Raw genomic sequence first — 461373 nt, 5'->3', positions numbered from 1 at the left:
CGGCAAACACCTGCAAGGCCAGCTCGCTCCGGTCTACGCCATCAGTGGCGATGAACCGTTGCTGTGCCAGGAAACCGCCGACGCCATTCGCCAGGCCTGCCGTCAGCAGGGATTCGGCGAACGCCAGGTATTCAATGCCGAAGCCAACTTCGATTGGGGCAACCTGCTGCAGGCAGGCGCCAGCCTGTCGCTATTCGCCGAAAAACGCCTGCTGGAGCTGCGCCTGCCGTCCGGCAAGCCAGGCGACAAGGGCACAGCGGCCCTGCTCGAATACCTCTCCCGCCCCCCAGAAGACACGGTACTGCTGCTGAGCCTGCCCAAGCTCGACGGCAGCACGCAGAAATCGAAATGGGCCAAGGCGCTGATTGATGGCCAGGCCTGCCAGTTCATCCAGATCTGGCCAGTGGATGCCAACCAATTGCCGCAGTGGATTCGCCAACGCCTCGCCCAGGCTGGTCTGAGTGCCAGCGCTGATGCGGTGGAGATGATCGCCGCACGCGTGGAAGGCAACCTGCTGGCGGCCGCCCAGGAAGTGGAAAAGCTCAAGCTGCTGGCCGAAGGCAACCAGATCGACGCTGAAACCGTGCAGGCCTCAGTCGCTGACAGTGCCCGCTTCGATGTCTTCGGTCTGATCGACTGCGCCCTGGGCGGCGATGCGGCGCATGCCCTGCGCATGCTCGAAGGCCTACGCGGCGAAGGCGTGGAAACTCCGGTGATCCTTTGGGCGCTGGCCCGCGAGATTCGCCTGCTGGCCGGTATCGCTCATGAGCAGAGCCAGGGCATCCCGCTGGACAAGGCCTTCGCCAGTGCCCGCCCTCCCGTATGGGATAAACGTCGCCCGCTGCTCTCCAAAGCCCTGCAACGGCATAGCAGCAAACGCTGGGGCCAACTGCTGCAACAGGCACAACTGATCGACGCCCAGATCAAAGGGCAGGCGGCAGGCAATCCCTGGAGCGAGCTGGCCTTGCTGACACTGCAACTGGCCGGTCAACGCCTGCGTCTCGCGTAAGTCAGTCATAAGACCCAGCCTACGCCAGCAGCTATAATCCGCCGCTTACACCCAATCGAACGCCCAGTGCGGTAGCCAGGGAAAACGGCAGCAGCAAGGTGTCGAGCAGCACGCTGGCTGGCAGATCCAGCGCCGCATGGCGTGGCGCCTCGGCACCGAAACGATCCAATGGGCAGCAGCCGCCATTGAGGCTGTACCAATCCAGTCGCGTACCGGCGTAAACCACTGGCGCCCCCGGCTTGGCGGCATCCAGCGTGCGCACCGTGGCGCAGCCACTGAGGCTCAGCACCAGCAGCACAATGAGCGGCAGACGCCGTCTCATCACCGCTCAGTCCTGATTTCGACAAGCTTGCCGTCGAGGAAACGCAGGTAGCGATAGACCCCATTGCGTGGCCCATATACCCATTGCTCGACCGTCACTCCGCCGCCCTGCTGGCTACTGGGTGGTGTCACCTCACGCTGGTCGGGCTCACCACACTTGCGCAGCACCTCGACACTGCGCTCTCCCTCATAGATCAGCGCAGTCCCACAGCGCATGGAGGCCTCGGCCACCGGCAACAGTGAAAACGCCAGAACGCCTCCCAGCACACAACGGATCGCAACCGGCATGAACAATCTCCTTAATCATCCGACACCAGGTGGTGCTCGCCCCAGCGCGGCAGCATGTCCTGGGGAACGCCCAGGCAATTGAGGATGCGCGCAACGACGAAGTCCACCAGATCATCCAGCGTCTGCGGCTGGTGATAGAAACCCGGCGAGGCCGGCAGGATGGTCACACCCATGTTCGACAACTTGAGCATGTTCTCCAGGTGGATGCTGGAATACGGCGCCTCGCGCGGCACCAAGATCAACTGGCGGCGCTCCTTAAGCGCCACATCCGCGGCGCGTTCGATCAGGTTGTTACAGGCGCCGGTAGCAATGGCTGACATGGTGCCGGTACTACACGGCACCACCACCATGGCGGTCGGCGCCCCGGAACCGGAAGCAGCCGGGGCCATCCAGTCTTCCTTGCCATATACGCGGATCTGCCCCGGTGCAGCGCCGGTGTATTCGGTAAGAAACTGAGCCATGGACTGCGGCTTGGCCGGCAATGCCACGTCGGTCTCGGTGGCCATCACCAGTTGCGCGGCCTTGGAAATCAGGAAATGCACCTCGCGCTCCTCCTGCACCAGGCAGTCGAGCAGGCGCAGACCATATTGCGCGCCGGATGCGCCGGTCATGGCCAGGGTAATGCGTTCGGGGCCGCTCATGGATGCTCCGTAGGGCGGGTGCAACCCGCCGGTTCTTTGTGGGTGGCGGGTTTCACCGGCCCTACCACAGGGTTATGCGTTTCAGATCAGCGCCTTGGCCAGCTTGCCGTGCAGGCCGCCGAAGCCACCATTGCTCATGATCACCACCTGAGTGCCTGGACGCGCCAAAGCCTTCACACCATCGATGATCGACTCCAGCGAGTCGCACACACGAGTCGGGTTGCGCGCCTGTACGACGGTCGCCGCCAGATCCCAGCCAAGATTAGGCGGCGCGTACCAGAACACCGCGTCGGCCTGTTCGGCGGACTCGGCCAGGCCATCACGATGGGCGCCCAACTTCATCGAATTGGAGCGTGGCTCGATCACCGCGATCACCTGAGTCTCCTCCCCGACGCGCTTGCGCAGGCCGTCCAGCGTCGTGGCAATGGCCGTCGGGTGATGGGCGAAGTCATCGAAAACCGTCACGCCGTTCACTTCAGCGACCTTCTCCATACGCCGCTTGGCGTTGATGAACTTGCCCAGCGCTTCGATGCCGAGCGCCGGCACCACGCCGACGTGACGCGCCGCAGCCAGCACGGCCAGGGCGTTGGCGACGTTGTGCTGGCCAGTCAGATTCCACTCCACGGTGCCTTCGACCTTGCCATCGAAGCTCACCTCGAAGCGCGAACCGTCGGCAGCGAGCAGACGCGCCTGCCATTGCCCACCTTCGCCAGTGGTCTGCACCGGCGTCCAGCAGCCCATCTCGATCACCCGCGCCAGCGCGGTTTCGCTGGCCGGATGGATGACTAGGCCTTCGCTGGGGATGATGCGTACCAGGTGATGGAACTGCCGCTCGATCGCCGCCAGATCCGGGAAAATGTCGGCGTGATCGAACTCCAGGTTATTGAGAATCGCTGTACGCGGACGGTAATGAACGAACTTGCTGCGCTTGTCGAAGAAGGCGCTGTCGTATTCGTCGGCCTCGACCACGAAGAACGGCGTGCCGCCCAGGCGCGCGGAAATCCCGAAGTTCTGCGGCACACCACCGATCAGAAAGCCCGGGCTCATGCCGGCGTGCTCCAGGATCCAGGCGAGCATGCTCGAACTGCTGGTCTTGCCATGGGTACCGGCCACCGCCAGTACCCAGCGCCCCTGCAGCACATGATCCGCCAGCCACTGCGGGCCCGAGACATACGGCAAGCCTTTATTCAGCACATATTCCACCGCCGGATTGCCGCGGCTCATGGCGTTGCCCACCACCACCAGATCCGGTGCCGGTTGCAGGTGCGCCGGGTCATAACCCTGCATCAGCTCGATGCCCTGAGCTTCCAGCTGAGTACTCATGGGCGGATAGACATTGGCATCGGAGCCCGTGACGCGGTGGCCGAGTTCCTTGGCCAGAACGGCCAGCGACCCCATGAAGGTGCCGCAGATGCCGAGAATATGGATGTGCATGGATGTCCTCGAAAAACGCCCGTGAAGAGCCGTGAAACATGGGCGGCAGGTTAGCACAGCGCCCGTCGAGCGGCTGCTGCGCCCTGTTCAGACCGAGGTGCGGGCACCAAGTTGCTGCGCCGAACAAAAATCAAACGCTTGCTTGGATTGCGCTTTCAACTGGCTTTGAGGCAGCATCGGCTGGCCTGCTGGCACAACAGCTGCATCGCCACTCCAGCCCTATTACAGAAGCCGAGGCCCACCATGCGCATCGTCCAAGCCACCCTGGAGCACCTGGACCTGTTGACCCCGCTGTTCGTCAAATACCGCGAGTTCTACAACGAACTGCCCTTCCCCGAGTCATCGCGCAAGTTTCTCGAGAAGCGTCTGCGCCGCAAGGAGTCGGTGATCTACCTGGCGCTGGCCGACGACGAAGACAAACTGCTCGGTTTCTGCCAGCTCTATCCCAGCTATTCCTCGCTGTCGCTCAAGCGCGTATGGATTCTCAACGACATCTATGTCGCCGAAGACGCTCGTCGCCAGTTGGTAGCCGACCGCCTGCTGCACACCGCCAAGCAGATGGCCAAGGAAACCAACGCCGTGCGCATGCGCGTGGCCACCAGCCGCGACAACGAGGTGGCGCAGAAAGTCTACGAATCCATCGGCTTTCGCGAGGACGACCAGTTCAAGAACTATGTACTGCCGATCAGCGAAGACTGAGCGGCAGTCTGCTCGCCCTGGCTTGCCGTGAACGGCCACCGCCCTTAAGGTGGCCGGGTTTTCCGCAGCGAAGCACTCCTCATGTGGTCACTCAAGGCCTGGCGCCGTCGGCGCACCCTCGAACGCAACCCGGTCGATCCTGAGCAGTGGGCCGAAGTGCGCAGGCGCTTGCCCATTATCGATGGTCTCGATGACATCGAGCTGCAGCACCTGCGCGAACGCGCCGTGCTGTTCCTGCATGACAAGCACCTCACCACCCTGCCCGGCCTCGAACTCGGCCCAGTCGAGCGCCTGCTGCTGGCGGTTCAGGCGCAACTGCCGCTGCTGCACCTGGGTGACCTGGACTGGTATCAGGGCTTTCACGAGATCGTCCTCTATCCGGACGACTTCCTCAGCCCACAGCGCCATCGCGACGCCAGCGGCATCGAGCACGAGTGGGACGACGCCCGCAGTGGCGAGGCCTGGCAACAGGGGCCGGTGATTCTCGCCTGGCCCGGTGTCGAGGCCAGCGGCGGCTGGGAAGGCTACAACCTGGTGATCCACGAACTGGCGCACAAGCTGGATATGCTCGAAGGCGGTGCCAATGGCCTGCCGCCCTTGCACCGCGATATGCGCGTACAGGACTGGGCGACGGCCATGCAAAGCGCGTATGACCAGCTCAATAGCGAACTGGATGCCGACCCTGACGCCGAAACCGCTATCGACCCTTACGCAGCCGAAGACCCGGCTGAGTTCTTCGCCGTGACCAGCGAATACTTCTTCACCGCCCCGGATCTGCTGGCGCAAGCGTTCCCCGAGGTCTACAGCCAGTTGGCGCGGTTCTATCGCCAGGACACCCTGGCGCGGCTGAAGCGTTTGCAGGCGGAACACCCAGACTACAGGACGGTCGAAAACGCGACCAATGGCTGAGTAGGCCAGCGTAGTAACGCATTGCGAATACGCCTATAATGCGCCCCACTTTTTTGGCCCTCCCTGGGAGTTCCCCCATGAGCTACAGCAAGATCCCGGCTGGCAAAGACCTGCCGAACGACATCTACGTTGCCATCGAAATCCCGGCCAATCACGCGCCGATCAAATACGAGATCGACCACGATACCGATTGCCTGATGGTCGATCGCTTCATGGCCACTCCGATGTTCTACCCGGCCAACTACGGTTTCATCCCGCACACCCTGGCCGACGACGGTGACCCCCTCGACGTGCTGGTCGTGACGCCTTATCCGGTTGCCCCGGGTTCGGTGATCCGTGCTCGTCCGGTGGGCGTACTGCACATGAGCGACGAAGCCGGCGGCGACGCCAAGCTGGTTGCGGTTCCACACGACAAACTGACCGTTCTGTACAAGGACGTTCAGGAATACACCGACCTTCCCCCTCTGCTGATCGAGCAGATCAAGCACTTCTTCGAGAACTACAAGGATCTGGAGAAGGGCAAGTGGGTCAAGGTAGAAGGCTGGGGCGGCGCTGAAGAAGCCCGCGGCCTGATCATCAAGGCAGTCGCGGCTTATCAGAAGTAAGCCCTGACACCTCCTAAAAGCCGGCCACAAGCCGGCTTTTTTATTGCCTTTCGCCAGCCAACCGGTACACATTCGTTACACCCAGGCAAAACGGCAGCATGCCGATATGCTGTAATCGAATACAAAACCTGACCAGCCAGGCCCAATGGACATGATGAACCTGACCGTACGTAATCGAATCATTGTCAGCTTCATGCTGATTATCGCCATCCTGGTTCTCCTGGCAGGTGCTTCCTACTTGCGCCTGGTAAAGGTCGAGGGTGAAGCCAACGGCATCCGCAACGAGTCGATTCCCGGCATTTACTACACCAGCAAGGCACAGAACATCTGGGCCGGGCACATGCTCGACACCCGCCGCCTGTTGCTGCGTTTCAGCGATGAAGGGGCTCCGGCCCTGCTCGACAGCTACCGTGAACTGTTCGCGGCAAGCGAGCAGGCGCTCGACGAGCAGTTCGTTCGCTACCTGAACACCGTGACCGATGAAAAGGAACGGGCTCTGGCCGAGCAGTTCCGCCAACAACAGCGTCTTTATCTGAACCGCCAGGGCCAGTTGCTCGATAGCCTGCTGACCACCGACCTGCGCCAGGCACGCCAATTCAGTGCCGAGCGTGTATTCCCCGAGTGGGAGAAAGGTCGAGACCTGCTGGGCGAGCTGATGGAGCTGAACCGCGCCCAAGCCGACGCCGCCGCGCTCGAGATTCGCAATGCCGTGCGTGTCATGGAGGTGGGCATGCTGATCGCCATCCTGCTGACCATCTTCGCCTCGGCCGTTTGCGGCTGGCTGCTGATGCGCGCCATAACCACACCGGTGGAGCGTATCGTCAACACCCTCAAGGTGCTGGAAAGTGGCGATCTGTCGGTGAAGCTCGACCTGCATCGCCGTGACGAATTCAACGCCATCGAGCTCGGCTTCAACAGCATGGTCGGCGAACTCAAGAACCTGGTCGGCAACGCTCAGCGCTCGGCAGTGCAGATGACCACCTCGGTCACCGAGATTGCCGCCACCTCGCGCCAGCAGCAGGCCACCGCCACCGAAACGGCGGCGACCACCACCGAGATCGGCGCCACCTCACGGGAGATCGCCGCCACCTCGCGTGACCTGGTACGCACCATGGGCGAAGTCTCCGACAACGCCGAACAGACCTCGATTCTCGCCGGCACCGGCCAGCTGGGCCTGGCGCGCATGGAAGAAATCATGCACCAGGTGATGGGCGCCGCCGACGTGGTCAACGGCAAACTGTCGATTCTCAACGAGAAGGCCGGCAACATCACCCAGGTGGTGACCACCATCGTCAAGGTGGCGGATCAGACCAACCTGCTGTCGCTCAACGCGGCCATCGAGGCCGAGAAAGCCGGCGAATACGGCAAGGGCTTCGCCGTGGTTGCCGTGGAAGTGCGCCGCCTGGCCGACCAGACTGCCGTGGCCACCTACGACATCGAACAGATGGTGCGTGAGATCCAGTCCGCCGTGTCGGCCGGCGTGATGGGCATGGACAAGTTCTCCGAAGAAGTACGCCGTGGTATCGGCGAGATGACCCAGATGGGCGATCAGCTCAGCCAGATCATCCAGCAGGTGCAGGCGCTGGCGCCACGTATCCAGATGGTCAACGAAGGCATGCAGGCGCAGTCCACCGGAGCCGAGCAGATCAACCAGGCACTGGTACAGCTCAGCGAAGCGAGCAGCCAGACCGTCGACTCGCTGCGCCAGGCCGGCGCCGCCATCGATGAACTCAATCAGGTGGCCAACAACCTGCGTGTTGGCGTCAGCCGCTTCAAGGTCTGAGCAATGCCGGCCTCCAGCAAAACAGCCACGGGCGAACTGCACCTGCAGTTTCAGCTCGGCGAGGATCGCTACGCCCTCCCCGCTCGCGAGGTCGTCGAGGTGCTGCCGCTGCGCCGCCTGAAGCAGATGCCCGAGGCTCCTGAGTGGGTCGCGGGGCTGTTCGAACACCGTGGCCGCATGACCCCGGTGATCGACCTGTGCCAGCGCGTGCTCGGCCGCAAAGCACGCTCGCGTAGCAGTACACGACTGGTGCTGGTGCGCTTCGCCCCCAGCCAGGGCGAGCACTCCCCGGTACTCGGCCTACTGCTGGAGCAGGCCACCGATACCCTGCGCCTGGCACCCGAGGCGTTCAAGGCCAGCGGCCTGGAAGCCGGCCTGCCGGATTACCTGGGCCCGGTTCAGCGCGACAGCCAGGGCGTGATCCAGCGCATCGAGGTCAGCAACCTGCTCGATGACGCCATGCGCGCCCTGCTGTTCCAACCCGTGGCGCAGGGCTGACAGCATGATCGAGCATATCGAGCGCCTGCTGAAAAGCCGCATCGGTCTGGATGCCGAGTCGGTCGGGCGCAGCGTGATCGAACGCGCCGTGCGCCAACGCATGGCTGCCATAGGCCTGCATGAACTGGAAAGCTACTGGACGACACTGGGCGGTTCGCCACGCGAACAGCAGGCCCTGGTCGAGGCCGTGGTCGTACCGGAGACCTGGTTCTTTCGTTACCCGGAATCCTTCAATGCCCTGGCCAGCCTGGCCCTGGAACGCCAGGCGCAGCTACATGGCGCACGCCCTCTGCGCCTGATCAGCCTGCCCTGCTCCAGCGGCGAAGAACCCTACTCCATCGCCATGGCCCTGCTCGATGCCGGTTTCGCTCCTGGCCAGTTCCAGATCGATGCGCTCGACGTCAGTGACAAGGTGCTGGAGCAGGCGCGCAAGGGTCTTTATGGACGCAACTCGTTCCGCGGCGACGCCCTGGAGTTTCGCGACCGTTTCTTCCGCGAGCAGGCCGGCAGCTTCCTGCTCGACGAACGCGTGCGCGACTGCGTACGCCTGCGCACCGGCAACCTGCTCGATGGCAATCTGTTCGCCGGCGAAACGCCTTATGACTTCATCTTCTGCCGCAACCTGCTGATCTACTTCGACCGCCCCACCCAGGTGCGTGTGCTGGAGTTGCTCAAGCGCCAGCTGCAGGCAGAAGGCACCCTGTTCATCGGCCCGGCAGAGGCCAGCCTGGCCAGCCAGAACGGCTTGCAGGCACTGGGTCGCCAGCAGACCTTCGCCTTTCGCCTGGCACCGAGCATACCCGCCAAACCTGCCACGATGCGTGCTGCAGCCAGCCGCACGCGGCCATCGGTCACGCCTGTGGCGCGACCGCCCCTCCCCAGCCGAGCACGCCCCGCGCCCCAAAAGGTACAGAGCCAGGCGCCAAGGCCGCAGGCACAGAGTGAAGATACCTGGACGGAAGTCGCCAGCCTGGCCAATGCCGGACGCAGTGCGCAGGCCCGCCAACTCAGCGAGCAGCACCTGCAGACCCACGGCCCCAGCGCTGCGGCCTACTATTGGCTAGGCCTGCTCAGCGACGTGGATGGGCATAGCGCACAGGCCTGTGGCTATTACCGCAAGGCGATCTATCTCGAACCACAGCATCGCGAAGCGCTGACCCACCTGGCCGCGCATCTGGAAGCCCAGGGCGACCCTGCGGGAGCACAGCGCCTTTACCGTCGAGCGCAGACGCCGGGAGTAGGTGACGATGACTGATAGCGTTGACCTGATACAGCAGACGTACACGGCGGTAGACGATTGCTGGAATCGCATCGGCGTGTTCGGCGACAAGCGCTGCCCACAGCTCGAACGCCACATCCACTGTCGCAACTGCGAGGTCTACGGCGCCGCAGCAATCGCCCTGCTCGACCGCTATGGCAACACCCTGGAGCTGGACGACAGCCAGTACGGCCAGAGCGAAGCGAGCCTGGAAACCGGTGAACAACGCTCGCTGCTGATCTTCCGTCTCGGCGAACAATGGCTGGCCATCGCCAGTCGCCGCCTGGCCGAAGTGATGCCGGTTTCACCGATTCATGTCCTGCCTCATCGCAAGACCCGTGGCCTGCTGGGCGTGACCAACGTACGCGGCACGCTGGTCGCCTGCCTGTCGCTAGGCGAACTGCTGGGGCTGGAGGCACAGGAACTGCGCCGCAGTAATCAACGGGTCATTCCGCGCATGCTCATCCTGCAGAGCGACAGCGGCCCATTGGTTGCACCGGTAGACGAAGTCAGCGGTATTCAGCGCATCGCGCTGGATAAAATCAGCACCAGCAAGGGCGAAGACAGCCGCACCATCAGCCGCTTCGCCGCCGGCGTTCTGCAATGGCAGGGCCAGAGCATCACCCTGCTGGACGATGAACCATTGCTGCAGCACATGATCGGGAGCCTCGCGTGACACCGGATCAGATGAGGGACGCATCGCTGCTCGACCTGTTCCGCCTGGAAGCCGAGGCGCAGAAACAGGTGCTCGACACCGGCCTGCTGATACTCGAGCGGGATCCGACCAACGCCAGCCAGCTGGAAGCCTGCATGCGCGCAGCGCACTCGCTCAAAGGTGCCGCGCGCATCGTCGGCCTGGACAATGGCGTGCTGGTCGCCCACGCCATGGAAGACCTGCTGGTAGCCGCACAGGAAGGCCTGCTACGCCTGCTGCCCGACCATATCGATGCGCTGCTGCAAGGCTCCGACCTGCTGCTGCGTATTGGCCAGGCGCAACAGGACGCCGAGCTGGACGCCCGGGTGGAAACCCTCACCACGCGCCTGCAAGTACTGCTCGGCAACGCCGTGCCGGCCCTGCGCACGCAGGCGGGCAGCAACAGCGCATTGCACGCGGAACACGAACAAACCCAGGCGGCCCCAAGCGCGCCCAATACCCCCGCCGACGCCAGCATCGAGGAACGCACCAGCCGCGTATTGCGCGTATCGGCCGAACGCTTCGATCACCTGATCGACCTGTCCGGCAAATCATTGGTGGAGTTCCAGCGCACCAAACCGCTGAGCGAATCGCTGTACCGTCTCAAGCGTCAGCAGGAATCTGCCCGGCGCACGCTGGAGACCCTGCGCGAACACCTGCTCGGCAGCGAACAGGATGCCACCGCACAGGCCTTGTTCAACGAAAGCCGCAATCTGCTGATCGAATGCCAGCAGCAGCTACAGGCTCACCAGGAATTGTTCGACGACTTCGTCTGGCACGGAGGGCAACGTACCCAGCAGCTCTACGACCTGGCCCTGGCCTCGCGCATGCGCCCCTTCGCCGATGTGCTCACCGGGCAGACACGCATGTTGCGTGATCTCGGTCGCTCACTGGGCAAGCAGGTGCGCCTGGAGATCGAAGGCGAGAACACTCAGGTCGACCGCGACGTGCTGGAGCGCCTGGAAGCCCCGCTGACCCACCTGCTGCGCAACGCCGTCGACCATGGCATCGAGCCACCGGCCCTGCGCACGCGCAAAGGCAAAGAAGAAGAAGGCCGAGTGCTGCTGCGCGCCCGTCACCATGCCGGCATGCTGGTGCTGGAGGTCAGCGACGACGGCGCCGGAATCGACCTGCAGCGCGTCGCGCAGGCGGTGGTGAAACGTCGCTTCGCCTCGGCCGAACAGGTCGAGCAGATGACCGAGGAGGAACTGCTGTCCTTCCTCTTCCTGCCAGGCTTCAGCATGAGCCAGCAGGTCACCGAAGTCTCCGGCCGCGGCGTCGGCCTGGATGTGGTGCAGCACGAGATTCGTCGCATGCGCGGCAACGTGCGCCTGCTGCAAACGCAGGATCAGGGCTGCCTGTTCCACCTCGAACTGCCGCTGACGCTATCGGTGGTACGCGCGCTGGTGGTCACCATTGGCGGCGAGGCCTACGCCTTCCCGCTGGCGCAGATCGAACGCATGCTGCGCCTGCCGCGTAGCGCCATCGTCCAGCTCGAAGGGCGCCAGCACTTCTGGCTGGACGACGAGCATGTCGGCCTGATCTCGGCGGCGCAACTGCTGCAGTGCGCGGAAAAACAGGGAGAAGACGACAGCATCCCGATCGTACTGATTCGCGACCGCGAGCAGTATCACGGCCTGGCCGTGGAAGCCTTCCTTGGCGAATTCACCCTGGTACTGATGCCGCTCGATCCGCGCCTGGGCAAGGTGCGCGACGTCGCCGCAGGCGCCTTGTTGCATGACGGCACCCCGGTGCTGATTCTCGATGTCGACGACCTGCTCAACTCGGTGGGCAAGCTGCTCGGCGACGGCCATCTGGATCGGGTCGACCACAGCAGCAATGCCCGCCAGGCCGTGAGCAAGCGCGTGCTGGTGGTGGACGACTCGCTCACCGTGCGCGAGCTGGAGCGCAAGCTGCTGCTTAGCCGCGGTTATCAGGTCTCGGTGGCCGTGGATGGCATGGATGGCTGGAATGCCCTGCGCGCCGAAGCCTTCGACCTGCTGATCACCGATATCGACATGCCGCGCATGGATGGCATCGAACTGGTGACCCAGGTGCGCCAGGATCCGCGCCTGCGCTCGCTGCCGGTGATGGTGGTGTCGTACAAGGATCGCGAAGAGGATCGCCGCCGCGGTCTCGAGGCCGGCGCCGACTATTACCTGGCCAAGGCGAGCTTCCATGACGAAGCCCTGCTGGACGCCGTACAGACCCTGATAGGTGAGGCACGCGAATGAGGATCGCCATCGCCAACGATATGCCACTGGCCGTCGAGGCCCTGCGCCGCGCCCTGGCGGCCGAGCCGGAATACCAACTGATCTGGGTAGCCGGCAACGGTGAGGAAGCCGTACGCCGCTGCCGCGAGGATCTGCCGGATCTGCTGCTGATGGACATGCTCATGCCCGGCATGGATGGCGTGGAGGCGACCCGGCGGATCATGCACGACACGCCGTGCGCCATTCTCATCGTCACCTCCGACGTCGAGCGCAACATGGCGCGGGTCTTCGATGCCATGGGCGCGGGTGCCCTGGACGTGGTCGCCGCCCCTTCGCTCGGCCCCCAGCAGGTACTCGACGCCGCCAGCGTGCGGCGCAAGATCCACAACATCGCCTGGATGATCGGCCACAAGACCTCGCGCACGGTCAAACCGGCGCCGCTGCGCAACAGCGACAACCGTGGCAAGCGCCTGGTGACCATTGGCGCCTCGGCAGGTGGACCGGCCTCACTGGTCGAACTGTTGCAGCAGATTCCGGCTGATTTTCCGGCCAGCATCGTGCTGGTGCAGCATGTCGACGAAGTGTTCGCCGCAGGCATGGCGCAGTGGCTCGGCAGCGAGTCACACATGCCGGTGCGCCTGGCCCAGGAAGGTGAAACCCTGCAGCCGGGTGCCGTGCTGCTGGCCGGCACCAACAACCACCTCTACCTCTCGCCGGAAGGACGCCTGGTCTATCGGCGTGAACCGGCCGATCAGGTCTACCGGCCGTCTATCGATGTATTCTTCGAAAGCGTGGCCAGTTACTGGCGCGGCGAAGCGATCGGCGTACTGCTGACGGGTATGGGGCGCGATGGCGCCAGGGGCCTGAAGCTGATGCGCGAACGCGGCTTTCACACCATCGCCCAGGATCAGGCCAGCAGTGCCGTCTATGGTATGCCCAAGGCCGCCGTGGCCCTGGGTGCCGCAGCGGAAGTGCTACCCCTGGACAAAATCGCGGCACGCCTGGTCGAGCGACTGAGCTGAGATCGATATGCCACCTATAACCCAAAACAACGGCGGAGATGCACACATGCAGCGGCCTAACGGGAACTCCACTCACTATCTCGGCCTGCCCGACTATTCCATGATGGTGCTACTGGTCGACGATCAGGCCATGATCGGTGAAGCCGTGCGCCGCGCCCTGAGCGAAGAGAGCGACATCGACTTCCACTTCTGCTCCGACCCGCACCAGGCACTGAGCGTGGCCCAGCAGATCAAGCCGACGGTGATCCTGCAGGATCTGATCATGCCCGGCGTCGATGGTCTCGAACTGCTCACCCAGTACCGCGCCGCACCAGGCCTGAAGGACGTGCCGATCATCGTGCTATCGACCAAGGAAGACCCCAAGGTCAAGAGCGCCGCCTTCACCGCAGGCGCCAACGACTATCTGGTGAAACTGCCGGACGTGATCGAGCTGCTGGCGCGCATCCGTTATCACTCGCGCTCCTACCTGACCATGCTGCAGCGTGACGAGGCCTACCGCGCCCTGCGTGAGAGCCAGCAACAACTGCTCGACACCAACCTGGTACTGCAACGCCTGATCAAGTCCGACGGGCTGACCGGCCTGGCCAACCGCCGCTATTTCGATGAATACCTGGAAATCGAGTGGAGCCGCGCACTACGCGATCAGAACGAACTGGCCCTGCTGATGATCGATGTCGACTACTTCAAGGCCTATAACGACCAGCATGGCCACGTGGCCGGTGACCAGGTGCTGCGTCGCGTTGGCGAGGCGTTGCGCACCAGTTGCACGCGAGCCTCGGATCTGGCCGCCCGCTATGGCGGCGAGGAATTCGCGGTGATCATGCCCGGTACCGCCGCCGGTGGCGCGCGCCTGCAGGCCGAGAAGATCCGCCGTGAAGTGGAAGCCATGGGCATCCCTCACAACCTGCCCAAGGCGGGCTCGGCGATCAGCGTCAGCATCGGTATCGCCACCATCAGACCGTCACCGGAAGGTGATCCGCTGAGTCTGGTGGTCAAGGCCGACGAAGGCCTCTATCTGGCCAAGCATGGCGGTCGCAATCAAGTCGCGATGGCCAGCAACAACCAGTGAGCTCGGCGCCCACCAATAGCCGGTAATCGCCCACTTTCGCCCGCCTGCTTGCCGCCTGCTAATCCCCACAAAACCCGCATACCGCCTGACTCCGAAGCCTCCTGCGAGGCTTGCGGGGTGGTTCTGCGCACTGTAGCCAATGGCGCATCAATTGACTGAATTAACCAGTTAGTACATTTTCCCGGCAGTTCGTCACAACAACAAGAGAAGCCCTCATGACGCCCTGCATCCTGGTGCTCAATGGCCCCAACCTCAATCTGCTTGGTACCCGCGAGCCGGCCACCTACGGCCATGAAACCCTCGCCGACATCTCCCAGCTGTGCGCCGCTACCGCGGCCGAATGCGGTCTGAAGATCGAGTTTCGCCAGACCAACCACGAAGGCGAACTGCTCGACTGGATCCACGGCGCACGCGGTCGCTGCGCCGGCATCCTGATCAATCCGGCAGCCTGGACGCACACCTCGGTGGCGATTCGTGACGCCCTGGTGGCCAGCGAACTGCCGGTGATCGAAGTGCACCTGTCCAACGTGCACAAGCGCGAGCCGTTCCGTCATCACTCCTTCGTCTCGTCGATCGCCGTCGGCGTCATCTGCGGCCTCGGCAGCCAGGGCTATCGCCTTGGCCTGCAGTACTTCGCTCAATCGCTCAAGGGTTAAGACCATGTCCTCGGTTACCAGCGGCATTCTCGCCGGCCTCATCGGCAAAGGCATTCAGGCCTCCCGCACTCCCGCCCTGCATGAGCGAGAAGGCGATGCACAGGGCCTGCGTTACCTCTATCGCCTGATCGACCTCGACCAGCTCGGGCGCGATATCGACGCCCTGCCTGAACTGCTCCAGGCGGCGCAGAGCATGGGTTTCACCGGTCTCAACATCACCTTTCCGGCCAAGCAGGCGATCATCCCGCTGCTCGATGAGCTGTCGGACGAAGCGCGTGGTATCGGTGCGGTGAACACCGTGGTGCTCAAGGACGGCAAACGCGTCGGCCACAACACCGACTGCCTGGGCTTCGCCGAAGGTTTTCGCCGCGGCCTGCCTGACGTGAGCCGCCGCCGCGTGGTGCAGATGGGCGCGGGCGGCGCAGGCGCTGCAGTGGCGCATGCCTTGCTCAGCGAAGGCGTCGAACACCTGAGCATCTTCGAAGTGGAACCTGGCCGCGCACAGGCCCTGGCCGACAACCTCAACGCACACTTCGGCAGCGAGCGCGCCGTGGCCGGCACCGACCTGGCGGCCGAAGTGGCGGCAGCCGACGGCCTGGTCAATACCACGCCGGTGGGCATGGCCAAACTGCCGGGCACCCCCTTGCCGGTGGAGTTGCTGCACGCCGGGCTGTGGGTCGCCGAGATCATCTACTTCCCGCTGGAAACCGAGCTGCTGCGCCACGCCCGCGCGCTGGGTTGCCGCACCCTGGACGGCGGCAACATGGCGGTATTCCAGGCGGTCAAGGCGTTCGAGCTGTTCAGCGATCGCCCAGCCGATGCCGAGCGCATGCAGGCGCACTTCGCCAGCTTCCGCTGAGCTTGCTGTAAGCGGGGGCGCACCGTGCGCCCCTCTCCGGCGGGCTACCTGACGTCGGCCCGCCCGCTAGCCGAGAACCGGCTTCAGCAGCGCCTGCGCCTCGTACAGCGGGGTGAGATAGCGCTGGCGCATCTCGTCGATCGCCATCCGTGATGCGTGGGTGGTCAGCGCCATCGCCGCCTTCAGCTCCCCCTTGCGATCCCGTAGCGGCACCCCCAGGACACGCATCCCCACCTCGTATTCACCGTCGACCGTGCAGTAGCCCTGCTGGTTGATCCTCTGCAGTTCTTCACGAAACTGCTCGGCGTTGGTCTGGGTATAGGGCGTCAGGCTGCGCAGCTCGGTACGCTGCAGATACTGATCGAGCGCCTCTGGCGACAAGTTGGCCAGCCAGATTCGACCACTGGCTGTGCAGTAAAGCGGCATACGCGCACCGGGTCGGATCGACAGCGATGAAATATGGCTGTAGCGGCTGCGCACGATATGCACGATGTCGTCGCCGTCACGCACCCCGACCGAGATATGTTCACCGGTGATGCGCGCCACCTGTTCAACGATTGGCCGCAGCATCAGCGGCAATTGCGCCGAGTCCACATACGCCTGGCCAATACGCAACGCCTTGGCCGTCAACCAGTAGTGGCGTCCATCCGTCTCGGCGAACCCCTCGTGCACCAGCGTCAGCAGAAAGCGCCGCGTCGCACTGCTGGTCATGTCGCAGCGCCGTGCCGCGTCCGGCACCGTCAGCCGAGGCGTCTCCACGCTGAACAGCTGCATCAGCGCCAGGCCCTTCTGCAGCCCTGCAATCAGATCACGCGGATGGATCACCGGACTCTTCATATCGGCCTCGATTCATGCAAACACTGCGATTATCGCACTAGGACTGCGATAAACAACCAAAACCTCGATCTGCCGCGTTGTGAGGGGGCAGCGCTCAACGCACCATGCTGGCCAACAACAACTCCAATACGCAGGCACCTTGCATGGTCAACGGCTCCACAGAACTGGTCGCGATCGTCGGCTCGCCCATCGCCCAGGTCAAATCCCCGGAAAACTTCAATCGCTGGTTCGAAGGCAACGCTCTGAACCGGGTGATGCTGCCAATCGACATCAGCGCCCAGGCACTGTCCTCCTTCATCGATACCCTGCGCGGCTGGCAGAACCTGCGCGGCTGCGTGGTGACCATTCCCTACAAGCAGCAGGTGGTCGAGCACCTCGACGAACTCAGCGAGCGCGCCCGCGCCCTGCGCTCGGTCAACGTGATTCGTCGCGAGGCTGACGGCCGCCTGATCGGCGACAACGTCGACGGTGAAGGCTTCCTCAACGCCGGACGCCAGCAAGGCTTCGATGCCAAGGGCAAACGTGCGTTGGTCATCGGTGCCGGTGGCGTCGGCAGCGCCATCGCCTATTCACTGTGCCAGGCCGGCGTTTCCGCCCTGAGCCTGTCCGACGTCAGCCATGAGCGTGTGGAAGCCCTGGCACAACTGCTACGCAGCGCCTTCCCCGGGCTGCCGGTCAGTACCCGAGTCGACAGCCTGAGCCAGTTCGAGCTGATCGCCAACGCCTCCCCGGTGGGCATGGGCGACAGCGGCGAGTTGCCGCTACCGCAAGCATTGCTACAGAGCCTGCCGGCCAGCGCGCACGTCGCCGATGTGGTGACAGCCCCGGAAATCACGCCCCTGCTGGCCCTGGCCAAAGCCCGTGGTTGCAGCATCCAGACCGGCCCGCAGATGGCCCTGGCACAAGCCGGCAACCTCGGCCACTTCATGGGCGCAACCGCGCTGGTTCTGTGAGGAGAACAGGATGAACGCAGCCATTCAAACTGCCGCTACTCAAACCATTCCAGGCAACGCGCAGGTCTACGACCTGATCGTGCTGGGTAGCGGCGCCGCCGGTTTTGCCGCTGCCACCACCGCAGCCTGCCGTGGCTTAAAAGTGCTGATGGTGGAGAAGGCTTCCACCTTCGGCGGCACCTCGGCGATTTCCGGTGGCGCCGTATGGATCTATGGCACCGACCAGGCCAAGGCCGCAGGCGCCAAGGACAGCGCCGAAGCGATGCGCAGCTACCTGCAGCATGTGATCGGCGCCGGCTACGACGCAGAACTGATTGACGCCTTCATCGAGCGTGGCCATGAGGCGATGCGCTGGCTGCATGCCAACACCGAGTTGAGCTATAGCCTGCGCCCGCATTCGCCGGACTATTACCCCGATGCTCCCGGCGGTACCGAGCGCGGCCGCGCACTGGAAATCGATGAATACGACGGCAATCGTCTGGGTGAGCACTTCGCCAAGCTGCGCATGCCGCCACCGGGCATGCTGCTGTTCGGCGGCATGATGGTGAATCGCGTCGATATCCAGCATTTTCTCAGCTTCCGTCGCTCGCCCGCCTCGCTGTGGCACTGCATCAAACTGATGAGCCGCTACGCGCTGGATCGCCTGCGCCACCCGCGCGGCACTCGCCTGACCACAGGCAACGCACTGATCGCCCGCCTGGCCACCACCGCGTTCGCCAATGGCGTGGAGCTGTGGCTGGATAGTCATGCGCAAGAGCTGATCATCGAGGACGGCGCCGTGCGCGGTGCCCGTATCACCCGCGAAGGCCGCACCCAGGACGTACGCTCGCGTGGCGGCGTGGTCTGCGCCATGGGTGGTTTTGCCGCCAGCGCCATGGCCGCCAACTTCCGCCCGCCCAGCCTCGATCCGCACCTGACCATGTCGCCGCCCAGCAACATCGGCGACGGCCTGCGCCTGGGCGCAGCGGCCAATGCCGCAGTCGGCGAGGGCCTGGCAGCGAATTTCTTCTGGGCCCCGGTTTCCGAGGCCGTGCATGCCAACGGCGAACGCGAGCGCTTCCCGCATCTGGTGACCGACCGCGCCAAACCCGGCGTGATTGCCGTCAACCAGGCCGCACAGCGTTTCGTCAACGAATCCAATTCCTACCACCACTTCGTGCAGACCATGTTCGCCACAGGCAACACCCGTTGCTGGCTGATCTGCGATGCCACCGCGATGAACAGCTATGGCATGGGCCTGGCTCGCCCTAGCCCGGTGGACAACAGCGCGCTGGTTGCCTCCGGCTATCTCAAGCAAGGCAAGACCATCGAGCAACTGGCGCAGAGCATTGGCCTGAACCCGCTCGCCCTGCGCCAGACCCTGGAACGCTACAACCAGGACGCTCGCGAAGGCGTCGACCGTGCCTTCGAAAAGGGCGGCAACAGCTACAACCGCTACATGGGCGACCCGGCCCGCCGCCCGAACCCGTGCCTGGCGCCGCTGGAGCGCGGCCCGTTCTATGCCATCGCCATCCATACCGGCGACCTCGGCTCGGCACGCGGCCTGCGTACCGACCGTTTCGCCAACGTGCTGGACAGCCACGGCAAGCCCATCGAAGGCTTGTACGCCGGCGGCAACGACATGAACTCGATCATGGACGGCACCTACCCCGGCCCCGGCATCACCCTCGGACCGGGCCTGACCTTCGGCTACATCGCCGCCACCCATATCGCCGAGCGTCTCGCCTCGACCACCCAGACGTCCAAGGAGTAACTCATGTTCTACGAAATGCGCACCTACACCCTCAAGCCCACCCGAATGGCCGACTGGCTGGCGCTGTACCAGAGCGATGCGCTGGCCGTGCAGACCGAGCACCTGGGGCAACTCGTCGGCTTCTTCACCACCGAGTTCGGTGAAGCCAACCAGGTGGTGCACATCTGGGCCTACGACAGCCTCGACGAGCGCAGCAAGCGCCGCGCCGCCATGGCCGCCGACCCGCGCTGGGCCGCCTTCGGCCGCAAGAACAAGGAACTCGACGCGGTCGTCACCCTGGAGTCGCGCATCCTGCGACCGACCGGGTTCTCGCCCCTGCAGTGACCTGACCTAACTCCGTACCACTCACAAACGCAGGCGCCACGGCGCCTGCGCAGGACTCGCTCGCCCATGCAAAACGACAAGAACAAGCAGGCCAGGCGTACGCTCGACTGTGACGTGCTGGTGATCGGCTCCGGCGCAGCCGGGCTGACTGCGGCAGTGACCGCGGCAGAGCACGGCTTGAGCGTGGTGGTGGCGGAAAAGGCCGAACAGCTTGGTGGTACCAGCGCCTGGTCTGGTGGCTGGCTGTGGATACCGCGCAACCCGTTGGCCAGGGCTGAAGGCCTGGTCGAAGAAGGCGATGCGCCAGAGCGCTACCTGCGCGAGCAGACTCATTGTCAGCGACTCGACGCGCTGCAGCAGGCCTACCTGCAACGCGGCCCGGAGATGATCGAGTTCTTCCAGAGCCGTACCGCCGTGCAGTTCTATTCCGGCAGCCGCATGCCGGACATGCGCGATGGCGACGGCGCGTCTGCTGGCGGTCGCTCATTGTGCGCCCAGCCCTTCGATGGCCGGCTACTCGGCGATACCCTGAAACGGATGCGCGCTCCGCTGGATATCGTCAGCCTGTTCGGCATGGGCATCGCCGGTGGCGCCGACATGGCCGCCTTCTTCAATGCCCGTCGCTCGCCACGCGCCGCCCTGCATGTAGCCAGCCGTCTGCTGCGTCATCTGCGCGACTGCCTGCTGCAGGGTCGCGGCAGGCAACTGGTCAACGGTAACGCGTTGGTGGCGCGCCTGCTGCGCAGCGCCCTGGATCGCCAGGTCGAACTGCTCAGCGCCAGCCCCGCTCACCACCTGCTGCACGCCAACGGCCGGGTCTACGGCGCCGTGCTGCAACAGGCGCAGGGCGAGCTGCTGGTCAATGCGCACCGCGGCGTGGTGCTGGCGTGCGGCGGCTTTCCCCATGATCGCCAGCGCATCGCCCAACTGATCGCGCACGCCCCGACGGGTACCGAGCATCACAGCGCCGCCCCGCTGGAAAACACTGGCGATGGTCTGCGTCTGGGCGAAACGGTAGGGGCCGTGGTCGCTGCAGACCTGGCGCATGCAGGCGCCTGGGCACCGGTCTCGTGCGTGCCGCGTCGTGATGGCAGCGTCGGCAACTTCCCGCACCTGGTCGACCGGGCCAAACCGGGCTTCATCGCCGTGCGTCGTGATGGCAAGCGCTTCACCAACGAGGCCGACTGCTACCACGACTTCATGAACGCGCTGATCGAGGCCACACCCGCAGGCGAGCCCATCGAGGCCTGGCTGATATGCGACGCCAAGGCGCGCTGGCGCTACGGCATTGGCTGGGCCAAGCCGCTGCCATTCAGCGATGGCTACTACCAGCGTCGCGGCTATCTGCACAGCGGCGCCAACAGCGCCGAACTGGCGGCCCGCTGCGCCATCGATGCATCGGCGCTGCAAGCCACGCTGGAGCGCTTCAATCACTTCGCCAGCCTGGGGGAAGACCCTGATTTCCAGCGCGGCCGCTCTACCTACAACCGCGCCCAGGGCGAGGCACTGCAACAGCCCAACCCGTCACTACGCGCCCTGCGCGGACGCCTCTACGCGGTGAAGCTGCACCCCGGCAGCCTGGGCACCTTCGCCGGCCTGCGCACCGATGCCGATGCGCGCGTCCTGGACGCGGGCAGCCAGCCCATCGACGGGCTGTTCGCCGTGGGCAACGACATGAACAGCGTGATGGCCGGCCATTACCCCAGTGGCGGTATCACCCTCGGGCCGGCCATGACCTTCGGCTACCTCGCCGGCCTGGCCCTGGCCGATGACAGCACATCGCGCCAGACAGCTCGCCCCGTCCCCACACAACAGGAGGTTCAGGCGCTGTAGCTGGGCGCCTCGCCTGCTCTCGACTCACCTGCAAGACAAGGTACGCCCCGGCCTGAACAGGGGTTCACAACAACAACCGATGGAGAACATCCACATGCTCAAATCCCTACTGACCGGCGCCGCTCTCGGACTCAGCGCCCTCACCCTGGCCTTGCCGGCTCACGCCGCTTACCCCGAACGCAGCATCCAGGCCGTCGTCCCCTGGGGCGCCGGTGGTGCTACCGACAACGTGATGCGCAGCCTGAGCGCACACGTCGAGAAAGAACTCGATACCAAACTGGTCATCACCAACCGTCCAGGCGGCACCGCGCTGATCGGTGGCAGCTACGTCAAACAGCAGCGCCCCAACGGCTATACCCTGCTGCTGGGCGCGGAAAACCCACAGCTGTATCAGGTGATGGGCCTGGCCGATTTCGACTACAGCGCCTTCTATCCGGTCAACATCATCGCCCAGAACAGCGTGCTGATCGCCGTGACGGCAGACAGCCCATGGCAAACCATGGACGACCTGCTCAACGCCATCCGCAAGGGCGACGGCAATATCCGCATGGGCAGTACCGGCGTCGGCGCGCTGCAGAACACCGTATTCTCGATGTTCCGCGCCGTGGAGTATCTGAAAGTCCGTGAAGTGAATTTCCAGGGCGAAGGCCCGATCGTCAGCGCCCTGCTCGGCGGCCATATCGACTTCACTCCGCTGTCCTTCGCCGCCAGCAAGGAAATGGTCGCCTCGGGCAAGTTCCGCGCCCTGGCCGTGTTTGCCAGCGAGGAAATGCCGGAACTGCCAGGCGTCGAACCGATCACCAAGACCTTGCCGGATCTGGCGCAGTACCTGCCATGGGGGCCGTTCTATGGCGTGTTCGTGCACAAAGACACCCCGGACGAGATCAAGCAGACGCTGGTCAAGGCTTACGCCAATGCCGTGGCAAGCGAGGACTATCAAGCGTTCCTGAAGAATTTCGGCGCCAAGACCCTGAATATCCACGGCACCGAAGCTGACGCCTTCCTCAAGCGCTGGCAGTCGGTCACCACCTGGTCGATGTACAAGGCCAAGGCCGTGGCCATCTCGCCGGAGTCGGTCGGTATCGCACAACCCTGATCCATGAAAAAGCCCCTGACACCGAGGTATCAGGGGCTTTCGTGGAGAAACGCGAGCTAACGCTGCACGAAGCGCAGCACGGCCTCGCAGATCATCTCCTTGTGCCGCCTTTTGGTCTCATCATCCTGAAAGTCGATGGCAAAGATATGCCCGAAGGTATGCCGGTTCGATACGCGGTAGAAACAGAACGAGCTCATCAGCAGATGCACGTCCAGCACGTCGATATTGGTGCGGAACACGCCCTCCTCCTCGCCGCGGCGGATGGTCTTGCCGAGGGTGTCGAGCACCACGTTGCTCATCTGGCGGATGGCCGGCGACTGCTTGACGTACTCGCCGTAGTGGATGTTCTCGATGCTGACGATGCGCACGAAGTCGACGTTGCGGTCATGGTGGTCGAAGGTGAACTCCACCAGCCGCCGGATCGCCAGGGCCGGAGGCAGCGAGGCCAGATCGAGCCGGCTCTCAGTGCCGCGGATATCGCCGTAAAGCTTGATCAGAACCTCAAGATAGAGCTGCTCCTTGCTCCCGAAGTAGTAATAGATCATCCGCTTCGAGGTGGCGGTACGCTCGGCGATGGCATCCACTCGCGCCCCCGAGAGGCCCTGCTGGACGAATTCGGTGATGGCGGCCTGGAGAATGCTCTCGCGGGTCTTCTCAGGGTTGTTCTTGCGCGCCTTGCGCACCGCTTCTGGGGGAGCGGAGGCGAGGCCTACGGCGGCTTCAGTCATACGGCAATGATCTTTTTTATAGGTATGGATGGAACGAATTATGGCAGGCCGCACAGCCTCTGGGCAGCGGCGCCCCGTCGGGACTCCGCCGCCTCACGGTCAGAGCCTTGGCTTCTTCACCGAACCACTGCGCGCCTTGGCCATGGCCGCCAGGCGCACCGCGACGTTGGCCGCGCCGTAGCCGACATAACCATTCTTGCGCTGGATGATCTCGAAGAAGAAACGCTCCTCGAACGGCTCGGTGTAGACGTGGAACAGCTCGCCGCCCTGGGCGTCGCGGTCGTACAGCACGTTGTAGTATGCCAGCTCGCTGAGGAACTCGTCGTCGAAATCGAAGCGTGCCGCCAGGTCGTCGTAATAGTTCAGCGGGATTTCCAGCAGCGGTACGCCAGCTTCCTTGGCACGCGCCACCTCGGCGAAGATGTCCTCACAGGAAAACGCGATGTGGTGCACGCCAGAACCTTGATAGCTGGACAGCGCATGGGCGATGGCCGTGTTGCGGTTCTCCGAGATGTTCAGCGGCAGGCGGATCGAGCTGCAACGGCTACGGATCGCGCGGCTTTTCACCAGGCCATAAGGATCGGGCAGCACCACTTCGTCGTCAGCCTCGAAGTCCAGCAGGCTCTTGTAGAACAGCACCCAGCTGTCCAGCGAATCGGCCGGCAATGCCAGGGCCATATGGTCGATGCGCTGCAGGCTACCCGTGGCCGTAGCGGCCGGGTTCAGGCTGAAGTCGGTGTCATAGATGGTCTGGCCCTCGCCAGCCTGTTCCACCAGGTAAATCAGACTGCCATCAGGAGCGCGTACAGCAGGCACCTCGCGCTCGTTCGGGCCGACTAGGCCACGATAGGGCTGGCCGCGATAATCGCAGGCACGCTGCAAGGCATCGGCACCATCTTTGACTCGCAATGCCGTGGCGCACAGTGAAGGGCCATGGGACGCGAAGAAGTTGTGCGCGAAAGAGTAAGGCTCAGCATTGAGCACGATGTTGATATCGCCCTGACGCAGCAGGCTGACATCCTTGGAGCGGTGCTGACCGGCATGAGCGAAGCCCAAACGCTCCAGCCAACCGGCCAGGCGTGCACCAACCGCCTCATCGACGGCGAACTCAAGGAACTCGATGCCACCGTAGGGATGCGCCGCTGGCGGGGTGAACAGCACGCCCGGCTCGATCGCATGCCCCTCTTTCTGCAGGCGCTTGTGGGTTTTCTCTTCCAGATAGAGCAACGAACGCAAACCGTCAGCAGCGTTCTGCCGTGGTGGCGCGGCGCGGAAGCCGTCGTTGAAGATTTCCAGCGATAGCGGGCCGCGATAGCCGGTACGCAGGATCGGCGCGAGGAAACCGGCAAGGTCGAACTCGCCCTGCCCCGGGAAGCAGCGGAAATGGCGACTCCACTCCAGCACGTCCATGGCCAGGATCGGCGCATCGGCCATCTGCACGAAGAAGATCTTGTCGCCGGGAATCTCGGCGATGGCACTCGGGTCGCCCTTGAGCGACAAGGTATGGAAACTGTCGAGAATCACCCCGACGGCAGGGTGGTCGGCCTGACGCACCAGGTTCCACACCTGCTGATAGGTATTGACGTGACGGCCCCAGGCCAGCGCTTCGTAACCGATACGCAGGCCGCGCGCACCGGCGCGTTCGCCCAGCAGACGCAGGTCGTCGACAAGAATTTCCTCGTCGCCCAGCGAGTCGGGGGCGACGTTGCTGCACACCAGCACCAGGTCGGTGCCCAGTTCCTGCATCAGATCGAACTTGCGCTCGGCGCGGTCGATATTGCGCTGCAGACGGTCGCGGCGGCAGCCTTCGAAGTCGCGGAACGGCTGGAACAGGGTGATGGCGATGCCAAGGTCGGCGCAGCGCTTGCGAATCTCGGTAGGGCTGCCGTCGTAATAGAGCAGATCGTTCTCGAAGATTTCCACGCCGTCGAAACCGGCCGCGGCGATGGCTTCGAGTTTCTCGGGCAGGGTACCGCTAAGGGAAACGGTGGCAATTGAGCGCTGCATGCTTGTGTTCCTTATTGTTCGCACCGGCTCGTCAGCCAGCACGTTTTTGAATTGGATCGAGCAACCCGCGGGGTAGTGAGGTCATTCGCCCCGGCACGCAAAACGGGCGGTGCGCCCTGCTTTCGTGGTGACGATGATTATTCGCCCGCCACTGTAGACCAGCAATTCAAAATGTACGAACCGGTTAGTATTGTGTTCGATTAACGAACACAAGGCCGATTTTCGCGATTGACGCCTTTTCGACCAGAAGCGCAGCATGAGCCAACGTTGCAATCAGCCAACCGGGCAGTTTCTTCAAGACTACTCGCTCAAGCAAATCTGCAATCGTAACTAAGTGTCACGGCATAACAATTTCAAACGGGTAACCACCCCATGATCACTACTCGCTACCTGATCGCTCGCCAATCTCCCTGCCGACCTGCCACAGCTCCCCGAGCGAGCACGATTCGCACTTCGCCTCTCTGACCTGACTTTCCTACACCCAAACACCACCGGACGGCGTTCGCCGGGTTGCTCGAGTAGAGCCCCGTCGTAGTCGCGTGCTCGCGTCCCCATCAGGCCTGGCCTGGAGGGAGCGTGCGTCCTGCCACCTAACAAAAACAATGGAGACAACGATGGCCAACTCATCGTCATCACAAGCCAAGAAAGCGACCGCCAGTGGCTGGGTCGGTTCCGCTCTCGAGTACTACGACTTCTTCATCTACGCCCAGGCGGCGGCGCTGATCTTCCCGCAGATCTTCTTCCCCAACACCGATCCGAAAATGGCCATCGTCGCCTCATTGGCCACCTACGGCGTCGGCTACCTGGCCCGCCCGATAGGCGCTTTCGTGCTAGGTCACTGGGGTGATACCCGCGGCCGCAAGAACGTGCTGCTGCTGTGCATGTTCCTGATGGGTATTTCGACCATGGCCGTTGGCCTGCTGCCGACCTATCACGACATCGGCCTGCTGGCACCGGCACTGCTGGTGGTACTGCGCCTGATTCAGGGCTTCGCGGTTGCTGGGGAAATCTCCGGTGCCAGTTCGATGATTCTCGAACACGCCCCCTTCGGACGACGAGGTTTCTATGCCAGCTTTACCCTGCAGGGCGTTCAGGCTGGTCAGGTTCTCGCGGCTGCCGTGTTCCTGCCGCTGGCCTACTTCATGCCGAGCGAGGCCTTCAACGACTGGGGCTGGCGTATTCCATTCCTACTCAGTGCCCTCGTATTGCTGGCTGGCTTCATCATTCGTCGCGAAGTCCACGAGACCCCTGCCTTCGTCAACGAAGAGAGCAAACAGAAGATCGCCAAGTCGCCAATCGCCGAAGCCTTCATCCACAGCTGGAAGAACATGTTCCTGGTCATGGTGATGGCGCTGATGAACACCATCCCGGTCGTCGCCACCATCTTCGGCGCCGCCTACGCCGTACAACCGGCTTACGGCATCGGTTTCGACAAGAGCGTGTACCTGTGGATTCCAGTGGTCGGCAACATTGTCGCCGTGCTGGTGATCCCCTTCGTCGGCAACCTGTCGGACAAGATCGGTCGGCGCCCGACCCTGATCACCGGCGCTCTGGGTTCCGGGCTGCTGGCCTTCGGCTACCTGTATGCGATCAGCATCGCCAACGTGCCATTGGCCTTCGTCATGTCGCTGCTGATGTGGGGCGTGGTCTACCAGGGTTATAACGCCGTGTTCCCAAGCTTCTACCCGGAGCTGTTCCAGACCCGCTACCGCGTATCAGCGATGGCCATCGCGCAGAACATCGGCACCATGCTCACCGCCATGCTGCCAGCGCTGTTCGCCCTGATGGCACCACCCGGCTCGGACAACATCCCAATGGTGATCGGCAGCATGGCTTTCGGCATCACCTGCCTGTGCGCCATCGCTGCCTATATCGCCCCGGAAACCTATCGGGTGCCGATGTCCGATCTCGGCAAACCGGACGCCAAGCTGATGGACAAGGCCGAGTACGATGCAACGCGCCTGAAAGGAATGAGCGAAGCAGCTCACTGAGTTAGCCTCCCGCAGAATGAGAAAAGGCCCTTGATGGGCCTTTTCTTTTTTTGCCGACTCAGCCCTTGCGCTGCGTCCAGACTGCCGCCAAACCGCTGAGGCAGATGATCGCGATACCGACCAGCGCAACGGCATCCGGCATGTGCCCGAACACCAGTAGGCCAAGCAGACCGGCGAACACGATCTGCACATAGCCGAACGGAGCCAGCATCGCCGGCGCCGCATAGCGGAAGGAATGGGTCAGCAACAGATGCGCAGCCATCCCGCAACCGCCCAGAGCCAGCATCATCAGGCCATGCGTCAGGCTCGGCACCTGCCAGAAGAACGGCACCAGCAGGCTCATCACCAGGGTGTTGACCAGCCCTGCGAAGAAGTTGCTGGTGGTGGCGCTGTCCACAGTGCTCAGGCGCCGGGTCAGTATCTGGTAGAGGCTGAAGCAGAACGCCGCACTCAGCGGCAACAACACCGCTGGAGTGAACAGATCACCACCGGGGTGAACGATGATCATCACCCCGATGAAGCCGACGATCACCGCGATCCACTGCCCCACACTGACCTTCTCGCCCAGCAACGGCACCGACAGGGCAGTCACCAGCAAGGGCGCCAGGAAGATCACCGACGTCGCTTCGGCCAACGGCATGAACATCAAGCCCGTGGTGAACAGCAGGCTGACGGAAAGCAGACACAGCGCCCTCAGCACCTGCAGACCAGGCCGTTTGGTACGCAGCACACGCAGGCCGGATTGCGGCAGGAAGATGCTCGCCATGAGCAGGGTGTGCACGACATAGCGTGCCCAGACGATCAGGACGATCGGGTAGAAACCGGACAGGTACTTGGAAATCGCGTCGTGGCTGGCGAACAGGAAGGTCGCCAGCACCATCAAACCAATGCCCTTAAGCGGATGATTGACGCCGGATAGCGGTGTGGAACTCATTGAGTACTCGGGATGCGGACAAGCCGCCGAACCATAGATAGGTAGCTAACTATACAGATCTCCCTATCTTGCCGCCTATGACCCGCGTGACAGTATCTGACCCGCGGGTGACGGACGGCATCGAGACGTCATACCTGTCCCAGTAACCGCAGTGTCTTGTCCATGGCCATCTGCGCCCGCTCCAGCGCACTGACACCCTGTTCGAGCAACTGCCGGGTCGGAATCTCCAGGCTCAGGGCAATGGTCGGCGGCAAGGTGCGCAGCAAGCCGAGCAGGTCGCTGTCGCCATCGCCAGGGAAACGCCGCTCATTGCGCGCCTGGCGCAGGATCTCGTCCATATCGTCCGGGCGCGGGCCATTGACGTCACATAACTGCGCATAGCGCATACGTTCTGCCGGCACCTGTGCCAGCTCCGCCAGGCTCGAGCCGGAGCGGTCGAAGTGGAAGGCATCGACCAGAATGCAACCATTGGGGCGGTTGGCCGCCTCGACGATGCGCTTGGCCTGGGTCAGATCACGCGCATGGGTCCAGGGCATGAACTCCAGATGCGGGAACAGGCCGAATGGCGCGGCCAGATCGCAAACTGCGGCGAAGTTCTCGGTCAGACGCGCTTCATCCGGGTCATTACCGGCGATCAATACATCGGTAGCGCCGAACTCGGCACCCACCTCGAAAATGGCCTCGAAATCGCTGACCCGGGTTTCTGGCTTCAAACGCAGGATCTCGATATCCGCCACCTTGATCCCGGTATCGCTCAGGCGCTTGAGGGTCTGCGCGCGCAGGCCGGCATCGGCCATCAGCGGGAAGTGATGCTCCTCGGCCGTAGCCGGCACCAGGCGCAGCCCCACGTGGCTGTAACCGGCGCGGGCGGCCACCTCGACCATTTCCGGCGGCGACACTTCGAGTACGGTCAGGGCAGCCAGGGACAGAATACGTTCGCTCATGATGATTCTCTGATCAGATATTTTCGGGGGTACAGGCACGACCGCTTTCAGCCGCCAGGCGGATAGCTTCGACCAGCGCCAGGGTGCGCCCGGCATCGGCGGCGCTGACCAACGGCTGAGCCTGGCCACGGGCAACCTGGACGAAGTGTTGCAACTGGCGGCGCAAGGCTTCGTCGGCGTCGAATTGTTCCTGCACTTGCAACAACGGTTGGTGCCAGCCAGCACCCTCCTCGGCGTAGTGCCAGCGCTTGAGCTGGGGAATGCTCAACGCACCACGGGTGCCGGCGAGCAGGTAGCAGGGCTGGTCGGCCTGCCGCGGGTAGACCGGGTTTTCGCCCGAGTCCAGCTCCCAACTCCAGGGCGCGGCGACCGCGTCGGAGCCGGTCAGGCTACCCAGCGCACCGCCTTCGAACTGCAGCAGCACGGCCGCGCTGTCCTCGTTGGCAAAACCGCGCACCCCGTTGCTGGTGATGGCCTGCACCTGGCGCACCTCACCGCACAGGTGACGCAGCAGGTCGAGATCATGGATCAGGTTGGTCAGCAACATCCCGGCACCCGCTTCGCGGCGCCAGGGAATGTCGTAGTAGCTGTCGGGCTTCTGCAACTGCCACAGCGCCGTCACCGTGGTCAGCCGCCCCAACGCCCCCTGCTCGAGCAGTTCGCGGGCACGGGCGATCAGCGGGTTGTGCCGACGATGGTGGCCGACCAACACGGGCACACCACGGCGCGCACTGGCAGCGACCAGCTCACGCACCTCGTCCAGGTGCACGCCGACCGGCTTTTCCAACAGCACCGGCACGCCGGCGGCGATGCAATCCAGCGCCGTGCTGACATGCAAGGCATTGGGGTTGGCAACGATCACGGCCTCGGGCCTGGCCCGCTCCAGCATCTGCTGGTGATCGGCGAAATACGGTACGCCACACTCAGCGGCGAAGTCGGCGGCCTGCGGGCCAGGATCGGCAATGGCGCACAGTTGCGCTTCGTCGAGTGCCTGCAAGTGCTGATGATGCTGTCGGCCCATGACACCGGCGCCGATCAGGGCAATACGCAAGGGGGAAGTCACGCGGTGATCCTCTTGTTGTCGTTCTCGCGCGGGCACGCCGGATGATCCCGGCGCACGTCTTTTAATATTTAGAACTCAGTTCCAAATTTTACGCAAGACGAAAATGCAGAGGAGTTTCACGCGGTACGGAGACGTCGTAGGGTGCGCCGTGCGCACCGAAACCGGCAAAAAAATCGGATTCGACCGGCCGTAGGAGCGGCTTCAGCCACGAATCACCATGCTTCGCGGCTGAAGCCGCTCCTACGATGATGTGGCCGTGGGCGTAATCAGGCGAACAACTCGGAGGCAGGGCTCGCCGCAGAGAGTTCTGCAGCGGCGGCCAGCAGCTCTGCCGACAGCTCGTGAATGCGCGCAAGCGGCAGGCGCGCGCTCGGCCCGGCGATACTGAGTACGCCAATCACCCGAGCATCGCGCGGATCACGCACCACGGCAGCCAGCGCCGCCGTGCCCAGCGACGAGCTTTCCATGACCCAGGCATAGCCCTGCTGGCGAGCCTGGGCCAGGCGCTGCAACAGCTCCTGCTCATCACGCGGCGCATTGGGGCCAAACTCGGCAGGGTCGGCAATGCCCTGGCGCGCCACCAGCGCCAGCGCCTCGGCGTCGCTCATGCTGGCCAGCCAGGCATGCCCGGAGGCGGTATAGAACAGCGGCGCCTCGCGCCCCATGTCCGGGTCGTAACGCAGACCGGAACGGGCACCCTGGCTCTTGGCGATCCAGGTCTGTCGCTCGTCCTCGATCACGCCAAGGCGCACCAACTCGCCACTGCGTTCAGCCAACCGGTCGAGAATCGGCTGCACCACATCGGCACCGCTGCTTGCCAGGTAGCGAAAGCCCAGCGCCACCAGTTTGGTGGACAGGCGATAGCGGCTGGTCTGCGGATCCTGTCGCACGTAGCCCAGGCGAATCAGCTCGGCGAGCATACGGTGCGTGGCGCTCTTGGGGATCGCCAGCTCGTCGGCCAGGCTCTGCATCGGCATGCCGCCGGGCTCGCGGGTAAGGCTTTCGATAAGGCTGAGCGCGCGTTCGATCTGACTGCCGGCCATGAAGTGTTCCTGAAAATTTTGCGCCGATTCTAAGAGACAACGCCGCGCAGAAGCGAGCTAGCAACCTGCGCCAACCTCTGGAAGCATGACCCTAGACACGACATACTGCGCTGCCAGTGCAAATGTACTAACCGGTTCGTTCTTGTTCGGTTATCGAACAGAACTCCGTTTAACGAATTGAAATGGCGGGGAGGGTCGGCTCACTATTCCGACCACGCCTGAGACGACGCGCATTTTTGCCTGGTGCCATTGCACGTCGAACATTTCAGCAGCCAATAAATATAAGAAGGTCGATTGTCATGCCACAGCCCAAGCACCTGCGTGCCCCGGCAACTCCAGCACCTCATGAGGTCGCTGCCTGTCCCCCATCCAGCCCCCTGCTCGATGACTGGTCATCCCTGTCGCCCATCGCCCTGCCCATGCTGGCGACCCGCCCCGACAGCGAATACCGCAGCCTCTGGTCGCACCTCGTCTCCATCCTGACCCCACGATTGCAGTCCGCTCGCGCGGCCTGACGACGACACTGACCCGTCGGTTTCCTCACCTGTCGGAGCGACAATGAACAAGACAGAAAAAATGCTGGTCGGCGAGCGCACCTTTTGCGCAATGCTGCTGATCGTCACCCTGGCCATCCTCTATCTGGCCTATGACATTGCCGGTTTGTCCTCGGTCAACTCGCCGGGCGCCTTCCCGGTAGGTGTCGGCCTGATCATGCTGCTCTCGGTGATCAAGATCGGCTTCGAGCTGATCGGCAAGACCAAGCCCGACAGCAATGGCTGGCTGGACTCGGCTCGTCAGTTCATCCACGAGCACTTCCCCAAGCGCACCCTGATCTTCCTCGGTCTGGCCGTGATCTACCTGGCGGCTATCCAGTGGGCCAGCTTCTACGTCAGCACCTTCGTATTCCTGGTGCTCTCGATCGTCTACCTGCGCAATGGCAGGGTCGCAGGCGCGGTGATGGTGGCAGCGATACTGCTGGCGGTCATCTACCTGCTGTTCACCCTGGCTTTCAGCGTTTACCTGCCATAACGAGGCACCCGAGATGAGCGACAACTTTTCCTACCTGCTGATGGCATGGACCGACCCGCAGCTGTTGATGCTGACGGCGCTGGGTACCTTCGCCGGCATCTATATCGGCGCCATTCCGGGCCTGTCGGTGACCATGGCGGTGTCCATCCTGGTGTCCTTCACCTTCTCCTGGGACGTCAACGACGCCCTGGCGCTGATCGTCGGCATCTTCATCGGCGGCGTTTACGGCGGCTCGCGCAGCGCGATCCTGCTGAACATTCCCGGTGGCCCTTCGTCCATCGCCACCTCCTTCGACGGCTACCCGCTGGCGCAGCAAGGTGAAGCCGGCCGCGCCATCGGCCTGACCACCATCATGTCGGTAGTCGGCGGTATCGTCGGCACCATCGTGCTGGCCAGCGCGGCACCGGTGATCGGTGACCTGGCCCTGAAATTCGCCCCGCGCGACTACTTCCTGGTGGCCGCCATCGGCCTGCTGCTGGTCGGCAGCCTCGCCGAAGGTTCGCTGGCCAAGGGCATCTTCGCCGCCGCACTGGGTGCAGTGATCGGTCTGGTGGGCATGGATCCGGTGACCGCCGAAGGTCGCTTCACCCTCGGCCAGGTCGAGCTGATGGGCGGCATTCATTACGTGGTGCTGATGATCGGCCTGTTCGGCGTCGCCGAGCTGTTCTATCAACTGCACAACTTGGAAACCCCGGCCACGCGCCAGGTGGTGAGCAAGATCATTCCGCCGATGGCGATGATCCTCAAGTTCCTGCCGCTGTCGATCCGCACCTCGATCATCGGCGTTCTGGTCGGCGTACTGCCAGGCGTCGGCGGCGACATCGCCGCACTGATGGCCTACGACCACGCCAAGCGCACCGTGAAGAACCCGACCAAGCCGTTCGGCCAGGGCGCCTATGAAGGCCTGGTGGCGCCGGAAACCGCCAACAGCGCAGCGGTCGGGGGTGCCTACGTGCCGATGCTGACCCTCGGCATGCCGGGCGATGCGGTGACTGCGGTGATCATCGGCGCGCTGGTGATCCACGGCCTGAACCCCGGCCCGATGCTGATGGTGGAAAACCCGCACATCTTCTACTTCACCGTGGGCAACCTGCTGCTGGCCAACATCTTCCTGCTGATCTTCGGCCTGATGGGCATCAAGCTCTTCGCCAAGTTCGTCGAGATGCCCAAGGCCGTGCTGATCCCGCTGATCCTGGTGCTCTGCGTGGTCGGTACCTACTCGATCAACAGCAGCATGACCGAGGTGTACTGGATGCTCGGCTTCGGCCTGCTCGGCTACGTCCTGAAGATATTCGGCTTCCAGATGGGGCCGATCATCCTCGGCGCCATCCTCGGCCCGCTGATGGACACCTCGTACCGCCAGGCCATGTCCTCGGCCGGCGACAACCCGGTGGAGCTGCTGCAGGGCCTGGTCACCAGCCCGCTGTCGCTGATCCTGACCAGCGCCGTGGTGCTGATCCTGCTGGGTAACACGCCGCTGCTGAAGAAGATCAAGAGCAAGTTCAGCCCTGCCTCCGCGCGCGGCTGAGCAATGACGTCGCGGCCCGGAAACGATCCGGGTTGCGCCAATAAATTCAGCCGCACTGCCAAGCGTGGCCGCACCGAAGTACCAGGGTATGCCCCGACCTTAAAAAGGGGCTCACAACAACAAGCGATGGAGAGTCCAGATGTTCAAATCCCTTCTGACCGGCGCCGCCTTCGGCCTTAGTGCGCTGACCATGGCCCTGCCAGCCCATGCCGAATATCCCGAGCGCAGTATCCAAGCGGTCATCCCCTGGGGTGCCGGTGGTGCCACCGACAACGTGATGCGCAGCCTGACTCCGTACGTGGAGAAAGAGCTGGGCGGCAAGTTCATCCTCAACAACCGTCCGGGCGGCACCGCCGTGATCGGTAGCTCCTACGTCATGCAGCAGCGTCCGAACGGCTACGCCATCCTGCTCGGCGCCGAGAACCCGCAGCTGTACAAAGTGCTGAAACTGGCCGACTTCGACTACTCCGACTTCTACCCGGTCAACATCATCGGCCAGAACGTGGTGGTGATCGCCGCCAACGCCGACGCGCCGTTCAACACCATGGGCGAGCTGCTGGCCGCGGCCAAGGCCAACCCGGACACCCTGCGCATGGGTTCCACCGGCGCCGGCGGCCTGCCGAGCACCGTCAGCGCGATGATCAACGCGGTGGACGAGCTGAAAGTACGTGAAGTGACCTTCGGCGGCGACGGCCCCGGTATCACCGCACTGATGGGCAAGCACATCGACTTCATGCCACTGAGCCTGGCAGCCGCCCGCGAGCTGGTACGCAGCGGCAAGCTGAAAGCCCTGGCCGTGTTCGCCACCGAGGAAACCCCGGAGCTGCCGGGCGTACAGCCGATCACCAAGGATCTGCCAGCCATCGCCGAGTACCTGCCATGGGGCCCGTTCTGGGGCGCCTTCGTGCACAAGGACACGCCGGATGACGTCAAACAGAAGCTGGTCGACGCCTATGCCAAGGCCGTGGGTAACGAAGAGTTCCAGGGCTTCTTGAAGAACTTCGGTGCGCAGAGCCTGAACCTCAGCGGTGCAGAAGCCGAAGCCTTCCTCAAGCGCTGGCAGTCGGTTACCGCCTGGTCGATGTACAAGGCCAAGGCCATCGAAATCTCCCCGGACTCGGTCGGCATCGCCCAGCCCTGATCCAGGCCTGAAGCACTCCCGCCGGTAAATCCGGCGGCGCCCCCCTCTTTTTGCGTATCTGCCTGCGCGGAGGGGGTCGTGCACCCTGAAAAACGACAACACAGGAAGAAAAACAATGAAAACCACCGTCACTCGCCTGCTGCCCAGCGCACTGGCCCTGTCCGTCATCGCCGCTCTGCCTGTCGGCGGCGTCCACGCCGCCGGCTTCGTCGAAGATGCCAAGGTCACCCTCGGCCTGCGCAACTACTATTTCAACCGCAACTACCTCAACAGCACCGACCCGCGGATTCAGGGCGAGCTCCAGGGCCAGGCCGAAGGCTGGACGCAGAGCTTCATTCTCGATGCCCGCTCCGGCTTCACCGAAGGCACCGTCGGCTTCGGCCTCGACGTGCTGGGCCTGTACAGCATCAAGCTGGACGGCAACCGTGGCGCCGCCAACACCCAACTGCTGCCGATCCACGACGATGGCCAGGCCGCCGATAACTTCGGCCGCACTGCCGTAGCCGCCAAAGCCAAGCTGTCCAAGACCGAGCTGAAGGTCGGTGAGTGGTTCGCTGTGCTGCCGATCCTGCGTGCCGACGACGGCCGCTCGCTGCCACAGACCTTCCAGGGCGCCCAGTTGACCTCCAACGAGATCGACGGCCTGACCCTGTATGGCGGCCAGTTCTGGAAGAACAGCCAGCGTCACGACGCCAGCCGTGAGGACATGTCCTACAACAATATCGCCGGTGACGACTTCAATTTCGCCGGTGGTGAATACCGTTTCAACGGCAACAACACCATGGTCGGCGTCTGGCACGCGCGTCTGGAAGACATCTACAAACAAAGCTACGTGCAGTTGACCCACAGCCAACCGGTCGGTGACTGGGTGCTGGGTGCCAACCTCGGCTACGTCACCGGCAAGGACGAAGGCGCGGCCAAGGCCGGCAAGCTGGACAACAAGGTCTACCAGGGCGCACTCACCGCCAAGATCGGTAACAACACCTTCATGGTGGCCTACCAGAAGATGGGCGGCGACACCAAGTTCATGCGTGTCGATGGCACCAGCGGCGGCACCCTGGTCAACGACGGCTTCACCAACAGCTACGACGCACCGAACGAGCGCTCCTGGCAGATCCGTCATGACTACAACTTCGCCGGTCTCGGCATCCCGGGCCTGACCATGATGAACCGCTACGTCAGCGCCAACAGCATCCACGCTACCGACGGCCGCAAGGACGGTGAAGAGTGGGGCCGCGAGTCCGAGCTGGCCTACACCATCCAGGAAGGCTCGCTGAAGAACCTGAGCATCCGCTGGCGCAATTCCGACGTGCGCCGCGACGTGGGCCAGGATCTGCACGAGAACCGTCTGATCATCAACTACCCGCTGTCGATCCTGTAAGTACCGGGCGGCATTGTTAACCGATTGACTCCTATGTGTTACGGCACCTTCGGCCCGTCCTCGTGACGGGCTTTTTTTACCCCTAGGTGCCGTCCTGGGCCGACGCCTTCGGCGTTCTGCTCACGTGCAACCGGTTCGAGGAATTACCACCATGCGCTGGATTATCGAACGCACTGCCGACCTCAAGGTCGGCCACAAGCTCCTGCTGGGCTTTTCCCTGGTCATGCTGCTGACCCTGGCGGTCGCCCTGGGCGGTTGGCGCACAGCCAGCGACATCCTCCGGCACGCCGAACACGCCAGTCAGGTCACCCTGCTGCAACAACAGATCCTGCAACTGCGTCTGCTGGAAAAGGATCACCTGCTCGCACCGCAAGCCGGCCTGCATAACCAGGTCACGGCTCAGCACACCATCATTGCCGAACAGCTGGATCGACTCGCGGATGGTGGCGAGCAACTGGACACCCTGCGCAGTGGCAACGACGCCTATCTGCAGCGCTTCGAGCACCTGCGGCAGACCCAAGCGAAATCGGCCTCCACCCAGACCGGCATGGCGATACGTGCCGAGGAGGCCTTGATCCAGTTCGAAATGGTCGCCCAGGATCAACTGAACTCGATCCGCGACCAGTTGTTCGAGGGCGAGAATCGCTCCGACGACAGTGTTACCCAGGCAGAGATCGCCAACCAGTTGGCCCGTGACCTGTTGCGCCTGCGCCTGGCGGAAAGTCAGTTCATTCAGTACGGCACCACCGAGCAGGCCGGCCTCTGGCAGGAACGCCTCGATGCCATGACGGCAACCGCGCAACAACTGCGATCCCAGTTGCCCACGCTACAGCAGGCATCGCTCGACGAAGCGCTACGGGCGCTGGACAGCTACCGCGAGTCGTTCGATTACTACCGCCGTAGTCTGGAGGCCGAGCAACAGAGCGGCATCGAACTCGCCGAGTTGGCGCAGCGCATGCTGCTGCAAGGTGAAGAGCTGCTGCACCAGCAACAGGCGGACATGCGCCAGCAGAACGAACGGTCGCTGCAAGGCCTGGCCCTGCTGACCGTGATCGCCCTGCTGCTGGGTTTCCTGGCCAGTTGGCTGATCCGCCGGATGATCGTCACGCCGCTGCGCGACTGCCTGCAGTTGGCCCAGCAGGTTGCATCCGGTGACCTCAATGGCGCACGCCTGCCACTGCGTCGCGATGAGGTCGGCCTGCTCCTAGCCGCCCTGCAGGAGATGCGCGACAGCCTGCGTGAACTGATCGGCCAGATCGGTGGCAGCGCCAGCCAGATCGCCGCAGCGGCCGAAGAACTTTCAGCGGTCAGCGAGCAGACCCGTGCAGGCGTGAGGGAGCAAAGCCAGGAATCCAGCCAGACCGCCTGCGCCATGCAACAGATGGTCGGCAGCGTGCAGCAGGTGGCCGGCGACGCCGAGCAGGCATCGCAAGCAGCGCAGCAAGCCGAGCGGCAGGCGCGCGACGGTGACCGCCTGGTGCGCGAAGTGATCGGGCAGATCGAACACCTGGCCAAGGAAGTGATGCGCACCGAAGAGACCGTCGATCAGGTGCACAAGGAAAGCCAGCGCATCGGCAGCGTCCTCGACGTGATCAAGTCGGTGGCCGAGCAGACCAACCTGCTCGCGCTGAACGCCGCCATCGAAGCCGCGCGCGCGGGAGAGCAAGGCCGTGGCTTCGCCGTGGTCGCCGACGAAGTCCGTGGGTTGGCGCGTCGTACCCAGGACTCCACCAGCGAAATCGAAGCCCTGATCGAGCGCCTGCAACAACGCGTGCAGCAGGCCGTGGCGCAGACTCAGACCAGCCAGCAATTGAGCCAGAGCGCCGTAGCAGGCGTCGAGGTCGCCGGCCAGACCCTGGGCCAGATCAACCAGGCGGTGGCGCTCATCGAACAGATGAACCAGCAGATCGCCAGTGCCGCGGAGCAACAGAGCGCGGTCGCGATGGAGATCAATCGCAGCCTGGATAACGTACGCGGTATCAGCGAACAGAGCGCCAGCGCCACCGAGCAGACCGCGCTGTCCAGCGCCGAGCTGGCCAGACTCGGTGGTGAATTGCAGGTGCAGATCGGCCGCTTTCGCACCTGAGGTGGTCGCCCGCCCTCAAGCCGTATCTCGGTCAACGGCCAAGATACGGCCTCGGCAGCCACTGATTCAGTGCCGACTGGCCGCTAAACGAACGACATCCGAGCGACTGAGTTTTTTCGTGCTTGGCCTTCGGGCAACTTACTCATAAAATCTGGAACCAAGTTCCAATAAATTAAAAAATACTCGGAGACACTGCCATGCCTCACACCGACCTCGACTGCGACCTGCTGGTGGTGGGCTCCGGCGCTGCCGGGCTGGCCGCTGCCGTCAGCGCCGCCCACCTGGGTCGGCGGGTGATCCTGGTAGAGAAAGAACCCGTACTGGGCGGAGCCACCGCCTGGTCCGGCGGCTGGATGTGGGTGCCGCGCAATCCGCTGGCCAAACGTGCCGGCATCGTGGAGGACATCGAACAGCCGCGCACCTACCTGCGCAACGAGCTGGGTGAGCACTACCGTCCCGAGCTGGTCGATGCCTTCCTGGAAAACTGTCCGGACATGGTGGCGTTCTTCGAGCAGCACACCGCGCTGCAGTTCGTCGACGGCAACGGCATCCCCGACATGCACGGCGATACGCCCGGCGCTGCAACCGGAGGCCACCAGGTGATCGCCGCTCCGTACGACGGTCGCGAAGTGCTCGATCTGCTGCCGCGGCTGCGCAAGACCATGCGCGAAACCTCCTTCATGGGCATGCCGATCATGGCGGGGGCGGATCTCGCCGCCTTTCTCAACATGACGCGCTCGCCAAAGGCGTTGCTGCATGTGATCCGCCGTTTCACCACACACCTTTACCACCTGGCCCGCTATGGCCGCGCCATGCATCTGGTCAACGGCGTGGCGCTGATCGCGCGCCTGGCGCGCTCGGCGCAGGATCTTGGCGTACAACTGATGGAGTCCACGCCGGCGCAGCGCCTGATCGTCGAAAACGGCATCGTGCGCGGTGCCGTGGTGCAGCATGCCGGCAAGGAGCTGACCATCCGCGCCAAAGCCGTGGTGCTGGCCGCTGGCGGTTTTCCCAACGACCCACTGCGACGCAAGGCGATGTTCCCGCGTGACGCCAGCGGTCACGACAACCTCGCCCTGCCGCCCGTGTCTTGTTCGGGTGACGGCCTGCGCCTGGGCGAAACAGCCGGGGGCCACGTCGCTGACGACCTGCGCTCCCCCGTGGCCTGGGCACCTGTATCGAAGGTGCCCTACCCTGACGGCAGCGTCGGCCACTTCCCGCATATCATCGACCGCGGCAAGCCCGGCATCATTGGCGTGCTGCAAAACGGCCAGCGTTTCGTCAACGAAGCCGGCGGCTACTACGACTATGTCGACGCCATGCTCAAGGCCATCCCCGAGGATCAGGAAGCCTGCTCCTGGCTGATCTGCGACCACCGCTTTCAGCGTCGCTATGGCCTGGGTTTCGCGCGCCCGGCACCAGTGCCACTGTGGCCGCATATCCGCAACGGTTACCTGAAGCGCGGCAACACGCTGGAAGAGCTGGCCACGGCCTGTGGCATCGACCCGGCAGGCCTTGCCCTTACCGTCACCGAATTCAACCGTCATGCACGCCAGGGCGAAGACCCGCAGTTCGGGCGCGGCAGCACACCGTTCAACCGCCGCAACGGCGACGCCAACCACAAGGGGCCGAACCCCTGTGTCGCGCCCATCGAGCACGGCCCGTTCTACGCAGTGAAGGTACAACCGGGCTGCTTCGGCACCTTTGCCGGGCTGCGTACAGACGGCCAGGCCCGTGTACTGGACGATAGTGGCCAGGCGATTGTCGGTCTTTATGCCGCCGGCACCGACATGGCCAGCCCCCTGGGCGGTCATTACCCGTCCGGCGGGATCAACCTGGGGCCGGCCATGACATTTGGCTACATCGCCGGGCGACACGCTGCAACCCTGGACTAATCAGGCATACAGCTAGATGAAGGCCATTTGTCAGCCTCATGACCGACCTTCATATGCCTGATTGCGACCTTTGCGGTAGAATCCGCCCCCTCTTTATTCCGCCCAACTGGTTTTCAGGGGATTGCCATGTTCAGCCGTGATTTGAACCTTGCTCGTTATGACGCCGAATTGTTTGCTGCCATGGAGCAGGAAGCCCAACGCCAGGAAGAACACATCGAGCTGATCGCCTCGGAAAACTACACCAGCCCGGCGGTGATGGAAGCCCAGGGCAGCGTGCTGACCAACAAGTACGCCGAGGGTTATCCGGGCAAGCGTTACTACGGTGGTTGCGAGTACGTCGACGTGGTCGAGCAACTGGCCATCGACCGCGCCAAGGAGCTGTTCGGTGCCGACTACGCCAACGTCCAGCCGCACGCCGGTTCGCAAGCCAACGCCGCGGTCTACCTGGCCCTGCTGTCGGCCGGTGACACCATCCTCGGCATGAGCCTGGCTCACGGCGGTCACCTGACCCACGGTGCCAGCGTTTCCTCGTCCGGCAAGCTGTACAACGCCGTGCAGTACGGCATCACCGATGCCGGTCTGATCGACTACGACGAGGTCGAGCGCCTGGCCGTCGAGCACAAGCCGAAGATGATCGTTGCCGGTTTCAGCGCCTACTCGCAGGTGCTGGACTTCGCCCGCTTCCGCGCCATCGCCGACAAGGTCGGTGCCTACCTGTTCGTCGACATGGCGCACGTGGCCGGCCTGGTTGCCGCTGGCGTATACCCGAACCCGGTGCCGTTCGCCGACGTGGTCACCACCACCACCCACAAGACCCTGCGCGGCCCGCGCGGCGGCCTGATCCTGGCGAAGAAGAACGAAGAGATCGAGAAGAAGCTCAACTCCGCGGTTTTCCCGGGTGCCCAAGGCGGTCCGCTGGAGCACGTCATCGCCGCCAAGGCCGTGTGCTTCAAGGAAGCCCTGCAGCCCGAGTTCAAGGCTTACCAGCAGCAAGTGGTGAAGAACGCCCAGGTCATGGCCAAGGTGTTCATCGACAACGGCTACGACGTGGTTTCCGGTGGTACTCAGAACCACCTGTTCCTGCTCTCGCTGATCAAGCAGGACATCACCGGTAAAGATGCCGACGCTGCCCTGGGCCGCGCCTTCATCACCGTGAACAAGAACAGCGTACCGAACGACCCGCGCTCGCCGTTCGTCACCTCCGGCCTGCGTATCGGCACGCCGGCCGTGACCACCCGCGGCTTCAAGGAAGACGAGTGCCGTCAGCTGGCGGGCTGGATCTGCGAAGTGCTGGCCAACATCGGCAACGACGAAGTCGAAGGCCGTGTGCGTGAGCAGGTCAAAGCGCTGTGCGCCAAGTTCCCGGTTTACGGCAACTAAGGCTCAGCCTGAAACGAAGAAGCCCGCCAATTGGCGGGCTTCTTTTTGCCTGGTCGATTTCCTTGTGGTGCATGGATACAGCTGGTGCGCACGGCGCACCCTACTGGATCGGCTCGAAACCGTAGGGTGCGCCGTGCGCACCAACCACGAAGCGGACGTGCCTACGCAGGCTGTTTCACGTAACGCGCCAGTTGTGCGTCGCGACTCATCACCTGCAGGGTTGCCGCCAGAACCTGCTCACTGGTGGCATCGGCCTGACTGAAGATGCTGCCGAAGTTGTCGTGCGTGACCTTGGCGAAATGCGCACGATCCTGAGCCTCGACACCCAGCAAGGTCGCGTAGGCATCCAGCGCCTCGCCCTGGCCCATGGCCATGTCTTCGGCGATGGAGTCGAGCATGCCGTTCATCGCCAGCATCGAGCGGCCGTTGTAGCCCAGTGCACCGCTGGTATCGCAGCCGTTGGTACCGGAAGTCATGCCGAAGGTGGCGTTGCCGAAAGTGCCGTTGGTGGTGGTGGCCAGGAAATGTGGAGCCATACCGCGCTGTCCTTCGAACAGCATGTTGCCCCAACCGCAGCCATTCCCCCCGGCCGCGTCGGCGAACGCCCCTACACTGGCCATGCTCAGGACGCCAAAAACCAGACCCTTGCCCAACATTCGCTTGCTCATATCTATCGCCCCGTCATATCGATTGATTGAAACTGCATAAGGAGCTTTGGTCAGGTCGCCCCAGCTGTCAAACAACCAGCGCTACCGTTCGTGCAACTCGACACAATTCGAGACCGCCGACAGCCGCCTTGGCTATAGTGTGGGGAAACCTGCAGATCGGAGTTCGGGAATGAGTGATACAGCCAACGAGCGTCGGCGTTTTCAGCGCATCGCCTTCGACGCCCCCACCGTACTCGTGCAAGGCGAGCGGCGCTGGTCGGCGGTGTTGCACGACCTGTCGCTCAAGGGCCTGATGGTGGAAACGCCGGCAGGCTGGAACGCCGATCCGGATCAGCCGTTCGAGGCACAGATCCAGCTCGGCGACGAGGCCCGGGTGAAGATGGAAGTCCTGCTGACCCGAACCCAGGCCGGTTACCTCGGCTTCGTCTGCCGCCATATCGACCTGGATTCGATCAGCCATCTGCGTCGCCTGGTCGAACTCAACCTCGGCGACGAGAGTCTGCTGGAGCGAGAGCTTGCCGCCCTCGGCGACATCCCCTGATCAACGCTGCCCGAGCGCTTCGGCGAAACCCTGACGGATTTCGTCCTCGGGCAGATCGTCACCGATGAATACCAGCACGCTTTCGCGCGCCTCGTCCGCCGCCCACTCACTGTCCCAATCGAAGCTGTAGAGCCGCAGCACGCCCTGGAACACCAGGCGACGTGGCTCGTTCGCCACCGCGAGCACGCCTTTGTAGCGCAGCAGCGCATCGCCGAAGCGCGCCAGCAAGCCTTCCATGAACACGCTGAGGCGCTCCAGATCGACCGGCTCGGCGCTCTCGAGCACCAGTGTGCGAATGCGATCAGGCGTGTTCGTCGCAGGTGCCAACGGGCGCAGGGTCAGGCCGCGCGCCGGGGTGGGATCGAGCTCGAAACCGCGCAAATCGAGCAGTGATTCGAGATCGACACGGCCATGCTCGACCACCTGGATCGGCGCACGCCGATTGATGCGCTGCAGCCGCGTACGCAACGCCTCGACGCTGGCGGCATCGGCCAGGTCGGTCTTGCTCAGCAGGAGCAGATCGGCGAATCCGACCTGGGCCTGGGCGATGGTCTCGCTCAGGTGACGCTCGGCGTTGACCGCATCGACCAGGGTGACGATGCCGTCGAGCCGGTAGCGCGCGCCCAGTTCTTCGGTGGCGAAGAAGGTCTGCGCCACGGGTGCCGGGTCGGCCAGGCCGGTGCACTCGATCACCAGGCGGTCGAAGACCAGCTCGCCGCTGTCGAGCTTGTCCAGCAGCAGGAACAGCGCCTTCTCCAGCTCGACGTGGATCGAGCAGCACACGCAGCCATTAGCCAGGGTAACCAGCTTCACCGGCTCATCGCCGAGCAACTGGCCGTCGATGGGCGTGGCACTGAATTCGTTCTCGATCACCGCCAGACGCAGGCCGTGCTCGGCCTTGAGCATGTGGCGCAGCAGAGTGGTCTTGCCGGCACCGAGAAAGCCGGTGAGCACGGTGACGGGAATGGGCAGTTGAGACATTCGATACATCCTCGAAGACAGCAAGCGCTATACGCCCAGCGTCTCCCCTGAAAATGAACACGCCACGGCAAGCGTGGCGTGTTGAAGTTACGCTGGGATCAGCAACAACGAACCGGCCTGCCCTTGCCGCCACCATAACGCGCTTCCTGGCGTTCACGGAAGAACGCCTCGTAGCTCATCACCGGCTGATCCGGGTGCTTGTTGGCCATGTGCTCGACATAGGTGTCGTAGTCGGGCATGCCCACCAGCATACGGGCAGCCTGGCCCAGGTAGCGGCCCATGCGGGCGAGGTCGTTGAACATGACGGGCTCCTTAGCTCAGCTCGGCAGCCGATTGATACGGCGCCTCACGATCGGTGCGTTCCGGCTTGGCCAGCGCTGCCCTGCCGACCTTGATCGCGTAGAACAGAATGCTCATCACCACGAACAGGAACAGTATGGTCAACGTCGCGTTGGTATAGGCATTGAACAGTACATGGTGCATCTGCGCCATGTCCTTGGCCGGAGCGATCACCTCACCCTTGGCAATCGCCGCACTGTACTTGTCGGCCAGCGCCAGGAAGCCAACCGCCGGGTTCGAGTCGAACAGTTTGATCAGACCAGCCGTGGTGGTACAGATCAGCAACCATACGGCCGGCACCAGGGTGACCCAGACGTAGCGCTGACGCTTCATCTTGATCAGCACCACGCAACCGAGCATCAGCGCGATACCCGCCAGCATCTGGTTGGAGATACCGAACAGCGGCCACAGGGTGTTGATGCCGCCCAGCGGATCGACCACGCCCTGATACAGCAACCAGCCCCACAGCGCAACGCAACCACCGGTGGCGATCATGTTGGCAGCCCAGGACTCGGTCTTCTTCAGCGCCGGCACGAAATTGCCCAGCAGATCCTGCAGCATGAAACGCCCGGCACGGGTACCGGCGTCCACCGCGGTGAGGATGAACAGTGCTTCGAAGAGGATCGCGAAGTGGTACCAGAAGGCCATGGTGTTCTCACCCGGCAGCACGCTGTGCAGGATCTGCGCGATGCCCACGGCCAGCGTCGGCGCACCACCGGCGCGGGCCAGGATGCTGTGCTCGCCGATGTCACGAGCCGTGGCCTCGAGCTGCTCGGGGGTGATCATGAAACCCCAGCTGCTGACAGTGGCGGCTACCGATTGCACGTCGCTACCGACCAGTGCGGCTGGGCTGTTCATGGCGAAGTAGATGCCCGGCTCGATCACCGACGCGGCGACCATGGCCATGATGGCGACGAAGGACTCCATCAGCATGCCGCCATAACCGATGTAGCGCGCGTGGGCTTCGTTGGCCAGCAGCTTGGGCGTGGTGCCAGAACTGATCAGTGCATGGAAGCCCGATACCGCACCGCAGGCGATGGTGATGAACAGGAAGGGGAACAGGCCGCCCTTCCATACCGGGCCGGTACCGTCGATGAACTGGGTCAGTGCCGGCATCTTCAGTTCCGGCATGGTGATCAGGATACCGACCGCCAGGGCCAGGATGGTGCCGATCTTGAGGAAGGTCGACAGGTAATCTCGCGGCGCCAGGATCAGCCACACAGGCAGCACGGCGGCGACGAAGCCATAGCCGATCAGCATCCAGGTGATCTGTACGCCGGTGAAGGTGAAGGCCGGGCCCCAGTACGGATCGGCCGCGACCACGCCACCGAGCCAGATCGAACCAAGCAGCAGCACCACGCCGATCAGCGAAATTTCACCGATACGGCCCGGGCGGATGTAGCGCATGTACACACCCATGAACACTGCGATGGGAATGGTCGCCATCACCGTGAACATGCCCCACGGGCTTTCGGCCAGGGCCTTGACCACGATCAACGAGAGCACCGCAAGGATGATGATCATGATCAGGAAGCAACCGAACAGCGCGATGGTGCCGGGAATCCGGCCCATTTCCTCGCGCACCATGTCGCCCAGCGAGCGACCGTTGCGACGCGTAGACAGGAACAGCACCATGAAGTCCTGCACCGCACCAGCCAGCACCACGCCGGCGATCAGCCACAGCGTACCGGGCAGATAGCCCATCTGCGCAGCCAGCACCGGGCCCACCAGCGGACCTGCGCCAGCGATGGCGGCGAAGTGGTGACCAAAGAGGATGTGCTTGTTGGTGGGGACGTAATCGAGACCGTCGTTGTTGACGACAGCGGGTGTAGCGCGGGAGGGATCCAGCCCCATCACCTTGTTGGCGATGAACAGGCTGTAGTAGCGGTAAGCGACCAGGTAGATCGCTACGGCGGCAACCACGATCCATAAGGCATTGATGGATTCACCACGGCTCAACGCAACGGTGCCGAGGGCGAAGGCGCCCAGCAACGCGACGGCGAACCAGACGGCATGGCCGGCAATTCGGGTCATTGCAGCTCTCCTACCGAAGCCTCTTGGGCGACGGCGATCATTGTTCTTGTGGGTACTCCGAGGGAGCCTGACCACTATCCGGATATGCGCCAACCGGCGGAATTCGCAGAACTACCCAGAAGCCATTGCGTATAACTACGTAGAAGCGTAGACCAGCGCTTGCGCTGCCGATGCCAGGAACAGGCAGCCTCACCAATCGCTCTGTAGCTCAAGCTACGCCAATCCCCCACCACTACTGTTCTAGGGTCACCAATGGCCGGTTCGCTGGCACCAGAGTAGAACCGCGCCGTTGTGAAACAGCTGGCGTAACGGAGCGCCCAACATTATTGGAGTCCATGCGATTGCATGTTGAAAATAGAACTTTATACTGGTGCAAGTACCAGCAATATATGCCCCAAAGCGCAATATAAATCATAACCTTGTAAAGTATTTTAAGGATGGGAATACGAGCATGCTTTCACTCAATGCACGGATCAGCAAGCGACTGGATCAGCTCGCATCAGAAATAGATGGCAAGATCGTCCTACTGGGGGTTGATTCCGGCAAATACTTTGCCTTCGACGATATAAGTACGGACATCTGGAATCGACTCGACAGCCAGCCACTATTATTAGACTTATGCAGCGCCTTGGCCAATGACTACGATGCTGACCTGAAAACCATACAGGCGGACGTTTGCAAAGTCCTTACCATGCTGGCAGAGAATCACTTGATAGAAATCCACGAATAAGCGTGTCTCGCACACTTGTTTAACAACATCAAGTACAACAAGGGATTGCAAGATACGCCATGTTTGATTATTCCCTATGTGGATGGCACCTACGCTCAGATAGCCCCCTCCCCCTGCTGGGCATACTTAACTCGCCCCAACTCATACCTGATATTCATGTTACGCATGCAGCCATCCCCTCCATCGATCAGCCAGTCTTATTTTCCAGCCCATTCTTGACTCTTTACTCCAATGAAAAAGCGCTCATACGCATAAGCAGCAGATTGTCAATTCTGGTATCAGCAGGACAACATATAATCATAGAAGCAGGCAATGAAACCACACAGGGAGAGATCATGACTTTCCTACTGGGCCCAGCTCTAGGATTGATTTGCCATCAAAGACGTGCATTACCCTTACATGGTGCTTCCGTCAGGATAGGCAATGCTGCGATTACCCTGGTAGGACAGTCTGGCGCAGGGAAATCAACCACCGCCACAGCACTGATCAAACGCGGCCACCAGCTTCTATGCGACGACATTAGTGTCATAGATCCACTCAGAACTGAAGTACAGCCCGGCTTTCCAAGCATAAAGTTATGGCAAGATGCTGCTGATGCGCTGACCATTCAGACCAACAATCTCAGCAAGGCAAGGACTGGCCTGCAGAAATTCCACTACCCAGCAAATTTAGACTTCAACAATCTTCCCACCCGACTACAAACCATTATTATCCTGGCCCCTAGAAAATACATTGCTTCTGCCGAACTATTACCGCTAGACAAAATCAGCGCGCTCGCCCAACTTCGCACACATATTTATCGACAACGCTTGTCACGACTGCTTGGCGCAGAACAGACCTACTTCAAGCAGCTGGGGCAATTGATCAGCAAGGTTCCAGTAATGGTTCTGCAACGCCCAGATGACCTCTCGCAGCTAGATAGCACTATCGAACTGATTGAGCATGTAGCCGCATCATGAGTGCTTTTATCTGGCTGGCGTCTTATCCCAAATCCGGCAATACCTGGGTAAGGGCCTTTCTGAGCAGTGTCAAACAAGATGGCCGCCCCATAGATATCAATAAGTTGGATATCGTCACACAACCCTCGTCTCGCTATTTTCTGGATGACTTGCTCGGCATCGCTACGGCAGATCTAACACAGGAAGAGATATTGTCAGCACGACCTGTGGCCATGACCACCTACAGTCGCCTAGTCAAGGGCATAAGCCTGCACAAGGTTCACGATGCTTGGGTACGTAATTCAGAAGGGCTGCCACTTTTCCCTCCGGAGCTGACCCACTCCAGTATCTATATCGTGCGTGACCCACGTGACGTGGCCATCTCCTTTGCCCATCACCTTGGACAATCCGTTGACTACGCCATAAAACGCATGGCCAACCCCAGCTCAGCTCTAAGCTACAACGCCACGAAATTCACACCCAATACAAGCCAACCACTCCTCACCTGGAGTCAACACGTGGAAAGCTGGCTCGATCAGGCCCATCCCTCTCCACTTCTGGTGCGCTATGAAGACATGCTTGCGGATCCAGTCCAACAGGGGGCGCGTATCGCACATCACGCGGGGCTAGACAAGACAATCGAAATTTACGAACAAGCAGCCCTGAACACTCGCTTCAGCGAATTGAAGAAGCAGGAAACACAGAACGGGTTCAAAGAGACCATGGCGCCAGGTAGGCATTTCTTTCGCTCAGGCAAGGCCGGAGGCTGGAAAGAGGTGCTAACACCTGCACAAGTTGCGCAAATCGAGCACGATCACGGTCAGGTCATGCGACGCCTTGGATATCTCTGAGATTGTTAAGGACAAACAATGAGCGCTATTTGCGGGCTTATCCAGCTAGACAAGACCCCTAATGCCGCCAGGCGCTGCAGCATCGTTCACGCAGCTCTAGAGCCTTATGGCCGTCACGCACAAGGGATGTGGGATGGGCTGCATGCAGCGCTGGGCAGTCGTCTTACAAGGCTTCTGCCAGAAGATCACCACGACCATCAACCTCTACAAGGTGGCAATGGAAGATTTGTGCTGGTTGCTGATGTCCGCCTGGATAATCGCGCAGAGCTCGGCCATAAACTGAACATCCCCTCTGTCCGCTTGAAACACATGGCGGATGCCGATGTATTACTGACTGCCTATGAGAAATGGGAGCAACAACTACTCGATCATCTGCTAGGAGATTTTGCCTTCGCTATATGGGATAAAGAGCGGCAAAGCCTCTTTATCGCCCGTGACCAGATGGGCAAGCGCCCTCTTTTCTATCACCAAGGTAATGGCTGGTTTGGCTTTGCTTCCATGCCAGCAGGATTGCTGGCACTACCCGAAGTAGCGACAGCCCCAGATGAAGAGCGGATACGCGATCTATTGCTTCTGCTACCAGATACTTCAGAGCACAGTTACTTTGCGAATATCAAACGCCTGTTGCCCGGCCATTGGGCGCTCCTTCATGCTGACGGCACCTACCATTCCAGACGTTACTGGGAACCATCAACAGAAGAGCGTATTTATTTCAAATCCGATGATGACTATGTCGATGCTTTCGTGGAAAAACTCGAAGAGGCCGTGCGCTGCCGCCTCCGCTCAACAGGTGGTATAGCCAGCCAATTAAGCGCAGGGTTCGATAGCGCCACAATCAGCAGCATAGCGGCTCGTCAACTGGCAGAAACAAGCCAAAGCCTGCATGCATTTACATCCGTACCCAATCCGGTAGGACTGCCAACCTCTTCCAACCAAGTACTGGACGAAGGCCCCCTGGCAGCGCAGGTGGCCGCCTTATTCCCCAACATCAACCATCATTTAGTCAGAACCGACGAAGCCAGCATAGTGGATATGCTGGAGCAGATGTTCAGACTCTATAATCGCCCAGCCAAGAATGTAGTGAATTTGCTCTGGGATATGCATATTGCCAGACTTTCAGCAACACAAGGAGCAACCACTTTATTAGTTGGCGACCTGGGCAACTTCACCATCAGCTACCATGGCGACCATGTACTCAACTCGCTTCTGCGAGAATGCAAGATATCGGATTTACTGCAACAGCTTAACTTTCAACTGCGCGGTATCAGTAACCGCGCACGACTGCATACCCTCTACAAGATGCTCGCCCCCTCTCTACCCGGCAAGCTTCAGAGTTTCCTTGAGCCAACAATACAAAGGATCAGGGGAAACATTTCCCTCGCACAAGGGATCAATCCCAGTCTTTTGGCAGACCCAATACTGCAGGAATATTGCCGCCAGCTAGGACGTTACCCCAATATGACTACGCGCCGAGAAGAAAGCCGGCAATGGCGCAAGAAGGTACTGACCCGGCTAGACAGTGCAGAGTATGGTAAGGGGCGACTAGCACTTAGCGGAGTTGACGGACGCGACCCAACCGCAGATATACGCCTGATTAACTACTGCCAATCGATCCCAGTAGAGCAATTCCATAAAAATGGCACTAATCGTTGGCTACTAAGACGAGCACTAAAACGCTACTGGCCATCCGCAACAATTAACTCCCGCACAAAAGGCAAGCAAGGATCGGACTGGCAATACAAAATGAATAAAGAGCAGCATGAACTTTATCGCGAGCTCGATTTATTTCGAAAGCAACCGCTGGCATGTAGCCTTCTCGACATACCATTCATTCAGAGTCAGTTAACGGCTTCTTCTTCGCCAGACAGAATCAATGAAACCCAAAGAAACTTCAAACTACTGCGACTTATCGCAGCCGGTCATTTTATAAACATGGCCGCAACAAAAAACATACACTCATAGCAATCAGAGAAGAGTTTCTTCTCATCGACCACTATGGTTCCACTGACGAAAACGAGACGAGTGAAAATTGTAACGCCCTACTGAAACCACCCCAGATATAACGCTTGTCAGCCTTCAGGAAGACCACTCGTCTCGTCACTACAAACCACAACCACTTAGCTAGAGCCACCAGCACCATCAAAAGTGTTGGTGGAGCCTGCCATGGTCAGATCATCAACCTCATGTACCTCGACAACCGGTGCCTTCCACTGTTTACGCACAGCATCCGACTCGCGGCCCAAATCTTCAGTCACTTGATCATTAACAATTTTCATCACAACCCTCCAACGCGCCAGGCGCCAACTATCAAGTACATATTTCTAGCACATCCCGCTAATTCCGTCCATCCAACCACCTCTCTTTCCAACCTCAGATAGCCCTCTCCTTTACATGAGAGTCGCCATCTCTCATTTGTAAAATTCCCAACCAGTACTACAGTAAAAGAGCGCCTGAAAAAGCAGGCGCATTAATGAAAAGGAAATTATTAAAAACACGATGAAGTCTTTATGCATATTATTCATGAGCAAGGCAGTCTATAGCCTTGCCTATAAACAATATGCTCGAAGGCTTCCTACACAAGGAAAAAAACATGGATCCATTTGTAGGTGAGATCACCCTATTTGCATTTGACCGCATTCCTCAGGGATGGCTACCGTGCAATGGTCAAATACTAAACGTCAACCAATATGCCGCGCTTTTTAGTCTACTAGGCTCGGTTTATGGCGGCGATGGCAAAACCACATTCGGCCTACCGGATCTGCGCGGCAGGGTGACCGTCAATCAGGGCACAACCGCCGCACCGGCCTATATCATGGGACTGGCAGCGGGGCTGGAAAGCGTCACATTAGCTACTAGCCAGATTCCCATCCATACCCATCAAATGTATGCAGTGGATTTGCCACCAGGTAATAACAATCCGGCTAACAATATGTTGTCCCAATCCGTGACATCTATTTACGCTGCCGGTACCTCCACACTACAGGCTCTCGCCTCAGACAGCATGGCAATAACAGGTAGTTCACAGCCACACGAAAACCGACAACCCTCCATTGCGCTACAGTTTTGTATCGCAACTGTGGGTCTCTACCCGATGCGCCCCTGAATCAATACGGACAACCGCAATAGCCATCAAAAAAAGGAAGCACCATGGACGCTTATGTGGGTCAGATTCGCCTATTTGCCGGAGACTATGCTCCAAGCGGCTGGGCCTTGTGCAATGGAGCGACACTCAACATTGTAGGCAATGAGATACTTTTCGCTCTGATCAGCAATATTTACGGCGGCGACGGAAAAACCAACTTCAAGTTACCCGATCTTCGCGGCAGACTACCTTTGCATATTGGCAAGGATCCTCAAGCCACGGTCAATTACACCATCGGCCAGACGGTAGGCACTGAGACTGTCACCATCACCACAGCAAATCTTCCCGCTCATAATCATGTCGTCAATGCAACCAAGGCCGATGCCACAACGACAAGCCCGCAAGGTGGACCATTACTTGGCAAACCTGCACTGGGCTTTTACATGCCAGAAAGCGCTGTAGTTTTCGCCAAATCGCCAATGAACGACGCGGCTCTGGGTGCAGCTCCCGGTGGTAGCCAGGGCCACGCCAACATCATGCCCACAATTGCGATGAACTACATCATCTGCACAGTTGGCCTATTCCCCAACTTCCAATAAGCAGAAGCTCAGATAAATACGGAGAATGACATGGATGATGCATTTATCGGAGAAATCCGGATCATAACCTGGAACTGGGCACCGGACGGGTGGTTACTGTGCAATGGTCAGCTATTAAACATTTCCCAATTTCAGGCACTGTTTGCCATATTGGGTAACCGGTTCGGAGGAAGCATACAGAACCAAAACTTCCAGCTACCGGATCTACAGGGCAAGGCCGTTGCCTGCTACGGCCAGGGCACAGGATTGACCAACCGCGCCTTCGGCGCCACATTCGGGTCTGAGAGCATCACTCTGACCACCAGTCAAATTCCACCTCATGACCATGCCTTGTTTAGCGGTTCCTCGTCAGCAGGCCCTACAGCCTATGTGCAAACGCCTGCAACCGATAACTATATCGGCCATGTACCTGGATCAGGCCAAAAAAGCTTCGTACCGCAAACAACACCCCAAGTCAGCATGAGCCCCTCTGCAATATCTCCGGTAGGCAATGGTGCTGCGCACGAAAACCGCCAACCGTTTCTCGTGATGAACTACATCATTTGCTACGACGGAGAATACCCAATTCACCCCTAAGCCGAACCAATAGTTCAAGCAGCTTAGGCGCACTCAGAAGAGTACGCCTAAGCACTCTAAAAGAACGCTCACGGGTCTGCGCCGACAATGTCGGGGCAGGTAAATAATGGCAGGGGACGATGCGGTATCGTTGCAGCAAGGCTTGGCGGCCCTAGGCGCAGCCCCGAGTGCCGCAGCCCTTCTTGCGGCTATCGGCGTACAGCGGCCATCTCCCCCTCTGATCCGAGTCATGGACACTCCTTGCGGTGAGCCTTATCCACCTTAAATCAGTGTCCACTAAGCCCGGAACAGATCAGACAGACCACTACGCAAAACGTCGAGATTCATAACCCAGCTCTTGCGTGGTCGTCATGAAGGGCCGAACCTATGGCATCGCCCTACCCCTGCCCGATGCCATGCAGCTCAAGCACAAGATCGTCACCCTCAGCCTCCTGCCCCTGCTGCTCGCGGTCACCGTGGTCGGCCTGCTGGTGATGCTGCAGAACCAGCGCCTGGGCGAACAACAGGCGCAGTTGATCGAACAGAGCATCATGAGCAGCAAGAAGGCCGAGCTGCGCCACTACGTAGGCCTCGCCCTCAGCACCATCGAGCCGCTTTACCAGAGTGGCGACGACGAGCAGACCCGCCAGCAAGTGCTCGATGTGCTGCAGCGGATGAACTTCGGCAGCGATGGCTACTTCTTCGTCTATGACGAGCATGGCCGCAGCCTGATGCACCCGCGTCAGCGCGAACTGGTCGGCCGCGATCTGTGGAACATGACTGACGGCCGCGGTCTGCCAGTGATCCAGGCACTGCTGAAAAGCGCCAGCGAGGGCGACGGTTTCCAGCCCTATCGCTGGCGCAAGCCCTCCAGCGGTGAGGAATCCGAGAAGCTCGCCTACGTGGTGATGCTCGATCGCTGGGGCTGGATGCTCGGCACCGGCATCTATCTCGATGACGTCGAACAGGCCATCCGCCAGGTACGTAGCGACGTGACCGACGGCCTCTACAGCACCGTGCTGACCATTGGTGTGGTGGCGCTGATCGCCGTCTTGCTGGTGTACGCCAGCGGCCTGACTCTCAACGTCAGCGAGCACCGCTTGGCCGACCGCAAACTGCAGCAACTCACCCAACGCATCGTCACCTCGCAGGAGGAAGAACGCTCGCGGGTATCACGTGAGCTGCATGACGGCATCAGCCAGCAACTGGTATCGATTAAGTTCCAGTTCGAGCTGGCCGCCCAGCAGCTCGATACCGCTGACGCTCGTGCCGGCGCCACCCTGCACCGCGGCATCGAGCACCTGGCAGGCGCCATCGGCGAAGTGCGGCGTATTTCCCACGACCTGCACCCTTCCCTGCTGGACACCCTCGGCCTGTCCTCGGCTATCGGTCAACTGGCATCGGAGTTCGCTCAACGCAGTGGCCTGACCGTCGACTACCATAACGATCTGGGTGACGCGCGCCCGCCCACCGGGGTGACCGTGGCGCTGTTTCGCATTCTCCAGGAGGCGCTGACCAACATCGAACGGCACGCCCATGCCAGCCATGTGGAAATCGACCTGCATGGCACGCCGCGACGGATCGAGCTGCGCATTCGCGACGACGGTGTCGGCTTCGACCCTGATCATATCGAGCACAGCCACGGCGGTATCGGCCTGCGCAATATCCGCGAACGGGTCGAGCACTTTGGCGGTCAGTTCCGCATCAGCTCACACCCGCAACGCACCGAACTGCACGTGGCTCTGCGCCTGGAACCCAATTGAAGGAGGCAGGATGGACAGCGCTTCGATCCGCATCGCCCTGATCGACGACCACGCTTTGGTGCGCGACGGCGTGCGCGCGCTGCTGGAAATGGTCGAGCGCTTCAAGGTGGTCGGCGAAACCGGCTGCGGCAAGGAGGCACTGACCCTGGTCGAACGCGAACGCCCCGACATCGTAGTCATGGATATCGGCCTCAAGGACATCAACGGCCTGGAGCTGACAGCCACGCTCAAGCAACTGCACCCATCGCTCAAGGTGCTGATCCTGAGCATGTACGACAATCAGGAGTACGTCAGCCAGTCGCTACGCGCCGGCGCCTCGGGCTACGTGCTCAAGGATGCGCCATCGCGCGAGATCGTCTCGGCCATCGAGGTGCTCGCCGTGGGTGGACGCTTCTACAGCAGCGACATCGCCGAGAAACTGGCTAGCAGCGAACCGCAGCAGGAAGCCGAACTGACCCCACGCGAACGCCAGGTGTTGTTGATGATGGCCCAGGGCCTGAACAACAAGGCCATGGCGCGCGAACTGGCGATCAGCGTGCGCACCGTGGAAACCCACCGCCTGAGCATCCGCCGCAAACTGGATATCGAGAAACCTGCCGACCTGATGCGTCAGGCCATGGAACACGGCTGGTCACCTGAGCTGGACGCGCGCCCGGAATGAGGCGCGCGCCGCGAGCGGCGAAGCGCACTCAGTGGATGCGGCAGGCGGCCTCGGCGGCCTGGCGACGCTGACGGCGCGCCTCGATACGCTGCCGTTCACGCAGCACCGCATCGCGCGATTGCACGGCCTGGGCATCGAAGTTGAAGGCACGGGAGAAGAAGTCGAAGAACAGGAACATGATGGTGTCTCCTTGTTTGGATACGCCTTCATGCTGCGCGCCGATAGCCTGCTACCTATTGACCTGAGTCAATTTCCCCAAGGCGGTTATCGCGGCAGAACGCCGCAGCCGATACAGAGACGTAGCCCGGATGAAATCCGGGAAGAACGACACCGCAAAAGCCCCGGACTGCATCCGGGCTACGCCATCCTCTACTCGAACAATGCATCCAGCGCCTGCTCCAGACGTGTCACCGGGATGACCTGCAGCCCCGCTGGAGACTCCTTCGGCGCATTGCCCTTAGGCACGATGGCGCGTTTGAAGCCGTGCTTGGCAGCCTCCTTCAGCCGTTCCTGGCCGCTCGGCACCGGGCGGATCTCGCCGGACAGACCAATCTCGCCGAACACCAGCAGGTCATGCTCCAGCGGCCGGTTGCGCAGGCTGGAGATCACCGCCGCCATCAGCGCCAGATCGGACGCCGTCTCTAGCACCTTGACCCCGCCAACCACGTTGAGGAACACATCCTGGTCATAGGTCGGGATGCCACCGTGGCGATGCAGCACAGCCAGAAGCATGGCAAGGCGGTTCTGATCCAGCCCCAGAGTCACCCGCCGCGGGTTGGCTAGGTGACTGGTGTCGACCAACGCCTGCACCTCCACCAGCATCGGCCGCGAGCCTTCCCAGGTGGCCATCACCACACTGCCGGGCACCGCCTCCTGAGCGCGGGTGAGAAAGATCGCCGAGGGGTTGGAAACCTCCTTGAGGCCCTTGTCGGTCATGCCGAACACGCCCAGCTCGTTGACGGCGCCGAAGCGGTTCTTCACCGCCCGCAGCAGGCGCAGACGGCCATCGGATTCACCTTCGAAATACAGCACCGTGTCGACCATGTGCTCCAGCACGCGCGGGCCGGCCAGCGCGCCTTCCTTGGTGACGTGGCCGACGAGGAAGATCGCCGTGCCGCTCTGCTTGGCGAAGCGCACCAGCAATGCTGCGCTCTCGCGCACCTGAGCCACACCACCCGGCGCCGACTGCAGTTGCTCGGTGAAGATGGTCTGGATCGAGTCGATCACCATCACCTTGGGTTTTTCCTGCCGCGCGGTGGCGATGATCGTCTCGATGCAGGTTTCGGTCATCACCTTGAGCTTGTCCTGCGGCAAGTCCAGGCGCCGCGCACGCATGGCAACCTGCTGCTGCGATTCCTCACCAGTGACGTACAGCGCCGGAAAGCGCTGGGCGATGTTGCACAGGGTCTGCAGGAGGATGGTCGACTTACCGATGCCCGGGTCGCCGCCGATCAGCACCACCGAGCCATCGACCAGGCCGCCACCGAGCACACGATCCAATTCACCGGAAGCAGTGGAAAAACGCGGAATTTCCTCGACACTGACTTCTGCCAGGGTCTTGATATTGGCCTTGTCGCCGGCCCATCCGGTGCGCCCGCTGGGCGTAGCGCCCTCGACCACGGTTTCCACCAGGGTGTTCCAGGCGCCACACTCGCCACACTGCCCAGCCCATTTGGGAAAGGTGGCGCCGCACTCGGTGCAGCCGTACATGCGTTTAGCCTTGGCCATGGGGAAATCGTCCTGCCTGTTGAGCGAAGGCTGGAACGATACCGAACTACTGGATAGATTTACAGACCAGAGCGATCCACCGCCACGCACGTTTCGCCAGCACCTGCACGCGCTCGCCACTCCGACCAGGCAATCAGTGCCGCACCGGCAAGCAGCAACAACGCCCATGCAGGAAACAACTGGCGCAGTTCCAGCCAGTGGCTGAGCCCGGCGCCCAGCAAGCTGCCGCCGAGCATGCCCAGGGTTTGCGCCAGGCTGAACAGACCGGAAACGCCGCCCTTGTCCAACGGCAGCCGGGACAGACGACCGACGTTCGCCAGGTGCACCGCCGAAGCCGCCAGGCTGAGCAGCACTGCCGCCAGCAGCAAACCTGCGAAGGAGTCGAGCCGGCCCATCAGCCATAAAGCCAGGCAACCAGCCGGCAAGGCCAGCAGGTAGATCGTCCGCGGCGCCAGCCCGGCCAACAATCGGCCAAGGCCAAACAACGCCAGCACCGTGACCAACCCCTGCGTGGTCAGCAACGCCACGGCTTCGCTCTGCGACCAGTGCAACTGCTCCAGACACAAGACCAGGGCGAAGGTGGCGAACAGGCTGCCAGTTGCACTGGCCAACCACTCGATCAGACAGCAGTGGCGCAAGGCAGGCTCGCCAAGCAACACCGGCAAACCACCGGAGCGCCGGCTGGTGCTGACCACCGATGCCTCCTGGCGCCAGAAACGCAGCCCCCACAGCCCCATCCCGGCGAAACTGAGCGCGACCCAGACGAACGCCAATGCACCGAAGTGGCTGTACAGCCAATTGCCCAGCCACGGCCCCAGCAACAGCAGGCCAACCATCAGCGCACCACGGAACCAGCCCGCCTTGCTCATCCCCAACTCGGGCAGGCGTTGCAGGAACAACCCACTCATCGCCACCGAACGAAACGGCACGCAAGTGCCCACCAGCAGGCGCAGCGCCGCCAGCCAGAGCCAGTTCGCCCAGGCCAGAATGGCCAGGTGCAGCAACACCGGCAGCAAGCTGGCCAGCAGGTACAGCCGACGACTGCCGAAACGGTCGATCAGCAGCCCCGCCGGCAGGGTCAACAGCACCATGCCCAGGGCTTCGGCCGCGCCGATCAGGCCGATCTGCGCGGCGCTCGCGCCCAGCTCCAGGGCGTACAGGGTGGTGATCAGCTTGGCCATGCCCAGGGTGGCGCCACTGAGCGTGGCCAGTGAGAGAAACGGCAGCAGGAACGCGCCGCCCCTCATCGCGCGTCCCGGAACAGCCAGCCCAGCTCGCCGGCCAGAGCCTCTGCTGCCGCCAGCGGCGCCGGGTCGATCCAGCTGGCGACATCGAAGTCACCGGGCAGGAAGCCTTCGCGCAGGAGGAAATCCTTCTGCAGCGCCAGGCCCTGCCGATACGTGTCGCTCAGCGCCGGGCGCAGGTGCAGATGGAAACTCTCACCATAGCCCTGGAGGATCGACTCGGGGCTGCTGGCGGTCTCCTCGGCCAGGGCGAGCACTGCCGCGTCACGGTGCTCACGCGCCCAATCGGCGGTGGTCAGGAGCACGGCCAGGTATTGGCTGACCAGCTCCGGCGCGCGCTGCACCAGGTCGCGGTTGACGGTGATCGGTCGTGGCGTGCCGGCGTTGACCCGCACCAGCGGATCGGGATGGGCATTGATATCGAGCAAGGCGCGCAAACCATGCTTTGCCTGCAGCGCGACGCTACTCGCGCCCTTGGCATAGATGGCATCAACGCGTCCTTCGAGCAGTGCCGCGAGCAGATCGGCACGGTCGCCACCCGCGCCAGCCTGGCCGGTTTCGCGCAGGTCGAATTCACCGCCTTCGATATCGACGAAGGCCACCGCCTCGCGTGGCACCTCGGCCAGTTCGAGGGCCGTGAGCAGGCCGCGCAGATGCGCGGTACGGGCGATATCGACATTGCGCGTATGGTGCTTGGGCAGCCCCAGGCGTCGCCCCTGCAGGTCGCTCGGCTCACGCAGCGGGCTGTCGTCGCGTACCAGCAGCACCTGGCGCTCGTCCACCCAGGTGATGCCGACCACCAGGGTGTCCTGGCCGCTGGAGCGCGCCCAGATCGGCGGCACGTTGCCGCCCTCGCGGAACATGTCCGGATGCGCGTGGTTGTAGTGCGCCTCGCGCACCCGGGCGTCCGCAGAGGCGCGCAACGACTGCAGCTCGACGCCGCGCTCGGCGAAGGCGCGATGCAGCCAGCGGTAGTGCTGGGCGATACCGGAAGTGGTCGGCACCGGGCAGCGGCTGTACCACAGCGCGGGGCAGCCGCTGTCGAGATTGAGAACGGTAGGGGTGCTCATGGCGGTCATTCCTCGGAGAAATAGGGTTGGGCAAGCTGTTCGAGCTGGGTCACATGGCCGTCGATCAGGCCGAGCACTGCGCGGAAGGCAGCGCCGTCGCGCATGTCCAGATCCAGTTGCTGGAGCAGCGTCGCGGCATCGATCGAACTGCCCTGGCGCAGGGCCGCACACCAGCGCTCGGCGGCCTGCGGATCACTGGCCAGGCGCACTTGGTAGAGGCTGGCAATGCTTTGTCCGGCTGCGTAGGTATAGGGGTAGAGCCCCATGTAGTAGTGCTGCTGACGCAGCCAGGTGAGTCCGGCCGTGTCGTCGATGTCCACCGCATCGCCCCAGAAGTCGCGCAGCACCTGGGTCTTGATCCGCTCCTGGGCTTCGGCACCGGGCAGGCTCCCGGCATCCGCCTGGTGATAGACGCGCACCTGGAACTCCGACTCCAGATAATGGGTGACGAAGTTGTGGTAGTAGCTGCTGAGCAGCTCGAACACCGCCGACAGGCGCTGGGTCGCATCGTCGCTGCGCAGCAGATGAGCGGCCAGCAGCAGCTCGTTGAGGGTCGACGGTGCCTCGATGAAATAGCGCAGCGGCGCGGCGTTGAGCACCGCCTGGTGCTCGGCCGACCAATGGAAATGCACGGCATGGCCCAGTTCGTGGGCCAGCAGAAACATGTCGCGCGGGCTGCCCGTCCAGGTCATCAGCACGTAAGGATGCGGCCCGAACGGGCTGGAGCAGCCGGAGCTGTCGACCTTGTTCGGCTGCTGACCGTGCTCCACCCAGCGCTCGTCGAAAGCGCGGCGCAGCACCTCGGCATAGTCATCGCCGAGCGATTGGCCAGCAGCGAGGATGGCTTCGCGGGCGAAATCGAAGCTGACCTCGCCGGGAATCTGTGGCGGGTAGGCCTTGAGGTCGTGAAAGGCCAGCTTCGGCAGACCGAGCAGACGCCGCTTGACCTCGACGAAGCGGCGCATCAGTGGCGCCAGCCCTTGATTGAATACCGCACGCTGGGCCTCGAAGAAGGCGCGGTCGATACCCTGCTGCCAGAACAACAGATCCAGGGTATCGCTGAAACCGCGCAGACGCGCCAGGCTCACCTGGCGCGACACCTCACCGGCATAGGCGGCGGCGAAGGCGTGCCGATGCGCCGACACGCCATCGGCGAACACCCTGGCGGCCGAAGCCCGCAACCTGGCATCGGGACTGGTCTCGAAGCGTTTTTCGAAACGCGACAGGCTGAACGGCCAGCGCACGCCTGCTGCATCCTCGACCTCGGCGAAACGCAGGTCGCCGGCCTTGATCCGCCGGTACAGCTGCACCGGCAGTTGCAAGCTGGTATCCAGCGCGGCGAGGGCGCGCTCGACCTCGCCAGCAAGCACGTGCTGACGGCCAGCGCGCAACGAGCGATAGCGCCCGGCATAAATGCCCAGTCCCGGTTCGACGTGCAGCCACTGCGCCCAGGCCGCCTCATCGGTCAGCACCAGCAGCGCATTGAACGCTGCCAGGCGCTGACCGATAGCCGCACCGGATTCGCGCAGGCGCGCCGCATGACGCTGCGGCTCACTGGCGCGGCCATCGACGAAACTCTGGATGCCCATATAGGCGGACAGACGTCCCTGCCGGCGCTGCAAGCCGTCTACAGCCTGCAGCCAGACCAGCAGCGCCACGCCATCGCCAGGTGGCTCGGGCGCCACCTCATCCAGCAGCCCGCGCAGCTCGTCCAGGGCGGCCTCCCAGGCCTGCTGGTCGGCGAACAGATCCGCCAGGGCGCAAACCGGCCCGGCGACAGGCACATCGCTCATGCGAACCTCAGCGCAGGTGGGTGAAGTAGCTGTAGCCAAGGCGCGCCAGACGTTGCGCGGCCAGTTCCACGGCCTTGACCTGACCGACCAGCACCACGGGCACCTCGGGGCTGCCTTGCAGGCCGGCACTGCTGGCCTCCCAGTCGTCCAGGCTGACGCGGCGCGGAGTCACCAGCTTTTCCAACAGCGGGTTGTGGTGATCGACGGCGATGACCTCCAGTGGCTCGCCGGACGCCAGCGCCTCGCTCACCTCACCGAAGGTCGAGGGATGCACCCCGGACACCACCTGGCGCTGCACCGCTGACGGCGTACGCACGTAGTTTGGGCTGTCGGGCGCCTCGAACACCGGCAGGCCGGAGTTGGCCGGGTCGTCCAGGCCGGCGTCGTACAGGTGCAGGTGCAGGGTCTGGATGTCGTCCTCGACTTCCAGGGTGTGGTACAGGCCGCTGCCGATGAAGGCCGGTGCTCCCGGTACCACGTCGGTGACTTCCAGCACTTCCAGCTGGCCCTGCCCTTCGACGCTGGCGTCGTCGGTACGCTGGTAGATGCGGTTGCGCTCCAGGCCTTTCACCGCCCCCATGGACACCCAGGCCGGATGCGTGTGCGGCTGGGTCTGCACCTTGCCGTAGATGCCACCGGTGATGTACAGCGCGTTCTGCCGGTCAGCGTCCTCACCCAGGCGATACAGCCCGGCGTGGGTGTTGAGCTTGATCGGGAAGCTGTCGATGGGGAACAGCTCGCTGCGCTGGCTGAGGGCATTCACCGCGTTCTTGATGCGCGCGACGAAGGCCGGGGTTTCACCGGCCTCCTCGGCCTTGGCGGCACGCACTTCCTCGATCAGGGCACGGATCGCCCGGTTGCGTTCATGAATCAGGGACATTTCAGTTCTCCACGTCAGAAGTATTGGCGGCGTAGCGCTGATGCTGCTCGGCTACCCAGGGGTTGGCAGGAATGCCATGGCGTTTTTCCAGCTCGACGATCAGCCCGCTGCGGTGCCAGTCGGCGACCACCTCATCGAGAAAGGCGCGCAGCTGAGGGCGGTTGTTGCGCAGGGTGATCGACCAGTAGGCGAAGTCCTGGCTCGGCAGCTTGATTTCAAAGTCGCGCCAGACATTCGCGCCGTCGCGCTGCAGCAGCACCTCGAAGTAGGTGTCGTAGGCCGCCAGGCCCAGGCAGCGGCCGTCGACCACGGCCTTCTGCGAGTCGATCTCGCCGCCGAAGTAGGTAACGAAGTTGATGCCGAAGCGACGCTCGCCGATGCGCAGCCAGGAGTTGGTCGGCGACGAGCAGATGCTCTTGCCGCGCAGCGATTCCCAGCTGTCGATGGGCGTCGACTTGAGCGCCAGCACGGTGGTGCCGGAGCGGTAGAAACCAGGCTCGGCGAAGTCCAGCTGCACCTTGCGTTCCGGCGAATAGGAAAGCGTCGAGACCATGAAGTCGCAGCGCCCCTGGCGGACGAATTCGATGCGGTTGGTCGGTGTCACCCGCACCACCTGCAACTCCAGCGAACGCCCCAGACGCTGCTCGAGGCGTTGCTGCACGTCGACGATCAGGTCGTGAATCATGCCCGCCGGCTTGCCCTGCTCGTCATAGTAGGCGAACAGCGGGAAGGCCATGGTGGTGCACACCGCCACCCGTCCACGGTCACGGATCTGCTTGAGGCCGTCGGCCGGTTCGTCGGCCGCCAGCAGCGGGTTTGCCGTCAGGGCCAGCAGCAGGCTGGCCAAAAGTGCGAAGCGCATGGTTCAGCTCCTGCCCTGGAAACGGTTGAGCGGACGCGCCAGGCCAAGCTTCTCGCGCAGCGTGCCGGAGGCGTATTCCCGCTTGAACAGGCCGCGCTCACGGAGGATCGGCAACACCTGCTCGGCGAACTCGCGCAGGTTGTCGTCCAGGTACAGCGGCTTGAAGTTGAAGCCATCGGCGGCGCCCGACTCGAACCACAGCTGCAGGTCGTCAGCCACCTCCTCGGCCGTGCCGAGCAATACGCGGTGACCACCGGAACCGGCCACCTGCAGTGCCAACTGGCGAATGCTCAGGCCTTTCTCGCGCGCCTGGCGCAGGAACAGCGCCTGCTTGCTGCGGTTGCCGTTGGTCAGCGCCAGCTCGGGCAGCGGGCCGTCGAGGGGATAGGCCGACAGGTCAGTGCCACCCGACAGCGCGGAGAGAAACGACACCGCCACGTCGATATCGATCAGCTCATTGAGCGCACGCAGCTTGTCCTCGGCTTCGCCGCGGCTGCGCCCGACTATCACCGACAGGCCGGGCATGATCAGTTGCTGCTCCGGCTGGCGACCGAAGGCTGGCAGGCGCGACTTCAGCTCGCGGTAGAAGGCCTGCGCCTGGGCCAGCTCCTGCTGGGTGGTGAACACCACATCGGCGACCCGCGCCGCCAGTTGCAGGCCCTCCTCCGAGGAGCCAGCCTGCACCACCAGCGGATGGCCCTGCGGCGGACGTGGCACGTTGAGCGGCCCGCGCACCGAGAAGTGCCGGCCGCGATGCTCCAGCGGGTGCACCTTGCTGCCATCGAGGTAACGGCCACTGGCCTTGTCACGCGGGAAGGCGTCGTCTTCGAGGCTGTCCCACAGCGCCTTGACCACATCGACGAACTCTTCCGCACGCTGGTAGCGCTCGCCGTGCTCGAAGTGCTGCTCGCGACCGAAATTGCCAGCCTCGGCATCGGTCAGCGAGGTCACCAGGTTCCAGCCGGCGCGACCACCACTGAGGTGATCGAGCGAAGCGAAGCTGCGCGCCACATGAAACGGCTCCTGATAGGAGGTGCTGGCGGTGGCCACCAGGCCGATGTCACGCGTCACCGCCGACAGCGCGGCGAGCAGGGTCAGCGGTTCGAGCCCAGCAGCACCGGAGGAGCGCTCGGCACTGGCCTTGTCACGCCCGCCGAAGGCCAGGCGGTCGGCGAAGAACAGCGCATCGAAACCGGCCGCCTCGGCCAGCTCGGCGGTGGCGCGGTCGGCGGCAAAATCCGGGGCGCCGTCGCGCGAGGCCGGGTGGCGCCAGGCGGCGACATGCGCGCCACTGGCCGCAGGGAACAGGAACAGCTTGAGGTGTCGCGGGGAAGAACTCATGGCAGGGCCTCGGGAAATCACAGGCAGTTGTCGAGGAAACGCTGGGTACGCGGGTCTTGCGGGGCGCCGAACAACTGGGTAGGCGGCCCCTGCTCGACGATGCGGCCACGGTCGGTGAAGAACACCCGGTCGGCGATCTCGCGGGCGAACTGCATCTCGTGGGTGACGATCAGGCAGGTCATGCCACTGGCGGCCACATCGCGGATGGTGGTCAGCACCTCCTTGACGGTTTCCGGGTCGAGCGCGGCGGTGACCTCGTCGAACATCATCACGTCCGGGCGCATGGCCAGGCTGCGGGCGATGGCCACGCGCTGCTGCTGCCCCCCGGACAGCTGGCCGGGGAAGGCCTCGGCCTTGTCCTCCAGGCGCACCTTGCGCAGCAACTCGCGGGCATATTCGCGGGCCTGCGGCAGCGGCTCCTTGAGCACGCTGGTCGGCGCCAGGGTGATGTTGTCCAGCACGTTCAGGTGCGGGAACAGGTTGTAGCTCTGGAAAATCAGACCGATGCGCCGGCGCAGCGCCAGCAGGTCGACCTGCGGGTCGTCGACGCGAATGCCGCAGACCTCGATCTCGCCAGCCTCGATCGGTGCCAGGCCATTGAGGGTACGCAGCAGGGTCGACTTGCCAGAGCCGGACGGACCGATCAGGCAGACGATCTCCGACGGCGCGACCTCCAGCGAAAAGTCGTCGAGCACCGGGTTGCCATTGAAGGATTTGCGGATGCCACGCACCGCGATCTGGGGACTAGTCATGCAGGCTCCACTTGCGTTCCAGCGCCTTGGAGGCACGAGAAATCGGGTAGATGTAGAAGAAGAAAACCAGGAACACGAAGAGGTAGCCGGGCAGCAGCAACTCGGGGCGCGACTCGGCGGCCAGGCGCAGCTGCATGGTGGTCATCAGATCCTCGATGCCCAGTAGGCTGGCCAGAGCGGTGGCCATGGTCACGGTGCAGTAGAGGTTCATCCAGGCTGGCAGCATGCTGCGCAGCGCCTGCGGCAGAACCACCTTGCGCAGGATCTGGCGGCGGTCGAGGCCGAGCGAAGCCGCTGCCTCCCACTGCGCCATGGGCACCGACTGGATGCCGCCACGCACCACTTCGGCGGCGTAGCCCGAAGCGGTCAGCGACAGGCCGACGGCGACCTTGATCCAGTCCGGAATCTGGTAGTACTCGCCGCCCCACTCCACCTCGAAGGGGATCAGGTACATGATGAAGAAGATCACCACCAGCCACGGCGCATTGCGAAAGAACAGCGTGAACAGCCGCGCCGGCCGTGCCAGCAGCGGCCGCGGCGAGACCTGCAGAGCGCCGAGCAACAGCCCCAGCAGGCTGGCCAGCACGACCGAGACCAGGCCGATCCAGATGTTCACCGCAAAGCCCTGCAACAGCGCCGGCAGCCAGCGCCAGAACAGCTGCAGCACGTCGCCATGGCTCTGCAGCCAATGTGCGATCCAGCCCAGCACGGCAAGCGCCAGCAGTTTCGCCGGGGTCGGCCGCAGGTAGCCGGCCAAGCCACGCAGGCCGCCAGCGGCACGCTCGAAGGAAGCAACGAAGGTATTCATAGGCCGTGGTACCCCGGCAAGGTCAGGCGGCGCTCGATGGCGCGCATGCCCATCGACACCAGCCCGAGCAGGGTGAAATAGGTGATGAACAGCACGACCATCATTTCCGGCACGTTGAAGTTGTCGCTCCAGATCCGGTTGGCCGCGTAGGTCAGCTCAGGTACGGCGATGGCGTAGGCCACCGAGGTCGCCTTGACTGCCTGCACCAGGCTGTTGCCCACCGACGGCAACGCGTTGCGCAAGGCCAGCGGCAGCACCACCTTGCGGAAGGTCTGTACCGGGTTCAGGCCAAGCGACTGCGCCGCCTCGATGGTCGAGCGCGGCACCGCATCGAGGCTGCCGCGAATCGCCTCCACCTGGTAGGCACCGGCATGAATGCCGAGCACCAACAAGGCCCAGAAGAAATTCACGATCAACTGGCTCTGTGCGTTGCCGTCGTTCAGCTCGAACGACAACAGCGCACCCAGGCCGAAGTAGAAGAAGAACAGCTGGATCAGCAGCGGCGTGTTGCGGAACACCTCGACATAGAGGGTGACCAGTTGCCGCGGCAGCTCCCAGCGACTGCCCTTCATCCAGGCGCCAAGCACCCCGATCACCAGCGAGATCGCCACGCTCAGTACCGACAGCGCGATGGTCAGCGCCAGCCCGAGGAGAAAGCGCTGGCGATCGATCGGGTCCCAGAGGATGGTCAGGTTCACGCCCCAGGACGTGAACCAGGCTTGGAGTAGTTCCATTACCCGCACCTCACCAGGCGAAGTTCAGCGAGGCGTAGTAGAAGGCCCCGTCGGCCGACAGCGGCGAGTAGCTGGTGTACTGGAAGGTACCAGTGGCGTTGTTCTCGGCGCGGGTGCGATCCGGGCGGGTGTCGAACAGGTTGTCGGCGCCCACGGTCAGCCGCCAGTTGTCGCTCCAGGAGTAGCTGGCGGACAGGTCAAGCGTCCACTTGGAGGCGAACTTCTGGTCGAGGTTGGGGCTAGTGTTGCTGTAGACCCAGAACGAACCATAGCGGTTGAGCGCGGCGTGCAGATCCAGGTTCAGCGCGCTGATCGAGTAGTCGCCGGCGATGATCAGCTTGTGCCGCGGGTTGGTGTCGGTCAGTTGGCCGACCTCGCGCCGCTCTACCAGGCTGATCGGGATGCCGAGCTGACCGAGGATCGCTGGGCTTTCCGCCAGGTCGGTGACCTTGGTGCGGTTGTAGGCGTAGGTCAGCGTGCCCTTGAGGTTGTCGCCGTTGTCCAGGCGCCAGCGGTACTCGCCGGTGAGGTCGAGGCCGATGGTGCGGGTGTCGGCGGCGTTGGTCATGTAACGCACGCTCTGGTAGCTGTCGCTGACGATGCCGTTGTCGAGCAGATACTGGCGGGCCACCGCCGAAGTCACCGGGAAGGCCGAGGACAGGTTGATGCGATCGTCGATGGTGATGCGGTAAGCATCGGCGGTCAGCGTCAGGTTGTCGGTCGGGCGCAGCACCAGGCCGATGGTCTGACTCTGCGAGGTCTCTGCCTTGAGCTCTTCAGCGCCGAGCAGGCGGGCAATATTGGAGTCCACAGCGAAGGTGCCGGACTGCACCAGCACCGGGCCGTTGCCCAGATCCTGACTCTGGCTCTGGATGCTCGAATAATGCTGCTGGGTCAGGGTTGGCGCGCGGAAGCCGTTGGACAGCGAGCCGCGCAGAGCGATGCGTGGGGTGAAGTCATAGCGAGCCGACAGCGAGCCGGACACCGAATTGCCGAAGTCGCTGTAGTTCTCGTGACGAGCCGCCAGCGACAGGGTCAGCTTGTCGGTGACCTTGCCCTCCAGATCCAGATAAGTGGCCAGGCTGTGGCGGCTCCAGTCACCGGCGCTCAGCGGCGAGATGCCCGGCATCGACACCGCACCGGCGCCATACCAGGAAGCGAAGTCACCGGCGCTGATCTCCAAATCCTGCGCCTGGTATTCCAGGCCGACGGACACCGACAGCGGCTCGACCAGGCCCACATCGAAGGCGCGCGACAGATTGAGGTTGCCGACCCACTGCGAGGACTCGTAGGTGCCGTTGTGGAAGTTGGTCGGCGAACTGCCCGTCTCGTTGAACAGCCGGGTGTTGACGCTCTTGATGTACGGGTCGTAGGTGTTGCGCCCCCAGTCCACGGAGGCGTCGTAGGCCCACTCGCCAGCCAACTGGCCACGGGAGCCGAATACCAGCGCCTGATCCTTGATCACCGGGTCGTACTGCGGCAGGTAGCCGTCCGGGAAGTAGGCGGCGACCGCGGCACTGGTAGCCCGCTGGCGGCCGTAGTGGCTCTGTGCGTCACGCCGACCCCAGGTACCGAAGCTGTACAACTCGACGGCATCGTTGAGGGCATAGCTGGCGTTGAAGGCCAGCTTGCCACTCTCCAGCGCCGGCGCGCCCACCTTGTTGGTGACCTGGCCATAGACGCCATCGGCCTGGGCGCCAGGGGTGATGTCCGCACCGGCACGGTTGGTCGCATCGTTGTGCTGGCCTTCAGCGGACAGCGTCAGTGAGCCGGACTCGCCCAGGGCGAAACCGGCGAAGCCCTGCAGCTCACGGCGCGTACCGTCGCCATCGTCATAACGGCCGAGGGTGGCGTTGATTCCGCCGCCTTCGCTCTGATCCTTGAGGATGATGTTGATCACCCCGGCAATGGCGTCCGAGCCGTAGCGCGCCGACGCGCCATCGCGCAGCACCTCAACGCGCTCAATGGCCGATACCGGAATCGCCGCCAGGTCGATCGGATTGGTGCCGCGCCCCAGGGCGCCACCGGTATTGAGGAAGGCACCGGCGTTACGACGCTTGCCATTGACCAGCACCAGCGCCTGATCCGGCGCCAGACCACGCATGACCAGCGGGCGCACCGCCTCACCACCGACGGTGTTGTGCGGCCGCGGCACACTGACCGAGGCCAGCAGCTTGTTCAGCGCACCGGCCAGATCACTGGTGCCCTGGTTGCTCAGCTGTTCGCCACTAATGACATCGATGGGCTGCACGGAGTCGGCAGCCTGGCGGCCACTTACGCGAGTACCGGTGACGACGACGGTGGAGAGCTTGTCGGCGCCATCGGCGGCAAAGGCCGGAGCCGGGAAAGGCAAGGCGAGACTCGCCAGGCCAAGAACGGGAAATGCACGCAAAGCAAGGAAGGAAGATGTTCTTCTCATGATGTTGGCTCGATCGCTGGATGGTTCACAAAGTCAACCGCGATCTGCCGACAGGTACGCGATAGCGAAAAAATGCAGCCTTATTCCTTGGCGGGAGCGCAATGCGCCTCTAGAATCCAAAGCAACTTCGCTATTTGCCTCGGGTTAATAGCACTTTAAGGAAATTAAAAAACATTAGAAATAGTTTTTAGTTATATAAATATTCATCAAAGGGAAGATAGCAGCCGATGAGAAACCCTAAAGAGGAATTGGATTTCGCTATAGCGAAATCAGCCAATGATTCCTCCCCGGCAGACGACTTCGTCGAACGCCTGAAAACCCTGTGCAATCGTGCCGGCAATGCCAGCGCACTGGCGAAGCAGGCGGGCATTTCCAACAGTGGCCTGAGCCGTTACCTCAATGGAGGCGATCCTTCGCGCAAGGTGCTGGTCAGCCTGGCGCAGGCAACGGGCGTCAGCCTGCAGTGGCTGGCCACTGGCGAAGGCCCGGTGGAGAAGAGCCAGGAAGGCGGCCGCCCCAGTTCGCTGACCCTGCTGCCCTGGCTGGGAGAGGAAGAGTCGGCCCAGAAAGAAGTGGTGGCCACGCGCAAGACCACCCTCACCTCGCAAGCTTTCTGTCGTCACTGGCTGGGCAGCAATGGGCTGGACAGCAAGGCCCTGGCAGCCATGCAGATCCGCGGCGACAGCATGTCGCCGACCATTCGCGATGGCGACATCGTGCTGATCGACATCAATGCCCGCGACATCCAGGACGACAAGGTCTACGTGATTCAGGACGCCGGCAATACCCTGGTCAGGCGCCTGCAGCTGGAGCCTGGCGGCAAGGTGCGCACGCTGTGCGACAACCCCTCGCACCGTGAATTCGAGATAGACCGCGAACACCTGGAAATCATCGGCCGCCTGGTGTGGCGAGGTGCCCTGCTGTGAGCGCACTCACCATCGAACTGGTTCCCACCACCCTCGAGCAGTTGCCAGTGATCCGCAACCTCTACCAGTTCTATTCCTACGACAGTTCCGAGTGGGAACAGGAAGACGTCGAAACGGATGGCCGTTTCTACATCCACGAGGAACATCTGCTGCGCTACTGGCAGGAGCCAGGCTGGAGTGCCAGCCTGATCCTGGCCGATGGTTTCATTGCCGGTTTCCTGCTGGTCGAACGCAGCGAGCTACCCGGGATCGAGGCCCCGGAGTTCGCCGATCTGTTCATTCTCAAACGCTACCGCCGTCAGGGTATTGGCCGCGCCCTGGTACAACAGGCGATGGGCGATGGCAGTACCTGGCTGGTGCGTTTCTACCGCCAGGACGACGTGGCCCTGGCCTTCTGGCAGAAACTGATGGGCGAGTTGCCGAGACCGCCAAGGGCAGTCTGGACGGAAGATGAAGCGGACGGATTGCTGACCTATCTGATCAACCCGCCCGTGCATTGAGGCCTATCGGCTCGCATGGCGTAGCCCGGATGAAACCCGGGAAAACCGGTGCGCACCGATAGCGATCCCGTAGGGTGCGCCACGCGCACCGCGTTATTCCAAGCAATCAACCACGACAGCCATTGCCACAACCACAGCACTGGCCCGCAGCCCGTTTGAGCTGACGCGCCAGTTCGTCCTTGAGCGCGACGCGGCTGAGTTTGAGGGCGCTGAGGGTGACGTCATCGAGCAACTCGATACCGTCTTCGATACGGCAGATACGCTTGTCCAGGGCCTCGTATTCTTCGGCCTGGCGAGAGAACTGCTCATCGCTCTGACGCAAGCGCTGCAGCTCATTGCGGTGTTCGGGAAAATCGTGAACCAGTGGGTGATGGTCGACGTGCATGGCGGAGCCTCTGACAAGGAAGATGACTCCAGCCTAGCGCCACACGTCGACCGTTCAGTTGATCCGGATCAAGCACTGCCCGCCTTGCGCAGCAGCTCGGCAATCTCATCCTTGAGCCCCACCCTCTGCAGCTTGAGCCCTTGCAGAGTCAGGTCATCGGTCGCCTCCCGTCCGTCCTCTATCTCGTAGATGCGCTTGTCCAGCGCCTCGTACTCGCCAGCCAGGCGAGGAAAGTGCGGGTCACTTTGCATCAGCTTGCGCATGACGTCGCCTTGCTGGGGGAATTCACGGGTCAGGGGATGATGTTCGAGCGGCATGAAAGAACCTCCTGCGGAAGAAACCTCCCATCAGCCTAGCTCAGTTAGTGCCACGCGGGTCGTCCGCGACGACCCGCGCCCGCTTCATACCGTCAGCGGCACCAGCAATACCTTGCTGACACGGCGATCCTTCACCTCGGTCACGGTCAGGCGCCAGTCGGCATGCTCCAACTGGTCACCGATCACCGGCAGGCGGTCGAGCAGGCTCATGGCCAGGCCGGCAACCGTCTGGTAGTCCTCGCTCGCGGCGGCGGCAAAACCCAGACGCTCACGCAACACGGCCAGGTTCAGCGCACCGTTGACGCGCCAGCCACCGTCGACCTGTTCGATCTCCGGGCCGTCCACCTCACTGGCATCCGGCAATTCGCCGGCAATCGCCTCGAGGATGTCGGTCAGCGTCAGCAGGCCTTCGAAACCACCGAACTCGTTGACCACGAAAGCCACGTGGGTCGAGGCCTGACGCATCTGCTCCAGCGCGCTGAGCACCGACACGCTTTCCGGCAGGTTGATCGGCGCCCGCACCAGGCTTTCGATGTCCGGCTGCTCGCCCTTGAGCAGTTCCTTGAACAGTTCCTTCTTGTGGATATAGCCCAGCGGCTCCTCGGGCTTGGAAGCACGCACCACCACCAGACGCGAGTGCGGCGAATCCAGCAGCACCTGGTGGATCTTCTCCGCCGGAGCGTCGATATCGATGCGATCGACTTCCATACGGTCGGTCATGGCCTTGCGGATCGACTGCTCGGCCAGGCCCAGCACGCCCCGGATCATCACCCGTTCACGACGGTCGAACAGCGCCTGCTCACCCGTTTCGCTACCGATCATGTCGGCGATTTCCTCACCAACCTCGTCAGCCTCGACCTTGCCGCCAAGCAGGCGCAGTACCGCATGCGCGGTGCGCTCACGCAGGCCACGCTCACCCTGCAAGCTGCGCTTGCGGCGCGAACGGGCGACCTGGTTGAACACCTCGATGAGGATCGAGAAACCGATGGCGGCGTACAGGTAGCCCTTCGGAATATGGAAGCCCAGGCCTTCGGCGGTCAGGCTGAAACCGATCATCATCAAGAAGCCCAGGCAGAGCATGATCACCGTCGGGCGCGCATTGACGAACGCGGTCAGCGGCTTGCTGGCGACGATCATCAGGCCGATGGAGATGATCACCGCGATCATCATCACTTCCAGGTGCTCGACCATGCCGACGGCGGTGATCACCGCGTCGAGGGAGAACACCGCGTCGAGCACGATGATCTGCGCCACCACCGGCCAGAACTTGGCATAGGTACGCGCACCACCCGGCTGATGCGTGCGCCCTTCGAGACGCTCGTGCAGCTCCATGGTGGCCTTGAACAGCAGGAACACACCACCGAACAGCATGATCAGGTCACGCCCGGAGAAGGTCTTGCCGAACACCTCGACCAGCGGGTCGGTCAGCGTTACCAGCCAGGCCATGCTGGCCAGCAGGCCGAGGCGCATGATCAATGCCAGGCTCAGGCCGATCACCCGCGCGCGGTCACGCTGCTCGGGCGGCAGCTTGTCGGCGAGGATGGCAATGAACACCAGGTTGTCGATGCCCAGGACGATTTCCAGGACGATCAGGGTCAACAGGCCTAACCAGGCCGTCGGATCAGCGATCCATTCCATTTAGCGTGCAGCTCTCTCTAGGGGAAAACGAAGGCAGCCGAAAGCATCGCGCAAGCCAGCTACAGGCGCGTGAATTTTCGACTGACGGAAAGAATGCGCAGCGCGGGGCTGCAAGAAGAATCGACGCCGAGTGACGCCATCTCTGTGAGGTGTCGCCCCCAACCAGTTTGGTGAGGGCGATCGACTACTGTCGCTGTCCATGAAGACCGAACGATGAGAAACAGACCGCTGAATGTACTGGAGCGCAGGTCACATCGAAAGTCGCCATTTTGTTACCAGTTCTTACCAGTAATTCTCGACCGCCACCTGACCTGGCCGACGCGTCAGGCTCAGATTCAGGCCACGAGCTTTCAGGCGCTGGCGAATGTCATCGATCATCTGCGGGTTGCCGCAGATCATCACACGCGAGTGCTCGGGCGTCAGCGACAGCCCTGCGGCACGCTCCAGCTCACCGTTGTCGAGCAGCTCGGTGATACGTGCACTCAGGCAACCCGGCACCTGCTCGCGGGTAACCACCGGCAGGTAAGTGAGCTTGTGCGCGAACTCGGCCAGGTGCTCCAACTCAGCGAAACCCTTGATCATCGGCTGATAGGCCAGCTCGGCGACGCTGCGCGCGCTGTACACCAGCACGATGCGCTCGAAACGCTGCCACACCTCGAAATCCTGCAGCATCGACAGGAACGGCGCGATGCCAGTGCCACTACCAAGCAACCAGAGGTCACGACCGTCGACGAAGCGATCCAGGGTCAGGTAACCGGTGGCCATCTTCTCCACCAGCAGGGTGTCGCCGACGCGCAGGCGACTCAGCTCACTGGTGAACTCGCCGCCCGGCACCACGATGGAGAAGAACTCCAGGTGCTCATCATGGGGAGCGGACACCAGCGAATAGGCACGCCAGACCACCGAGCCGTCGGCCTTTTCCACGCCCAGGCGCACGAACTGACCAGCGCGGAAGCGAAAGCCCGCATCACGCGTGGTGCGCAGGGTGAACAGGCTCGGCGTCAGCGTCTGCACGTCGAGCAAGGTCTGGCGGGTGAACTTGTCATCGCTGACGGTCATGCGAAGCTCCTGGCCGAATGGTGCCCGCAGTGTCGCGCAAAAGCCGCGCGACAAAAACCGTCAGATCGCAGGGGCATCCACTTCAGATCGCGGGTGGTGCTCACGCGCCAACGTGAGCACCAGCAGCGAGTCAGACGCGACGGGCGAGCAGATCCAGCGCCACGTCGACGATCATGTCTTCCTGACCGCCCACCATGCGCCGCTTGCCCAGTTCGACGAGGATGTCGAGGGTCTTCAGGCCGTACTTCGCGGCCGCCACTTCGGCATGCCGCAGGAAGCTGGAATACACACCGGCGTATCCCAGGCCGAGGGTTTCCCGGTCGACCCGCACCGGACGATCCTGCAGCGGGCGCACCAGATCGTCAGCGGCGTCCATCAGCTTGTAGAGGTCGGTGCCGTGGTTCCAGCCCAGGCGTTCGGCGGCGGCGATAAACACCTCCAGCGGCGCGTTGCCAGCACCGGCGCCCATCCCGGCTAGGCTGGCATCGATGCGGTCACAGCCCTCTTCCACCGCGACGATGGAGTTGGCCACGCCCAGGCTGAGGTTGTGGTGGGCGTGCATGCCGGTCTGCGTCTCGGGGTTCAGCGTGGCCTTGAACGCGCGCATGCGTTCGCGGATGTCGTTCATGTTCATGGCGCCGCCGGAGTCGGCCATGTAGATGCATTGCGCGCCGTAGCTTTCCATCAGCTTGCCCTGCTCGGCGAGTTTTTCCGCCGGGATCATATGGCTCATCATCAGAAAGCCCACGGTGTCCATGCCCAGACTGCGCGCATATTCGATGTGCTGTTTCGACACATCCGCCTCGGTGCAGTGGGTGGCCACGCGCACGGTACGCGCACCGGCGTCATAGGCGGCCTTGAGGTCGTGCACGGTGCCGATGCCCGGCAGCAGCAGCACGGCGATGCGCGCGTGTTCGATGACGTCGGCCGCCGCTTCGATCCATTCCAGGTCGCTATGCGCGCCAAAGCCGTAGTTGAAGCTGGAGCCCTGCAGGCCGTCGCCGTGAGTGACTTCGATGGAGTCGACCCTAGCCTGATCCAGCGCACGGGCGATGTCCTGCACGTTCTGGATCGAGTACTGGTGGCGGATGGCGTGGCTGCCGTCGCGCAGGGTCACGTCGGAGATGTAGAGTTTCTTGCCGTTCATATCAGTGTCCTCAACCGTTGAGCATCGCGCTGTTCAAGATCGACTGCGCCATACGCTCGGCGGTGGCCAGCGCGGCGGAGGTCATGATGTCGAGGTTGCCGGCGTAGGCCGGCAGGTAATGGGCGGCGCCTTCCACTTCGAGGAAGATCGAGGTCTTCAGGCCGCTGAAGCGACCGTGGCCGGGAATGTTCAAAGGCGCGGATTCGGGGATCACGTCGAACTGCACCTGCTGCTTGAGGCGATAGCCCGGCACGTAGGCCTGCACGGCGGCGGCCATTTCCTCGACGCTGGCGGCGATCTGCGCCTGGTCGACGGCTTCGCTGAGCACGAACACGGTGTCGCGCATCATCAGCGGCGGCTCGGCCGGGTTCATGATGATGATCGCCTTGCCCTTGGCCGCACCGCCGATCACTTCGATGGCCTTGGAGGTGGTCTCGGTGAATTCGTCGATATTGGCGCGGGTGCCGGGACCGGCGGATTTGCTGGCGATCGAGGCGATGATCTCGGCGTAGTGCACCTTGGCCACGCGCGATACAGCCGCCACCATGGGGATGGTGGCCTGGCCGCCGCAGGTGACCATGTTGACGTTGAGCTGGCTCAGGTTCTGCTCAAGATTCACCACCGGCACGCAGTACGGGCCAATGGCTGCCGGCGTCAGGTCGATCAGGCGGATACCCGGCTTGATGCCGCGCAGGAAGGCGTCGTTCTTCACGTGGGCGCCGGCACTGGTGGCATCGAAGACGAAGTCGATATCGGCGAACACCGGCAGGCGGGTCAGGCCTTCGACGCCTTCATGGGTGGTGGCCACGCCCAGGCGCGCTGCACGGGCCAGGCCGTCGGAGGCCGGATCGATGCCGACCATCGCGCCCATTTCCAGGTGCTTGGCGTTGCGCATCACCTTGATCATCAGGTCGGTGCCGATATTGCCCGAGCCGACGATGGCGACTTTCAGCTTTCTGCTCATTTCATTGCTCCAAAGGGCGGACGTCCCTGTCCGCCAGAGATCAGGACGCCTGCTCGATCACCACGCCCTGCGGCGCGGGAGTCTTCTTTTCCAGCTTGCGGTAGACGATGTAGGTCAGCAGCACACCGCTGATCATCACCGCCGAGAGGAAGTACAGGCCCGAGGACAGGGTGCCGGTGTACTCCTTGAGCGCACCGATACCGAACGGGCCAATGTAGCCGCCCAGGTTGCCGAACGAGTTGATCAGGGCGATGCCTGCGGCGGCGCTGGCACCGGTGAGGAATCGGCCCGGCAGCACCCAGAAGATCGCGGTAACCGAGAACAGGCTGAAGGCGGTCATGCACAGCGCCGCCAGTTGCAGCACCGGCGAGCCCAGCCAGGCGCTGAGGAACAGGCCGGCGGAACCGAGGATGTAGAGGCAGGTAAGGTGCCCGTAGCGGTCGTTGAGGCGGTCTGAGCTGCGCGGCACCAACAGCAGGCCGATGATGCCGAAGACATACGGAATCGCCGAGATGAAACCGGTGGTCAGATCGCTGCCACCGAACTGGTGCACCAGCGTCGGCAGCCACAGGCCCAGGCCGTAGGTGCTCAGGGTACTGGGCAGGTAGAGCAGCGCCAGCAGCAGCACGCGGCGGTCGGTCAGCGCCTTGAGCGGATTGGTGTGTTCGGTCTGGCCGTATTCCTTGCGATCCTTGTTCAACTCACCGAGCAGCCAGTTGCGATCCGCTTCGGCCAGCCAGGCAGCGTCTTTCGGCGTATCCGGCAGGATGCGCAGGGTCGGCCAGGCCAGGGCCACGGCCGGCAGGCCGATGACGATGAACAGCCACTGCCAGCCGTGCAGACCGGCGATGCCATCCATGCCCAGCAGGGCGCCCGACAGCGGGCCGGTGACCATCAGCGCAATGGGTTGGGAAAGAATGAAGAAGCCGAGCACCTTGCCGCGATGGCGCACCGGGTACCAGCGGGTGATGTAGTACAGCACGCCAGGGAAGAAGCCGGCCTCGGCCGCACCGAGCAGAAAGCGCATCACGTAGAAGCTGTACGGGCCGGTGACGAAGGCCATGCCGACGGTGATCAGCCCCCAGGTGATGAGGATGCGGGCGAACCAGCGCCGCGCGCCGAAGCGTTCGAGCAGCAGGTTGCTGGGAACTTCGAAGATGAAGTAGCCGATGAAGAACAGGCCGGCACCGAAGCCGTAGGCCAGGTCGCTGAGGCCGATATCGGCGTTCATGTGCAGCTTGGCGAAGCCGACAGCGGAACGGTCGATGAAGGCAACCAGATAAAGCAGGATCAGGAAGGGAATCAACCTGAGGGTAAGCGTACGAATAATCCGAGCTTCCGCAGTCATGGCGGGTCTCCACATTGTTTTTGTTCTGGATCGTTATCAGGGCAGGCGATTGCGCAGGCACTCGTCGCCTGCCGAGTGGACGAGACAATATAGTAATACTTTTTAAGACGCAATGATTTCAAAATCAGTTTTTATAGGTTAAATTCAGCTCACCAAAACAAATTAGTCATACTAATAAGAGTTGACCGCGCCATGACTGATAAGAAGACCACCCTCCGCTCCGCTCAATGGTTCGGCACCGCCGACAAGAACGGCTTCATGTACCGCAGCTGGATGAAGAACCAGGGCATCCCGGATCACGAGTTCCGTGGCAAGCCGATCATCGGCATCTGTAATACCTGGTCCGAGCTGACACCGTGCAACGCGCACTTTCGCAAGATCGCCGACCATGTGAAGAAAGGCGTGCTCGAGGCCGGCGGCTTCCCCGTCGAGTTCCCGGTGTTCTCCAGCGGCGAGTCGAACCTGCGCCCCACCGCCATGCTGACGCGCAACCTGGCCAGCATGGATGTCGAGGAAGCCATCCGTGGCAACCCGGTCGACGCCGTGGTGCTGCTCACCGGCTGCGACAAGACCACCCCTGCCCTGCTGATGGGCGCTGCCAGCTGCGACGTGCCGGCCATTGTGGTGACCGGCGGGCCGATGCTCAACGGCAAGCACAAGGGCAAGGACATCGGTTCCGGCACCGTGGTCTGGCAGATGCACGAGGCCTACAAGGCCGGCGAGATCGACCTCAACGAATTCCTCTCGGCCGAAGCCGGCATGTCGCGCTCGGCCGGCACCTGCAACACCATGGGTACCGCCTCGACCATGGCCTGCATGGCCGAAGCACTGGGCACCTCGCTGCCGCACAATGCCGCCATCCCGGCCGTCGATTCGCGCCGCTACGTGCTGGCGCACCTGTCCGGCATGCGCATCGTCGACATGGTTCACGAAGACCTGCGTCTGTCGAAGATCCTCACCAAGGAGGCCTTCGAGAACGCCATTCGCCTCAACGCCGCCATCGGCGGTTCGACCAACGCGGTGATCCACCTCAAGGCCATCGCCGGACGCATCGGTGTGCAGCTCGATCTGGAAGACTGGACGCGCATCGGCAAGGGCACGCCGACCATCGTCGACCTGCAACCGTCGGGGCGCTTCCTGATGGAAGAGTTCTACTACGCCGGTGGCCTGCCTGCGGTGATCCGCCGCCTGGGCGAAGCCGGCCTGCTGCCCAACCCGGATGCACTGACCGCCAATGGCAAGAGCATCTGGAGCAACTGCCAGGCCGCGCCGCAATACAACGACGAAGTGGTGCGAACCCTGGACAACCCGCTGATCGCCGACGGCGGCCTGTGCATCCTGCGCGGCAACCTGTCGCCACGTGGCGCGGTGATCAAACCGTCCGCCGCCACCCCGGCACTGATGCAGCATCGCGGCCGCGCCGTGGTGTTCGAGAATTTCGACGACTACAAGGCGCGCATCGCCGATCCGGATCTGGATGTCGACGAAACCTGCGTGCTGGTGCTGAAGAACGCCGGGCCCAAGGGTTATCCGGGCATGGCCGAAGTCGGCAACATGGGCCTGCCGCCCAAGGTGCTGGCCAAGGGCATCACCGACATGGTGCGCATCTCCGACGCCCGCATGAGCGGCACCGCCTACGGCACCGTGGTGCTGCACGTGGCCCCGGAAGCCGCTGCCGGCGGCCCGCTGGCAGCCGTGCGCAATGGCGACTTCATCGAGCTGGACTGCGCCAACGGCCGCCTGCACCTGGATATCAGCGACGAAGAACTGGCCGGGCGCCTGGCCGATCTGAAACCCGACACCAGCGCCAAGATCTTCGACAGCGGCTACGCCCGCCTCTACGTCGATCACGTGCTGCAGGCCGATGAAGGCTGCGACTTCGACTTCCTGGTCGGCTGCCGTGGTTCGGACGTGCCGCGCCACTCGCACTGACGCCGCGCGATGACCTCCTTGGGAGCCCGCTCCGCCCGGGTGACGCTCCCCTTTTTATTCCCGCGCCGCACCGGCACGCCGGTGTGGCGCACTCCATCCGGGAGGAGAACGATCATGACCCGACACACGCCCGTCTCGCGCCTGCTCCCAACCACCCGCCTGCGCGCCGAAAGGCGCTGACACAAAGCGTAGGGTTGCGACCCATGGCCGTCTGTCCGAAACGGCGCGAGAGCGATGCTATGATGCGCGGCATTCATTCGGAGCATCGCCGACTTCATGGATTACCAGACCCCAAAACCGCGCAAGAGCATGCACGCCCGTATCGTTCACGAACTGGGCATGCGTATCGTCTCTGGCCGCTTCAAGCCCGACGAGAAGCTGCCACTGGAGTCGAGCCTGTGCGAGGAGTATCAGGTCAGTCGTCCGGTACTGCGCGAAGCGACCAAGGTGCTACTGGCCAAGGGCCTGGTGTATTCCAAGCCACGCGTCGGCACCGTGGTACGCCCACGCAGCGAATGGCACCTGCTCGATCCGGATGTTCTCTACTGGCTGGTGCAGAGCACGCCGCAGAGCGAGTTCTTCAACACCCTGGCCGGGGTTCGGCGGATTCTCGAACCGGAGATCGCCGCCATGGCTGCGACCACTGCGACCGAGGAAGACATCGCCGCCATCGAGGATGCCTACCAGCGCATGGAGAAGGCGCAGACGCGCCAGGAAATGCTGCAGCCGGACATCGACTTCCACCGCGCCATCGCCGAAGCCACCCACAACGACCTGCTTGCCTACATGTGCAACATGCTGTCGTTGCCGCTGCGCGAATCGATCACCGTCACCAACCTGCGCCCCAACACCCAGGCGCTCAGCCTGCCACGCCACAAGGCGATCCTCACCGCGATCAAGAACCGCGACGCCCTTGGCGCGCGGCATGCCTCGCTGGTGCAACTCGACGACACCCGCCTCGCCCTCGATACCGTGATGAACGAACTGACGCCGCTGTAGCCGGCGCCAGCATCGCGGGCGACCTGATAACAACAAGGAACCCGCAATGACCCTTCACGTACCACTCGCTCCGCGCCGCGAACTGCCGGCCGCCTTCAGCGCCGCCCTCATCGAACTGCTCGGCGAACGCTTCAGCACCGCCGCCGCCGTGCGCGAGCACCACGGCCGCGACGAATCGCTGTACGACCCGATGCCGCCGGATGCCGTGGCCTTCGCCAGCAGCCAGGACGAGATCGTCGCCATCCTCCGCCAGTGCCACGAACACCGTGTGCCGGTGATTCCCTATGGCAGCGGCTCGTCGCTGGAAGGCCATCTGCTGGCCGTGCATGGCGGCCTGAGCCTGGACGTGTCGCAGATGGATCAGGTGCTGGAGTTCCGCCCCGAAGACATGAGCATCACCGTACAACCGGGCATCACCCGCAAGGCGCTCAACGAATACCTGCGCGCCAGCGGCCTGTTCTTCCCCATCGACCCCGGCGCCGACGCCAGCATCGGCGGCATGTGCGCCACCCGCGCCTCGGGCACCAATGCCGTGCGCTACGGCACCATGCGCGAGAACGTGCTCGGCCTGACCGCCGTGCTGGCCGACGGCCGCGTGCTGAAGGCCGGTTCGCTGGCGAAGAAGTCCTCCGCTGGCTACGACCTGGCGCGGCTGATGGTCGGCAGCGAAGGCACCCTGGGCGTGATCAGCGAGATCACCCTCAAACTGCACCCGCAGCCGGAAGCCATTTCCGCTGCCGTGTGCAGCTTCGCCTCTGTGCAAGGCGCGGTGCAGACGGTGATCGAAACCATCCAGATGGGTATTCCGGTGGCCCGCGCCGAACTGGTCGATGCCCTGGCCATCAGCGCCCTGAATCGCTACTTCAAGCTGGAGCTGAACGAAGCGCCGACGCTGTTCCTGGAATTCCACGGCAACGAGGCAAGCGTCGCCGAGCAGGCGCAGAGCGTGCAGGAGCTGGCCGACGGCAACGGTGGCAGCGGCTTCCAGTGGGCGACCCAGCAGGAGGAACGCAACAAGCTGTGGAGCGCCCGGCACAACGCGCTGTTCGCTTTCCTGCAGCTCAAGCCAGGCTGCCGCTCGTCATCCACCGATGTCTGCGTGCCGCTGTCGCGCCTGGCCGAGTGCGTGCTCGGCGCGCAGGACGACCTGGCCAGCTCGAGCCTGATAGCCCCGGTGTTTGGCCATGTCGGTGACGGCAATTTCCACGTCTGCCTGCTGCTTGACCCGAACGACGCTGCCGAAGTGGCCGAGTCGGAACGGCTCAATCGCCTGATCGTCGAGCGCGCGCTGGCCGCCGGTGGCACCTGCACCGGCGAGCACGGCATCGGCCTGCACAAGATCGACTACCTGCTGGAGGAACACGGTGAGGTGGCCATCGACGTGATGCGTGCGATCAAGCAGGCGCTCGATCCGCACAACCTGATGAATCCCGGCAAGATCTTCCGCTCGGTGGCGTGACCACCGAGCGCCGCTAACTCAGGCGACGGACATGCGGCCGTCGACCTCGCGACGCAGTGCAGCAGCCAGCCAACGAGCGATGTTGTCCACCTGCTCGTCCTGGCCCTGGGCAACGATGAACTGGGTGCCGACACGCAGGGCATAGGCGCCCGGCGTGGTCGGGTCGTTGCAGGTACCGACCAGAATGCCTTCCTGCTCCAGCGCCTTGATCGTCGCCGGAGCATCCAGCGCATTGCTCATCGGCACCAGCACCTGATGGGTGAACACCTCGCCCGGGTTCGGCGCGATCACCGCCACGTTCAGTTCACGCAACACCCTGGCGAAGGTCTGGCTGGCCGCGCAGACTCGCCGTGCATAGGCGCCGCCATCGGCTTCGGCCTGCTGCAGGGTGACCAGGAAGGACGGCAACTTGCCGGCGTCGTAGTTGGCCAGCAACGCGCGGTCGATGAAGCGCGCCAGGCGCTCGCCATCTTCGGCATGACGACCGGCGATCAGGCTGTGCGGGCGACCCGGCAGGGTCTTGTAGGTGGAACTGGTGAGGATATCGACGCCCAGCTCCAATGGGTTGGGGAAGGTGCCGCCGGCGATCAGCCCGGACACGTGCGAAGCGTCGAAAATGGTTTTTGCCCCCACTTCGCGAGCGGCAGCGACCACCGGCTCGATGTCGTCGGGGGTGATGATCACCGAGCGACCGAGCATCACCAGCGACGGGCGCAGCGTGTGCACCAGTTCGGCAGCGGCCTGGGCATCCAGTCGGCAGGCGCGGGTATCGAAAGGCAGATCGGCCACGCGCAGCCCGGCCAGTTCCGGCGTGCCGCCGCGGCGCTGACTGAGATGCCCGCCATGGGCCGCCGCCGGCGCCAGCAGCAGGTCACCCGGCCGGCTGAAGGCGTGGAACACCGCCAGGTTGGCGATGGTGCAACTGGGCAGCCGTGGCTCGGCCCAAGCGGCGCTGAACAGGCTGCAGATGCGCTCGCGCACGGCCACTTCGAGGCCAGAGACCAGATCGGTATCGGGCTGTTCCTTGGCGTAGCTCGGCCCCATCGCCGGGTAGGCGCTCAGCTCGACACTGTAGGCCTGCTGGGCCTCTTCGCTGGGCAGGTTGGCACCGGCATACAGCACCACACGACCGTCACGCAGGGCTGCGCCGCGCGCAGCCGCCATCGCCAGCAATTGCTGTTCGTTGGGCATTTCCATGATTTTCGTCCGGCGTTAGTGAGAGAGAATTTTCGACAGGAACTGCTGGGCACGATCGGAGCGGGCGTTGATGTCGCCGAAGAATTCCTCCTTCGGGCAGTCTTCGACGATCTGTCCGGCGTCCATGAAGATCACCCGGTCGGCGACCTTGCGCGCGAAGCCCATCTCATGGGTCACACACATCATGGTCATGCCTTCGTGGGCGAGCTGCACCATGACGTCGAGCACTTCATTGACCATCTCCGGATCGAGCGCCGAGGTCGGTTCATCGAACAGCATCACCACCGGATCCATCGCCAGCGCACGGGCGATGGCCACGCGCTGTTGCTGGCCGCCGGAGAGCTGGCCCGGATGCTTGTGCGCATGCTCCTTGAGGCCGACGCGTTCGAGCAGTTGTAGGCCCTTCTTCTCGGCCTCGGCCTTGCTGCGACCGAGCACCTTGATCTGCGCCAGCATCAGGTTCTCCATGATCGACAGGTGCGGAAACAGCTCGAAGTGCTGGAACACCATGCCGACGCGCGAACGCAGCTTGGGCAGATTGGTGTCCTTGGCCGTGACGCTGATGCCATCGACGGTGATTTCACCGCTGTCGATGGGCTCCAGCGCGTTGACCGTCTTGATCAAGGTGGACTTGCCGGAACCGGAAGGCCCGCACACCACCACCACCTCGCCCTTGGCAACGGTGGTCGAGCAGTGCGTCAGTACCTGGAACGAACCGTAGGATTTACAGACATCGCTGATCGTAATCATGACGAAGGGCCCTTAACGAATGATGGCGACGCGCTTTTGCAGGCGGCGTACGGCATAGGAGGCGAGCAGGGAGATCACGAAGTAGACGAGCGCGGCGAAGACGTACATCTCCAGCAGGCGACCGTCACGCTGGGCGATCTTCGCCGCGGCGCCGAGGAAGTCGGTGATCGAGAGGATGTAGACCAGCGAGGTGTCCTGAAACAGCACGATGGTCTGCGTGAGCATCAGCGGCAGCATGTTGCGCAGCGCCTGCGGCAGCACCACGTAGAACAGGCCCTGGCGATTGGTCAGGCCCAGCGCCATCGACGCCTGGGTCTGGCCCTTGGGCAGCGACTGGATACCGGAGCGGATGATCTCGCAGAAGTAGCAGGCCTCGAACAGGGTGAAGGTGATCACCGACGACCAGAACGGGTCGATGCGCACCGGACGCGGAGCACCGGTGATCCACTGCACCACGAAGGGCACCATGAAGTAGAACCAGAAGATCACCAACACCAGCGGCAGCGAACGCAGCAGGTTGACGTAGCCGCCGGCGAACATCGACAGCGCGCGATAGCGCGACAGGCGCATGATCGCCAGCAACGAGCCGAAGAAGATGCCGCCAATGGTGGCGAACAGCGTGAGCGTCAGGGTGAAGCTCATGCCGGTGTAGAACAGATAGGGGAGCGAGTCGACCACCACTCCCAGGTCGAAACTGCCAAACATGTTCAGCTCTCCTTCCGCAGGCCGTAGCCCGGCACAGCGGCCTTGCGCTCGACGGCGCGCATGGCGAAGACGATGATCAGGTTGAGCACCAGATACAGGGTGGTTGCCGCCGTGAAGGCCTCGAAAGTCTGGAAGCTGTTTTCCTGCATCGCACGGGCGCTGCCGGTCAGCTCCATCAGGCCGATGGCCAGGGCAACCGAGGTGTTCTTGGTGCAACTGAGGAATTCGGAGGTGATGGCCGGCACCACGATGCGGTAGGCCATCGGCAACAGCACATAACGGTAGGTCTGCACCAGCGTCAGGCCCATGGCCAGCCCGGCCATGCGTTGCCCACGGGACAGACTCTCGAGCCCGGCACGCACCACTTCGGCCATACGCGCGGCGTGGTAGCAACCCAGGCAGATCACCGCCGTGTAGAACGCAGAATTCGGCAACTGCTTGAACCAGCGCCCCAGATCGGGCGGCAGCAGTTCCGGCAGCACGAAGTACCAGAGGAACATCTGCACCAGCAGCGGAATGTTGCGAAACAGCTCGACGAAGCCGGTGCCCAGCGCGCGCATCCAGGCCAGCGGCGAAGTTCGTGCGACACCCACCAGCGAGCCGAGTACGATGGCGATGGTGAAGGCGCCGATGGCCGTGGCGACCGTCCAGCAGGCCCCCCAGATCAGCGTCATCAAATAGGTATTGGTGCCATCGAGCGAGGGCTCGAAAAAGATCCACCAGTTCCAGTTGTAGCTCATGGCCTAGCCCATCCAGTGCATGTCATTGCCCGGTCGGCGCAGCGCACCGACCGGGTTGGTGTCGCTCGATCAGCGGTACAGCTCGGGATCCGCTTCGTCGGTCGGCTGGGCGATGACTTTCTTCAGTTGACTGGACATCGGAAAGTTCATGTTGATGCCGCGTGGCGGAATCGCCTGAACGAACCACTTGTCGTAGATGGCGTTGATTTCGCCGCTGGCGTACAGCTCGTCGAGGGTGGCGTTGACCACTTCCTTGAAGGCCTCGTCGTCGCGACGCAGCATGATGCCGTACGGCTCGACCGACAGCGGCTCGGCGGACATGACGAAGTCATCCGGGTTCTTCGAGGTGGCGGCAGCACCGGCAATCGACACGTCGTCGAAGATCAGCGCCACGGCGCGCTCGGTCTGCAGGGTCAGCATGCCTTCGGCCAGATCCTTGACGCTCAACACATTGAGGCCGAGGTTCTGCGCGGCGTTGATCTCACTGATGACCTTGACGCTGGTGGTGCCGGCCAGGGTGACCACGGTCTTGCCCTTGGCATCGGCCATGGTCTCGATCGGTGCACTCTTCTTGGAGAGGATGCGCACGCCGGCCACGAAATAGGTGTTGGAGAAGCTCACCTGACGCTGACGCTCGGCGTTGTTGGTGGTGGTACCGCACTCCATGTCGATGGTGCCGTTGGCCAGCAGCGGCATGCGCGTGGCACCAGTAACCGGCAGATAGCTGACCTTCAGCTCCGGCTCGTCCAGCTTGAGCTTGATGGCCTCGACGACTTTCGCGCACAGATCCATGGCATAGCCAATCGGACGCTGCTGATCGTCGTAGTAGGAGAACGGTACCGCGCCATCACGGTGACCGACGCTGATCTCCCCCAGCTCGGCAATCTTCGCCAGTGTGCCTTCCTGTGCCGACACTCCCGCTGCTGCGAACATCAGCATCATCGACGAAGCCGCAAGAATCTTCTTCATGGTTTTGCCCCCTGTTTTGTTATCGCGCAACGACTCCCTTTCATGGGGGCCGGCGTGCCCTAGCAAGCATCGCCAGGTCACTCTGCGGGACTGCAATCGGCATCGTCAACAAAAAAGAATAATAAATAATGAATTCATTTTAATTGCACGAAGTTGGGGCGATTTTCCGAGGCGATGCTCGTTATTGGACGCAGACTCTCTGAAGATTTGAACGATGAAACCAGCAGGGCAACGCGCCGCTAGCCTGGCTGTGTACTGACGAGTTCGTCGATGGAATGGCGCACCGTGCGCGCGGTGTTCATCACGTGCTGACGCATGATCTTGGCGAGCTGACTGGCATCACGTGCCTTCAGGGCCTGGAGGATTTTCTCGTGATCGCTGACGGCCTCTTTCCAGTCCCCCGGCGCCTGACGCACGGTATGCCGGATATTGCGAATGCGCAGTTCGAGATTGCGGTACAGCGCCAGCAGCGAGGCATTGTCGGCCGCCTCGAAAATGGCGAAGTGGATGGCGCGATTGAGCCGTGAGTACTCCATTGCACGTGACGCCTGATAGGCCTCGATCATGTCCTCGTGCATCTGCCGAATAGCGTCGAACTGTGCCTCGCTGATCTTCTCGCAAGCCATTTCACCGGCCAGCGCCTCGATGCTGGCGATGATCGGAAACAGCTCCTGCAATTCCTCGTCGGTGATGGTGACCACCCGCGCGCCACGCTGCGGCAGCAATTCGATCATGCCTTCGGCCGCCAGCGCCTTGAGCGCTTCGCGCAGCGGCGTGCGGGAGATCTCGAAGCGCTCGCACAGCGCCTTCTCCGGAATTTTCTGCCCCGGCTCCAGCTCACCGCTGACGATCAACTCACGCAGGTGATCGACGATCTCGCTGTGCAGCGTCCGGCGGCGAATCGGTTTTGCTTCAGAAACGCTCAATCTTGTCTCTCGCTCATGCTCTCAAATGCCTGGAGGCGCATAACCTGCCAGGCCAACGAGTGAGACTTAGCCATCGGCGCTCGCACTTGTCCAGCAGCACATGTAAGCGCATCCACGAATGTTGGGGTGCGAGGACGCCAGCAGCTATGATGCGCCAGCTCCAGACGCCTCCGGAAACTGCCTGCCATGCCGCAACTCGTTACCCCCTTCGCCGACCTCGACCTGATTCGCCAGCCGGAGCAGCAGAATGAACCGCTGCAGGCCTTCGACGCGGCCGACGAATACCTGTTGAGCCATCTGCACGAGCAGGGCATCGGGCCAGAGCACCGGGTGCTGCTGCTCAACGACGGCTTCGGCGCCCTCGCCTGCTCGCTGGCCACTCACTGCCAGGTGACCAGCAGTGGCGATTCGCACCTGGGCCATCTGGCGTTGCAGAAAAACCTGGCGCGCAATGGCCTGGCGGCCGAGGCAGTGCGCTTCGTGCCGGCCAGCGAAACGGCGCAAGGGCCATTCGACTGGGTGCTGATCCGCGTGCCCAAGACCCTGGCGCTGCTGGAGGAGCAATTGATTCGCCTGCATGGCCAGTTGGCGCCTGACGCCCGCGTGGTGGCCGGGGCGATGATCAAGCACCTGCCACGCGCCGCTGGCGACCTCCTGGAAAAGTACATTGGCCCGGTTCAGGCCTCGCTGGCGGTAAAGAAAGCCCGCCTGCTGACGGCTACAGCACAGACGAAAGCAGCACCGGTATCGCCCTACCCCACCCGCTATACGCTTGATAAACCCGCGATCGAACTGATCAACCACGCCAACGTGTTCTGCCGCGATGGCCTGGATATCGGCACCCGCGCCTTCCTCCCGCACCTGCCACGCCACCTCGGCCGCATCCGCGTCGCCGATCTCGGTTGCGGCAACGGCGTACTGGGTATCGCCTACGCCCTGGGCAGCCCGCAGGCGGAGCTGACCCTGGTGGACGAGTCGTACATGGCCGTGCAATCGGCGCGCGAAAACTGGCAGGCAGCCCTCGGCGAACGCGCCGTTGAGATTCGCGCCGGCGACGGCCTGGCCGAGCAAGCCGCCGACTCGCTGGATCTGGTGCTGTGCAATCCACCGTTTCACCAGCAGCAGGTGGTCGGCGACTTCCTCGCCTGGCGCATGTTCCAGCAGGCCCGCGCCGCGCTGGTCACCGGCGGCGAGCTGTGGATCGTCGGTAACCGCCACCTGGGCTATCACGCCAAGCTCAAGCGCCTGTTCCGCGGCGTCGAGCAGGTGGCTGCAACGCCGAAGTTCGTGGTGCTCAAGGCGAGCAAATAACGCGGCGAACGATCTACAGGGTCAGGGTGAACCGCGAAAGCAACGCCCCGGGCAGTGCCATCGAGCCCGTCTGCCTGGAACCGTAGGTGCCACCGGGCAGCAGCAGTTCGGGCTCGCGGGTCAGGGCTTCGAGTTGCGGGCCGAGGAAGTCGAACAGCGAGTCATCGAAGCGCATCGTGTTTACCGGCGCCTGGATCTGTCCGTCTTCTACCCAGAAGGTGGCGAAACGGGTCATCCCGGTCAGGCGGCCAGCCGGCAGGTCGGAGAAGTTGCCGTACCACAAGTTGCCGATATACAGGCCCGTACCGAGCCGTTGCAGCACGTCCTGCTCGTTCAACTCGCCGCCGTGCATGCGCAGGGACAAGGGGTATTCACCACTGCAGGCGCCATTGGCGATCAGCCCATACTCGGCGGCGCTACGTGAGCTGACCAGGCGTTCACCAGCTCGCCCCTGGCTGATCAGGCGCAGCGGCTGACGCGGCCCTTCAGGGGTGAAGGCCGGCGCCAGACCGCCTTCGATACGCTCCTCCATCGTCACCTGCCAGCTGAGCTCGGCCTTGCCATTGAACAGCCGTTGCAGCGGACTGCCGCGGGAGGCCAGAGCCTGGGCGCCGAAGCCCCAACAGAACAGGCTGACCAGTTCCTCCAGCGCAGCCGGAGCCAGATAGGCGCGATAGGTGCCCGGCTGCAATGCCTTGGCCGGACGGCCAAGGAACTCCAGCTGTTGCCGCGCGACATCCAACTTGCGGGCGAACGCCTGCACATCCCACTGCTCGCCGGCATAGGCGCTCTTCACGGCCTGGCCGTTGCCATGGAACAGGCTGAATTCGAGGTTGAAACTGCGCGCGGCGTACCAGCCGAACGCGCCCCAGGAACTAGCGAAGCCCTGATACTGTGGCCCGACAGCGAGAAAGCCGACCAGATCCAGGCCACAGCCCGCACTGACGATCTGCTCGGCCATGGCCGCAGCATCCAGCGGCTCGCCTGCGGCAGCCAGCTCGCTACGCCAGGCCTCGCAGTTCAGGCGCAGATAAGGATCGTCACCGAGCGTCGGCAGGATCAGTCGCAAACGCTGCAAGCTCTGCTGCACGCGCGTCAGGTCTTCTTCGGGCACACCACTGAGCGCCAGCTTGCTCTCGGCATGACGCTGGCCCTGGTACAGCGACAGCGTGGCGTAGACCTGCTGCACCTGTCCGGCCTGGCGTACCTGACCCTGATTGAAACGGATGAAACTGGACACCTCGGCCGTGTAGGCCAGAGTGAATCCTTCCTCGCCACCGACCTGCCCCTGCAGGTAAGCCAACAACTCGCTGAAATGCTGACGTGCGTCCATCAGGCTGCCCCTCCGAATACGTCGATATCGGCGAATACGCAGGCCGGCGAGGCATGCCCCACACGAATCACCTGATTGGGCTCACCCTTACCGCAGTAAGGCGTGCCCAATATCTCGAAGGTACTGGCGTCGCCCACCGCCCGCAGATTGCGCCAGAACTGAGCGGAAATGCCGCGGTAGTTGGGGTTCTTCACCACGCCCTTGAGTTCACCATTCTCGATCAGTTGCCCCCACTCGCAGCCGAACTGGAATTTGTTGCGCGCATCGTCGATCGACCAGGAGCGGTTGTTGCTCATCAGGATGCCGTGCTCGATACCCCCGACCAGCTCGGCCAAACTCTGCTCGCCCGGTTCAAGGTTGAGGTTGGCCATACGATCGATGGGCGGCCGGTTCCAGCTGCATGCGCGGCTGTTGGCCACACCCGCCAGGCCGCTGCGCCATTGCGACAGCGCACCGCCAAGCGGACGCTGGAGGATGCCATCGCGGATCAGTAGCTGGCGTTCGGCCTGCGTGCCGTCATCGTCATGGCGATAGCTGGACAACTCTCCCGGCATACCCGGATCGAAACTGACGTTGAGCAGCGGCGAGCCATAGCGGTAATGGCCAAAATCCTCCTGTCGAATGAAGCTGGTACCAGCGAAATTGCGCTCGTCACCCAGGATGCGATCCAGCTCCAGCGGGTGACCGATGGACTCGTGAATCTGCAGGATCATCTGATCGGGCATCAGCAGCAGGTCGCGTGACCCGTTCGGTGTGTTGGGCGCCAGCAGCAGTTGCAGCGCCTCATCGGCAATACGTGCGGCGCTGCCGATCACCCCCAATTGCTGCAGAACCTCAGCGCCGCCCTGGCGCGCCATATGGCTGCCACCGAAACTGCGGCTCTGACTGTCATGCTCGTCGCTGGCGGTGACACCAACCTGCGGGAAAACGTAGCGCTGGGCACGACGCAATCGCGCGCCGGCGCTGTTGAGGTAGATCTGCTCGTGACAGGTGAAGGTCAGCCTGACATGGCTGTCCACCAGACGCGCGTCACGGGGAATCAGCGCCGACTCCGCCATCAGCAGCTCGAACCAGTACGCGGCGCTCGCCAGCGGCTGTCCGTATCCGGGCATCACATCATCGCTCTGCTCGGTGGGCTGCGGCAGGCTGCCGAGATCCAGCAGATTATGTCCAGCCAGGGCTCGGGCCATCTGTTCGGCCCGCTCCAACGCCGCCTGCAGGCCGGCCTGGCTGAGATCGCTGGTCGCCGCATAAGCCTCGACGCCGGCGATGCGCACGCTGAGCATGGCACCGGCATCGTCGACGAAGGACGGTGCCTGCGCGACCCGCCGGCGCACCCAGTAGGACTCCCGACTTTCCTGCACATGGCGCAGCGACCAGAAATCAGCGCTGCTTTTCAGCGCGGCAAAGCGGTGTTGCAGGGTATCGCTGAGGGCGAACATCGGGCCTCCTCGGCATGCGGCAAAGGAGGTCAGTATGAAAACAATCGCGCGGACGGATCAACCGCTGGTCTGCCAAGGCAGGCCCTTTCCAGCTCAGAAGTCGACCGTTGCCGAAACCTTGAAGGTGCGCGGCGCACCCTGGGTCAGGTAGCCGCCATTGGCCGATGCCCAGTAGCTCTCATCGGCAACGTTCTCCACCAGCGCATTGAAGGTCACGGCGCGACCGTCCAGACGGGTCTTGTAGCGAGCGCCCAGGTCAACGCGAGTCCAGGCGGGAATGCTGTATTCGTTGGTAACCTCGGTGTACTGACCACCGGTGCGCAGCAGCAAGCCATTCAGGCTCAGGCCAGATACACCCGGCACATCCCAGTCGGCGCCCAAATTGAACTGGAACTCCGGCACACCTACCGCACGGTTACCATCATTGGCGCCCTTGGCAGTATCACGCTGCTCGGTATCGGTCCAGGTCACACCGCCCAGTAGGCGCAGCCCATCGAATGGTTCGCCGAACAGACTCAGTTCGATGCCTTGGTTGCGCTGCTCACCATCCATCCCGAAGTAGCCATCACCGCCAGTCACGCCTTGTGGCTGTTCGATACGGAACAGGCTCAAGTTGCCGCCAAAGCGGCCCCAATCGAGCTTCGCACCCACCTCGGTCTGCTTGGAGCGATAGGGAGCAAGCATGACGCCATTGTTACGCGCCGCAGTTGGTGCAGTCGGCCCCTGCTGCAAGGATTCGACACGGTTGGCATAAAGCGACAGGTATTCGGTGGGCTTTATCACCAGGCCATAAGCCGGGGTGGTGATGCTCTCGTCGTAACCTGGCGCCCGAACCCCGGTGTCAGCTGCCCAGGAATCAGCCACGATGCTCTGCCGGCGCAACCCTACGGTCAACAGCACCCGGTCATCAACAAAGCCCAAGGTGTCAGACAGTGCCAGGCTCTTGTTCTGCACCTTGGCCGTGGTGCGCGGATCATGCATGTCGCCGTATGTCTGGGAGACAATCGGCTGAGGGCTCGGCGTATCGTCATAGAGGTTGCCGTAGCCACGATCAGCAGCCCTCGTGGACTCATAAGCGTTACGCTTTTCCTGCCAGATACCGCTAGCCGCCAGGTTGAACTGATGGCTGATAGGCCCGCTCATGAACTGCCCACGCAACCCACTGGTGACACTCGATGACTCCTGATCCAAGGGCGAGTAAAGACGGCCGATCCGCGACTCGCCATTGGAGCCATAGACGTTGTGCGACGAGTAGAGGCCATTCTCGCGGGTGTACTTGCTACCGGCGATCAGATAGGCGGTCCAGGATGACGACAGATCATATTCGGCACTGAACATGCCGTAAGTGTCTTCGAGCTGCGACCAGCTCCACGGCTGCGCCGAGTTGTACTTGGAATCCGGTGCCCTGGGTACCTTGCCGCCCAGGGTATTACCCGTAACAGTGGTAGACAGATGCACCACCGAGCGCCCCTCGTTGACCCGCTGCTTCTGGTAACCGAGATCGGCTGCCAGGCGCAGGCGATCACCGCGGTAATCCAGATTCACCGTGGCCAGATGAAAGCGTGTTTGCTCACGCTCAATCGCTGTCTCGCCCTCGCGCTGGGCCAGATTCACGCGCACACCGAAACGGTTGTCCTCGCCAAAGCGCTGGCCGATGTCCAGGTGACCACCGATACGGCTCTGGTTGGCAAAGTCCATGGTGAAACGACGCGTGGGGATGTCCTCGGCGCGCTTGGAGACGACGTTAATCGCCCCACCGACGCCACTGCCACTGGGAGACACGCCGTTGAGGAAGGCGTTGGCGCCCTTGAACACCTCGACGCGCTCGACCGCCTCGGTGGAGATGATCTGCCGAGGCAGCATGCCGTACAGGCCGTTGAAAGCGATGTCGTCGCTGTAAAGCTGGAATCCGCGCACGACGAAGACCTGGGAAAAATTGCCGAAGCCGAACGACTGGCGCACACCCGGATCGCTGGCCAGCACGTCGGCCAGGGTCTGTGCCTGGCGTGCTTCGATCAGTTCGCTGGTGTAGCTGGAAAAAGCGAAGGGAGTGTCCTGCATGTCCTGATTGCCCAGCACACCCATGCGCCCGCCGCGTGCCACCTGGCCGCCGGCGTAGGTGCTGGGCAGGTCGCGACGGCCATCGAGCTGACCGCTGACGGTGGTAGCGCCCAATTCCAGTGCATCGCTGCTGTCATGGCGCGGAATCAGGGTGACGGTGCCGTCGGCGCCGACGCTGAAGGTCAGTCCGCTGCCCTGCAACAACTGCTTTAATCCCTCGCTGACGGAATAGTCGCCCTTCAACGTGCTGCTGCCACCAACGCCACGGGTCAGGTTGGCGTCGTACAGCAGACGGATACCGGCCTGCTCGGCAAAATCAGTGAGCGCCGAATCCAGGGATTGGGCCGGAATGTCGAGTTCGACGGCCTGCACCTGCGCGGCAGCAAGGCCGAGGGAAAGCGCGATCAACGTCGGGAAGAAGGGAATCAAACGCATGCTGATGTCCTGTGCTCTGCTGGCTATTCATGCGAAGAAGTCGCATTTGCAGAAACAGAAGACGAAGGTGATGGGTATTCCTGAACCAATGCTGCAAATATTTTTGAAAAGATTCTCGTAGCCCTAATGCAATCGGGAAACGGCGTGGTCAGCCTTCCGCGGACACCAGCAGCACACCCGGCAAGCGGGTCAGTTTGACTGGCAAAGCGGTTTCGATAGCACGTAGTACGGCCTGTGGATCATTCAGGGCGAATACCCCGGTGACTTTCAGCTCACGCGCCGTGGCATCGAGAAACAGCACCCTCTGCGCCTGCTGGCGTTGCAGCTCTTCGAACACTTCGGGTAGTGGTCGGTCACGGAATACCAGGCGGCCACGCTGCCAGGCCAGAGCCCTGGCTGCATCCAAAGCTTGTAGCTCCTGCAGATGCCCTGCCCGCCAGGCAATCTGCTGCCCCGCCTGTACCGCTCGCTCGGTACCTTCGGCATCGCTGACCTGCACATGCCCTTCGCTCACTGCCAGCAATACCTGATCGCCCAGCAAGTTGACGTCGAAGCGCGTACCGGTGACGCGAATGCGCGCATCACCGGCTTCGATGATGAACGGATGGCTCGCATCAGCTGCCACCTGAAAATCCGCCTGCCCACGATACAGGCGCACTCGGCGCACGCCGTCGACGTTGGCGTCCCAATCCAGCGATGTCGCGCCGTTGAGCTGCAGCAACGAGCCATCTTCGAGCATCACCTCACGGATTTCACCGGCCTCAGTGCGTACATCGGCATGCCAACCCGGCGGCGCCATCCACAGGGCAAGCAGCAGGCAAGCTGCGGTTGCCAGGGGCAGCGGCCAGCGCCGCACGCGACGCGGCAGTGGCTGCACCACGGCAGCCGGTCGCTCGACCTGGCCGAGCAGCGTCCACAGACGTTCCACCTCGGCCAATGCGCTGGCGTGCTCGGGACTGGCCTGGCGCCAGCGCTCGGCAGCCTCACGCTCGGCCGTGCTGGCACGTCCGGAATTCAGCAGCACCAGCCATTCCCGGGCCTGGCTGCGCAGGTCTGGCTCATTCATGGCTGGTCATCCATGCGTTCCTGGCAATATTCGAGGGCCTTGAGGATATAGCGTCCGGCCATACTTTCCGAGACGCCGAGACGCTCACCGATCTCGCGCTGGGTCAGACCGTCCAGGCGGTTCCATAGCAGCGCCTGGCGCAGGTGCTCGGGTAACTCGTGCATCAGCGCCTGCAGGCGAGCCAGGCGGCGGCTGTCTTCGGTGGCGCGTTCGGGGTCGGGGAGTTCGCTTTCCAGCGCCTCGTCGAGCGAGGTCAGTTGCGGACGAATCTGCTGCTGACGGTGGTGGTCGATGAGCAGGTTGCGTGCGATGCGGTAGAGAAAGGCGCGCACGTTGCCGATCTCCTCGATCTGACGTCCTTGCAGGCGCAGCCAGGTTTCCTGACGCAGGTCAGCGGCGAGTTCGCTGCAACGTGTCTGCCGGGTGAAGAAACGCAACAGCTCCGACGAGTGACGTCGGAACAGCTCTTCGGGAGGCTGTGGATCGACAGGCAGGGACACGAGCGGCTCTCGGTGCCGGGAAAGCACGAGAAAATAGTACAACCGCAAATGATTTTCAAATATATCCACTCGACCATGCCGGTCGAGTGGAAGTCGGCTGGAGCGTCGTGCTCAGCTCGGCGTACCCAACCCCGCCGCGCTCATGAACAGGCGCAACAGCCAGGCCACCACGCCCAGGGCCGTCACGCTGCAGGCCCAGATCAACACCAGCCAGCCCAGGCGCTGCCACAACGGCTTTTTCTCTTGCTCGACCTTGGTCATGTCGCGACCCTCAGTGGTAGCCATCATCCTGAGTGACCTTGCCACGGAACACGTAGTAGCTCCAGGCGGTGTACATCAGGATGAAGGGGATGATGAACAGCGCACCGACCAGCATGAAGCCCTGGCTCTGCGGTGGCGCAGCAGCGTCCCAGATGCTGATCGACGGCGGGATGACGTTTGGCCACAGGCTGATGCCCAGGCCGCTGTAACCGAGGAAGATCAGCGCCAGGGTGAGCAGGAACGGTGAGTAGTTGGCGTTGTTGGCCACAGCCCGCAGCAGTGCCCAGGTGCACAGCAGCACCAGAACCGGAACCGGCATGAACCAGAACAGGTTGGGCAGGCTGAACCAGCGCTCGGCGATGTCCGGATGCGCAAGCGGCGTCCACAGGCTGACGATGCCGGTCACGGCCAGTACCACGAAGATCAGCGGTCGACCGAGGTCATGCATCTGCTGCTGCAGACGGCCTTCGGTCTTCATGATCAGCCAGGTGCAACCGAGCAATGCATAGGCTGCGATCAGCGCCAGACCGCAGAACACCGAGAACGGCGTCAGCCAGTCGAAGGCGCCGCCGGCAAATCGGCGGTTCACCACTTCGAAACCATCGATATACGCCCCCAGTGCGACACCCTGAAAAAAGGTCGCGGTCAGCGAGCCACCGATGAACGCCTTGTCCCACAGGTGACGCTTGTGCGCCTTGGCCTTGAAGCGGAACTCGAAGGCCACGCCACGGAAGATCAGCCCCAGCAGCATCAGGATCAGCGGCAGGTATAGCGCATCGAGCACCACCGCATAGGCCAGCGGGAAGGCGCCGAACAGCGCCGCACCGCCAAGCACCAGCCAGGTTTCGTTACCGTCCCAGACCGGCGCCACGGTGTTCATCATCACATCGCGCTCGCCTTCGTCCTTGACGAAGGGAAAGAGAATGCCGATGCCCAGGTCGAAGCCGTCCATCACCACGTACATCATCACGCCGAAGGCAATGATCACCGCCCAGATCAGCGAAAGATCGATACCCATGCTCAGTTCCTCCCTTCCAGCGTATCGGTTTCGCCATCGTCCAGGCCCTCTTCGGCCGCGGACAGTGGCCGCGCCGGAGTACGCGCCTGACCCGGCCCGCCCTGCGAGGTTTCCTTGCCTTCGTCGATCTTCGGCCCCTTGCGCACCAGGCGCAGCATGTAGCCGATACCGGCGCCGAACAGGGCGAAATAGACCACCACGAACAGCGCCAGGGTAATGCCTAGCTGCGTCGCGCTATGGCCGGAGGATGCATCGGCGGTGCGCATCAGCCCGTGAATGATCCACGGTTGGCGACCGATCTCGGTGGTGTACCAGCCAGCCAGAATGGCGATGATCCCGGACGGGCCCATCCACAACACCAGATGCAGGAAAGGTCGGTAGGTATAAAGCCGGTCACCCCGACGCAGCCAGGTACTCCACAGGCCGACGAAGATCATCATCAAACCCATGGCGACCATCACGCGGAAGGTCCAGAAGACGATGGTGGAATTGGCGCGATCTTCCGGTGGGAAGTCCTTGAGCGCCGGCACCTGCTTATCAAGGCTGTGGGTCAGGATCAGGCTGCCGAGTGCCGGGATCTCCACCTTGAAGCGGGTTTCCTCGCGCTGCATGTCTGGCCAGCCGAAGAGGATCAGCGGCGTCGGCTCGTCACCGACGTTCTCCCAGTGTCCCTCGATCGCGGCGATCTTGGCCGGCTGGTACTTGAGCGTATTGAGGCCATGCAGGTCACCGATGAACGCCTGGATAGGCGCCACCAGCAGCGCCATCCACAGCGCCATCGAGAGCATCTTGCGGATCGCCGGGTTGTCGCGCCCGCGCAGCAGGTGCCAGGCTGCCGACGCGCCGACGAAGAAGGCGGTGGCGAGGAACGCCGCCGTGGCCATGTGCGCCAGGCGATAAGGGAACGACGGGTTGAACACCACGGCGAACCAGTCCACCGGGATCACCCGGCCGTCGACGATCTCGAAGCCCTGCGGCGTGTGCATCCAGCTGTTGGACGCGAGAATCCAGAAAGTCGAGATCAGCGTGCCGATGGCCACCATCACCGTGGAGAAGAAGTGCAGGCCCGGCCCGACGCGGTTCCAGCCGAACAGCATGACACCAAGGAAACCCGCTTCGAGGAAGAAGGCGGTGAGTACCTCGTAGGTCAGCAGCGGTCCTGTGACCGCTCCGGCAAAGTCGGAGAAGGCGCTCCAGTTGGTACCGAACTGATAGGCCATGACCAGGCCGGAGACCACGCCCATGCCGAAGTTGACCGCGAAGATCTTCGACCAGAAGTGGTAGAGATCACGGTATAGGGTGTTTCCGGTCTTCAGCCACAACCCTTCGAGCACGGCCAGGTAGCTGGCAAGACCGATGGTGATGGCCGGAAAGACAATGTGGAAGGAAATGGTGAAGGCAAACTGGATTCGGGCGAGATCAAGCGCCTCTAGGCCGAACATGTCACATCCTCATTCAGGGTTATCTCGGCCCGTGCACGCAAAGCCGATCCATAGACTCCAGGTGTTGGAGTCAAACGAGCTGAAATTGTTCTTATGAAGTGAGCCGCAGCCGAACGGCTGCCAGGTGAAACGTGAAATGCCGCATTGATCTGGATCAATGTGCAGTAGAAGACTAGCCGCTAAAGGCACAACTGGCGCTGTGGTGATTTGCCGCGCGACAGGCCACCGCAGCGTGGCACGGCATCGAGCGTGAGCACGCCCGGCACGGCAGGAAGGCGGCCCAAAAAAAGAGCGGCCACGCATCACGCGGGCCGCTCGAATCACGGAGTTGCTTACATCGAGTAGTCGCGATGACTTGCGACCACCCGTATTGGATTACCGTTCGAGGATCGCGGTCACACCCTGACCACCTGCAGCGCAGATGGAAATCAGGCCGCGCCCCTCGCCTGCCACCGAAAGCAGCTTGGCCAGGTTGGCGACAATGCGTCCGCCAGTGGCCGCGAACGGGTGGCCTGCGGCGAGCGAACTGCCCTTGACGTTCATCTTGCTGCGGTCGATGGAGCCCAGCGCACTCTCAAGCCCCAGGCGCTCCTTGCAGTAGTCGGCGTCCTCCCAGGCCTTGAGCGTGCACAACACCTGGGCGGCGAAGGCCTCGTGGATCTCGTAGTAGTCGAAATCCTGCAAGGTCAGGCCGTTGCGCGCCAGCAGACGGGGTACGGCGTACACCGGCGCCATCAGCAAGCCTTCCTTGCCCTGGACGAAATCCACCGCGGCCGCCTCGCCATCGCGCAGGTAGGCCAGCACCGGCAGACCGCGCGCCTTGGCCCATTCCTCGCTGGCCAGCAGCACCACCGAGGCACCATCGGTCAGCGGTGTGGAGTTGGCCGCAGTCATTGTGCCGCGCGGCCCACGCTCGAAGCAGGGTTTGAGCGTGGCGAGCTTCTCCGCGCTGATGTCCGGGCGCAGATTCTGGTCGCGGGTCAGGCCAAGGAATGGTGTCAGCAGGTCATCGTGCCAGCCTTCGGCATAGGCCGCTGCCAGCTTCTGGTGACTGGCCAGGGCCAGCTGATCCTGCTCGTCACGCGGGATGGCCCAGCGCTGCGCCATCAGTTCGCAGTGCTCGCCCATCGACAGCCCGGTGCGCGGCTCGCCATTGCGCGGAATGTGCGGCGCCAGGTGACGCGGGCGAATCTTCAGCAGGCTCTTGATCTTGTCACCGGTGCTCTTGCCGCGATTGGCCTCCAGCAGAATCTGCCGCAGCCCCTCGTTGACGCCGATGGGCGCATCCGAGGTGGTGTCGACGCCACCCGCGATGCCGCAGTCGATCTGCCCGAGGGCGATCTTGTTGGCCACCAGAATCGCTGCCTCCAGCCCGGTGCCGCAGGCCTGCTGCAGATCGTAGGCCGGCGTTTCCGGCGCCAGGCGCGAACCCAGCACGCACTCGCGAGTCAGGTTGAAGTCCCGCGAATGCTTGAGTACCGCACCGGCCACCACCTCACCGAGGCGCTCGCCATGCAGGTTGAAGCGCTCCACCAAGCCTTCGAGGGCGCTGGTCAGCATCTCCTGGTTGCTCGCCCTAGCGTAGACGGTATTGGAACGGGCGAACGGAATACGGTTGCCGCCTACGATGGCGACCCGGCGCAACTGGGCCATGAGGACTCCTTGCTGGTCGAGAGAGCTGAAAACCAACGACGAACTACTGCCCGTCAACCGGCTCCTAGATATATGAGACATACACTTTAGCCTTCTGGCCGCACAGGCTAAACCTCAAACAGCCGCGAACATTGGCCGCCTTGCCGGCGCGTGAGGCAACAGAGTCAATTGCGCTTTGCCGACTGCCGCGTACAGTGACACGACTTTCGATTCGCCCGCAGGAGCCTTTCATGTCCGACCGTTACCTCGCCTTCGCCAACTCGTCTACCGGCCGTCGCCTGGTCGGAGCCCTCGGCCTGCCGGCGCCGCTGCGCCTGGAACGCTGGATGGCCGGCCGGGTCAGGCCGGTGGATGGCGCTCTGCTGCTGGGCGGCGAGGGTGAGCTGCTCAAGGCCGTGCAACCCTTCGCCAGCAAGCTTACCGATCAGCTATTCGCCGCCCGGGATGGTCAACTCGACCTGCCACGCTGGACGGCCGAGCATGGCCCCAAGCTCAAGGCCCTGGTCTTCGATGCCAGCCACCTGACCCGTTTCGAACAGTTGATCGAGCTGCGCGATTTCTTCCAGCCTGCCTTCAAGGGCCTGGACAAGTGTCCTCGTGTGGTCGTTCTAGGGCGTGCCCCGGAGTCATTGAAAGACCCCATCGCCGCCAGCGTGCAGCGCTCGCTGGAAGGTTTCACCCGTTCGCTGGGCAAGGAGATTCGCCGTGGTGGCAGCGTGCAGCTGCTCTATGTCGGCAAGGGCGGTGATCAGCAACTGGAAGGCGCGCTGCGCTTCTTCCTCTCGCCGAAAAGCGCCTATGTCTCCGGCCAGGTGCTGCGTCTCGGTGCCTGCGGCGAACAGGTCAAGGACTGGACGCGCCCATTGGCCGGCAAGAAAGCGCTGGTCACCGGTGCCTCGCGCGGTATCGGCGCGTCCATCGCCGAAGTCCTCGCCCGTGACGGCGCCGAGGTGGTGCTGCTCGACGTGCCGCCCGCTGCCGATGCCTTGCAAGCCCTGGCCGCGCGCCTGGGTGGACGTGCCGTGACCCTGGACATCTGCGCCGAGGATGCGCCGCAGCGCCTGATCGAAGCCCTGCCTGATGGCCTCGACATCGTCGTGCACAACGCCGGCATCACCCGCGACAAGACCCTGGCGAAGATGAGCGATGCGTTCTGGAATTCGGTGATCGACGTCAACCTCAAGGCCCCGCAGGTACTGACGCAGGCGCTGCTGGATGCCGACAAGCTGCACGACAACGGCCGTGTGGTGCTGATCGCTTCGATCAGCGGCATTGCCGGCAACATGGGCCAGACCAACTATGCGACGAGCAAGGCCGGCGTGATCGGCCTGGCTCAAGCCTGGGCACCAGCCCTGGCAAAGAAAGGCATCAGCATCAACGCCGTGGCGCCGGGTTTCATCGAAACCCAGATGACAGCGGCCATACCGCTGGGCATCCGCGAGGCCGGCCGGCGCATGAACTCGATGAGCCAGGGCGGCCTGCCGCAGGACGTCGCCGAGGCCGTGGCCTGGTTCGCCCAGCCCGGTTCGGGCGCAGTGACCGCGCAGTACCTGCGCGTATGTGGACAAAGCCTGCTGGGTGCCTGAGGCAGCGGAGCTGGTGGGCTAAAGCGGAACGCCGCCCGGCCCACCGAATCGGCTCACGCCTTACCGCGTTTGCGAAACTCCACCGGTGTTTCCCCTACCCAGCGTTTGAGGTGCTCGGCTCGGAGAAGTCGGTGCGCTCGACGATCACCTCGATGCGCTCGTCGGTCTTGAGTTGCTCGTAGGACGGATCGGGGCGCCGGCCGCTCGTAGCTAAGCGGACAGTCCGCCAAACCACGCTGCCCTGAAAATGCGAAATGGCGTACTGCTTCGCGAGTACGCCCTTCCGCGCTGGCCATTGGTGGGCTGAAGCCCACCCTACGCCGCTGAAGCCACCCTACGCGGCGCCCGATCATGTAGGGCGGGCCTTCAGCCCACATTCGCGCCAGTCATTCCTTTTTATCGTTCTCACGCTCTGCGTGGGAGCACCTCACCGGACGCTTCGCACGCCACCTCATCAATGATCGAGATCCCGGCACTCGGGCCACGGAATCGCTACAATAGCGCCCCGTTTTCCTGCCCCATGAGTGACCGATGAGCCGCCCCGCATTCGACCCCGCCAGCTACGACGCCCAACTCGCCGAGAAGAAGGCCCGCCTGGTCGAATTGCTGGCGCCCTTCTCGGCTCCGGAGCCAGAGGTTTTCGACTCGCCGCGTGAGCACTACCGCCTGCGCGCCGAGTTTCGCCTGTGGCGTGAGGACGGCCAGCGTCACTACGCGATGTTCGCCCCTGGCGACAAACACACGCCGATTCTGATCGACGACTTCCCCATCGCCAGCCTGCGTATCAACGAACTGATGCCGCGCCTGCGCGCCGCCTGGCAGGCCAGCGAGACGCTGTCGTTCAAGTTGTTCCAGGTTGAATTCCTCACCACCCTGACCGGCGATGCGCTGATCACCCTGGCTTACCACCGGCCACTGGACGCCGCCTGGCAAGCCGAGGCCGAGCGCCTGGCCGCCGAGCTGAACGTCAGCCTGGTCGGCCGCTCACGTGGCCAGCGCCTGGTAATCGGCCGTGATTATGTCGAAGAGGAGTTGATCGTGGCCGGGCGTAGCTTTCGCTACCGCCAGCCGGAAGGCGCCTTTACCCAGCCCAACGGCGCGGTGTGCCAGAAGATGCTCGGCTGGGCCTACGACGTACTGGGCCAGCGCAACGACGACCTGCTGGAGCTGTACTGCGGCAACGGCAACTTCACCGTGCCGCTGGCCACCCGTGTACGCAAGGTGCTCGCCACCGAGATCAGCAAGACCTCGGTCAACGCCGCCCTGGCCAACCTGGCCGATAACGCTGTGAACAACGTCGAACTGGTGCGCCTGTCCGCCGAAGAGCTGACCCAGGCGCTCAACGAGGTGCGCCCGTTCCGCCGCCTGGCCGGTATCGACCTGAAAAGCTACGAATTCGGCAGCGTCTTCGTCGACCCGCCACGCGCCGGCATGGATCCGGACACCTGCGAGCTGACTCGACGCTTCGAACGCATCCTGTATATCTCCTGCAACCCGGAAACCCTGGCCGCCAACATCGCCCAGCTCGATGACACCCATAAGGTCACGCGTTGCGCACTGTTCGACCAGTTCCCCTACACCCATCACATGGAATCGGGTGTTTTGCTGGAAAGGCGCTAAGCTGCCGCTCGCCGTGGCCTGGATGCAATCAGTGAACTGGATGACGCAGAATCCCCCGGATTGCATCCGGGCTACGATCTGCAGGGGTACGCGGCGCTAGCGTGCGAGCCCGCGTAACGCCCACCAGGCCAGCACGGCCGACATCACCTCAAGCAGCAGCGCATAAAGATTGAAGGTCTGCTGCGCCCCGCCATCCAGCCACAGTCCGGCGATACGTGCCAAGGCCAGCGCGGCATACAGCAACACCACCAGCATCAGCGCCGGGCGCAGCAGATCCAGGCGCGTCAAGGCCATCGCCAGATAAGCCGCCAGCCCCAGTTGCAGGCCGCCGTAGTAGGCGCGAACCTCGGTCACGGCGGCACTCCCCATCAGCAGGGCGCCACTGAAACTGGCCATTTCCTCAGGGCGAATGAAATAGGCCAGCCCCAGCAGACTCAGCGCCGCGATCTGGATCAGCAGAACGATTCGGGCAAACAGCATCGGCAAGCTCCTTGGCATAATCGGTTGCAGGCAGAATAGGCCGCCACTGGTCGCGGCGCATAGTCGCAACAGCTTGGGTCATATGCATCCTGGCGCTATGCTGGCGCACCCTTTTTCAGGAGTCCTGTCATGCGCCACTCGCTGCTCGCCCTCTGCCTCTTCACCAGCCTGGCCCAGGCCAGCGAAGCGCTGACCATCGACGTCCACCGCGACGCCAACTGCGGCTGCTGCAAGGCCTGGATCAGCCATCTGCAGGACAACGGCTTTACCGTCAACGACCATGTCGAAGCCGACATGAGCGCGGTCAAACAGCGCCTTGGCGTGCCGCCACGCCTGGCCTCCTGCCATACCGGGGTGATCGACGGCAAATTCGTCGAGGGCCATGTACCGGCCGCCGACATTCTCAAGTTGCGTGAACGCCCCGATCTGCTCGGCGCGGCGGTGCCTGGCATGCCCATGGGCTCGCCCGGCATGGAATACGGTGACCGCGTCGATGCCTATCAGGTGATTGGTCTGGATCGTGAGCGCCAGGATCAGGTGCTGGCCGACTATCCCGGCAACTGATCGCCACCATCGCGCAGCTACACTGCACAGAAATCAATCCAGGGAGTGAGGCCATGCGCTGGCAACGCGGCAGACGCAGTGACAACGTGGTGGATGCGCGCGGCCGTTCGGGCAGGCGCGTCAGCGGCGGCCTGAGCCTGGCCGGAGTGGCGGTGATCGTCATCGTCGGCCTGCTGATGGGCCAGGATCCCTTGCAGATTCTCGGCCAGATCGCCGGCCAGGCCACCCAGCCGCAGGTCAGTCAGACACAGAGCGCACCACCGGCCAACGATCAACAGAGCGAGTTCGTCCGCGCCATCCTTGGTGACACCGAAGACACCTGGCGCGAGCTGTTCCAGCAGGCCGGCCAGCAATATCGCGACCCGAAACTGGTGCTGTTCTCGGATGGCGTCAACTCGGCCTGCGGCTTCGCCAGCTCGGCCGTCGGCCCCTTCTATTGCCCCGGCGACCAGCGCGTATACCTCGACATGGCGTTCTTCCGCGAGATGGAACAGCGCTTTTCGGCAGCCGGCGACTTCGCCCAGGCTTACGTGATCGCCCATGAAGTAGGCCACCACGTACAGACGCTGCTCGGCGTCTCGGCCAAGGTCAACGCCGCGCGTCAGCGGGGCGAGCGGGTCGAAGGCGACGGAGGCCTGCTGGTACGCCAGGAACTACAGGCCGACTGCCTGGCAGGCGTCTGGGCGCATCACGCTCAACGCCGCCACAACTGGCTGGAAGCTGGTGATCTAGAAGAAGCGTTGAACGCAGCCAGCGCCATCGGTGACGACCGTTTGCAGAAACAGGCCCGTGGTCAGGTGGTGCCGGACGCCTTCACCCACGGCACTTCAGAGCAGCGCGTACGCTGGTTCAAGAACGGATTCGAGAACGGCCAACCCGGGCGTTGCGATACCTTCAAGGCAACTCGGTTGTAACCGTAGGGCGGGGCGGGACACCGAGCAATTCGCCTTCCCCCCCCACGGCGTACTGCCTACGGCGAGTACGCCCTACAGAAGCGTCAGCAGTTCTCCACAATTGCGCGCATGCAGCTCGATCAGTAGGACGGATCGGAACACCGAGCAATCGTAGGGCGGATTCAGGAGCGAAGCGAACAATCCGCCAACTCCCCACGGCGTACTGCCTGCGGCGAGTACGCCCTACAGAAGCGCCAGCAGTTCTCCACAATTGCGCGCATGCAGCTCGATCAGTGGGACGGATCGGAACACCGAGCAATCGTAGGGCGGATTCAGGAGCGAAGCGAACAATCCGCCTCCCCCCACGGCGTACTGCCTGCGGCGAGTACGCCCTACAGAAGCGTCAGCAGTTCCCCGCAATCGCGCGCATGCAGCGCGGTCAGCTCCGGCCAGGGGTTGTCCGGCAGGTTGACCAGCACGCCACGTGCGCCAGCGGCCTGAGCGCATTCCAGATCGAAGCGATAATCACCGACCATCACCAGTTCCTGCGGCGTTACCGCCCAGCGTTCAGCCAGATGCAACAGGCCGCCCGGATGCGGCTTGGGCGGCGCTTCGTCACGGCCGAGAATGTCAGCGCTGGCGAAACAGTCATCCAGCCCGATGGCTTGTAGCGTCAGCAGCGCCAACTCATGCGCATTGCGCGTGAGGATGCCGAGCTGGCAACCCCGCCCGCAAAGCGCACGCACCAGCTCGATGGCGCCCGGCGCCGGACGTGAGGCTAGCGCCAGTTCGCGCTCGTGCTCCAGCAGCCAGGCGTGCTTCTGCGCGGCCTCTTCGGCCGGCAGCGCTGCCAGGTGATGGAGGATGTCGTCCTCCTGGGGAATGCCCAGTACGCGCTTGATCGCCGGGAAGTCATGCACCGCCAGGGTCAGGGTGCCGTCCATGTCGAACACCCAGTGACGCGCGTCGCGCAATGCGTTCACTTCCAGTCCTCACGCACGCGGGTCAGGCCTTCCTGAGCGACCGAGGCCACCAGTTCACCCTGGCGGTTGTAGATGCTGGCACGGGAGAAGCCGCGCGCATTACCGGCCCAGGGGCTGTCCATGGCGTACAGCAACCAGTCGTCCATGCGCAGGTTGCGATGGAACCACAGCGAATGGTCGAGGCTGGCCACCTGCATGAACTTCTGGAACACCGACACGCCATGGGGCTGCATCGAGGTGGTCAGCAGGTTGAAGTCGCTGGCATAGGCCAGCAGGTACTTGTGCAGTTGCGGGTCGTCCGGCAGGTCGCCGGCAGCGCGGAACCACACGTACTTCACTGGCTCGCAGGGTTGCGGGGCGAAGGGGTTGATCAGGGTCACCGGGCGGATCTCGATCGGCTTGTCGCTGATCGCGCGTTCACGCAGTCGCTCGGGAATCATCGGCGCGACCATGCGCGCCAGCTCGGTTTCCGACTTCAGGTTCTCGGGGCCGGGCACGTCCGGCATCTGGCTCTGGTGATGGAAACCTTCCTCGTCGTATTGGAACGAGGCGCTGCAGAAGAAGATCGGCTGACCTTTCTGTACCGCCACCACGCGGCGGGTGCTGAAGCTGCCGCCATCACGGGTACGCTCTACCTGATAGACCACCGGCAGGCTGGCGTCGCCAGGGCGCAGGAAATAGCCGTGCATGGAGTGCACGTGACGCTCGGCGGCAACTGTCTGGCTGGCGGCGGAGATGCATTGGCCGAGCACCTGGCCACCGAACAGCTGGCGGAAGCCCAGATCCTGGCTGCGACCACGGAACAGGTTTTCCTCGATCTGCTCCAGGCTGAGCAGCGCGACCAGATCGTCGAGTACCTGGGTCATGAAGTCTCTCCTCGTGCAGGGGTAATCGGGCTGGAAAGGAGTGCGATGGTAAAGAATTTGCGCGCGGCTGTCGGCATCAACGCGCCATTACCGGCCAAAGGCTAGTGCGCCTGCCGCCACTGCTCCCGCTGGATGCGATAAAGCACATGCGGCTGCAGCGGATGACCGGCTGGCATTTTCGGATGCAGAAAATCACCGGTTTCGTCCCGGCGCATGCCGATGGCACGCATCACGGCCTGCGACGGCCGGTTGGTCGGTACGGTAAAACTCACCACCTCGTCCAACCCAAGCTGCTCGAAGCCCACGGCCAGCGCCGCACGCGCCGCCTCGCTGGCATAGCCCTGGCGCCAGTGTGCCCGGGCCAGACGCCAGCCAATCTCCACGGCAGGCACGAAAGGCGCCTCGAAGCTGACCTGCGCCAGGCCGGTAACCCCGATCATCTCGCCGCTATCGCGCCTCTCCAGCGCCCAGAAGCCAAAGCCATGCTCATCCAGATGCTCACGCATGCGCGTCAACAACTGCGCGCTTTGCTCGCCATTCAGCGGCACAGGAAAATAGCGCATCACCTCGGCATCGGCGTTAAGCGCAGCCAGCGCCGGCAGGTCGCTATCGCGCCAGGCGCGCAGCAGCAGACGTTCAGTACGGGTTTCGATCAGGGGCATGGAGATTGTCTCGATTGACTGCGACCATAAGGCCGTCGATTCGATGAGCCTTCATTGTATGCCGCTACCGCTGGTCTACCACGAGGATTACAGCCCACCCTTCCCGGCCGGACATCGTTTTCCCATGGAGAAATTCCGCCTGCTGCGTGATCACCTGGTCGAGTCCGGCCTGACCACGGATGCCGATCTGCTGCGTCCCGAACTCTGCCCGGCGCAGATCCTCGCCCTGGCTCATTGCCCGGACTACATTGCCCGCTATATGGCTGGCGAGTTGTCGCATGAGGATCAGCGTCGCCTTGGCCTGCCCTGGAGCGCAGCCCTGGCGCAACGCACCGTACGTGCCGTGGGCGGCTCGCTGCTGACTGCCGAGCTGGCGCTCAGCCATGGCCTGGCCTGCCACCTGGCCGGCGGCACGCACCACGCGCACTACGACTTTCCTTCCGGTTTTTGCATCTTCAACGACCTGGCAGTGATCGCTCGCTACCTATTGGAGGCCGGGCGCGTGCAGCGCGTGTTGATCTTCGATTGCGATGTGCATCAGGGCGACGGCACCGCACGCCTGCTGGCCGACGTGCCGGATGCCGTCACCGTGTCGCTGCATTGCGAGCAGAACTTTCCGGCACGCAAGGCCGAAAGCGACTGGGACATCCCGCTGCCACGCGGCATGGGTGACAAGGACTACCTCAAGGTTGTGGACAGCACGCTCGATTACCTGCTGCCGCTCTACCAGCCGGATCTGGTGCTCTACGACGCGGGCGTCGACGTGCACAAGGATGACGCCCTGGGCTACCTGCAACTCACCGACGCCGGCCTCGCCGCTCGCGACGAAGCAGTGCTGCAGCACTGCCTGGGTCGAGACATTCCAGTAATGGGCGTAATCGGCGGCGGCTACTCCAAGGATCACGCCGCCCTCGCCCGCCGCCACGGCATCCTCCATCACAGCGCGGCAAAGGTTTGGGCTGCGCGCGGGTTGGGCTAGCTACTCGTAGGGCGGGTGGAACCCGCCAACTCACCGGAGACGGGTTTCACCCGCCCTACGACAGAGCGTTGATCAGCCGGCCAGTACCTTGTCCAACGCCTGCTCCAAAGTCGCCACGGTGCGGTCGATGTTGCCCAGCTTGTCCAGGCCGAACAGGCCGAGGCGGAAGGTCTGGAAGTCTGCCGGTTCGTCGCATTGCAGCGGTACGCCGGCAGCGATCTGCAGGCCAATGGCAGCGAACTTGGCGCCGGTCTTGATCTGCGCGTCGTCGGTGTAGCAGACCACCACGCCCGGCGCCTCGAAGCCCTTGGCCGCGACACTCTTGAAGCCACGCGCGGCCAGCAGTGCACGCACCCGGTCGCCGAGTTCCTGCTGTTGCTGGCGTACCTTGGCGAAGCCGAGGGCCTTGGCCTCGAGCATGGCATCACGGAAACGCGCCAGCGCATCGCTGGGCATGGTGGCGTGGTAGGCGTGGCCGCCCTGCTCATAGGCCTGCATGATCTGCAGCCACTTCTTCAGGTCACAGGCGAAGCTGGTGCTCTGCGTGGCCTCGACGCGCGCCTGGGCGGCCTCGCTGAACATCACCAGAGCGCAGCACGGCGAAGCGCTCCAGCCCTTCTGCGGCGCGCTGATCAGCACGTCGATACCACAGGCCTGCATGTCTACCCAAAGGGTGCCGGAAGCGATGCAGTCGAGTACGAACAAGCCACCCACGGCGTGCACTGCGTCGCTTACCGCGCGCAGGTAGTCGTCCGGCAGGATCATGCCAGACGAGGTTTCCACATGCGGGGCGAACACCACCTGCGGCTTCTCGGTGGCGATGGTGGCCAGCACCTCGTCCAGTGGCGCCGGAGCGAAGGCTGCCTGGGGGCCATCGGCGACAGGGCGAGCCTTGAGCACCAGGGACTGGGCTGGAATCCGGCCCATCTCGAAAATCTGCGTCCAGCGGTAGCTGAACCAACCATTGCGGATCACCAGGCACTTCTGGTCGGTCGCCAACTGCCGCGACACCGCCTCCATGCCATAGGTGCCACTGCCCGGTACGACCGCCACGGCATGGGCGTTGTAGACTTGTTTCAGGGTGGCCGAAATATCGCGCATCACGCCTTGGAACGACTGCGACATATGGTTCAGCGAGCGGTCGGTGTAGACCACCGAATATTCGATCAGGCCATCGGGATCGATGTCGGGGCAGATATGGGACATAACGGACTCCAGCCGAAAAGGTTCGAGCAGAACCTGCCCTAACCCTGGGCAAATGACAAGGCCAGGGAGCACTCGGGTAGAATGCGCAGCCGTCTCCCGAGCCGTCCCGCCATCATGACCACTACCGCCCAGCTCACCGCTCATCACGTCGCCATCATCGGCGGCGGCCCTGCCGGGCTGATGGCTGCCGAAGTGCTGGCGCAAGGCGGTGTGCACGTGGAGCTGTTCGACGCCATGCCCTCGGTGGGGCGCAAGTTCCTGCTGGCCGGCGTCGGCGGCATGAACATCACCCACTCCGAAGCCAAGCCGGCGTTCCTCGAACGTTACAGCGAGCGCCAGGCCGAGGTCACGGCGCTGCTGCAGGAGTTCGATGCCGATGCTCTGCGCGCCTGGATTCATGGCCTGGGCATCGAGACCTTCGTCGGCACCTCCGGCCGTGTATTTCCCACCGACATGAAGGCCGCGCCGCTGCTGCGCGCCTGGCTGCGGCGTTTGCGCGAACTGGGTGTGGTCATCCATACGCGCAGCCGCTGGCTGGGCTGGAACGATGACGGCAGCCTGCGTATCGCCAGCGTGGACGGCGAACGGGCTCTGTCCGCTGCTGCCTGTCTACTGGCACTGGGCGGCGGCAGTTGGTCGCGACTGGGCTCCGACGGAGCCTGGGTGCCCCTGCTGCAGGCACGCGGCATCGAAGTGACTGCACTGAAGCCCAGCAACTGCGGTTTCGAGGTGGACGGTTGGAGCGAATACCTGCAGGACAAGTTCTCCGGTGCCCCCTTGAAGAACGTCGCCCTCAGCCTGCCCGGCCAGGCCGCTCGCGTCGGTGAGTTCGTCCTCACCGCCAGCGGTATCGAAGGCAGTCTGGTGTACGCCTTTTCCGCCGATATCCGCCGCGCCATCGAGGCCGACGGCCAGGCGCTGATCCGCCTCGATCTGCTGCCGCAGATGCCGCTGGCCAAGCTGCAACAGGCGCTGGCCAAGCCGCGCGGCAAGCATTCGATGGCCAAGCACCTGCACCGCCAGGCCGGCCTCGATGGTGTGAAAGCCGCGCTGCTGCGCGAACTGGCACCGACCGAAGCCTTTGCCGAGCCAACCGCACTGGCGCACTGGATCAAGGCGCTGCCGATCACCCTGTTGCGCGCCCGGCCGCTGGATGAAGCGATCAGCAGCGCCGGTGGCGTGCCTTTCGAGGCTCTGGATCAAGGCCTGATGCTCAAGACCCTGCCCGGCGTATTTTGTGCCGGCGAAATGCTCGACTGGGAAGCGCCCACCGGTGGCTATCTGCTCACCGCCTGCTTCGCCAGTGGCAGGGTCGCGGCGCAGGGCGTACTCGACTGGTTGCATGCCGTGTAGTTGTAGGGTAGGCCGGGCGGCGCTCCGCTTCAGCCCACCAAGGCTGGCCGCTGTCGGTGGGCTGAAGCCCACCCTACGGACAGGCTAAGGCCGTAGGGCGGGTGCAACCCGCCATATCTGGCTGGCGGGTTGCACCCGCCCTACACCTGAAAAACCTGAAACTGCTGTGACGCCACGCAGGCTGCGGCTATGCTCAATCTCAGCGCTCCCCACACAGGTAATCTCCCGCCGTGATCCCTCTGCTGGTCTGCGACGACTCCAATATGGCGCGCAAGCAACTGATCCGCGCCCTGCCGGCAGAATGGCCGGTCACCCTCAGCCAGGCCAGCAACGGCGAGGAAGCACTGGCCTTGATCCGTCAGGGCCAAGGCCAGGTCATGCTGCTCGATCTGACCATGCCCGTGCTCGATGGTTACCAGACACTGGCCGCACTGCGCGCCGAAGGCCTCAACAGCCAGGTCATCGTGGTGTCCGGTGACGTGCAGGACGAAGCCGTGCGCCGCGTCCGCGAGCTCGGTGCCCTGGCGTTCATCAAGAAACCCGCCGACCCCGATATCCTGCGCCAGACCCTGATCGAACTGGGCCTGTTCAATCCACAGGGCACGCCAGCGGCCAAAGCTCAGGCAGCGGCGCTGTCGGAGCTGAAGGTGAGTTTCCGCGATGCCCTGCGCGAGGTCAGCAACGTCGCCATGGGCCGCGCCGCCGCGCTGCTGGCCAAGGTGCTCGGGGTATTCGTGCAGTTGCCGGTGCCGCAGGTGAACATCTTCGAAGTCAGCGAACTGCACATGACCCTGCTCGACGCCCAGCGTGGCGAGCGTTTCAGCGCCATCTGCCAGGGCTTCATCGGCGAGGCCATCGCCGGTGAAGCCCTGCTGCTGTTCCACGACTCGGAAGTGGACGACATGGCGCGCCTGCTCGGCTGGCAACCGAAGAACGAGGCAGAAACATCGGAAATGCTCCTGGATCTGGCCAGCATCCTGATCGGTGCCTGCCTGGCAGGCGTCGCCGAGCAACTCGACCTGCGTTTCTCCCAGGGCCACCCGCAATTGCTCGGCCAGCACGCCAGCCTCGACCAGATCATCCAGGTCAACCGCCAGCGCTGGCGCAAGACCCTGGCCGTGGAAATAAGCTACAGCCTGGAGGGCCACGCGATCCATTTCGATCTGCTGCTGTTGTTCACCGAAGATTCGATCAAGCGCCTGACCGCCAAGATCGGCTACCTGATGGAGTGAGGCCATGCCCGCGCAGATCGATATCAAGGAAGTTCACTGGCTGCTCGACATCGTGCAATGCATCGACGTCGGCGTGGTGGTGCTCGACCGCCAGTATCACGTCGAGGTGTGGAACGCCTTCATGGAAAACCACTCCGGTTTGGGCCCGGATCAGGTACAGGGGCGCTCGCTGTTCGAGCTGTTCCCCGACATCGACCGGCCCTGGCTGGAGCGCAAGGTGGAAAGCGTGGTGCAACTGGGCACCCGCGCCTTCAGCCTGTGGCAGCAGCGGCCGTACCTGATGCGCTTCAAGAGCTACCAGCCGATCACCGGCCAGGCCGACTTCATGTACCAGAACGTCACCGTGCTGCCGCTGGCTGGCCAGCCGGTGGAACATGTGTGCCTGGTGATCTATGACATGACCGCGGCGGCGGTGGCGGCACAGGCTTGATCCGCTAAGCCGTAGGGTGCGCCGTCCGCACCAGTCAACCTCTTCTGAGTTCGGTGCACATGGCGCACCCTACTTTTTTCCGCCCTTGGGTTTGCTGCCGAAGCTCGGCACCTTGCGTACCGCCTTGGCTTTGGGTTTGGCATCCTCTTCCTCGAACCAGCGACCGAGGTGGATGTTGCCCTTGCCACCCGCCTTGCCCGCACCGGGAATCAGCTTCTGCTTGGGCTTCTTCGGTTTCTTCAGTACCTGGCCGCCGACCGCCGTCAGTGGTACGCGGTGATCCGGAATGAAATCGGGCTCGTCGACACGCTTGATCAACTGCTGGGTGAGGTTCTCGATAGCCGCCAACTGGTCGACTTCGTCGGCGCAGACCAGCGAGATCGCCTCGCCCGTACTACCCGCGCGACCGGTTCGGCCGATGCGATGCACATAGTCCTCGGCGTTGATCGGCAGGTCGAGGTTGACCACCAACGGCAGGTCATCGATATCCAGCCCCCGAGCGGCCACGTCGGTAGCGACCAGCACCTGCACCTCGCCGGCCTTGAAACGCTCCAGGGCGCGCAGGCGACTCGGCTGCGGCTTGTCACCGTGAATCGAGTCAGCGCTGACGCCGATGGCCAGCAGTTCCTGCTCCAGCTGATCGACGCCCTTGCGGGTCTTGGCGAACACCAGCACCTGGCCCCAGCGTTTTTCCTGCAGCAGGTGCAGGAACAGCTCGCCCTTGCGCTTCTTGTCCACCGGGATCAGCCACTGCTTGACACTCTTGGCCGCCGCGTTGCGCGGGCTGACTTCCACCGACAGCGGGTCGCGCAGCAGTTCGCCGGCCATCTGCCGGATGGCATCGGAGAAAGTGGCGGAGAACAGCAGGGTCTGGCGCTTTTTCGGCAGCGCGCTGAACAGCTCGTCCAGCTCACGGGCAAAACCGAGGTCGAGCATGCGATCCGCTTCGTCGAGCACCAGGGTCTGCAACTGGCTGAATTTCACCGCGTTCTGCCGGTACAGGTCGAGCAACCGGCCCGGCGTGGCCACCAGCACATCGACGCCCTTGCGCAGCTTCATCATCTGCGGATTGATGCTGACCCCGCCGTACACCGCATAGCTGGAGAGCGGCAGGTTCTGGCCGTAACTCAAAAAGCTCTGCAGCACCTGCTCGGCCAGCTCGCGGGTCGGCACCAGCACCAGCGTGCGCACCGAGTTGCTCGCCACCTGCGGCCCCTCCAGGGTCAGGCGTTGCAGCAACGGCAGGGCGAAGCCGGCGGTCTTGCCGGTGCCGGTCTGCGCCGCGGCCATCAGGTCGCGGCCCTTGAGCACGGCGGGAATCGCCTGGCTCTGCACCGGAGTCGGGGTCTGGTAGTCGAGGTCGGCGAGCGTGCGCAGCAACGGCTCGATCAGGCCAAGAGAGGCGAAGGTCATGGGGTAACCGAATCAGAAGGAAACAGGCGCGCAGTTTACCTGAACCTGCCACGTCCAAGCTCAGGGAGCATGGCGCATCGACAGAGAGCCTGCCGGCCTTGCTCGCGGTGACTGCAACCGATAGTCGCCAATCGTCGAGGCTAGGTGCGCGCGGCACACCCTACGGATTGGCAATTGGCTTAGAGTTACCGCAATGCAGACCTGCTTCGGAGCCGCCATGCCCCATCCCAATATCGTCATACTCACCGGCGCCGGTATCTCCGCCGAGAGCGGCATCCGCACCTTCCGCGCCGCTGATGGACTCTGGGAAGAACACCGCATCGAAGAGGTGGCCACCCCCGAGGGTTTCGCCCGTGATCCGGCGCTGGTGCAGCGTTTCTACGACATGCGTCGCGCCCAGTTGCGTGACCCGGCCATCGCTCCCAACGCCGGGCATCTGGCCCTGGCGGAGCTGGAGGCTGGCTGGCAGGGCGAGTTTCTGCTGGTCACGCAGAACGTCGACAACCTGCATGAACGCGCCGGCTCCAGGCGCTTGCTGCACATGCACGGCGAGTTGCAGTCGATGCTGTGCAGCAATAGCCAGCAGCGTTTTCCGCTGCTGGACGACATGCCGGTCGAACAGGCGTGCGCCTGCTGCGGCCTGAAGGGCACGCTACGTCCGGATATCGTCTGGTTCGGTGAGATGCCCTATCACATGGAACGCATCTACGACGCGCTGGAGCAGTGCGAGCTGTTCGTCAGCATCGGCACCTCGGGTCATGTCTACCCGGCTGCCGGTTTCGTCGAACAGGCGCGTCGCGCGGGCGCGCATACCCTGGAGATCAATCTGGAGCCCAGCCAGGGCCATTCGCTGTTCGCGGAAAAACGCTATGGCCCGGCCACCGAGCAGCTGCCCCGCTGGGTCGCGGAGCTATTGGCCGGCAGAGAGAGAACGTAGGGCGTGTGAAACCCGCCAATACGCAAAGGGCAGGCCGGCTAAGCATTCCAACCCGTAGGAGTGGCTTCAGCCACGAACAGCTTTCGCGGCTGAAGCCGCTCCTACAAGAACCCAGCATGTAGGGCGGATCGGGGCGCCCTACCAAACATGCAGGCCGTGCCAGAACGCCAAAACCGAGTACGCCCTACCGGCTGGTTGAGGTGATTGACTGACACATGTCGGCAGGCGAACGATTAGTCGCGCCTTGGCACGGACGGCCCCCTCTCCCATTTATTGGGGGCACGCCTAGTGGAGAGGGATGGGGAGAGAGTGATACAGATGACTCGGCGTTGTCGGATGCCCCTCTCCCGCAAGCGGGAGAGGGGAGACAAGCACCTACTGCGCAGCGTCCTGAACGGGCTCCGCCGCTTCGGCCGGTGCCTCTGGCTGCGGGCTAAACACACCCTGGCTCCAGGCGTAGTAGCCCAGGCCCAACGCCAGCAGCAGCGCCAGTATCCACGGCCATACCAGCGGTTTCTCGGCGTAAGGATCGCGCAGCGCGCGGTCGCTGCCCTTGGGCAGTTCCGCCATTTGCGTGAGCGCAGTGCCGAAGGGAATGCTGATACGGGCCTGGGCATTCACCGCCCAGCCGTTGCCGTCGAGAATCGGCCCCAGGCTACGGCGACGCAGCTTGAACCAGGCCAGCAGCATGGCCGGCCCGGAGATGGCCAGCAGCACGCAGAGCAGCAGCAGCGGAACCTGCCACCAGGCCAACGACAGAATCCCCGTGACCACCGCCGCCAGCGCCGTCCCTAGCGCACCGACCGCCAGGCCGATGGCAGCGAAGATACCGGCGAACTTGGCGATATCGAACGCAGGTGCCGGCGCTGCTCCAGGCGCTGCTCCGGTTTCACCAACCTTGGCCGCGGTCTTGCTGACCATGTCAGCGTCACGACTGGCCGCCAGTTTCTGTACCTGATCGGAAACCAGGCTGGAGATACGCCGGTAAGGCGACCAGAACGCCTCACGGATACTGATGGCGTTCTGCACCACCTTGACCACCACGGCATCCCAGTCGTTGCCTTCACGGTCATAGAACAGGCCATGGCGACCAGCCTGCAGATCGCCCTCGCTACCGGCCGTCACTGCCACCACGATGTTCAGCGTCTCCTTGCCGCGCACCGGCTCACCGCGGCGGGTGCAGGCGCAGTAGAGCAGGAAGCAGTCGCTGGCCGCCGCGACCTTGGCATGGGCCTCGACATCGCCAACTTCCACCGCCAGCTCGCAGCTCTTGCCGTCGATGTAGAGCACGCCAGCCTGGAATACCGCTTTCTCCTGGCGGGCATAGAAGCACTGGAAGGACACGAAGTTGCGCAGCAGCTTGACCAGGCCGTGACGCAGGCGAATCAGCTTGTCCAGCTCGACCAGGCCATCGGCAGCCTCGGCCACCGCCTTGTCTTCCTCGACCAGCGCCAGCAGGCGCGCCTCGGCGCCCTGCTCCACCAGTTCGAGAATGCGTCCGCGCTCCAGTACCTCGGCAATCGCCACGGCCGGCGTCTCGGCGCGCCAGGCCAGGTAGTTGCCGCACAGTGCAACCAGGTGCTGCCACTGCTCGCGCGACAGGCTGTCCTGCTCGCCATAGACCGGCACCACCACACGCTGGCGGAACTCGTCGACGGCACCCTGCCAAGCCGGATTGAGGCCCTTGTGCAGCGGCAGCTCGTCGCCATGCTGCACCACCGCCAGGGGCAGGCCGGCCACCTCGCCAGCATCGGCCAATGACAGCGACGCCAGACGCACCAGCTCTTCTTCCTTGGCGTTCATCAGGGCCGCGGCACGCGGGTCGAACTCGGCCATGGCCACACGGGTGAAATAATCGTCGATCTTGGCACGCACGGCGCTCAGCGCTTCGACCGCCGCTACCGTGCCTTCACCGAATGCATCCAGCCCCTGTTCAGCGGCACGCGCGTGCCAGGCGTGCAGCTGGCGCGCCTGGTCGAAGAAAGCGGTGATCTGCTCGGCACCGATGGCGGGCTCACCACTGCGATCGGTCTGCGCGCCCAGGCAGGCGATGATGTCGGCGATGGCGGCCTTGAGTTCGGCATCATCGGTCATGCTGGCCGGCACCAGGCCGTCGCCATTGGATTCGTGAGGCGGGAACAGCAACGCCAGATCAGCGGTATCGGCCGGCGTCAGGCTCTCGGCGTCAGGACGCCCGAGCACGCCCAACAGACGCTGTGCAGCCAGGCGCAGGCGGGCACCTTCGGCATCGTCGGTGAGCGAGGTCAGCAACAGCGGGCCGTCCTGAAACAGCACGGCGGGATCGCGCAGGCGCGCCAGTGTCCAATCGACCACGTCGAGCACTTCCGGCGCGCGAATACGACCGTCCTTGTTCAGGTCGATGTACTGCAGCATGCGCCGATCCAGCTCCAGGTTGTTCACCGGGCAGGCCAGGCTGGCCCAGAGTTTCTGATCCAGACCGCGCAGGGCGGCAAGGTCGGCGGGGGTTTCCAGTTGCACCTGGTCGAAGCCGCCGGCACGGAAGAAGCGCCAGCGATGCGCGAGAACTTGAGTCATCTACAAAAGATCCTTTCTTTGTGAGGGCGACTGCGCCAAGAAGTCGACGATGATCCAGCGCTGCGCATTGGCGCCTGGCTCACTCAACAGACTCCTACTTCCCAGGCGCTGTTCAACTCAGTGTAACCGAGCAACAGGGGCGTGCGCTCATTGCGCCTCGACCGCCAATGGCTGCGCCTCGGGCTGTTTGATCAGCGCGTAGAGCACGCCGGCGAGCAGACTGCCGGCAACGATGGCCAGCAGGTATAGCAGCGCGTGGTTGATGGCGTTGGGAATCAGCAGCACGAACAGGCCTCCGTGCGGAGCCATCAGCTTGCAACCGAAGTACATCGACAGTGCGCCGGTCAGCGCACCACCGGCGATACAGGCCGGGATCACCCGCAACGGATCCTTCGCGGCGAAGGGAATCGCCCCCTCGGAGATGAAGCACAAGCCCAGTACCCCGGCCGCCTTGCCTGCCTGACGCTCGCTCTGGGCGAACTTGCGCCGCGCCAGCACGGTGGCGATGGCCATGGCAATCGGCGGCACCATGCCTCCGGCCATGGTCGCGGCCATCGGTGCGTAGCTGCTCGACGCCAGCAGGCCGACCGAGAAGGCATAGGCCGCCTTGTTGATCGGCCCACCGAGATCCACGCACATCATGCCGCCAAGCAGCGCGCCAAGCAGGATGGCATTGGTGCTGCCCATGCTGTCGAGGAACTGGGTGAGCGACTGCAACACACCGGCCACGGGGCTGCCAACGACGTAGATCATCGCCAGACCGGTGATCAGGCTGGCCAGCAGGGGGATGATCAGGATCGGCTTGAGCGCCTCCAGACTGTCCGGCAAGCGCACCCAGCGGGCGATGGCCTTGGCCGAATAGCCGGCGATGAAGCCAGCGACGATACCGCCGATGAAACCGGCGCCCAGTGAGCTGGCGAGCAGTCCACCGATCATTCCTGGCGCCAGTCCCGGACGGTCGGCGATGGAATAGGCGATATAGCCGGCCAGTACCGGCACCATCAGCTTGAATGCGGCGTCGCCACCGATCTGCATCAGCGCGGCGGCGAACGTGCCCTCCTGCTCATATGCCTTGATCCCGAAGACGAACGACAGCGCGATCAACAGCCCACCCGCCACCACCATCGGCAGCATGTAGGAAACGCCGGTGAGCAGGTGCTTGTAGGGGCCGGCTTTCTCGCTGCTACTGGGCGCGGCCTTGCCTTCGGCTGGCGCGGCCTCGCTCAGCGGGCGCGCCTCGCTCAAGGCGCGCTCCAGCGTCTGTTGCGGCTGCTTGAGCGCCACACCAGTGCCGCAACGGTAGACCTTCTTGCCGGCGAAGCGGCTGGTGTCGACCTCGATATCGGTGGCCAGCAGGACGGCGTCAGCCGCATCGATTGCCGCATCGTCGAGCAGGTTGCGCGCACCGACCGAGCCGCGGGTTTCCACCTGCAATTCGATGCCCATGCGCAGCGCCGCCTGTTGCAGCGCTTCGGCGGCCATGAAGGTATGCGCTACGCCGGTCGGGCAGGCAGTGACCGCGACCAGTCGACGACGCCCGCTCGGGACGGGCTCGCTGTTTTCACCATAGGGCTGAGCACGCTCGGCGGCCTCACGCAGAAAACGCTGCGGATCGGCCAGTGCCTCGGCCGGCGTGGCCTGAAACAGACGCTTGCCGGCAAAGCGGCTCAACGGCAGCTCACCGGTCTTGACCACCAGCACCCAGTCGGCTGCAGCGATCTGCGCCTCGCTCAATGGCGAACCAATCGCGCGCGCGTCGTGCACCTCGACACGGGTTTGCCAGCCCAGGCGCTCGGCAGCAGCCTGCAACAGGCGCGAACACAGCACGCTGGTGACCTGGCCATTGGGGCAGGCAGTGACGATCAGCAGATTCATGATGGGTGCCTCTTATTCTTCTATGGGGTGCAAGTGCACGGCCGCTTCAAGACGGGCCAGTTGCTCACGGTCATGGATGCCGAAGCCAATCTGGGTGACCGCCTGCGCCGCCACCGCCGTGGCCAGGCGCAAGGTGCGCTCGGCTGGCCAGCCCTCGAGCAGGCCGTGCAGGCTGGCCGCCAGCAGCGAGTCACCGGCGCCGACCGTGCTGGCAACCTCGACACGTGGCGGTATGGCGCGCAGGGCGATGTCCGGGCCGTGCCAGTCGACGCCAGCCGCCCCGCGCGACAACAGCACGTGCTCGATACCCTGCGTACGCAGCGTCTGCACGGCGGCAGGCAGATCGCTGCCGCACACCTCGGTCAGCTCTTCCTCGTTAGGTTTGATCAGCCAGGGGGCGACGCCCAGGGCCGCCTGCAAAGCCGCACCGCTGCTGTCCACTGCCAGGGGTACGCCACTGGCCTTGAGTCGCCGCAGCAAACCGGCGAACCACTGCGGGGTAACGCCACGCGGCAGGCTGCCGGCTACCACCACGGCATCATGCCCGGCTAGCAGCGGCTCCAGCTCCTCTTCCAGGTGTTGCAGGTGTTCGACCTCGACCTGCGGGCCGGGGCCGTTGAGGTCGGTGATGCAGCCGTCGGTTTCGGCCAGCTTGATGTTGCTGCGCGTCTCGCCCGGCACACGGACGAACAGGTCGTGAAAGCCGCGCTTGTGCATCAGGCTTTCGAACGGCGCGGCATTGGCGCGCCCGAGAAAGCCGCCGACGCTCAGGCTGTGGCCCAGGTCGGCCAGTACCTGGGCGACGTTCAGGCCCTTGCCGGCCGCGTGGCTGCGTAGCTCATGGCAGCGGTTGATCGCACCGGGCTGCAGGCGGTCGAGGCGCAGCGTCAGATCCAGCGCCGGGTTCAGGGTCAGGGTCAGGATTCGGGCCATCAGTGCATCTCCGCGACCAGCGCACGCACGGCGCTGGCACTGTCCAGGGTAAGCGCACGATCCGCCAGGGTTCGCGCCTGGCGGCTGTCCAGCTCACGCACGCGCGCCTTGACCAGGCCGATCGAGCGTGGCGTCACGCTCAGTTCGTCCACGCCAAGCCCCACCAGCAGCGGCACGGCCAGGCGGTCGCTGGCCAGCTCGCCACAAACGCCGACCCACTTGCCCTGCGCATGAGCAGCGGTCACGGTCATTTCGATCAGGCGCAGCACGGCGGGATGCAGGCCATCGGCCTGTGCCGACAACTGCGGATGACCACGGTCGATGGCCAGGCAGTACTGGGTCAGGTCATTGGTGCCGATGCTGAAGAAGTCCACCTCGCGTGCGAGCACGGGTGCCAGCAGTGCTGCCGAGGGCACTTCGATCATGATGCCGACCTGCAGGTCGCGCACCTCGATCTCTTCACGCAGGCGCTGCACCATGTCACGCGCCGCACGCCACTCCTCCACCGAACCGACCATGGGGAACATGATCCGCAGCGGGCGGCCATCGGCCGAGGCGAGCAAGGCGCGCAGTTGGGTTTCCAGAATCTCCGGGCGCTGCAGGCTCAGGCGAATGCCACGTACACCAAGGAAAGGGTTCTCCTCAGCCGGCATCGGCCAGTAAGGCAGGGGTTTGTCACCGCCGACATCCAGCGTGCGCACCACCAACGGACGCCCCTCCAATGCATCGAGCACACGCCGATACTCGCGTTCCTGCGCAGCGTGATCCGGCGCCTGGGCATGCTCCATGAACACCAGCTCGGTACGCAGCAGGCCCACTGCTTCCGCGCCCAGCGCCACCGCGTCGGCGGTTTCGCCACTGGCGCCGATATTGGCAGCCACTTCCACGCGCACACCGTCACGGGTCTGCGCCTCGCTGAAACGCTCGGCATGCGCCTGCTCACGCCGCTGCTGCGCTACTTCACGCTCATGCAGCGCCTGATCACGCTCGGCTGCATCCGGGGCGACGCGCAGCAGGCCACTGTCACCATCGAGCAGCAGCGGCGTGCCTTGCGCCAATGCCAGCACACCATCGCCGGCACCGACCACAGCGGGAATGCCCAGGGCGCGAGCGATGATCGCGCTGTGCGCGGTAGCACCACCACGCGCGGTGAGGATACCGGCGACACGCTGGCGGTCGAGACCAGCGACGTCCGACGGCACGACTTCGGCCATCACCAGGATGTAGGGCTCGTTCGGCTCACTGGGCAACTCGACGCCACAGAGGTGCGCCAGCACACGATTGCCAATATCCCGCAGGTCTGCCGCACGCTCGGCCAGCAATGGGTCATGCAAGGCCTCCTGACGCTTGGCCGCCGCCTCGACTTCGACCTGCCAGGCCGCCTCGGCGCTCGCGCCCTTGCCTAGGCGGGCCTCGACATCTTCGCGCAACGCCGGATCGGCGAGCATGGCCAGGTGAGCGCTGAAAATCTCGCGAATGCTCGCCACACCGGCGCCATCGACCAGGCGCTGAATCTGCGCGGTGACAGCCGCCAGGGCCGCCTCCAGACGCGCGCGCTCCTGCTCGACACCCTGACCTTGCTCAGCGAAAGCAAAGGTCGGTGGCGTACGCAGCAGCGCCGGCCCCATGGCGATGCCGGGCGAGGCGCCAACGGCCAGCAAGCGACTGCCGGCAACCGGAGCGACCGCTTCAATCGGTTCAAGCTGCGCCGCCACTTCAGGCAACGCTTCACTCAGCGGTTCGACCGCTTCGCCCAGACCACTTTCCAGCGCCGCGCGAATGGCCGGCAGAGCGCTGTCGGCAAGCGCCGGTTCGGCGCTGAACTCGAGCATCTGACCACGCCGCGCGCCCAGCGCCAGCAGGCGGCTGAGGCTCTTGGCCGAGACTCCGGCGCCCGCGTCGCCAAACAGGCGCACACGGATCTCACCGGCAAAGCCCTGCGCCAGCTCGCTCAGCACCTTGGCCGGACGTGCGTGCAGACCATGGGCATTGAGCAGTGGCACGCTGAGACTGGGCCAGTCCGGCGGCACCTCACCGCCCAGCGCCTCGATCACCTGGCGGCTATCGCTGGCTTCGCTGAACGCCGCCGCCCGACCACCGATCAGTACATCACACAGACGCTCCAGCGCCTGGCGATGCGCCTCACCCTGGCTGGCCAGGCAGAACAGACCACGCAGCGCTTCACCACGAAAACTCAGCGGCTGCGCTGGGGTGACGAAGGCCAGGCCTGGCCGTTCGACGCTGGCCTCGCTGTGCAGCCACCACAGGCCATCGCCCAGCGGCAGCGGCTCGCCACGTGCCAGCCCGAGGGCGAAACCGCTACGGGCGCAGCCGGCCTGACGCAACAGGCGCGCGCCCTGCCAGAGCAATTCGTCGAAGTCTTCGGCAGGCTGCGCCAGCGCCACCAGTTGGCCGTCCAATGCCAGCGCCTGTGGTGCGCCCTGCAGCAGGTCGAGTATCTGCGCCGGCTCGCGGGCCTCACGCAGCGCCTGGCTCAGGTCACCCTCGCCCAGGGCGCGGGTCAGCAATTGCAGCAGGTGCAGGTGCTCGTCGGACTGAGCGGCGATGGCGATGGCCAGGTAGACCTGCTGGCCATTGCCCCAATCCACTCCAGCCGGAAACTGGATCAGGCTGACGCCAGTACGCAATACCTGATCGCGGGTCTGCGGCGTGCCATGGGGGATGGCGATGCCCTGGCCGAGAAAGGTAGAACCCTGAGCTTCGCGAGCCTGCAGGCCATCGAGGTAAGCCGGAGTGGCCAGGCCGGCACTGGCCAACGCATCGCCGAGCATGGCCAGGGCTTCGCCCTTGTTCGCCGCCGCCCGGCCCATCTGAATTTGGCTGGCATCGAGTTCGAGCATGGGTGCCTCCGGCTTGGATTCTTGTTCTGATTGAAAAAGGTGTTCAGGACTCGGCGCTCATTTACACCACCCAAACACCTTCAAGACTAGCTGATGAATTGAATTGCTGAAACGATTCATCAAACGCTGGCACCTTATCCGATAATGGGTAATCCTTGAAGCCCGGTCGTCGTCGAGTCGGTGTAGACTCGCCGCGCTCACACGCTCGAAACCTCTTCTCTGCATGGTGCTGCGCCCGTGAAACTCAGCGACATCGCCCGCCTGGCGCAGGTCTCGGTGACCACCGCCAGCTACGTGATCAACGGTCAGGCCGAACGTCGGCGCATCAGCCCTGCGACCGTGGCCAAGGTACTGGCGGTGGTCGAAGAACATGGCTATCGCCCGGATCAGCAGGCCGCCAGTCTGCGCCGCGGGCAAAGCCGCTGCCTGGGCTTCATCCTGCCGGATCTGGAGAACCCCAGTTACGCGCGCCTGGCCAAGCTGCTCGAACAGAAGGCCCGCGCCGCCGGCTATCAGTTGCTGATCGCCAGCTCAGACGATGATCCGAGCAGCGAGCGGCAGTTGCTCGAGCTGTTCCGCTCGCGCCGCTGCGAAGCGCTGATCGTCGCCAGTTGCCTGCCTGCCGATGACCCGCTGTATCCCGCCATCGTCGCTGCCGGCCTGCCGGTCGTGGCGGTGGACAGGGCCCTGTCACCTACGCACATCCGCTCGGTGGTCAGCGATGACGAGCAGGCCGGGCGCACCCTGACCGAAAGCCTGCTGAAACCCAAGCCACGGCATATCGCCCTGCTCGGCGCCCGTGCGGAACTGGTCATCAGCCAGGCGCGCGAGCGTGGTTTCCATGCCGCGCTGGCTGGTTTCGACGGACGCGTCAGCGTCTATCACGGCGAGCTGTTCAGCCGCGCCTGCGGTTACCGGGAGATGCAGACGCTGATGAATGAAGTCGGCCCGCCGGATGCCTTGCTGACCACCGCCTACGTGCTGCTCGAAGGCGTATTCGATGCGCTACGCGAGCAGGGCGACGAGCAATGGCCAGCAGTGCGCCTGGCCACCTTCGGCGATACCCAGTTGCTGGACTTTCTGCCACTGCGGGTCAATGCCATGAGCCAGCAGCACGAACGTATCGCCGAGCGTGTGCTGGCCTGGACGCTTCGGGCGGTGGAACACAACGACTATCAGCCCGGTGTCGAGGCCATTGGCCGCAGCTTCAAGGCCCGAGCCTGAGTACCCCTTCAATACTGAGGCGGGTTGCACCCGCCCTACGCGCTACATGTTGTTCTGATGCTTCCTGCTAACCACCCTGAATCTTCTGCAGCAGCGGCTCGCATTGGCTGGGCTCGTCACCTGCGCTGGGCGCCATCAGCGCCAACAACCCGGCCGCGGGTGCCACCGCTACACCCAGCGCCACCAGGCCGGCACCGCGTAGTGCCAGCGGCGTGGCCTGCACGCCAGGCGAAGGCTCCTTGAACGTGCCGCGTACGTACAGCGGCGAGCGCAGGGAGAAGATGCGAAAGCCCTTGGTCGACGGCGTGATGGTGAAGTCCAGCCGTTCGCTGGCGAAGTTGGCGCTGCCGTCGACCTTGATCACCGCATTGTCGGTGTCGATCACGAACAGCCGCGTACTCATCAACCCCTGCGTGATGCCGAGATCGGCCGCCGCGCAATGAATCTTCACATCCTCGTCGCCAAACAATCTGCCTACCAGGTAGTTGCCGACGTTCAGCCCGGCGATCTCCATCAGCCCACGGCTGACGGCACCATCGTTGATCAGCATCTTCAACTCGCCATCGGCACCGCCAAGCAAGGCCGCCACCGAGTTGCCACGACCGCTGATGCGCGCATCACCGTTGAGCTCACCGAAGCTGGTCTGCATCGGCGCGAAGGTGGGAAACAGCTGCTTGAGCTTGAGGTCACGCGCGCGCAGGCGCATCTGTCCCTGTAGCGGCGTGGTGGCGCCATTCAGGCGAATCTGCGAATCGAGCACACCACCGGCCATTCCGAAACGTAGCGGTTCCAGGCTCAGCATGCCGTCATTGAGCACCACATGGGTGTCCAGATCGGTGATCGGCAACTGCTCGCTGTGCACGATGCGCTTGCCGACGAAACGCACATCGGCGTCCATCGCACGCCAGCGGTCGGTGCGGAATTCCGAGACAGGCAGCGCCTTGTTCGCCGGCTGCACGTCCCGTTCGCCGCGCTCGCGCTTGTCCTCGCTGGAGTCGGCACCGATCAGCGGCGCCAGGTCACTGAACAGCAGTTGATTGGAGGTCAGGCGGCCGGACAGCTTCGGCCGCGGCTCGCGGGCCACGAACGTCAGGTCGCCGTGAATATCGCTGTCACCGATCTGGCCATTGAAGCCGAGGTAGCGAAAGATCGCCCCATCGGCATCGTGCAAGTCGGCCTGTAGGCGACCATCGGTGCTGTACGGCGGGGTATCCGGCAAGGTCACGCCAGTCAGCGGATACAGCTGACCCAAGCTGGCGCCGGACAGTCTCAGGCGCAGATCCAGAGCCCCCAGGTTCTGCGGATCGGTCAGGCTGCCGGCCAGCACGATGCGGGTCGCGCCAATGCGCAGATCGGCCTGCAGCGGGAACGGCTGCGACGCGTCGTGCAACGCCAGCAGACCACCGACCTTGCCGTTACCGGTCAGCGACTGGCCACGGAAGCTGCCCTTGGTCTGCCAGGCGAAAGCGTAATCCTGGGCGCTGGCATTGCTCTGCGCCAGACGCTCGGCAGCGCTCTTGCCCACGATGTCGGCGAACGGGATCGGCTCACCCAGCGGCTGGATGGCTGTCTCCAGACGGGTATTGCTGACCTTGTCATCCAGCTTCACCTGCCCCTTGTCGAAACCGATGGTGCCGATATCCAGCGTCCAGGGGCTGGGCTGAGCGGTGTCGTCCGGCTGTTCCTTGCCCAGATCGAACACCCAGTTGGCCCGGCCATCGGCCAGGCGCTGCAAATCGGCAACCGGCGCACCGAGCTCGATACTGGGGATGCTTACCGTTTTCCACAAAAGCGGCAGCGGAGACAGACGGAATCGCACGCTGTCGAGGCTGACGAAGGTATCGCCCTGCGCCCAATCAGGGTTGCCCAGGCGCAGTTGCTCGGCGGCGAAGTGTGGCCAGGGCACCCAGGCACTCAAGCCCTGCTGGCCCACCTCACGCTGCCAGACCACACGCAGGTCGCCCTCGATGGCAAACGGCCGATTCAAGGCCGCAGAAACCTGCTCGTTGATCAACGGCCGCGCGCGATTCCAGTCGAACAACACCAGAAACAGCATCAGCGCCGCCACCAACAGCAGAAAAATGGCGAGCAACGCGCCCAACAATTTGCGTACCTGGCGCACCCAGCGACCTCCTTATTTCACCGCCCGAGTGAAACTCGTCCATGTCCATACGACTGAAAAGATTAGCCAACGCTCCCTCGCGCTGGCAGGAAAGGGGAAAATAGCCGACTCTGAACACCCGTTCGTGAGCCAACCGATGCGCCTGATCGATACCCACACCCACCTCGACTTCCCCGATTTCGATGCAGATCGCGGCGAAGTGCTCGCACGCAGCCGCGCGCTGGGCGTGCAGCGTCTGGTGGTGCTTGGGGTCTACCAGGCCAACTGGCAGCGGCTATGGCAGTTGGTCGAGGAAAATGAAGGCCTGTACGCCGCCTTCGGCCTGCATCCGGTCTATCTGGACGACCATAGCCCGCAGCATCTCGACGAGCTGCGCAATTGGCTGGGCAAACTGGCCGGCCACCACAAGCTGTGCGCCGTCGGTGAGTTCGGTCTGGACTATTACCTGGAACAGTTGGATCGGCAGCGCCAGCAAGCCTTGTTCGAGGCACAGTTAAAACTGGCCGCCGAGTTCGAACTGCCAGCGTTGCTGCACGTGCGCCGCGCCCATGCCGCAACCATCGCCACGCTCAAGCGCTTTCGCCTGGCACGCGGCGGCATCATCCACGCCTTCGCGGGCAGCTACGAGGAAGCACGCGAGTACATCAAGCTGGACTTTCGTCTTGGCCTTGGCGGCGCCGCTACCTGGCCGCAGGCCAATCGACTGCGCAAGGTGGTCGCACAGCTACCACTGGAAACCATCGTGCTTGAAACCGACGCCCCGGACATGGCGCCCGCCATGCGCGCGAACCAGCGCAACAGCCCGGAGTACCTGGCGGACATCTGCCGCGAACTGGCAACACTGCGTGGTGTGACGGCCGAAGAGCTGGCGGCGGCCAGCAGCCGTAATGCGGATGAGTTGTTCGGCTGGAGGTAGAGCTTTCCAGATGGAGCGGCGGTAAAGCCCTGTAGGAGCGAATTTATTGGCTATGTCTGCGTTAGCTATTAGGCTCGGAGCCTCGTAGGGTGGGCTTTAGCCCACGCTGACCGCCAGTGGTAGGCCGAAGCGGAGCGCCGCCCGGCTCACCCTATGGGCCTGAAGGAGGGGCCTCAGCCGCAAGCATCGCCGCTGAAGCGCCTCCCACGGAGCAATCAGACCCGGAAGGCGCTGATCAACTGCTTGAGACGCGAAACCAGCTCGCTCAGCTCGCGGCTGGCCTGCTCGGTCTGGCTGGCGCCGACAGCGGTTCGCTCACCCGCATGGTTGATTTCGACGATGTTCTGATCGATATCGTGCGCCACGGCCGTCTGCTGCTCGGCAGCCGCCGCGATCTGCTGGTTCTGATCGACGATCATGCCCACCGCGCCGAGGATGTTCTCCAGGGCCAGCTGCACCTTGGCCGACTCACTCACCGTACCGTCGGCCATCTGGTGGCTGGCATTCATCGCTTTCACCGCCGCACCGACGCCGCCCTGTAGCTTGACGATCATCGCCTCGATTTCTTCGGTGGACTGCTGCGTGCGCTTGGCCAGGTTGCGCACCTCGTCGGCCACCACCGCGAAGCCTCGGCCCTGCTCGCCCGCACGCGCGGCCTCGATGGCAGCATTGAGCGCCAGCAGGTTGGTCTGCTCGGCGATGCCCTTGATCACGTCAAGCACCTGGCTGATCGCCGCGCTGTCGCTGGCCAGCTGATTGATCACCGCCACCGACTGATCGATCTCACCGGCCAGGCGCTGAATCGCGCCGACCTGCGCCTCGACCAGGGCACGACCGGTGACCGTCTCCTGATTCACGCTCTGCGCGCTGCCCACCGCAGCGGCGGCACTGCGCGCCACCTCTTGCGCGGTGGCAGACATCTGGTTCATCGCCGTCGCCACCTGCTCGATCTGCGCACGCTGGCTGGCCACGGCCTGGTTACTCTCGCCGGAGACCAACTCGACACGATCCGCCTGGCCGCCCACTTCGCCTACCGTGTGCCCAACGCGCTCGATCAGGTCATGGATACGCACCACGGTCTGGTTGAATACCTGACCCAACTCGCCCAGCTCGTCACGGCTCTGCGCCTGGAAGTTGACCGTCATATCACCGGCCGCCACCTTGTCCATCACCTGGCCGAGGTTCTTCAGGGTCGAGCGGGTCGACACGTAGAAACCGCTGTAGAGGTAGACGATCAGCAGGAACACCACCACCAGCGCCACCACCAGCAGCACCATCTGGGCACGGTTCTCGGTCAGTCGCTCACTCAACTGGCTGTCGAGGAATGCCAGCAGGCCATCGTTGAAAGCGTAAGTCTTGGCCATTTCCTGGCTGACCTGGTCGTAGAACTGCGTCCAGGGCGTATCCAGGCTGTCGGCGATGATCACCTGATCCTCGAACAGCACGGCGCTGTCCTTGAGCGTCTGGCGACTGGCCTCGGCCAGGCTGCCCAGACCGTTCTGCGCGGCGACGTTGCCAGCCATCGCCTCCTGCAGGTTCAGGCCATATTCGGCATGCAGCTTCTCCAGCAGCAGCAACAGCTCGTCGAACTTGGTGCTGGCCGAGGAATTGAGGAAGCCCTGCGCCAGGGAATAGGCGCCGAGGGCGCGGCCCTGGCTCAACGCATTGGAGATCTGCGGGGTGACATTGGTGATCAGCTCGGTGAGCTGCCGCACCTGACGCTGCGGATCCTGACTGAGGCCAGCCTGGCTGGCCACCAGCTTGATGAACACCTGGGAAGAGCCGAGCAGCTTCTCGACGATCACCGCCTTACTCTGCAAAGACGTCTCGGCGGCAGCGGCCTTCAGTTCGGTCAACAGCTCATCGCGCTTGGCGGTGAATTCAGCACGCTGTTCGGCATCGTCGGTGACCGGATCGAGACCTTGCAGACCGCTGGTCAGCGATGCCTCCAACTGGTCGATGCGCCCTTCCAGATCCCCCGCGCCCGACTGGCCGATCATCGAGTTGATCTGCACCAGATCGTTGAGGCTCTCCAGATCGCGACGCAGCTTGAGGCTGCTGCCGAGCAGCTCGAGGCTTTCCAGGGCAGTCTGGGTGCCGACGAACTGACGATAGGAGTCGCGCACCAGGTAGAAGTTGGTGACGAGCATGGGCAGAAAGAATAGAACGCTGATCAGGCTGAACTTCATGCCGAAGCTGAGGCGGTTCATCAGCGCGATGGCCGGATACAACACGGTCTTCACTAGACGTCTCCAGTTGCCATTATTGTTATTGGTGTCGCCTGAACGGCCGCAAAGCCTCTCACGGGCTTATGACGGCGTCCTGTGTGTCCCGACCTGCGGCATGCGAATAGGCGCAGCGAATACAGGCAAATAAATGTGACAAAAATCGCCAAACAAGATCGGCTACGGCCTCTTATACCCCTTATCGACACGCTTCTCTGTAACTTAAGGTTAAACACGCGCAGCCGTGTCGCTCACCTTGCTGCGGGTAAGCGTAGGTCGTAACCGGAGCGACAGAAGGACGCAGGGCGGATTGCACCCGCCCTACAGAGAGCGCGGTAGGGCGTACTCGGCGTTGGCATCCTGCGTCGCTCTACCTCCTGCATCCATGCAGTCGTCGCGAAGCAGTACGCCGTTAGATGTGTGCTGGACTGTTCGCTGGCGCTCCTGAGTCCCCCCTACGCGCTGGCGTTGTGCGCGACAGGAGGTTGTACCCGCCCTACAAAGAGACGTTGCCTGGAAGAGTGCGAGCTCTAGATAAACAGCACCCACAGCGCATAACCGGCGTACCACACCACGGCAGCACGAATCAGCAACTGCCACAGTTGATCCAGTGTCTCGACGCCCTCCTCGCCCATGACCGGAGCTGGCATTTCCCCGGCAGCTCGTCCCGCCTTGGCCACCAGTTGCATCGCCGAGATATCCCAACTGAGCAACTCATGCAGCAAGGCGCGGCTGACGGCGACGAAATTGCCGACCAGGGCGAAGCTGGAGGCGAGCACGCGCGCAGGCAGCCAGTCGAAGGCATGGCGCAGCTGCACGGCGCGCTCGCGCAGTGCCGGCTGCTCGGCATGCTCAGCACTGAGTGCCAGCAGGCGATAAGCCAGGGCAGCCATCGGACCGAGCAGGAGGTACCAGAAGATCACCGCAAAGAAACTCTGGTAGGCCTGCCAGAGCAGGTGCCCCTGAACCTGCGGCAACAGCGCCACACCCTCTTCGGGCTGCAATCCCAGATCACGATCGGCCACGTGGTAAGCAGCCTGAGCGTCGCCACGACGCCAGGCATCGCGAAACGGGCCCAATGCCGCCAACACATCACCTCGCCCCAGGCTGTAGATCAGCACCAGCAGGTGTACAGGCAGCGCCAGCCAGCCGTAGGCCAGCGGTTCGAGAATCAACAATACGAGCCCCAATGCCAGCACGGGCATCAGCACCAGCACCGCCAGGCACAGCCAGGGCGCCTGCTGCAGGCTGCCTTGTTGCACACGTTGCAACAGGCCGAGCCAGAAACCGTCCTGCTGGATACGTAGGCGTCCGGCCGAAAACTTCTCGACCCAGAGCACCAACAGAATCACCAGAAAACTCATCGCTACCTCTCCTTCAATTCTGCATGCAGACGCGGCCAGTCGAACGCAGGCCCGGGGTCGGTCTTGCGGCCCGGCGCGATATCGCTGTGGCCACGGATACGCTGCGCCGACAGCGCCGGATAAGCGTCCAGTAACTGCCGAGAGAGCTCAGCCAGCCGGGCGTACTGTGCATCGGTATAGGGCTGATCGTCCGTGCCTTCCAGTTCTACGCCGAGAGAAAAATCGTTGCAGTTGTCACGCCCATCGAAACAGGACACGCCAGCATGCCAGGCTCGATCGAGACAGGAGACGAACTGAGTCAGCGCGCCATCACGTTCGATGAAGAAGTGCGCAGAGACCTGCAGGGAGGCGATTTCGGCAAAGAAGGGATGCTCGTGCAACGGCAGACGATTCTGGAAGAAAGCCTGCACCTTGCCAGTGCCGAACTGCCCTGGCGGAAGGCTGATGTTATGCACCACCAACAACGAGATTTCGCCATCTGGGCGGGCATTGAAATTCGGTGAAGGGCAGTGGCTGACGCCCTGAAACCAGCCAGTGGAAGGGTCGAGCTGCATGGAATGCTCCTGAACGAGCCCCCACTCTAGAGCAGCTGGCTACAACGGCCAAGCGCGAGGCCGCAACAGGATGTGCAGCCACGAGCAATATCACCATTGAGAGGGCGCGAAGGCAAAGCAACCGTGTGAAGAATATTCCTGCCGGTTCAACAGCTTCTCGTAGGACGCGCCATGCGCACCGCGAAGCCACCCTATCAACGCAGCGCGTGCTGAAGAATCAGGCGTTCTTCAGCTTGCGCAGATTACCAATCACCGACTCCAGCGCCCGATCGAACAACAACGCATCATCGAGCAAACGGATGGAGTTACGCCGAAACTCCACGGCCAGCGCATTGCGAGTCTTCTCCAGCACTTTCATGCCGGTGCGATTGACGAACACGAACTTGCCGGTAGGTTTGATGATCGCCGCCAGCTTGCAACGCAGCTTGTGCTCTTCATCTTCCTGAAACTCGACCCAACTGCCCACCCGCAGACTATCCACCTGCTGCAGTGCTTCGTCATCATCCGGCGCAGCTATATCCGGCTCTTGCGGGCGGGTCTGGCCCGGAGCCAACAGGATGATTTCCTCGACGACCTCGACCATCGCTGGTGCGTCATCGACCTCTTCGGCCACCGGCAGCTCCAGCAGCGGCAGTTCGATGCCCGACTCGTTCACATCCGTCTGCACGACCTCTTCTGCTTCGGCAGGCACCGAATCAGACTCGGGAGCGGCACGCTTGAAGCGCTGGAAGGCCTGCACATGCAGCGCTTCCAACTGGCTGAAGAATTCACTGGTGGAGAACGGGTCGAACGCAGCGCTGGCCATGCCTTCACGTAGCGCCTTGAGCAACCCAGGAACCAGTTCCAGCAAACGCAGACGCGCTTCGGGCTCTTCATGCGGCGCCACGCTCCAGACCAGATCGTCCATGGTCTGCAGCGCTGCCTGCCACTCAGGCGAATCCACGCCATGCTTGAGGCAAGTGAGCATCAACACCTTGCTCCAGGCTTCCTGCAGCAGGCGAACCACCACCTCGGGCAGGGTCTTGCCCAACAGACGCTCGTTCAGCGCCTGCTCCACCTGACGCCTGGCCAGCTCGGCCTTGGCGCTGCCTTCCTCGGCATCACGGGTACGCTGCTCCAGCAACTCGCTGCGGCGGCGCTCGTCACCGGTAAAGGCCATGAACTCAGCCAGCAACTCGGAGAAAATAGCTGGATCGTCGACGAAATCATTCAGCAGGCGTTGAACCACCTGCTCGATCTTCTGATAAAGGCTGTCGCGCTGCGCGTCGTCCTGATCGACCCAGCCCAGCGCGGCGGAAGCGATTTCGTTGAGCAGGCGGCGAGCTGGGTGGCTACCGCGACTGAAGAACGTCTTATCCAGCACCGCGACCTTGAGCATGGGAATCTGCAGACGGCCGATCAGCGCCTTGAGCGAATCCGGCAACGTGCGGTCGTCGAGAATGAACTCGAAGAGCATCGACACCAGATTGATCACATCCTCGTCGACTTCACCGACCACACGTGCCTTGCCGCTCTTGGCACTGGCACGTTCGAGCAACCGCTCGAGTTGCTCACGCAGATCGAAATCCTCGACGCTGACCTGTGCCGGGGCCCGCTGCTGCATATGCGAGAGCAGACGCATCAGGTCATTGCTGGTGATCGGCAGCGCATCGGCCATCTGCGTACGACGTGGCATCGCGGTACCGCGTACTTGCGAGAGGAGATCCTGCAGAGCACCGAATACTTCCTGCACGCCCTGATCCGCGCCCTCCAGCAGCGGAATGCCCTCCTCGGCGGAGGCCTGAACATGAGAGGACGTTGCGGAGCGCTGTTGACGGCGAGGCGGAGCAGATTTCAGCTCAGGCAATACACCAGCGCTGACCAGCGCCTGGTTGGCCTCGGCATACAGGTTGTCGCAACCGCCCAGAACGTATTTCTCGAACAGCTTGAGGATGATCAGCTTGACCTTGATCTCCACCCCCAGACTGCTGCATGCATCGAGGAAGTACTCGCTGAGCAGGGTCGGGCCAAGTGGGTTGCTCTTGTCATCGAGCTTCTTGCTGATCACCGCATTGAGGCGAGTGGTGAGGTGACCCAGCGCTACCGCGTCGCGGCTCATCACCTTGGCGACCATGGCATCCAGCGCCACGGTTTCTTCCAGTTCGTCGTTTTGCACCAGGCTCAGACTATCGAACGATACTGCATCCAGCGCTGGCTGCGGTTTGCCGATTTCATATTGATTGAGATTGGAGAAGGCCTCGAACACCTTCTGCAGGAAGCCGCGCTCGATGCTCTTGCGCTTCAGACGCAGGTCGCGCATCGCCTCGAAGAAAGCATTCTGCTCGGCATTGCTGGTCGCCCGATCCGCCATCTCGAAGAGAGTATCGTCGGCATTGTCGAACAGACTCTGCAGACTCTGCTTGAGCTGTTGCGCAGCTTTGTCACGCACCTGGATCAGCGCCACGGGCAGTCTTCCTACCGGCGAAGTTGGCGATTGCTCTGTGGCGGCCTTGTTCAGGTGCACCACATTCGCGTCGGTCTTCATTCTAGTCTCCCGCAGACTGCCCGAACTCGGGCCTCCTGGTCTGCACAGCGTCAACCGAGCGTCGTCCGTAACGTCAAAGGCCTGGCGTCAATAATGAAAAAAGTAAAGGCATTATAGGGAGGCTGCGCGCCATACCAAGCCAATTTTTCCCACAGACATGACCCAGATCACAGATAGCATCACGCCACCTCCTGACGGTCACTCGCCCCAAGGCCAGCGTGATCCATCCCAAGCCTACCGCCCTATGCGCAAGCGCGCTGCACCAATGGTCGGCTACCTCTATAATCGCCCCTCGCCTACCCCGGAGCCGACCATGCCCAACCTGAATCTCGCCGACCTCAGCAGCGAAATCGAAGCCAATGTCCGCCGCGCCCTGGCCGAAGACATCGGCAGCGGCGACATCACCGCCCAGCTGATCCCGGCCGAGCGCCTGGCCAGCGCCCGCGTGATCACCCGCGAAGACGCTGTGATTTGCGGCACGGCCTGGGTGGACGCAGTATTTCGTCAGCTCGACCCACGCGTCGCGGTGCATTGGCAGGTGCAGGACGGCGACCGAGTTCACGCCGACCAAACCCTGTTCACCCTTGAAGGCCCGGCTCGCGCCCTGCTCAGCGGCGAGCGCAGCGCACTGAACTTCCTGCAGACGCTTTCTGCCGTCGCCACCCGCTGCCGCCAGTATGCCGACCTGGTCGAAGGCACTCAGGTAAAGCTGCTGGACACCCGCAAGACCCTGCCCGGCCTGCGTCTGGCGCAGAAATATGCCGTGACCTGCGGCGGTTGCCATAACCACCGCATCGGCCTGTTCGACGCCTTCCTTATAAAGGAAAACCATATCGCCGCCTGCGGCGGCATCGCCCAGGCCATCAGCGCCGCCCACCAGATAGCCCCGGGCAAGCCGGTGGAAGTCGAAGTAGAGAGCTTGGAAGAACTCCGCGAAGCGCTGGAAGCGGGAGCCGATATCGTTATGCTCGACGAACTGTCACTGGAAGATATGCGCGAAGCCGTGAAACTTACCGCCGGCCGCGCCAAGCTAGAAGCTTCGGGGGGGATCAATGACAGCACCTTGCGCGTGATAGCTGAGACTGGTGTGGATTACATCTCGCTGGGGACGCTGACCAAGGATGTGAAGGCAGTGGATTTGTCGATGCGGTTGGCCCTGTAAAAAGCGCTCCCACCAACCGCAGCCAATCACTTCCACTTTTGCCAAAATCGGGAAGTTTTTCCCCAAACGCCTTTTAAGCAGCAGTTTACTGAGTACAGGTACCACCAGTGGCTAGATCACAGGTGACAGACGCAGTGCCCGGTGCGCGCGGAACGGCGGTGAACGAGCCAGTAGCAGTAAGGGCCGCATTGGCGCCAGTGTACGACTGACAGGCTAACGTACCCGCCGGAGTAGCAGGCACCTGTTCGATACTCAGTTGCGCCAATGCATTACTGGCATAAGCCTTGGCCTCCATCAGGCAGGCCTTGTCGGCAGAGGCACGAGTGTAATCTTGATAGGCAGGCAGCGCGATGGCAGCCAGGATACCAATTACAGCGATCACAATCATCAGTTCAATCAGAGTAAAACCTTTCGATTTCATAATGATGATCCTGTTGAACCTTAAAAGCTGCATAGCTCATATACAGAATAAAGAAAACGGATAGATACCGACCCAGAAAACATTAATCCCCGAGCTCTCGGGGATTAATGATAAATAACCACTTATAAATCATTACAACCAATAAACAGCTTTTAAATCTCGCAGGTTGCAGTATCAAAGGTACAAGTAACAACAGCAGCGCCTGTACCTTTAGTACTGCCAGTGGTGAAGGTACCAGTCAATGCAGCAGTCGGCGCCGCGCCATCATCACAAGACTTAGCCGCCCAAGCAGGTGCAGTCATATCAGTTGTCAAAGCAGCAACGGCAGACTTGGTCCATGCTGCTGCTTCACTCAAACAAGCATTATCGGCCGATTTTGTAACATAGTTCTGATAAGCCGGCAGCGCGATAGCAGCCAGAATACCGATAATCGCAACCACGATCATCAGTTCGATCAGAGTAAAACCCTTTTGCATTTGAGCTTTCATTGATTATCTCCTAGTTAATAGCAGGCTCTACGCCCTGCCCACGAAAATGCAGATCGCGTGCCAACTCCAGTAGCCCTATACAATATACTGCTAACGAACACCATCTCACTCCGTCACACCCCATTACACGACACAAATTGACTTTTTTTGTCACTCTCACGACAAGCGTTTGGCAGCAACTGCTGTGTGCGCTATAAGGCAGGCATTCGCGTAAGAGGTACATCATGAACGATGCGGTTTCCCTTTCCGGCCTAGCCAGACAGATCGTCGCGGCGCAGTTGCTGGATGAGAAGAGTGCCCAGCAAGCTCAGACACAGGCAAAACGTAACCAGGTTCCATTAGTGACCTATCTGGTACAAAACAAACTGGTCAAGAGTCGCGACTTGGCAGAACTGGCTTCTGAGCAATTTGGTGTAGCTTTTATCGACTTGTCGGCTATCGATAAGGAAGGCCAGCCCAGGGATCTGATAAGCGAAAAGCTAATCAGGCAACACCGCGCATTGCCACTCTGGCGCCGTGGCAACAAGCTATTTATCGGCGTATCCGACCCGACCAACCACCAATCCGTTACCGATATTCAGTTCAGTACAGGCCTGAACACCGAAGCAGTGTTGGTAGAAGACGACAAGCTTGGCGATGCGATCGAGAAGTTCTTCGATTCAACCGGCAGCGGCATGGAGGATCTTGCTGATGTCGACTTGGACGGTTTGGACGTAGAAGCCGTCGATGATGACAAGGCCGACACTGCGGGTGGCAACGACGCAGACGACGCCCCGGTCGTACGCTTCGTTAACAAGATGCTACTGGACGCTATCCGCCTGGGCTCGTCTGACCTGCACTTTGAACCCTATGAAAAAGCCTACCGAGTGCGATTTCGTACCGACGGAATCCTGCATGAGACAGCCCGTCCGCCTATACAGTTGGCCCCCCGGATTGCCGCCCGCCTCAAGGTGATGGCTGCGCTGGACATCTCCGAGCGGCGCAAACCGCAGGATGGACGGATCAAGATGAAGATTTCCAAGAACAAGGCTATCGACTTTCGGGTCAATACCCTACCCACCCTATGGGGCGAAAAAATCGTGATGCGAATTCTCGACCCCACCAGCGCACAGATGGGTATCGATGCCCTTGGCTATGAGGAAAGCCAGAAAGAGCTGTATATGGCCGCTCTTAAGCAGCCACAAGGCATGATCCTTGTGACCGGCCCTACCGGTTCCGGCAAGACGGTTTCGCTCTATACAGGCCTTAATATCCTCAACACCCCCGACGTGAATATCTCCACCGCCGAAGACCCGGTGGAAATAAACCTGGAAGGCATCAACCAGGTCAACGTAAACCCCAAGCAAGGAATGGACTTTACCGCAGCCCTACGCGCCTTTCTGCGCCAGGATCCGGATATCATCATGGTCGGAGAGATTCGTGACCTGGATACTGCCTCTATTGCAGTAAAGGCGGCGCAGACCGGCCACATGGTGATGTCCACACTGCACACCAACAGTGCCGCGGAAACCCTTACGCGCCTGCGCAATATGGGAGTGCCATCCTTCAACATCGCCACTTCGGTCAACCTGATCATCGCCCAGCGCCTGGCCCGCAAACTTTGCAGCCACTGCAAGAAGGAAGTGGACGTACCACGTGAAACCCAATTGGTCGAAGGTTTCCCTGAAGACAAGATCGGCACTTTCAAGCTCTACGGCCCGGTAGGCTGCGAAAACTGCAAAAATGGCTACAAGGGCCGCGTCGGGATTTATGAAGTAGTTAAAAACACGCCCAACCTACAACGGATTATCATGGAGGAAGGCAACTCCATCGATATCGCAGCACAAATGCGCAAAGATGGCTTTAATGATTTGCGTGCCTCCGGTCTGCTCAAAGCCATGCAAGGCGTGACCAGCCTGGAGGAAATCAACCGCGTGACCAAGGACTAACCCATGGCGACAAAAGCTCTGAAAACCAGCACTTTCGTCTGGGAAGGCACCGACCGCAAGGGCGGTAAGGTGAAAGGGGAGCTCAGCGGGCAAAACCCAGCGCTGATAAAAGCGCAACTGCGCAAACAAGGCATTAACCCGACCAAGGTACGTCCCAAATCCAGCTTTTCATTGGGCAAAGGCAAGAAAATCAAGCCTCTTGATATTGCCCTATTTACACGCCAGATGGCGACTATGATGAAAGCCGGTGTACCGCTACTGCAGAGCTTTGACATCATCGCAGAGGGTTTCGATAACCCCAATATGCGTAAGCTGGTGGAGGATCTCAAGCAGGAGGTAGCCGCGGGTAACAGCTTCGCCTCGGCCCTGCGCAAACAACCCAAATACTTCGACGACCTGTACTGCAACCTGGTCGATTCCGGGGAGCAGTCCGGCGCCCTGGAAACCCTGCTCGACCGAGTGGCGACCTACAAGGAAAAGACCGAAGCACTTAAGGCCAAGATCAAGAAGGCGCTGACCTACCCGACCGCAGTGGTAGTCGTGGCAATCGTCGTCTCGGCGATACTGTTGATCAAGGTGGTACCGGCCTTTGAGAGCGTATTTTCCGGCTTTGGCGCCGAGCTGCCGGCGTTCACACAGATGGTTGTTGGCCTTTCAGAGGTGCTGCGCGAATGGTGGATGTTTGCACTGCTCGGTATCTTTGCCCTCGGCTACGTGCTGAAAGAGGCCAACCTGCGTTCCGAAAAATTCCGTGACAGCAAGGATCGCCTGTTGCTCAAGGTGCCAATCGTTGGCGATATTCTGTACAAGTCCTCGGTGGCCCGTTTTGCACGTACGCTGTCGACCACTTTCGCCGCTGGCGTGCCACTGGTCGACGCACTGGACTCGGTGGCTGGGGCGACCGGGAACGTGAAATTCCGCAATGCGGTGGGCCAGATCAAGAACGACGTTTCCAGCGGTACTCAACTCAACTTCTCCATGCGCTCGACCAATGTGTTCCCGACCATGGCCGTGCAGATGACCGCAATCGGCGAAGAGTCAGGCGCCCTGGATGAAATGCTGGCTAAGGTCGCCACCTTTTATGAAGACGAGGTTGATCACATGGTCGACAATCTCAGCAGCCTGATGGAACCGATGATCATGGCCGTACTGGGCGTCGTGGTTGGTGGCCTGGTGATTGCCATGTACCTGCCTATCTTCCAACTAGGGAATGTGGTCGGCGGTTAACACTCATGTATTTGATCGACTTTCTGGCCAGCCATGCGCTGGCCTTTATTTGCTGCGTACTGCTGCTAGGACTATTGGTCGGCAGCTTCCTAAACGTCGTGATCTACCGCCTACCGAAAATGCTCCAGCGCGACTGGCAAACCCAAGCACGCGAGGTACTTGAGCTTCCTCCTGCCTCACAATCAGAAACCTTTAATCTGATACTCCCTAACTCTAGCTGCCCCGGTTGCAACCACGAGATTCGCCCTTGGGAAAATATCCCAGTCATCAGCTATCTATTCCTTCGCGGTAAATGCTCGAACTGCAAAACGCCGATCAGCAAACGCTACCCCATCGTCGAACTGGCCTGCGGGCTGCTTTCCGGTTATGTCGCCTGGCATTTCGGCTTTACCTGGCAGACTGGCGCGATGCTGGTGTTGGCCTGGGGGTTGCTGGCGATGAGTCTGATCGATGCCGATCACCAGATTCTGCCGGACGTACTGGCTTTGCCGCTGTTGTGGCTGGGCTTGATCGTCAACTACTTCGGGCTGTTTACCAGCCTGGAAGACGCTCTGTGGGGGGCGATTGCCGGGTACCTGAGCCTGTGGTCGGTGTACTGGCTGTTCAAGTTGATCACCGGCAAGGAAGGCATGGGCTATGGGGACTTCAAGCTGCTGGCCATGCTTGGCGCCTGGGGTGGCTGGCAGATTCTGCCGCTGACCATTTTGCTTTCATCGCTGGTCGGAGCGGTGCTTGGAGTGGTTCTCCTGCGCCTGCGCGGTAGCGATTCGAGCACGCCCATTCCCTTTGGGCCTTATCTGGCGATTGCCGGGTGGATCGCTCTGCTATGGGGCGACGTGATTACCGGTAACTATCTGAAGTTCGCTGGTTTTTGAGTTAGCCGCGCCACGGCTAACTCTCCTTCTGTAGGAGCCCCGACTCGGGGCGAAGCTCTTGAGTTTTGTGCCGGGCCGCCGTCTGCAATTCGCTGCGGGGCGCAGCTCCTACACGGCTTGATGTGATCGCGGAGGATGGCTGCTGATCGGAGGACTGGTCGCATCACCATCAAATCCCCCCTACAATCGCGGCCTTGAGCAATAACGAGGCCGCATTGGCGTTATGAAACCCTGGATACTCGGCCTAACTGGCGGCATTGGCAGCGGCAAGAGCGCGGTGGCGCAAGGCTTTATCGAGCGCGGTGTGCATGTCGTGGATGCCGATCACGCCGCCCGCTGGGTCGTCGAACCTGGACGACCGGCACTGGCCAAGATCGTCGAACACTTCGGCGATGGCGTACTGCAGGCGGATGGTCAACTCGACCGCACTGCACTGCGCAAGCTGATCTTTGCCGACCCCGAGCAGCGCCGCTGGCTGGAGAGTCTGCTGCATCCGTTGATCGGCCAGGAGATCGCTCAGGTTCTGGCTCGCGCCGAGTCGCCCTACGCCATTCTCGTTTCGCCCTTGCTGGTCGAGTCCGGCCAGCACCGCATGACGCAACGCGTGCTGGTCGTGGATACACCTGCCGAACTGCAGGTACAGCGCACCATCAGTCGCGACCAGAGTTCCGAAGAGCAGGTGCGCGCCATCATGCAGGCTCAGGCCAGCCGCGAAGAACGCTTGCGTCATGCGCACGATGTGTTGGTCAACGACCGCGATCTGGCCTGGCTGGATGCGGAGGTCGAACGCCTGCACAACTTCTATCTAACTCTGCGCGGAGGCCAGTCATGACCACTATCGTCCAATGCCCAACCTGTGGCGCGCCTGTCGAGTGGAAGGTGGAAAGCACCTACCGCCCCTTCTGTTGCGAACGCTGCAAGCTGATCGACCTCGGTGCCTGGGCCGCCGAAGAGCATGCCATTCCCGGGAATGACCTCGAAGACGAGTTGTTCAGCGGTGATCTGCCGACGCGGCCGCATTGATTAGAGCCCTTACCTGAGCGGGATGTTGATGCCGACCACAGGAACAGCCTCTACACAAATCAGCCGGAGTCAGATTTGGTGCGCATGGCGCACCCTACCCGGCTATGGACGCATAAAGGCGTAGTCGCGATCATCGTCGAGGTTGTCGGCGAGAAACTGCAGCTCGTGCGCCAGTTCCTGCGGCTCTCGCAGCCGCCTGTTGTGCTCGACCACCTCAGCGAGCAATGCACGCATTGCCATCAGTGAATCGAAACCCTGTGCTTCGGCGCTGTGCAAGTCAGCCTGCACCGCGGCTTTGGCCCATTGATGAACGCTCATGCTGTTGCCCTCCGTGTTTGCCTCAGCTTGCCGCCTGCTCGCGGCCTGGACTTGATCCGGATCAAGTCTCGCAGCGCCATTCAGCAGGCCGATACGGGCCCATTCACTCGTCGCGGTCACCCTCTTTCCAGGGGGCCTGCAGGTAACGGCTGCGGTTGAAGGTCTCCAGCCAGTCCGGGTAGAACACCACCAGGGCAGTCACCACCATGCCGTTGATGAAGGCCTCGGGGAACATCACCAGCCAGAGATAACCGGCGAAGTCGTCCAACCAGGGCGGCATGGGGAATAGCCCATCCAGCCAGAGCAGCCCAAGGCCACCCAGCAAGGTCAGCAGGGTCGCCAGTGCGGCCGGGAAGAAACCACAACAGAAGATGTAGACGAACAGATTGCGTGGCTGCGCGCGCTCTACGCGGAGCGCACACACTTCGGTCACCAGTACCGGGATCAGCACCAGCAGCACGCCGTTGACCCCGAGCGCAGCCAGATCCAGGCGGCCGATGGCCAGTAGACCGAGCTGCGCTGCAAGCCCTGCCAGCACCGCCAGCGGCCAGTCCAGCAGCAGGGTGACTGCCGTCATGCCAATAAAGTGATAGGACAGCCCCGAGTCGAAATCGCGGCGCACCAACCAGAGCAGAAACAACGCCAGCATTGTGCCGAACAACAGGTGCTGGCGGCGCAGATCACTGAACAGCTCCAACCACGGCGCTCGCATCACCGCCCATAGCAACGCCAGTCCGTAGATCAGCCAGCCAGCGAGCAAGGTGCCGAATGCCAGCAGGTTGGAAGCGATCATGCGTAGGCATCCTCTCTTTCGTTCATCGCAATCATGCCGAGCAGTCTACACCGGCACTTGCCGAGCCTGGGCAATCGGCGAGCGCATTGCCCAGGCTCCCATCCCCCCAGGCAGGAATGACCATTGCCCTCACACAGATGCTCATGCTCGAGCCTTAATGTGCGATTGCCCAGCTCGCCAATCGGCAAGCGCTAGCAAGCCAGCCTGCGCTGCGGCTAAGCTTTGGACATGGACGATTCCGATTATCTGCGTCTACTCACGCATCAAGCCGAACAGGCCAACGCCTTTCTCTCCAACGCGAAGAAATGGGAGCGCGAGCGCTGGGTCTGTCAGCGCCTGCTGCAGGCATTGAACGTGCGCCATCACACCGACGATTTCACCGCCAGTGGGCAGGAGCCGCCAGACGTGCTGTTTCGCGATGCCAACTTCGAGGTGTTCTTCGTGCTCGATGAGGGGCGTCGCCTAAACGACGAGTGGCGCGCCGAGCTGGAGCGTCGCCGCAGCGCCTTTTCCCTAAGCCAGTTGGTCAGGCGCGAAGCCCGTCCCAAGCGCATCCCTGCCAGCGAGATGCAGGCACGCCTTGGGCCGACCCTGCGCAAGAAGGCCCATAACTATCGCGAGCGCGGCATCGACGTGAGGGAACTCGATCTGATCGCGTTCGTCAGCCTCAAGCGCGCCGTGCTGGACTGCAACAGCCATTTCCCACCGCCCACCGAGTACCTACGTCAGGGCTGGCGTTCGTTGTCACTGGTCGGGCCACGCTTCGCCCGCGTGCTGTTCGCCCACCCGGATGCACCGGACTTCCTGCGCCATAACCTGGGTCGCAGCTTGCTGTTCGACGTTGGTATCGGCCTATGAGCCCATTACAGGAATTGCTTGCCGAAGTACCACAGGTCGGCCGTGTTCGCTGGATGGGTGTACGCCCGAAAGCGCGCGAAGCCATGCTCGAAGTAGAAGCAGTGGAAGCGCGCCGCGAGGCTGGGCTGACCGGCGATCACAGTCGCCCCGGCCCACGCAATGCACGCCAGGTCACGTTGATTCAGTGGGAACACCTGGCAGTGGTTGCCGCCCTGCTTGGCCGCGATATGCCGATGCAGCCCAGCGAGCTGAGGCGCAATATCGTGATAGCCGGAATCAACCTGTTCAGCCTCAAGGGCCGACGTTTTCGCATCGGCCAGGCCATTCTGGAAACCACCGGCTGGTGCCAACCCTGCGCCCGCCTCGAGGAGCGCCTCGGCCCTGGCACCTTCCAGGCCATGCGCGGACACGGCGGAATCACCGCGCGGGTAATCCAGGGCGGCATCATTCGTCTGGACGATACCGTGCAGGTAGAGCCATTGGATACCTGACCCACGAGCCAGGCAAGCTCGCCAAGGCTGGCGGGCAGGCCTAGAATAGTTGCAATCAAGCAGAGGCCTACCGATGACCAGCCGCCTGAGCCCCGAAGACCAGCAGAAAGTCGACCAGTACCTGAGTGCGCCGCAACATCAGGTCGAGCGCCAGCCCTTTCGCGTTTGGCGCCTGCTGGTGGTCGTCCTGGTCGTGGTCGTCGGCCTTGGCCTGCTGAGCCGCTTTCTGAGTCGACTGGTGCTATGAGCTGCCTCGCGCTCGCCCTTTCGCACTCACACCGCCTTTTTCAAAGCCTTGTGAGCATCATCCATGTCCCATCGCATCGTGATTGTCGGCGGCGGCGCCGGCGGTTTGGAGCTGGCCACCCGTCTGGGTAGAAAACTGGGCAAGAGCGGCGCAGCCCGGGTCATCCTGGTCGACGCCAACCTCACCCACATCTGGAAGCCCCTGCTGCACGAAGTGGCCGCCGGCTCGCTGAACTCCTCGGAAGACGAACTGAACTACGTGGCCCAAGCCAAGTGGAATCATTTCGAATTCCAGCTCGGCCGCATGTCCGGTCTCGACCGCGCCAGCAAGTGCATCACCCTCGCGCCCACCCTGGACGACGACGGCCAGGTACTGATGCCCGAACGCCGTATCGCCTACGACAGCCTAGTGATCGCGGTCGGCAGTACCACCAATGATTTCGGTACGCTGGGCGCTGCCGAGCACTGCATTTTCCTCGATACCCGTGAGCAGGCCGAGCGCTTCCACCGGCGCATGCTCAGCCACTACCTGCGTGCGCACGCCAATGAAAGCGAAGCCGGCACCCAGATCGACATCGCCATCGTCGGGGCAGGCGCCACTGGCGTCGAGCTGGCCGCCGAACTGCATCACGCGGCGCAGCAACTGGCGGCCTATGGCCTGAACCGCATTCGCCCCGAAGACATGCGCATCACCCTGATCGAGGCAGGCCCACGCGTGCTGCCAGCACTGCCCGAGCGCATCGCCCGCCCGGTGCACCAGACCCTGGAGAAGCTCGGCGTCACCGTGTTGACCGGCGCGGCCGTCAGTGAAGTGACCGCCGACGGCCTGAAGACGGCTGACGGCAACTTCATCCCGGCCAGCCTGAAGGTCTGGGCCGCCGGTATCCGCGCCCCCGGTTTTCTCAAGGATCTGGACGGGCTGGAGAGCAACCGCATCAACCAGTTGCAGGTGCGCCCGACCCTGCAGACGACGCTGGACGACGACATCTTCGCCTTCGGCGACTGCGCAGCCTGCCCGCAGCCGGGTAGCGATGGACGTAACGTGCCGCCACGCGCGCAAGCCGCGCATCAGCAGGCATCCCTGCTGGCCAAATCACTGCGCCTGAAGATCACCGGTCAGCCGCTGCCGGAGTACCGTTATCGCGACTATGGCTCGCTGATCTCGCTATCGAGCTTTTCCGCAGTCGGCAACTTGATGGGCAATCTGACCGGCAGCGTAATGCTCGAAGGCTGGTTGGCGCGGGTGTTCTACGTGTCGCTCTACCGCATGCACCAGATGGCGCTATACGGCGTGCCACGCACCCTGCTACTGATGCTCAGCGACCGCATCGGCCGCAGCACCGAGCCGCGTCTCAAGCTGCACTGAAGCTGTCTATACTGGGGCACGGACGCCCCACTCGATCACGAGCATCCTGCTCGGCGACACCTGCCCTCACGAGGCATACAGCATGACGACACCATGATCGTGCAACGACCGCCCCTCGGCCAAACCCTGCTTTCGGCCCCAGCCTGATACGTCACCCCACTAAACCGCCTCGACCGGAGCATCGCAGATGCACCCAAGCAACACCTCTGCCGCCAAACCCTCGGCCCTGGCCTTACTGGTAGCCGCAACCGGGGTGGTCTACGGCGACATCGGCACCAGCCCGCTCTACACCCTGAAAGAAGTTTTTAACTATGGCGTGGCGCCCAACCACGAAGGCGTGCTGGGAATTCTCTCGCTGATCATCTGGTCACTGATCTGGGTGGTATCGGTCAAGTACGTGCTGTTCATTCTGCGCGCGGACAACGACGGCGAAGGCGGCGTCATGGCCCTGACCTCGCTAGCGCAACGCGCCGCACGCAACCATCCACGTCTGCGCAAGGTACTGTTGCTGATCGGCTTATTCGGCGCAGCGCTGTTCTTCGGCGACAGCATGATCACCCCGGCGATCTCGGTGCTGTCCGCCGTCGAGGGCCTGCAAATCGCCTTCGATGGCATTGAAAACTGGGTCGTTCCGCTGGCCCTGGTTATCCTGGTCAGCCTGTTCCTGATTCAGAAACACGGTACGGCACGCCTCGGTATCCTGTTCGGGCCGGTCATGCTGCTGTGGTTCAGCGTGCTCGCGCTGCTGGGCATCCACGGCATCAGCCAGTATCCGGAAGTGCTCAAGGCGCTGAACCCTTACTGGTGCATCCACTTCTTCATCGCTCACCCGGGCATTGGCGTGGCTATTCTCGGCGCAGTGGTTCTGGCCCTAACCGGTGCCGAAGCGCTGTATGCCGACATGGGCCACTTTGGCCGCAAGCCAATCGCCCGCGCCTGGTTCTTTCTGGTACTCCCCGGTTTGCTGCTGAATTACCTGGGTCAGGGCGCCTTGATCCTCGCCAACCCGGCTGCCGCCCACAACCCGTTCTTCCTGCTGACACCGGGCTGGGCGTTGCTGCCGATGGTCGCGCTATCCACCCTGGCCACGGTAATCGCCTCCCAGGCCGTGATCTCCGGAGCGTTCTCGCTAACCCAACAGGCCATCCAGCTGGGTTACATCCCGCGCATGTTCATCCAGCACACGTCGGATACCGAGCAGGGGCAGATCTACATCGGCACGGTGAATTGGATGCTGATGATCGGCGTCGTGCTGCTGGTACTGGGCTTCGGTTCCTCCAGCGCCCTCGCCTCAGCCTACGGCGTGGCCGTGACAGGCACCATGCTGATCACCACCCTGCTGGCGGCAGCTGTAATGCTGCTGTTGTGGAACCTGCCCAAGTGGCTGTCCGTGCCGATTCTGGGCGGTTTCCTGCTGGTCGACAGCCTGTTCTTCATCGCCAATCTGCCCAAGGTTCTGGCGGGTGGCGCCTTTCCGCTGGTCGCCGGCATCGTCCTGTTCCTGCTGATGACCACCTGGAAGCGCGGCAAGGAAATTGTCTTCGAGCGCCTGGGCGAGAATGCCCTGCCGTTGAGCGTATTCAGCGACAGCATCAGCCGCCAGCCACCGCATCGGGTCAAAGGCACGGCAGTATTCCTCACTGCGCGCAGCGATACCGTGCCGCACGCGCTGCTGCATAACCTGCTGCACAACCAGGTACTGCACGAGAAAGTGGTGCTGCTCACCGTGGTCAGCGAAGACACCCCGCGCGTAGCCCTGAGCAAGCGCGTGGAGGTGCAGGAACATGGCGAGGATTTCTACCGGGTAGTGCTGCACTTCGGCTTCATCGAGCGCCCCGACGTGCCGGAAGCCCTGAGCCAGTGCCATGTCGAGGGGCTGAGCTTCGAACCGATGCACACCACTTACTTCCTCAGCCGGGAAACGGTGGTATCGACACGCCGCATCGGCATGGCGCGCTGGCGCGAGGTGTTGTTCGCTTTCATGCTGAAGAACGCCAACAGCAGCCTGCGCTTTTTCAACCTGCCCCTGAACCGGGTGATCGAACTGGGCACCCAGGTGGAAATCTGAAACGCAGAAACGACGAAGCCCGCACTTGGCGGGCTTCGTCGTTGACTATGGTGGGTCGTGTAGGATTCGAACCTACGACCAATTGGTTAAAAGCCAACTGCTCTACCAACTGAGCTAACGACCCAAAAATGGTCGGGGTAGGGGGATTCGAACTCCCGACATCTTGCTCCCAAAGCAAGCGCGCTACCGGACTGCGCTATACCCCGATAGGAAGTTGGCTCCGCGACCTGGACTCGAACCAGGGACCCAATGATTAACAGTCATTTGCTCTACCGACTGAGCTATCGCGGATCTTCGGTCTTCCAGCTCCGTTGCGTTTCGGCTTTCGCTTTCCCGCTTCAGAGGCGCGCCATTTTACGTAGCAAAACTTCCCTGTCAACCCCTGCAAACTGCTTTTACGACAATGCTTTGCAGCTCGAGCATGGACTACTATATGTTTCATCGCACAGCGGCACGACGCAGGACGCGTCCGCCAACGACGCCAGCCAGGATAGTCCATGAGTAACCAGGGCAAGCCCCCCAGCCATCCGAAGGTGGTCAGCCTCGCCAGCCGCGGCATCCAGCCGCGCTTCAGCGACCTGGTGCAGGCATGCCGCAAGCTGGTGATGAACCGCCTGGCGGAACACCTGAGCGGCGTCTTCGGTCAGGTCGACGACACCCTGTTCGAATGCGCCGAAAAGGCCGAGAACAACAAGGTACAGACGCTGTTCTTCGACAGCATGCGCGAGATTCGCCGCCAGCGCCCGCAAATCGAGCGCAGCTACCACCAGACGATCGCCAACAACTTCTCCGATTTCCTCGACGGCAAACTGCAGAACCAGGCCAAGGCCGAACTCGACCCGGAGCATCTGGCCCTGGTACAGAACGAGGATTACGAAGAGACCCTGCAGGTCACCAATATGGTCAGCCGGGTCAAGGCACGGTGTACCCAGCCGCTGTTCGCCTTGGAGCAACGCCTGGCCCTGCTCAATAACGGCCAGAAGCTCGGCGAAGACAGCAATCCCTTTGGCCCACAGGCCATCGCCCAGGCGTTTCGCGACGCGCTGGCGCCCTGCCCTTTTCCCCTGCAGATCAAGACCATCCTTTACATGCTCTTCGATCGCCATGTGATGCAGAGCCTGGATTCACTCTACGGCGCGCTCAACCAGCGCCTGATCGATGCCGGCGTGCTGCCCAACCTCAAGTACAGTGCGCAGGTCAGTCCCAGTGTCAGCCGCCCGCAGCCGCTCAGGGCCGAACCCCAGGCGACTCAGGCGAGCGCTCAGAATCGGGGTCAGACACAGGGCAAACCCGGCCAGCCAGTCGCCGACACTCCGCTTCTCGATCTGGATCTCAGCGCACCGCCGCCGAGCGACCCAGGCGCTCTGTTCAGCGGCCTCTCCAGCCTGCTCGGCGAGCACCGCCAGAGTCATCCGGACACGCCGCTGCTGGGCGGCACCCGCAGTATCGTCAGCTTCTCGCCACGTGAGGCCAGCCGCACCTACAGCGCCAACGAACTGCTCGCGGCGCTCAACCGCATGCAGCAGCAATCGGCACACGAACTGGCTCAACGCCTGCACAAGCCACAGGCTGTGGAAGGCCTCAAGGCCAACCTGAAACAACAGTTGGAAGCGCACAGCAGCCTGCCAGGCGACAGTAAGGTGTCCGATCAGGAGGCCGACGTGATCGACCTGGTCGGCATGCTGTTCGACTTCATCCTCGATGACGAAAACCTGCCGGACAGTTGCAAGACCGCGCTGTCGCACCTGCACACGCCTTATCTGAAAATCGCCCTGCTGGACAAGGCGCTGTTCACCCAGCACCACCACCCTGCTCGCCGCCTGCTCAACACCATGGCCCAGGCCGGCGTGCTGTATGGCAACGAAGGCGACGAGCGCGGCCTACTGGCGAAGATGCAGTGGGTAGTCGAACGCGTGATCAACGGCTTCAGCGGTGATCTGGCGCTGTTCGACGGCCTGATCGACGAATTCAACGAATATGTCGAAACCCTGCGGCACAAGGTGGAGCTGCGCGAGCGCCGCGCCGTGGAAGCCGCCAAGGGCCGGGATCGCCTGCTCGGTGCCCGCGAACAGGCGCTGGAAGTGATTCAGCGCTGCGTGGAGCAGCGTGATCTACCTGCGATCATCCGCAATTTCCTCGAGCTGACCTGGGCCGACGTGCTGGTCTTTGCCCTGCTGCGTCATGGCGACAGCAGCACGGAATGGCGTCGCCATTGCGAAGTCGCCGAGCAACTGGCCTGGAGCGGCACGCCACTGAGCGAAGAGGACAAGCAGCGCTTGCAGGAACTGCGTGTCCCTCTGCTAAGCGACCTGCGCAAGGGCCTGGAGTTGCTCGGTGGCTACCACGAGGACGGTATCCGCCGTCTGTTGCAGGATCTGGTGGCCTGCCAGCACGCAGTGCAGGCCAAGCAGCCACAACTGGCAGCCCAGCTCAAACCGACGCTGCCGGAAAGCCCTCTCGGTGCCATGCTCGGCGAAGATGCCGACCTGGCGCGCCAGGCACCGCCGCGTACCAAACTCTCGAGCCGCGCGCAGGCGCTGGCCAAGGAGCTGGCCAACGTCGAGTTCGGCACCTGGTTCGAATTCGTCGAAGGTGACCAGAGCCGCGTACTCAAGCTCTCCTGGTTCAGCCCCACCACCCACAACTACATGTTCGTCGACAACAGCGGCCAACGCGTGGCAATCAAACCGCTGACCCTACTGGCCAGCGAAATGGAAAAGGGCCTGGCCCGCATCGTCACTCCCGAACGCGCGAATCCGCTGGTCGATCGCGCACTGACCGCCATCTACCGTGTGCTGCAGCGCTTCACTGGGCGCACAGCCGAACCCCGCTGAGGAATTTCCATGGAAGAGCGTCGTCAACACAGCCGCCATGGCACCGAGATGCAGCTGGAGGTCTTCGACCTGAACAGCGGACAGCGCCTGGGCCGTATTGTCGACCTTTCCACCGATGGTTTCATGCTGTTCAGCGACACGCCGCATACGGCCGATGCCGTGCTGCAATGCCGACTGGTCTGCACCTCGGGCAGCGATGCGGTTCAGGAAGTGCGTCTGGGCGCCGACTGCCTGTGGAGCCGCCCCGGCGCCGATGGCCAGCACTGCTGGGCTGGCTTTCATATCATCGACCTGGCCGAAGACCAGGCCGCAGCGCTGGACAGCCTGCTGGCGCAGCTCTGAAGCCGTAGGGTGCGCCGTGCGCACCTATACTCAGCGCAATCGGTGCGCACGGCGCACCCTACGAACGGGGCCCGCAGACTGACGTCGTAGGCATGCTGAAACGAAAAACGGAGCCCGAAGGCTCCGTTTTTCATCCAGGCACAACTCCTGGTGGTGGGTTACGCGGCGCACTGCGATAGCGGCACCTGAACGTTCGGCGATTGACGCCGCTAACCCACCCTACGCCAGCTTCTTGTAACGCACGCGATGCGGCTGGGCAGCTGCGTCGCCGAGGCGTTTCTTGCGATCCGCTTCAAACTCGGTGTAGTTGCCTTCGAAGAAGCTGACCTTGCCATCGTCCTCGTAGGAGAGGATGTGCGTGGCGATACGGTCGAGGAACCAGCGATCGTGGGAGATCACCACCGCGGCGCCGGGGAAGTCCAGCAGCGCCTCTTCCAGCGCACGCAGGGTTTCCACGTCGAGGTCGTTGGACGGTTCGTCGAGCAGCAACACGTTGCCGCCCTGCTTGAGGGTCAGCGCCATGTGCAGACGACCGCGCTCACCACCGGAGAGATCCTTGACGAACTTCTGCTGATCGGCGCCCTTGAAGTTGAAGCGACCGACATAACCGCGCGACGGCACTTCATAGTTGCCGACCTTGATCATATCGAAACCGTCGGAAATCTGCTCCCACACGGTCTTGTTGCCTTCGAGCGCCTCACGGCTCTGCTCGACGCTGGCGATCTGCACGGTTTCACCGATCTCGATGGTGCCGGAGTCCGGTTGCTCCTTGCCGGTGATCATGCGCAGCAGGGTCGATTTACCCGCACCGTTACCGCCGATCACACCGACGATGGCGCCTTTCGGGATGCTGAAGGACAGGTCGTCGATCAGCACGCGGTCGCCGAAGGACTTCGACACGTTGACGAAATCGATGACCTTGTCGCCCAGACGCGGGCCAGCCGGGATGTAGATCTCGTTGGTCTCGCTGCGTTTCTGGAATTCCTGCGACTGCATTTCCTCGAAACGCTGCAGACGCGCCTTGGACTTGGACTGACGCGCCTTGGCACCCTGACGCACCCATTCCAGTTCGGCTTTCATCGCCTTAGCGTGCGATGCCTCGGCCTTGGCTTCCTGGGCCAGGCGGTTGGCCTTCGATTCCAGCCAGCCGGAGTAATTGCCCTCGTAGGGAATGCCATGGCCACGGTCGAGTTCGAGAATCCAGCCAGCAACATTGTCGAGGAAGTAACGGTCGTGGGTGATGGCCACCACGGTGCCGGGGAAGTCGTGGAGGAAGCGCTCCAGCCAGGCTACCGAGTCGGCATCCAGGTGGTTGGTCGGTTCGTCCAGCAGCAGCATGTCGGGGGCCGACAACAGCAGGCGGCACAGGGCTACTCGGCGCTTTTCACCACCAGACAGGTGCTCGATCTTCGCGTCCCACGCAGGTAGGCGCAGAGCGTCAGCGGCGACTTCCAGCTGGCGCTCCAGATTGTGGCCGTCGGAGGCCTGCAGAATCGCTTCCAGCTTGGCCTGTTCGGCGGCCAGGGCATCGAAGTCGGCATCCGGCTCGGCGTAAGCGGCGTACACCTCATCGAGGCGAGCCTGGGCCTGCTTGATCTCGCCTACGGCCTCTTCGACGATGTCGCGCACGGTCTTGTCCGGATCCAGCTGCGGCTCCTGCGGCAGGTAGCCGACCTTGATCCCCGGCATCGGACGAGCTTCACCATCGATCTCGGTATCGACACCGGCCATGATGCGCAGCAGGGTCGACTTACCGGCGCCGTTGAGGCCCAGCACGCCAATCTTGGCGCCCGGGAAGAACGACAGGGAGATGTTCTTGAGAATTTCACGCTTCGGTGGGACAACCTTGCTGACCCGATGCATGCTGTAGACGTACTGAGCCATGGAGAACCTGACTTGTGAGAATTGGGAGCTGGAAACGGCGCGCCATGCAGGTCGCGTGAGAAACATGATGAATGCGTCGAGGGCGCAATCTCTTGGCTATGTTCGCGTTAGCTGCTGTACACCCTGCAGGAGCGGATTTATCCGCGAAATTTGCGACTGAAGCCGCTCCTACCCAGAGGCCGGATCACTAACGTGGGATAGCCATCAGCTTTCACACCACCTGCGCGTACGCAATGTGCAGAGACCTTAGCCCCTGCGAAGGCGAACGCCAAGTACCGCGCGGACAGATCACGCGCGCGGCGCAAAGCTACCGCAATGTATGAGACAGGGCAAACCTACGCTCGTCGGCACAACTGGCACTTGGCCACATTTGCAGGCATCCTAGCCGGCCGCGCGCGCATGGCATGCTCGCGCGCTCTACTATATAGATCCGCAGTAGCTGCAGGTTCCTAAAACGTGTCGAGCTCCCCATCATTGCCTTCCCTACCATCGGGTGAGTCACACGCGCCAGGCCGTCGTGAATTGCTCCGGCGCTCTTTGGTGGTGCTGGTACTGGCGATACTGGGACTGCTGGCCTGGCAACTGATGCAGGAATATCGTCAGTTGTTGAACAACCAGAAGCAGCTCAGCCGCAGCTATGGTGAACAACTGGCCAAGCATCTGAGTCTGAACATGCGCCTGAAGGCACAGGCAGGCCAGGCCATACTGCAGGAGGCCAAACGGGCAGACGGTGGGCAAAGCGAACTGATCGCGGCACTGCGCAGCCTGTTCCCGACACTGAGCAGCCTGGCCTGGCTCGACGAGCATGGGCAACTGCTCAACGATACCGCCAGCGAACCACAGGATCTGGCCTTTATCCGCGCCCTGCAGCAACGCAACACCGCTGCCGCTTACCACTTCTCCTTCAGCGCCCATGACGGCGGTGTGCTCTACCTGCTGCTGCGACAGAGCGACGGCAGCCATCGGGTGCTGCGCATGCGCGCCAGCGCGCTGCTTGCCTGGCTGCGCGATCAGCATCAGAGCGAATATCGCTGGCTGCTCGAAGACATGCAGAGCCAACGCGTGATCGCCCGCGCCGACGACCTTGCCAAAGCCGGTAAGGCCATCGCCCCGGTCACCGCCGTAGAGCAGGCGCAGAGTCTGCATCTGATCCCGCTCGAAGGCAGCGACTGGCAATTGCGCGCCCTGTTCGACGCCGATAATGCCAGCAACGAGCTGATGCCCCCTCTGGCCGGCAAGTTCCTGCTGTTCGCCCTGTGCAGCCTGCTGGCCTTGCTCGCCTTGCACGGGCTGCAGCGCGAGCAACGCAGACTGCAGCGTCTGAACAACGAGTCCCGCCGCTCTCTGCGCCAGGCGGCCAGTGCGCTGGGCGCGGTCGAGGAACGCATCCTGGTGACCCAGGCCGATGGCAAGCTGCGCTACCTCAATCCGCAGGCCGAGGCCTTGTTCGGCCTCACCAGTCAGGCGGCCCTGGATCGTCATCTGCTCGACCTGCTGCCCGACCTCGACCCACTGCTCCTGAACAGCCCGCAGCCGGTCAACGAGCTCGGCCCGGAACTGGTACGCGTGGAACAGGACGGCCAGGCACGCCTGTTCGCCGTCACCCGCAGCGACATCAGCGAAGTCGGTCGCCAGGCCGGCTACGTATGGGTGCTGCGCGACGTGACCGATGAGCAGCAGGCCATGCGCGTGCTGCAGGAAACCCGACGGCGCTATCAGGACATTTTCGAAGGCACCGGCGTGGCCCTGTGCGTGCTCGACCTGTCCGGCCTGCGCAGCCTGCTGCTACAACACAAGCTGCGCGATGCTGCCGGACTGGGGCGCTGGCTGGAGGCTGACGACAGCCATCAGCAGCAGTTGCTGGAACAGATGCACATCACTGAAGCCAACCAGGTCGCCCTGAATCTGCTTGGCGTGAAGTCCACCGACCAGGCCTGGCAGCAGTTGTTCGACAACGGCCCGGTACAACCTGACGACCTGCGTTACCGTCTGGCCGTCGCCGTGCTGGAAGGCCCCAACCTGGTCGAGCTGGAAACCCAGCTGGTCACCGCCCAGGGCCTGCAACGCCACGTCTGGCTGGTGCTGCGCCTGCCGGAGATGATCCAGGATTACCAGGCGGTCACCCTGAGTATCAGCGACATCACCAGCCGCAAGCGCATCGAGCTGTCACTGATCGAGCGCGAACGTTTCTGGTCCGAGGTGGTTCGTTCGGTACCGGATCTGCTCTACGTGCACGACATGCAGAACAAGCGGGTGCTGTTCAGCAACCACAGCCTCGGCCTGCAACTGGGCTACAGCAAGTCCGAACTCAAGGCCATGCACGAGGACTTCTGGGAGCTGGTGCTGCACCCGGACGACAGCGAGTACTACTGGCGCATCCGCAACCTGCAGAAGGTGGTCGGCGACGGCCTGCTGCTGGAGTCGGTGCTGCGCTGGCGTCACCGCGATGGCCAGTGGCGCTGGTTCAGCATCCGCGAACAGGCTCTGGCGCGTGATGAGCGCGGCCGGGTCAGCCGTCTGATCGGCGTGGCCAAAGACATCACCGAGCAGATCGAGCGCAACCAGTCACTGCGTGACAGTGAGCAACGCTACCGCCTGCTGGCCGAGAGCATCAGCGACGTGATCTTCTCCACCGATTGCACGCTGGCGCTCAACTACGTCAGCCCGTCGGTGGAACCGGTGCTCGGCTATTCCGTGGACTGGGTCATGGCCAACAGCTTCTACAGCCTGGCGGCCAACCCGCAACAACTGCAAGGCCTCAACCTGCTGATCGAACGCATCCGCGACTCGCTCGGTGAACGTACCCGCCTGGAGCGTCTGCGCGAAGAGCTGCCGGATCAGCTGTTCGTCTTCGACTGCCTGCGCGCCGATGGCCACAAGGTTCCGGTGGAGCTGCGCCTGGTGCTCATGTGGGACGAGAACGGCCGCTTCGAAGGCATTCTCGGTGTGGGCCGCGACATCAGCCAGCAACGCCGCGCGGAGAAAGACCTGCGCATGGCAGCCACGGTATTCGAACACTCCACGGCGGCGATTCTGGTCACCGACCCGGCCGGCTATATCGTCCAGGTCAACAAGGCCTTCAGCCGGGTCAGCGGCTACTCGGCCGGGCAGGTGCTCGACCAGTTGCCCGGCATGCTCACCGCCGACCGTCAGCAGGCCAGCCACCTGCAATACATCCTCGGCCAGCTCAACCAGCGCGGTAGCTGGGAGGGTGAGGTCTGGCTCAAGCGCAAGGGCGGCGAGAACTTCCCGGCCTGGGTCGGCATCACCGCCGTGCATGACGAGGAAGGCGACCTGGTCAGCTACGTGTGCTTCTTCAGCGACATCAGCGAACGCAAGGCCAGCGAGCAGCGCATTCACCGCCTGGCCTACTACGACGCTCTGACTCACCTGCCCAACCGCACCCTGTTCCAGGATCGTCTGCACAGCGCGCTGCAACATGCCGACCGGCACGACGAATGGGTCGTGCTGATGTTCCTCGACCTCGACCGCTTCAAGCCGATCAACGACTCGCTCGGCCACGCCGCCGGCGACCGCATGCTCAAGGACGTGGCCGTGCGCTTGTCGGCCTGCGTCGACGGCGACGACACCGTGGCGCGCATGGGCGGCGACGAATTCACCCTGCTGCTGCAACCCCGTGCGACGCGCGAAGGTTCGCTGAACCGCGCCATTCACGTGGCCGAGCAGATTCTCTCCAGCCTGGCCCGCCCCTTCGTTCTCGAAGGCCGCGAGTTCTTCGTCACCGCCAGCATCGGCATCGCCCTCGCCCCGCAGGATGGCGAGGAACTGAGCCAGCTGATGAAGAACGCCGACACGGCGATGTACCACGCCAAGGAGCGCGGCAAGAACAACTTCCAGTTCTACCAGGCGGACATGAACGCCAGCGCCCTGGAACGTCTGGAGCTGGAGAGCGACCTGCGCCATGCCCAGGAGCAGGGCCAGTTCGTGCTCTATTACCAGCCGCAGTTCTCCGGCGACGGCAACCGCCTGACCGGCGTGGAGGCGTTGCTGCGCTGGAACCACCCGACACGCGGCTTGGTGCCGCCCGGCGACTTCATCCCGGTGCTGGAAGAACTCGGGCTGGTGGTGCAGGTCGGCGAGTGGGTACTGGAAGAGGCCTGCCGCCAGCTGAAGCTCTGGCACGGCGAGAGAATCCGTATCCCCAAGGTGTCGGTCAACCTGTCGGCACGCCAGTTCAGCGAGGGCAACCTCAGTAACCGGATCGCTGCCATCATCGAACGCACCGGCATCCCGCCAGCCTGCCTGGAAGTGGAACTGACCGAAAGCATCCTGATGCGCGACGTGGCCAGCGCGATGCAGACCCTGGCGGATCTCAAGCGCCTCGGCCTGTGCATCGCGGTGGATGATTTCGGTACCGGCTACTCGTCACTGAACTACCTCAAGCAGTTCCCCATCGACGTACTGAAGATCGATCGCAGCTTCGTCGACGGTCTGCCGGAAGGCGAGCAGGACGCGCAGATCGCCCGCGCCATCATCGCCATGGCCCATAGCCTGAACCTGGCGGTGATCGCTGAAGGGGTGGAAACCCAGGAGCAGCTGAACTTCCTGCGCGAGCACGACTGCGACGAAGTGCAGGGCTACCTGCTGGGACGGCCGATGCAGGCCGCGCAGATCAGCGAGGAGTTCAATGGCGAGGCGTTGTTCATGCTGAACTGAAGGTAGGGCGGGTGCAACCCGCCATTGGCGCGCTGGCGGGTTGCACCCGCCCTACGCAATATGTGCAGCCGCCGTCAGTCTTGCAGCGACTCCACTCCAAGCTCGTCCCATACGGCTTCTGCCAGATGGAAGGTGGCATTGGCAGCCGGGATGCCGCAGTAGATGGCGCTCTGCATGATCACTTCCTTGATCTCTTCGCGGCTCACCCCGTTGTTCTTCGCCGCACGCAGGTGCAGCTTCAGCTCGCCCTCGCGGTTCATGCCGATCAGCATGGCGATGGTGATCAGGCTGCGAGTATGCCGCGGCAGTCCTGGTCGCGTCCAGATATCGCCCCAGGCGTGACGGGTGATCATCTCCTGGAACTCTTCGTTGAACGGCGTCAGGTTCTGCAGGCTGCGGTCGACGTGGGCATCGCCCAGCACCGCGCGGCGCACCTGCATGCCGGCTTCGTAGCGTTGTTTCTCGTCCATAGCATCACTCCGAAAAAAGAAGCGGTGCGCACGGAGCACCCTACGGCGTGCGTGGAGCCGTAGATTGCGCCGTGCGCACCATGACAGGTTCAGGCGCGCAGAAAATCCAGCACCCGCTGGCTGAATTCATCGCCGGCCTGCACGTTGGACAGGTGCGCAGCGTAGAACTCCACCAGTTCGGCGCCAGCGATGCGCTCCTGCATGAAACGGCCGTTCTCGGTGGTGGTCACCAGGTCGCCACTGCCGCAGACAATCAGTGTCGGCGCACGGATAGCGCCCAGTTGCTCGCGGAAATCGGCATCACGTACCGCCGCACAGTTGGCCGCGTAACCTTCAGGCGAGGTCTGCGCCAGCATGCCGACGATGGGCTCGACCTTGCCCGGATTGGCCCCGGCGAAATCGGCGGTGAACCAGCGCGAGATCGACGCATTGCGCAGGTCGCGCATGGCCTGCGCGCCCCCGGCGAGCACGGTCTCGATGCGCGGATTCCACACCTCCGGCGTGCCGATCTTGGCGGCGGTGTTGCACAGCACCAGGCGCTCGATGCGCTCGGGGGCATTGATGCCCAGCCACTGGCCGATCAGGCCGCCCATGGACAGGCCACAGAAATGCGCCTTGGCGATGTCCAGTGCATCGAGCAGGGCCAGCACGTCGCGGCCGTTCTGTTCGATGCTGTACGGGCCTTCGCTGACCAGCGAGGCGCCATGGCCACGGGTGTCGTAGCGCAGCACCTGGAAGTGCTGAGTGAAGGCAGGGATCTGTGCATCCCACATGTGCAGGTCGGTACCCAGCGAGTTGGACAGCACCAGCACCGGCGCAGTGGCCGGGCCTTCGAGCAGATAATTGAGGTCGCCATCGGCGAGACGTACGGCAGGCATGGATAACTCCTAAGACGAAAATTGCGTGTGTTCGATGATGGCCCGCTCGACCCAGCAGCGGGCCTGGCCCAAGTAATGGGCTGCATCGAGCAGGCGATCCAGCTCGGCAGCGGAAAGTTGTGCGCTGACCTCGGCGTTGGCGCCGAGCACCGCGCGCAGATGAGCGCCCTCGCGCACGGCCTGTTTGCAGCACTGTTCAATCAGATGATGGGCAGCATCGCGGCCGATCTTCTGCGCCAGGGCGATGCTCACCGCCTCGGCCAGCACCAGGCCCTGGGTCAGCTCCAGGTTGGCGCGCATGCGCGCAGCATCCACCTCCAGGCCCGGCACCACCAGCAGCGCCTGCTGCAGGGCGCCGGAGACCAGGCAGCACAGCTCCGGCAGGCTTTCCCATTCGGCGTGCCACAAACCGAGGCTGCGCTCGTGCTCCTGTGGCATGGCGGCGAACATCGTCGCCACCAGGCCCGGTGCACGGGTAGCGGCGCCGATCAGCACGGCGGCGCTGACCGGGTTGCGCTTGTGCGGCATGGTCGACGAACCACCCTTGCCCGGCGCGGCCGGCTCGAAGACTTCGCCAGCCTCGGTCTGCATCAGCAGGCTGAGGTCGCGACCCAGCTTGCCCAGGCTGCCGGCGATCATCCCTAGCAGACTGGCAAACTCCACCAGGCGATCACGCTGGGTGTGCCAGGGTTGCTCGGGCAGGTTCAGCTCCAGTTCCTGCGCCAGCGCACCGCTGACTGCCCAACCGGCATCGCCGAGTGCCGCCAGACTGCCGGAAGCGCCGCCGAACTGCAGGCTCAGCAGGCGCGGCTTGAGCTCGCTCAGACGCTGGCGATGGCGGGTAACGGCACCGAGTACGCCGGCCAACTTCATGCCGAGCGTCACCGGCGTGGCCTGTTGCAGCCAGGTGCGCCCGGCCAGAGGTGTATCGATATGGCGCTCGGCCTGCGCCGCCAGGGCATCGGCCAGTTTCGCCAGATCGCTTTCCAGCAGGCCAATCGCGGCGCGCAGCTGCAGCACCAGGCCGCTGTCCATGGCGTCCTGGCTGGTGGCGCCGAGGTGCACGTAGCGCTCGGCCTCAGGGTCAGTGGCGGCGATGCGCTTGCCCAGTGCCTTGACCAGCGGGATGGCAGAATTGCCAGCGGTAGCGATGGCCTGGGCCAGCGCCGGGTAATCGTAGAGTTCGGCCTTGCAGGCGGCCTCGATGGGCGCCATGGCATCGGCGGGGATCAGCCCGACACGCGCCTCGGCCCGTGCCAGGGCGGCCTCAAAATCGAGCATGCCCTGCACCCGGCCGGCGTCGCAGAAGATCGCGCGCATGGCCGGCGCGGTGAAGTAGGCATCGAAGAGTTGGTTACTCACGAGCAGTGGGTTCCTGAGGAAATGGGCGCACGGCCTAGTGTGGCATCAATGTCGGCCTATGGTGCGCACGGCGCACCCTACGAGGCGCGTCATACGCCAAACCGTAGGGTGAGCCGTGCGCACCAATAAACCTCAAACCCGCTCGATGGCCAGTGTGTAGGGTGGGCTTCAGCCCACCGTCGTAGTCATGATCGATACAGCCATCGCGGGTCGAAGGTGGGCTAAAGCCCACCCTACGGGTTCGAAATCCGTCACACCCGCTCGATAGCCAGCGCCAGACCCTGCCCCACACCCACGCACATGGTCGCCAGACCCAGCTTGCCGCCGGACTTCTCCAACTGATGCACGGCGGTCAGCACCAGGCGGTTGCCGCTCATGCCCAGCGGATGGCCGAGAGCGATGGCGCCGCCGTTCGGGTTGACCTTGGCGCTGTCGTCCGGCAGACCAAGGTCGCGGGTGACGGCCAGGCCTTGAGCGGCGAAAGCTTCGTTCAGTTCGATCACGTCGAACTGCTCGATGCTCAGGTTCAGCCGCGCCAGCAGCTTGCGCACCGCCGGCACCGGGCCGACGCCCATGATGCGTGGCGCGACGCCGCCGCTGGCCATGCCCAGCACCTTGGCGCGCGGCTTGAGGCCGTACTTCTGCACCGCTTCGGCGGACGCCAGGATCATCGCCGAGGCACCATCATTGAGGCCCGAGGCGTTGCCGGCGGTGACGGTCTTGCCTTCGCCATTGACCGGCTTGAGCTTGGCCAGGCCTTCGGCGGTGGTGTCGGCACGCGGGTGCTCGTCACGGTCGACGACGATCTCGCCTTTCTTGGTCTTGATCACCACCGGGACGATTTCCTCGGCGTAGTAGCCGCTCTCCTGGGCCGCAGCCGCACGCTGCTGGCTGCGCAGGCCGAAGGCGTCCTGGTCGGCGCGGCTGATGCCGAAGTCCTCGGCAACGTTGTCACCGGTGACCGGCATCGGGTCGACGCCGTACTGCTCTTTCATCAACGGGTTGACGAAGCGCCAGCCCAGGGTGGTGTCTTCCAGCTTCTGGCCACGGCCAAAGGCGCTGTCGGCCTTGCCCATCACATAGGGCGCGCGGGTCATGGACTCGACGCCAGCAGCGATGGCCAGTTCCATCTCGCCCGAGGCGATGGCGCGGAAGGCGGCCCCAACCGCTTCCATACCCGAGGCGCACAGGCGATTGAGGGTCACGCCCGGCACGGTTTCCGGCAGTCCGGCGAGCAGCAGCGCCATGCGCGCGACGTTGCGGTTGTCCTCACCGGACTGGTTGGCGCAGCCCATGAACACTTCATCGACCGCTGACCAATCGACTTGCGGGTTACGCTCGATCAGGGCCTTGAGCGGAATCGCTGCCAGGTCGTCGGCGCGCACCGCCGACAGCGCGCCATTGAGGCGGCCAATCGGCGTGCGCACGGCGTCGCAGATGAAGACGTCGCGGCTCATTCCTCACCTCCAGCCTGACCGTGGGCGGCGGCGGTGCGCCCTTCCAGGTCACGCAGGGCGGCCAGTTCCGCGGCGGTCGGCGCCTCGGTGGTGCCCACGCTGTCGGCGAAGCGGATCTGCCAGCCGGTGTTCTCGATCACCTGCTCGCGGGTCACGCCCGGGTGCAGCGAGGTGACGATGAATTCGTTGGTGCCGGCTTCCGGCTCCATGATGCACAGGTCGGTGATGATCGCCACCGGGCCGTCGCCCGGCAGGCCCAGACGCTTGCGATGATCGCCGCCCTCGCCGTGACCGACCGAGGTGATGAAGGCCAGCTTGTCGACGAAGGTGCGATGGCCCTGCTTGAGGATGATCAGCACCTTCTTGGCAGAACCGGCGATTTCCGGTGCGCCACCGGCGCCCGGCAGGCGTACTTTCGGCGCGTGGTAGTCGCCGATCACGGTGGTGTTGATGTTGCCGTACTTGTCGACCTGGGCGGCGCCGAGGAAGCCGACGTCGATGCGCCCGCCCTGCAGCCAGTAGCGGAAGATTTCGCCGGTCGGCACCACGGTGTCGGCGGTTTCGGCCAGCTCGCCGTCACCGATGGACAGCGGCAGCACGCTCGGCTTGGCGCCAATCGGGCCGGATTCATAGATCAGCACCACTTCCGGGGCGTGGGTCAGGCGCGCCAGGTTGGCGGCCTTGGACGGCAGGCCGATGCCGACGAAGCAGACGCTGCCATTGCCGAGGCGGCGTGCGGCGGCCACGGTCATCATTTCATTGGTGTTGAACGCGCTCATCACTTGGCCTCCCCATTCACTTTCGCCTGGTACTGCGCAAAATCCTCGGTGCCACGGATGTACTGATCGATCCAGGCGGTGAAGGTGTCGCGGTCACGGGCAATCGGATCCCAGGCCTGGTAGAAGCGGTTGTCGCGCTCGTAGTAGCCGTGGGCGTAGGACGGATGGGCACCGCCGGGCACCACGCAAACCGCGCTGATGGCCCAGGTCGGCAGCACGCAGGCATTCATCGGCGCCTGCAGGTCGTCGACGATTTCCTCGACGGTGACGATGCAGCGCTTGGCGGCCAGAGCGGCTTCCTTCTGCACACCGAGGATGCCCTGGATCAGCACGTTGCCTTTACGGTCGGCCTTCTGCGCGTGGATCACGGTGACGTCCGGGCGCACGCTGGGGATCGCGGCCAGCTTCTCGCCAGTGAACGGGCACTCGATGAACTTGATGTCCGGGTTGACCTTGACCAGGTCGGAACCCTGGTAGCCACGCAGCACGGCGAACGGCAGGTTGGAGGCACCGGAGACGTATGCGTTGGCCATGGCGGCGTGGCTGTGCTCGCTGATTTCCAGCTTGTGCGGCCAGTGCTTCTCGACCGCGTCGCGCAGGCGGTGCAGCGAACCGACGCCTGGGTTGCCGCCCCAGGAGAAGGTCAGCTTGCGCGCGCAACCAGCGCCAATCAGCAGGTCATAGACCAGATCCGGGGTCATGCGCACCAGGTGCAGGTCTTTCTTGCCCTGGCGGATGATCTCATGAGCAGCGGCAGTGGGAATCAGGTGGGTGAAGCCTTCGAGGGCGACGCAATCGCCGCCCTGGACATGGCGCGAAATGGCGTCGCGCAGCGTGATGATGTCGGCCATCGTATTGTTCTCTTCAGGTTGCAGGCGCCACCGGAGATAACCGTGGCGTATACCTGCAACCTTAAAAAGTGGCCTTGAAGAGGACAATCCGATAATCGCCATATCGGGCGATTATCGAACACCTTCGACTCTCTATACCGCCCGAAACAGCTGCCCGCTCAGCTCTCGACTGGCCGACAGCATCAGCGGCAAATAACGTTTTTCCAACTCAGCGACCGGAACACGAGCGGCATGGGTGCTGATGTTCATCGCTGCCATCACATGACCGGCGGAGTCGTAGACCGGCACGGCCAGCGAGCGCAGGCCCTGCTCCAGCTCCTGATCGACGATGCACCAGCCCTGGTGACGCACACGCTGCAGGCATTCCCACAGCGCATCGGGCGTGTGCAGGGTGCGGCTGGTCTTGGGCTGCAGGTCGGCGTGGGCCAGGTAGTCCTGTAATTGATCGTCATCCAGTGCGGCGAGCAGGATGCGGCCCATCGACGTGCAGTACGCCGGCAGGCGGCTGCCGACACTCAAGTCCACCGAGATCAGACGCTGCGGAATCGCCGAGCGCGCCAGGTACAACACCTGCTCACCCTCCAGCGTGGCCAGGTTGCAGGCCTCGTGCAGTTGCTCGCTGAGGCGATCAAGGAAGGGTTGCGCGGACACCGCCAGCGGCGTCGACGACAGGTAGGCATGACCCAGGGTCAGCACCTTGGGCAGCAGCGAGTAGGTGCGCCCGTCGGTGGTGACGTAGCCGAGCTTCATCAGGCTGTAGAGGCAACGGCGCACGGCAGCGCGGGGAATTTCGGTGCGGTGGCTGATCTGCGCGATGGTCAGGTGGCGCTTGCGCTCCTGGAAGGCGTTGATCACCGCCAGGCCACGCGCCAGGGAAGTCATGAAGTTGGGATCGCCAGCGAACTCCTCGATGCGTTTGGCCGGCGACACGTAGAGCGGCGGCGCAAGACTGGTAAGTGGCAGACGGGATTCGCTCATGATGCCTCCGAAACGGGATGGACAGCGCCAGGCGATTATCGAACTGTCGTGCGGTAATCGCAAATAGGCTAAGCAAAACAGCGGACAATGCCTCTGTAGCCCGGATGCCATCCGGGGCCGTCGCGTCAGTCATTCCCGGATTTCATCCGGGCTACGAGACTGTCTGGTGCCATAAGACGGCGAGCTTCGAGCCCTCGGTACGCACGGCGCACCCTACCTACCGAATGCCTGCGGGCCCCCTCGATCCCGTAGGGTGCGCTATGCGCACCGCCAGCCCTTAAAACCCTGCACCATTCGCTTGCAGGCCAGCCCCACCTCGGTGCGACACTTCTCGCCAAAGCCCCTGTCGCTGCCCTGAAATCCCCGAAAATAAAGGCCTGCGCCAAACTGGCACCGTCATTGCTATAGCGATTCCAACTTGGATACAAGATGGAATCTCAAAGCATGTCCAACGCACCTATCGCTTTCACCCTCGCGCAGTGGCAACAGGCCTATCGCGACGGCCAATCGCCTGCAGAACTGCTGCACACCCTGCGCCTGGAACTGCGCACTGATGACACGGCGTGGATCGCCCTAGCCAGCGAAGCTCAGCTAAACGCTCAACTCGATAGCCTAGCCACCTCGCTGGAAGGTGCAGCCGGCGACCTGAGCAAGCTGCCGCTGTATGGCGTGCCCTTTGCTATCAAGGACAATATCGATGCCGCCGGCTGGCCCACAACGGCCGCCTGCCCTGAGTTCGCCTACAGCGCCGAAGCCGACGCTACCGTGGTAGCGCGCCTGCGCGCCGCCGGCGCCATCCTCATTGGCAAGACCAACCTCGATCAGTTCGCCACCGGTCTGGTCGGCACCCGCTCGCCTCACGGCGCGGTGCCCAACAGCTTCAACCCGGCTTACGTCAGCGGCGGTTCCAGCTCCGGTTCGGCCAGCGTGGTCGCGCGCGGCCTGGTGCCCTTCTCCCTCGGTACCGATACCGCAGGCTCCGGCCGTGTACCGGCCGGTTTCAACAATATCGTCGGGCTCAAACCGACCAAGGGCTGGTTGCCCAATACCGGTCTGGTGCCGGCCTGCCGCACCGTCGATTGCATCTCGGTATTCGCCCTGACCGTCAGCGATGCCTTGGCCGTGGCCAACATCGCCGGTGGCTATGACGCCGCCGATGCCTACAGCCGCAAGAACCCGAACACCGCAAAAGTCGGCATGCCGGCCAAGCCGCGCCTGGCGGTGCCGAGCAACCCCGAATTCTTCGGCGACACGCAGAACCAGGCGGTCTACGAGAGCGCACTGGGCAAACTGCGTGAACTGGGCGCCGAGCTGGTGGAGATCGATTTCGCTCCCTTCCAGCAACTGGCCGAGCAGCTTTACTACGGCCCCTGGGTCGCCGAACGCACCGTCGCGGTGGAGGGTGTCGACCCGGCACATATCAACCCGGTGGTGCGCGGTATCGTCGACAACGGGCACAAGTACAGTGCCTGCGATGCCTACAAGGCCGAATACATCCGCGCCGAGCTGTCGCGCACGATCAACGAGGCCCTGGCTGGCTTCGACGCCCTGGTGGTGCCCACTTCGCCGACCATTCGCACCCTGGCCGAGATGGAAGCCGAACCCGTGCTGTTCAACAGCCAGTTCGGTACTTACACCAACTTCACAAACCTCGCCGACCTCGCAGCCCTCGCCGTGCCGGCGGGGCTGCGTGCCGATGGACTGCCAGCCGGTATCACCTTGCTCGCCCCGGCCTGGCATGACCAGGCGCTGGCCGCCTTCGGTCAGCGCTGGCAGCAGGCAGTCAATTTGCCGCTGGGCGCCACCGGCAAGCCGCTGCCCGTACAAACCACCAGCGACAAGCCAGCACCCGGTTGCATCCGCGTGGCCGTGGTTGGCGCGCACCTGACCGGCATGCCGTTGAACTTCCAGCTCACCACGCGCGATGCCGTGCTGGTGGAGCAGACCACAAGCGCTGCGCATTACCGCCTCTATGCGCTGCCCGGCACCGTGCCTCCGAAACCGGGCCTGGCGCGAGTGGCCGAGGACGGTGCGCAGATCATCGTCGAGCTGTGGGACGTGCCGCAGGCGCGCTTCGGTGAGTTCGTCGCGGAGATTCCGCCACCCTTGGGCATCGGCAACCTGGAGCTGGCCGACGGCCGCTGGGTCAAGGGCTTCATCTGCGAGCCTTACGCACTGGACGGCGCCCGCGACATCACCAGCTTCGGCGGCTGGCGCGCCTTTATCGCCAGCACCAAGGCCTGAGCACGCTCATGCCGCGTGCTGCCGAGCGCCCAGAGAGCCTGGCCGAGCGCATCTACGCCCGGCTCAAGGACGACATCTTCGAGTTCCGCCTGATGCCCGGTGACCGCTTCTCCGAAGGCGAAATCGCCGAGCGCATGGCCGCCAGCCGCACGCCGGTGCGCCAGGCGCTGCATCGCCTGCAACGTGAGGGTTTTCTCGACGTGCACTTTCGCAGCGGCTGGCAGGTTCGCCCGCTGGACTTCGCCCAGTTCGACGAACTCTACGAGCTGCGCATCGTCCTCGAACTCGAAGCCATACGCCGACTTTGCCAACGCCCCACGGACGAACACCCGCCTGCACTGCAGGCGCTGGCTCGCACCTGGATGGTGCAAAAGGAAGATCAGTTGCAGGACGGCGCCGCCGTTTCACGCCTCGACGAAGCCTTTCATTGCCAATTACTGGAAGCCGCCGGCAATCGCGAGATGGCCCGCGTGCACCGTGAGGTCAGCGAGAAGATCCGCATTCTAAGGCGGCTGGATTTCACTCAGCCGCAACGTATAGACCTGACCTATGCCGAACACCAGCAAATTCTCGACGCAATCCTGACCCGTCGCTCAGAAGAGGCACAGCAATTGCTCAAGGGCCATATAGAGGTCAGCAAGGCAGAGGTGCATTCGATCACCTTGCACAAGCTGTACGGCGCTCGTCAGCGCGTAGAGCCGATGCCGGAATAACCGGGCCATGACCTTCACTGCATGACCAATAACAACGCTGTCCGCTTACTCACACTTGTGAATGGAGATCGCACCATGCAACGTCGCAGCCTTATCAAGGCCTTTACCCTTTCCGCTTCCATCGCCGCCATGGGCCTGTCCTGGTCCATCCAGGCCGCCGAGACCATCAAGGTCGGCATCCTGCACTCGCTGTCCGGCACCATGGCCATTTCCGAAACGTCGCTGAAAGACATGGCGCTGATGACCATCGACGAGATCAACGCCAAAGGCGGCGTGCTCGGCAAGCAGTTGGAGCCGGTGGTGGTCGACCCCGCCTCGAACTGGCCGCTGTTCGCCGAACGCGGCCGCCAGCTGCTGACCCAGGACAAGGTCGCCGTGACCTTCGGCTGCTGGACCAGCGTATCGCGCAAATCCGTGCTGCCGGTCTACGAAGAACTGAACGGCCTGCTGTTCTACCCGGTGCAGTACGAGGGTGAAGAGATGTCGCCGAACGTGTTCTACACCGGTGCGGCGCCAAACCAGCAGGCCATCCCGGCGGTGGAATACCTGCTCAGCGAAGACGGCGGCGGCGCCAAGCGCTTCTTCCTGCTCGGCACCGACTACGTCTACCCGCGCACCACCAACAAGATCCTGCGCGCCTTCCTGCACAGCAAAGGCATCGCCGACAAGGACATCGAAGAGGTCTACACCCCCTTCGGTCATAGCGACTATCAAACCATCGTCGCCAACATCAAGAAATTCGCCGCTGGCGGCAAAACCGCCGTGGTCTCCACCGTGAACGGCGACTCCAACGTGCCGTTCTACAAGGAACTGGCCAACCAGGGCCTGGAAGCCACCGAAGTGCCGGTGGTGGCCTTCTCCGTGGGCGAGGAAGAACTGCGCGGCATCGACACCAAACCGCTGGTCGGTCACCTGGCGGCCTGGAACTACTTCCAGTCCGTGGAGAACCCGGTCAACGAGAAGTTCGTCGCCGACTGGAAAGCCTACGCCAAGGCCAAGAAGCTGCCGAACGCCGACACCGTGGTGACCAACGACCCGATGGAAGCCACCTACGTCGGCATCCACATGTGGGCGCAGGCAGTCGAGAAGGCCGGCACCACCGAAGTCGACAAGGTGCGCGAAGCCATGGCCGGCCAGGAATTCGCAGCGCCGAGCGGCTTCACCCTGAAGATGGACGAGAAGAACCACCACCTGCACAAGCCGGTGATGATCGGCGAGATCCAGGACGACGGTCAGTTCTCCGTGGTCTGGGAAACCGACGGCCCGATCCGCGCTCAGCCGTGGAGCCCGTACATCGAAGGCAACGACAAGAAAGCCGATACCCCGGTGAAGTCGAACTAAGGCAAAGCCCCTCTCCCACAAGCGGCAAGCACAGCTCGTCATGGGTTGCCGTGCCGCTTGCCCCCCTCTCCCGCTTGCGGGAGAGGGGGGTGAGGGAGAGGGTTGCCGTAGCCCGGATGCAATCCGGGAAAGCACGTCCCGGAGCGCATCCGGGCTACGCCAAGGACACCCCCTTATGCCCACTGCCCTTACCCGAATTCTCCTGAGCCTGCTGCTGTTGCTGCCGCTGGTCGCAAGCGCTGGTGATGCCGACGACTTCGTCGCCGCCAATGCCGGCAAGCAGGCCAAGCTACTGCAGGACTGGGCCGCCGCGCCCAACACGGCACGCATGCCACTGCTGCAAGCCCTGCAGCAGGGGCGCGTCGGTAGCGATGCCGACAAGCGCGCCTTCATCGAACAGGACGGTGCCTGGCAAGCTGCCGATGACGTAGCCGAAGCCAATGGCACGCCGCGCAAACTGCGCCTGAACAACCGCCTGCGCGGCCTGGTGGCGGTCGCCGTCGCCAGCCATCAGTTGCTCGAACACGATGCCGCCGCACGCCTGGCCGCCGCCAAGCAGTTGCAACGCAATACACCGCCCGCCCTGCTGCCGTTGCTGGAAAGCCGCATGAGCGCCGAGGCCGACGAGAATGTGCGCGACGCACTGACCCTGGCCCTGGCCAACCTGCAACTGGCTGACGCCAACCCAGCCGTGCGCCTGGCTGCCGTACAGCGCCTGGGCCAGACCGGCGATCCGCTGGCCCGCGTGCGCCTGGAAGCCCTGCTCGACCCGGCGCAGGAAAGCGATGCCGAGGTACGCGCCGCCGCGCAGAAGAGCCTGGCCCAGGTGAAGAACAAACTGCTGATTGGCGAGCTGCTCGGCCAGGCCTTCAGCGGCCTGTCACTCGGTTCGATCCTACTGCTGGCAGCTCTCGGCCTGGCCATCACCTTCGGCCTGCTCGGGGTGATCAACATGGCTCACGGCGAGATGCTGATGCTCGGCGCCTACACCACCTACGTGGTGCAGCTGAGCTTCCAGCGCCTGGCCCCCGAATACCTCACGCTCTACCCACTGGCGGCACTGCCGATCGCCTTCCTGGTCACCGCCTGCATCGGCATGGCCCTGGAACGCACGGTGATCCGCCACCTCTACGGTCGCCCGCTGGAAACCCTGTTGGCCACCTGGGGCATCAGCCTGATCCTGATTCAACTGGTACGCGTCACCTTCGGCGCACAGAACGTCGAAGTGGCCAACCCGGCCTGGTTGTCCGGCGGCATGCAGGTGCTGCCCAACCTGGTACTGCCCTACAACCGCATCGTCATCATCGGCTTCGCCTTGTTCGTCGTGCTGCTGACCTGGCTGCTGCTGAACAAGACGCGTCTGGGCCTGAACGTGCGCGCGGTGACGCAGAACCGCAACATGGCCGCCTGCTGCGGCGTGCCCACCGGCCGCGTAGACATGATGGCCTTCGGCCTGGGTTCGGGGATCGCCGGCCTCGGCGGCGTGGCCCTGAGCCAGATCGGCAACGTCGGCCCGGATCTCGGCCAGAGCTACATCATCGACTCCTTCCTGGTCGTGGTGCTCGGCGGTGTCGGCCAGTTGGCCGGTAGCGTGCTGGCAGCCTTCGGCCTCGGCGTGGTGAACAAATTCCTCGAGCCGCAGATAGGCGCCGTACTGGGCAAGATCCTGATCCTCGCGCTGATCATTCTGTTCATCCAGAAACGCCCGCAAGGCCTCTTCGCTCTCAAAGGACGGGTGATCGACTGATGACTCAAGCACTCAATCAAACGCTGCTGGCCCGCGCCAGCGCCAAGCTCGGCCCACGGGTGTCGCTGGCCATCGGTCTGGTGGCACTGGCGATCCTCGTCGCCATGCCGCTGCTGCACCTGCTGCCAGCCGATCATGCCTTGCACGTCTCGGCCTACAGCCTGACGCTGGTGGGCAAGATCCTCTGCTACGCCATCGTCGCCCTGGCGCTGGATCTGGTCTGGGGCTACGCCGGCATGCTGTCGCTGGGCCACGGCCTGTTCTTCGCCCTCGGCGGCTACGCCATGGGCATGTACCTGATGCGTCAGTCGGCAGGTGACGGCCTGCCAGCATTCATGAGCTTCCTGGCCTGGAGCGAGCTGCCCTGGTACTGGTACGGCACCTCCAGCTTCCTCTGGGCGATGTGCCTGGTGGTGCTGGCGCCCGGCCTGCTGGCTCTGGTGTTCGGCTTCTTCGCCTTCCGCTCGCGGATCAAGGGCGTGTACTTCTCGATCATGACCCAGGCGCTGACCTTCGCCGGCATGCTGTTGTTCTTCCGCAACGAAACCGGTTTCGGTGGCAACAACGGCTTTACCGGTTTCACCCGCATCCTTGGCTTCGACATCACCGCGCAAGGCACCCGCGCCGTGCTGTTCCTGGCCACCGTGGTATTGCTGGTGGGCAGTCTGTATCTGGGCTTTCGCCTGGCACGCAGCAAGTTCGGTCGGGTGCTCACCGCCCTGCGCGATGCCGAGAACCGCCTGATGTTCTGCGGCTACGACCCGCGCGGCTACAAGCTGTTCATCTGGGTGCTGTCGGCGGTGCTGTGTGGCCTGGCCGGCGCGCTGTACGTGCCGCAGGTGGGCATCATCAACCCCAGCGAGATGGCGCCGACGCAGTCCATCGAGGCTGCCGTATGGGTCGCCCTGGGCGGCCGCGGCACGCTGATCGGCCCACTGCTCGGCGCTGGCCTGGTCAACGGCATGAAGAGCTGGTTCACCGTGGCCTTCCCGGAATACTGGCTGTTCGCCCTGGGCGCACTGTTCATCGTCGTCACGCTCTTCTTACCCAGAGGCGTCGTCGGCCTGCTGAAGAAGGAGAAGGATCAATGAGAGCCACTCCGGTACCCGAAACCATGCTCGAAGCTGCCTTCGACCCCACCGGCCTGGCGCTGGACACCGGCAACCTGCTGGGCAAGGGCGTCAACGTCCGTCACGGCACCATCCTCACCCTGGAAGACATCAACGTCAGCTTCGATGGCTTCAAGGCGCTGACCAACCTGACCCTGTACATCGGCGTCGGCGAGCTGCGCTGCATCATCGGCCCCAACGGCGCCGGCAAGACCACCATGATGGACGTGATCACCGGCAAGACCCGCCCGGACAGCGGTGTGGCCTACTTCGGCGAGCAGTTCGACCTGACCCGCATGAGCGAGGTGGAAATCGCCCAGGCTGGCATCGGCCGCAAGTTCCAGAAGCCCACGGTGTTCGAAGCGCTGTCGGTGTTCGAAAACCTGGAGCTGGCGCAGAAAACCAACAAGTCGGTGTGGGCCAGCCTGCGCGCCAGGCTCACTGGTGAGCAACGCGACCGTATCGACGAGGTACTGCAAACCATCCGCCTGGATAGCTCGCGCAACCGCCCGGCCGGCCTGCTCTCTCATGGCCAGAAGCAGTTCCTCGAGATCGGCATGCTGTTGATGCAGGAGCCACACCTGCTGCTGCTCGATGAGCCGGTGGCCGGCATGACCGACGCCGAAACCGAGTTCACCGCCGAACTGTTCAAGTCGCTGGCGCGCAAGCACTCGCTGATGGTGGTCGAGCACGACATGGGCTTCGTCGGTTCCATCGCCGACCACGTCACCGTGCTGCACCAGGGCAGCGTGCTGGCCGAAGGCTCGCTGGAGAAGGTGCAGAACGACGAGCGGGTGATCGAGGTTTATCTGGGTCGCTGACAGTCGGTGCGCATGGCGCACCCTACCCGGCGCGGTTTATCCCGTAGGGTGCGCCGCGCGCACCGCATGCTTAAGGACATCGATATGCTGCAAGTCCAACAACTCCACCAGTATTACGGCGGCAGCCACATCCTCCGTGGCCTGTCGTTCGATGTGAAGGTCGGCGAAGTCACCTGCCTGCTCGGCCGCAACGGCGTGGGCAAGACCACCCTGCTCAAGTGCCTGATGGGCCTGATCCCGGCCAAGGACGGCAGCGTGCAATGGGAAGGCAAAGCCATCACCGGCTTCAAACCGCACCAACGTGTGCACGCCGGCATTGCCTACGTGCCGCAGGGCCGCGAGATCTTCGGCCGCCTGACGGTGGAAGAAAACCTGCTGATGGGCCTGTCGCGTTTTCCCGGCAGCCAGGCCAAGGCCGTGCCCGAGTTCATCTACGAGCTGTTCCCGGTGCTGCGCGAAATGAAGCATCGCCGTGGCGGTGACCTGTCCGGCGGCCAGCAGCAACAGCTGGCTATCGGTCGCGCGCTGGCCAGCCAGCCGCGCCTGCTGATCCTCGACGAACCCACCGAAGGTATCCAGCCCTCGGTGATCAAAGAGATCGGCGTAGTGATCAAGAAGCTCGCCGCCCGTGGCGACATGGCCATCCTGCTGGTGGAGCAGTTCTACGATTTCGCTGCCGAATTGGCCGACCAGTACCTGGTGATGAGCCGCGGAGAGATCGTCCAGCAAGGCCGTGGCGAGAACATGGAAGCCGAAGGCGTGCGCGGGTTGGTGGCGATCTGATTCGGAACGTAGGGCGGGTGCAACCCGCCAGAAATATCCGGGGTGTCCATTGGTGGGCTGAAGCCCACCCTACGGCAGGCGAGCGATTTGTAGGGTGGGCCGGGCGGCGTACCGCTTCAGCCCACCAAAATCAGATGGTCGCTGTGACCTTAATTCAGTCACGTAGATACCGTCTTGCGCCTTACCGTGCAATTGCCAAAGCAAGATCGAAAGGTTTGCGCGATTTCAGTACGCCATAAGCGATGCACAGCAGTTTGCGCATCGCTGCGCAGACGGTTTGTTTACCCCTCTTGCCCCTGGCTCTTAGACGCTCGGCCTGCGCTTTGATCGCTGGGTTATAAGTGAGCGCCACCACGGCAGGCAGGTACAACGCAGTCCGTAGTCTGGCCGAGCCCGTGCGCGAGATGCCGCTATGGCCTCGGGCGACACCAGACTCTTGTAACCGTGGATCTAAACCGGCAAATGCCGTGACGGCACGTGCATCGGTAAAGCGTTCGATATCACCGAGTTCAGCCATTATCAGAGCCGCGGTCTTCTCGGCGATACCATTGATGCTCACGAGCAAGTCGCGTTTACCACGCAAATCCGGGTCATCGTCGATATGTCGCTTGATCTGTTCTAGCGTCCAGGCGATCTGTTCATCGAGCCTTTGCAGAACCGCCTGAATCGAGCTTTGAACAGTGCTCGAGCTGACGTCGAGTCGATTGAGCTCCATCTGCCGCAGCGACTGCAGATCCTCCAGGCGCCGCGTCAAGGCGCGCAGCTGACGCACCGACGCCGGCTCCGGTTGCCAGGCACGCAAATGTTCGACGTGTAGCTGGCCATAGGTGGCTATCAGCTTGGCATCCAGTTTGTCCGTTTTACTGCGCTGCAGTTGGCTCTGGGCATAACGGGCGATCTGCGCCGGGTTGAGCACCGCGATCCGATAACCCAGTTCATGGAAGTGCTCGGCAAGCGCCTCGTGATAGATGCCCGTGGCCTCCATCACGATCCATGCGCCAGGCTCGGCATGTCGCTGTAGCCAGTCGGCGAAGACCGCAAAGCCTGCCTTGTCGTTGCTCAGTTTGCTTTTGGTTCGGTGCTTGCCGTTAGGTTGCAAGATCGCCAGATCGAAGGTGCGCTTGGCGATATCAACGCCCACTACCGCTGCCATAATGTCCTCCTCCACAGATTTGCACCGATCATCACGTCATCCTGTCCAACCTTGCTGATGCGAGCTCGAAGCTCTGGATACCGTTCGGACTTGGCGGATGAGTGCGGAGAAGCGCAGCGCAATCTACGAGGCAAGCTCAAGGCTTAAGGGTGGGTACGGCCTGCAGCTCCTCCCCCGATGATCAGTCGGGAACCATAACCTCGCAGGAGGCTATGGTCGAGATACAAGGGTGGGTGACGTTTCACCCGTCCACCAAACACAACCTCGCGCCAGCAGAAGCCCTTCACTCGGCGAAATCCGCCCCCTCGCGTAGCAACTGGCGCTTCACGCTCTCAAGATGCAGGTACGCGCTTTCGGCGTTGCCCTGCAGCATCTGCCGGCACGCCGCACTGGCAATCGCCGGCGCCACCGCTTTCAACGGACGACCGCTAGCCATGGCCTTTAGCTGCACCTCAGCGGCACGCTCCAGGTAGTAGAGGTCGTCCCAGGCCTCGGCAATGCTCGGCCCCAGCACCAGCGGGCCATGGTTCTTCAGCATCACCACATCAGCCTCACCTGCCGCACGGGCGATGCGCTCGCCCTCGGCGTAGTTCAGGGCAAGGCCCTGATAATCCTCATCCACCGCTAGACGTTCATAGAACTTCAACGCCGTCTGCCCGGCCCAGACGAAGGGCTCGCCCTCCAGCATGCACAGCGCCGTGGCGTTGGGCATGTGCGTGTGGAACGCCGCCGTGGCGCGCGGATTAAGACGGTGCAACTGGGCATGGATGAAGAACGCCGTGGCCTCGGGACAGCCCTCGCCCAATACTACACGCCCCTCGAAATCGCAGATCAGCAGCGAGGACGCTGTGACCTCGGCGAAAGCCAGCCCATAAGGGTTGACCAGAAACAACTCGGGCCGCCCCGGCACCACCACGGAAAAGTGATTGCAGATACCCTCGCCCATGCCGAGCCTTGCAGCCATGCGAAAACAGGCGGCCAGGTCGATACGCGCTTGAGCGATCGCGGGGCTGTCGAGGCCACTGGTGGAAGCTACAGGGGCAGTATTGATTTCGAATGCATGGGCCATGTGCGCCACTCCTCAAAGAGATGCCTCAAGCCTAGCGTGCAGGCTGAGTACGCCTAGGGACAGTTACCCCGCGTCGTTGAGCCAGACGCGCTGACCCGGCCACATCCGGCATCTGGCCCTACGGCACACGGCCGCTTTGTTCCTAAGGTGCAGCCATCCGCAACGGCCAGCCCGAGGTCATCATGAGCACACCGATCAGCAACCAGTACGTCCACGATCTGGATCGCCAGCACGTCTTCCACTCCTGGTCGACCCAGGGCGCCCTCAACCCACTGGTGATCGCCGGTGGCGAAGGCTGCACGCTGTGGGACTACGACGGTAAACGCTACCTCGACTTCAGCAGCCAGTTGGTCAACACCAACATCGGCCACCAGCACCCGAAGGTCATCGCTGCTATCCAGGAACAGGCCGGCAGCCTGGTAACCATCGCCCCGGCCGCCGCCAACCTGATGCGTGGCGAAGCCGCCAAGCGCATCCTCGCCCGCGCGCCGGCCGGTTTCTCCAAGGTGTTCTTCACCAACGCCGGCGCCGATGCCAACGAGAACGCCATGCGCATGGCGCGCCTGTACACCGGTCGCGACAAGATCCTCTCCGCCTATCGCTCCTACCATGGCAGCACCGGCGCGGCCATCGTCGCCACCGGTGATCCACGCCGCGTGCCCAACGAATACGCCCGTGGTCATGTGCACTTCTTCAACCCCTACCTGTACCGCAGCGAATTCAACGCGGCGAACGAGGAAGAGGAATGCGCGCGCGCCCTGCAACACCTGCGCCGGGTCATCGAATGCGAGGGACCAGGCGCCATCGCCGCGATCCTGCTGGAGAGCATTCCCGGCACGGCGGGCATTCTGGTGCCGCCGAAAGGCTATATGCAGGGCGTGCGCAAGCTGGCCGACGAGTTCGGCATCCTGCTGATCTGCGATGAAGTGATGGCCGGCTTCGGCCGCACCGGCGCCTGGCTGGCGCTCGAACACTTCGGCGTGGTGCCGGACCTGATCGTCTTCGCCAAGGGCGTCAATTCCGGCTACGTGCCAGCGGGCGGGGTGATGATCTCCAAGCCGATCTGCGAGCACTTCGACAACCACTTCTTCCCCGGCGGGCTGACCTACTCCGGCCACCCGCTGGCCATGGCCGCCATCGTCGCCACCCTGGATGCGATGGCCGAAGAAGGCATGGTGGAAAACGCCCGTGACATCGGCGCCCAGGTTCTCGGCCCAGGCCTGAAGAAGTTGGCCGAGCGCTACCCGATGATCGGCGAGGCCCGTGGCGTCGGCCTGTTCTGGGCGCTGGAATTCGTCAGCGATGTGCAGAAGAAGACGCCGATGCCGGCGCCGGTGATGCAGGAAATGAAGGCGGCGCTGACTGCCCGCGGGCTGCTCAGCTTCGTGGTGGAAAACCGCATCCATGTGGTGCCGCCGTGCATCGTCAGCGCCGCCCAGGTGGACGAGGCGCTGGCGATCTTCGACGAGGTGTTCGCCCTGTTCGCGCCGCGTTTTGCCTGATAACTATCGCGGCTGAAGCTGCTCCTACAGGGCCAACGAAATTCGGCAAGGCTGCGTAGCACGGATGCAATCCGGGGACTGCGGTTCCGCCTCAAGCTCCAGCCGCACCACGAATGGCCCCCTCTCCCATTTATGGGAGAGGGCTGGGGAGAGGGTGAGCGGTCGCGAAGCAGCATCGCACGCCCCCAACAGCATCGCGGCTGAAGCCGCTCCTACAAATCCCGCGACAGTCGCCGCACTTAGAGCCTGTTCAAAGCCTCGCGCGCTAGAGCCAGGCAAGGAGAAATCGAGCGAAGAACGCTCGGAGTCGCGTTCGACTTTACGAGCTGTAAATGAGCATTCTGACCGGGCTGGCGTTCCAGCTTGATTTCAACGCTGCATGGCCGACGCGCAGCAGACTTTGAACACGCTCTTACAAACGCCTCAACACCTCACCCAGCTTCTGCACACCCGGCCGAATGCGTTCGGCATCGATGGCATGGAAGCCCAGGCGCATGAAATTCCTCGGCGCTTCGCCATCACCAAGGAAGAACTGCGCACCGTATTCGATCAGCACGCTCTGCTGCGCCGCCGCCCAGGCCAGGCGTTGTGTATCGACCCCCGCAGGCGCCGCCAGCCAGCAGGCGCTGGCACCCGGGCTGCCCATCGGCTGGCAATCGCTCAGGTCGCTGCGCAGCGCCTGGTAGAGCAGCTCGCGGCGGCGGCAATGTTCCTCACGAAAGCGCCGCAGGTGCGCGTCGTAATGCCCCTGGGCAAGGAAGTCGGCGAGCATGCGCTGGTTGTTCAACGGCGGGTGGCGGTACATCAGCCGGCGTAAGGCGCGCAACTCGTCGATCAGCTCGGCGTCGGCGACCATGTAGCCGATGCGCAGCCCCGGCGAGAAGGCCTTGGACAGGCTGCTCAGGTAGATCACCCGGCCGCTGCTGTCACTGGCCTTGAGCGCTGGCAGTGGGTGGTTGTCGAGATTGAATTCAGCGTCGTAGTCATCCTCGATCAGCACCTGGTCGTGCTCGCGAATCTGCCTCAGCAGTTGCTCGCGCCGTGCCGCACTCATCGCCACGCCGGTGGGCACCTGGTGCCCCGGCGTCACGTACAGGTACTGGCAGTCATCCAGCCGGCGGTCCACCACCAGCCCCTGATCGTCTACATCCTGCAGGTGCACCTTGGCGCCGTGAATGTCGAAGATGCTCGCTGCATCGCGAAAGCCCGGGTTCTCCACGCCAACGCGCACTCCGCGCGCCATCAGCAGGCTGGCCAGCAGGTACAACGCGTTCTGCGAGCCCAGGGTCACCAGAATCTCGTCGGCCCGCGCCCAGATACCGCGCTTGGGCAGCACGCGGGTGCGCAGTTGCTCGATCAGTTGCTCGTCGTCACGGTCGAAGCGGTCACCCAGCCAACCCTGGTCGCGCTCGCCGCTGAGGTTCTTGCGCGACACCTCGCGCCAGCGTTCCAGCGGGAACAGCTCGCTGATCGGCTGGCCGTAGATGAACGGATAGGTAAAGCGACTCCAGTTGCTCGGGCGCAATACGCCGTGCTTCAAACTGGGCTGCATGCGAAAGCGCGCGGCCCAATCCGGGGCAGTGGCGGCACTGCTGGCATCCGATGGTTCCGGCTTGCGTAACGGCGTCATGCGCAGCACGGCATCGGTCTGCCCGCAGTAATCGGGGTGCAGGTAGTAGCCACTGCGCGGGCGGCTGATCAGGTAGCCGTTGTCGAGCAGGCTCTCGTACACCAGCGCCACGGTATTGCGCGACACCGACAACTGCTGGGACAGCTTGCGACACGACGGCAGCGGCTCGTCGGCCGGGAAACCTCCACCGAGGATGGCCGACACCAACGACTCGCGAAGCTGCTCCTGAAGGCCGCGCTGACGGTCGAAATCGAGGTGGTAAAAGTGGTCGATCATGGCGCCCTCCAACAGCCAAACAACCCTGTGATGTAGCAAGTAGCGCGCCACTGTCACTGGCCAGAACAAAGGCCGGAACTGCCCCTATCGCCGGCTCGACAGGCGTCTCTAAGGTGAAAACGAAACCGCCGCCGAGCGGCCTGGACAACCCTTGTCGACATCTCTGGAGCACGCCCATGAAGCCATCGAACACCGATTCCAACCCCTTCGGCCTGCTGCGCAAGCTGGCTCTGGCCAGTTGCCTGGTCGGCGCCTCGCTGAGCGCCCATGCCGACCTCGACGACATCAAGAGCAAGGGTGTGATGACCGTCGCCACCGAGGACGACTACGCGCCGTTCAACTTCATCGTCGACGGCAAGCCGGAGGGGTTCCACAAGGAGCTGCTGGAAGACCTGAAGACCTACGCCAAGGCGCAGGGCTTCGACGTCAAGCCGGAAATCCTGCCCTGGACGGGCCTGCTCGCCTCGGTCTCGTCTGGCCAGTACGACATGGCCTTCACCGGCGCCCTGGTCACCGACGACCGCCTGCGCGTGTTCAACTTCGCCCCGCCCTTCGCCTCGGCGCAGCATTTCTACGTCAAGCGCGCCGGTGACGACCGTCTCAGCGACATCGCCAGCCTGTGCGGCAAGACCGTCGGCCTGCAGGCCGGCAGCGCCCTGCTCGCACGCCTGCCGGAGCTGAAGAAGATGATGGCCGCCGAAGGCTGCGAGATCGGCACCGTGACCGAATACCCGTCCTACCCAGAGGCCTACGCCGACCTGGCCAACGGCCGTCTGGACTACGTGATCAACGCGCTGATTTCGGTCAACGACCTGGTCAAGACCCGCGGCGACACCTTCGCCAAGGGCATCGCCGTCTCCGGTGACGGCTTCGCCGCCTGGCCGGTGCCCAAGAGCAGTCCCGAGCTGCTGGAGTTCCTTACCGGTTTCATGACCGAGGTGCGTGACAGCGGTCGCCTGGCCGAGCTGCAGACCAAGTGGTTCGGCGAAGCCTTCCCAGCCATGCCCAAGGAGCCGATCACCAAGGTCGAGCAGTTCCACGAACTGGCCGGCATGTGACAGCGGGCCGAGGCCAAGCCGCTGGCATGGCCTCGTAGGGTGCGCCGCGCGCACCAGCGTCAACGGTACCGGCGTTTCGGTGCACGGCGCACCCTACACGCTCATCACCAACGTACTGCCGCCTATCAGGGACAGGGCCAGCGCTGGCCCTGACCTTGCTTGCAACACCCCACCATTTTCCTAGGAGCCCGACATGAACGGACAAGCCTGGTTATTGCTGCTCGAAGGCGCCTGGACGACTCTGTGGATCTCCTCGATCGCCATCGCCCTGGGCGTGGTCATCGGCCTGGGCATCGCGCTCCTGCGTATGGCACGCATTCCCTTCGTGGAGCAGGCGCTGGTGCTCTACGTGAGCCTGGCGCGTGCCACGCCGCTGGTCACCTTGGTGCTGTTCATCTTTCTCTCGGCCCCCACCTTCGGTCTGGCCATGGATCGCAATACGGCGGCGATTCTCGCCCTAACCCTGAATACCGCAGCCTTCAATGCCGAGGTCTGGCGCACGGCGTTCATCATTTTCTCCCGCGAGCAGAAGGAAGCGGCGCTGGCCTGCGGCATGACCAACGGCGTGTTCTTCCGCCGCATCATGTTGCCGCAGATGATCACCAGCAGCCTGCCCGGTCTGATCAACGAGATGTCCTTCCTGATCAAGAGCAGCCCGGCCATCGCGGTGATCGGCATCGTCGACCTGACCCGCGTGACCAACCGCATCGCCGCCGTGACCTACGAACCACTGCCACCGATTCTCGCTGCCGCCCTGCTGTACATGCTGATCATCGGCGTGCTGCTCAAGGTGCAGGCCATCGCCGAGAAGAAAGCCAACCGCCTGGCCATGTGAGGACGCGACCATGACCGAATGGAGCATCATCTGGGAGGCGCGCGGCGCCTTCCTCAACGGCGCACTCAACACCCTGATCCTGTTCGCCCTGTCGGTGCTGGCGGCCTTCGCCATCGGCTGCTTCAGCGTCTACCTGCTGGAGGGCCGCAACTGGCTGTCGACCTTGCTGCGCGGGGCGATCAACCTGATGCGCATGCTGCCCTTCCTGGTGCTGGCCTACCTGCTCTACTACGGCCTGCCGGCCCTGGGCATCAAGCCCAGCGCCTGGGGTGCAGGCCTGGTGGCGCTGGCCATCTATCACGCGGCCTACTTCGCCGAGATTCTGCGTGGTGCGCGCCTGGTGCTACCGCTCGGCCAGGTCGAGGCGGCCAAGGCCCATGGCTTTCGCCCCGCTCGCCTGTACTGGCGGATCATCCTGCCGCAACTGGTGATCCGCACCCGTCCGCTGCTCGGCAACCAACTGATCTACGCGCTGAAGGACACCGCCTTTCTCACCATCATCACCGTGCAGGAACTGACCGCCGCGGCCAATTCGGTGCAGGCCACCTACTTCATTCCCAGCGAGGCGTTCATCGTGGTCATCGCCCTGTACTGGGTCATCAGCATCTGCCTGGAACTGGCGCTCAAATGGGCGAGCCGGTTCGGCGCCAAACGAGGTTTCGAACATGCCTGACGTACCGGCGGTACAGATCGACAATCTGTCCAAGAGCTTCGACGATGTCGAGGTACTGCGCGACATCTCACTGACCGTGAACAAGGGCGAGGTAGTCAGCGTGCTGGGCTCGTCCGGCTCGGGCAAATCCACCCTGCTGCGCTGCATCAACTGGCTTGAAGAGCCGGATCGCGGCAGTATTCACATCGCCGGCCAGCGCATCGGCGTCGACGCCCAGGGCAAGCGCATGAACAACCGCGACCTGGCAGCGATCCGCGCCAAGACCGGCATGGTGTTCCAGAGCTTCAACCTGTGGCCGCACCTGAGCGTGCTGCAGAACGTGATGGAAGCACCGATGCAGGTGAAGAAGATGCGCAAGGACGAAGCCCGCGCCATCGCCCAGACGCTGCTGGAAAAGGTCGGCATGGAACAGAAGGCCGAGGCCTTTCCCTACACCCTCTCCGGTGGGCAGAAGCAGCGCGTGGCAATTGCCCGTGCCCTGGCCATGAGCCCGGAGGTGATCCTGTTCGACGAGCCGACCTCGGCACTCGACCCGGAGCGGGTCGGCGAAGTCCTGACAGTGATGAAGAACCTTTCCAGCGAGGGCTACACCATGATCGTGGTCACCCACGAAATGGAATTCGCCCGCGCGGTATCCGATCAGGTGGTGTTCCTGGAGAAGGGTCTGCTGATCGAAAAATCCGCGCCGGAGAAGTTCTTCACCAACCCGGAAACCGAACGCGTGCGCAAGTTCCTCGAACTGTCCGCATGAATCTGCGGCCAGCTGTGGAGCGCGGCCTTTCGGCCAAGGCCTTACACTGGCGCACCGCCCCAATAGGACTGCTCTACGTGCGCCCGACAGCGGGTACAGGAGCAGGCCATGAACCCTGATAGCAAAACGAGGTTATCCATGAGCAAGGTGGCATTCATCACAGGCGCGACATCCGGCTTCGGCCGCGCCACGGCACGACGCTTCGCCGAGGCCGGCTGGGCCCTGGTGCTCAGCGGTCGCCGCCTGGAGCGCCTGGAAGAGCTGAAGGCCGAACTGCAGGACAAGGTGCCGGTGCACATCGCCGCGCTCGACGTGCGCGATGCGGCAGCGGTGAAGGCGCTGGTCGACGGCCTGCAGGCGCCCTTCGACCGCATCGACGTGCTGGTCAACAACGCCGGCCTGGCGCTGGCCCCGGAGGCCGCGCAGAAGGTTGCCCTGGAAGACTGGCACACCATGATCGACACTAACGTCACCGGCCTGGTCAACGTCACCCACGCGGTACTGCCCAAGCTGCTGGAAATCGGCAAGGGCACCAGCATCATCAACATCGGCTCGGTGGCCGGCGAATGGCCCTACCCGGGCGGCCACGTGTACGGCGCCAGCAAGGCCTTCGTCAAACAGTTCAGCTTCAACCTGCGCTGCGACCTGGTATCCACCGGCGTACGCGTCACCGACATCGCGCCGGGCATGGCCGAAACCGAGTTCACCCTGGTGCGCACCAAGGGCAACCAGGCCGCCTCCGACGCGCTGTACGGCAGCACCACGCCGCTGACCGCCGAGGACATCGCCGAGCAGATCTTCTACGTCGCCACCCTGCCGGATCACATCAACATCAACCGCCTGGAAATCATGCCGAGCCGCCAGGCCTGGTCGCCCTTCGCCATCGACCGCGATTGAAGGACGTGCCAGATATGGCGCCTCGCAGGGCGGGTTACGGCGATCGCAACCGAACCCGCCCGTAGGGTGCGCCGTGCGCACCGCAGCGATCTTGTAGCAACGGATACTTCTCGGTGCGCGCAGCGCACCCTACACGATCGCCTTCAGCAGGCTGCCCAGCGACAACAGCACCAGCAACCCTCCGACCAGCACCCGCAGCGACAACGGCTGCCAGCGCGGATGCAGCCACTGGCCGAGCAGGTTGCCGGCCAACGCCGGCAGTGCCAGCTCCAGCGCCAGCCGCCACTGCGCGCCGCTCAGCACACCCACGAGGCCCAGCCCGATCAGCGCAGCGCCACTGCTGGCCAGGAAGAACAGCACCGCCGTACCGCGCAACTGACGAGCGTCGAGGCCACTGCGCAGCAGATAGATCATCAAGGGCGGGCCGCCGGCCGAGGCCAGGGTAGTCGCCAGACCGGAGGCCAGTCCCGCCAACCAGGCCATACCCTGGCCCACCGGCGTAGCAACGGAGGGCCGCCACAACACCAGCACGCCACCGCATAAACAAAGCACAGCCACCAGCGGCGCCATGATGCGCGCCGGCAGCCAGAGCAGCAGCCAGGCACCCAATGGCACCGCCAGCAGCATGCCGGCCAATAGACGCCCCAGCACGCGCCCGTGAGCGGCGCGTAGCGCCGCCGACCACAACGTCACACTGCAGGCCACGTCGAGAATCAGCGCCACCGGCACCGCCTCGGCTGGCGGCAGCTGCAGCATCAGTCCGAGCGCCATCAGCATGGCGAAACCGAAGCCGCTGTAGCCGCGCACCAGGCCTGCGGCAAAGGCGATAAAGGTGAACATGAGCGCTCCACACGAATCGACGTCCGACTCTAGGGCTGGCCAGGCGCGATAAGGCAGAGCCAGATGCAGCGCCGCGACTGGCCACAGGTGCAGGCAAGCTCAAAAGCGCACCGAATTGGTTCGGGGCACGCCTCTTGCTTGCCCACTCGGTCAACTATCCTGCGGAACACCTGCCCTACTATGAATCTGCCTGCCGCCCTGTTCACGCCAAGCTGGCCCGCCGAGCTGGAGCTGGCCTACGCACGCCACGGCGAACGCACCACTCCAGTGCAAAGGCGTCACCTCGGCCCTCTTAGAGTGCAGAAGCACCTGTATGCCGAAGGGCCGGAAGTCTGCCAGCACATCATCGTTCACCCGCCTGGCGGCATCGCCGGTGGCGACCGCCTGGATATCAGCGCCCACGCCGGCGAAAACACCTGGGTGCAGCTCACCAGCCCCGGAGCAGCCAAGTGGTATCGCGCGGCCGGTGTCGCGCGTCAGGATCTGCGCCTGCGCGTCGACGCCGGCGCCACCCTGGAATGGCTACCGCAGGAAACCATCATCTATGCCGGAGCCCAGGCCGAACTGCATACGCAGATCGATCTGCACGGCGACGCCCGCCTGCTTTACTGGGACATCGTCGCCCTCGGCCGACCCGCTGCCGACGAGCGTTTTGCCAGCGGCCACTTCCAGGCCGCACTGGACGTTCGTCGCAATGGCAAGCTGCTCTGGCACGAGCGCCAGCGCGTGGCCGGCGGTGATGGCCTGCTCGACTCGCCCATCGGTCTGAATGGCCAGCCGGTGTTCGCCACCCTGCTGGTCAGCGGTGAGGTGGACAGCGACCTGCTGGAGCGCTGCCGTGAGCTGAAGATCGACGGTGTGCGCGGTGACCTCAGCCAGCTTTCGGGCCTGCTGGTCGCGCGCTGCCTGGCCAGCGAAGCACTCAAGGCCCGTGCCTGGCTGATCGAACTCTGGCGCCTGCTGCGCCCTGCCCTGCTCGGCCGTGAGGCCGTGCCCCCGCGAATCTGGAGTACCTGAGATGGATTTGTCGCCCCGCGAGAAAGACAAACTGCTGATCTTCACCGCTGGCCTGGTGGCCGAGCGCCGCCTGGCCCGTGGCGTGAAACTGAACTACCCGGAAGCCATGGCCTACATCTCCGCCGCACTGCTCGAAGGCGCCCGTGACGGCCAGACGGTCGCCGAGCTGATGCACTTCGGCACCACCCTGCTGGCCCGTGATCAGGTGATGGAGGGCGTACCGGAGATGATCCCGGAGATCCAGATCGAAGCCACCTTCCCTGACGGCAGCAAGTTGGTGACCGTCCACCAGCCGATTGCATAAGTCATGAGTTATTCCATAGCCGACGCAGGCGAAGCCGATCTACCTGGCATCCTCGCCATCTACAACGATGCCGTGGAGTACACCACGGCGATCTGGAACGAGACCCTGGTGGATTTGGCCAACCGCCGCGCCTGGCTGGCCGAGCGCACGGCGGCCGGCTTTCCGGTGCTGGTGGCGCGTGACGCCGCAGGCCTGGTGCTTGGCTATGCCAGCTATGGCACCTGGCGCACCATCGAAGGCTTTCGCCAGACCGTCGAGCATTCGGTCTACGTACGCGCCGACCAGCGCGGCCAGGGCCTCGGCCCGGCGCTGATGCAGGCGCTGATCGAACGCGCCCGTGCCGCCGACCTGCACGTCATGGTCGCCGCCATCGAGTCCGAGAACACCGCCTCGATTCGCCTGCACCAGCGCCTCGGCTTCGTCACCACCGGGCAGATGCCCCAGGTCGGCCGCAAGTTCGGCCGCTGGCTGGATCTGACTTTCATGCAACTGATTCTGGAGTGAGCACCCCATGATTCCCGGCGAATACCAGATTGCCGACGGCGAGATCGAGCTCAATGCCGGTCGCCGTACCCTGACCCTGTCCGTGGCCAACAGCGGCGACCGGCCGATCCAGGTTGGCTCGCACTACCACTTCTTCGAAACCAATGACGCCCTGCTGTTCGACCGCGCCAGCACCCGTGGCATGCGCCTGAATATACCAGCCGGCACCGCCGTGCGTTTCGAGCCGGGGCAGAGCCGTGAGGTCGAGCTGGTCGATCTGGCCGGTGCACGCCGGGTATTCGGCTTCGCTGGCCGGGTCATGGGCGATCTTTGAGACACAAATTTTCGTAGGGTGCGCCATGCGCACCACAAGCAACGCGGATAACAACGGTGCGCACGGCGCACCCTACGGGACGAACCAATGAAGATCAGCAGACAAGCCTACGCCGACATGTTCGGCCCCACCGTCGGCGACAAGGTGCGCCTGGCCGACACCGACCTGTGGATCGAAGTGGAGAAGGACTTCACCACCTACGGCGAAGAAGTGAAATTCGGCGGCGGCAAAGTGATCCGTGACGGCATGGGCCAAGGCCAACTGTGTGCCGCCGATGTGGTCGACACCCTGATCACCAACGCGCTGATCATCGACCACTGGGGCATCGTCAAGGCCGACGTCGGCCTCAAGGACGGGCGCATCGCCGCCATCGGCAAGGCCGGCAACCCGGATATCCAGCCGGACGTGACCATCGCCATCGGCGCTGGCACCGAGGTGATCGCTGGTGAGGGCATGATCCTCACCGCCGGCGGCATCGACACCCATATCCACTTCATCTGCCCACAGCAGATCGAAGAGGCACTGATGAGCGGCGTCACCACCATGATCGGTGGCGGCACCGGGCCGGCCACCGGCACCAACGCCACCACCTGCACCTCCGGGCCGTGGCACATGGCGCGCATGCTGCAGGCCGCCGACGCCTTCCCGATGAACCTGGGCTTCACCGGCAAGGGCAACGCCTCGCTGCCCGAGCCCTTGATCGAGCAGGTCAAGGCCGGTGCCATCGGCCTCAAGCTGCACGAGGACTGGGGTACCACCCCGGCGGCCATCGACAACTGTCTGAGCGTGGCGGATCAGTACGACGTGCAGGTTGCGATCCACACCGATACGCTGAACGAGTCCGGCTTCGTCGAAACCACCCTCGGCGCGTTCAAAGGCCGCACCATTCATACCTACCACACCGAGGGTGCCGGCGGCGGTCACGCGCCGGACATCATCAAGGCCTGCGGCTTCCCCAACGTGCTGCCGTCCTCGACCAACCCGACGCGCCCGTTCACCCGCAACACCATCGACGAGCACCTGGACATGCTGATGGTCTGCCACCACCTCGACCCGAGCATCGCCGAGGACGTAGCCTTCGCCGAGAGCCGTATTCGCCGCGAGACCATCGCCGCCGAAGACATCCTCCACGACCTCGGCGCGTTTTCCATGATCAGCTCCGACAGCCAGGCCATGGGCCGCGTCGGCGAGGTGATCACGCGCACCTGGCAGACCGCCGACAAGATGAAGAAGCAGCGCGGCCCGCTGCCGGAGGACGTGCCCGGCAACGACAACTTCCGCGCCAAGCGCTACATCGCCAAATACACCATCAACCCGGCGATCACCCACGGCATCAGCCACGAGGTGGGCTCCATCGAAGTGGGCAAGTGGGCCGACCTGGTGCTCTGGCGCCCGGCCTTCTTCGGCGTCAAACCGACGCTGATCCTCAAGGGTGGCGCCATCGCCGCCAGCCTGATGGGCGACGCCAACGCCTCGATTCCAACGCCGCAGCCGGTGCACTACCGACCGATGTTCGCCAGCTACGCCGGCAGCCGCCATGCCACCAGCATCACCTTCATCAGCCAGGCAGCGTTCGACGCTGGCGTGCCGCAGCAGCTCGGCCTGCGGAAGAAAATCGGCGTGGTCAAAGGCTGCCGCGAGGTGCAGAAGACCGACCTGATCCATAACGGCTACCTGCCGAACATCGAGGTCGATGCGCAGAACTACCAGGTCAAGGCCGACGGTCAGTTGCTCTGGTGCGAGCCGGCCGAAGTGCTGCCGATGGCACAGCGTTATTTCCTGTTCTGAGTTACCTGGCGGGTTTCACCCGCCCTACGGGTCATGTGTAGGGCGGGTGAAACCCGCCGTTGTCATTGAGGCTAGCCCATTCAGGAGGCCTGCTTCATCTCGTCGTAGGCACTCAGGTAGTCACCGGCCAAGCGCTCTTTCTGCTTGTCGCTGAGCAGCTTCCCGGCCATCTGAAAGAAGGTGCGCTCCTCTTCCTTGAGATGATGCTCGACCTTCTCCGCCAGCGCTTTGGCTTGCGCCAGCCAGCTCGGACTGCTGGGGTCGGTCTCTTCCAGATCCTCGATCATTTCGTCCATCTCGTGATGCTCGGCAATGGCATGGCGCGACAGGTCGACACCTGCATCCTGCTGCATCAGGGTGATGTAGAAATGCCGCTCTTCGGCCACCGAATGCACGGCCAGTTCCTGCTTGAGCTGAGAGAACAAGGCGTGGCGCTCGGCGCTGTCACCACGGGTGGCGATCAGTTTCTGCGCCAGTTCGCGCTGGATATCGTGGCTGATGCGCAAGGCTTCGAAAATCGTCATACAGGCACCTCTTCCTGAGTCACGGTCGTAGTAGCACTAGACCGCCAGTTCATGGATAGGTGCCACGCAGGCGGGTCAACGTAGTTGACTGTCCTTGCTGCCGCGACGGTTGTAGCCCGTGAAAGCGGCGTTCTCCCGGTCGTGCTCGGCCTGACAGTTGACGCACAGGCGCACGCCGGGGATCGCCTGACGGCGGGCCTCGGGAATGACCGCATCGCACTCCTCGCAGCGACGCAGGCTCTCACCTTTCGGCAACTGGCTACGAGCACGCGCGACGGCGTCCTCGATGCTGCTGTCGATCTGCTCCTGTACCGCGTCGTCGTTCGCCCAACCACTGGCCATGCTCAACCTCCTCGCACTCACCGGACAGATATGCGCCCGGGGAATGCGAAGTGCAAGTGCTGCACGTCGAGGGAGGCTATTCGCGGACTTCCATGAACTCCTTGGCCCAGAGAATGTAGTCCTCGGGCATGGTGTACTTGTGGGTCAGCTCGGTGGCATTGAGGTCGCACGGCTGGGCACCGCGCTGCTCGCGCAGGCAGTCGTAGGTGGCCTTGATCGCAGCGAAGTAGGCGGCATGGCCGTTGACCACGATGCGTACGCCCAGGCGTGCCAGGCGCTCGTTGTCGCGCAGCTCCGGGTTGCCGTAGGTGACCAGCATCAGCGGCACCTTGAGGCCTTCGGCGATCTGCTCCAGGTGGGCGAAATCCTTGACCCCGACCAGGCAGATGCCGTCGGCACCGGCGGCCTCGTAGGCACGGGTGCGGCGGATCACTTCGTCCACCTCCAGCACGCCGGCGTGGGTACGGGCGATGATCGCCAGATCCGGATCGACGCGGGCCTCCAGTGCCGCGAGGATCTTGCCGACGCCTTCCTCGATGGAGATCAGGTCGGTGGACTTGCGGCCGAACTGGGCCGGCAGCAGGGTGTCTTCGATGGTCAGCGCGGCGACGCCGGCGCGCTCCAGTTCGACCACGGTGCGCATCACGTTGAGCGCGTTGCCGTAGCCGTGGTCGGCGTCGGCGATCACCGGCAGGCGCGCGACACGACCGATGCGCGCGGCCTGCTCGACGAACTCGCTCAGGGTGATCAGGGCGAAGTCCGGCGCGCCGAGCACCTGCAGTGAGGCGACGGAGCCGCCGAGGATGCCGACCTCGAAGTCGAGGTCGGCAGCAATGCGAGCAGACATCGGGTCGAAAACCGAAGCGGTGTGATAACAGCGGTTGGAAGCCAGCAGGGCACGAAAAGCGCTGCGCAGCTCATGATGGGATGCACGTTGAAGGATGGGCATGGGGCGTATTCCAAAGTCAGTTGAATCGCTTTTTTCTCTTTTTAGTAATGGCGTAGACGCGGCGAATGCTAGCGCAAGGCACTTGCGCCCAGCTTTCAACTCATCGACGTGATCGATGACCAGCAAATTATCGGCCAGCCAGGCCCTCGGGCAGCGTGGGAAAGAATCCAGCCCCCGTGATCAGGCTATGCGCCATCCACCCGGCCACCGCCAGGTAGAACAGACGCGGCAACCAGATCGCCAGCGATTGCTGGCTCGCGGCCAGCTGCTGCGCCTGTATCCGGGCAAAACGCAGCAGCGCCTCTCCTGGCCGGCCGGTCGCCTCGCCGGTATTGAGGGCAGCGACGAGCATGGATTTCCCCTGCAGGGGCAGAGCGTCGAAGGCACGTGCCAACGACTGGCCGGCTGCGACCCGTGGCGCTAGATTGGCGAAATCCCGCCGCAGACGAGGATTGCTCAAGGTACTGCAAGCACGCGGCAACGCATCGAGCACCGGCATGCCCGCTTCCAGCAACAGCCCCAGGCTGTCGCAGAAATTACGCAGATCAGCACGGCGCTGCAGGCTGCCAAGCAGCGGCAGGGACAGTAGCAGATCATCGATCCACCCAGGCCCGACGCCCCGCCGCTGCTGCCAGCGCCGCCACAGACTACGGGCAGCGACATACAAGATCAGCAGACAGAACAACGGCAGCAACACAGCAGCCAGGTATCCACCCAACCCAAGCGCACCACCGACCAACGCGGGGAGCGGCTCGACCAGCAGCGCCAGAAGCAACACGCCGACCGGCATCAGCAAACGTGCGTTGAGCTCGCTGGCTTGCCGTGCCTGGGCAGCGTAACGCTGCGCAAGTTGTTCGTGCACGAGCGCCAGGTTTCCGGCCTCCTGACCTGCGCGCAGTAGGGCGGTTTCCAGTGGCGTGAATACGCCACTCAACTGGCCAGAACTCGCCAGATCACGTCCGCCCGCCACCGCCTGTCGCAGGCGCCTGAGGGCCTGATCGTAACGAGCCCCCAACTGCAAACTGGCCAGAGCCTGCTCCACCGGCACACCTGCCCGCTCCATCACGCCCAGGTGCTCGAAGAGGCGGGCGCGGCTGGCAAGATCGAGTGAAGGTGGCGTGCGAGGCATGATGGAAATTCGACGAGGAGGAAGATCACAGATTAGCGATCCGTCGGATTACTCGCTATGGCTGCAGCGGTGGCAACTCGGCCTGCGGTAGCCAGCGCCGGAGAATGGCGGCCAGGCTGCCGTCTTCGTGCATCTGGCGCAACGCCTGCTGCCAACGTGCGACCCGTTCGGCCGACGTGGGCAGCGAGAAGGCGATGTAGTAGGCCGAATGCATGAACGGCACATGCGCGGTGACATCGGCGGGGGTCAACCCGACACTGGCCAGCTCGCCAGCCAGCGTCAGATCTTCGGTGGCAATCAGCTGCACCCGACCATGCCTGAGCATGGTCATCATCTGCCTGGAGTTGGGCACGCCGTAGAGGTTGTCGAATCCATGGGCACCGAGAATCTCGAAGGTGTACCACTGCTTGGGCAGCGCCAGCGGCCCGCTGGCAGCTGCCTGCGCCATGCTGTCGATATTCAGACTGCGGGACTTCAGCGAGTAGAAACTGGTAGTACCGACCACGATCGGCCCCACCCAGTGGAACCGGTCTTCACGCTCCGGCGTACGCACGGTGAAAAACAATGCGGTATCGGCCTGCTGTTGGGCTAGATGCATCGCACGCGTCCAGGGCAGCAACTCGATATTGGCGCTGTCGCCGGTACGCGCCAGCAGGGCCCTGACGACCTCCACCGACAGGCCGCTCAACTCACCATCGCGCATGAAGCTCATGGGCGGTGCATCCTCGGTGAACAAACGCAACTCGGCCAGCGCTGGCATACACAGCGCAACCAAGCAGCAGGACAACAATGAGCACAGCACCTGACGCGTCATCCACCCCTCCCATCCGTTGCAGACTAGCAAGCACGGAGGAGATCCGCAGGCAACTCAATCGACATTGAGCAAATCGGCAATGGTCTGCTCGTCGGCAGCCGGAAACCAGTACCGATAGAGCCGTTCCAGGCTGCCGTCCTGGCGCATCTGCTGCAATGCCAACTGCCAGCGTGCCACCCGCTCGGGATCGGTCTGGGGAGAGAAGGCGATATAGGAGTCACTGGGCATCAGGTCGAACTGCTCCTGCAGCTGTTCGGCGCGCATGCCCTGTTCGGCCAGCATGCCGTCAAGCGTCAGGGTGTTGGCGAGCAGCAGTTTGACCCGGCCATGGCGAAACATGCGCAGCATGTCCTGTGGGGTCGGTACGCCATAGAGATTGTCCAGCCCCTGCTCGGCCAGCAACTCGTAGCTGTACCACTGCTTGGGCACCGCCAGAACCCCGACCTGTCGCAGCTCCTGCAGACTGCCGATGCTGACAGCGGAGTCCTTGAGGCTGTAGAAGCGCGTCTGACCGCGTGCAATCGGCCCGACCCACTGGAACAAAGCCTCGCGCGGCGGCGTGCGCACGGTAGCGAACAGAGCCGTATCGGCTTGCTGGCGCACCTGATGATAGCCACGCGTCCAGGGCACCAACTCGATAAGTGCGGAATCTCCCGTACGCCGGATCAGCTCCTCGACCACGGCCACAGCCATACCACCCGGCTTGCCGTCTTCGAGGTAACTGAATGGTCGGTAGTCTTCGGTATACAGACGCAACTCGCTGGCACACAGGATCATGCTCAGGCTGCAAAGCAGCCACAGAACACCTGCCCTGCACATCTCGATCATCGCTCGCCACCGTCTACGGCGCGCCCTACAGCCCATTCAGGACGCCCACGGCAGTGATCATAAACGGCAGGCTCGCCCATCACCAAGGCCGTTCTGGCACGGCATGCCCAAGCTGATCCGCGCCTCGCAGCACTTTCGGCTCCAGCAGCAATTCAAAACGCGAGGCCGCAGGTTCACCGCGCAAAGCCCTGTAAGCCAGGCGCACCGCCTGCTCACCCATGGCCAGCGGTTGCTGCAGCAACAACGCCTGAATCTGCCCCTTCTGCAGCGCTTCGAATAACAGGTCACCGCCATCAAAGCCGACGAAGTTCAGCTGTCCAGCCCTGCCCAGTTGGCGCAAGGCCGCCAGTGTGGCGCGAGTGCTGGTGCCGTTGGGGCTGAACAAACCATCGAGCTGCGACAGGCGCTCACCGATTGCATCGACGATGCTCTGCCGGTCATCGCCCAGGTAGGCATCGAATACCACCTGCAAACCAGCGGCCTCGGCTGCCATGAGAAACCCACGCTCGCGCTCTTGCGTAGAGTGCAGATTCTGCCGCAGACGCAACAAGGCGACCCGACCCCGACCACCCAGCAGGTCGGCCAACTGCATTGCGGCCAGTTGCCCGGCAAGGAAGTTGTCGGTAGCCACCAGGGCGTAGGCCCCTTCGCCACCGATATCACGGTCAACGTAAACCGTGGCGATACCCTGCTCGCGCAACGCAGCGACTCGCCCCGCAATAGCCTCACCAGCTGGCGCGATGACCAGCGCTTTGCAACCGCGCGCGACGATCCGCTCGATCAGTTGCAACTGCACCTCGACGCCACCCTCCTGGCTGGGGCCGCGGGTGTATAGATCCAACTCGAGTTCTTCCACAGCCCGACGCGCGCCAGCTTCCAGCTCAGTCCAGAACGCCGAAGCGCCAGCCGGCACCAAACCCACACAGTCACGCGCCCAGCTCGGCACTGGCGACAACGCAGCCACGCCCAGCAGCAGACAGAACAAGGAGGTGACTCTTGGCATGCTGAACTCCCAACCCACGCCATCACTTTAGCATCACCCCACAAGACCATGACGCCTGTCGCCAAGCTGTCGACTCATACTTTTTCACACTCGATGCCGACGGTCGGGCTAGCTCTGTCGCGCCAGGCAGGCGATCATCTGGCCTCCTACGCAGACTCCAGCCGCTATGACCGCCACTACAGACAGCCGTACCCCGACGCACAAGCCCCGTCCTCTGATCGATCTGGCCATCAGCATCCTGATTCCCTCCTTCATCCTGATGAAGCTCAGTGGCGAACACCGCCTGGGTGCCGACGGCGCGCTGATCCTGGCGCTGGCCTTCCCCCTGGCCTGGGGCGCGTTCGAATTGATCAAGTACCGCAAATTCAACTTCATCGCCCTGCTCGGCCTGATCAGCGTCGCACTGACCGGCGGCATCGGTCTGCTCAAGCTCGATACCCAGTGGCTGGCGGTCAAGGAAGCGCTGATCCCTGGCCTGATCGGCATCGCCGTGCTGGTCTCGACTCGCACCCGCTATCCGCTGATTCGCACCCTGCTGTTCAACAAATCGGTGCTCAATGTCGACAAGATTCACGAGCGCCTGGAACAGGGCGGCCATGTCGAGCACTTCGAGACACGGCTGATGCGCGCCACCTACTGGCTCAGCGGTACCTTCTTCTTTTCCTCGTTCATGAACTACGTGCTGGCCAAATGGATCGTGATCAGCCCGGCCGGTACCGAGGCCTTCAACGACGAACTCGGGCGCATGACCCTGCTCAGTTATCCGATGATCGCCATTCCATCGATGATCATGCTGATGACCATCTTCTACTACCTGTGGAAAACCATTAACGGCCTGACCGGGCTCAGCCTGGAAGAGATCATGGCCAATCCCCAGGAGCGCCAGTCCTAACCGGCTGATCCCATGCTGGCCGCTTCCGCCTATCTGGGCCTGTTCCTTTCTGCCTTCTTCGCCGCCACCCTGCTGCCGCTGCAATCGGAGGCGGTGCTGGTGGCGCTGCTGCTCGGCGGCGCTCATGCCACCTGGGCGCTGCTCACGGTTGCCACCGCTGGCAACGTGCTGGGTTCCTGGGTCAATTGGCTGCTCGGGCGCTCCCTCGAACACTATCGTCAGCGGCGCTGGTTTCCGGTCAGCGACGCGCGCCTGCAACAGGCGCAGACCTGGTATGCCCGCTATGGCCGTTGGTCACTGCTGCTAAGCTGGATGCCAGTGATCGGCGATCCACTCACCCTTGTGGCCGGTGTGATGCGCGAACCGCTGTGGCGTTTTCTGCTGATCGTCACCCTGGCCAAGGCCGCGCGCTACGCCGTACTGGCCGCCATCACCCTGGCCTGGATCTGAGCCGATGACTCGCTCGCGGATATCCACACCCCCCGCGAGGACATACTCGGTAACGCCGCAAATGCGCATAGCGGTTGAGCATCTGCCGCGCCTCCGTGATACTGCGCAGCGCGCTGAGCGGGCATGACACGTCCGCGCGCCCGCATAACCGGCCCACAAAGCCGATGAACAGTAGCCTCGATAGGGGCGTACGGCCCGTCTTCACCGCCTCATGGGCCTATCGAGTGAGGAGTTGCAGTGTCCGTTGTTGAAGCCAAACCCAAACTGAAACGCAGCGATCTGATCTGGTCGCTGATTGGTCTTGGCGCCGTAGTGCTGTCCTGCTTCCTGCTCTACCGCGAATTGCGCAACATCTCCCTCGACGAGATTGCTGACAGCCTGCGCGCGATCAGCCACACCAATTGGTTGCTGGCAGCAGGCGCCACGCTCGGTGCTTATTGGGCCCTGGCCTGGTACGACCGCATCGCCGTCGCCCACCTGGGCCGCAAGATCTCCTGGCGCTTCATCACGCTCTGCTCCTTCACCACCTATGCCCTGGCCCACAATATCGGTGCCTCGGTGTTTTCCGGTGCCGTGGTGCGTTACCGGGCCTACCGCACCAAAGGTCTGACACCGCAGGAAATCGGCATCCTGATCGTGTTCTGCTCCTTCACCTTCGCGCTCGGCACCATCTTCGCCAGCGGCTGCGTGCTGATCGCCCAACCCGACCTGATCCACCGCGTGGTCGACGTCACACCGCTGATTTCCATGATCATCGGTTCGACCCTGCTGACACTGGTCGCCCTCTACGTGCTCGGTTCCTGGCGCCAGTTCAAGCCCTGGACACTGGGCAAGCTGCATGTCGAATACCCACGCCTGCCCATCGTTGGCCGCCAGTTGCTGGCAGGCCCGCTGGAGCTGCTGTGCGCGGCGGCGATCATCTATTTCGCCCTGCCGGCCGATAATCATCCCGGTTATCTGGTGGTGCTCGGCGTGTTCCTCGCTTCCTTCTCCCTGGCTCTGTTGTCGCATGCACCGGGCGGGCTTGGCGTACTGGAAGTGACCTTCCTCGCCGCCCTGCCGGAAATTCCCGCAGCCGACGTACTCGCCGCACTGATCGTGTTCCGCGTCTTCTACCTGCTGCTGCCCTTCGCCCTGTCACTGCTGGTGGTACTGGGTTTCGAATGGTCGCAGTGGAAACAGAAGCGCGAAGAGAACATCGACCTGCCATCCTGACCCTGCGCGAAAGAGCGGCGCAAACCGTCGCTCTGACATAGAATACGCGGCCGTTTTTGTCGGCCTCCTGTAACAGGCCGTCACCTTCCGGGTCGTCGCGATGCGACGTCTTCATTCTTCCCGGTAATTTTTCTGGCGGCCTGCATCATGTCCTTTTCCACTCCCGCCCGCGCCTGCGGCATCGACTTCGGCACCTCCAACTCCACCGTCGGCTGGTTGCGCCCCGGCGAGGACAGTCTGCTGGTACTCGAAGACGGCAAGATAACCCTGCCCTCGGTGATCTTCTTCAATACCGAAGAGCGCCGCCCGGTCTATGGTCGCCTGGCCTTGCACGAGTATCTGGAAGGCTACGAAGGCCGCCTGATGCGCTCGCTGAAAAGCCTGCTGGGCTCCAAGCTGCTGAAAAGCGAAACCACCGTGCTCGGCAGCGCCCTGCCGTTCAAGGATCTGCTCGGTTTCTTCATCGGCGAGCTGAAGAAGCGTGCCGAAGCCCAAGCCGAACGGGCCTTCGAAGAAGTCGTGCTGGGCCGCCCGGTATTCTTCGTCGACGACGATCCGGTGGCCGACCAGGAAGCGCAGAACACTCTGGTCGCCGTGGCACACAAGCTCGGTTTCAAGGACGTATCGTTCCAGTACGAGCCCATTGCTGCCGCCTTCGACTACGAGTCGGGCCTGGATCGTGAGGAGCTGGTGCTGATCGTCGATATCGGCGGTGGTACCTCCGACTTCTCCCTGGTACGCCTGGCCCCAGAGCGCCATCACCTGGCCGAACGCCAGGGCGATATTCTCGCCACCGGCGGCGTGCACATCGGCGGTACCGACTTCGACAAACAACTGTCGCTGGCAGGCGTCATGCCGCTGTTCGGCTATGGCAGCCGGATGAAGAGCGATGCCTTCATGCCCACCAGCTACCACCTCAACCTGGCGACCTGGCACACCATCAATGCGCTGTACGCGCAGAAGACCCAGCTCGCGCTGCAGAACATGCGCTATGACATCGTCGATGCCACCGGCATCGACCGCCTGTTCGGCCTGATCGAACAACGCGCCGGACACTGGCTGGCGATGCAGGTGGAAGAAAGCAAAATCGCCCTCAGCGAAGAGGACGCACGCCCTATCGATCTGTCGCGCGTCGAGCCGGGCCTGGTTGCCGAGCTGACCCGTCCCTTGTTCGAAAACGCCATCGAGCCACTGCTCGAACGCATCCGCGCCAGCCTGAATCAGCTACTCGCCGATGCCGGTATCAGTGCCGACCAGGTCGACACCCTGTTCTTCACCGGCGGCTCCAGCGGCGTACCCGCGCTGCGCCAGAGCGTGGCGGCCATGCTGCCGAATGCGCGCAGCGTGGAAGGCAACACCTTCGGCAGCATTGGTAGCGGCCTGGCTATCGAAGCCAAGAAACGCTACGGCTAACGATCTGCTGCGCGTCGGCCCTGCGGCGTTGAAAGTAAGCTCGGAATGCTCATGTACTTAAGTACACTCCGCTTCCTCGCTTACTTTCGCCTTGCAGGGCTCTAGCTCGCGAGATCGTATTCATTCACGCCTGTTACGCTTTGTCCCCAACTTACCAACCGAGGAATAGCGAGATGAAAGCCCAGCTGGAAGAACTGATCGCCAAGATAAGCTCCGGCTGTCTGCCCGAGGACGAGATTGCGCGCATCGCTGACGAGGCCGCACAGGCCTATGCCGACCCAGCGGCCTTCCTGGCTGCCAATCCGGACATCAACTATGACGATGACTTCCCCATCCCTCTGGGCGAATGGGTAGTGATCGGCAGCCTGCCGGAGACTGTGCTGTTCCAGGCCGATAGCTATGAAGAGCTGTTCCAGCGCATCACCGAGTCCTTCGGCCCACAGGTGCAGTTCGTGCTCAAGCCCAAGCAACTGGCCAAGACCGAACCGCTCAAGGCGCTCAATCGTATCCAGGTACAGCTCTCGGCGCTGTCACCGGAAACCGGCGGCTATGTACTGGTGGATCTAAGCGAGCCACTGGATGACGAGCTACAAGCCGTGCTGGTGTATGCCAACGACCTGCAACGGGTGATGGAGCTGGCGGTCGAGGTGGGAATCTACGCCGCGCCGTCGCTCGAAGCGCTGAAAGCAGCTCAGGCTGACGAATAAAGCCATGTTCCGGCCCTTGCCTGCACTGACCCCGGAATTACTGGTGCACAACCTGTCCACCAGCCTTGGCTTTTATTGCGACTTGCTGGGCTTCAAGGTTCTGTTCGAGCGTGTAGAGCAGGGGTTCGTCGCGATTGGCCTGGGAGAGGCGGCGCTCATGCTGGAGCAGATTGCCGACAACCAGGACAACGATGATCCCTGGGTCGTCGGCCCACTCGATGCACCATTGGGCAGGGGCATTAATCTGCAGATAACCGTGGATGACATTGAACGGCTGCACCAGCGGCTGCTGTCCTCAGACCAACGCCTGAGACTGCCGCTGGAAGACGTGTCTTACCAGGCAGGGGCTCAATTGCTGAACGTGCGCCAATTCATGCTGCAGGATCCGGATGGTTATCTGCTGCGCTTCAGCCAGATCGTCAAAGGCTGAGCCCTCCCCCGCGGTCAAGGTCGGAGAGCACGACCTTCAGATTCCCATCACCATCATCCACAACGGCAGCGTCACCGCCGACAGCAGGGTCGACAGCGAGATCGCGGCGCTGACGCTGCGGTTGTCCTCGGCCGTACGGCAGAACGCCATGACGTTGACGCCACTGGGGCAGGCTGCCAGCAGCACCAGCACCGTACGCGCCGAGTCGTTCAAACCTGGCAGCAGACCGCTCAGCAGCCAGACCATGGTCGGGAATAGCGCCAACTTGGCGAAGGTCAGCCCCCAGGCCTCCGTCGTCGGACGCAGGCGATAGCGCGACAGACTTGCGCCGAGCACGATCAGTGCACAGGGCAAGGCCGCTTGTCCCAGCCAGGTGACCACACGCCAGAGACTGTCCGGCACCACCAGCCCAGAGATATTGAGCAGCGCGCCCAGTAACAGACCGATGATCATCGGGTTGGCCAGGTTCTTCAGCAGCGCGCGGCCATCGACGCGCTCCTGGCTGCCGAAGGCGGCATAGAAACTGTGCAGGGAAAACAGCGTCAGGCTGTGCAGCATCAGGATGGCAAAGACATAGACCAGCCCATCGCTGCCCATCAGGCTGGCGATCAGCGGAATGCCCACCAGCACGTTGTTGGAGAACGCCGCGACCAGCCCCAGCGGGGAAGCGCTGCCACGACGCCAGTGGGCCAGCACATTGACCAGAGTGAATACCAGCAGCACCGGCAGGTAGTAGGCCAACAGCAACATCGGCGAAAGGCCTTCGGCCAGCGAAGCCTTGGCGATGCCGGCGAACAGCAGCGTCGGCATGAACAGTTTGAAGGTGATGTTGGCCAGCCCCGACGCCGACTCAGCCGTGAGCCACTGGCGCCAACCCAGCAGGTAGCCGAGAACGATCAGAGCGAAAATCGGCAGAATTGCCTGTGCCGCGAGCATCGGTGAACCAGCCTCCGGTGTACTGCAAAAAGGGCACGGATCGATGACGCCCCATCAAAAGTCGCCAAGCATACGCGCGCCCGAGCCCCTGCGCGACACCATGAGAACTCTCCGACGCGTACTTGATGGCGCACCAGAAGCCACGTCCTAGAGCCTTCCAATCAAGTATTGAGGGCATCGATGTTCACTATCAGGTCAGTCAAGTTCTTATCTGGGCCCAGGTCTTCAACAATTGATCCCGTAGCCACTTCTTACCCCACACGGGAGACACCGACATGAAAACCAAACTGACCCTGACCGCCCTGGCCCTGAGCATCCTGACCACCAGCGCTTTCGCGCTGCCAAGTAGCGCACCGGCACCTCTGGCTGGTGAGGCCAAAGACAACAGCCAGCAATCCAGCATCCTTAGCACTGTTGCAGATCGCGGTTCCGACCGTGTCATCGAACGCATGATCGACCGCAACAAGAGCAATGTCGTGGCCGATGGTGGTTCTGACCGCGTCATCGATCGCATGATCGACCGTAACAAGAGCAACGTCGTCGCTGATGGCGGCTCCGACCGCGTTATCGAACGCATGATCGAGCGCAACAACGCCAACCTCGTTGCTGACGGCGGTTCTGACCGTGTCATCGATCGCATGATCGACCGCAACAAGAGCAATGTCGTCGCCGATGGCGGTTCCGACCGCGTTATCGAACGCATGATCGAGCGCAACAATGCCAGCCTGGTTGCTGACGGTGGTTCTGATCGCGTCATCGATCGCATGATCGACCGTAACAAGAGCAACGTCGTCGCCGATGGCGGTTCCGACCGCGTCATCGAACGCATGATCGAGCGCAACAACGCCAACCTCGTCGCCGACGGCGGTTCTGATCGTGTCATCGAGCGCATGATCGAGCGTAACAAAGTGGTCTGAAGCCAGACCAATCTCCAAAGCCCAGCACGAGCTGGGCTTTTTCATTTCTGTTACCCAGCAACCGGTAAACGATAGATCCAGATCCGCCGCAGCACCGTCCAGAACTGACCCCGTAATGTTCCGCAGTTGTAATGCTGACCATAGCGCTCGGCAATCAAGCGCACCTCGCGCGCCAGTTCGGCATAACGCCGCGCCGGTAGATCGGGGAACAGGTGATGCTCGATCTGATGGCTGAGGTTGCCGGTGAGAACATGCAGCAACGGCCCGCCAGAAAGGTTGCTCGAACCGCGCAACTGGCGCAGGTACCAGTGCCCACGCGTTTCCCCCTCGAGAATTTCGGGCGCAAACACCGCCGCCTTCTCGGTGAAATGCCCGCAGAAGATCACCAGAAAAGTCCACAGGTTGCGCAGCAGGTTAGCCACCAGATTACCGGTCAGCACGGCCAGCGCATTGGCACCGAGGAGCAAGGCGAGCAACGGAAAAACCAGGTAATCCTTCACCCATTGCCGCGCCAGTTTGGCGCCGAACTGACGCGCCAGTGGCCGTACCTCCTCCTTGCTGATCCGTCCCTTGACCAGCTTGTCCAGACGCAGATGCTGGATCGCCACGGCGTACTGAAACAGCAGCGCCTGAATCGTCACCCACAGCGGCTGCCAGCGATAGAAGGGTTTCCAGCGCTGCTCCGGGAACAACCGCACCACGCCATAACCAACGTCGTCATCCATACCCAGCACATTGGTGTAGGTGTGATGGATGTGGTTGTGGGTGTGCCGCCAGAAATCGGCCGGCCCAACGATGTCCCACTCATACTGGCGCCCGGTGAATTCCGGGTCGTTCATCCAGTCGTACTGGCCATGCATCACGTTATGGCCCAGCTCCATGTTCTCGAGGATCTTGCCCAGCCCCAGCAGCAAGGTGCCAAGCAGCCAGGTTGGCGGGAACCAGCCCAGCATCAACAGCGCACGACCACTCCAGCAGCACAGCCGCACAACACCTCGCACGCGCCGGATGTAACGGGCATCGGCCTCGCCCAGGTCGTCCAGAGTGCGCTGGCGCAGCGCGTCCAGCTCTCTACCGAATGCGTCGAGCTCGGCGGCATTCAACTCGCGATCAGGACGGGTATTCACAGGTCGATCTCCACATCCCCATGCGGGGCGCTGACGCATAAACGAATGGGCTGCCCTGGCTCGGCAAACAACGCGCCGCTGCGCAGATCGCGCACGGTGCCGGCCAGCAGCGTGCAGGTGCAGCTGGCGCAGATACCCTGCCGACAACCATGCGCAGGACGCAGGCCGTTGGCCTCGGCTTGCTCCAGCAGACTCAAGGCGCTGCTGCCCAAAACCTGCTGGCGGCTGCGAGCGAAACCAAGACGAACCTCACCGCCCGCTTCGACAGGCTCCGCGCGTAGCGGGGTGAAGCTTTCCAGTTGCAGGCTGCCGCCACGCTCGCTGGCCAGCCACCACTGACGCAATTGCGCGACGAACCCACTCGGGCCGCAGCCAAGCAGATGCACACCTGGCAACTCGGCCAGTTTTGCCTCATTGAGCCGACCGTCCGCCTCGCCACTCAATGCCCAGCGCAGTTGCAGGTTGGGATGACGCTCGGCCAGCGCCTGCAACTCCTCGGCATAGGCCCGCTGAGCGCGATAGCGCACCTGATGCAGCAACGTCACCGGCGCACTGAAACCACGCGCCAGGGCATCGCGCAGCAAGCCAAGCAGCGGTGTGATGCCGCTACCGGCAGCGACCAGCAACACTGGCCGGGCATCGTTCGGCCAGTGCAGCTCGCCAAAGGCCTCAGTCAACTCCAGTACCTGGCCCACCTCGAGGCGGTCGAGCAAGGTATTGGACATACGGCCGCCGGGATGGCGCTTGATCGCCAGCTCGATACGACCATCGGGCTTCACTGCAGTCAGGCTGTAACTGCGCCCATGGCGTACGCCATCGAGCTCCAGATAGAGCTGCACATGTTGTCCGGCGCGCCAGCCACGGGCATTGCCATTGCAGCGCAGAGTCAGCGCCAGCATGTCTTCGGCGACCCAGCGCCGCGCCTCGACACGTGCCAGAACCCGATTCAGGCGCAGAGCGAGATGGATAAAGCGCAGGACGAGATCGACATCGGCCTCGCGCAGCCAGCCATTACCGCACAGATAGCGCAAAGGCTGCAGCGAAGCGCCGAGACGACGAGCGAGAGACAGGGGAAGCAGGGCCATCGTGAGTTTCCAGTGAACAACTGTTCACAATGCTCGCAGGCACTCGCCACTCAGTCAACAGTCGTACACTGAAATGCATGATGTGGTTCGACGCTCTCCACCCGCATTTGCTAGAGTGCGCCTTCACTCAATGACCCGATTTCGCATGACGCCACGCTCCGAACAGAAGCAGCAGACCCGCCAGTCCCTGATGGACGCCGCCCTCACCCTGATGGAGAGTGGCCGCGGTTTTGGCAGCCTGAGCCTGCGTGAAGTGACGCGCGTCGCCGGTATCGTGCCGACCGGCTTCTATCGCCACTTCGCCGACATGGACGAACTGGGCCTGGCGCTGGTGGCGGAAGTCGGCGAGACCTTCCGCGCAGCGATTCGCCAGGTGCGCCGCCACGAGTTCGAGATGCGCGGCATGATCGACGCCTCGGTGCGCATCTTCCTCGCCGAGGTCGCCGCCAACCACGGCCAGTTCCTCTTCCTCGCACGCGAGCAATACGGCGGTTCGAAGCCGGTGCGCCAGGCCATTGCCGCCCTGCGCGAACGCATCACCAGCGATCTGGCAGCCGACCTCAAGCTGATGAACCGCATGCCGCACCTCGACGACGCGGCGCTCGACGTGGTGTCGGATCTGGTGGTCAAGACAGTATTCGCCACCCTGCCCGAACTGATCGATCCGCCCGCTGAAACCCTGCCTGCGCATCTCACAGCCGAGGCCAAGGTCATTCAGCAGTTACGCTTCATCATGGTCGGCGGCAAGCACTGGCAGGGCCTGGGCAAGCCCCCCAGCTGAAACGCACCACAATTGCGCACGCACACCTGAAACGCACCAAATAAATCCTGACCACTTTGCCAATTTATCCACAGGCCGCAGGAATGCGCTGTCTTGCGCCACTCTGCGGCCTTGGCAAGCCACTTGCACTATTTCCGGGCACACTGCCTTGGAATAGATGCACATGCTGGTGATCCACTCTCGAATCGAGCCGCAGAACACTGTCGACGCCGAACTGGAACTGACTTTCGAAGCACGCAGCAAGACGCGCCTGCGCTGCTTCAGCACAAGCGGCGAAGAAGTCGGCCTGTTCCTCGAACGTGGCCAGCCGGCGCTGGCCGATGGCGAATGCCTGCAAGCCAAGGACGGCCGCGTAGTGCGCGTACGGGCCAAGCCCGAGCCACTGCTGCACGTCACCTGCACCAGCCCCTTCGAGCTGATGCGCGCCGCCTATCACCTGGGCAACCGTCATGTCGCCCTGCAACTGGGCGACGGCTGGCTGCGCCTGCCCGACGACTACGTGCTCAAGGCCATGCTCGAACAGCTCGGCGCCACCGTCGCAGCCATCGAAGCGCCCTACCAACCCGAGCAAGGCGCCTATGGCGGTGGTCACCATCACTCCCATCACGGCGACGAGGAGTTCAACTACGGCCCGCGCCTGCACCAGTTCGGTGTGCGCAAGTGAGCCGAGCCACGCCAACTGAGCGCACCGAGGCCTGGGCATGAAACCGGCCTGGGCATTGCTGCGCCTGGCCAGCCCGCAGCTCCCCATTGGTGGCTACAGCTACTCGCAAGGCCTGGAATGGGCCATCGACAGCGGCCTGGTGCATGACGAAAGCAGCGCCGAACGCTGGTTGGTCGATCAGTTGCTGCTGAACCTCGCCCGTTTCGAAGCACCGCTGCTGCTTGCGCATTGCCGTGCGGCGGACGAGTGCGACTGGATACGCCTGCAAGAGCTTGCCGAACAACACCGTGCCAGCCGGGAAACCCGCGAACTGGCGCTGGAAAGCCGGCAGATGGGCTATTCGCTCAGGCAACTGCTCGCAGGCCTGCCCGAACTGGACGAAGCCGCACGCGAGGCGCTCGATGCCCAGGACGAACCTGGCCTGGCACTGGCCTGGGCACTGGCCGCGCGTGCCTGGCGGATAACCCCGGACGACGCCCTGGCCGCCTGGCTCTGGGGCTGGCTGGAGAACCAGCTCGCGGTGCTGATGAAGGTGCTGCCACTGGGCCAACAGGCCGCCCAACGCCTGACTAGCCGCCTGCTGCCGCAACTCGATGCCGCCCAGCAGCAGGCCGCCACCCTTTCCCCCGAACACTGGGGCAGCGCCATCTTTGGCCTGGCCCTGGCGAGCATGGCGCACGAACGCCAGTACTCGCGTCTCTTCCGCTCCTGACGAGGAACCTGAAAATGCACAACCAACCTCTGCGCGTCGGCATCGGCGGCCCGGTCGGTTCCGGCAAGACCGCCCTGACTCTGGCCCTGTGCCGCGCCCTGCGCGAGCGCTACAACATCGCCGTGGTCACCAACGACATCTACACCCAGGAAGACGCCCAGTTCCTGGTGCGCAACGAAGCCCTGGAGCCCGAGCGCATCATCGGCGTGGAAACCGGCGGCTGTCCGCACACCGCCATTCGCGAGGACGCCTCGATCAACCTGGAGGCCGTGGAGCAGCTCAACCGCCGCTTCCCCGGCCTGGATCTGATCATCGTCGAATCCGGCGGGGACAACCTGTCCGCCACCTTCAGCCCCGAGCTGTCCGACCTGACCCTCTACGTGATCGACGTATCGGCCGGCGACAAGCTGCCACGCAAGGGCGGCCCCGGTATCTGCAAGTCCGACCTGCTGGTGATCAACAAGGTCGACCTGGCCCCCATGGTCGGCGCCTCGCTGGAGGTCATGGAACGCGACACCCTGAAGATGCGTGGCGACAAGCCCTTCGTCTTCAGCAACCAGAAAGTCGGTCAGGGTCTCGACGAGATCATCGCCTTCATCGAACGCCAGGGCATGCTCACGGCAGCCTGATTCCCCTCAAGGAGAACCTCATGAATCTGCGCAAAACCCTCTACGCCATCGCTCTGTTCTGCACCCCGGCACTGGCCTTCGCCCACCCCGGGCATGGCGACTCCGGAATCATGGCCGGCCTGGCCCACCCGGTGTTCGGCCTGGATCACCTGCTGGCGATGTTCGCCGTCGGCCTGTGGGCCGCGCAGCAAAGCGGTGCGGCGCGCTGGGCGCTGCCAGTGACCTTCGTCGGCACCATGCTGGTCGGTGGCCTGCTCGGCTTCGCTGGCGTGGAAATCCCGCTGATGGAAACCGGTATCGCCGGCTCGGTTCTGGCCTTCGGCCTGCTGGTGGCCGTGGCTGCGCGCCTGCCCATGGTGGTATCGGTTGCCCTGACCGCCCTCTTCGCCCTTACCCATGGCGTCGCCCACGGCCTGGAACTGCCGGATCTGGCCAGCCCCTTCGGTTACGCCATTGGCTTCATCGTCGCCACCGCCGCGCTGCACGCCATCGGTTTCGCGCTGGTGCGCTTCCTGCCGCAAGCGGCCGCACCACTGGTACGTATCGCTGGCGCGGCATCGGCAGCGACTGGCGTCTGGTTGCTGGCCAGCTGAAGAGCCCGGCTGCCGTGGTGCGCGCAGCGCACCCTACCCCCGTAGGGTGCGCCATGCGCACCGACGCCGACTCGCCTACCGCCAATACTGCGCAGGGCGCGTCGTGCGAGCCGCAACGCTTGCCAATGCCTCTGTAGTGGGGCACAAAGTCCCGAACCGGTTTCGAGACTCTGCCCATGCTGCGCCTCACCCGATTTCTGATCGTTCCACTGCTGCTGATCGGCATCGTCGTGCTGGTACTGGCGCTGACCAGCCGCCCGGCGAGCATGCCCGCGGTATTGAAGGATCTGGGCGAACGCCCTCTGGTGATCGCACATCGCGGCGGCATGGGCCTGTGGCCCGAGAACACCCTGTTCGCCTTCGAGCGGGCCGCCGCCCTCGGCGTCGACATGCTGGAGATGGATCTGCACCTGAGCCAGGATGCCCGGCTGGTGGTGATTCACGATGACACGCTGGAGCGCACGACCAATGGCCAGGGGCCGGTCGCGCATTACAGCCTGGCCGAACTGCAAGCGCTCGACGCCGGCTACAAATGGACAGCCGATGGTGGCCAGAGCTATCCCTACCGAGGCCAAGGCACACGCATCGCTACGCTGGCAGAGGTGTTCGAGCGCTTTCCATTGATCCCCAAGGCGCTCGAAATCAAGGTGCCCGATATCGGCATGGAGGCCGTGCTGTGCGAAATGCTGGCCGCCTACGACCAGCTCGACCGCGTCATAGTGGCCAGCTTTCATGAGCGCAGCTTGCAACGTTTTCGCCAACTCTGCCCGGAGGTCGCGACGGCTGGCGGGCCGGTCTCGGTACGCCTGCTGCTGGCACTCAACTGGCTGGGGCTGAGTGATCTGCTGTCGCCCTCCTACCCCGTGCTGCAGATTCCCCAGCAGCACAGCGGCCTGAATCTGGCCACGCCGCGCCTGGTTCGCAACGCCCAGTCACGCGGTCTGCACGTCCAGCTGTGGACGATCAACGAGCAGCCCAGCATGCGCCAGCTTTTGGAGATGGGCGTCAACGGCCTGATCACCGACTATCCGGATCGCGCCTTGCAACTGCTGGGACGCTCCACACAGCTTGGCGCGCTGCCCAGCGACTAGGCTGGCGAAAAGCTCGACAGCAACGCGAACACCCCACGCGATAGGCGCTGGCACGATCCGCCACCAGCTTATCCACAAGATGATCAACATATTCCGGGGATAATCCACTGCCCCTGTTGCCGAGGCCTAAAAAACACTGGACAACTTCGCGCCGAACGGCCTCTGTCCATTGTTGCGAGACACCTGATCAAAAAACCATCAAAGCGCTGAACTGCCCACAAGGCAAAGGCTACAGCGATGCTTACAGAAGTTATCAACAACATCGCCCACAGCTCTCGTGGACAAACGCAAGACTCGCCTACAGTTTCCCGAAAACATGTCAAGCCTCTGTACAAAAAGGAAAAATATCGCTGATCAAATCTTCATCAGCCCCCTGAAAGCGACGCCATTTCAGCCTCTCAGACAGACACCACCAGCTTATCCACAGCTATTCCCACAGGCTTCGTGGAAAACTTTATTTTCACCACCTGGCACGACGTCTGCTTAGGCGAGTAGCCTTCGTTTCCCTGCCTAGTAAGGATGCTCCATGTTCAGCTTCTTCCTCGCCGCCATGCTGCTTGGCTTCGTGTTCAACGCCGCGCCCGGTGCCGTCTTCAGCGAGACCCTGCGCCGCGGCCTGCGTGACGGCTACAAACCCGCACTGTTGGTACAGATCGGCTCGCTGGTGGGCGACGCCACCTGGGCCGCACTCGGCCTCACCGGGCTGGCGCTGCTGCTCGACAGCGCACAGATTCGCTATCCGCTGACGCTGGCCAGCGCCCTCTATCTGGCCTGGCTCGGCTATCAGTCGTTGCGCGATGCTCATCGCCCGCCGCAACCCAGCGAAGATGGTCAGGTCGCCGCCGGTGGTGCCTTCGCCGCAGGCGCGGCCCTGTCGCTGACCAACCCGCAGAACATCGTCTACTGGGCCGCCATGGGTGGTGCGATGGCGGCCATCGGCGTCGCTCAGCCAACGCCCATGCATCTGGCCGTATTCTTCGCCGGCTTCATGGTGTCGTCGGTACTCTGGTGCTTCATCTGCGCCGGCCTGGTGGACTGGTTTCGCCGCGCCGCCTCGCTGCTCTGGCACCGCCTGACCTACGCAGCCTGCGGCGTGGTACTGCTGGGCCTGGCCGGCATGAGCGCGATGGAACTGGTCTGATTGGCTATCGCCATCATCGAAACAATCTAACGGCGCGGCGCCAGCAACGGGACTAGCCTGAACAGCATGTCCCTGCGTCAGGAAGCCGCGCCATGCACCTCAACGACCTGCTCAAGCAACTGCTCGCCAGCTACGCCTGCGCCACCTGCGGCATTGATACGCGCCACTGACACTTGGACGCAGGGCGAGGGCTGGTTACCCTTGGCATCTTTGCCAAGGAGCCATCGCATGTCCCTGCGTAGCGTCTGCGTTTTCTGTGGTGCCAGCCCTGGCGCCAGCCCCATCTACCGAGAAGCTGCCGAAGCGCTGGGCCAACACCTGGCCGAGCGCGGCATTCGCCTGATCTACGGCGGCGGCGCCGTCGGTCTGATGGGCGTGGTCGCCGATGCGGCCCTGAATGCCGGTGGCGAGGTGATCGGCATCATCCCGCAGAGTCTGGAGCGCGCCGAGATCGGCCACCGCGGCCTGACCTGCCTGGAAGTGGTGGACGGCATGCACGCGCGCAAGGCGCGTATGGCCGAACTGGCCGACGCCTTCATCGCCCTGCCCGGCGGCCTCGGTACCCTGGAGGAGCTGTTCGAGGTGTGGACCTGGGGCCAATTGGGCTACCACGCCAAGCCGCTGGGCCTGCTGGAGGTGAATGGTTTCTACAGCAAGCTCGGCGGTTTCCTCGATCACCTGGTCGCCGAGCGCTTCGTCCGCCCGCAGCACCGCGAGATGCTGCAGATCGCCGACAGCCCGCAGAACCTGCTCGACGCCCTCAACGAATGGCGCCCCAGCGTGGCACCGAAGTGGGTGGATCGCTCGCCCGTCTGAGCCTGTACGCAGACATGTAACGCAATGCTACGCTCTGCGGCTTCTCCCACACGGAAGCCGCAACATGGCCGGAAGCAGCCTGCTCGCCCTGATCGACGATATCAGCACCGTACTCGACGACGTCGCCACCATGACCAAGATCGCCGCGCGCAAGACCGCCGGCGTGCTGGGCGACGACCTTGCGCTCAATGCCCAGCAGGTCACCGGCGTACGCGCCGACCGCGAGTTGCCGGTAGTCTGGGCGGTGGCCAAGGGCTCACTGCTCAACAAGGCGATTCTGGTTCCCGCCGCTCTGCTGATCAGCGCCATCGCGCCATGGCTGGTCGTGCCGCTACTGATGCTAGGCGGCCTGTTCCTCTGCTATGAGGGCGCCGAAAAACTCGTGCACAAGCTGCTGCACCGCCACGCGGAAGATGACAAACAAGCGCGTCTGGATGCCGTCGCCGATCCCGAGGTCGACCTGGTGGCGTTCGAGCGCGACAAGATTCGCGGCGCCGTGCGCACCGACTTCATCCTCTCTGCGGAAATCATCGCCATCACCCTCGGCACCGTCGCCACCGCCAGCCTCCTCAATCAGTTGCTGGTGCTCAGCGGCATCGCTCTGGTGATGACCATTGGCGTCTACGGCCTGGTCGCCGGCATCGTCAAACTGGACGACGCCGGGCTTTACCTCAGCCAGCGCGCCAGTGCCTTCGCCCAGGCTTGCGGTCGCGGCATCCTGCGCCTTGCGCCCTGGTTGATGAAGACGCTGTCGGTGGTCGGTACCGCCGCCATGTTCATGGTTGGCGGCGGCATCCTCAGCCATGGCCTGCCGCCAGTAGAGGCGGCCGTACACCACGCCGCCGAGTGGGTAGCGCGGGATGCCGGGCAGTTGCTGTCGCTGCTGGTTCCCACGCTGCTCAATGCGCTGTTCGGCGTGCTGGCCGGCTTGCTGACACTGCCGCTGGTCAGCCTGGGGCAGCGTACCTGGCAGGCCCTGCGCGGCAACTGATCATTTTTCGACCAGCACCTGGCGCCTCCCAAGGGGCGCCAGTCCGCGCGACTTTCCCCAACCTTGTCCACAGGCTCCTCCACAGCTTCTGGGGATAGCGCCAGAAGCCTGCCCGCGCCTTGATGAAGTGTCGCCTGCCTGAGCGAAGCATTTCATTACAAAGGACTTTTTGTCTCATGCGAGGTGCGTCAAGCGCCCTGCACGAAAGCTGACCAACTGTCCAGAAAGCCCGAAATATGCGGCCCGGACGCGGCTGCCCAGACCTTTCGCACACACTTATCCACAGTTTCTCTGGATAACCACCGTGACCTTCGGTCGCACTCTGCAATGGCCCAAGCTGTGCCACTCTCAAAACCTGACCGACTCATTGGAATCTGGAGGAAACATGATGTTGCGTAACGTGGCACTGATGGCTCTGCTCGGACTGGCCAGCACACCTCTGCTCGCCGCCGAATGTTCGGTAGACGTCGAGTCGACGGATCAGATGACCTTCAACACCCAGGCCATCTCCGTCAGCAAGAGCTGCAAGACCTTCACCGTCAACCTCAAGCACACGGGCTCCCTGCCCAAGACCGCCATGGGCCATAACTGGGTGCTGAGCAAGACCGCCGACATGCCGGGTATCGCTACCGACGGCATCCCTGCCGGCCCCGATGCCAGCTACCTCAAAGCCGGCGACGAGCGCGTCATCGCTCACACCGACCTGATCGGCGGCGGCGAGAGCACCTCGGTAACCTTCGACGTGAGCAAGCTGGCAGCGGGCGAGGATTACAGCTTCTTCTGCTCCTTCCCGGGCCACTATTCGATGATGAAAGGCAGCCTGAAGCTGGTCGACTGACACCCTCTCGCGGCAAAGGCTCAGGCCCTGGTGTTCATCGCCTCGGCCCGAGCCTTCTCACCCCAGTGGCAACACCGTGACCTGCACTTCCGGGTCGTGACTGCCACCGCCCAGAATCACCCCACGCAGCGGTGAGACATCGGAGAAATCCCGTCCCCAGGCCAGGGTGATGTGCTCCAGCGACGGACGCACGTTGTTGGTCGGATCGAAGTCCACCCAGCCCTGACGCGGGCAATACAGCGACACCCAGGCATGCGAGGCGTCCGCACCGATCAGTCGCGGCTGACCGGGTGGCGGCTGAGTCAGCAGATAGCCGCTGACATAACGCGCCGCCAGACCGCGTGAACGCAGGCAGGCAAGCATCAGGTGGGCGAAGTCCTGGCAAACCCCACGCTTCTCCTCCAGCACTTGCAGCAGCGGTGTGGCCACCTGAGTAGCTTCGGCATCGAAGCTGAACTCCTCGAATATCTTCTGCATCAATGCCTGACCGGCCTGCAATAGCGGCCGACCGGGTGTGAAGCAGTCATCTGCATACTCGGCGAACACGTGCTTCAGGCGTACGTAGGGCGACTCGAAGCGGTAGCGCGCGGCCTCCAGCAACGCCGGCTCCATGCGCTTGCCGCTGTAGCTGAGCGCCGCGCAGGCGGCCTCCCAATTGGGCGAGTCGTCCAGATCCAGCGGCGGGCGCGCCAGCACTTCAACGCGTAGCCGCGCGCTGACGACCAAGGCCTCATGCGGTCGCTCGAATACCAGGCGCGTCAGCGGATTGCCGAACACGTCCAGACCATCGCGGCGCTGACAGGGCTGCGGGTCGATGCGCAGGCCCTGTTCGTGGCAACGCTGCCAGGGGCATTCGCGCGGCCACAGGTGCGCCAGTTGCTGAGCCAGGGAGACCGGCGCCGAGTAGCGGTAATGGGTGTCGTGAAGAACCTGATACAGCGCGCTGCTCATGAGGATTGCGTCCGTTGGCTGACATCGACGTGAGCGAAGAAACGCAGCCCAAGATGATCGGATACCGCGCCGGCAGCTTCACTGATGGCCACCAGCAGGTCGGCCAGGCCTTCGAGCACCGCACGGGTGCTACCGGGGCCGAACAGCGGGTTTTCCAGACTGGCCAGGCTGAAGGCAGCGAGCTGCTGCTCCAGATAGACCAGATAGCGCTCGGCCGGCAGCTCGAAACGCTCGTTGACTCCCTCCAGGGAACGCAACAGGGTGCGCATCTGGAAGATCACCGCGTGCGGGTTCTGCTCGTCCAGCAGGAGCAGGTCGAGCACCGGGATCAACTGCGCCGAAGCCAGGTAGCGGGTGCGGTAGGTGATGCTGCTGTTGCCAAGCTCCAGCAGCCACTCCAGCGCCGACTGGTCGGTAGCCGAACCGCTGCGCAGGAAGCCGGCGAAGCTGTCGCAGAGAAACTGCAGGCGCTCGATGTAGCGGCCGAGCATGAGAAAGCGCCAGCCATCGTCGCGGGTCATGTCGTCGAGGGCAAACCCCGACAGCGCCGCCAGCGACATCAGCAGGCGGTTGAGAAAATCCAGCAACTCGCCGAAGTCGGCCGGCTGACCTTCGAGCAGTTGCGCCTCGCGCTGCAGCTCGACCAGTGCCTGCCAGTTGGCCTGGGACAGCTTGCCACGCACGCTGCCGGCAGCCCATTGCAGGCGCTGCAGATTGGCGCGCAGGCTGGCCGGCCAGTCGCCGCCGAGCAATGCCTGCAGCAGGCGCGCCTCCAGCTCGCCCTCCTCCGGATCTGCCAGCAGCCCCAGATCCTGCGCCAGCGCCAGGGCGCTCTGTAGTGCCTGTGGGTCATCGTCATCGTCGACGTAACGCGCCAGCATGATGCGCAGCAGGCGCGCATTGCCCTCACAGCGTTCGGCGTAACGACCGAACCAGTACAGGTTCTCCACCACGCGCGAGGGCAGGAAGGGGTCGCTGCGCACCAGGTCGGCGGTGCCGAGGGTGCGTTGCGTCTGCCAGGGCTCCGCGCCGGCCTGCCGCGTACCGAGCACCCAGGTGTCCTTGCTGGCGCCGCCGCGCTGCATCGAGACCACTTCGGCATCAGCCTCGGCGGCAACGCGGGTCAGGCCGCCGGGCATCACCCGGTAGCCATCGGCACTGGCCACAGCGAACACGCGCATGCCGATGGCGCGCGGCTGCAGACCGCTGCCATCCCACACCGGCGCCTGCGACAGCTTGGCCCGCGCCTGCGCCACGTAGGCGTAAGGGCGCAGCTTGAGGCGTGCGGCCAGCTTGGCGCGCTGCGCTTCGTCGAGGTCGCGACCGAATACCGGCGTGAAACTCTGCGAGGGGAAGGCCGGGCGCACCAGCAACTGGTCGAGTTTTTCCAGCGCCTCGTCCAGCACCGGCGGCTCACCGCACCACCAACTGGCGATGGACGGCAGCAGCAGTTCCTCGCCCAGCAGATGCTCGCTGATCGCCGGTAGGAAACCCGGCAGGCCGGGCGACTCCAGCACGCCGCTGCCCAGGGCATTGGCCACCAGTACGCGGCCACGGCGCACAGCCTCCAACAGGCCAGGCACGCCAAGAGCAGAATCGGTGCGCAACTCCAGCGGGTCGCAGTAGTCATCGTCGAGGCGGCGTAGTACCGCATGCACGCGGCGCAGGCCAGCAAGGGTCTTGAGGTAGAGGGTGGCATCGCGCACGGTCAGGTCGCTGCCTTCGACCAGCGGATAACCGAGCTGGCGCGCCAGGTACAGGTGCTCGAAATAGCTTTCATTGAAGCGCCCCGGCGTCAGCAGCACCACCAGCGGCGTCTCGCCGCCACTGGGCGCCTGGCGCGCCAGGGTGTCCTGCAGGGTACGGAAGAAACCGGCCAGGTACTGCACGCGCAGGTCGCGGTACAGCTCGGGGAAGGCACGCGAGACGATCTGCCGGTTCTCCAGCGCGTAGCCGGCGCCGGACGGCGCCTGGGTGCGGTCGGCGGTGACCCACCAACGGCCGTCCGGCGCACGGGCCAGATCCACCGCGTACAGGTGCAGCCAGGTGCCACCCGGCGCCTGCATGCCCTGGCAGGGCCAGAGGAAGTTGTTGTGGCCGAATACCAGCTCGGTCGGCAGCAGGCCTTCGGCGATCAGTTTCTGCGGCCCGTAGAGATCGGCCAGCACGCGGTTGAGCAGGGTCGCGCGCTGCGCCACGCCGGCGGCGATCTGCTGCCACTCGTCAGCCGGGATCAGGTTGGGCAGCAAGTCGAGTTCCCACGGGCGGTCGGCGCCATCCGGGTCGGCGTAGACGTTGTAGGTGACGCCGTTCTCCTGGATCTGCCGGGCCAGCATGGCCTCGCGTTGCGCCAGGTGTTCCGGGCGGCTGCGCGCCAACTGCTCGTACAGACGGCGCCAGTGCGGGCGCACGTTGCCCTTGGCGTCGAGCAGTTCGTGGTAGGCCCCGGCAGGGGACGGGTAATCAGCTAGCAGGTCGTGCATGGCAGGCTCGGCAGTGGCAAGGCGGTACGGCTTTACGCTCCCCTCTCCCATTTATGGGAGAGGGGCCGGGGGAGAGGGCTGAAAACACCGCGAAGACACCATTTCCCCCTCTCCCTAACCCTCTCCCCAAAGGGGCGAGGGGACTGGTCGCGACAACCGACACTCAAGTGAGCAAAATGTCGTCAGACGCGACGCAGATCCAGGGTCATCGGCAGCTCATTATTATCTATCGGCTGCAGGGCCGGGCGCTTGCCTGGGCTGTGGCCCAAGCGGAAGAAGCGCGCCAGGCGCCGGCTCTCGGCCTCGTAGGCGTTGACCGGCAGGCTGTCGTAGTTGCGACCGCCCGGATGCGCGACATGGTACTGGCAACCACCCAGCGAGCGCTGCATCCAGGTGTCGATCAGGTCGAACACCAGTGGCGCATGCACACCGATGGTCGGCTGCAGGCAACTGGCCGGCTGCCAGGCCCGGAAACGCACGCCGCCGACGAATTCGCCGACCTTGCCGGTCAGCCGCAACGGCACCGGCACGCCGTTGCAGGTCAACACATAGCGATCCGGCGCCATGCCGTTCACCTTCACCTGCAGCCGCTCCAGGGACGAGTCGACGTAACGTACGGTGCCACCGACCGCCCCCTCCTCACCCAGCACGTGCCAAGGCTCCAGCGCCTGGCGCACTTCCAGGTCGATACCCTTGACCATGAAGTCGCCGGCCTTGGGAAAGCGGAACTCAAAGTGCGGGGCGAACCACTCGCTGCGCAGGCGGTAGCCGAAGCTGCCCAATTCCTGCAACACATCGGCGAAATCCTGCTCGACGAAGTGCGGCAGCAGATAGCGGTCGTGCAGCTCGGTGCCCCAGCGCACCAGCTTGGCTGGGCGGTAGGGTTCCTGCCAGAAACGCGCGATCAGTGCGCGCAGCAGCAGTTGCTGAGCCAGGCTCATCTGCGCGTGCGGCGGCATCTCGAAGGCGCGCAACTCCAGCAGACCGAGGCGACCGCTGGCCGAGTCCGGCGAGTACAGCTTGTCGATGCAGAACTCGGCGCGGTGGGTGTTGCCGGTGACGTCCACCAGCAGGTTGCGCAGCAGCCGGTCGACCAGCCAGGGCGGGCAATCACGCCCCGGCTCGGGCATCTGCGCGAAGGCGATTTCCAGTTCGTACAGGGCATCGTTGCGCGCCTCGTCGACACGCGGCGCCTGCGAGGTCGGGCCGATAAACAGACCACTGAACAGATAGGACAACGACGGGTGGTTGTGCCAGTAGCTGATCAGGCTGCGCAGCAGGTCGGGCCGACGCAGGAAGGGAGAATCGTTTGGCGTCGCGCCGCCGAGAACGAAGTGGTTGCCACCACCGGTACCGGTGTGGCGCCCGTCGATCATGAACTTCTCGCTGGACAGCCGCGATTGGCGTGCCGCCTCGTAGAGGAATTCGCAGCGCTCGACCAGTTCATCCCAACTGGCAGCCGGGTGGATGTTCACTTCGATCACGCCGGGGTCGGGGGTGACGCGGAAGTACTGCAGACGTGGATCGAGCGGCGGCTCGTAGCCTTCCAGCAGCACCGGGCAATTGAGCTCGGCGGCCACCGCCTCGATGGCGGCGACCAGCTCCAGATAGTCCTCAAGGTGGCTCAACGGCGGCATGAACAGGTACAAGCGTCCCTCACGCGGCTCGGCGCACAGCGCGGTGCGCACGATGCCGGCAGCCGACTGCCCGCTGGCTGGGCGCGCGCTCTGCACACCGGCGCTGGCACCGCGCCAGACACCACGCAACTGGCGCTGGATCTGCGCCGGGCTGGGCAACGGCGGTAGCGTCTGGCTGGGGTCGACCGGGTTGATGTAGGGGTAATCGGCCTGGCTGACCCAGGGCAGCGAATCGAGCGGCAAGCGGTAACCCAGCGCCGAATCGCCTGGCAGCAGCCGGCAGTGCTCATCACGCAGGAACCAGCGCCCGCTCTGCCAACCCTCGCCCACTACCTGACGCGCCAGGGGCAGGACGTGCCCGACGACGCTATCCAGGCCCTGGTCGAACACCTTGCGCAGGCGCTCGCGCTCCAGCGGGTCGCTCAGTCGGGGGTCATCGGGGGTGACGTTGTCCGGCAGCTTGCGCTCGCGCCACAGGTAGTAGAACCAGTCCTCATAGGCCGGGAAGACGTTGCCGGCATCCACCTCAAGATGCGCGGCCAGCGTGGCGAGAAAACGCGCGGCAGTCTCGGCGGTAGCGCCATAGCCGCGTTTCTCATCAGCCAGCAGTTTGGGATCGCGCCATAGCGGCTCGCCGTCGCGGCGCCAGAAGCAGTTCAGCGACCAGCGCGGCAACTGCTCGCCCGGGTACCACTTGCCCTGGCCGAAATGCACCAGCGCCCGGGGCGCGTAGTGGTTGCGCAGACGGTAGAACAGGTCGGCGGCCAGACGGCGCTTGTTCGGCCCGAGCGCGGCGGTATTCCATTCATCGTCATCGGGATAGTCGAGTGCAACGAAGGTCGGCTCGCCGCCCATGGTCAGGCGCACGTCGTGCTTGTGCAGATCATCGTCGATCTGCCGGCCCAGCGCCTGGATCGCCTGCCACTGCGCCTCGCTGTAAGGCTTGGTGACGCGTGGTGCTTCCCACACTCGCTCGACGCTCATCAGGTGCTCGAACGCCACCTCGCACTCGTCCAGGCCACCGGTGATCGGCGCTGCCGAGGACGGCTCCGGGCTGCACGCCAGTGGAATGTGGCCTTCACCGGCGAACAGCCCCGAAGTGGGATCGAGGCCGATCCAGCCGGCGCCAGGCAGGTACACCTCGCACCAGGCGTGCAGGTCGGTGAAGTCCTGCTCGGTGCCACTCGGGCCATCGAGGGATTTGACGTCGGCGGTGAGCTGGATCAGGTAGCCGGAAACGAAACGCGCCGCCAGGCCCAGATGACGCAGCAACTGCACCAGCAGCCAGGCAGAGTCGCGGCAGGAGCCGGAGGCCAGCTCCAGCGACTGTTCCGGCGTCTGCACACCCGGTTCCATGCGGATCAGGTAGCGGATGTCGGTAGACAGACGCTGGTTCAGCTCGACCAGGAAATCGATGCTGGGCACCGGCTCGCGGGAAATACCGGCCAGGTACTTGGCGAACAATGGGGTGGCCGGCAGCTTGATCAGATAAGGCGCCAGCTCGCGCTGCTCGCCCTCGGTGTAGGCGAAGGGAATGCGCTCGGCGTAGGGCTCGAGGAAGAAGTCGAAGGGGTTGAACACCGCCATCTCGGCGACCAGATCCACCTCGACCTTGAACTCGCGGGTCTTCTCCGGGAACACCAGGCGCGCCAGGTAGTTGCCCTGTGGATCCTGCTGCCAATTGATGAAGTGCTCGCCCGGCTCGACCTTCAGGGAGTAGGACAGAATGCGCGTGCGGCTATGCGGCGCCGGCCGCAGACGGACGACTTGTGGCCCAAGGTTCACCGCTCGGTCGTAGCGGTAGTGGGTGACATGGTGCAGCGCGACATGAATCGACACGGCGGCCTCCTGCTAGCCTGGACGATACCCAGTGCAGCGCAAGACTTATGCCAGAGGTAAACCACCAGTTCCGTGGAGTCCCGCCAACCCCGAGCCCCAATTCGGAGCGCGCCGCGCACTGCAAGCGATTGAGCGCACAATCATGGAGCACGAGTCAAGCCAGGCGGGCGGGACGACGATGAGGCCGTCTGGTGGAACACTCGGTATTTACCCGCGATATGCGCGACTCGTCATCTGGTCACACGCCCTGTCTCGGGCTAGCTCAGAGAAACCTGCCGAGGGTTTACCTGATGGAGCAGCATCGACATGGTTTACTCGGAGACAGGAGCCGACGCTTCCACCGCCATCACTGGCACGAGCAATAGCTTCAGAAACCCTATGGATTTACGGCGCAAACTCATTAGCACGCAGAAGGCGAGGCAGATACCAATGCCAATGACACTGGCAACGGCGCCAAAGAGAATTGAAGAGACTGCGGTTGCTGCGAAGATCAGCAAACCACCAACGGCCATTGTCTTTCCTACACGACCAGCGCGGGCAATCTGCGCCAGTAGCCTGTTACGCTCCGCCTCCGGCAGTTGCAGCGGTGAAGCACACTTTGGGCAGTTCAAATGGTTGCCGTCCTTCAGTTGGCAAACCTCATCAAAGCTCAGCTCCTGAATGAGCTGGCAGCTCGAGCAAGTGAAATCAGCATTCTTGTAAGGCACCACTTCGTTTTCGGTGGTCATCGGTTCTCCCTTTTCTTGACGCATTCTTGCCCAGTTCCCATTCATCTGGAGCAGACCAATGCTGCGGGACAAAAGCGTCAAGCTTAACCGGGAGCCGCTCGCCATGAGGAGAGCCGACATTGCCACAAGACGTGTGAGCACACGCTACTCGTCCCATCAGCGAACAACCGACAGGAATTCACCAGCAGTTTTCTTTCAATCCGCCGATCCAACGGTCGATCACCTCCAGCCCTTCGCGGTGGGAGGTGGAACGCCCCAGCTCGGGCATCATGATGCTGGGATCGGTGCTGTGCAGGCGGAAGCTCAGCACCGATTTCTCCGGCGCACCGGGGTGGATGTCCACCAAGCGGTCGCCGGAGCCCTTGCCCGCAGCGACCGGCTGTTTACATAGCCCATAGGCGATGCTCAACGGCGTTGCTGGATCAAGATACAAACCCGACGTACGCCCTGGTCCTTCAGGGTTATGGCAGTGCGCGCAATTGGCATCCAGATAACTGCGTGCCTGATGCTCCAGACTCTCCCCTTCACGCGGTACGCCCCACAGAGCATTGCGCGGAACGCTGGCCATGTCAGCCGGAACACCTTGCAGGAAACCGATGCTCTGCCAATGCAGCAACTGGTTGGCAGTGCCATCGGCGTAGGCGAAATCCTTGTTCAGATGACGCGCCTTCGGCCCCAAAGGCTGCACACCCTTGCCTGCCTGCTCCTCATGACAACCCGCGCACTGGTTGGCGTCGGGAACCTGGTAATCGACTGCCAGCACCTCGCCAGTCTCATCATGAAGCGCCAAATCGAAACTGGCGCCTGCCCAGTCCAGAGTGGCCTCGCGTTGCGCCTCATCCCAGACATAGGGTAACGCGACCCAGCCCTGCTCCTGGCGCAGCAGAATGCGCGTTTCGATCAGCCGCACCCGCTTCAGCTCCACCGCCTCGGCAGCGTGCTGCTCGCTACGCAGCAGTCGACCTTGGGCATCGATCGGGTAGTAGAAGGTCTTGCTCAGCACGGTGCCGACGGGGTAATCGAAGCGCGCGTCGGCATAGCGAGCCTGGCTACCCTCGGGCATCCAGACGGTACGCAGCTTGTGCGCGTAGTCGGTGAACAGCGGCGTGTTCAGGTCGTAGGGCTGTACGCCGTCGACCGGCTGCAACTGGCCGTCACGCTGCTGCAGCACGCCCCAAGCACTAAGCTTCTGCGGATAGTCCTCACCACTGAGCAGATACAGAGGCGTGCGTGCCTGCTCGCAGGCAGCGAGCAGTACCGCGGCAATCAACAGCCAGGCGTGCTTCATGCTCACTCACCGGCCTCGGCCAGAGCTGCACGCAGCTCGACGGCAGGAAGGCGGGGCAACTCGCAGCGATGGGGCTCGATGTCGGTGCTGATGTTCTTGTAGCCGCCTGGCCCATCGACGTTGACGATACCCGCCTCGCCATTGTCGATGCAGATGGCCAGTTCCACCGGCAGTTTGCCGTCGACCAGTTTTTCAGGGTTCACGTAGCCATCCCAAAGGATATCAGGCAGGCGCCCATTGAGCCCGAACTTGGCCAGCCTCAGTGCCTTGAGTTCGAGGTTGTCAGGGCTGTCACCGCCCGGGCCGAAACGATTGCCATGGATATGAATGGCTTCCGGGTAGGGATCGAAATCATCGGTCGTGGAAAGATCGGTATAACCGGTGCTGAAGTAACTGCTGACGATGACGTTGGCAGTGCGGTGGTCGCCAATATCGTTGTCGAAGATTTCCACCTTGTCGTTGGAGTTGATCAGTACTCCAGAGCCCGCTGGCACACTGGCGACCGGCGTGCCCTTGTGACCGAAGTTCTTGTGGTTGTTGCCCTCGACCTTGTTGCGGTAAACGCGCGTGGTGTGTCCTGGCTGCGGCAGGTTGGGCATGTTGAATACCAGAATGCCGCCGGTATTCCCGGTGGCTACGTTGTCGTAAACATCGGCACCGATGGTGTTCTCGATCTCGAAACCGGCGACGTTGCGCTCGGCGCGGCTGTTGCGCACCACCACGTTGCGCGATTGGCCCACATAGATGCCAGCATCCGAGGCAGCGATGGCCACCACGCCGTCGATCAGCACGTTCTCGGTCTGCACCGGGTAGATGCCATAGGCACCATTCTCGGTAGCCGGGCCATTCGTCCACTCGGTGCGTACGCGGCGAATGATGATGTTCTGACCGCCCACGACCTTGAGCGCATCACCCTTGGTGTCCTCCAGCGCCAGATCCTCGATGGTGAAGTCGGAAGCGTTCACCAGCAACCCTTCGGCACCTGACTTCTGCCCTTTGAAATTGAGGACGGTCTGATCCATGCCGGCCCCGCGCAACGTCACCCCACTGACCTTGAGGCTGAGGCTACGGTCGAGCTGCCAGGTACCAGCGGGAATCTCGATCACCTCACCCGGCTTGGCCTTGATCAACTGCGTCTGCAGTTGCTTTTGAAAGTCGAGACTGGCCACTGGCGGCGCTTCGCTCTCCCCGCATGCAGTCAGCAATAAGGACAGAGCAATGGCAGAGGGAGCAGCAAGGCGCATGGTAGGACTCCGATGTTGTTTTTATATTTTGGAACTATAGTACCAACATCAAAACAAACCAAGCCAGCCATGCATCACAAGCCGAACCATGAACCAGGCGAGACGCTTGCAGCCCTTACCGGGAAACAACAGACTACGGCCGCCATATCTTCCTTCCACAGCCCAAGGACAGGCCGCCATGCACACCCTCGAACGCATCTATCCGTTGAAGATGGATGAGCGCCTGGCCGCTGACCAGGCCACTCTCGACTTGCACATGCAGCGCTACGAGTTCGCCAGCGACTCGCTAGCAGGCTCGCGCGTGCTCGACATGGCGTGTGGCTGTGGTTACGGCAGTGCGTTGCTGGCCGAGCGTCATCCGGACAAGCAGATCACCGGTATCGACATTGATCCGGAAGCCATCGCCTACGCTCAGGCCCACTATCAGCGGCCGAATCTGCGTTATCAGTGCGCCAATGCCGAAACCTTCGCCGCCAGCGAAGGCTTCGACAGCATCGTCAGCCTGGAAACCATCGAGCACCTGCCAGACCCAGTGCGCCTAATAGAAAACCTCACACGACTGCTGGCCCAGGGTGGCCGCATCATTGCCTCGGTGCCAACCACCCCAACGCTCGACGGCAACCCGCACCATCTCCATGACTTCAGCCCAGCCAGCTTCGCCCGCCTGTTCCGCCGCCATGGCTTGCGCCCGCATGAGCGCTTCGAACAGATCCAACGCTGGGAGTTTTCGGGGCTGTTCAAGAAGCCAGAGAAAAAAGAGGCCCGCCAGCACCGCTCGGAAGGCGTCGGCAACGCCGTGCTGGCGTACTACCGCAGCCACCCGCTGTACCTGTTCAGGCGTTTGTGGTCGATCCTGCGCTACGGCCCCAGCAACCGCTACCTGACCTGCCGTTTCAGCGCGGACTGAAGCTGTCGCACCTCACGATGACAATGGTGAACGGTGGGCTGAAGCCCGCCCTACCGAGTGCAGGCCAGGGCTTCTGAAACGAAAACGCCAGCGTGGTGCTGGCGTTCTCGTGAGCGCTGTCGATGATTCAGCGCGGTACTGCTGGCTTCTTCGACGGTTTCTTGCCTTTGCCTTTACCCGCGCCGGCACGCTCACGCGCAGCCTGTTGATTACGCGCCTCGGCCGCCGCCTTGGCCTGCTCACGCTTGTCCCAGGGCTTGCTGCCATCACTGCCACGTGGCGGTAGCCCCGTGTGCTGCGTGAGAATCTTGCCCGCATTACCAGCCTTCTTGCTGCCGACTGGCGTGGAGTTCTTGCGCCGCGCACTCTGGTAACCATCATCAGCAGCCGGCTGATTGGCCGGGATCAGTTGATGCTTGGCCGGGCCGATCAGATCGCTACGGCCCATGCGCTCCAGCGCCTCACGCAACAGCGGCCAGCCTTTCGGATCGTGATAGCGCAGAAACGCCTTGTGCAGGCGACGCTGCTGTTCGCTCTTGACGATCTCGACACCGTCGCTCTTGTAGGTCACCTTGCGCAGCGGATTCTTGCCCGAGTGGTACATGGCGGTCGCCGTAGCCATCGGCGACGGATAGAAGGCCTGAACCTGATCAGCCCGGAAGCCATTGCGCTTGAGCCACAGGGCAAGGTTCATCATGTCCTCGTCCGTTGTCCCCGGATGCGCGGCGATGAAGTACGGGATCAGGTACTGCTCCTTGCCCGCCTCTTTCGAGAACTTCTCGAACATCTGCTTGAAGCGGTCATAGCTGCCGATCCCCGGCTTCATCATCTTGTCCAGCGGGCCACGCTCGGTGTGTTCCGGGGCAATCTTCAGGTAGCCACCGACGTGGTGGGTGACCAGCTCCTTGACGTACTCCGGCGACTCGACAGCCAGGTCGTAGCGCAGCCCCGAGGCGATCAGGATCTTCTTCACTCCCGGCAGCGCACGCGCCTTGCGATACAGCTCGATCAGCGAGCTGTGATCGGTGTTGAGGTTCTCGCAAATACCGGGGAACACGCAGGACGGCTTGCGGCAATGGCGCTCGATCTCCGGATCCTTGCAGGCGATGCGGTACATGTTGGCGGTCGGCCCGCCAAGATCGGAGACCACGCCGGTGAAGCCCGGCACCTTGTCGCGCATCTCCTCGATCTCGCGGATGATCGACTCGTGCGAGCGGTTCTGGATGATGCGCCCCTCGTGCTCGGTGATCGAGCAGAAGGTGCAGCCACCGAAGCAGCCACGCATGATGTTCACCGAGAAGCGAATCATCTCGTAGGCCGGAATCTTCTCCTTGCCATACGCCGGGTGCGGCACACGCGCATAGGGCATGCCGAACACGTAGTCCATTTCCTCGGTGGTCATCGGAATGGGTGGCGGGTTGAACCACACATCCACCTCGCCATGCTTCTGCACCAACGCGCGGGCGTTGCCCGGGTTGGTTTCCAGGTGCAGCACGCGGTTGGCGTGGGCATAGAGCACCGGGTCGTTGCGTACCTTCTCGAACGACGGCAGGCGGATCACCGTCTTGTCGCGGGTCATGCGCGGGCTGTCGAGAATCTGCACGACCTTGGCTTCGTTGGGGTCTTCGACCTCGCCTTTGGCCTGCTCGATGGCACAGGCTTCGGTGTCCTGCGTGTTGACGTAGGGGTTGATGATCTTGTCGACGCGGCCCGGACGGTCGATACGGGTGGAATCGACCTCGAACCAGCCTTCCGGGGTGTCACGGCGAATGAAAGCCGTGCCACGCACATCGCTGATCGCCTCGACACGCTCACCACGCGACAGACGCTGGGCGATCTCCACTACGGCGCGCTCGGCATTGCCGTAGAGCAGGATGTCAGCAGTGGCATCCATCAGGATCGAGCGGCGTACCTTGTCCTGCCAGTAGTCGTAGTGGGCGATGCGGCGCAGCGAGGCCTCGATACCGCCGAGCACCACCGGCACGTGGCTGTAGGCCTCCTTGCAGCGCTGGCTGTAAACCAGGCTGGCGCGATCCGGACGCTTGCCGGCCAGGCCACCGGGCGTATAGGCATCGTCGGAGCGGATCTTCTTGTCCGCGGTGTAGCGGTTGATCATCGAGTCCATGTTGCCCGCCGCCACGCCGAAGAACAGATTCGGCTCGCCAAGCTTCATGAAGTCGTCCTTCGAACGCCAATCAGGCTGAGCGATGATACCCACGCGGAAGCCCTGAGCTTCGAGCAGGCGGCCGATAATGGCCATGCCGAACGAAGGATGATCGACGTAGGCATCACCGGTCACGATGATGATGTCGCAGCTGTCCCAGCCGAGCTGATCCATCTCTTCCCGACTCATCGGCAGGAAGGGCGCAGGCCCGAAACACTCGGCCCAGTATTTGGGATAGTCGAACAGCGGCTTGGCGGCTTGCATATTTTTTGATCAGTAGGCGGTCACGAGGGGCGCGGACTATAGCACAAATTTTGACCAAACCAGACTACTGCGCTGGGGTTTAAAGCCTCCACCGCCTGCATCATGCATCCTGCCAAACCGCTCAAAAATGCACCTTTCCACATCCAGCGCAATCGGCTTCGAAACCGAATGAAACAGGAGAAAAAAACCGCCATTTACTCGCACTAGCCATGAGCCATATTTGTTTTAGATCAATAACAAAGCTGTGCATATACTCAATCACTCGAACACTGCATTTCTGGATGCCTATGCTGCAGCGCCTCGTCTTATCGATCCTACTTCTGCTGGGGCCATGCGCCATGAGCCTGGCTGCAGCACCATTCACGCTGACGCCGAGCAGCAGCGGCCTTGCACTGAATGGAAACATTGAGTTGCTGGAGGATACACGAGGCGAGATCAATGCGGGCAACCTGGATTCAGCCGAGATACAGGCGCGCTTTCAGCCAGCCAATGGCCGCGCCAGCGTCGGCCAGAGCCTGACGCCCTGGTGGATCAAACTCACCTTGCAGCGCGACGCCGATGCCCCCGAGCAATGGGCGCTGGAAGTGGGATCGGTCACGCAACTGGATCTGCAGTTGTATCTGCCCGACGGCCAGGGTGGCTGGCATGTACGCCAGTCCGGCGAGCGTGTCGCCTTCGCAGAAAGCCGCGACCATCCGTATCGACGCATGTTGTTCAAGCTGCCCACACTGGACGAGCAGCCATTGACCCTCTACCTGCGCGTCTTCGATCCGGCCGGCAACTCCTTTCCAATGCGCATCTGGCAGCTCGACGACCTCACCCAACTGGCCACCCACGAGAATCTCGGCCTCGGCACCATCTACGGCGTCATCCTCGCGCTGCTGTTGTACAACCTGTTCATCCTCATTTCCCTGCGTGACAAGGCCTACTTCTGGTACGTGCTCACCACCGCTTTCGCCCTGGTATTCATCATCAGCATGACCGGTCATGGTGCCCAGTACCTGTGGCCCAATGGCGCGGTGCCGCCCTGGCTCGACCGCGTCACGCTGCCTTCGCTGTGGGGGCTGTTCGCCTGCCGTTTCACCCAGACCCTGCTGCAGACTCGTGTCTACGTGCGCTGGGCGCACCACCTGCTGAGCATGGCCTGCGGCATCTACATCATCGCCATCGTTCTGAACCTGTTCGGCGAACGCTACCTCGCCGCCTGGGCCATCGCCCTGCTGTCGCTGACCAGCATCCCCGCCGCACTCGGCAGCGCATTGATCCGCTGGCGCCAGGGCTTCTTCCCTGCGCAGCTGTATCTCTACGGCTATGGCCTGGTGCTCGGCAGCGTCGGCATCCTGCTGTTACGTACCACGGGCGTATTGCAACCGGCGGAATGGAATGCCTACGTGTTCCCGCTGGCGGTGGCTGCCGAGTCGATACTCTTCTCCTTCGCCCTGGCCTATCGCATCCAGATCCTCAAGCAGGAACGCGCGGTGGCCTTGCAGCAGGCCGACCGCGAGAAAACCGCACGTCTGGCACAGCTGCAGGCCAGTGCAGACGAACTGCAGGCTGCCGTGACCGCCCGCACCGCAGAACTGGCCGCCACCAATGACCAGCTTCGCGAGCGCGAGCGCGAGCTCAGGCACGCCGCCTTCCACGACCTGCTGACCGAGCTGCCCAACCGCCGCTATCTGGTCGAACGCTGCGAGTCGGCTCTGGCCCATGCGCAGCGGCACAATGAAAGCGTGGCGCTGATGCTGATCGACCTGGATCACTTCAAACCGATCAATGACCGCTTCGGCCACGCGGCAGGCGACCTGATGCTGCAGGTGATCGCCAAACGCCTGCGCGAACATGTCCGCGCGGGGGATGCAGTGGCACGCTTGGGTGGTGATGAGTTCGCCGCACTGATCTGCGGCAGCGATGCCGAAAGCCAGGCCCGCGAGATTGCCGCACGCCTGCTGGCCGAGCTGTCGGAACCCGTGCACTACGGCGCCGAACGCCTGCGGGTGACCATCAGCATCGGCGTCGCGCTCTATCCATCCCACGCGAACAATTTCACCGGCCTGTACAAGATCGCCGATCAGGCGCTCTACCGCGTCAAGGAACTGGGCCGCTCAGGTGCACGCGTGCACGGCGACGATGGTGAGCTGAGCGAACAGGCCTGCCTGCAACTCGATGTGCTGAAAGTGCCGAGCGGACTGGTCTAGTTCCGCTGGGCGGGTCGCACCCGCCCTATCAGAGCGCCCACTAGCCGATATAACGACGAGGCACACGGGCGGTGACCTTGGTCAGCAGCTCGTAGCCGATGGTGCCGCAAGCGGCCGCCACCTCATCCACCGGTAGGCTCGCCCCCCATAGTTCCACCGACGAATCGATATCGGCCTCCGGCAAGTCGGTGATATCGATTGCCAGCATGTCCATCGATACCCGGCCAACCAGCGCTGCACGCTGGCCCGACACCAGCACCGGCGTACCGCTCGGGGCGTGGCGCGGGTAGCCGTCGGCGTAGCCACAACTGACCGTGGCAATTCGCGATGGGCGCTCGGCCACCCAGGTCGCGCCATAACCGACGCTGTCGCCTACCGCGACTTCGCGCACGGCGATCACCCTTGCTGCCAGGGTCATCGCTGGTTTCAGACCGAGCGCAGAGACGCCAAGGTCGGCAAAAGGCGTGGCGCCGTAAAGCATGATGCCGGGACGCAACCAATCCATATGCGCAGCAGGGATAGTGAGCACGGCTGCCGAATTGGCCAGTGAGCGGTGATCGAAATCGAGATCCAGCACATCGAGAAAGCGCTCGACCTGCTGCTCGGTCAATGGGTGGCTGCGCTCGTCGGCACAGGCGAAGTGGCTGATCAGATTGAGCTCGGCCACCTGCGCAGCGCCTTGCAGGTGCGCATGCCACTGACGCAAATCGGCAGCATCGAAACCCAGGCGATGCATCCCTGAGTCCAGCTTGAGCCAGACGTTGAGCGGTCGCGACAGCTCGCTGACAAGCAGCGCCGCTGCCTGCACTGCACTCTGCACCACCACGTCCAGACCGAGCTGGGCGGCGATGGCATATTCACCGGCCTCGAAGCAGCCTTCGAGCAGCAGGATGCGCGCTTCGCCATGCATCGCACGCACCTCTGCCGCCTCCTCCAGGCTGGCTACGGCGAAACCGTCAGCCACCTCATGCAGCGCCGTGACCACCTCACGCACACCATGCCCATAGGCGTTGGCCTTGACCACGGCGAACGCCTGGCGTCCTGGCGCGCAGCGCTTGGCGACAGCGTAATTGTGGGCGATGGCGGAAAGGTCGACGATGGCGGCAAGCGGACGCATGACTGAAGGCCTGAACGAAAAACGGGCGCCCATCTTAACCGCTGGACGCCCGTTTTCATTGATCTGTGCCACGCCCTCATGGCTGCGAAAACCATCGCAGGGAGGGCAGGACGCACGGAGCACACAGCCAGCGAAGGGGCCATGTGCTCGTGAGAGTGGCTACAGGAGGTCTGGATCTATTCGTCGTCGAACTGATAACTGCCCGGCGCCAGGTTCTCGAAGCGTGAGTACTTGCCGAGGAAAGCCAGACGCGCCGTACCCAACGGACCGTTACGCTGCTTGCCGATGATGATTTCCGCCACCCCCTTGTACTCGGTCTCAGGGTGGTACACCTCGTCGCGGTACACGAACAGGATGATGTCGGCGTCCTGCTCGATCGCACCGGATTCACGCAAGTCGGAGTTGATCGGGCGCTTGTTGGGACGCTGCTCCAGACCCCGGTTGAGCTGCGACAGGGCGATGACCGGACAGTTGAATTCCTTGGCCAGACCTTTGAGCGAGCGCGAAATCTCGGAGATTTCGTTGACCCGGCTGTCGCCACTGGAACCCGGAATCTGCATCAGCTGCAGGTAGTCGACCATGATCAGGCCGATCTCGCCATGCTCACGGGCCAGCCGGCGGGTACGCGCACGCATCTCGCTCGGGGAAATACCGGCGGTATCGTCGATGAACAGCTTGCGGTCGTTGAGCAGGTTGACCGCGCTGGTCAGCCGCGGCCAATCGTCGTCATCCAGTTGGCCGGCACGCACCTTGGTCTGGTCGATACGCCCCAGCGAGGCGAGCATACGGATGACGATGGACTCCGAAGGCATCTCCAGGGAGTACACCAGGATCGCCTTGTCGCTGCGCATCAGCGCGTTTTCCACCAGGTTCATGGCGAAGGTGGTCTTACCCATCGACGGACGGCCAGCGACGATGATCATATCGGCCGGTTGCAGGCCGCTGGTCAGGTTGTCCAGGTCGTCGAAGCCGGTAGACAAACCGGTAATCGCATCGCCGTTGTTGAACAGTGTGTCGATACGGTCGATGGCCTTGACCAGAATGTCATTGATGCCCACCGGGCCACCGGTTTTCGGTCGATCTTCAGCGATCTGGAAGATCAAGCGTTCGGCTTCGTCGAGAATCTCCTCGCCGGTACGGCCTTCCGGGGCGTAGGCACTGTCGGCGATCTCATTGCTGATACCGATCAGCTTTCGCAAGGTGGCGCGCTCGCGAATGATCTGCGCATAGGCCTTGATGTTGGCTACCGACGGTGTGTTCTTGGCCAGCTCGGCGAGATAAGCCAGGCCGCCGACCTGCGACAACTGTCCTTCCTTGTCCAACTGCTCGGACAGGGTCACCACGTCGAACGGTTCATTACGCTCGGCCAGCTTGAAAATGGCGCGAAAGATCAGCCGATGGTCGTGACGATAGAAGTCGACGTCGGATACCCCATCGAGCACGCGCTCCCAGGCGTTGTTGTCGAGCATCAGGCCACCCAACACCGCCTGTTCCGCCTCGATGGAGTGCGGAGGCACTTTCAGGGCAGCAGTCTGCAGGTCGTATTGCTCGGGAATGGTGATGTCGTTCATAGGCTCGGGAAAAAAATGCTGCGATAGAAAAACAAAGGGCACGGATCGCAAGAGCGATACCGTGCCCGATTGTCAGCAGACCTGCACCGGAGTGCAAGCCCGCTTGGCGGCTGCTTAATTAAGCGGCAACCACGATCACCTTGACGGTGGCTTCGACGTCGGTGTGCAGGTGCACAGCTACGTCGTACTCGCCAACCTGGCGAATGGTGCCGTTCGGCAGACGCACTTCAGCCTTGGCCACTTCAACGCCGGAGGCGGTCAGGGCGTCAGCGATGTCGTGGGTGCCGATGGAACCGAACAGCTTGCCTTCATCGCCAGCGGTGGCGGTGATGGTGACTTCCAGCTCAGCCAGCTGAGCAGCACGAGATTCAGCGGAAGCTTTCTTCTCGGCAGCGGCTTTTTCCAGCTCGGCGCGACGTGCTTCGAAAGCAGCGACGTTGGCTTCGGTGGCAGCGGTAGCTTTGCCTTGCGGCAGCAGGAAGTTACGGCCGTAACCAGCCTTAACGTTCACTTTGTCGCCCAGGTTGCCCAGATTGGCGATTTTTTCCAGCAGGATGACTTCCATTTGGGTCTTACCTCTTAACTTTTAACCTTCACCGTTCGTGGGGCCACTCTTGCGAGCGAGGCGACCACGAAAATCAAACAGACTGTCGACAAGGGCCAGGACAACCAGCAGCGGATAGATCAGGTGCATTACCACCAGCAGCGTCACGTACAGCCCGACCAGCCAGAAGCGGCCGAGCCCACCCTTTTCCACCAGGCCGTGCACCAGGGCGACCCCAGCGACCAGCAACGGCACACTGCACAGCGGCGTCAGCATGCCCATTTCCGGCCCCAGATTAGGGCCGATCAGCATGCCCGCCAGCAGTAACAGCGCCTGCGGCAGAGACAGTCTCAGGGCACGAAACTCACGCCCGAAACCACCCGGGTTGTACAACGCTGCCTGCCAGTAACGCCCAAGGATCAGGCTCAGCAGGCTGACGACCTGCAGCAAGGACGCCATCAGTCCGATCAGCACCGGTGTAATCAGGCCCTCGAGGCGCGCGCGTTCGTCCACCGACATCTGTTGGTGAACCCCGTCGAGCATGGTCGGCAGGAGCTTCTTCAGCTCACCGGCCATGGCCTCGATGGGTTCGCGGAAAACCGCCCCAAGAATCAGCCCATACACCAGGCCCAGCACCACACTGCACAGCAGTATGCGGTTCCACGACCAGCCAGCGCGCAAAAACAACGCCAGCCCCAGCGCACCACCAAGCACCAGCAAGGTGCGGGGTTCGCCGAAATACCACCAGACAAGCGCCGGTAGCATGGCCCACGCCAGGATGCCGATGGCATCGTTGGCTCCGCGCCGCAGCAGCACCAGGCTCCCGGCGGCGGCACTCAACCAGAACAACAGCGGCATCGCTGCCGACCCGACCACCACGAGGGTGGCCTGCATACGGCCGCGCATGATGTATTCAGCAAGGGCGCGCATGCGATCTATTCCTTAACTCTTGTCGACCGTCCGGTCTCAGCGGCCGTGGCTGTCGGTGTAGGGCAGCAGGGCCAGGAAGCGGGCGCGCTTGATAGCGGTGGCCAGCTGACGCTGATAACGAGCCTTGGTACCGGTGATACGGCTAGGAACGATTTTGCCGGTTTCCGAGATGTAGGCTTTCAGAGTGTTGAGATCTTTGAAATCGATCTCTTTCACGTCTTCAGCGGTGAAGCGGCAGAATTTACGACGACGGAAGAAACGTGCCATGTGATTGGCTCCTCAATAGATCCGTGGATTACTCGTCAGCGTTGTCGCTGTCGTTGCTGTCGCTGTCATCGCCGTCGTTGGACTCGGCGTTTTCAGGACGTTCACGACGCTCGCGGCGCTCACTGCGGTTTTCTTCGGCCTTCAGCATCTCGGACTGGCCAGTGACGGCCTCGTCGCGACGGATGACCAGGTTACGGATCACGGCGTCGTTGTAGCGGAAGTTGTCTTCCAGCTCGGCCAGGGCCTTGCCGGTGCACTCTACGTTGAGCATCACGTAGTGGGCTTTGTGGACGTTGTTGATGGCGTAAGCCAGCTGACGACGGCCCCAGTCTTCCAGGCGGTGGATTTTGCCACCGTCTTCTTCGATCAGCTTGGTGTAACGCTCGACCATGCCGCCGACTTGCTCGCTCTGATCCGGGTGAACCAGAAAGATGATTTCGTAATGACGCATAAATGCTCCTTACGGGTTGTAGCCTGCCAACAAAGGTGGTCAGGCAAGGAGTGGGTTTTCTCGTGATGAGCTTGCTGGACGGTGGGCGCGAAAAGGCCTGCCGTCACGGCAAGGGGCGCCATTCTAGAGAAGCCCCTCGCCGCACGCAAGGCGGATTGGCGATTATTTGAACAACAGCTGGAGGCTAAAACGTAGGGCGAACTCAGGAGCGAAGCGAACAGTCCGCCAATCATAGCCTGCAGCCCGCAAGGCGTACTGCTTCGCGAGTACGCCCTACCACACTGCATGGATGCAGTAGGTAGAGCGACGCAGGATGCCAAAGCCGAGTACGCCCTACCGTAGCGCTTTGCCCTATGCCTTGCGCTTGGCCTGACGCTGACGCACTGCCTCGAACAGACAGACGCCGGTGGCGACCGAGACGTTGAGGCTGCTGACACTGCCAGCCATTGGCAGCTTGACCAGATAGTCGCAGTGCTCGCGAGTCAGGCGACGCATGCCTTTGCCCTCGGCGCCCATGATCAGCACCGTTGGCCCGGTCATGTCCTGCTGATAGACCTCCTGCTCGGCCTCGCCGGCCGTACCGACCACCCACAAGCCGCGCTGCTGCAACTTCTCCAGACTGCGCGCCAGGTTGGTCACCGCCACCAGCGGAATCACCTCGGCAGCGCCGCAGGCCACCTTGCGTACCGTGGCGTTGAGGGTTGCCGATTTGTCCTTGGGTACGATTACCGCCAGCGCACCGGCGGCATCCGCCGTACGCAGGCAGGCCCCCAGGTTGTGCGGATCGGTCACGCCATCGAGTACCAGCAGCAAAGGCGGGCCTTCGCAGCGATCGAGCAACTCCTCGAGCATCGCTTCGCCCCAGACCTGGCTGGGGCTGACATCGGCAACCACACCCTGGTGCACGCCCTCGACCCAGGCATCCATCTCACGGCGCTCGCACTGCCCCACTTTCACGCGAGACTGCGCAGCCAGCTCCAGCAAGGGTTGCACCCGGGGATCGCTACGGCCATCAGCCAGCCAGACCTGCTTCACCCGCTTGGGGTGATGACGCAGCAAGGCTTCTACGGCATGTACGCCGTAGATCTTTTCCAGATCACTCATGACTTGGCCTTACGCTTGCGCGGTTTGCCTGCAGGTGGCGGGGCACTGTCGCCACGCCCGGAGCCTTTGCGCGAACCACCGGCAGGTTTGCTCGCCGACTTGCCACTCGCACCCTTGCCAGCCTTGGCGCCGGCCAGGAGCGCCTTCTTCACGTCTCGGCTCTTCTGCACGTCGGTATTGCCCATGCTCGGCGCCTTGCCAGCGCGCCCGCTACGACCAACGGCCTCACGCTCAGCGGCCTGGGACAGCTCGAATTCGATCTTGCGCTCGTCGAGATCGACGCGCATGACCTTGACCTCGACGCTATCGCCCAGACGGAAGCTGCGCCCACTGCGCTCGCCGGACAGACGATGATGCACGGGGTCGAAGTGGTAGTAATCCGCCGGCAGCGCGGTGACATGCACCAGGCCTTCGACATAGATATCGCGCAGCTCGACGAAGATACCGAAGCCGGTCACGGCGGTGATCACCCCGGCGAAGGTCTCGCCGACACGATCTTGCATGAACTCGCACTTGAGCCAGTTGACCACGTCGCGCGTGGCCTCGTCGGCACGTCGCTCGGTCATCGAGCACTGCTCGCCGAGTTTTTCCAGCGCGGCTTCGTCATAAGGATAAATACGTGCACGCGGCATGATCGTCGCACCGGCACGGCGCACGTGCGGTGTATCGGCCTTGGAGCGGATCACGCTGCGAATCGCACGGTGCACCAGCAGATCCGGATAACGACGAATCGGCGAGGTGAAGTGGGTGTACGCCTCGTAGTTCAGGCCGAAGTGGCCGTTGTTATCGGAGCTGTAAACCGCCTGACTGAGCGAGCGCAGCATCACGGTCTGGATCAGGTGGTAATCCGGACGCTCACGGATGCTCTCCAACAGTTTCTGGTAGTCCTTGGGCGACGGGCCGTCCTTGGACTTGCCACGCTGCAACGACAGACCGAGCTCGCCGAGGAAGGCCTTGAGCTTCTCCAGACGCTCCTGCGGCGGGCCGTCGTGCACACGATAGAGCGAGGGGATTTCATGCTTCTGCATGAACTGCGCGGTGGCCACGTTGGCAGCCAGCATGCATTCCTCGATCAGTTTGTGCGCGTCGTTGCGCTGGGTCGGACGAATTTCGTCGATCTTGCGATCCGAGCCGAAGACTATACGCGTCTCCTGAGTTTCGAAATCGATGGCGCCACGCTCGTGACGAGCGGCCAGCAGCACCTGATACAGCGCATAGAGCTGCTTGAGGTGCGGCAGGATTTCCTTGTACTCGCTGCGCAGGGCCTTGCCTTCGGCACCCTTCGGATCTTCCAGCATGTAGCTGACCTTGTTGTAGGTCAGGCGTGCATGGGAATGGATCACCGCTTCATAGAACTGGTAGTCGACCAGTTGCCCGCTCTTGGACATGCTCATTTCGCAGACCATCGCCAAGCGATCGACATGCGGATTGAGCGAGCACAGGCCGTTGGACAGCTCCTCCGGCAACATCGGCACCACCCGCTCGGGGAAGTACACCGAGTTGCCGCGCTCGGTGGCTTCGGCGTCCAGCGCCGAGCCGACCTTGACGTAGTGCGACACATCAGCGATCGCCACGTAGAGCTTCCAGCCGCCGGAGAACAGCTTCCAGCGACTGCTGTTCTTCTCGCAGTAAACGGCGTCATCGAAGTCGCGCGCGTCTTCACCGTCGATGGTGACGAACGGCAGATGGCGCAGATCGATGCGCTTCTCCTTGTCCTTCTCTTCCACCTCGGGCTTGAGCTTGCGAGCTTCCTTGATCACCGCCTCGGGCCAGACATGCGGAATATCGTAGCTGCGCAGGGCAACGTCGATTTCCATGCCCGGCGCCATGTAGTTGCCGATCACCTCGACGATGTCACCCTGCGGCTGGAAGCGCGAAGTGGGCCAGTGGGTAATCTTGATCTCGACGAACTGGCCAACGCGGGCGTTCTTGGTACGGCCCGGGGTGACCAGCACTTCCTGCTGGATCTTCGGGTTGTCGGCGACCACGAAACCGATGCCGTTCTCTTCGTAGTAACGGCCAACGATGCTCTCATGGGCGCGCTCGATTACCTCGACGATGCCGCCTTCGCGGCGACCACGGCGATCGAAACCGGCAACCCGCACCAATGCGCGATCACGGTCGAACACCAGGCGCATCTGCGCTGGGCTGAGGAACAGGTCGTCACTGCCGTCATCGGGCACGAGGAAGCCAAAGCCATCGCGGTGACCGCTGATGCGACCGCAGATCAGATCGAGCTTGTCCACCGGCGCATATGTCCCACGGCGGGTATAGATGAGCTGGCCGTCGCGCTCCATGGCGCGCAGACGGCGGCGCAAGGCCTCCAGCTGATCTTCGGTATGCAGGCCGAACTCTTCGACCAGTTGTTCACGACTGGCTGGCGCACCGCGCTCGGCCAGGTGCGAAAGAATCAGCTCACGGCTGGGGATGGGATTTTCGTATTTTTCCGCCTCGCGGGCGGCCTCGGGATCGAGGGATTGCCAATCGGCCATGTAGGAAGGATTACCTATGCTTATGTATAGAGGTGTATGCCATTTGCCTATTGAAGCGCGAAAACGACTTTCGCGGCAGCTTTTCCGGCGACAATAATTTTTTCAGGGTCAGGGGTTTACAAGGTAAATGCCCGCCCGTATAGTTCGCGCCCACAGCGTCGAGCAGACGTTGTAACACGAAGCAGATGAGGAATCATCGGTTTCAGTGCCCAGGTGGCGGAATTGGTAGACGCGCTGGTTTCAGGTATCAGTGACTTAACGGTCGTGGAAGTTCGAGTCTTCTCCTGGGCACCAAATTTCGTGAAGCAGCTTGATAACCTGCTTTGCAAATAACGGATGCAACGCTCCGTGTCGGTAACGACGAACATTGCTGCAGTGCCCAGGTGGCGGAATTGGTAGACGCGCTGGTTTCAGGTATCAGTGGCTTAACGGCCGTGGAAGTTCGAGTCTTCTCCTGGGCACCAAATTTCAAAAAACCGAGCTAAGGCTCGGTTTTTTATTGCCCGCAAAAAAGCACCCCACCTCGCACGCACCGCCAAGACCGCAGAGCAGCGAGGTGCGCACAGCGCACCCTACACCTTGAACTGCCCCAGACTGGCCTTGAGTTGCGCCGCCAGCTCATCGAGCGCTCGCGCGTTGCCAGCAATCGCCGCCACGGCTTCGGCAGCACGCTGCGCCTCAGCATGAATGACCTCAACCCTGCCGCGTACGGCACCAGCCCCCTCCGCCTGATGCGCTGCTGCCTGAGTGGCGGTAGTGATTGCGCCATGCACATCATCGACAGACTGCTGTACCGACTGCTGCAGGCGCGCACTGTCGCGCAGCACCTCCAACCCCTCGCTACCCTGCTCACCAGCCTGGGCGATAGCTGCCACCGCCTCACGCGCGCCACGTTGCAGAGCGGCGATATGAGTCTGAATATCACCAGTGGACTGCTGCGTCTTGCTGGCCAGAGCCCGCACCTCATCCGCCACCACAGCAAAGCCACGCCCACTCTCGCCCGCGCGCGCCGCCTCAATGGCCGCGTTGAGCGCCAGCAGGTTGGTTTGCTCGGCGATGGACTGAATCACCGTCAGCACCACTTCGATCTGCTCGCTCTGCTTGGCCAGCCGCTCGATTACCGCCGAACCGTCAGCCACGCGCGCCACCAAGCCCTCGATCAATGACGACAAGCGCTGGGCGATAGCAGCGTTCTCATGCGCGGCCTGGCGAATGCTGTCCACCCGCCGCAACGCTTCGTGCATGGCCTGGCTTTCCGCCTGCGCCTCATCGGCCATGCGCTCGAGCGCCTGCAGACTGCCCGCCACCTCGTCGCGCTGACGCCCAGCAGCCGCTTCAGCCGCTACGCCGCGCTGGGTCAGACTGCGAATCTGCTCACCGGTACGCAGCGCCACTTCTCCCGACTCACGAACGATAGGCTGCAGCTTGGCAATGAAACGGTTGACCGCATCCGCCATCTCGCCCACTTCGTCCTGGCTATCGATACTCACACGCCGGGTCAGATCGCCCTCGCCCGCCGCCAGATCGTTCAGCGCCGCGCTGAGCAGACGCAAACGGCTGAGCACCCGCCAGCCAAGCACCAGCGCCACCACGACCATGGCCAGCGCCCCGACGATCAACAAGCCCAAAGCGATGTTCCAGCGCAATGAATCCGCCGCCACCCGCACCGACTCACCACCATTGCGCGCCATTTCCTGGGTGTAACGCTCGGCCGACTGCAAACGCTCGCGCAGCGCCCGGGTAGCCTCCTCGGAAGCACCCGCCAGACTGCTATCGACCAATTCCCCCGCGCCGCCGACCAGCGCCGTGAAACGACCATCCAGCGCTGTCAGCTCCTTTTCGACCACATCCAGCGACAACCCCATCTGCACCTTGCCGATCTGTGCGCCCATTGGATTGATACTGGCCTCAACCACATAGACGCGCGCATCACGCGATGCCGCGTCGACCAGCTTGTCCAACGGCGAGTCACCCTGCCCCGCCGCGATCAGCTCGCGCACCTGAGCACTGCTGCGATTGAAGTTGCGCGTCAGCCGCTTGCCTTCACCGTCGTAGATGATGGCGAACAGCACGGCCGGTTCCTGCTGAGCGATACGCGTGAGCGCGGTCAGCGCCGGAATATCCAGATCCCAGATGGATTTCGGAGCGACGCCTGCGAGCAATTGCGCCAGCGCCTGGCCGGATTGCTTGAGATTGCCTTCAAGCACGACACGAAGCTGCTGCTGCTCATCCTTCAATTGCCCGGAAAGCCCTTCACCAAGACGGGTGCGGGTACTGCTGGCCAACGCTGCCAGGCCCTGACTCATCTCGCGCTCAGCCATGCTCAACTCTTCGCCCAGGCGGCGACTCTCACCACCCAGACGCTGCGCCAGATCCTCGACCATGCCGTCGACCGAAGCACGCATCAACCACACCGCCAGCCCGACCTGCACCAGCATGGCCAGACCGAGCGCAACGAACACAGGGCGCAGCAAGCGGCTGCGCAACATGGAAAGGATGGCGAACACTGGGGACACTCCTCAACGACCGTATCAGCTATAACGGCGACTTCCGGGATTTATTGAGCACAAGCAAAGCGCATGCCCAGGCTCGCACTGAAAAACGGCGATAAACCAACCAACAGCCAGCAGTATGGGCGCAAAACGCGCCAGTGGCGCCGCCCAGCAAAACAAACACCACGAACAGGAAGGCAACAAAAAAGCCGCCCGAAGGCGGCTCTTTCAGCTCGACAAACGTCGATCAGGCGAACGGATGACGCAGTACGATGGTTTCGTTGCGATCCGGACCGGTGGAGATGATGTCGATCGGCGCACCGACCAGCTCTTCCACGCGCTTGATATAGGCACGAGCGGCCTCCGGCAGCTCTTCCAGGCTCTTGGCGCCCAGGGTGGACTCGCTCCAACCCGGCATTTCCTCGTAGACCGGCTGCAGGCCGATGTAGCTGTCAGCATCGGTCGGCGCATCGACCAGCACCTGACCATTGGCATCCTTGTAGCCGGTGCAGATACGGATGGTTTCCAGACCGTCGAGCACGTCCAGCTTGGTCAGGCACAGGCCGGAGATGCTGTTGATCTCGATGGCGCGACGCAGGATCACGGCATCGAACCAGCCGCAGCGACGGGCACGACCAGTGGTGGCACCGAACTCATGGCCACGCTTGGCGAGGAAGGCGCCGATATCGTCGAACAGTTCGGTCGGGAACGGGCCGGAACCGACACGGGTGGTGTAGGCCTTGGTGATACCGAGGATGTAATCCAGGTACAGCGGGCCGAAACCAGAGCCAGTGGCAATGCCGCCAGCGGTGGTGTTGGAGCTGGTGACGTAAGGGTAGGTGCCGTGGTCGATGTCCAGCAACGAGCCCTGAGCACCTTCGAACATGATGTCCTTACCGTCACGGCGCAGGTCATGCAGCACGGCGGTGACGTCGGCCATCATCGGCTTGAGCAGCTCGGCGTACTCCATGCACTCATCCAGAGTCTTCTGGAAGTCGATGGCCGGCTCTTTGTAGAAGTTGACCAGCTGGAAGTTGTGGTAATCCAGCAACTCACCCAGCTTGGCGGCAAAACGCTCGCGATGGAACAGGTCACCGACGCGCAGACCGCGACGAGCCACCTTGTCCTCGTAAGCAGGGCCAATACCGCGGCCGGTGGTGCCGATCTTGGCATCGCCACGCGCCTTCTCGCGCGCCTGATCCAGGGCCACATGATAGGACAGGATCAGCGGGCAGGCCGGGCTGATGCGCAGACGCTCGCGCACCGGTACGCCCTTCTCTTCCAGCTTGGTGATCTCGCGCATCAGCGCATCAGGTGCGACGACCACACCATTGCCGATCAGGCACTCGACGCCTTCACGCAAGATGCCGGACGGAATCAGGTGCAGGACGGTCTTCTCACCATCGATCACCAGGGTGTGGCCAGCATTGTGGCCGCCCTGGTAACGCACGACTGCGGCAGCCTGCTCGGTGAGCAGATCGACGATCTTGCCCTTGCCCTCATCACCCCATTGGGTGCCCAGGACGACGACATTCTTACCCATAAACTTGTCCTCTTCGCGCAAGCTTCGATGCCGGCCGCGGGCCGGCGAAAATGAATTCAGGACGCCAGGGGCGCCACCTGCCAACGTCCATCGCGCAGCGCCAGCAGGCGGTCACAGCCTGCCTCGCGCGCATCCGCCTCGCTCTGCCCGGGCAGCGCCTGTACCACGCGCTCGCCCTCACCACGCAGACGACGAACGGCCTGCCACAGATAGAGGTCATGATTGTCCGGCGCCCAGACGCCACTCACCACCTCATCCAGACGCATGTCACCCAAGGTCACCAGGGTCTTCAGGTCGGTGGAAAAACCAGTCGCCGGGCGCGCCCGGCCAAATACCGCACCGGTGTCGTCGTAACGACCACCTTGAGCGATGGCACCACCCTCACCAGGCACAAAGGCAGCGAATACCACCCCGGTGTGATAGTTGTAGCCACGCAACTCACCCAGGTCGAAGTACAGCGGCAACTCCGGATAACGCAGCTCCAGAGCATCAGCAATGGCCACCAGTTCATCGAGCGCGGCGTGCACTTCATCGGGCGCCTCGACCAAAGCAGCCTGAGCCAGATCCAGCACGTCACGCCCACCGCACAGCTCGGCCAGCGAGCGCAGCATGCTGCCCAGCCCTGCCGGCAGAGCCGCGGTCAGGGTTTCGATTTCATCCATGGCCTTGCGCTGCAATGCATCGAACAGTTGCTGCTCGGCCTCACCTGACAGACCAGCGGCGCGCGCCAGGCCACGGTAGATACCGACATGACCGAGATCCATGTGCACGTCCGGCACCGCAGCCAGCTCCAGGGTTTCCACCAGCAGACTGATCACTTCGATGTCACTGGCCGGGCTGGCATCGCCATAGAGCTCGGCGCCGAGCTGAATCGGGCTGCGCGAAGTGGTCAATGCACGCGGTTTGGCATGCAGCACACTACCGGCATAGCACAGACGGCTGGGGCCTTCGCGGCGCAAGGTGTGCGCATCGATGCGCGCAACCTGCGGCGTGATGTCGGCACGAAAGCCCATCTGCCGACCAGATAGCGGATCGGTGACCTTGAAGGTACGCAGGTCGAGATCCTGGCCAGCGCCAGTGAGCAGGGATTCCAAGTACTCGATATGAGGGGTGACGACGAACTCGTAACCCCAGCGTTGAAACAGATCCAGCACCTGGCGGCGTGCCGCCTCGATGCGCGCCGCTTCCGGCGGCAGTACTTCTTCGATGCCATCTGGCAGCAGCCAGCGGTCTACCGTTGCCATTTCGCCATTCCCCTCTTGAACCGGGCGGCACAAGCCTTCAGTGAAGCAGATAAAGAAGAGCTGTTCCCAGCAGCATGCTGGCCAGCCCCATCAGGCGCAGTCGGTGGTCGGACAGGCGAATTGCCTGCAATACCGCTCCGCGCCAATGACGCGGATAGAGGAAGGGCAGGATGCCTTCCAGCACCAATACCAGACACAGTGCGATGCCAAGTTCCTGCCACATGATTCCCACAGACGCAAAAAAGCCGGGATTTTCCCGGCTGCCGCATGATACCACGTTTTACTTCGAGGTCACCCTGGCGACGCATCGCGCCGCCAGGGTTGCCGATCAACGCTTGGACTTTTCCAGGTAGCGGAAGAAATCGCTACTCGGGTCAAGCACCAGCACATCGCGCTTGTCAGCGAAGCTTTCGCGGTACGCCTGCAGACTACGGTAGAAGGAGTAGAACTCCTGATCCTGACCATAGGCGGCAGCGTAGATGGCGGCAGCCTGGGCGTCACCATCACCGCGCAGCTCTTCGGACTCACGATAAGCCTCAGCCAGAAGTACGCGACGCTGACGATCGGCATCAGCGCGAATACCTTCAGCCAATTCACGACCCTTGGCGCGGTGCTCGCGGGCTTCCCGCTCACGCTCCGTGCTCATCCGCTCGAACACGCTACGGTTGACTTCACGCGGCAGATCGATGGCCTTGACTCGCACATCGACAACCTCGATGCCCAGCTCACGCTCGGCAGCACGGTTGAGGGTCGCAGTCACGTCAGCCATCAATGCATCACGCTCGCCGGATACCGACTCGTGCAGAGTACGCTTACCGAACTGGTCACGCAGCGAAGCTTCCAGACGACGCGCCAGACGCTCATCAGCGACTTGCTTCATGCCGGAGGTGGCCTGATAGAAGCGCTCGGCATCCTTCACCCGCCATTTGGCATAGGCGTCGACCATCAGCGCCTTCTTTTCCAGGGTGAGGAAACGAGAAGACGTCGAATCCAGCGTCAGCAAACGGCCGTCGAAGATACGCACCTGGTTGACGTAGGGGATCTTCACATGCAGGCCAGGCTGCACATCAGGCTGAACCACTCGCCCGAACTGCAACAGCACCGCACGCTCGGTCTGCGCGACGATGTAGAAGCTGTTCCACGCCACCAGGGCCACAACCACGGCCACGATCAGGCCGATCAGGGACTTGTTGCTCATCAACGGCCCTCCCGAGTACGCAGGTTACGCTGCGACAGATCGCTGCTCAGCGGCACGGCCGAATCACGCGTTGTCGAATTGCTGCTGTTGGCAGAACTGGAGGAAGAGGCACCGCCACGGCTGTCGATCATCTTGTCCAGCGGCAGATAGAGCAGGTTGTTCTGCCCCTTGTCGCCAGTGACTAGAACCTTGCTGGTGTTGCTCATCATTTCCTGCATGGTGTCCAGGTACAGACGCTCACGAGTGACCTCAGGCGCCTTGCGGTACTCGGTCACCAGCTTGGTGAAACGATCAGCCTCACCCTGGGCGCGAGCGATGATCTCGTCGCGATAACCGTTGGCTTCCTCCAGCAGACGCTGGGCCTGGCCGCGCGCTTCCGGAATCACGCCATTGGCGTAGGACTCGGCCTGGTTCTTCTCACGCTGCTCGTCTTCACGCGCACGGATCACGTCATCGAACGCTTCCTGCACCTCACGCGGCGCAGCGGCACTCTGGATGTTCACCTGGGTGATGGTGATACCGGTGCGATAGTTGTCGAGGAAGCGCTGCAGGCGCTCACGCACCTCAGTGGCCATCAGCTCACGACCTTCGGTCAGCACCTGATCCATCTCGGTGGAGCCCACGACGTGACGCACGGCGCTGTCGGTCGCATGCTGCAGGCTGACTTCCGGCTGGTCGACGTTGAGTACGAAGTCCTGCAAGTTGCTGACGCGATACTGCACGGTCAGTGGCACTTCGATGATGTTCTCGTCCTCGGTCAGCATCGCGCCTTGCTTGCTATAGGCACGCTCACGAGTGACGTTCTCCTGGAACTTGCGATCGATCGGCGGGAAGTAGATGTTCAGACCCGGCCCAACGGTCTCATGGTATTTGCCGAAGCGCAGCACCACGGCCTGCTCCTGCTCGTCCACCACATAGATCGCACTGTAAAGCCAGATCACCGCCAACAGGCCGAGACCAACGAACAGCAGACCGAAGCCACCGCCACCACTGCTGCGTCCGGAATCGTCGTCACCACGTTTCTTACCGCCGCCGAACAAGCCATTGAGGCTTTCTTGCAGCTTGCGGAACGCTTCGTCGAGATCCGGCGGGCCCTGGCGCCCACCGCCTTTGCGGCCGCCCCAAGGGTCTTGATTGTTCGAGTTTCCACCCGGCTCATTCCAAGCCATAGCGTTCTCCGTACTGATAAAGCAAAGGCGCGCCCACGGCGCGCCGGCCAATGCTACCCAAAGCCCTATGGAGACAGCAAAGCCACTGTCCCAGGCTTTATTGCAAAGTATGTTGCTCGATGAACGCCTGAGGCTCCAAGCCCTCGCGGGACACCAGGCGATTGAGTTCGACTCTCGGCAGTCGCACCGACAGCAGACTCTGCCCCAGCTCATCGTGTCCTTCGTTTTGCACTGCGCCCAGGGCGAAAAACTGTGCACGAAGCCGTCCGAGGCGTTGCGGCAATTGCAGGGTGCCGACGAACAAATCATCGCCAAGCAGCTCTGCCACAGCCTGACGCAACAATTCCAGGCCACGCCCCTCACGAGCAGATAACCAGACTCGCTGCGGCCTGCCATCTGCATCGCGTTGAATCTGCGGCTCGACACCATCCAACAAATCCAGCTTGTTGTATACCTCGAGCATCGGTAATTCGTGCGCGCCGATCTCCTTGAGCACAGCTTGCACCTGCTCGATCTGCGCCATGCGCTCAGGTTCATGGGCATCGATCACGTGCAGCAGCAGATCGGAATTGCTCGACTCTTCCAGCGTAGCGCGGAAGGCCTCGACCAGCTTGTGCGGCAGGTGGCGAATGAAACCCACGGTATCGGCCAGCACGATGGGACCGAGGTCGTCGAGTTCCAGACGACGCAGGGTCGGGTCAAGCGTGGCGAAGAGCTGGTCGGCCGCATACACATCGGAAGTGGTCAACGCGTTGAACAGCGTGGACTTGCCGGCGTTGGTGTAACCGACCAGGGAAACCGAAGGAATGTCCGCGCGCTTGCGCCCGCGCCGCGCCTGTTCACGCTGGCTACGCACCTTCTCGAGCTTTTGCTTGATCTGGCGAATACGCACACGCAGCAGGCGGCGGTCGGTTTCCAGCTGGGTTTCACCCGGGCCGCGCAGACCGATACCACCCTTCTGCCGCTCAAGGTGAGTCCAGCCACGCACCAGACGCGTGCTCATATGGTCGAGCTGCGCCAGTTCGACCTGCAGCTTGCCTTCGTGGGTACGCGCACGCTGGGCGAAGATATCGAGGATCAACCCGGTACGATCGAGCACGCGGCATTCGAACGCACGTTCGAGGTTGCGCTCCTGGCTCGGTGTCAGGGTGTGATTGAAGATGACCAGATCGGCCTCTTCAGCCTTGACCTGATCACGCAGCTCCTCGACCTTGCCACTACCGATAAGGTACTTGGCCGTCAGGCGACTGCTGGGCACGCTAAAGAAAGCGACCATGTCGGCACCTGCCGACATGGCCAGCTCCTGGAACTCCTGGGGATCTTCGCTCGCCTCGGAGTCTTGGCCGTCCAGATGAACCAGGATGGCCCGCTCACCGCCCTCATGACGCTCGAAGAACAATGCAACCCCCTATTTAGGCGTTACCCGGCTCGGCATCGCCTTGCTCGGCATCACCAGCGCTAGGCAGGCGTACCGGACGGCTAGGCACGACGGTAGAAATGGCGTGTTTGTAGACCATCTGGCTGACGGTGTTCTTCAGCAGAATGACAAACTGGTCGAAAGACTCGATCTGGCCCTGCAGCTTGATGCCGTTGACCAGATAGATGGAAACAGGGACGCGTTCCTTACGCAGGGTATTCAGGTAAGGGTCTTGTAGCGAATGCCCTTTTGACATGTGCCGCACTCCTTTCGAGGATCAATTTCAATAATTTTAGTAAGTAAACAATGGCTTCAGACCGCCTCACCCCCAAGGATAGACGGCCAGCGGCAAGGTCTCAGTTCAATATGGAGACGCTTTCCAGGTATTTCAAGACGCGAGACAGATTGTCGCAGGCCAGACTGTCCAGCCAGTGCAAATCGTCCCAACCGCGCAACCAGGTGAATTGACGCTTGGCCAACTGCCGAGTGGCAATGATGCCGCGTTCGACCATCTCGTCGTGGGTCAGATCGCCATCCAGATATTCCCAGACCTGGCGATAACCCACTGCCCGTATAGACGGTAATCCCGCGTGCAAGTCACTTCGACTGCGCAGAGCTTCGACCTCTTCGACAAAACCCTGTTCCAACATCACTCGAAATCGTTGTGCGATGCGCTCATGCAGAATCTGACGCTGCGCCGGTGCGATAGCAAGCTGAGCAACAGTATAGGGTAATTGCCCGGTGGCCGATGTGCCCGCGTCGGGATTTCCTGCTGCCTGACGGCGACGGTGCTCGGTCATGCTCAAACCGCTGACCCGGTAGACCTCGAGTGCTCGCGTCAGCCGCTGCGGATCATTGGGGTGAATGCGCGCAGCCGACTCAGGATCGACCTCGGCCAGCTCTCGATGCAAAGCCTCCCATCCTTCGGCGGCGGCACGCGCTTCCAGTTCGGCGCGCACGACCGGGTCGGCACTGGGCATATCGGCCAGTCCCTGCAACAAGGCCTTGTAGTACAGCATGGTGCCGCCCACCAGCAGCGGGATGCGCCCCTGTTCAGCACTGTGCGCCATGGCCGCCAGCGCATCGGCGCGAAACTCCGCCGCCGAATAGCTCTCGGCCGGGTCGCGAATATCGATCAAGGCGTGGGGAAATTCGTCGAGAATGGCACGCTCAGGCTTGGCCGTGCCGATATCCATGCCGCGATAGACCAATGCCGAGTCGACGCTGATGAGGTCGCAGGGCAGCAGACGGGCGAGTTCGAGCGCCAGGTCGGTCTTGCCGGCAGCGGTAGGCCCCATCAGGAAGATGGCGGGTGGCAAACCTGCAGCCATCAGCGCCCCCGCAGGAACAATTTGTCGAGGTCATCCATGCCCAGTTGAGTCCAGGTCGGACGACCGTGGTTGCACTGGCCGCTGCGCTCGGTCTGCTCCATGTCACGCAGCAGGGCGTTCATCTCGGGAAGGGTCAGGCGCCGATTGGCGCGCACCGCGCCATGACAGGCCATGGTCGCCAGCAACTCGTTCAGATGCGCCTGAATACGGTCACTGGTGCCGTACTCCAGCAAATCGGCCAATACATCACGCACCAACTGGGTGGCCTCGGCCTGTTTGAGCAGGGCCGGAATCTGGCGAATCGCCACAGTTTCTTCACCAAGGCGCTGCAACTCGAAGCCCAGGCGCTGGAACCACTCGCCGTGCTCCTCTGCACAATCCGCTTCGCGCTGGCTGAGGGCGATGGATTCCGGCACCAACAGTGGCTGCCCACGCAGCCCCTCACTGGCCATGGCCTGCTTCAGGCGCTCGTAAGTGATGCGCTCATGGGCGGCGTGCATGTCCACCACGACCATGCCCTGAGCATTCTCGGCGATGATGTATACGCCCTTGAGTTGCGCCACAGCATAACCAAGCGGGGGAATGTCGCCTTGCTCCTGCGGCAGGGATTGAGGCTGCGCCGCCGGCAACGGAGAAAAATACTCGCGGTAAGCAGCCTGGGCCTCGCCAGCCGATACGCCAGGGTTACCTACAGGCTGCTGGTAGCCAGCGCCACTGCCGCGCCAAGCCGGCTGCACGCTGGGCGCTGGCGCTTCAAGAATGCTGGCGGCCAGGCCCATTTCCCCTTGCGGCCCGAACTCACCGGCAGCCAGCCCTGTCGGGCGCACCATGGGCGATACGGCCGCTGGAGCGGCGACCTGATCTTCCGGGCGGACATCAGCCAGAGCACGGTGCAGAGTGCCATAGAGGAAGTCGTGCACCATGCGACTGTCGCGAAAACGCACCTCGTGCTTGGTCGGATGAACGTTGACGTCCACTGTCGCCGGATCGATTTCCAAAAACAGCACGAAGGTCGGATGACGGCCGTTGAACAACACATCGCGATAAGCCTGGCGCACCGCATGGGCCACCAGCTTGTCGCGCACCATGCGCCCATTGACGTAGAAATACTGCAGATCCGCCTGGCTACGGGAGAAGGTCGGCAAACCGACCCACCCCCACAGCCGCAGGCCACCGCGCTCTATCTCGATCGGCAGCGCCTGTTCCAGGAAGGCCGGCCCGCAGACCGAAGCCACTCGCCGCGCACGGCTGATCTCATCGCCCGCCTCATGCAGGCTGAGCACGGTCTTACCGTTGTGGCGCAGATGAAAGCCGACATCGAAACGCGCCAGCGCCAGACGCTTGATCACTTCCTGCAGGTGATCGAATTCGGTCTTCTCGGCACGCAGGAACTTGCGTCGCGCCGGGGTGTTGAAGAACAGATCACGCACTTCCACCGAGGTGCCCACCGGGTGCGCAGCTGGCTGCACCCGCGGCTCCATGTCGCGACCCTCGGTCTCCACCTGCCAGGCCTGTTCGGCATCGGTGGTGCGCGAGGTCAGGGTCAGACGCGAGACCGAACTGATCGATGCCAGCGCCTCGCCGCGAAAGCCCATGCTGAGCACGGCTTCGAGGTCTTCCAACTCACGAATCTTGCTGGTGGCGTGGCGCGCCAGGGCCAGCGGCAGGTCGTCGGCCGCGATGCCGCCACCGTCGTCGCGCACCTTGAGCAGCTTGATACCGCCCTGCTCCACTTCGACATCGATGCGCCGAGCACCGGAGTCCAGGCTGTTTTCCAGCAGCTCCTTGGCCACCGAAGCCGGACGCTCGACCACCTCGCCCGCGGCAATCTGGTTGGCCAGGCGCGGGCTGAGCAAATGAATACGGGACATGACACTCACTACTGGGCCGCCAGCGCTGTGGCAGGTATCTGTAATGTCTGGCCAACCTTGATCACATCGCCATTGAGCTTGTTGGCGCTGCGCAGGGTGGCAAGGCTGATCTGGTAGCGCTGAGCGATCAGCGCCAGGCTTTCACCACGAGCCACCACATGCTCACGCGGGCCGGCGGCGATCTTGCCCTCGTCACGCAGCCAGGCCACGTACGTACCAGGCGGCGGGTTTTCGTGGAAAAACTGCCGAACTCCGGAAGTGATCGAGCGCGCCAGTGCCTGCTGGTGGCTGGCAGTGTGCAGTTTCTTCGCCTCGTTAGGATTGGAGATGAACCCGGTTTCCACCAGGATCGAGGGAATATCCGGCGATTTCAGCACCATGAACCCTGCCTGCTCGACGCGGCGCTTGTGCAGCGGGGTAATGCTGCCCATGTTCGACAGGACTTTCTGCCCGACATTGAGACTGGAAGACAGCGAAGCAGTCATCGACAGATCCAGCAACACGCCAGCCAGCATCTTGTCCTTGTCGTCGAGACTGACGTTGCCGGCACCACCGATCAGATCCGACTGGTTCTCGGCATCGGCCAGCCAGCGCGCGGTTTCCGACGTGGCGCCGCGCTCGGACAGGGCATACACCGAGGCACCGAACGCCGAAGAACGCGGCGCGGCATCGGCATGAATGGAGACGAACAGATCGGCGCCCTTCTTGCGGGCGATCTCGGTACGTTTGCGCAGCGGGATGAAGTAATCCCCCGTACGCACCAGCTCGGCACGGAAGCCCTTCTCGGCATTGATCTGCCGCTGCAGCTCCTTGGAAATGGCCAGGGTCACGTTCTTTTCGTACTGCCCCTTGACCGGCGAAAGCGCCCCAGGATCCTCACCGCCGTGACCAGCATCGATGGCGATGACGATGTCACGTTTGCCGTTTGGCACAGGCGTCAGCTTGGGCGGCGGCTGGGTCGGTGTCACCGGTACAGGTGGTGCAGTAGCGGCGACACTGGGCGTCTGGGCAGGCGGCGCACTGCCCTGGTCGAACAGGTCGACCACCAGGCGATGCCCGTACTGCTGATTGGGCGCCAGGGAGAAACTCTTCGGCGTCACCGGGGCCGACAGGTCGATGACCACCCGCAGGTCATCGGCACTGCGCTGAGCGGAGCGGACACCGGTGATCGGAGTATTGGCGAGCGAAAGCTGCTCGAGATTGGTCGACAGCTTGGCACCACTGACATCGATGACGATGCGGTCAGGCGCTGCCAGGGTAAAGACACTGTGCTGTACCGGGCCGGACAGATCGAAAACCAGGCGAGTGTTGTCCGGGGCACGCCACAAACGCACGCCACGTACATCGGAGGCAGCCAGTACCTCGGCAGCCAGGGCAGCCCACAACACTGCCACTGCGGTAACCAGCGCGCCTATGCGCATACCCAACCCCATCGATTCTTATCTAAACCTTGCCGCTCAGGGCCTTGCACCAGGCATCCCCTCGAGTCCCATGCCCTTGCAGCAACAGCGAACGGCCGCTCGCTTGGGGGCTAATGGTAATGTCCAGGTCAGGCTTTGGCAAAACGCCCTCGCCACGCTGCGGCCACTCGATCAGGCATAACGCGTCGCCTTCGAAGTAGTCGCGGATGCCGAGAAACTCCAACTCCTCCGGATCGACCAGGCGATAAAGGTCGAAATGAAACGCCCGCAGTGCGCCGATCTCGTAGGGCTCGACCAAGGTGAAGGTCGGGCTTTTCACGGCCCCGGCATGGCCCAGGCCACGCAGAATACCGCGTGACAACGTGGTCTTGCCTGCCCCCAGATCGCCATGCAGGTAGATGACGCCCACCCCACCGCTGACCGCAGCGATACGCGCACCAAGAGCCAGCATCGCCGCTTCGTCGGCGGCTTCGAGCTTCAATTCACACAAGGACACAACTCCTCCAGTAACAGACGAATGGCGCAGGGTAGATCACCTGCCGCCAGACCACGTCCCTGCGCGGCGAGCATCTCACCCGCCCGCGCATGCAGCCAGACCGCCAGGCTGGCCGCCTCGAATGCCTCCATGCCCTGCGCCAGCAAGGCGCCTATCAGCCCCGCAAGCACATCGCCCAGGCCAGCACCAGCCATGGCCGGATGCCCGCGATCACACAACACCAGGCGTCCATCCGGCGCCGCGACAAGACTGCCGGCGCCCTTGAGCACCACGACCAGACCGAAACGCGCGGCCAGCGCACGCGCCGCTGCAGGACGATCCGCCTGCAACGCTGCACTATCGATGCCCAGCAAACGCGCGGCTTCGCCCGGATGCGGCGTCAGCACGCCCTGGAGCGGTGCAGACACCTGGCCGGCGGCCAGAAGATTCAGCGCATCGGCATCCCAGACCTGTGGCAGATCAAGACCAGCGACGGCAGACAGCACACTACGCGCCCAAGCACCCTGCCCCAGTCCAGGGCCCACTACGCAGACATCGGCACGCTCGATCAGTGCGATCAACTGATTGGCCGAGTTCACCGCTGCACACATGACCTCCGGCCGGCGCACCAGGGCCGCCGTGACATGCTCCGCACGCGTGGCCAACGACACCAGGCCAGCGCCAGCACGCAAGGCACTGTCGGCACACAACAGCGCCGCACCGCCCATGCCCAGGTCGCCGCCCACCACCAGCACATGACCAAACTGGCCCTTGTGCGCGACCGGCGAACGAGCAGCCAGGCGCGGCAGGTTGGCAGGATCGAGGCGCTGCGCCAGGCTGGGAGCATGCGCCAGCAAGCGCTCATCGCCCTGCAGGTCATCGAACTGCAATTCCCCGCACAGCTCCGGCCCTAGCCCGGTGAACAGCCCCAACTTGAGAGCGATGAAGGTCACGGTCAGATCGGCACGCACCGCCACACCAAGCCGTGCCCCCGTCTCGGCATGCAACCCTGACGGAATATCCACCGCCAGCACCGGCAGGCCGCTGCGATTGATCAGGCGTATAGCCTGGGCATAGGGCTCGCGCACATCGCCAGCCAGGCCGGTACCGAGCAAGGCATCGACCAGCACGCCGGACAACGGCGCGCACTCGCTCCATGACTCTATAGCCCCCCCTGCACTGCGGGCCTCCATGCACGCCTGAGCGGCATCCCCGACCAGGGCCGCAGCGTCACCCACTGCCAGCACCCGTACACGCCAACCCGCGCGCAGTGCAAGGGCAGCGATCAGATAACCATCCCCGGCATTGTTGCCGCGCCCGGCCAGCACGGTGATCTCGCCGGCCTCCGGCCACTTCCGGCGCAGAACGCGCCAGGCCGCATGGGCTGCACGCTGCATCAGCTCGAAGCCCGGCGTACCGGCTGCAATCAGTTGTGCATCCAGCGCACGCACTTGCTCGGCGCTGTGCAGGCTCAAGGGCAGAGAAGCGGGAAGTCGATGCATGGCTCGCTCAGGGCAGATGTCTGGCAGAATTATACGCACGTCCAACGCCAGCGCCCGCCCCATGTCCGACCACTCCCTCGACCTCAATGCCCTCGCCCTGTCCATCAAGGACTGGGGGCGCGAGCTGGGCTTCCAGCAAGTTGGCATTGCCGATGTCGAGCTGGGCGAGCACGAAGCGCACCTCAAGCGCTGGCTGGCCGCTGGCTATCAGGGCGAGATGGACTATATGGCCGCGCACGGCGACAAGCGCTCGCGCCCGCAGGAACTGGTGCCGGGCACCCTGCGTGTGGTGTCGCTACGCATGGATTACCTACCCGGTGATACACAGATGGCTCAGCGCCTGAAGGAACCAGAGCAGGCCTATGTGTCGCGCTACGCCCTTGGCCGCGACTATCACAAACTGATCCGCAAGCGCTTGCAGCAACTGGCCGAGCGCATCCAGCAGCAGATCGGCCCATTCGGCTACCGCGCCTTCGTCGACAGCGCACCGGTGCTGGAAAAGGCCATCGCCGAGCAGGCCGGACTGGGCTGGATCGGCAAGAACACGCTGGTGCTCAACCGCAAGGCCGGCAGCTACTTCTTTCTCGGCGAACTGTTCGTCGATCTGCCGCTGCCGGTCGACGCCCCGCACGGCAGCGAACATTGCGGGCGCTGCAGCGCCTGCATGGACATCTGCCCCACCGCCGCCTTCGTCGGCCCTTATGTACTGGATGCGCGGCGCTGTATCTCCTACCTGACCATCGAGCTCAAAGGCCCAATCCCGGAGGAGTTACGCGCCCCCATCGGCAACCGGGTGTTCGGCTGCGATGATTGCCAGATCGTCTGTCCCTGGAATCGCTTCGCCCGCCCCACCGAACAGGGCGACTTCCAGCCACGCCATGGCCTGGACAACAGCGGTTTGGCCGAGCTGTTCCTGTGGACGGAAGAGGAGTTTCTCAGCCGTACCGAAGGCTCGCCGCTGCGCCGCGCCGGCTACGAGCGCTGGCTGCGCAACCTGGCGGTCGGCCTGGGCAATGCACCCTCGACGATCCCGGTACTGGAAGCCTTGCAGGCGCGGCGCGAGCACCCGTCAGCGCTGGTACGCGAGCATGTCGAGTGGGCACTGGATCGACACGGCGCCTTATAGCCGTGGCGCAATCCGGGAGCGGTGATGTCCGCCTCCCCGGATTGCATCCGGGCTACGGAGCCAGAGGCAGGGCTAGGTGCGCACGGCGCACCCTGCAGGGGATACCCGGATCAGACCTTGAGGAAGTGCTCGCGGTAGTGGCGAAGCTCGGCGATGGACTCACGAATGTCATCCAGCGCCTGGTGCGTGGCGGTTTTCTGGAAGCTGTCCTTGACCTCCGGCGCCCACATGCCGGCAAGGATCTTCAGCGTCGAGACATCCAAATAGCGATAGTGGAAATAGGCTTCCAGAGCCGGCATGTACTTGTAGAGGAAGCGACGATCCTGGCCGATGCTGTTACCGCAGATCGGCGACTTGCCCTTCGGCACCCACTGTTCGAGGAAGGCAATGGTCTGCGCCTCGGCCGCTGCCGTGTCGATACGGCTCTCACGCACGCGTTGGGTCAGGCCACTCTGGCCATGGGTGCGGGTGTTCCACTCATCCATGCCAGCCAGGGCCTCATCGCTCTGGTGAACGGCGATGACCGGCCCTTCGGCCAACACGTTCAGCTCGCTATCGGTGACGATAGTGGCCATTTCGATGATCACGTCGCGCTCTGGCTCCAGACCGGTCATTTCCAGGTCGATCCAGATCAGGTTATTGGGGTTCTGCATGATGAAGGGCTCCTTGGCTCAGGCGCCAAGTCTAGCGGATATCCGCCCCTTTCATCTGCCAGAGCAACAATCGGGTCTGGCGCCCTTCATTGATCTCGAATACCTGGTCGGCCGGCACATCCGCAATCTCGAAGGTATTGCTGATCAACCAGCTACCAGCGCGCATCTCGGTTTGCGCCTTGGCCCAGAGCCGCGGCATCGGCACCGGAGAGAGAAAGCAGTAGGCGACATCGAAGGTCGCCAGATCGACCTGCCACAGGCTCTGATAGCGAATGCTGCAATTTTCCTGCAGCAAGCAGCGTAACCAGGCGAAGACGAAGAGCAATGGCGCCGTTTCGACCCCGACGAACTGCCCACGCGGAAAACGTCGTGCGAGTTGTAGCAGCGTGCCCGCTGTACCGCACCCCAGGTCAACGAAACGCAGTGGCAACTCGCGCTCGCTCAAGCACTGCTGCAGGCGTTGCTGTGCTTTGCGACCACTCAGATAAAGCGGAACCTGTTCGCGCAGGCTGTTCCAGTTGACTAGGAGCAACAGCACGAAGCCCAGGAGGAACAGCCAGCCGGGCAATTCAGCGCGCTGCACCACGAGCAGAGCCGGCAGAAAAGCCAGGTTGATCCATAACCACCAGCGTGACAGGCCAAGCCGCCAGCCAATCACCGCTGCCAGAACGCCCTGCAAAAGAGCCACCGACAGCAACGACATACGCCAGGGCAGCAACGCCAGCAGATACACCAACACTACCACCAGAGCCACGGCCAGGCCTTGCGCCAACAAGGCCCGCAACACCGGTAACCGCAGCACCGCTCTTTCCTCGCCTATCGCCATTCCCAGTCTCTGCTGCTGGCAGCCGAATGGCCGCCGAGCGCTCATGCTAAACTCGCCGCGATCAACTCTCCACCACCCCGGAAACTCCATGGCCAAACGCCAACTCAATCGCCGCCAGAACTGGCGGATCGAAAAGATTCAGGGCGAGCGCGCCGCCCGCGCCGCCAAGCGCGAGTCGCGGGCAATGGAAGCATTGGAAGGAGGAGACCTGGGACCGGAGCAGACCGGCCTGGTGATCGCTCACTTCGGCGTCCAGGTGGAAATCGAAGGCCTGCAAGGCGAACTGGCCGGGCAGATATTCCGCTGCCATTTGCGCGCCAACCTGCCGGCGCTGGTCACTGGTGATCAGGTGGTCTGGCGCCCCGGCAATCAGGGCGACGGCGTAATCGTCGCGCAACTGCCGAGAACAAGCGAGCTATGCCGGCCCGACATGCGCGGCCAGCTCAAACCGGTCGCCGCCAACGTCGACCAGATCGTCATTGTCTTCGCCCCACTGCCCGAACCGCACGCCAACCTGATCGATCGCTATCTGGTAGCCGCCGAGCACGCCGGTATCCATCCCTTACTGCTGCTGAACAAAGCCGACCTGATCGACGAACAGAATCAGGGAGCGCTCGATGCGCTGCTCAAGGTCTATCGCCAACTGGGCTATCCGCTGCTGGAGGTTTCGGCCCATCAGGGCGATGGCATGGAGCAGTTGAAGCAACGCCTGGACGGTAATGTCAGCGTATTCGTCGGCCAGTCCGGCGTGGGCAAGTCATCGCTGGTCAACGGGTTGCTGCCTGGCGTCGACACCCGCGTCGGTGCGCTGTCGGAGCTGACCGGCAAGGGCACGCACACCACCACCACGGCGCGGCTATTCCACTTCCCGGGCGGCGGCCAGTTGATCGATTCGCCCGGTATCCGCGAATTCGGCCTGGGCCATGTCAGCCGTGATGATGTAGAGGCAGGCTTCATCGAATTCCACGACCTGCTCGGCCGCTGCCGCTTTCGCGACTGCAAGCACGACCGCGAGCCTGGCTGTGCGCTGTTACAGGCACTGGAAGATGGCCGCGTGCAACCTCAACGCATGGCCAGCTACCGGCACATCCTCGCCAGCCTGCCGGAAGATGATTACTGATTGTTCAGTTGATCGAACTGCAGAGCGCCATCTTCGAAAATATTCAGCCGCTGGCGCACCTGGTCAGCTGGTAGCGGGTCGCCTGGCGCACCGTTCGGCGCCTGGGCGGCAGGCGGCGCATCCGATGCAGCCGGAGCGGCCGCCCCTTCGTCAGCGCCCTGTTCGCCCTCGATGGCGCGCTGCGCCTTCTTGGTCAGCACGATGATATCGATACGCCGATTGACCGGATTGAGCGGGTCTTCGCGATCGAACAGCGCCGACGAGGCGTAGCCCACCACGCGCGCCACCTGGCCTTCGGAATAACCGCCCGCGATCAACGTACGCCGCGCCGCATTGGCGCGGTTGGCCGACAACTCCCAGTTGCCGAAATCACCGCGCCCCACGAAGGGTTTGGCATCGGTATGGCCGCTGATGCTGATCTTGTTCGGCACCGCGCGAATGGTATCGGCCATGGCCAGCAGGATGTCCTCGAAATAAGGCTGCAACTCGGCGCTACCGAGGGCGAACATCGGTCGGTTCTCGGCGTCCATGATCTGGATGCGCAAACCATCCTGGGTGATCTCGAACAGGATCTGATCCTTGAAACGCTGCAGCTGCGGATTCTCCTCGACCTTGTTCTGCAACTCCTGCAGCAGCAACTCCAGGCGTTCGCGCTCCATCTTGTCCGCCAGGGTCTCGACCATGTCGGAGCTGATGTTGACTTCATCCGGCTGGCTTTCAGGCGTTTCCGACATATCCGGGTTCAGCGTGCGCTCGGGCGCAGGCGTCGGCGTGCCGCCCAGATCGATGGCATAGGGGCTGGCACTTTCGGTAAAACCGACGGGATCCTGGAAATAACCGGAAATAGCGCGTTTCTGCTCCGGCGTAGCCGAAGACATCAGCCACATCACCAGGAAGAACGCCATCATCGCGGTAGCAAAGTCGGCGAACGCGATCTTCCAGGCACCGCCATGATGCCCGCCAGCGCTCTTCTTGACCCGTTTGACGATGATGGGTTGGTTGTTTTCCATGATTCAGCGACTCGGCTCAGTTACCACGCATGGCCTGCTCGAGCTCGCTGAAGCTCGGCCGGTGCGCCGGATAGAGCACCTTGCGGCCGAACTCCACCGCCAGGCTCGGCGGCATGCCCGAGGCCGAAGCGACCAGAGTCGCCTTGATCGCTTCATAGAGGTTCAGCTCCTCCTTGGCATCGTGCTCCAGCGCGCCCGAAAGCGGACCGAAAAAGCCATAGGAGGCAAGAATCCCGAGGAAGGTACCGACCAGTGCGGTGCCCACTTTCTCACCGATCTGCGCGTTGTCCGCCTCGGCCAGAATCGACATGGTGATCACGATACCCAGAACCGCCGCAACGATACCCATCGCCGGCATGCCATCGGCGACCTTGGCTACCGCATGCGCCGGGTGCTCGACTTCCTCCTTGAGGCTGGCCAGCTCCATGTCGAACAGTCCTTCCAGCTCATGCGGGGCCATGTTGCCGGACGACATGATGCGCAGGTAATCACAGATGAACGCGGTCATCCGCGCATCTTTGAGTACGCCTGGATACTTGCTGAAGATCGGACTGGCGTTGGGATCCTCGACATCCGCCTCGATGGCCATCATGCCTTCGCGGCGACTCTTGTTGAGGATTTCATACAGAAGCTTGAGCACTTCGAGGTAATAAGCATGAGTGAAACGGCTGCCAAACATGCTCAGCGACTTTTTAAATACCGTCATGAACATGCTGCCGGGGTTTGCCTGCAGGAATGCACCCAGCGCAGCACCGCCGATAATCATCACTTCGAAGGGGTGCACCAATGCCATCAGCTTCCCGCCCGAAAGCATGAACCCGCCGAATACGCAGCCAAAGACGACAATGATGCCTATGATTTTTGCCATGAAAGAGACGCTTGCAGAGCCTAGAGGATGGGTTATTAAAAACAACCCTTCTAATTATTGGAACTTGTACGCCAGACTATAGCCAGTTATGGTCAAAAGCCAGTTCGACTCGAGCCAATATGTCGACGTCAAAGTCTCTACCACGCACTCTGGACGCCTGGTTACAACAACTGGGCAAGTTGCCACTGCCAATCGAGCAGCAACAGCACTTGCGCCTGCGTCGCATCCTTGCCGACAGCCGCCGCACCTGGCGCGAAATTGCCGAAGCGATCGAACTGAGCCCCTCCTTCGCCCTGCAGGTATTGCGCGAAGCCAACCAGTCAGGCAATAGCCTCAGCGACCCGGCCGAAAGCGTCGAAACCGCCTTGTCGCGTCTAGGGCTGAGCCGTTGCGAAGCGCTACTGAACCAGGCGCCAGCCCTGCCCGAGCACGAAATTCCCCTGGCATTCCGACAAATCCTGTTGATCAGCCAGCATGCCAGCCAGCAAGCCCGCGGCCTGTTTGGGGCACGCCTGGCACGCCTATGGAATGAGCTGCACGGTTGCAGTTTGCTGTTTCTCGCGCCGATCTGGCCGCTGCTGTGCGCGCATCCTCAGCTTTTCGAGGCATGGGAGCAGCGCGTTCTGCTCAAGGGTGAACGTCCGGCCAAGGTCGAGAAGGAGTTGCTCGGCGTTCCGCTGATCCAACTGTGCGTCAAGCTGGCCGAGCGCTGGCGCTTGCCGGAGTGGATCGTACGAGGCTACCGCCTGCTGGAGCGTGATCGGCGCCAGTTGGTCAAGGCGCTGCATATCGCTCGCGACAACGAACACCCACTGCATCAGCAGCAGATGCTCGATGCCGATACGCCGCTGCGTCACTGGCTGACACAACCAAGCAACTGCGTATTGCTGGCCAACGGCCTGGCCGTGTCCGCCCACCATGCCTGGAACACCGACCACAGCCTGCGTTGGCAGAGACTCACCGGCCTCTACCTGCAGCTCCCCTTGAGCGAGCTGCAACAGGAAGTCCACCAACACGCAGTAAGCAGCGCCCGCCTGATCCATGACAGCGCACTCTGGCATCCGGCGCAGGCACTGATCTGGCCATGGGACGCCCATCGCCTGACGCCTGCCATTACCGTGGCACCGCCGCCCAAACGCGATGACCTCGCTGCCTGGCGCCAACACTGCGCTCGCCTGCTCGCAGACCCCAGCAGTTTCACCAATGTCCCGCAATTGACCGCATGCGCGCGCGATGCCCTGCAAGCCTGCGGCCTCAAGCGCATCCTGTTGCTGCTAGCCGATCGCCAACATAGCCGCCTGCAAACCCAGCAACAGTTCGGGCTCGACGCCAGCGCGCTTGGCCTGGCACTCGATCCGGCACAGAGTCAGATGCTGCGGCGCCTGCTTGGCCAGCCCGGACAACTGCGCCTGACGCCCGCCAACGTGGCCCAGTTTTCCGCACTGCTGCCGGGCAACCTGAAAGCCCTGTTCCCCAGCGAGCATATTCTGCTGCGCTCCATCGCCAGCAACGGTCGCGTGGTAATGCTGGTGGTGGCCGACCAAGGTAGCCAGCCGCTGAACGATGTTTGCCTGCAAGCATTCGGCAAGACCGTGCAGTGCATCGAACGCGCCCTGGCCAGCTTTTCCCGCCGCGGGCGCTGAACCACTCGGATTCCGCTACAATCGACCTCTTTTCATATAGGGAGGCCGTCATGTCCGCCTTCGCAAACCTGCCCCTGGTGATCGAGCCCGCCGAACTGGCCGAACGCCTGGATGCCGCTGATCTGATCCTGATCGATCTCAGTAGCGCCGCACGTTATGCCGCCGGCCATATTCCCGGCGCTCAGTGGGTCGATGCCAAGCGCACGCAACTGGGCCAGCCGCCCGCACCCGGCCTGCTGCCCGAGCGCGCTCAGTTGGAGGCGCTGTTCGCCGATATCGGCCATCACCCTGACGCGACCTACGTCCTGTACGACGATGAAGGCGGCCCCTGGGCCGGACGGTTCATCTGGCTGCTCGACGTGATCGGCCACAGTCGCCATCACTTCCTCAATGGCGGCCTGCAAGCCTGGATCAGCGAAGGACGCGAGCTGAGCCAGGACACACCAGCGCGACACCCCACACAGGTATCACTGACGCTGCACGACGAACCCACGGCAACGCGCGACTACCTCCGGTCACGCCTTGGGGATGCCGACATGGCAATCTGGGACGTCCGCGGCGCAGATGAATACCGCGGCGAGAAGCTCAGTTCCGCACGCGGCGGCCATATTCCCGGCGCGATCAATTTCGAATGGACGGCCGGCATGGATGCGCAGCGCGGCATGCGCATCCGTAAGGATATCGCCGATGTCCTGCAGCATCTGGGCATCACCCCGGACAAGGAAATCATCACCCACTGCCAGACCCATCGTCGCTCAGGCTTCACTTATGTGGTGGCCAAGTCTTTGGGCTATCCGCGGGTGAAGGCTTACGCCGGCTCCTGGGCCGAGTGGGGCAACCTGCCCGACACGCCGATCGAACGTTGAGCCTGATCGACAATCCGTTGCACGCCGGCCTGGTCATGCCAGCCGGATTCCGAACTTTCAAGGAAACACGATGAAACAACGTCTTTTTATCCTCAGCCAGTACCTGCTGCCTCACCATCTGCTCTCGCGCCTGATCGGCTGCGTGGCCGAATGCCGCATCGGCTGGCTGAAGAATCGCCTGATCGCCTGGTTCGCCAAGCAGTACCAGGTCAACATGAGCGAAGCCCAGGTCGAAGAGCTGAGCGCATACGAGCACTTCAACGCCTTCTTCACCCGCGCACTGAAAGACGGCGCCCGCCCGCTGGATGAAACCCCCGGTGCAATTCTCAGCCCGGCCGATGGTGCGATCAGCCAACTGGGCGCCATCGAGCATGGCCGTATCTTCCAGGCCAAGGGCCACAGCTTCAGCGCCACCGAACTGCTCGGCGGCGACACCAGCCGCGCCGCTCCCTTCATGGGTGGCCAGTTTGCCACCGTGTACCTTTCCCCCAAGGACTACCACCGCGTCCATATGCCGCTGGCCGGCACCCTGAAGGAGATGGTCTACGTGCCGGGTCGCCTGTTCTCGGTCAACCAGACCACCGCGGAAAACGTACCGGAACTCTTTGCCCGCAACGAGCGCGTGGTCTGCCTGTTCGACACCGAGCGCGGCCCGATGGCCGTGGTACTGGTCGGCGCGATGATCGTGGCCAGCGTGGAAACCGTGTGGGCCGGTCTGGTCACACCACCCAAACGCGAGCTGAAGAGCACTCGTTACGACGCCGAGTCGCGCGGCCCTATCGAGCTGGCCAAGGGTGCCGAGCTGGGACGTTTCAAACTGGGCTCAACCGCCATCGTTCTGTTCGGCCCGGAACAGGTGCAGTGGGCCGAAGAGTTGGGCGCCGGCAGCCCCGTGCGCATGGGACAGTTGCTCGGCAATGCCCGAGCCTGAGGCTCGGCGCCTGAACCCGAACATCGACCATCTGGTCATAGAACCGAACGCTCACACGGCAGCCGTTCCATAGAACGGCTGCCAGCGCGGCAAGATGCTGCTAGAGTTCGAAAGACTATTACTAGAGCCGCTGGTCCGTGTGGCCGGAGTATCCGAGTTTGATGGATAAACAGAGTCCCCACCTGCAGTTGTTGCGCGTTCCCACACCGAGCAAGCAAAGCCTCAGCTTCTGCGACGGCAGCCCCCGCGATCTCAAGCGTTGGATCGCCGGTCTACCCAAAGCGAACATCGGTGAAACCGCACGCCAGCTGTACCAGAGCCTGGTGGAACTCAACCAATTCCTGACCCCCTCGGAAAACCGCCTGCAACTCCTGGAACTGCTGCGCCCGGAAGTCAGCTTCGTCTGCCAGCACCTGGAGCGCCACTTCCTCAACCAGGCCATCGTCCTCGATGAACGCCCGCGCAAGGTCGCCAACCTGTGCCAGGCCCTGCAGAATCACCTGGCCGTCGGTTACAAGCTGATCATCTCGCGCGCCATGACGCGCAGCGGCAAAGAGCGCGAGCAACTCCTCGCCGTTGCCCTGCAGCGCGCCAGCCACAGCCTGTGCAGCCCACTGATCCGCGCCAGCCAGTTGTACTGCCCGGTTCCGGAAGGACTCTGGCTGGAGTTGCACCAGTTGTACCAGATCGCCTGTGAGCAGCGCCTGCAACGCCAGGTCATCCGCGACCCGCTGGCACGCCACACCCCCGGCCTGAGCCTCGAGCAAACCTACGTGACCGCGCTTCTGCTCGGCTGCGCCCGCACCAACCAGATGCGCCAGAACGGCATTGCCCGCCTGGCAGAGGCTCTGGAGCCCTGGAGTACGCTGGTCAAACTGCAAGCCGGCGATCACCCCAACAGCCTGTTCGTGCTCGCGCCCCAGGTCGACGGCCCTCCGCGCTATAAATCGCTGTACCAAAGCAGTGAGCTGCACAACCTGCTGGGTATCGATACCCAACCACTGGTCGATTCGATCAAGGAATACCTCGAGCTCCCCGAAGAAGAGCGCAGCAAGTCGCACCTGATGATTCCCGATGGCATCAGCCTCGACTTGCTGCAACACGTGGCGGCGGCCTGGGGCGATATCGCCGAGCGTACCTTCCAGCGCACCGCAGGCCAGGGCAATCTGACCCTGTGCATCGGCATGACCGCGCTGCATTTCTTCCTCTCCGGGCGCCGCTCCTTTGCCGAAGTGCTCAAGCACCCGGTCGAGATCGGCGCCGCCGTCTTCAAGCCATCCACTGGCGAACCGGACATCTGGTCGAATGCCTTCGATGCGCAGCGCAGCGCTGCCGACGAGATCCACTTCGAGGAAATTCAGTACACCAAGGTGACGCCTGGCGAGCAGGCCGCGCCGGAAACCAGCGGCGAGACCTACCCCACCTATCCACTGGCGATCGTCAACCACAGCCCCGGCGGCTACTGCCTGTCCTGGCCCAAGGACGTCCCCAGCCAGTTGCAGGCAGGTGAACTACTGGGCGTACAGGACAGCCCCAGCCAGGGCTGGAGCGTGGCCATCGTGCGCTGGATTCGCCAGGTACGCGGCGGCGGCACGCAAATGGGTATCGAACTGATCGCACCGCATGCCCGCCCTTGTGGCCTGCAGTTGCTGCGCAAGGCCGAGCAGAACAGCCAGTATCTTCGCGCCCTGCTGCTGCCGGAGATCAGCGCCATCTCCCGCCCCGCCAGTCTCATCACGCCGCGCCTGCCTTTCCAGGAAGGCAGCAAGGTACTGATCAACGACCATGGCGAAGAGCACCGCGCAGTACTGACTCGCAAACAGGTCAGCACCGGTAGCTTCAGCCAGTTCGAGTATCGCCGCGTGGGCAATGAAGAAGGCGCTGCCGGGAAGCCGGTCACAGCCTCGCAAAGCCAAAAGCCTGCTGGGGAGGAAGATTTTGACTCACTCTGGAAGTCGCTGTAGGCTGCGGCCAACTCACCATTTGTCGCCTTTTCGCGCACGTTCGGCGCGGTATTGATCCATCCTATGGCTATCGAAAAAAAAACCATCCGCCTGCTGATTCTCGAGGATTCGCAGAACGAAGCCGAGCGCCTGGTCAGTCTGTTCCGCAACGCCGGACATGCCACGCGTGTCCATCGCCTGATCTCCAGCGATGACCTGGCAGAAACCCTGCAACAGACCTGGGATCTGCTGATCTGCGCGCCGAGCAGCGAGCATCTTGATCCCAGCGAAGCGATTACCGCCATCCGCCGCCAGGCCAAGGACATTCCGGTCATCCAGCTGGTCGATGGCAACGATCCCGAGATCATCACCGAAGCCCTGTTGTTTGGCGCTCAGGATGCCTTGCCCCAGGGCGAGGACGAGCGTCTGGTGCTGGTGGCCAAGCGCGAACTGGCCAACCTCGAGGAACGCCGTGCCCGCCGCGCCGCCGAAGTGGCCCTGCGCGAAGCAGAAAAACGCTGTCATCTGCTGCTGGAAAGCTCGGTAGACGCGATTACCTACGTCCACGATGGCATGCATATCTATGCCAACCGCGCCTACCTCGAACTGTTCCGCTACGAAGATGGCGAAGAGCTCGAAGGCATGCCGATGATCGACCTGATCGCCAGTGCCGACCAGAGCGCATTCAAGGACTTTCTGAAGAACTATCAGAGCGCTGAAGGCAATGCCGAACTGAGCTGCCAGGGCATTCGTGCCGATGGCAGCAGTTTCGCCGCACAAATGAGTTTCTCGCCCGCGACCTACGACGGCGAACCCTGCATTCAGGTGGTGATCCGCGCGGAAACCTCCAATGCCGAGCTGGAGGAGAAACTTCGCGAGATCAGCAGCCAGGATCTGGTCACCGGCCTGTTCAACCGCAACCACTTCCTCGAACTGATGGACAGCGCTGCCGAGCGTGCAGTCAGCACTGGGCAACCGTCGACCCTGGCTTATGTACGCGTCGACCGCTACGCCAGCATGCAGGGCGAGATCGGTCTGGCCGGTGTCGACCTGCTGCTAGCCGACCTTGGTGGCCTGCTGCGCGCGCACTTCCCGACCGAGACCCAACTGGCCCGTTTCGGTGACGATGTATTCGCCGCACTACTGCCTGGGCAGACACCCGAGCAGTGCGAAGCCAACCTGGCCGCACTGCTGAAAAAGGTCGAAGGCCACCTGTTCGACGTCAGCGGACGCACAGCGCAAACCACGCTGTCGATAGGCGTTGCCGGCCTTAGCGAGAAGACCGCCAAGGCCCAGGAAGTCATCGACCGCGCCCACCGCTGCGCCGACGAGCTGGCCGATGGCAATGCGTTGAAGCTGTTCAATCCGGCCGACGAGCTGGCCGCTGCCGCCAACCGCGGCAACCTGCTGGCGATGGTGCAACAGGCATTGGAAAACAACAGCTTCCGCCTGCTGTTCCAACCGATCATCAGCCTGCGCGGCGATGCCCACGAACACTATGAAGTGCTGCTGCGCCTGCTCAGCCCACAGGGTGAAGAAGTACCGCCCGCCCAGTTCCTCGCGGCGGCCAAGGACGCTGGTCTGGGCGAAAAGATCGACCGCTGGGTGATCCTCAACTCGATCAAGATTCTGGCCGACCACCGCTCCAAAGGTCATAACACGCGCCTGTTCGTGCACCTGTCCAGCGCCAGCCTGCAGGATCAGACCCTGCTGCCCTGGCTCAGCGTGGCACTCAAGGCCGCTCGCCTGCCGTCGGACTCGCTGGTATTCCAGTTCAGCGAACCGGATGCCATCGCCTACCTGAAGCAGGCCAAGACCCTGACCCAGGGCCTTGCCGAACTGCACTGCAAAATCGCCCTGAGCCAGTTCGGCTGCGCGCTGAACCCGTTCAACACGCTCAAGCACCTGCAGGTGGACTTCGTCAAAATCGACGGTTCCTTCTCCCAGGATCTGAGCAACGCCGACAACCAGGAGGCGCTGAAGACCTTGCTCAGCAGCCTGCATGCCCAGGCCAAGCTGACCATCGTGCCCTTCGTCGAGAGCGCCAGCGTACTGGCGACGCTGTGGCAGGCCGGGGTCAACTTTATCCAGGGTTACTACCTGCAGGGCCCGAGCCAGTCGATGGACTACGACTTCTCCGCCGGCGACGAATAAACCCGCACCCAATAAAAAGCCGCCTGTTCAGGCGGCTTTTTCATTTTCGGGAAACCGAGGTTCAGTCCTGCCCCTCGCGATCACGGAAGCCCAGCAAATAGAGAATGCCATCCAGGCCCAGTGTGGATATCGCCTGCTTGGCCGACTGCTTGACCAGCGGCTTGGCGCGGAAGGCCACACCAAGGCCGGCCAGGCCCAGCATTGGCAGATCGTTGGCGCCATCGCCAACAGCGATGGTCTGCTCCAGTTGCAGCCCTTCTTTCTGCGCCAACTCACGCAGCAAGTCCGCCTTGCGCTGAGCATCGACGATGGGCTCGACCGCAACACCGGTGACCTTGCCGTTCTCGATCTGCAGCTCGTTGGCGAACACGTAGTCGATGCCCAGCTTGGCCTGCAACTGCTTGGCGAAGTAGGTGAAGCCGCCGGAAAGAATCGCGGTCTTGTAGCCCAGGCGTTTGAGCTCGGCAAACAGCACCTCTGCACCCTCGGTCAAACGCAGCGAGGCGCCGATCTCCTCCAGCACGTCTTCCGACAAACCCTGCAACAGCCCCAGGCGCTCCTTGAAGCTGGCGCGGAAGTCCAGCTCGCCACGCATGGCGCGCTCGGTGATTTCCGCCACCTGCTCGCCGACCCCAGCCGCCTTGGCCAGCTCATCGATCACCTCGGCCTCGATCAGCGTCGAATCCATGTCGAACACGGCCAGGCGGCGGTTGCGGCGGAACACCGAATCGCGCTGGAAGGCGATATCGACGTTCAACTCCTGCGCCACGCTGAGGAACTCGGCACGCAAGGCCGCGGGATCGGCAGGCTCGCCACGCACGGAAAATTCGATGCAGCCCTTGCCCTGCTCGGCCGGCATATCCAGCGGCATGCGCCCGGAAAGACGGTCGATATGGTCGATGTTCAGGTCGTACTTGGCGGTAATCGCGCTGACTCGCTGCAACTGCTCGGCACTGACCTTGCGCGTCAGCAGCGTCACGATATGGCGGGCCTTGCCCTGGCCACCGACCCACTGGCGATAGTCGTCTTCGGACACAGGGGTGAAACGTACCTGCTGATCGAGTTCGTAGGCGGTGAACAGCAGATCCTTGAGTACGGCCTGGGAACGGCCGTTGTCTGGAATCTCGATGAGAATGCCGAACGACAAGGTGTCGTGGATCACCGCCTGGCCGATGTCGAGGATATTCACCCCGCCCTGCGCCAATACGCCGGTGATGGCTGCGGTGAGTCCGGGGCGATCCTCGCCGGTGATATTGATCAGGACGATTTCGCGCAAGACGCACCCTCCAAGGCAAACGATTGAGGCAGGCAAGCGGCGAATTGGCCACAGGCCGACGAAAAGGCGCACATTCTACCCAGTTTCCCCCCGATCCGTGCAGCCACGCGCTTTGCCCACTCCAGACCGCTCGCTATACTGCGCGGCAACTTCAGTCGACAAGAGCCGTGCTCTGTGAACCGGCCTGCGCCCGTCAAACCCGATAATTTCTTCATCATGATCTTCCACGCTCTGCGTCAGCGGCGGGTGCCCCTGGTGCTGCGTATTGCCAGCCACAGCCTGTTGCTGGTGGCGCTGGCCATGGTCATCTACGCCTGGGTCATGGGCATGCAGTTCAAACAGGCCATGCAGCAGCAGGCCGATGCGCTGGGCCAGGCGCTGATCACCCAGACGGCGGCTTCGGCCACCGAACTGCTGGTGTCCAACGACATCCTCAGCCTCAACGTGCTGCTCAATAACCTGGCGAAGAATCCGCTGGTGGCGCATGCCGCCATCTACAGCGTCGACAACCGCATCCTTGCCGAAGCAGGCGCACGGCCGACACGCAGCGTACTAGGCGAAACCGAGGGGCTGTACTCCACGCCGATCACCTTCCAGGAGGTGATCGCCGGGCAACTGCGCATCAGCCTGGACATGCGCCAATTCCAGCAACCGATGACCATCAGCCTGCAGAGCATGGGCATTCTCAGCCTGATTCTGCTGGCGCTGACGTTATCGCTGAGCATGCGTCTCGGCAGGCATATCTCCACGCCACTGCTGCAATTGCGCCTATGGCTACGCGACCCGGACGACCCTGCACCTGGTGCGGGGCGCAACGACGAGATCGGTGATCTGGCGCGCCAGCTGCAATCGCGCCTGGTGCCCGAGAAGCCGGAGCCAGAGCCCGACGACTCCGTCTTCGATGATGCGGAAAACTATCCGCACGAGCAGGATGAAAACGCCTTCTCCGAACTGGGCGACGATGAAGCGGCCACTGCGGAGCATGCATTCGACGAGCGCGATCTCGGCGATGACGGCGAAGAGCCGCTCAAACCATGGCCCGACTCCATAGAACCGGATGACCCCTTCTCCGATCTGCGTGACGAGTCTGAAGCCCCAGCCCCCGCCGTCAAGCCGCCACGGCCTTCGCAGACCAGCGCCGTTCTGGCGATCCAGCTTGGCGCTCAGGAGCAGTTGCGACGCCTGCCGCGCACACGCTTGCTGGATCTGCTGGAACGCTACCGAGCGTGCATGGAACAGGCTGCTGCGCTTTATCAGGGGCAACTGCACACGCTCAAGGACGGCAGCAGCCTGATCCTGTTCCATGAGCGCGAATGCGGTGAGGACTACCTGACCCACGCCATCTGCTGCGGCGAGCTGATGCGCGCCCTGGGCCATGCCTTGCAGATCGAAGTGGCGGACAGTGGCATCACCCTGCAGCTGCAACTGGGGCTGACCCTGGGCAGCGGGCTGGAGGAACTGAGCCAGACCGAATTGCTGCTCAGCGACAGCGCCCTGGATGCTCTGGCCCTGTCACAGCACAGCCGCAACTTGCTGCTGGTCGAACAACGGGTTGCCCAGGATGCACTGGCTCGCCAGCGCGCCCGCATCCGCCCGATCGCCAGCCCGGAAGGTGCCAGCTGCGTGGAGCGTCTGCTCGATCCTTATCCAGCTCTGCTGGAGCGGCAACTGACGCGCATGCACGACAACCGGGTCTGAAAGCGGCGCAGCCCATGTAGGGCGGGCGAAACCCGCCAAACGGCCAACGGCGGGTTGCCCCCGCCCTACGCGCCAACCGAGACGCGCTGCTGCGTCGATGCCGCGAAGCGGCTCAGCCAATCCTTCCAGCGAATCCGCTCGTCACGCACCAGCCAGCCGTCCTGCTCGGCAAAGCTCTCCGACAACCACACCCCTCGGGTACTGGCCGGCAGCAACTCGCCCTTGCGCAGCGTGAACAGACCACCGTTGGGCACACCGCGCTGCAAGGCCAACAGGTAGATGTCCGGACGACGACGCTCCAGACGTGCAACCAACTGGCCATCCTCCAGACACTCATCGACGTGGAACAGGCTCAATTGACGGGCATCGCGCGGCAATTCCAGGCTCAGGTCGTAGACCAGTTGCAAGGATGCCGTGGGCAGATGCACGTAGGCACGCGGCCGCTCGAGCAAGGTCAGGTTGCCGCACTGCACCGGACGCGCGGCGCCGGACAACGGACTAAGGCGGAAATGACTCGACTCGCGGTAGCGCAGCGCTCCCTGATACGGCGTGGGCAGCCAGGTATCGCCGAAACGCCCGCCCAGCCAGCCCTCCGCACTTTCCAGCAGACACTCTTCGGCCACTTCCTGAATGGCGGTCAGCAGCGGCAGGTTCAGCTCATGCGCGGGCACATAGCCAGAAATCAGCTTGAGTACGGTGTCACCGCGATCCAGGCGGTGCTGGCGCACCAGCAGCCAGTAGTCGCGCCCGTGCAGACGCAGGGTCAGGCGCACGGAAACGCCGAGGTTGGCCAGTTCCACCGCGAAGCGTGAACTGTCTGCGATCTCCACTGGCCGACGCCGCTCGAGCATCTGCCGAAAATTCAGCGGCTGCCCGAGGCTCTGGTATCTCAGGCCGTCGGGGCCGGCCTCGACGAATAGCGGCAGGGTCTTGAAGTTACTCGGGTCCTTGCGGATCAGCGTACGCGGCATCTCGACTCCTTGTTCCAGCTGGGCATGAAGCCGACTCGGCCGCCGGCGTCCACACGAGGGTCAGGTTGAAGCGAAAACCGCTCAAGGCTGCCCCAAGCCGACCATTCAATACAACCCAGGCCTGTAAGAGGACGTGACCAAGAGCCTCAGAACCTGTTCACGATCTGCTGCGCGTCGGCGCTACTGCGTTAAAAACAAGCTCAAAATGCTCATTTACAATTCGTAAACTCCGCTTTTTCGCTTGCTCTTGCCTTGTATCGCTCTAGCTCGCGAGATCGTGAATAGGTTCTCAGCGATTACCTCGCAACACCGCCGCCACGGTCGCGACATTGGCCGCCAGGTGCGCGGGGGTAATGGTGCCGACGATGGCGCTGCTGACACCGGGATGAGCGAAGATCAACTCGAAGCTGGCACGTACCGAATCGACACCATCAGCCAGGCAGGCATGCCCACTGGCCAGCGCCTTCTTGATCAGAATTCCCTTGGCGTGACTGGCAGCGTAGTCCAACACCGGCTTTTCGCCTTGCTCACTCAGGTTATAAGTGACCATGGCACAGTCACCGTGTTCCAGCGCCAGCAGACCGCCCTCGACGGTCTTGCCGGAAATCCCGTAGCCAAGGATCTTGCCTTCGCGCTTGAGCGCCGCGAGCGTCTCGTAAACGCCAGTATCACGCAGCACCGCCAGATCGTTACCGTCGGAATGCACCAGCAGCAGGTCGATGCGATCGGTCTCCAGACGCTTGAGACTACGCTCCACCGACAGGCGAGTATGCGCGGCGGAAAAGTCGAAGAACGACTGTCCCTGCTCGAACTCCTCGCCGGTCTTGCTGACGATCACCCATTCATCGCGCTGACCGCGCAGCAGCGGGCCGAGGCGCTGCTCGCTGACACCATAGGCCGGCGCGGTATCGATCAGGTTGATGCCCAGTTCGCGCGCCTGCCGCAGTAACGCCAGGGCCTGGGCATCGTCAGGGATGGTGAAACCGTTGGGGTATTTCACCCCCTGATCACGACCGAGCTTGACCGTCCCCAGGCCCAGCGGCGAAACCCGCAAGCCGGTGGAGCCCAATGGGCGATGCAGATCGTGCAGGGTGCTCATGGCAGCAACGCCTCCCACACCGGCTGTCCCAGTGGTGGGCGCGGCAACTCGGGAAGCGGCGTATGTGCAACCGGCTGCAGGTTATCCCGCTGCAGGGTCGCCAGCACGCGGTCAGCGAAGTCCGGCGCCAGTGCCAGCTTGGTCGGCCAGCCCACCAGTAAGCGCTGTTGCTCGGCAAGAAAGGCGTTATCCGGGCGTACCAGGCCCGACTGTGCAGGTTCGGCACGATCCACGCGCAGCGTGGCCCAGCGCGTCTGGCTCTGGTCGACCCAGGGCAGCAACGCCGCCATTTCCTTTTGCGCGGCCTGAATCTGCGCCGTTTCATCGCGTGCCACGCCATCGGCCTCGGCCAGATCGCCGCCGAGGTACCAGACCCACTGGCCATCGGCTGCCGGATGGGTGGTAACGGTGACCCGAGGCTTGGGCCCGCCCCCCAGGCAATGGGCGTACAACGGCTTCAGCGCCGGGCCCTTGGCCAGCACCATATGCAAAGGACGCAATTGCTGAGCGGGCTGCTCGATACCCAGCGCCGCGAGCAGCTCGGCATTGCCGGCACCGGCACTGAGCACCACGCGCTGCGCGCGAATCTCACGACCGTCGACGATAAGTCCGCACAGCTCACCGCTTTCCTGCAGCGGTTCGATACGCTCGGCAGCCAGCAGGCTATCACCGGCGAGTTCGGCCAGACGGGCGATCAGGCTCGGCACATCGAGCACCAGTTCAGCGAGGCGATAGACCTTGCCCTTGAACTTCGGATGCTGCAGCGCCGGCGGCAATTGCTCACCCTTGACCTGATCGACCCTGCCGCGCACAGCCTTGCTGGCAAAGAAACTGGTGAGATTGCCCGCCAGGGTACCGGGCGACCACAGGTAATGAGCGTCGGAAAGGATGCGCACGCCTGAGAGATCCAGCTCGCCATTACCGGCCAGTGCCTCGCGCCAGCGTCGCGGCATATCGGCGATGGCTTCAGAGGCGCCAGTCAGCGCGCCATGCAGAGCGTACTTGGCACCGCCATGGATGATGCCCTGCGACTTCAGACTCTGCCCTCCACCCAGGCTGCCGCGCTCCACCAACACGGTGGCGAAGCCCTGCTGACGCAGGCGCGCATTGAGCCAGAGGCCGGCAATACCACCGCCGACAATCAGAACATCGGTGCTGAGAGACTGGGACATGAACGGGCCTCGGCGAAAAACAGGCGGGCAGTATAACGGCTTCAGGCAACACCCGTAGGCTGTCACGGGGTCGCCCAGGTCGCACGCACCGAAGGCCTCAGGTACGCACGGGACTCAGTGGCCGGTGGAACTAGAGAACAGCTGGATCACCACCACGCCGCTGACAATCAACCCCATGCCCAGCACCGCAGGCAGATCGAGCTTCTGCTGGTAGATGAACAGAGCGGCGATGCTGACCAGCACAATGCCCAACCCCGCCCAGATGGCGTAGGCGATACCCACCGGGATGGTGCGCACCACCAGGGTCAACATCCAGAAGGCGATACCGTAGCCGCCAATGACCAGCAGCAACGGCAGCGGCTTGCTGAAGCCATCGATAGCCTTCATTGAGGTCGTGGCGACCACTTCGGCCGCGATGGCAATGGCGAGATAGAGGTATCCGGGCATGACGGCGACTCCTGAAAGATGGCCGCCATTCTAAGAACTCCCATGATGGGATAAAGTCATTACCTATCTATATTTGAGATAGGCTGGCCATGAACTGGAATCTCGATCAGCTGCAGCTGTTCGTCCGCACCGCCGAATGCCGGTCATTCTCAGCGGTAGCGCGTGAGGTCGGACGCGCGCAGTCGGCCGTCAGCACCGCCATCGCCCTGCTGGAAAGCGATCTTGGCGTCACCCTGTTCGAACGCAGCAGCGGGCGCCAGCCTCAGTTGACCGAGGCGGGGACGGCCCTGCTGGAGCAGGCCCGTAGCGTATTGCAGCAATGCGAACGCCTGGATGGCCGCGCGCTCGGCCTGGCCCGAGGCGAGGAGGCACGTCTGCGCCTGGCGCAGGACGAAGCCATGCCCTATCAACCGGTACTGGCCAGCCTGGAAGCACTCGCCGACGCCTTTCCCCTGCTCGAAGTGCAACTGTCCAGCGGCGCGCAGGGCGACGTGGCGCGCAAGCTGCTGCAGCACCAGGCCGACCTGGGCCTGCTGTTTCACCACGGGCAGATGCCAAGGGAACTGGAGAGCCAGCGCCTGGGCACCATCGAGATGGTCACGGTATGTAGCCCGCAACATCCGCTGGCGGGGCTCGATAGCGTGGAGCGCCGCGACCTGGCCGAACACCGTCAGTTGCTGATGACCCCGCAAGACAGCCATTACCCCGGCGGTGAACAGATCAGTCCGCTGGCGTGGCGCGCCGACAGTTTCTACGTGATGGCCGAGCTGGTCATCCGCGGCCTCGGCTGGGCCTGGCTGCCCCGACACGTAGCGCAGTATCCGACCTACCAGGGCCACTTGCAGGAGCTGCGCAGCGACTGGGCGCCGCTGCCGCTGGTGGTGGAGCTGGTATGCCGACGTGACGGGGCGCTCGGCCCCGCGGCCAACTGGCTGGCTGATTGTCTGGCGCGCGAACTGCTGCGTCCGCAGGTATGACCGCCCTTCCAGCGCACCGCCGGCGGCGATAAGCTGCGCCCCCATGAACAGACTCCTCTATACCCTGCTGCTGCACCTGGCCTTGCCCCTGATCGCCCTGCGCCTGGCGCTGCGCGCGCGCAAGGCACCGGCTTACGCTCACCGCGTCAAGGAGCGCTTCTCCCTTGGCCTGCCCGCGATGAAGCCAGGCGGCATCTGGGTACACGCGGTATCGGTCGGTGAAAGCATCGCCGCTGCGCCCATGATCCGCGCGCTGCAGGCGCGTTATCCCGAACTGCCGATCACTGTCACCTGCATGACCCCGACCGGCTCCGAGCGCATCCAGGCGATGTTTGGCGGCAGCGTGCAACACTGCTACCTGCCCTATGACCTGCCCTGGGCCGCCGCACGCTTTCTCGATCGCGTACAGCCACGCCTGGCCGTGGTGATGGAAACCGAACTGTGGCCGAACCATATCCATCAATGTGCCAAGCGCGGCATCCCGGTGGCCTTGGCCAACGCGCGCCTGTCCGAGCGCTCGGCACGCGGTTACGCGCGCTTTCGCAAGCTGACGGCACCGATGCTCGCCGAGCTGTCGCTGATCGCGGTGCAGACCCAGGCCGAAGCTCAGCGCTTTCTCGACCTGGGTGCACGCCCTGACTGCGTGGAGGTGACCGGCTCGATCAAGTTCGATCTGAAGATCGATGCCGAACTGTTGCAGCGTGCTGTCGAGTTGCGCCGCCAGTGGCAGGCCGAGCAACGCCCGGTGTGGATCGCCGCCAGCACTCATGCCGGTGAAGACGAAATCATCCTCGCCGCTCATCGCCAGCTACTGGGCACATCACCCGACGCGCTGCTGCTCCTGGTACCGCGTCACCCTGAGCGCTTCGACTCGGTCTATGAGCTCTGCATCAAGCAAGGGCTGACGACACGCCGCCGCTCCACGGGTGAATCCGTGCAGGCCGGCGACCAGGTGCTGCTGGGCGACACCATGGGTGAGCTGCTGTTTCTCTACGCGCTGGCGGATATCGCCTTCGTCGGCGGCAGCCTGGTGGTCAACGGTGGGCATAACCTGCTGGAGCCAGCCGCTTTGGGCAAACCGGTACTGAGCGGTCCGCACCTGTTCAACTTCCTGGAAATCGCCGCGCAGTTGCGTGAGGCCGGAGCGCTGGGCGAGGCCGAAAACCAAACGCAGCTGGCAGAAAAAGTTGCGCAGTTGTTGAGCGAACCTGACGCGGTGCAGCGCATGAGCCAGGCCGGTCTGGCTGTACTCAAGGCCAACCAGGGCGCGCTGGAGCGGCTGCTGGAGGGGTTACGCCGCCTGATGTAGCCCGGATGCAATCCGGGGGGAGCATCAGCGGCTGAATACCGCGCGCACCGCAGCCGAACCCCCGATATCGCCGGTGCGCGCGGCGCACCCTACGGGATGAGCGCCATAAACAAAAAGCCCGACTTGCGTCGGGCTTTTTGGCTTGCAACGAGCGACTCAGAAGTCCTGATTGTTCTTCAGGCGCTCTTCAGCGGCGGATGCCAGATCCGGCGGCAGGAAGTCCTTGTCCGGGTTGTAGTCCGGCTTGAGGAAGCTACCCAGGGCCTCCAGGTCAGCCGGGCTGAGGGTGCCGGCGGCCTGCTTCAGGCGCAGGTTGTTGAGGATGTAGTCGTAGCGTGCATCGTTGTAGTTACGCACGGCGCTGTACAGCTGGCGCTGGGCATCGAGCACGTCGACGATGTTGCGGGTACCGACCTGGTAACCGATCTCGGTGGCTTCCAGCGCGCTCTGGTTGGAGATGATCGACTGACGACGCGCCTGCACGGTTTCCACGTCGGTGTTCACCGCGCGGAACAGGTTGCGGGTGTTCTGCACCACCTGGCGACGCAGGCTCTCACGCAGTTGCTCGGTCTGGCCCAGACGCTGATAGGCCTCGCGCACTTGCGAGCTGGTCAGGCCACCGCTGTAGATCGGGATATTCAGTTGCAGGCCGATGGAGCGCTGCGAAACGTCACCGCTGTAACGAGGGAGCCCGCCGGAATTGGTGAAACCCAAACTGTCGTTGTCGCCCTGCTGGTAGCTGGCCACCGCATCCAGGGTCGGCGCATGGCCGGCCTTGCGCTGACGCAGGTTTTCCTCGGCAGCCGTCACGGCGTAAAGGCTGGCTTGCAGGTTGAGGTTCTGCGCGGCGGCGGTATCGACCCAGGACTTGGCGTCGTTCGGCGTCGGCGCCAGCACCGGCAAGCTGTGGACGATCCCTTCGACAGCCACATAATCACGGTGGGTCAGGGTCACCAGAGCTTCGAAGGCATCATCCACCGCGCGCTCAGCGAGCAGGCGGTTGGCGCGTGCGGTATCGAACCCTGCTTGCGCTTCGAGCACATCGGTCTTGTCAGACAGGCCAACGTCGAAACGCTCATTGGCCTGATCCAGCTGACGTTTGAATGCGGCTTCTTCGGCCTTGGTCGAGGCTAGGTTGTCCTGAGCGCGGAGCACGGCGAAGTAGGTTTCAGCGCTCTGCAGGATCAGATTCTGCTCCGTAGCGGACAACTCCAGCGAAGCCTGCTCGCTGGTAGCCTCGGCCGCCTGCAGCTGGAACCAGCGGTCGGCGCGGAACAGCGGCTGGCTGAGGTTGGCCTGGTACACCAGGCCACTGCGCGAAATGGTCGCACTGGGGGAGTCGAGTTCGGTGCGCGTGTCGCCGTAGTTGGCGCCGGCCGACAGGTTGGGCAGCAAGCCGGCACGCGCCTGCGGTACCACTTCGCGACGGGCCTGATAATCGGCGCGGGCGGCGGCGATATCGGCATTGTTCTTCGCCGCTTCCTGATACACGGTGACCAGGTCGGTCTTGCTGGACAGCGGGGCCTCTTCGGCCTGAACCAGGCCGACCGAAGCGGCGGCCACGGCAATGGCCAGGGAAAGTCTGCGCAACATGGATGTCGATCCTTGAATAGGCGGTAATCGGCAAGGCTACGGGGCGCCACAGGCGGGGGTCAAGCGCGCCATGGATGGCATCAGTCTAGCTGGCGGCAAGCTATGTTGCTCGTCGGGAACAATCCGCCATCATCAGCAGCATTAGTCGCTTTCCGACGCACGGGTCGAACTTTATTGACCGCCGAGTTGGTTTTCTCTCATCAGCTTGTTTAGACTGCCCGAGTTCTTGTCGGGGTGCCCCAAATGCGGGGCTGAGATTGGCAGCTGCCGGATCCCGTTGAACCTGATCAGGTTAAGGCCTGCGTAGGGAACAAGATGTCCTCGCCAGTAGACCGGCGAGTCCTCTCGGCACCGCCAGTGGTGCGCCTTCGCCCCTCCTCTTTTCAGGTTCTGCTCCGACAACCATCCCGGAGAGAGCCTTGATGAGCGCACAACAACAAAAGAACCTGAGTGAATCTGCACAGGTCGATCAACAGTCGGTAAAGCCCTTCCCCCGTTCGCAGAAAGTCTATGTACAGGGCTCACGCCCGGACATTCGCGTGCCGATGCGTGAGATCAGCCTGGACGTCACCCCGACCGACTTCGGCGGCGAGATCAACGCGCCTGTCACCGTCTACGATACCTCCGGCCCCTACACCGACCCGAACGTCACCATCGATGTGCGCAAGGGCCTGGCCGATGTGCGTAGCGCCTGGATCGAAGATCGCGGTGATACCGAGAAACTGCCGGGCCTGTCTTCCGAGTTCGGCCAGCGCCGCCTGAACGATGCCGAGCTGACTAAGATGCGCTTCGCCCACGTGCGCAATCCGCGGCGGGCCAAGGCCGGGCATAACGTCAGCCAGATGCACTACGCCAAGAAGGGCATCATCACGCCTGAGATGGAATACATCGCCATCCGCGAAAACATGAAGCTGGCCGAGGCCCGTGAAGCCGGCCTGCTCAACGAACAACACACTGGCCACAGCTTCGGCGCCGCCATCCCGAAAGAGATCACCCCGGAGTTCGTGCGCAGCGAAGTCGCCCGTGGCCGCGCCATCATCCCGGCCAACATCAACCACGTGGAGCTGGAGCCGATGATCATCGGCCGCAACTTCCTGGTGAAGATCAACGGCAACATCGGCAACTCGGCGCTGGGTTCCTCCATCGAGGAAGAAGTGGCCAAGCTGACCTGGGGCATCCGCTGGGGCTCGGACACCGTGATGGATCTGTCCACCGGTAAGCACATTCACGAAACCCGCGAGTGGATCATCCGCAACTCGCCGGTACCGATCGGTACCGTGCCGATCTACCAGGCACTGGAGAAAGTCGGCGGCATTGCCGAAGACCTGACCTGGGAGCTGTTCCGCGACACCCTGATCGAGCAGGCCGAACAAGGCGTCGACTATTTCACCATCCACGCCGGCGTGCTGCTGCGCTATGTGCCGCTGACCGCCAAGCGCGTCACCGGCATCGTCAGCCGTGGCGGCTCGATCATGGCCAAGTGGTGCCTGGCGCATCACAAGGAAAACTTCCTCTACACCCATTTCGAAGACATCTGCGAAATCATGAAGGCCTACGACGTGTCCTTCTCTCTGGGTGATGGCCTGCGCCCCGGCTCGATTGCCGACGCCAACGACGCCGCACAGTTCGGTGAACTGGAAACCCTCGGCGAGCTGACCAAGATCGCCTGGAAGCACGACGTGCAGTGCATGATCGAAGGCCCTGGCCATGTGCCGATGCAACTGATCAAGGAAAACATGGACAAGCAGCTCGAATGCTGCGACGAGGCGCCGTTCTACACCCTCGGCCCGCTGACCACCGATATCGCGCCGGGCTATGACCACATCACCAGCGGCATCGGTGCGGCGATGATCGGCTGGTTCGGTTGCGCCATGCTCTGCTACGTCACGCCCAAGGAGCACCTGGGCCTGCCGAACAAGGATGACGTCAAGACCGGCATCATCACCTACAAGATCGCCGCGCACGCTGCCGACTTGGCCAAGGGGCATCCCGGCGCGCAGATCCGCGACAACGCACTGTCCAAGGCGCGCTTCGAGTTCCGCTGGGAAGACCAGTTCAACCTCGGCCTCGACCCGGACACCGCGCGCGCATTCCATGATGAGACGCTGCCCAAGGAATCGGCCAAGGTGGCACATTTCTGCTCCATGTGCGGACCGAAGTTCTGCTCGATGAAGATCACTCAGGAAGTGCGTGAATACGCCAAGGAAAATGGACTGACCGACGAACAGAAGGCCATCGAGGCTGGCTTCGCCGAGCAGTCCGAGCGCTTCAAGGAAGAAGGCGCGGTGATTTACCGACAGGTCTGACGATCAGCCTGCCAAAGCCCCTTTCATGCAAAGGGGCTTTTTCTTTCAGGATCGCACCGACGCCCCGCCATAGAAGCAGTAACCACTGTTACGCAGGGTCTTGATGGGCAACTCCGTTCCTGCGTTGTCCAACACCTTGCGCCTCAACCGCTTCATCTGAGTATCCAGACGCCGCTGGTCGTAGCTCAGGTAATCGCCGCCCAGTGCCTGGATGATCTGCCGACGACTGATGCTTTCACCGGGAGCAGCCATCAGACAACGCAGCACCAGCATATCCTGTTGTGACAGCGACACCTGCGAGCCATCAGGCAGACGCAGGCGGCGCGGGCCGATTTCCAGGCACCATGCCAGCTGGCTGTGGCTCAACTCCAGACGGCGGCACAACGCTTCCAGGGTTGCGGAGAGTTCTCCCAGGTCACACCCCTTGGCGAGGTAATGATCTGCACCGATACCCAGTCCTTCGATCTTGTCCAGGGTGGAGCCGCGTGCGCTGAAGACCACCACACCAAGCCGATCCCCAGCGTTGCGCAACTGCTCGATCAGCGCCAGACCACTGCCATCAGGCAGGCCAACATCAATCACCGCCAGGCGATGGCGTCCGGCCTCGAAGGCCGCGTCGAATTCCGCCAGGGAGGTCACGAAGGTCACGCGATAGCCGATCTCACCGAGAAAATCGGCAAGCTCAGCCCCCAGCACGGGGTCGTCTTCGAGAAAAATCAGATCGATCATACTTGCCAAACTCATTCACTGGCGGCTTCATAGCCCTGCCGCCCATGATCCTCAAGCCTTGAGACTCCTCACCCCCAGGCATGTTCAGACTCCCTCCTCTGCTATTGCTGCTCATCCTGTTGTTGCCGTCGACGCTGCAGGCTGCCGCGTTGCACCTGGACGATACCAAACCGATGTTCAGTACCGCAGGTTACCTCGAGGGCCTGGCAGACCCGGGTGGACAGCTCGATGTCGCCCAGGCGAATGCCGCGCAAGGGTGGCAGAAACTGCCCAGCAACCTCAATGCCGGCTATACGCCAGACACCTATTGGCTGCGCTTGCAACTGGACGTTCCCCAACCCCTTCCAGGTGGATGGATGCTCCATCTGAGCAACGCGCTACTGGACGATGTGCGCATCTACATCTGGCGCCCCAGCGGCTGGCAGCTGCTCGGGCTCAGCGGCGAGAACGTGTCTCGCAGCGAGTGGCCTGTCGACTACCGCAGTGCAGTGATCCCGTTCGAGCCGACAGAGGCGGGCCAACATACATTGCTCATCAGGCTTGAAAGCAAGAACTCGCTGGCGACGCGCGTGGAGATCTGGCAGCGCCTGGCCTTCGATGACAACTCTCGACGCGAGGGCCTGTTCTTCGGCCTGCATTTCGGATTCTACCTGCTGCTGATCGGCCTGCACGCGATCTTCTGGGCTACAACCCGTAGCAAGATGAGCGGCCTGTTTCTCTTATACGTCAGCCTCAGCCTGCTCAACGAAGTCTTGAGCCTGGGGCTGATTCAACAGATCAGCGGCCTGCCCGTGACATGGAGCGATCGCATCCTCGGGGCCGGTTTCGCCTGCAACCTGCTGGTCGGATTTCGCGTATCGATGCAGCAGTTGGGCATGCCGATACTCTATCCACGAACCAGCCGGTGGATGGATCACGCCATCAAGGTCGCAGCGCTCTATTGCCTGAGCATGGCCCTGCTCAACCAGTACGCCCTGAGCGTAGTGCCGGTTCTGCTCCTGGGTCTGGTGATGATGGTCGGCTTCAGCGGCATGTGCATCCGGCTGCTGATACGCGGTTATCGACATGCCAGGTTCTTTGCCCTGGCGTTCGGCGTCTTCTATGCAGGATTGCTGATCGGCTTCCTGCGCAACCTTGGCTACCTGCCGGTCAACCCGGGAACCGAACTGGCGACGACGATCGCCACCATGCTGCACATGATTCTGCTGAGCCTGTGGCTGATCGCTCGCTACGAGCGCAAGCGCCGCTCGCGCGAACGCTGGCAGGCCAACCGTGCCGCCAACATGGCTCAGCAGCACAGCCAGGAACTGACCCGTGAAGTGGAACAGCGCACCGCTGACCTGCGCAAGGAGATACACCGTCGCGAGTTGCTCGAACAGGAACTGCGCAATGCGCTGGAGCTCGAACAACGCGTGCGCACCGAGCAACAGGACTTCGTCGCCATGGTGTCTCACGAATTCCGCACGCCACTGGCGATCATCACCACCCTGTCGCAGCGCATCGAACAGAGCACACCGCCACAGACACCGAAGAATACTGAGCGCTGCCAGCAGATACGCGACGCGGCCTCGCGCCTGCTGGCACTGGTCGACGAATACCTGAACGACGACCGCATGAGCGAGTCGATCGTCGAGTTGAAGCACGCGCCTTACAATTTGCCCGTACTGCTGCATGAGCTCAGCGGCGACTTCGCACCGGGCAGGATTCGTAATCGCTTCAACTACCGGCCCGAAGGGCTCGTCACCGATGTGGGCCTGTTACATATTGCCCTGCGTAACCTGCTGGCCAATGCCGACCGCCATTCGCCCAGCGATGAAACCGTCGAAGTCGAGGTCAATGAAGACGGCGACTTCCTTCTCATCGACATCTGCAACGTATCCAGCAAGATTCCCGCGCACGAGCGGGAACGTCTGTTCCGCAAATACTTTCGCGGACAGAACGCCAAACACGCTACAGGCGCGGGGCTGGGTCTGTATCTGGTGAAACGCATCAGCGAAATGCTCGGCGGCGACGTGACCCTGCTCTCGGCAGGCGGTGAGCAGGGCGTCTGCTTCCGTCTGCGTCTGCCGAAAACCCCAGCCATTCAATAACCAAGCAGAATAATCAACTACTGCTCAGATTTGCTCAGCCCCCCGCTACCAAAGACCAATAGACTCATCGCAAATTGCCATCACTCTTGTAGTACGAGCGAGCGGGTCTGCCATGCCGAATCTCCACGTCCCCTCATGCCGCTTTTCCGGCATGCCCTCCACAACCGCTTCACGTACACGCCAATCGACCTCCACGCTGCTTAACGGTCTGTTCATCCTGCTGCTCAGCTCCACCAGCGCAACCGCCTTGGCGCAGACGCCCAGTGATGTGGAGGCCGCGGCACGCCAGGCCGAACGCCTGCAGAACGAGATGAACCAACGTATCCAGCAGCAGCGCCTGCAGGATCTGCAATCGGATCAGCCCCCCACTCGCCTGCAAGTAGTGCCACCTACGCCCCGCCCACGCGACTCGGCAGCTTGCCGGGACATCAGCGTGGTCGAGATTCAGAACGCCGAACAGCTGCCCGAGCGCGTTCGTCGCGACATTCAGGAGAGCTATCAAGGCCGCTGTCTGGGCGTCGCCGAGATCGAGCAACTGCTGGCCGACGTCACCGCCGCGTACATGACACGTGGCTACGTGGCCGCACGCGCCTACCTGCCAGGCCAGGATCTGAGCCAGGGCACCTTGATCATCGAAGTCGAAGAAGGCCAACTCGAGCGCATCGACATCAACGATGGTGACAAGCGCTCCATCTCACCCGGCAACGTGTTTCCCGGCAAGGTCGGCGAACCGCTCAACCTGCGTGACCTGGAGCAGGCGCTGGATCAGATCAATCGCCTGTCGTCGAACAACGCCACCATGGAAATCCTGCCAGGCACCCAGCCAGGCGACAGCCTGGTGCGCTTCAACAACGATCCGGGGCAGCCGTACCACCTGAATCTCACGTATGACAACAACGGTCAGAAGGCTACCGGTCGCAATCAGCTGGGGGTCAACCTGGGGTTGGACAACCTGCTGGGCTTCAACGACTTCCTCAGCCTGACCCACCGCCGCGCCCAGCCCTACGAAAGCGGCAAACGCTCGTCCTATTTCAACAACCTGACCTACGTCCTGCCCTGGGGCTACAACACCTTCAGCCTGAGCCTCTCCGATTCCGAGTACGCCAGCCTGCTGAAAGCCCCCAGTGGCACCAAGCTGAAAACCAACGGCGATTCGCAGACCTACACCCTGCAGATGGATCGCGTGCTCTGGCGCGGCCAGTCCGGCCAATGGAACCTGTCTGGCGCACTGACCCAGAAAGAACAGGGCAACTACCTCGAAGACATCCTGCTGGAGGTCAGCAGCCGCCGCCTGAGCGTATTCGACCTCGACTCCAGCTACACCACGCGCGTACTCGGCGGCGCCCTCAGCCTGAACCTTGGCTTGGCCCGTGGCCTGCACCTGTTCAGTTCGCTCAAGGACGCCTCCAACCTGCCCGACTGGGCACCACGCGCGCAATTCACCAAATACAAGTACGGGTTCGGCTACTACCGCCCCTTCGAACTGCTTAACCAGGAGCTGAGCTTCAACAGCCAGTTCAGCGGCCAGCATGCCCGCGACGTGCTCTACGGCTCGGAGCGCATCTCCCTCGGCAGCCTCTACACGGTGCGCGGTTTCAACGAGGAGTCGATTGCCGGCGATCACGGTTACTACTGGCGCAACGAGCTGGCCCTGACCCATCGCTTCAGCCTGCCCAATGGCCGCCCTGCGCTGCTGCGCCCCTTCGTCGGACTCGATTACGGCAAAGCCTGGAACCGCGAGAACGAATCCGCTGGCGACCTCAGCAGCGCCTCACTCGGCGTGGGCGTCATGACCGGCCCGGTCAACCTCAACCTGACGCTGGCGCACCCGCTCGACTCCCCCAAATATGAAACGGATCAGGGCGACACCCTGGCCTTCAGCCTCAGCCTTTCCCTCTGAAGGAAGATGACATGAACCATATTTATCGCATCGTCTGGAACAGGGTTCGCAACGCCTTCATGGTGGTGGCGGAGAACGTCGGCAGCGGTGGCCGCAGCGCCAGCGGCTCGGGTCGCGGCCCAGTGGGCTCGGTTGGCCTGTTCGCACTCAGCGCACTTGGCGCTTCGATCTTCGTCGGCTCGGTACATGCAGCCGGCGTCGAGGTTGCCAGCGGTAATACCCAAGTCTTCCAGGCGCCGAACGGCGTCCAGGTCATCGACATAGCCACCGCCAACAAGGCCGGTGTCTCGCACAACCGCTACATCCACTACAACGTCGATCCGAGCGGCCAGATTCTCAATAACAACTCGGCACTGACCCGTGCCGGCGCGCTGCAATCGCAGCTCGGCGGGCAGATCGTGCCCAACGTCAACCTGACCAACGAAGCGCGGGTGATCCTCAACGAAGTGGTCGCGCCCAATCGTTCTTCGCTCAAGGGCTACACCGAGGTGGTCGGCGGCAAGGCCGACGTGATCGTGGCCAACCCCTACGGCATCACCTGCTCGGGCTGCGGCTTCATCAACACCGACCGTGCCACCCTGACCACCGGTGTACCCACCATCGGTGGCGACGGCCGCGTGGCCGGTTTCAACGTCAACCGGGGTGACATCCTGGTCGAAGGCACCGGCCTCGATGGCCGCAACCAGAAAGTGCTGGATCTGGTGGCACGCTCGGTGAAGATCGATGGCCAGATCAACGGCCAGGACGTGGCCGTGGTGGCCGGCAGCAACACCTACGGCTATGCCGACCGCAGCACCACGGCTCAGGCTCCAACCGGCGATACGCCGTTGTACGCCATCGACTCCACCGCCCTGGGCGGCATGTACGCCAACCGCATTCAGTTACTGGCCACAGAGAACGGCGTCGGCGTGCGCATGCGCGGCGAAGCGGCGGCCAGCGCCGATGACTTCGTGCTCAGCGCATCGGGCAAGATCGAAATCAACACGCGCATCAGCGCCGAACGCGATATCACACTGAGCAGCTCGACCTCCGGCGAATCGATTCGCGTCGAAGGCGAGAGCACCCAGTTGACCGCCAAGCGCGACATGGTCATCACGGCCCAGGCAGGCCAAGTGGTGCTGGACGAGTCGACCCTGACCGCCAGTCGCGACCTCACCCTGACCGCCGCCAGCCTCAACGACAGTGGCACGGGCGACAAGCGTTACGCCGGGCGTGATGCGCGTATCGAAACCACCGACAGCACACAGATCACCGGCAGCACCTGGGGCGCCGGCGACGACCTGGCCATCCGTGCCGCCAGCCTGACGGTGAACGATGGGGCCAACCTCTACAGCGGTGCCGATGCCCAGGCGACCGGCAAGTCCCTGACGCTGACCACCACCAGCGGCAACCTGCGCCTGAACGATGCCAAGGTACAAAGCAACGGCAAGCTGAAGCTCGACTCCGCCGCGGCCCTGAACACAGGCAGCAACACCGAGATCAAGAGTGTCGGCGACTACGACGTGACAGCGATCGGCGCCATCGACAATGCCGGCAAGCTGCTCGGCGCCACAGCGGGCCAGATCAAGGCCGGTGGTAGTCTGACCAACAGCAACGTGCTGCATGCGGGCGGCGACCTCAAGGTCGAGGCACGTTCGATCAACAACACCAGTACCGCCGGCCTGTCGTCACTACAGGAACTGAGCCTGGAGGCCACTACCAATATCGACAACTCAGGAGCCTTCTACGCTGGCGAGCATCTGTCGCTGAAGGCTGGCGACAAGGTGCAGAACCATAGCAGCGGCACTGTCGACAGCAACGGCAGCATGGCCACCGACAGTGCGCGCTTCATCAACAACGGCGCCGTCGTCGGCGTTGGCGATATCCACATCAAGGCCAGCCAGTCGTTCGTCAACGAAACCCTGTGGAGCGGTGGTAGCCTGACCAAACAGGATGGTTCGCCGACCTATGGCAACGTCATCAGCTCAGACAAGATCGCCAACTCCGGGTGTTTTCTGGGCATCTGCAAGGGCATCGATGCCTGGATGTATGACGTCCAGTACACCTACAACGAGCAACTGGTCGGCCTGACCCTGACCCAGCTACAGGCGCTGCAGAAAGCCCAGATCATCTCCAATGGTGCCGGCAGCAAGCTGACCATCGACTATGGCAACAGCGGCCAGAACAAGGTCGGCGTCATCTCCGCAGCCAATGTCGAGATCGGCGGCAGCGGCACCTTCCGCAACGAAGAACTGGCGCTCTACCACTACACCAAGGTGCTGCGCTGGATCGATAACGATGACGGCAGTGTTGGCTGGGTTCGTGTCGACCCCGATCGTTTCTGCTATGACGGCGGCCCGGCAAACTGTGTGGGTCGTGACGACGGGCTGCCCAACAGTCCTGACGACGACGGCACCAGTTGGGGCGACTGGAATCCCGGCTGGGGATGGGAACGCGTACCCGATAGCCAAGCCTATGCAGAGGGCATCCGCGGGGGCGTCTTCAGTGACGCCGAAGTGATCGGCCGCAGCGGTGCCGGCATCTACGCCACCAGCCTGAACTTCACCAGTGGCACGCTGGAGAACGTCGGCTCGCCCTGGCCGGAGGATGAGGGCAAGGCCCGCCTCGGCAGCCAGCTAGGCACCAGCGTCAACAATCCTGGCATCGGTGCTCCGAGCATCACGCTGCCGACCAACCCCAACGGCTACTACGTCCCCAACAAAACGCCGGGTGCCAAATACCTGGTGGAAACCAACCCGAACTTCGCCGTGGGCTCGAACTTCGTCGGCTCCGATTACCTGGCCGAGCGCTATGGCTTCAACCCGGACACCGTGCAAACGCGCCTGGGCGATGCCAACTACGAGGCTTACCTGATACGGCAGCAATTGATCCAACAGACAAACAACAACGTGATCGCCGGCTATGACAACGAAGCGGATCAGATGAAACGCCTGATGGATCAGGCCTATGCCCAGGGCAAGTCACTCGGCCTGGAATTCGGCAAGACCCCGACCGCCGCGCAATTGGCAGGGTTGACCGAAGACATCGTCTGGATGGAAGAGTCCGTCGTCGAAGGTCAGAAAGTTCTCGTACCCAAGGTCTACCTGGCCGCCAGCACTGTGGCAGCACTCGAGGCGGGCGCGGTGATCGCCGCACGTGACACCCGCATCAGCGGCGAAGGCCTGAGCAACACCGGCGGCACCATCTCCGGCAGCGGCAGCCTGACGGTGGAAACCCGTGGCGACATCACCAATACCAGCGGCACTATCAAGGGCGGCAATGTCGATCTGAAGTCCACCGAGGGCAGCATCCGCAACGAAACCCTGGCCGTCGGCCAGGGCGACGGCACCACCTACACCACCGCTATCGGCAAGACCGGCAGCATCCAGTCCACCAGTGATATGAGCCTGGACGCGGCGCGCAACATCGAAGTGATCGGTGCCGATATCAGCTCACAAGGCAATGCCTCGCTGAATGCCGGTGGCGACATCACCGTCGACACCATCGTCGACAAGAACACCACCACCAGCTACACCGAGAGCGGCGGATTCCTCAGTTCCAGCAGCACCCGCACCTCGGTCAGCAGCGAGACCAACATCGGCTCCGGCCTGAACATCAAGGGTGATCTGAAGACCCGCAGCGGTGGCGACACCACCATCGCCGGCAGCGAGGTCAATGTTGGCGGCGACCTGGATGCCGAGGCCGATGGCAACTTCAACGTCGTTGCCCGTCAGGACAAGCTGACCGTCGATACCCAAACCTCGAAGTCCGGCCTTGGCGTCGGTGGCGGCCTGTATGGCAGCCAGAAGACCACTGTCAACGACTTCACCGGCACCAACGTCGGCTCCACGCTCAACGTCGGCGGCAACGCCAACGTCAAGGCCAGCGAGCAGATCGTCGTGCAGGGCTCGGAAGTCAATATCGGCGGTGATGCCAGCCTCGACGGCAAGCAAGGCATCGCTATCCTCGACGGTCTCGACGAACGCCGTACCGACACCAAGGTTGAGACCACTACGTTCCTCAAGATCGATAGCTCCTCCGGGGCATCGGCCGGCACCGAGACCGCAGCCAGTCGTCAGGGTGCCAGTGCCAGCGCCCAGGCCAGCGCCAACAACAGCACCAACGTCAAGCTGGCGGAAACCAGCACCACGGTGACCAACACCGGCAGCAACACCAGTGTGGCGTCCAATCTCAATGTTGGCGGCAACCTGTCGATGCGCAGTGAAGGGGCCGTGACGGTTCAAGGCTCCAACGTCGAAGCCGGCGGCGATCTGGATGTTGATGCGAAAGACATCAACGTGCTCACCGGGCGCAATGAAAGCTGGAGCGAGAGCAACACCACGCGCACCTCGATCGGCATCTACGTCGACTCCAAGGCTGGCGCCGAGGCCTCGGCCAATGCCAACAGCGATGGTACCGGCAATGCAAAAGCCGAAGCCAAGGCTGAAACCACCGCCACGGCCGGCGCCCGCCACGAGCGTGAGCAGTCCTCCAGCTACGACCTGGTCAATAGCGCATCGAGCCTGAAGTCCGGCGGCAACATGAACCTCAAGGCCAGCGACACCGCTACCTTCCAGGGTGCCCAGGTATCGTCCGGCGGCGACATGAACATCGAAGCGCAGGACATCCGCAACGTCGCCGCTCAGGACATCAGCACCAGCAGCAGCAGTGCCGAAACCCACACTGCCGGCCTCTATGTGGGTGCCAGTGCCGAGGCCAGCACCGAAGCCGGCGTCGACAAGAACGGCCAGGCCAAAGCATCGGCCAGCGCCAGTGCCGAAGCCAGCGCTGGTGTGCGCCAGGCGACCGAAAAATCCAACAACAGCAGCACCTCGATCACCCAGGTGACCAACAGCTTCACCTCCGGCGGCAACTTCAACCGCACCGCGCAGAACACCATCGTCGACCAGGGCACCCAGGTCGAAGCGGCCGGCAATATCAGCCAGTCCGCCCGCGAGATTCGCGACGAGGCGGTGTCGGATCAGAGTTACTCGTCGGAAAGCTCTTACAGCCACGACGCCCGCGTGGGTGCCTATGTCGGCGCCGAAGCCAAGGCCAGCACCGATGAAGGCGCCAGCGCCGGCACCGGTTACGGCGCCAAGGCATCGGTGGAGGGCGAAGACAACAAGGCCTCCGAGCAATCCAGCACCGCCGTCACCAGCCGCTTCAAGGCCGGCGGCAGCATCTCCTCCAGTTCCACGGAGAATACCACGCTGGTCGGTACCAGCTTCGAAGCTGGTGAGGACATCAATATCCAGGCCGGCTCGCTGGATATCCAGGCCGCTCGCGACACCAGCAGCAGTTCGAGCAGCAGCAAGTCGCTGAACGCGGAGGTGAAGGTCGGTACCGACGGCGCCAGCGTCGAAGCGGGCCTCGAGGCAGAGAACGCCAAGGAAAACACCTCCACCGCCCGTACTGCGAGCCTCAATGCTGGCGGCAAGCTGAACATCAGCACCACGGGCGATGCACGCTTCGAAGGAACGGAACTCAACAGCGGTGGCGACACGACCATCGGAGCCGGCGGCAACGTCGAGTTCGCGGCGGCGCGTGATACCTCCAGCAGTTCGTCGAACAACCTGTCGCTGAGCGTTTCCGCCTCCGATGACGGCGAAGGCGAGCAGAGCGGCGAAGGCTCCATAGGTGGCGGTCTGAGTCGCAGCAACTCGAACCAGGCACGCACAGGCTCGATCAACTCCGGCGGCAACGTCACGGTAACCTCCGGCGGCGACACTACGCTGCAAGGCACTCAGGTGCAGTCGACAGGCGATACCAATCTGTCCGCTGGCGGCCAGGTGCGCATGGAGTCAGCCGAGAGCAGCTCGTCCGAAGTGGGCGTACAGGCAGGCTTCTCGGCCAAGGCCAGCAAGGACAAGGAGGGCGAAGAGAGCGGCGGCAGCTCGGCAGCAGCCTCGGTGAACGTGGGCAGCCAGAAGGGCAGCAGCGCCACAACGATTCGCTCCGGTGGCGAGACACGTATCGAACAGGGGCGCTGATCAGGGGGCTGTTTCCACGCCGCAGGCGCGCTAGGATGTTGTAAGGCGCGTATTCCAGCGCGCCTGCAGTGGGGGAAACACAATGAGCGAAACCTTCAAGCCCGACGCTGATGCGGTCGACATCATCGAGCGCGAGACCTGCTTCCGCGGGTTCTATCGCCTTGAACGGATCAAGCTGCGCCATCGTCAGTACGCTGGAGGCATGGGCCCGCAACTCACCCGTGAATTGTTCGTGCGCCACGATGCCGTGTGCGTGCTGCCCTATGATCCACAACGTGATGAAGTGGTGCTGATCGAGCAGTTTCGCGTGGGTGCCATGGAGAAGGTCGCCAATCCTTGGTTGCTGGAGCTGGTGGCAGGCCTGATCGACAAGGACGAAGAGCCTGAGGAGGTTGCGCGCCGCGAAGCCATCGAGGAAGCCGACCTGACGCTCACCTCTCTGTGGCCGATCACCCAGTACTTCCCGTCGCCAGGCGGTTCCAACGAGCGCGTGCACTTGTTCGTCGGCCGCTGCAGCAGCGAAGGTGCCGGCGGCGTACATGGCCTGGCCGAAGAAGGCGAAGACATCCGTGTGCAGGTGATGGCATTGGAGGACGCTCTGAGCGCGGTACGCGACGGACGCATCGACAATGCTGCCAGCATCATTGCCCTGCAGTGGCTGGCCCTGAACCGCGAAGAAGTGCGGGGAATGTGGTCGTGAATCTGCTGCGCGAGCGCTATCGGGTCGACCTGGTCGAGCTGCAAGCGGCTTGCGAAGCCAATTATGCGCGCCTGATGCGCCTGCTACCGCGCATGCGTGAGCACACCGAGAGCCGCCGCGTCGCCCTGAGCCAGGGCGAACACTTGCTCGGCGTGCTGGCCCTAGATGTGCTGGAGAGTTGCCCTTACACCACGACGCTGCGTGTACGCCAGGAACACAGCCTGCCCTGGCTGCCGGTGCCGCAGTTGGAGGTACGGGTGTACCACGACGCCCGCATGGCCGAGGTGGTGAGCGCCGAGAACGCCCGGCGCCTGCACATTCGCTACCCCTACCCCAACGCCGCCATGCATCAGCCGGACGAAAAGAGCCAGCTCAATCTGTTCCTCGGCGAATGGCTCAGTCATTGCCTGGCCTGCGGTCACGAACCACAGCCGGTGATATAACACCTTACGACAAGCGATCAAGCTTTCTCCCCCCCCTGCCGATAGCGCCCCGTACGCTGTTCTTGCCTCCAACTCACAAGGATCAGCGCGAAGGTGCGCAAAAAATGCCCTCGGCGTTTTTTTCTGTGATCTGCGTCCGCTTGCCGGGTTTTCCCTTTGCCGCGGCAACCACCATAATTCACTCGATAATGCCTTAGGAGATGGTCTTGCCGAGCCTGTCCACCCCATCCACGAATCACTCGGTTCTGCTGGTGCAGCTATCCGACAGTCATCTGTTCGCCGAAGCGGACGGCAAGCTGCTGGGCATGGATACCCGCGACAGCCTGCAACGGGTGATCGAACGGGTACTGCAGGAACAGCCGCAGATCGACCTGATCCTGGCCACGGGCGATCTTTCGCAGGATGGCAGCGAAGCCTCCTATCAGCGCTTTCGTCAGCTCATCAGCGGCATCGGTGCGCCTAGCCGCTGGCTGGCCGGCAACCATGACGAAACGCCACCCATGCAGTCAGCCTGTAAAGGCAGCCCGCTACTGGAGCCGGTAATCGACCTCGGCGCCTGGCGCATCGTCATGCTCGACTCCTCGATCCCTGGCGCAGTGCCCGGCTTCCTCGCCGACAACCAGCTCGAACTGCTCGAACGCGCCCTGAGCGAAGCCCCGCAACGCCATCACCTGATTTGCCTGCACCACCACCCGGTGTCCATCGGCTGCAAATGGATGGAGCCCATTGGCCTGCGCAACGCCGATGTGCTGTTCGCCATCTTGGGCCGCCACCCACAGGCGCGCGCGGTGCTCTGGGGGCATATCCATCAGGAGTTCGACCAGATGCGCGGTAACCTGCGCCTGCTCGCCTCGCCCTCGACCTGCGTGCAGTTCACGCCGGGTAGCGAAGACTTCCAGGTCAGTAACGAAGCCCCCGGTTACCGTTGGCTGCGCCTGCATGCCGACGGCACGCTGGAGACCGGCGTATCACGTGTCACCGGCATCCATTTCGAAGTGGATTACAGCGTCAAGGGTTACTGACATACCCCCAATCAGCTTGAAGCTTGCAGCTTGAGGCCCCGGACGAGTAGCCTCCCGCTCCATGACCGCATCCATCCTCTATATACATGGGCTGAACAGCTCGCCAGCCTCGCACAAGGCCAGCCAGTTGAGCCGCGCCATGGCCCATCTGGGCCTGGCAGAGCAACTGCGCGTGCCGCCCCTGCATCACCATCCGCGCCAGGCAATGGCCCAGTTGCAAACACTTGTCAGCGAGCTGGGTTCGCCACTTCTGGTGGGCAGTTCCCTGGGCGGTTATTACGCCACCTACCTGGCCGAGCAACATGGCCTCAAGGCACTGCTGATCAACCCGGCCGTAAGACCGCACCTGCGTTTCGACGGTTATCTGGGGCCGCAGAAGAACTACTACAGCGATGAAACCTGGGAGCTCACCCAGGATCACGTCGATGCCCTGGCTGAATTCGACGTTGCGCCGCCCACCGACACGACTCGCTATCAGGTCTGGCTACAGACCGCCGACGAGACCCTCGACTACCGCGACGCCGAGCGCTACTACCGCGCCTGCGCGCTGCGCATCCAGGCGGGTGGCGACCATGGTTTCCAAGGCTTCGCCGAACGCCTTCCGATACTCTTCGCTTTTGCCGGTATTAACGCCACACTCTGGCGCGATATCGACTTTTCCGCATTCAATTGACGAACAAGAGACCCTATGGCCCAGCAGAACGCCTATAACGCAGACGCCATCGAAGTCCTTTCCGGCCTCGACCCGGTGCGCAAGCGCCCGGGCATGTACACCGACACGACACGCCCCAACCACCTGGCTCAGGAAGTCATCGACAACAGCGTCGACGAAGCCCTGGCCGGCCATGCCAAATCGATCCAGGTGATCCTCCATGAGGACAACTCCCTGGAAGTGCTCGACGATGGCCGTGGCATGCCGGTGGACATCCACCCGGAAGAAGGCGTGCCGGGTGTCGAACTGATCCTCACCAAGCTGCACGCCGGCGGCAAGTTCAGCAACAAGAACTACCAGTTCTCCGGCGGTCTGCACGGCGTCGGCATCAGCGTGGTCAATGCCCTGTCGACTCGCGTGGTGGTCACCGTCAAACGCGACGGCAACGAATACCAGATGAGCTTCGCCGATGGCTTCAAGGCCAGCGAGCTGGAAGTCATCGGCACGGTGGGCAAACGCAACACCGGCACCAGCGTGCACTTCTGGCCGGACGCCAAGTATTTCGACTCCTTCAAGTTTTCCATCAGCCGCCTCAAGCACGTGCTCAAGGCCAAGGCCGTACTGTGCCCAGGCCTGAACGTCAGCTTCGAAGACAAGGCCTCCGGCGAGAAGGTCGAATGGCACTACGAGGACGGCCTGCGTTCCTACCTGGTCGATGCCGTCAGCGAGTTCGAGCGCCTGCCTGCAGAGCCATTCTGTGGCGCATTGGCCGGCAACAAGGAAGCCGTGGACTGGGCGCTGCTGTGGCTGCCCGAAGGCGGCGACGCGGTGCAGGAAAGCTACGTCAACCTGATTCCCACCGCGCAGGGCGGCACCCACGTCAACGGCCTGCGTCAGGGCCTGCTCGACGCCATGCGCGAGTTCTGCGAGTTCCGCAACCTGCTGCCACGCGGGGTCAAGCTGGCCCCGGAAGACGTCTGGGAACGTATCGCCTTCGTCCTCTCGATGAAGATGCAGGACGCCCAGTTCTCCGGGCAGACCAAGGAGCGTCTGTCCTCGCGCGAGGCGGCCGCATTCGTCTCCGGCGTCGTCAAGGATGCCTTCAGCCTGTGGCTCAACGCCAACCCGGAAACCGGCCTGGCACTGGCCGAACTAGCAATCAGCAACGCTGGCCGCCGCCTCAAGGCCGGCAAGAAGGTCGAGCGCAAGAAAATCACCCAGGGCCCGGCACTGCCCGGCAAGCTGGCCGACTGCGCGGGCCAGAACCCGCTGCGCTGCGAGCTGTTCCTGGTCGAGGGTGACTCCGCCGGCGGCAGCGCCAAGCAGGCGCGCGACAAGGAATTCCAGGCGATCATGCCGCTGCGCGGCAAGATCCTGAACACCTGGGAAGTCGATGGCAGCGAAGTGCTGGCCAGCCAGGAAGTGCACGACATCGCCGTGGCCATCGGTATCGATCCTGGCTCCAGCGACCTCAGCGGGCTGCGCTACGGCAAGATCTGCATCCTCGCCGATGCCGACTCCGACGGCCTGCACATCGCCACCCTGCTCTGCGCCCTGTTCGTCCGTCACTTCCGCCCGCTGGTGGATGCCGGTCACGTCTACGTGGCGATGCCGCCGCTGTACCGCATCGACCTGGGCAAGGAGATCTTCTACGCCCTGGACGACGCCGAGCGCGACGGCATCCTCGATCGCCTGGTAGCCGAAAAGCGCCGCGGCAAACCGCAGGTCACCCGCTTCAAGGGTCTCGGCGAGATGAACCCGCCACAACTGCGCGAAACCACCATGGATCCCAATACGCGGCGCCTGGTGCAACTCACGCTGGAAGACTTCGAAGGCACCCGCGAAGTGATGGACATGCTGCTGGCGAAAAAACGCGCTGGCGACCGCAAGAGCTGGCTGGAAACCAAGGGTAACCTGGCCGAGGTACTGGCCTGATGCGCAATCACCTCCTTGCACTCGGTCTGTTGGCTGGCGCCGCGAACGCCGAGCCAGTAGTGCTGGAAGAGCTGAAGCTGCAGGCGGAATACCCGGTGACGGAAATGCCCAGTGGCAACCTGTCGGGCCTGGCCATGTGCGGCGAAACGTTGTGGGCAGTGTCCGACCGCGATGACGACCGCATCTATCAACTGCATCGCGAAGAGGGCCTGCTACGCGCCGAAGCGGAAACCTTCATCCCCCCCGAGCCACCCGAGAGCGCCCTGCCCTGGGGCCTGCGCATGCGCAACTGGGCTGCCAGCCTGGTGCGTGGCGGCAAGCTGGATTTCGAGGGCATATCCTGCGACGCGCAGGGCAATCGCTACCTGGTCAGCGAAACCCGCGCCACCGTGCTGCAAATCGCCAGCAATGGCAGCGCACAGTGGCTCAACCTGCCCAGCGGGCTGGTTCGCCAGGCACGCGCCAGCGGTATGCTGCTGCACTTCAATCAGGGTTTCGAGGGCATTGCCATCGACCCGACAGGTGATCGCCTGTGGCTAGCCGCCGAACAGCGCCGCCGCGGCCTCGCCGTATTGCATCGTCGCGGCAGCAGCTGGCGCTGCACCGGGGGCTGCGTGCTGAACAGCGAAAGCGGTACCGAGGCTTCTCCAGAAGCCCTGGGCGGCCATATGGCACCGCGCGACTTCTCCGGCCTGGCCTACTTCGAGGAGAAACTCTTTACCCTCGAGCGTCAGGCGCATCGCGTCTGCCGACGCACGCTGAGCGATGGCGTAGCAGAAATCTGCTGGTCATTCGCAGCCGAAGCCTTGACGGAGCCACGCCGCTACACGCCGAACTACGGCATGGCCGAAGCGCTGTGGGTCGACAAGGAAGGTGCCTGGATTGGCGTCGACAATGGCAGCCAGACCCGCGCCGATGGCGAAGAGCGCCCCATCGTCTGGCGTTTCGCTGCGCCCAAGGGCGGCTGGAGCCGGCGTCCGTGAGCGAACAGGCACCTGGTCGTCGTGCCGGACGAGTCATGCTGGTGCTCGCCTGGGGCGCCGGCCTGCTGCTGGCCACGCACTTCTTCGGAAACTGGGAAGATAGCCAGCGCAACCCCAACCAGATACCGCAGTCGGTGCATGGTGATGGTTTCGTCGAAGTGAGCCTGGCCAGCAGCCGGCAGGGGCATTACGTGGTCAATGGCCAGATCGATGGGCATGACGTGACCTTTCTGCTCGACACCGGCGCCACTCAGGTTGCGATACCGAGCGCAGTGGCCGAACGTCTTGGCCTGCAACGTGGTGCGCCGATCATCATCAGCACCGCCAACGGCCGTGCCACCGGGCACCGTACACGCCTGGACAGCCTGCGCCTGGGCGATATCGAACTGCGTGACGTCGCAGCATTGATCGCCCCCGGCATGGACGGCGACGAAGTGCTGCTGGGCATGAGCGCCCTGAAACAACTCGAATTCAGTCAAAAGGGCGGCACCCTGGTGCTGCGCCAATCAACCTTGCAATGAGGCCCGCATGAGCGAATCCCTCGATTTGAGCCTGGAAGGCGTTGAACGCCGGTCACTCGCCGATTTCACCGAGCAGGCTTATCTCAACTACTCCATGTACGTGATCATGGATCGCGCCCTGCCGCACATCGGCGACGGCCTGAAACCCGTGCAGCGCCGCATCGTCTATGCCATGAGCGAATTGGGCCTGGACGCCGACTCCAAGCACAAGAAATCCGCCCGTACCGTCGGTGACGTGCTCGGCAAGTTCCACCCGCACGGTGACAGCGCCTGCTACGAAGCCATGGTGCTGATGGCGCAGCCGTTCAGCTACCGCTACACGCTGGTCGACGGCCAGGGCAACTGGGGTGCGCCGGACGATCCCAAGTCCTTCGCTGCCATGCGCTATACCGAAGCGCGTCTGTCGCGTTACTCGGAAGTGCTGCTCACCGAACTCGGCCAGGGCACCGTCGACTGGGTACCGAACTTCGACGGCACGATGAACGAGCCGGCGACCCTGCCGGCACGTCTGCCCAACCTGCTGCTCAACGGCACTACCGGTATCGCCGTGGGCATGGCCACCGATGTGCCGCCGCATAACCTGCGCGAAGTCGCCGCCGCCTGCGTGCGCCTGCTGGACGAGCCCGGTGCCACCGTCGAGCAGCTCTGCGAACATATCCAAGGCCCGGACTTCCCTACCGAAGCCGAGGTCATCACACCCAAGGCTGACCTGCTGAAGATCTACGAGACCGGTCGTGGCTCGGTGCGCATGCGCGCCGTCTATCGCGTGGAAGACGGCGACATCGTCGTCACCGCGTTGCCCCATCAGGTTTCCGGCGCCAAGGTGCTGGAGCAGATCGCCGCACAGATGCAGGCCAAGAAGCTGCCAATGGTCGCCGACCTGCGTGACGAGTCGGATCATGAGAACCCGACCCGCATCGTCATCATCCCACGCTCCAACCGCGTCGATGCCGACGAACTGATGACCCACCTGTTCGCCACCACCGATCTGGAGTCCAGCTACCGGGTCAACACCAACGTCATCGGCCTCGACGGCAAGCCGCAGGTCAAGGATCTGCGCACCCTGCTCAGCGAATGGCTGGTGTACCGCGTCGGCACCGTGCGCCGCCGCCTGCAGTTCCGCCTGGACAAGGTGGAGAAACGCCTGCACCTGTTGGAAGGCTTGCTGATCGCCTTCCTCAACCTCGATGAAGTCATTCGCATCATTCGCACCGAGGATTCGCCCAAGCCGGTGCTGATGGACACCTTTGGCCTCACCGACGTGCAGGCCGACTACATCCTCGACACCCGCCTGCGCCAATTGGCACGCCTGGAAGAAATGAAGATCCGTGGCGAGCAGGACGAACTGGCCAAGGAACGCGAGAAACTGCTGGCTCTGCTCGGCAGCGAAGCCAAGCTGAAGAAGCTGGTGCGCAAGGAAATCATCGAGGACGCCGAGAAGTACGGCGATGACCGCCGCTCGCCGATCGTCGCCCGCGCCGAAGCCAAGGCCCTGTCGGAAACCGAGCTGATGCCGACCGAACCGGTCACCGTGGTGCTCTCGGAAAAAGGCTGGGTACGCTGCGCCAAGGGCCATGACATCGACGCCACCGGCCTGTCCTACAAGGCCGGCGACGGCTTCAAGGCCGCCGCACCAGGCCGCTCCAATCAGTACGCCGTGTTCATCGACTCCAGCGGGCGCAGCTACTCGCTGGCAGCCCACTCGCTGCCATCGGCCCGTGGCCAGGGCGAACCGCTGACCGGCCGCCTGACACCGCCGCCGGGCGCCACCTTCGAATGCGTAATGCTGCCGGAAGACAGTGCCCTGTACGTCATTGCCTCCGATGCCGGCTACGGTTTCGTGGTCAAGGGCGAGGATCTGCAAGCCAAGAACAAAGCGGGTAAAGCGCTACTGAGCCTGCCCAATGGCGCCAAGGTCGTTGCCCCCAAACCAGTAACGAATCTGGAAGACGATTGGCTGGCCGCAGTGACCACCGAGGGTCGTCTGCTGCTGTTCAAGGTCACGGATCTACCGCAACTGGGTAAAGGCAAGGGCAACAAGATCATCGGTATTCCTGGCGAACGTGTGGCCTCGCGTGAGGAGTATCTGACCGATCTGGCCGTGCTGCCCAGCGGCGCCAGTTTGGTTTTGCAGGCCGGGAAGCGTACCCTGACACTCAAAGCCGACGACCTGGAGCACTACAAGGGCGAGCGCGGCCGCCGTGGCAACAAGCTGCCGCGCGGGTTCCAGCGCGTCGACCAGCTTCTGGTGGAATAGCGTCGGCAACACGCCCCGTTCTTCCGGGATATCCGCGCTACCGGCAGGCAGTCAAGGCTGGAGTCGTAGCGCGGTTTGACGGATGATACGCGCCCTGGGTCATGTGCATGGCCCCACTGCATGATATGGGATCGATGTGCGGTTGCCCCATAAGCAGCTGCCGGGAACGAATGATGACTGTAGTACGCCCTGTGGCTCTACTTCTGACCACGCTGCTCATGCTGAGCGGTTGCAGCCTGCTGCAGCAGAAGCCGGTGCCCCTCTACCAATTGGATAGCGGCAGCGCCGTGACGCCAACCAAGGACAATGGTGTCACCGTACTGGTCGGTCCGATCAGCGTGGCCGACTACCTGCGTCAGCAGAACCTGCTGCAACGCCAAGCCGATGGCAGCCTGGTCGCTGCCCAGAACGCTCGCTGGGCCAGCGGCCTGGCCAACGACATCGACCAGCAGATGCTGCGTCAACTGGCCTGGCGCCTTGACAGCCAGCGCCTGGTGCTGGCCCCGGCAGCTCCGGGCTTCAGCGCTGACGCTCAGGTCATGCTGACCATTACCCGACTGGACTCCGGCCCGACCCAACCCGCCGTTCTGGAAGCACAGTGGCGTCTGCTCGACCGTCGCGGGCAACTGCGCGATAGCCGTCTGATCCGCCTGGAAGAGCCTCACAGCGGCCCCCTGGCAGAACAAGTCAAGGCACAGAGCGCGCTGGTACAGCGTCTGGCAGCACAACTGGCGACCGCCATCCAGCCGGTGGCAGCGGCTACAGACCCGACACCCGAGCCAGTACGCAAGAAACCTCCGGTGGCCAAGGCCAAACCGCAAGAACCGGCCGCTGCCGGGCCGAAGATTCCGGTGGCAGAACCCATCAAGATCGATACGGAAGTCTTCCGCTTCTAAGCAAAAAGCCCGCAAATGCGGGCTTTTTGCTTGTAGGATGCAACTCGCGTGTCTTACTTGAGCTCACTGGAGCTCTTGCCCAACAACCGCCGAGCGACGATCAGCAACTGAATCTGCTGGGTGCCTTCGAAGATGTCGAGAATCTTCGAATCACGCGCCCACTTCTCCAACAACTCGTCCTCGCCATATCCCATCGCACCGGCCAACTCGACACATTTGAGCGTCACCTCGCTGGCCACGCGTCCTGCCTTGGCCTTGGCAATGGAGGCCTCCTTCGAATTGGGCAGCTTGTTGTCAGCCATCCATGCAGCCTTCAGCGTCAACAGGCGCGCCGCCTCCCACTCAGCCTCCAGCCGATACAGCGTCGCCTCGGCGTGAGTAACGGCCAGCAGCGGCTTGGCGTAGTCGAAACGGCAACCCGCCTTGAGCAACAACTCACGGGTGCGCTCCAACGCTGCACGAGCCACGCCGACAGCCATGCCAGCGACCAGTGGCCGAGTGTTGTCGAAGGTCTCCATGACCCCGGCAAAACCCTTCTGCACATCGATTTCGGCGTTGCCCAGCAAATTGGCCGCCGGTACACGGCAATCGCTGAAGCTGATCGAGGCGGTGTCCGATGCCTTGATGCCCAGCTTCTTTTCCAGACGGGTGACCGTCATGCCAGGCGTGCCCTTCTCCACCACGAAGGACTTGATCGCTGCACGTCCGAGACTCTTGTCCAGGCTGGCCCAGACCACCACCGAATCCGCGCGCTCGCCGGAAGTGACGAAAATCTTTTCGCCATTGAGGATGTAATGATCGCCATCCTTCACTGCAGTGGTACGAATCGCCGCCGAGTCGGAGCCGCATCCCGGCTCGGTAATGGCCATGGCCGCCCAGGTTCTGCCGAAGCGTGTCAGTTGCTCGTCATTGGCCACCGCCGCGATAGCCGCGTTGCCCAGGCCCTGGCGGGGCATGGCCAGCAATAGACCGACGTCGCCCCAGCACAGCTCCATCACACCGAGCAGCGCCGCCATATTGCCGCCGTTCTTGATACCGTCCTGCTGCTCGCGAGCCGCACCACGCTTGCTGGCCGAACCAGCGCCGACGGCCTCGGGAGAGCCTTCGTTCATGCCGTCGAGCAGCGCGGCAAGCAGATCCAGCTCCTTGGGATAGGCGTGCTCGGCCTTGTCATACTTGCGCGAGATTGGCCGGAAATAGTGCTTGGCCACCTGTCCAGCCTGGTGTTGCAGGCCGCGGAATTTCTTCGGAGTTTCCAGATTCATCGTTGCCACCCTATAGATGAAGGCCGCCAGCGAGCACGGCGACGCTGCGCAGGTCGCGATACCAGCGCTCGGCCGGGTGCTCCTGGGTAAAACCATGGCCGCCGAGCAGTTGCACCGCGTCGGAGCCGATCTTCATCGCCTTCTCCGCGCAGAGCAGGCGCGCCAGGTACGCCTCACGGCGAAATGGCAAGCCGGCCTCGGCACGCGCGCAGGCACGCCAAAGCAGCAAGCGCATGGCATCCAGTTCGATGGCGATGTCGGCGACCATGAAGGCCACGCCCTGACGATGACTGATCGGCTCACCGAAGGCTTGGCGCTCATTGCAGTAGGTCGTCACGTAGTCCAGCGCCGCCTGCGCCGAACCGACAGCAAGCGAGCACAGCGCCAACGCGCTGCAATCGAGAAAGGCCTGAAAGTCGAAGTTCTCACCAGCTAGCCGAGACTCGAGCGGTACCTTCACACCTTTGAGTTGAATGCGCGCCAGGCCGCAGGCCTTCAGCCCCATCGCAGGCTCGGCACGGCGGGTGACACCCTTGCTCGCCGCATCGACGATGAACAACGCCGGGCCATCACCGGCCTGAGCGCTGACGATCAACTGACTGGCACCTAGACCGCCGATGACCAGTGCCTTCTCGCCATCGAGCAGGTAATGCTTGCCACGCTTGCGCGCTCGCGTGGTGGGCTGACGCGCATCGCTTAACACGCCTGGCTCGCACACTGCCAAGGCGAAGGGCCGAGGCCCCTCCTCACTGACGAAAGCCGGTAGCCAGGCCGCCTGTTGCTCAGGCGAGCCCCAACGACGGATGCAGTTGGCGGCGGAAAGCGGCACCAGCAGCGCAGCGGCCAGGGAGAAATCTCCCTGCGCCAGGCTTTCGGCGATCAGCGCATTACTGAGTACGGTGCGCTCTCCGGCCAGTCCACCATGCGCCTCACCCACACCATAGTGGGCCAAGCCCAGTTCACGTGCCTGATTGATCAGTGCAGCAGACACGCGCGCCTGAGCGTCTGCCTCATGCGCAGCCGGACGCAGAACCTCCAAGGCGAAGCCTTGAAGCATATCCACCAGCATCTGCTGTTCTTCAGTCAGTGACAGGTCGAACAAGTCATCGGCAGCCGGGCGCGCTTCACGCGGCGCGCTGCTGGCACGGCCAGCAGCCAGGCGAAAGCTGGCGCGGCTACCGCTATAGACGAGTTTCTCGAAGGACTTGCGCACATTGAGGCGGTCTGGCCAGTCGGCCTGGGCCAGTTTGCTCAGTACGCTCAGGGCCTGGCCCTGTACATCGACGGTCATGGCATCTCGCTCCACATGAGAGGTGCCACCGATGATGCGCCGCCGACTGACAAGCGACTATGACCCTCAAGACGCAGCGCTGCGGCAATCAGGTCAAGCCGTATTCCTGGAAGGGCGCGGACAGGACATGACTGACGTCATGTCCTCTGACGTGTCACTTGCTGCGAATTTTCTCGACAATCGCGGTGGTGGAGCTGTTTTCCACCAAACCGAGCACGCGCACTTCGCCGCCGTATGCCTGAACGATATCAGCACCTACTACCTGCTCGATGCCGTAGTCGCCGCCCTTGACCAGCACATCGGGCTGCACCTGCTTGAGCAGACGCTCAGGAGTGTCTTCGGCGAAGCTCACGACCCAATCCACCGCACCGAGCCCCGCCAGCACCGCCATGCGACGGTCTACGGCATTGATCGGACGACCCGGGCCTTTCAGACGGCTGACCGAGGCATCGTCGTTGATCGCCACGATCAAACGGTCACCCTGCGCACGCGCCTGCTCCAGATAGGTCACGTGACCGGCATGCAGAATGTCGAAGCAGCCATTGGTGAAGACGATCTTCTCGCCATGGGCACGCGCATCCTCGATAGCGATCAGCAACTGATCCAGGCTCAGCACGCCACGCTCGGATCCCTCTTCACGCTGTACGGCACGGCGCAGCTCCGGTGCGCTGATAGCAGCGGTACCCAATTTGCCCACGACGATACCGGCAGCAAGGTTGGCCAGGGCCACGGCCTGCGGCAACTCCTCGCCTGCGGCGATGGACGCCGCCAGGGTGGAAATTACCGTGTCACCGGCACCGGTCACATCGAACACTTCACGGGCACGGGCCGGCAGGTGCAGTGGCGCATGCCCCGGACGCAGCAGGGTCATGCCATGCTCGCCGCGCGTCACCAGCAGGGCACCCAGCTCCAGCTCGGTCATCAGCTTGGCACCCTTGCTGACCAGTTCGGCCTCATCGGCACAGCCACCGACGATGGTTTCGAACTCGTGCAGATTCGGCGTGATCAGGCTGGCGCCACGGTAGATGGAGAAATCCTTGCCCTTCGGGTCGGCCAGCACCGGAATGTTCTTCCTGCGTGCAGCCTGGATCAGCGTCTGGTGATTCTGCAGTGCGCCCTTGCCGTAGTCTGACAGCACCAGCACCTTGACCCCATCGAGCAGCGCATCGACATCCCGAGCCAGCGCAGCGGTATCGGTGTTGAACGGCTCCTCGAAATCCATGCGCAGCAATTGTTGATGACGGCTCATCACGCGCAGCTTGACGATGGTGGGTTGGCCATCGAGGCGCTGAAAATGCGTCTCCACACCGACCCCACGCAGGCTGTCGCTCAAACTTTCAGCCGCCTCGTCTTCACCAGTAACGCCAACCAGCAGAGCGCGCGCTCCGAGCGCCGCGATATTCAGCGCCACGTTGGCGGCACCGCCGGGACGATCCTCGATCTGGTCGACACGCACCACGGGCACCGGAGCCTCCGGGGAAATCCGCGACGTGCCGCCGTGCCAGTAGCGATCGAGCATCACATCGCCCACCACCAGAACGGCGGCTTGGTCATAGCGAGGCATGGTCAGTTTCATGATGGCTCCAGAAGGGGAGAAAAACGGAAAAAATCATAGCATGACGAGTACGACGAGCTGTTCAGAGCGGGCGAACCCAGAACAACTCATGCCGGCGCACGGCCTTGCGGAAGAACTCGTCTTCGCCCGTGGCCGGCCAGCGGCGCCCGGCCAGGGCCCACTGAATCAGGCGACGCAGACGCCTTTTCAGCGGCAGCGGGCCTTGCAGATCATGCTGCAGGCCCAGCGCCATGGCCTTGTCCATTTGCCGCTCGGCATCCAGCGTCGGGCTCCACAGGCGGTCGGCCGGCAACGGCGTGATCGCCGGCGGCAAGGCGATGCCATTACCCGCCGGCCCCATGGGCCAGCGGTCGTTGTCATGCAGGTGATTGGCGTAGAGCAACAGGGTTTGTGGCTTCCAGCCGCTGCGCTCGCAGGCTTCGAGCACGGCACGCGTACTGGCAACATGGTCGTGATGTGGATCGAGTTGCGGATGCGGCGTCAGCAGCACTTCGGGGCGGTAATGCTCGATCACTGCGACCAGGTCGGCGATCAGGTTGTCCCAGGTCGGCAGACCGTCGGCATCGGCCGGCAGAGTCAGCGGGTTGTGACGGCGCACAGGGCGCACATCGCTTTCCCCCGACTCACGGGAACCGAAGGGCACTTGCGGTTGCTCGGCCATGGCCGGCAGTTGCAGGCAGTAGTAGCCGAGCTGCACGCAGCGCTGCTGCGGCACGCCCCCCCAGAGCGGCGCGGCCAGGCTGTCCCAGGCACGCAGGCGGCCCTTCAGGCGAGCGGCGGCGGCCTTGTCCAACCCCAGCCGCTGATAGTTTTCGGCCTCGATCTCACCCTGAGTCAGGGTGACGATGGCGGTGTCGGACGAGCGGCTGTACTGACCAAAGGCGGCCAGTTCGGCGTCGTCGGCATGCGGCGCGATGATCAGCATGCGCTGCGCGGCATAGTCCGGGTTATGCATGGCATGCAAGCGCAGCTCGCCCTCGATGCGGCAGAAGCGCGACACGATGTTCAGGCCATTGGCCTGCACGCCGGACAGGTTGAGGTAGCGCCGCCCGGCGACGCCGCGCTCGAAATCCTGGCGATCATCGCCCACCAGTACATAGGGATCGAGCCAACGCCCCAGCCAGGTCGCCGTCAGTCGTAGCTCGAGCACCAGGGTGTCGTAGTCATCTAGATCGGCTTCGACCTGCAGCGCCCCCCGCTCGATACGCGCCGGCAGGCTGAGACAGTCATCGGGGAAGTCGTAGCGGTAATCGTCGCGCGGCGAATAGAACAGATGATCGGCAAACCAGGCCTCGTGCGCCACCCAGCCCAGCACCAGCAGTAGAGGCGGCAGCCACCAGGCGACCAGCACACCGAGCGCGAGCAAAGCCAGCAGGGCTACCAGCATGGCGATGCGCTTGTTACGCCGGTGGCGCTTGAGCAGTTGCTGCTTGCGTCCGTTCATCGATTTACACCTGATAGACCGGCACCCGGTTGCACCAGCGATCCTTGTATTCGCGGTCGGCGCGACCGAAGGAATAGCGCAGCGGCTTGCCCAGCGCGCGCGCATGTTCCCATTCACCTTGCGTATTGACGAAGCTGAGTACGCTGCCGGGGCTGAACTCGCGCTGCTGCGGGTCGACCCCGCCGTTGATGTATTCCAGGCTGACCCACTGCGGCGCCTCGACACGATAGAGCACCTGGATCGCCACCGGCTCATCGTTCAGATAGATCAAGGAACCGGTCATGAATTCGCGCAACAGAGCGAATACCTCCGCCAGATGATCCTTCCCGGTGGCCTCGAAGCCCCAACGGCGCTGGAACAGGTCAGCGTAGATGCGCGCCTGTTCCTGCGGTGTCAGCTCAAGCATCGGCCGGATCACCCCACCCGCCTCTTCCAGCAAACGCTGTTCACGGCGCTGGTTATAGCGGAATTTCTTGCTGTACTGCTCCGGCTCACGAGCCAGCGCCAGGCCTTCAGGCTGCTCGCTGATGCCAATCAGCCCGGTCGCATTGAGTTCGGACAGGTAGCGAGCACGATGGCGCAGCGCAACCTGCGCACCAGTTGCCAGCGGCAGAATGATCTCGGCATTGCCCAGGTCGAACAGACCGCGCTTACCCCGCAGCTTGAGCACATCCTTGGACAAGGCCAGATGTCGCCCCCAGGTCGGGATAGCGGCTTGCAGCTCGCCATCGATCATCCACCCCAGGTAACGCACCGGGATACCGGCCAGATCAGCCAGGCGCACGACCACCTGGGGATGGGTGGCAACGCTGCCGCCGAAACGGGCCCAGGTCGCGGCATAGTCGGCGGCGGAAATAGGCGTCCAGCCACGTTCACGCCAGAATTGCAGACGACTCAACATCAGGCGTTCTGCTCGGCCACGACGGAATCGTCGTCTTCCTCGAACTGCTTGGCGTGCAAGCGCGCGTAGTAGCCGTTCTGCGCCAGCAGTTCGGCGTGGCTGCCACGCTCGACGATCTGCCCCTGATCCATCACCAGAATCAGATCGGCCTTCTCGATAGTGGTCAGGCGGTGCGCGATCACCAGCGTGGTACGACCCTGCATCACCTGATCCAGCGCCGCCTGGATATGCCGCTCGGACTCGGTATCCAGAGCCGAAGTGGCCTCGTCGAGGATCAGCAGCGGTGCATCCTTGAGCAAAGCGCGAGCAATGGCCAGGCGCTGGCGCTGTCCGCCGGAGAGCAACACGCCATTCTCGCCGACCAGGGTGTCGTAGCCTTGCGGCATCTTCTCGATGAACTCAGCGGCATAGGCATCACCGGCTGCCTGCTGCACCGCTGCGAGCGGCGCGCCAGCCAGATCGCCGTAGGCGATATTGTTGCGTACGGTATCGTTGAACAGAGTGACATGCTGGGTCACCAGAGCGATGTGCCTGCGCAGGTTACGTAGGGTGTAGTCTTCGACATCCAGGCCATCGAGCAGGATCTGCCCCTGCTCATGGTGATAGAAACGCGGAATCAGGTTCGCCAGGGTCGACTTGCCGCTGCCGGAACGCCCGACCAGCGCCACCATCTGCCCAGGCTCGGCAACGAAGGAGATGTCATTCAGCACCGGTTTTTCCGATCCCGGATAGCTGAAGCTCAAATTCTTCACCTCCAGCCGACCACTGATGCGCTCGCGCTCTTGGGTGCCATGATCGACCTCCGGCTCCTCGTCGAGCTGTTCGAAAATGCTTTCGGCACCCGCGACGCCCTTCTGAATCGTCGAGCTGACCTCGGACAACTGACGGATCGGCTTGGGCAGCAAACCGGCCAACGTGATGTAGGCCACTAGGTCACCTGCCGACGCCTCGCCTCGCAACAACAGTACGAGGAACATCAGCACCGCCATAGCGCTGTAGATCACCAGTTGCAGGCTGGGGGTATAAACGGCATTGGTTTTGACCATTTTCAATTGCTTGAGCTTGTTTTCCTCGCTCGCCTTAAGAAAACGGCTCTTCTCGTAATCCTCACCACCAAAACTCCGTACAACCCGATAGCCCTGAATGCTTTCGGAGGTCACATGAGTGACGTCGCCCATGCTGGTCTGGATTTTCTTACTCTGCTTACGGAATTTCTTGCTGGTACTGGTCACCATCAGGCCGATGACCGGCAGGATTGCCACCATCACCAAGGTCAATTTCCAGTTCATCCAAAGCAGCGTGGCAAACAGGAACACTACCGTCATGCCTTCACGCACAACGACCTTGATCGCATCGGTAGCCGCGCCGGTGACCATGGTCACGTTGTAGGTAATACGCGAGATCAGATGTCCGGAGTTGTGATTATCGAAGTAGCGATTGGGTAACGTCAGCAGGTTGTTGAACAGCGCGATACGCAGATCCTGCACCAGCCCCATCGAGACCTTCGCCAGATAATAGTTGCCGAGAAAGGAGCCGATGCCCTGCCACACAGCAATCAGTACGATCAGCAGGGGCACGGCCTGCAGCAGCTTCAAGTGTGCCAGCCAGGGGAGGGATTCCAGCAACCAGGGCACGCCGGCGAACAAACTGGCATCCGGATTGGACAAACCATCGACGAAGTACTTGAGCATGTAACCCAGCATCGGCTGGGTAGAGGCGAAAATCAGGAAGCCCAGTAGGCTTAGCAGGAACAAACCAATGTAAGGCCTGACATAAGCCAGCAACCGGAAATAAATAGTAAGGCTGGAAGCAGCGTTCTGCTGGGGTACTTCGGTCATGTCCGCTTTCACCGGTAATAAGAATGGCAATCTTAGCATTCCCAATATCGTGGCCGCGCCCTTGCAAGATCGGGCATCATATGCACTTCCGCAACCAGAGAGCGTCCAGGACGTGCTGAACTTCAATCACCTTCCCGTCACCACGCTGAACAAAATGATCGAGGGTGCGAGCATTCTGGAACAGGACAGCTACGGCCCAAAGGTCTACGCACTGACTGATGGCAATATGCTTAAGCTGTTTCGTCGCAAGCGACTGCTCTCTTCTGCGCTGTTACGCCCGCAGTCACTGCGTTTCTGCGCCAATGCCGAGGCGCTGAAAAAGCGAGGCATACCGACCCTGACGCCACTGCAGCTGTACCGTCTGGATGATGCGTCGAGGACAGCAGTTCTCTATTGCCCCCTGCCAGGGGAAACACTGTTTACCTTGTTATGTGAAGGCAAAGCCGACTGGTTGGATTTGCTGCCTCCCCTGGCACGCTTCATCAATCATCTGCACGAAAGCGGCGTGTATTTCCGCTCCCTGCACCTGGGCAACATAGTCAAGACCCCGGACGGGGCGTTCGGCCTTATTGACATTGCAGATCTTCAGATCCGCCGGCGCGCCTTGGGCCGTGGCAGGATTCGCCGCAATCAGGAGCATTTCGACAAATACCTGAGAAAGGAAAATATCGTCCTGGATACCGCTCAGCTGTGGGCCCATTGCGAAAAAATTCGGCAAGGCGCCTGACACACAGGCGCCTTGCCAGCCTCAGGGTTGCGTCCGACGCTCGTTGGGGATCAACGCTATCGGCAGCAACACCAGCATCCAGAGCTCATCAGGGTTACCCACCAGCTTGCTGCCATCGAAATTCAGCACGATCAGAGCCACGAGCAAGTACAACCCCCAGGGGTCACGCTGCAGCCAGGCGTGCCGGAGAACGACAATCGCCAAGGCCATGAACAGAAGCAGTGACACCAGGCCGCTGTATAACCCCAGCGCCAGGTAGATATTGTGGGGATGCTGAATCGCAACGCCCCCCATGATGGTGGAGCTAGTCGTATAGTGCACACCGCACCCCAACCATATCCCGCACGCCTGCCATTCACCCGCGAGCACGCGCCATAGCTCGAAACGCCCTGAGTCGGCCCGAGCGAACAATTGGCTCATCACGGGCACTTCAGTCACGGCGAAAAGAATTACTCCCACCACGATCATCGCGGCAACGGCCAGTATCAGAAAGTAGCGCAAATGGCGCATCGCGTGCCATGCGCAGATCAGCGCGCAGATCGCCAACATGCCGACAAGCCCTGAGCGGCTCTGAAGTACATAAGCCATGCAAAAAACTGCCAGCGCCAAAGCAGCCGCCAGCTCCAGCCAACGCCGCTGAGCGATCCAGGTCGGCAACGCCAGGGCAAAGCAGCAGGCCAGCCACATGCTGGTATAGATCGGGCCCGCCATCCGCCCCGGCAGCCAAATGATTCGTTCGCCTGGAGCGTAACGTCCAATGATCCAATAGACGATTGCCGACCCCAGAACGTATATGCCCACCACCCAGAACAGGCCACGTGCGAAAAGCGCGGTACGAAAAATCCGTGGATCGACCAACTGGCTCACCAACAGAACGAACAGCGCAAGATAGAGCACATGCTTGAAATACTGACCGCTACCTGAAAGTGCGCCGACCAGCAGGTACCAGGCACATAACCCTGCCCAGAGCAACAAGGCGGGCGACGGACGAATATCACGACCAAGGCGCACCACGAGGAACACCAACGCAGGCAGTGCCAGCAGCACGTAATAGACGTTATTGACCATCTTGCTGGTAGGAAGCAACAGGAAGCTGGCGATGAAGATCAGCAGTGCGAACGTGAAATAACCGTACCGCTCGTGCCATCGCTGCATGCCGTGCAAGGCACTCATAGAAATACTCCAATCAACAAACCAATGAAGAAGACCAGCCCCAGGCGTAGACGCTCGCGTTTCTTTCGCTTCGCCTTCTTGGCCCGCTCTTCGGGCACACTGACATGCTCGCCGAATCCGGTATGCAGGACAGCATCGTTCTCCAGAATGAGCGCATGCCGCTGATCGTTGGCGTACAGCCGGGACAAGTCCTTTTCACCATCATACTGGCCGAAGGGGGCATGCAGCTGATAATCGACCATGCGACGCAACCCGGGGTTGAAGGAAAAGCCCTGCCAGTCTTCCTTGTGCGAGCCGACGCGATAAGCCGCGATCCCCTCGACCACCTCACGCTCCCCCAGGTACACGTATGGACTATGAAGCGCCAGATCATGGGCAAAACTGCGCAGCCATACCTGCAAGGCCTGGGGATCGGCCTTCAGGAACACAAGCGAGTCCTCGATGAAGCCTGGCCGATAGAACTCCCAGTCATCCTCACAATGAAAGATCCAGGGGGTCTTGACGTGCGAGTAGGCCAGATCGATGGAGTGCAATTGCCCCAACCGAGGCACATTGACGAAGAACGTCGTATGCTCATGCCAGTGCTCGGGAATGCAAGCCTTTACCGCCTCATCACCCGAGTCCTCGGTGATGAAAACCTCACGGATAGGTGAGCGATTGAAAGCATCGAAGCTGGCAAGCGTCCTCTTCAAAAGGTCGAAACGCCCGCAACTGGTGACTACCAGAGTGACGTCACTGTCCTTGGAAAAAATCAAGATCTAAACCTCTCGAAAACCCTTGGGAGTAATGCTCCAGGAATCCATCGCGGCCAGCGCGGCATCCTCCATGAGCTCCTGTTCACTGCAAGTGGGCCAAGCGTCACACTTCCAGCCAATGAAATGGAAGTACGGGAACTGCCGCGAACCATCGCGGTCATTGAATAACTGTCCCTCACGCCAGATCCAGCGTTGCGGAAATTCAAAACTGCCATCGTGCCAGGGTATGCGGCCATTCGGTGTACTGAACGCCTCACTGAATTCACAGCGATGCCGCCAGGGATTCCATGCATCGGAAAGCCTGCGCAAAGGTGCCGGCCAATTTTTATTGCGAATGAACAAGCGACTGAAAGCCCCTTCGTCGAAAGCTCTATGTTGATCAGAAGACAACGCCGCCTGCCAGCCCGGAACCTTCATGAAGGCAGTGAGCATTCGCTCGTTGTTACGAAACAGGCACAGGTGCCCGGACACTCGTCGCTCATGGGTGGAGAGGAAGTCGAAACGTTCCAGACGCTCGCTGGTGAAGTAGCTACAGAGATCGCCATACACCAGATCAATGTCGCTGACGCCCCAAAAATCCACCCCCTCCAACTCAGCGCAATGGATATAACCCAATGCCGGCTTCAAGTCACAGAGTTTGTAAGGGTTGCGAGGTTGAAAGTCGACCCCAAGCGCTGCCGACACCTTGGAGCAGTAATCGGCAAAACTCATGCTCCGGAACCGAACGTTGTCCGGAGCATCCTTCGGAACGCCACAATCGGTAAAAAATAGCCAGCGTACGTCCGGATTGAATCGGCAACTTGCCAGGAAAAAGGGCATCCAGAACGGCCAGCGACCAAAATAAGGGACTAGAAATAGTAGGCGCGGCTTACTCAAAATCAAACCCCGAACCGGTTGCGCAGACGGCAGAACCAACCTGGAGTCGGAGCGGGCCGCAGTGGGGGCCGCATGGCACGAACTATTTCCGCACCGATCTGATCGAATCCATAACGCGATACCGCCAGCGCCTTGCCATTGGCCGCAATCCGCTCAGCCCAGATCGGATCGGCACGCAACTGAGCCAGCTTGCCACACAAATCGTCGACACTCCGGTACAACACGATATTTTCCATATCGACGAAGCCAAGTGCACGACTCTCCTCTTCACCATGATCGTAAGCCAGCAACACGCAGCCACACGCCATGGCCTCGAAGTTCTTGATCATGTATTCACCCATACCGACATCGGCACTGACGAAGAACCGAATGCGATTGAGCGTATTGAGGTATTCCTCACCTGATTTGGTGCGCGTGACTACCAGATTCTCGACCTTCGCCAACTCGTCCAGAAGCGCCTTGCGCCCGCTGTAAGCCACGCTCTTGGTACTGCCGACGAAACCCAGCTCAATGTCACGCGTTCTGCCCTGATCACTCAGCAACGCCTGGTCGTAGCCCTTGGGAACGAATACGGCATCGAACCCTTCCTGGCGCAAGCGCTGGCTCACTACATAACCTGAACTGATCACTCTCACCCAGGGCAGTTTGCGGTAATGCGCACTGAATTTGCCGGTGTATTTGCACGCGATGTAATTCTGGTAGGCATCGTGTTCGAGGATCACGCTGTTCGGCACGCTCCGCAGGAAAGAGACCTGGCGTATCTCCTGCTTGAAGCGCAGGAAAAACAGGATACGGTCGTAACGTGCAACGTCTACATGATCCCGGAAATACCGGCGCAGGTTGGCCTGATCGTCGCGCCCCAGCCAACGAACCTCGCAGTCACAGTTGCGCTGAACGCCTTCATACAAGCGATCCAGAATGGCCCGCTGCTCGCCCTGTACCAAGAACAAGACTTTCATTGGACTTCACCGACTCGCCCGGAAGCCAGGCCACCTGAAAGTTCACGGCACCCACGGCGACTGACCTCGACCTGCCTGTAGATAGCAGGCTCACGTGATGGCAACTCGGCAAATTGGCGAAGGAAATGCTCGGGAACGTCGAGGGACAGACGCTGCAACACGTCAACGGGAAGCTCCCACCAGGCACTACCCAACAAATCGTTGATCACCTGCTCCGAGTGTCGATACCGGATAATGCGGGCCGGCGTTCCTGCCACGATAGCGTAGGGGGGAACATCGCACGTCACCAGGGAACGAGCAGCAATGACCGCCCCCGTCGAGACCTTGACTCCCTCCATTATCATCGCCTCACGACCAATCCAGACATCATGTCCTATTTCGGCTGGCTCACCCCGCTCAATATAGTGCAAGGACGTCCCTGTATATTGCATTGGATGCGTGCTGACCCAATCCAGCGGATGCCCCGCTTTCTCCTGACCAATGACCACGGAGTTACCGATCGAGCAGAAACGTCCGATACGCGACACGTTCAGCAACTCGGACTCACTGCGAATATAGGTCATGGTTCCGACATGCAGAGTCGTGAAAGCCGCCTGCACCCCGGAGATGGCGCAGCCCTCCTCCAGCTGCAACACAGCGGCTCTTGGGAAATCGGGGACTGCAATCCCTAATTTGATACCCCGCTGGCGCAACCAATACCTGCAACGAGACGCCTTCAGCATCTTGATCACGATAACTATTCCTGAAAATCACTGGTTCGTCAGAAACACTGTTTCAAGCGAGACGGCATTGACAACTGCCAGAACGTTTCTTTTACTGCCAAGTCACTGAATCGTCGCTGAAGGTTATCGAGTTCAGATAAGAACTCTGCATCGGAACAGTGAATCAAGCGTTGTGCCAACATGTCGTGATCCCCCAGGGGGAAACGACAACTTGCAGCCTCGACAACCTCTCTGGCACCACCGCAATCAGTTGCCAGCACCGGTACTCCAGCCGCCATAGCCTCCAGCAATACCATGCCGAACGGCTCGTGGTCGGAGGTCAGGGCGAATACATCGAAAGCCTTGAAATAGCCTCGCCCATTGGGCACCTGGCCGAGAAAGCGCACCGCGTCGTCAACGCCCAGCTCAGCCGCCAGCGCCTTGAGTGCGGACTCCAGACGGCCACTACCCATGATCGCCAGCAAGCTGCCTGCTGGCAGTTGCGGCAGAGCCCGGGCAAAACCGCGAATCAGTGTGGCCTGGTCCTTGTCCGGATGCAGGCGGCCAACATTACCGACCACCCAGGCGTCCTGTGGCAACCCCAGATGCTTACGGGCCGCTTCGCGGGCAACCTGCTCGGCCTGCACCGCCTCGACGTCAATACGGTTATAGAGGGTCTCGATACGCTCTGCTGGCCAATCCGGCAAACAGCTGCGCATGTCGTCACGCACGGCATTGGAAACACCAAGCAGCATCAAGCGCTTGCGGAAGAAGTTGGCGAACAGTTGGCGAGAACGACGCTTGTAGTCGCCAAAGGCGTGGTGCACGCCAATCACCGGCAGGCTGCTGCCCAGCAGAGCAACGTAGATCGGCTTGAAACGGTGCGCGATGCACAGGGCGAAGTCGCGCGAGGCGACGATCCGCCGGAAATCGCGGATGGCACCCAGTTTCAGGCCGCGCACCTGGGCACTGGAATAGCCGAGGAAGATCACCTCGTCGGAAGCCGAGCCGCGCTCGACCTCCTCCGACGGCTTGCCGGTCAGGTAGACCGTACAGACCTTGTAGGGCGTACCTTTGAACAGCACGGCGTACTGCCGTGCGCAATCCAGAAAGGGGCCGTCATAGCCATGGCAGAACTGCAGAACCCAGCGCTGCGTTTGGCCGTCTGCCTGCTCAGACGCCGTCATACCAATCCTTGCCATCCTTGACCACGAGCACATCTTCCATGATGAGGTACTGCAGATCCGAACCGTAAAACATGTTCAGAGCATCGGTCGGCGAGCAGATCATCGGCTCGCCACGGCGGTTGAGCGAGGTGTTCAGCGACACGCCGTTGCCGGTCAGTTTCTCCAGCTCCAGCATCAGGTCGTACCAGCGCGGATTGAAGCGACGCTCCAGCACCTGAGCGCGCGAGGTGCCATCCTCGTGCACCACTTCGCCGACACGCTCCTTCCACTCCTCGTTCACCTCGAAGGTGAAGGTCATGAACGGGCTAGGGTGATCCACCTTGAGCATCTTCGTCGCCACGGTATCGAGCATCGACGGGCAAAAGGGTCTCCAGCGCTCGCGAAACTTGATCTGCTCGTTGATGCGGTCGGCCACGCCCGGCACGCTCGGGCAGCCGATGATCGAGCGGCCACCCAAGGCGCGCGGCCCGAACTCCATGCGGCCCTGAAACCAGGCTACCGGGTTGCCGTCGACCATGATTTTTGCGATGCGCTCAGACGTGTTGTCGATGAGTTTGAACACAGGCTGGTTCGGGTGCTTGGCGCAGGCAGCGATGACCTCTTCGTTGCTGTACGAAGGGCCAAGGTAGACGTGCTCCATCTTCTCCACCGGCACGCCACGCTTGTGCGAGACGTAAGCCGCAGCGCCGACGGCAGTGCCGGCATCACCAGAGGCCGGCTGGACGAACAGCTCTTTGACATCATCACGGGCGATGATCTTCTGGTTCAATTTGACGTTCAGCGCGCAGCCGCCAGCGAAGGCGATCTTGCCGGTTTCCTTGAGAATGTCGCCGAGGTAGTGCTCCATCATCTGCAGCGCCAGCTTCTCAAACAGCGCCTGCATGCTAGCCGCGTAGTGGATGTACGGGTCGTCGGCGATATCACCCTCGCGCTTCGGGCCGAGCCATTCGATTAGCTTGGGCGAGAAGTAGTAGCCCTTGCCATTCTCCTTGTAACGGCGGAAACCGATGACGTTGGCGTACTCGGTATTGATGATTAGCTCGCCGTTCTCGAACTTGGCCAGACGCGAGAAGTCGTACTTGGCGGCGTCACCGTAAGGCGCCATGCCCATGACCTTGAACTCGCCATCGAGCATCTCGAAGCCCAGATACTCGGTGATCGCACCATAGAGGCCGCCGAGCGAATCCGGATCGTAGAATTCCTTGATCTTGTGGATCTTGCCGTTCTCGCCATAGCCGAAGAAGGTCGTGGCGTACTCGCCCTTGCCGTCGATGCCGAGGATCGCGGTCTTCTCCTTGAAGCCCGAGCAATGATAGGCGCTGGAGGCGTGCGCCAGGTGATGCTCGACCGGCTCGATCTTGACCTTCTTCAGGTCGAAGCCGAGTTGCACCAGGCACCACTCGATACGCTTCTTGTAGCGCTTGTAACGGCGGTTACCGAACAGGATGGCATCAAGAGCGCGATCCGGCGCGTAGGCGTAACGCTTGGCGTACTGCCAGCGGGCCTTCTCGAAGATGCTGATGGGGGCGAAGGGAATGGCCACCACATCGACATCCGACGGCTTGATGCCGGCTTGTTCCAGGCAGAACTTGGCCGATTCGTAGGGCATGCGGTTCTTCGCGTGCTTGTCGCGCACGAAGCGCTCCTCTTCCACCGCTGCAATCAACTTGCCGTCGATGTACAACGCCGCGGAGGGGTCATGACTGAGGGCGCCGGACAGGCCGAGAATGGTCAGTGCCACAGGTTTGAGCCTCTAATTCGGGCAGGTGCCAGGCACCTGCGGTAAACGTTGGTCGAGCAACTGGTGCAGGGCGGAATCCACCGGCCAGTTGCGCAGAAAACGGGCGCGGTCGCGGGCATAGGCCCGGGCAAAACTGCGCGCATTGCGATGCTGTCGCATGGCATCCAGGTCGATCAGCGACCAGGCACCCTGCTTTTCATCCCAGAACAGATTGTGCCCCTTGAAATCACCGTGGCTGATACGTTCGCGCAGCAGGGCAGCGAACAGCCGATCCAGCGCCAGCAGCTCGTTTTCCGGGGGCGTGGCCTGCTTGTACGCTTCAAAACGCGTGATTATATCCTGCCCGTCGCAATAGTCGGTAATCAGGTAGGCACGACCGCGCAGCCAGCACCAGCGCTGCTCGATCACCGCCAGCGGTGTCGGCGTGACGATACCCAGCAGTCGCAGGCGGTTGCCTTCGCGCCAGCTATGCCAAGCACGACTGGGGCGCCAGAAACGCTTGAACCAGTGCAGCAGGTTCTTCACGTTGTAACGCTTGCCCACCAGTGAGCGGCCTCCACATTCGACCCGCGCCACCGTGGCTGCACCACCGGTCTTGTAGATATGTCCAGCGTCGATCCGAGCATCGAGATCAGTCAGCAACGGCTGCAGTTCCGGCTCGGCCTCGCGACGCACCACGCGCAGGCCAAAAGCACCGATTCGAGCGGCGAACAGACTGCAGTCACGAGCTGTTTTCCTCAGGTAATCACGCAGACGCCAACGGCGTACCTTGGCTATTTCGGCCTGGAGCATTTCCAGCGGTAATGCGTGTTCACCGTTGGCGAGGAGGTAGTGGATCAGCAACTCTTCTAAGTAGGAATCCAGCTCGGCGGGTAGTTGGGCGAAGAAGACACCGAGGTTTTCCAACACCCTCGCCCGCGACAGCGGCTGCCCGGCCGTTTCACGGCGCACGCCTCCTCCGTCGATCAGGTACAAACGACCTTCATGCCGTAGCAGGTTGTCCAGATGCAGGTCGGCCTGCCAAAGACCCTGGGCATGCATCTGTCCGATGGCTGCCAGCGCTGCGGCCAGTACGTTCTGCTGGTCGTCGTTCAACAGTGGTTCGCGCGCTGCTTCGCACCAGACATCCCACAGGCTCTGCGCGCCACCTAGGTACTCGAACAGCAACCAACCGCCCTGCCCATCGATGAAGCCTTGAGCAAGCAGCTCGGGGGTGGTGAGTCCTTGACCAGCCATCAGCTCAGCGCCCCCCAGCTCACGCTGAAAATGGCGCGGCGCCTTGCTACCGACCAGTAATTTGGCCAGCACCGGACGCCCCTGCCAACGTGCAAGTGCGACATAACGCTGCCCAGGCAACACACGTAGCAGGCGCTCCAGCACCAGCTGATCACCCACCAAGTGCAGCGTCAGCGGCAAATCAGGCGTGCGGCCGGCCTGGCTCAATTCACCTAACCGCATCAACGCGCCTCCTTGTTGCACTGCCGGGCAACAAGTTGCCGCCACCAAGCATCGACGTCACCTCCATCCCCGAGGTAGGCCACCAGCAGTTCGCGCACTTCGACCTCGTTCCAGATTCTGGCACGGCGCAACAAAGGCTCCAGATCCTTGATCCGATCACGCCGCCCTAATAGCAATGGACGAGTTTTCTCCAGATCGATCAACTGCGCCTCGAACCCACCTTCCTGTTCACGCAAGAAGATGTGCTTGGGATAGAAACAGCCGTGCATCTGCCCAGCTTGGTGCAAGCAACGCGCAAGACGGCCACAAGCACGAAGGATGGACACATGCGCGGCACCGTCGAGTGCGGCCCATTGCGTCAACCAATGTTCCAGATCCTGCCATCCATCTAGCGCGCGGGTCAGCAGGACAGCACGGCGCTCACCCGGCAAACGGCGTTCAGCAAAGAACGCCGCCTGCAGGGCCGGTATGTTCAGCTCGGCATAGCGACGAATATTGCGAAACTCGCGCGCGAAGGTCGGTTCACCGAATGGGTGCAGCAGGCTACGCGTCAGGTGATTGCTTTGCCGCTTCAGGTAGAAGGCACGCTCGTCCAACTCCAGACGATAGACACTACTCCAACCGCCACGCTCGGTGTTGGGCTCATCAACTGCTTCAAGTTTCAGCGCCCAAAGCGCATCGAAACTGGCGAGTCCGTGACGCTCAAGCAGGGCACGATCCTGCGCCGCGATGAAGTCGCTCATTCGCGGCCCTCGAAGAATTTAAGGATCCGCAGTACACGTCGCTTGTCACCGCTACTCAAGCGGTTACGCCCCCGATACTGCAAATAGAAACGTAAACGCTGCGTTCTCGACAACACCCGCTTGGCAACCTTGTCGAGACATGCCAGATCCTTGACGATGCGGTAGCGCAACAAAGGTCCCCACCAGAAACTACCAGTAGGGCAATCGATGAAGAACAACTCGGCCTTTTCATTGACCAGCAAGTTTCGCCACTTCAAATCATTATGAGTGAAGTGGTGGTCATGCATTGTCCGCGTACTCTTGGCCAATTGCTGACTAATGACCTGAACCCATTCCTGATCAGTCAGACGCACATCCTGACGGTTGGCGACTTCAGCAAGGTCGAGAGTATTTTCCAGTTCGCGTGTTACCAACGCCCCGCGCACGAAAGCCCCAGTCTTGCGCTCAAGACCATGTGCAACGATCGGTGCAGTCGGTATGCCCCACTTGGCGAACAACTTGAGATTCTGCCATTCGGCCTTCACACGAGGACGCCCCAGATAGCGGCGCAGACCTTTACCCGCCCCCCAGTAGCGCTTGACGTAGTAACGCACGCCGTGACGCTCGATACGGATGACCTCCGACAACGGATCCTTGGTCAGCCGCTCACCTTGGAGTTCGAAAACAGACTCCAGAGAGCCTAAATCCTCTGACAGTGAATGATATTCCGGGGCAAGGCTCCAGCTAGCCATCAAAGCGCCTCTCCATAACGCTGCTTGCGCTCATACAGTTTCGCCGCCTTGCGCTCCAGCCAAACGAGCAAGCTTGCCTCCTCGCGCAGCACCTGACGTAGCGGACGCCGGAAGTAGGTGCGCAGAAAGCGCAGCTTGTCGCGGCCTGTCATACCGATATCCAGTGCAGAGAAATACAGGGCGGCCAGATCCTTGTCACGCCAGCGGCGGGGCACTGCGTCACGCACCTGGGCGCGATGCAGGTCGATCACCGACAGTCGCAGATCATTGGCCTGGATCGGCCGATCGGTATGCAGCAGAAAATGGCAGATATAGCAGTCACGGTGATTGACCCCGGCACGGTGCATGGCGCCCGTCATCTCTGCAACCTTACGGATCAGCGCCCACTTGAGTGCGGGCTTCGGCGGCTGCTGCGCCCAGTTCAGGCTGAGCTGTTCCAGATCGACGGTCGGCGCCAGTTCCTCGGTGACGATGAAGGAATGCTGGCTCGCCGGGTTCGCGCCGCGCTCGCCATAAGCCACCGCAGTCATGGTTGGCACGCCAGCCTCGGTCAAACGCTGGATCGCTTGCCATTCTTGCGCAGCGCCGAGCACCGGCGCCTTGGCGGTCAGCAGGTTCTTGACGATCTCGCCCCAACCGATACCGCGGTGGATCTTGACGAAGTAACCGCGCCCATCGACTTCGGTGCGCAGGGTGCGCCGCCCCTCCAGCTCGCGATAGACCTGGCCATGCAACGCCTCGACAGCCTCGAAGGCATCCTGACCGGCCCACAGGCTCTTGAAGGGTTCAGCGAGAATCAGTTTCACGCGCACCTCGAAGCAAGGATCACGTCAGCAGCCTTCTTCGGCATCGAATACAGGTCGGCGCTGTCGGCATAGGCCAGCCCATTGCGCCCCCAGAAAGCGCGCTGCTGCGGATCGGCCAGCATATCGGCAAGAGTATGGTTGAGCTGCTCCTGCTCGAAAGGGCTGGGTAGCACCCGGCCGCAATCGGCATCGGCGATGTAGTGGGCATAACCGCACACATCGGTGACCAGCACCGGCAAGCCGGAAACCAGCGCTTCGAGAAGCACCGTGCCGGTATTCTCGTTATAGGCCGGATGGATCAGCAGATCAGCGCCAAGCAGGAAACGTGGGATGTCGCTGCGACCCTTGAGAATCTGTACCTGGCCGGACAAGCCCAGCGCCTTGATCTGCAGCAGGAAGGGCTTGGGATCGTCCTGGCCGATGGCGATCAGGCGGGTGCGCTTGCGCAGTTCGCGCGGCAACGAAGCCAGCGCCTTGAGGCTACGATCCAGGCCTTTGGTCTTGAAGCCGGAGCCGATCTGCACCAGCAGCAAGTCATCGTCGTTTAGCTTGAACTCACGGCGAAACTCGGCGCGGATTTCGGCGGCATTGGCCGGGGCGCGACGATCCAAGGCGATCCCCGGCGGCAGCAGGTGGAAACGCTGCTGCGGGGTCTTGTAGTGCTTGATGAACAGCGGCTGCTGCACTTCGGAGATCATCAGGATCTCGGTTTTGGACTCCGGCGCGAATACCGCACGTTCGTACTCGGCGAAATGTCTGTAGCGGCCCCAGCGGCGATAAATCGGGTTGCGCAGGGTCTGCGCCTTGTCCTCGAAACAACCGTCGGCGGCGTAGTAGACATCCAGGCCCGGCATCTTGTTGAAACCGATCACCCGGTCTACGGGGTCGCGCTTCAGGTCGGCCTGCAACCAGGCGGTGAATTTCTCGTTGCGGCGATGGTTGAACAACGCGCGTACCGGCGCCACGCGCACATCGAAGCCAGCAGGATTCTCGCCCTCCCAAATCGGCGTATAGACACGGATGGCATGACCGCGCGCCTGGCATTCCAGGGCGATGCGCATGAAATCGCGCTGTAGCCCGCCGAACGGGAAGTATTTGTAGAGAACGAAGGCCAGTTGCATAGCCGCTCCTTTATAGGGTGCCGGGAGGCGCAAGCAGCAGCGCCTCCAGTTCCAGGCCGACGCGCTCGGCGCCGAGACCATCGAAGCAGGGCTTATCGCGGTCGCCGCTGCCGGCTCCCGGGCCGCTGGCGCACAGGTGAATCTGACTACGACCGTAAGCACCCACCTTGCCGGGCAGCGTCGGGCCGTAGAGGGAAATATTGGGTACATCCAGCGCCGCAGCCAGATGACCGAGCCCGGTGTCCACAGAGACACAGGCGCTGGCTCCGGCAATGACCTTGGCCACGCCAGCCAGGTTCAACTTCGGCAACACGGCGGCATGAGTGAGACCGGCAGCGATACGCTCGGCACGCGCCTTCTCCGCCTCGCTGCCCCAGGGCAGGCGGACGGCCCAACCCAGTTCGTCCATGCGCTCGGCCAGGGCGCGCCAATCGGCCTCGGGCCAGTGCTTGCTGGCCCAGGTGGTGCCATGCAGGAACACCAGATAGGGCTGGGCAGTCGCATCCATCATCGCCGCGCGGTTGAGACCGTAGTCACCGGTGCCGGACGGTAGCGTGTAACCGAGCGCCTTGGCGAACAACTGGCGCACCCGTTCCAGAGCATGCTGATCATTGGCTACCGCGTAGCGACGATCATAGAAGCGACTGGCCAGCGGCTCGCGCGCCGAATCGCGATCAAGCCCCGCCACGGGCGCCGACACATAGCGCGTCAGCCAGGCACTCTTGAGCAGTCCCTGGGCGTCGATCACCAGGTCGTAACGGGTTTCGCGCAGGCGCTGCTTGAAACGCGCCCACTCGCCACTGCGCCAGGTACGCAGCGGATGCTTGCGCCAGCGGCGGATCGCGACGGGAATGACCTGGGAAACCGCCGGGTGCCAGGCTGGAATTTCGGCGAAACCTTCTTCCACCACCCAATCGAAGCGGATACCGGGAATGGCGCGAGCGGCGTCGGTCAACGCTGGCAGGGTATGCACCACGTCGCCCAGTGACGAGGTCTTGATGATCAGCACCCGCAAATCAATCGCCCTCGACCAGGGTCAAGGTTTCACCAACCAGCCGATCCAGCGCCTCGATCACCGGCCTCGGCTTCAACTCGCGCAGGCAGTTGTAGTGGCCATAGCGACAGGTACGCTCGAAACAGGGGCTGCAGTCCAGGCCCAGACGAACGATTTCGACACGATCAGCCAATGGCGGAGTAAAGCCCGGCGACGTTGAGCCATAGATAGCGACCAGAGGACGGTTCAAGGCTGCCGCTACATGCATCAGCCCGGAATCGTTGGAGACCACGGCAGTAGCCGCCGACATCAGGTCGATGGCCTCGGCCAGGCTGGTCTGCCCGGAAAGGTTGCTGACTTCCTCGCGCAGGCCGGGAATCAGCCGCATGCGAATGTCTTCACCGCCAGCGTGGTCGTTCTTCGAGCCGAACACCCAGACCTGCCAGCCTTCGCGAATCTTGATCTCGGCGACCTTGGCGTAGTGCTCGGCCGGCCAGCGCTTGGCCTCACCGAATTCGGCGCCCGGGCACAGCGCCAGCACCGGGCGATCCAATTGCAAGCCGAATTGGCTCAGGGCTGCCTCACGACTGGACTCATCGATGCGCAGACGCGGCTGCGGATAGGGCTGCGGCAGCGCGGCGCCGGGCTCATAGGCCAGCGCCATGAAACGCTCGATCATCAGCGGATAGCGCGCTTTATCCAGCGTGCGGATATCGTTGAGCAGGCCATAGCGCATCTCGCCTTTCCAGCCAGTACGCTTGGGAATACCGGCGAACCAGGGCACCAGCGCGGACTTGAGCGAGTTGGGCAGCAGGATCGCCTGATCGTACTGACCAGCCAGCGATTTGCCGATGCGTCGACGCGTGGCCAGGTCGAGCACGCCATGACCGAGCGGCAGGCTGAGCGCGGCGCGCACCTCGGGCATGCGCTCGAGAATCGGCCGACTCCACTCCGGCGCCAGCACGTCGATCTCGCACTCTGGGTGGCGCTGCTTCAGGCACTGGAACAGGGTCTGCGCCATCACCATGTCGCCTACCCAGCTCGGCCCAACGATAAGTATCTTCATATTCTTTCCAGAAACGACCGGGGAGGCCCGGAGCCCACCTGCAACCTGCTGCGCATCAGTCATGCATCCTCAAAGCCTGGGTTCGGCGCTGATCTACCGCAGTAAATCTCGCACCTACGCCCCTGCCTATCCTGGCCTGACCCTAGCTCGCAAGCTTGCTGGCGGACTCCTGAAGCCTCCCCGTCATAGCCTAGATGACCGGCTTATTTAACCAGAGTACGCCACTCGGCGTGACCACTGGTCTTGCCGGTGACCAGATCGAAGTAGGCTTTCTGCAGTTTCTCGGTGATCGGCCCGCGGCGCCCGATCCCGATCTGGCGACCATCGACTTCACGGATCGGCGTGACCTCAGCAGCAGTCCCGGTGAAGAAGGCCTCGTCGCAAATGTACACCTCGTCGCGGGTGATGCGCTTCTCGACCACCTTGATGCCGTGCTCTTCGGCCAGGGTCAGGATGGTGCTGCGGGTGATGCCGTTGAGGCAGGAGGTCACTTCCGGGGTGTACACCACGCCGTCCTTGACCAGGAAGATGTTCTCGCCCGAGCCTTCGGCCACGTAGCCTTCCGGATCCAGCAGCATGGCCTCGTCAGCGCCGCCGGAAATGGCTTCCTGCAGGGCCAGCATCGAGTTGATGTAGTTGCCGTTGGCCTTGGCGCGGGTCATGGAGATGTTGACGTGGTGACGGGTGTAGGAGCTGGTGCGTACCTTGATGCCGTTCTCCAGCGCTGCTTCGCCCATGTAGGCGCCCCAGTGCCAGGCCGCAACGATCACGTGTACCTTCAGACCCGCGGCACGCAGCCCCATGCCTTCGCTGCCGAAGAACACCATCGGGCGCAGGTAGGCGCTTTCCAGGCCGTTCTCACGCACCGCGGCGCGCTGGGCCTCGTTGATCTCTTCCTTGGTGTAAGGGATCTGCATGTTGAAGATGTGGGCGGAGTCGAACAGGCGGTCGGTGTGCGCCTGTAGACGGAAGATGGCGGTGCCGTCCGGAGTGTTGTAGGCGCGCACGCCCTCGAACACGCCCATGCCGTAGTGCAGGGTATGGGTCAGCACATGGGTGTTGGCTTCGCGCCACGGCACCAGTTTGCCGTCGTACCAGATCACGCCATCACGGTCGGACATCGACATCTTGCCTGCTCCTCAAATTCGCTTCACGGTTCGAACATAGTAAGTGGGGCCGCAGCCCCGTCATTCAACTCAGCCCCAGTTCACGCCACAAGCGCATCACGGCGCGGCGCTCATCCTGGAACTGATCGCCAGGCACCACACCAGGCTGCTTCTGCAGCGCCTGGCGGTGGGCAGCCGAGCGATAAACCTTGTAGACCTCTCGCAGCAGCACGGCATCCTCGGCGGACATCAGACCGACTCGCTCCAGACCTTCCAGAATGCGAATGTTATCGGTGAATTCGAGTAGCTGCGGATGTTGCCACGACCAGGCCAGAGCCGCGTATTGCACCATAAATTCGATATCGACGATACCACCGGCGTCCTGCTTCAGATCGAAGGAAGACGAGGCCTCGAAGGCATTTGCCGCCGTACCGGCCGCGGTATTTTTGTTGCCAAGATTGTCGCGCATCTTCGCGCGCATCTCGCTGACCTCGACGCGCAGCGCCTCGATATCGCGCTGCCGGCCGAGAACCTCGGCCCGCACGCGCGCGAACTCGCCACCCAGCTTCGCACAGCCAACCAGGACTCGCGCACGCACCAATGCCTGGTGCTCCCAGGTCCAGGCCTCGCTCTCCTGGTAACGCTGAAAAGCCCCCAGTGAACTGACCAGCAGCCCCGCCGCACCGGATGGACGCAAGCGCATGTCCACTTCGTAGAGCGCACCGGAAGTGGTCTGAGTGGTCAGCAGATGGATGATGCGCTGCCCCAGACGGGTGAAGAACTGCGCGCCATCGATGGGCTTGGCGCCATCGGTCTCGGCTTGCGGGTCACCGCCATGGATGAACACCAGATCCAGATCCGAGCCGTGGCCGAACTCCAGACCACCGACCTTGCCGTAGCCGACGATGATGAAATCAGGATCGCACGGAGAACCGTCGGCACGGCGCGGCCGCCCATGGCGTTGCACCGTGTGCTGCCAGGCGAGTGCCAGCACCTGGTCGAGGATCGCCTCGGCCAGCCAGGTCAGATAATCCGAGACCTTCATCAACGGCAAGGTGCCGGCGATCTCCGAAGCGGCTACACGCAGGCTGTGCGCCAGCTTGAAGTGACGCAGCGCCTCCATCTGCTGCTCCAAATCCTCCTCGGGAATACGGATCAGGCGCTCGTGCAACTCGGCCACCAGCTCCGGCGCCTGCGGCGGAGAATAAAGGCGCCCTTCGTTGAGCAACTCATCGAGCAACAACGGGAAGCGAGCGATTTGTTCGGCGATCCACGGGCTGGCCGCACACAACGTGGTCAGTCGCGACAAAGCTCCGGGGTTCTCGCTCAACAACACCAGGTAGGCCGAGCGCCGCGCCACCTTCTCCACCAGCGGCAAGACCCGCTCAAGCACCAGGTCAGGCTTGTCGTGCTCGATGGTTTGCGCCAGCAGGCGCGGAACGAAGGCATCCAGCCGTTCCCGGCCAAGGCGCTGCATGGCACGCACCTGCGGGCCATTACGCAGGTCGACGAGACGTTTGAACGCTGTCGCCGGCTCGCTGAACCCCGCCTCTTGCAGCTGCTGCACCGCGGCTTCCTCGTCCAGCGCGCCCTCCCAAAGCGGCAGCCATTCGGCACCGACACAGGTCTCGCCGCTCTGCGCCTCATCCTCATCGGGATCAGCGATCACCTGCTGGAAGTGCCACTCGATGCGCCCGCGCCAATGCATCAGCCGCTCGTGGAAACTCGCCCAATCGGCAAAACCCATGATTGCCGCGACCCGCGCCTGATCCTGCGAATCGGCCGGCAGCATCTGTGTCTGGCGATCACCGATGCCCTGCAGGGCGTGTTCGGTGTAACGCAGGAACTCGTAGCCTTCCTTCATTTCAGTGACGACTGCCGGCGGCAAGTAGCCCTGCCCCTCCAGCGTGGTCAGTACCTTGAGCAGCGGCCGTTGCTGCAGACTGAGGTCGCGTCCACCATGGATCAGCTGGAAGGCCTGGGCGATGAATTCGATCTCGCGAATACCCCCCGCGCCGAGCTTGATGTTCTCGCTCATGCCCTTGCGCCGCACCTCCTGCTGGATCAGCAGTTTCATCGCGCGCAGCGCTTCGATGGCGGAAAAATCCAGATAACGGCGATAGACGAAGGGGCGCAGCATCTCCAGCAACTCGGCGCCAGCGGCCTGATCGCCACCGACCACACGCGCCTTGATCATGGCGTAGCGCTCCCAGTCGCGGCCTTGATCCTGGTAGTACTGCTCCAGAGCATTGAAGCTGAACACCAGCGCGCCGCTCGATCCATACGGGCGCAAACGCATGTCGGTACGGAACACGAAGCCATCGACGGTAATCGCGTCCAGCGCCTTGATCAGCTTCTGCCCCAGGCGGATGAAGAACTCCTGGTTATCCAGGGGTCGCTTGACGCCCTCGGTCTCGCCGCCCTCCGGGTAGCCGAAGATCAGATCGATATCAGAGGAAAGATTCAGCTCGTGCGCGCCGAGCTTGCCCATACCCAGGATGACCATGTGCTGCGGCTGGCCGCTACGTCGCCCGACCGGCGTACCGAACTGCGCACAGAGACGCGGATAGAGCCATTGATAGGCCAGATCGATACAGGCGTCAGCGAGATCTGACAAATCGCGACAGGTTTCCGCCAGCGCCGCCTGGCGACTGAAGTCGCGCCAGATGATGCGCAGTTGCTGGCGATTGCGAAAACGCCGCAAACAGCGCGCCAGCGTCTCCTCATCAGTGCAGTCGGCCAGCCAGGCCACCAGTTGCTCACGCAGTTCGCCCGGCGCCAGGCTGCGCTCGAGTTCACCGGAGTTGCCAAGCGCAACGAACATCTGCGGATCACGCTGGGCCTGATCGGCAACGAAGTCACTGAGCGCCGTCACCTGCCGCCAGCTTTCCAGGCGGGCTGACGGCCAGGCCGCTACCTGGGCGGACAAACCATCATGCTCGGCCATGGCCATCTGCAGGGATTTTTCGGCTCGCTCGGCCAGGGAAAGCAGAGAGGGGGGCAACTCGACCAGCGACGGCAGGCTCATGGTCTATCCTTTTGGGCGGACTGCCAGACGCACGGTGCAATCGCCCGGAACCCCGCTGCGGCAGGGCGCGCGCGGCCGGCAGTGCCGCGAATTGTAGTTTTACTACTGAAGAATTGTATCCAGAGGGCTGAATCCGTCGTCGAAATGTAGTAAAACTACAAGGCGCCGGACCTATCCCCGGTAAATCCAAGAATTTCAACTCACCCGCTCAAAAAGCCGGTGAGCCCCAACTGGCCTCCGATTCTGGAAGCCTTTCCGCCCTGGAGCAAGCCATGCAAGACCTCGATCCGATCGAAACCCAGGAATGGCTGGACGCCCTTGAATCCGTCCTCGACCGTGAGGGTGAAGACCGTGCCCATTACCTGATGACCCGTCTGGGCGAGCTGGCCACCCGTAGCGGTGCGCAATTGCCCTACGCGATCACCACGCCGTACCGCAACACCATCCCGGTCACGCACGAAGCGCGCATGCCCGGCGACCTGTTCATGGAGCGTCGTATCCGCTCGCTGGTACGCTGGAACGCCCTGGCCATGGTGATGCGCACCAACCTGGACGACCCGGATCTGGGCGGCCACATTTCCAGCTTCGCTTCCTCGGCGACGCTGTACGACATCGGCTTCAACTACTTCTTCCAGGCCCCGACCGAAGAACACGGCGGCGACCTGGTGTTCTATCAGGGTCACGCCTCGCCTGGCGTCTACGCCCGCGCCTTCATGGAAGGCCGCATCAGCGAAGACCAGATGAAAAACTTCCGCCGCGAAGTGGACGGCAAAGGCCTGTCTTCCTACCCGCACCCCTGGCTGATGCCGGACTTCTGGCAGTTCCCGACCGTATCCATGGGCCTGGGCCCGATCCAGGCGATCTACCAGGCGCGCTTCATGAAGTACCTGGAAGCCCGCGGTTTCATCCCCGCTGGCAAGCAGAAAGTCTGGTGCTTCATGGGCGACGGCGAGTGCGACGAGCCGGAATCCCTCGGCGCCATCTCCCTGGCCGGCCGCGAGAAGCTGGACAACCTGATCTTCGTCATCAACTGCAACCTGCAGCGCCTCGACGGCCCGGTTCGCGGCAACGGCAAGATCATCCAGGAACTCGAAGGCGTGTTCCGTGGTGCTCAGTGGAACGTCAACAAGGTGGTCTGGGGTCGCTTCTGGGATCCGCTGTTCGCCAAGGACAAAGACGGCGCCCTGCAGCGCCGCATGGACGAAGTGGTCGACGGTGAATACCAGAACTACAAGGCCAAAGACGGCGCCTACGTTCGCGAAAACTTCTTCAACACCCCAGAACTCAAGGACATGGTCAAAGACCTGTCCGACGACGAGATCTGGAAGCTCAACCGTGGCGGTCACGATCCGTACAAGGTCTACGCGGCCTACCACCAGGCCGTGAACCACAGCGGCCAGCCGACCGTGATCCTGGCCAAGACCATCAAGGGCTACGGTACCGGCGCCGGTGAAGCGAAGAACACCGCACACAACACCAAGAAGGTCGATGTCGACAGCCTGCGTCAGTTCCGCGACCGCTTCGACATCCCGGTCAAGGACGAAGAGCTGGAAAACCTGCCGTTCGTACGTCCGGAAGAAGGCAGCGCCGAGTACAAGTACCTGCACGAGCGCCGCAACGCGCTGGGTGGTTTCGTACCGCAGCGTCGTCAGCAGAGCTTCAGCATCCCGACGCCGCCACTGGATACCCTCAAGGCTATCCTCGACGGCTCCGGCGACCGCGAAATCTCCACCACCATGGCTTTCGTGCGCATCCTCGCGCAGCTGGTCAAGGACAAGGAACTCGGCCAGCGCATCGTCCCGATCATCCCGGACGAAGCCCGTACCTTCGGTATGGAAGGCATGTTCCGCCAGCTCGGCATCTACTCCTCGGTCGGCCAGCTGTACGAGCCGGTCGATAAAGACCAGGTGATGTTCTACAAAGAGGACAAGAAAGGTCAGATCCTCGAGGAAGGCATCAACGAAGCCGGCGCCATGAGCTCCTTCATCGCCGCGGGTACTTCGTACTCCTGCCACAACCAGCCGATGCTGCCGTTCTACATCTTCTACTCGATGTTCGGCTTCCAACGTATCGGCGACCTGGCCTGGGCCGCTGGCGACAGCCGCACCCGTGGTTTCCTGATCGGCGGCACCGCCGGCCGTACCACCCTCAACGGTGAAGGCCTGCAGCACGAAGACGGTCACAGCCACATGCTGGCAGCGACCATCCCCAACTGCCGCACTTACGATCCGACCTACGGCTACGAGCTCGCCGTGATCATCCGCGAAGGTATTCGCCAGATGACCGAAGAGCAGCAGGACATCTTCTACTACATCACCGTGATGAACGAGTCGTACCAGCAGCCGGCCATGCCGGAGGGTATCGAGGAAGGCATCATCAAGGGCATGTACCTGCTCGAGGAAGACAAGAAGGAAGCCGCGCACCACGTGCAACTGCTAGGTTCCGGCACCATCCTGCGCGAAGTGCGCGAGGCGGCGAAGATCCTGCGCGACGAGTACAACATCGGCGCCGATGTGTGGAGCGTCACCAGCTTCAACGAACTGCGTCGTGACGGCCTGGCCGTGGAGCGCAGCAATCGCCTGCACCCGGGTCAGAAGCCCAAGCAGACCTACCTCGAAGAGTGCCTGAACGGTCGCAAGGGTCCGGTCATTGCCTCTACCGACTACATGAAGCTGTTCGCCGAACAGGTTCGTCAGTGGGTACCGAGCAAGGAATACAAGGTGCTGGGCACCGACGGCTTCGGCCGCAGCGACAGCCGCAAGCAACTGCGTCACTTCTTCGAAGTGGATCGCAACTGGGTCGTGCTCGCCGCCCTGGAAGCCCTGGTAGACCGTGGCGAAATCGAAGCCAAGGTGCTGGCTGATGCCATCGCCAAGTTCGGCATCGACGCCGACAAAGCCAACCCCCTGGACTGCTAAGGAGCGTAGCGATGAGTGAATTGATTCGCGTACCCGACCTCGGCGGTGAAGGCGAGGTCATTGAACTGCTGGTGAAGGTCGGCGACCGTGTAGAAGCCGACCAAAGCGTACTGACCCTGGAGTCCGACAAGGCCTCCATGGAAGTGCCCTCGCCCAAAGCCGGCGTGATCAAGGAAATCAAGGTCAAGATCGGTGACCGCCTGAAAGAAGGCGACGAGCTGCTGGTACTGGAAGTCGAAGGTGCCGCCGCAGCGGCGCCTGCGCCGAAAGCCGAAGCCGCCCCTGCCCAAGCACCGAAAGCAGCCGCTCCGGCAGCGGCACCCGCCGCTGCTGCCAGCAGCAGTGTGCAAGACGTGCACGTGCCGGATATCGGCACCGACGGCAAGGTCAAGGTCATCGAAGTCATGGTCAAGGTGGGTGACACCATCGAGGCCGACCAGTCGCTGATCACCCTGGAGTCCGACAAAGCCTCCATGGAAATCCCTTCGCCGGCTGCCGGCGTGGTGGAAGAAGTGCTGGTCAAGCTGGACGCCGAGGTCGGCACTGGCGACCTGATCATCAAACTGCGTACCGCTGGCGGCGCAACCGCCAGTGCTGCTCCAGCTCAAGCCGCAGCTCCCGCGGCAGCCCCAGCCGCCGCACCGGCCCCCGCGGCGACCGCACCGGCGGCTGCCTCGGTACAGGAAGTGCGCGTGCCGGACATCGGTACGTCCGGCAAGGTCAAGGTCATCGAAGTCATGGTCAAGGCCGGCGACAGCATCGAGGCCGACCAGTCGCTGATCACCCTGGAGTCCGACAAGGCTTCCATGGAAATCCCTTCGCCGGCTGCCGGCGTGGTGGAAGAAGTGCTGGTCAAGCTGGACGCCGAAGTCGGCACTGGCGACCTGATCCTCAAGCTCAAGGTGGCCGGGGCCGGCCAACCGGCTGCTGCGCCGGCTCAGGCCAGCCAGGAAGTGCACCGCGTGCCGGAAGGCGCTGCGCCTGAAGTGGCTGCCGAAGTACGCGCCATCGCCTCGCTATCAGCCGCCGCTGCAGCCACCGCCTCCGCGCCCAAGCGCGACGGCGCCAAGGTTCACGCCGGCCCTGCCGTGCGCCAGCTGGCTCGCGATTTCGGCGTGGAACTGGCCGATATCGCCGGTACCGGCCCGAAGGGTCGCATCCTCAAGGAAGACGTGCAGGTACACGTCAAGGCGATGATGCAGAAGGCCAAGGCTGCGCCGCAGGCTGCCGCTGCCACCACTGGTGGCGCCGGCATCCCGCCGATTCCGACCGTGGACTTCAGCAAGTTCGGCGAAATCGAAGAAGTACCGATGACCCGCCTGATGCAGGTCGGCGCTGCCAACCTGCACCGCAGCTGGCTCAACGTGCCGCACGTGACTCAGTTCGACTCGGCCGACATCACCGACCTGGAAGCCTTCCGCGTCGCACAGAAAGCGGTCGCCGAGAAAGCCGGCGTCAAGCTGACCGTGCTGCCACTGCTGCTCAAGGCCTGCGCCCATCTGCTCAAGGAGCTGCCGGACTTCAACAGTTCGCTGGCCCCGAGCGGCAAGGCGATCATCCGCAAGAAGTACGTGCATATCGGCTTCGCCGTCGATACGCCGGACGGCCTGCTGGTGCCGGTGATCAAGAACGTCGATCAGAAGAGCCTACTGCAACTGGCTGCCGAAGCCGCCGCCCTCGCGGAAAAGGCACGCACCAAGAAGCTCTCGGCTGACGACATGCAGGGCGCCTGCTTCACCATCTCCAGCCTCGGCCACATTGGCGGCACCGGCTTCACGCCGATCGTCAACGCGCCGGAAGTGGCGATCCTCGGCGTGAGCAAGGCGACCATCCAGCCGGTCTGGGATGGCAAGGCCTTCCAGCCCAAGCTGATGCTGCCGCTGTCGCTGTCCTACGACCATCGGGTAATCAACGGCGCGGCTGCCGCACGCTTCACTCAGCGCCTGTCGCAGCTGCTGGCGGACATCCGCACCATCCTGCTGTAAATCGTTTCGAGCACGCCACGCTCGCATCCTCAACCCCGCCCATTATGGGTGGGGTTTTTTTTGCATTTTTTTCAGCCAGGAGTGTGTCAGGTCATTCTGGCCAGGCGCATGTCGACAAAGACGCGATTGGCTTGACCCCGGTCATGTCAGGTGTCGGCACGCACGTCATGATCGGGGCATATCAACCGCCCCGGCGCCAACCGCATGCTTTATCTCCTGCTGAAATTCGTCCACCTGACCGCTGCCGCGTTCTTTATCGGTGGTGTGTTCTTCGAGGTGATGATTCTCAGCCGTGCGACCAGGACGCTGCCAGATGACGCCCGCGCAGACTTCTCACGCGCACTTGGACAACGCGCCCGGCAGGTCATGCACTGGGTCGTGCTGGCGCTTTACGGAGCAGGCCTGGGCCTCGCCTGGCATTATCGCGCCGCGCTGCATGCGCCCCTGGCCAGCAGTTTCAGCCTCCTGCTCAGCCTGAAGATCGCCCTGGCCCTGAGCATCCTCGGCCACTTCCTGCTGGTGGTAGCGCTGATGCGCAGCGGCCGCATGACGCCGGTACGCTCGCGACGCATCCACCTGAGCGTCCTGCTGCAGATGCTGGCCATCATCTTCCTGGCCAAGGCAATGTTCCTGCTAAACCTGTAACGCCAGTTTGCGAACGATGGATCAGCCCTTCTGCACGTTACGGATGAGGAAGCTCAACGCCTTGGCCAGTTCGCCAGCGCCATCATGATCACGAACGATACTCAGCAACGGGCTGCTGTCAGCCGGGTTGAACAACACGCATCGAATACCATCGGTCGGACATTCGTAGCGGATGAACGGATCGATGCCGAACACCGCGACACGCTGATTGCGCACGGCAATGGCAGTGCCCTGAGCACCGCGGCTTTCTTCGCGCAGGATCAGCTCGCCGCTATTGCCGGTACTGAAGCGGTACAGCAAGTCTTGTCGCTGCGCCTGGCCAACCTGATAACCGGCGCGCAGGGCGTAGGTTTCCAGCAGGGCGTTGCTGTGCGCCAGCAGCGCCTGACGCTCGTTGTCGGTCAGGTACAAACGCTTGAGGCCATCGAGGTAGGTACGCTGTTCGGCACCCTGAAGTGCCGCGGCATCATCGGCACTGGAGACAGCCGATGCGCAGGCGAGAAGAGCCCCGCCCAACAGCATGGCCATCAGTTTCCTTGTCAGTATCGTTTGCATGATGCACCCTTGCCGAACGCTATAGTGAAGTAGGCCTGAGCCCTAGCCTCCGTCCAAGCCGATACGCCTTCTGGCGCAGCGGCCCTGTACCGAGAACGGATGCCTCGCCTGGTCAGCATACTGGAAGCCCAACGCCCAATGAAAAGCCATCCCGATGCCGGCACCCGCCCGGCAGCCGAGGTTGTGACGCAGTTGCCAGTGCCCTCGCGGCTCGGCATGCTGCGTTTCGAGCGCTTGAATGAGCCGAGCTGGGCATTGTTGTTTCTCGACCCTGCCTGCGAACGCAGGCTCGGTATCAGCGCTGCCGACCTGTGCGCATTGGTCGATGCGCCCTACGCCAGCCTGATGGAGCCCGAGGCACGCTACCGACTGCATGACGCCATCCAGCAGCAACTGCTGCAGGGCCCGCAGTATCTGGTGCGCTATACCCTGCATACACCACAAGGGCCGCTGAACCTGCTGGAGGTAGGCGAGCCCTTCAAACAGCGCAACCGCCAGTTGCTGCGCGGCTACCTGCTGGTCACCGACGAGAGTCTCGCCCAACACGCACCGGCCGAGTTCGAACTGCAGACCCAGAACCAGCAGTTGAGCACGGCGTTGCTGCAATATCAGCGCACTCAGGATGATCACCTGCAGCACCTGGCGCGTTCACGTACCCAGCAGCAACTGATCGTGCGCCTGGCGCGCCAGCGCTACGTGTCCAGCAACCCGCAACAGGAAGCCGCCGAGCTCATCACCCAGGCCGCCTGCGAAGTCTACGGCGTAGCCCGCGCCGGCATCTGGAGGCTGAACAGCCAACGTCTCGAGTGCGTTTCGCTGTACCGCCGCGACCTGGAGCGACACGAACAACTGCCGTCGATAGAAGCGCACAGTTTTCCGCACTACCTCGAAGCCCTGCACAGCGGCCGCTCGATCGATGCCCACGATGCCCTGCATGACCTGCGCACCCGCGAACTGGCACACGCCTACCTGGAACCACAGGGCATCACCTCGATGCTCGATGCCAGCATTCGTATCGAAGGCGAAGTGGTGGGCATTCTCTGCCTCGAACATATCGGCCCCAAACGCACCTGGCAGGCCGACGAGATTGCCTTCGCTGGCGAACTGGCCGACCAATTCGCCCAGGTACTGATCAATCAGCAGAAGCGCAGCGCCACCCACGCGCTCTATCTTTTCCAGCGCGCCGTGGAACAGAGTGCCAGTGCCTTCCTGCTGGTCGACCGTGATGGCCGGGTGGAATACGTCAACCCCAGCTTCACCGCCATTACCCTCTACAGCAGTGACGAGGTCTGCGGTCACCGCCTGTCCGAGCTGCCGGCGATGGCCAACCTCAGTGATCTGCTGTTCGATGCTCACTCCAGCCTGGCCGAACACAGCAGCTGGCAGGGTGAATTCCGCAGTCGGCGCAAGAATCAGGAGCCGTACTGGGGCCACCTGTCGATCTCCAAGGTATACGGCGACGATGGCGAGCTGACCCACTACATCGGTATCTATGAAGACATCACCGAGACCAAGCTGGCGCAACAACGCATCGAGCGCCTGGCCTACACCGATAACCTGACCAACCTCGGCAACCGTCCGGCCTTCATCCGCAGCCTCGAAGAACGCTTCGCCCGCACCACCCAGCAATCCATGGGCCTGCTGCTGGTAGACATCGACAACTTCAAGCGGATCAACGACAGCCTCGGCCACCAGACCGGTGACAAGCTGCTCTCGGCACTGGCCAGACGCCTGCGCAACAGCCTGGGTGCCAAGGGCAGCCTGGCGCGCTTCGCCAGCAACGAATTCGCCATCCTGCTCGATGGCTGCGACCAGGAGATTGGCCAGCGTACCGCCCAGCAAATACTGCAGACCCTGGACAAGCCCCTGTTCGTCGACAACCAATTGATCAGCATCACCGGCTCGGTCGGGCTGGCCATCGCCCCCGAGCATGGCGACGATCCACAGACGCTGATGAAGCACGCCGGGCTCGCCCTGCACAAGGCCAAGGCCAATGGCAAACACCAGGTGCAACTGTTCACCGAGGCACTGAACGCCGAGGCCAACTACAAGCTGTTCGTCGAGAACAACCTGCGCCGTGCACTGACCCAGAACGAACTGGAAGTTTTCTACCAACCCAAGCTGTGCCTCAAGAGCGGGCAACTGCTGGGCATGGAAGCGCTGCTGCGCTGGCAGCATCCGGAAAAGGGCATGATTCGCCCGGATCAGTTCATTGGCGTCGCCGAGGAAACCGGTCTGATCATCCCCATCGGCAAATGGGTGGTGCGCCAGGCCTGCCGCATGAGCAAGCAGATTGCCGCCATCGGCCTGGGTGAATTGCAGGTGGCGATCAACCTGTCGCCCAAGCAGTTCTCCGATCCGGATCTGGTTGGTTCCATCGCCGCTATCCTGCACGAAGAGCAACTCGACCCAAGGCTGCTGGAGCTTGAGTTGACCGAAAGCCTGCTGCTGGAGGCCACCGACGACACCCGCCACCAGCTCGGCCGCCTGAAGAGCCTGGGCCTGACCCTGGCCATGGACGACTTCGGCACCGGTTATTCATCGCTCAGCTACCTGAAGAAATTCCCCATCGACGTGATCAAGATCGATCGCAGTTTCATCAAGGACATTCCGGATAATCAGGACGACATGGAAATCACCTCCGCCGTGATCGCCATGGCCCACAATCTCAAGCTCAAAGTGGTCGCCGAGGGCATCGAGACCGGCGCCCAGCTTGGTTTCCTGCGCCGCCAGCAGTGCGATGTCGGCCAGGGCTACCTGTTCGACAAGCCGATTCCCGGCCGCGACCTGATCGACAGCCTGCGCCGCTATCCCTGCCGGCCACAGGCCGACCAACGGACGTAATACGCCGCCCTGCGCATAGTCCACAACTCACCCACTTTCAGGAGACCGCCATGGTTCTGCGTTCCCAGATTCTCGTAAACAAACATGCACTGCCGACCGCCGAGCAGGCCTTGCCTGGTCGCGCCGAAGCGATGCCGGTGGCCGACACTCATTACGTCAACGGCAACCCGATCAAACCGCCCTTCCCGGCCGGCCTGCAGCAGGCGGTGTTCGGCCTGGGCTGCTTCTGGGGTGCCGAGCGGCGCTTCTGGCAGCAGCCTGGCGTGTTCAGCACGGCCGTAGGCTATGCCGGTGGTTTCACTCCCAACCCGACCTACGAGGAAGTCTGCTCCGGCCTGACCGGGCACACCGAAGTGGTATTGGTGGTATTCGATCCGCAACAGACCAGCTTCGAAGCCTTGCTCAAGGTGTTCTGGGAAGTGCACAACCCGACCCAAGGCATGCGCCAGGGCAACGACCAGGGCACACAGTACCGCTCGGCGATCTACTGCCAGGACGAAGCGCAGCTGCATGCAGCGCAGGCCAGCCAGGCTCGTTTCCAGGCGGAGCTGGACAAGGCAGCAATGGGCAGCATCACCACTGAAATCAGCGAAGCGCCGACCTTCTACTACGCCGAGACCTATCACCAGCAATATCTGGCGAAGAACCCGGGCGGCTATTGCGGCCTGGGCGGAACAGGCGTATGTCTACCCCCTGAATCTTGAGCACGGGTAGACAGTCGTGGAGCTGAGCAGCATTTCCAGCCAGGTATCGAGTCAGGCGTCTGCTCAGATCTCCGCGCAGATGTCGCTCCTGCTGCTGCGCAAGACGCTGGAGCTGCAGGCCGCCAACATCACCGGCCTGGTGCAGTCCGCTGCACCGGCCAGTGCACCGAGCAATCCGCCAAACCTGGGCAACAGCGTCGACGTGATGGCCTGAAGAGCCGTCCGAAGAACAGGTGCCGCAAGGGCTCAACCCGGACTAAACTGCAGGCCATTAGCTATCAGCCAGCGGATCCGGCATGCCCGCCAACACTCTCTACATCACGCCCGAGCAGCTTTGCGTCGGTCTCTACGTTCATCTGGATCTGAGCTGGTGGGAGCATGACTTCGCCTTCAGCAACTTCAAGATCAAGGACGAAGCGCAGATTCGCGCCTTGCGCGCGCTGAAGCTGAAACAACTGCGCTACGACCCGGTGCGCAGCGACTGCCCGCCACTGGAACTGGCCGACGATACGCCCGCACCGATCCCGGAAGAGCCGCCCGTCGATCCCGAGAGCCAGGCCCGCCAGGAACGTGCGCAGAAGCTGCGCCACCTGCGAACTCGGCTGGCCGACGTGGATCGACGCTTCATCGAGGCCAGCCAGCGCATCAAAGCGCTCAACCAGACCCTGCGCAGTCGACCGGAAGATGCCATGCGCCAGGCCGGCGCCATCGTCGGTGAGATGGTCGAGACATTGCTCGGTGCCACCGGCGTGGTGCTGCATGGCATTACCGGCAAAGCGGCTGAGGACAGCTACTTCCATGCCCTCAATGTCACCGTATTGTCCCTGCTGCTCGGGCGTCAGCTCGGCCTCGACAGCGAGGCCTGCCATAGCCTGGGCCTCGGCGCCCTGCTGCACGACATCGGCAAGCTGGAAGTGCCCAGCAAGGTGCTGCTCAAGCCCGAGCCGCTGACCCGTCCGGAACAACAGCTGCTGCAGATGCACACCGACTTCGGCCTGCGCATGGGGCAAAAACTGATGCTCGATGACGAAGTGCTGCGCATCATTCACGAGCACCACGAATACTGCGACGGCAGTGGCTACCCGCGCGGCCTGCGCGAAGCCGGCATCGCACGGCTGAGCCGCCTGGTGGCCATCACCAACCACTTCGATGGCCTGTGCAACCCACTCGATCCACGCCAGGCCCTGAGCCCGCACGAGGCACTGGCGCTGATGTTCAAGCAACAGCGTGAGCGCTTCGATGACGTGGCGCTGAAGGCCTTCGTCCGCGTCATGGGCGTCTACCCACCGGGTAGCCTGGTGCAGCTGGAAGATGAGCGTTATGCGCTGGTGCTGGGCATCAACCCGACCCAGGCGTTGAAACCGACACTGATTCTCTACGATGCCGATACACCCAAGCAGGAGGCACTGATCGTCGATCTGGCCGAAGAGCCGAAGCTGGCCATCGCGCGCAGCTTGCGCCCCTCGCAGCTACCGCTGGAGGTGTTGGAATACCTCAGCCCGCGGCGCAACCTGAGCTATCACATCGAGCCCAACCACAAGCCGGGTTGAACAACCTGTTTCCATCGCACTGGCAAGCCGCGTGTACGGCATACGGCGTACTGCTTCGCGAACGGATCGCCGGCCGGTACGCCCTACACACTGGTAGCCCGGATGCAATCCGGGATCGGGACTACGGTTCCCGGATTTCAGTCAGGCTACGCGCTGCTGGGTGCGCCGCGCGTAACACTCCCTCAGGGCACGCTCAACCCGCCGGTTTTTCCTCGATCAACCAATCCAGGCGCCAGCCGCCCTTGCTCTGGCCAAGCGCATCGGCCAGCCAGGGTAGAAGCTGCTTGAGTTCATCTTCCAGCCCCCATGGCGGGTTGCTGATCACCAGCCCCGAACCTGCCAGGCGCGTGGCATCGTCCGGTGCATGCACGTAGAGCTCGGCGCGCAGTAGCTTGGGCGCCGCGCTCTTTTGCAGGTCGCGATAGAAGCGCGCCAACTGGCGCTCGTCCTTGATCGGGTACCAGATCGCCACGATGGCCTGGCGCATGCGCCCATGCGCCTCGTTCAGCGCCTCGACGCAGCGCTGCAGTTCATCGGCCTTTTCGAATGGTGGGTCGATCAGCAGCAGCACGCGCTTCTCGCGAGTCGGCATCAGCGCCCGCGGCACGTGCCAGCCCTCGCCCAGGTGCACGGCCACGCGACGGTCACCGCGCATGTTGTCCTTGAGCAATCGCCCGTCTTCCGGATGTTTCTCGTTGAGCTGCAGGCGATCCTGTTCACGGCTGAGCAGGCGCGCCAATTCAGGCGAGCCCGGGTAATAACGCAGCTCACCGTCCGGGTTCATCGCCCGCACCACCTCCAGGTAGGCCTCGACCGCATCCGGCAACTGCTCGGCCTGCCACAGGCGAGCGATGCCGTCCAGATACTCGCCGGTACGGCTGGCCTGGTCGCCTTGCAAATCGTACAGACCGAGTCCGGCGTGGCTATCGAGATAGGCGAAAGGCGCCTCTTTGCGTGACAACAGGGCGATCAGGCGGGTCAACACCAGGTGCTTGAGCACATCGGCGTGGTTGCCGGCATGGAAGGCGTGGCGGTAGTTCATGGGGGTCTCCGAAGCGGTCGCCAAGTTTACCCGCTGAGCGGGCTTTACGCGCGCATCAGCTCCAACAGCAACGCCAGCGCCGGATGCTCGCCGGCATCGCGACGACGCGCCAACAGCGTGGTGGTCGCCCCCAGCTCAGGGGCAATGGCCTGATACTGCACCAGATGCACACGCGGGTGACTTTCGAGCAGGCTGCGTGGCAACAGGCCAATACCCATGCCGGCAGCGATGCCGGCAAAGATGGCGTCGATGGAGCCATAGCTCTGCCGCGCCGCCACCTGCAAACCACGACTGACCGCCCAGCGCTCCAGGCGCTCTCGGTAATGACAGCCCTCGGGGAAACCCAGCAAGGTCTGCGGCCGGCTCTCCAGACTGGAGGCATCCTGTGCGGGCGGCAGTACCAGCATCAGCTCCTCCTGCCAGATGGGCAGGCAGTCGAGTTGGGGATGCTCGAACGGCCCACCGATCAATCCGCCGTCCAGCACTCCGGATAGCACGCCTTCGACCAGGCGCCGGCTCGGCCCGGTGCTGAGCTGCAGGTTGACCCGCGGCGCCCGCTGGTGAAATGCCGCGAGCAGCTCCGGCAGACGCACCGCCGCGGTGGTTTCCATCGAGCCCAGGCGCAGATCACCGCTCCAGATATCCTCCTGCACGCTGCGCCAGGCCTTCTGGCAGAGCTGCTCCAGATGTTCGGCATGGGGCAACAGGCGCTCACCCGCTGGCGTCAGCCGCAAGCGCTGACCCTGGCGCAGGAACAGTCGCGCGTCGAGCTGTTGTTCCAGTTGTCGCAGGCGCGCCGAGACGTTCGACGGCACGCAGCTCAGGCGCAAGCCAGCAGCACTCAACGAGCCCTCACGCGCTACAGCGAGGAAGTAGCGGAATAACTGAGGATTGAGTCGCTGCCAGGCACCCATTAACTTCACCAAAAGTGAAAATTGACCGCAGTATTTTTCACTAACGATCAGTTGGTGACAACGACTAAGGTGCGCGGTACGACCGGAGGCCAGATGCCCAGATTCGACCGCAGCCACTTCACCGCCCTGCTCGCCGCCGCCCTGGCGCTGGTGGTCGTGCACGCTCTCGGCCGCTTCGCCTATACCCCGCTGCTACCCCTGTTGCTCGATGACGGTTTGTTCGACCTGGCCGAAGGCGCCCAGTTGGCGACCTGGAACTACCTGGGCTATCTGCTCGGCGCCCTGCTCGCACTGCCCATGGCCAATCCACGTGGCTTGCGCCTGGGCCTGCCAGCGGCCCTGCTGATCAACGCCGGCCTGACCCTGGGCCAGGTGTTCGTTCATGACTTCACCGGCCTCGCGGCGCTGCGCCTGGCCAATGGCATCAGCAACGGCGTTGTCTTCGTACTCGCACCGGCACTGGTTCTGGAGTGGCTGGCCTTGCGCCAAGCGACGGCACTCAGCGGCCTGGTGTACCTGGGGTTGGGTGGCGGCATGCTGTTGTGCGGCGTACTGGTCACCATCACGCCCTGGCAAGGGCCGATGCGCTGGTTGCCGATGGCCCTCTGCGCTCTGCCTTTGGCGCTGCTCTGCGCACCCATGCTGCGACGCCTGGCGCTGGATCTACCCGAAAAGTCCCACGTCACCACTCAAACGCCACTGCTCGACAGGCGCAATCTACCGTTGTTGATGGCCTACCTCGGTGCCGGCCTGGGGTACATCCTGCCGCTGACCTTCCTGCCGGCACTGGCTCGGGAGCAATTGCCCGCCGACCATCCGCTGCTGATCGGCAACTGGTGGTGGACAGCGCTTGCCTGCCTGGTATCGGCCACCCTGTGGAACCACGCAGGTGCCTGGCTGGGCGATCGTCGCGCCCTGCTGGCCAACTACCTGCTGCAACTGCTCGGCGTGGCCATGCCCATCCTGTTGCCCGGCCCCATCGGTGTGATGACCTGCGCCCTACTGGTGGGCGGCACCTTTCTCGGTACCGTGCTGCTGACCCAGCGCCTGGCTCGCGCGCTCAACCCCGGCCAGGGCTTGCGTCTGGCGGCGCTGCTGATCAGTCTCTATGGCGGCAGCCAGTTGCTCGGCCCCTGGCTGGTGGAACACTGGACAGCCGCCGGCCATAGCCTCACGAGCAGTTTTTCCATTGGCGCGGCTGCGCTGCTCTGGGCCCTGTTTTGGGCCTGGCACGTGGCCGAACCGCAACCCAACCGCTGAAACGGAGCCATTCCATGCCTCTCACCACCCTGCTCGGCAGCGAACTCCCTCTGATCCAGGCGCCAATGGCTGGCTCGCAGGATCACCGACTGGCTGCCGCCGTGTGCCAGGCCGGCAGTCTCGGCTCGATTCCCTGCGCCATGCTCACGCCCGCCGCCCTGCGCCAGGAACTGGAGGCCATGCATGGCCTGACCGAGCGCCCGTTCAACCTGAACTTCTTCAGCCATGTATCACCAGCAGCGGACGCGACGCGCGAAACGATCTGGCGCAAAGCCCTGGCCCCCTACTACCGCGAACTGGGGGCGGAGCAGGCCAGCATCGCAGGCGGGCCAGGGCGCCTGCCATTCAACGAAGAGGCTGCCGCCCTGGTAGAGGAATTCCGCCCGGCGGTCGTGAGTTTTCACTTCGGTCTGCCGGAAGAGTCGTTGCTGCAGCGGGTACGGCGCAGCGGGGCGAAGATACTTTCCAGCGCCACCACTCTGGATGAAGCACTGTGGCTGCAAGAGCGTGGCGTCGATGCAGTGATCGCGCAGGGTCTGGAAGCCGGCGGCCATCGCGGACATTTTCTCGATCACGACCTGAGCCGCCAACTCGGTACCTTCGCCCTGCTGCCGCAACTGGTCGATGCCCTGTCGGTGCCGGTGATCGCTGCCGGCGGCATCAGCGACGCACGTGCTGTGGCTGCGGCCATGGCCCTTGGCGCGGCCGGCGTGCAGATCGGCAGCGCGTACCTGCTTTGTCCGGAGGCCACGACCAGCGCCATCCACCGCGCGGCCCTGCAAAGCCCAGCGGCGCGCCACACGGCGCTGACCAATCTGTTCAGCGGTCGCCCGGCACGCGGCATCGTCAACCGCCTGATGCGCGAACTGGGCCCACTCAGCGAACAGGCACCCGCCTTCCCCCTCGCGACTGCGGCCATCGCACCGCTGCGTGCGGCGGCCGAAGCGCAGGGCAGCGGTGATTTCTCACCGCTGTGGGCAGGGCAGAACGTCGCCGGTTGCCGGCCGATGCCCGCCGCCGAGCTGACCCGCGAACTGGCGCGGGGCTTCGCTCGAGGTTGAGGTTCGCGGCTGAAGCCGCTCCTACGAACGGACATTGGCGGCAGGATTTAACGCTTTATCACGGCCGATGATGGTACTGGGCAGCCAGGGTGCTGGCTGCCTAGACTCGATTGATCATCTAGAGGCCCGTTCCATGTCCGAGACCCTGCTCAGCTCCCGCAACCTGGCGTTCGAACTCTATGAAGTGCTCGACGCCGAAGCCCTGACCCAGCGCCCGCGTTTCGCCGATCACAACCGCGAGACCTTCGACGCGGCGGTCAGCACCGCGCGCGGCATCGCCGAAGAGCTGTTTGCTCCGCACAACCGCAAGAACGACGAAAACGAGCCGCAGTACGTCGATGGTGGCGCGGTGCTGATCCCTGAGGTCGAGCCTGCTCTGCGTGCCTTCCACGAAGCCGGTTTCCTCAATGCCACCCGCGATTTCGAGCACGGCGGCATGCAGCTGCCCAACCTGCTGTCACAGGCCTGCTTCGCGCATTTCCAGTCGGCCAATATCGCCACCAGCTCCTACTCGATGCTGACCATGGGCGTGGCCAACCTGATCGAAGCCTTCGGCAACGAAGAGCAGAAGTCCCGCTACCTGCAGCCGATCATCGACGGCCGCTTCTTCGGCACCATGGCGTTGACCGAACCGCACGCCGGCTCGTCGCTGTCGGACATCCGCACCAAAGCAGAGCCGCACGCCGACGGCAGCTACCGGATCAAGGGCAACAAGATCTTCATCTCCGGCGGTGACCAGCCGATCTCCGAGAACATCGTGCACATGGTGCTGGCCAAGCTGCCGGACGCCCCGCCTGGGGTGAAGGGCATCAGCCTGTTCCTGGTGCCCAAGTTCCACGTCAACGACGACGGCAGCCTCGGCGCACGCAACGACGTGACCCTGGCCGGGCTGTTCCACAAGATGGGCTGGCGCGGCACCACGTCCACGGCGCTGAACTTCGGCGACAACGGTGAATGTGTCGGCTACCTGGTGGGCAAGCCGCACGCAGGCCTGTCCTACATGTTCCAGATGATGAACGAAGCGCGTATCGGCGTCGGCATGGGCGCGATCATGCTCGGCTACGCCGGTTACCTGTATTCGCTGGACTACGCGCGCAACCGCCCACAGGGCCGCCAGCCCGATGGCAAGGATCCGACCAGCCCGCAGATCTCCATCGTCGAGCACGCCGACGTACGTCGCATGCTGCTGACGCAGAAGGCCTACGTCGAAGGCGCCTTCGACCTCGGGCTGTACGCCGCGCGCCTGTTCGACGACACCCACACCCTGGAAACCGCCGAAGAGCGCACCCGCGCCCTGGAACTGCTCGACCTGCTCACCCCCATCGTCAAGTCCTGGCCGTCGGAGTTCTGCCTCAAGGCCAACGAACTGGCCATCCAGATTCTCGGCGGCCATGGCTACACCCGCGAATACCCGGTGGAGCAGTACTACCGCGACAACCGCCTCAACCCGATTCACGAAGGCACCCACGGTATCCAGTCGCTCGACCTGCTTGGGCGCAAGGTTTCGCAGAACGGCGGCGCTGCACTCAAACAACTGCTCAAGCTGATCAACGACTGCTGCCAGCGCGCCAGCGCTCATGAATCGCTCACCGCCCTGCGCCAGCCGCTGGAGCAACTGTTGGCACGCCTGCAGGCAGTGACCCTGGCGCTGCTCGGCGATCTGATGAGCGGCAAGGTCAATCAGGGCCTGGCCAACTCGGCGCTGTACCTGAAGGCATTCGGTCACACGGTGATCGGCTGGCGCTGGCTGGAACAGGCGATTCGCGCCGAGCAAGGTCTGGCGCGCACGAGCGATGCCGAGGAGCAGGCCTTCTACCGTGGCAAGTTGCAGGCGGCACATTACTTCCTGACCTGGGAAGTGCCGAGCTGCCACCACGATCTGGCCATCCTCGAAGCACGCGACAATACCTGCCTGGGCATGCAAAACGAGTGGTTCTAGATAGGGAGCGGTAGGGCACGCTGCACAGAACGTAGGGCGTACCGGGCGGCGATCCGTTCGTGCAGCAGTCGCCGCTGGATTTGTGCGGCGCCCAAACACGGCGGACTGTTCGCTGGCGCCACTACCGGTCGGCGCCCAACCCGCCCTACGCACTGATTTTCCCGAGCCCACTCGATCCCTAAGCTGACGTGCAATGCATCAGCCTTGCAGGAAACCAACTGCCGGGAGTAACGTCCAACCGCGGTTCGACATTCGTCACCGTCGCCTGCCCGTCCAATCACAGATCCTCGACCATGCCCCTGCTGCGCCTCCTTCTCGCCGTCACCCTGCTTGCCTTCAACCTGCCGCTGCACGCGGGCGAGCCGCCCAAGATCGATGCCGTACAGCGCAGCCTCGATACCCTGGCCGAACGCAAGCTAGCCGAGCCCGAGCAAACGGCGATACAGAAGACGCTGGAGCAGACCCTGCGCCTGCTGCAGGATCGCGACGCCAGCGAGCAGCGCCTCAAGCTACTGAACCAGCAGCTCGAGGAAGCGCCACGGCAAATCGCAGAAGCCCGCAGCCAACTGGCGCGCCTGCAGGGAAGTGCCTCGACCGACGTGGCCAAGGTCTATGCCAGAAGCGCACCGCAGGAGCTGGATCAGTTGCTCGCCGAGCGCAGCCGCCAGTTGAATGATTGGCAACAGCAGATCATCGAGGCCAACAGCCTGGTGATCAATGCGCAGACCCGCCCCGAGCGCGCCCAGACGGAAATCGGCAATAACCAGGTTCGTACCCAGCAGATCAACCTCGCGTTGAAGAGCGATCGCCTGGACGACAAGCCCCTGACGCCTGAGCTGCGTGACCAGTTGAATGCCGAACTGGCCCTGCTCGCCGCACAGACCAACCTGCGGCGCCAGGAGCTGGCCGGCAACAGCCTGCTGCAGGATCTCGGCAACAGCCGTCGCGAGCTGCTCGACGAACGCATCCGCCGGGTCGAGCAGGAGCGCCTGGAGCTGCAGAACCTGATCAACGACAAGCGCCGCGCCGAGTCGCAGCAAGCGGTCGACGAACAATCGCAGGAAGTCCGCCGCGCCACTTCCGGCGGTAGCCTGCTGGCCCAGGAAAGTGCGCTCAACCTCAAACTCTCCGACTACCTGCTGGAAGTCACCGAGCGCCTCAACAAGCGCACCCAGCAGAACCTGCAGACCCAGCAGCAGCTCGATAGCCTGAACCAGACCAGCCAGGCCCTGGATGAACAGATCAGCGTGCTGCAGGGCAGCCTGCTGCTCTCGAAGATTCTCTACCAGCAGAAACAGGCGCTGCCCAATGTTCCCCAGGATCGCAGCAACCTGACCAACGAAATCGCCGACCTGCGGCTGAATCAGTTCGAGATTGGCCAGCAGCGCGACGCCGTCGCTCAGCCCGAGCGCTATATCGATCAACTGCTCGCCAACCGCCCCAGCGAAGAGGCCGACGCCGAGTTGCGCAGCGCACTACAGGCACAACTGGCCACGCGCCGAGAACTGCTCGACCGCCTGAACCGTGAGCTCGACGCCCTGCTCGGCGAATCCATTACCCTGCAGCTCAATCGCACGGAACTGGAAACCACCGCCGCCACCCTGCGCGCCACCCTGGACGAGCAGATGTTCTGGCTACCCAGCAACCGTCCGCTGGATCTGCAATGGCTCAAGGCCGCGCCCCAACGCGTCAGCCAGCAGTTGCACGACATCCCCTGGGGCACGGCGATACAGGAAATCGGCGCCAGCCTGCTGCAACGTCCTCTGCTGTTCCTGCCGCTGCTGCTGATGATCGCGGCACTGCTCTGGCAGCGCCGCTACATGTTCGAAAAACTCTCGGCGCTGCACGCCGATATCGGCCACTACAAACTCGACAGCCAGTTGCACACGCCACTGGCGCTGCTGCTGACCCTGTTGCTCGCCCTGCCCGGCACGCTGTTCCTGGCACTGTGCGGTTACGCCCTGCAACAGGATCTGCGCGGACACAACGCCAACCTCTCGGCGGCGTTGTTCCAGATGGCCCAGGCCTGGCTGGTGTTCTACACCCTGTATCGCGTGCTGGCACCCAGTGGCGTTGCCGAATTGCATTTCCGCTGGACACGCCCGACCGTCACCTTCCTGCGTACCCAGGTGCGCTACCTGGGCCTGGTGGTGATGGCATTGGTAGCGGTGGTCAGCTTCGCCGAACACCAGCCGGCCAATCTGGCCGAGGACGTGATCGGCATCGTCGTCGTGATCATCTGCTACGCGCTGGTCGCCTGGCTGATGCTGCGCCTGCTGCTCAAGAATCCCGAGCGGGAAAGCCTCACCGCGCTGCGTTCGACGGCCGGCATCGCCTTCAGCCTGCTACCGCTGGTACTGATCGCGGCGCTGTTCTTCGGCTACTACTACACGGCCCTGAAGCTCACCGACCGCCTGATCGAAACGCTTTACCTGCTGCTGATCTGGCTCCTGGCGGAGGCCAGTCTCATTCGCGGCCTGGCCGTGGCCGCGCGCCGTCTGGCCTACCAGCGCGCCCAGGCGCAGCGCCAAGCCGAAGCGGAAGCCGAGAACCGCGAGCATGGCGATAGTGAAATGGTGGTGGAGTCACCGATCCTCGACATGCAGCAGGTCAACCAGCAATCGCTACGCTTGATCCGCCTGGCGCTGTTCGGTGGTTTCCTGGTTGGCCTCTACTGGGTCTGGGCCGATCTGCTCAGCGTGTTCACCTACCTCAACAACATCACCCTGTACGAATACACCAGCGCTACCGGCCTGCTCCCCATCAGCCTGCTCGACGTACTCGGCGCCCTGCTCATCGTCGCCCTGACCGTCGCCCTGGCGCGCAACCTGCCTGGTCTGCTGGAAGTCCTGGTGCTGTCACGCCTGAACCTGGCACAAGGCAGCGCCTATGCCACCACCACCCTGCTCTCCTACGTGCTGATTGGCATCGGCACAGTCACCACGCTGGGCATACTGGGCGTCAGCTGGGACAAGCTGCAATGGCTGGTCGCAGCGCTGTCGGTGGGTCTGGGTTTCGGCCTGCAGGCGATCTTCGCCAACTTCGTTTCCGGCCTGATCATTCTCTTCGAGCGCCCGGTACGTATCGGCGACCTGGTCACGGTCGGTGGCGTCACCGGCACGGTCAAGCGCATTCATATCCGCGCCACGCACATCATCGACGGCGACCGCAAAGCGGTCATCGTGCCGAACCAGATCTTCATCACTACGCAGTTGATCAACTGGACCCTGGTCGACAGTGTCACCCGCGTCGTCCTGACCTTCGTGGTCAACCGCGGCGCCGACCTGGAACAGGTGCGCGAACTGCTGCTGCAGGCTGCGCATGAAAACTCGCGGGTGATGCGTGATCCACTGCCCAGCTCGCAGTTGACCCTGTACGGCGCCAGCACCCTGACCTTCGAGCTGAAGGTATTCGTACGTGAATTGGGTGACCGCGGCCCGGCGACCGATGAGCTCAACCGCCGTGTCGACCAGCTGTTCAGCGAGCATGGCATCAACATCTCCGGCGTACCGAAGATGGATATTTTCCTGCAACGCCGCGACGGCAAAGGTGAAGTGAAGATCGAAGCCGAACCGGAACAATGAGCCGCGCGCCCTCGAAAGAGGGAACTCGCGGCTGGCGGCACCGGCCTATTCCTAGCAGAATGCTCGGATATGTATCCCGGAGTTTGCCGTGAAAAGCCTCGCTGACCTCGAATTCGACAACCGCTTCGCGCGCCTGGGCGACGCCTTCTCCACCGAAGTGCTGCCTGACCCCATCGAGGAGCCGCGCCTGGTGGTAGCGAGTACGGCGGCCATGGCCCTGCTCGACCTGGCACCGGACGAAGCACAACGTGCGGAGTTCGCCGAACTCTTCGCCGGGCACAAACTCTGGGAACAGGCCGAGCCACGCGCCATGGTCTACTCCGGACACCAGTTCGGCGGCTACACGCCACGCCTGGGCGATGGCCGTGGTCTGCTGCTTGGCGAAGTGGTGAACGACGCCGGCGAGCATTGGGATCTGCACCTCAAGGGCGCCGGCATGACGCCTTACTCGCGCATGGGCGACGGCCGCGCAGTGCTGCGCTCATCGATCCGCGAATTCCTCGCCAGCGAGCACCTGCACGCACTCGGCATCCCCTCTTCGCGCGCACTGTGCGTCACCGGCTCGAGCACGCCGGTATGGCGCGAGAAACAGGAAAGCGCCGCCATGGTGCTGCGCCTGGCGCAGAGCCATGTGCGCTTCGGCCACTTCGAATACTTCTACTACACGCGCCAGCACGAGCAATTGAAAGCCCTCGGCGAGCATGTGATGGCCTGCCACTTCCCGGCAGCGCTGGAACAGGACGAGCCCTGGCTGGCGATGCTGGGCGAGGTCATCGAACGCACTGCGTCGATGATCGCTCACTGGCAGGCCTATGGTTTCTGCCATGGGGTGATGAACACCGACAACATGTCGATCCTCGGCATCACCTTCGACTACGGCCCCTACGCCTTTCTCGACGACTTCGACGCCAACCACATCTGCAACCACTCCGATGACACCGGCCGCTACAGCTTCAGCAACCAGGTGCCCATCGCCCACTGGAACCTTGCCGCCCTGGCCCAGGCGTTGACCCCTTTCGCCTCCGTCGAGAAGTTGCGCGAAGCGCTGGAGCTGTTCCTGCCGCTGTACCAGGCGCATTACCTCGATCTGATGCGCAAGCGCCTGGGCTTTACCCGTGCGCAAGACGATGACGACGCACTGATTCAGCGCCTGCTGCAACTGATGCAACAGGGCAAGGCCACCGACTACACCCTGTTTTTCCGCCGCCTCGGCGAGCGAGCGCCCGCCGAGGCGCTGGAGGTTGTGCGCGATGATTTCGTCGACCTCCCCGGTTTCGACGCCTGGGGACGCGATTACCTGACCCGCTGCGAGCTGGAGGGTGGGGAACAGAGCGAACGCCAGGTGCGCATGCACGCAGTCAATCCCAAGTACATCCTGCGCAACTACCTCGCCCAGCACGCCATCGAAGCGGCAGAGCGAGGCGACTATGCGCCGGTGCGCGAGCTGCATTCGGTGCTGTCGCGACCGTTCGACGAACAGCCGGGGTTCGAACGCTATGCTGAGCGCCCGCCGGAGTGGGGCAAGCATCTGGAGATCAGTTGTTCGTCCTAGGATTATTCGCGGTCGAAGGCATTCGCCTTCAGATTGTCGTGTAGCACAGTGATGAATCCATCACTCAGCCCGGAGCGCGGCAGTTGGCCGAGAACCCACCTGCGGAATAAACCACGTTGGGGTAATACCAGTAATTACCAACGGAGTGTTTGCACACGACCGCTCGAAGTGGCCTTTGGGGGAAAACCACATAGCCCTGTTCGCCATTCGTCAGCTTTATCGAATGGGTACCTGCGCCCCCGCCCTCTGCGCAGCGCTCATTGCCACTGTCCTGATAACAGACGAATACCGTCACCTCATAGCCGCATTTATTGAGCAACTGATGAGAGTTTCCCGGCCCGTTGGGTGGGGATACATACACGCATTTTTCGGATATAGGATCCCTGTACACCCAACCCTTTTCACGCGGTATCGCAGTCGATACTTGCGCGTCGGTTTGGAGGGACGTCATCCCTGCTGAGTATGCACTGTCTTGGCTCATACCAACTTGTTGCGCAGATACGTTATCTCCTGCCAGAGCTGCACCCACTCCGGCCATCAACACACCACTCTCATAGCCCGGCCCCGGGCCTGACGCCTGTGCAGCTTGTCCCGCTACCTGTAGCAGGCTACCCAACATGGCACTGGTTTGGCCGCTACTTTCCACCGGCTCAGCCGACCTCTCCCGCGGTCGAGAGGCAGCTCCCAGGGTAACGACATCGATGGCATCAGGCACCAACATCAGCGGCGCAAATGCCAACGCGGTGGTCGCCATGCCGTACTCACCATCCATGTAGCCCTTGCCCGCCGTTTTCAACATGTCCATCGTCATGCAGCCCGGCAAGAGGGCAATCCATAAATACGCAAACACCGCTTTGTTCATAACGCCCTAACTCCCCCGCTCACTTAAGACACCTGCACGCCTGGCACATTGCTTATGCATCAGCAGCAACGTCGCGCTCTCCAGTGCGCGCTCAGGCCTGAAAAACTATCGGGGGCGATATGAGGTTCGCATCATCCATTTGAATGATGCGAACGTGAAACGGCGCTCGCATGATCGGGTCTCCCATCAACAGGAGTTCCATACATGCGCTTATCTCCACTTTTTGGCGCCGCCTTACTTGTTGTGATCTCAACGGTCAATGCGGCAGAACGGGAAATCAAGTCGGCTCAGGCGAGTGATGAAAACCGGGCCGTCGCCTGCAGCAACGCCGGCAAACAGTTGCAGAACAACGTCAGCGTTCAGACTGGTGTTCAGAAACTCGTGAGTCTGGGCAACTGCGATTGCTCAAAGGATCCGGACGGCCCTGTATCCAAGGGGCGTTGGATGTGTGCAGTCAACGGCACGTTCGAAGACAAATAAAATCAGGGGCAAACATGAACAAGAGTATGTATCCAATAGCTCTTACGTTGATAAGCAGCCTGGCATATGCCGAGCCGGCAAATGAGTATTTTTCATGCCAACCATATACCGCCAAGAGCTACGCCATTGGAAGCGGAGGCTCTACCGATTACGACATTAATTGCAAGATTGAGCCGCATATAGTTGAGTGCCAGCGTTTTCGTATAGACAAGAGCAGTCTATCCGCAAGCGGCGGAAGTTACATATATGAGTACAGCGACAATAAGACGAAGAGGAAACTGGTTATTTCCAGAACGAATGGAACATTCTATGAGGACGAAATCCGCCAGGGCGCCTATGAAACCCACTCCAGCCTAGACGGGATCTGTGAGTTGAAAAAGGAAGTACTCAAGTACTGATCCGGACAGCTAATCCACTGCCAAGCAAGACTCGCACACAGTATAAGAAACTCATCTCGATATACGGGAAATCAGCCCAACGAACTCCGCCTGTTTTTGCGTCCCGGTCTTGGCGAACAGCGCGCGCAGTTGGCTACGCACCGTATTGATGGACACACCGAGGCGCCTGGCACATTCCTCTGGATTTTGGCTGCGGACAATCAGTTCGGCGAGTCGGCATTCGGCCGGGGTGAACAGGAACAGCTCGGTGAGCAGCTCAGCCCGGGGACGTGCGTCGAGCAGGGTCACCAACGCGAGGGGTTGCTGATGGATGAGGTTGAAACGCGCCTCGGCCCTCACCGGGGTGACCAGTAGCTGAGCAGGTTCCACCCCTGGCAATCGCACCCACCCCGGCCGGGCTGGGCCTGCACGACCACAAGCCTGGCGTATCAATGCCAGCAACTCTAGCCCGGGAAGGCTCAGGGAAAGCCGGTCGTTGCGCTGCCACAGAGGAAAGCCAGGTTCGCCTAACCGCTGTTCGGCAGCCGTGTTGCAGAACAGTACTCGCCCCTCGCCATTGACCAGCCAGAGCGGCGTCGCATGCTGTTCCTGTAGCAATTGGCGCGTTTGAAGCTGCAACTTCAGGCCTTCAACCATGTTCGCCATCTGCGACGCACGCACCAGATGGGGAGTGATCCTGTCCAGCATCCGCTGTTGATCCGGCTGCGGGTCGCGCGCGTCCTGATTGGTCAGGAGCGACAGGTAAGCACTGTGGTTTGCGTCGTGCTGCAGCTTCAGGCAAGACACGCCACGCATGCCATAGGGCCTCTTGAACTCCTGATAGTACGGGCTGCGACTCATGCGCTCGGGGCCCAACTCCAGATAGTCGTGGTACCAAACACCCTGGTCGCGATGCTCCATCGCCGGCCCGGTGGGATCGAGCTCGTAGAAGTGGCGGCTATACGCTTCAGCGGCAGCGGCCTCGTTCTGATGAAACAAGGCGATCTGGGCATACGGCTGCTGCGCGTCCCACATCATCAATATGCCGCGCTGGCGCCCACAGGCTTCGCTGACCCGCCCCAACAAGTCAGACCATGCCGAACGCTCCAGGACACAGGCGTAGGCAAGCTCCAGCAACTCGTCGTACCGCGCCTCAGGGTCGCTCATCGTCATCTCACCCGGGTGAGCAAACCAACCAGCTCACTCTGCCGCGTCGTATCGGTCTTGCCAAACAGTGAGCGCAACTGACTGCGCACGGTATTGATGGACACTCCGAGTCGGCCGGCGCAATCCTCCGGACTCAGTCCCTGAGCAATCAGCTCGGCGAGCCGGCTCTCGGCGCCGGTGAACCGGAACAGCTCAGCCAGCAGCTCGACTCGAGGGCGATTTTCCAGCAGCGCCACCAGTGCCAGCGAAGGCTGGTGTTCCAGCGTGAAACGTTCTTCGGACTTGACCGGCGTGATCAACACCTCCGCGCCTGCCTCCGGCAAACGCAACCATCCAGCCCGAGCCGGGCCGTCTCTGCCGCAAGCCATGCGGATAGTAACGGCCAATTTCGGTATGGCATCGGCGAATAGCCGCCCCTGACGCATGCGCAACGGGAACAACACCTCCCCCATCCGTCGCTCGGCCACACCATTGCACAACACGACGCGACCATTGGCCTCGACCAGCCACTGCGCGGTAGCGCTCTGCTCCAGTAACAACTCTCGCTGCGCCAGCCCAAGCTCCAGCCGCCTGATGCTGCTCGACATGCCGGCCGCCTGCTGCAGATGTCGCGCGAGCCGTGCCACCATCGCCCGCTGTGCGTCGCTCGGCGCGGGAGCGTCCAGCGCCGTCAGTAACGACAGGTAGGCCGCCGCGCCATCCTGCTCGTAGAGCTTGATGCTGGAAGTGGATTGCAAACCATGATCACGAAAGAACTCCTGATAGAAAGGGTCACGCGCCATGCTCTCCTTTCCGTACTCGTGGACATCGTGATACCAGTCACCAACCCGCCGCCCCAGCATGAAGCGCTGAGTAGGATCCAAACGGCCGTAATCACTGTCATAACTTCTTTGTAGCTCGGGACTGCACAAGCTGATCGCACTTATTTGCGGCCCCACATCGCCGTGGCGATCCCAGAACAGCAAGGTACCTTCACGGTGTCCAGTGACCACGGCTAGGCGGCCCAGCAACCTGAGCCAGGCGCACTCATCCAACACACAATCGTAAATGAGCGATACCAGCTCATCGTATGTGCTTTCCTGCATGGAGCTCTCCACGACGGTTCGACTGCAAGCCGGAGGATGGGCCACGCCACCCGATCGAGTCCTTGCCATCATCCTGCTACATCAGCAACTGGATCAAGCCCACTCGGCATGTGCTCGCAGAGCCTCCACTGCGTGCTCTCACCGACGGGGTCTACCTTGTCCCGACTCCCATGCCCCTATCGGCAAAGCCTGTACGCATCCTTATCGAATAAACCGAAAAGGCATATCTATCTACCCAAACGTTCTTAGACGGCATAAGAAAAGCCGATTATCTTCGCCCTCCTGCTTATTCCAGCCTGTTCTACCACCGACTGTCAGGCCAGCTTTTCAATGAAAATCCGCGATCTCGACCTCAGCCAGAGCCCGGTCAACTCCGAGCACCAAGCGCTGGGGTTACCCCCTGTAGAAGACTACGTCAGCCACCCCGATAACCATCCCGTCCTGCGCGCCGCCATGTGGTTCGCCGTGGCGACCTTGGTCAGCCTGCTGCTGTTTCTCGCCTGGCGCCTGTTCTTCGGTGATCACGGTGGCGTCACCGGTATGCAGATCATCGAAGACACGCTGACCAGCCCGGTATTCTGGAGTGCGGTTGCGGTGGGTTTCTTCGCCCAGATGATCGACGGCGCACTGGGCATGGCCTACGGCATCACCGCCACCACCTTCCTGCTCGGCGCAGGCGCCTCGCCAGCGGCCGCCAGTGCCAGCGTGCATATTGCCGAAGTGTTCACCACGGGGCTTTCGGGTATCTCCCACGTCAAGCTGGGTAACGTGCGCAAGGCGCTGTTTTTGCGCCTGCTGCTGCCCGGCATCATCGGCGCAGTGCTCGGGGCGATCCTGGTCACCCAGGTCGATGGTGCCGTGTTCAAACCCTTCATCTCCGCCTATCTGCTGCTGATGGGCCTGTACATCCTGAGCAAGGCCTATCGCCAGCGCGTGCTGAAAACCCGCGAACCCCAACACGTGGCCAAGCTGGCCGTGTTCGGTGGTTTCGTCGATGCGGCCGGCGGTGGCGGTTGGGGGCCGGTGGTCACCACCAGCCTGCTGGGCTCGGGCTCGGATCCGCGCACCACTATCGGTTCGGTCAACTTCGCCGAGTTCTTCCTGACCATCGCCAGTGCCACCTCCTTCATCCTGCTGGCAGGTGATCCGGGTACCTGGATGCTGGTGGCCGGCCTGGTGTTCGGCGGCATGTTCGCTGCCCCCTTCGCCGCCCTGCTGTGCAAAAAGCTGTCAGCCAAGACCCTGCTGACCATCGTCGGCTGCCTGATCACCCTGATCAGCGCCTACAACCTGCACAGCGCCCTGGCATAAGCTTCTAACGCTTCGGTCTAGGCAACGGCTCGGTTCATTGCGCCAGCGCATTGACCGGGCCGCGGTGCTTTCTCCATGCTGCGAGCCTTCAATCTGCCCTGAAGGAACGCACGCATGAAACTGGAAACCCTGGCCATTCACGCCGGCTACAGCCCCGACCCGACGACCAAGGCGGTGGCGGTGCCGATCTACCAGACCAGCTCCTTCGCTTTCGACGACACCCAACACGGTGCCGACCTGTTCGACTTGAAGGTCGCCGGCAACATTTACTCGCGCATCATGAACCCGACCAACGCCGTGCTCGAGGAACGCGTGGCGGCGCTGGAGGGTGGCGTTGGCGCGCTGGCCGTGGCCTCCGGCATGGCGGCCATCACCTATGCGATCCAGACCGTGGCCGAGGCCGGCGACAACATCGTCTCGGTGGCCAAGCTCTACGGTGGCACCTACAACCTGCTCGCCCACACCCTGCCGCGTTTCGGCATCCAGACCCGCTTCGCCGCGCACGATGACATCGCCGCACTGGAGGCGCTGATCGACGAGCGCACCAAGGCGGTGTTCTGCGAGTCCATCGGCAACCCAGCCGGCAACATCGTCGACCTCAAGGCCCTGGCCGACGCCGCACACCGTCATGGCGTGCCGCTGATCGTCGACAACACCGTGGCTACGCCGATTCTCTGCCGCCCCTTCGAACATGGTGCGGACATCGTCGTGCACTCGCTGACCAAGTACATCGGCGGCCATGGCACCAGCATCGGCGGCATCGTGGTCGACTCCGGCCAGTTCCCCTGGGCCGATAACAAGGCGCGCTTCCCGCTGCTCAACACGCCCGATCCGTCCTACCACGGCGTCACCTACACCGAAGCCTTCGGCCCTGCCGCCTTCATCGGCCGCTGCCGCGTGGTACCGCTGCGTAACACCGGCGCGGCGCTATCGCCATTCAACGCTTTCCTCATCCTGCAAGGCCTGGAAACCCTGGCCCTACGCATGGAGCGGCACACCGAGAACGCACTGAAAGTCGCGCAGTACCTGCAAAGCCACCCGCAAGTGGCGTGGGTGAAATACGCCGGACTGGCCGATCACCCCGAACATGAACTGGCCCAGCGCTACTTCGGCGGCAAACCGGCGGCGATCCTCTCCTTCGGCATCCAGGGCGGACAGGAAGCCGGGGCACGCTTCATCGATGCCCTGCAACTGGTGGTGCGCCTGGTCAATATCGGTGACGCCAAATCGCTGGCCTGTCACCCGGCCTCCACCACCCATCGCCAGCTCAGCGACGAGGAACTGCAGAAGGCCGGAGTGCCGCGCGACATGGTTCGCCTGTCGATCGGCATCGAGCATATCGACGACATCCTCGCCGACCTGACCCAGGCACTCGAGGCTGCACGCGGCTGAACGCTTGAAAAACCGCTGCTTCGGCTCCAGATAGCTGTCATTGCCGCTGGAGCCGAATCATGAGCGATCCCCTGCTGATCCCCTGCCCGCACTGCAACGGGCTCAACCGCATTCCCGCCGAACGCCTGGACGATGCCCCACGCTGTGGCCGCTGCAAGAGCGAGGTGCTGCCTGGCGCGCCGATCACTCTCACGCAAGCCAACTTCCCCAGCCAGCTCAAGGGCGACCTGCCGTTGTTGGTGGATGTATGGGCCAGTTGGTGTGGCCCCTGCCAGGCCTTCGCGCCGACCTTCCAGCAGGCTGCCGCGCAACTGCAAGGGCGCTGCCGACTGGGTAAACTGGACAGCGAGGCCAATCCGAACCTTTCCGCGCAACTGGGCATTCGCTCCATCCCCAGCCTGATTCTGTTCAAGGGAGGCATCGAAGTCGCACGCCAGAGCGGTGCCATGCCGCTGCCACAATTGCAGGCATGGCTGCGCGGGCAAGGTATCTAGAGTGCTTCTGTAGCCCGGATGCAATCCGGGGAAACCGAGGTTCCAGCCATTCCCGGATTGCATCCTGGCTACGCCGCCTGAGCGTTTCAGTCAGTCACGGCGGTCACTACGGTCAATTGCACGGCAACGAGCAACTCTTAGTCTGGCGGGACGCCCACCCAAGGAGTCCCGCCATGCCACTGCCCGTGGAAATCGCTCGCCAACTCACCGAGGAACAGATCGCCTTCGTCAAACGCAGCGGCCTCAAGGCGGAGGTTCTGGAGCCTGGCTTCGTGCGCCTGCGCATGCCCCTGCAAGGCAACCAGAACCACATCGGCAGCATGTACGCCGGCGCCCTGTTCACCCTGGCGGAAATTCCGGGCGGCGCCTTGTTCCTGACCAGCTTCGATGCGCAGCGCTTCTATCCCATCATCAAGGAAATGAACCTGCGTTTTCGCCGTCCAGCCACGGGCGACATTCAGGTCGAGGCGCGCCTTTGCGCCGAAGACATCGCCCGCCTGGAGGAGGAAGCCAGCCAACAGGGCAAGGCCGAGTACCTGCTGGAACTGCAACTGACCGACGGCAGCGGCGAAGTGGTCGCAGAAAGTCGCGGCCACTACCAATTGCGTTTACGCTGAATGACGCCGCTGCCTGCATTCGTACTCGGTAACAGTCCCTGACCTTGCCACAGGTCAAAAGAGCGGCTATCTGAACAGGCACAATAAAATTGCCGAGGGGTATCGGCAGGAGAGCCGTCACCATGTTCAAGCACATCCTCATCGCCCATGACCTGCGCGACACCGCTGACATGGCGCTGTGCCGCGCCACCCAGCTGGCCCAGCAGCACAACGCCCGTCTGACCATCCTCCATGTGCTCGACCCGAGCCAGAGCAGCGACCAGCACGAGAAAGCCCGCCAAGCCCTGGATCGCAGCCTGACCCAGTACGCACCGGTCGGCACCGAACTGCGCATGCTCAGCGGCAAGCCCTCGGAAGTGGTGCTGCAACAGGTGCAGGACAGCGGCTGCGACCTGCTGGTGCTGGGCGGGCACCAGAAACGCCACGACTTCTTCTCCGGCACCAGCCTCGACCGCATCGCGCGTCGCTGCACCGTGCCGCTGCTGCTGGTGGCACGCAACGATTTCCAGCCCTACCAGCGGGCGCTGGCCGCCATCGACTTCTCACTGTGCGCCTGCAGCGCCCTGGGCCAGGCCTATCAACTGCTGCCAAGCCATGCCGAGCTGCATGCCTTGCATGTGTTCGAGCCGGACAAAGGCACGCCGCAGCAGGTCGAGTTGCAGTTGCAGACGCAACAGGGCCTGATCGATCAACTGCTGCATGACGAAGCGCAAAAGCTTCCGGATGACGGCCCGAAACTGAGCCACGAGGTGCTGCAAGGCGGCATCCTGCGCAGCCTGCAGGAGCAGATCAAGACCCGCCGCGGCGAACTGCTGGTGCTCGGCAGCCACGGCCGCAGCGCCTTCTCGCAGGCCTTGCTGGGCAGCCTGGCGCAGCACTTCCTGCACAAGGCGCCCTGCGACGTGTTCGTGGTGCGCTAGACCGATCACGAGAATCTGCGCGACCAGCCCCGCCCCCGCCATTGCTCTCACTCAGGACGGCCCATCGGCCGCCCTTTGTCTCGTCTGCCGACCAGAAGAATTGGACGCCACCCAGCCCTCCTAACTCGATGCCTGGGCGCAGCAGCATAGATGCCAATTCGCCATCACCCTTGTAGAATCGCCCCGCCTAATGGCCAAACCGATGCATACAAGGAATAGTTCTATGAGTATGGAAAAGACCTTCAGACTGGTCGCCGTTACCTTCCTGCTGGCGCTTTGCGTTGGCTGCGCAACGAGTCGTTCCGAGATCGATGTGAAGGTTCCTGCGCTGGAGCAGACCGGTAACCCTGAAGCCGGTAACGGCAAGAAGGTGTACATCAGCGCAGTTGATGAACGCGTTTTCGAAATCAAGCCGAGTCAGGCCGACATCCCATCACTGAAGAATGCGGAAACGACTGATCGCTCGATCACCGAGCGGGCCTTCGGCCGCAAGAGAAATGGCTATGGCAAGGCGCTCGGAGACGTCCTGCTGCCATCTGGCCGAACCGTGTCAGCCCTGGTCGAAGAGTCCGTGGCCTCTGCCTACCGACAAGCCGGCTATGACGTGGTGACAGAGTCCAACGCCGCAGGGGCCACCGAGGTGAAGGTTCGCGTCAAGGAGTTCTGGTCATGGTTCTCGCCAGGCTTCTTCTACGTGACGGTCAACAACAAGTCGCGCCTGGACATCGAAGCCGCAGGCCAGCCGAACATGGAGATCGTCACGCTGAAAAGCGATGGCATGCAGGCCGTTACCGATAGCGACTGGAAGGCAATCACCGAAGCCGGCCTCCTGGAAATCGCTCAGGAAGCAGCCAACAAGCTCTGATGAGCTTCAAACTGAAACAAAAGGACGCCCCGACATCATCGGGGCGTTCTTGTTTGGCGGGAGTGCTGACTTTCAACTAACCCGCGCTGGTCGGCGTCAATCAGCCGCGTTCAGCAGATCGTGCAGCTCGACGAATTGCTGGGTCAGTTTGTGCCGTGCATCCAGATGAATCAGCGGCGTGCAGACCTGGTGCGACTCACGCATCTTCACCGAGCTCATCAGGTTCACCGGCAATACCGGCAACCCTTCGGCGACCAGTTCATCCAGCAGTTGCTGCGGCAAGGTGGCACGCGGCTGGAACTGGTTGACCACGATGCCTTCCACCTCCAGTTCGTCGTTATGGTCTTCCTTCAACTCTTCTATCTCGGCCAGCAGGCCATACAGCGCATTGCGCGAGAAGCTGTCGCAGTCGAAGGGAATCAGCACGCGATCCGCCGCGATCAAGGCTGAAACCGTATAGAAATTCAGCGCAGGCGGCGTATCCAGGTAGATGTGGTCGTAATCCTCGGCCAACTCGTCGAGCAGTTTGCGCAGCTTGTTGATCTTGTGCTTCTGCTCGAGCTTGGGCTGCAGCTCGGCCAGCTCTGCGGTGGCAGTGACCACGTGCAGGTTGTCGAACGGCGTTTCGTAGATATCCACCTTGCCCTTCTTGGCGAACGGCCCTGAGGCCAGGGTCTGCTTGAAGAAATCGGCGATCCCCATGGGGATGTCCTCGCCAGTCAGGCCGGTGAGGTAGTGGGTCGAGTTGGCCTGAGCATCCAGGTCGATCAACAGCGTCCGGTATCCCTGCACCGCACTCACTGCCGCAAGATTGCAGGCAATGCTGGACTTGCCTACGCCCCCCTTCTGGTTGAACACCACACGTCGCATCGCTGCTCTCCCTGGATCTCGAATATTCCGAATTTTATGCAAAGCCCATGACAAGCACGAGACGTAGGCCACAACGCCATCATCCGCCCATCAGAAGAAGCTGCGCAACATTTGCACAGTACCGCGCGCATCTAGATAATGCCCGACCGAACAAGTACCGGCACTATGCCATGGCGCTGACTGACCCCGCCGCTTTCAGGCGTCTTGTCGTGCCGACCTGTATGCCCGGAGTGGCGAAAGCCTCGTGCTATGAATTTCCAGATCGAAGGATTGCGCGCCTGGGCCCCCGGCCTGGAGTCAGAGGATGATTGGCGTGCCTGGTGCAACGCCCCCGTGGTCGTGCCCGACGACCAACAACAGCCGGACGTAAGTTTTCTCCCCGCCATGCAACGGCGTCGCCTCAGTCGGCTGGCGCGCATGCTGTTCCATGTCGCCTGGCCGCTGGCAGAGGGGCAAGGCCCACTGCCACTGGTATTCGCCTCGCGTCATGGCGAAACCCCGCGCACGCTGGCCATCCTCAGCGAACTGGCGAAAGGCGAACCACTGTCGCCCACCCAATTCAGCCTGTCGGTGCATAACGCCATCATCGGACTGTGGTCGATCCTGCGTGAAGACACCAGCGAGATGACCGCCATGGCCGCTGCCGGCGACGGTCTGGAACAGGCCATGCTCGAAGCCAGTGGCCTGCTTGCCGAAGGCGCTCCTGCAGTGTTACTAGTTATTGCAGAAGAATTACCGCCTGACCTCTACACGCCCTATATAGATGACGTACCCTTCTCCTACGCGCTGGCTCTGCTGTTGAAACCGGGCAAAACCTGGACCTTGAGCCTCGCGCCCGCCGAATCCGGCTTAGCCGCCGCCTGGCCACACCCCCTGAACCTGTTGCGCGCCTTGCATGGTGGGCAACGAACGCTGATTCACTACTGGAAAGACCGCCAATGGACCTGGTCACGCAACGAGGCCTGAGCCCTTACAGCCCGCCTTATGCATGGAGGCTTGTCGCCACCGCTCTGAGCTTCGCCCTGTTCGGCGTCGGCGGTGTGTTGCTGCGCGTGCTGATATTTCCTCTGCTCAGCCTGCTGCCCGGCGACACCCTGCGCCGACGCACCCGCGCACGTGCAGTGGTCAGCTGGACGTTTCGCGTGTTCGTCGAGTTCATGTACCGCACCGGCGTGCTCACCTATGAGGTGGAGGGTGCAGAACGCCTGGGCCGCCCTGGACAGGTGGTGATCGCCAATCATCCCTCGCTGATCGATGTGGTGGTGCTGATCGCCTTCATTCGCGACGCCAACTGCGTGGTCAAGCAGAGCCTGTGGGAAAACCCCTGCATGCGCGGGCCGATTCGCGCCGCCCAATACATCAGCAACAGCGGCAGCATGGACATGCTCGACGAAGCCGCCGGTGCCCTGCAAAGTGGCGAAACCCTGATCATTTTCCCCGAAGGCACCCGCACCGTACCCGGCACCAACCCGGAATTTCACCGTGGCGCAGCAGCGATTGCGGTACGCGGCGCCAGCGTGGTGACCCCGGTGGTCATCAGCGTGACCCCCACCACCCTGACCAAGGCCGAACCCTGGTACAGCATTCCGTCGCGTCGTTTTCACTTTCGCCTGCGGGTCGGTGAGGATATCGATCCGCGGCAATTCACCGAGCAGGCCCCTTTGCCGATTGCCTCGCGCAAGCTCAACGACCATCTGCATCAACACTTTATGAAGGAGCTCGCCTCAGATGAGCGATCTGCAACTTGAAATCAAGAACCTGATCATCGATGCCCTCGGCCTAGAGGACATGAGCGCCGACGACATTGGCGCTGAGCAGACGCTGTTTGGCGAAGGGCTCGGTCTGGACTCGGTAGACGCACTCGAACTGGGTCTGGCGATCCAGAAGCGTTTCGGCATCAAGATCGACGCCGAAGCCAAGGACACGCGCAAGCACTTCGCCAACGTAGCGAGCCTGGCTGCATTCGTTTCTGCTCAGAAAGCTGCTTGAGGATTTCACCGATGCAAAGCCGTGAAGAAATCTTCGTCACCCTGCGTAGCGCCCTGGTGGAACTGTTCGAGCTGGATGCCGAGCGCGTGACCCTGGACGCCAGCCTGTATGAAGACCTGGAGATCGACAGCATCGATGCCGTCGACCTGATCGACCACATCAAGCGCCAGACCGGGCGCAAGCTCGCCGCCGAAGAGTTCAAGAGCGTGCGCAGCGTCGGCGATGTGGTCGAGGCCGTCTACCGCCTGATCAACGACGTTCCTCAGACTCAAGACTGACCCGATGGCTCGCCTGTTTGGCCTGCTGTTGCTGATAGCCGGCGTGCTCTATCCCTTCGCCGTCTACTACGGCATGGAGCACTGGTCACCACGTCTGTTCGCCGCATTGCTGGGCGGACTCTGGCTGGCCCGTGTGCTGACGGCACGCAGCCGGCCGGGCGGGCTGTGGCTGGCCGTTGCGGCGTTGGCGTTCTGCTTGCTGCTCGGTATCGCGAACGAGCCCACTCTGCTGCGTTGGTATCCGGTGCTGCTCAACCTGATGCTGCTGGCGCTGTTCGGCCTCAGCCTGAAATTCGGCCCACCGCTGGTGGAACGCATGGCACGCCTGCGTGAGCCGCAGCTGCCAGAAGTCGCCGTGCGCTACACGCGCAAGGTCACCCTGGTCTGGACGCTGTTTTTCCTCGGCAACACGTTCTTGCTGATGGCGCTGGCGATGTGGGCGCCGCTCTCCTGGTGGACGCTTTACACCGGATTCATCTCTTACGGCCTGATTGGCCTGTTGTTCGCTGGCGAATGGTTGGTTCGCCAGCAGGTAAGGAAACACGAATGACCTGGCTGCCCCTCACCGACCTATTGCTGGAGGCTCACGCTGGCCGTCAGATCGCCCTGGAACCCGCACTCGATCATACCGAGCTGCACCAGCGCGCATTGCGCCTGGCTGCAGCCCTACAGACGCGCGGCGTACAACGCGTGGCGCTGTATCTGGAAGATGCCGCTGAACTGGCCATCGCCCTGCTCGGCGCCTGGCGCGCCGGGGTGCAGGTATTGCTGCCGGCCGATGCCCAGGCGCAGACCCGCCAGCGTCTGGCGGCCCAGGTCGATCTGTGGCTGGACGATTTGGCTGGGCTGGACGCCGAGGCGCTGCCCGCTGCCGCTCTCGACCCCGAGCACTGCCGTCTGACCCTGTGCACCTCAGGCTCCAGCGGCGAACCCAAGCTGATCGACAAGAGCCTGGCGCAACTGGCCAATGAGGTCGAGGCGCTGGAACGCTTGTGGGGAGCGAACCTCGGCCAGGCGACCATCCTCGGCAGCGTCGCCTGCCAGCATATCTACGGCCTGCTGTTCCGCCTGCTGTGGCCACTGTGCGCAGGCCGCCCCCTGTATCGCCGCGCACTGCCTTTCCCAGAAGATCTGCAACAAGTAAGCCTCAGCCAGACTGGCTTCGCCTGGATAGCGAGTCCCGCCCTGCTCAAGCGCATGGGTGACAACCTCGACTGGCCGGCGCTGAGCCGCGTGAAGCAGGTGTTCTCTTCCGGTGGCGCGCTGCCTGGTGAAGCGGCCGAGTCCCTGCACGAACGCCTGAGCCAGTGGCCGACGGAAATCTATGGCAGCTCGGAAACCGGCGGTATCGGCTGGCGTCAGGGCGACACGCCCTGGCAGCCATTCCCAGGCGTCGAGCTGAGCCTCGATGAGGCCGGAGCCCTGCGCATCGCCTCGCCGTACTTGCCAGCCGGACATATCGAACAGAGTGCGGATGCCGCCGAGATCGGTGACGATGGTCGTTTCGTCCTGCGCGGGCGTCTCGACCGCATCGTCAAGCTGGAAGAAAAACGCATCTCCCTGCCCATGCTCGAGCAGGCGCTGATCAATCATGACTGGGTTACCGATGCGCGCCTGGGTGTCATTCAGGAAGGCCGCGCCTTCCTCGGTGCCTTGCTGGCGCTGAGCCCCAGCGGCGTGCATGCCCTGCGCAACCAGGGCCGCCGCAGCGTGACCGAAACCCTGCGCCGGCACCTGGCCGAACACTGCGAAACCATCGCCCTGCCGCGCCGCTGGCGTCTGCTGCTGGAATTACCCTACAGCAGCCAGGGCAAGCTGGCGCAGAGTCAGGTCGAAGCCCTGCTGGCAGAGCCACGGCCGACGCGAGTGGAACCGATCAGCGCCGAAGAGCGCGACGGCGAATGGCTGCTGCAGTTGCAGGTACCGCTGGATCTGGCCCATTTCACCGGTCATTTCCCGCAGACACCAGTGCTGCCGGGCGTGGTGCAGATAGACTGGGCACAGCAACTGGCTCGCCAGCTGATCGCCCAGCTGCCGCCGCGTTTCGCCGGCATGGAAGTGCTGAAGTTCCAGCAACTGGTGCGCCCCGGCGATACCCTGCAGCTGTCGCTGCGCTTCGATGCCGAACGCGGCAAGCTCTACTTCGCCTACCGCAATGGTGAGGCTGCCTGCTCGTCCGGGCGCGTTCTGCTGGAGCAGGCCCATGGCTGAGTCTGGCTTCAATCCCTGCGCGGTGATTCCGGTGTACAACCACGAGCGGCCATTGCCCGGCGTGGTCGGGGAACTGCGCGGCGCTGGGTTGCCTTGCCTGCTGGTGGATGACGGCTCGAACGCGACCTGCGCCGCAGTCATGGACGAACTGGCGCAACAAGCGGACGTCCATCTGCTGCGCCTGTCCGCCAACCTGGGCAAAGGGGGCGCGGTGATGGCTGGCCTGCGCGAAGCGGCACGCCTCGGCTATAGCCATGCATTGCAGGTAGACGCTGACGGTCAGCACGACCTGAGCACCCTGGATCGTTTCATCGCCACCGCCCGCGCGCATCCGCAGGCCTTGGTCTGCGGCTATCCGCAATACGATGCGAGCGTGCCCAAGTCGCGCCTGTACGCCCGCTACCTGACCCATGTCTGGGTCTGGATCAACTGCCTGTCGCTACAGGTGCGCGACTCCATGTGTGGCTTCCGCGTCTATCCACTGCCGCCCACCCTGGCCCTGCTCGATACGGTGAAGCTCGGCCGGCGCATGGATTTCGACACCGAGATTCTGGTACGCATGGCCTGGCGCGAGCAGCCGATGCACTGGCTACCGACCCGCGTGCACTACCCGGCCGATGGGCTTTCGCACTTTCGTCTGTGGCACGACAACCTGCTGATCTCCGGCATGCATGCGCGGCTGTTCTTCGGCATGCTGCTGCGCGCACCGCGCATCCTCTGGCGCAGGCTGGCCGCATGAGCACTGCCGAGCACAACGAGCACTGGGCCCGGCAGAAGGAGCGCGGCAGTTTCCTGCTGATGCGTTTCACCGTCGCGGCCGCGCGCCTGCTCGGCCGTCGCCCCCTGGTGCCGCTGCTGTATCTGATCGTGCTGTACTTCTACCTCTTCGGCCGTAGCGCACGCACCAGCATTCATCAGTACCAGAACAACCTGGCCGCCTGGAGCGCACGCCCCGATCTGCGCCCAAGCCGCAGTTCCGTGCTGCGTCAGTTCCTCGCGTTCGCCGACAGTCTGCTGGACAAGCTCGATGTGTGGAACGGCCGTCTGCCACTGCAGCAGCTGCAACTGGACGATCCCGACGACATCCGTGGGCAACTGCATAAAGGTGGCCGCGGACGCCTGCTGGTCGGCGCGCACCTGGGTAATCTGGAGGTCTGCCGCGCCCTCGCCGAGCTCGGCGAGCAGGTATGCATGAACGTACTGGTGCACACCAAGCACGCCGAGCGCTTCAACCGTCTGCTGGGCGAGTCCGGCGCCAGCCACCTGCGCCTGATTCAGGTCAGCGAGCTGGATCCGGCGATCATGCTGCAACTGGCCGAACGCCTGGAGCGCGGCGAGTGGCTGGCCATCGCCGGCGACCGTGTGCCCCTGCATGGCGGGCGCAGCGTGGTGGTCGACTTCCTCGGTCTGCCGGCAGCGTTTCCGCAAGGTCCCTGGTTGCTGGCCGGCCTGCTGCAATGCCCGGTCGGGCTGATGCACTGCCTGAAGATCGACGGGCGCTACCAGGTGCGCCTGGAGCATTTCGCCGATGCCGTGAGCTGGAAGCGCAGCGAGCGCGACCAGGTGGTTCATGGCTGGGCACAACGTTACGCGCAGCGCCTGGGCGAACACTGCCTGGACGCACCGCAACAATGGTTCAACTTCTACCCTTTCTGGAAGCGAGATGACGACATACCAGCCTGAGCCGGTGATCTTCGGCGAGCGCGCCCTGACCATCGAGAACATCGTAGCCCTGTCGCAGCGCCAGGCCCGCGCCCAGTTGCAGGACGATGCCGCCTACCGGGAAAAAATCGCCAAGGGCGCGCGCTTTCTCGACACCCTGCTGGACAAGGAAGGCGTGATCTACGGCGTCACCACCGGCTATGGCGACTCCTGCGTGGTAGCCGTGCCACTGCATCAGGTCGAGGCACTGCCCAAGCATCTGTTCACCTTCCACGGCTGCGGCCTGGGCAAACTGCTCGACGCGCCAAGTACCCGCGCCGTGCTAGCTGCCCGCTTGCAGTCGCTGTGCCATGGCGTTTCCGGGGTGCGCGTGGAACTGCTGGAGCGTATCCAGGCGTTCATCGATCACGACGTGCTGCCCTTGATCCCGGAAGAAGGCTCGGTCGGCGCCAGCGGCGATCTCACGCCGCTGTCCTACGTCGCCGCCACCCTCAGCGGTGAACGCGAGGTGCTGTACAAGGGTGAACGCCGCAGCGCCGCCGAGATCCATGAAGAGCTCGGCTGGGCGCCACTGACCCTGCGCCCGAAAGAAGCCCTGGCGCTGATGAACGGCACCGCCGTGATGACCGCCCTGGCCTGCCTGGCCTACGCTCGTGCCGACTACCTGCTGAAACTGGCCACGCGCATCACCGCACTCAACGTGATCGCCCTGGAAGGCAACCCGGAGCACTTCGACGAGCGCCTGTTCGCCGCCAAACCGCACCCGGGCCAGACCCAGGTCGCCGCCTGGATTCGCCAGGATCTGGCCGTCGAAGCGCCACTGCCGCCGCTGCACCGCCTGCAGGATCGCTACTCGATCCGTTGCGCGCCGCACGTGCTCGGGGTGCTGGCCGACAGCCTGGGTTTGCTGCGCCAGTTCATCGAGACCGAACTCAACAGCGCCAATGACAACCCGCTGTTCGACGCCGAGACCGAGCGCACCCTGCACGGCGGCCACTTCTATGGCGGGCATATCGCCTTCGCCATGGACAGCCTGAAGAACCTGGTCGGCAACGTCGCCGACCTGCTCGACCGCCAGCTCGCCCTGCTGGTCGACACGCGCTACAACCACGGCCTGCCGAGCAACCTGTCCGGCGCGCCAGTCGAGACGGCGATGATCAACCACGGCTTCAAGGCCGTGCAGATCGGTGCCAGCGCCTGGACTGCCGAAGCGCTGAAGAACACCCTGCCGGCCAGCGTGTTCTCGCGCTCCACCGAGTGCCACAACCAGGACAAGGTGAGCATGGGCACCATCGCCGCGCGTGACGCCCTGCGCAGCCTGGAGCTGACCGAGCAGGTCGCCGCCGCCACCCTGTTGGCCGCCAACCAGGGCGTGTGGCTGCGCCAGCGCGCCGGCAAGCAGGACATTCCCGCGCCGCTGGCCGCCATGCGCGAACAACTGGCCAGCGACTTCCCGCCAGTGATCGAGGATCGCGCCCTGGAAGGCGAACTGCGTCTGTGCCTGGAGCGTATTCGCAACCAGCACTGGAGGCTGTATGCGTAGGCAGCCTGTAGGCTGGGCTTCAGCCCACCGCAACCGCCGACTGTGACATTTACTGGTGGGCTGAAGCCCACCCTACGGGAGTATTCGCCATGCGTAGCAAGGGCGTATTGCAGGCGCAGATCGAACTGCAAGTGCAGTTCTATGACGTCGACATGATGGAAATCGTCTGGCATGGCCACTACGTCAAGTACTTCGAGCAGGCGCGTTGCGCCCTGCTCGACAAGCTCGACCACAACTACAAGCAGATGCGCGACTCCGGCTACGCCTGGCCGGTGATCGACCTGCAGGTGCGCTACGTACGTGGCGCCCAGTTCGGCCAACGCATCATCGTGCGCGCCGACCTGGTGGAGTGGGAAAGCCGCCTGAAGATCAACTACCTGATCAGCGATGCCGAGACGGGCGAGCGCATGACCCGTGGCAGCACCGTGCAGGTGGCCGTGGAAATCGCCACGCGAGAAATGCAGTTCGCCTCGCCACAGGTCTTCATCGATGCCGTGCAGAGGGCCATCGCGTGAACAGCATGCATCCGGGCGCCCACCGCCAAGCGGAAGGACAAGGTCAATGCATAGCCCGGATGCAATCCGGGAGGCACTTCATTACCCGCTACCTCTCCCGGATTGCATCCGGGCTACTGCTGGCTGGCATTGCCCAGTTGGCAATGGCCTTCGACCTCGACCAGCTCAGCGAGCAGCTCGGCGAACCTGAAGTGGTGCGCGGCAGTTTCATCCAGGAAAAGCACCTGCGCGCACTGCCGCAACCGCTGACCAGCCGCGGCCGCTTCGTCCTGGCCAAGGACTACGGCCTGCTCTGGCTGCTCGAACGCCCGCTGCAACAGGACTATCGCATCGACGCGCAAGGCATCGCCCGGCGCGGTGAGCAAGGCTGGCAGTTCGTCGCCCAGCAAAGCGCCACCGCCCAGCAGAACCGCCTGTTTCTCGCCGTGCTCAAGGGCGACAGCAGCGGCCTGCGTCAGGACTTCGAACTCAGCCTGAGCGGCAGTGCCGAGGCCTGGCAGCTTGATCTGACGCCTCGCAGCGTCCTGCTCAAGCAGGTATTCAAGGCCATCGTCATCAGTGGCGGTGAACTGGTGCAGCGCATCGAACTGCAGGAAACCCAGGGCGACAGCACCGTGTTGCGCCTGGAAGACAATCAGGCCGATCAGTCCCTGAGCGATGCGGAGCGACATGACTTCCAGAGTTGAATACTGGGGTTCACGGCTTTTCCCGCTCGCCCTGCTCCTGCTCGTTTTCGTTGCTGCCTGGCAGTGGCGCGGGGGTGCGCCTGTCTCGGCCAACCTGCTGGAGCTGGTGCCCAGCGGTAAGCCGGACGCGCTCGAACAGCAGGCCGTGCAACGCATGCAGGAGCCACTCAACCGCGAACTGCTGGTGTTGATCAGCCACCCGCAGCGCGAGCAAGCCCTGGCGCTGGCCGCTGAGCTGGGCGCGCACTGGCAGCAGCAGGCACTGTTCGAAAAGGTGCAGTGGGATCCGCAGGCCGACCTGTCCAGCATACGCCAGCAATTGCAGGATCAACGCCTGGCACTACTGCCGGCGGCTGATCGTCAGTTGCTGATCGACAATCCGGCCGCCTTCATCGCAAGACGCGTTCAGGATCTGTTCGACCCCTTCCGCAGCCAGGGCGTGGTCGCCACCAATGATGACCTGCTCGGCCTCAGCACCCTGGTGGAGAAGAGTCTTCCCCATCACCACAATGTCCAGGTCGATCTCAGCGGCGCACTGATCGCCGAAAGCGCAGGCACCACCTGGGCACTGCTGCGCGCCCGCACCAATGCCGATGCCTTCGACGGCAACCTGGCACTGGCCGTGGATGATCTGGTCACCCAGGCCCGTGACGAGGTGCAAGCACGCGGCGGCCAGCTGCTCGCCAGTAGCGGGCTGCTGTATTCCGCCCACGGCCAGCGCGAAGCCACGCGTGAAATCAGCCTGATGGGTGGCATCGCCAGTGCCGGTGCCCTGCTGCTGATGCTGCTGGTGTTTCGCCGGGTACGCGTATTGCTGGCCTTCATCCCCGCCGCCATCGGCGTGTTCGCCGGGCTCACGGCTTGTGTCGCGGTGTTCGGCCATATCCATGTGATGACGCTGGTGCTGGGTGCGAGCCTGATCGGTGTGGCCATCGACTATCCCCTGCACCTGCTGTCGAAGAGCTGGACGCTGCAACCCTGGGACAGCTGGCGTGCCCTGCGCGCGACGCTGCTCGGCCTGAGCCTCGGTCTGGTGACCAACGTCATCGGCTACCTGGCCCTGGCCTTCACCCCATTCCCGGCGCTGAAACAAGTGGCGATCTTCTCCGCCGCCGGCCTGCTCGGCGCCTACCTGAGCACACTGTTCCTGTTGCCAACCCTGCTCGGCAAGGCCGAGATACGTCCCTGGCAGCCGCCTCATGCTCTGGCGCAACGCCTGCTCGACTGGCGCGAAGCCTTGCTGCGCAAACTGCCAACTCCCTGGCTACTATTGATCTTCGCCCTGTTCTGCGCAGGCGGTCTGATGCAGCTCTCGCACAAGGACGACCTGCGTCAGTGGGCCAGCGTGCCGCCGCAATTGCTGGAGCAATCGAAAGCCATCAGCCAGATCGCCGGCATGCAACCGACCAGTCAGTTCTTCCTGGTGCGCGGCGCCGATGAGGAGCAACTCCTGCAACGCCAGCTGATACTGAGTCAGCGCCTGGACACGCTGGTGGAACAAGGCCAGCTCAAAAGCTATCTGGCACTGAGCCAGTTGGTCGCACCGGCCACGCAGCAGGACACACTGCGCCTGGCGCTGGCACAACTCCCACGCCACAGTGCGGCGCTCGCCGAACTGGGCATTCCTGCCGAGGCCATCGAGCAGGAGGCGCAACACCTGCAAACCCTGCCCACCCTGAACATCGAGCAGGTGCTCGCCGCGCCGCTGAGCGAACCCTGGCGCCCGCTCTGGCTGGGCAACGCCGATGATGGCCAGGTCGCCGGGCTGATCAGCCTGCAAGGCCTGACCAACAGCAATCTGCTGGCAGCCCAGGTCGAGGGGCTGGACGGCGTGAAGCTGGTCGACCGCCTCGGTGAACTCAATCGCCTGTTCGCCGCTACCCAGGTCAGCGCCGCCGAACTCAAGCTGGCCTCCTGCCTGCTGATCTTCGCCGTGCTGTGCATCTCCTTCGGCGCACGCGGGGCAGCACGCATATTGGCGGTATCGCTGCTGGCCGCGCTGGCCAGCCTGGCCAGCCTCGGCTGGCTCGGTCAGCCGCTGACCCTGTTCAGCCTGTTCGGCCTGTTGCTGGTCACCGCCATCGGCGTGGACTACGCCATCCTGATCCGCGAACGGGTCGGCGGCGCCGCCACCAGCCTGCTCGGCACACTGTTGTCGGCGCTGACCACCTGGCTGTCGTTCGGTCTGCTGGCCGTGTCGAGCACACCGGCAGTCAGTAATTTCGGCCTGACCATCAGCATCGGCCTGGCCTTCAGTTTCCTCCTCGCGCCCTGGGCAGGTGACGCGCTTGCGAAGGAGCCGCAGCCATGACCGTCGCCCTGTTCTGGCTGCTGGCCCTGGCCATTTACGCACTGGTCGCAGTCATCGGCGGACGCCGCCTGATTCCCATCGTCGGTCAGTTGCTGGTGGCCGCGCTGGCCATTCCGGCGCTGCTGTTGCTATGGGCCGAGCCGCACTGGCAGTTGAGCGCCAGCGACCTGCTCGCGCCCGGCTGGCTGAACCTCGCCTATGGCCTGTGCTTTGCGCTGCTACTCGGCTACATCCTCAGCGACGTGATCGACCTCGATCTCAGCCCGGCCTGCGTGAAGATCGCCCTGCCGAGTTTTCTCGTGCCGATGCTGGCGGGCCTGGCCTGCTCACTCTGGCTGCTGCCTGACGAGCGCGGCTGGCTGAGTGCGGTGGGCATCGGCCTGCTGTTCTCCATCACCGCCATTCCGGTGCTCTATCTGTTCCTGCAGAGCATCGGCTACCCAGCCGCCGCTACCAAACGCCTGCTGCACGCAGCGATCCTGATGGATTTCATGTGCTGGAGCCTGTTCGGCCTGGCCCAGGGCAGCAGCCAACCCGCGACACTGCTGTGGCCGCTGCTGGCAGCACTGCTGCCTCTGGTGCTGCGCGCAGTCAGACTGAATCACCCGTCGTTCTATAGCCTGCCGTTCTTCGCCCTAATGGTGCTGTTCCAGCAACTGGGGCTGAACGCGCTGGTGTTCGGCATCGCCTACATGCTCTGCCTGGGCTACCTGAAGCAGCCTTTCGTCCTGCCATTGGCACAGCGTCACTGGAAGCTGTTGATGAATGGCATCGCAGTGCCGCTGATCCTCACTTACGGCGTGCTGCGGGTAGATTTCCATGGCCTGGATCAACATCTCTCCTGGCTGGTCTTGGGTACCCTGCTGGCGCTGCCGGTCATCAGCAAGGTGCTTGGCAGCTGGCTGGGCCTGCATTGGGCAGACCCGGCCGCATCGGCACGGATCAAGTGGCGCGAAAGCCTGCTGCTGAACATCCGTGGCCTGACTGAAATCGTGTTCCTCAACCTGCTCCTGCAGCTCCAGCTGATTGATTCAACGGTGTACTTCGGCCTGCTGCTGATGAGTCTGTTCTCTACTCTGTTGCCTGCCCTGCTGGGCCGGCACGTGGCCAATCATGAAGCGAAAGCCCGCTATGAAATCTCCTGAACTCGAACAACGTCAGATCGTCGTCATCGGTGCCGGCCCCTCTGGCGCCATCGCCGCCGCCATTCTCAAGCGCCAGGGCCATGACGTACTGGTGCTGGAGCGCCAGCGTTTCCCGCGTTTCTCCATCGGCGAGAGTCTGCTGTCGCACTGCCTGGACTTCGTCGAAGAGGCCGGCATGCTCGAAGCGGTTCAGGCCGCCGGTTTCCAGACCAAGCACGGCGCCGCGTTCGCCTGGGGCGAGCGTTACACCAGCTTCGACTTCCGCGACAAATTCACCGAGGGCAAGGGTTCGACCTACCAGGTAATCCGTGCCGACTTCGACAAGCTGCTGGCCGACGAGGCCGAGCGCCAGGGCGTGGAGATTCGCTACGAGGAAGAAATCTTCGCTGCCGACTTCAGCGGCGACTGCCCGCGCCTGTCAGTACGCCGCCTGGCCGACGGTCATGAATACCAGGTCGAGTGCGCCTTCGTTCTCGACGGCAGTGGTTATGGCCGCGTGTTGCCGCGCCTGCTCGACCTCGATACGCCATCGGCTTTCCCGGTACGCCGCGCGGTGTTCACCCACATCGAGGACAACATCGATCCGGCCTCCGCTTTCAACCGCGAGATGATCCTCATCACCACCCATCCGACTCTGCGCGACGTGTGGTTCTGGACCATTCCGTTCAGCAACGGCCGCTGCTCGCTGGGCGTGGTCGCCGCGGCCGAGCATTACGAGAACTACCCGAAGGATCTCGATGCCTGCCTCAAGCAGTTCGTCGCCGAGACCCCATCGCTGAGCAAGGTGCTGGGCAATGCCGTGTGGGACACCCCGGCACGCGAGATCAACGGTTACTCGGCCAACGTCAAGAGCCTGCACGGCCCGGGCTTCGCCCTGCTGGGCAACGCCGCCGAATTCCTCGACCCGGTATTCAGCTCGGGCGTGACCATCGCCATGCGCTCGGCGAGCATGGCCGCCGGGCTGCTGCATCGTCAGTTGGGTGGCGAAACGGTGGACTGGGAAACCGAGTTCGCCATCCCGCTCAAGCGTGGCGTGGATACCTTCCGCGTCTACGTCGAAGGCTGGTATGAGGGCTCCTTCCAGGACGTGATCTATTACGAGAACGCTTCGCCGGAGATTCGCCGCATGATCAGCTCGATCCTTGCCGGCTACGCCTGGGACGGTAAAAATCCCTATGTTTCCGAACCTCGCCGGCGCCTGCGCGTGCTGGCCGAGCTTTGTTCACAGCCCTGACAAGGACAGTCGATGAACGCCCTGCGCCCCGTCTCGCCCACCTACGTCGAAGAAACCCGCTTCGGCTTCTGGTTCCTGCAGAGCCATGTCTGGCAACACCATGTACTGCGGGTCGCGATCAACGACCTGGTGCGCCTGAGCGGCAGCCCGCTGCCGCAAGCGCCAGTGCTGCTCGATGCCGGCTGCGGCCAGGGCCGTTCCTTCGGCCTGCTCAACGCCGCCTTCGCACCGGCGCGGATGATCGGTCTCGACGCCGATCCGCACAGCCTCGAATGCTCGCGCCGCGAGGCCGAGCGCCTGGGCCTGGAGGTCGAACTGATCGCCAGTGACTGCGCGGCCATCGACCTGCCCGACGCCAGCGTCGACCTGCTGTTCTGTCACCAGACCCTGCACCACCTGGTGGAACAGGAGCAGGCACTCGCCGAGTTCTGGCGCGTGCTCAAGCCCGGTGGCCGGCTGCTATTGGCCGAGTCGACCAAGTACTACATCGACACCTGGGTGATCCGCTGGCTGTTCCGTCACCCGATGCACGTGCAACGCAGCGCCGAGCAGTACCTGGACATGCTCAGCGCGCAGGGTTTCCAGTTCGAAGAGAGCAGTATTTCCTACCCCTACCTGTGGTGGAGCCGCGCCAAGGACTTCGGCCTGCTGGAACGCTGGGGGCTGATGCGACCCAAGCCGGTCGGACAACGCGACGAAACGCTGCTCAACGTGGTGGCGCGCAAGCCGTGATGCCACGCATACTCCTGCTCGTCGCCAGCCTGCTGCTAGGCGCCTGCGCCGCACGCACCCCCGTGCCGCAAGCGGCCCCGGCATTGGCCTTCGCGCTGCCGCTCACCCTGCAGATCCAGCGTGAGCAGGCGGACGTGCGTCAGGACTGGCTACTGGTGATCCAGCAGGAAGGCCCGGCCCTGCGCTGGTCGCTGCTTGACCCGCTCGGTATTCCCCTGGCTCGCCAGTTGCTGGAAGCCGGTGAGTGGCGCGGCGACGGCCTGCTGCCGCCGAATACCGAGGCACGTGAGCTGTTCGCTGCACTGCTGTTCGCCCTGGCTCGCGCCGACGCACTGCAGGGCTACCCGACCGGCAGCTGGCATCAGGATGGCGCAAACCAGCGCCGCCTGAGCCCGGACTGGAACATCCACTACCAGGCCCCCCTGGATTTCACCCTTGGCAAGACCGGCCTGAACTACCGGATACGCGCACTGACCCTGGAAGAAAGCGACTGATGCCCCGCTCAACCACCCCCGGCTATCTCAATGCACTCGGCCTGCTCTGCGCCCTCGGCGAAGGCAAGCAGGCCGTGGCCGATGCGCTGTTTGCCGGTGACACCAGCGGCATGCGCGCTGAAGCCGGCTGGGTACCCGAGCGCTGCCTGACGGTAGGCGCCGTGCATGCCGATCTGCCCGCCATGCCGGCCGGTTTCGAGGCCTCGCACAGCCGCAACAACCAGTTGCTGCTGGCCGCCGCGCAGCAGATAGAAGCCGAGTTGCAGGCAGCCATCGCCCGTTACGGCGCCCATCGCGTCGGCCTGGTACTGGGCACCAGCACCTCGGGCATCCGCGAGGCCGGCGACAGCATCGCCCGCCATGTCAACGAAGGCGAACTGCCCGCCACATACGATTACGCCCAGCAGGAGATGGCCGCCCCAGCCACCTTCCTCGCCGATTGGCTGGGCCTGAGCGGCCCGGTGTATTGCCAGTCCACGGCCTGTACCTCCAGCGCCCGCGCCCTGCTCAGCGCCCATCGTTTGCTCAATCAGGGCCTGTGCGATGCGGTGATCTGCGGCGGCGTCGACAGCCTGTGCCGCCTGACCCTGAATGGTTTCTCGTCGCTGGAGGCGGTTTCCGCCGAGCCCTGCAATCCGTTCTCGGTGAATCGCCACGGCATCAACATCGGTGAAGCCGCGGCCCTGTTCCTGATGACCCGCGAGCCCGCCCCCATCGCCTTCTTCGGTGGCGGCGCCACGTCCGACGCCCACCATATCTCCGCACCGCACCCGGAAGGCCTCGGCGCCCGTGCGGCCATGGAAAAGGCGTTGACCAGCGCCGGCATCGCCGCCAGCGAAATTGTCTACCTCAACCTGCATGGCACTGCCACCCGGCATAACGACTCGATGGAAAGCAAAGCCGTGCGCGCCCTGTTCCCCAATGGCCTGCCCTGCTCCTCGAGCAAACCCATGACCGGCCACACCCTGGGCGCCGCCGGCGCTCTGGAAGCGGCTTTCTGCTGGCTGACCCTGAGCGAATACAACCGTGACGGCCTGCTGCCGCCACACCTCTGGGATGGCCAGCACGATCCCGAGCTGGCGCCCCTTGAACTCGTCCCGCCGGGTGCGCGTCTCACCCGCGAGCAAGGTCGCTACCTGATGAGCAACTCCTTCGCCTTCGGCGGCAACAACGTCGCGCTGATCCTGGGAGATGCACCATGAGCCTGTGGCCCGTTGCAGAGCTGGTGCCCCACGCGGGCAACATGGTACTGCTCGATGAAGTGCTGAGCTGCGACAGCGAAGCAATCGAAGTGCGCCTCATCGTGCGCCCCGACGGCCTGCTCAGCGCTGCCGACGGCAGCCTGCCGGCCTGGAGCGGGGTCGAATTGATGGCCCAGGCCATTGCCGCCTTCGCCGGCATCCAGGCCAAACGCGCCGGTTTGCCGGTAGAGCTGGGCTTCCTGCTCGGCACGCGCAAGTACGCCTGCAACGTCGAGCGTTTCCCCGCCGGCAGCGAGCTGCATATCCGCGCCCTGTGCTCGTTGCAGGACGACAACGGCATGGGTGTGTTCGAGTGCCATCTGACTGGCCCGGACATCCAGGCCGAAGCCCGCCTCAACGTTTTCCGCCCGCCTGAACCGGCGGTCTATTTACAAGAACCGCAAGAACAAGCCCATGACTGAAACCATTCTCGTAACCGGCTCCAGCCGTGGCATCGGCCGCGCCATCGCCCTGCGTCTGGCGCGTTCCGGCTACGACATCGTCCTGCATTGCCGCTCGCGCCGCGATGAGGCCGAAGCCGTGCAAACGCAGATCGCCGAGCTGGGACGCCAGGCGCGCATCCTGCAATTCGACGTGTCCGACCGCGCCGCCTGCCGCGCCACCCTAGAAGCCGATGTCGAGCAATACGGCGCTTACTACGGCGTGGTATGCAACGCCGGCCTGACCCGCGACGGCGCCTTCCCGGCGCTGTCCGAGGAAGATTGGGATCAGGTGCTGCGCACCAACCTGGACGGTTTCTACAACGTGCTACACCCTCTGACCATGCCGATGATCCGCCGCCGTGCGCCAGGCCGCATCGTCTGCATCACCTCGGTGTCGGGGCTGGTCGGCAACCGTGGCCAGGTCAACTACAGCGCCTCCAAGGCCGGCGTGATCGGCGCCGCCAAGGCCCTGGCCATCGAGCTGGCCAAGCGCAAGATCACGGTCAACTGCGTGGCGCCGGGGCTGATCGATACCGAGATCCTCGATGAGCTGGTACCCGTGGAGGAGATTCTCAAGATGATCCCGGCAGCGCGCATGGGCACCCCGGAAGAAGTGGCGGGTGCGGTGAACTTTCTGATGTCCGACGAGGCGGCGTACATTACCCGCCAGGTTCTCGCGGTGAATGGTGGTTTGTGTTGATGAAACGTGTAGTCGTCACCGGCATGGCCGGCATCACCTCGCTGGGCAGCGACTGGCCAACCATCTCGGCCGCGTTCAAGGCTGGCCAGAGTGGTATCCGCCGTATGGACGAATGGGATCGTTTCACCGAGCTCAACACCCGCCTGGGCGGGCCGGTGGATGACTTCGTCCAGCCCAAGCACTGGAATCGCAAACAGACCCGCAGCATGGGCCGGGTGTCCAAGCTGGCGGTGTTCGCGGCTGAACGCGCGCTGGAACACGCCGGTTTGCTCGGCGATCCGTGCATCGCCGATGGCCGCATGGGCGTGGCCTGCGGCTCGTCCACCGGCAGCACCGAGGAGGTCAAGGCCTTCGGCAACATGTTGCTGAACTCGGTGGCCGACGGCCTCAACGCCAACTCCTACATCCGCATGATGCCGCACACCACGGCGGCCAACATCAGCATCTTCTTCGGCCTCAAGGGTCGTCTGATCCCCACCTCCAGCGCGTGCACCAGCGGCAGCCAGGGCATCGGCTATGCCTACGAGGCGATCAAGTTCGGCCGCCTGAAGATGATGCTCGCCGGCGGTGCCGAGGAGCTGTGTCCGACCGAGGCCATGGTCTTCGACGCGCTCTACGCCACCAGTCTGAAGAACGACGCCCCGCACACCAGCCCGCGCCCTTACGACAGCGGCCGTGACGGCCTGGTGATCGGCGAAGGCGCCGGCATCCTGGTGCTCGAAGAGCTGGAACACGCCCTCGCCCGTGGCGCCACCATCCATGCCGAGATCGTCGGCTTCGGTTGCAACTCGGACGGCCAGCACGCCACCAAACCGGTGCAGGAGACCATGCGCGGCGCCATGCAGTTGGCGCTCGATGACGCCGGCCTGGAACCTTCCGCCATCGGCTACGTCAACGGCCATGGCACTGCCACCGAGCAGGGCGACGTCGCCGAGACCCTGGCCACCAGCAGCCTGTTCGGCCCGCAGATGCCGATCAGCTCGCAGAAGAGCTACCTCGGCCACACCCTGGGCGCCTGCGGGGCGTTGGAGTCCTGGTTCAGCATCGAGATGATGAACTCGGACAGCTACGTCTACACCCTGAACCTGGACGAGATCGACCCGGCCTGCGGTGAGCTGGATTATCTACGCGGCGAGTTCCGCCAGATGAGCCATGAGTACGTGATGAACAACAACTTCGCCTTCGGTGGCGTCAACACCTCGCTGATCTTCAAGCGCTGGCACTGATTTTCAACAGACAAGGAACACGGATGATGTCTCGTTTCACTCGATTTGGCCTTATCGCTGCCCTGCTGCTGGGCGTCGCGGCCTGTACGTCGAAACCGGTGATGAACATTGAGAACCGTACACCAGCTTCGGCGGTCAGGAGTGAGGATGATATGCGCCGAGCTATCCTCGCTGCGCTGCACAGCCGCCAATGGACAGTCGAGCGGGCCGATCCGGGGAACATCATGGCGTTGATCGAGCGCCGTAGCCACCAGGCCGAGATCACCATTCCCTATAGCGCATCGAGCTATTCGATCCGCTATCGCGACAGCCAGAACCTCGGCTACAAGAACGGCAAGATCCATCGCAATTACAACAAGTGGATCCATAATCTGGATCGCAGCATCCAGCAGGAATTGAGCAAACCTTCGTTCTAGAAACTGACATCCCTGCAACAGTGATATTCAAGGAGATAACCATGAAAGCAAAAGTCTGGACCACTGCCGCACTTCTCTCCGTGGCCCTGCTGCCCGGCCTCAGCCAGGCGCGCGACACCGCTCACTTCCTCGACTTCCAGTCGGTAGTCAACGAAGCCACCCAGGCCGGTCGTCTCGACGGTTCGGTGAAGTTCTTCCTGAACAAGACGCCGGCTGGCGCACAGATCATCAACGCCAACGTCACCACCAGCCAGAAGACCAACGCCTTCAACAAGACCGATGAAGCGGCTTGCAGCTGGGCGCTGCAATCGGCGCTGATCAAACTGCAGAACTCGGCCAAGGCCGCAGGCGCCAACGCCGTGGTCGATCTGGCCAGCAACTACAAGAACAAGGAATACCGCGACGACAGCAAATACGAATGCCACGCCGGCGCCATCATGGCCGGTGTCGCGCTGAAGGCCAAGTACGCCAAGGTCAAGTAAGCAAAGGGCATGGCCGAGAGCAGTTCCTGCTCTCGGCAGCCACTCAGAGCACGAGTGGCAGGAACATCCAGCTACGGCCCATGTACTGGCGATAAGCATCGCCGAAATAGGCCAGGCACTCGCGCTCCTCGCAGCGCGCCGCACACCACAGCAGCACACTGGAAAGCACCGCCAGCAGCACGATCAGCGCATCGATGCGCTTGAACGCGATGCCCCAGGCCAGCAACAGCAACGAGCAGTACATGGGATGACGGATGTAGCGGAAGATACCGCCCGTCACCAGTTGCGACGTGCGCTCGAAGGCGAATAGCTCATCATCCTGACGTTGCGTACCGGCCTGTCCGAAACGGCGCATCTGGTACACGCCAGCGAACAGCACCAACAGTGAAAGGCTCAGCAGTACCCAGGATATGCGCTGATTCAGCTCGCCACGGTCGCCAAACCAGGACGGCGCATTGAGCACCAGCATCAGCGCCATCGCTTCCCAGGCGAAGAAACGATAGAAACCGTGACTGCGCGGATTGCCCAGTGTGCGCCAGGAAATTCCCACCAGCACTGCGCTGAGCATCACAAAAGCCACCAACTGCCAGATCGTCACTGCATCCTCCCTCTATCCCTGCCTCTGTTACACTGCGTCGCCCGTACGTACCGACCGCCCGCCATGGATCGCACCCAACTGCACACACTGCTGCCGCACCAGGGCGATGCTCTCTGGCTGGATGCATTGGTCGATCACGACAAACTCACTATCCGCGGTCTCAGCGCCTGGCATCACCTCGACAAGCTTGGCAAAAATGCCTCACCTTGCCTGCTGTTCGAAGCCGCGGCCCAGCTTTGCGCCGCACATGGTGCCCTATACGGCGAAGCGGATGCCATTGAAATGGCCCTGGTCGGCAAACTTTCCCAGCTCAATCTGCACCCGGTCACACGCAGTGCAGAACCGCTGCTGGTCAGCGCCCAACAGGAGGCGCTGAGCCCGGCTGGCGCACTCTATGCCTTCGCCATCCATGCCGGTACGCAGCCGCTGCTGGATGGCAAACTGCTGCTGGTACTCGTCCGTGCTTGAGCTGCGTGACGTCAGCTTCCGCTATCCGGGCGCAGACACCTTCGCCCTGCATGGCATCGACCTGCAACTGCAGGAAGGCCAATGCCTGGGCCTGCTCGGCAGTAACGGCGCCGGCAAGACCACGCTGCTGGCCCTGCTCAGCGATACGCTGACCCTGCAACAAGGTGAGATCCGCTGGCACGGCCCGCGCAGCCTGGGCCTGGTGCCACAGCAACTGGCGTTCTACGCCCAACTCACGGTGGCCGAGAACCTCGCGCTGTTCGCCGATCTCTACCGTCTGCACGGTGCCCAGCGCCGCCAGCGTCTGGAGCTGTGCATCGCCAGCAGCGCTCTCGAAGACAAGCTGCAACGCCGCGCCGCGCGCCTGTCCGGTGGCGAGCAGCGCCGCCTGAACTTCGCCATCGGCCTGCTCCAGCCCGCGCGCCTGTACCTGTTCGATGAGGCCACCGTCGGCGTCGATGCCGCCAGCCGGCAGATGCTGCTCGATGCGGTCGAGCGGCTCGCCGCTGAAGGTCATGGGGTGATCTACACCAGCCACTATCTGGACGAGGTCGAGCGTGTGGCCGGGCGCATCCTGCTGCTGCACGAAGGTAAGGTGCGCCTCGATGTGGACAAGCAGCAACTGCTCGATGGCGGCCACGGCCTGCTGCTGGAATGGCCGGAGCAGGTTCCCGCTGGCTTTCAGGAACTGCTCGACCAGTTGCAACTGAGCGCCGAGACGCTGCCCGACGGCCTGCGCATCGGCAATCTGGACAGCCAGCAACTGCTGGCGATCACCCAGTTCCTCGCCACGCAGCCGACCCCACCGAGCCTGCTACGCTTCGGCCGACCTTCGCTGGAACAGCTCTACCTGAGCCTCAACGGAGGCCGCCTGTGAGCCCGTTACTGGCGCTGGCGCGCAAGGAATACCTGCTACTGCTTCGCGACCCGCATGCGTTGGCTGTGCTGTTCATCATGCCGATCCTGTTTCTCGTGCTGATGGCCGCCGCGTTGTCCAACTACCTGCGTGACCAGCCGCCCCCCTTGAGCCTGGTGCTGGAGATCGAGCAAGGCAGTGAAGCCAGCGCGTTCTTCCAGCACTCGCTGCAGGAACAGTTGCCGGGCAGCCACCTGCTCGCCAGCAGCGAAGAACCCCTGCCACGCATCAGCCTGGCCAGGAACTTTTCCGAGACCTTGCTGGAAACGCCTCACATCGGCCCCACGCTGAGCTTTCCCCCGCGTACCGATGGCCAGACACGCCAACGCCTGCGCGCAGCGCTGAACATCGCCCTGGCGCAGACCCGCCTGCTGGCCTACCTGGAAGACAGCGACGCGCTGGATGCGGGCATGAGCACCGAACAACGCTGGCAACTGATCCGCCAGCGCACCCAGAGCGAGATCAGCGAACGGCAGATGCTGGCCAGCGGCGAACTGAGCGGCAAGGCCAACGCCAGCCAACTGAGCGTGCCGGCCTGGCTGATCTTCGGCATGTTCTTCGTCGCCCTACCGATGGCCGGCGGCTTCCAGCGTGAACAGCAGAGCGGCGCCCTGCTGCGCTTTCGCGCGCTGGGCCTGAGCCCCACCACCCTAGTACTGAGCAAGCTGCTGCCTTATCTGGCGATCAACCTGCTGCAGTTCGCTCTGTTGCTGGCCATCGGCGTATACGTGCTACCGCTGCTCGGGCTTAGCGGCCTGAGCCTGCCTGGCTCGCCACTGGCCTACGTGCTGCTGGCGCTGAGCCTGAGCCTGGCCGCCTGCAGCCTGGGCCTGCTGCTGGCAGCCCTGGCGCGTAGCGGCGAACAGGCGTTGCTGCTCGGCGGCGGTCTCAATATCATCCTCGCCGCCATCGGCGGCATCATGGTGCCCAAGAGCGTGATGCCCGAAGCCATGAGCCAACTGGCGGAGATCTCACCGATGAGCTGGGCGCTGGACGCCTTCCTGACCCTGCTGGTGGGCCAGGGCAGCCTGGCCGATATCGCCCCTGACTGTGCCCGTCTTCTGCTGTTCGCCCTGGTGCTGGGCGGTGGCGGGCTTTACCTGTTCCGCAAACGAGTGCAGCAAACGCAATGGACGACACACTACTAGAACAAGAACTCAAGCAATTGCTGATCCGTGAGTGCGACAAGGAAGACGACATCGACTGGCAGAGCATCACCGATGACGAACCGTTGTTCGGTCAGCAGAGCCGCATCGCCATGGACAGCCTCGATGCCCTGCAGGTCTCCCTGGCGTTGCAGCAACACTATGGCGTGCGCATCGAAGGGGCCAAGGACGGACGGCGTATCCTCGGCAGCATCGCCAGCATCGCGGCCTTTATCAGGCAGAAGCAGTGACGCCCATCTACCTCCAGCGCGGCGCTCTGCACAGTGCCCTCGGCACCGACCTGCACGCCGCCAGCGCGGCCCTGCGAGCCGGCCGACTGCCTGTGCCGAGCTCGTTCCAGCTGCATGAACTGCAGCAGCCGCGCCCCTACCTGGCCGTAAACCGCAGCGCTGAAAGCCGCCAGCAGCGCTGCGACCGACTGCTCGGCGAAACCCTAGGCGAACAGCTAGGTGCGCTGGATGACTGCCTGTTGATCATCGCCAGCACCAGCCTGGATATCGACGACCTCGAACAACTGATCGCCGCAGAAGGCGGCTTTCGCCCAGAACATTCGACCTCACTCGACCTGCTGGCCGAAGACCTGCGCCAACGCTGGGGCTTCGCCGATGCCTTCACCCTCAATACCGCCTGCACCAGCGCAGCCAACGGCCTGCTGTATGGCGCGCGGATGCTAGCTGCCGGCCTCTACGAACGTGTGCTAGTCCTGGCCTTCGAGACACCCAGCGCCATCGCCCAGCAAGGCTTCGGCGCCCTCGACCTGACCAGCCCAAGTGGCGCCTACCGCCCCTTCCATCCGGAGCGCGATGGCCTGATTCTCGGTGAGGCCTATGCAGCCACGCTGCTTGCACGGGAACCCGGCGAGGCGCCACTGGCCAAGCTGCTCGGCGGCTTCAGCGCCTGCGACACCAGCAACCTGACCACCACCCGCGAAGACGGTAGCCATATCGACTGGGTGATGCGCGAGGCCCTGCGCAGCGCTGGCGTCGACGCCAGGCAGATCGGCCTGGTGAAACTGCACGGCACCGCCACCGGTGCCAACGACCGCGCCGAGAGCAATGGCGTACGCCTGCTGTTCGGCGACGACCTGCCGCCACTGTCCGTGCTCAAGCCCTGGCTCGGCCATACCCTGGGCGCCTGCGGCCTCAGCGAGACCCTGCTGCTGATGGAGAACCTCGCCAACCTGCCAGGCCTGGACTATGCCGCCGAAGCCCTGCTGCCACTCAGCACCGAGCCGACCTGCGTGGCAGCGGACAGCCTGCTGCTGGCCAACTTCTTCGGCTTCGGTGGCAACAACGCCAGCCTGGTACTGCAACGCTGCGCGGAGAGCCAGACATGAAGCAGGTCATCGCCGCCTGCAGCGTTCGCGGAAATGCGAGCTGCTCCGACAAGGATCTCAAAGCCGCACTAGGCCAGTGGCTGGCCGCGCCGCCACGGCGCATCGACCGCATGATCCTGCAGGCACTGCTGTGCAGCGCGCCTCTCAGGGCGCAGGTGCGCAGCGACTGCGGCCTCTACCTGGCCTCGCGTCACCCGGCCCGCGCCACCATGGGCGCGCTGCTCGATGCCGTTTGCGTACACCAGCGCCAGCCCAAGCCCTTCGAGTTCGTCAACAGCGTGAGCAATGCGGCCGGCTTCCATGTCGCCTCGCAGTTGGGGCTGGAAGGGCCGAACCTGTTTATCGGCGCTGGGGCCAACGTGTGGAAACAGCTACAGATGCTGGCCGCCCTGGATCTGGCCGATGGCACCATCAGCCAGGCGTTGCTGGTGGTGATCGACGAGAACGGGGATTTTCAGGCGCAGGCTGTGTTGGTCGAAGCGACCACGAAAGCCCAGGATTTTGCCGAGCTGACGACAGAAATCGAAGTGCTGCATCTGCAGCTTTAACCTGGTTTGTTGATGGTGGTGGTGGGCTAAAGCCCACCCTACAGTGCTGAGATGCGCCTCCGTAGGGTGGGCTTCAGCCCACCGCACCTGCCTCAACCCTTGCGCTTGGCCCAGGCGCCCAGCTCTTTCATCAGCACCCGCTCCTGCCCGGCGATGCCGCGGAGCATCTCGGCGATCGGCCGGAAGTCCGGCGTCTCACCCTTGCTGCGACTGGCGCGCACGCAGGCCGAGGCGAACTGGCGCCAGTCATCGCCCACCGCCGTCAGACGCGACGAAGCCTCCTGCAGGCTGGCGTCGCCGATCTTCTCGCCGGCCTCCTGCAGGAAGCTGGCATACATGAAGCGGAAGCCCGCACCGCCGGTGCCGATTTCTTCCTGCATGCGCACGATATGGGTGAGGTACAGGCGGTTGTACTTGTTCTGCGCCGGGTCGAGCGCCTCGACGCATTTGGCCAGGTGCTGGATGCCGCGAATGCCGATCCACGGCAGCGGCATGCCGTCGAGGATACGCGAGGTGGACAGCACGCTCTGCCGAATCAGGCGTTCCCAATCCTGCTCCGGCGACACGTCGTCGAGGTAGTACATCAGGCCCTTGGCCGCCAGCGCGCCCTTGGCGAAGCGCGCCTTCTGCAGATCGGCGCTGGCACAACGCACCGGCTCCTCGAACACCGGGTCGCTGAGCAGATACTCATCACCCTCGCGGCCGTAGGCCAACAGGTTGTGCGCATTGAAGTGAAAACGCATCTCCGGCGGGAAGTACGGCAGCCAGAACACCGAGCTTTGCAGACCAGCCAGCCGGCCACTGTCGAGCACCCGGTCGAGTTCGACACGACCCTGCTCGGGCTTGGCGAAGGTGCGGCTGGTCAGACGTACGCCCAGGCGTTTGCTCAGCGTCTTGATCAGGTGGCGCGGCGGCATGCGATAGGCAATCAGCGGCATGCCGCCGATCTTGACGATGGGCAGGTAGGCGAAGGCCAGACCAGACGCCAGGCCGAATGCCATCGGCTCGCTCATTGGCAAACCGGCATGGGTGAGCAGACTGGCCATGACGCCACTTTCGCAGTGGGCGCTCTGGCGGTGCTGGAACGCGGTCATGGCAACTCTCTCTGGTAGCGACGCAGCTCGTCGACGGTGAGGCCGAAGGCTTCGGCGTAGCGCGCCAGCACGGAGGCGCTCAGGCAGCGATAGATTTCCGGACGAAAGTGCCGGCGCACCCGCCACTGCCATAGGCCGGTGATCTGCGACAGCGCCGGCTCGTCCATGCGGTAGCGGTACATCAGGCATTTGAGCGGCGACAACTCGCCACGCTGCCACAGCGCCAGAGCCTCGGCCTCCTGCGCCTCCAGCTCGGCGACGGCCAATTGCGTGGCATAGGATTCGGGATCCCAGCCGACGCTCTGCGCGCCCTGGTAATGGCCGCTTTCATCGACCGCGTAAAGCAGCTTGCTGTGCCCGCCATACGCGGAGCCGGGATCCTGCGGAACTTCGTCAAGCTTCATCGCCAACCACCGTCAGGTGCATGAACGCACTGGAAAAGCGCCCGCTTTCGGGCACGTAGCAGAGCAGCTTCTGGCCGCTGCGCAGGCGCCCGCCATTGAACAGCTCTTCGAGGATGATGAAGATCGATGCCGCGCCGGTGTTGCCCTTGCTGGTCAGGTTGGTGAACCAGCGCTCCATCGGAATCGGCAGGTCGACGTTGGCCAGGCCCACGGCCAGCGGCTCGCGGAAGAACTCCGAGGAATAGTGCGGCAGGAACCAGTCGATATCCGCCACGCGCAGCTCGCGGCGCGCCATGATCCGGCGCAGCGCCTCTTCCACAGTGTACTTGACGATGTTCTCGTTGAGCAGTTTGACGTTCTGTTTGATCGCCATCACCGACTGCTTCGCGCGCTCGTCGGCGTCGTAGCGGCTCCAGCCACGCAGGGTGTCGTCCTGCATGTCGGCACCGGCATACATGCAGGGCGGCATCCGATCGGCGAAGGAGTAGATATCCAGCCAGTCGATGCGCAGGCTCAGGCCGTTCTGATTCGGGCGATCCTGCAGGAGCACGGCGCCAGCGCCATCGGACAGCATCCAGCGCAGGAAATCCTTCTCGAAAGCGATCTCCGGATGCTTTTCCAGCTCATCGACACGGCTTTCGTATTCGGCGTTGAAGTTGCGCGCCTGCATCAGGGTCGATGCGACCTCCGAACCACAGGCCACGGCCGTGCGGCTCTCGCCACTGGCCACGCTCATCCAGGCGTATTTCAGCGCAGTCATGCCGCACAGGCAGATACCGGCGGTGGTCGCCACCTCGCAGGACGGATTGCCCAGCTCGCCATGCACCATCACCGCGTGGCCCGGCATCACCTGATCCGGTGATGAGGTGCTGGCCACCAGGCAGTCGAGCTGGTTCAGCTCGAAACCCTCGCCCTGCAAGCCACGTATCGCTTCGGCGCTGAGCTGCGCATTGCTCATGCTCTGCTCGCCGGTCGCCGGGTCGATGACATAGTGACGCTGCACGATGCCGTTGCGGCGCAGCACCAGCTTGCGCGCGCGCGACGGCTTGCCGCCGACCATGCCCAGGCGCGCTTCCATCTGCTCGTTATCCACAGGCTCGTGCGGCAGGCAGGCGCTGATGCGGTTGATGAATACAGGGGTTACCACGGTCTTACCTCGGGTCACTTCACTCGCCGGATGGGCCGGCAAAGTAGGCCTTCTCTCTCTGGATACGCCCCTTGAACAGCGGCGCCAGCAATTTTTTCAACACCGCCGTGATCGGCACCACGGTCAGAATCAGGCAAATCAGAAACACGATATACAGCACCAGCCCGGCGCCGCGACGGCGACTCTGCTGCGGGCCGAGCGCCGAGAGCAGTCGGCTCCACAGGGTGAAACTACGGTTGCCGACCTTTTCGCTGGCGATCAGTTTTTCATCCACTTTCACCGCGCCCAAGCCAGCGAGCATCGGTGTCTCGATGGGCTGTTGGTCAGCGAGCAGCCGGCGCGCCATAGCGTCGCCGAAACGGCTGGCTGCCGCCAATTCCCGCTCGTCGATGCCTGCGCGCGGTACCCAGCTATAGGGCTTCTGCCGGCCGGTGAACATCCACAGCGGCGTGGCCAGGAAACTCGCCGCCGTACCGCAGGCATCGGTCAGCACGACGTTGTCCACCAGCTTCGCGCCCAGCGCCTGCAGGCGCGCCTTGACCTTCTCCTGCGCCATCAGCCACATGTTGCGGCAACCGATCAGCGTGACCACCGGCGTGTCCTTCAGCAAACGGGCGGCCTCGGGTGAGGCGAGAAAGCTGGTGCAGGGCAGCGAGGGCGAGAGGAACCAGACCTGATACGCCAGAATCACCAGGTCGTAGCGCTTGTCGGCATCCACGGCCAGCGGCAGCAAGGGCTGCGGCTTCATCAGCACGGTTTCGGGAAAGATGCGAAAGAAACCGAGAAAGGGCCAGGGAAAGGGGAAAGGCTGGGCAGGTTGCAGCGTCAGGAAATCCACTTCGATGCCGTCGCACTCGCGCAGCGGCGCACAGACCGATTGCGCCAAGCGGTCTAATTGGCCAGTCTGTGAGAAGTGGACGACTAAAACATGACGCATTCGCGGCGCATTCCCTGCAAAATGTGCAAATTATGCCACAGAGACTTCTTCAAACCGTAACCCGCCTGTGCCAACTTTGCCTATTGGTTCCGCTACTCGCTTGCCAGTCGATCCAGGCAGGCGACCTGCTGATCCAGGTAGAAGGCAAGCAGGATCAGGCAAATCTGTACCTGGCGCTGGTACCCGCCGACCAGCAGGACTGGCAGCCCAGCCTGCTCGAACTGCAGGGTACGCAAACACCACTGCGACTGAGCGATCTGCCGCCCGGCCGCTATGCCATACAGGTGTTCCAGGACAGCAACGGTAACGGCCAGCTGGATCTCAGCCCGCGTGGCATCCCGCAGGAACCCGTGGGGTTCTCCGGTAATCCGTCGCTCTTCGGCGGCAAACCCAAACCCAGCGACAGCCTGTTCGAGCACGGCACGACGGACAGCGTGATCAGCGTGCGCCTGATTCCACCGCGCAAGAACAAGGAGCGCCTGGCCCCCGTTGCACCACGCGCCGGGGATCGCTAGCGGCCAGGCGTAAAGACCTGGCCGCTCGGCTGCGGCTTACTGGTGATACTGCGCCGACAGCTCGTGCACGGCCTCGAAGAAAGCGCCAGCGTGGGCCGGGTCGACTTCCGGGGTGATGCCATGGCCAAGGTTGAACACATGGCCGCTGCCTGCACCGTAGGCGGCCAGGATGCGCGCCACCTCGGCACGAATCGCCGCCGGCTTGGCGTAGAGCACCGCCGGATCCATGTTGCCCTGCAGGGCAACCTTGGCACCGACACGGGCGCGGGCGCTGCCGATGTCGCACGTCCAGTCCAGACCCAGTGCTTCGGCGCCGGTGTCAGCCAGGGATTCGAGCCACAGGCCACCACCCTTGGTGAACAGGATCACCGGCACACGACGCCCGTCGTGCTCGCGGATCAGGCCATCGACGATCTTCTTCATGTAGGCCAGGGAGAACTCCTGATAGGCCGCAGCCGACAGCGCGCCGCCCCAGGAATCGAAGATCTGTACCGCCTGCGCACCGGCCAGGATCTGCCCGTTGAGGTAGGCAGTGACCGACTGCGCCAGCTTGTCGAGCAGCGCGTGCAAGGCTTGCGGGTGGTCGTAGAGCATGGCCTTGGTCTTGCGGAAGTCCTTCGACGAGCCGCCCTCGACCATGTAGGTAGCCAGCGTCCACGGGCTGCCGGAGAAGCCGATCAGCGGCACGCGGCCACCCAGCTCGCGGCGAATGGTGCGCACAGCGTCCATCACGTAGCCCAGATCCTTCTCCGGATCCGGCACTGGTAGCGCCTCGATGTCGGCCAGGCTGCTGACCACTTTCTTGAAGCGTGGTCCTTCGCCGGTCTCGAAGTACAGGCCCTGGCCCATGGCATCGGGAATGGTGAGGATGTCGGAGAACAGAATCGCCGCGTCCAATTGCGGGTAGCGATCCAGTGGCTGGATGGTGACCTCGCAGGCCAGCTCCGGGTTCTTCATCAGGCTCACGAAGTCGCCGGCCTTGGCCCGGGTCGCGCGGTACTCCGGCAGATAGCGGCCGGCCTGGCGCATCATCCAGATCGGCGTGACATCCACGGGTTGCTTGAGCAGGGCACGAAGGAAACGGTCGTTCTTCAGGGCGGTCATGGCAGAGTCCTAGAAAAAAGTGCGGGCATTTTCGCAGAGCGCAAAACAAAAGGCACGGCGGGTGCCGTGCCTTTTGTCCGTCGCGACGATATGCCGCGACGATTCACCAGCTGCGATAGGGCAGGAACTTGCCGTTGAGCACGATCTGCACGCGGTCACCCTTGGGGTCGGCGACGCGGGAAATGTCCATGCTGAAGTCGATGGCGCTCATGATGCCGTCGCCAAATTCCTCGTGGATCAGTTCCTTGATGGTCTCGCCATAGACGTTGATCATCTCGTAGAAGCGGTAGATCAGCGGATCGGTGGGCACGGCCTTGTCCCAGTGTTTGTGCGGGAACGCCTGCAGTGCGGTGGAGACCTCCTCCGGTAGCTCAAGCATCTCGCACAGGGCATCGGCCTGCGCCTTGGGCATGCTGTTCATGCCCAGGCAGGCCGACGTCGTCCACACCGGCGACATGCCGATGCCCTGGCCAAGCGCAGCCCAGTCCAGACCAAGGCGCTCTTTGGCGGCAGTGATGGTGGTGCGCATCTGTTGCTTATCCATGGTGAAACTCCTTCACGGGGGTCAGAGGGACAACCCTGGCGGCAGGTGCTGGCTCGTCCAGGGCGGGGTTGATTTCGGGCGGGAAGCCTTGCTCGTCGGCCACGGTGCAGCCGCGCAGCTCGTGCGAGCGGTTCACCAGAAAGTCCACGAGGTGGTTACGGATGCGGTAGTACGCCGGGTGATGAATCACCTGGTCGCGCTGCCGTGGCCGTGGCAGGTCGATGCGCACCGACTCGGCGATACGTGCCTGCGGGCCGTTGGTCATCAGCAGGATGCGGTCGGAAAGCAGGATTGCTTCATCGATGTCATGGGTGATCATGAACACCGTCTGCCTGGTGGCGCTCCAGATCTTGATCAACTCGTCCTGGATCACCCCCCGGGTCAGGGCATCCAGCGCACCGAAGGGCTCATCGAGCAGCAGCAACTGCGGCTGGGTGGCGAAGGCGCGGGCGATACTCACGCGCTGACGCATGCCGCCGGACAGCTGCGCCGGCTTGCGCGCCTCGGAGCCGCCCAGGCCGACCATTTCCAGGTACTTGCGGCTATGCGCGCGACGCTGCTCCTTCGACCACGTTGGAAAACGTGCACGTACACCAAACTCGACGTTCTCCAGCGCACTGAGCCAAGGCAGCAGGCTGTAATTCTGAAACACCACACCGCGTTCGAGGCTGGGCCCGGCAACCTCCTTGCCGGCCATTTCCAGCGTGCCTTCACTGAAGCTGTCCAGGCCGGCCAGTGCATTGAGGATGGTCGACTTGCCGCAGCCGGAGTGGCCGATGATGCAGACGAACTCGCCCTGGTCGAGGCCGAAGCTGACGTCTTCGAAGACCGTCAGCGGCTCGCTGCCAGGTTGCGGGAAGCGCTTGGCCAAGCGGCGGGCATCGAGAAAATAGCGGGACATGACATTACTCCTGGTAGCTGACGAGACGGGCGACGCTGCCCAGCAGAAGGTCGAGCAGCATGCCGACCACGCCGATCATCAGGATCGAGAAGATCACGCTGGCCAGGTTGAGATTGTTCCACTCGTTCCACACGTAGTAGCCAATACCGGTGCCACCAACGAGCATCTCGGCGGCGACGATCACCAGCCAGGCGATGCCCACCGAGATGCGCATGCCGGTGAGGATGGTCGGCATGGCAGCGGGCAGGATCACGCTGAATGCCGTACGCAGCGGGCTCAGCTCATGGGTACGGGCAACATTGATCCAGTCGCGGCGCACACCGGCCACCCCGAAGGCGGTATTGAGCAGCATCGGCCATACCGAGCAGATGAAGATCACGAAGATCGCCGAGGTCTGCGAATCCTTGATCACGAACAGCGCCAGCGGCATCCAGGCCAGCGGCGAGATCGGCCGCAGAATCTGGATGAAGGGGTTGAGCGCGCGGTACATCAGCGGCGACATGCCGATGACGAAACCGATGGGAATCGCTACCAGCGCCGCCAGCAGGTAGCCGGTCAGTACCCGGTACAACGAATGCGCGAGCTGGATGCCAATGCCCTTGTCGTTCGGCCCGTTGTCATAGAACGGCTGGCTCAGCTCGGCGTAGGCATGCGCCAGCACCACCGAAGGCGGCGGCACGCGGGCCTCCTGTTCGGCCTCGCCCATGAGCAGGGCGTATTCGTCATCGGCGCTGACTGCCGCACTGGCGGGCACTCGGCAGAGCACCTCCCAGATGGCGAGTAGCAGCACCAACAGCACCGCGGAGAGGAGTGCCGCGCGCATGGAAATGGACGTTTTCATCACGACCTCCGCATGGCGAAGCTGGCCAGATAACCGTCCGGATCAGCCGGATCGAAGGGTTTGCCCATCACGCTGAAGGACTTGTAGGCATCCGCCGGTACCGGCAGGCCGAGCTCGGTCATCACCTTGCCGGCGTCAGCCGCGAGGAACACCCGCTCGGCGATGTCGCGGTAGTCGACATCCCCCTGCAGATAGCCCCAGCGTTTCATCTGGGTGAGGATCCACACGGCCATCGACTGCCAGGGGAACGGATCGAAGTCGATGCGCTGGGGCTCGTCATGGATGTTGCCCAGACCATCGGCATAGCGCCCGCTGAGCACCTGCTGCACCACCGGAACCGGCTGGTTGAGGTAGTTGCGGGTGGAGATTGCCTCAGCCACGGCCTTGCGGTTCTCGGCCTTGGAGGAATATTGCGTGGCATCGATCAGCGCATGCAGCAGCGCGCCATAGGTATTGGGATTCTCGCTGGCGAAGCGCTGGCTGCAAGCGAAGGCGCAGCACGGGTGGCCCGGCCACAGCTCCTTGGTCAGCAGGTGGATGAAGCCGACCTTTTCCCATACCGCGCGCTGGTTGAACGGGTCCGGCGAGAGGAAGCCATCGAGGTTGCCGGCGCGCAGGTTGGCGACCATCTCTGGTGGCGGCACCACACGAATCTGGATATCGCGATCCGGATCCAGGCCATGCTCGGCGACGTAATAGCGCAGCAGGAAGTTGTGCATCGAGTATTCGAACGGCACACCGAAGCGCATGCCCTTCCACAGCTTCGGATCACGTTTGTCCTGATGCTGCATGCCGAGCACGATGGCCTGGCCGTTGACGTTTTCCAGCGCCGGCATGACGAAGGGTGTCTGCGTCGAACCCAGCCCCAGGCTGATGGCCAGCGGCATCGGCGAGAGCATGTGCGAGGCGTCGTATTCGCCGGCCAGCGACTTGTCGCGCGCCACCGCCCAGCCGGCGGTCTTCACCGTTTCCACTTCCAGCCCATACTTGGCGTAGAAGCCCATCGGCTCGGCCATGATGATCGGCGTGGCGCAGGTGATGGGCACGAAGCCGATCTTCAGCTTGGTCTTTTCCAGCGGGCCAAGGCTGTCCTTGACCGCCGCCTTGACCGCATCCAACGGGATCAGGCTGCCCAGAATCGCCGCCGCGACACCGCCTCCGATCATCCCCATGAAACTGCGCCGGGAGAAATCGTTGTGGCCGAACACGCCGCGCACGATGGCGTTCTCCACCGCGCGATCGAGCATGGCTTCACTGCTATCGGGCAGCGCAGCGGCACTCGGCGTGCAACGCTGGCAAGCACACCCGGCGGCATGGGAAAGCTCGCTGTCGGGGCTGAATGGATCGTCCAGGCTGTTGACGCTCATCGTGATCACTCCTGCGATGGCCTGCCCCAGATTGGTGAGGCGGACGCTGACTGGGCTGGGCCATTGCTGGCCGGTTCATGTCAGCTACTGCAGGAGCTGTACCAGCTCAAAAACAAAAATAAGCAATTGAAAAATAAAGATTTTTATCCAATAAATGAAAAACGAATTCTCGTCATTCACGAGAATTCGTCATCCTAAAAAACGATATTTCGTCAACTGGCACGCCCTTTGGATGACGAACTGAAAGGTCAATCCCGAGAGCTCAGCGATGCCCGATCCCAATGCCGCCAGCCAGTTGTTGCTGCAACACATGCAGAGCGCCAGCCTGGTCATCGATCCAATCCACGACCGCATCCTGCATGCCAATCCAGCCTGTTGCGCCCTGCTCGGCTGGCCGCAGGATGAACTGCTCGCACTGCGCGCCAGCCGTCTCTGGGCGCATGACCTTGGAGCACTGGTCACCTTCACCGAAGAAGTGCAGGTGCGCGGCAATGCCTGGCGCGACGGCCTCGGGCTGCTGCGTCGCGACGGCGAGCGCCTGGAAGTGGAAATCGACGGCAGCCGACTGGAGCATGACGGCACCACCCTGCTCGGCCTGCTGATCCAGCAGCGCCGCCGCCTCGACGCCCTGCGCGGGTTGGCCGAAGCCGAGCGCTATCAACGCCAGGGGCTGCTCGAATGGCAGGGCGTGGAACGCATCTTCCGCCAGTTCGAGCGGCAGAATCAGCTGATCCTCGGCGCCGCTGGCGAGGGCATTTATGGCGTCAACCGCAATGGCGAGACCACCTTCGTCAATCCGGCGGCCGAACGCATTCTCGGCTGGCGGGCCGATGACCTGATCGGCCATAACATTCACGACCTGATCCACCACCATCATCCCGACGGCAGCACCTACGACGGTCACACCTGCCCGATCTACGCCGCCTTCAACGACGGCGAAGTGCACCAGGTGGCCGACGAGGTGTTCTGGAACAAGGACGGCAAGCCGATCCCGGTGGACTACACCAGTACGCCGCTGCGCGACGACGGCGAACTGGTCGGCGCCGTGGTGGTGTTTCGCGACATCAGCGAGCGCCTGGAAACCGAGCGCCGGCTGCGCCAGGCACTGAGCGAGGTGCAGCAACTCAAGCAACGCCTGGAGCTGGAGAATGCCTACCTGCAGGAGGAAATTCGTGGCGAGTACGCCCAGCACGATCTGGTCGGGCGCAGCGCCGCCATGCAGCAGGTGATCCACCAGATCGAACTGGTCGCCCCCACCGGCGCCAACGTGCTGATCACCGGCGAGTCAGGCACCGGCAAGGAGCTGATCGCCCGCGCCATTCACGACAACAGCGGACGCAGCCGCCGCCCACTGATCCGGGTGAACTGCGCGGCGGTGCCGCGTGAACTGTTCGAGAGCGAGTTCTTCGGCCATATCCGCGGCGCCTTCACCGGCGCATTGAACGACCGCGTCGGGCGCTTCGAACTGGCCGACGGCGGCACGCTGTTTCTCGACGAGGTCGGCGAAATTCCCCTGGAGCTGCAAAGCAAGCTATTGCGCGTGCTGCAGGAACAGCAGCTGGAGCGGGTCGGCGACAACCGTACCCGTCAGGTGGATGTACGCGTGATCGCTGCCACCAACCGAGACCTGCGCCAGGAAGTGCGCGCCGGCCGCTTCCGTGAAGACCTGTACTTTCGCCTCAACGTCTTCCCCATCGAGTCGGCGCCGCTGCGTCAGCGCCCGGAAGACATTCCGCCGCTAGCGCAGCACTTTCTCAGCCGCGCCTGCCGCCAGCTCAACCGCCCTGAGCCCAGCCTGCGCCTGGCCGACATCCAGCGCCTGCAGGCCTATTCCTGGCCGGGCAACATTCGTGAATTGGAGAACCTGATCGAGCGCGCGGTGATCATCTCACCCGGCACCCGGCTGCGTTTGGATCTGCCCAACGACTATGGCAACGACGCGCCATCGCAGCCACCTGTCGAACAGGAAATGCGGATTTTCACCCAGGGCGAGCAACGCCGGCAGATGCGCGAAAACCTGATCGCGGCGCTGACGGCCTGCGCAGGCAGGATATCGGGGAAGGACGGCGCGGCGCGGTTGCTGGAGCTGAAGCCAACAACCCTGCGCTCACGCCTGGAGAGCTTCGCCATCGACCCGCGCGACTACCGACCGGGGAGGTCGCAGCCGCGCAGATACGAGACGAATCAGACACCGAGGTAGTCGAGGATGCCTTCGGCGGCGTTACGGCCTTCGAAGATCGCCGTCACCACCAGGTCAGAACCGCGCACCATGTCGCCACCGGCGAAGATCTTCGGGTTGCTGGTCTGGTGCTTGAACTGCGACTGCTCGGGCGCCACGACGCGGCCCTGGCTGTCGGTCTGGATCTCGAACTGCTCGAACCAGGGCGCCGGGCTCGGACGGAAACCGAAGGCGATCAACACGGCCTCGGCCGGGATGACTTCCTCGGAGCCCGGGATCGGCTCGGGGCTGCGGCGGCCACGGGCATCCGGTTCGCCGAGACGGGTCTCGACCACCTTGATGCCTTCCACCTTGCCGTCGCCGACGATGGCGATGGGCTGTCGGTTGAAGAGGAACTTCACGCCCTCTTCCTTGGCGTTCTTCACTTCCTTGCGCGAGCCCGGCATGTTCTCTTCGTCACGACGATAGGCGCAGGTCACGGCCTTGGCGCCCTGACGGATCGAGGTGCGGTTGCAGTCCATCGCGGTGTCGCCACCGCCCAGCACCACGACGCGCTTGCCCTTCATGTCGATGAAGTCTTCCGGCGCCTTCTCGAAACCGAGGTTGCGGTTGACGTTGGCGATGAGGAAGTCCAGCGCGTCATAGACGCCCGGCAGGTCTTCACCTGGGAAGCCACCCTTCATGTAGGTGTAGGTGCCCATGCCCATGAACACGGCATCGTACTCATCCAGCAGTTGCTGCATGGTCACGTCCTTGCCGATCTCGGTGTTCAGGCGGAACTCGATGCCCATGCCGGTGAAGACTTCACGACGGCGGCTGAGCACGGTCTTTTCCAGCTTGAACTCGGGAATGCCGAAGGTCAGCAGGCCACCGATTTCCGGGTTCTTGTCGAACACCACCGGGGTCACGCCGTTGCGCACCAGCACGTCGGCACAACCCAGGCCGGCCGGGCCGGCGCCGATCACTGCAACGCGCTTGCCGGTCGGTTTGACCTTGGACATGTCCGGGCGCCAGCCCATGGCGAAGGCGGTGTCGGTGATGTACTTCTCCACCGAACCGATGGTCACCGCGCCGAAGCCGTCATTGAGGGTGCAGGCACCTTCGCAGAGGCGATCCTGCGGGCACACGCGGCCGCAGACTTCCGGCAGGGTGTTGGTCTGGTGCGAGAGCTCGGCGGCGGCCAGGATGTTGCCTTCCGACACCAGCTTGAGCCAGTTGGGAATGAAGTTGTGCACCGGGCACTTCCACTCGCAATACGGGTTGCCGCAGCCCAGGCAGCGATGCGCCTGGTCTGCAGCCTGCGCCGGCTTGAAATTGTCGTAGATCTCGACGAATTCCTTCTTGCGCTGACGCAGCAGTTTCTTCTTCGGGTCTTTGCGCCCGACTTCGATGAACTGGAAGTCGTTATTCAGACGTTCAGTCATTGCATTACCTCATCAAACCACTTCAGGCGCATTCTTATTGCGGGTTGGCACGGGTGCTGGACAGCAGCGACTTCAGACTGGCCGCTTTCGGTTTCACCAGCCAGAACTTGCGCAGGTAATCGTCCAGGTTCTCCAGCAGGTTCTGGCCCCACTCGCTGCCAGTCTCTTCAACGTACTCGGCGAGCACGCTTTCGAGGTGGCTACGGTAGGCCTCCATCGCTTCGTTGTTGATGCGTTGGATTTCCACCAGTTCGTGGTTGACGCGGTCGTAGAAGCCGTTGTCCAAGTCGAGCACGTAGGCGAAACCGCCGGTCATGCCCGAGCCGAAGTTGTAGCCGGTCTTGCCCAGTACGCAGACGAAACCACCGGTCATGTACTCGCAGCAGTGGTCACCAGTGCCTTCCACCACGGCGTGGGCGCCGGAGTTACGCACGGCGAAACGCTCACCCGCGGTACCGGTGGCGAACAGCTTGCCGCCGGTAGCGCCGTACAGGCAGGTATTGCCGATGATGGCGCTGTCCTCGGTGGCGAACGGGCTGCCCGCAGGCGGGGTGATGACGATCTTGCCTGCGGTCATGCCCTTGCCGACGTAGTCGTTGGCGTCGCCTTCCAGGCGCAGGTGCAGACCACCGGCGTTCCACACGCCGAAGCTCTGACCAGCAGTACCCTTGAAGCGGAAGGTGATCGGCGCGCCGTTCATGCCCTGGTTGCCATGCACACGAGCGATCTCACCGGAAATGCGCGCACCGATGGAGCGGTCGCAGTTGCCGATGTTCAGCTCAAACTCACCACCGGTCTTGCCGGCGATGGCGTCCTTGGCCATTTCCACCATCTTCTCGGCCAGCAGGCCTTCGTCGAACGGCGGGTTCTTCGGCACCTGGCAGAACTGCGGCTTGTCAGCCGGGATGTGTGCGCTGGCCAGCAGCGGCGACAGATCCAGGTTACCCTGCTTGGCGGTTTCGCCCGGCAGCACTTCGAGCAGGTCGGTACGCCCGATCAGCTCTTCCAGGCTGCGCACGCCCAGCTTGGCCAGCCACTCGCGGGTTTCCTCGGCGACGTAGGTGAAGAAATTCATCACCATCTCGACGGTGCCGATGAAGTGATCCTTGCGCAGCTTGTCGTTCTGCGTGGCCACGCCGGTGGCGCAGTTGTTCAGGTGGCAGATGCGCAGGTATTTGCAGCCCAGGGCCACCATCGGCGCGGTGCCGAAGCCGAAGCTCTCGGCGCCGAGGATGGCTGCCTTGATCACGTCCAGGCCGGTCTTCAGACCACCGTCGGTCTGTACCCGCACCTTACCGCGCAGGTCGTTGCCGCGCAGGGTCTGGTGGGTTTCGGCCAGGCCCAGCTCCCACGGCGCACCGGCATAACGGATGGAGGTCAGCGGCGATGCACCGGTACCACCGTCGTAACCGGAAATGGTGATCAGGTCTGCATAGGCCTTGGCCACACCGGCGGCGATGGTGCCGACACCGGCTTCCGCTACCAGCTTGACCGACACCAGCGCCTTCGGGTTGACCTGCTTGAGGTCATAGATCAGCTGCGCCAGGTCTTCGATCGAGTAGATGTCGTGGTGCGGCGGCGGCGAGATCAGGGTCACGCCCGGCACCGCGTAGCGCAGCTTGGCGATCAGGCCGTTGACCTTGCCACCCGGCAACTGGCCGCCCTCGCCGGGCTTGGCACCCTGGGCCACCTTGATCTGCAGCACTTCGGCGTTGACCAGGTATTCCGGGGTCACGCCAAAGCGGCCGGTGGCCACCTGCTTGATCTTGGAGCTCTTGATGGTGCCGTAGCGGGCCGGGTCTTCGCCGCCCTCGCCGGAGTTGGAGCGACCACCCAGGCGGTTCATCGCCTCGGCCAGCGCCTCGTGCGCCTCCGGCGACAGTGCGCCGAGGGAGATGCCGGCGGCGTCGAAGCGCTTGAAGATCGACTGCAGCGGCTCGACTTCGTCCAGGGAAATCGGCGTGGCGGACTCCTTGACCCTGAGCAGGTCACGGATCATCGACACCGGACGGGTGTCGACCAGCGTCGAGTATTCCTTGTACTTCGCGTAGTTACCCTGCTGCACGGCTTCCTGCAGCGTGCGCACCACGTCCGGATTGTAGGCGTGGTATTCGCCGCCGTAGACGAACTTGAGCAGGCCGCCCTGCTGGATCGACTTGCGGTTGTTCCAGGCCTCGAAGGACAGCAGCTTCTGCTCGCTTTCGATGTCGACGAAACGCGCGCCCTGGATGCGGCTGGCCACACCCCGGAAGCACAGCTCGGTGACTTCATCGGCCAGGCCGACCGCCTCGAACAGTTGCGCACCGCGGTAGGACGCGACCGTGGAGATGCCCATCTTCGACAGGATCTTCAGCAGGCCTTTGGAAATGCCCTTGCGGTAGTACTTGAAGACTTCGTACAGATCGCCCAGCACTTCGCCGGTGCGGATCAGGTCGCCCAGCACTTCGTAAGCCAGGAACGGGTAGACCGCCGAGGCACCGAAGCCCAGCAGCACGGCATAGTGGTGCGGGTCACGCGCAGTGGCGGTTTCCACCAGGATGTTACAGTCGCAGCGCAGACCTTTCTCGGTCAGGCGGTGATGCACGGCACCAGTGACCAGCGCAGCATGCGCCGGCAGCTTGCCAGGAGCGATGTGACGGTCGGTCAGTACCAGCAGCACCTTGCCGGCACGCACGGCTTCCTCGGCCTGATCGGCCATGTTGCGCACGGCAGCTTCCAGACCCAGCGACTCGTCGTAGTTCATGTCGATGACATGACGGTCGAAGCCCGGACGATCCAGGTTCATCAGCGCACGCCACTTGGCCGGCGAAATCACCGGGCTGCTGAGGATCACGCGGGTAGCGTGCTCCGGCGACTCGCTGAAGATGTTGCGCTCGGCGCCCAGGCAGATCTCCAGGGACATGACGATCGCTTCGCGCAGCGGGTCGATCGGCGGGTTGGTGACCTGCGCGAACTGCTGGCGGAAATAGTCGTAGGGCGAACGCACGCGCTGGCTCAGCACCGCCATCGGCGTGTCATCGCCCATGGAGCCCACGGCTTCCTGGCCCTGCTCGCCGAGCGGGCGCAGCACCTGGTCACGCTCCTCGAAGGTGACCTGGAACATTTTCATGTACTGCTTGAGCTGATCCGGGTCGTAGAAAGCCGAACCATGGTCGCGGTCTTCCAGCGTCGCCTTGATGCGCTGGGCATGCTTGCGCAGCCACAGTTTGTAAGGGTGGCGCGACTTCAGGCGGCTGTCGATGGACTCGGTGTCCAGCACCTGGCCGGTTTCGGTATCGACGGCGAGGATCTGCCCCGGGCCGACACGGCCCTTGGCGATGACGTCCTCGGGCTGGTAATCCCACACGCCGATTTCCGACGCCAGGGTGATGTAGCCATTCTTGGTGGTGACCCAACGCGCCGGGCGCAGACCGTTACGGTCGAGCAGGCACACGGCATGGCGACCATCGGTCAGTACCACGCCAGCCGGGCCGTCCCACGGTTCCATGTGCATGGAGTTGTATTCGTAGAACGCACGCAGGTCGGCGTCCATGGTCTCGACGTTCTGCCAGGCTGGCGGAATGATCATGCGCAGGCCACGGAACAGGTCGATACCGCCAGTGACCATCAGCTCGAGCATATTGTCCATGCTCGAGGAGTCGGAACCGACACGGTTGACCAGCGGGCCCAGCTCGTCGAGATCGGGGATCTGCTCGTTGGCGAACTTGGTGCGACGGGCCTGCGCCCAGTTGCGGTTGCCAGTAATGGTGTTGATCTCGCCGTTGTGCGCGAGATAACGGAAAGGCTGTGCCAGCGGCCACTTCGGCAGGGTGTTGGTGGAGAAGCGCTGGTGGAAGACCGCGATGGCAGTCTGCAGGCGCTCGTCACCCAGGTCCGGGTAGAACTGCTGCAGGTCCGCCGGCATCATCAAGCCTTTATAGATGATGGTCTTGTGCGAGAAGCTGCAGATGTAGTGATCGCTGTCGTCGGCATTGGCCACCGACGAACGACGACGCGCGCTGAACAGCTTGATGGCGAATTCCTGATCACTCAGGCCCTCACCACCGATGAACACCTGCTCGATCTGCGGCAGGCGCTCCAGCGCCAGGCGACCGAGTACGCTGGTATCGATCGGCACCTTGCGCCAGCCCACCAGTTGCAGGCCGGCTGCGAGAATTTCGCGGTTCATGTTCTCGCGCGCGGTTTCGGCCTTGGCCGAATCCTGATTGAAGAACACCATGCCCACGGCATATTGCCCGGGCAGTTCGACACCGAATTGCTCCTGAGCGATGGCGCGCAGGAATTGATCAGGCTTCTGGATCAGCAGGCCGCAGCCATCACCGGTCTTGCCGTCGGCGTTGATACCGCCGCGGTGAGTCATGCAGGTGAGGGCCTCAATAGCGGTCTTGAGCAGGTGATGACTAGCCTCACCTTGCATATGGGCGATCAAGCCAAAGCCGCAGTTATCCTTGAACTCATCAGGACGGTACAAACCTGCTTTCATAGGGGAAACTCTCACCAGGCTGCCTAGACTTCAGGCAAATTACTTTCTAATTCAATTACTTAAACCCGAAAAGCGGGCACGGGCCAGCTTTGCACAGGGCAAAAGGGAGGTCATTGTACATATCCACCCATCCCGTCACAAATTTTCGTGACGAGGGGGTGAAAATTTATGTCGCAAAAACGAAGGATAAGACTGCAAGGTCGTGCTAACGACCATGCAGTCATACTGAGGAAGGAGACTTCTAGCGGCTCATCTCCTGCTGGATGCTGCCCAGCGTACGCGGCCAGGGCTTGCCCGCCTGCAGCTTGGCCGGCAGGGTTTTCACCGCAGCCTGAGCCGCATCGCGACTAGCAAAGCTACCGTAGGTCAGCACATACAACGGCTGTCCTTGGTGAACCTTCTTGAAGTAGCGGTACTCGCTACCGCCCTCGCGCACCAGCGCTTGGATATTGGCCTCAGAGCGCGATCCGACGATCTGCAAGGCAAAACGCGAGGCTGGCTGCTGCGCATACCAGTTACCACCAGCCGCACTTGAGGCTACGGGCTTTGCAGGCGCTGGAGCAGGGGCCGGAGTGGAAACCGGCGGTTTGGCTGCCGCAGGCTCAGGCTGCTTGAGTGCAGGTGCAGGTGCAGGTGCAGGTGCAGGTGCAGGTGCAGCAGTGATTGGAGCCGTTGGCGCGGTAACGGTCGAGGGCGCAGGCGAAGCCGGCGGCTCGAAATTATCCAGCTCCTCGCCCGCCGCCTCAGCAAGCGGCTGCCGAATGACCGCCTGCGATTCACCAACCAAGGGTAACGGCAGAGGCTGGCTGCTACCGGCAAATTCAATAGCTGGCGTCTGAGCCGGCTCTTGCGCTCCGGCAGCCTTCTCCTGCTCAGCGGCAGGTGCAGAGGACTGCAACGGCAGCGATGAGCCAGTCGACACCTCAGTCGAAGGCTGCGAATCACGACCCTGCATCAGCCACGCCGCCGCAACGCCAATCAACACCACACCCAGAGCGAGCACATGCTTTTTCGGCAGCGCGAACGAAAAGCCACCCGCACGCCCCACGGAACGCTGCGCCAGCATCTGCTCAACCAACAACTCACGCGCCTCGGTATTGATGGAGCCCGGCCAACCGCCAGAGCGCTGATGGATGTCCTCGATCTGCTCCTCCGTCAACACCTCGATGTCCTGACCCGCACCCTCGAGGCGCTGCGCGAGGTACTCGCGAGTCTCATCCTCACTGTAGGGCTGCAATTCGATGGCATGGTAGGACTCCTCGCCACCACTCAATGCCTCGAGACGGTCGAGCAGCTCATGCTCGGCGAAAAGAAACACATGAGGCCGCCCCTCGGAGTTACCAGCAGCCAGAGCCAGAACGCTCTTCAGCGCCGAGTCGTCCAGTTGATCGGCATCATCGATCAGCAGATACACTTCCTGCCCGGTCAACGCCAACTGCCCGGCCTGCGCCAGAATCGAACGCACGTCAGCATTCGCAATGGAAAGCCCCTGAGCCACCTGACGCAGCAATGCCTCGCTACCACTTACGCCCTGAGCAATAACGATACTCTGCACCGCCTGCTTGTTGGTGCTGGCGACCAGAGCCTGGCGCAGCAAGGTCTTGCCGCTACCATGCGGGCCAACCACCGCCAGCAGCAACTGGCTATAGCGCGCAAGGTGATGCAGTTGCCCCAGCACCGGCTTACGCTGCGCAGGGAAAAACTTGAAACCGGGCACTCGCGGCGCAAAGGGGTCGTGACTGAACTGGTAATGCGCCAGAAAAGCTTCGTCAGCATGCAAACTGGTCATGGATCACTCTTCAAGAGTTGAACGACTGAGCCAGGGCCACGTAATCACTACGTAGCGTGGCGTCGAGAATTTCACGCGGGTAATCGGCGGTTACCACGGCCTCACCCAGGCGTTTTAGCAGCACCAGACGCAATTGCCCGTCCAGCACTTTTTTGTCTACTGCCATGTGCTCGAGGAATTGCTCGGGCGTCATGTCCTGCGGAGGGACGATTGGCAAACCGGCATCCTGCAGAAGGCGAGCACCTCGATCACGCTCGGCAGCCGACAGCCAGCCAAGACGATAGGACATTTCCAACGCCATCACCGCTCCGGCGGCAACAGCCTCTCCATGCAACCAGACACCATAGCCCTGCTCGGTCTCGATCGCATGGCCGAAGGTATGGCCAAGATTGAGCGTCGCACGCACACCTGACTCGCGCTCATCAGCTCCGACCACACGCGCCTTGGCAACACACGAACGCTCGATTGCATAGGTCAACGCTGCCTGATCAAGGCAGAGCAATGCCGCCATGTTGGTTTCGAGCCAACCGAGAAATGGCTCATCGCAGATCAAACCGTACTTGATCACCTCGGCCAACCCGGCCGACAACTCCCGAGCCGGCAATGTAGACAGACTTGCGGTATCGATCAGAACGGCCTTGGGCTGATAGAAAGCGCCGACCATGTTCTTGCCCAGCGGATGATTGATGCCGGTCTTGCCGCCCACGGAAGAATCGACTTGCGAAAGCAGCGTCGTCGGCACTTGAATGAAATCAACACCTCGCTGATAGCAAGCCGCCGCAAAACCGGCCATGTCGCCAATGACACCACCGCCAAGCGCAATCACAGTGGTGCGCCTATCGTGACGAGCGGATAGAAGGCCGTCGAAGATCAGCTGTAGCGTTTCCCAGTTTTTGAAGGCCTCACCGTCAGGCAACACCACCGCGGCGATATTAAAGCCCTCCAGCGCCTGCTTCAGAGGCTGCAGATAGAGAGGTGCGACAGTTTCATTGGTCACTATCGCCACCTGTCGACCGGCAATGTGCCGAGCCAGCAACTCAGGGCGCGCCAGCAACCCACTACCGATATAGATGGGATAACTGCGCTCGCCGAGTTCAACGTGAAGAGTCTGCATGAGGCCCCCAGGATAAAAAGGGCTCTAGGATAACGCAGTTCGCCCCGTGCTTTAACGGGGCGACAAGGCTTCCAGACGCGAGAGAATTTCCTGAACGACCATCCGCGGCGGACGCTCGTCCGTTTCGATCACGACATCGGCGACCTCTCGATACAGAGGATCACGCATCGCCATCAGATCTCGCAGCACCTGCGCCGGATTGGCAGTGCGCAGCAAGGGCCTATTACGGTCACGCGAAGTCCGATCGATCTGCTGCTCAACGGACGTATGCAGATACACAACACGCCCGCCAGCGTGCAACGCTTGACGATTCGCTTCGCGCATCACTACACCGCCACCGGTTGCCAACACCAGGCCGTCCTGCGCAGAAAGCTCGGCGATCACCGCCTGCTCTCGCTCACGAAAGCCCTGCTCCCCCTCGACATCGAAGATCCAGGGGATATCAGCACCCGTGCGCTGCTCGATCTCCTTGTCGGAGTCCTTGAAAGGCAAACGCAGTTCTTTTGCAAGCAAACGCCCGATGGTGCTCTTTCCAGCTCCCATCGGGCCAATGAGGATTACATTCCGCACTTAGGTCATCGATTCACGGCAATGGCTTGAGTATTTAGGATACGCGGCGTCAGAAAGATAAGCAGCTCCGATTTTTGATCGGTGACCGAATCTCGACGAAATACTCTCCCGACGTACGGTAAATCGCCCAAGAACGGAACCTTATCAACTGTCTTCGACTGGGTATTGGAATAAACCCCCCCAATAACAATCGTCTCACCATCCGAAACAAGAACCTTAGCATTAACCTCATTCTTCTTAATTGGCGGAACACCTAAAACCGCATTATTGTAATCAGGCTCGTCCTTATTGACCTTCACCTCAATAATAATTCGGTTATCAGGCGTAATTTGCGGGGTCACTTCAAGAGCTAAGGCAGCCTCTTTAAATGAAACCGTGGTTGCCCCACTCGAACTTGCCTCCTGATATGGAACCTCAGTACCTTTGAGAATCTTGGCTGTTTCTTTGTCCGCTGTTACAACCTTTGGCTGAGAGACAATTTCACCATTACCAGTCTTCTCCATTGCAGAAAGCTCAAGATCGAGAATGGTATTATCAGTAACAAAACCGATACCTATGCCAGAGGTTCGATTAGCCACACCAAGATCAACGAAGGGGAAATTACCATTCGAGTCATCACCTGAATTCCCCCCCTCATCACCGCTATCATCGTTCCCATAACCGACCCACTTACCACCACCAAATACCTTCGTCCCCCCCCAACGCACACCCAAGGCCTTATCATAGTCAACGTTAGCCTCGACAATTCGAGCCTCAATCATGACTTGACGTACAGGTATATCTAACTGAGCAACAATTCGCCTCAACTCATCCAGCCGATCCTGAGTTTGATACGCAATAATGCTATTAGTGCGATCATCAACAGTAATTGACCCTCGATCACCGCCGCCCTCTTCAATGTTAGCAACCGACTGAAAGAGTGTAGCCATATCAGACGCCTTGGCGTAATTAACCTGAATCAGTTCTCTACGCAACGGCGCCAACTCCGCAATCTGCTTTTGCGACTCTAATTCCTGGCGTTCACGCGCAGCTATTTCATCCGCAGGAGCAACGAGTAAAACATTACCAATTTTTCGCTGAGCCAATCCCTTGGTCTTCAACACAAGATCCAGAGCCTGATCCCATGGCACATTCTGCAGTCGCAGAGTAATACTCCCAGATACCGTATCACTAGCCACAAGATTCAAATCAGTAAAATCTGCAATCAATTGCAAAACCGACCGAACGTCAATATCCTGAAAATTCAGCGATAACTTCTCGCCTGTATACGAGAAACGCTCGACCTTTCGGCGCTCTGCATCATCCTGGCTTAGAGGCTTCACACTCAAAGTCAGCTTATTCTCTGTCTGGTAGGCGAGATAGTCATAGAGCCCAACCGGCTCAATCACCACACTAGCCCCCCCATCCACGCTACTAGCACTAACAAATTGCACAGGAGTAGCAAAATCTTTTACATCCAGCCTTACACGCAAGGACTCAGGCAGCTGCGTTTTAGCAAAGTCAAGGCGGATTTTTCCACCCTGCTCTTGAATATTTGGGCTTACAGAAGAGTCGGAGAGGGTAATAACCACATTCCCTTCCCCCTGCTCACCCCGTTGAAAATCGATATTACTTACCGATTTACCAGCGGACACGCCTGCAGGCTGACGAGGAGCAGACAAAGGTTTCGCCATTGGAGTCGAAGCAGAGGCCACAGAACTTGCCGCCTCTGCAACACCGATCAGAACATAAAGATTGTTGCCCTCGACTCGAGTCGCATACGGCACAAGACTCATCAAGTTGACAATTAGACGGGTTCTATCCTTAGCCTCCACAAGGGTAACGCTTCGCGCATTACCCACTCCAAGCTCTCTATTCTTGGCACCAAGTTTATTGGATACGCCTGGCAAGTCGATGGCGATCCGTGCAGGCTGCTCAATTGTATAGCCGCGCGGTGCCACAACTGGCTCATCAAAGGCAAGCTTGAGCTCAACCCTATCCCCAGGCAAACTTGCTACATCTAGAGATTGTAGATTTGCGGCCAATAAAAAAGGAGACGATAGCGAAATCAACAATGCAACGCTGAAACGCGACAGGGAGCTATTCATTCTCATATTCCGCCGGACAGACTGAGTAGTTATATTCATTATATACATACCGCCCCTTCAAGAGCGCTCCTTAAGGGAGAGGCTTCGCGGCCGTTCAAGCCACCCCCCCTCACCATCAGGAACAATTTCCATTACATCCACTTTCGAACCATCAATAGATGTAATACGACCATGATTCCGCCCAAGATAGTCACCAACCCTCACTCGATGAACTCCTCCTGCTCCACTGACAAGAGCAGAAAGGCCTGAAGCGTTCCCCAAAGTCCCCACCATTTCAAAAGTCTCGATATTGAAACCTTCTAAAAATTGCTTAATTCGACCCTCATCAGGCTTAACCTCCTGAGAACCTTTCTGTCGACTTACCATATCAACCTTAACTGGCGGCTGAAATGGACTGCGCAACGACGCAGCGCGGTAAGTAAAACTTTCATACGGCTGAAATTTGGGCAAAGGCTCTATGGAGCCTTTGGGGCGCGCGCGCACCTCGTCCATGTAAGACTGTAGATCCGAAAATCCATTATCTGAACCACACCCTGACAGAACAAAAAGGCTAAAAATAAAGAGCAAAGGAGATCGCATCATTACTGAACACCCTTGTCATTATATCTATAAGTCTTGGCCAGAATATGCATACTAAGAGCACTCCCACCTTCGGACTTGACAGGAGTCAACTCAAAGTCATGCAAAGTCACAATTCGAGGCAAACTGGCGACCCCACTCACAAAAGTCGCTAAATCATGGTATGCACCAGTAACTTTTATCTCGATTGGCAACTCTATATAAAATTGCTGCACGACCTCAGGAAGAAGCTTGATTTCCTCAAATTCCAAACCACTACCCAAACCAGTACGGGTAATATCTTCCAGCAGCCCTGGAACCTCCGTATCGCTTGGCAACTGACGAAGAAGAGCACCAAAGGAAACTTCCATTTCCTTCATCTGCTCTTTGTAGGCTTCCAGGTTCGCGGCTTGAAAAGCTTTAGTAGAAAACTGCTCCTTAAGAGTCTGCTCTTCCTGCTGGCGCTGCTCCAAAATACTTTGCAAATCTTTCAAGTGAAAATTATAGCCAAGCCCTAAAACAACTATCAGTAGCAATAGACCTGCAATGAATTTGACTGCCCCCGGCCAAGATCCCACATTATTGAGATCAAGATCATTCAGATCGACACTACGCAGGCTTTCCAGAGAGTCTCGAATGCTCATTTCCCGGCCTCCGCTTTCTCGTGATCAGGCTGAGTCTGTTGAACGTTCAGTTGAAACACGTTTGCCTGATCCAAGGCGCCTGCCGTGACAGCTTTCACCTCAGTCAAATTAGGAGCGGTTAACCACTCCGAACTATCCAAGTTACGCATAAGGTTCGAGACGCGATTATTCGACTCTGCAGCACCAACAATGGCGATATTTTTATCAGCCATTTTGACGCTGGTGAAATACACACCATCCGGCAGCGTTCTCACTAACTGATCAAATACCCGACCGATGATCGGCCGGTTACCCTGCAAGTCCTGGATGATTTTCATACGCTCTAGTAATTGCTGCCTACGTGTGCGCAGCTCGCTAATCTCCTGAATTCGAGCATCAAGAACAGCAATCTCCTTCTTAACGAAGTCATTGCGTGCAGTTTGATTATCAATCGCCGCGCTAAGCATCTGATCGCCGAGAAATACGAGGCCTGCTGCAACAACGAGGACACCGACGAGACTGACCAGAAAACGCTGTTTACGCTGTTCGCGCAGCTGTTCGCGCCAAGGAAGTAGGTTGATCCGCGCCATCAGTCGAAACTCCTCATCGCCAGACCACAGGCAATCATCAGTGCCGGCGCATCACTGGCCAGCGCACCGGCATTGACCTTGCCGCTCAGCGCCATATCGGCGAAGGGGTTGGCCACAAGTGTCTGCGTACCAATCTTCTGCTGAATCAGCCGATCGAGATCAGGAATGGATGCGGTACCACCAGCCAGCAAGATGTAGTCAACATCATTGAATTGCCCAGCGGCGAAGAAGAACTGTAACGAGCGAGAAACCTGCTGAACGACAGCTTCTTTGAACGGTTGCAAAACCTCACTGTCGTAGTCATCCGGAAGACCACCTTGTTTCTTGGCAAGCCCGGCTTCTTCCACGGACAGGCCATAACGACGCTGAATCTCTTCGGTCAATTGCTTACCGCCGAAGAGCTGCTCGCGGGTATAGATGGTGCGGCCGTTATGCAGCACGCTCAGGGTGGTCATGGTGGCGCCGATGTCGACCACAGCAACGGTCAGCTCGTCGTGACCAGCGCCCAGTTGAGCCTCGAGCAGGTCATAGGCACGCTCCAGCGCATAGGCCTCGACGTCGACAACTTTGGCGGTGAGTCCCGCAAGCGCCAGTGCAGCCTCGCGAACCTCGACGTTTTCCTTACGGCAGGCCGCCAGCAGTACTTCGACACGCTCAGGATTGCGCGGTGCGGGGCCTTGCACCTCGAAGTCGATGGCAACTTCTTCCAGCGGGTAGGGGATGTACTGGTCGGCTTCGATCTTCAGCTGGTTTTCCAGATCATCATCGGAAAGGCCAGCTTCCATCTCGATGGTCTTGGTGATTACCGCAGACCCAGCCACGGCCACAGCCGCAGTCTTGACGCCAGATTTGGCCTTGGCCAGAACCCGTGACAGCGCCTGCCCGACCCCCTCGAGCTCGGCGATGTTCTTCTCGACCACTGCATTCGGCGGAAGCGGTTCGACTGCGTAAGCCTCTACCTTGTAGCGGCTTCCCGAGCGACTCAATTCCAGGAGCTTGACCGAAGTCGAGCTGATATCGATCCCCAGCAGCGTATTCGCTTTCTTAGTGAAGAGCCCTAGCACGACCGTTTTCCTATTGGCATCCGCGACTTACGGACTATTTATGTTTTTCCACATTAAATATCAGTCTTGACAGAAGCGCAAATGGCTCCCCGGGAAAAAAAACGCTTATAATGTGATCAGCTTTTCCCTTTTAGCCTCGGCTCCTGCTTAACTCATTCTTTTACTTGGAATTCCGAACATTTTGATACGCCTGCTGAAGTTCTTCTGGTGGTCTTGCGTTGCCGTTTTCTGTGGGCTATTGCTCAGTTTGAGCGGCGCGTTTCTTTATCTTAGCCCGACCCTTCCTTCCGTCGAGTCGCTGCGCCAGGTACAGCTACAGATCCCCCTGCGCGTCTACAGCAGCGATGCCAAGCTGATCGCCGAATTTGGCGAAATGCGCCGCTCCCCCATTCGCTTCGACGAAATCCCCAAGGAATTCATCAGCGCCCTGCTCGCAGCAGAAGACGATAATTTCGCTAATCATTATGGCGTCGATGTGACCAGCCTGATGCGCGCTGCCACGCAATTATTGAAGAGCGGCCAGATTCAGAGCGGCGGCAGCACCATCACCATGCAGGTGGCGAAGAACTTCTTCCTCACCAGCGAGCGCAGCTTCTCGCGCAAGGCCACTGAAATTCTCCTGGCTCTGCAGATCGAACGCGAGTTGAGCAAGGATGAAATCCTTGAGCTCTACGTGAACAAGATCTACCTGGGCAACCGCGCCTACGGCATCGAGGCTGCCGCTCAGGTGTATTACGGCAAATCGATCCGCGACCTGAACCTGGCGCAGATGGCGATGATCGCCGGTCTGCCGAAAGCCCCCTCGCGCTACAACCCGTTGGTCAACCCGACACGCGCCAAAGAGCGCCGCGACTGGATCCTCGGTCGCCTGTATCGCCTTGGCCGCATCGACCAAGCCACCTACGAGAGCGCACTGGCCGAGGTGGTTGACGCCCGCCACCATGTTCCAGCCCCAGAGCTCAGCGCACCTTATATAGCCGAGATGGCACGCGCCGAAATAGTCGGACGCTACGGCAGCGAGGCCTACACCGAAGGTTTCAATGTCACCACGACGGTTCCCAGCCACTTGCAGGAAGTGGCCAATGCCGCGCTACGCGAAGGACTGATCAGCTACGACCAGCGCCACGGCTATCGCGGCCCGGAGAGCCGCTTGCCCGGCATGACGCGCGAGACCTGGCTCAGCGAGCTGAGCAAGTTCCGCTCCATAGGTGGGCTGGAACCCGCTGTCGTCTCTCAGGTAGAGAAAAGCGGCATTCTGGTACTGACTCGTAACGGCGAAGAACAAGCCGTTTCCTGGGACAGCATGAAATGGGCGCGCCCCTTCCTCAATACCAATAGCCTGGGCCCTCGTCCGCAACAGCCGGCGGACGTCACTCAAGTCGGCGACATCGTGCGCGTGCAACGTCAGGAAGATGGCAGCCTGCGCTTCATGCAGGTGCCGGCCGCGCAAAGCGCCCTGGTCTCACTCGACCCTTACAGCGGAGCGATCCAGGCACTGGTTGGCGGTTTCTCCTTCGACCAAAGCAACTACAACCGCGCCGTACAGGCCAAGCGCCAACCCGGCTCCAGCTTCAAGCCCTTCGTCTATAGCGCCGCACTGGATAACGGTTACACGGCGTCGACGCTGGTCAACGATGCGCCAATCATCCTCTCCGACGATTACCTGTCGCAGAAATGGCGACCAAAGAACGACAACAACACCTTCCTCGGCCCGATCCGCCTGCGCGAAGCCCTGTACAAATCGCGCAACCTGGTCTCGATCCGCCTGCTGCAAGACATGGGCATCGACCGTAGCCTGCGCTACATCGAGCGCTTCGGCTTCGCCCCGCAAGATCTGCCGCGCAACCTCTCTCTAGCCCTGGGCACCGCCAGCCTGACCCCGATGGAAATTGCCGAAGGCTGGGCCACGTTCGCCAATGGTGGCTACAAGATCGAGCCTTACCTGATCGAACGCATCGATGATCGCAATGGCAAACCGCTGTTCCGCGCCAACCCGGCTCGCGTGCCAGGCAGTGCGCCGACCGAGGAGAACGCCAACCTCGCCGTCAACACGACCGATGAGTTGCCACTGGAGGAACCCAAAGTCGCCGAGCAGATCATCGACGAGCGCACCGCCTACATCATGACCAGCATGCTGCAGGACGTGATCAAGCGTGGTACCGGCCGACGCGCCCTCGCCCTTGGTCGCAATGACCTGGCAGGCAAGACCGGCACCACCAACGAGTCGAAGGACAGCTGGTTCTCTGGCTACAACGCCGATTATGTGACCACTGTCTGGGCGGGCTTCGATCAGCCGGAAAGCCTGGGTCGCCATGAGTATGGCGGCACTGTGGCACTGCCGATCTGGATGAACTACATGGGCGCTGCACTCAAGGATCGCCCTAACCACCTGCCGAAAGAACCCAAGGGTTTGCTGACGCTGCGAGTCGATCCGGTCAGCGGTCGCGCTGCCAGCCCCGGCACTCCAGATGCCTATTTCGAGCTGTTCAAGAGCGAGGATTCGCCACCGCCCATGAGCGAGTTCGAACCTGGCATGGGGGCACCCGGCAGCCCACTGCCTGCCGACGAGATGGCACCGATCGATCTGTTCTGACTCAGCGCAGACAATAAAAAACCCGCCTAGGCGGGTTTTTTATTGCATCCAGCGGCTTAGCCGTTGAACACCTCATCCACCGAATTCAGCGGATAGTGCTTCGGATACGGCAGAGTCGCCACGCCGGATTCGATGGCAGCCTTGGCCACGGCATCGCAAACGACGTTGATCAGACGCTGATCCATCGGTTTCGGAATGATGTACTCGCGACCGAACTCCAGCTTGATACCGCCGTAGGCGTCGCAGACATCCTGCGGCACCGGCAGCTTGGCCAGGTCACGCAGGGCCAGGGCTGCAGCAATCTTCATTTCTTCGTTGATGCGAGTAGCGCGAACATCCAGCGCCCCACGGAAAATGAAGGGGAAGCCCAGTACGTTGTTGACCTGGTTCGGGTAGTCGGAACGACCAGTGGCCATGATCACGTCATTACGAGTGGCATGCGCCAGCTCGGGGCTGATTTCCGGATCCGGGTTGGAGCACGCGAAGACGATCGGGTTGGCCGCCATGCGCTTGAGGTCTTCAGCGCTCAGCAGGTTGGCGCCAGACAGACCGACGAATACATCGGCACCGTCGAGGGCGTCGGACAGGCTGCGTTTGTCGGTTTCGCTAGCGAACACGGCCTTGTACTGGTTCAGGTCGTCACGACCAGCGTGGATCACGCCCTTACGGTCGATCATGAAGATATTCTCGACCTTGGCACCCATGCTCACCAGCAGCTTCATGCAGGAGATGGCAGCTGCACCGGCGCCCAGGCAGACGATCTTCGCCTCTTCCAGAGTCTTACCGGCGATTTCCAGGGCATTGAGCATGCCAGCCGCGGTGACGATGGCGGTACCATGCTGGTCATCGTGGAATACCGGGATGTCGCACTGCTCGATCAGCGCGCGCTCGATCTCGAAGCACTCAGGCGCCTTGATATCTTCCAGGTTGATGCCACCGAAGGTGATGGAGATGCGCTTGACGGTGTCGATGAAGGCCTGCGGGCTTTCAGCGTCGACTTCGATGTCGAACACGTCGATGCCAGCGAAGCGCTTGAACAGTACACCTTTACCTTCCATTACCGGCTTGGAAGCCAGTGGGCCGAGGTTACCCAGGCCGAGGATGGCAGTACCGTCGGAAATTACGGCGACCAGGTTGCCCTTACCGGTATAGCGGTAGGCCAGTTCGGCATCGCGAGCGATCTCGCGTACCGGTTCGGCTACGCCTGGGCTGTATGCGAGGGACAGGTCGCGGGCAGTGGCAGTGGCTTTGGTCAGCTCGACACTCAGCTTACCGGGACGGGGCTGAGCGTGATATTCGAGAGCGGCTGTTTTTAGATCGGACATAGTGGCATTTCCGCTTTTATGAGGCTTGTTGAACGGGCGCGGCCGAGGATACGCAAGTTGTATACAGCTGCACAAGACAGCTTGGTCGCTATCGGACTGCACGGCCAGAGCCGCTTATAGCCAATTTTGTAGTTTTACTACAAGCCATTAGCGGAGGATTTTCAGCCACTCACCCGCCTTCGGCTCGCCACTTGGGTAGAGATTATTGAGCAGTCGCAGCTGCCCTTCTGCACCGCTTTGCAACGGACTTTCCTTGGCCAGCGCGGCCATGGTTTGCCCGCCCTTGGCGCGCGTCGTGTGCAGGCGCACCGGCTCAGCCAGCTTGCGCTCCTCGGCCTTGAGCGGACGGAAACTGCGGATGACCGACAGGAAACGCTCGTCTTCGGTTTCCAGTGATGCCTGCCCTTTCAAACCGGCCACGAACAGGTACGCTCCGTCGCCACGATAGATCACCGCCACTCGCCTGGCCGACTGTCCCTGCAACACTGCGGTGTAGCCCTGCAGCGAACCCAGGCGTAGCTCTTCGCCCGCCACCAGGCGCTGGTTGCCAGCGCGCTTGCGCAGGTATTCAGCCGGTGTCAGTGCCTTGTCGGCCGCCTCCAGAGTCATGGCGATGAAAGCCTGTTCGTCCTCGGTGTGACCAATCAGCACATCAGGACGGTTGACCAGTTGCCAACCCTGCGGATAGCTCAGGGTGAAATCCAGCGGACCGTGATAGAAACTCCGTCCACGACGAATGCCACTGTCGGCCGAGTCGCCGAACACCAAGCCATCGATCATTTGCATGAAGGTGTCACGCCCCACTTCCTGGGAGCCGCCGACCAGCGCCTGGGCAGGGCCGATCACTTCTTTCAGGCGCCGGTCGTTGTCCGGGTGGGTATTGAACAAACCGTGGTAGCCGCCTGCAGGCTGTGCCTCGCCGCGCGCGGCCGCCTGATCACGCGCGAAGTCTTCCTGATTCTTCAGAACGCGCACCACCTCGATCATCGCCTGCGGGTCATAGCCGCCGCGCGCCAGGTATTGAGCCCCGAGGCCGTCGGCCTCCAGCTCCATATCACGGCCGTAGCCACGGACGAAGGCATTGCCCATCACACTGGTCAGATCGCCGAGCGCGCCTACACCCGTGCCAATGGCCGCCGCCTGTCCCAGCAAGCCCCAGGCCGTGGATTGGCTTTGCTGGCGCACGCTGTGGCGCGCCGTGACGTGGCCGACCTCATGACCAAGCACCGCTGCCAGCTCAGCCTCGGAGTTGAGATACGCCAGCAGGCCACGATGGATATAGATGTAGCCACCGGGCAATGCGAAAGCGTTGACATCAGGACTATCGACCAGAGTGAACACGTAGTTCAGTTGATTGCGGTGACTGGCACGCGCCACCCGCTCGCCAACGCGCTGGATATAAGCCTGCAGCTTGGCGTCGTTGTAGCGCGGATTTTCCTTGGCGATTTCCTGGTTGTAGCGGGCACCGAGATCCAGCTCCTGGCGCTCGCTCATCATCACGAAGTCGTTGCGGCCAGTGGCCGGATTGACCGCACAACCGGCCAACCACGAGAACACCAGGCCAGCCACGAGAACACGCATCATCGAACCACCTCCAACATCGCCGGATCGGTAATCGGCAGCATCCAGCGTGCCTGTCCGGATTTCAAGCCACCGCGACGCTGGCGATCGATGACCCAGCCACGCGCCTCCACTTGCCGCCCTTCGAGCTGCTGCAAAGCGCGTACATCGAACTCACCAAGCAACTCAGGCGCCACCCGAAGCACCCGACCGCCATCGAGATCAATCCAGAGACCACCCCGATTGCGCTGTACGCTGGCAACGCGCCCGCCGAGCAAAGCGAAGCCACCACTGCGTAGCTGACCAGCCGTCTTCAGCTGCTCGTCGCGCCACAAGCCGAGGTGCTTGCTGCGGGCCTGGCGCTCGGCCGCCGTGTGGCAGCGCACCAGCTCGTTATTGGGAGCCACGGCCACCATGAAGCCCAGCCCTTCGGCCAGCAGCTGCGCTTCGAGGTTACGCCCCTGACGATCATAAAGATGGGCCAGCGTGCGCCCGTAACGATCCTTGCGCTGCTTGCCGTAGAGCAGGCCGACACGCCCGTCACTGGCATCGACCAGCGCCTGTAGGCGGCGCTTGGACTGCACGGCGAAAGGCTCGTCGCTGCGCCCCTTGCGCCCCAGCTCAGGCGCATTGATGCCGATCAAACGAATGCTGCGCCCGTCGACCAGACGCACGGTGTCGCCATCGACCACCTGGCGCACGGCGACTTGGGCAAGATCTGCACGCAGCGGGCAGAATGCCTGGGCCAGCTCGACACACAGCAGAGAAACGAAAAAGGCGCCCACCAGGGACGCCTTTTTCAGTATCACGGAGTGGCGCATGCCAGATTCCGTTTTCGTTCGGTCGCTTACTTGGCGCCGAATACGCCGAAACGCTGCTTGAAGCGATCGATACGGCCGCCGGTGTCCAGCACTTTCTGCTTACCGGTGTAGAACGGGTGGCACTCGGAGCAAACGTCGAGGCTCAGGTTCTTGCCCAGGGTGGAGCGGGTCTTGATCACGTTACCGCAGGAGCAGGTAGCATCGATTTCGACGTAGTTCGGATGGATATCGGCTTTCATGGTGCTTTCCTCGGGGTAGTCGTGCCGCCACCCGACCAATGTCAGGCACCGCACAGAAATAGGCCGCGCATCTTACCAGACGCGTACAGCGATGCAAGCCACGCAAGGCGCCGGCCGTCGCGTGCTAAGATCGCCCGCCTGTCAATGGAGCTTCTGGCTTGCCCGACCTGATCCTGCGCCTCGCCCTGCCCTCGCCGCTGCGCCGCCTGTTCGACTACCGCGCCCCAGCCGGCGTGCCACGCAGCGCGCTACAACCTGGCGTGCGCCTGCGCGTGCCCTTTGGCCGGCGCGAGATGATCGGGGTACTGGTGGAGACCGACACGCAGAGCGAGGTGCCGGCTGACAAGCTCAAACCGGCTCTGGAGCTGCTCGACGCCCGCACACCGCTTCCGGCGGCGCTGTTCAAGCTGTGCCTGTGGACAGCTCAGTATTACCAGCACAGCCTCGGCGACACGCTGAGCTGGGCACTGCCCGTGCTGCTGCGCCAGGGCGAACCTGCCGAGACCCGCCAGGAGCGCTATTGGCTGGTCAATGCCGGTGCAAGTGTCGACGACCCGCGCCTCGCCCGCGCACCGCGCCAGCGCGACGCACTCAAGGCGCTGGCACAACACCCGCATGGCGTGGCTCACGGCCTGCTCAGCCAGTTGCAACTCAATCGCGACAGTTTGCAGTTGCTGCATGAAAAGGGCCTGGTACGAGTCGAGGTGCGCCGTACCCAACCCCATGCGAAACCGGCGCACTGGCTGGCACAGCCTGAACTACCACTGAACGGCGAACAACGCGCCGCAGTGAATGCCGTGGCATCGGGCTGGAACCAGTTCAATGCCTTTCTGCTCGCCGGTATCACCGGCAGCGGCAAGACCGAGGTCTACCTGCAACTGATCCATCAGTGCCTGCAGGCCGGTAAGCAGGCGCTGGTACTGATCCCCGAGATCAACCTCGGCCCGCAGACCTTCGACCGCTTCGCGCGTCGCTTCAACGCACGCATCGCCCTGCTGCATTCGGCAGTCAACGACCGCGAACGCCTGGACGCCTGGCTGGCGGCACGCGATGGCGAGGCCGACATCATCATCGGTACACGCTCGGCACTGTTCACGCCGATGAAGAATCCGGGACTGATCATCGTCGACGAAGAACACGACGCCTCCTATAAACAGCAGGAAGGCCTGCGCTACCACGCCCGCGATCTGGCGCTGGTACGCGCACGCCAGGAAGACGTGCCGATCGTGCTCGGCTCGGCCACGCCCTCGCTGGAAAGCCTGCACAACGCCCACAGCGGCCGCTACGCCCTGCTCAAGCTGACCCAACGTGCCGGCGGCGCCAGCCAGCCACGCTTCCTGCGCCTGGATGTGAAAAGCCGGCCGCTGGACTCGGGCATATCCGGGCCGATGCAGCAGGCCATCGCCCAGACCCTGGCGGCCGGCCAGCAGGTGCTGGTGTTCCTCAATCGCCGCGGTTTCGCCCCGACCCTGCTCTGCCACGACTGCGGCTGGCTATCGGAATGCCCGCGCTGCGACGCCCGCATGACCGTGCATCAGCGCTATCAGGAACTGCGCTGCCACCACTGCGGCCACGTCGAACGTCAGCCGAGCAACTGCCCCAAATGCCAGCACGTCGACCTGCGCCCGGTCGGCGCAGGCACCGAACGCGCAGAGGAACGCCTGGCCGTGCTGTTCCCCGACTACCCGGTGCTGCGCATCGACCGCGACAGTACCTCGCGAAAAGGCGCGATGGATCGTCTGTTCGCCACCATCAACAAAGGCGAACCGTGCATCCTGGTCGGCACCCAGATGCTCGCCAAGGGGCACCACTTCCCGCGGGTCACGTTGGTCTCCATCCTCGATGCCGACGGCGGCCTGTTCTCCGCCGACTTCCGCGCCAGCGAACGCATGGCACAGCTGATCGTCCAGGTCGCTGGCCGCGCCGGGCGTGCCGAGGAACCCGGCAAGGTGATCATCCAGAGCCACCTGGCCGACCATCCGCTATTGGTTCAGCTCACCGAACAAGGCTACTTCGCCTTCGCCGAGCAGGCCCTGAGCGAGCGTCGGGCTGCCGGGTTGCCGCCGTTTTGTCACCTGGCATTGCTGCGCGCCGAGGCGCACAAGCCGGGCCAGGCCGAAGGTTTTCTCGACGAAGCCTGCCATGAAGCCGAGTTGCTGCTGAACGAACTTGGCCTTTCCGGCATCGAACTGCTCGGCCCAGTGCCGGCCCCGATGGAACGCCGCGCCGGCCGCTTCCGCGCGCAGCTACTGGTTCAGGGCAATGCCCGCGCAGCGCTGCACCGCCTGCTCACGCCCTGGCTGCATGCCCTGGAGCAGATGCCCAGCGGTCGCGCGGTACGCTGGTCGCTGGACGTCGACCCTATCGACCTGTTCTGAACTGCATGCCGGCTTTTGTAGGAACGAGCGTCGCAAGCGAACTCCGGCAGTCCGTAGGGTGGGCCGGGCGGCGTCCCGCTTCAGCCCACCAACAGCGGCCAGCCTTGGTGGGCTGAAGCCCACCCTACCCACTAAACGCAGCACGCTTTTCCTTGCCGCTTGTGGCCTACAGCTTGCCGCTGCTTTTATAATGCGCAGTTTTCGACTAAAGCCCCCGGGCCAACCGAGCCGACCATGAAAGACAGTATTCGCCACCTGATCCAGCAAGCCCTCGACCGCCTCGCCGCCGATGGCGTGCTGCCTGCAGGCCTGACGCCGGCCATCCAGGTGGAGAACACCAAGGACAAGAGCCACGGCGACTTCGCCAGCAACATCGCCATGATGCTGGCCAAGCCGGCCGGCATGAAACCGCGCGACCTGGCCGAGAAACTGATCGCCGCACTGCCGGTCGACGCGCAGATCAGCAAGGTCGAGATCGCCGGCCCAGGCTTCCTCAACTTCTTTCAGAACAGCGATGCCCTGGCTCAGCGCCTGGAAGCGGCCCTGGCCGACGAACACCTCGGCGTGCGCAAGACCGGCGCCAAGCAGCGCGTGGTCATCGACCTGTCCTCGCCGAACCTGGCCAAGGAAATGCACGTCGGCCACCTGCGCTCGACCATCATCGGCGACGGCGTGGCACGCGTGCTGGAGTTCCTCGGCGATGAGGTAATCCGCCAGAATCACGTGGGCGACTGGGGCACCCAGTTCGGCATGCTGCTGGCCTTCATGGAAGAGAATCCGGCAGCCGCCGAAAGCGAGCTGGCCGACCTCGAAGGTTTCTACCGCGCCGCCAAGAAGCGCTTCGACGATTCCCCCGAATTCGCCGACCGTGCCCGCGAACTGGTCGTTCAGCTGCAGGCCGGCGACGCCCAGTGCCTGAAACTCTGGCACCGCTTCAACGACATCTCCCTGTCGCACTGCCAGAAGGTCTACGACCGCCTCGGCGTCAAACTGGGCATGGCCGACGTCAAGGGCGAAAGCGCCTACAACGCCGAATTGCCGGGCATCGTCCAGGCCCTGCGCGACAAGGGCCTGCTGACCGAGGACAACGGCGCGCAGTGTGTCTTCCTCGACGAATACCAGAACGCCGAAGGCAACCCGCTGCCGGTTATCGTGCAGAAAGCCGGTGGCGGCTACCTCTACGCCACCACCGACCTGGCCGCCATGCGCTACCGCAGCGAAGTGCTGAAGGCCGACCGCGTGCTGTACTTCGTCGACCAGCGCCAGGCCCTGCACTTCCAGATGGCCTTCGAAGTGGCGCGCCGCGCCGGCTTCGTCCATGCCGGCATGCAATTGGAGCACATGGGTTTCGGCACCATGAACGGCGCCGACGGCCGTCCGTTCAAGACCCGCGACGGCGGCACGGTGAAGCTGATTGATCTGCTCGACGAAGCCGAACAGCGTGCCTATGCGCTGGTCAAGGCGCTCAACGAGAGCAAAGGCATCGTCCTCGAAGAGGACGAGCTGCGCCAGATCGCCCGCGCCGTGGGCATCGGCGCGGTGAAATACGCTGACCTGTCCAAGCACCGCACTAGCGACTACAGCTTCAATTTCGAGTTGATGCTCAGCTTCGAGGGCAACACCGCACCCTACCTGCTGTACGCCTACACCCGCGTGGCCGGCGTGTTCCGCAAGCTGGGCAAGGGCGTCGACGAAATCGGTGGCGAAATCCAGCTGGTCGCCGAACAGGAGCAGGCCCTGGCCGCCAAGCTCGCCCAGTTCGGAGAAGTGCTCGGCAACGTTGCCGACAAAGGTACGCCGCACACCCTGTGCACCTACCTCTATGATCTGGCCGGGCTGTTCTCCAGCTTCTACGAGAACTGCCCGATCCTCACCGCCGAAGAGCAAGCCACCCAGCAGAGCCGCCTGCGCCTGGCCGCCCTGACCGGCCGCACGCTCAAGCAGGGCCTGGAGCTGCTCGGCCTGGAAACCCTGGAGCGGATGTAAATGGCTGCGCGCAAGAAGCCGGCACCGAAACGCGGCGCCAGTCGCTATCAGGCCCCGGCGAAGAAGCCGGTACCGGGTTGGATCTGGCTCGCCTGCGGCCTGGTGATCGGCGGCTTTTTCGTGTTTCTGTTCAGCCTTGAGCCCGGCCGTGACGAGATCAAGCGCGACAAGACCGAGCAGGTGCGCAGCACCAAGCCCGAGCCGAAGCCAACGCAGCCCGAGCCGAGCAGGCCCAAGTACGATTTCTACACACTGCTGCCGGAATCCGAGGTGATCCTGCCGCAGGCGCTGGAGGAAACACCGCCGCCTGCACCAACGCCAAAGCCGGTCACTCCCGAAGAGGCGGCCAAGATCGACGCTGCACGCGCCGAGGCGGCGCTCAACGGTGAAGTACCACCGCCCGCTCCGCCAGTCATCGCCTCAGCGCAGGTCGCACCGGTCACCACCCAGTTCTTCCTGCAGGCGGGTTCGTTCCCCAGCAAGGACAAGGCCGAGAGCATGCGCGCGCAAATCCTCTTGCTCGGGCAGAACGTGCGGGTCGAGTCCGGCACGGTATCGGACAAGACCTGGCACCGCGTACTGGTTGGCCCATTCGCCAGTCGTGAGCAACTGGCCGGAGCGCAGAAGAGCCTGGCTGCCGGCGGCTTCAGCAACCTGCTGTTACAGCAGCGTCAGGTACGCTGATCGGCGTTTTCCCCGCCGTCGGTTGAAAAGCCGCGGCGGGCACCCCATCTGAGAGTTCATCCGGGCAATTCGCCCCGCTGCGTGGAGACTCTCCCCTTGACCACCATCGTTTCAGTCCGCCGCCACGGCAAGGTCGTCATGGCCGGTGACGGCCAGGTTTCCCTCGGCAACACCGTGATGAAAGGCAACGCCAAGAAAGTCCGTCGCCTGTACCACGGTCAGGTACTGGCCGGTTTTGCCGGTGCCACCGCCGACGCCTTCACCCTGTTCGAACGCTTCGAAGGCCAGCTTGAGAAACATCAGGGCCACCTGGTGCGTGCTGCGGTCGAACTGGCCAAGGACTGGCGTACCGATCGCAGCCTGAGCCGCCTGGAAGCCATGCTGGCAGTGGCCAACAAGGACGCCTCGTTGATCATCACCGGCAACGGCGACGTGGTCGAACCCGAAGAAGGCCTGATCGCCATGGGTTCCGGCGGCAACTTCGCCCAGGCCGCGGCGCGCGCCCTGCTGATGAAGACGGATCTGTCCGCCCTCGAAGTGGCACAAACCGCACTGGGCATCGCTGGCGACATCTGCGTGTTCACCAACCATCATCAGACCATCGAGGAACTGGACGCTGCCGAGTAGCGTCCACTGCCTCAGAACCTGTTCCCGATGCGGCAGAACAGGTTCTTACAGTTTTCCGATAGCGAGCCAAATTCCATGTCCATGACGCCCCGCGAGATCGTCCACGAACTCAACCGCCATATCATCGGCCAGGACGACGCCAAACGCGCCGTCGCCATCGCCCTGCGCAACCGCTGGCGGCGCATGCAACTGCCTGCCGACCTGCGCCAGGAAGTGACGCCGAAGAACATCCTGATGATCGGCCCGACCGGCGTCGGCAAGACCGAGATCGCCCGTCGCCTGGCCAAGCTGGCCAATGCGCCGTTCCTGAAAGTCGAAGCGACCAAGTTCACCGAGGTCGGCTATGTCGGCCGTGACGTCGAATCGATCATCCGCGACCTGGCCGATGCCGCGGTGAAGATGCTCCGCGAGCAGGAAATCACCAAGGTGCGTCATCGCGCCGAAGATGCCGCCGAAGAGCGCATCCTCGACGCCCTGCTACCGCCAGCCCGCCAGGGTTTCGGCGACGAGCCGGTGCGCAGCGAGGATTCCAACACCCGCCAACTGTTCCGCAAGCGCCTACGCGAAGGTCAGCTGGACGACAAGGAAATCGACATCGAAGTCGCCGAGTCGCCCATGGGTGTGGAAATCATGACCCCTCCGGGCATGGAAGAAATGACCAACCAGCTGCAGAACCTGTTCTCCAGCATGGGCAAGGGCAAGAAGAAATCCCGCAAGCTCAAGGTCGCCGACGCCCTCAAGCTGGTGCGCGACGAAGAAGCCGCACGCCTGGTCAACGAGGAAGAACTCAAGGCCCGCGCCCTGGAAGCGGTCGAGCAGCACGGCATCGTGTTCATCGATGAGATCGACAAGGTGGCCAAGCGCGGCAATACCGGTGGCGCCGACGTATCCCGTGAGGGCGTGCAGCGCGACCTGCTGCCGCTGATCGAGGGTTGCACGGTCAACACCAAGCTGGGCATGGTCAAGACCGACCACATCCTGTTCATCGCATCGGGCGCCTTCCACCTGGCCAAGCCGAGCGACCTGGTGCCGGAACTGCAAGGCCGCCTGCCGATCCGTGTCGAACTCAAGGCGCTGAGCCCGCAGGATTTCGAGCGCATCCTAACCGAGCCGCACGCTTCGCTCACCGAGCAGTACAGCGCGCTGCTGCAGACCGAAGGCCTGAACATCGCGTTCACCGAAGACGGCATCAAGCGTCTGGCCGAGATCGCCTGGCAGGTCAACGAGAAGACCGAGAACATCGGTGCCCGTCGCCTGCACACCCTGCTCGAGCGTCTGCTGGAAGAGGTTTCCTTCAGCGCCGGCGACCTGGCCGGTCAGCAGAACGGCGAGCCGATCCGCATCGACGCGACCTACGTCAACGGCCACCTCGGCGAGCTGGCGCAGGACGAAGACCTGTCGCGTTATATCCTGTAAGCCCAGGAGCACGATCCAGTCGCCGCTGGCCGGCGTCATTCTGTAGGAGCGGTTGGGCGGCATTCCGCTTCAGCCGCGATATTCGCGGATAAATCCGCTCCTACAGGACGGTGCAATCACTCACCTGGGCGTAGCGCCTGAAAAGATCACGGAAATCAGCCATGCCCATCCCCAGCGCGATCAAACTGCACAAGGCCTCGAAAACCCTGGAGCTGCGCTATGGCGAGCAGAGCTATCAGCTCAGTGCCGAATTCCTCCGCGTGCATTCGCCCTCGGCCGAGGTACAGGGGCATGGCAAACCCATCCTGCAGACGGGCAAGCTCAACGTCGGCCTCGAGCGCATCGAACCGGCTGGCAACTACGCACTGAAACTGTGCTTCGACGACGGCCATGACAGCGGCCTGTTCACCTGGGAATACCTGTACGAACTGGCCACACGCCAGGACGCGCTGTGGGCCGACTATCTGGCCGAACTCAGCGCTGCCGGAAAATCTCGCGACCCCAGCGAGTCAGTCGTCCGCCTGATGCTCTGAACCGTGGCAAAAGCCTCGTCGCAGAGCGTCCGCCCTCCACACATGCAGTCACGTTAGCGACAGTTAGAGCGCGTTTTCTAATCTATCGCGGCATACTCCTGCGCCATCGAGCAGCTTGCTTAACTTCAAAAACTCGGGTAACCAAGGAACTGGCAGGTTCCCTGCATTTGGCTGTGCCAGGTGCAACGAAATACGCGGACTCGATCCGCCCCCGGTAACCCGAGCAGTACCAGGCCCTGTGTCGCCGAGCGCCCTCGCAGGCCGGTATTCGTCTCAGGACAATGGAGCGTCGTAGATGAGTGATAAGAATAACGAAGACCTGAAACGCCAGGCCTCGGAAAACACCCTGGGACTCAACCCGGTGATTGGTATCCGCGGCAAGGATCTCCTGACATCTGCCCGTATGGTGCTCTCCCAGGCACTCAAGCAACCCTTTCATAGCGTCAAGCACGTCGCCCATTTCGGCCTCGAGCTGAAGAACGTCATGCTCGGCCAATCCGCGCTCAAGCCTGAAGACGGCGACCGCCGCTTCGCCGACCCGGCCTGGAGCCAGAACCCGCTGTATCGCCGCTACCTGCAGACCTACCTGGCCTGGCGCAAGGAGCTGCACGACTGGATCGAGCACAGCTCGCTGTCCGAGCAGGACGCCAGTCGCGGCCACTTCGTGATCAACCTGATGACCGAAGCCATGGCACCAAGCAACAGCATGGCCAACCCGGCAGCGGTCAAACGCTTCTTCGAAACCGGCGGCAAGAGCCTGCTCGACGGCCTCTCGCATCTGGCCAAGGACATGGTGCACAACGGCGGCATGCCCAGCCAGGTGAACATGGAAGCCTTCGAGGTCGGCAAGAACCTCGCCACCACCGATGGCGCCGTGGTGTTTCGCAACGACGTGCTGGAACTGATCCAGTACAAGCCGATCACCGAGAGCGTGCACGAACGCCCGCTGCTGGTGGTGCCGCCGCAGATCAACAAGTTCTATGTATTCGACCTGTCGCCGGACAAGAGCCTGGCGCGCTTCCTCCTGCGCAGCCAGGTGCAGACCTTCGTGGTCAGTTGGCGCAACCCGACCAAGGCACAACGCGAGTGGGGCCTGTCCACCTACATCGAGGCGCTCAAGGAAGCCATCGACGTCATCTGCACCATCACCGGCAGCAAGGACGTCAACATGCTCGGCGCCTGCTCCGGCGGCCTGACCACCGCCTCTCTTCTCGGCCATTACGCCGCTCTCGGCCAGCAGAAGGTCAATGCCCTGACCCTGCTGGTCAGCGTGCTCGACACCCAACTCGACACCCAGGTCGCCCTGTTCGCCGACGAGAAAACCCTGGAAGCGGCCAAACGTCGCTCCTACCAGGCCGGTGTACTGGAAGGCAGCGACATGGCCAAGGTGTTCGCCTGGATGCGCCCCAACGACCTGATCTGGAACTACTGGGTCAACAACTACCTGCTCGGCAACGAGCCGCCGGTGTTCGACATCCTCTACTGGAACAACGACACCACGCGCCTGCCTGCCGCCCTGCACGGCGAGTTCATCGAGATGTTCCAGACCAACCCGCTGACCCGTCCGGGCGCGCTGGAAGTCTGCGGCACGCCGATCGACCTCAAGCAGGTCACCTGCGACTTCTTCGTCGTCGCCGGCACCACCGACCACATCACGCCGTGGGACTCCTGCTACAAGTCGGCCCACCTGTTCGGTGGCAAGTGCGAGTTCGTGCTGTCCAACAGCGGCCATATCCAGAGCATCCTCAACCCGCCAGGCAACCCCAAGGCGCGCTATATGACCAACAGCGAGATGCCGCTGGATCCGAAGGCCTGGCAGGAAAGCTCGACCAAGCACGCCGACTCCTGGTGGCTGCACTGGCAGACCTGGCTGGCCGAGCGCTCAGGCAAGACCAAGAATGCGTCCACCACACTGGGCAACAAGAAGTTCCCGGCCGGCGAAGCCGCCCCGGGCACCTATGTACATGAACGCTGATCGTCAGTATCAACCGCAGCGGCACCGGGAAGTGCCGCACGCCACGCGCCAGTTAGGACGTGGCTAACCAGGTTCATCCTGGTAACCCTGGAGGTAGCCCGGACGGCCGCCTCCAGCGCTCAACTCCATAGGGGCTGCGCCCATGCCGCAACCATTCGTATTCCGCACCATCGATCTCGATGGGCAGACCATCCGCACCGCGGTGCGGCCGGGCAACAGCCAGTTGGTGCCGCTGCTGATCTTCAACGGCATTGGCGCCAACCTGGAGCTGGTGATGCCCTTCGTCGCCGCCCTCGATCCGGAGCTGGAAATCATCGCCTTCGACGTTCCTGGCGTTGGTGGCTCATCGACTCCGGCCACGCCCTACCGGTTTCCCGGCCTGGCCAAGCTGGCGGCGCGAATGCTGGATTACCTCGACTACGGTCAGGTCAATGCCATCGGCGTGTCCTGGGGCGGTGCCCTGGCCCAGCAGTTCGCCCATGACTATCCCGAGCGCTGCAAGAAACTGATCCTTGCCGCCACCTCGGCGGGCGCGGTGATGGTTCCGGGCAAGCCCAAGGTGCTCTGGCGCATGGCCAGCCCGCGGCGCTACGTGCAGCCGTCCTACGGCGTGCGCATCGCCCCGGACATTTACGGTGGCGCCTTCCGTCGCGATCCCAAGCTAGCCATGGCACACGCGAGCAAGGTGCGCTCCGGCGGCAAGATGGGCTACTACTGGCAGCTCTTCGCTGGCCTCGGCTGGACCAGCATCCACTGGCTGCACAAGATTCGCCAACCGACGCTGGTGATGGCTGGTGACGACGACCCGCTGATTCCGTTGATCAACATGCGCCTGCTGGCCTGGCGCATTCCCAACGCGGAATTGCACGTGATCGACGACGGCCACCTGTTCCTGGTGACCCGCGCCGAAGCGGTGGCCCCGATCATCATGAAGTTTCTCGAGGAGGAGCGGCAGCGCGCGGTGATGCATCCGCAGCCCACGCCAGTACGCCAGCATTGACCGCACCAGCTTAGTGCGCAATGTTCTACATGCTCGACAAAGGGGCCGCTTGCGGCCTCTTGCATTTTCGACGCGGCGCTCTGGAATGCACTTCCTGCGCGCCTGGTACAGGGCTTGCTGAGTAGCATGCACAAGCACAAGGTGCGCGTCAGGCAGTCCGCGCCATAAAAGTCTCTTGCAAGTCGTTTCAACGACCTGCCAGACGGTTTGACGATGGAGTGTTACACCATGCGAGACAAGTCGAACCCGGCCTCACTGCCGGCACCTGCCAGCTTCATGAATGCCCAGAGCGCCGTGGTCGGCGTACGCGGCCGCGATCTGTTGTCCACCATGCGCCTACTGGCCGCCCAGGGCCTGAAAAACCCGGTACGCAGCGGCCGTCACCTGCTTGCCTTCGGCGGCCAGCTTGGCCGGGTACTACTCGGCGACACGCTGCACAAGGTCAATCCACAGGATGCACGTTTCGCCGATCCAACCTGGCACCTCAACCCCTTCTATCGACGCAGCCTGCAAGCCTATCTGGCGTGGCAGAAGCAACTGGCGGCATGGATCGACGACAGTGATCTGTCAGCCGATGACCGCGCCCGCGCGCGCTTTCTCGCCTCTCTGGTGAGCGACGCGCTGTCGCCTTCCAACAGCCCGCTCAACCCGCAGGCACTCAAAGAACTGTTCAACACCGGCGGCAGCAGTGCGTTCAAAGGTCTGCGCCATCTGTTCGATGACCTGCTGCACAACGATGGCCTGCCCAGTCAGGTCAGCAAGCACGCCTTCGAGGTCGGTCGCAATCTGGCCTCCACACCGGGTGCCGTGGTGTTTCGCAACGAGCTGCTGGAGCTGATCCAGTACAAGCCGATGAGCGAGAAGCAGTACCTGCGGCCGCTGCTGATCGTGCCGCCGCAGATCAACAAGTACTACATCTTCGACCTGTCCAACGACAAGAGCTTCGTCCAGTACGCACTGAAGAACGGCCTGCAGACCTTCATGATCAGTTGGCGCAATCCCGACCCGCGGCACCGCGAGTGGGGTCTGTCGAGCTACGTGCAAGCGGTGGAAGAAGCGGTCGACGCCTGCCGCGCGATTACCGGCAGCAAGGATGTCAATCTGCTCGGTGCCTGCGCCGGCGGCCTGACCATCGCTGCCCTGCAAGGGCATCTGCAGGCACGCCGCCAGTTGCGCAAGATTTCCAGCGCCACCTACATGGTCAGCCTGCTCGACAGCCAGATCGACAGCCCGGCGATGCTCTTCGCCGACGAGGAAACCCTCGAGTCGGCCAAGCGCCGCTCCTACCAGCAAGGCGTTCTGGACGGCCGCGACATGGCCCGGGTGTTCGCCTGGATGCGTCCCAACGACCTGATCTGGAACTACTGGATCAACAATTACCTGCTCGGCAAGCAGCCTCCGGCCTTCGACATCCTCTACTGGAACAACGACAGCACCCGCCTGCCCGCCGCACTGCATGGCGACCTGATCGACTTCTTCAAGCACAACCCGCTCAGTCGTGCCGGCGGTCTGGAGGTCTGCGGTACACCGGTGGATCTGGCCAAGGTCAACGTCGACAGCTTCAGCGTGGCCGGCATCAACGATCACATCACCCCTTGGGACGCGGTGTACCGCTCGACCCTGCTGCTCGGTGGCAACCGCCGCTTCATCTTGTCCAACAGCGGGCATATCCAGAGCATTCTCAATCCGCCGGGCAACCCCAAGGCCAACTACTACGAGAACGCCAAGCTCACCTCAGACCCACGTGCCTGGTACCACGATGCCCAGCACCAGCAGGGCAGTTGGTGGCCGCAGTGGCTGGAGTGGATTCAGGCACGCTCCGGCGCACAACGCGAGACTCTGGTCGCGTTGGGCAATCAGAACCATCCGGCCATGGAGGCGGCGCCCGGCACCTACGTGCATATCCGCTGAAAGCGGTGGCCGGCAGCACGCCGGCCAGTTATCGTCAGACCTTCGCGCCCAGTCGAACAAGAAACCACGGATGAAAACCCGCGAACGCATTCTGCAAACGGCCCTGCTGCTGTTCAACGAGCAGGGCGAGCCCAACGTTTCGACCCTGGAGATCGCCAACGAGCTGGAGATCAGTCCGGGCAATCTCTACTATCACTTCCACGGCAAGGAGCCGCTGGTACTGGAGCTGTTCGAACGTTTCCAGAGCGAGATGGCGCCTTTGCTCGACCCGCCCGCCGAAGCCCAACTGGACGTCGAAGACTACTGGCTGTTCCTGCACCTGATCGTCGAGCGTCTGTCGCAGTACCGCTTTCTCTTCCAGGACATGTCCAACCTGGCAGGGCGCCTGCCGAAACTGGCGCGTGGCATTCGCCACTGGCTGAACGCACTCAAACGCACCCTGGCTGCCTTGCTCGCCCGCCTGATGGCCGATGGGCAGCTGGGCAGTGACACTCGGTCACTCGGTCAACTGGTCGAACAGATCACCCTGACCCTGCTGTTCTCTCTCGACTACCAACGCATTCTTGGCCAGGAAGGTGAAGTGCGCCTGGTGGTGTACCAGATCATGATGCTGGTCGCGCCCCATCTGAATCAGCCATCACGCGGCACCGTCGAGCATCTGGCGCAGCGCTACCTGGAAGCCTGATGCGCAGCCGTGCGCACGCCAATGACACGCTGGGAATGTAGGGCGGATGCAACCCACCAGAGCGCAAATGGCGGGTTACACCCGCCCTACAAAGCTGAGCCGCATCCACGGTTGATGCATATGGCCCACCCTACGAGCAGAAACGCAAACGCCCGGCACTAGGCCGGGCGCTTGTGATCCCGAGAAACTCAGGATGGAGTGGCTGGGGTCGCCGGAGTGGCAGCCGGAGCCGGTGCAGCGGCCGGGGTAGCAGCGGCTGCAGGTGCCGGTGCTGCCGGTTTTGGCGCAACTGCCTTGGGAGCAGCAGGTTTCTTCGCGGCCGGCTTCTTCGCCACCGCCGGTTTGGCTGCTGGCTTAGCGGCTGGTTTGGCGGCTGCCGCTGGCTTGGCAGCGGGTTTCGCTGCGGCCTTGGCTGCCGGCTTCGCAGCAGGTTTAGCAGCGGGCTTGGCTGCAGGTTTGGCGGCTGCCGGTTTGGCTGCAGCTGCCGGTTTCGCGGCAGGTTTGGCTGCGGGCTTAGCGGCTGCTTTCGCTGCTGGCTTGGCCGCAGGTTTAGCAGCGGGTTTGGCAGCAGCTTTCGGAGCCGGCTTGGCAGCTACTTTCGCGGCAGGCTTAGGCGCAGCCTTGGCTGCGGGCTTGGCCACCGACTTCGCCGATACACCGGTGATTTTTTCCAGCTGCTTGGTCAGGCTGTCGACCTTGTCGTTCAATGCCTTCACCTCATTGCGGCTGGGCACGCCCAGACGCGAGATGGCATTGTTCAGACGCTTGTCGAAAGCCTCTTCCAGCTCACCCCACTTGCCAATTGCCTTGTCCTTGACCTCATCGACCTTGGACTTGGCGGAGCCGACCTTGCTGCCAACGCCGGCTTTCACCGCGCCAACCTGCTTGTCGACTTCGCTCTTGGCCAGTTTCTCAGCCTTCTCGCCGTCCTTGACCAGCGTATCGAACAGCTTGGTGCCGTCCTTGCTGACCTTGGAGTAAGCGCCCAAGCCTGCCAACCAGATCTGACGCGAGTATTTCTCGACCTCGCCGATCCAGGAGCTGGTCTGTTTCTCGGTTTTCTTCTTAACAGCCATCCTGATCTCCTTATTTGGTACGCGCGACATGCTCGAGCAACGCGCTCAGCTCATCCAGCTTAGCAGAGAGTGCTTCAACATCCTGCTTGGACGGAATGCCGATACGGTTCAGAGCGGAAGCCACACGAGTATCGAAAGCCTTCTCGATCTTGTCGAGTTGAACTTCGACTTTGCCTTTAACGCTGGTGACGTTGCTATTGACGGTTTTCTTCACCGACTCGATCTGACTGTTGGCAGCCTCGACCTGCTCATCGACCAGTTTCTTACCTTTGCTCTCAACGCCTTCGCCGGCCTTGACCAGCTCCTTGAAGTACTCGGAGCCTTCTGCACCGGCCTTGGCGTAAGCACCCAGACCAGCGAGATAGATCTTGCGGGCATAGCCCTTCACATCTTCGAACAGGCCGGCTTTGTCTTCGACCACGGTTTCGACTTTTTTCTTCACGGCGACTTTCGACATGGTGCACCTCACGCGCTTTGACAGTTAGCGGAAACGCCCACGGAATGCAGGCTTGGGTACACCCTAAGGAGAAAAATTAGAAATCGCATACTAGGCGCCGGCAACAGCACGCCTGTTCAAGCGAACCAGCGGCCGTGCGCACAGCGCACCCTACCGGCTGGCAACCGTTCTCAGGCCAGCGACTTGTCCAGCACCTGCTCGATCTCGCGCTGGATCATCCCGCCCATGGGCGACAGCAACAGGCCGAGCTTGAGCTCGACACGCACCGTGTCCTCGCCCACGGCAATGCTGCCGTCTGCGCCACTGCGCTTGAACTCCAGGGTGTCGCCGTTCCAGCGATAGCGCACGTCGTATTCGCTGGCCAGGCGCTCGGCCAGGCGCTCGGCCTTTTCGCGAGCCCCCTCGCGACCGAGGGAGTGGGATCGTTCGACACGAATACGGGACATGGCAACTCCTTGGACTGGCAGCGCGCCGCATGGCTGCGGCATGAGGTCACATCACTCTACCAGCCCATCGGGCGAGCGGGCACCCAGGCAAGACAAAGGCAGCAGGCGGCTTTAGAATGGCCAGGTTTTTTACCTGGTGAGAGCGACATGAGCGATCCACGCAAGGCCCACGAGCAGGAACCCACCACCCACTTCGGTTTCCAGGACGTGCCGGAAAGCCAGAAAGCGGAAAAGGTGGCCGAAGTATTCCACTCGGTGGCGGCCAAGTACGACCTGATGAACGACGTGCTGTCCGGCGGCCTGCATCGCCTGTGGAAGCGCTTCACCATCGAGCTTTCCGGCGTGCGCCCAGGTAATCGCGTGCTGGATATCGCCGGCGGCACCGGTGATCTGACCCGCAAGTTCGCCAGCATCGTCGGGCCGACCGGCGAAGTGGTACTGGCCGACATCAACGACTCCATGCTCAAGGTCGGCCGCGACCGCCTGCTGGACAAGGGTGTGGCCGGCAACGTGCAGTTCGTCCAGGCCGATGCCGAGAAGCTGCCCTTCCCCGACAACCACTTCGACGTGGTCACCATCGCCTTCGGCCTGCGCAACGTCACCCACAAGGAAGATGCCCTGCGCTCGATGCTGCGTGTCCTCAAGCCCGGCGGCCGCCTGCTGGTGCTGGAGTTCTCCAAGCCAGGCAACCCGCTGCTGGCCAAGGTCTACGACACCTACTCGTTCAGCTTCATGCCGCTGGCCGGCAAGCTGATCACCAACGACTCGGAAAGCTACCGCTACCTCGCCGAATCGATCCGCATGCACCCGGATCAGGAAACCCTCAAGGCGATGATGGTCGATGCCGGCTTCGAGCGCGTGACCTATCACAACATGACCGGCGGCATCGTCGCCCTGCACCGCGGCATCAAGCCTTAATGCTCATAACAGGGCTGCTGGCAGGCGTCGAAACGGGCCTCAACCGGGTTCTCAGCCTCGACGGCACGGCCTTGCCGCGCTTGCAGGCACTGAGTGGCAAAGTCATTGCCGTGCGCTGCCAGAGCCCTGCTCTGGAGCTGTTCCTCCTGCCGAGCGGTGATGGCCTGCAACTGGCCGCGCAGTGGCATGCAGAAGCCGACTGCACCTTGAACGCCCCGGCATCCAGCCTGGCCCGCCTGGCGCTGAGCCGTGACAAGACAGCCGTCCTGCATCGCCCGGAAGTGTCGCTCGATGGTGACAGTGCCGTGCTGCTGCAACTGGCCGGGATTCTTCAGGATCTCGAGCTGGACTGGGAATACGAGCTGTCGCGCTGGCTCGGCCCGGTGGCCAGCACCCTGCTCGCGGGCCACCTGCGCGTACGCGTGGGGCTCGCCGCCGGTGCGGCCAGTAGCCTGCGCCAGGATCTGGCCGACTACCTGAGCGAAGAATCCCGTACGCTGGTCGGCCAACGCGAGGCCGACGCCCGCTTCGCCGAACTCGATCAACTCAAACTCGCCCTCGACCGCCTCGAAGCACGCATTGAGCGCCTGAGCCAACGACCTAAGCCCGACGCATGAAACTACTCGCCGTTCGCCGCCTGCTGCGCATCCAGCGCGTGATCGTCCGCTATCAGCTGGACGATCTGTTGCTGGAACTCCCGTTGCCAGTGTGGCTGCGCGCCCTGTCCTGGCTGCTGCCCTGGCGCTGGCTGCCACGCAAGCCTTCGCAATTGTCACGTGGCGCACGCCTGCGCCTGGCTCTGGAAGACCTGGGGCCGATCTTCATCAAGTTCGGCCAACTGCTGTCTACCCGCCGCGACCTGATGCCGCCGGACATCGCCGATGAGCTGGCGCGCCTGCAAGATCAGGTGCCGCCCTTCCCCGAAGCTCAGGCCATCGCCCTGATCGAGCGCCAGCTCGGCGCCCCGGTGAGCGAGCTGTTCGCCCGCTTCGACAGCCAGCCGCTAGCTTCCGCCTCTGTCGCCCAGGTGCATGCCGCGCAGCTCAAGAGCGGCGAGGAAGTGGTGGTCAAGGTGGTGAGGCCTGGCCTCAAGCCGGTGATCCGCCAGGATCTGGCCTGGCTGTTCCTGATCGCCCGCGTCGCCGAGAAAGCCTCTGCCGACGCCCGCCGTCTGCGCCCGGTGGAGGTGGTCAGCGACTACGAAAAAACCATCTTCGACGAACTCGACCTACTGCGCGAAGCTGCCAACGCCAGCCAACTGCGGCGCAATTTCGAAGGCTCGCCGCTGCTCTACGTGCCCCAGGTGTACTGGGATCTGTGCCGCCCTCAAGTGCTGGTCATGGAGCGTATCTACGGCATCCCGGTCACCGACCTGACCACCCTGGCCGACCAGCGCACCGACATGAAGCTCCTGGCTGAACGTGGCGTGGAGATTTTCTTCACCCAGGTCTTTCGCGACAGTTTCTTCCATGCCGACATGCACCCCGGCAACATCTTCGTCAGCACCCGCACGCCCTGGAGTCCGCAGTACATCGCCATCGACTGCGGCATCGTCGGCAGCCTCACCGACGAAGACCAGGACTACCTGGCGCGCAATCTGCTCGCCTTTTTCAAGCGCGACTACCGCAAGGTCGCGCAGTTGCACATCGACTCGGGCTGGGTGCCGGCCGATACCAAGGTCAACGAGTTCGAAGCGGCCATCCGTACCGTGTGCGAGCCGATCTTCGAACGTCCGCTGAAAGACATTTCCTTCGGCCAGCTGCTACTGCGTCTGTTCCAGACCGCTCGACGCTTCAACATGGAAGTCCAGCCGCAACTCGTTTTGCTGCAAAAGACCCTGCTCAACATCGAAGGCCTTGGCCGCCAGCTGTACCCGGATCTGGATCTGTGGAGCACCGCCCAGCCCTTCCTCGAGCGCTGGATGCGCGAGCGCGTCAGCCCGCTGCACCTGCTGCGCAACCTGCAACAACAGGCCGAACAGGTACCGCACCTGTCGCAGATCGCCCGCGAAACCCTGGAGCGCCTGCAGCAACCCGAACAGCGCCAGCAATCGACGAATGGCCAGTGGCCGTTGCGCCTGCTCGGCGCAGCCCTGATCGCAGGCGGTGCCGTGCAGGGGTTGGCGCCCTTGCTGGTCGCCTGGCCAGCCTGGCTGATGCTTGCGGGCGGCCTCTATCTGGTCGTACGCCGATAGCCAGTGGCGACCCGCACTGGCACACTTGGCAGAGAAACTGACACGGAATCCCGATGAACGATTGGCTCGACGAAATTCGCTGGAACGAAGATGGCCTGGTGCCAGCGATAGCCCAGGATCACCAGACTGGCCGCATCCTCATGATGGCCTGGATGAACCGCGAATCCCTTGCGCTCACCGCGGCCGAAAATCGCGCCATCTACTGGTCGCGCTCGCGCGGCAAGCTGTGGCGTAAGGGCGAGGAATCCGGCCACGTGCAGAAACTGCACGAACTGCGCCTGGACTGCGATGCCGATGTCATCGTGCTGATGGTCGAGCAACTGGGCGGCATCGCCTGCCACACCGGCCGCGAGAGCTGTTTCTACCGCGTGCTGGAAGACGGCACCTGGAAAACCGTCGAAGCCGTTCTGAAAGATCCGGCAGCAATCTATTCCGCGGAGCAGCGCCATGACTGATACCCTGAGCCGGCTGGCCGAAGTGCTGGAGGCCCGCAAAGGCGCGGCGCCCGATAGCTCCTACGTCGCCAGCCTCTACCACAAGGGGCTGAACAAGATTCTGGAAAAGGTCGGCGAGGAGTCGGTGGAAACCATCCTCGCGGCGAAGGATGCCGCCGTCAGTGGCGACTGCGACGACCTGATTTACGAAACTGCCGACCTCTGGTTCCACAGCCTGGTCATGCTCGCCGCCCTCGGCCAGCATCCGCAGGCCGTACTGGACGAACTGGATCGCCGCTTCGGCCTTTCCGGACACACGGAAAAAGCCGCGCGCCAAGACAACAACTGATCATCGCGAGGATTTCGCTTCATGGGTATTTTCGACTGGAAACACTGGGTAGTCATCCTGATCGTCGTGGTGCTGGTGTTCGGCACCAAGAAACTGAAGAACCTCGGCTCCGACCTCGGCGAAACCATCAAGGGCTTTCGCAAGGCGATGAACGAGGAAGAAGGCAAACCAGCCGACGCTCAACAGCAACCACCGCAGCCACAAGCGCAACAACCGCTGAACCAACCTCACACCGTGGACGTTCAGGCGACCAAGGTGGAAGAGCCCTCCCGCAAGGACTGACATAACGCCATGTTCGGTATCAGTTTCAGCGAACTGCTGCTGGTCGCCCTGATCGCCCTGCTGGTGCTCGGCCCCGAGCGCCTGCCGGGCGCTGCGCGTACGGCCGGTCTGTGGATAGGCCGCATCAAGCGCAGCTTCAATGCGATCAAGACGGAAGTCGAAAGGGAAATCGGTGCCGACGAGATTCGTCGCCAGTTGCACAACGAGCAGATCCTGCAACTGGAGCGGGAAATGCAGGCTACCAAGAACGACTTGATGGGACAGAAGCCGGCCGACACTGAGCAGCCTGCAACCGCACAGGTGCAAGCCGCTGAACAGCCGCCAGCCGAGCCGCAGCCTGCCCCATCCCAGCAGCAGCCGACCACTGCGTCCAGCCAGGACAATACGCCGAAACCATGAGCCGCCTGCCTGAAAACGACCAGGAGATGCCCCTGGTCTCGCACCTGACCGAACTGCGTACCCGATTGCTACGCTGCGTGGGCGCGATATTCCTGATCTTCTTCTGCCTGTTCTACTTCGCCCAGACCATCTACACCCTGGTCTCCGCGCCGCTGCGCAAGTACCTGCCGGAAGGCGCGACGATGATCGCCACCGACGTGGCCTCACCGTTCCTGACGCCATTCAAGCTGACCATGATCGTGGCGCTGTTCCTGGCCATGCCGGTGATCCTGCACCAGGTCTGGGGCTTCATCGCGCCCGGCCTGTACAAACACGAAAAGCGCATCGCCGTACCGCTGCTGATATCGAGCATCATCCTGTTCTACGCCGGCATGGCCTTCGCCTACTTCCTGGTGTTCCCGATCATCTTCCACTTCTTCGCCAGCGTGACGCCCGAAGGCGTGTCGATGATGACCGATATCGCCAGCTACCTCGACTTCGTGATGACGCTGTTCTTCGCCTTCGGTGTGGCGTTCGAAATCCCGGTAGCGGTGGTGCTGCTGATCTGGATCGGCGTGGTCGACGTCGAGTACCTGCGCAAGATCCGTCCCTACGTGATCATCGGCTGCTTCGTAGTCGGCATGATCCTCACTCCGCCGGACATCTTCTCGCAGACCCTGCTGGCCGTGCCCATGTGGCTACTGTTCGAGTTGGGCATCCTGGCCGGCAGCCTGATCCGCAAGCGCCAGAGCGAGCCGCCAGACGAGGATGAAACCCCGTCCGACCAGCCTCCCGCACCGCTGTCTTGAACCTGCTGCTGCTGGAAGACGCTGACTTCGTCAGCGCTGGCCGCGCCCGCCTCAGCGGGCGTCGGCTCAAACACCTCAATGAAGTCCATCGCGCACAAGCCGGCGATAGCCTGCGCGTCGGTCTGCTAGGCGGGCAGATGGGCCAAGGTCGACTGCTCACCCTCGACGGCGAGCACGCCGAACTCGAGGTCGAGCTGAACCAGACGCCACCCTCCAAGCTGCCGTTGACCCTGGTGCTCGCCCTGCCCCGACCGAAAATGCTCAAGCGCGTGCTGCAGACAGTAGCCACCATGGGTGTACCGCGGCTGGTGCTGGTCAACAGTTACCGCGTGGAGAAGAGCTTCTGGCAAACCCCGTTTCTTGAGCCAGAGGCGATCCGCGAGCAACTGATCCTTGGCCTGGAGCAGGCACGCGACACCGTGCTGCCCGAGGTGGTTATCGAGAAGCGCTTCAAACCCTTCGTCGAAGATCGTCTACCGGCACTGGCGGCGGGCACATTGGGGCTGGTCGGCCATCCGGGCGAGTTCCCCCCCTGCCCTCGTGCGGTCACAGAGCCGGTCACCCTGGCCATAGGCCCGGAAGGTGGCTGGATTCCCTACGAAGTGGAGTTGCTGAAACAGGCGGCAGGCTTGCAGCCCGTACAGCTTGGCGAACGTATCCTGCGGGTGGAGACGGCCGTACCGGTTTTGCTGGCCAGGTTGTTCTGAACGACCCAGCAGACGCTCGCGGACGTAGGGCGGTTCGGAGCGCCGGCCGCTGTAGGGCGGACTCAGGAGCGTCAGCGAACAGTCCGCCTAGGGCACGACTAGTACTCCATGCATTCCATGAGATCGTAACGGCGTACTGCCTGCGGCGAGTACGCCCTACATCTCGCCTCAAACTTCCAGCAGGAAAGTCACCGGCCCATCGTTGACCAGATGCACCTGCATATCCGCGCCAAAGCGGCCGGTGGCGACCTGAGGATGCTCGGCTCTGGCCAGTTCAACCAGGCCATCGAACAATGCAGCGCCCTGAGCTGGCGGCGCGGCGCTGGAGAAGCTGGGGCGCATACCGCTCTTGGTCTCGGCCGCCAATGTGAACTGCGACACCAGCAGCAGGCCACCACCGACATCCTTCAGCGAGCGATTCATCTTGCCAGCGTCATCGCTGAACACCCGATAGTTCAGCAACTTGTGCAGGGCACGGGCCAGGCTGGCCAGATCGTCCTGCGGCTCGATACCGACCAGTGCCAACAAACCCTGATCGATGCTGCCAACCACCTCACCTGCAACCTCGACCCGCGCGTTGGCGACACGCTGGATCAGCAGCTTCACGCATCCTCCAGCGGTAGATCGAGCAGGCGGCGCACCAGCACATCGGCCGCGCGCACCAGTGCATCGGTGATACCCGGCTCGGCCGCCGAGTGCCCCGCATCACGGATGATCTGCAGCTCGCTGTTCGGCCATGCGTGGTGCAACGCCCAGGCATTGTCCAGTGGACAAATGACGTCGTATCGGCCATGCACGATGATGCCCGGCAAATGGGCGATTTTCGGCATGTCACGCAGTAACTGATCGGGTTCGAGAAAGGCGTCGTTGACGAAGTAGTGACACTCGATGCGAGCGATGGACAACGCCCGATGGGCATCGCTGAAACGATCGACCACCTGGGTGTTGGGGCGCAGGGTGGCGGTGCGTCCTTCCCAGGTGGACCAGGCCTTGGCGGCATGCATCTGAGCGATCTGATCGGCGCCGGTCAGACGCTTGTAGAACGCCTGCATCAGGTCGCCCCGCTCGTCTACCGGAATCGGAGCCAGATAGTCCTCCCAGTAATCGGGGAACAGCCGGCTGGCCCCCTCCTGGTAGAACCACTGAAACTCCTGCGGCCGACACAGGAAGATACCGCGCAGAATCAGGCCGAGTACCCGCTGGGGGTGCGCCTGAGCGTAGGCCAACGCCAGCGTCGAGCCCCAGGAACCACCGAACAGCACGAACTTGTCGACGCCCAGGTGCTCACGGATACGCTCGATATCGGCGATCAACGACTGGGTGGTGTTGTTTTCCAGGCTGGCGTGCGGCGTCGAACGGCCGCAGCCACGCTGGTCGAACGTGACGATGCGATACAACGCCGGATCGAAATAGCGCCGGCTGGCAGCATCGCAGCCGGCGCCTGGGCCGCCATGGATGAACAGCACCGGCAACCCGTCCGCCGAGCCGCTCTCGTCGACGTAGAGCACATGCGGCGACTCGACCGCCAGTTCATGGCGGGCGTAAGGTTTGATTTCCGGATACAGAGTCTGCATGGTTGGCTCCTGATCAGTGGGCTACAGCTGCCGTGTTCCGCTCTGCCGGGCATCATAACCATGAAAAGGAAGTTCAGCATGTCGATGCGTCATCTAGCGTGGTCATTGTTTCTGTCTTTCACTCTGCTGCTCGCTGGCTGTGGCGGTCGCGATGACCCACAGGCGGCACTGGAAGCCGCCGTGCAGAAACTACAGGACAATATCGAAGCAAAAGGCACCGGCGCGGTGATGGATCAGCTGCATGCCGAATTCCTTGCCCGCCAGGAGCTGGATCGCAACTGGGCACAACGCACCATGGCGCTGCTGTTCCTGCGTCACAAGAACATCAAGGTCATCGCTCTGGGCAAGAACAGCTGGATCGACCCGGCCATCAGCAGCAAGGGCTATACCGAGGCGCAAGTCGGCCTGACCGGTGCCGAGGGGCTGATCCCCGACAGTGCGCGGCATTATTCGGTGAAACTGGAATGGTGGCTGGACGGCGACGACTGGAAACTGGCGCGCCTGGACTGGGAGTGAACCGCAGCCCGGTGCAATCCGGGCTACGGCCAATAGGTCGTCAATCGGCTTTGCGCCAGATCAGATCGCCAGTGGTGTAACCCTGCTCGCGGGCGACCGACAGCAGTTTGTCACGGGTTTCCTGATCCACCTCCGGCGTGCGCGACAACAACCAGAGATACTTGCGCTCGGGGTGGCCGACCAACGCCACGCGGTAATCCTCGTCGTGGTAGATCACCCAGTAGTCGCCCTTGATCGGCAGCAGCTTGCTGGCCCAGTTGTCGAAGCGCACCCACAGCTTGTCGGTGCGGCCCTCGACCTGAGGCTCGGCGGTGCCCTTGGCCTCCTGCCACTCGCCATCTTCGTCACGGCAACGGTTGGTCACGTCGATGCGCCCATCGTCACGCAGGCCGTAGTGCGCTTCGGACTGCACGCAATTGCGCTGGAAGAACATCGGCAAACGCGCCAGCTCGTACCAGGTGCCCTGATAGCGCTGCAGGTCGACCTGCATGGTTTGCGGCGGCTCCATTGGAATACGGCCGGTACCGGAGTTGGCGCAGCCGGCCAAGGCGAGAAAGGCACTGGCGATAAGAATCGAACGCATGGAATCTCCCGTTTACTTGAGGCCCTTTCCGGAGAACAGCATCACCTTGTCCCCGGCGTACTGGACGCTGATATAAGCCTTGTCGTCGCCCCAGGTACAGCTGGTCATGCCCAGCGCGCCCGCGCATTCACCCGGTGCACCGAGCAGGCTCTCCACTTCGGCCTTGCTCATGCCCGCTTGGAGTTTGGAATAGTTGTCCTGATTGATCTTGCTGCAGGCGGCCAACAGGCAGCAGGCGAGCAACGCGACGATACGCATCGACATGAAGTGAAACTCCTGATGGGAAGGTGCCAGCAAGCTTGGCATAGCCGGCGACGACTTGCCCGCTTGGAGTTCAGAAACGCGAGCCAGGTTCCCGTAGAAAGGCCTGTTCTTCGTCAGTGGACGCACGGCCGAGAATGGCATTGCGATGAGGGAAACGACCAAAGCGAGCGATCACCTGCTGATGACGCTCGGCGAAGTCGAGATAGCTGGCGAACAGCGCACGTTCATCGGCATCGGCTTCATCGAGCAATTGGCGAAAAAGCTCGACCGCTCGATCCTGCAAGGCCAGTTCTTCGGCATGCTCGAAAATCAGGTAGGCGAACACGCGCTGGATTGGCGCCAACCCGCAATCCAGACCACTCGCCAGGCCATCGCGCAACAACGGCCGGGCCCGGACATCGCCAGAGAAGGCGCGCGGCGTATCGCGAAAGATCATACGCGGCAGTTGGTCGAGCAGAATCAGCAAGGCCAGCCAGCCCTGCGGAGTTTCTCGCCAACTTTGCAGTCCACCGGCCAGAGCTTGTTCGACCAACGCGCCAAAACGCTCGCTGGCCTCCTGATCCTGACTTTCGCGTTTGCCGAACCAGAGTTGATGACGCGCCGCTGCCACCTCGGAGGCCGTGCCGTGATCGGCACCGAACCACCAGTCAAGCAGCGGCTGCCAGGGTTGCATCAGCTGCGGTGGTAGGCAGTGATGCGCAGCACTTCTTCCTTCGAACCGAGGAATACCGGCACACGCTGGTGCAGAGAGGTGGGCTGGATGTCGAGAATGCGTTGGCTGCCATCGGTGGCAGCGCCACCGGCCTGCTCGATGATCATCGACATCGGATTGGCCTCGTACATCAGACGCAGCTTGCCGGGCTTATCCGGCTCGCGGGCATCGCGCGGGTACATGAATACGCCGCCACGGGTGAGGATACGGTGCACATCGGCCACCATGGAGGCGATCCAGCGCATGTTGTAGTTACGCCCCAGCGGCCCGGTCTCACCGGCCAGCAGTTCGGAAACGTAACGCTGCACCGGGGCTTCCCAGTGGCGCTGGTTGGACATGTTGATGGCGAATTCCTTGGTGGACTCCGGCACCTTGATGTTGTCGTGGGTGAGCACGAAGCTGCCCAGCTCACGATCCAGGGTGAAACCCTTGACGCCATCGCCCATGGTCAGCATCAGCATGGTCTGCGGGCCATAGATGGCATAACCGGCAGCGACCTGTTGGGTGCCCGGCTGGAGGAAGGCTTCCTCGCCCAGGTCGCCGGTCTGGCCGTTGCGATCAGGGCAACGCAGCACGGAGAAGATAGTGCCGACCGAGACGTTGACATCGATATTGCTGGAGCCGTCCAGCGGATCGAATACCAGCAGGTAGGCACCCTTCGGGTACTTGCCGGGGATCTGGTAGGCGTTGTCCATTTCCTCGGACGCCATACCGGCCAGGTGGCCGCCCCACTCGTTGGCTTCCAGCAGGATTTCGTTGGAGATCACGTCGAGTTTTTTCTGTACTTCACCCTGCACGTTCTCGCTGTCCAGGCTGCCCAGCACGCCGCCAAGGGCGCCCTTGGAGACCTGATGGCTGATCGCCTTGCAGGCCCGCGCCACGACTTCGATAAGGAAACGCAGGTCGGCCGGGGTGTTATGGCTGCGAGTCTGCTCGATCAGGTAGCGGCTCAGGGTGACGCGGGACATGGACGGCTCCGGAAAGGGGAAAAAACGCGCGCAGTTTAACCCGAGTCGCCGCTGAATGCTGCCTAGCGGGATGGATGGCCAGCCTCAGCGTTCGACGCCAGGCAACAGACTCGGTTACGCCCACCACGCTTGGCCTGGTAAAGCGCCGCATCGGCAGCCTGCAACAGTTCATCCAGCGTCTGCCCTTGCTGGGGCCAATGGGCCAAGCCAGCCGACAGCGTCACACGCTGATGCCCACCACGGGTGGCGATCTCCTGCTGCGCCAGTTGCGAGCAGATGTTCTGCAAACGATTGCGCGCCTCTGCGGAATCGGCCCCCGGCAATATCAGCAGAAACTCCTCGCCACCGATACGGAACACCGCATCCGTGCTACGCAGGTTGTCCAGCAGGTGTTGGGCCACGGCCTTGAGCACATCGTCCCCCACCAGGTGACCACACTCGTCGTTGAGTCGTTTGAAGTGGTCGAGATCGATCAACGCAAGGGCCAACGGGAGCTTCTCGCGCTGGGCCCGCGCCAGTTCACGGGCGAAGAACTCGTCCAGGTAGCGCCGGTTGTACAGCCCGGTGAGCGGGTCGCACAGCGCCTGCTCGCGCAGTTGCTCATGCAGGCTGGAGATGGTGCTCAGGCGCTCTTCGCTGAGCGCCAGCGCCTCGGCCAGCTTGAGTTCGGCCAGGTGCCGCAGCGTGACATCGCGGATGTAGAGCATGCGCCCAAGCAGCACCGGGCCGTTGCGCGTGGTGCGCTCGATCCACCGCACGCGCACTTCGTAATAACGTGCGGCGCTGGTCAGGGTGAGCATTTGCTCGCTCGCCTCAGCTTCGTGCTGCTCGAGCAAACGCTGCAAATCGGCACCGAATACCGGCCAGTCGACCAGCGTTCGTCCCTGCCAGCCCTGTTGCAGGCCCGCCAGTTTCAGCGCTGCCGGGTTGGCCTCGATCACCCGACCACGCGGATCGACCACCAGCACCGGATCGATCAACGCCTCCAGCAGCAGGTGACGAGCCACCGGCAACAGATCGAACAGACGCACACCGAGGATCAACCAGGCGAAAGCCACCAGCGTGAAGGCGAAACAGAAGGGGGTGGGATCGACGCCAAAGACCGTCCAACCAAATACGACGTAGGCGACGTTGGCCGTCCAGGGTGCCGCCGTGACCAGGACGAAGCCCAGGTAATGCCGTCGATGCAGGCCCTGGCTAAGCACAGCGGCCCGCACCACCACCCCCATGCAGAAGGCCATCAACAGGTAGACGTACACTGCCGTGGCATAGAACAGCGGGCCATGCTGATAGCGCACCGGGGCGCCAGGGCTGTCGTCGATCGGCCCGCTACTGGCCAGGTAGAAAAGGCCATGCCAGGGGTTGCTCAGCGCGATGATCCACACCAACAGCGGCATCAGGCTCAGCGCCAGGACACCCGCGCGCGGCACTGGCGTACGCACGCTGTTGACGTACTGCCAGAGAAACACGGCCCAGAATGTCGGCGTGAACAGGATGCCCAGCCAGGCCATGCCGGAGAGGAACATCTTGCACTCGGCCGACATCACGCTCAGTTCCAGCGACGCGCAGGCCATCCACCAGAGACTGGAGAGGTGCAGCAGGATAAAGCTGTCACGTCCGGGAAAATCGCGCTGGCGGGTCATCCAGTGGGCGAGCAGGATGACGCCGAAGCACACCAGCAAGGTGACGAGAACGGGTGGCGACGGTGACCAGCCCGGTGCCAGACAGGCCTGCATCAACGGAGCCTCCGTCGACGGACACACTTGGCAGCGGGGACGAGGAAGCGAGTCGAGGTACGCAAGCGGGCCTTCCTGACCAGAGTAGAGGGCGCGGGGCGCCCGAAACTGCTCACGCCCCACAACGCGGCGATACTTCCCGACCGACGAAACCGTGAACGCTGCCTACGATACTGCAAAAGATCCGCTTAGACAGTAATGACGTGCATTCTCGACTGCCGACTCAGCCTTTTTCAGGGCGCCGCAGCAGGCTCGCCGCCATTGCGGCCAGCAACGCCACGCCCAGCAGCAACACGGCCCAGAGTCCCCAGCGCTTCCAGTCCGTGCCTGCCGTAGCCGGCGCGGTCTCCACGACCGTTTGAGCGGCGCTGACATCGACCTCGGCACGGGCCAGCGAAGCCAGGCGCTCGGTCGAATAGTCGGGAATCAGTGTGCTGATGGGTAAGGCTGCCGAAGTGGCATCACCGCGCCCTACGGCCAATCGGTAAGGCGGCTCGCCACGGGCAAGGAATACCAACTGGGTGGCTCGCACAGCGAAGGCTGCCGTCGGCGGCTGTTGGCCCAGGCCACCACCGCGTGCATCGACCTTCAGCCGCAACTGACGCACTGGCGAGCCAGGCAAGGCCAGCTCGTCCAGGCGCACTTCACGGCCATCCTGCGGCAGGCGGTAGAGCACACCGCTGGTCAATGCACGCCAGGGATCCTGCTCACGCGAACGCGCTTCGAACCAGACCGGCGCCAGTGTGTTGGGCTCATCCAGGCTGATGCGCAGGCGCTCCAGCGGCAGCGCCTGCGGCAATTGCCATTCATAACTGCCGTCGCCCAGCGCTTGCGCGGGCATGGGCTGAGACCAGACCAAAGGCGCCGGACTGCTGGACTGGCGGCGACTGCGCAATGTCACCACATCCAGCTCCGGGGCCTTTTGCGGGCTGTGCCAGAGCAGGCGCACATAACGTGCAGACTGGGCCGGCAGCTCCACCTGACGCTGATCGATGCGCTCTTCACCGAAGCTCAGACGCGCCACCTGCCCCTCACCCCAGGCACGCCAATGCTGCAGATCGTCGCTGGCCTCGATGGAGAAGCGCTGAAAACCCTCCTCACCACCACTCCAGCTCAGGTTCAGACGCACCAGCGGCGCGTCGATGGCGCTGGCATCGAGCAGCCAGCCACGCAGTTGGCGCTGCGCCGTAGCAGGCTCATCGCCACTCAGCTCAATCAACGTACCGTCGGTACTGCGCTGCACGCGCAAGCGGGGCACGCCGCTCTGCTGACCATCGGAATACAGCGGAAACCAGCGAACGCCGTGCTCCTGCTCTTCATCACGTGATTCACGCTGGCTAGCCAGCAGCGCATAAGCCTGCGCCTGCCCCTGAGCGTTGAAGATACGCAGATCGCGCAGATCGGCATGCTGTGCAGCGGAATGCACGGCCATCGGCAGCTCGACGCGATACCAGGGGCCTGCGCCCTCCAGCACCAGCGGCAGCTGCTGACGATAATCCTGCTGGCGCTCCTCGGCTTGTACAGCGGCGATCAGCGACAGGCTCAGGGCCACAAGCGCAGCGATGATTCTCACGATAACGACTCCTTGTTCGGGGAGGCTTCCTCAGCCTTGCGTGGCGGCAACGGTGCGAAATAACCCACCACCAGGAGCAGCACGCCGACACCGATGAACGACACGATACGCTCCAGCCCGCCACGATTACCCAGCTCGACGAAGAACAACTTGGCCACCACCAGGGCAATCAGCGCAGCGCCGACCAGCCACAATTCGCGATGCACGCGCAGGTGACCGAACAGCATCAGTGCCAGGGCGATCAGCGTCCAGACGATTGAAAGACCTGCCTGCACCAACATCGAATCGAACAGGGCCGAACTGTGCCAAGGCACGTCGCCCCAGTGGTGCGCCGTACGCATCACCATCACCGTCAGCAGAGCGAACAGCGACAGCCCTGCAACGCCCTGCACCAATTGCAGAGCCCGCGTCGGCTCCAGACCAAAGCGCGGCAAGGCATCGCGCGCCCAGACGAACAATGCACCCAGGCACAGCAGCAAACCCAGCTCCAGCGGGTTGATCAGCGGCAGATAGGGCAACGGATCGCTGTCGCCGGCGCTATTGGCATTGGCCAGCCAGAACCAGACAAGCATCATCGCCGCTAGCGGTGCCGCCGCCCACAGACGATACTCACGCTCGAAACCGGCCACCGGCCACGGCAAGCGACGTGCCTGCGCCATCGCCCACAGATAGGCGGTAGGCAGCAGCGCCCAGCCCAGCCAGCGCCAGGCGTTGTAATGATCGGACAGGCTCAGCAACAGATAGCGCAGCTCCAACGCCAACACCCCGAGCAGCAACCAGCAACCGAGCACATGGGCAACACTGGCAGGCGTACTCGGCAACAGATCGGTCAGTCGTCGCAGCACCAGCAGATGCACCGCGATCACGGCAGCCCACCCCAGCCAGCCGAAATTGGCGGCTGGATGATAGAGGGGATGCCAGGCATGGATCAGGATCAACCCGGCCACTGGTGCCAGCAGGCTGCACAAGACTGCCAACTCGCGCCAGCGGGTGCGCAGTGCCAGCAGCATCCAGATCAATGTCGACAAGGCTGCCAGTATCAGCAGGACGCTGCTCTGCAGCTCCGCGGTCACGAAGCGCACCACCTCACTGACCAGGGCCATGGCCCACCAGGCGGCGCCCCAGGCCAGCAACAGCTGGCCCAAACGCTGCAGGCTGGCACCATCGAACCCGGTATCCCTTCCATTGCGTTTCAGGCTGTGCAATCGCCAGGCGCCGACCTGCGCAGCCAGGCCGAGTACGGCAGGCGTCCAGAAACCGGTGTGCGCAAGCGGCGACAGGCCCTCGCCACTGACTCCCGACAGCAGCAACGGCCCCGCCGCCAGGAATGCCAGGCCAGCGAACACCTGCAATACCAGGCTGAACAGAAAAGCCGCGCGCTGCTGCAGATAAAGCGCCAGCCAGAGAATCAGCAATCCCGTACCTCCCCAGACTGCGGCAGCCGCCACCCAGGGCAGCACGAACAGCACCGCCAGATTGATGAACACCAGGCCCACCAGCATCACCATGGACAGTGCGCCGAGCAGTCGGCGATTCTCACGAATATGTGGATCACGCGCCGCCAGCAGCATGCCGGCGATCAGGCCGAAGCCCACCATCGACGCCGCCAGCAGGCCGAACCAGCCGGCGCTGAAACCGCCACTGCCAAACAGCGAATCCAGCGCCATCTGCCCGAGGAACAGCAAGCCGCCGAGCAACTGGATGGCGAAAGCGCTGTAGACGAAGCTCGGCGCGGCGATACGCAGGCCGATGAACAGGGTCGCCAACCCAGCCAGCGCCCAGGCGATGGCAGTGCCGGGCGCCTCGAACAGCAGCGGCGCAATCAGGTAGATGAATGCCAGCCCGGCCAGCCCCAACCAGGGCAGCAGGCGGTTTTCCCAGGGGCTGGCAGCCTGCGGCGCCTGACGCAACTGCCAGTAGCTGAACAGCAGCGCCGCCCCCAGCATCAGCGCGCCCAGCGGCGAACCGTCGAGCAGGCTGCCGTAGCCATAATCCAGGCCACTGATAAAGGCCAGAGCCGCTCCCACCTGCAGCAGCAGGGCAAAAGCGCGCGCCAGCGGCCGGCCCTGGCGCAAGCCCAGCCAATAGATACCGGCGCCCTCCACTGCCCAGGCCGCCGCCGTCCAGCGGGCGTCGAGCCCGAGCGGAATGGCCAGGCTGGCGAATACCACGCCAAGCGCCAGGCAGGTTTCCACCAGCAGCAGCGCACGTTCACCGGCACGTGCCTTGAGTACCCGCGCCAGCAGCAGATAGAACAGCCCCAGTCCAAGGGCGCTGAACGCGGCGGCGAATTCGATATGCCGCACCAGCGCTACCTGCAGGCCGAAACCGACCAGTGGCGGGCCGAACAGCGTGGTGGCATCGACGTAGTCACCACGCCGTAGCGACCAACGCAGCAACTCGCCACGCGACTCGGGCGCATCCGCCGCATCACGCAGGGTACGCCGGGCGAACAGCAGGCCGATGGCCACGTACATCAGGAAGAACAGGATCAGGAACGGCTGGGTGCTGCCCAGCAGCTCGGGCGTATAGGAGCGCAAGCCCCAGGCGAAACCAATACCGAAGGTGCCGACGAAACCGATCAGGTTGAGCAGGCGCCAGGCCTTGAACCAGGCGATAGCGAAGATGCCGGCGTTGAGCAGGGCGAAGTAGGAGAACAACGCGACATGGTTGCCGCTGCCGGTAGACGTGAGGATCGGGGCGGCAAAGCCACCGAGCGCAGCAGCAGCGGCCAGGCCGAGGGCATTCTGCTGCACGGCGAGAACCGCCGAGAATAGCGTCACCGCCACCAGCAGGCCGAGCGCCATGCCCGGATCGAGCAGCGGATGCAGACGCATCGCGGCGAACACCGTCAGGTACAGCACGGCGATACCGGTGCCTTGCAGCACCAGGGCGTAATTACGATTACGCCGACGTAACCACCAACCCAGGCCAAGCAACGCTAGAGCGCTGGCGGCTACGCCCATGTAACGCAACTCTACCGGCACCTCGACGCCTTCGGTGGCGTAACGCAGGAGGAAGGCCAGACCGAGGAACAGCAACACCACGCCGACCCGCAGCACGGTGTTGCCGCCAAATAGCCAGGCTTTGGCCGCGGCGATGCCACGCTCGATCAGGTTCGGCTCACGCGGCGCTTGCTCGCGCCAAGGGCTTTGCTGCGCTGCTGGTTGAGGTTCGAGGGCGACCTGGGCAGCCAGCGGCACAGGTTCAGTGGCAGGAGGCGTTTCGATTTCCGGCAACGGTTCCAGCGTCCAGTCCAGTTCCGGCAGAGGCTCTTCGGCAACGACCGGCTCGGGCTGGGGTTCGGGCGCGGAGCTGGCAACGAGTTCGACAGGCGCTTGAGGCGGGGCTGGTTCTGGCTCACCTCGCTCGCCCTGCTCGACCTTGACCAGCCGTTCGTGAATGGCGCGAGTACCATGCTCGAAACGCGCGGCGAACTCCTTGAGCTGCGCAGCCAGCTGAGCATTACGCTGCTCCAGCCCTTGCAGACGCAGCGCCTGGCCCAGGCTGAGGCCTATCAGGCCGCCGAGAAGCGCTCCGGTGGCCGATTCACTGACACCCGCACCGAGCACCAAACCGACCAGCATGAAAATCCATTGCATGCGTTATGTCCCAATCCTGAGGTAGATGTCGCCTCGCACTCCTGCCGGCCACCCGAGGCGGGCACCAGTATAGAGGGCGCATCTATCAACACCCAGAGAGACGACTGCTAAACGGTTCACAGGCACAACGGAAAAGACGCAACCGCCAGCCGGTGCTTCACAAACGCCACGCGCCCGCTATTATCGCCGCCCCGTGACCGTAGGGCGGACTCGGGCGCGAAGCGAACAGTCCGCCGCAGAAGACAGGCCTCCCGAGCATCATGATAAAACCCCGCCTGATAGCCGCAGCAGAGATCGACCGCCTGGAAACCTGGGCCAAATACACTGCCGACATGTGCCACAGCTGCATGTCCAGCTGCTGCACTATGCCAGTGGAGGTGCGCCTGAACGACCTGATTCGCCTGGAGCTGGTGGACGAATTCGAGCGCAGCGAACCGCCGAAGAACATCGCCAAGCGTCTGCAGAAAGACGGCATCGTCGAGCGCTTCAATCAGAAGTCAGGCATCTTCACCCTGATCCGCATGTCCAACAACGACTGCCTGTTCCTGGATCGCAAGACACGCCTGTGCACCGTCTACGACAAACGCCCGGACACCTGCCGCCATCATCCCAAGGTCGGCCCACGGCCGGGGTATTGCGCGTATAAGCCCAAATAAGGGTTGCTGCGCGGGCAGTGACGCTGGTGCGCGCAACCTGGGCGGCCCCGCGACCCCCTACGAAGCGCGGCGCAGGCCAATGACACGCCCGACACAGGCAGGGCGTTGCAGGTTCTGCTGCTCGGCAGCCAGGCGCGCCACCCGCTCGGCCACCTGCTCATCGAAAGGCGCGGCGCGGCCGGTAGCGATGTCGATGTTCATCAGCATCTGTTCGCTTTCCGCCAGACTGGCCTCTTCGCCCGGCCGATAAAGGCCATGATGGATATGCAGGCGCTTGGCGTCGTGGGCCAGCAGTTGAGTACGAACTTCCACGCGCTCGCCCTCCTTCACCTCCGCCAGGAAGTTGAGGTGGCACTCCAGGGTGTACAGGGTGTGGCCGGTGCGAGCGCGACCGGTTTCGTCCAGGCCCAGCATGTCCATCAGCGCATCGGTTGCATGGCTGAAAATCAGCAGATAGAAAGCATCACGCAGATGGCCGTTGTAGTCGACCCAATCGGGGGCGATGGCGGTGCGATAGGTTGGCAGACTCATGTTCGTCTTCCGATAAGCCCCTCTCCCGCAAGCGGGAGAGGGGAGCTAGATAGGAGTCGGTCTGTAGGGTGCGCCGTGCGCACCGGGCATGACTCGGTTACTCGGCGAATTCAAAGCCATGCTTGGCCTTGGTCTGGCGAATCGCTTCCAGCACCGCCAAGAGGCAATCATCGCGATAGCGCTCCAGGGCATCCAGGCTGCGTTCGCCCTGCTGTTCGGCAGTGCCTTCGACCACCGCATCGATAAGCCCCTCGGTCAGTTCCGGTGCCTCCAGGTACGTCCAGGGCAGCTTCAAAGCCGGGCCAAACTGGGCCATGAAGTGGCGCATGCCAGCTGGGCCACCGGCCAGGGTGTAGGTCAGGAAGCTGCCCATGAACGACCAGCGCAGACCGGCGCCGAAGCGGATCGCGTCGTCGATCTCGCCTGTGGTCGCCACGCCGTCGTTGACCAGGTGCAACGCCTCACGCCACAACGCCTCGAGCAGACGGTCAGCGATAAACCCTGGCACTTCCTTGCGCACATGCAAGGGGCGCATGCCCAGCGACTCGTACACCGTGATCGCCGCCTGCACCGCTGCGGGTGCAGTCTTCGCCCCGCCCACCACTTCCACCAGCGGCAACAGGTACACCGGGTTGAAGGGATGACCGACCACGCAGCGCTCGGGATGCGTGGAATCTGCGTAGAACTCGCTGGGCAAAAGTCCCGAGGTGCTGGAGCCGATCAGCACGTCGGGGCGTGCCGCAGCACTGATCTTGGCGTGCAGCTCGCACTTGAGGTCGAGGCGCTCGGGCGCGCTTTCCTGGATGAAGTCGGCATCGCGCACGCATTCCTCGATACTGTCGACGAAACGCAGGCGATCCAGCGAAGCACCGGGCGCCAGGCCCTGTTTTTCCAGCGCCGGCCAGGCATTGGCCAGACGCGTGCGCAGCGCCTGCTCGGCGCCAGGCGCCGGATCCCAGGCGATCACGTCGAGGCCATGGGCCAGGGCACGGGCGATCCAGCCGGCGCCGATCACGCCGGTGCCAAGGGCGGCGAAGGTTTTGATATCGGTGACGAAGGTCATCTCGGGTTCCTTGTATGTAGCCCGGATGCAATCCGGGGATTGGCGTAGGGAATGCCCCGGATTGCATCCGGGCTACGGGGCGCTGGGCATACGCCCCTGCCCCTCTCCCGCAAGCGGGAGAGGGGAGAAAGCGGTATCAGCGTCGGGGTTTGAGCTTCATCTTTTCCCGGCCCTCGGCCGGGCTCAGGGCGCGGCCGCCGAGGCGCTCGATGATCTCGATGGCGCGCTCGACCAACTGGCCGTTGCTGGCGTGCACGCCGCGATCCAGCCAGATGTTGTCCTCCAGCCCAACGCGCACATGCCCGCCGAGCAGCATGGCCTGGGCGACCATCGGCATCTGCATGCGGCCAATACCGAAGCCGGCCCAGGTGATGCCTGACGGCAGGCTGTCAGCCATGGCCTTCATGGTGGTGGTATCGGCCGGCGCGCCCCATGGAATGCCCAGGCACAGCTGGATCAGCGGGTCGTCCAGCAGGCCTTCCTTGATCATCTGCTTAGCGAACCACAGGTGGCCGGTGTCGAAGATTTCCAGTTCGGCCTTCACCCCCAGTTCGGTAATGCGCTTGGCGCCGGCACGCAGTTGCGCAGGGGTGGAGACGTAGATGAAGTCGCCGTCGCCGAAATTCAGCGTGCCGCAGTCCAGGGTGCAGATTTCCGGCAGCAGTTCCTCGACGTGCGCCAGCCGGGTGATCGGCCCGACCAGATCGGTGCCGGTTCCGAACTCTAGCGGCTGCTCACCCTTGCCGATCTCCAGATCGCCACCCATGCCAGCGGTGAGGTTGATGATCACGTCGGTATCGCTTTCACGAATACGCTCGACCACCTCACGGTACAGCGCCACATCGCGGCTTGGCTTGCCGGTCTGCGGGTCGCGCACATGGCAGTGGGCGACGGTGGCGCCGGCTTTGGCTGCCTCGATGGCGGCGGCGGCGATTTCCTTGGGCGTGACCGGGATCGCGGGGTGTTTGCCGACAGTATCGCCAGCACCAGTCACCGCGCAGGTGACGATAACTTCGTAATTCATCTTCGACTGTCCTTTCCAGGGGCGAACGGGGGCCGACGGCATGGCCGCAGACCTTGAATAGGGGGAATGGGCGCCGGGCAACCCGGCTCCCTGATGTCAGTTGCCGGCGACCAGTGCCGTATTGGCCGGCTTGCCGTCGAGGGTGGTGACGCCATCGAGCCAGGCTTCGACCACCTGCGGATTGGCCTTGATCCAGTCACGCGCCACCTGCGCTGGCGCCTTGCGATCCATGATCGGCTGCATCAGCTCGGCCTCCTGCTCGCTGGTAAAGCGCAGGCTGGTGAGCAGACGGTTGGCGTTGGGGCAGCGCTCGGCATAGTCCGGTGCAGTGACGGTGGACACGGTGGCGGCGCCGTCATTGGGGCCGAACACGTCCTCGGTTCCGGTCAGGTAGGTGATCTGCATCGACAGGTTCATCGGGTGCGGCTTCCAGCCAAAGAACACCACGGGTTTCTCGTTACGCGCGGCGCGGCCGACGGCGGCGAGCATGCCTGCCTCGCTGGACTCCACCAGCTTGAAGCCACCCAGACCGAACTGGTTGGAGTCGATCATCTTCTGGATCGCCGTATTGGCGCCCGAACCGGCTTCGATGCCATAGATCTTGCCGTCCAGCTCGTCCTTGAACTTGGCGATATCGGCCAGGGTCTTGAGGCCCTTGTCGGCGGTGTAGCTCGGTACCGCAAGTACCGCCACGGCATCGTTCAACGACGGCTCGGCGGCGACCTTGACTGCGCCAGCGTCGAGGAAGGGCTTGATGTTGTCATCCATGATCGGCTTCCAGTAGCCGAGGAAGGCGTCGATCTGCCCCTTCTGGATACCGGCGAAGATGATCTGTTGCGATGCCTGGGTCTGCTTGGTTTCGTAACCGAGCCCCTGCAGCAATTCGCTGGCGACAGCGGTGGTGGCAACCACGTCGGTCCAGCCAACGGCGCCGATTCGAACGGTTTTACAACTGGCATCATCGGCCAGCAGGGAGGTACTGAACAGGCTCAGGGTGCAGCACGCGGCCAGCGCGGTAAGACCTTTCATCTGGGTGCTCCTCATCGTGTCACAGCGGTTCTATTTCTTTTTTCTAGAGACCCAGAACCTGTTCACGATCTCGCGAGCTAGAGCAATACAAGGCAAAAACAAGCGAGGAAAGGTCGGAGTCGCGGGCGACTGTACTTTTGTACATGAGCATTTCGAGCTTGTTTTTAACGCAGTAGCGCCGACGCGCAGCAGATCGTGGATAGGTTCTTGGCCCCCACCGTGCTCGGGAACCTTGTCTCCCGATGAAACCACCTTACGCTTCGCTCCAGTGGGTTATTCGCACTTGGACGACGCTTGATTGACCTATGTCGACCACTTGTTTGCACAGGGGCCGTACTGGCGTATTAATGTCTGGCCGTTCCTATTTGGATCGAACATGCCGTAGCCCGGATGCAATCCGGGAATCCAGCTCCCGGATTGCATCCGGGCTACCGACCACTCCAGTACTGGCGCAATAAGCGTATGCCCCAGACCTTCTGCTTCCTGCTGCTACCCGGCTTTTCCATGATGGGTCTGATGTCGGCCATCGAGCCGCTGCGGGTGGCCAATCGCTTTCGTGGCGAACTCTATCGCTGGCGCCTGCTCAGCCAGGACGGCAACGCCGTGCAGGCCAGCAACGGCATGTCGCTCAACGTCGATGGCGGCCTGGAGCTGCCTGAGGAGGCGCGCGCGCTGTTCGTGATCGCCGGTTTCGAGCCACTGGCCCATTACGACGCGCATCTGGCGCACTGGCTGCAACGGCGCGAGCCTGAACTGGCGATTCTGGGCGGCATCGATACCGGCAGCTTCGTGCTGGCCGAAGCCGGGCTGTTCCAGCATCAGCGCCTGACCCTGCACTGGGAGGCCATCGACGCCTTTCGGGAACGCTACCCGGCACTGCTGGTCACCCAGGAACTGTTCGAGATCGACGGCAAGCGCATCACCAGCGCGGGTGGCACCAGCAGCCTCGATCTGATGCTCGGCCTGATCGGCCAGGAATATGGCGAGCCATTGGCCGTGCAGGTGTCGGAACAGTTCGTGGTCAGCCGCATCCGTACCCGCCTGGATCACCAGCGCATGCAGATCGCCAGCCGCTATGACCTGCACAACAAGAAACTGGTGCGGGTGATCGGCGAGATGGAGCGCCAATGCGAACAGCCCCTGCCCTGCGAAGAACTGGCCGAACGGGTAGGCATTACCATACGTCAATTGGAGCGGCTGTTTCGCTATCATCTGGCTACCACGCCGTCAGCCTTCTACCTCGGCCTGCGTCTGGACAAGGCGCGCCAGCTGCTGCGCCAGAGCGATCTCAGCGTGCTGGAGGTAAGCCTGGCCTGCGGCTTCGACTCGGCCTCGTATTTCTCGCGCAGTTACCGCAAACGCTTCACCGCCAGCCCCAGCCAGGATCGCCACGAGCGGCCAGCTTCGTAGGATGCCGCAGGGCTGCCCATATCGTGTACACAACTCAATACCGTGCAATTCGCGGTGCGCACGGCCCACCCTACCGTCCAATCCAAGTTGCGTATAAGCGGTCGGAGCGACGACATATCCGTCCACGACCTCGGCTTGACGCTTTCGGCAAACCCCCAGTCGTTTTTGCACCGGGTCGCCCAGTCCCCCAGGGATAAGCTCTCCCCAAAGCACCGACAACCGACTCGGTGCATCCGTTTAGGGGACAAGCCTGATGAGCCCAGCCGAATTACACGCCGACAGCATCGTCATCGACGGTCTGATCATCGCCAAGTGGAATCGCGAACTGTTCGAAGACATGCGCAAGGGCGGCCTGACTGCGGCCAACTGCACCGTGTCGGTGTGGGAAGGCTTCCAGGCCACGGTGAACAATATCGTCACCAGCAATAACCTGATCCGCGAGAACAGCGACCTGGTCATTCCGGTACGCACCACCGCCGACATCCGCAAGGCCAAGGAACAAGGCAAGACCGGCATTCTCTATGGCTTCCAGAATGCCCACGCGTTCGAGGATCAGATCGGCTACGTCGAAGTGTTCAAGCAGCTCGGCGTGGGCATCGTACAGATGTGCTACAACACCCAGAACCTGGTCGGCACCGGTTGCTACGAGCGCGACGGCGGCCTGTCCGGCTTCGGCCGCGAGATCGTCGCCGAGATGAACCGCGTCGGCATCATGTGCGACCTGTCCCACGTCGGTTCCAAGACCTCCGAAGAGGTCATCCTCGAATCCCAGAAGCCGGTCTGCTACTCGCACTGCCTGCCGTCCGGCCTGAAAGAACACCCGCGCAACAAGTCCGATGAAGAACTGAAGTTCATCGCCGATCACGGTGGTTTCGTCGGCGTGACCATGTTCGCGCCGTTCCTGGCCAAGGGCATCGACTCGACCATCGACGACTACGCCGAAGCCATCGAGTACGTGATGAACATCGTTGGCGAAGATGCCATCGGCATCGGCACCGATTTCACCCAGGGCCACGGCAAGGAATTCTTCGAGTGGCTGACCCACGACAAGGGTTACGCCCGCCGCCTGACCAACTTCGGCAAGATCGTCAACCCACTGGGCATCCGTACCGTGGGCGAGTTCCCCAACCTTACCGAGACCCTGCTCAAACGCGGCATGCCCGAGCGCGTTGTGCGCAAGGTCATGGGCGAGAACTGGGTACGCGTACTGAAAGACGTCTGGGGCGAGTAAGCCCCTCCCCCCCAATTTCTGTAGGAGCGGCTTCAGCCGCGATCCGTCCCGAAGGGGCGGTATGCCCTGAAGCTTCGCGGCTAAAGCCGCTCCTACGATTCGAACTCAGGAGTTTGCGTACATGGCCACCCACGCCCCCGAAATGCCCATCCAGGTCGACGATGAAACCGGCGTCTGGACGACCGACGCGCTGCCGATGCTGTACGTGCCGCGCCACTTCTTCGTCAACAACCACATGGGCATCGAGGAAGTGCTCGGCGCCGACAAGTACGCCGAGATTCTCTACAAGGCCGGCTACAAGTCCGCCTGGCACTGGTGCGAGAAAGAAGCCGAGTGCCACGGCCTTGAAGGTGCCGCCGTATTCGAGCACTACATGAAGCGCCTGTCGCAGCGTGGCTGGGGCCTGTTCGAAACGCAGAAGCTCGACCTGGAAACCGGCCATGCCGAGGTCAAGCTCAAGCACTCGGCCTTCGTTTACGTCTACGGCAAGGTGAATCGCAAGGTGGATTACATGTTCACCGGCTGGTTCTCCGGTGCCATCGACCAGATCCTGGCCGCCAAGGGCAGCCCGATCCGCACCGTCACCGTGCAGGAATACAGCGGCGCCGAAGAGGGCCACGACGACGGCCTGTTCGTCACCCGCCCGCTTTAAAGCCGAACGCCACGGTGGGTGGCGCAAGCCATCCACCCCACGAAAGAACACCGCGCACCGTGAGCGCGTAGCAGCCGAATCGAGGAGAAGGTCATGGCCTTCGAAGCAATGTTCCAGCCGATCCAGATCGGCAAGCTGACCATCCGCAACCGCGTGCTCTCCACTGCGCACGCCGAGGTCTATGCCACCGATGGCGGCATGACCACCGAGCGCTACGTGAAGTACTACGAGGAGAAGGCCAAGGGCGGCATCGGCCTGGCCATCTGCGGCGGTTCGTCGGTGGTGGCCATCGACAGCCCGCAGCAATGGTGGAGTTCGGTGAACCTGTCCACCGACCGCATCATCCCGCACTTCCAGAATCTCGCTGACGCCATGCACAAGCACGGCGCCAAGATCATGATCCAGATTACCCACATGGGCCGCCGCTCGCGTTGGGACGGCTACCACTGGCCGACCCTGATGTCGCCGTCCGGCATCCGTGAACCGGTACACCGCGCCACCTGCAAGACCATCGAGATCGAGGAAATCTGGCGCATCATCGGCAACTACGCCCAGGCCGCACGCCGCGCGAAGGAAGGCGGTCTCGACGGCGTCGAACTGTCCGCCGTGCACCAGCACCTGATCGACCAGTTCTGGTCGCCACGCGTGAACAAGCGCACCGACGAATGGGGCGGCACCTTCGAGGGCCGCATGAAGTTCGGCGTGGAAGTGCTCAAGGCCGTGCGCAAGGAAGTCGGCGACGACTTCTGCGTCGGCATGCGCATCACCGGCGACGAATTCCATCCGGACGGCCTGTCCCACGAGGACATGAAACAGATCGCCGCCTATTACGACGCCACCGGCATGCTCGACTTTATTGGTGTCGTTGGATCAGGTTGCGACACCCACAACACCCTGGCCAACGTCATCCCCAACATGAGCTTCCCGCCGGAGCCGTTCCTGCACCTGGCGGCCGGCATCAAGGAAGTGGTCAAGGTACCGGTGCTGCACGCGCAGAACATCAAGGATCCGAACCAGGCCACGCGCATTCTCGAAGGCGGCTACGTGGACATGGTCGGCATGACCCGTGCGCACATCGCCGATCCGCACCTGATCGCCAAGATCAAGATGGGCCAGATCGACCAGATCAAGCAGTGCGTCGGCGCCAACTACTGCATCGACCGCCAGTACCAGGGCCTGGACGTGCTGTGCATCCAGAACGCCGCGACCAGTCGCGAGTACATGGGTGTGCCGCACATCATCGAGAAAACCACCGGCGTGAAACGCAAGGTGGTGGTCGTCGGTGGTGGCCCGGCCGGCATGGAAGCAGCACGTGTCGCAGCCGAGCGTGGCCACGACGTGACCCTGTTCGAGAAGCAGGACAGCCTCGGCGGGCAGATCACCATCGCCGCCCGCGCTCCGCAACGCGACCAGATCGCCGGCATCACCCGCTGGTACCAGCTGGAACTGGCGCGCCTGGGCATCGACCTGCGCCTGGGTACCGCGGCCGACGAGGCGACCCTCCTCGACCTGCGCCCGGACGTCATCGTGCTGGCCAACGGCGGCCATCCGTTCCTCGAACAAAACGAGCACTGGGGCGCCGACGAAGGCCTGGTGGTGAGCAGCTGGGACGTGCTCTCAGGCAAGGTCGAACCAGGCAAGAACGTACTGGTGTACGACACCATCTGCGAGTTCACCGGCATGTCGGTCGCCGACTACCTGGCCGACAAGGGCGCACAGGTGGAGATCGTCACCGACGACATCAAGCCGGGCGTGGCCATCGGCGGCACCAGCTTCCCGACCTACTACCGCAGCCTGTATCCGAAAGAAGTGATCATGACCGGCGACCTGATGCTGGAGAAGGTCTACCGCGAAGGCGACAAGCTGGTCGCCGTGCTGGAGAACGAATACACCGGAGCCAAGGAAGAGCGCGTGGTCGACCAGGTGGTGGTGGAGAACGGCGTGCGTCCCAACGAATCGCTGTACTACGCACTCAAGGAAGGCTCGCGCAACAAGGGTCAGATCGACGTCGACGCACTGTTCGCGATCAAGCCGCAGCCGTGCCTGAGCGAGCCGGGCGATGGTTACCTGCTGTTCCGCATCGGCGACTGCGTGGCCCAGCGCAATACCCACGCGGCGATCTACGACGCCTTGCGCCTGTGCAAGGACTTCTGACGGCGTTCTGATTCACGTAGGAGCGGCCGGACGGCGATCCGCTTCAGCCGCGAAGCGATGTCACTCGGAGAGCCGACGGCATCGCGGCTGAAGCCGCTCCTACAGGACTGCGCTGCGTTTCGATGAGTTCGCCAGGAGCCATCATGCTAAACACCATTCTCCCCATCCTGCTCTTCGCCGCCCTGGCCCTCGCGGTCATCGGGGCGGCCAAGCGCTTCTTCATGTGGCGGCGCGGCCGACCAGCCAAGGTCGACTGGATCGGCGGTCTGCTGAGAATGCCGCGTCGCTATCTGGTTGATCTGCACCACGTGGTCGAGCGCGACAAATACATGTCCAAGACCCACGTCGCCACCGCCGGTGGCTTCGTACTGGCCGCCGTGCTGGCCATCGTCGTGCACGGCTTCGGCTTGCACAGCCGCATCCTCGGCTTTGCCCTGCTGGCCGCCACGGTGCTGATGTTCGTCGGCGCCCTGTTCGTCGCCAAGCGCCGTCTCGATCCGCCCTCGCGGCTGTCGAAAGGCCCGTGGATGCGCCTGCCGAAAAGCCTGCTGATGTTCGCCGTCAGCTTCTTTATCGCCACGTTGCCGGTTGCTGGGATTCTTCCCGCTGGTTTTGGTGGATGGATTCTCGCCGCCATCCTCGCAGTGGGCGTGGCCTGGGGCGTGTCCGAGTTGTTTCTGGGCATGACCTGGGGCGGGCCGATGAAGCACGCCTTCGCCGGTGCCCTGCACCTGGCCTGGCACCGCCGTGCCGAGCGCTTCGGCGGTGGCCGCTCCACCGGTTTGAAAGCCCTCGATCTGGACGACCACAAAGCCCCGCTGGGCGTGGAAAAACCCACCGACTTCACCTGGAACCAACTGCTCGGTTTTGACGCCTGCGTGCAGTGCGGCAAGTGCGAAGCCATGTGCCCGGCCTTCGCCGCCGGCCAGCCGCTGAACCCGAAGAAGCTGATCCAAGACATGGTCATCGGCCTGGCCGGCGGCAGCGACGCCAAGTTCGCTGGCTCGCCCTACCCTGGCAAGCCGCTGGGCGAACACAGTGGCGGCCCGCACCAGCCAATCGTCGCCCTCGAAGGCAAGGCGCTGGTCGATGCCGACACCCTGTGGTCGTGCACCACCTGCCGCGCCTGCGTCGAGGAATGCCCGATGATGATCGAGCACGTCGACGCCATCGTCGACATGCGCCGTCATCTCACGCTTGAGAAGGGGGCGACGCCGAACAAGGGCGCCGAGGTATTGGATAACCTGATCGCCACCGACAACCCCGGCGGCTTCAACCCCGGCGGTCGCCTGAACTGGGCCGCCGACCTGAACCTGCCGCTGCTCGCCGATAAGGGCGAAACCGATGTGTTGTTCTGGGTCGGTGACAGCGCCTTCGACATGCGCAATCAGCGCACCCTGCGCGCCTTCGTGAAGATCCTCAAGGCTGCCGACGTCGACTTCGCCGTGCTCGGCCTGGAAGAGCGCGACAGCGGCGACGTGGCCCGTCGCCTGGGCGACGAAGCGACCTTCCAGCACCTGGCCAAGCGCAACATCGCTACCCTGGCCAAGTACCGCTTCAAGCGCATCGTCAGTTGCGACCCACACAGCTTCCACGTGCTGAAGAACGAATACGGCGCGCTCGGCGGTGATTATCAGGTGCTGCACCACAGCACCTTCATCGACGAACTGGTGCGCAAGGGCTCGCTCAACCTCGGTCAAAGCAAGGCCGCCAGCGTGACCTACCACGATCCTTGCTACCTCGGTCGCTACAACGGCGAGTACGAAGCGCCACGTTCGGTGCTGAAGGCCATCGGCATCGAAGTGAAGGAAATGGAACGCTCGGGCTTCCGCTCACGCTGCTGCGGCGGCGGTGGCGGCGCACCGATCACCGACATTCCTGGCAAGCAGCGTATCCCCGATATGCGCATGGTCGACATCAAGGAAACGGGCGCCGAGTTGGTCGCCGTCGGCTGCCCACAGTGCACCGCGATGCTCGAAGGTGTGGTCGCGCCGCGTCCGGAGATCAAGGACATCGCCGAGCTGGTGGCCGAGGTACTGATCGAAGCCACCGAGGTGCCGGCCAAGCGGCCCGCCGCCAAGCGCGAAGTGGCGGAGGTGCAGTGATGAAGCGACTGCATACCACGACGGATGTAGGGCGGGTGCAACCCGCCAACACCTGTCCGGCGGGTTGCACCCGCCCTACGCTCAACCTGGAGGCAATGCAATGAGCGACATCATCCGCCGCGACCCTCGCGCCGAGTGGATCGCCCGTAACCGCCTGCACCCGTTGCATGCGTCGATGCAGAAGGCCGAAACCAGCTGGATGGGCCCCAATGGCATCATCCGCAAGAACCCGCATGCCATCGCCGCTGGATTCATCGGCCCGGCCGGGCTCAAGCGCATCGACCGCAGCGGCGCCCAGCAGGGCACCAGCAGCAAACGCAGCAGCGCCAGCGTCGCAGTGCAACTGCCGCTGCATATCCTCGATCAACCAGCCTTCCACGTCTGCGTGGTACCGGACATGGTCGGCGGACGTCTGTCCAGCCACGACAAGGACCTGCTCGGCCTGGCCCGCAAGCTGGCCGGTGACAGCGGCGCCGTCGTAGCCGTGGTATTCGGTGAGGACAAGGAAAGCGCTTTCGACACAGCCGGCGTCGACCGCCTGTTACGCATCGAGGGCAACGCCTTCGACGGCTACGCCCCGGAAGCCCGTGTACTGGCACTGAGCGCCGTGGAAAGCCAGCTGGCGCCACGTCACTGGCTGCTGCCTGACAGCCGCACCGGTGGCGGCGAGCTGGGCCGGCGCCTGGCCGCCAAACTCGGTGAGCGTCCAGCCACCCGCGTCTGGCAGGTCGCCGGTGAACAAGCCACCGGCCGCGCCGGTGCCGGCCAGCAGGACATTCAGCGCGCACTGCCACGGCTGATCCTGGCCGCCGCCGAATGCGCCGAGCCGGTCAGCGAAACTCGCCATGAAGTTCGCGCGCTGGAACTGGGCGAGAAGGTCGCCCACAGCCTGCCGCGCATCGAAGATCTAGGCCCGGTGGCTGTCAACCCAGCACAAATTCCCATGGCCGAAGCCGAGTTCATTCTCTCCGGCGGCAACGGCGTGAAAGACTGGACGCTGTTCCACCAGGCCGCCGTCGCCCTCGGTGCCACCGAAGGCGCCTCGCGCGTGGCCGTGGACGATGGCTTCATGCCGCGTAACCGTCAGGTCGGCGCTACCGGCACCTGGGTGACCGCCCGTGTCTACCTGGCAGTCGGCATTTCCGGCGCCATCCAGCACCTGCAGGGCATCGGCGCCTGCGACAAGGTGGTGGCGGTGAACATGGATCCCGGCTGCGACATGATCAAACGAGCTGACCTCTCGGTGATCGGCGACTCGGCGGCAATCCTGCAAGCGCTGATCGAGCGCGTCGCAGCCTGGCGCCAGGAGGGCAAACGTGATGCGGCGTAAGGGGCACCACCATTTTTCCCGGATTGCATCCGGGCTACGGGGACACCATGACTGATCTGAATATCGTCGCCCTGGTATCGGTGGGCGCTCACCCGACCTCCGGTCGTCCACGGCGCGCCGAGCAGGACGCCCGTGCGGTGGAGCTCGGCCTGCGCCTGGCCGGGCAGAACCTGCAATTGCTGCACGCTGGCGACCCGCAGGCCGAAGCCCTGCGCGGTTACTTGGGCATGGGCCTGGAACAGCTCGATGTGCTGGAGCAACCAGACAGCGCCGACGCCCTGCCGCTACTGGTCGACTACCTGCAAGGCAGCCGCACGCAGTTGGTGCTGACCGGCAGCCAGGCGGAAACCGGCGAGGGTTCGGGCATGCTGCCGTTCCTGCTGGCCGAGCGCCTGGGCTGGCCGATGGTCGTCGGCCTGGCCGAAGTGGAGAAAGTGGAAAACGGCGTGGCTCAGGTATTGCAAGCCTTGCCACGGGGTCAGCGGCGCCGGCTCAAGGTACGCCTGCCCTGCGTCGCCAGTGTCGACAACGCCGCGCCGGTCGCGCGGCAGAGCGCCTTCGGCCCGGCCCGCCGCGGCCTGATCGAAGCTCATGAAGTCACGGTGGTAGACGATCCGCTGCTGGCCAGCGCTACCTTGCAACCGGCCAAGCCACGACCCAAGCGCCTCAAGGTGATCAAGGCCAAGACGGGAGCGGAACGTATGAAGGCGGCCACGGCCAAAGCCAGTGGTGGCGGCGGTCAGATACTCAAGGATGTCTCGCCACAAGACGGCGCTGAAGCTATCTTCAAACTACTGATCGAGGAAGGCGTCCTGCGCTAGCAGGCAGTTGAAAAACTACCTGCGTTGCCATTACTGCGTTAAAAACAGGCTCAAAATGCTCATTTACAACTCGTAAACTCCGCTTTTTCGCCTGTTTTTGCCTTGTACTGGCTGCCTCGCCTACGTTTTTAAACGCCTGCTTTGCCACAAGGAGTCACGACCATGATGCATGCCGATCTGATCGACCAGGAAGATTTTCGCGAGCGCCTGGTATCCCTGGGCCTGAGCATTCCATCGGGCGCCTCGCCGGAACAGGCCTGCGAGCTGGCCGTCAGCGGCCTCAGCCCCGAGCGCGCCGTCGCCTTGCGTCGCCTAGTCGAGGAGTTGCTCGGCGGCAGCGCAACCCTGCTGCCCAACGTGCGTGAAGCCATCAGCCGGCATCTGCTGCCAGCCCTGGTGCCGAAACCCGCCTGATCTATCGGTGCGCATGGCGCACCCTACGGACGGACAACTGTAGGGTGCGCCGTGCGCACCTATCTCAACAGAAGAACGCTGGGCCGAAGCGACTCACGCCCAACTCAACCCCACAACGAAACGGGGCGCCATTGGCGCCCCGTTTTCATTGCGACTCGACTCAGATACGCACGCTGGCGAAGGTCGACTCACCCTGAGCACGATTGAGCGCCAGCACGGCGCTTGAGTTGACCTGATGCTCGGGGATCGGCAGCAACACCACCAGGTTGGAACCCGACTGGCCGGCGCGCTCATCACGCGGCGGAATGCCGAAGTACTCGCGGTAGCACTTGGAGAAATGCGGGGTGGACACGAAGCCACAGACCGACGCGACTTCGATGATCGACATGCTGGTCTGCTTGAGCAGTTGGCGCGCACGGATCAGGCGCAGCTTCAGGTAATAGCGCGACGGCGAGCAGTGCAGGTACTTCTGGAACAGGCGCTCAAGCTGACGGCGCGAGATGTCGACGAAACAGGCCAGCTCGTCGAGGTCGATCGGCTCCTCCAGGTTGGCTTCCATCAGCGCGACGATTTCCTGCAGCTTCGGCTGGTTGCTGCCAAGCATGTGCTTGAGCGGCACGCGCTGGTGATCTTGCTCGTTGCGGATGCGCTCGTAGATGAACATCTCGGAGATGCCGGCAGCCAGTTCACGGCCATGCAGCTGACCGATCAGGTGCAGCATCATGTCCATCGGCGCAGTGCCGCCAGAGCTGGTGTTGCGGTTACGGTCGATGGAGAACAGGCGAGTGGTGATGGCGGCACGTGGGAAGGCTTCCTGCATCGAGGCCAGACATTCCCAGTGCACGCTGCAGTCATAGCCATCGAGCAGACCGGCCTTGGCCAGCGCCCAGCTGCCGGTGCACACCGCACCCAGCTGACGGCCCTGGCGCGCCTGCAGTTGCAGCCAGCTGACATGCTCACGCTTGACGCTGTGCTGGATATCCACGCCGCCGCAGACGATCACTGCATCCAGGGCCGGGGCATTCTGCATCGCGGCGTCCGGGGTGATCTGCAAGCCATCGCTGGCACTGACCGGCAGGCCATCGTGAGTGAGGGTGTGCCAGCGATACAGCTCCTTGCCGGAAAGCTGGTTGGCCATGCGCAGGGGCTCCACCGCCGAAGCGAGGGAAATCAGGGTGAAGTTGTCCAGCAGGAGAAAGCCGATGGACTGGGCGACACGGTTCTGGGGTTGTGCCCCTTGAGTGAACTGCGACATCGATGAAACCCTCACGCTAAGCACGG

At 62.8% G+C, this 461373-nt stretch carries 407 protein-coding genes, 5 tRNA genes, 5 pseudogenes and 1 riboswitch (1 of these 418 cut by a window edge); of the genes and pseudogenes, 212 read left to right on the top strand and 205 right to left on the bottom strand.

The window, feature by feature from the left end:
* Positions 1-1009, top strand: the 3' portion of a protein-coding gene (gene holA / locus HS968_RS04720; protein WP_182370382.1) for a DNA polymerase III subunit delta. Its footprint begins 23 nt before the window's first position; the window shows 1009 of its 1032 coding nt (coding positions 24-1032); the start codon falls outside the window, past its left edge; it ends in the stop codon at positions 1007-1009.
* A 31-nt stretch (positions 1010-1040) separates the two neighbouring features.
* On the opposite strand, the gene HS968_RS04715 is transcribed toward holA, so the two are convergent.
* From HS968_RS04715 to mpl, 4 genes are all read right to left on the bottom strand, one after another.
* Positions 1041-1331 (bottom strand): YceK/YidQ family lipoprotein, encoded by a 291-nt coding sequence (locus HS968_RS04715; protein ID WP_182370380.1) that lies wholly within the window; start codon positions 1329-1331, stop codon positions 1041-1043.
* Positions 1331-1618 carry a DUF2845 domain-containing protein gene (locus tag HS968_RS04710; RefSeq protein ID WP_182370378.1) on the bottom strand — a complete coding sequence of 96 codons (288 nt, stop codon included), beginning with the start codon at positions 1616-1618 and terminating at the stop codon, positions 1331-1333. The genes HS968_RS04715 and HS968_RS04710 overlap by 1 nt, the downstream gene beginning before the upstream one ends.
* 11 nt (positions 1619-1629) lie before the next feature.
* Positions 1630-2259, bottom strand: coding sequence for a flavin prenyltransferase UbiX (gene ubiX, locus HS968_RS04705; RefSeq protein ID WP_182370376.1), 630 nt, complete (start codon positions 2257-2259; stop codon positions 1630-1632).
* An 81-nt stretch (positions 2260-2340) separates the two neighbouring features.
* Positions 2341-3693 carry a UDP-N-acetylmuramate:L-alanyl-gamma-D-glutamyl-meso-diaminopimelate ligase gene (gene mpl, locus HS968_RS04700; protein WP_182370374.1) on the bottom strand — a complete coding sequence of 451 codons (1353 nt, stop codon included), beginning with the start codon at positions 3691-3693 and terminating at the stop codon, positions 2341-2343.
* A gap of 243 nt (positions 3694-3936) precedes the next feature.
* On the opposite strand from mpl, the gene HS968_RS04695 reads away from it, so the two are divergent.
* From HS968_RS04695 to HS968_RS04640, 12 genes are all read left to right on the top strand, one after another.
* Complete coding sequence (locus HS968_RS04695) at positions 3937-4392, top strand: GNAT family N-acetyltransferase (RefSeq protein WP_182370372.1); 456 nt, start codon at positions 3937-3939, stop codon at positions 4390-4392.
* 81 nt (positions 4393-4473) lie between these two features.
* The gene (locus HS968_RS04690) at positions 4474-5301 is read left to right on the top strand and encodes a M90 family metallopeptidase (protein WP_182370370.1); all 828 of its coding nucleotides are present in this window, start codon (positions 4474-4476) and stop codon (positions 5299-5301) included.
* Positions 5302-5378: 77 nt separating this feature from the next.
* Positions 5379-5906, top strand: a complete 528-nt coding sequence (gene ppa, locus HS968_RS04685; RefSeq protein ID WP_182370368.1) for an inorganic diphosphatase — start codon at positions 5379-5381, stop codon at positions 5904-5906.
* Between the two features lie 151 nt (positions 5907-6057).
* The gene (locus HS968_RS04680) at positions 6058-7689 is read left to right on the top strand and encodes a methyl-accepting chemotaxis protein (protein WP_182370366.1); all 1632 of its coding nucleotides are present in this window, start codon (positions 6058-6060) and stop codon (positions 7687-7689) included.
* Between the two features lie 3 nt (positions 7690-7692).
* The gene (locus tag HS968_RS04675) at positions 7693-8187 is read left to right on the top strand and encodes a chemotaxis protein CheW (RefSeq protein ID WP_182370364.1); all 495 of its coding nucleotides are present in this window, start codon (positions 7693-7695) and stop codon (positions 8185-8187) included.
* Between the two features lie 4 nt (positions 8188-8191).
* Positions 8192-9442: a CheR family methyltransferase gene (locus tag HS968_RS04670; protein ID WP_182370363.1), complete on the top strand. Its 1251-nt coding sequence runs from the start codon at positions 8192-8194 to the stop codon at positions 9440-9442.
* Positions 9435-10121 carry a chemotaxis protein CheW gene (locus HS968_RS04665; RefSeq protein ID WP_182370361.1) on the top strand — a complete coding sequence of 229 codons (687 nt, stop codon included), beginning with the start codon at positions 9435-9437 and terminating at the stop codon, positions 10119-10121. The genes HS968_RS04670 and HS968_RS04665 overlap by 8 nt, the downstream gene beginning before the upstream one ends.
* Positions 10118-12373 (top strand): hybrid sensor histidine kinase/response regulator, encoded by a 2256-nt coding sequence (locus tag HS968_RS04660; RefSeq protein ID WP_182370359.1) that lies wholly within the window; start codon positions 10118-10120, stop codon positions 12371-12373. Before HS968_RS04665 ends, HS968_RS04660 begins: the two co-directional genes overlap by 4 nt.
* Positions 12370-13374 carry a chemotaxis response regulator protein-glutamate methylesterase gene (gene cheB, locus HS968_RS04655; protein WP_182370357.1) on the top strand — a complete coding sequence of 335 codons (1005 nt, stop codon included), beginning with the start codon at positions 12370-12372 and terminating at the stop codon, positions 13372-13374. Before HS968_RS04660 ends, cheB begins: the two co-directional genes overlap by 4 nt.
* A 46-nt stretch (positions 13375-13420) precedes the next feature.
* Positions 13421-14443, top strand: a complete 1023-nt coding sequence (locus HS968_RS04650) for a response regulator (protein WP_182370356.1) — start codon at positions 13421-13423, stop codon at positions 14441-14443.
* Positions 14444-14658: 215 nt separating this feature from the next.
* Positions 14659-15099 carry a type II 3-dehydroquinate dehydratase gene (gene aroQ, locus HS968_RS04645; protein WP_182370354.1) on the top strand — a complete coding sequence of 147 codons (441 nt, stop codon included), beginning with the start codon at positions 14659-14661 and terminating at the stop codon, positions 15097-15099.
* Positions 15100-15103: 4 nt separating this feature from the next.
* Positions 15104-15958, top strand: coding sequence for a shikimate dehydrogenase (locus HS968_RS04640; RefSeq protein ID WP_182370352.1), 855 nt, complete (start codon positions 15104-15106; stop codon positions 15956-15958).
* A gap of 66 nt (positions 15959-16024) precedes the next feature.
* On the opposite strand, the gene HS968_RS04635 is transcribed toward HS968_RS04640, so the two are convergent.
* Complete coding sequence (locus tag HS968_RS04635) at positions 16025-16795, bottom strand: IclR family transcriptional regulator domain-containing protein (RefSeq protein WP_182370350.1); 771 nt, start codon at positions 16793-16795, stop codon at positions 16025-16027.
* A 143-nt stretch (positions 16796-16938) separates the two neighbouring features.
* On the opposite strand from HS968_RS04635, the gene HS968_RS04630 reads away from it, so the two are divergent.
* From HS968_RS04630 to HS968_RS04610, 5 genes are all read left to right on the top strand, one after another.
* Positions 16939-17748, top strand: coding sequence for a shikimate dehydrogenase family protein (locus HS968_RS04630; protein WP_182371574.1), 810 nt, complete (start codon positions 16939-16941; stop codon positions 17746-17748).
* A gap of 10 nt (positions 17749-17758) precedes the next feature.
* Entirely contained in the window at positions 17759-19501 is a 1743-nt protein-coding gene (locus tag HS968_RS04625) for an FAD-dependent oxidoreductase (RefSeq protein WP_182370349.1), read from the top strand.
* A 3-nt stretch (positions 19502-19504) separates the two neighbouring features.
* Positions 19505-19825: an NIPSNAP family protein gene (locus tag HS968_RS04620; RefSeq protein WP_182370348.1), complete on the top strand. Its 321-nt coding sequence runs from the start codon at positions 19505-19507 to the stop codon at positions 19823-19825.
* Between the two features lie 66 nt (positions 19826-19891).
* Complete coding sequence (locus HS968_RS04615; protein ID WP_182370347.1) at positions 19892-21658, top strand: FAD-dependent oxidoreductase; 1767 nt, start codon at positions 19892-19894, stop codon at positions 21656-21658.
* A gap of 94 nt (positions 21659-21752) precedes the next feature.
* Positions 21753-22754: a tripartite tricarboxylate transporter substrate binding protein gene (locus tag HS968_RS04610; RefSeq protein ID WP_182370346.1), complete on the top strand. Its 1002-nt coding sequence runs from the start codon at positions 21753-21755 to the stop codon at positions 22752-22754.
* Between the two features lie 56 nt (positions 22755-22810).
* Here the strand turns inward: HS968_RS04610 and HS968_RS04605 are convergent, their stop codons facing one another.
* Positions 22811-23482: a TetR/AcrR family transcriptional regulator gene (locus HS968_RS04605; RefSeq protein WP_182370345.1), complete on the bottom strand. Its 672-nt coding sequence runs from the start codon at positions 23480-23482 to the stop codon at positions 22811-22813.
* 99 nt (positions 23483-23581) lie between these two features.
* Positions 23582-25489 (bottom strand): 3-dehydroshikimate dehydratase QuiC, encoded by a 1908-nt coding sequence (gene quiC / locus HS968_RS04600; protein ID WP_182370344.1) that lies wholly within the window; start codon positions 25487-25489, stop codon positions 23582-23584.
* Positions 25490-26103: 614 nt separating this feature from the next.
* Between quiC and HS968_RS04595 the strand changes: the two genes are divergently transcribed.
* The gene (locus HS968_RS04595) at positions 26104-27480 is read left to right on the top strand and encodes an MFS transporter (protein ID WP_182370343.1); all 1377 of its coding nucleotides are present in this window, start codon (positions 26104-26106) and stop codon (positions 27478-27480) included.
* A gap of 58 nt (positions 27481-27538) precedes the next feature.
* Here HS968_RS04595 and HS968_RS04590 read toward each other — a convergent pair whose 3' ends face one another.
* The 4 genes from HS968_RS04590 to HS968_RS04575 all read right to left on the bottom strand — a co-directional run bounded on the left by HS968_RS04590 (position 27539) and on the right by HS968_RS04575 (position 31464).
* Entirely contained in the window at positions 27539-28414 is an 876-nt protein-coding gene (locus HS968_RS04590; RefSeq protein ID WP_182370342.1) for a DMT family transporter, read from the bottom strand.
* A gap of 128 nt (positions 28415-28542) precedes the next feature.
* Complete coding sequence (locus HS968_RS04585; protein WP_182370341.1) at positions 28543-29358, bottom strand: sugar phosphate isomerase/epimerase family protein; 816 nt, start codon at positions 29356-29358, stop codon at positions 28543-28545.
* Positions 29359-29371: 13 nt separating this feature from the next.
* Positions 29372-30421, bottom strand: a complete 1050-nt coding sequence (locus HS968_RS04580; RefSeq protein WP_182370340.1) for a Gfo/Idh/MocA family protein — start codon at positions 30419-30421, stop codon at positions 29372-29374.
* A gap of 266 nt (positions 30422-30687) precedes the next feature.
* Complete coding sequence (locus HS968_RS04575; RefSeq protein WP_182370339.1) at positions 30688-31464, bottom strand: IclR family transcriptional regulator; 777 nt, start codon at positions 31462-31464, stop codon at positions 30688-30690.
* 299 nt (positions 31465-31763) lie between these two features.
* On the opposite strand from HS968_RS04575, the gene HS968_RS04570 reads away from it, so the two are divergent.
* The 9 genes and pseudogenes from HS968_RS04570 to glyA all read left to right on the top strand — a co-directional run bounded on the left by HS968_RS04570 (position 31764) and on the right by glyA (position 41904).
* Positions 31764-31979, top strand: coding sequence for a hypothetical protein (locus HS968_RS04570; protein ID WP_137010842.1), 216 nt, complete (start codon positions 31764-31766; stop codon positions 31977-31979).
* Between the two features lie 43 nt (positions 31980-32022).
* Entirely contained in the window at positions 32023-32493 is a 471-nt protein-coding gene (locus HS968_RS04565) for a tripartite tricarboxylate transporter TctB family protein (protein WP_182370338.1), read from the top strand.
* A gap of 13 nt (positions 32494-32506) precedes the next feature.
* Complete coding sequence (locus tag HS968_RS04560; protein WP_179623877.1) at positions 32507-34021, top strand: tripartite tricarboxylate transporter permease; 1515 nt, start codon at positions 32507-32509, stop codon at positions 34019-34021.
* A 139-nt stretch (positions 34022-34160) separates the two neighbouring features.
* Positions 34161-35162, top strand: a complete 1002-nt coding sequence (locus HS968_RS04555) for a tripartite tricarboxylate transporter substrate binding protein (RefSeq protein ID WP_179623876.1) — start codon at positions 34161-34163, stop codon at positions 35160-35162.
* Between the two features lie 115 nt (positions 35163-35277).
* Positions 35278-36543: an OprD family porin gene (locus tag HS968_RS04550; RefSeq protein ID WP_182370337.1), complete on the top strand. Its 1266-nt coding sequence runs from the start codon at positions 35278-35280 to the stop codon at positions 36541-36543.
* A gap of 151 nt (positions 36544-36694) precedes the next feature.
* Positions 36695-37726: pseudogene (locus tag HS968_RS26610) on the top strand (methyl-accepting chemotaxis protein); the annotation flags it as partial.
* A 39-nt stretch (positions 37727-37765) separates the two neighbouring features.
* On the top strand, positions 37766-38629 hold the full coding sequence (locus HS968_RS26605; protein WP_407681652.1) for a methyl-accepting chemotaxis protein: 864 nt from the start codon (positions 37766-37768) through the stop codon (positions 38627-38629).
* A gap of 197 nt (positions 38630-38826) precedes the next feature.
* The gene (locus HS968_RS04540) at positions 38827-40524 is read left to right on the top strand and encodes an FAD-dependent oxidoreductase (RefSeq protein WP_182370335.1); all 1698 of its coding nucleotides are present in this window, start codon (positions 38827-38829) and stop codon (positions 40522-40524) included.
* A gap of 126 nt (positions 40525-40650) precedes the next feature.
* Positions 40651-41904 (top strand): serine hydroxymethyltransferase, encoded by a 1254-nt coding sequence (gene glyA, locus HS968_RS04535; protein ID WP_106738820.1) that lies wholly within the window; start codon positions 40651-40653, stop codon positions 41902-41904.
* 161 nt (positions 41905-42065) lie between these two features.
* On the opposite strand, the gene HS968_RS04530 is transcribed toward glyA, so the two are convergent.
* Complete coding sequence (locus tag HS968_RS04530; RefSeq protein WP_182370334.1) at positions 42066-42572, bottom strand: DUF3015 domain-containing protein; 507 nt, start codon at positions 42570-42572, stop codon at positions 42066-42068.
* Between the two features lie 169 nt (positions 42573-42741).
* On the opposite strand from HS968_RS04530, the gene HS968_RS04525 reads away from it, so the two are divergent.
* Positions 42742-43113: a PilZ domain-containing protein gene (locus HS968_RS04525; RefSeq protein ID WP_179623871.1), complete on the top strand. Its 372-nt coding sequence runs from the start codon at positions 42742-42744 to the stop codon at positions 43111-43113.
* On the opposite strand, the gene yjiA is transcribed toward HS968_RS04525, so the two are convergent.
* From yjiA to HS968_RS04510, 3 genes are all read right to left on the bottom strand, one after another.
* Positions 43114-44094, bottom strand: a complete 981-nt coding sequence (yjiA, locus tag HS968_RS04520) for a GTPase (RefSeq protein WP_182370333.1) — start codon at positions 44092-44094, stop codon at positions 43114-43116.
* 98 nt (positions 44095-44192) lie between these two features.
* On the bottom strand, positions 44193-44396 hold the full coding sequence (locus HS968_RS04515; RefSeq protein ID WP_119695291.1) for a YbdD/YjiX family protein: 204 nt from the start codon (positions 44394-44396) through the stop codon (positions 44193-44195).
* A 10-nt stretch (positions 44397-44406) separates the two neighbouring features.
* Positions 44407-46467: a carbon starvation CstA family protein gene (locus HS968_RS04510; protein ID WP_106738815.1), complete on the bottom strand. Its 2061-nt coding sequence runs from the start codon at positions 46465-46467 to the stop codon at positions 44407-44409.
* A gap of 451 nt (positions 46468-46918) precedes the next feature.
* On the opposite strand from HS968_RS04510, the gene HS968_RS04505 reads away from it, so the two are divergent.
* Genes HS968_RS04505 through HS968_RS04490 form a run of 4 tightly spaced genes read left to right on the top strand, consistent with a single transcriptional unit; the run spans position 46919 to position 50948 of the window.
* A complete protein-coding gene (locus HS968_RS04505) occupies positions 46919-47197 on the top strand; it encodes a PqqD family protein (RefSeq protein ID WP_119695292.1) in 279 nt (92 codons plus the stop codon).
* A gap of 59 nt (positions 47198-47256) precedes the next feature.
* Complete coding sequence (locus tag HS968_RS04500; RefSeq protein WP_182370332.1) at positions 47257-48156, top strand: phosphoenolpyruvate carboxykinase (ATP); 900 nt, start codon at positions 47257-47259, stop codon at positions 48154-48156.
* Positions 48153-48986, top strand: coding sequence for a sulfotransferase domain-containing protein (locus HS968_RS04495; protein ID WP_182370331.1), 834 nt, complete (start codon positions 48153-48155; stop codon positions 48984-48986). The genes HS968_RS04500 and HS968_RS04495 overlap by 4 nt, the downstream gene beginning before the upstream one ends.
* An 18-nt stretch (positions 48987-49004) precedes the next feature.
* Positions 49005-50948 (top strand): asparagine synthetase B family protein, encoded by a 1944-nt coding sequence (locus HS968_RS04490; protein ID WP_182370330.1) that lies wholly within the window; start codon positions 49005-49007, stop codon positions 50946-50948.
* Positions 50949-51103: 155 nt separating this feature from the next.
* On the opposite strand, the gene HS968_RS04485 is transcribed toward HS968_RS04490, so the two are convergent.
* A complete protein-coding gene (locus tag HS968_RS04485; RefSeq protein WP_170965275.1) occupies positions 51104-51262 on the bottom strand; it encodes a hypothetical protein in 159 nt (52 codons plus the stop codon).
* Between the two features lie 314 nt (positions 51263-51576).
* Between HS968_RS04485 and HS968_RS04480 the strand changes: the two genes are divergently transcribed.
* From HS968_RS04480 to HS968_RS04460, 5 genes are all read left to right on the top strand, one after another.
* The gene (locus tag HS968_RS04480; protein ID WP_119695319.1) at positions 51577-52089 is read left to right on the top strand and encodes a phage tail protein; all 513 of its coding nucleotides are present in this window, start codon (positions 51577-51579) and stop codon (positions 52087-52089) included.
* 44 nt (positions 52090-52133) lie between these two features.
* The gene (locus HS968_RS04475; protein ID WP_119695296.1) at positions 52134-52667 is read left to right on the top strand and encodes a phage tail protein; all 534 of its coding nucleotides are present in this window, start codon (positions 52134-52136) and stop codon (positions 52665-52667) included.
* Positions 52668-52697: 30 nt separating this feature from the next.
* The gene (locus HS968_RS04470; protein WP_119695297.1) at positions 52698-53243 is read left to right on the top strand and encodes a phage tail protein; all 546 of its coding nucleotides are present in this window, start codon (positions 52698-52700) and stop codon (positions 53241-53243) included.
* A 395-nt stretch (positions 53244-53638) separates the two neighbouring features.
* On the top strand, positions 53639-54985 hold the full coding sequence (locus HS968_RS04465; RefSeq protein ID WP_182371573.1) for a cache domain-containing protein: 1347 nt from the start codon (positions 53639-53641) through the stop codon (positions 54983-54985).
* A gap of 10 nt (positions 54986-54995) precedes the next feature.
* Positions 54996-55646 carry a response regulator gene (locus HS968_RS04460; RefSeq protein ID WP_106738807.1) on the top strand — a complete coding sequence of 217 codons (651 nt, stop codon included), beginning with the start codon at positions 54996-54998 and terminating at the stop codon, positions 55644-55646.
* A gap of 28 nt (positions 55647-55674) precedes the next feature.
* Here HS968_RS04460 and HS968_RS04455 read toward each other — a convergent pair whose 3' ends face one another.
* From HS968_RS04455 to HS968_RS04400, 12 genes are all read right to left on the bottom strand, one after another.
* On the bottom strand, positions 55675-55824 hold the full coding sequence (locus HS968_RS04455; RefSeq protein ID WP_170965276.1) for a hypothetical protein: 150 nt from the start codon (positions 55822-55824) through the stop codon (positions 55675-55677).
* A 191-nt stretch (positions 55825-56015) separates the two neighbouring features.
* Complete coding sequence (gene radA, locus HS968_RS04450) at positions 56016-57374, bottom strand: DNA repair protein RadA (RefSeq protein WP_106738806.1); 1359 nt, start codon at positions 57372-57374, stop codon at positions 56016-56018.
* A gap of 59 nt (positions 57375-57433) precedes the next feature.
* Positions 57434-58621, bottom strand: coding sequence for an MFS transporter (locus HS968_RS04445; RefSeq protein ID WP_106738805.1), 1188 nt, complete (start codon positions 58619-58621; stop codon positions 57434-57436).
* Complete coding sequence (locus HS968_RS04440) at positions 58618-59688, bottom strand: ABC transporter substrate-binding protein (protein WP_182370329.1); 1071 nt, start codon at positions 59686-59688, stop codon at positions 58618-58620. The genes HS968_RS04445 and HS968_RS04440 overlap by 4 nt, the downstream gene beginning before the upstream one ends.
* 5 nt (positions 59689-59693) lie before the next feature.
* A complete protein-coding gene (locus HS968_RS04435; RefSeq protein WP_182370328.1) occupies positions 59694-61481 on the bottom strand; it encodes a M3 family metallopeptidase in 1788 nt (595 codons plus the stop codon).
* Between the two features lie 7 nt (positions 61482-61488).
* Positions 61489-62361, bottom strand: coding sequence for a cupin domain-containing protein (locus tag HS968_RS04430; RefSeq protein ID WP_182370327.1), 873 nt, complete (start codon positions 62359-62361; stop codon positions 61489-61491).
* Position 62362: 1 nt separating this feature from the next.
* On the bottom strand, positions 62363-63223 hold the full coding sequence (locus tag HS968_RS04425; protein ID WP_182370326.1) for a transporter substrate-binding domain-containing protein: 861 nt from the start codon (positions 63221-63223) through the stop codon (positions 62363-62365).
* Between the two features lie 3 nt (positions 63224-63226).
* Positions 63227-64564, bottom strand: a complete 1338-nt coding sequence (locus HS968_RS04420; RefSeq protein WP_182370325.1) for an LLM class flavin-dependent oxidoreductase — start codon at positions 64562-64564, stop codon at positions 63227-63229.
* Between the two features lie 17 nt (positions 64565-64581).
* Positions 64582-65316, bottom strand: a complete 735-nt coding sequence (locus tag HS968_RS04415; RefSeq protein ID WP_182370324.1) for an amino acid ABC transporter ATP-binding protein — start codon at positions 65314-65316, stop codon at positions 64582-64584.
* The gene (locus HS968_RS04410; RefSeq protein WP_182370323.1) at positions 65309-66124 is read right to left on the bottom strand and encodes an amino acid ABC transporter permease; all 816 of its coding nucleotides are present in this window, start codon (positions 66122-66124) and stop codon (positions 65309-65311) included. The genes HS968_RS04415 and HS968_RS04410 overlap by 8 nt, the downstream gene beginning before the upstream one ends.
* Entirely contained in the window at positions 66121-66858 is a 738-nt protein-coding gene (locus tag HS968_RS04405) for an amino acid ABC transporter permease (protein WP_182370322.1), read from the bottom strand. Before HS968_RS04405 ends, HS968_RS04410 begins: the two co-directional genes overlap by 4 nt.
* A gap of 10 nt (positions 66859-66868) precedes the next feature.
* Positions 66869-69277, bottom strand: coding sequence for a TonB-dependent receptor plug domain-containing protein (locus HS968_RS04400; RefSeq protein WP_182370321.1), 2409 nt, complete (start codon positions 69275-69277; stop codon positions 66869-66871).
* A 227-nt stretch (positions 69278-69504) separates the two neighbouring features.
* On the opposite strand from HS968_RS04400, the gene HS968_RS04395 reads away from it, so the two are divergent.
* Together HS968_RS04395 and HS968_RS04390 are read left to right on the top strand one after the other, a co-directional pair.
* Positions 69505-70203 carry a LexA family transcriptional regulator gene (locus HS968_RS04395; RefSeq protein WP_182370320.1) on the top strand — a complete coding sequence of 233 codons (699 nt, stop codon included), beginning with the start codon at positions 69505-69507 and terminating at the stop codon, positions 70201-70203.
* Positions 70200-70703, top strand: coding sequence for a GNAT family N-acetyltransferase (locus tag HS968_RS04390; protein WP_182370319.1), 504 nt, complete (start codon positions 70200-70202; stop codon positions 70701-70703). Before HS968_RS04395 ends, HS968_RS04390 begins: the two co-directional genes overlap by 4 nt.
* Before the next feature lie 106 nt (positions 70704-70809).
* Here the strand turns inward: HS968_RS04390 and HS968_RS04385 are convergent, their stop codons facing one another.
* From HS968_RS04385 to HS968_RS04355, 7 genes are all read right to left on the bottom strand, one after another.
* The gene (locus HS968_RS04385; protein WP_182370318.1) at positions 70810-71088 is read right to left on the bottom strand and encodes a YdcH family protein; all 279 of its coding nucleotides are present in this window, start codon (positions 71086-71088) and stop codon (positions 70810-70812) included.
* A gap of 68 nt (positions 71089-71156) precedes the next feature.
* The gene (locus HS968_RS04380) at positions 71157-71405 is read right to left on the bottom strand and encodes a YdcH family protein (protein WP_119695311.1); all 249 of its coding nucleotides are present in this window, start codon (positions 71403-71405) and stop codon (positions 71157-71159) included.
* Positions 71406-71489: 84 nt separating this feature from the next.
* Positions 71490-73043 carry a TerC family protein gene (locus HS968_RS04375; protein ID WP_119695312.1) on the bottom strand — a complete coding sequence of 518 codons (1554 nt, stop codon included), beginning with the start codon at positions 73041-73043 and terminating at the stop codon, positions 71490-71492.
* 282 nt (positions 73044-73325) lie between these two features.
* Complete coding sequence (locus tag HS968_RS04370) at positions 73326-74102, bottom strand: ferredoxin--NADP reductase (protein ID WP_119695313.1); 777 nt, start codon at positions 74100-74102, stop codon at positions 73326-73328.
* A gap of 130 nt (positions 74103-74232) precedes the next feature.
* The gene (dmpG, locus tag HS968_RS04365; protein WP_182370317.1) at positions 74233-75249 is read right to left on the bottom strand and encodes a 4-hydroxy-2-oxovalerate aldolase; all 1017 of its coding nucleotides are present in this window, start codon (positions 75247-75249) and stop codon (positions 74233-74235) included.
* A gap of 10 nt (positions 75250-75259) precedes the next feature.
* Positions 75260-76213: an acetaldehyde dehydrogenase (acetylating) gene (locus HS968_RS04360; protein WP_182370316.1), complete on the bottom strand. Its 954-nt coding sequence runs from the start codon at positions 76211-76213 to the stop codon at positions 75260-75262.
* A 40-nt stretch (positions 76214-76253) separates the two neighbouring features.
* On the bottom strand, positions 76254-77561 hold the full coding sequence (locus HS968_RS04355; RefSeq protein WP_119691878.1) for an MFS transporter: 1308 nt from the start codon (positions 77559-77561) through the stop codon (positions 76254-76256).
* Between the two features lie 192 nt (positions 77562-77753).
* On the opposite strand from HS968_RS04355, the gene HS968_RS04350 reads away from it, so the two are divergent.
* From HS968_RS04350 to HS968_RS04340, 3 genes are all read left to right on the top strand, one after another.
* Positions 77754-79493, top strand: coding sequence for an IlvD/Edd family dehydratase (locus HS968_RS04350; RefSeq protein ID WP_179623863.1), 1740 nt, complete (start codon positions 77754-77756; stop codon positions 79491-79493).
* A 276-nt stretch (positions 79494-79769) separates the two neighbouring features.
* Positions 79770-80492, top strand: coding sequence for a FadR/GntR family transcriptional regulator (locus HS968_RS04345; protein ID WP_182370315.1), 723 nt, complete (start codon positions 79770-79772; stop codon positions 80490-80492).
* Positions 80493-80538: 46 nt separating this feature from the next.
* The gene (locus tag HS968_RS04340; protein ID WP_182370314.1) at positions 80539-81951 is read left to right on the top strand and encodes an FAD-binding oxidoreductase; all 1413 of its coding nucleotides are present in this window, start codon (positions 80539-80541) and stop codon (positions 81949-81951) included.
* Positions 81952-81969: 18 nt separating this feature from the next.
* Here the strand turns inward: HS968_RS04340 and HS968_RS04335 are convergent, their stop codons facing one another.
* The 6 genes from HS968_RS04335 to HS968_RS04310 all read right to left on the bottom strand — a co-directional run bounded on the left by HS968_RS04335 (position 81970) and on the right by HS968_RS04310 (position 87238).
* Positions 81970-83148, bottom strand: coding sequence for a PLP-dependent transferase (locus HS968_RS04335; RefSeq protein WP_182370313.1), 1179 nt, complete (start codon positions 83146-83148; stop codon positions 81970-81972).
* A 15-nt stretch (positions 83149-83163) separates the two neighbouring features.
* Positions 83164-83898, bottom strand: a complete 735-nt coding sequence (locus tag HS968_RS04330; RefSeq protein WP_017361410.1) for an amino acid ABC transporter ATP-binding protein — start codon at positions 83896-83898, stop codon at positions 83164-83166.
* A 12-nt stretch (positions 83899-83910) separates the two neighbouring features.
* Complete coding sequence (locus HS968_RS04325) at positions 83911-84603, bottom strand: amino acid ABC transporter permease (RefSeq protein ID WP_106738781.1); 693 nt, start codon at positions 84601-84603, stop codon at positions 83911-83913.
* Positions 84604-84605: 2 nt separating this feature from the next.
* Positions 84606-85343 carry an amino acid ABC transporter permease gene (locus HS968_RS04320; protein WP_106738780.1) on the bottom strand — a complete coding sequence of 246 codons (738 nt, stop codon included), beginning with the start codon at positions 85341-85343 and terminating at the stop codon, positions 84606-84608.
* Positions 85344-85412: 69 nt separating this feature from the next.
* Positions 85413-86312: a transporter substrate-binding domain-containing protein gene (locus HS968_RS04315; protein ID WP_182370312.1), complete on the bottom strand. Its 900-nt coding sequence runs from the start codon at positions 86310-86312 to the stop codon at positions 85413-85415.
* Positions 86313-86551: 239 nt separating this feature from the next.
* Complete coding sequence (locus HS968_RS04310; protein ID WP_182370310.1) at positions 86552-87238, bottom strand: GntR family transcriptional regulator; 687 nt, start codon at positions 87236-87238, stop codon at positions 86552-86554.
* Positions 87239-87424: 186 nt separating this feature from the next.
* Here HS968_RS04310 and HS968_RS04305 point away from each other — a divergent pair, with 186 nt between their 5' ends.
* Positions 87425-88549 carry a methyltransferase gene (locus HS968_RS04305; protein WP_182370309.1) on the top strand — a complete coding sequence of 375 codons (1125 nt, stop codon included), beginning with the start codon at positions 87425-87427 and terminating at the stop codon, positions 88547-88549.
* 13 nt (positions 88550-88562) lie between these two features.
* Here HS968_RS04305 and HS968_RS04300 read toward each other — a convergent pair whose 3' ends face one another.
* The 9 genes from HS968_RS04300 to HS968_RS04260 form a co-directional block, all read right to left on the bottom strand.
* Positions 88563-89882, bottom strand: coding sequence for a TldD/PmbA family protein (locus tag HS968_RS04300; protein ID WP_182370308.1), 1320 nt, complete (start codon positions 89880-89882; stop codon positions 88563-88565).
* Entirely contained in the window at positions 89882-91324 is a 1443-nt protein-coding gene (locus HS968_RS04295) for a TldD/PmbA family protein (RefSeq protein WP_182370307.1), read from the bottom strand. The genes HS968_RS04300 and HS968_RS04295 overlap by 1 nt, the downstream gene beginning before the upstream one ends.
* 93 nt (positions 91325-91417) lie before the next feature.
* The gene (locus HS968_RS04290) at positions 91418-93820 is read right to left on the bottom strand and encodes a TonB-dependent receptor (protein ID WP_182370306.1); all 2403 of its coding nucleotides are present in this window, start codon (positions 93818-93820) and stop codon (positions 91418-91420) included.
* A gap of 148 nt (positions 93821-93968) precedes the next feature.
* Positions 93969-94886: a FecR family protein gene (locus tag HS968_RS04285; RefSeq protein ID WP_182370305.1), complete on the bottom strand. Its 918-nt coding sequence runs from the start codon at positions 94884-94886 to the stop codon at positions 93969-93971.
* Positions 94883-95386, bottom strand: coding sequence for an RNA polymerase sigma factor (locus HS968_RS04280; RefSeq protein ID WP_182370304.1), 504 nt, complete (start codon positions 95384-95386; stop codon positions 94883-94885). The genes HS968_RS04285 and HS968_RS04280 overlap by 4 nt, the downstream gene beginning before the upstream one ends.
* Before the next feature lie 111 nt (positions 95387-95497).
* The gene (locus HS968_RS04275) at positions 95498-95647 is read right to left on the bottom strand and encodes a DUF2474 domain-containing protein (protein ID WP_179625205.1); all 150 of its coding nucleotides are present in this window, start codon (positions 95645-95647) and stop codon (positions 95498-95500) included.
* Positions 95648-95657: 10 nt separating this feature from the next.
* Positions 95658-96665 carry a cytochrome d ubiquinol oxidase subunit II gene (gene cydB / locus HS968_RS04270; RefSeq protein ID WP_179623852.1) on the bottom strand — a complete coding sequence of 336 codons (1008 nt, stop codon included), beginning with the start codon at positions 96663-96665 and terminating at the stop codon, positions 95658-95660.
* Positions 96666-96667: 2 nt separating this feature from the next.
* Positions 96668-98107, bottom strand: a complete 1440-nt coding sequence (locus HS968_RS04265; RefSeq protein WP_119691894.1) for a cytochrome ubiquinol oxidase subunit I — start codon at positions 98105-98107, stop codon at positions 96668-96670.
* Positions 98108-98482: 375 nt separating this feature from the next.
* Positions 98483-99760, bottom strand: coding sequence for an acetyl-CoA C-acetyltransferase (locus HS968_RS04260; RefSeq protein ID WP_182370303.1), 1278 nt, complete (start codon positions 99758-99760; stop codon positions 98483-98485).
* Positions 99761-99990: 230 nt separating this feature from the next.
* On the opposite strand from HS968_RS04260, the gene HS968_RS04255 reads away from it, so the two are divergent.
* Positions 99991-101346, top strand: coding sequence for a 3-oxoacyl-ACP reductase (locus tag HS968_RS04255; RefSeq protein ID WP_182370302.1), 1356 nt, complete (start codon positions 99991-99993; stop codon positions 101344-101346).
* A gap of 53 nt (positions 101347-101399) precedes the next feature.
* On the opposite strand, the pseudogene HS968_RS04250 reads toward HS968_RS04255, so the two are convergent.
* Positions 101400-101518 (bottom strand): annotated as a pseudogene (locus HS968_RS04250) (AraC family transcriptional regulator); the annotation flags it as partial.
* A 359-nt stretch (positions 101519-101877) separates the two neighbouring features.
* Here HS968_RS04250 and trmA point away from each other — a divergent pair.
* Positions 101878-102966 (top strand): tRNA (uridine(54)-C5)-methyltransferase TrmA, encoded by a 1089-nt coding sequence (gene trmA / locus HS968_RS04245; RefSeq protein ID WP_182370301.1) that lies wholly within the window; start codon positions 101878-101880, stop codon positions 102964-102966.
* A gap of 96 nt (positions 102967-103062) precedes the next feature.
* On the opposite strand, the gene HS968_RS04240 is transcribed toward trmA, so the two are convergent.
* A complete protein-coding gene (locus HS968_RS04240) occupies positions 103063-103446 on the bottom strand; it encodes a DUF4345 family protein (RefSeq protein ID WP_182370300.1) in 384 nt (127 codons plus the stop codon).
* Between the two features lie 129 nt (positions 103447-103575).
* On the opposite strand from HS968_RS04240, the gene HS968_RS04235 reads away from it, so the two are divergent.
* Positions 103576-104010, top strand: a complete 435-nt coding sequence (locus tag HS968_RS04235; protein WP_106737168.1) for a DUF411 domain-containing protein — start codon at positions 103576-103578, stop codon at positions 104008-104010.
* Positions 104011-104063: 53 nt separating this feature from the next.
* Positions 104064-104924: a KPN_02809 family neutral zinc metallopeptidase gene (gene ypfJ, locus HS968_RS04230; protein WP_182370299.1), complete on the top strand. Its 861-nt coding sequence runs from the start codon at positions 104064-104066 to the stop codon at positions 104922-104924.
* Between the two features lie 371 nt (positions 104925-105295).
* Here ypfJ and HS968_RS04225 read toward each other — a convergent pair whose 3' ends face one another.
* The 3 genes from HS968_RS04225 to HS968_RS04215 all read right to left on the bottom strand — a co-directional run bounded on the left by HS968_RS04225 (position 105296) and on the right by HS968_RS04215 (position 107414).
* Complete coding sequence (locus HS968_RS04225; protein WP_182370298.1) at positions 105296-105886, bottom strand: HAD family hydrolase; 591 nt, start codon at positions 105884-105886, stop codon at positions 105296-105298.
* A complete protein-coding gene (tesB, locus tag HS968_RS04220; protein ID WP_119691902.1) occupies positions 105883-106752 on the bottom strand; it encodes an acyl-CoA thioesterase II in 870 nt (289 codons plus the stop codon). The genes HS968_RS04225 and tesB overlap by 4 nt, the downstream gene beginning before the upstream one ends.
* A gap of 101 nt (positions 106753-106853) precedes the next feature.
* Positions 106854-107414 (bottom strand): GNAT family N-acetyltransferase, encoded by a 561-nt coding sequence (locus HS968_RS04215; RefSeq protein WP_182370297.1) that lies wholly within the window; start codon positions 107412-107414, stop codon positions 106854-106856.
* A 58-nt stretch (positions 107415-107472) separates the two neighbouring features.
* On the opposite strand from HS968_RS04215, the gene HS968_RS04210 reads away from it, so the two are divergent.
* Entirely contained in the window at positions 107473-108393 is a 921-nt protein-coding gene (locus tag HS968_RS04210) for a histone deacetylase family protein (protein ID WP_182371572.1), read from the top strand.
* Positions 108394-108465: 72 nt separating this feature from the next.
* Here HS968_RS04210 and HS968_RS04205 read toward each other — a convergent pair whose 3' ends face one another.
* The gene (locus HS968_RS04205) at positions 108466-109599 is read right to left on the bottom strand and encodes an aminotransferase class V-fold PLP-dependent enzyme (RefSeq protein WP_182370295.1); all 1134 of its coding nucleotides are present in this window, start codon (positions 109597-109599) and stop codon (positions 108466-108468) included.
* 114 nt (positions 109600-109713) lie between these two features.
* On the opposite strand from HS968_RS04205, the gene HS968_RS04200 reads away from it, so the two are divergent.
* The 3 genes from HS968_RS04200 (at position 109714) to HS968_RS04190 (ending at position 112614) form a co-directional block, all read left to right on the top strand.
* Positions 109714-110952, top strand: coding sequence for a TIGR03862 family flavoprotein (locus HS968_RS04200; protein ID WP_182371571.1), 1239 nt, complete (start codon positions 109714-109716; stop codon positions 110950-110952).
* A 230-nt stretch (positions 110953-111182) separates the two neighbouring features.
* The gene (locus HS968_RS04195; RefSeq protein WP_182370293.1) at positions 111183-112184 is read left to right on the top strand and encodes a response regulator; all 1002 of its coding nucleotides are present in this window, start codon (positions 111183-111185) and stop codon (positions 112182-112184) included.
* Positions 112185-112188: 4 nt separating this feature from the next.
* Positions 112189-112614, top strand: a complete 426-nt coding sequence (locus HS968_RS04190) for a PAS domain-containing protein (protein WP_179622607.1) — start codon at positions 112189-112191, stop codon at positions 112612-112614.
* Between the two features lie 69 nt (positions 112615-112683).
* On the opposite strand, the gene HS968_RS04185 is transcribed toward HS968_RS04190, so the two are convergent.
* Positions 112684-114027 carry a DEAD/DEAH box helicase gene (locus tag HS968_RS04185; RefSeq protein ID WP_182370291.1) on the bottom strand — a complete coding sequence of 448 codons (1344 nt, stop codon included), beginning with the start codon at positions 114025-114027 and terminating at the stop codon, positions 112684-112686.
* Between the two features lie 217 nt (positions 114028-114244).
* On the opposite strand from HS968_RS04185, the gene cobB reads away from it, so the two are divergent.
* Positions 114245-114964 (top strand): Sir2 family NAD+-dependent deacetylase, encoded by a 720-nt coding sequence (gene cobB, locus HS968_RS04180; RefSeq protein ID WP_238338910.1) that lies wholly within the window; start codon positions 114245-114247, stop codon positions 114962-114964.
* A 375-nt stretch (positions 114965-115339) separates the two neighbouring features.
* Here the strand turns inward: cobB and HS968_RS04175 are convergent, their stop codons facing one another.
* The 4 genes from HS968_RS04175 to ptsP form a co-directional block, all read right to left on the bottom strand.
* Positions 115340-117520, bottom strand: a complete 2181-nt coding sequence (locus HS968_RS04175; protein WP_182370287.1) for a hypothetical protein — start codon at positions 117518-117520, stop codon at positions 115340-115342.
* Between the two features lie 147 nt (positions 117521-117667).
* Positions 117668-119395, bottom strand: a complete 1728-nt coding sequence (locus HS968_RS04170; RefSeq protein WP_182370286.1) for a fructose-specific PTS transporter subunit EIIC — start codon at positions 119393-119395, stop codon at positions 117668-117670.
* 12 nt (positions 119396-119407) lie between these two features.
* Positions 119408-120328: a 1-phosphofructokinase gene (pfkB, locus tag HS968_RS04165; RefSeq protein ID WP_182370284.1), complete on the bottom strand. Its 921-nt coding sequence runs from the start codon at positions 120326-120328 to the stop codon at positions 119408-119410.
* Positions 120328-123189, bottom strand: a complete 2862-nt coding sequence (ptsP, locus tag HS968_RS04160) for a phosphoenolpyruvate--protein phosphotransferase (protein ID WP_182370282.1) — start codon at positions 123187-123189, stop codon at positions 120328-120330. Before ptsP ends, pfkB begins: the two co-directional genes overlap by 1 nt.
* Before the next feature lie 237 nt (positions 123190-123426).
* Here ptsP and cra point away from each other — a divergent pair, with 237 nt between their 5' ends.
* Positions 123427-124413, top strand: coding sequence for a catabolite repressor/activator (cra, locus tag HS968_RS04155; RefSeq protein WP_182370280.1), 987 nt, complete (start codon positions 123427-123429; stop codon positions 124411-124413).
* Between the two features lie 67 nt (positions 124414-124480).
* Here the strand turns inward: cra and HS968_RS04150 are convergent, their stop codons facing one another.
* Positions 124481-126535, bottom strand: coding sequence for an AsmA family protein (locus tag HS968_RS04150; RefSeq protein ID WP_182370279.1), 2055 nt, complete (start codon positions 126533-126535; stop codon positions 124481-124483).
* Positions 126536-126671: 136 nt separating this feature from the next.
* On the opposite strand from HS968_RS04150, the gene HS968_RS04145 reads away from it, so the two are divergent.
* On the top strand, positions 126672-127451 hold the full coding sequence (locus HS968_RS04145) for a TatD family hydrolase (RefSeq protein ID WP_182370277.1): 780 nt from the start codon (positions 126672-126674) through the stop codon (positions 127449-127451).
* 215 nt (positions 127452-127666) lie between these two features.
* On the opposite strand, the gene HS968_RS26600 is transcribed toward HS968_RS04145, so the two are convergent.
* The 4 genes from HS968_RS26600 to HS968_RS04125 form a co-directional block, all read right to left on the bottom strand.
* Positions 127667-128371 (bottom strand): methyl-accepting chemotaxis protein, encoded by a 705-nt coding sequence (locus HS968_RS26600; RefSeq protein WP_407681651.1) that lies wholly within the window; start codon positions 128369-128371, stop codon positions 127667-127669.
* A gap of 1835 nt (positions 128372-130206) precedes the next feature.
* Positions 130207-131040, bottom strand: a complete 834-nt coding sequence (gene ampE / locus HS968_RS04135) for a regulatory signaling modulator protein AmpE (protein WP_182370276.1) — start codon at positions 131038-131040, stop codon at positions 130207-130209.
* 2 nt (positions 131041-131042) lie between these two features.
* Positions 131043-131594 (bottom strand): 1,6-anhydro-N-acetylmuramyl-L-alanine amidase AmpD, encoded by a 552-nt coding sequence (gene ampD, locus HS968_RS04130; protein WP_182370275.1) that lies wholly within the window; start codon positions 131592-131594, stop codon positions 131043-131045.
* 217 nt (positions 131595-131811) lie between these two features.
* The gene (locus HS968_RS04125) at positions 131812-134118 is read right to left on the bottom strand and encodes a DUF1631 domain-containing protein (protein ID WP_182370274.1); all 2307 of its coding nucleotides are present in this window, start codon (positions 134116-134118) and stop codon (positions 131812-131814) included.
* A 313-nt stretch (positions 134119-134431) separates the two neighbouring features.
* Here HS968_RS04125 and nadC point away from each other — a divergent pair, with 313 nt between their 5' ends.
* A complete protein-coding gene (gene nadC, locus HS968_RS04120) occupies positions 134432-135280 on the top strand; it encodes a carboxylating nicotinate-nucleotide diphosphorylase (protein ID WP_182370273.1) in 849 nt (282 codons plus the stop codon).
* A 322-nt stretch (positions 135281-135602) separates the two neighbouring features.
* Here the strand turns inward: nadC and HS968_RS26300 are convergent.
* Together HS968_RS26300 and HS968_RS26595 are read right to left on the bottom strand one after the other, a co-directional pair.
* Positions 135603-135701 (bottom strand): annotated as a pseudogene (locus tag HS968_RS26300) (pilin); the annotation flags it as partial.
* A 370-nt stretch (positions 135702-136071) separates the two neighbouring features.
* Positions 136072-136189: pseudogene (locus tag HS968_RS26595) on the bottom strand (prepilin-type N-terminal cleavage/methylation domain-containing protein); the annotation flags it as partial.
* A gap of 224 nt (positions 136190-136413) precedes the next feature.
* On the opposite strand from HS968_RS26595, the gene pilB reads away from it, so the two are divergent.
* From pilB to yacG, 5 genes are all read left to right on the top strand, one after another.
* Positions 136414-138117 (top strand): type IV-A pilus assembly ATPase PilB, encoded by a 1704-nt coding sequence (pilB, locus tag HS968_RS04105; protein WP_182370270.1) that lies wholly within the window; start codon positions 136414-136416, stop codon positions 138115-138117.
* A 3-nt stretch (positions 138118-138120) separates the two neighbouring features.
* On the top strand, positions 138121-139344 hold the full coding sequence (locus HS968_RS04100; protein ID WP_182370268.1) for a type II secretion system F family protein: 1224 nt from the start codon (positions 138121-138123) through the stop codon (positions 139342-139344).
* Between the two features lie 5 nt (positions 139345-139349).
* Entirely contained in the window at positions 139350-140219 is an 870-nt protein-coding gene (locus tag HS968_RS04095; protein WP_182370267.1) for a prepilin peptidase, read from the top strand.
* A 223-nt stretch (positions 140220-140442) separates the two neighbouring features.
* Entirely contained in the window at positions 140443-141051 is a 609-nt protein-coding gene (gene coaE, locus HS968_RS04090) for a dephospho-CoA kinase (RefSeq protein WP_119691926.1), read from the top strand.
* Positions 141048-141242: a DNA gyrase inhibitor YacG gene (yacG, locus tag HS968_RS04085; protein WP_106737198.1), complete on the top strand. Its 195-nt coding sequence runs from the start codon at positions 141048-141050 to the stop codon at positions 141240-141242. The genes coaE and yacG overlap by 4 nt, the downstream gene beginning before the upstream one ends.
* A 102-nt stretch (positions 141243-141344) precedes the next feature.
* On the opposite strand, the gene HS968_RS04080 is transcribed toward yacG, so the two are convergent.
* Both HS968_RS04080 and HS968_RS04075 read right to left on the bottom strand, forming a co-directional pair.
* Entirely contained in the window at positions 141345-141560 is a 216-nt protein-coding gene (locus HS968_RS04080; RefSeq protein ID WP_182370265.1) for a hypothetical protein, read from the bottom strand.
* A 103-nt stretch (positions 141561-141663) separates the two neighbouring features.
* Positions 141664-142353 (bottom strand): energy-coupling factor ABC transporter permease, encoded by a 690-nt coding sequence (locus HS968_RS04075; protein ID WP_119691928.1) that lies wholly within the window; start codon positions 142351-142353, stop codon positions 141664-141666.
* Positions 142354-142581: 228 nt separating this feature from the next.
* On the opposite strand from HS968_RS04075, the gene HS968_RS04070 reads away from it, so the two are divergent.
* The 5 genes from HS968_RS04070 to HS968_RS04050 all read left to right on the top strand — a co-directional run bounded on the left by HS968_RS04070 (position 142582) and on the right by HS968_RS04050 (position 147382).
* Positions 142582-143211, top strand: a complete 630-nt coding sequence (locus HS968_RS04070) for a DUF1780 domain-containing protein (RefSeq protein ID WP_179622628.1) — start codon at positions 142582-142584, stop codon at positions 143209-143211.
* Positions 143208-143702: an MOSC domain-containing protein gene (locus HS968_RS04065; RefSeq protein WP_182370263.1), complete on the top strand. Its 495-nt coding sequence runs from the start codon at positions 143208-143210 to the stop codon at positions 143700-143702. Before HS968_RS04070 ends, HS968_RS04065 begins: the two co-directional genes overlap by 4 nt.
* A 73-nt stretch (positions 143703-143775) precedes the next feature.
* Positions 143776-143949: a DUF3094 family protein gene (locus HS968_RS04060; RefSeq protein ID WP_106737203.1), complete on the top strand. Its 174-nt coding sequence runs from the start codon at positions 143776-143778 to the stop codon at positions 143947-143949.
* 63 nt (positions 143950-144012) lie between these two features.
* Positions 144013-145314 carry an NAD(P)/FAD-dependent oxidoreductase gene (locus tag HS968_RS04055; protein WP_182370261.1) on the top strand — a complete coding sequence of 434 codons (1302 nt, stop codon included), beginning with the start codon at positions 144013-144015 and terminating at the stop codon, positions 145312-145314.
* A gap of 187 nt (positions 145315-145501) precedes the next feature.
* On the top strand, positions 145502-147382 hold the full coding sequence (locus HS968_RS04050; protein WP_182370259.1) for a potassium transporter Kup: 1881 nt from the start codon (positions 145502-145504) through the stop codon (positions 147380-147382).
* 48 nt (positions 147383-147430) lie between these two features.
* Here HS968_RS04050 and HS968_RS04045 read toward each other — a convergent pair.
* From HS968_RS04045 to HS968_RS04035, 3 genes are all read right to left on the bottom strand, one after another.
* Positions 147431-147506: transfer RNA gene (locus HS968_RS04045), tRNA-Lys, on the bottom strand.
* 5 nt (positions 147507-147511) lie between these two features.
* A tRNA-Pro gene (locus HS968_RS04040) sits at positions 147512-147588 on the bottom strand.
* 9 nt (positions 147589-147597) lie between these two features.
* Positions 147598-147673: transfer RNA gene (locus HS968_RS04035), tRNA-Asn, on the bottom strand.
* A gap of 206 nt (positions 147674-147879) precedes the next feature.
* Between HS968_RS04035 and HS968_RS04030 the strand changes: the two genes are divergently transcribed.
* Both HS968_RS04030 and HS968_RS04025 read left to right on the top strand, forming a co-directional pair.
* Entirely contained in the window at positions 147880-150216 is a 2337-nt protein-coding gene (locus tag HS968_RS04030; RefSeq protein WP_182370258.1) for a DUF1631 domain-containing protein, read from the top strand.
* A 9-nt stretch (positions 150217-150225) separates the two neighbouring features.
* Positions 150226-150558: a PilZ domain-containing protein gene (locus HS968_RS04025; protein WP_182370257.1), complete on the top strand. Its 333-nt coding sequence runs from the start codon at positions 150226-150228 to the stop codon at positions 150556-150558.
* A gap of 219 nt (positions 150559-150777) precedes the next feature.
* On the opposite strand, the gene ettA is transcribed toward HS968_RS04025, so the two are convergent.
* Positions 150778-152442 (bottom strand): energy-dependent translational throttle protein EttA, encoded by a 1665-nt coding sequence (gene ettA / locus HS968_RS04020; protein WP_182370256.1) that lies wholly within the window; start codon positions 152440-152442, stop codon positions 150778-150780.
* Positions 152443-153027: 585 nt separating this feature from the next.
* Here ettA and HS968_RS04015 point away from each other — a divergent pair.
* Entirely contained in the window at positions 153028-157119 is a 4092-nt protein-coding gene (locus HS968_RS04015; RefSeq protein WP_182371569.1) for an EAL domain-containing protein, read from the top strand.
* A gap of 74 nt (positions 157120-157193) precedes the next feature.
* Here the strand turns inward: HS968_RS04015 and pcaC are convergent, their stop codons facing one another.
* From pcaC to HS968_RS03980, 7 genes are all read right to left on the bottom strand, one after another.
* Complete coding sequence (gene pcaC, locus HS968_RS04010) at positions 157194-157589, bottom strand: 4-carboxymuconolactone decarboxylase (RefSeq protein ID WP_013717230.1); 396 nt, start codon at positions 157587-157589, stop codon at positions 157194-157196.
* 89 nt (positions 157590-157678) lie between these two features.
* Positions 157679-158467: a 3-oxoadipate enol-lactonase gene (gene pcaD / locus HS968_RS04005; protein WP_182370255.1), complete on the bottom strand. Its 789-nt coding sequence runs from the start codon at positions 158465-158467 to the stop codon at positions 157679-157681.
* Positions 158468-158476: 9 nt separating this feature from the next.
* On the bottom strand, positions 158477-159787 hold the full coding sequence (locus tag HS968_RS04000) for a 3-carboxy-cis,cis-muconate cycloisomerase (protein WP_238338953.1): 1311 nt from the start codon (positions 159785-159787) through the stop codon (positions 158477-158479).
* 293 nt (positions 159788-160080) lie between these two features.
* Positions 160081-161286 carry a 3-oxoadipyl-CoA thiolase gene (gene pcaF / locus HS968_RS03995; protein WP_182370253.1) on the bottom strand — a complete coding sequence of 402 codons (1206 nt, stop codon included), beginning with the start codon at positions 161284-161286 and terminating at the stop codon, positions 160081-160083.
* Complete coding sequence (locus HS968_RS03990) at positions 161283-162065, bottom strand: CoA-transferase subunit beta (RefSeq protein WP_182370251.1); 783 nt, start codon at positions 162063-162065, stop codon at positions 161283-161285. Before HS968_RS03990 ends, pcaF begins: the two co-directional genes overlap by 4 nt.
* Entirely contained in the window at positions 162065-162916 is an 852-nt protein-coding gene (locus HS968_RS03985) for a CoA transferase subunit A (protein ID WP_182370250.1), read from the bottom strand. The genes HS968_RS03990 and HS968_RS03985 overlap by 1 nt, the downstream gene beginning before the upstream one ends.
* 132 nt (positions 162917-163048) lie before the next feature.
* Positions 163049-163894, bottom strand: a complete 846-nt coding sequence (locus HS968_RS03980) for an IclR family transcriptional regulator (protein ID WP_182370249.1) — start codon at positions 163892-163894, stop codon at positions 163049-163051.
* Positions 163895-164338: 444 nt separating this feature from the next.
* Here HS968_RS03980 and atzF point away from each other — a divergent pair, with 444 nt between their 5' ends.
* The 7 genes from atzF to urtE all read left to right on the top strand — a co-directional run bounded on the left by atzF (position 164339) and on the right by urtE (position 172652).
* Complete coding sequence (atzF, locus tag HS968_RS03975; protein WP_182370248.1) at positions 164339-166138, top strand: allophanate hydrolase; 1800 nt, start codon at positions 164339-164341, stop codon at positions 166136-166138.
* A gap of 8 nt (positions 166139-166146) precedes the next feature.
* Positions 166147-166851 (top strand): GntR family transcriptional regulator, encoded by a 705-nt coding sequence (locus HS968_RS03970; RefSeq protein ID WP_182370247.1) that lies wholly within the window; start codon positions 166147-166149, stop codon positions 166849-166851.
* Positions 166852-166926: 75 nt separating this feature from the next.
* Positions 166927-168192 carry an urea ABC transporter substrate-binding protein gene (urtA, locus tag HS968_RS03965; protein ID WP_182370246.1) on the top strand — a complete coding sequence of 422 codons (1266 nt, stop codon included), beginning with the start codon at positions 166927-166929 and terminating at the stop codon, positions 168190-168192.
* A 175-nt stretch (positions 168193-168367) separates the two neighbouring features.
* Positions 168368-169939 (top strand): urea ABC transporter permease subunit UrtB, encoded by a 1572-nt coding sequence (gene urtB, locus HS968_RS03960; RefSeq protein ID WP_182370245.1) that lies wholly within the window; start codon positions 168368-168370, stop codon positions 169937-169939.
* Positions 169939-171030 (top strand): urea ABC transporter permease subunit UrtC, encoded by a 1092-nt coding sequence (gene urtC, locus HS968_RS03955; RefSeq protein WP_119691946.1) that lies wholly within the window; start codon positions 169939-169941, stop codon positions 171028-171030. The genes urtB and urtC overlap by 1 nt, the downstream gene beginning before the upstream one ends.
* Positions 171027-171869 (top strand): urea ABC transporter ATP-binding protein UrtD, encoded by an 843-nt coding sequence (urtD, locus tag HS968_RS03950; RefSeq protein WP_182370244.1) that lies wholly within the window; start codon positions 171027-171029, stop codon positions 171867-171869. The genes urtC and urtD overlap by 4 nt, the downstream gene beginning before the upstream one ends.
* 84 nt (positions 171870-171953) lie before the next feature.
* Complete coding sequence (gene urtE / locus HS968_RS03945; protein ID WP_112210706.1) at positions 171954-172652, top strand: urea ABC transporter ATP-binding subunit UrtE; 699 nt, start codon at positions 171954-171956, stop codon at positions 172650-172652.
* 181 nt (positions 172653-172833) lie between these two features.
* Here urtE and HS968_RS03940 read toward each other — a convergent pair whose 3' ends face one another.
* Positions 172834-173805 (bottom strand): IS110 family RNA-guided transposase, encoded by a 972-nt coding sequence (locus tag HS968_RS03940; protein WP_182370243.1) that lies wholly within the window; start codon positions 173803-173805, stop codon positions 172834-172836.
* Between the two features lie 283 nt (positions 173806-174088).
* A complete protein-coding gene (locus HS968_RS03935) occupies positions 174089-174874 on the bottom strand; it encodes an aldolase (protein WP_182370242.1) in 786 nt (261 codons plus the stop codon).
* 182 nt (positions 174875-175056) lie between these two features.
* Between HS968_RS03935 and HS968_RS03930 the strand changes: the two genes are divergently transcribed.
* Complete coding sequence (locus HS968_RS03930; protein WP_182370241.1) at positions 175057-176376, top strand: aspartate aminotransferase family protein; 1320 nt, start codon at positions 175057-175059, stop codon at positions 176374-176376.
* A 412-nt stretch (positions 176377-176788) separates the two neighbouring features.
* Here the strand turns inward: HS968_RS03930 and pdxR are convergent, their stop codons facing one another.
* Positions 176789-178282, bottom strand: a complete 1494-nt coding sequence (pdxR, locus tag HS968_RS03925; protein WP_182370240.1) for a MocR-like pyridoxine biosynthesis transcription factor PdxR — start codon at positions 178280-178282, stop codon at positions 176789-176791.
* Positions 178283-178458: 176 nt separating this feature from the next.
* Here pdxR and HS968_RS03920 point away from each other — a divergent pair, with 176 nt between their 5' ends.
* The 5 genes from HS968_RS03920 (at position 178459) to HS968_RS03900 (ending at position 182496) form a co-directional block, all read left to right on the top strand.
* The gene (locus tag HS968_RS03920) at positions 178459-179340 is read left to right on the top strand and encodes a transporter substrate-binding domain-containing protein (protein ID WP_182370239.1); all 882 of its coding nucleotides are present in this window, start codon (positions 178459-178461) and stop codon (positions 179338-179340) included.
* A gap of 193 nt (positions 179341-179533) precedes the next feature.
* Entirely contained in the window at positions 179534-180175 is a 642-nt protein-coding gene (locus HS968_RS03915; protein WP_182370238.1) for an amino acid ABC transporter permease, read from the top strand.
* 10 nt (positions 180176-180185) lie between these two features.
* Positions 180186-180848, top strand: a complete 663-nt coding sequence (locus HS968_RS03910; RefSeq protein ID WP_182370237.1) for an amino acid ABC transporter permease — start codon at positions 180186-180188, stop codon at positions 180846-180848.
* Complete coding sequence (locus tag HS968_RS03905) at positions 180841-181599, top strand: amino acid ABC transporter ATP-binding protein (RefSeq protein WP_182370236.1); 759 nt, start codon at positions 180841-180843, stop codon at positions 181597-181599. Before HS968_RS03910 ends, HS968_RS03905 begins: the two co-directional genes overlap by 8 nt.
* 138 nt (positions 181600-181737) lie before the next feature.
* Complete coding sequence (locus HS968_RS03900; protein WP_182370235.1) at positions 181738-182496, top strand: SDR family NAD(P)-dependent oxidoreductase; 759 nt, start codon at positions 181738-181740, stop codon at positions 182494-182496.
* A gap of 129 nt (positions 182497-182625) precedes the next feature.
* Here the strand turns inward: HS968_RS03900 and HS968_RS03895 are convergent, their stop codons facing one another.
* Positions 182626-183336 (bottom strand): sulfite exporter TauE/SafE family protein, encoded by a 711-nt coding sequence (locus HS968_RS03895; RefSeq protein WP_182370234.1) that lies wholly within the window; start codon positions 183334-183336, stop codon positions 182626-182628.
* Positions 183337-183516: 180 nt separating this feature from the next.
* Here HS968_RS03895 and HS968_RS03890 point away from each other — a divergent pair, with 180 nt between their 5' ends.
* From HS968_RS03890 to ureC, 5 genes are all read left to right on the top strand, one after another.
* A complete protein-coding gene (locus HS968_RS03890) occupies positions 183517-184353 on the top strand; it encodes an urease accessory protein UreD (RefSeq protein ID WP_182370233.1) in 837 nt (278 codons plus the stop codon).
* Position 184354: 1 nt separating this feature from the next.
* Complete coding sequence (ureA, locus tag HS968_RS03885) at positions 184355-184657, top strand: urease subunit gamma (protein WP_182370232.1); 303 nt, start codon at positions 184355-184357, stop codon at positions 184655-184657.
* A 3-nt stretch (positions 184658-184660) separates the two neighbouring features.
* Positions 184661-185161 carry a GNAT family N-acetyltransferase gene (locus HS968_RS03880; protein WP_179623796.1) on the top strand — a complete coding sequence of 167 codons (501 nt, stop codon included), beginning with the start codon at positions 184661-184663 and terminating at the stop codon, positions 185159-185161.
* Positions 185162-185168: 7 nt separating this feature from the next.
* Positions 185169-185474 (top strand): urease subunit beta, encoded by a 306-nt coding sequence (locus HS968_RS03875; RefSeq protein WP_106737244.1) that lies wholly within the window; start codon positions 185169-185171, stop codon positions 185472-185474.
* 87 nt (positions 185475-185561) lie between these two features.
* Positions 185562-187262, top strand: coding sequence for an urease subunit alpha (ureC, locus tag HS968_RS03870; protein WP_182370231.1), 1701 nt, complete (start codon positions 185562-185564; stop codon positions 187260-187262).
* 80 nt (positions 187263-187342) lie between these two features.
* On the opposite strand, the gene HS968_RS03865 is transcribed toward ureC, so the two are convergent.
* The 7 genes from HS968_RS03865 to HS968_RS03835 all read right to left on the bottom strand — a co-directional run bounded on the left by HS968_RS03865 (position 187343) and on the right by HS968_RS03835 (position 192851).
* A complete protein-coding gene (locus HS968_RS03865; protein ID WP_182370230.1) occupies positions 187343-187786 on the bottom strand; it encodes a hemerythrin domain-containing protein in 444 nt (147 codons plus the stop codon).
* A gap of 75 nt (positions 187787-187861) precedes the next feature.
* Positions 187862-188128 carry a DksA/TraR family C4-type zinc finger protein gene (locus HS968_RS03860; protein WP_182370229.1) on the bottom strand — a complete coding sequence of 89 codons (267 nt, stop codon included), beginning with the start codon at positions 188126-188128 and terminating at the stop codon, positions 187862-187864.
* Between the two features lie 76 nt (positions 188129-188204).
* Positions 188205-189077, bottom strand: coding sequence for an isocitrate lyase/PEP mutase family protein (locus tag HS968_RS03855; RefSeq protein ID WP_106737248.1), 873 nt, complete (start codon positions 189075-189077; stop codon positions 188205-188207).
* 127 nt (positions 189078-189204) lie between these two features.
* Positions 189205-190206 carry a type II secretion system F family protein gene (locus HS968_RS03850; RefSeq protein WP_182370228.1) on the bottom strand — a complete coding sequence of 334 codons (1002 nt, stop codon included), beginning with the start codon at positions 190204-190206 and terminating at the stop codon, positions 189205-189207.
* Positions 190207-190261: 55 nt separating this feature from the next.
* Positions 190262-191020, bottom strand: a complete 759-nt coding sequence (locus HS968_RS03845) for a substrate-binding periplasmic protein (protein WP_182370227.1) — start codon at positions 191018-191020, stop codon at positions 190262-190264.
* Positions 191021-191074: 54 nt separating this feature from the next.
* Positions 191075-191839 carry a substrate-binding periplasmic protein gene (locus HS968_RS03840; RefSeq protein ID WP_238338952.1) on the bottom strand — a complete coding sequence of 255 codons (765 nt, stop codon included), beginning with the start codon at positions 191837-191839 and terminating at the stop codon, positions 191075-191077.
* Positions 191840-191927: 88 nt separating this feature from the next.
* Positions 191928-192851, bottom strand: coding sequence for a substrate-binding domain-containing protein (locus HS968_RS03835; protein ID WP_182370224.1), 924 nt, complete (start codon positions 192849-192851; stop codon positions 191928-191930).
* Positions 192852-193017: 166 nt separating this feature from the next.
* On the opposite strand from HS968_RS03835, the gene HS968_RS03830 reads away from it, so the two are divergent.
* The 6 genes from HS968_RS03830 (at position 193018) to HS968_RS03805 (ending at position 197958) form a co-directional block, all read left to right on the top strand.
* A complete protein-coding gene (locus HS968_RS03830; protein WP_106737253.1) occupies positions 193018-193743 on the top strand; it encodes a VC0807 family protein in 726 nt (241 codons plus the stop codon).
* A 12-nt stretch (positions 193744-193755) separates the two neighbouring features.
* Positions 193756-194193 carry a YqaA family protein gene (locus tag HS968_RS03825; RefSeq protein WP_182370222.1) on the top strand — a complete coding sequence of 146 codons (438 nt, stop codon included), beginning with the start codon at positions 193756-193758 and terminating at the stop codon, positions 194191-194193.
* Positions 194194-194430: 237 nt separating this feature from the next.
* On the top strand, positions 194431-195408 hold the full coding sequence (locus HS968_RS03820; protein ID WP_182370220.1) for a lysylphosphatidylglycerol synthase transmembrane domain-containing protein: 978 nt from the start codon (positions 194431-194433) through the stop codon (positions 195406-195408).
* 147 nt (positions 195409-195555) lie between these two features.
* Positions 195556-196821 carry an Hsp70 family protein gene (locus HS968_RS03815; protein WP_182370219.1) on the top strand — a complete coding sequence of 422 codons (1266 nt, stop codon included), beginning with the start codon at positions 195556-195558 and terminating at the stop codon, positions 196819-196821.
* A gap of 173 nt (positions 196822-196994) precedes the next feature.
* Positions 196995-197528, top strand: coding sequence for a hypothetical protein (locus HS968_RS03810; RefSeq protein WP_182370218.1), 534 nt, complete (start codon positions 196995-196997; stop codon positions 197526-197528).
* Between the two features lie 4 nt (positions 197529-197532).
* Complete coding sequence (locus HS968_RS03805; RefSeq protein WP_182370217.1) at positions 197533-197958, top strand: bleomycin resistance protein; 426 nt, start codon at positions 197533-197535, stop codon at positions 197956-197958.
* 36 nt (positions 197959-197994) lie between these two features.
* On the opposite strand, the gene HS968_RS03800 is transcribed toward HS968_RS03805, so the two are convergent.
* Positions 197995-198894, bottom strand: a complete 900-nt coding sequence (locus HS968_RS03800) for an AEC family transporter (protein ID WP_182370216.1) — start codon at positions 198892-198894, stop codon at positions 197995-197997.
* Positions 198895-199169: 275 nt separating this feature from the next.
* Between HS968_RS03800 and HS968_RS03795 the strand changes: the two genes are divergently transcribed.
* Positions 199170-199811 (top strand): DUF4148 domain-containing protein, encoded by a 642-nt coding sequence (locus HS968_RS03795; protein WP_182370215.1) that lies wholly within the window; start codon positions 199170-199172, stop codon positions 199809-199811.
* Between the two features lie 50 nt (positions 199812-199861).
* Here the strand turns inward: HS968_RS03795 and HS968_RS03790 are convergent, their stop codons facing one another.
* A complete protein-coding gene (locus tag HS968_RS03790; protein ID WP_407681641.1) occupies positions 199862-200938 on the bottom strand; it encodes a fatty acid desaturase family protein in 1077 nt (358 codons plus the stop codon).
* Positions 200935-202023 (bottom strand): ferredoxin reductase, encoded by a 1089-nt coding sequence (locus tag HS968_RS03785; RefSeq protein ID WP_182370213.1) that lies wholly within the window; start codon positions 202021-202023, stop codon positions 200935-200937. The genes HS968_RS03790 and HS968_RS03785 overlap by 4 nt, the downstream gene beginning before the upstream one ends.
* A 145-nt stretch (positions 202024-202168) precedes the next feature.
* Here HS968_RS03785 and HS968_RS03780 point away from each other — a divergent pair, with 145 nt between their 5' ends.
* The 10 genes from HS968_RS03780 to azu all read left to right on the top strand — a co-directional run bounded on the left by HS968_RS03780 (position 202169) and on the right by azu (position 210279).
* Positions 202169-202804, top strand: coding sequence for a TetR family transcriptional regulator (locus HS968_RS03780; protein ID WP_182370212.1), 636 nt, complete (start codon positions 202169-202171; stop codon positions 202802-202804).
* 163 nt (positions 202805-202967) lie between these two features.
* Entirely contained in the window at positions 202968-203468 is a 501-nt protein-coding gene (gene ureE, locus HS968_RS03775) for an urease accessory protein UreE (protein ID WP_182370211.1), read from the top strand.
* Between the two features lie 37 nt (positions 203469-203505).
* Positions 203506-204180 (top strand): urease accessory protein UreF, encoded by a 675-nt coding sequence (locus HS968_RS03770; RefSeq protein ID WP_182370210.1) that lies wholly within the window; start codon positions 203506-203508, stop codon positions 204178-204180.
* A gap of 14 nt (positions 204181-204194) precedes the next feature.
* A complete protein-coding gene (gene ureG, locus HS968_RS03765; RefSeq protein ID WP_179623776.1) occupies positions 204195-204809 on the top strand; it encodes an urease accessory protein UreG in 615 nt (204 codons plus the stop codon).
* A 20-nt stretch (positions 204810-204829) separates the two neighbouring features.
* Positions 204830-205402, top strand: a complete 573-nt coding sequence (locus HS968_RS03760) for a HupE/UreJ family protein (RefSeq protein WP_119691980.1) — start codon at positions 204830-204832, stop codon at positions 205400-205402.
* A gap of 176 nt (positions 205403-205578) precedes the next feature.
* On the top strand, positions 205579-206493 hold the full coding sequence (locus HS968_RS03755; RefSeq protein ID WP_182370209.1) for a glycerophosphodiester phosphodiesterase: 915 nt from the start codon (positions 205579-205581) through the stop codon (positions 206491-206493).
* Between the two features lie 526 nt (positions 206494-207019).
* Positions 207020-207634, top strand: coding sequence for a LysE family transporter (locus HS968_RS03750; protein ID WP_182370208.1), 615 nt, complete (start codon positions 207020-207022; stop codon positions 207632-207634).
* A 228-nt stretch (positions 207635-207862) separates the two neighbouring features.
* On the top strand, positions 207863-208450 hold the full coding sequence (locus tag HS968_RS03745; RefSeq protein WP_119691983.1) for an LOG family protein: 588 nt from the start codon (positions 207863-207865) through the stop codon (positions 208448-208450).
* Positions 208451-208514: 64 nt separating this feature from the next.
* Positions 208515-209441 (top strand): DUF808 domain-containing protein, encoded by a 927-nt coding sequence (locus tag HS968_RS03740; protein ID WP_182370207.1) that lies wholly within the window; start codon positions 208515-208517, stop codon positions 209439-209441.
* Between the two features lie 388 nt (positions 209442-209829).
* Positions 209830-210279 carry an azurin gene (gene azu, locus HS968_RS03735; protein ID WP_182371568.1) on the top strand — a complete coding sequence of 150 codons (450 nt, stop codon included), beginning with the start codon at positions 209830-209832 and terminating at the stop codon, positions 210277-210279.
* A 57-nt stretch (positions 210280-210336) separates the two neighbouring features.
* Here the strand turns inward: azu and HS968_RS03730 are convergent, their stop codons facing one another.
* From HS968_RS03730 to HS968_RS03705, 6 genes are all read right to left on the bottom strand, one after another.
* Complete coding sequence (locus HS968_RS03730; RefSeq protein WP_182370206.1) at positions 210337-211230, bottom strand: transglutaminase family protein; 894 nt, start codon at positions 211228-211230, stop codon at positions 210337-210339.
* Entirely contained in the window at positions 211227-213713 is a 2487-nt protein-coding gene (locus HS968_RS03725; protein ID WP_182370205.1) for a circularly permuted type 2 ATP-grasp protein, read from the bottom strand. Before HS968_RS03725 ends, HS968_RS03730 begins: the two co-directional genes overlap by 4 nt.
* Positions 213714-213895: 182 nt before the next feature.
* Positions 213896-217189 (bottom strand): transglutaminase family protein, encoded by a 3294-nt coding sequence (locus HS968_RS03720; protein ID WP_182370204.1) that lies wholly within the window; start codon positions 217187-217189, stop codon positions 213896-213898.
* Positions 217190-217500: 311 nt separating this feature from the next.
* On the bottom strand, positions 217501-217917 hold the full coding sequence (locus tag HS968_RS03715) for a hypothetical protein (RefSeq protein ID WP_182370203.1): 417 nt from the start codon (positions 217915-217917) through the stop codon (positions 217501-217503).
* 178 nt (positions 217918-218095) lie between these two features.
* Entirely contained in the window at positions 218096-219205 is a 1110-nt protein-coding gene (locus HS968_RS03710) for an SO2930 family diheme c-type cytochrome (RefSeq protein WP_182370202.1), read from the bottom strand.
* A gap of 2 nt (positions 219206-219207) precedes the next feature.
* A complete protein-coding gene (locus HS968_RS03705) occupies positions 219208-220449 on the bottom strand; it encodes a parallel beta-helix domain-containing protein (RefSeq protein WP_182370201.1) in 1242 nt (413 codons plus the stop codon).
* Between the two features lie 178 nt (positions 220450-220627).
* Between HS968_RS03705 and HS968_RS03700 the strand changes: the two genes are divergently transcribed.
* Complete coding sequence (locus tag HS968_RS03700; RefSeq protein WP_182370200.1) at positions 220628-221356, top strand: class I SAM-dependent methyltransferase; 729 nt, start codon at positions 220628-220630, stop codon at positions 221354-221356.
* Positions 221357-221483: 127 nt separating this feature from the next.
* Here the strand turns inward: HS968_RS03700 and HS968_RS03695 are convergent, their stop codons facing one another.
* Positions 221484-223784 (bottom strand): YgiQ family radical SAM protein, encoded by a 2301-nt coding sequence (locus tag HS968_RS03695; RefSeq protein ID WP_119691992.1) that lies wholly within the window; start codon positions 223782-223784, stop codon positions 221484-221486.
* A gap of 338 nt (positions 223785-224122) precedes the next feature.
* Here HS968_RS03695 and HS968_RS03690 point away from each other — a divergent pair, with 338 nt between their 5' ends.
* Complete coding sequence (locus tag HS968_RS03690) at positions 224123-225979, top strand: diguanylate cyclase domain-containing protein (RefSeq protein ID WP_407681640.1); 1857 nt, start codon at positions 224123-224125, stop codon at positions 225977-225979.
* A gap of 40 nt (positions 225980-226019) precedes the next feature.
* Here the strand turns inward: HS968_RS03690 and alr are convergent, their stop codons facing one another.
* The 8 genes from alr to rnr all read right to left on the bottom strand — a co-directional run bounded on the left by alr (position 226020) and on the right by rnr (position 234455).
* Positions 226020-227096, bottom strand: coding sequence for an alanine racemase (alr, locus tag HS968_RS03685; protein ID WP_182370192.1), 1077 nt, complete (start codon positions 227094-227096; stop codon positions 226020-226022).
* Positions 227097-227272: 176 nt separating this feature from the next.
* Positions 227273-228667 carry a replicative DNA helicase gene (dnaB, locus tag HS968_RS03680; RefSeq protein WP_106737280.1) on the bottom strand — a complete coding sequence of 465 codons (1395 nt, stop codon included), beginning with the start codon at positions 228665-228667 and terminating at the stop codon, positions 227273-227275.
* 118 nt (positions 228668-228785) lie between these two features.
* Complete coding sequence (gene rplI, locus HS968_RS03675) at positions 228786-229232, bottom strand: 50S ribosomal protein L9 (protein WP_106737281.1); 447 nt, start codon at positions 229230-229232, stop codon at positions 228786-228788.
* 21 nt (positions 229233-229253) lie between these two features.
* Positions 229254-230141, bottom strand: coding sequence for a YybS family protein (locus tag HS968_RS03670; protein WP_182370190.1), 888 nt, complete (start codon positions 230139-230141; stop codon positions 229254-229256).
* Positions 230142-230177: 36 nt separating this feature from the next.
* The gene (gene rpsR / locus HS968_RS03665) at positions 230178-230408 is read right to left on the bottom strand and encodes a 30S ribosomal protein S18 (protein WP_003246847.1); all 231 of its coding nucleotides are present in this window, start codon (positions 230406-230408) and stop codon (positions 230178-230180) included.
* Positions 230409-230436: 28 nt separating this feature from the next.
* Positions 230437-230859 (bottom strand): 30S ribosomal protein S6, encoded by a 423-nt coding sequence (rpsF, locus tag HS968_RS03660; protein WP_003246846.1) that lies wholly within the window; start codon positions 230857-230859, stop codon positions 230437-230439.
* Positions 230860-231210: 351 nt separating this feature from the next.
* Positions 231211-231963, bottom strand: coding sequence for a 23S rRNA (guanosine(2251)-2'-O)-methyltransferase RlmB (gene rlmB / locus HS968_RS03655; RefSeq protein WP_106737283.1), 753 nt, complete (start codon positions 231961-231963; stop codon positions 231211-231213).
* A complete protein-coding gene (gene rnr, locus HS968_RS03650) occupies positions 231960-234455 on the bottom strand; it encodes a ribonuclease R (RefSeq protein WP_179623760.1) in 2496 nt (831 codons plus the stop codon). Before rnr ends, rlmB begins: the two co-directional genes overlap by 4 nt.
* A 207-nt stretch (positions 234456-234662) precedes the next feature.
* On the opposite strand from rnr, the gene HS968_RS03645 reads away from it, so the two are divergent.
* Both HS968_RS03645 and HS968_RS03640 read left to right on the top strand, forming a co-directional pair.
* Positions 234663-234749 (top strand) — tRNA-Leu (locus HS968_RS03645).
* Positions 234750-234832: 83 nt separating this feature from the next.
* Positions 234833-234919, top strand: a tRNA-Leu gene (locus tag HS968_RS03640).
* Between the two features lie 108 nt (positions 234920-235027).
* On the opposite strand, the gene HS968_RS26590 is transcribed toward HS968_RS03640, so the two are convergent.
* The 14 genes and pseudogenes from HS968_RS26590 to HS968_RS03575 all read right to left on the bottom strand — a co-directional run bounded on the left by HS968_RS26590 (position 235028) and on the right by HS968_RS03575 (position 250118).
* Positions 235028-235732 (bottom strand): methyl-accepting chemotaxis protein, encoded by a 705-nt coding sequence (locus HS968_RS26590; RefSeq protein ID WP_407681650.1) that lies wholly within the window; start codon positions 235730-235732, stop codon positions 235028-235030.
* A 201-nt stretch (positions 235733-235933) separates the two neighbouring features.
* Positions 235934-236053: pseudogene (locus HS968_RS26585) on the bottom strand (hypothetical protein); the annotation flags it as partial.
* 1141 nt (positions 236054-237194) lie between these two features.
* Positions 237195-238490: an adenylosuccinate synthase gene (locus HS968_RS03630; protein WP_182370186.1), complete on the bottom strand. Its 1296-nt coding sequence runs from the start codon at positions 238488-238490 to the stop codon at positions 237195-237197.
* Between the two features lie 56 nt (positions 238491-238546).
* Positions 238547-239734 (bottom strand): ATP phosphoribosyltransferase regulatory subunit, encoded by a 1188-nt coding sequence (locus HS968_RS03625; RefSeq protein ID WP_179623758.1) that lies wholly within the window; start codon positions 239732-239734, stop codon positions 238547-238549.
* Between the two features lie 37 nt (positions 239735-239771).
* A complete protein-coding gene (locus tag HS968_RS03620) occupies positions 239772-239957 on the bottom strand; it encodes a DUF2065 domain-containing protein (protein WP_106737288.1) in 186 nt (61 codons plus the stop codon).
* A gap of 105 nt (positions 239958-240062) precedes the next feature.
* Positions 240063-240932 (bottom strand): protease modulator HflC, encoded by an 870-nt coding sequence (gene hflC / locus HS968_RS03615; protein ID WP_119692001.1) that lies wholly within the window; start codon positions 240930-240932, stop codon positions 240063-240065.
* Complete coding sequence (gene hflK / locus HS968_RS03610) at positions 240932-242101, bottom strand: FtsH protease activity modulator HflK (protein WP_119692002.1); 1170 nt, start codon at positions 242099-242101, stop codon at positions 240932-240934. The genes hflC and hflK overlap by 1 nt, the downstream gene beginning before the upstream one ends.
* A 97-nt stretch (positions 242102-242198) precedes the next feature.
* On the bottom strand, positions 242199-243500 hold the full coding sequence (hflX, locus tag HS968_RS03605; protein WP_182370185.1) for a ribosome rescue GTPase HflX: 1302 nt from the start codon (positions 243498-243500) through the stop codon (positions 242199-242201).
* A 13-nt stretch (positions 243501-243513) separates the two neighbouring features.
* Positions 243514-243774 (bottom strand): RNA chaperone Hfq, encoded by a 261-nt coding sequence (hfq, locus tag HS968_RS03600; RefSeq protein WP_106737292.1) that lies wholly within the window; start codon positions 243772-243774, stop codon positions 243514-243516.
* Between the two features lie 100 nt (positions 243775-243874).
* The gene (miaA, locus tag HS968_RS03595; RefSeq protein ID WP_182370184.1) at positions 243875-244849 is read right to left on the bottom strand and encodes a tRNA (adenosine(37)-N6)-dimethylallyltransferase MiaA; all 975 of its coding nucleotides are present in this window, start codon (positions 244847-244849) and stop codon (positions 243875-243877) included.
* Positions 244849-246729, bottom strand: a complete 1881-nt coding sequence (mutL, locus tag HS968_RS03590) for a DNA mismatch repair endonuclease MutL (protein ID WP_170965142.1) — start codon at positions 246727-246729, stop codon at positions 244849-244851. The genes miaA and mutL overlap by 1 nt, the downstream gene beginning before the upstream one ends.
* Positions 246729-248153 (bottom strand): N-acetylmuramoyl-L-alanine amidase, encoded by a 1425-nt coding sequence (locus HS968_RS03585; RefSeq protein ID WP_202884199.1) that lies wholly within the window; start codon positions 248151-248153, stop codon positions 246729-246731. The genes mutL and HS968_RS03585 overlap by 1 nt, the downstream gene beginning before the upstream one ends.
* Positions 248154-248163: 10 nt before the next feature.
* Positions 248164-248592, bottom strand: coding sequence for a tRNA (adenosine(37)-N6)-threonylcarbamoyltransferase complex ATPase subunit type 1 TsaE (gene tsaE, locus HS968_RS03580; protein ID WP_249929088.1), 429 nt, complete (start codon positions 248590-248592; stop codon positions 248164-248166).
* A 26-nt stretch (positions 248593-248618) separates the two neighbouring features.
* Positions 248619-250118 (bottom strand): NAD(P)H-hydrate dehydratase, encoded by a 1500-nt coding sequence (locus tag HS968_RS03575; protein ID WP_238338909.1) that lies wholly within the window; start codon positions 250116-250118, stop codon positions 248619-248621.
* 61 nt (positions 250119-250179) lie between these two features.
* Between HS968_RS03575 and queG the strand changes: the two genes are divergently transcribed.
* Positions 250180-251244 carry a tRNA epoxyqueuosine(34) reductase QueG gene (gene queG / locus HS968_RS03570; protein WP_182370180.1) on the top strand — a complete coding sequence of 355 codons (1065 nt, stop codon included), beginning with the start codon at positions 250180-250182 and terminating at the stop codon, positions 251242-251244.
* Between the two features lie 110 nt (positions 251245-251354).
* Here queG and orn read toward each other — a convergent pair whose 3' ends face one another.
* The gene (orn, locus tag HS968_RS03565) at positions 251355-251897 is read right to left on the bottom strand and encodes an oligoribonuclease (protein ID WP_106737299.1); all 543 of its coding nucleotides are present in this window, start codon (positions 251895-251897) and stop codon (positions 251355-251357) included.
* Between the two features lie 31 nt (positions 251898-251928).
* Positions 251929-252723, bottom strand: a complete 795-nt coding sequence (locus HS968_RS03560; RefSeq protein ID WP_182370178.1) for a class I SAM-dependent methyltransferase — start codon at positions 252721-252723, stop codon at positions 251929-251931.
* Positions 252724-252811: 88 nt separating this feature from the next.
* On the opposite strand from HS968_RS03560, the gene rsgA reads away from it, so the two are divergent.
* Entirely contained in the window at positions 252812-253843 is a 1032-nt protein-coding gene (rsgA, locus tag HS968_RS03555; RefSeq protein WP_106737301.1) for a small ribosomal subunit biogenesis GTPase RsgA, read from the top strand.
* Here the strand turns inward: rsgA and motB are convergent.
* Positions 253837-254853, bottom strand: coding sequence for a flagellar motor protein MotB (motB, locus tag HS968_RS03550; RefSeq protein WP_182370177.1), 1017 nt, complete (start codon positions 254851-254853; stop codon positions 253837-253839). The genes rsgA and motB overlap by 7 nt on opposite strands.
* A 16-nt stretch (positions 254854-254869) precedes the next feature.
* Positions 254870-255721, bottom strand: a complete 852-nt coding sequence (motA, locus tag HS968_RS03545; protein ID WP_106737303.1) for a flagellar motor stator protein MotA — start codon at positions 255719-255721, stop codon at positions 254870-254872.
* A 119-nt stretch (positions 255722-255840) separates the two neighbouring features.
* Between motA and HS968_RS03540 the strand changes: the two genes are divergently transcribed.
* From HS968_RS03540 to HS968_RS03520, 5 genes are all read left to right on the top strand, one after another.
* Positions 255841-257364 (top strand): HDOD domain-containing protein, encoded by a 1524-nt coding sequence (locus HS968_RS03540; protein WP_182370175.1) that lies wholly within the window; start codon positions 255841-255843, stop codon positions 257362-257364.
* Positions 257365-257414: 50 nt separating this feature from the next.
* On the top strand, positions 257415-258230 hold the full coding sequence (locus HS968_RS03535) for a rhodanese-like domain-containing protein (protein WP_182370173.1): 816 nt from the start codon (positions 257415-257417) through the stop codon (positions 258228-258230).
* Positions 258231-258300: 70 nt separating this feature from the next.
* The gene (gene asd / locus HS968_RS03530; protein ID WP_182370171.1) at positions 258301-259161 is read left to right on the top strand and encodes an archaetidylserine decarboxylase; all 861 of its coding nucleotides are present in this window, start codon (positions 258301-258303) and stop codon (positions 259159-259161) included.
* 161 nt (positions 259162-259322) lie between these two features.
* Complete coding sequence (locus HS968_RS03525) at positions 259323-261125, top strand: molecular chaperone (protein WP_182370170.1); 1803 nt, start codon at positions 259323-259325, stop codon at positions 261123-261125.
* 63 nt (positions 261126-261188) lie between these two features.
* Positions 261189-263258: an EAL domain-containing response regulator gene (locus HS968_RS03520; protein WP_182370169.1), complete on the top strand. Its 2070-nt coding sequence runs from the start codon at positions 261189-261191 to the stop codon at positions 263256-263258.
* A 61-nt stretch (positions 263259-263319) separates the two neighbouring features.
* Here the strand turns inward: HS968_RS03520 and serB are convergent, their stop codons facing one another.
* A complete protein-coding gene (gene serB, locus HS968_RS03515) occupies positions 263320-264534 on the bottom strand; it encodes a phosphoserine phosphatase SerB (protein ID WP_106737309.1) in 1215 nt (404 codons plus the stop codon).
* A gap of 174 nt (positions 264535-264708) precedes the next feature.
* On the opposite strand from serB, the gene HS968_RS03510 reads away from it, so the two are divergent.
* Entirely contained in the window at positions 264709-266232 is a 1524-nt protein-coding gene (locus HS968_RS03510; protein ID WP_182370168.1) for an AhpA/YtjB family protein, read from the top strand.
* A gap of 65 nt (positions 266233-266297) precedes the next feature.
* Here HS968_RS03510 and HS968_RS03505 read toward each other — a convergent pair whose 3' ends face one another.
* The 4 genes from HS968_RS03505 to HS968_RS03490 all read right to left on the bottom strand — a co-directional run bounded on the left by HS968_RS03505 (position 266298) and on the right by HS968_RS03490 (position 269921).
* Complete coding sequence (locus HS968_RS03505; protein WP_182370167.1) at positions 266298-267203, bottom strand: metal ABC transporter ATPase; 906 nt, start codon at positions 267201-267203, stop codon at positions 266298-266300.
* 289 nt (positions 267204-267492) lie between these two features.
* A complete protein-coding gene (locus tag HS968_RS03500) occupies positions 267493-268302 on the bottom strand; it encodes an aldo/keto reductase (protein ID WP_182370166.1) in 810 nt (269 codons plus the stop codon).
* Positions 268299-269474: an NAD(P)/FAD-dependent oxidoreductase gene (locus tag HS968_RS03495; RefSeq protein WP_182370165.1), complete on the bottom strand. Its 1176-nt coding sequence runs from the start codon at positions 269472-269474 to the stop codon at positions 268299-268301. The genes HS968_RS03500 and HS968_RS03495 overlap by 4 nt, the downstream gene beginning before the upstream one ends.
* 114 nt (positions 269475-269588) lie before the next feature.
* Entirely contained in the window at positions 269589-269921 is a 333-nt protein-coding gene (locus HS968_RS03490; protein ID WP_119692023.1) for a DMT family transporter, read from the bottom strand.
* Positions 269922-270010: 89 nt separating this feature from the next.
* Here HS968_RS03490 and HS968_RS03485 point away from each other — a divergent pair, with 89 nt between their 5' ends.
* Together HS968_RS03485 and waaA are read left to right on the top strand one after the other, a co-directional pair.
* The gene (locus HS968_RS03485) at positions 270011-270898 is read left to right on the top strand and encodes a LysR family transcriptional regulator (protein WP_119692024.1); all 888 of its coding nucleotides are present in this window, start codon (positions 270011-270013) and stop codon (positions 270896-270898) included.
* A 43-nt stretch (positions 270899-270941) separates the two neighbouring features.
* Positions 270942-272207, top strand: coding sequence for a lipid IV(A) 3-deoxy-D-manno-octulosonic acid transferase (gene waaA / locus HS968_RS03480; protein ID WP_182370164.1), 1266 nt, complete (start codon positions 270942-270944; stop codon positions 272205-272207).
* Between the two features lie 156 nt (positions 272208-272363).
* Here waaA and HS968_RS03475 read toward each other — a convergent pair whose 3' ends face one another.
* Positions 272364-273800, bottom strand: a complete 1437-nt coding sequence (locus HS968_RS03475) for a TolC family outer membrane protein (protein ID WP_182370163.1) — start codon at positions 273798-273800, stop codon at positions 272364-272366.
* A gap of 220 nt (positions 273801-274020) precedes the next feature.
* Positions 274021-274127, top strand: a riboswitch (TPP riboswitch).
* A 95-nt stretch (positions 274128-274222) separates the two neighbouring features.
* Here HS968_RS03475 and thiC point away from each other — a divergent pair.
* Positions 274223-276106 (top strand): phosphomethylpyrimidine synthase ThiC, encoded by a 1884-nt coding sequence (gene thiC / locus HS968_RS03470; RefSeq protein ID WP_182370162.1) that lies wholly within the window; start codon positions 274223-274225, stop codon positions 276104-276106.
* 45 nt (positions 276107-276151) lie between these two features.
* Here the strand turns inward: thiC and HS968_RS03465 are convergent, their stop codons facing one another.
* Positions 276152-276835 (bottom strand): response regulator transcription factor, encoded by a 684-nt coding sequence (locus HS968_RS03465; protein ID WP_119692028.1) that lies wholly within the window; start codon positions 276833-276835, stop codon positions 276152-276154.
* Between the two features lie 80 nt (positions 276836-276915).
* Between HS968_RS03465 and HS968_RS03460 the strand changes: the two genes are divergently transcribed.
* From HS968_RS03460 to HS968_RS03405, 12 genes are all read left to right on the top strand, one after another.
* Entirely contained in the window at positions 276916-278925 is a 2010-nt protein-coding gene (locus HS968_RS03460) for a sensor histidine kinase (protein ID WP_182370161.1), read from the top strand.
* Positions 278926-279076: 151 nt separating this feature from the next.
* Positions 279077-280825 carry a ShlB/FhaC/HecB family hemolysin secretion/activation protein gene (locus HS968_RS03455; protein ID WP_182370160.1) on the top strand — a complete coding sequence of 583 codons (1749 nt, stop codon included), beginning with the start codon at positions 279077-279079 and terminating at the stop codon, positions 280823-280825.
* An 11-nt stretch (positions 280826-280836) separates the two neighbouring features.
* A complete protein-coding gene (locus tag HS968_RS03450; protein ID WP_182370159.1) occupies positions 280837-286797 on the top strand; it encodes a hemagglutinin repeat-containing protein in 5961 nt (1986 codons plus the stop codon).
* A gap of 82 nt (positions 286798-286879) precedes the next feature.
* The gene (locus HS968_RS03445; protein WP_182370158.1) at positions 286880-287497 is read left to right on the top strand and encodes an NUDIX domain-containing protein; all 618 of its coding nucleotides are present in this window, start codon (positions 286880-286882) and stop codon (positions 287495-287497) included.
* A complete protein-coding gene (locus HS968_RS03440) occupies positions 287488-287940 on the top strand; it encodes a DUF1249 domain-containing protein (protein ID WP_119692033.1) in 453 nt (150 codons plus the stop codon). Before HS968_RS03445 ends, HS968_RS03440 begins: the two co-directional genes overlap by 10 nt.
* A 206-nt stretch (positions 287941-288146) precedes the next feature.
* On the top strand, positions 288147-288962 hold the full coding sequence (cpdA, locus tag HS968_RS03435; protein ID WP_182370157.1) for a 3',5'-cyclic-AMP phosphodiesterase: 816 nt from the start codon (positions 288147-288149) through the stop codon (positions 288960-288962).
* A 61-nt stretch (positions 288963-289023) separates the two neighbouring features.
* The gene (locus HS968_RS03430; RefSeq protein WP_179623733.1) at positions 289024-289635 is read left to right on the top strand and encodes a YqiA/YcfP family alpha/beta fold hydrolase; all 612 of its coding nucleotides are present in this window, start codon (positions 289024-289026) and stop codon (positions 289633-289635) included.
* Between the two features lie 15 nt (positions 289636-289650).
* Positions 289651-291549, top strand: coding sequence for a DNA topoisomerase IV subunit B (gene parE, locus HS968_RS03425; RefSeq protein ID WP_119692035.1), 1899 nt, complete (start codon positions 289651-289653; stop codon positions 291547-291549).
* On the top strand, positions 291549-292532 hold the full coding sequence (locus HS968_RS03420) for an esterase-like activity of phytase family protein (protein WP_182370156.1): 984 nt from the start codon (positions 291549-291551) through the stop codon (positions 292530-292532). The genes parE and HS968_RS03420 overlap by 1 nt, the downstream gene beginning before the upstream one ends.
* Entirely contained in the window at positions 292529-293053 is a 525-nt protein-coding gene (locus tag HS968_RS03415) for a retropepsin-like aspartic protease family protein (RefSeq protein WP_182370155.1), read from the top strand. The genes HS968_RS03420 and HS968_RS03415 overlap by 4 nt, the downstream gene beginning before the upstream one ends.
* Before the next feature lie 7 nt (positions 293054-293060).
* Positions 293061-295310 (top strand): DNA topoisomerase IV subunit A, encoded by a 2250-nt coding sequence (gene parC / locus HS968_RS03410; RefSeq protein WP_182370154.1) that lies wholly within the window; start codon positions 293061-293063, stop codon positions 295308-295310.
* A 170-nt stretch (positions 295311-295480) separates the two neighbouring features.
* Complete coding sequence (locus HS968_RS03405; protein ID WP_119692039.1) at positions 295481-296206, top strand: PqiC family protein; 726 nt, start codon at positions 295481-295483, stop codon at positions 296204-296206.
* A 53-nt stretch (positions 296207-296259) separates the two neighbouring features.
* On the opposite strand, the gene HS968_RS03400 is transcribed toward HS968_RS03405, so the two are convergent.
* The 6 genes from HS968_RS03400 to msbA form a co-directional block, all read right to left on the bottom strand.
* Positions 296260-297471 carry an acyl-CoA dehydrogenase family protein gene (locus HS968_RS03400; protein WP_182370153.1) on the bottom strand — a complete coding sequence of 404 codons (1212 nt, stop codon included), beginning with the start codon at positions 297469-297471 and terminating at the stop codon, positions 296260-296262.
* A gap of 10 nt (positions 297472-297481) precedes the next feature.
* Entirely contained in the window at positions 297482-298762 is a 1281-nt protein-coding gene (locus HS968_RS03395; RefSeq protein ID WP_182370152.1) for an acyl-CoA dehydrogenase family protein, read from the bottom strand.
* A gap of 154 nt (positions 298763-298916) precedes the next feature.
* A complete protein-coding gene (gene hldE, locus HS968_RS03390) occupies positions 298917-300338 on the bottom strand; it encodes a bifunctional D-glycero-beta-D-manno-heptose-7-phosphate kinase/D-glycero-beta-D-manno-heptose 1-phosphate adenylyltransferase HldE (protein ID WP_182370151.1) in 1422 nt (473 codons plus the stop codon).
* A 61-nt stretch (positions 300339-300399) separates the two neighbouring features.
* The gene (locus HS968_RS03385; protein ID WP_182370150.1) at positions 300400-301782 is read right to left on the bottom strand and encodes a PIG-L deacetylase family protein; all 1383 of its coding nucleotides are present in this window, start codon (positions 301780-301782) and stop codon (positions 300400-300402) included.
* 4 nt (positions 301783-301786) lie between these two features.
* Positions 301787-302683, bottom strand: coding sequence for a GNAT family N-acetyltransferase (locus HS968_RS03380; RefSeq protein ID WP_182370149.1), 897 nt, complete (start codon positions 302681-302683; stop codon positions 301787-301789).
* Entirely contained in the window at positions 302683-304521 is a 1839-nt protein-coding gene (msbA, locus tag HS968_RS03375) for a lipid A export permease/ATP-binding protein MsbA (RefSeq protein WP_182370148.1), read from the bottom strand. The genes HS968_RS03380 and msbA overlap by 1 nt, the downstream gene beginning before the upstream one ends.
* Positions 304522-304675: 154 nt before the next feature.
* Here msbA and HS968_RS03370 point away from each other — a divergent pair, with 154 nt between their 5' ends.
* On the top strand, positions 304676-305248 hold the full coding sequence (locus HS968_RS03370) for a BUD32 family EKC/KEOPS complex subunit (RefSeq protein ID WP_182371567.1): 573 nt from the start codon (positions 304676-304678) through the stop codon (positions 305246-305248).
* A gap of 21 nt (positions 305249-305269) precedes the next feature.
* On the opposite strand, the gene HS968_RS03365 is transcribed toward HS968_RS03370, so the two are convergent.
* The 16 genes from HS968_RS03365 to glnE form a co-directional block, all read right to left on the bottom strand.
* The gene (locus HS968_RS03365; RefSeq protein ID WP_182370146.1) at positions 305270-306421 is read right to left on the bottom strand and encodes an O-antigen ligase family protein; all 1152 of its coding nucleotides are present in this window, start codon (positions 306419-306421) and stop codon (positions 305270-305272) included.
* On the bottom strand, positions 306418-307179 hold the full coding sequence (locus HS968_RS03360; RefSeq protein ID WP_182371566.1) for a glycosyltransferase family 2 protein: 762 nt from the start codon (positions 307177-307179) through the stop codon (positions 306418-306420). Before HS968_RS03360 ends, HS968_RS03365 begins: the two co-directional genes overlap by 4 nt.
* Positions 307180-308058, bottom strand: a complete 879-nt coding sequence (locus HS968_RS03355; RefSeq protein WP_238338908.1) for a DUF6625 family protein — start codon at positions 308056-308058, stop codon at positions 307180-307182.
* Entirely contained in the window at positions 308055-309011 is a 957-nt protein-coding gene (locus tag HS968_RS03350) for a glycosyltransferase family protein (protein WP_182370144.1), read from the bottom strand. Before HS968_RS03350 ends, HS968_RS03355 begins: the two co-directional genes overlap by 4 nt.
* Positions 309008-309733: a CatB-related O-acetyltransferase gene (locus HS968_RS03345; protein ID WP_238338951.1), complete on the bottom strand. Its 726-nt coding sequence runs from the start codon at positions 309731-309733 to the stop codon at positions 309008-309010. Before HS968_RS03345 ends, HS968_RS03350 begins: the two co-directional genes overlap by 4 nt.
* A gap of 38 nt (positions 309734-309771) precedes the next feature.
* Positions 309772-310899: a glycosyltransferase gene (locus tag HS968_RS03340; protein WP_182370142.1), complete on the bottom strand. Its 1128-nt coding sequence runs from the start codon at positions 310897-310899 to the stop codon at positions 309772-309774.
* Positions 310886-312640, bottom strand: a complete 1755-nt coding sequence (locus HS968_RS03335) for a carbamoyltransferase family protein (protein ID WP_182370141.1) — start codon at positions 312638-312640, stop codon at positions 310886-310888. The genes HS968_RS03340 and HS968_RS03335 overlap by 14 nt, the downstream gene beginning before the upstream one ends.
* A gap of 12 nt (positions 312641-312652) precedes the next feature.
* Positions 312653-314098 carry a lipopolysaccharide kinase InaA family protein gene (locus HS968_RS03330; RefSeq protein WP_182370140.1) on the bottom strand — a complete coding sequence of 482 codons (1446 nt, stop codon included), beginning with the start codon at positions 314096-314098 and terminating at the stop codon, positions 312653-312655.
* Positions 314098-314841 (bottom strand): lipopolysaccharide kinase InaA family protein, encoded by a 744-nt coding sequence (locus HS968_RS03325; protein WP_182370138.1) that lies wholly within the window; start codon positions 314839-314841, stop codon positions 314098-314100. The genes HS968_RS03330 and HS968_RS03325 overlap by 1 nt, the downstream gene beginning before the upstream one ends.
* Complete coding sequence (locus HS968_RS03320; RefSeq protein ID WP_119692055.1) at positions 314838-315572, bottom strand: lipopolysaccharide kinase InaA family protein; 735 nt, start codon at positions 315570-315572, stop codon at positions 314838-314840. The genes HS968_RS03325 and HS968_RS03320 overlap by 4 nt, the downstream gene beginning before the upstream one ends.
* Entirely contained in the window at positions 315572-316378 is an 807-nt protein-coding gene (gene rfaP / locus HS968_RS03315; protein ID WP_182370137.1) for a lipopolysaccharide core heptose(I) kinase RfaP, read from the bottom strand. The genes HS968_RS03320 and rfaP overlap by 1 nt, the downstream gene beginning before the upstream one ends.
* Positions 316375-317499, bottom strand: coding sequence for a glycosyltransferase family 4 protein (locus HS968_RS03310; protein WP_182370135.1), 1125 nt, complete (start codon positions 317497-317499; stop codon positions 316375-316377). The genes rfaP and HS968_RS03310 overlap by 4 nt, the downstream gene beginning before the upstream one ends.
* A gap of 10 nt (positions 317500-317509) precedes the next feature.
* Positions 317510-318514, bottom strand: a complete 1005-nt coding sequence (gene rfaC / locus HS968_RS03305) for a lipopolysaccharide heptosyltransferase RfaC (protein ID WP_182370134.1) — start codon at positions 318512-318514, stop codon at positions 317510-317512.
* Between the two features lies 1 nt (position 318515).
* Positions 318516-319559: a lipopolysaccharide heptosyltransferase II gene (waaF, locus tag HS968_RS03300; protein WP_182370132.1), complete on the bottom strand. Its 1044-nt coding sequence runs from the start codon at positions 319557-319559 to the stop codon at positions 318516-318518.
* 203 nt (positions 319560-319762) lie between these two features.
* Positions 319763-320686: a branched-chain amino acid transaminase gene (locus tag HS968_RS03295; RefSeq protein ID WP_119692060.1), complete on the bottom strand. Its 924-nt coding sequence runs from the start codon at positions 320684-320686 to the stop codon at positions 319763-319765.
* Between the two features lie 64 nt (positions 320687-320750).
* A complete protein-coding gene (gene glnE, locus HS968_RS03290) occupies positions 320751-323693 on the bottom strand; it encodes a bifunctional [glutamate--ammonia ligase]-adenylyl-L-tyrosine phosphorylase/[glutamate--ammonia-ligase] adenylyltransferase (RefSeq protein WP_182370131.1) in 2943 nt (980 codons plus the stop codon).
* A gap of 272 nt (positions 323694-323965) precedes the next feature.
* On the opposite strand from glnE, the gene aceE reads away from it, so the two are divergent.
* The 3 genes from aceE (at position 323966) to HS968_RS03275 (ending at position 329241) form a co-directional block, all read left to right on the top strand.
* Complete coding sequence (gene aceE / locus HS968_RS03285; protein ID WP_182370129.1) at positions 323966-326611, top strand: pyruvate dehydrogenase (acetyl-transferring), homodimeric type; 2646 nt, start codon at positions 323966-323968, stop codon at positions 326609-326611.
* A gap of 11 nt (positions 326612-326622) precedes the next feature.
* Positions 326623-328596 carry a dihydrolipoyllysine-residue acetyltransferase gene (gene aceF / locus HS968_RS03280; RefSeq protein ID WP_182370128.1) on the top strand — a complete coding sequence of 658 codons (1974 nt, stop codon included), beginning with the start codon at positions 326623-326625 and terminating at the stop codon, positions 328594-328596.
* A gap of 204 nt (positions 328597-328800) precedes the next feature.
* On the top strand, positions 328801-329241 hold the full coding sequence (locus tag HS968_RS03275; RefSeq protein ID WP_119692064.1) for a CopD family copper resistance protein: 441 nt from the start codon (positions 328801-328803) through the stop codon (positions 329239-329241).
* A 21-nt stretch (positions 329242-329262) separates the two neighbouring features.
* Here HS968_RS03275 and HS968_RS03270 read toward each other — a convergent pair whose 3' ends face one another.
* A complete protein-coding gene (locus HS968_RS03270; protein WP_182371565.1) occupies positions 329263-329769 on the bottom strand; it encodes a hypothetical protein in 507 nt (168 codons plus the stop codon).
* A gap of 165 nt (positions 329770-329934) precedes the next feature.
* On the opposite strand from HS968_RS03270, the gene HS968_RS03265 reads away from it, so the two are divergent.
* From HS968_RS03265 to HS968_RS03250, 4 genes are all read left to right on the top strand, one after another.
* Complete coding sequence (locus HS968_RS03265) at positions 329935-332640, top strand: putative bifunctional diguanylate cyclase/phosphodiesterase (RefSeq protein ID WP_119692658.1); 2706 nt, start codon at positions 329935-329937, stop codon at positions 332638-332640.
* 50 nt (positions 332641-332690) lie between these two features.
* Complete coding sequence (gene msrA / locus HS968_RS03260) at positions 332691-333344, top strand: peptide-methionine (S)-S-oxide reductase MsrA (protein WP_182370127.1); 654 nt, start codon at positions 332691-332693, stop codon at positions 333342-333344.
* Positions 333345-333360: 16 nt separating this feature from the next.
* Positions 333361-333558, top strand: a complete 198-nt coding sequence (locus tag HS968_RS03255) for a putative motility protein (protein WP_119692067.1) — start codon at positions 333361-333363, stop codon at positions 333556-333558.
* An 82-nt stretch (positions 333559-333640) separates the two neighbouring features.
* Positions 333641-334894 carry an HD-GYP domain-containing protein gene (locus HS968_RS03250; protein ID WP_182370126.1) on the top strand — a complete coding sequence of 418 codons (1254 nt, stop codon included), beginning with the start codon at positions 333641-333643 and terminating at the stop codon, positions 334892-334894.
* Positions 334895-335087: 193 nt separating this feature from the next.
* Here the strand turns inward: HS968_RS03250 and HS968_RS03245 are convergent, their stop codons facing one another.
* Entirely contained in the window at positions 335088-335936 is an 849-nt protein-coding gene (locus tag HS968_RS03245; RefSeq protein ID WP_182370125.1) for a 23S rRNA (adenine(2030)-N(6))-methyltransferase RlmJ, read from the bottom strand.
* A 44-nt stretch (positions 335937-335980) separates the two neighbouring features.
* Positions 335981-336850, bottom strand: a complete 870-nt coding sequence (locus tag HS968_RS03240) for a LysR family transcriptional regulator (RefSeq protein ID WP_182370124.1) — start codon at positions 336848-336850, stop codon at positions 335981-335983.
* A 93-nt stretch (positions 336851-336943) separates the two neighbouring features.
* Between HS968_RS03240 and HS968_RS03235 the strand changes: the two genes are divergently transcribed.
* The 5 genes from HS968_RS03235 (at position 336944) to selO (ending at position 346246) form a co-directional block, all read left to right on the top strand.
* Positions 336944-338110: a YbfB/YjiJ family MFS transporter gene (locus HS968_RS03235; protein ID WP_182370123.1), complete on the top strand. Its 1167-nt coding sequence runs from the start codon at positions 336944-336946 to the stop codon at positions 338108-338110.
* 14 nt (positions 338111-338124) lie between these two features.
* Positions 338125-339171, top strand: coding sequence for an NAD(P)H-dependent flavin oxidoreductase (locus HS968_RS03230; RefSeq protein WP_182370122.1), 1047 nt, complete (start codon positions 338125-338127; stop codon positions 339169-339171).
* Between the two features lie 133 nt (positions 339172-339304).
* The gene (locus HS968_RS03225) at positions 339305-341110 is read left to right on the top strand and encodes an acyl-CoA dehydrogenase (RefSeq protein ID WP_182370121.1); all 1806 of its coding nucleotides are present in this window, start codon (positions 339305-339307) and stop codon (positions 341108-341110) included.
* Between the two features lie 293 nt (positions 341111-341403).
* Positions 341404-344694: a mechanosensitive channel MscK gene (mscK, locus tag HS968_RS03220; RefSeq protein ID WP_182370120.1), complete on the top strand. Its 3291-nt coding sequence runs from the start codon at positions 341404-341406 to the stop codon at positions 344692-344694.
* 88 nt (positions 344695-344782) lie between these two features.
* Positions 344783-346246: a protein adenylyltransferase SelO gene (selO, locus tag HS968_RS03215; RefSeq protein WP_182370119.1), complete on the top strand. Its 1464-nt coding sequence runs from the start codon at positions 344783-344785 to the stop codon at positions 346244-346246.
* Positions 346247-346310: 64 nt separating this feature from the next.
* Here the strand turns inward: selO and HS968_RS03210 are convergent, their stop codons facing one another.
* Positions 346311-347108 (bottom strand): hypothetical protein, encoded by a 798-nt coding sequence (locus tag HS968_RS03210; RefSeq protein WP_119692076.1) that lies wholly within the window; start codon positions 347106-347108, stop codon positions 346311-346313.
* A gap of 204 nt (positions 347109-347312) precedes the next feature.
* Here HS968_RS03210 and HS968_RS03205 point away from each other — a divergent pair, with 204 nt between their 5' ends.
* Together HS968_RS03205 and HS968_RS03200 are read left to right on the top strand one after the other, a co-directional pair.
* The gene (locus tag HS968_RS03205; RefSeq protein ID WP_182370118.1) at positions 347313-347588 is read left to right on the top strand and encodes a hypothetical protein; all 276 of its coding nucleotides are present in this window, start codon (positions 347313-347315) and stop codon (positions 347586-347588) included.
* A gap of 14 nt (positions 347589-347602) precedes the next feature.
* Positions 347603-347986: a hypothetical protein gene (locus tag HS968_RS03200; RefSeq protein WP_182370117.1), complete on the top strand. Its 384-nt coding sequence runs from the start codon at positions 347603-347605 to the stop codon at positions 347984-347986.
* Between the two features lie 51 nt (positions 347987-348037).
* Here HS968_RS03200 and HS968_RS03195 read toward each other — a convergent pair whose 3' ends face one another.
* Together HS968_RS03195 and HS968_RS03190 are read right to left on the bottom strand one after the other, a co-directional pair.
* A complete protein-coding gene (locus HS968_RS03195; RefSeq protein ID WP_182370116.1) occupies positions 348038-349132 on the bottom strand; it encodes a helix-turn-helix transcriptional regulator in 1095 nt (364 codons plus the stop codon).
* Between the two features lie 2 nt (positions 349133-349134).
* Positions 349135-350217, bottom strand: coding sequence for a helix-turn-helix transcriptional regulator (locus tag HS968_RS03190; protein WP_182370115.1), 1083 nt, complete (start codon positions 350215-350217; stop codon positions 349135-349137).
* A gap of 330 nt (positions 350218-350547) precedes the next feature.
* On the opposite strand from HS968_RS03190, the gene HS968_RS03185 reads away from it, so the two are divergent.
* From HS968_RS03185 to HS968_RS03160, 6 genes are all read left to right on the top strand, one after another.
* Entirely contained in the window at positions 350548-351528 is a 981-nt protein-coding gene (locus HS968_RS03185) for a sulfite exporter TauE/SafE family protein (RefSeq protein ID WP_119692079.1), read from the top strand.
* 114 nt (positions 351529-351642) lie between these two features.
* Entirely contained in the window at positions 351643-352920 is a 1278-nt protein-coding gene (locus HS968_RS03180; RefSeq protein WP_119692080.1) for a bifunctional O-acetylhomoserine aminocarboxypropyltransferase/cysteine synthase, read from the top strand.
* Between the two features lie 59 nt (positions 352921-352979).
* The gene (gene trxC, locus HS968_RS03175) at positions 352980-353414 is read left to right on the top strand and encodes a thioredoxin TrxC (protein WP_182370114.1); all 435 of its coding nucleotides are present in this window, start codon (positions 352980-352982) and stop codon (positions 353412-353414) included.
* Between the two features lie 173 nt (positions 353415-353587).
* A complete protein-coding gene (locus HS968_RS03170; RefSeq protein ID WP_119692082.1) occupies positions 353588-354031 on the top strand; it encodes a PaaI family thioesterase in 444 nt (147 codons plus the stop codon).
* 122 nt (positions 354032-354153) lie between these two features.
* Complete coding sequence (locus HS968_RS03165) at positions 354154-354951, top strand: universal stress protein (RefSeq protein ID WP_182370113.1); 798 nt, start codon at positions 354154-354156, stop codon at positions 354949-354951.
* Positions 354952-355174: 223 nt separating this feature from the next.
* On the top strand, positions 355175-355816 hold the full coding sequence (locus HS968_RS03160) for a flagellar biosynthesis protein (protein ID WP_179623686.1): 642 nt from the start codon (positions 355175-355177) through the stop codon (positions 355814-355816).
* Positions 355817-355912: 96 nt separating this feature from the next.
* On the opposite strand, the gene HS968_RS03155 is transcribed toward HS968_RS03160, so the two are convergent.
* The gene (locus tag HS968_RS03155) at positions 355913-356686 is read right to left on the bottom strand and encodes a ParA family protein (protein ID WP_182370111.1); all 774 of its coding nucleotides are present in this window, start codon (positions 356684-356686) and stop codon (positions 355913-355915) included.
* 249 nt (positions 356687-356935) lie between these two features.
* Here HS968_RS03155 and HS968_RS03150 point away from each other — a divergent pair, with 249 nt between their 5' ends.
* The 22 genes from HS968_RS03150 to HS968_RS03045 all read left to right on the top strand — a co-directional run bounded on the left by HS968_RS03150 (position 356936) and on the right by HS968_RS03045 (position 375994).
* Positions 356936-357652 (top strand): beta-ketoacyl synthase chain length factor, encoded by a 717-nt coding sequence (locus HS968_RS03150; protein ID WP_182370109.1) that lies wholly within the window; start codon positions 356936-356938, stop codon positions 357650-357652.
* Complete coding sequence (locus HS968_RS03145; protein ID WP_170965147.1) at positions 357625-358434, top strand: lysophospholipid acyltransferase family protein; 810 nt, start codon at positions 357625-357627, stop codon at positions 358432-358434. Before HS968_RS03150 ends, HS968_RS03145 begins: the two co-directional genes overlap by 28 nt.
* The gene (locus HS968_RS03140) at positions 358415-358675 is read left to right on the top strand and encodes a phosphopantetheine-binding protein (protein ID WP_017678587.1); all 261 of its coding nucleotides are present in this window, start codon (positions 358415-358417) and stop codon (positions 358673-358675) included. Before HS968_RS03145 ends, HS968_RS03140 begins: the two co-directional genes overlap by 20 nt.
* Before the next feature lie 11 nt (positions 358676-358686).
* A complete protein-coding gene (locus HS968_RS03135) occupies positions 358687-358953 on the top strand; it encodes an acyl carrier protein (protein ID WP_106737373.1) in 267 nt (88 codons plus the stop codon).
* A 4-nt stretch (positions 358954-358957) separates the two neighbouring features.
* Positions 358958-359503: a COG4648 family protein gene (locus HS968_RS03130; protein ID WP_119692086.1), complete on the top strand. Its 546-nt coding sequence runs from the start codon at positions 358958-358960 to the stop codon at positions 359501-359503.
* Complete coding sequence (locus HS968_RS03125) at positions 359500-361164, top strand: acyl-CoA synthetase family protein (RefSeq protein ID WP_119692087.1); 1665 nt, start codon at positions 359500-359502, stop codon at positions 361162-361164. The genes HS968_RS03130 and HS968_RS03125 overlap by 4 nt, the downstream gene beginning before the upstream one ends.
* On the top strand, positions 361157-361903 hold the full coding sequence (locus HS968_RS03120; RefSeq protein WP_182370107.1) for a glycosyltransferase family 2 protein: 747 nt from the start codon (positions 361157-361159) through the stop codon (positions 361901-361903). Before HS968_RS03125 ends, HS968_RS03120 begins: the two co-directional genes overlap by 8 nt.
* A complete protein-coding gene (locus HS968_RS03115; protein ID WP_182370106.1) occupies positions 361900-362847 on the top strand; it encodes an LpxL/LpxP family acyltransferase in 948 nt (315 codons plus the stop codon). The genes HS968_RS03120 and HS968_RS03115 overlap by 4 nt, the downstream gene beginning before the upstream one ends.
* A complete protein-coding gene (locus HS968_RS03110; protein WP_179623678.1) occupies positions 362828-364369 on the top strand; it encodes an HAL/PAL/TAL family ammonia-lyase in 1542 nt (513 codons plus the stop codon). Before HS968_RS03115 ends, HS968_RS03110 begins: the two co-directional genes overlap by 20 nt.
* Before the next feature lie 89 nt (positions 364370-364458).
* Positions 364459-364884 (top strand): acyl-CoA thioesterase, encoded by a 426-nt coding sequence (locus tag HS968_RS03105; protein WP_119692091.1) that lies wholly within the window; start codon positions 364459-364461, stop codon positions 364882-364884.
* Between the two features lie 59 nt (positions 364885-364943).
* Positions 364944-365570 (top strand): outer membrane lipoprotein carrier protein LolA, encoded by a 627-nt coding sequence (locus tag HS968_RS03100; protein WP_179623677.1) that lies wholly within the window; start codon positions 364944-364946, stop codon positions 365568-365570.
* Positions 365554-367881 (top strand): MMPL family transporter, encoded by a 2328-nt coding sequence (locus tag HS968_RS03095; protein ID WP_182370104.1) that lies wholly within the window; start codon positions 365554-365556, stop codon positions 367879-367881. Before HS968_RS03100 ends, HS968_RS03095 begins: the two co-directional genes overlap by 17 nt.
* Positions 367878-369026 carry a cation:proton antiporter gene (locus HS968_RS03090; RefSeq protein WP_182370102.1) on the top strand — a complete coding sequence of 383 codons (1149 nt, stop codon included), beginning with the start codon at positions 367878-367880 and terminating at the stop codon, positions 369024-369026. The genes HS968_RS03095 and HS968_RS03090 overlap by 4 nt, the downstream gene beginning before the upstream one ends.
* Positions 369013-370260: an NAD(P)/FAD-dependent oxidoreductase gene (locus tag HS968_RS03085; RefSeq protein ID WP_182370100.1), complete on the top strand. Its 1248-nt coding sequence runs from the start codon at positions 369013-369015 to the stop codon at positions 370258-370260. Before HS968_RS03090 ends, HS968_RS03085 begins: the two co-directional genes overlap by 14 nt.
* Positions 370261-370272: 12 nt before the next feature.
* Positions 370273-370992: a class I SAM-dependent methyltransferase gene (locus tag HS968_RS03080; RefSeq protein ID WP_182370099.1), complete on the top strand. Its 720-nt coding sequence runs from the start codon at positions 370273-370275 to the stop codon at positions 370990-370992.
* Positions 370992-371486, top strand: coding sequence for a hypothetical protein (locus HS968_RS03075; RefSeq protein WP_182370097.1), 495 nt, complete (start codon positions 370992-370994; stop codon positions 371484-371486). Before HS968_RS03080 ends, HS968_RS03075 begins: the two co-directional genes overlap by 1 nt.
* Positions 371486-372688: a beta-ketoacyl-[acyl-carrier-protein] synthase family protein gene (locus HS968_RS03070; protein ID WP_182370095.1), complete on the top strand. Its 1203-nt coding sequence runs from the start codon at positions 371486-371488 to the stop codon at positions 372686-372688. Before HS968_RS03075 ends, HS968_RS03070 begins: the two co-directional genes overlap by 1 nt.
* On the top strand, positions 372685-373149 hold the full coding sequence (locus tag HS968_RS03065) for an ApeP family dehydratase (RefSeq protein ID WP_119692098.1): 465 nt from the start codon (positions 372685-372687) through the stop codon (positions 373147-373149). The genes HS968_RS03070 and HS968_RS03065 overlap by 4 nt, the downstream gene beginning before the upstream one ends.
* A complete protein-coding gene (gene fabG, locus HS968_RS03060) occupies positions 373142-373870 on the top strand; it encodes a 3-oxoacyl-ACP reductase FabG (protein WP_182370092.1) in 729 nt (242 codons plus the stop codon). Before HS968_RS03065 ends, fabG begins: the two co-directional genes overlap by 8 nt.
* Positions 373870-375096, top strand: a complete 1227-nt coding sequence (locus HS968_RS03055) for a beta-ketoacyl-ACP synthase (RefSeq protein ID WP_119692100.1) — start codon at positions 373870-373872, stop codon at positions 375094-375096. Before fabG ends, HS968_RS03055 begins: the two co-directional genes overlap by 1 nt.
* Before the next feature lie 152 nt (positions 375097-375248).
* Positions 375249-375512, top strand: a complete 264-nt coding sequence (locus tag HS968_RS03050) for a hypothetical protein (protein ID WP_238338907.1) — start codon at positions 375249-375251, stop codon at positions 375510-375512.
* A 41-nt stretch (positions 375513-375553) separates the two neighbouring features.
* A complete protein-coding gene (locus HS968_RS03045; protein WP_106737390.1) occupies positions 375554-375994 on the top strand; it encodes an excinuclease in 441 nt (146 codons plus the stop codon).
* A 43-nt stretch (positions 375995-376037) separates the two neighbouring features.
* Here HS968_RS03045 and HS968_RS03040 read toward each other — a convergent pair whose 3' ends face one another.
* Entirely contained in the window at positions 376038-376592 is a 555-nt protein-coding gene (locus HS968_RS03040; protein ID WP_182370090.1) for a methyltransferase family protein, read from the bottom strand.
* Between the two features lie 63 nt (positions 376593-376655).
* On the opposite strand from HS968_RS03040, the gene HS968_RS03035 reads away from it, so the two are divergent.
* From HS968_RS03035 to HS968_RS03010, 6 genes are read left to right on the top strand one after another with little or no spacing between them, the layout of a single operon-like run.
* Entirely contained in the window at positions 376656-377060 is a 405-nt protein-coding gene (locus HS968_RS03035) for a hotdog family protein (protein ID WP_182370089.1), read from the top strand.
* Complete coding sequence (locus HS968_RS03030) at positions 377053-377937, top strand: ABC transporter ATP-binding protein (protein ID WP_182370088.1); 885 nt, start codon at positions 377053-377055, stop codon at positions 377935-377937. The genes HS968_RS03035 and HS968_RS03030 overlap by 8 nt, the downstream gene beginning before the upstream one ends.
* Positions 377934-379124: an ABC transporter permease gene (locus HS968_RS03025; protein WP_182370087.1), complete on the top strand. Its 1191-nt coding sequence runs from the start codon at positions 377934-377936 to the stop codon at positions 379122-379124. Before HS968_RS03030 ends, HS968_RS03025 begins: the two co-directional genes overlap by 4 nt.
* The gene (locus tag HS968_RS03020) at positions 379106-379372 is read left to right on the top strand and encodes an acyl carrier protein (protein WP_106737395.1); all 267 of its coding nucleotides are present in this window, start codon (positions 379106-379108) and stop codon (positions 379370-379372) included. The genes HS968_RS03025 and HS968_RS03020 overlap by 19 nt, the downstream gene beginning before the upstream one ends.
* Complete coding sequence (locus tag HS968_RS03015) at positions 379369-380478, top strand: beta-ketoacyl synthase N-terminal-like domain-containing protein (RefSeq protein ID WP_182370086.1); 1110 nt, start codon at positions 379369-379371, stop codon at positions 380476-380478. The genes HS968_RS03020 and HS968_RS03015 overlap by 4 nt, the downstream gene beginning before the upstream one ends.
* The gene (locus HS968_RS03010; RefSeq protein WP_182370085.1) at positions 380475-381026 is read left to right on the top strand and encodes a hypothetical protein; all 552 of its coding nucleotides are present in this window, start codon (positions 380475-380477) and stop codon (positions 381024-381026) included. The genes HS968_RS03015 and HS968_RS03010 overlap by 4 nt, the downstream gene beginning before the upstream one ends.
* Positions 381027-381118: 92 nt before the next feature.
* On the opposite strand, the gene HS968_RS03005 is transcribed toward HS968_RS03010, so the two are convergent.
* From HS968_RS03005 to HS968_RS02990, 4 genes are read right to left on the bottom strand one after another with little or no spacing between them, the layout of a single operon-like run.
* A complete protein-coding gene (locus tag HS968_RS03005) occupies positions 381119-382120 on the bottom strand; it encodes a BtrH N-terminal domain-containing protein (RefSeq protein WP_182370084.1) in 1002 nt (333 codons plus the stop codon).
* Positions 382117-382524 carry a hypothetical protein gene (locus tag HS968_RS03000; protein ID WP_182370083.1) on the bottom strand — a complete coding sequence of 136 codons (408 nt, stop codon included), beginning with the start codon at positions 382522-382524 and terminating at the stop codon, positions 382117-382119. The genes HS968_RS03005 and HS968_RS03000 overlap by 4 nt, the downstream gene beginning before the upstream one ends.
* The gene (locus HS968_RS02995) at positions 382514-383671 is read right to left on the bottom strand and encodes a beta-ketoacyl-ACP synthase III (protein ID WP_182370082.1); all 1158 of its coding nucleotides are present in this window, start codon (positions 383669-383671) and stop codon (positions 382514-382516) included. Before HS968_RS02995 ends, HS968_RS03000 begins: the two co-directional genes overlap by 11 nt.
* Before the next feature lie 19 nt (positions 383672-383690).
* Positions 383691-384608, bottom strand: coding sequence for a dialkylrecorsinol condensing enzyme (locus tag HS968_RS02990; protein ID WP_119692110.1), 918 nt, complete (start codon positions 384606-384608; stop codon positions 383691-383693).
* 32 nt (positions 384609-384640) lie between these two features.
* Here HS968_RS02990 and HS968_RS02985 point away from each other — a divergent pair, with 32 nt between their 5' ends.
* The gene (locus HS968_RS02985) at positions 384641-385123 is read left to right on the top strand and encodes a DUF2141 domain-containing protein (protein ID WP_238338906.1); all 483 of its coding nucleotides are present in this window, start codon (positions 384641-384643) and stop codon (positions 385121-385123) included.
* A gap of 36 nt (positions 385124-385159) precedes the next feature.
* Here HS968_RS02985 and hemE read toward each other — a convergent pair whose 3' ends face one another.
* The 5 genes from hemE to HS968_RS02960 form a co-directional block, all read right to left on the bottom strand.
* Complete coding sequence (gene hemE / locus HS968_RS02980; RefSeq protein WP_182370080.1) at positions 385160-386227, bottom strand: uroporphyrinogen decarboxylase; 1068 nt, start codon at positions 386225-386227, stop codon at positions 385160-385162.
* 103 nt (positions 386228-386330) lie between these two features.
* A complete protein-coding gene (gene cynS, locus HS968_RS02975; protein ID WP_143496574.1) occupies positions 386331-386771 on the bottom strand; it encodes a cyanase in 441 nt (146 codons plus the stop codon).
* Positions 386764-387672, bottom strand: a complete 909-nt coding sequence (locus HS968_RS02970; protein ID WP_182370079.1) for an ABC transporter ATP-binding protein — start codon at positions 387670-387672, stop codon at positions 386764-386766. The genes cynS and HS968_RS02970 overlap by 8 nt, the downstream gene beginning before the upstream one ends.
* A gap of 4 nt (positions 387673-387676) precedes the next feature.
* The gene (ntrB, locus tag HS968_RS02965) at positions 387677-388513 is read right to left on the bottom strand and encodes a nitrate ABC transporter permease (protein ID WP_182370078.1); all 837 of its coding nucleotides are present in this window, start codon (positions 388511-388513) and stop codon (positions 387677-387679) included.
* The gene (locus tag HS968_RS02960) at positions 388513-389880 is read right to left on the bottom strand and encodes a CmpA/NrtA family ABC transporter substrate-binding protein (RefSeq protein ID WP_119692116.1); all 1368 of its coding nucleotides are present in this window, start codon (positions 389878-389880) and stop codon (positions 388513-388515) included. Before HS968_RS02960 ends, ntrB begins: the two co-directional genes overlap by 1 nt.
* Positions 389881-390148: 268 nt before the next feature.
* Between HS968_RS02960 and HS968_RS02955 the strand changes: the two genes are divergently transcribed.
* Positions 390149-392080 carry a sigma 54-interacting transcriptional regulator gene (locus HS968_RS02955; protein WP_182370077.1) on the top strand — a complete coding sequence of 644 codons (1932 nt, stop codon included), beginning with the start codon at positions 390149-390151 and terminating at the stop codon, positions 392078-392080.
* Here HS968_RS02955 and HS968_RS02950 read toward each other — a convergent pair.
* The 10 genes from HS968_RS02950 to HS968_RS02905 all read right to left on the bottom strand — a co-directional run bounded on the left by HS968_RS02950 (position 392065) and on the right by HS968_RS02905 (position 406361).
* The gene (locus tag HS968_RS02950; RefSeq protein ID WP_106737407.1) at positions 392065-393483 is read right to left on the bottom strand and encodes an FAD-dependent oxidoreductase; all 1419 of its coding nucleotides are present in this window, start codon (positions 393481-393483) and stop codon (positions 392065-392067) included. The genes HS968_RS02955 and HS968_RS02950 overlap by 16 nt on opposite strands.
* Positions 393484-393517: 34 nt before the next feature.
* The gene (gene gltB, locus HS968_RS02945; RefSeq protein ID WP_182370076.1) at positions 393518-397966 is read right to left on the bottom strand and encodes a glutamate synthase large subunit; all 4449 of its coding nucleotides are present in this window, start codon (positions 397964-397966) and stop codon (positions 393518-393520) included.
* A 241-nt stretch (positions 397967-398207) separates the two neighbouring features.
* Positions 398208-399755: an AAA family ATPase gene (locus HS968_RS02940; protein ID WP_182370075.1), complete on the bottom strand. Its 1548-nt coding sequence runs from the start codon at positions 399753-399755 to the stop codon at positions 398208-398210.
* A gap of 10 nt (positions 399756-399765) precedes the next feature.
* The gene (gene aroB / locus HS968_RS02935; protein WP_182370074.1) at positions 399766-400869 is read right to left on the bottom strand and encodes a 3-dehydroquinate synthase; all 1104 of its coding nucleotides are present in this window, start codon (positions 400867-400869) and stop codon (positions 399766-399768) included.
* A gap of 51 nt (positions 400870-400920) precedes the next feature.
* Positions 400921-401439, bottom strand: a complete 519-nt coding sequence (gene aroK, locus HS968_RS02930) for a shikimate kinase AroK (protein ID WP_106737411.1) — start codon at positions 401437-401439, stop codon at positions 400921-400923.
* 5 nt (positions 401440-401444) lie between these two features.
* Positions 401445-403526 (bottom strand): type IV pilus secretin PilQ, encoded by a 2082-nt coding sequence (pilQ, locus tag HS968_RS02925; RefSeq protein ID WP_182370073.1) that lies wholly within the window; start codon positions 403524-403526, stop codon positions 401445-401447.
* Between the two features lie 57 nt (positions 403527-403583).
* A complete protein-coding gene (gene pilP, locus HS968_RS02920; protein ID WP_182370072.1) occupies positions 403584-404108 on the bottom strand; it encodes a type 4a pilus biogenesis lipoprotein PilP in 525 nt (174 codons plus the stop codon).
* Entirely contained in the window at positions 404108-404728 is a 621-nt protein-coding gene (pilO, locus tag HS968_RS02915) for a type 4a pilus biogenesis protein PilO (RefSeq protein ID WP_182370071.1), read from the bottom strand. The genes pilP and pilO overlap by 1 nt, the downstream gene beginning before the upstream one ends.
* Complete coding sequence (pilN, locus tag HS968_RS02910; RefSeq protein WP_182370070.1) at positions 404725-405297, bottom strand: type 4a pilus biogenesis protein PilN; 573 nt, start codon at positions 405295-405297, stop codon at positions 404725-404727. The genes pilO and pilN overlap by 4 nt, the downstream gene beginning before the upstream one ends.
* Positions 405297-406361, bottom strand: coding sequence for a pilus assembly protein PilM (locus HS968_RS02905; protein ID WP_182370069.1), 1065 nt, complete (start codon positions 406359-406361; stop codon positions 405297-405299). Before HS968_RS02905 ends, pilN begins: the two co-directional genes overlap by 1 nt.
* A 181-nt stretch (positions 406362-406542) precedes the next feature.
* Between HS968_RS02905 and HS968_RS02900 the strand changes: the two genes are divergently transcribed.
* Positions 406543-408954: a penicillin-binding protein 1A gene (locus tag HS968_RS02900; protein ID WP_182370068.1), complete on the top strand. Its 2412-nt coding sequence runs from the start codon at positions 406543-406545 to the stop codon at positions 408952-408954.
* Between the two features lie 56 nt (positions 408955-409010).
* Here HS968_RS02900 and HS968_RS02895 read toward each other — a convergent pair whose 3' ends face one another.
* The 4 genes from HS968_RS02895 to rpmE form a co-directional block, all read right to left on the bottom strand.
* On the bottom strand, positions 409011-410279 hold the full coding sequence (locus HS968_RS02895) for a malic enzyme-like NAD(P)-binding protein (protein ID WP_106737417.1): 1269 nt from the start codon (positions 410277-410279) through the stop codon (positions 409011-409013).
* Between the two features lie 147 nt (positions 410280-410426).
* On the bottom strand, positions 410427-411863 hold the full coding sequence (locus HS968_RS02890; RefSeq protein ID WP_182370067.1) for a M48 family metalloprotease: 1437 nt from the start codon (positions 411861-411863) through the stop codon (positions 410427-410429).
* The gene (locus tag HS968_RS02885) at positions 411860-412660 is read right to left on the bottom strand and encodes a thermonuclease family protein (RefSeq protein WP_182370066.1); all 801 of its coding nucleotides are present in this window, start codon (positions 412658-412660) and stop codon (positions 411860-411862) included. The genes HS968_RS02890 and HS968_RS02885 overlap by 4 nt, the downstream gene beginning before the upstream one ends.
* A gap of 26 nt (positions 412661-412686) precedes the next feature.
* A complete protein-coding gene (gene rpmE / locus HS968_RS02880) occupies positions 412687-412899 on the bottom strand; it encodes a 50S ribosomal protein L31 (protein ID WP_003459015.1) in 213 nt (70 codons plus the stop codon).
* A 158-nt stretch (positions 412900-413057) separates the two neighbouring features.
* Here rpmE and HS968_RS02875 point away from each other — a divergent pair, with 158 nt between their 5' ends.
* The 10 genes from HS968_RS02875 to HS968_RS02830 all read left to right on the top strand — a co-directional run bounded on the left by HS968_RS02875 (position 413058) and on the right by HS968_RS02830 (position 426094).
* Positions 413058-415277 (top strand): primosomal protein N', encoded by a 2220-nt coding sequence (locus tag HS968_RS02875; protein WP_182370065.1) that lies wholly within the window; start codon positions 413058-413060, stop codon positions 415275-415277.
* A gap of 234 nt (positions 415278-415511) precedes the next feature.
* Positions 415512-417263, top strand: a complete 1752-nt coding sequence (gene argS / locus HS968_RS02870) for an arginine--tRNA ligase (protein ID WP_182370064.1) — start codon at positions 415512-415514, stop codon at positions 417261-417263.
* Positions 417264-417947, top strand: a complete 684-nt coding sequence (locus tag HS968_RS02865; RefSeq protein ID WP_119692132.1) for an SPOR domain-containing protein — start codon at positions 417264-417266, stop codon at positions 417945-417947. It abuts the gene before it with no gap.
* 96 nt (positions 417948-418043) lie between these two features.
* The gene (gene hslV / locus HS968_RS02860) at positions 418044-418574 is read left to right on the top strand and encodes an ATP-dependent protease subunit HslV (RefSeq protein ID WP_004372920.1); all 531 of its coding nucleotides are present in this window, start codon (positions 418044-418046) and stop codon (positions 418572-418574) included.
* A 75-nt stretch (positions 418575-418649) separates the two neighbouring features.
* Positions 418650-419990: an HslU--HslV peptidase ATPase subunit gene (gene hslU / locus HS968_RS02855; protein ID WP_119692133.1), complete on the top strand. Its 1341-nt coding sequence runs from the start codon at positions 418650-418652 to the stop codon at positions 419988-419990.
* A 161-nt stretch (positions 419991-420151) separates the two neighbouring features.
* Positions 420152-420523, top strand: a complete 372-nt coding sequence (locus tag HS968_RS02850; RefSeq protein ID WP_179623640.1) for a gamma-butyrobetaine hydroxylase-like domain-containing protein — start codon at positions 420152-420154, stop codon at positions 420521-420523.
* 295 nt (positions 420524-420818) lie between these two features.
* On the top strand, positions 420819-422498 hold the full coding sequence (gene phaC, locus HS968_RS02845) for a class II poly(R)-hydroxyalkanoic acid synthase (protein WP_182370063.1): 1680 nt from the start codon (positions 420819-420821) through the stop codon (positions 422496-422498).
* Between the two features lie 142 nt (positions 422499-422640).
* A complete protein-coding gene (phaZ, locus tag HS968_RS02840; RefSeq protein WP_119692136.1) occupies positions 422641-423498 on the top strand; it encodes a poly(3-hydroxyalkanoate) depolymerase in 858 nt (285 codons plus the stop codon).
* Between the two features lie 228 nt (positions 423499-423726).
* Positions 423727-425409 (top strand): class II poly(R)-hydroxyalkanoic acid synthase, encoded by a 1683-nt coding sequence (phaC, locus tag HS968_RS02835; RefSeq protein WP_182370062.1) that lies wholly within the window; start codon positions 423727-423729, stop codon positions 425407-425409.
* A 70-nt stretch (positions 425410-425479) separates the two neighbouring features.
* A complete protein-coding gene (locus HS968_RS02830) occupies positions 425480-426094 on the top strand; it encodes a TetR/AcrR family transcriptional regulator (protein ID WP_179623638.1) in 615 nt (204 codons plus the stop codon).
* 188 nt (positions 426095-426282) lie between these two features.
* Here the strand turns inward: HS968_RS02830 and HS968_RS02825 are convergent, their stop codons facing one another.
* The 3 genes from HS968_RS02825 to HS968_RS02815 form a co-directional block, all read right to left on the bottom strand.
* Positions 426283-427170, bottom strand: a complete 888-nt coding sequence (locus HS968_RS02825; RefSeq protein WP_182370061.1) for a phasin family protein — start codon at positions 427168-427170, stop codon at positions 426283-426285.
* Between the two features lie 10 nt (positions 427171-427180).
* Positions 427181-427627: a phasin family protein gene (locus tag HS968_RS02820; RefSeq protein WP_182370060.1), complete on the bottom strand. Its 447-nt coding sequence runs from the start codon at positions 427625-427627 to the stop codon at positions 427181-427183.
* 170 nt (positions 427628-427797) lie between these two features.
* Complete coding sequence (locus tag HS968_RS02815) at positions 427798-428073, bottom strand: polyhydroxyalkanoic acid system family protein (RefSeq protein ID WP_013713710.1); 276 nt, start codon at positions 428071-428073, stop codon at positions 427798-427800.
* 147 nt (positions 428074-428220) lie between these two features.
* On the opposite strand from HS968_RS02815, the gene ubiE reads away from it, so the two are divergent.
* The 9 genes from ubiE to HS968_RS02770 are packed head-to-tail and all read left to right on the top strand — an operon-like array spanning position 428221 to position 434144.
* Positions 428221-428991, top strand: coding sequence for a bifunctional demethylmenaquinone methyltransferase/2-methoxy-6-polyprenyl-1,4-benzoquinol methylase UbiE (ubiE, locus tag HS968_RS02810; RefSeq protein WP_119692140.1), 771 nt, complete (start codon positions 428221-428223; stop codon positions 428989-428991).
* On the top strand, positions 428991-429608 hold the full coding sequence (locus HS968_RS02805; RefSeq protein WP_179623636.1) for a ubiquinone biosynthesis accessory factor UbiJ: 618 nt from the start codon (positions 428991-428993) through the stop codon (positions 429606-429608). Before ubiE ends, HS968_RS02805 begins: the two co-directional genes overlap by 1 nt.
* A complete protein-coding gene (gene ubiB, locus HS968_RS02800) occupies positions 429605-431185 on the top strand; it encodes a ubiquinone biosynthesis regulatory protein kinase UbiB (RefSeq protein WP_182370059.1) in 1581 nt (526 codons plus the stop codon). The genes HS968_RS02805 and ubiB overlap by 4 nt, the downstream gene beginning before the upstream one ends.
* 53 nt (positions 431186-431238) lie before the next feature.
* Positions 431239-431640 carry a phosphoribosyl-AMP cyclohydrolase gene (hisI, locus tag HS968_RS02795; protein ID WP_119692143.1) on the top strand — a complete coding sequence of 134 codons (402 nt, stop codon included), beginning with the start codon at positions 431239-431241 and terminating at the stop codon, positions 431638-431640.
* Positions 431633-431968 carry a phosphoribosyl-ATP diphosphatase gene (locus HS968_RS02790; RefSeq protein ID WP_119692144.1) on the top strand — a complete coding sequence of 112 codons (336 nt, stop codon included), beginning with the start codon at positions 431633-431635 and terminating at the stop codon, positions 431966-431968. Before hisI ends, HS968_RS02790 begins: the two co-directional genes overlap by 8 nt.
* Before the next feature lie 21 nt (positions 431969-431989).
* Positions 431990-432250: a twin-arginine translocase TatA/TatE family subunit gene (locus HS968_RS02785; protein ID WP_119692145.1), complete on the top strand. Its 261-nt coding sequence runs from the start codon at positions 431990-431992 to the stop codon at positions 432248-432250.
* 9 nt (positions 432251-432259) lie between these two features.
* Positions 432260-432649, top strand: coding sequence for a Sec-independent protein translocase protein TatB (gene tatB / locus HS968_RS02780; RefSeq protein WP_182370058.1), 390 nt, complete (start codon positions 432260-432262; stop codon positions 432647-432649).
* Positions 432646-433437 (top strand): twin-arginine translocase subunit TatC, encoded by a 792-nt coding sequence (gene tatC / locus HS968_RS02775; RefSeq protein ID WP_182370052.1) that lies wholly within the window; start codon positions 432646-432648, stop codon positions 433435-433437. Before tatB ends, tatC begins: the two co-directional genes overlap by 4 nt.
* Positions 433434-434144, top strand: coding sequence for a 16S rRNA (uracil(1498)-N(3))-methyltransferase (locus HS968_RS02770; RefSeq protein WP_182370051.1), 711 nt, complete (start codon positions 433434-433436; stop codon positions 434142-434144). The genes tatC and HS968_RS02770 overlap by 4 nt, the downstream gene beginning before the upstream one ends.
* Before the next feature lie 168 nt (positions 434145-434312).
* Here the strand turns inward: HS968_RS02770 and dtd are convergent, their stop codons facing one another.
* Both dtd and pip read right to left on the bottom strand, forming a co-directional pair.
* Positions 434313-434750 (bottom strand): D-aminoacyl-tRNA deacylase, encoded by a 438-nt coding sequence (dtd, locus tag HS968_RS02765; RefSeq protein ID WP_182370050.1) that lies wholly within the window; start codon positions 434748-434750, stop codon positions 434313-434315.
* Positions 434747-435718: a prolyl aminopeptidase gene (pip, locus tag HS968_RS02760; protein WP_182370049.1), complete on the bottom strand. Its 972-nt coding sequence runs from the start codon at positions 435716-435718 to the stop codon at positions 434747-434749. Before pip ends, dtd begins: the two co-directional genes overlap by 4 nt.
* Positions 435719-435796: 78 nt before the next feature.
* Here pip and HS968_RS02755 point away from each other — a divergent pair, with 78 nt between their 5' ends.
* Positions 435797-436234 carry a hypothetical protein gene (locus HS968_RS02755; RefSeq protein WP_182370048.1) on the top strand — a complete coding sequence of 146 codons (438 nt, stop codon included), beginning with the start codon at positions 435797-435799 and terminating at the stop codon, positions 436232-436234.
* A gap of 40 nt (positions 436235-436274) precedes the next feature.
* Here HS968_RS02755 and HS968_RS02750 read toward each other — a convergent pair whose 3' ends face one another.
* From HS968_RS02750 to HS968_RS02720, 7 genes are all read right to left on the bottom strand, one after another.
* Entirely contained in the window at positions 436275-436817 is a 543-nt protein-coding gene (locus HS968_RS02750) for a lipocalin family protein (protein WP_182370047.1), read from the bottom strand.
* Between the two features lie 12 nt (positions 436818-436829).
* Positions 436830-437081: a hypothetical protein gene (locus HS968_RS02745; protein ID WP_119692153.1), complete on the bottom strand. Its 252-nt coding sequence runs from the start codon at positions 437079-437081 to the stop codon at positions 436830-436832.
* 70 nt (positions 437082-437151) lie between these two features.
* The gene (locus HS968_RS02740; protein ID WP_182370046.1) at positions 437152-437754 is read right to left on the bottom strand and encodes a DUF924 family protein; all 603 of its coding nucleotides are present in this window, start codon (positions 437752-437754) and stop codon (positions 437152-437154) included.
* A complete protein-coding gene (locus HS968_RS02735) occupies positions 437754-438761 on the bottom strand; it encodes a class 1 fructose-bisphosphatase (RefSeq protein WP_119692155.1) in 1008 nt (335 codons plus the stop codon). The genes HS968_RS02740 and HS968_RS02735 overlap by 1 nt, the downstream gene beginning before the upstream one ends.
* Before the next feature lie 62 nt (positions 438762-438823).
* Positions 438824-440497 (bottom strand): histidine kinase N-terminal 7TM domain-containing diguanylate cyclase, encoded by a 1674-nt coding sequence (locus HS968_RS02730; RefSeq protein WP_182370045.1) that lies wholly within the window; start codon positions 440495-440497, stop codon positions 438824-438826.
* Between the two features lie 223 nt (positions 440498-440720).
* The gene (locus HS968_RS02725; protein ID WP_182370042.1) at positions 440721-442070 is read right to left on the bottom strand and encodes a DUF3999 domain-containing protein; all 1350 of its coding nucleotides are present in this window, start codon (positions 442068-442070) and stop codon (positions 440721-440723) included.
* Positions 442067-445672 carry a DUF2339 domain-containing protein gene (locus HS968_RS02720; RefSeq protein WP_182370041.1) on the bottom strand — a complete coding sequence of 1202 codons (3606 nt, stop codon included), beginning with the start codon at positions 445670-445672 and terminating at the stop codon, positions 442067-442069. Before HS968_RS02720 ends, HS968_RS02725 begins: the two co-directional genes overlap by 4 nt.
* Before the next feature lie 260 nt (positions 445673-445932).
* Here HS968_RS02720 and HS968_RS02715 point away from each other — a divergent pair, with 260 nt between their 5' ends.
* Positions 445933-446328 (top strand): YkgJ family cysteine cluster protein, encoded by a 396-nt coding sequence (locus HS968_RS02715; protein ID WP_106737458.1) that lies wholly within the window; start codon positions 445933-445935, stop codon positions 446326-446328.
* A gap of 57 nt (positions 446329-446385) precedes the next feature.
* Here the strand turns inward: HS968_RS02715 and HS968_RS02710 are convergent, their stop codons facing one another.
* The 4 genes from HS968_RS02710 to choX form a co-directional block, all read right to left on the bottom strand.
* Entirely contained in the window at positions 446386-446859 is a 474-nt protein-coding gene (locus tag HS968_RS02710; RefSeq protein WP_182370039.1) for a thioesterase family protein, read from the bottom strand.
* Positions 446860-446956: 97 nt separating this feature from the next.
* A complete protein-coding gene (locus tag HS968_RS02705) occupies positions 446957-447922 on the bottom strand; it encodes an L-carnitine dehydrogenase (RefSeq protein ID WP_119692160.1) in 966 nt (321 codons plus the stop codon).
* A gap of 136 nt (positions 447923-448058) precedes the next feature.
* A complete protein-coding gene (locus HS968_RS02700; RefSeq protein ID WP_182370037.1) occupies positions 448059-448946 on the bottom strand; it encodes a BKACE family enzyme in 888 nt (295 codons plus the stop codon).
* A gap of 96 nt (positions 448947-449042) precedes the next feature.
* On the bottom strand, positions 449043-449975 hold the full coding sequence (gene choX, locus HS968_RS02695) for a choline ABC transporter substrate-binding protein (RefSeq protein ID WP_106737462.1): 933 nt from the start codon (positions 449973-449975) through the stop codon (positions 449043-449045).
* A 462-nt stretch (positions 449976-450437) separates the two neighbouring features.
* Between choX and HS968_RS02690 the strand changes: the two genes are divergently transcribed.
* The 8 genes from HS968_RS02690 to HS968_RS02655 all read left to right on the top strand — a co-directional run bounded on the left by HS968_RS02690 (position 450438) and on the right by HS968_RS02655 (position 460092).
* Complete coding sequence (locus HS968_RS02690) at positions 450438-451385, top strand: GlxA family transcriptional regulator (RefSeq protein WP_182370035.1); 948 nt, start codon at positions 450438-450440, stop codon at positions 451383-451385.
* Positions 451386-451638: 253 nt separating this feature from the next.
* Positions 451639-452616 carry a dipeptidase gene (locus HS968_RS02685; RefSeq protein WP_182370034.1) on the top strand — a complete coding sequence of 326 codons (978 nt, stop codon included), beginning with the start codon at positions 451639-451641 and terminating at the stop codon, positions 452614-452616.
* 121 nt (positions 452617-452737) lie between these two features.
* A complete protein-coding gene (locus HS968_RS02680) occupies positions 452738-453268 on the top strand; it encodes a DUF5943 domain-containing protein (RefSeq protein ID WP_182370033.1) in 531 nt (176 codons plus the stop codon).
* A 93-nt stretch (positions 453269-453361) separates the two neighbouring features.
* Positions 453362-455422 (top strand): dimethylglycine demethylation protein DgcA, encoded by a 2061-nt coding sequence (dgcA, locus tag HS968_RS02675; RefSeq protein WP_182370032.1) that lies wholly within the window; start codon positions 453362-453364, stop codon positions 455420-455422.
* Positions 455423-455565: 143 nt separating this feature from the next.
* Positions 455566-457527 carry a dimethylglycine demethylation protein DgcB gene (gene dgcB / locus HS968_RS02670; protein WP_182370031.1) on the top strand — a complete coding sequence of 654 codons (1962 nt, stop codon included), beginning with the start codon at positions 455566-455568 and terminating at the stop codon, positions 457525-457527.
* Between the two features lie 100 nt (positions 457528-457627).
* Positions 457628-458857: an electron transfer flavoprotein subunit alpha gene (etfA, locus tag HS968_RS02665; protein ID WP_182370030.1), complete on the top strand. Its 1230-nt coding sequence runs from the start codon at positions 457628-457630 to the stop codon at positions 458855-458857.
* Positions 458858-458904: 47 nt separating this feature from the next.
* Positions 458905-459678 (top strand): electron transfer flavoprotein subunit beta, encoded by a 774-nt coding sequence (gene etfB / locus HS968_RS02660; RefSeq protein WP_182370029.1) that lies wholly within the window; start codon positions 458905-458907, stop codon positions 459676-459678.
* A 162-nt stretch (positions 459679-459840) separates the two neighbouring features.
* A complete protein-coding gene (locus tag HS968_RS02655) occupies positions 459841-460092 on the top strand; it encodes a hypothetical protein (RefSeq protein ID WP_119692168.1) in 252 nt (83 codons plus the stop codon).
* Between the two features lie 160 nt (positions 460093-460252).
* Here the strand turns inward: HS968_RS02655 and gbdR are convergent, their stop codons facing one another.
* Positions 460253-461347, bottom strand: coding sequence for a choline metabolism transcriptional regulator GbdR (gbdR, locus tag HS968_RS02650; RefSeq protein ID WP_119692169.1), 1095 nt, complete (start codon positions 461345-461347; stop codon positions 460253-460255).
* Positions 461348-461373: the final 26 nt, after the last annotated feature.

It is taken from the genome of Pseudomonas berkeleyensis (genome assembly GCF_014109765.1).
GTDB lineage: Bacteria > Pseudomonadota > Gammaproteobacteria > Pseudomonadales > Pseudomonadaceae > Aquipseudomonas > Aquipseudomonas berkeleyensis.
Note: the sequence above shows the minus strand (reverse complement) of the source record. Positions and strands in the feature narration are given on the sequence as shown.

Coding starts and splice junctions, on each gene's coding strand:
- HS968_RS04715 (WP_182370380.1), bottom strand. CDS start 1,331: ATGAGACGGCGTCTGCCGCTCATTGTGCTGCTGGTGCTGAGCCTCAGT.
- HS968_RS04710 (WP_182370378.1), bottom strand. CDS start 1,618: ATGCCGGTTGCGATCCGTTGTGTGCTGGGAGGCGTTCTGGCGTTTTCA.
- ubiX (WP_182370376.1), bottom strand. CDS start 2,259: ATGAGCGGCCCCGAACGCATTACCCTGGCCATGACCGGCGCATCCGGC.
- mpl (WP_182370374.1), bottom strand. CDS start 3,693: ATGCACATCCATATTCTCGGCATCTGCGGCACCTTCATGGGGTCGCTG.
- HS968_RS04695 (WP_182370372.1), top strand. CDS start 3,937: ATGCGCATCGTCCAAGCCACCCTGGAGCACCTGGACCTGTTGACCCCG.
- HS968_RS04690 (WP_182370370.1), top strand. CDS start 4,474: ATGTGGTCACTCAAGGCCTGGCGCCGTCGGCGCACCCTCGAACGCAAC.
- ppa (WP_182370368.1), top strand. CDS start 5,379: ATGAGCTACAGCAAGATCCCGGCTGGCAAAGACCTGCCGAACGACATC.
- HS968_RS04680 (WP_182370366.1), top strand. CDS start 6,058: ATGATGAACCTGACCGTACGTAATCGAATCATTGTCAGCTTCATGCTG.
- HS968_RS04675 (WP_182370364.1), top strand. CDS start 7,693: ATGCCGGCCTCCAGCAAAACAGCCACGGGCGAACTGCACCTGCAGTTT.
- HS968_RS04670 (WP_182370363.1), top strand. CDS start 8,192: ATGATCGAGCATATCGAGCGCCTGCTGAAAAGCCGCATCGGTCTGGAT.
- HS968_RS04665 (WP_182370361.1), top strand. CDS start 9,435: ATGACTGATAGCGTTGACCTGATACAGCAGACGTACACGGCGGTAGAC.
- cheB (WP_182370357.1), top strand. CDS start 12,370: ATGAGGATCGCCATCGCCAACGATATGCCACTGGCCGTCGAGGCCCTG.
- HS968_RS04650 (WP_182370356.1), top strand. CDS start 13,421: ATGCAGCGGCCTAACGGGAACTCCACTCACTATCTCGGCCTGCCCGAC.
- aroQ (WP_182370354.1), top strand. CDS start 14,659: ATGACGCCCTGCATCCTGGTGCTCAATGGCCCCAACCTCAATCTGCTT.
- HS968_RS04640 (WP_182370352.1), top strand. CDS start 15,104: ATGTCCTCGGTTACCAGCGGCATTCTCGCCGGCCTCATCGGCAAAGGC.
- HS968_RS04635 (WP_182370350.1), bottom strand. CDS start 16,795: ATGAAGAGTCCGGTGATCCATCCGCGTGATCTGATTGCAGGGCTGCAG.
- HS968_RS04630 (WP_182371574.1), top strand. CDS start 16,939: ATGGTCAACGGCTCCACAGAACTGGTCGCGATCGTCGGCTCGCCCATC.
- HS968_RS04625 (WP_182370349.1), top strand. CDS start 17,759: ATGAACGCAGCCATTCAAACTGCCGCTACTCAAACCATTCCAGGCAAC.
- HS968_RS04620 (WP_182370348.1), top strand. CDS start 19,505: ATGTTCTACGAAATGCGCACCTACACCCTCAAGCCCACCCGAATGGCC.
- HS968_RS04615 (WP_182370347.1), top strand. CDS start 19,892: ATGCAAAACGACAAGAACAAGCAGGCCAGGCGTACGCTCGACTGTGAC.
- HS968_RS04610 (WP_182370346.1), top strand. CDS start 21,753: ATGCTCAAATCCCTACTGACCGGCGCCGCTCTCGGACTCAGCGCCCTC.
- HS968_RS04605 (WP_182370345.1), bottom strand. CDS start 23,482: ATGACTGAAGCCGCCGTAGGCCTCGCCTCCGCTCCCCCAGAAGCGGTG.
- quiC (WP_182370344.1), bottom strand. CDS start 25,489: ATGCAGCGCTCAATTGCCACCGTTTCCCTTAGCGGTACCCTGCCCGAG.
- HS968_RS04595 (WP_182370343.1), top strand. CDS start 26,104: ATGGCCAACTCATCGTCATCACAAGCCAAGAAAGCGACCGCCAGTGGC.
- HS968_RS04590 (WP_182370342.1), bottom strand. CDS start 28,414: ATGAGTTCCACACCGCTATCCGGCGTCAATCATCCGCTTAAGGGCATT.
- HS968_RS04585 (WP_182370341.1), bottom strand. CDS start 29,358: ATGAGCGAACGTATTCTGTCCCTGGCTGCCCTGACCGTACTCGAAGTG.
- HS968_RS04575 (WP_182370339.1), bottom strand. CDS start 31,464: ATGGCCGGCAGTCAGATCGAACGCGCGCTCAGCCTTATCGAAAGCCTT.
- HS968_RS04570 (WP_137010842.1), top strand. CDS start 31,764: ATGCCACAGCCCAAGCACCTGCGTGCCCCGGCAACTCCAGCACCTCAT.
- HS968_RS04565 (WP_182370338.1), top strand. CDS start 32,023: ATGAACAAGACAGAAAAAATGCTGGTCGGCGAGCGCACCTTTTGCGCA.
- HS968_RS04560 (WP_179623877.1), top strand. CDS start 32,507: ATGAGCGACAACTTTTCCTACCTGCTGATGGCATGGACCGACCCGCAG.
- HS968_RS04555 (WP_179623876.1), top strand. CDS start 34,161: ATGTTCAAATCCCTTCTGACCGGCGCCGCCTTCGGCCTTAGTGCGCTG.
- HS968_RS04550 (WP_182370337.1), top strand. CDS start 35,278: ATGAAAACCACCGTCACTCGCCTGCTGCCCAGCGCACTGGCCCTGTCC.
- HS968_RS26605 (WP_407681652.1), top strand. CDS start 37,766: ATGCGCGACAGCCTGCGTGAACTGATCGGCCAGATCGGTGGCAGCGCC.
- HS968_RS04540 (WP_182370335.1), top strand. CDS start 38,827: ATGCCTCACACCGACCTCGACTGCGACCTGCTGGTGGTGGGCTCCGGC.
- glyA (WP_106738820.1), top strand. CDS start 40,651: ATGTTCAGCCGTGATTTGAACCTTGCTCGTTATGACGCCGAATTGTTT.
- HS968_RS04530 (WP_182370334.1), bottom strand. CDS start 42,572: ATGAGCAAGCGAATGTTGGGCAAGGGTCTGGTTTTTGGCGTCCTGAGC.
- HS968_RS04525 (WP_179623871.1), top strand. CDS start 42,742: ATGAGTGATACAGCCAACGAGCGTCGGCGTTTTCAGCGCATCGCCTTC.
- yjiA (WP_182370333.1), bottom strand. CDS start 44,094: ATGTCTCAACTGCCCATTCCCGTCACCGTGCTCACCGGCTTTCTCGGT.
- HS968_RS04515 (WP_119695291.1), bottom strand. CDS start 44,396: ATGTTCAACGACCTCGCCCGCATGGGCCGCTACCTGGGCCAGGCTGCC.
- HS968_RS04510 (WP_106738815.1), bottom strand. CDS start 46,467: ATGACCCGAATTGCCGGCCATGCCGTCTGGTTCGCCGTCGCGTTGCTG.
- HS968_RS04505 (WP_119695292.1), top strand. CDS start 46,919: ATGCTTTCACTCAATGCACGGATCAGCAAGCGACTGGATCAGCTCGCA.
- HS968_RS04500 (WP_182370332.1), top strand. CDS start 47,257: ATGTTTGATTATTCCCTATGTGGATGGCACCTACGCTCAGATAGCCCC.
- HS968_RS04495 (WP_182370331.1), top strand. CDS start 48,153: ATGAGTGCTTTTATCTGGCTGGCGTCTTATCCCAAATCCGGCAATACC.
- HS968_RS04490 (WP_182370330.1), top strand. CDS start 49,005: ATGAGCGCTATTTGCGGGCTTATCCAGCTAGACAAGACCCCTAATGCC.
- HS968_RS04485 (WP_170965275.1), bottom strand. CDS start 51,262: ATGAAAATTGTTAATGATCAAGTGACTGAAGATTTGGGCCGCGAGTCG.
- HS968_RS04480 (WP_119695319.1), top strand. CDS start 51,577: ATGGATCCATTTGTAGGTGAGATCACCCTATTTGCATTTGACCGCATT.
- HS968_RS04475 (WP_119695296.1), top strand. CDS start 52,134: ATGGACGCTTATGTGGGTCAGATTCGCCTATTTGCCGGAGACTATGCT.
- HS968_RS04470 (WP_119695297.1), top strand. CDS start 52,698: ATGGATGATGCATTTATCGGAGAAATCCGGATCATAACCTGGAACTGG.
- HS968_RS04465 (WP_182371573.1), top strand. CDS start 53,639: ATGCAGCTCAAGCACAAGATCGTCACCCTCAGCCTCCTGCCCCTGCTG.
- HS968_RS04460 (WP_106738807.1), top strand. CDS start 54,996: ATGGACAGCGCTTCGATCCGCATCGCCCTGATCGACGACCACGCTTTG.
- HS968_RS04455 (WP_170965276.1), bottom strand. CDS start 55,824: ATGTTCCTGTTCTTCGACTTCTTCTCCCGTGCCTTCAACTTCGATGCC.
- radA (WP_106738806.1), bottom strand. CDS start 57,374: ATGGCCAAGGCTAAACGCATGTACGGCTGCACCGAGTGCGGCGCCACC.
- HS968_RS04445 (WP_106738805.1), bottom strand. CDS start 58,621: ATGAGGGGCGGCGCGTTCCTGCTGCCGTTTCTCTCACTGGCCACGCTC.
- HS968_RS04440 (WP_182370329.1), bottom strand. CDS start 59,688: ATGAGCACCCCTACCGTTCTCAATCTCGACAGCGGCTGCCCCGCGCTG.
- HS968_RS04435 (WP_182370328.1), bottom strand. CDS start 61,481: ATGAGCGATGTGCCTGTCGCCGGGCCGGTTTGCGCCCTGGCGGATCTG.
- HS968_RS04430 (WP_182370327.1), bottom strand. CDS start 62,361: ATGTCCCTGATTCATGAACGCAACCGGGCGATCCGTGCCCTGATCGAG.
- HS968_RS04425 (WP_182370326.1), bottom strand. CDS start 63,223: ATGCGCTTCGCACTTTTGGCCAGCCTGCTGCTGGCCCTGACGGCAAAC.
- HS968_RS04420 (WP_182370325.1), bottom strand. CDS start 64,564: ATGAGTTCTTCCCCGCGACACCTCAAGCTGTTCCTGTTCCCTGCGGCC.
- HS968_RS04415 (WP_182370324.1), bottom strand. CDS start 65,316: ATGACTAGTCCCCAGATCGCGGTGCGTGGCATCCGCAAATCCTTCAAT.
- HS968_RS04410 (WP_182370323.1), bottom strand. CDS start 66,124: ATGAATACCTTCGTTGCTTCCTTCGAGCGTGCCGCTGGCGGCCTGCGT.
- HS968_RS04405 (WP_182370322.1), bottom strand. CDS start 66,858: ATGGAACTACTCCAAGCCTGGTTCACGTCCTGGGGCGTGAACCTGACC.
- HS968_RS04400 (WP_182370321.1), bottom strand. CDS start 69,277: ATGAGAAGAACATCTTCCTTCCTTGCTTTGCGTGCATTTCCCGTTCTT.
- HS968_RS04395 (WP_182370320.1), top strand. CDS start 69,505: ATGAGAAACCCTAAAGAGGAATTGGATTTCGCTATAGCGAAATCAGCC.
- HS968_RS04385 (WP_182370318.1), bottom strand. CDS start 71,088: ATGCACGTCGACCATCACCCACTGGTTCACGATTTTCCCGAACACCGC.
- HS968_RS04380 (WP_119695311.1), bottom strand. CDS start 71,405: ATGCCGCTCGAACATCATCCCCTGACCCGTGAATTCCCCCAGCAAGGC.
- HS968_RS04375 (WP_119695312.1), bottom strand. CDS start 73,043: ATGGAATGGATCGCTGATCCGACGGCCTGGTTAGGCCTGTTGACCCTG.
- HS968_RS04370 (WP_119695313.1), bottom strand. CDS start 74,102: ATGACCGTCAGCGATGACAAGTTCACCCGCCAGACCTTGCTCGACGTG.
- dmpG (WP_182370317.1), bottom strand. CDS start 75,249: ATGAACGGCAAGAAACTCTACATCTCCGACGTGACCCTGCGCGACGGC.
- HS968_RS04360 (WP_182370316.1), bottom strand. CDS start 76,213: ATGAGCAGAAAGCTGAAAGTCGCCATCGTCGGCTCGGGCAATATCGGC.
- HS968_RS04355 (WP_119691878.1), bottom strand. CDS start 77,561: ATGACTGCGGAAGCTCGGATTATTCGTACGCTTACCCTCAGGTTGATT.
- HS968_RS04350 (WP_179623863.1), top strand. CDS start 77,754: ATGACTGATAAGAAGACCACCCTCCGCTCCGCTCAATGGTTCGGCACC.
- HS968_RS04345 (WP_182370315.1), top strand. CDS start 79,770: ATGGATTACCAGACCCCAAAACCGCGCAAGAGCATGCACGCCCGTATC.
- HS968_RS04340 (WP_182370314.1), top strand. CDS start 80,539: ATGACCCTTCACGTACCACTCGCTCCGCGCCGCGAACTGCCGGCCGCC.
- HS968_RS04335 (WP_182370313.1), bottom strand. CDS start 83,148: ATGGAAATGCCCAACGAACAGCAATTGCTGGCGATGGCGGCTGCGCGC.
- HS968_RS04330 (WP_017361410.1), bottom strand. CDS start 83,898: ATGATTACGATCAGCGATGTCTGTAAATCCTACGGTTCGTTCCAGGTA.
- HS968_RS04325 (WP_106738781.1), bottom strand. CDS start 84,603: ATGTTTGGCAGTTTCGACCTGGGAGTGGTGGTCGACTCGCTCCCCTAT.
- HS968_RS04320 (WP_106738780.1), bottom strand. CDS start 85,343: ATGAGCTACAACTGGAACTGGTGGATCTTTTTCGAGCCCTCGCTCGAT.
- HS968_RS04315 (WP_182370312.1), bottom strand. CDS start 86,312: ATGAAGAAGATTCTTGCGGCTTCGTCGATGATGCTGATGTTCGCAGCA.
- HS968_RS04305 (WP_182370309.1), top strand. CDS start 87,425: ATGCCGCAACTCGTTACCCCCTTCGCCGACCTCGACCTGATTCGCCAG.
- HS968_RS04300 (WP_182370308.1), bottom strand. CDS start 89,882: ATGGACGCACGTCAGCATTTCAGCGAGTTGTTGGCTTACCTGCAGGGG.
- HS968_RS04295 (WP_182370307.1), bottom strand. CDS start 91,324: ATGTTCGCCCTCAGCGATACCCTGCAACACCGCTTTGCCGCGCTGAAA.
- HS968_RS04290 (WP_182370306.1), bottom strand. CDS start 93,820: ATGCGTTTGATTCCCTTCTTCCCGACGTTGATCGCGCTTTCCCTCGGC.
- HS968_RS04285 (WP_182370305.1), bottom strand. CDS start 94,886: ATGAATGAGCCAGACCTGCGCAGCCAGGCCCGGGAATGGCTGGTGCTG.
- HS968_RS04275 (WP_179625205.1), bottom strand. CDS start 95,647: ATGACCAAGGTCGAGCAAGAGAAAAAGCCGTTGTGGCAGCGCCTGGGC.
- cydB (WP_179623852.1), bottom strand. CDS start 96,665: ATGGGTATCGATCTTTCGCTGATCTGGGCGGTGATCATTGCCTTCGGC.
- HS968_RS04265 (WP_119691894.1), bottom strand. CDS start 98,107: ATGTTCGGCCTAGAGGCGCTTGATCTCGCCCGAATCCAGTTTGCCTTC.
- HS968_RS04260 (WP_182370303.1), bottom strand. CDS start 99,760: ATGGCCCAGTTGCGCCGGGTCGCCATCGTAGGCGGCAACCGTATTCCG.
- HS968_RS04255 (WP_182370302.1), top strand. CDS start 99,991: ATGTCCGACCGTTACCTCGCCTTCGCCAACTCGTCTACCGGCCGTCGC.
- trmA (WP_182370301.1), top strand. CDS start 101,878: ATGAGCCGCCCCGCATTCGACCCCGCCAGCTACGACGCCCAACTCGCC.
- HS968_RS04240 (WP_182370300.1), bottom strand. CDS start 103,446: ATGCTGTTTGCCCGAATCGTTCTGCTGATCCAGATCGCGGCGCTGAGT.
- HS968_RS04235 (WP_106737168.1), top strand. CDS start 103,576: ATGCGCCACTCGCTGCTCGCCCTCTGCCTCTTCACCAGCCTGGCCCAG.
- ypfJ (WP_182370299.1), top strand. CDS start 104,064: ATGCGCTGGCAACGCGGCAGACGCAGTGACAACGTGGTGGATGCGCGC.
- tesB (WP_119691902.1), bottom strand. CDS start 106,752: ATGACCCAGGTACTCGACGATCTGGTCGCGCTGCTCAGCCTGGAGCAG.
- HS968_RS04215 (WP_182370297.1), bottom strand. CDS start 107,414: ATGCCCCTGATCGAAACCCGTACTGAACGTCTGCTGCTGCGCGCCTGG.
- HS968_RS04210 (WP_182371572.1), top strand. CDS start 107,473: ATGCCGCTACCGCTGGTCTACCACGAGGATTACAGCCCACCCTTCCCG.
- HS968_RS04205 (WP_182370295.1), bottom strand. CDS start 109,599: ATGTCCCATATCTGCCCCGACATCGATCCCGATGGCCTGATCGAATAT.
- HS968_RS04200 (WP_182371571.1), top strand. CDS start 109,714: ATGACCACTACCGCCCAGCTCACCGCTCATCACGTCGCCATCATCGGC.
- HS968_RS04190 (WP_179622607.1), top strand. CDS start 112,189: ATGCCCGCGCAGATCGATATCAAGGAAGTTCACTGGCTGCTCGACATC.
- HS968_RS04185 (WP_182370291.1), bottom strand. CDS start 114,027: ATGACCTTCGCCTCTCTTGGCCTGATCGAGCCGTTGCTGCGCACGCTC.
- cobB (WP_238338910.1), top strand. CDS start 114,245: ATGCCCCATCCCAATATCGTCATACTCACCGGCGCCGGTATCTCCGCC.
- HS968_RS04175 (WP_182370287.1), bottom strand. CDS start 117,520: ATGACTCAAGTTCTCGCGCATCGCTGGCGCTTCTTCCGTGCCGGCGGC.
- HS968_RS04170 (WP_182370286.1), bottom strand. CDS start 119,395: ATGAATCTGCTGATCGTCACTGCCTGCCCCAATGGCCAGGTCACCAGC.
- pfkB (WP_182370284.1), bottom strand. CDS start 120,328: ATGGCCCGAATCCTGACCCTGACCCTGAACCCGGCGCTGGATCTGACG.
- ptsP (WP_182370282.1), bottom strand. CDS start 123,189: ATGCTCGAACTCGATGCCAGCCAAATTCAGATGGGCCGGGCGGCGGCG.
- HS968_RS04145 (WP_182370277.1), top strand. CDS start 126,672: ATGCGCCTGATCGATACCCACACCCACCTCGACTTCCCCGATTTCGAT.
- HS968_RS26600 (WP_407681651.1), bottom strand. CDS start 128,371: ATGTCTGCCACCGCGCAAGAGGTGGCGCGCAGTGCCGCCGCTGCGGTG.
- ampE (WP_182370276.1), bottom strand. CDS start 131,040: ATGAGTTTTCTGGTGATTCTGTTGGTGCTCTGGGTCGAGAAGTTTTCG.
- ampD (WP_182370275.1), bottom strand. CDS start 131,594: ATGCAGCTCGACCCTTCCACTGGCTGGTTTCAGGGCGTCAGCCACTGC.
- HS968_RS04125 (WP_182370274.1), bottom strand. CDS start 134,118: ATGAAGACCGACGCGAATGTGGTGCACCTGAACAAGGCCGCCACAGAG.
- nadC (WP_182370273.1), top strand. CDS start 134,432: ATGCCCAACCTGAATCTCGCCGACCTCAGCAGCGAAATCGAAGCCAAT.
- pilB (WP_182370270.1), top strand. CDS start 136,414: ATGAACGATGCGGTTTCCCTTTCCGGCCTAGCCAGACAGATCGTCGCG.
- HS968_RS04100 (WP_182370268.1), top strand. CDS start 138,121: ATGGCGACAAAAGCTCTGAAAACCAGCACTTTCGTCTGGGAAGGCACC.
- HS968_RS04095 (WP_182370267.1), top strand. CDS start 139,350: ATGTATTTGATCGACTTTCTGGCCAGCCATGCGCTGGCCTTTATTTGC.
- coaE (WP_119691926.1), top strand. CDS start 140,443: ATGAAACCCTGGATACTCGGCCTAACTGGCGGCATTGGCAGCGGCAAG.
- yacG (WP_106737198.1), top strand. CDS start 141,048: ATGACCACTATCGTCCAATGCCCAACCTGTGGCGCGCCTGTCGAGTGG.
- HS968_RS04080 (WP_182370265.1), bottom strand. CDS start 141,560: ATGAGCGTTCATCAATGGGCCAAAGCCGCGGTGCAGGCTGACTTGCAC.
- HS968_RS04075 (WP_119691928.1), bottom strand. CDS start 142,353: ATGATCGCTTCCAACCTGCTGGCATTCGGCACCTTGCTCGCTGGCTGG.
- HS968_RS04070 (WP_179622628.1), top strand. CDS start 142,582: ATGGACGATTCCGATTATCTGCGTCTACTCACGCATCAAGCCGAACAG.
- HS968_RS04065 (WP_182370263.1), top strand. CDS start 143,208: ATGAGCCCATTACAGGAATTGCTTGCCGAAGTACCACAGGTCGGCCGT.
- HS968_RS04060 (WP_106737203.1), top strand. CDS start 143,776: ATGACCAGCCGCCTGAGCCCCGAAGACCAGCAGAAAGTCGACCAGTAC.
- HS968_RS04055 (WP_182370261.1), top strand. CDS start 144,013: ATGTCCCATCGCATCGTGATTGTCGGCGGCGGCGCCGGCGGTTTGGAG.
- HS968_RS04050 (WP_182370259.1), top strand. CDS start 145,502: ATGCACCCAAGCAACACCTCTGCCGCCAAACCCTCGGCCCTGGCCTTA.
- HS968_RS04030 (WP_182370258.1), top strand. CDS start 147,880: ATGAGTAACCAGGGCAAGCCCCCCAGCCATCCGAAGGTGGTCAGCCTC.
- HS968_RS04025 (WP_182370257.1), top strand. CDS start 150,226: ATGGAAGAGCGTCGTCAACACAGCCGCCATGGCACCGAGATGCAGCTG.
- ettA (WP_182370256.1), bottom strand. CDS start 152,442: ATGGCTCAGTACGTCTACAGCATGCATCGGGTCAGCAAGGTTGTCCCA.
- HS968_RS04015 (WP_182371569.1), top strand. CDS start 153,028: ATGCAGGAATATCGTCAGTTGTTGAACAACCAGAAGCAGCTCAGCCGC.
- pcaC (WP_013717230.1), bottom strand. CDS start 157,589: ATGGACGAGAAACAACGCTACGAAGCCGGCATGCAGGTGCGCCGCGCG.
- pcaD (WP_182370255.1), bottom strand. CDS start 158,467: ATGCCTGCCGTACGTCTCGCCGATGGCGACCTCAATTATCTGCTCGAA.
- HS968_RS04000 (WP_238338953.1), bottom strand. CDS start 159,787: ATGCGCGCGATCTTCTGCGACGCCGGCCGGGTGCAGGGCATGCTCGAT.
- pcaF (WP_182370253.1), bottom strand. CDS start 161,286: ATGAGCCGCGACGTCTTCATCTGCGACGCCGTGCGCACGCCGATTGGC.
- HS968_RS03990 (WP_182370251.1), bottom strand. CDS start 162,065: ATGAGCGCGTTCAACACCAATGAAATGATGACCGTGGCCGCCGCACGC.
- HS968_RS03985 (WP_182370250.1), bottom strand. CDS start 162,916: ATGGCCGACATCATCACGCTGCGCGACGCCATTTCGCGCCATGTCCAG.
- HS968_RS03980 (WP_182370249.1), bottom strand. CDS start 163,894: ATGAGCGAATCCCGTCTGCCACTTACCAGTCTTGCGCCGCCGCTCTAC.
- atzF (WP_182370248.1), top strand. CDS start 164,339: ATGTCCAACGCACCTATCGCTTTCACCCTCGCGCAGTGGCAACAGGCC.
- HS968_RS03970 (WP_182370247.1), top strand. CDS start 166,147: ATGCCGCGTGCTGCCGAGCGCCCAGAGAGCCTGGCCGAGCGCATCTAC.
- urtA (WP_182370246.1), top strand. CDS start 166,927: ATGCAACGTCGCAGCCTTATCAAGGCCTTTACCCTTTCCGCTTCCATC.
- urtB (WP_182370245.1), top strand. CDS start 168,368: ATGCCCACTGCCCTTACCCGAATTCTCCTGAGCCTGCTGCTGTTGCTG.
- urtC (WP_119691946.1), top strand. CDS start 169,939: ATGACTCAAGCACTCAATCAAACGCTGCTGGCCCGCGCCAGCGCCAAG.
- urtD (WP_182370244.1), top strand. CDS start 171,027: ATGAGAGCCACTCCGGTACCCGAAACCATGCTCGAAGCTGCCTTCGAC.
- urtE (WP_112210706.1), top strand. CDS start 171,954: ATGCTGCAAGTCCAACAACTCCACCAGTATTACGGCGGCAGCCACATC.
- HS968_RS03940 (WP_182370243.1), bottom strand. CDS start 173,805: ATGGCAGCGGTAGTGGGCGTTGATATCGCCAAGCGCACCTTCGATCTG.
- HS968_RS03935 (WP_182370242.1), bottom strand. CDS start 174,874: ATGGCCCATGCATTCGAAATCAATACTGCCCCTGTAGCTTCCACCAGT.
- HS968_RS03930 (WP_182370241.1), top strand. CDS start 175,057: ATGAGCACACCGATCAGCAACCAGTACGTCCACGATCTGGATCGCCAG.
- pdxR (WP_182370240.1), bottom strand. CDS start 178,282: ATGATCGACCACTTTTACCACCTCGATTTCGACCGTCAGCGCGGCCTT.
- HS968_RS03920 (WP_182370239.1), top strand. CDS start 178,459: ATGAAGCCATCGAACACCGATTCCAACCCCTTCGGCCTGCTGCGCAAG.
- HS968_RS03915 (WP_182370238.1), top strand. CDS start 179,534: ATGAACGGACAAGCCTGGTTATTGCTGCTCGAAGGCGCCTGGACGACT.
- HS968_RS03910 (WP_182370237.1), top strand. CDS start 180,186: ATGACCGAATGGAGCATCATCTGGGAGGCGCGCGGCGCCTTCCTCAAC.
- HS968_RS03905 (WP_182370236.1), top strand. CDS start 180,841: ATGCCTGACGTACCGGCGGTACAGATCGACAATCTGTCCAAGAGCTTC.
- HS968_RS03900 (WP_182370235.1), top strand. CDS start 181,738: ATGAGCAAGGTGGCATTCATCACAGGCGCGACATCCGGCTTCGGCCGC.
- HS968_RS03895 (WP_182370234.1), bottom strand. CDS start 183,336: ATGTTCACCTTTATCGCCTTTGCCGCAGGCCTGGTGCGCGGCTACAGC.
- HS968_RS03890 (WP_182370233.1), top strand. CDS start 183,517: ATGAATCTGCCTGCCGCCCTGTTCACGCCAAGCTGGCCCGCCGAGCTG.
- ureA (WP_182370232.1), top strand. CDS start 184,355: ATGGATTTGTCGCCCCGCGAGAAAGACAAACTGCTGATCTTCACCGCT.
- HS968_RS03880 (WP_179623796.1), top strand. CDS start 184,661: ATGAGTTATTCCATAGCCGACGCAGGCGAAGCCGATCTACCTGGCATC.
- HS968_RS03875 (WP_106737244.1), top strand. CDS start 185,169: ATGATTCCCGGCGAATACCAGATTGCCGACGGCGAGATCGAGCTCAAT.
- ureC (WP_182370231.1), top strand. CDS start 185,562: ATGAAGATCAGCAGACAAGCCTACGCCGACATGTTCGGCCCCACCGTC.
- HS968_RS03865 (WP_182370230.1), bottom strand. CDS start 187,786: ATGACGATTTTCGAAGCCTTGCGCATCAGCCACGATATCCAGCGCGAA.
- HS968_RS03860 (WP_182370229.1), bottom strand. CDS start 188,128: ATGGCCAGTGGTTGGGCGAACGACGACGCGGTACAGGAGCAGATCGAC.
- HS968_RS03855 (WP_106737248.1), bottom strand. CDS start 189,077: ATGCCCATCCTTCAACGTGCATCCCATCATGAGCTGCGCAGCGCTTTT.
- HS968_RS03850 (WP_182370228.1), bottom strand. CDS start 190,206: ATGCCTCGCACGCCACCTTCACTCGATCTTGCCAGCCGCGCCCGCCTC.
- HS968_RS03845 (WP_182370227.1), bottom strand. CDS start 191,020: ATGACGCGTCAGGTGCTGTGCTCATTGTTGTCCTGCTGCTTGGTTGCG.
- HS968_RS03840 (WP_238338952.1), bottom strand. CDS start 191,839: ATGTGCAGGGCAGGTGTTCTGTGGCTGCTTTGCAGCCTGAGCATGATC.
- HS968_RS03835 (WP_182370224.1), bottom strand. CDS start 192,851: ATGCCAAGAGTCACCTCCTTGTTCTGTCTGCTGCTGGGCGTGGCTGCG.
- HS968_RS03830 (WP_106737253.1), top strand. CDS start 193,018: ATGACCGCCACTACAGACAGCCGTACCCCGACGCACAAGCCCCGTCCT.
- HS968_RS03825 (WP_182370222.1), top strand. CDS start 193,756: ATGCTGGCCGCTTCCGCCTATCTGGGCCTGTTCCTTTCTGCCTTCTTC.
- HS968_RS03815 (WP_182370219.1), top strand. CDS start 195,556: ATGTCCTTTTCCACTCCCGCCCGCGCCTGCGGCATCGACTTCGGCACC.
- HS968_RS03810 (WP_182370218.1), top strand. CDS start 196,995: ATGAAAGCCCAGCTGGAAGAACTGATCGCCAAGATAAGCTCCGGCTGT.
- HS968_RS03805 (WP_182370217.1), top strand. CDS start 197,533: ATGTTCCGGCCCTTGCCTGCACTGACCCCGGAATTACTGGTGCACAAC.
- HS968_RS03800 (WP_182370216.1), bottom strand. CDS start 198,894: ATGCTCGCGGCACAGGCAATTCTGCCGATTTTCGCTCTGATCGTTCTC.
- HS968_RS03795 (WP_182370215.1), top strand. CDS start 199,170: ATGAAAACCAAACTGACCCTGACCGCCCTGGCCCTGAGCATCCTGACC.
- HS968_RS03785 (WP_182370213.1), bottom strand. CDS start 202,023: ATGGCCCTGCTTCCCCTGTCTCTCGCTCGTCGTCTCGGCGCTTCGCTG.
- HS968_RS03780 (WP_182370212.1), top strand. CDS start 202,169: ATGACGCCACGCTCCGAACAGAAGCAGCAGACCCGCCAGTCCCTGATG.
- ureE (WP_182370211.1), top strand. CDS start 202,968: ATGCTGGTGATCCACTCTCGAATCGAGCCGCAGAACACTGTCGACGCC.
- HS968_RS03770 (WP_182370210.1), top strand. CDS start 203,506: ATGAAACCGGCCTGGGCATTGCTGCGCCTGGCCAGCCCGCAGCTCCCC.
- ureG (WP_179623776.1), top strand. CDS start 204,195: ATGCACAACCAACCTCTGCGCGTCGGCATCGGCGGCCCGGTCGGTTCC.
- HS968_RS03760 (WP_119691980.1), top strand. CDS start 204,830: ATGAATCTGCGCAAAACCCTCTACGCCATCGCTCTGTTCTGCACCCCG.
- HS968_RS03755 (WP_182370209.1), top strand. CDS start 205,579: ATGCTGCGCCTCACCCGATTTCTGATCGTTCCACTGCTGCTGATCGGC.
- HS968_RS03750 (WP_182370208.1), top strand. CDS start 207,020: ATGTTCAGCTTCTTCCTCGCCGCCATGCTGCTTGGCTTCGTGTTCAAC.
- HS968_RS03745 (WP_119691983.1), top strand. CDS start 207,863: ATGTCCCTGCGTAGCGTCTGCGTTTTCTGTGGTGCCAGCCCTGGCGCC.
- HS968_RS03740 (WP_182370207.1), top strand. CDS start 208,515: ATGGCCGGAAGCAGCCTGCTCGCCCTGATCGACGATATCAGCACCGTA.
- azu (WP_182371568.1), top strand. CDS start 209,830: ATGTTGCGTAACGTGGCACTGATGGCTCTGCTCGGACTGGCCAGCACA.
- HS968_RS03730 (WP_182370206.1), bottom strand. CDS start 211,230: ATGAGCAGCGCGCTGTATCAGGTTCTTCACGACACCCATTACCGCTAC.
- HS968_RS03725 (WP_182370205.1), bottom strand. CDS start 213,713: ATGCACGACCTGCTAGCTGATTACCCGTCCCCTGCCGGGGCCTACCAC.
- HS968_RS03715 (WP_182370203.1), bottom strand. CDS start 217,917: ATGACCACCGAAAACGAAGTGGTGCCTTACAAGAATGCTGATTTCACT.
- HS968_RS03710 (WP_182370202.1), bottom strand. CDS start 219,205: ATGAAGCACGCCTGGCTGTTGATTGCCGCGGTACTGCTCGCTGCCTGC.
- HS968_RS03705 (WP_182370201.1), bottom strand. CDS start 220,449: ATGCGCCTTGCTGCTCCCTCTGCCATTGCTCTGTCCTTATTGCTGACT.
- HS968_RS03700 (WP_182370200.1), top strand. CDS start 220,628: ATGCACACCCTCGAACGCATCTATCCGTTGAAGATGGATGAGCGCCTG.
- HS968_RS03695 (WP_119691992.1), bottom strand. CDS start 223,784: ATGCAAGCCGCCAAGCCGCTGTTCGACTATCCCAAATACTGGGCCGAG.
- HS968_RS03690 (WP_407681640.1), top strand. CDS start 224,123: ATGAGCCTGGCTGCAGCACCATTCACGCTGACGCCGAGCAGCAGCGGC.
- alr (WP_182370192.1), bottom strand. CDS start 227,096: ATGCGTCCGCTTGCCGCCATCGTCGACCTTTCCGCCATCGCCCACAAT.
- dnaB (WP_106737280.1), bottom strand. CDS start 228,667: ATGAACGACATCACCATTCCCGAGCAATACGACCTGCAGACTGCTGCC.
- rplI (WP_106737281.1), bottom strand. CDS start 229,232: ATGGAAGTCATCCTGCTGGAAAAAATCGCCAATCTGGGCAACCTGGGC.
- HS968_RS03670 (WP_182370190.1), bottom strand. CDS start 230,141: ATGCGCGCCCTTGCTGAATACATCATGCGCGGCCGTATGCAGGCCACC.
- rpsR (WP_003246847.1), bottom strand. CDS start 230,408: ATGGCACGTTTCTTCCGTCGTCGTAAATTCTGCCGCTTCACCGCTGAA.
- rpsF (WP_003246846.1), bottom strand. CDS start 230,859: ATGCGTCATTACGAAATCATCTTTCTGGTTCACCCGGATCAGAGCGAG.
- rlmB (WP_106737283.1), bottom strand. CDS start 231,963: ATGAGTGATCTGGAAAAGATCTACGGCGTACATGCCGTAGAAGCCTTG.
- rnr (WP_179623760.1), bottom strand. CDS start 234,455: ATGGCCGATTGGCAATCCCTCGATCCCGAGGCCGCCCGCGAGGCGGAA.
- HS968_RS26590 (WP_407681650.1), bottom strand. CDS start 235,732: ATGGCCGATGAGGCGCAGGCGGAAAGCCAGGCCATGCACGAAGCGTTG.
- HS968_RS03630 (WP_182370186.1), bottom strand. CDS start 238,490: ATGGGTAAGAATGTCGTCGTCCTGGGCACCCAATGGGGTGATGAGGGC.
- HS968_RS03625 (WP_179623758.1), bottom strand. CDS start 239,734: ATGGCAACGGTAGACCGCTGGCTGCTGCCAGATGGCATCGAAGAAGTA.
- HS968_RS03620 (WP_106737288.1), bottom strand. CDS start 239,957: ATGTGGCAGGAACTTGGCATCGCACTGTGTCTGGTATTGGTGCTGGAA.
- hflC (WP_119692001.1), bottom strand. CDS start 240,932: ATGAGCAACAAGTCCCTGATCGGCCTGATCGTGGCCGTGGTTGTGGCC.
- hflK (WP_119692002.1), bottom strand. CDS start 242,101: ATGGCTTGGAATGAGCCGGGTGGAAACTCGAACAATCAAGACCCTTGG.
- hfq (WP_106737292.1), bottom strand. CDS start 243,774: ATGTCAAAAGGGCATTCGCTACAAGACCCTTACCTGAATACCCTGCGT.
- miaA (WP_182370184.1), bottom strand. CDS start 244,849: ATGGCTGCAGGTTTGCCACCCGCCATCTTCCTGATGGGGCCTACCGCT.
- HS968_RS03585 (WP_202884199.1), bottom strand. CDS start 248,153: ATGGGGTTGGGTATGCGCATAGGCGCGCTGGTTACCGCAGTGGCAGTG.
- tsaE (WP_249929088.1), bottom strand. CDS start 248,592: ATGCTGGCTCTTGGTGCGCGTATCGCTGCGGTCAGCGGTGGGGTGGGC.
- HS968_RS03575 (WP_238338909.1), bottom strand. CDS start 250,118: ATGCATCGACTTCCCGCTTCTCTGCCCTTGAGCCTGCACAGCGCCGAG.
- queG (WP_182370180.1), top strand. CDS start 250,180: ATGTCCGACCACTCCCTCGACCTCAATGCCCTCGCCCTGTCCATCAAG.
- orn (WP_106737299.1), bottom strand. CDS start 251,897: ATGCAGAACCCCAATAACCTGATCTGGATCGACCTGGAAATGACCGGT.
- HS968_RS03560 (WP_182370178.1), bottom strand. CDS start 252,723: ATGGCGATAGGCGAGGAAAGAGCGGTGCTGCGGTTACCGGTGTTGCGG.
- rsgA (WP_106737301.1), top strand. CDS start 252,812: ATGGCCAAACGCCAACTCAATCGCCGCCAGAACTGGCGGATCGAAAAG.
- motB (WP_182370177.1), bottom strand. CDS start 254,853: ATGGAAAACAACCAACCCATCATCGTCAAACGGGTCAAGAAGAGCGCT.
- motA (WP_106737303.1), bottom strand. CDS start 255,721: ATGGCAAAAATCATAGGCATCATTGTCGTCTTTGGCTGCGTATTCGGC.
- HS968_RS03540 (WP_182370175.1), top strand. CDS start 255,841: ATGTCGACGTCAAAGTCTCTACCACGCACTCTGGACGCCTGGTTACAA.
- HS968_RS03535 (WP_182370173.1), top strand. CDS start 257,415: ATGTCCGCCTTCGCAAACCTGCCCCTGGTGATCGAGCCCGCCGAACTG.
- asd (WP_182370171.1), top strand. CDS start 258,301: ATGAAACAACGTCTTTTTATCCTCAGCCAGTACCTGCTGCCTCACCAT.
- HS968_RS03525 (WP_182370170.1), top strand. CDS start 259,323: ATGGATAAACAGAGTCCCCACCTGCAGTTGTTGCGCGTTCCCACACCG.
- HS968_RS03520 (WP_182370169.1), top strand. CDS start 261,189: ATGGCTATCGAAAAAAAAACCATCCGCCTGCTGATTCTCGAGGATTCG.
- HS968_RS03505 (WP_182370167.1), bottom strand. CDS start 267,203: ATGCCGCGTACGCTGATCCGCAAGGACCCGAGTAACTTCAAGACCCTG.
- HS968_RS03500 (WP_182370166.1), bottom strand. CDS start 268,302: ATGAGCACCCTGCACGATCTGCATCGCCCATTGGGCTCCACCGGCTTG.
- HS968_RS03495 (WP_182370165.1), bottom strand. CDS start 269,474: ATGTCCCAGTCTCTCAGCACCGATGTTCTGATTGTCGGCGGTGGTATT.
- HS968_RS03490 (WP_119692023.1), bottom strand. CDS start 269,921: ATGCCCGGATACCTCTATCTCGCCATTGCCATCGCGGCCGAAGTGGTC.
- HS968_RS03485 (WP_119692024.1), top strand. CDS start 270,011: ATGAACTGGAATCTCGATCAGCTGCAGCTGTTCGTCCGCACCGCCGAA.
- waaA (WP_182370164.1), top strand. CDS start 270,942: ATGAACAGACTCCTCTATACCCTGCTGCTGCACCTGGCCTTGCCCCTG.
- HS968_RS03475 (WP_182370163.1), bottom strand. CDS start 273,800: ATGTTGCGCAGACTTTCCCTGGCCATTGCCGTGGCCGCCGCTTCGGTC.
- thiC (WP_182370162.1), top strand. CDS start 274,223: ATGAGCGCACAACAACAAAAGAACCTGAGTGAATCTGCACAGGTCGAT.
- HS968_RS03465 (WP_119692028.1), bottom strand. CDS start 276,835: ATGATCGATCTGATTTTTCTCGAAGACGACCCCGTGCTGGGGGCTGAG.
- HS968_RS03460 (WP_182370161.1), top strand. CDS start 276,916: ATGTTCAGACTCCCTCCTCTGCTATTGCTGCTCATCCTGTTGTTGCCG.
- HS968_RS03455 (WP_182370160.1), top strand. CDS start 279,077: ATGCCCTCCACAACCGCTTCACGTACACGCCAATCGACCTCCACGCTG.
- HS968_RS03450 (WP_182370159.1), top strand. CDS start 280,837: ATGAACCATATTTATCGCATCGTCTGGAACAGGGTTCGCAACGCCTTC.
- HS968_RS03445 (WP_182370158.1), top strand. CDS start 286,880: ATGAGCGAAACCTTCAAGCCCGACGCTGATGCGGTCGACATCATCGAG.
- HS968_RS03430 (WP_179623733.1), top strand. CDS start 289,024: ATGACCGCATCCATCCTCTATATACATGGGCTGAACAGCTCGCCAGCC.
- parE (WP_119692035.1), top strand. CDS start 289,651: ATGGCCCAGCAGAACGCCTATAACGCAGACGCCATCGAAGTCCTTTCC.
- HS968_RS03420 (WP_182370156.1), top strand. CDS start 291,549: ATGCGCAATCACCTCCTTGCACTCGGTCTGTTGGCTGGCGCCGCGAAC.
- parC (WP_182370154.1), top strand. CDS start 293,061: ATGAGCGAATCCCTCGATTTGAGCCTGGAAGGCGTTGAACGCCGGTCA.
- HS968_RS03405 (WP_119692039.1), top strand. CDS start 295,481: ATGATGACTGTAGTACGCCCTGTGGCTCTACTTCTGACCACGCTGCTC.
- HS968_RS03400 (WP_182370153.1), bottom strand. CDS start 297,471: ATGAATCTGGAAACTCCGAAGAAATTCCGCGGCCTGCAACACCAGGCT.
- HS968_RS03395 (WP_182370152.1), bottom strand. CDS start 298,762: ATGACCGTCGATGTACAGGGCCAGGCCCTGAGCGTACTGAGCAAACTG.
- hldE (WP_182370151.1), bottom strand. CDS start 300,338: ATGAAACTGACCATGCCTCGCTATGACCAAGCCGCCGTTCTGGTGGTG.
- HS968_RS03385 (WP_182370150.1), bottom strand. CDS start 301,782: ATGAACGGACGCAAGCAGCAACTGCTCAAGCGCCACCGGCGTAACAAG.
- HS968_RS03380 (WP_182370149.1), bottom strand. CDS start 302,683: ATGTTGAGTCGTCTGCAATTCTGGCGTGAACGTGGCTGGACGCCTATT.
- msbA (WP_182370148.1), bottom strand. CDS start 304,521: ATGACCGAAGTACCCCAGCAGAACGCTGCTTCCAGCCTTACTATTTAT.
- HS968_RS03370 (WP_182371567.1), top strand. CDS start 304,676: ATGATCGAGGGTGCGAGCATTCTGGAACAGGACAGCTACGGCCCAAAG.
- HS968_RS03365 (WP_182370146.1), bottom strand. CDS start 306,421: ATGAGTGCCTTGCACGGCATGCAGCGATGGCACGAGCGGTACGGTTAT.
- HS968_RS03350 (WP_182370144.1), bottom strand. CDS start 309,011: ATGAAAGTCTTGTTCTTGGTACAGGGCGAGCAGCGGGCCATTCTGGAT.
- HS968_RS03345 (WP_238338951.1), bottom strand. CDS start 309,733: ATGCTGAAGGCGTCTCGTTGCAGGTATTGGTTGCGCCAGCGGGGTATC.
- HS968_RS03340 (WP_182370142.1), bottom strand. CDS start 310,899: ATGACGGCGTCTGAGCAGGCAGACGGCCAAACGCAGCGCTGGGTTCTG.
- HS968_RS03330 (WP_182370140.1), bottom strand. CDS start 314,098: ATGCGGTTAGGTGAATTGAGCCAGGCCGGCCGCACGCCTGATTTGCCG.
- HS968_RS03325 (WP_182370138.1), bottom strand. CDS start 314,841: ATGAGCGACTTCATCGCGGCGCAGGATCGTGCCCTGCTTGAGCGTCAC.
- HS968_RS03320 (WP_119692055.1), bottom strand. CDS start 315,572: ATGGCTAGCTGGAGCCTTGCCCCGGAATATCATTCACTGTCAGAGGAT.
- HS968_RS03310 (WP_182370135.1), bottom strand. CDS start 317,499: ATGCAACTGGCCTTCGTTCTCTACAAATACTTCCCGTTCGGCGGGCTA.
- waaF (WP_182370132.1), bottom strand. CDS start 319,559: ATGAAGATACTTATCGTTGGGCCGAGCTGGGTAGGCGACATGGTGATG.
- HS968_RS03295 (WP_119692060.1), bottom strand. CDS start 320,686: ATGTCGATGTCCGACCGTGATGGCGTGATCTGGTACGACGGCAAACTG.
- glnE (WP_182370131.1), bottom strand. CDS start 323,693: ATGAGCCTGCCGTCGCTGGTCGAGTTGCCCCCCTCTCTGCTTTCCCTG.
- aceE (WP_182370129.1), top strand. CDS start 323,966: ATGCAAGACCTCGATCCGATCGAAACCCAGGAATGGCTGGACGCCCTT.
- aceF (WP_182370128.1), top strand. CDS start 326,623: ATGAGTGAATTGATTCGCGTACCCGACCTCGGCGGTGAAGGCGAGGTC.
- HS968_RS03275 (WP_119692064.1), top strand. CDS start 328,801: ATGCTTTATCTCCTGCTGAAATTCGTCCACCTGACCGCTGCCGCGTTC.
- HS968_RS03270 (WP_182371565.1), bottom strand. CDS start 329,769: ATGGCCATGCTGTTGGGCGGGGCTCTTCTCGCCTGCGCATCGGCTGTC.
- HS968_RS03265 (WP_119692658.1), top strand. CDS start 329,935: ATGAAAAGCCATCCCGATGCCGGCACCCGCCCGGCAGCCGAGGTTGTG.
- msrA (WP_182370127.1), top strand. CDS start 332,691: ATGGTTCTGCGTTCCCAGATTCTCGTAAACAAACATGCACTGCCGACC.
- HS968_RS03250 (WP_182370126.1), top strand. CDS start 333,641: ATGCCCGCCAACACTCTCTACATCACGCCCGAGCAGCTTTGCGTCGGT.
- HS968_RS03245 (WP_182370125.1), bottom strand. CDS start 335,936: ATGAACTACCGCCACGCCTTCCATGCCGGCAACCACGCCGATGTGCTC.
- HS968_RS03240 (WP_182370124.1), bottom strand. CDS start 336,850: ATGGGTGCCTGGCAGCGACTCAATCCTCAGTTATTCCGCTACTTCCTC.
- HS968_RS03235 (WP_182370123.1), top strand. CDS start 336,944: ATGCCCAGATTCGACCGCAGCCACTTCACCGCCCTGCTCGCCGCCGCC.
- HS968_RS03230 (WP_182370122.1), top strand. CDS start 338,125: ATGCCTCTCACCACCCTGCTCGGCAGCGAACTCCCTCTGATCCAGGCG.
- HS968_RS03225 (WP_182370121.1), top strand. CDS start 339,305: ATGTCCGAGACCCTGCTCAGCTCCCGCAACCTGGCGTTCGAACTCTAT.
- mscK (WP_182370120.1), top strand. CDS start 341,404: ATGCCCCTGCTGCGCCTCCTTCTCGCCGTCACCCTGCTTGCCTTCAAC.
- HS968_RS03210 (WP_119692076.1), bottom strand. CDS start 347,108: ATGAACAAAGCGGTGTTTGCGTATTTATGGATTGCCCTCTTGCCGGGC.
- HS968_RS03205 (WP_182370118.1), top strand. CDS start 347,313: ATGCGCTTATCTCCACTTTTTGGCGCCGCCTTACTTGTTGTGATCTCA.
- HS968_RS03200 (WP_182370117.1), top strand. CDS start 347,603: ATGAACAAGAGTATGTATCCAATAGCTCTTACGTTGATAAGCAGCCTG.
- HS968_RS03195 (WP_182370116.1), bottom strand. CDS start 349,132: ATGAGCGACCCTGAGGCGCGGTACGACGAGTTGCTGGAGCTTGCCTAC.
- HS968_RS03190 (WP_182370115.1), bottom strand. CDS start 350,217: ATGCAGGAAAGCACATACGATGAGCTGGTATCGCTCATTTACGATTGT.
- HS968_RS03185 (WP_119692079.1), top strand. CDS start 350,548: ATGAAAATCCGCGATCTCGACCTCAGCCAGAGCCCGGTCAACTCCGAG.
- HS968_RS03180 (WP_119692080.1), top strand. CDS start 351,643: ATGAAACTGGAAACCCTGGCCATTCACGCCGGCTACAGCCCCGACCCG.
- trxC (WP_182370114.1), top strand. CDS start 352,980: ATGAGCGATCCCCTGCTGATCCCCTGCCCGCACTGCAACGGGCTCAAC.
- HS968_RS03170 (WP_119692082.1), top strand. CDS start 353,588: ATGCCACTGCCCGTGGAAATCGCTCGCCAACTCACCGAGGAACAGATC.
- HS968_RS03165 (WP_182370113.1), top strand. CDS start 354,154: ATGTTCAAGCACATCCTCATCGCCCATGACCTGCGCGACACCGCTGAC.
- HS968_RS03160 (WP_179623686.1), top strand. CDS start 355,175: ATGAGTATGGAAAAGACCTTCAGACTGGTCGCCGTTACCTTCCTGCTG.
- HS968_RS03155 (WP_182370111.1), bottom strand. CDS start 356,686: ATGCGACGTGTGGTGTTCAACCAGAAGGGGGGCGTAGGCAAGTCCAGC.
- HS968_RS03150 (WP_182370109.1), top strand. CDS start 356,936: ATGAATTTCCAGATCGAAGGATTGCGCGCCTGGGCCCCCGGCCTGGAG.
- HS968_RS03145 (WP_170965147.1), top strand. CDS start 357,625: ATGGACCTGGTCACGCAACGAGGCCTGAGCCCTTACAGCCCGCCTTAT.
- HS968_RS03140 (WP_017678587.1), top strand. CDS start 358,415: ATGAGCGATCTGCAACTTGAAATCAAGAACCTGATCATCGATGCCCTC.
- HS968_RS03135 (WP_106737373.1), top strand. CDS start 358,687: ATGCAAAGCCGTGAAGAAATCTTCGTCACCCTGCGTAGCGCCCTGGTG.
- HS968_RS03130 (WP_119692086.1), top strand. CDS start 358,958: ATGGCTCGCCTGTTTGGCCTGCTGTTGCTGATAGCCGGCGTGCTCTAT.
- HS968_RS03125 (WP_119692087.1), top strand. CDS start 359,500: ATGACCTGGCTGCCCCTCACCGACCTATTGCTGGAGGCTCACGCTGGC.
- HS968_RS03120 (WP_182370107.1), top strand. CDS start 361,157: ATGGCTGAGTCTGGCTTCAATCCCTGCGCGGTGATTCCGGTGTACAAC.
- HS968_RS03115 (WP_182370106.1), top strand. CDS start 361,900: ATGAGCACTGCCGAGCACAACGAGCACTGGGCCCGGCAGAAGGAGCGC.
- HS968_RS03110 (WP_179623678.1), top strand. CDS start 362,828: ATGACGACATACCAGCCTGAGCCGGTGATCTTCGGCGAGCGCGCCCTG.
- HS968_RS03105 (WP_119692091.1), top strand. CDS start 364,459: ATGCGTAGCAAGGGCGTATTGCAGGCGCAGATCGAACTGCAAGTGCAG.
- HS968_RS03100 (WP_179623677.1), top strand. CDS start 364,944: ATGCAATCCGGGAGGCACTTCATTACCCGCTACCTCTCCCGGATTGCA.
- HS968_RS03095 (WP_182370104.1), top strand. CDS start 365,554: ATGACTTCCAGAGTTGAATACTGGGGTTCACGGCTTTTCCCGCTCGCC.
- HS968_RS03090 (WP_182370102.1), top strand. CDS start 367,878: ATGACCGTCGCCCTGTTCTGGCTGCTGGCCCTGGCCATTTACGCACTG.
- HS968_RS03085 (WP_182370100.1), top strand. CDS start 369,013: ATGAAATCTCCTGAACTCGAACAACGTCAGATCGTCGTCATCGGTGCC.
- HS968_RS03080 (WP_182370099.1), top strand. CDS start 370,273: ATGAACGCCCTGCGCCCCGTCTCGCCCACCTACGTCGAAGAAACCCGC.
- HS968_RS03075 (WP_182370097.1), top strand. CDS start 370,992: ATGCCACGCATACTCCTGCTCGTCGCCAGCCTGCTGCTAGGCGCCTGC.
- HS968_RS03070 (WP_182370095.1), top strand. CDS start 371,486: ATGCCCCGCTCAACCACCCCCGGCTATCTCAATGCACTCGGCCTGCTC.
- HS968_RS03065 (WP_119692098.1), top strand. CDS start 372,685: ATGAGCCTGTGGCCCGTTGCAGAGCTGGTGCCCCACGCGGGCAACATG.
- fabG (WP_182370092.1), top strand. CDS start 373,142: ATGACTGAAACCATTCTCGTAACCGGCTCCAGCCGTGGCATCGGCCGC.
- HS968_RS03055 (WP_119692100.1), top strand. CDS start 373,870: ATGAAACGTGTAGTCGTCACCGGCATGGCCGGCATCACCTCGCTGGGC.
- HS968_RS03050 (WP_238338907.1), top strand. CDS start 375,249: ATGCGCCGAGCTATCCTCGCTGCGCTGCACAGCCGCCAATGGACAGTC.
- HS968_RS03045 (WP_106737390.1), top strand. CDS start 375,554: ATGAAAGCAAAAGTCTGGACCACTGCCGCACTTCTCTCCGTGGCCCTG.
- HS968_RS03035 (WP_182370089.1), top strand. CDS start 376,656: ATGGATCGCACCCAACTGCACACACTGCTGCCGCACCAGGGCGATGCT.
- HS968_RS03020 (WP_106737395.1), top strand. CDS start 379,106: ATGGACGACACACTACTAGAACAAGAACTCAAGCAATTGCTGATCCGT.
- HS968_RS03010 (WP_182370085.1), top strand. CDS start 380,475: ATGAAGCAGGTCATCGCCGCCTGCAGCGTTCGCGGAAATGCGAGCTGC.
- HS968_RS03005 (WP_182370084.1), bottom strand. CDS start 382,120: ATGACCGCGTTCCAGCACCGCCAGAGCGCCCACTGCGAAAGTGGCGTC.
- HS968_RS03000 (WP_182370083.1), bottom strand. CDS start 382,524: ATGAAGCTTGACGAAGTTCCGCAGGATCCCGGCTCCGCGTATGGCGGG.
- HS968_RS02990 (WP_119692110.1), bottom strand. CDS start 384,608: ATGCGTCATGTTTTAGTCGTCCACTTCTCACAGACTGGCCAATTAGAC.
- HS968_RS02985 (WP_238338906.1), top strand. CDS start 384,641: ATGCCACAGAGACTTCTTCAAACCGTAACCCGCCTGTGCCAACTTTGC.
- hemE (WP_182370080.1), bottom strand. CDS start 386,227: ATGACCGCCCTGAAGAACGACCGTTTCCTTCGTGCCCTGCTCAAGCAA.
- cynS (WP_143496574.1), bottom strand. CDS start 386,771: ATGGATAAGCAACAGATGCGCACCACCATCACTGCCGCCAAAGAGCGC.
- HS968_RS02970 (WP_182370079.1), bottom strand. CDS start 387,672: ATGTCCCGCTATTTTCTCGATGCCCGCCGCTTGGCCAAGCGCTTCCCG.
- ntrB (WP_182370078.1), bottom strand. CDS start 388,513: ATGAAAACGTCCATTTCCATGCGCGCGGCACTCCTCTCCGCGGTGCTG.
- HS968_RS02960 (WP_119692116.1), bottom strand. CDS start 389,880: ATGAGCGTCAACAGCCTGGACGATCCATTCAGCCCCGACAGCGAGCTT.
- HS968_RS02955 (WP_182370077.1), top strand. CDS start 390,149: ATGCCCGATCCCAATGCCGCCAGCCAGTTGTTGCTGCAACACATGCAG.
- HS968_RS02950 (WP_106737407.1), bottom strand. CDS start 393,483: ATGACTGAACGTCTGAATAACGACTTCCAGTTCATCGAAGTCGGGCGC.
- gltB (WP_182370076.1), bottom strand. CDS start 397,966: ATGAAAGCAGGTTTGTACCGTCCTGATGAGTTCAAGGATAACTGCGGC.
- HS968_RS02940 (WP_182370075.1), bottom strand. CDS start 399,755: ATGACCAGTTTGCATGCTGACGAAGCTTTTCTGGCGCATTACCAGTTC.
- aroB (WP_182370074.1), bottom strand. CDS start 400,869: ATGCAGACTCTTCACGTTGAACTCGGCGAGCGCAGTTATCCCATCTAT.
- pilQ (WP_182370073.1), bottom strand. CDS start 403,526: ATGAATAGCTCCCTGTCGCGTTTCAGCGTTGCATTGTTGATTTCGCTA.
- pilP (WP_182370072.1), bottom strand. CDS start 404,108: ATGATGCGATCTCCTTTGCTCTTTATTTTTAGCCTTTTTGTTCTGTCA.
- pilO (WP_182370071.1), bottom strand. CDS start 404,728: ATGAGCATTCGAGACTCTCTGGAAAGCCTGCGTAGTGTCGATCTGAAT.
- pilN (WP_182370070.1), bottom strand. CDS start 405,297: ATGGCGCGGATCAACCTACTTCCTTGGCGCGAACAGCTGCGCGAACAG.
- HS968_RS02895 (WP_106737417.1), bottom strand. CDS start 410,279: ATGTCCGATCTAAAAACAGCCGCTCTCGAATATCACGCTCAGCCCCGT.
- HS968_RS02890 (WP_182370067.1), bottom strand. CDS start 411,863: ATGATGCGTGTTCTCGTGGCTGGCCTGGTGTTCTCGTGGTTGGCCGGT.
- HS968_RS02885 (WP_182370066.1), bottom strand. CDS start 412,660: ATGCGCCACTCCGTGATACTGAAAAAGGCGTCCCTGGTGGGCGCCTTT.
- rpmE (WP_003459015.1), bottom strand. CDS start 412,899: ATGAAAGCCGATATCCATCCGAACTACGTCGAAATCGATGCTACCTGC.
- argS (WP_182370064.1), top strand. CDS start 415,512: ATGAAAGACAGTATTCGCCACCTGATCCAGCAAGCCCTCGACCGCCTC.
- HS968_RS02865 (WP_119692132.1), top strand. CDS start 417,264: ATGGCTGCGCGCAAGAAGCCGGCACCGAAACGCGGCGCCAGTCGCTAT.
- hslU (WP_119692133.1), top strand. CDS start 418,650: ATGTCCATGACGCCCCGCGAGATCGTCCACGAACTCAACCGCCATATC.
- HS968_RS02850 (WP_179623640.1), top strand. CDS start 420,152: ATGCCCATCCCCAGCGCGATCAAACTGCACAAGGCCTCGAAAACCCTG.
- phaC (WP_182370063.1), top strand. CDS start 420,819: ATGAGTGATAAGAATAACGAAGACCTGAAACGCCAGGCCTCGGAAAAC.
- phaZ (WP_119692136.1), top strand. CDS start 422,641: ATGCCGCAACCATTCGTATTCCGCACCATCGATCTCGATGGGCAGACC.
- phaC (WP_182370062.1), top strand. CDS start 423,727: ATGCGAGACAAGTCGAACCCGGCCTCACTGCCGGCACCTGCCAGCTTC.
- HS968_RS02830 (WP_179623638.1), top strand. CDS start 425,480: ATGAAAACCCGCGAACGCATTCTGCAAACGGCCCTGCTGCTGTTCAAC.
- HS968_RS02825 (WP_182370061.1), bottom strand. CDS start 427,170: ATGGCTGTTAAGAAGAAAACCGAGAAACAGACCAGCTCCTGGATCGGC.
- HS968_RS02820 (WP_182370060.1), bottom strand. CDS start 427,627: ATGTCGAAAGTCGCCGTGAAGAAAAAAGTCGAAACCGTGGTCGAAGAC.
- HS968_RS02815 (WP_013713710.1), bottom strand. CDS start 428,073: ATGTCCCGTATTCGTGTCGAACGATCCCACTCCCTCGGTCGCGAGGGG.
- ubiE (WP_119692140.1), top strand. CDS start 428,221: ATGAGCGATCCACGCAAGGCCCACGAGCAGGAACCCACCACCCACTTC.
- HS968_RS02805 (WP_179623636.1), top strand. CDS start 428,991: ATGCTCATAACAGGGCTGCTGGCAGGCGTCGAAACGGGCCTCAACCGG.
- ubiB (WP_182370059.1), top strand. CDS start 429,605: ATGAAACTACTCGCCGTTCGCCGCCTGCTGCGCATCCAGCGCGTGATC.
- hisI (WP_119692143.1), top strand. CDS start 431,239: ATGAACGATTGGCTCGACGAAATTCGCTGGAACGAAGATGGCCTGGTG.
- HS968_RS02790 (WP_119692144.1), top strand. CDS start 431,633: ATGACTGATACCCTGAGCCGGCTGGCCGAAGTGCTGGAGGCCCGCAAA.
- HS968_RS02785 (WP_119692145.1), top strand. CDS start 431,990: ATGGGTATTTTCGACTGGAAACACTGGGTAGTCATCCTGATCGTCGTG.
- tatB (WP_182370058.1), top strand. CDS start 432,260: ATGTTCGGTATCAGTTTCAGCGAACTGCTGCTGGTCGCCCTGATCGCC.
- tatC (WP_182370052.1), top strand. CDS start 432,646: ATGAGCCGCCTGCCTGAAAACGACCAGGAGATGCCCCTGGTCTCGCAC.
- pip (WP_182370049.1), bottom strand. CDS start 435,718: ATGCAGACTCTGTATCCGGAAATCAAACCTTACGCCCGCCATGAACTG.
- HS968_RS02755 (WP_182370048.1), top strand. CDS start 435,797: ATGTCGATGCGTCATCTAGCGTGGTCATTGTTTCTGTCTTTCACTCTG.
- HS968_RS02750 (WP_182370047.1), bottom strand. CDS start 436,817: ATGCGTTCGATTCTTATCGCCAGTGCCTTTCTCGCCTTGGCCGGCTGC.
- HS968_RS02745 (WP_119692153.1), bottom strand. CDS start 437,081: ATGTCGATGCGTATCGTCGCGTTGCTCGCCTGCTGCCTGTTGGCCGCC.
- HS968_RS02740 (WP_182370046.1), bottom strand. CDS start 437,754: ATGCAACCCTGGCAGCCGCTGCTTGACTGGTGGTTCGGTGCCGATCAC.
- HS968_RS02735 (WP_119692155.1), bottom strand. CDS start 438,761: ATGTCCCGCGTCACCCTGAGCCGCTACCTGATCGAGCAGACTCGCAGC.
- HS968_RS02730 (WP_182370045.1), bottom strand. CDS start 440,497: ATGCAGGCCTGTCTGGCACCGGGCTGGTCACCGTCGCCACCCGTTCTC.
- HS968_RS02720 (WP_182370041.1), bottom strand. CDS start 445,672: ATGCAATGGATTTTCATGCTGGTCGGTTTGGTGCTCGGTGCGGGTGTC.
- HS968_RS02715 (WP_106737458.1), top strand. CDS start 445,933: ATGATAAAACCCCGCCTGATAGCCGCAGCAGAGATCGACCGCCTGGAA.
- HS968_RS02710 (WP_182370039.1), bottom strand. CDS start 446,859: ATGAGTCTGCCAACCTATCGCACCGCCATCGCCCCCGATTGGGTCGAC.
- HS968_RS02705 (WP_119692160.1), bottom strand. CDS start 447,922: ATGACCTTCGTCACCGATATCAAAACCTTCGCCGCCCTTGGCACCGGC.
- HS968_RS02700 (WP_182370037.1), bottom strand. CDS start 448,946: ATGAATTACGAAGTTATCGTCACCTGCGCGGTGACTGGTGCTGGCGAT.
- choX (WP_106737462.1), bottom strand. CDS start 449,975: ATGAAAGGTCTTACCGCGCTGGCCGCGTGCTGCACCCTGAGCCTGTTC.
- HS968_RS02690 (WP_182370035.1), top strand. CDS start 450,438: ATGCCCCAGACCTTCTGCTTCCTGCTGCTACCCGGCTTTTCCATGATG.
- HS968_RS02685 (WP_182370034.1), top strand. CDS start 451,639: ATGAGCCCAGCCGAATTACACGCCGACAGCATCGTCATCGACGGTCTG.
- HS968_RS02680 (WP_182370033.1), top strand. CDS start 452,738: ATGGCCACCCACGCCCCCGAAATGCCCATCCAGGTCGACGATGAAACC.
- dgcA (WP_182370032.1), top strand. CDS start 453,362: ATGGCCTTCGAAGCAATGTTCCAGCCGATCCAGATCGGCAAGCTGACC.
- dgcB (WP_182370031.1), top strand. CDS start 455,566: ATGCTAAACACCATTCTCCCCATCCTGCTCTTCGCCGCCCTGGCCCTC.
- etfA (WP_182370030.1), top strand. CDS start 457,628: ATGAGCGACATCATCCGCCGCGACCCTCGCGCCGAGTGGATCGCCCGT.
- etfB (WP_182370029.1), top strand. CDS start 458,905: ATGACTGATCTGAATATCGTCGCCCTGGTATCGGTGGGCGCTCACCCG.
- HS968_RS02655 (WP_119692168.1), top strand. CDS start 459,841: ATGATGCATGCCGATCTGATCGACCAGGAAGATTTTCGCGAGCGCCTG.
- gbdR (WP_119692169.1), bottom strand. CDS start 461,347: ATGTCGCAGTTCACTCAAGGGGCACAACCCCAGAACCGTGTCGCCCAG.